Source organism: Paenibacillus sp. FSL M7-0134, assembly GCF_038007865.1.
Taxonomy (GTDB): domain Bacteria; phylum Bacillota; class Bacilli; order Paenibacillales; family Paenibacillaceae; genus Paenibacillus; species Paenibacillus polymyxa_B.
This window is the reverse complement of sequence record NZ_JBBOXV010000001.1, coordinates 1685344-2146716: the sequence shown is the minus strand read 5'-3', so window position 1 is coordinate 2146716 and position 461373 is coordinate 1685344. Positions and strand designations below refer to the sequence as shown.

Genomic DNA, 461373 nt, shown 5'->3' with positions numbered 1-461373 from the left:
AATCATTGTGTTGTACTCTGCATTTAATTCTCGCAGCTCGACCGCTGCTGCCGGTTCTGGATTCAGTGCCAATGCCCCTTCCCGTGAACGACGCATCGCCTGAATCAAGTGACCTATCGGTCTTGTAATCAACGTAGACAACATAAAGGACATGAACAGGAATAGCACGGCACCAAGAGACGCGGAAATGATAAGTGTAGTCCGTAAAACCGTAATTCCGTCTGTGACGACGCTAACCGGAATCAGGATCAGCAGCGACCAGCCCGTCCGCTCCGACTGCTGAACTGCCTTCACATATTCCCGCTCCCCAATATGAACCGTCTGTGTCTTGCTATGCAGTACACCTGACAAATCCGTCTGGTTCATTGGTTCACCCGACAGCAGCTGGCCTTGTCGATCTACAAGCAGCATAGTTTCATCCGCTTCCTCATTGACCGCTGACGCACCATTCAGTCCAAAATAGCTTCGCTCCATACGGGTAATCAGGTACCCTCCACGTGAGAACCAGCGATCCACCAGGCTCACCTGCCGAATTGCCAGCAGTGACCGGGGGTCTTCGGGATCAATGCCGATCCAGACCAGTCTTCCTTTCATCTGATTCGCTTCCCGGATGTCTGCCTGTCCGATACGTTCCTCCAGACTGCCCTCTCTAATCGGAAACAACATCTTCCCTTCGGCGGTATACAGCTCCAGCGAGCCGACACTCGGCATATATGCCTGATAGCTATGCATCACTTGCAGTAGTGATTGACGCTGTCCGAAATTCACCTTGCCCCCGTTGCGCTCCTCCAGCAGAATATGCTGAACAGACGGATGATTTGCGACCTGCTCCGTCAAGCTATCCATCTGGCCGATTAATGCATCCAGCCTACCGCTTGCTTGTACCGCAGTCTGACCAATATGCCGCTCGGCACTGTCTTTTAACAGGTGAGACACATTGAGATAAATGAACGCCCCCGCCACACTCATCATAATGAGCATCACCAGTATAAATCCGATAAAAATCTGATTACGTAATGTGTTTAATGGCTGAAACCTTGACCTTGTACGCATAAGCCTTCTCCCCCTGAACCATCGCAGAAAAAATGGGTGATGATAACGCTTTCCTTTTCCTATTCTATCGCATCGTTCGTCTTTGTTGGCATATTTTCAGCAGAGATTAATCAAAAGGGGCAGGAATGCTATGAAATAGAAAGGTCGTAGGGTAAACGAAAAAAATGACTCCCGACAAATGCAGGAGCCATCTACTGACCAGTTACACCGAAGCTTCTTTCAAATCACCCAAACTAAGGTACCGTCCAGGCTCCGAAACTTGTATATGAAATGGGTATCCTATTGAAGCGCAGCCAAAATGCGGTCGCACAGCTCCATCGTTTTCACGTTATCCCGTCCACTTGAATCAGGCGTCCGTCCTTCTTGGCAGCAGTTCATGAAATGTGCGATTTCACCAACAAAACCGCGCAAGTACAAATCACGGTATCCGCCCGACATCGCGGAGGCTGACGGTGTCAGAACCGTATCGTTTTCCGCAAGGGATTTCCAAGGAAGCTCTGTATGACTCTCCGACTTGTGAATGATCAGTGTATTCACCTCATCCGCGTTCGCAAAACCATGATCAAAGGTTACCGTGAACCCTTCGCTCTCGCGTGTCCATGCTGTCATACCTGCGAAGTATAGGCTACCCACTACACCATTTTCAAATTTCAGGGCAATCGTATGGGAAATACACTCGCCGTTATCGTTCGCAAATCCGGTAACCTGTACCACTTCTCCAAACAAATAACGTACCAGATCGACCATATGAACCGCCGCCAGCTTCATGAAATCTTCGCCAGTTTTGCAAAACAGGGTACTGTCCACGAGGAATTTCGCCTGAAACGAGCGTGCGGCTCCAAGCGAGCCACCCTCAATCAATTCTTTTAATTTTATGTATACAGGCGCGTAGCGCTTCATGAAACCGACCATCAGCACGACACCCGCTGCTTCTGCCGCATCTGCAATTTGGGCCGCTTCCTCGGCATTCCAGCCCAGTGGCTTGTCTACAAAAACATGTTTTCCAGCCTTAATGCAGTCCAGTACGAGCGAAGGATGATCTGCCGCTTGTGCAATCACGACAACTCCATCACAGTCTTCCTGCTCCAGCATAGCCTTGTAATTGTCATAAGGTGTGCCACTGCTTCCAAACCGCTGGAGTGCCGTCTTCGATCTGCTTAGATCTCTAGTCGCAATCGCCTGAATTTCAGCACCTGCCCCAATAACAGCAGGATATATATTCGTTGAAGCGTGAAAGCCAGCCCCGATAAAACACAGCTTCGCCTTGCTCATGTTAGTCCCTCCCATGTACACACTAAAATAATCCGATCCCATCGTACCATATTGCCGAAGTATATATACAGTGGCATAAAGATAAAGGACATGATTCTTAAGGAGAACAAGATAAAAAAACCTTAACAAAGATAATCCCTTATCCTTGTTAAGGCTCTGTCTGTATCACCAGCAACAATCCTTAAAAATACATTCAATTACAGGGTTCAGACATTACCTTGTAGATAACGAAGCCCATTTTTGCTCCAGCCACTGATCAAATTCAGCACCCTTGTCACCTTCATAGATGTCATAAATATCGACTCTCATCTTGTGCAGCTTCTCGCGAAAATCGTTATAGGTATGGTCGGCTGGTAAGCTTTTTTTAATCCGCACCAGAATCTTCGTCAGGCCCTTAACAAGCTCACCCTCTTTGCGCACAGGCGGCTGTACATTCTCGCCCCATTCCTGAAGTCTGCGGTAAGCGGCTTCCTGAACGGCATATACCGTATCATTATTCAAACGGTGTGTCAGCAAGTCAATCGTCTGCTGGTTCTTCCATGCACCCAGATCATTTACCGCGGCTAGGCGTGTTTTCCAATCGGAGGTTCGGTTTGCAGCTACTTTAAGCTGCTCATATACCTCTGCAAATTCCTGCTGAGTTTCGTTGTTTTCCAAAATCATCTCATCCTTTTCTAAAAATCACTATATTACTGTTCATCACGATTGCCGTTTGTTAAATATAACATACTTGCAGGTCTTCTTCTAAAAAAAGATAAAAAGAAATGTATCGGACATGACATGGTCAGAAGGCGTTCATTCGCCTCTGTTGTCTGCCGCTGAAAGGCATCGTAAATTCCTCCAGATATCGGGGTAGATAAACCGTATTTGGAAAAGGGGAATTTACAGAAAATCTGCACGTGCTGGTGTAAATGCATCTAGCAGAATACCGCCATCCTCCAGTGGGATACAGCCATGAAGAGTATCGGATGGAAAATGGATGCTGTCTCCTTCTTTGACAGTCTGCACTTCCTTTGTTTCGCCATTATCGATCATGAACTTAAAGCTTCCCTTTATTACATAAGTGACTTGTTCATGGACATGCTTATGCAACAGGATCTCCCCTGTTTGGGCTTTAGCAAACATCACTTTGACATACATAAGCTGGTCACTGTGGGCCAGCACTTTCCGGGTGGTATTACTGTCAACGATATCAATTTGAATATCTTGATCGTTAAAAAACATGGATAATTCCTCCTCTTTTTAAGGCACAAATGATTTAGACGCAAATGATTTAGATAAGTTATTTTGAAAAAATTCATAAATCGATTTAGTTTAAAACCAACGGAAAATAAGCCAAAGTACTCCGGAAAGGGTAGTAAAGTCGGGATCGGCGAACGTTACCCCTTCGGCACCCAAAAAAGAAAAGAGCGGCAAGGTGAGCGCTGGCAGCAGACAGAGCAAGAATCCATTAAGACAACTGGAAATAACAGCTCCTCTGAAACCACCGCTGGAATTGCCGAATATCGCGGCTGCACCACCAGCGAGGAAGCAGGCCATGATCCCTGGCACAATGACAGGCAATCCGATAAACGGGAAAAGAAAGACGCAGGCAACGCCTGTGAAGAAGCTGACCAAGAAGCCTACCAACGCGGAATTGGGTGATTTGTCGAACAGTACCAGAACATCCACACCAGGGATTGCTCCAGGTGCGAACACTTGGGAGAAACCTTTGAAAGCGGGTACAATTTCAGTTGTGAACAGCTTAACACCTGCTTTTGCGATATACAAGCCGGCAGCAAAAATAGCTGACTGTTCGAGGATGAAGACGATATATTCTTTGCCATCCGATAATTTGCTGACATAATCAGAACCAGCAACCAGTCCAGATACCAGTAAAAGCACAAGCATCGTCAAGGTCGTTGCAACATTGGGGTCGCGCAAAAAACTGATGCGGTCATTAATTTTTACATTTTCGGTGTCATTTTCACGGTTGCCAAAAACTTTCCCTAAATAGGTACCTAGAATGTAAGAGGTCATGGAAGCATGAGCAATCGTATATTCATCCGATTTAATAATGTTTTTGCTGGCATTCCGGAGTAGGTAAGGAAACACCGCCATATAGCTCCCAATTACCAAAGAACCGACGATAATCGTAGTTAGCGAACTGAGACCCAGACCTTTCATAACGGCTGTAGCGGCAAAGCTCATAAACAAAATCAAGTGAAGAGACAAATAAATGTACTTGAACTTGGTCAGGCGTGCAAGCACGATGTTAAGGATCATGGAAAAGAGCAGAATGAGCGCAGCATCCGCCCCGATCTGATCAATGGTCAGTGCCATAATGGCTTCATTGCTTGGTACGACACCTTTAAGGTTGAACGCATAAGAAAAAATTTGACTGAAGTTGGTGAGAACGCCACCTAAAATGCCGCCGCCGACCTTGATCATGGTGAAACCCATAAAAGAAAGGGTAGTTCCCGTAATGATCTCTGATACTTTCTTCCTCTGGAATATAAGGCCGAGTAATGTCACAATCGCGATAATGATGGATGGCTCCCTGATAATGCTCATAAACATTTCCATAGTGATCTCCGACTTTCTTTTATTTATTTCCCATTCTTACTAAATCGATTTAGTAATACTCGAAAAAAATTTCCCTCTCGGGAATGTAAAAAGAAGCAGAATCATTTTTTGTGAATTAATTCACAACTCACTCCATACATTATTCGTTAAGCTTCATTCCTCCCCTCTCTTCAATCACAATCATCACTAAAATCAGGACATACATAAATGAAAGGGTATTCATGACTCGAATCATAAGATCATTATAGCTCTTTATTTTCTTTTTACAATAGAATTTATAAAAACGTTTTCAAAAAAATGAAAAAGACATATTCAATCATTCAGTTCAGTTTTTGAACAGATTCTCTGTGGTTAATGACCGGATTCATTCGGATGATTTCTGACAGATCCTCATGATCCTGTTCTTTTTGATCAATTTTCTCCAGCAGTAGCCTGGCACTTCTTCTCCCCATTTCAAAACTCGGCTGGGAAACGGTTGTGATCGGCGGATTATAAAAAGATGCAAAGGATACATCATCTATGCCAATCAAGGAAAAATCATTAGGTATGGTCAGATGATTATTTTTTGCATAAATCAGCACCTGCTCCAAAATCATGTCATTCGTAGCAATGATTGCGGTGGGCGGATGCTCCATATGGAATAGTTGTCCAATCAGATTAGGCATTTCATCCAACCTGCCGCTTTTGATATAGTTTTCATTCACTGGTATGTCATGTTTGCCCAACGTATTTCGATAACCTGACAGCCGCTCACTTCGTGTGGTGATCGCTTTTTTGCCTAAGGGGAACGTGATAATCCCAATGTTGTTATGACCATGCTCAATAAGTGCTTCAACCGCAAGCTCGCTGGCCTTTTCATTATTCAACAGCACTGTGTCTACACTGATTTCATCGATTTTTCGGTCCACAAACACGAATGGATAGCCATTCTTGACAAGGGAAACATATAATTTCTTGTTCTCTTCCGTCGGGAAAATGATAAGTCCATCCACTTGCCGAGCAATCATCGACTGGACATACTTTTTCTCTTTGAGCGAATCATCATCGGTATTGCAGACAATGACCTGGACATTTTCCAGTTGGCATTCATCTTCAATTGCACGCACGACTTCTGTTGTAAATCTCGATAAAATGGTTGAAGAAATAACCCCCACAATGAAGGTCTTCTTCTGCTTGAGACTACGTGCCACCTCATTAGGTATATAACTGAGATCCTCAATCGCTTGCTCGATCTTCTCCTTAGTGTTTTCACTCATATAGTTGTATCTCTTTTGCAGAAACTGCGAAACTGTACTCTTCGACACCCCGGCACGTTCTGCAACTTCCTTCATCGTTGTTACCATAATTACCCTCCTTTCTTTTTCTGCATGTCAGCCGTATTAATTTTCAAATATATATATTCTGCAACCTGTATGTAAAGTGAATTTCACTTTATTATATACCTTCTTTTACAGCAGGAAAATATAATAAATGAGGAGTTAGAGCGTGCCCTCCACCTCATATATAACCGCCCCCACAAATGCTGGACACTTAGCTTAACCATCCGTTGTTACGAATCTATTGAATTCGAACGAAATCTTAGAAATATACGAATTTTATGAACTTGTTTGATGGAAGATTTGAACATAAAATGAGAATGTAATCGGTTACAATTTCTTTTAAATAAAGGAGGAAGCAGAATTATGAAGAAAAAAGGACTGAAAAAAACATTTTTCATCATTACCTCCCTCGTAATGGGCTTCACACTGTATGGCTATACTCCCGCTTCAGTAGATGCAGCCAGTGTGAAAGGATATTATCACACCCAAGGAAACAAGATTGTAGACGAATCCGGGAAAGAAGCGGCATTTAACGGCCTGAACTGGTTCGGTCTGGAAACTCCTAATTACACCTTGCATGGACTGTGGAGCCGCTCAATGGACGACATGCTGGATCAGGTGAAGAAAGAAGGCTACAATCTGATTCGTCTGCCTTACAGCAATCAGTTATTCGATTCCAGTTCCCGTCCAGACAGTATTGATTATCACAAAAACCCTGACCTGGTCGGATTAACTCCGATTCAAATTATGGACAAGCTGATCGAAAAAGCTGGACAACGCGGTATTCAGATTATCCTTGACCGTCACCGTCCAAGCTCAGGTGGGCAATCCGAGCTGTGGTACACATCCCAGTACCCTGAGTCTCGCTGGATTAGCGACTGGAAAATGTTGGCTGATCGTTATAAAAACAACCCTACCGTCATTGGTGCGGATTTACACAATGAGCCACACGGTCAAGCAAGCTGGGGCACAGGCAATGCCTCCACAGACTGGCGTCTGGCGGCACAACGTGCAGGGAATGCGATTCTGTCCGTGAATCCGAATTGGCTGATTCTCGTAGAAGGTGTAGACCACAATGTACAAGGCAACAATAGCCAATACTGGTGGGGTGGCAACCTCACAGGTGTAGCCAACTATCCTGTCGTTCTGGACGTACCGAACCGTGTCGTATATTCTCCTCATGATTACGGCCCTGGTGTGTCTTCGCAGCCATGGTTCAACGACCCGGCCTTCCCGTCCAACCTGCCAGCGATCTGGGATCAAACCTGGGGCTACATCAGCAAGCAAAACATAGCTCCGGTGCTGGTCGGTGAATTCGGCGGTCGTAATGTTGATTTGTCTACTACTGAGGGGAAATGGCAAAATGCACTCGTAGACTATATTGGTGCCAACAACCTGTACTTTACGTACTGGTCCCTGAATCCGAATAGCGGCGACACAGGCGGTCTGCTGCTGGACGACTGGGTTACCTGGAATCGTCCGAAGCAGGATATGCTGAGCCGGATTATGAAGCCTGTTGTTTTCGTAGCAGAACAAGCGAAAGCAACCGCCGAATAGGCACAGGGCTTCACTTCACTTATTGAAAAAGCCGATTTTCCTCCTTCAGGCCAGATTATGCTGGGCTATGAGGATGTGGAGAAACGGCTTTTTTTTGTGATACCTGCAAACCTCCAGGATTACACTCCACGTGTGTACATGTTTTCCTCCCCTTCTTGACGCCTTCTATCCAGTTTTATACATTGTAAATTTCCCATCGAATGGGTCATTTTGTAAACTAAATCTCTCTTTTAACCGATAAATACATATGTTGGATTTGAACTCAGGAAGGAAGATTTCATGTGATTGTTTGGAAGGGTTTTGGTATTTTAAACATCGTTGTTCCAGGGATTTTATTTGTTATAGTCGGGAGTTTAGTATCCGCTCTAGGGCTTGACTCCATAGATTCCCGGCTACCGATGGCTTTTGTGTTCATTGTGTCGGGGGTTATTATCTGGTACTTGGGAAAAGCGCTTAACGCCGACTCGGACAAAGTGCTAGTTGATATGGAAACGGGGCAACGCTATCGAATGGGAACCCAGCACAGTCTGTTTTTTATCCCTATGCATTATTGGGGCCCTGCCGGTCTAGCGATCGGATTTATTTTAATCGTTGCATCGATATTTATATAACGTTGATTTCAAAACATGAGCTATCCCGAACACCACAATGCGAGTCAGTTGCTCCCATTGTGGTCTTTTTCCTTTTCGCAGGTCAATTATGATCAGATACCACCATGATTTACCTGTAGGCCAATGAATTTGGGGCAGGCAGGTGAAAACCTAGCTCATATTTCGCCCCAGCTGCTCCACCTTGCTCAGCCAATCGTTGCGCTGCTGATCCGATAATTTATTCATGAGATCAATCGCAGTAGAATGCACCGGTTTGACACCACATAGATGCAGCGTGGAATCCTTCATCATCCGATGTCCAGGCTGTCCCTGGAAAAATCGGTAGTACCAATGCGGACCGTCCATCGTTGTAATGAGGCGGGCCGTTCTTCCTTTTAGAAGCTTGTCAGGCAGGGGTTTTCCTTTTTGATACTTAAACGCAAATCCCGGCATAAAGGTACGGTCAATGAATCCTTTCATTAATGCAGGCAAGCTGCCCCACCAGATCGGAAAGACAAAAACGAGATGTTCTGCCCATTTAATCGACTCCTGTGCTTGGATCAAATCAGGTTCCAGCGGTAATTTATTACGATATCCACCTAGTAGATTTGGATTAAAGTCCAACGCGGATAGCTGCAACAAACGAACCTCCGCCCCTGCAGCCTTCGCTCCTTTTACATAGGATTGAGCCAGCGCTTCCCCATAACTGCCAGCGACCGGATTCCCTTGAATCACCAATATTTTTTTAGACATATAAACCACTTCCTACCTTCATATTATGATTTTAGTTAGAAGACACTAACTTTATATTTAAAAAGAAAAGGTCACTACTGACCTTTACTTAATAAAGCAGTTAAACGTTGTTTGACCTCTGCTGCAAATGGAACCAACTGCTGTGGAAGTTCACCTTCCAGGCTGGAGACGGACAAGCGTGTAATGGCTCCAATGATGAGCACACCGGATAGCAGAGCATCCTGCTTCGGCAGTTCACCTTGTTGAATCCCCTGTTCGATGAATTCAGTCAACGCCTCCAGCGGCTGACGCACATTCTGGCTCTGGCTTGCTTCAACATACAGCTCATGATGTTGTGATAGTAGAAGCAAACCATACTGGTCCTCATCATGCATATCCAGCACTTCATCCACCAGTTGATGGAAACGACTAACGAAGTTCCCACTCTGCTTGCGATAGAAGTCAATTAATGTGGTGTAGCTATTACAATACTGCCCGAATACTTCCAAGGCCATCGCATCTTTACTCTTAAAATGCTTATAAATCGCGGCATCCGTCACACCAGCAGCCTCTCCAATTTCTTTGACTGAAATCCCGTCAATTCCTTTGGTTGCAAATAAGCACATTGCTGCCTGCAGAATATCTTTCTTTTTGCTGTCTACATGTGTTTTCTTATTCATAAGCTTATAGTAAGTGATAACTAACTAAAATGCAAATTATATTTATGCAGGCTCATTCTGTCTTCATACTTTCATTTGAAATATATTGAATTAAACCTAAAAACCATGTTTTATAAGCGATTAATCATAAATACCCTAAATAATACGTGCATCATCCCATTTTATTCATATAAAAAAGATATGTAACCGAATAAAACGGGCGCTAGGATAGGTGGGACTAATTATGCTTGAGGTGCATGCAGTCACCCAGCAGGGAAAAGACTCAGGCAGTCTTGGATATGGAGCGACGAGCACATTTCCCCGCTGCAAAAAGTCGTACAAGCCATCCATGACCAAGGCCCCAAAGCCGATCTTCAGCTTTGGCGTGTCGGGCGCAAAGGCTCGTTGCCCCAAGAAACAGCTGTATCTGCCTCTGGGTTGCCTCACCGCAAACAGTATCATCCACTGGATCGCACACTAAATTGGACAATTTCCACAATAATAGGTGTGCCGGAGAGAATTGCCTCTCCTTCGTTAAGGCGAATCGTCAGCGATGAAGGTGTTAGGCTATACAATGTGCTTTCTTGTATCATTCCATTAATGTATAGATTGGCATAACTGTTGCTTCCGACATTAAAACGCTTAAAGGCCTCCTGTACACCATCTACAGAAAATTGATCCGCCATTATCGTGATTGAAGATTCAATTGTAGCAGGTGCAAGATAAAAATACCGCTCAGCTATGGGTATAATTTCAATATTTGAAATGTCAGCTGCCGGGCCGGTTGGCCCTGTTATACCTCGGGCTCCAGTAGGACCAGCTATGCCCTGCGCTCCAGTAGGGCCGGGTACTCCTGTTGCACCTGGACTTCCTTGGACTCCAGCCGGACCTGGCACTCCTGGCGCTCCCCGTGTTCCTGCTGGACCCTGTATTCCTGGTATTCCTTGGACTCCCGGTGTTCCCGCAGTTCCCGATATACCTTGGGCTCCTGCTAAACCTGGAATACCTTGTACCCCTGTCAAACCGGGAATGCCTTGTGCTCCTGCCGAACCCGGTGCAGCTCGCTTTCCCGTCTGGCTCATGCTCCTCCTCCGCTTGCTAGGAGTATTTCTGCACCTCCGTTGCATGATTAGCTTTGGATGCTTTTTGGCATGGAACCCCGTTTTTGTTCTACCTTTGAATGAATAACTTGTTTTACACTTTTTACGTTTGTTGATCTTGTAATGTACGGTCCTCTTTCCTAGCCTCCTTAGTGATGAATCGCGTCTCCTCATACCAGCCGTATACACCTCCTTCTCACATGCTTATTTATGTATTGTATGCACATCCCCCTTTAGGGTTTTAGGCATTTGTAACCTTCAGATTCCAAGTATTCGCTTCCATCTATATTTGTACAAAATAGGGCCTTCTCCATTTACCCTATTATTAATAGAAAGGTTAATATGCCGTTTCCGAATAGGTTGAACAATCATTTATTGATTAAGAGCCAGCGAATGCAAATGGCTCATTACCAGTAAAGAAAGGAGATGAGAACTATGCCAATCATAAAACCTGTGTTTACAGCAGTAGCTACTGCTCCCGTGTCAACAGGTGGCGCCATAGCCACGACCGTAGCCCCAGCCACGACTCGCTTTTTTGCAACGATTACAGCTGGAATGATCGGAGCAACAGAAACAACCGTTCCTGCTGCAAGCTTTGTAGATGACGCCGATGCTCCAGTTGTTGCTTTACCGACATTAACGGCTACTGATTCTTCTAATTTTTATATTAACGGAGTTATTCAGCAGAGCTCCTTATTCACCCTCACCACAGCAAGTCTGGTCATTGCCTCCGTAGATATTACACCAGGTGTCCCAGTTGTTATAGAAATAACAGATTTTAGCGGCACAACTTCCATTATCGCGACTCAGCCTACCATCTCTGCGCCTACCGTCACTATTATCACTTAACACTTTTCATATTTTTGATTCAAGTTGGACTGAACGGTCATTCACGCTGTACATTACCCCGTATAAGCTAGAAAAGACCGATTCAGATGTCGATATCTGAATCGGTCTTTTAGATTATATAATCGTTTTCAAATGACTGGATACTGTATGATTAAGGCAAAATAGCAAAGGAGCGCACCGGAAATCCAGGGGAATCTTGAATGCTCGGAACGATATTATATATGACCGCGCCCGTCGGGGGCAGCTTGTCCAAATTCGTCAGCACCTCAACTTGATACCGATCCTGCTCCAATATGTAATATTCCCCTACCAGCTTGCCAGCTTTGCGATAAGCTACAGAGGAATCGGTATCTAGCGTTTCATGCCCAATGGCAGCCACATTCCGTTCTTCTACCAAAAAGCGCAGCGCCTCCAGCGACCAGCCCGGGCAGTGTGCATCTCCGGCGTCGTCCTTGTTCGAGAAGGCATCTGAATCAGGCCAACGTTTGCTCCAATCACTGCGAAAAGCGACAAAGGACTGATCAGCAATGCGTCCATGCTCTTTCTCAAAGTCCAAAATATCCGCAACCGTAAGTTCATAGTCAGAATTGGCTGCAACGGCTGCTGAACGGTCAATGACAACTAGCGGCAAAACCAGCTCCTTCAACGAAAGCTCATGCAAGTAACGTTTGCCCTTCACAAAATGAACGGGTGCATCAATATGAGTCCCATACTGACCGGGAAAGCAGTATTGTTTTACAAAAAAGCCATCATCGTGGGTAAACAGGGTATCCACCTGAACATTATCGAATACTGGAAAATGAGGGATTTCAGGATAAAAAGCGTGGGACAAATCCACCCACTCTTTTTGCTTCAACAACTTCAAGATATCTGCTAAATGCTCTGCCATGATGCCCATTCCTCCTCAGCTTTATTACAAGCCATTTTACCTGAGGATTCTGCAAAAATCTATAAATCGATCTGCTCTTCTAATATATAGAAAGAAATCTATTTTGTGCGACGGTATGGACGAAGAAGCTGCCATCCCAGTCTACGATGAAATGAGCAATTTATTAACATTTGATATTCATGAATGGCCTGTATCAGGCAAGAACTCCTCCAGCGACTTTTTAAGCCTCCCTAGAGATCGGTTAAGCGCGAGCCAGCTTCCCGTCTATTCAAATGCTGATCAGCTCTATCTTGTACAACAGCAAAAAAAAGACGTTTCCAGTTTATACTGGAAACGTCCTCTCGTGCCGATCTGAGCATCAACAAAATTGTACCTCTCTCTAATACTGACAGCCTCATACTTTCCATTCCTAGCACGTATATTTTCGCAAAAACGAACGAATACTGTTAATTTTCAATGTGCTATTTTATTCAACTCCTGTGCTTTTTGCGGGCTGTCTGCACCTTTACCGTTCATTAATTTGAAACTATCCCAAAAGGGGAACCTCTACTTAAATCAAGCTCTTTTGCTTCGGTTTCTCATTCGTGTAACGACTACGATCAAGAGTAAGGGAAGAACATATGCCAGATTATCGAATAAGGTCCAAGCCATGTATCCGTCCTCGTTGAAGGACGCCTGATCATGGTACATGGTAACTGAAAGAAGCAAGCAGATATATGCTATCGGAAACGTTAAAATACGGTAATTTTTTACTCTAAAAAATCGCGAAAATAAATTCGTCAATATAAATACCATGATCGAGGTTTTCATGTACGAACCGGCAATTAATGAAAATCCGATTACAGGCTCAATTCTTTCGATAATCTCCTGTATATAGATTAATCTGGCCAGCTGATACATGGAATAATTCATCTCGCCTGCTAAAGGTCCTAGAGCCAGAATGGTGCAAATAATAGATGCAATTAATGTGACTCCGTTCATTATAATAGCAAAGTACATATATTTTCCGAGCATTCGCTCTTCGCCTTTACGTGCAAACGGAAGAAGTGAAGAGTACAATACGACTTCTGCGAATGGAAACCCATAGGTGATATAGGCTCCATGAAGAATCGGTTTCATTCCGTCCGGCATGATCGGCAGTAAAAATTCTGGATGGTAGTTGGCAGAAGCCAAGACCAAAACCAATAAAATAAACCCATACATCATAATCAATAAAATGAAAAACATTCGGGCCATAACTTCAATTCCAGCCCGGGCTGTCAGTGCAGCCGTCACAAAAAACAAGGTATGGACAACAGTTACAGGCGTTTTTGTCATTATAGTACTATTGAAAAAACCGCCAACTTCAATAATTATGGCGGCGTTCTGCCAGAACAGGGCACAAGTAAAAGGAATGATCATTAAGAGGGTCAACCATTTTCCCAGCGCTTTACGGCTGTATTCGACGAAGAGCAATCCGGGATATTGGCTGTGCAAATAAAGGACGCAGGCCAATAGACACATCCCCATTACCCAAGCTATTAATAAGGAAATCCATGCTCCGTTTTTAGCAGCGCCGATTACTGAAGCAGGGATCAGAACGATGGCCGATCCCGTCATTCCGGCAAGAAACAACACCGCTGTCTGGAGCGCACTGATACTCTCTTGATTTTTCATGAGATTCCTCCGCTGATATGAAGTGAGTTCAGGTCGGGAGCCTGAACCATGCGACGATGCGTTTGGCCGGAGCGAGAAGAAAGAAATCAATAAGCTCGTCAAGATTTGGCCACGGGAGATTCGTAATATAGAGTAAGCCAAGATAGGCTATAGGCAGCATAAGCGATAGATACAGGATACGTGCTCTGCGATTTGTCCGTTTCCACTTTGGAATATCAGTGATCAGCATTGCAGCATTACAAATCATAAAAAACAAAAATTTAGCAAACATGGCTATCTCCTTTTCTAAAATGGTACTCCTATCCCCATTCCCGTACTCACAATATTAACTTCAACGGCTACATTAAACTCAGCCTTGGCAAACCGTTCGTTCCAGGTTGGCTTCCAGCGTTTCCATAATGCCGAATTTTTTTGAAAAATCTGATTGCCGATTCCTATTGCATCTAATCGTTCCTTCTGAAGAAGGGAAATCGTTTCCCTCAATTTCTCCTTAATCTCGGCTTCGAGTCTGCCTTTAAATTTATTTTGCTCCTCTCTGGTCATCACGGAAGAGCTATGCAGCTCGCCGATTGCCCCTATGATTTTGATATGTACACGAGCAACGACATCCTCTCCTTCGATAAAAGGTACTATCTTCGTTTTTAAGGAGATAACCTGGAGGCTTTCTTTGGTTTTCTTTTTTTCAGACTCTGCATCCTTATCCGCAATATCGATAACTCCGCTTTTGAATTTTCCAAGCAGCATCAATAATGGTTGGGTATTTGTCGGGCTGATAACACTTTTTACCAGCTTTCCTTCTTTAAGCAGCGCAACTCCGGCAATGGAAATCTCATCGAGGGGCTTGTCTTTGAACACATTAGGAAGCGTTGTGACTCCGGTTTCGTTTTTTAGTTGAATCGCCAGATCAAGTAACGGAACTCTGGAAGTTTTGGCAGAAAACCGTGCTGTCGTTTCTTCAATTTTCCGTAATTGCTGACCTATGGTGTTCTCAATATACGGCTTGGTTTCTAAATAGTCGCTTGCTTTCCCCCGAGCAATCAGGACAAGTATGGTTTTTCTAGTTTCAGGATCTCTCATGAAAAAATCAAGAACGTCTTCTAAACCTCGTTGTCGGGACATTTCTTCCCCGATGATAAGAATGCGCATGTGATCCAATTTTGCCCTTCTACCAAGGTGGATGGGAATGTCTTTTATCGCTTCATTCATGTTATCTCCTTTTGTTAGGATATTAAATGCTTTTGAGGACTGCTTGGGGGCTCCTCCCATCTCCTGCGAACCCGAGGGATTGTAAAAATGGGTAGTGAGATATATTTCTTCACTTTGGTCCAGGTCAACCGCTATCGCTTGTGCATACCCGAATTCCACCAGCTCCGCCTTGTCCCAGCAGCCCGCGAGCAGGATGACAGCCAATATACAGAAACCAATGGATATTCGCGTTCTCATGTTTTCCCCCCTTTTCTTTTATGCAAATGGCGGTTTCGCGGTTGGTGAAGCAGTATTTTTCGCGGGGCAACAATGAATACATCGCGCAATTGATTGATTCTAAGCGGCCCCAGTGGTGCAAAATAGGGTTGACCCAAAGAGCGCAAGCAAACTAAATGCAAAAATATGAGGAGAAGTCCGAACATAATTCCAAGTCCTCCCAAAGTGCTAGCAAGGATCATTAAAGGGAATCGCAGCATGCGGATCGATATGGCCATACTGTATTGAGGCAGTGTAAACGATGCGATACCGGTCAGAGCGACGACTATGACCATTACCGGCGAAGCAATCTTGGCTTGAATCGCAGCTTGACCGATGACAAGCGCTCCGACAATGCTTACAGCAGAGCCTATCGGACGGGGCAACCTGATTCCAGCTTCCCTAAGAAGCTCGAAAAAAACCTCCATAATCAGTGCTTCCACGAAAGCGGGAAACGGAATCCCTTCTCTCGTATCCAGAATGGCTAGAAGCAGAACGGTCGGAATCATCTCAGAATGGAAGGTTGATAAGGCAATATATATGCTTGGAAGCAGGAGTGCCATCACGAATGCACCAAATCTTAGTATACGTATCAGCGAAGCGAAGATGGTTTGCTGATAGTAATCCTCACTGGAGGCGAGGAACTCAAAAAAAATTCCCGGACATATCAATATTGTTGGAGTTCCATTCACCATTACGATAATCTTTCCATCCAACAGGGCAGACACAACGGTATCTGGCCGTTCCGTGTAGCGCACCTGAGGAAAAGGAGAATAGACAGAGTCGCTGATCCATTCTTCCAAATAAGATGTTTCAAGAATCTCTTCCGTGTCGATGTCTGCAATTTTTTGTTTAAACTCTAATAGCGATTCAGGATTGACGGCCCCATCCAAATATCCGTAAGCAATTTTTCTCTGACTTATTTCTCCTACCGTGAAATACTCAAATTTAAGTTTGGCTGATTTGAGCAAGCCACGAATGATGCCTATATTCACATTCAGTTCTTCAATTGTACTTATATGAGGCCCTTGAACGACCGGTTCTGTGATCGGCTCACTAACTTGTCTAAAGGGAAGCCCACTAGCAGCATAGCTAATTGCTTCCTCCCAATGATCAAAGAATATAACTATGGCTCCATTTAATATCTGTTCATTAACTTGATCAATGTCTTTCAACAGCTTGGGAGAATGACCAGTTATTCCATGTTTTTTGAAGAAACGCATCACAGCTTTGGGAGTGACCGCCTCCGCCGAGCCAGCTTCATAAGTGATTAGATCCTCCATAGCAGATTTCATGTATTTTAAATGTTCATTTTGAATCATTGTCTCAAAGTAAACAGAAAGAGCATTATGTTCAAAACTCGAACCATAACTCCAAGGTATGAGAACAAGATCGGTACAATCGGAAAAGCTGTCCTGAATTTGTTTTAAATTTTCGGCCAAGCATTTCGATATCATCACCGTTCCCACCTCTTAGCTATCCTTTATTTAAACTATTTTTAATGTGCTGATTAGTATCTCTTTAAGATGAATCTTTTATGCAAGGCTATATCTAGTTTCTCACGAACAAATCAGCCTCTCCATATGGCAAACCCCGCGATAAATGGGTGAGGGGAACACTCCATTTTTTCTCTGGCCACAGGGTCGTTCTCAACATCTCCATAGATCCGTCTCTCCAGATGAGGTCTTAAATTTTGGCACCATGCTATCATCACCGACAAGTGTACCGTCAATGTCGATAAACACAAATGACATGATTGTTGTTATGTACTACATTTACACCGTAATTAGTGTAACGCATTACAGGTCAAATCTTTTTTGAGAAACTGATACGTTTTAAAAAAAGCCGCCAATATGGCGACTTCCTATATGACTAAAACCTGCTTGGAGTGTAATTGCTGTTTTTTAAATACTCGATTACGAATTTGTCTAAAAATAAAAACAGATTTTCATTCATCACTTTGTAGTCACTATTTCTCAGTAGTTCTGGCTGCTGAATGAATCTGTGGCTACTACGTTCAGATAGTCCGGCTTCCGAATTCTCGATTAGAAGCTCTACCAATTCATGTTTAAACTCCATATGGCATTGAAAACCGTAGACAAGCTTCCCGTATTCTCTATAATCTGCCTCGGACAAGCTTCACTGTAGGCTATTATTTTGCAATTTTCAGTTAATCCAGGCTTATCATTTATGCCAGTGTCCAACAATACTAGTATTGTCAAAATGGGCAAATTTATCATTGCATTTTCCTTCATCTGTGAAGATTATGAAAAAAAATCCTGCTTCTAACTTTTTCAGTGTACGATTGTACGGTTATGTGTTATCCAATGTTTTTAACATTCCGCTTCGGGCGTTGTAAGATCCAACACATACTTTCTGAAAGTACAATATTCGCTAGCTCCATCAGGGTTTTTATTTCAAAGGTTGGTTGAATTGCAGATGTGTTTATTTTCCCGGTAGGGTTGAACCAACAGCTATCAATTCCGTTATTGTTCCCTCCCTGAATATCCTAAGTCAGTGAATCACCGATCATGAGAGCCTTCCTTTTATCCGAAATGACCCGCTTTGTAAATACATAATCAAAAATAGCAGCTTGTGGCTTTTGGTAACCTACTTCTTCCGAAATAATCACCTGTTCAAACACATCACGCAGTGTTTGATCTCCCAGTTATTATACAGAAGCTGGTCGTGCCATCAAGATACGATCAAGAATTGAAATCGTTAACATTCTGATAAAAATACAAAAACAATTCCATATATTCATATATACATTTCCTATTCCGTGTGATTGTTAACGTTTTCATTATTACATATACGTCTTGATTGGAAAAAGAAGGGGGCTATTGAATTATATAAAAAATTCGACAAAAATTTTAGTATGTAACTTTTATTATATTAACAAATACTGGAACAGAAAGTATGATAGAAAATGTAGAAACCACAGGAGCACCCGGGACTCCCTTCGTTCATCTACTCCATTAATCCAATATACGGAGGTATTTTATGAAAAAGAGATTTTCACTCGGAATCGCAGCGGCTCTACTGTTCACTACTCTGGCTCCTATAGGTGCACCTGCTCATGCAGCCAGCGATATTGGCAAGGAGACGCTCGGCAGCAAAAACGGATGGGCAGCCTTTTCTACAGGCACAACAGGTGGAGCTACGGCGACTACCTCCAATATTTTCACCGTAACGAATCGCAAGCAACTTGTCGATGCTTTGGGCAAAAACAGCAATAGTACGCCTAAAATCATTTATGTCAAAGGCACGATCAACGCCAACGTCGATGACAATAATAAACCGTTAGGATTGAACGACTACAAGGACTCTAAATATGAGTTTGACGCCTACCTCAAAGCGTATGACCCGTCCACATGGGGTAAAAAGGCCCCGTCTGGCACATTGGAAAAGGCACGTGAGGCTTCACAAAAAAATCAGGCCAGTCGTGTCGTCATTGAAATTCCGTCCAATACTACGATTGTCGGTCTGGGAAGCGACGCGGTCATTAATGGCGCAAACTTCCAACTAAAAAAAGGGACAGACAACGTTATTATCCGTAATATCGAATTCCAGGATGCCTACGATTATTTTCCTCAATGGGACCCGACGGACGGGAGTACAGGCAATTGGAATTCGGAATATGACAGCATTACAGTTAACGGCGCCACACATGTATGGGTAGACCACAATACCTTCAATGATGGGTCTCACCCCGATAGCCAAAATGGCACCTTTTACGGCCAAGAATACCAGCATCATGATGGACTTCTCGATGTGATTAACCAAGGCGATCTGGTTACGGTTTCTTACAATCATTTTTACGATCATGATAAATCATCGATTATTGGCAACAGCGACAGTAAAACAGCAGATGAAGGGGCTTTACGTGTAACTCTGCATCACAACTATTATGAAAACACGGTACAACGCACACCACGCGTGCGGTATGGACAAGTCCATCTGTACAACAATTACTATACTGGTGATGTAAAACGCTCCGAATATCCTTCACTGTATATATGGGGCGCAGGTAAATCCTCCAAAATCTTCGCCGAAAACAATGTCATTGACGTTGCCGGTTTAACTGCAGCTAAAATCGTGACTGTCTTTGGAGGAACTGCCCTGTCAGATACGGGCACAATCCTGAATGGACAAGCTGTTAACGCAGGCTCCAGCGCGGGTCTTAGCTCCTCTGTAGGCTGGAAACCATCGCTGAACGATAAAATCTCCCCATCCGCCAGTGTGAAGGCAGAAGTCACTTCCCAAGCCGGTTCCGGTAAGCTGTAAGCACTGCCTGCTAACACAAATAACCACAGGCGCCTACAACCTGCGATTTTACACCAAAAAGGCTGTTTCCTCCGTAGAATGATTCCACACGGAGAGAACAGCCCTTTTTTTATTTTTCATTTGTTTAATTACAAATTATAACACGCCTTAACTGCCGTATTGTTCTACCAAAACCGGCTTTTCAAATGCGTTATCCAGCTTGCGAAGTTTAGCCTTTACAGCTTCTGGTGGCTCAACCGCAGGCGCATCTGGATGCAGCAACCATGATTTCACAAAGTGCGTATCGGATAATTGAAAGAGTGGAGGCTCTTTCTCAAAGTCAATTTTCATAGCATAAGAACTGCGGGCTGCAAAAGCATCCCCTACAGGTGGGTGAAGCAGATCCGGAGGTGTTCCCGGAATAGCTGCCAGCTTCTGACCATGGCTGTCCAAACTTGGCATAGAAGCGAGAAGGCCCCATGTATATGGATGTTTCGGGTTATAGAAAATTTCATTAACCGTACCTGTTTCCACGATTTGTCCTGCGTACATAACGGCAACGCGATCAGCCATCTTCGCCACAACACCGAGGTCATGAGTAATAAAGATGATGGAAGTATCGATCTTTTTCTGAAGATCCTTCATTAACTCCAAAATTTGAGCTTGAATCGTTACGTCCAACGCAGTCGTCGGCTCATCGGCAATCAGAAGTTTCGGATTAGCAGCCAATGCCATCGCAATGACGACACGTTGACGCATACCGCCACTAAATTCATGCGGATATTGGTTAAAACGCTGTTCAGGATGTGGAATACCTACCAGATTCAGCAACTCAATACCCCGCTTGCGAGCAGCATCCTTGGATATTTTTTCATGCTTGAAAAGCACTTCCGTGATCTGCTTACCCACTTTCATCGTCGGGTTAAGCGAAGTCATTGGGTCCTGAGAAATCAGGCCAATTTCCTTACCACGAATTTTTTGCATCTGCTTCTCTGTTTTATTAATCAGCTCTTGTCCGTCAAACATAATTTGACCCTTTTGATAAATGCCCGGAGGGGTCGGAATCAACTTCATAACAGCTTGTGAGGTTACGCTTTTGCCTGAGCCGGATTCGCCCACAATCGCCAGCGTCTCTCCTTTATTGACATGAAAGTTTACGCCACGAATGGCCTGCACTAGTCCCTGACGGGTCTTGAAAGATATCGTTAAGTCCTTCACTTCCAAAAGGCGGTTCATCTCATCACTCTTTCATTTATTATTCATCACTATTATTGACCACTATCTAAAAAAACGACGTCCATGAGTCAAGGTATATACGATTAATTTTACTCAGTTTAGTACCTACCAGTCAAGCAATATCTAAAATATCATCAAAAACCTTTCACACCATGTTATATAAATGGAATGTTTGTCCGAAAAAACGATCATTTTTAACCATTTCTGTACTCATTTATAACATGCGCTGGATATAGCTGAAGCGTGCTCCACCCCATGGCGAACGTGTGCAGAGTAGTTCTCCGTTCAATCGGGTAGCAATTTGACGACAAATAGCCAATCCAAGACCTGTGGCACCATTCGAGCCCGCATAGAATCTTCCAAATACCTCGGCTGCCTCTTGTTCAGTCAGCCCTTCCCCATCATCATCCACATGCATAACCCATACAACCTCCGGTGTTGTCCCTGTCTCCAAATGAATGACAACCTCCGTAGAGGTGTGCCGAACTGCATTTTGCAACAAATTCAATATCATACGGAACAATTGCTCGGCCGGAACGGCCACATGCAGGCCCTCTCCCTCCACTCGAAGCGAGATAGAACGTTCAGCAGCCACCGGCATCAATAGATGAACAGCATCCTCCGCCATGCTTCTAAGATCAACCAGAGAGACAGGCCATTCTTCATTCAGCGCCTCCAACCTCGATAGCTGCAGCAGCTTTTCCACCATATCAATTAACCGCTGGGACTGCACTTTGATGATACTTAGCCCCTCGTCCTGGGATACCACTTGATCCTGAATGGCATATACATAGCCTTGAATCGACATTAACGGTGTCCTTAGCTCGTGAGATACATTTTGCAGGAATTCAATTTGACCGTGGTGATGGTGCTGAATACGGGCGGACATGGAATGAAAGGTACCGATCAGCTCGCCAATCTCACTTTTATCCGCCTGCGGAAAATCACTATCCTGCGGCTGATTCGGTTCGTAGTTGCCTACCGCCTCCTTCAATCGTTTGAGCGGACGCACCAGACGTGAGACAACCATCAGACCAATGACGAGAATCACCAAAAAACCCGCGATGATAGACAGTAATGTGGTTCTCATTAACGGTACATACAGTGCTCGTAAAGAAGATAAGGGTGAGTATACAAAAATACGAAAAGGTTGTCCGGGCAATTCTTCATTCGTAAACAGTACCTTTTTACCTTGAAGCACAGCCACCCCTTCATGTGTAGCGGTCAGATCCTGGGCAGACGGATGAACCGATGCAAAAAATCCTTGGCGGATCAAAAGCAAATGCTCTATCTTTTTGCCTTCCATTCCAGAGACGCTTGAGTCGATGATGCGGTTATCCGTGCTTAAAATAAAGTAATCAGCAGATAAAAGCACGCCCTTGATAACATAGTTAAATTCAGCATTATCCAGTCGATCAAAGCCTCCGTCACTCATAATATGGACGGCTTTGCGCGCCTGCTCATGAAGCTTGGATTTGGCCTGATTCACCAGAATGTCGTCGATAAGCCTGATGAATAAGACCACCGTAATACAGACGGTAATAAGCATGGCGATGGTCAGGGAAAGCAGTATTTTAGCTCTCATCGTACGCATGGTTACAACTCCTGAACCGTTGCTTTATATCCGAAACCCCATACGGTGTTAATGACGAGCGTAGAGTGATATTCAGCTAACTTTTTACGAATCCGCTTGACCAAATCATCCACGACTCTCACATCACCTATAAAATCATAGCTCCACACCTGCTGAATCAGATGTTCCCTGCCGAAAGGTCTTTCCAGATGATTCGCAAGAAACAACAGCAGGTCGAATTCACGTGAGGTCAAATTTAGCTCTTGTCCGTCCACTGTGACTTTACGAAAGTCAGCAAAAATACACAGATTGCCCGCATGGCATATATCTGCGCTTTCTGCCGCTTGCCTATCGTCTGATGCAGACATTCCGGCCTTGCTCAGTCTCAGCATCGCTTTGACCCTTCCTACCAACTCCCTTGGATTAAAGGGTTTGGTCAAAAAATCGCTGCATCCCAGCTCCAGCCCGTGAATACGGTCGTTTTCTTCTCCACGGGCAGAGATCATAATGATCGGCATTTCCGTAAACTCGCGAAGCTGAGTCAGTAGAGAAAGCCCATCAATGCCAGGCATCATAATATCAAGAACGAGACAATCCGGACGGTTCGTACGGATATGCTCTACCAGTGTTTTACCACTGGAAAAGGAAGTGACCTCGTAGGATTCTTTTTTCAAATATTCAGATATTAATTGCAGAATGAACACATCGTCATCCACTACTACTATTTTTGTCATGACCTTAACCCCTTGCCGTTGTTCTGGATGCTTCCATCCTCTCTTTAAGCTTAACAGAAGCCCAGCAGAATAGACAAAAGACGGGTATACCGTTCCCGGTCCCGTCTTTCTTATCATGAATCGCTGCTGTATATGCCAGGCGAGCTGAATGCTAACTACATATCAGTCTTATTTCTTGGTTGTTACTGTTTTTGGAGCTGTTTTGACTGTTTTTGGAGCTGCTTTGGCTGGAACTGCTTTTTTAACTGGAGCTTTGTGGGTCACTTTTTTAGCTACGACATGATGTGCACGAGTTTTATGAGTTGTTGCTTTGTGTTTAACAACATTATGTTTTTTTGCATGATGTTTAACTGTACGATGCTGCACTTTCACTGCTTTTGTTTTGTGGCTTGCCACTTTTTTCGCAACGGATTTTTTGGCAGGGGCTTTCTTCGCTTTGGTTGTTGTTTTATGAGCTGTTGTAGCTTTTTTAACGGGTGCTTTCACCTCAGGTGTTTTCGTCACAGGTGATTTTGCCGGTGTTTTGGTAGCCGGAGTCGTAACCGCAGGAGCTTTGATTGCTGGTGCAGTGCTCGCTGGAGTCGTTGTTGCTGTAGCGGCGAATGCGCTGCTTGCTCCTCCCAATACACTTACTACGGTTAATACGGCTGCTGCATTTTTAGTCCATTTTTTCATGATTGAATCACCTCTCCTTTAAAGTATCTTTAGCTTATCAGGAGAATTCGGGATAATTGTGGAGCAAATGTGTGAAAAGTATATGAAAAAGCGTGCAGCCCTGTATTTAGAAAATACATGAGTCTGCACGCTATGAGTTTTACAATAACCATCTTCACTAACCAATGGCGATCCAGGAAATAATACCGTAGTTATGCGCGGTTTCGTTCCACTTGGTTACGACGATCACTGCTCCATTCGGCGTCTGAGATTTCAGCGTCGCATGAAAGAGAGGGTGGTTCGTCATCGCTACCAACGTATAGTCCGGGTTTACAAAAGGCTCCCCGAATACAATGGTCACTTCCGTCTCTCCTTCACTGCCTTTCAAAAGAAACGGCGCTCTGCCAAACTGCTGCAATGCTGGCTGATTCGCACAAGTACGGACCGGAGTGATGCTCAAATGCTCCGGCTTCACTGCGTTCAGCTCCAGCTCACGTGAGCCTACCGAGCCTTCCACCAGATGATGACCTTCAATGCTCTGCTCTGCCACATGATGGCTTTGTACCGCAGCCGCTTGCAGATGCTCTGGTCCCACGGCTTCTGGGCTCAGCACCTCGCTGTCGACGGCCTGAGCTTTCAGATGGCTGCGAGATACACTGTTTGCCTGAAGTCTGTCGCCACTGACGCCTTCCTCTGGCAAAAGTCCCGAGAGATGTATATCTGTGGACAGCTGAGCCAGTGTCACCGAGCCCGGCTTTAGGTGATGCGAATCAATAACTTCCTCTCCAATGTGGTGGCTTGCAATAGCCTCCTCAGCCACATGGCGGGACTGTACCGTTCCATCTGCCAGCTTGCTGGACGTCACCGCTCCTTCCTGTATAGCATCCTCAGCCACTGCCTGCCAGCCTACATGCTGTGGCTGAATAGCCCCTGCCTGCAGATGCTCCGACTGGACTGAATCCAGCGCGATATGCCTGGACTGCACCACGCCTTCTGCCAGTGCGGACCCTTGGATCGCCCCCTCGGCCAAATGCTGAGCGTGTACGGCATGCTCCGTTAAATGCACGGAGTTTATGCTGGCTTCTGCCAGATTCGAAGCACGCACTGCCCGAAGCGCAAGCTTCTCAGCGTTCACGCTGCCTGCCTGGAGCGCGTGAACCGATATACTCCCTGGCGCAATATGCCGAGTCATCACTGCCGAAGCCTGCAAATGGGCAGAGGTGACGGATTCAGGAGCCAGATGGCTCGACTGGACGGCCTCTTCTGCCAAATGATTGGCTTGCACAGCTTCGTCCGTAATATGCCACGGCTGGACCGAATGAGGAGATATTTTGGCAGCAGTCACGCCATCATCCGCCAGTTTGCCGGACGTAACCGACTCATCCTGCAAAGCATCAGTTGATATTGCTTGGGATGCGATATGCACACCCTGAATGGTTCCAAGGTGTAGATGGTGCGGCTGAATGGACTCCGGTGCGATATGCACGGACTTCACTGCCCCCTCTGCCAGCGCTCTGTCCTGTACTGCGCCAGGTGCCAAATGTCGGGGGTGTACGGCATGCTCAGACAACTGTGAAGGACCGACGCTTCCTTCCGCGAGATTCGTCGCTTGCACCGAGCGTGCCGCCAGCTTTTCCGTGGTGATGCTTTCTGCTTGAAGCGCACGACCTGACACACTGTCAACGGCCAGATGTCTCGCAAACACCGAGGAAGCCTGTAAATGATCAGAGGTGACGGATTCCGGAGCCAAATGGTTCGACTGGATGGCCTCTTCTGCCAAATGATTGGCTTGCACCGCTTCGTCTGTAATGTGCCACGGCTGGACCGAGTGGGCAGACAGCTTGGCGGCAGTCACGCTCTCATCCGCCAATTTGTCGGACGTAACAGATTCATTCTGCAAAGCATCGGTCGATATCGCCTGTGAGGCGATATGCACACCCTGAATGGTTCCCATTTGCAGATGATGCGACTGGATGGACTCCGGTGCGATATGCACGGACTTTACTACCCCTTCTGCTAGCGCTCTGTCCTGTACTGCGCCAGGTGCCAAATGCCGGGGGTGTACGGCATGCTCAGACAACTGTGAAGGACCGACGCTTCCTTCCGCGAGATTCGTCGCTTGCACCGAGCGTGCCGCCAGCTTTTCCGTGGTGATGCTTTCTGCTTGAAGCGCACGACCTGACACACTGTCAACGGCCAGATGTCTCGCAAACACCGAGGAAGCCTGTAAATGATCAGAGGTGACGGATTCCGAGGCCAAATGGTTCGACTGGACGGCCTCTTCTGCCAAATGATTGGCTTGCACCGCTTCGTCTGTAATGTGCCACGGCTGGACCGAGTGGGCAGACAGCTTGGCGGCAGTCACGCCCTCATCCGCCAATTTGTCGGACGTAACGGACTCATCCTGCAAAGCATCGGTCGATATCGCCTGTGAGGCGATATGCACACCCTGAATGGTCCCCGTTTGCAGATGATGCGACTGGATGGACTCCGATGCGATATGCACAGACTTTACTGCCCCTTCTGCCAGCGCTCTGTCCTGTACTGCGCCGGGTGCCAAATGCCGGGGGTGTATCGCCTGCGTGGACAGATGTGAAGGGCCGACGCTTCCTTCCGCGAGATTTAACGCTCGCACCGAGTGTGCCGCCAGCTTTTCCGAGGTGACGCTTTCTGTTTGAAGCGCACTACTGGATACGCTATCCGAGGCCAGATGGCTCGCAAGCACCGCCGAAGCCTGCAAATGGGCAGAGCTGACGGATTCCAGGGCCAAATGGTTGGACTGGACAGCCTCTTCTGCCAAATGATTGGCTTGCACCGCTTCGTCTGTGATGTGCCACGACTGGACTGAGTGGGCAGACAGTTTGGCGGCAGTCACGCCTTCATCCGCCAATTTGTCGGACGTAACGGACTCATTCTGCAAAGCATCAGTCGATATCGCCTGTGAGGAGATATGCACATCCTGAATGGTTCCCGTTTGCAGATGATGCGACTGGATGGACTCCGGTGCGATATGCACGGATTTCACTGCCCCTTCTGCCAGCGCTCTGTCCTGTACTGCACCCGTTGCCAAGTGCCGGGTGTGTATCGCTTGCGTGGACAGATGTGGAGGGCCAACGCTGCCTTCCGCGAGATGCGTCGCTTGCACCGAGTGTGCCGCCAGCTTTTCTGAGGTGATGCTTTCTGCTTGAAGCGCACTACTGGATACGCTATCCGGGGCCAGATGGCTCGCAAGCACCGCTGAAGCCTGCAAATGGGCAGAGGTGACCGATTCCTGGGCCAGATGATTGGACTGAACGGCTTCTTCTGCCAAATGTTTGGCTTGCACCGCTTCGTCTGTAATGTGCCACGGCTGGACCGAGTGGGCAGACAGCTTGGCGGCAGTCACGCCCTTATCCGCCAGTTTGTCGGACGTAACGGACTCATCCTGCAAAGCATCGGTCGATATGGACTGTGATGCGATGTGCTCTCCCTGAATGGTTCCAATTTGCAGATGATGTGGCTGGATGGATTCCGGTGCGATGTGCACGGACTTCACTGCACCCTCTGCCAGTGCTCTATCCTGTACTGCTCCAGCTGCCAGATGCCGAGTGTGCACCGTTTGCGCAGAAAGATGTGAAGGGCCGATGCTGCCTTCCGCGAGGTTCATTCCTTGTACCGAGCGCGCTGCCAGCTTTTCCGAGGTGACGCTTTCCGCTTGAAGCGCACGACCTGACACACTATCCGGGGCCAAATGTCTCGTGAGCACCGAGGAAGCCTGTAGATGCACCGAGGTGACCGCTCCTGCAGCCAGATGTGCCGAATCCACGGCCGCCACAGCCAAATGGTTGCTTTGTACAGCTTCGTCCATAATATGTCCGGACTGCACGGCATGGGCAGACAGTTTCGTGGGAGTTACGCTTCCCTCCGACAGTTTGGCAGAGGTGACCGATTCATCCTGTAAGGCCGGAGTCGCTATAGCCTGCAATGCGATATGCTCTCCCTGAATGACCCCGCTTTGCAAGTGCACCGATTGGATGGATTCGGGCGCAAGATGTGCAGACTTCACAGCGTTCTGGGCTAATTCCGTCTCCTGTACTGCTCCTGCTGCCAAATGCCGAGTGTGTACAGCTTGTGCAGCCAAATGTCCGGGACCCACGCTATTTTCCGCCAGATTGGGAGCCTGCACAGCACGGGCTGCTAGCTTCTCAGAGGTGACACTTTCCGACTGAAGCGCATGACCGGATACACTGTCGGGGGCGAGGTGTTTGGTTTGGACCGATGCAGATTGCAAATGATTAGAGGTGACGGATTCCGGAGCGAGATGATTCGCCTCCACCGCTTCAACAGCCAGATGGTTACTCTGCACTGCTTTATCCGTAATATGCCACGGCTGCACGGAGCGAGCAGACAGCTTAGAAGAAGTGACACTACCCTCAGCTAACTTAGGAGCCGTAATCGCCAAATCATTGATTTTATCCGTGGCCACACTTTCCGGCGATAGTTTCAGCGAAGTAACAGCATGATCCTGCAAATGATGGGAGTACACCGCTCCGCTGGCCAAATGCGCGGTTTGAACAGCGCCTTCACCTAGTATGTCCGCGGTAACGGACTGTTCTTGCAAAGCCGAGGTTCCAACACTGTCTTCCCCAAGATGTTTGCTCAGCACAGAATTCTGGGCCAGATGGGCCGAATCGATGGATTGAGACTGCAATGCCTTTCCACCCACACTGTTGTCGGCAAGGTGGTTTTCACGAATCCCCCCCGTTGCAATGTGTGCGTGTGTAATGGCTTGAGAGGCAATCTTATTTCCGGTTACCGCCCCTGTGGCAATTTTAGGTTCTGTCACTGCTTCGTCAGCGATTTTGTCAGACTTAATCGCGCTCGAAGCAATGTGATTTTCCTTGACAGCCTGATTCGCCACATGGTGTTCCAGAACTGCTCCCTTCCCTAATTTCTCGCTCGTCACAGCCCCGGAATGCAAATGTTGCTCCGTAACCGCCTCCGATGCAATATGATCCTTTCGAATGATTTCGGACTGGAGGTGTACGGAAGAGACTGCCTCCGGAGAAATTTGTGGACCTTGTATGGCAGCTGTAGCAATATGTCTGGTAAGTACCGCCTCATCGGCAATTTTGTGTGGTAATATGCTCTGATCCGATATCTTGGATGAAGTGACGGATTGATCGACAATTTGCAATGAGCCTACAGACTGATCTGCCAGTTTATTGGACTGAATACTCCGATCCGCCAGGTGACGGGCTGTTACTTGGCCCGTTCCAAGCTGCTCTTCCCCAATGGAGCCAGGACTCAGATGCTTTCTTTCAATCGCTCCAGCCTGAATATGCGAACTGGTAACTGCCTCCGACTCCAGATGACGCCCGCTGACAACACCTTCCTCCAATTGTTCCTTGCCCACAATTCCATTGGATAGCTGCTTGCGATTAATCGAACCGGGGGCCAGATGCCTTGCATGAACGGCATGCTCGGTCAGGTGTGCACTCTCAATGCTGCCAGCTTGGATTTTAGCCGCATCCACAGCCCCATCCCGCAGTTTGGAAGTGGTCACAGATTGATCGCCCAGCTTGGAGCTATCGACAGCTTCATTAGCCAAATTGTTCGATTGAATCGTACCACTGCGAATTTTATCAGATGTAACCGCCTGATCTTGAAGCATATCTGAAGACACGATCCATTGCTTGAAGTGACGGCTCTCAATGGAGCCATTCGCAATATGATCGCCGCTGATAATCTTATCAGCCAGCTTTTCTGGAGTGATGCTGCCATCTCGCAGTTTTTCACCACCGATGGAGCGATCCTGCAATTTACTGCCTGCCACCGATGCGTCCGACAGATGTTCCACCGTAATGGAGTCCGGGGCAATCTTTGAAGAAGTCACAGCACCGTCGGCTATCTTAATCGTTTGAACGGCATAATCCGCCAGAGATTCCGTGTGGATACTCTCTTGCTTCAGCTTGCTGGAATCTATGGAAGCGGGAGCGATCTTCTCACCCGTTACAGCGAGATCGCTCAAATCGTCTGTATAAATGAAAGCGTTGTTTATATGCGGAGCCTTCTTATTGCTCAGAATTTCCTCCACATCAATTGGATCAGGTTCTGGCTCTGGCTCTGGCTCCGGCTCTGCTTCTAGCTCTGGGGGTTCCTCCATCGACACTTGAGTCTCCTCTGCATCCGCAAATTCAACCTCCGTCTCATGCGAAGCCTCGACTTCAGGTTCGACAACAGTCTGTAACTCCGGCTCCTCTTTGGTTGGGGGAGGCGGAGAAGCAACTTGATGAAGTCTTGCTTCTGTCTCCCTCTCCGCAGGCTGTGGCTTCACGCGATGTATCATACTTAATTCATTCATATCCGGGTCAATTACACTATAGAGCGGCTTTTTGTTTCTTATGGTTTTGCGGCTCTTATTCTTCAAGCAACTCTCTCCCTTCTCATATTTATCGTTACAGCATCATATGCAGGCACTTAGGCACTTGCCACCCCGTGCAAGGATACACTTTTGGGTAAAAAGGATACTTACTAAAATCCACGTTTGAAAAAAAATAGTTAAAAGTTAAAATAGTAAGGGGGAAGATCGCTACAAGAAGAGAGGAATTACAATAACATGATTATCAAACCAAGAACACGTGGCTTTATCTGCACCACTGCTCATCCGGTGGGCTGTGCCCAACATGTTCAGGAGCAAATTGACTATGTACAGGCCCGTCCTGCTATCCAAGGACCCCGTAATGTACTTGTGATCGGGGCATCTGCCGGATATGGGTTGGCCTCTCGCATTACTGCCGCCTTCGGTGCGCGTGCCAATACAATTGGTGTATATCGCCCTAGTAATGCTACCGCCACACGTACAGCATCGGCAGGCTGGTACAATTCTGCTGCATTTGAAAAAGCTGCTCAGGAAGCTGGGCTTAAATCCTTAAGCGTAACAGGCGATGCCTTCTCGGATGAGGTCAAATCCAAAACGGTGGAAGCCATTCGCGAAGAACTGGGACAAGTCGATCTGGTGATTTACAGTGTCGCTTCAGGTCGTCGTACAAATCCCCGCACAGGCGAAACGTTTAATTCCGTGCTCAAACCTATTGGTAAGCCTTACACAAACAAGACCGTTAACTTCCACACCGGGGAAGTCAGCAGCGTGACGCTTGAACCCGCAACAGAAGAAGAAGTACAAGCAACTGTAGAGGTTATGGGTGGTGAGGACTGGAAATTGTGGATTAACGCCTTGCGTGAAGGCGGTGTATTGGCTGATACTGCAACAACCTTTTCCTTTTCGTATATTGGTTCAGATATTACGCAAGCCATCTACAGAGAAGGCAGTATCGGAAGTGCAAAGGATCATTTGGAGGAGACAGCACATCAGCTGAACGATCAGCTGAAAGTTACAGGCGGACGCGCCTTCGTCGCAGTCACCAAAGGACTCGTTACCCAATCTAGCTCCGCTATCCCTGTCGTTCCTCTGTATATTTCTGCTTTATATAAGATAATGAAGGAAAAAGGGCTGCATGAAGGGTGCGTAGAACAGAGCTACCGCCTGTTTGCTGAGCGTTTGTATGCACCAGAAATCCCTGTAGATGAAGAAGGACGTATTCGCATTGATGATTGGGAACTGCGCGAAGACGTACAGGCAGAGGTTGAGAAGATATGGGAGGCGCTGACGACCAACAATATCTACGAATTGTCAGATCTTGAAGGATATCGTCACGAATTTTTCCAACTGTTCGGCTTTGAGTTTGAGGGCGTAGACTATGATGCTGACATCGATCCCATCGTAAATATTCCTAACGTGCGCTAAGTCTTTTCATATCGTCATTATGTCAGAAAAACAAAAAAAGCTGTTCTCCAGCAGAGAAACATTTCGTTCTGCATGGAGGACAGCTTTTGTTTTTTAATTAAAAGGGACACTTGTGTCCGCTTCGAACTGCAAAAAGAAGCAAACATTGCAATTTTAAAATTCATTTGATATTGTACAAGTAGGCATAGCAAAGTCCCTCTTCCTAACAAGAGGGTAAACACAGTTGGACAAGTCCTACCTTGACTGACCGTGATTATATTTGCTCAGCCCACCACATCCATATAAGGAGGTGTACAACATGGCAAAAGACGTTCTGTGTGAAGTCAATTCATGTACGCACTGGGCCCAAGAGAATAAATGTAGTGCTAGCTCCATTTACATCGTAAGCAACAGACCTGAAGACACTCACAAATCCGAAGAAACAGACTGCAAAACCTTCGAAGCCAAGTAAATCTTTGATTTCAAGCCTAGTTTTATAATGAAGGAGCCCATGCCCGGGTTCCTTCTTTCTTATGATATTCTAACAATAATGATAATTATTATCAAGTCCTTTTTCGGTACAGAAAAAATGCTATTCGCTTGTATACAATCATTTCTCTGCTACTTTATAAATCCAAGCCTAAAAGGACACTGCTGTTCTCTCTAAAGACAAAAAAAAGAAGCGTCGCTCTGAACGATTCGCTTCTTGTGCTTGACCTTTTGTAATTGTTCTTGCTTGGTCGGCTTCACTCGTATGTGCTGTGAAATCTCGCCATAATGGTCATTCGTTTTGCGGCTTTGTGCCGCGCAATAGATTCCAGCGCGTTTTGCCTTGCTCAGCGCTTTTTGTGTTTGAGTACGTGCCATACGGCTTCACTCTCCTTCATTGGACTCCTTTTATCATAGCATCCAATCGTCAAATCGTGAATGGTTTGTCTGACTCAAGCATTCTTCAATTCATTAAATGTCTGAAAAAATATCCGGATCGCCACTGGAGGCCGCTACAATAAAAACAATAACTATAAAAATGATGATTAGTGTATAAATCAGTGTACCGATAATACTACATACCAGTCCAGCAATGGCCATACCTCTGCCTTGCTCGCCATGACGGTTAATTTCCTTCAGGGAAAGACTGGACAAAATAATACCCACAATTCCGATAATCAACCCAATATAGGGAATGACAACAGATAAAATCCCGAGCACCATCGAGGCAACAGCTTTACTATTTGTAGGTGGAACTACTGGGGGCGGGTTAAATGGGGCGTTATAATCGTTCGTCTCCTGAAAAGGATCGGAAGATCGAGGCTCCTTGTACAAATCACTCATCTGTTAAATTCAACTCCAATACGAAAAATAGCAATTATATAAGTTCTAGGGTACCACAATCTTACAAATCAGGACAGTACTTATTTCGAATTTTTAAATTAGAACGTTAAAAAGAAGAAACCTAGCGATATTAGCACTTTTTGAGGTAACCGGGCATACAGTATTGTACCTGTTACAGATCAATTGCGCTCCATGAGAGCATCCTGCCAAGGAGGTCGGAGCTATGCTATATCGTGCAACATCCCGCAGAAAGGGCTCGCCTCACAAACGTTTAAATGCAAACACACTTAGGATAATTTCCACTGCCATGCTGCCATTTTACAAAGCTATTGCAACTCGCCGTGCGTTTGCAGTTCAATGGTCACGAGCTGTCGTTCAGGGCAATTTGGATCGGATGAAATCCCTTCTCTGCTCAGTAGCACCATTTGCCGCCAAACAAGGCTTAGGCACGAATGGCATCGGCTACTTTATTTCCTTTTTAGCTCAGCCACCGATGCTCTATTATACGAATGGAACGACGATTCCACCGGGGACTGTGCAGTTTACGTTTGAGCCGAGAGTTCATCGCGCCATTGCAAAAGCCGTTTTTCCGCTGTATCGCGAATTGGCACGCAATCCATGTTTTGCTTCTGCCTTTGCCAAAGCGATCAACAGACAAGACCAGCGTGCAGTTCATGTCATGATCCGTAGTTTGATTCCATCCTCTGCGCTGAAATCCGTACAAATTGAGGATGATGGCTTTGCATTGCTATTTAAGTATCCCTTTAGTAAGTACCCATATCGCAATCTGCTCTTTCGGGAGTTCACTTAAAAAGGTATGCTACTAGCGTGCTTGCTTGAGTTCTCCAATGAGCTCTTTCCCCAGTTGTATAGCCATATCTGTCAGCACCCGGATTTCGTCCTTGGTTGCATGATCTAAATGTGCCCCGCAGCAAATGGCAAAATTGCCTGCAAACTCTTTTCGCAAGCGAACTGCAATTTCTTCGGTAATATAAAACTCCTTGTGATTTTGCAATTGCACAGTTTGAATCGGCTCGAGTCTGGCCCCTGCTGTAATCGTTCCCAAATGAGGCTGATCACCGCCTGAAATGAGTACAATGATATCTTCCCCCATAAAATAGGCATCCAGCTCTAGACGGATACGTCCGCTTTCTTTTTGCAAATGAATCAATAGGATCCTCTCCTGCTAAAAAATATTATTCAGGATTTTGCAAAATTCGATTCCAGTCGCTCCAAAGTGCAATATATAGACGAACTAGACCATTTCGATCTATATATCGTTTATTGAAAATCGCTTATTAGATTTTTGCAAAATCCTCTATTGTGAAACGATTCACTTTATAGAGTTCTACTCATTGTACCGCTTCTTGAACGGTTCGACAATTTAAAAATGGCCCACAGCAGCCTCTATAAACCGTGGCTTGCTGTGGGCCTTCATTGTTATTCTAAAAGAAGCATTTCCTTTCCTACTGGCTGCTAACGGATCGTGATCGTATGCACAGTCTTACCACTTGCGCCGTCATTATCCGTCACCGTTAGCTCTACGGTATACGTTCCAGCTGTGGTGAATTTATGCTTCACCTTGGAACCGACCGCCGTATCGCCATCGCCAAAATTCCAGCTGTAACTAACGATCTCACCGTCTACATCACGGGAAGCTTTGGCGTTAAATTGTACATTTTTGTTCTTCTTAGCTGATTCATTAGCCTGAATAATGGCTACCGGCTTCTCATTGGATGGATTCGGATCAGGGTTCTGTCCTCCACCATTGGCTACATACAATCTTCCCGGTGCCTCCGTCTCCACTTCATTTCCCGCTGCATCCCTTACCCGGATCACGATGACTCCGCCTTCCAGATTCAGAGAAGATGAAGTGAAATAAGTACCTTCATAGTGGCCTGACGAAGTTTCATTTAATGGAATATCGTTGCGGCCCAAAGTGGACAGGTTGAAAGGCAGCTCCACATGGAAGGACGCCTCCAAACCGGATGCACTGTCAAAGGATACTCGTACCGGCTGCCCTGGAGTAATACGCACATCCTCAGCAGGGCTAATGTTTTCAAGCTTCGGCAGAGCTGTATCGACATACACCGAGCGCGTAACACTTGTTTCGTTTTCGGCAAGATCCTTGGCCGTCACCGTAATTTGATTTTCACCTTCGTTGATAAGCAACCGCTTGTTAAAGCTGCCGTCACTTCCAAATTCAGCGGGCTCACCATTAATCGTCAATTCGGTGAGGAACTCGTCATACACGGTACCGACTACACTGACTACACCCGCGTTTGTACGGGCCCCTTCATCAGGTGAAGTCAGGATCAGACCCGGTTTAGTCTGATCGAGTGTCACAACCACCGTTTCGGAACGATCCGTTAATTTGCCGTATACCGCTGCTTGAACACTTAGCGGATTAGCTCCTGGTTGAAGATCAACCGACAAACTGAAGTGGCGATCCTTCACTTTCGTTGTGCCAGCCAGCTCCTTACCGTTAAAGAGCTGAATATCGGCTCCTTCTGCCGGGGAAGTTCCTGTTACGGTAATCGACTCTTCCTGCGTATACGTAGCCTTCGTAGGAGTCGTAATCGTTGGAGCATTCACCGGATATCTGACGATAGCCCGGATCATGTAATTCCCTTCCTCCTCAGGTGATTGGCTCCATGCGCCGCTTACACCTTGCCAGCTGCGAAGTGCATTCGGGCCACTCTCATCTGTAGCAAGACCCGGCGACTGTGTGCCTACAGCAGACTGTGTATATACGATGTAGAAGTCACCTTGAACCGTCACCGGCTCTGGAAGCTGCACCGTCGTCCATTGTGACTCGTCCCGCACGGCAGTCCCGTCGAATGGACCAGCCAATAATCGTCCAGGCGCTCCTGCCGCACCGGAGGCGTCATAGACAGAATATTGGAATGCCGTTCCTCCCGGATTCGGGAAGGCAGAGTTCCAGAACAAAAGCGATGCTCCTGTCACTTGAGCCACTTCCGACTCAGGCGTCATTCTGACTGCCCATGAATTGCCTGCCGCGTTAAAGGCTCTGGCATTTTCTCCTGTCCCGTCATCGTAGGCGATGCCTCCCTGGAACCCGATGAAAGGTTTCAACGTGACATTCGCTTCCACGCTACCATTCGGAGGAGCAATAACGGATACACTGTCGCTATAATAATTCTCAGCTGAAATGGACAATGTGTATGTTCCTTCCAGCACGTCCAGCGTAAATTCTCCAGCCTCATTCGTCTCTACCGGAGCAATACGTGCATCCTCCAGCACCAACACTTTCGCTTTTTGGATCGGTTCACCGGATTGCTTGTCGGTAATGACCCCGTGAATCGTACCGTGAGGTATGGCCTGAAGGCTAAAGTTTGCTCTAATGACTTTGTTATTCTCAATCGTGACTGCTTTCGTTTGAGGCACATAACCATAGGCTTCAGCCTTCAGCGTATAGTCGCCCGCTACATGGGTGAAGCTGTATTTGCCCGTGGTCGGATCCGTTTTCACCGAACGTCCGGTTTCCAATACCGTAACCGTAGCGCTGGCTGGAAGACTGTCGAGCCCGACACGTCCACTATCCACCGTTGTTTCTGCCGGCTTCACTTTCTCCTGGAATTCACTCTTTTCAGTGCTTGTAATTTTGTACAGCGGGAACTGTTCTTCCGCTTTTTCCAGCTTGATATTCGACTCAGGTACGATGTCCTTGGTCACTGTCGCAGCTGGAATACCCAACACACGGAAATCGTCAATGTACCAGCCGTTCTTGTTCACACTGTTATCCGATTTCAAACGGAAGCGAATTTGGATCTCATTGCCGGTGTAGCTATCCAGATTGTAATAAACCGGAGTCCACTTTTTCCCATTCGTATTGTGAGAGAACTTGCCCAGCTCGCTCCACGTGTCGCCATTGTTTTTGGACACTTCCACATAACCGTAATCATAGCCGGCCTCAATTTCAAACCAGTGATTGAAGGTCAGTGTTGCATTGCGTACAGCCTGCAAATTAATTTTTGGAGAAACCAGCGAAAATTCAGCTCCGTTCTCATAATTGCTATCAAGATCGGTTGCCCACACATTTGGTCTGGACACTGCGCTTTCTGGTCCTACTTCCTTCGGAATGCCACGTTCCCACTCATCCTTGGTACCGGAATGAGTCCAGCCATTATCCGAGCTGCCGTCAAAATGATCGCTATACAGCGTATCCGGCACGTCTACTCTCAGAGAAGCCTCATTCGACTTGATTCCTTCATTGCCACTATAATCCTCAGCCGCCACTGCATAATGATAAGTTGCTCCACCGACCGTGATGGTATCTGTGAGTGTCAGTGCTGAGGTTGTACCGATGGAAGTATAATTTTTGCCTGATTGGGTAGAACGATACACCTTGTACTGCTTCACATCATCATCGGAGGAAGCATTCCAGGCCAGTGTGACGTTGCCCACAGTATCTGCTTCAGCAGTCAAATTGCTCGGCGCAGCAGGTGCAACGGTGTCTGGCTCCTGAATCGACAGATCGTCAATATACCAGCCATCTTTCACAACCGTATTGTCACTAGTAAAGTTGAACAGGAGGTATACTTTTTGACCCGCGAATGCCCGCAAATCAAGATATTGTGTTTTCCAGCCATTGCTGGTGCCAGTAAACGATAATACCTGCTCAAACGCATTCTGATTGTTTGTGGTTGCTACGTACACTTTGCCGAAATCAGAATTGTTTTCAAGATCGTACCAATGCTTGAAGCTGACCAGCGCCCCTTTTGAGCTCTCGGTCAGATCAATCGGAGGGGCCATAAAATAACTGTTGGAGTTGGCCTGATATTGGCCTTCGAGATTAGTCGCGATGACCTTTGTACCCGAATGTGCGCTTTTAGGGCCGCTTGTCGGAGTTCCCCATTTCCAAACACTGCCCTGTCCACCGATATTAATACCGGCAATGTCTTTTTCAAAGTCTTGTGTGTAACCTGGTTTTACGCCTTTGGAGATTTTAACCTTGTATACTTCAGTTTCAAATCCGTTATTACCGTAATCATTTACACGAATATAGTATTCCAGACCAGCGCTGTCCACCAAAAAAGTCGGGATGGACGCTTGATATGTACCATCTTTGCTGTCGCCGGAGGTCCGTTCCAACGGAATATATACATAGTTTGACGTACCTGCTGTTTTGGCAAATGCCTCAACGGCCGTCACGCCGACATCATCCGTTACATGAGCAGTCAGAGGTATATCAATACCCTCGAATGCCGCTGCGGGCGGTGTATGCTCGAGAACAGGTGCTTCCAGATCGTCGCCACCCGTTACAACTTTACCAGACACGGAGCCCAGACCTTGCATGACCGAACCGACTGCATCCAGCGCATTAATGACACCATGTCCGTAGCCATTGTTTGGCGAAGTAGGATATGTGCTGTCCGTGCGCGGTGTAGCTGTGTTCATCAAAATTTCCTCAAGCTGGTCTACGGTAAGAGAATGATTCGCTTGCAGCAACAGAGCTGCAAGGGCCGCAACATGAGGTCCCGCCATGGAAGTACCGTTATACCCGCCTTTATAGCCGCCACCAGCCACAGATGACCGGATATTTACACCCGGCGCGGAAACTTCGGGCTTCACCTCACCATAGGGTGATGGTCCTAACAAGGAGAAGCTGGCCAGATTATCATTGCTATCCGTGGCTCCAGTAGCGAAGGATTCCGGATAGTTTGCCGGATTGGCTACCGAGGCAGGTCCGCCCGGATTGGAAAGAGAGGTATTACCTGCGGAGAATTCGGGGAAGATTTGAGCATCCCGCCATGCCTGAACCACAGGCCGGAACCATTCATCAAGACCCGGTCCGCCTCCCCACGAGTTGTTCACTACATCTGGAGCAAGCTCGGGATGAAGATTCCCTTGGGCATCTTTTGGCGCAAGCAGCCATTGACCGCCATCCAGTATAATCGCATCCGTCGTTTCCGGATTAAAAATCCGAACCGCAATCCACTTCGCACCAGGTGCAACGCCAACTCGGTTCGTTCCATTTTCCTCAGAGCCGACCATCGTGCCCATCGTATGTGTACCATGGGAATCGTCTTCCTGATCGACCGGAAGCGTCGCATGACTATGCGGATCGTACCAGCTCAGCTCGGGATTCACGACATTGCCTGCCGCGTCCAGCCCCCGCCATTTGCGATGAAGGGCCGGATGTGTATAATCTACACCTGTATCCAGATTGGCAACCACGATTCCGGTTCCGTCAATTCCCTTTTCCCACACTTGTGGTGCGTTAATATGGGATATGTTCCATTCCACCGTAGATGGGTCTACAGCGTTCTTACCTGCATTGCCAGGCTTAGCCGATGTTTTGCCATCGTCCTTCTCCAGCTCTACAGCCTTCTCTACCGTCGTAGACTTCGCCGCGGCTGCTGTCACTGTTTTAGCTGTTTCAGCCGTTTTGGCATTTGCTCCCTCTGCTTGCTTGTCAACCGTCACCTTTTGCAGATAACGCGTTTCATTCGGCAAGACTTTATCGACCTCAGGCAGCTGCGAAATATGATCCAGCACCTCCTTGGTGCTTGTTACAGCCAATGCATTGACAATAAAAAAGCTTTTATATTCCTTCACTCCGCCGCTCTCTGATTGCTTATCCAAATAATTTTCAAGCCCATATTGGGTTCTTGAAGCCGTTTCACGCAGAGAACTGATCACATGGCTGCGTGCAGCCATTTTGGCAGCGGAAGGTGTTATTTTCTCAAGTGAGGCCTTTTGAAGAGCATTTTTGGAAACCTTGTTGGTGTCTACCTGTTCTTTTAATTTGACCAGATAGGTAACATAGTTATTCTCCTCAAACTGTTTGGTCAGTTTCGGGGATACCTTCGCGGTCGTGACCTTATGCGAGGCGGATTTCAGCTCCAGCTTGGAGCCATCTGGTGTGTTATTCGCCAAAGCGGGTTGAACAAAGGAAAAGGCCATTAGCAAAGATAGTCCAATAGATAGTGGTTTCTTGAATCGTTTAGGTTTAATCAATTACTTCTCCACTCCTTTTACTAGGTTTAATGTTTCTGGAATAACCTGTACAGAGTAAGACCTCATACCTAGCACATCAAACACACGGGTTGCACAACACGATGTGGTTGGCGACCACCTCCTTCATAGAATATAGAGGCACAAAAATATTTGGCTGTTCGTAGGTAGTAGTACTTCATAGGTGAGTTTACGATCCAAATAGCAAGCGATGAAATTCAGTAGAAACCAAGGAGAAAAAGCAGGAGAACTTCGAAGAAAAGACATGTTATATCATTACATTTTATATTAAAAATTGATATATAATCATATATTATGGAATAGTATAAAGTTATCAAAACAGATATACAAGTCATTTTTTTGCATTTTTCTTGAAATTCTATGACTTTTATATTCTTTTATGTACGAAAACCCCTTTTTTACGGCTACGTAAATAGTGCATTACACGGTTAACAGGTGTATGCAATCTCTGTACGAGCCGCTCAAAGGGATTTTCGGGGGTCTTTCTTAATCCTGTCTTTCGCTCTATATCTTGTTCATTGGAAGTCGCTTATAGGATTTTTGCAAAATCCTCACTTAAGTACGGAGTTCACCGCAGCAAGCGCGTCGATCAGACCATATCCGTAACCATTGTTCGGTGAAGTCCGATACTGGCTATCTGTCAGCGGCGTCGCTGTTTTTGAAATAACATCCTCCAGTTGATCCACAGTCAAAGATGGCTTGGCCTGAAGCAGTAATGCCGCTAATCCAGCAGTATGCGGGCCTGCCATAGAAGTACCGTTCCATCCCCCCTCATACACTCCGCCCGGTACAGAAGAACGGATGTTCACACCAGGAGCCGAAATTTCAGGCTTCACTTCGCCATAAGGAGAAGGACCGCGCAGCGAGAAGCTGGCCAGCTTGTTGTTTACGTCCGTGGCTCCTGTCGCATAAGCTTCCGGTAGATTCGCCGGATTGGCTACAGACCCAGGTCCGCCCGGATTGGACAATGTTGTGTTGCCAGCGGAGAACTCAGGGAAAATCTGAGCCGCTCTCCACGCCTTGGTGACTGGACGATACCATTCATCCAGGCCAGGTCCACCGCCCCAAGAGTTATTCACCACATCCGGTGCAAGCTCAGGGTGCTTTTTACCGTTTTTATCTACAGGAGCAAGAATCCACTGTCCACCGTCCAGTAAGATGGAGTCGGTGGTATCTGGATTGAATACTCGAACCGCAATCCATTTGGCGCCGGGAGCAACACCGATTTCATTCGTACCGTTGCTGTCCGAGCCAACGCTCGTCCCCATCGTATGTGTACCATGTCCATTTGAATCAGTTGGCAGCGATGCTCCATTAACCGCATCATACCAGCTCAGTTCTGGATTAACGACCTGGCCGGAAGCGTTCAGACCACGCCATTTTCTTTTCAGTGCCGGATGAGTATATTCAACGCCTGTATCCAGATTGGCGACAACAATGCCTTTGCCGTCAATGCCTTTGGCCCAAACCTGTGGTGCTTTGATTTTAGAAATATTCCACTCGACACGGCTTGGCGTTACCGCATCCTTATACACGGATTCTTCCACCGATTTTTGCGCATTCTCTTCCGTCACAGCCGTATCTACAGCGGCTTGATCTGCAACCGCTTGGTCAGCTGTAGATTCCTCAACTACGGGCTGGGCATCCTTATCTATTTCTACCTTTTGCAGTTCCCGCTTTTCATCCGGTAAAATTTTGTCGATCTCAGGAAGTGTGGCGAGATTATCCATGACCTCTTTGGTGCTGGTTACCGCAAATGCGTTCACGATAAAGTAACTCTTGTATTTTTTGACGTTTCCGTTATTGACTTCCTTCTTTAAGTATTCTTCCACGGATTGTTGCGTTTTTTCTGCTGTATCCATGAGAGAGTTCACAACCGTTGTACGTACAGAAAGCTTAGCAGCAGCGGGTGAAATTTGCTCTGCAGAGGCCTTTTGGAAAGCATGCTTGGCAACTGACTCCGTATCCACCTGATCCTTCAATTTAACCAGATAGGTGACATACTCACTGGCACTGAATTGTTGGTTCAGCTTGGCTGAAACCTTGGCGGAAATGGTTGATCCTCCTGCTGAGGTGGTTGTGCTGGAATCTCCATATACCGGAGAAATTAGAGAAAAAGCAAGAAGAGCGGTAAAACTGACCGACAGCGTCTTTTTGATATTTTTCGACTTAATCAATACTTTCCATCTCCCTTTACTTGGTTTTTTAATTCTCAAGGACAACCTTCCGGGTAGCTACGTCAAAAGTTCACAAAATAGCCTCTGGTACTCACCTCCTTTAAAAAATATAGATTCCGCTGGGGTGAAATCCATAGGTCATCATCTGAGGTGAATAACCCTTGGTGCAGACCGCAAAGAACGAGCATCGGGTATGAACAGGTGGACAAGTTTGAAAATAGTAAGTGAAAAAAATGAAGAAAAAGGTAGGGTAAGAAACTAGAAGTGATCGAGGAGGTTGATAAGTAAGTATTAAAATACAATTTAAAACAAAAGAATGAAACATATGGTATCTTTTGAATCTAGTATAGTGTCATAAAATCAGATATTCAAGCATTTTTTGAATTTTATTCCTTTTTTTTCTTTAAGAAGAGAAAAATCTCTTCCATTTTCGAAGCAAATGCAAGTCTTCATTGTGCACTTGGTTTCGGAGATTAGAAGAGATTTTTCGGCATTCAGCAACAAATTTAAAAGAGTGTTATCTGCCGCTATTTACTGGTAAGGGAACCGAAATGGCTCCGTCTGGAAAGGAAGATTTGGTTTGCTGCGATCTGCGGCACAGACTCGTACATTCTCGGAAAGCCATTTGCCTGCATCCACAGCAATGATCCTGATTCACCAGCGCAAGGGCAGCCGTAAGGGCCTCTCCTGTATGTTCGAAAAAATGCTTTTGTCCAATCATGTCGTAGCATCCGGTTTTCTGTAGTAATGCCAGCGGTTGAGGCTGGAGTCCGGAAACAAGCACCGTCCCGCCAGACTTCCGGTATTTCTGAATTAATGCGGTAAAGTTACCTTCTCCCGTCATATCCATAAAAGGGACCTTTCCCATACGCAACAACAAAATCCCTTGTAGGTGGTCAGTCTGACCTCCCACACCTGAGTTTTCCAATACCGAAGCTGCACCGAAAAATAGAGGGCCTTCCACATTGTAAATAGCCACCTGTGGACAATCATGCTGATCTGTGACCATATGCGCGCCTACTTTTTCATGTTTTACAGAAGGATCAGGAAGTACCTTGTCTACTGAAAGTGTATTGCTCATACGTTTAACAAACAATACAACCGCCAGAATTAAACCCACCTCCACAGCCGTTGTCAGCGTCGTAAATACCGTCAGCAAAAAGGTGACAACCAGCACAATAGAATCCGCTGTCCGCGTTTTGAGAATGTGCGCAAAATGCTTGCGCTCACTCATATTCCACGCTACTACCATCAGCACCGGAGCCATACTGGCCAACGGAATATTAGATGCATAAGGTGCAAAAAGCACCAGAATGAGGAGCACCACGAACCCATGTACGATGCCTGACATAGGAGAAACAGCACCGTTACGGATATTTGTGGCGGTGCGGGCAATTGCACCTGTCGCAGGAATACCTCCGAACAGCGGTGTCAGCAAATTAGCAATCCCTTGTCCAACCAGTTCACGATTGCTGTTATGCCTGGCTCCCGTCATACCGTCAGCTACCACCGCTGAAAGCAGAGATTCAATAGCTCCCAGCATTGCAATAACAAGTGCTGGCGGCAAGAGTTTCACGATCAAATCCCACGTCATCACAGGAATATGTAGCTCAGGTAAAGATGCTGGAATTGCGCCATACGCAGATCCAATGGTAGCCACCTGCCCTGGAAAAAGTAAAGCTGCCACCAGCGTTGACAAGAGTAGGCCAACCAGTGAGCCGGGTATCTTGGGCCATTTTTTAGGCACCAAAATAAGCGCGGCAAGACAGATACAAGCCGTCAGGATACTATATACATTCAGTGAAGGAAGTCGATGGATGAGCTCTGCCATGGAAGGCAGAAAAGTTTCATGTCGCTCTACCCCGCGCAAGCCGAGAAAGTTAGCAATCTGACCGCTGAATATTGTCACGGCAATTCCGGCCGTAAAGCCAATTGTTACTGGCTTGGGAATAAACTTAATCAGTGCCCCCAGCCTTAGCACACCCATTAAAATGAGCATAATGCCCGCCATAAAACCGGCTATGAGTAGGTTCTCATAACCGTATTGCATGACAATAGCCAGCAAAATCGGAATAAATGCACCAGTAGGTCCTCCGATCTGGAATTTGGACCCTCCCAGCAGCGAAACCAAAATCCCCGCAACAATGGTCGTATACAGCCCATATTCCGGCTTTACTCCTGATGCAATGGCAAACGCCATACCGAGCGGAATCGCCACAATTGCTACAATACTTCCGGAAATTAGATCCTTTCGCAAAGCCCCTGCGTTATAGCCTTCGAACCTTCCTATCCACTTCATTCCTATAACCCTTCTTTTCTGTAATAGCATTACTTCTCGTTACGTATACCTTCCAGCAACGAGATAGCTTCGACCAAATGATTGTCAAAAATCCGCCGCGCCACCGCAAGCAGCTCCGTCAAAAGCGGATCACGTAGTGAATATACAACCGATGTACCTTCCTTGAAGCTGTTCACCAAATTTTTGGCCCGTAAAACGGCCAATTGCTGCGATACGGCAGAACCTTCGGAACCGAGCGCAGTCTGCAGCTCGTTCACATTCCGTTCCCCTTCACTCAGCACCTCCAAAATGCGGATGCGCAGAGGGTGAGCCAATGCTTTGAAAAAGTCGGCCTTAAATTTCTGGAGATCTCCTTCCATGCCTGCTCCGTCCCCCTCACAGAATTGTCCTATAAACGATCAACAATATCTGAATATTTGAATATTCAGTACAATAACAGCTTTAGGCCAATTGAACTATGATGTTACTCACACTTCACCATGAGTAAAGTCACATTCTCCCACACTTCTATCTTTCAGGGGTTGACAGCTTCCACAGGTTTCCATTAACATAGCAATTAACTTTAAGAAAAGGGGGCCGACAGACATGACCGAGCTTTATATGATAACGACAGACAGGCAGCATGATACAACCACATATTTGTGTTTTCGTCTCATCGGCCCCGTTCGGGCGACATGATGGGTGATATCACGCTGTCTGACGGCGTGATTAGCCAGGCTTTTTTATTTTTTTATGCTATTGGAAGAACAGGTTATTTTACGTATTTATGAGTTGATCATAAAATGTAATGACACTTTCGGTGCAGGAAGCCGTAGACGACAAGTCTGCGGTTTTTTTTGTTTTTTAAATCTTTTTATGCAAGTATTTATGAATTTACATGAAGAAGGGAACTACCCATTTATATGAATATACAACATACAACCAACTCGTCCTTGCATGAAGGACCATACAGCCATCTGATGAAGCTTCCGGCAGGTGATCTAACCGTATATGCTTCTCAGCAACTTTTCTCCTCACTGGATTACAAGGTGTTCGAGATGGCTAATAACAATTTACAAATTCCTGGTATCCGCTATATGGGATACACACCAGATGTACATGTAGGCGTCGGAACCTGCATCGGTACGACTGCTGTATGGGGAATGGAGGACGGCTATGTATCTCCCTCCATCGTCGGCAGCGATATTGGCTGTGGCATGCGCGTACACCTGACCAATCTGCACAAGGATGCTTTGAAGGAAACCAAGCTGCGCCGTAAGCTGGTCAAAACCATCGACAAATACTTGCCCATGGAAGTCCACCAGCGCGGGCATTATTCGGATATCCGACTGGAGCATATTGTACGCAAGGGTCTGCACGGCTTACCCAACAAATATATTCCGGACAGCTACACTCCTAAGAAATCCACCTCACTCACCCATGTAGAGCACAGTAAGTTCTCCTTTGACGAGGAGGTGCTGAATCTTGTCGAAGACCGTACATGGCATCGGGCTCACCGACAGCTCGGCACACTGGGTGGAGGCAATCATTTCGTCGAAATTCAGGCGATTGAAATCGCTGAGGAAAACCGCGAAACAGCTGAAGCATGGGGTATGTTCGACGGTCAGGTGGCTGTGATGATTCATTCTGGATCGCGGGCTTGGGGTGGAGCAGTCAGCCAGGCCAGTTCATCTGCTATTGCCAAGACGATGAGCCGTCTCGGACTCGGCACCTCTGACCCGAGACTGGTATTCGCACCGCTGGACCATCCCGAGGCTGCACATTATGTCGATATGATGTATTCGGCGCTGAATTATGCCGTGGTAAACCGACATCTCATCGCATACTCGGTGCGTGAAGCCTTCCGCGATGTCTTTGGTACAAAGTGCGAGTTGCGTACTTTGTATGATCTAATGCACAATTATGCTTGGGAGGAATCCCATCCGGATCACGGCAGCGTGTTTGTGCATCGTAAAGGTGCTACGCGTGCTCTTCCAGCAGGACACCCTGACAATCCGCGGCCTTATCAGGCGACAGGGCATCCGGCCCTGATCCCCGGCTCTATGGGGACAGCCTCTTATATTATGGTAGGTTTACCGGGCGGTCAGGATAACTTCCACTCCATTTGTCATGGAGCAGGCCGTATTCGTTCGCGTTCTGCGACCAAACGACTCGTCAGTGTGGACGATTTTGCAGGGGCCCTGGGTGTAGGGACAGACGACGAAATTGTGGTCAATCAGGCATCACTGGAAAGCATTATCGACGAATCTCCGCAAGCCTACAAAAATGTAGATGATATTATCGAAAGTGTCACCGGGGCAGGACTCGCAGCAGTTGTAGCCAAATGCAAGCCGCTAGCCGCCCTGAAAGGAGCCAAATAATTTGAGTATAGACATCCCAGCTATTTACGAATTTGATGAACGTACAGATGGGCGCATTACCGGTTATGCCGCTTATGCCCGTCTGATCGACGGTATCAGTGAAGCACTCTATAACCGCTACGGCGTAAAATACGTGCTGTATGCCAGCGATGATCCCAATATTGAGTATTGGGATTTACTGGAGGAGGACATTCGTGCAGGCAGTCCCGATCTGGAGCATGTAGCACGGGTCTTCGATCGTCTGGAGGAACGCACCATCCAGTATGACGATGACGGGCCGACTCCTGAATATGGCGTGCATCTGTCGATGCGTAATAATGTATTCGCCTATCCCAAGTGGGGCATCGCGCTGGCGCGAGTTCCCTTTTTCCGTGAGAATGGCGTGTACAATGAAGATTACGTATTTGCGATAGGCGACCAAGAGCTGCAAGGCTTCCTCGCGGGAGTACGCGGTCGTGAACGTAAGCAGAATATGAAGCGTGTCACCGTTTTTACCGACACAAGCCGTGGACTTTCTCGGCAGGCAGAGCCGATAACCCGCGCAATTACGCGGGATGACGTGATTTTGAAAGCGGAAATAAAACGGGATATTTTCCGATCACTCGATCAGTTTTTTGAAGCGGATCGTACCTTCTATCAGACTTATAACATTCCTTACAAGCGTGGTATTCTGCTATACGGCCATCCGGGCAACGGTAAAACAACACTTGTAAAATCAATTGCCAGCAGTGTACCGGGTCCGGCAGCCTACTGGCAAATTACGGAGTATACAACCAGTGAATCGGTCAAAGAGGTGTTCGAGGCGGCTACTCGCCTGGCTCCGATGGTACTGGTTATTGAGGACATTGATTCCATGCCTCAGGAGGTGCGTTCTTTTTTCCTGAATACCCTCGACGGTGCTACATCCAAGGAGGGCATCTTCCTGATCGGAACGACCAATTATCCCGAAAAAATCGACCCAGGTCTGATGAACCGGGCAGGGCGTTTCGACCGGGCTTATGAAATCAGTTTGCCTGACGAAGCGCTGCGACTGGCGTATCTCAAGCTGCGCAACTTCCTTGTTTTTGCAGGGGAAACAGGTACACAGAAGGCGGCAGCCATGACTGACGGGTTTTCGCTGGCACAGCTCGGAGAACTGTATGTCAGCACTGCGCTGGAGTGGCATGAGCAGGGAAAAGCCGATATTGAACTGATTATCAAAGGTATGCGAGGCGAGCTCGATAAGAGCCGTAAGCAGGACTGGTTAAAAAATGTGGCCGAAGGACGAGTCGGGTTCTTCTGAGTTATCCTTTCATTGCCTTATCAAGAAATTTATGTTACGTTGATAAATAATAAAGTATCGAAAGGGTGACCTTAAGCCAATGATCTACTAATCCTATTCTACCGAAGAAAAAAATCGTAATCTTACGAATTTTCTGGATAGGATTAGTGTAGGCTTTGGGTATTAACGATAAGAGCATTGCTTCTTTGACGGGAGCAGTGTATCTTCTTGTTCGTATGCCTACCTCCTATCCAGAAACCAATGGATAAGGAGGTTTTTTGCATGAAAAGAATACTTGGAATTCTAATGATTAATATCTTCATCGTTATGGTGGGCGTTGGTTTAATTACCCCCATCCTGCCAGAACTGATCATTGAGTTTGGAGCCAGTGGACGGGCGATCGGTTTATTGGTAGCAGCCTATGGCATGACACAATTCCTGCTCTCTCCCCTGACTGGACAGCTGTCTGATCGATATGGGAGAAAGGCATTCATCGTCGTAGGTGTCATTGTTTTTGCTGTGGCTAAATTTATCTTTGCTATTGGAGATGAGCTGTGGATGCTGTATACCTCAAGACTTCTGGAAGGAATGGAAGCAGCCCTGATTGTTCCACCCATGATGGCATATGTAGCGGATATTACAACAACCGAAGAACGCGCCAAAGGAAATAGCCTGCTAGCCGCAGCCATGTCATTCGGATTTGTTATTGGACCTGGACTGGGTGGTCTTCTTGCAGGATATGGAACGAGAGTGCCGCTTTACGCAGCGACAGGTGCTGCTATGGTTGCTGTTATTTTTTCAGTGTTTTGTTTGCCTGAAAGTTTATCGAAAGAGCAAATGAAAGCAGCACGGGCAAGAATGATTCAGAAAGAATCTATTTACAAACAATACGCGAGATCGTTGAAGTCAAAATATACGATGCTCTTTGTACTTGTCCTGGTGATGACCTTTGGACTCGCTAATTTTGAATCTGTTCTTGGTTTATATGTAACGAACCGCTTCCAATTCTCACCTCAAAATATTGCTGTCATTCTGACCGCAGGTGCTGTGATCGGAGTCGGTATGCAAGCATTAGTTGTTGCTAAAATAATCAATAAGTTTGGTGAACAAAGGGTGATCAAAGGATCGCTTCTTTTCACCTCAGTTGCTTATATTTTATTTCTCTTAGCCAAAAATTTTTGGAGTATCTTCCTTGTCACTTCCCTTATTTTCTTTGCCACAGCTATGCTTCGTCCAGCTCTTAATACACAATTATCGAAGATGGCCGGGAATGAGCAAGGATATGTAGCGGGTATGAATAATGCCTATATGAGTGTCGGGAATATTTTAGGCCCTACTCTTGCGGGATTTTTGTTTGATGCAAATCTGTTCGCTCCATTCATAGCAGGCTGTTGTATTCTGTTGATTACTTTTTTGCTTACATTAAAATTGAAATAAAAGAGGACAACTGATGAGCAAAAGGCAGCTACGGGTGCGAGGCTTATTTTTCAATGCCCGGCTGTAGCTGCCTTTTTATTCAGTCTAAACGCTTATTTTAATAAATACTGTAATTCCCTTTATTCCGCTTCCCCGCTCAGACGATTCAAAAACTGAATAGCCCGTGGACTGGTGGGCTGCTCCAGAACCTCATGCGGCGTACCCTGCTCAACGATTACACCCTGATCCATCAAAATCACATGGTCCGCGACCTCAGCTGCAAATTTCATTTCATGGGTGACAATGACCATGGTCATCCCTTCGGCGGCCAGTTGCTTCATGACCTTAAGCACCTCGCCTACCAACTCGGGGTCAAGCGCAGAGGTCGGCTCGTCAAACAATAGTACCTCAGGTTCGACCGCCATTGCCCGGGCAATACCGACCCGTTGCTGCTGTCCTCCCGATAACTGATGCGGATAGGATTCCGCTTTATCAGCCAACCCCACTTTTTTAAGCAACTCCAATGCACGTTTGCGCGCCTCATCCTTGCTCTTTTTCTGAACCGTGACTTGGCCCTCCATCACATTTTGTACTGCTGTCATATGCGGGAAGAGGTTGTAGGATTGAAATACCATCCCTGTCCGCTTGCGCAGCGCCAAAATGTTTTCTTGCCGGAGCTTCGTTCCTTTCGCAAAATTCAGTGCAATATCCCCTACTTGGATCTCTCCTTGGTCAGGAATTTCCAGCAAATTCAAGCAGCGTAAAAGCGTTGTTTTACCAGAACCGGAAGGGCCGATGATAACGAGCACTTTCCCCTTACCCAACGTCACGTCAACACCCTTAAGCACTTCCAGCGAGCCGAACGATTTGTGTATATTCCGAATTTGGATCACCGGTACAATCTCCTTTATCTGACGGAAAAACGGCCTAGTCGCTTTTCCAGGTAATTTTGCAGCACAGTCAAAATGGTGCTAAACAGTAGGTAAATAATCCCCGCCTCGGTATACACCAATAGCGGTTCGTATGTGGTAGCTACAATCTGGTTAGCCGTTCTGAACATTTCCACATAGGTGATGGTCGCAGCCAGTGAGGTATCCTTCACTAAGCTGATGAATGAATTAGCCAACGGAGGTACGGACACACGGGATGCTTGCGGAAGCACGATACGCCGCAATACTTGCCGGCGCGTCATACCCAGAGAGTATCCCGCCTCCCATTGGCCTTCCTGAATGGATATGATAGCCGCACGCATAATTTCAGAGCTATAAGCCCCTACGCTGAGGGTAAAGCCGATCACTGAAGCAATAAACGGGTCCAGTGTAATACCCACGGAAGGTAAACCATAGAAAATAATATACAATTGCACCAGCAAAGGAGTTCCTCGAATTACCCATACATAGAAGCCGAAAATCAGCTTGAGTATTCTCCATTTGGACAGCCGGGCCAACGCTGTAATCAGCGCCAGCACGAGTCCCAGAGCAAAGGAGATAAGCGTGAGCGGAATCGTAAAAGAAACCCCTGCTTTTAGCAGAGGCAATAATGAATCGATAATGATTTGTATTTGACGATCATCCATTGTACAGACATCCTTTGAAAAGATAGGTTTGGGAAGATTCGGTTCGACTTGGCGAACGTTGGTCTTCATTTATTATTTGGATACGTCAGCTCCAAAATATTTCTCGGAAATTTTCAGGTACGTACCATCAGCCTTCATATCAGCCAGCGCTTTGTTTACTTCCTTGATCAAATCTTCGCTGCCTTTATTGAATACAGCTGCGCTGTGTGAAGCATCTGGAGATTCGTCCACCTTTTTGATGGGTGCGTCAGGCTTTTGCTTTTTCAGATCAAGATAGGATAATCCATCATTGACGGTCGCATCCACCCGTTTGGAAGTGAGGAGGTCGATGGCTTGGTTGAATCCCTCTGTTGCCACAATTTCCGCACCGTTGCTTTTCGCGATTTGAGTCAGGTTACTGGTCAGGGACTGCCCAGCCTTTTTTCCTTTTAGATCAGCAAATTTCTGGATGTCTGTATTGTCTTCGCTTACGATCAGAACTGCCTTGGAGACAATGTACGGATCGGAAAAATCATATTTTTGCTTGCGCTCATCTGTAATGGATACTTCATTGAACACCGTGTCAAACCGCTTGGAGTTCAACCCTGCGAATATGCCGTCCCATTGCGTCTCGATAAACTCCGGTTGTACCCCCAGGCGTTTACTCACTTCAGTCGCAATATCGACATCGAAGCCTGTCAGTTTACCAGCAGCATCATGGTAGGTAAACGGAGCATAGGTACCTTCCGTGCCAATTCTTAGCTTGCCGCTCGCTTTTACAGATTCAAGAGTAGCTGTAGCAGTAGTATCTGCTTTTCCATTATTAGATCCGTTATCTCCGGTAGATGCATTATTGGTACTGGCGCCTTTATCGTTGTTACCGCAGGCCGAAACCAGCAATGCCATCACGATGAGTACAATCGGCAAAAAACTAAATTTTTTCATGGTATCCACACTCTTTCCCTTTTTCTTGATAACCTAGCACGCGGCTGGTCATTGAATAGTACATCATTCATTTTCACGCGTCAATGCTTTTATCCAATAATCCCTATGCAAAAGGTAAGTTATATATCTTTGCAGCCTAAAGTTATTCTAGGTTGACTCTTTCATTGGCAGGCTATTCATTACAACTCCCCTCACAGCAACTTTTTCTGTACCCTTACGTTAGAGATTTCGTATAATAGGTTTTAATATGCAGTTTAGAAATATACCGGAGTGTGATCATGGATACCCAAAATTCAACCTTATCCTCTACATCACCTGAAGGAAGTCACTCGGCCTGGGCTACCTTCACTTCACCTTTAAAACAATCCAAAGCGTTCACCTTGTTGTGGCTTGGACATTGGATCGCAATGTTGGGGAGCTCAGTCACCACAGTCATTTTGCCACTGGTTATCTATTCCCTAACAGGCTCGACTATTATCATGGGACTGGCGATGACTGTTTATATGCTGCCTAACGTACTTATTCTGCCTTTCGCAGGAATGATCGTGGACAGAATTGACCGAATTCGTCTCCTTCTGTTTACGAATATCGCCCGGTTTGGACTGATGTTCATTGCGGCGGTGCTGATGTTTACAGGCGGGATGAAATTGCCGGTTCTATTCGTTGGCCTAGCGTTGTACGGATTGATGGACGGTATCTTTAATCCTGCTTATTCTGCCTTACGCGCACAGGTGTTCACACCGGACATACGTAATGCAGCTAACGCGCTTAGTCAGATCAGTATACAAGCCGTCCGTCTACTTGGCCCTCCGTTAGGAGGCTTCATTGTATCTTTTTCCTCACCGGGTGTCGGCTTTGGACTGGATTCCATCGCTTATCTGATATCTTTTGCCTGTTTTTGGATGCTGAGCGCTCATTTGGCCTCCATCATCGGCAAAGGTCAGGTAGATCCAGAACAGCAAGATCAGGGTGGACAACATTTTCTCAAGGATTTTATCGCAGGCTTTATCATTCTCAAAAGCCACCCCTGGCTATGGATTACGATTCTTGCCTTTTCCTTCATTAATATTTGTTATTCAGGCATTATCGCTGTACTCATTCCGTGGCTGTTCAAGGTTCATCATGGCTACAATCCAGTCGTATACGGCATTGCGATGGCAAGTAGCGGCATTGGCGCCATGTTAGGGGCCTTTGTGTATGGATCACGCAAACATTGGAAGCATCGCGGTCTGCTCGCATACTTAGGAGCTTTTGTCAGCGGCCTTGCTTTACTACTGTTGTCTGTAGTCACTTGGATGCCAGGACTGATTATGAGCATGATGCTCGAAGGATTTGGCATTATGATATTTGCGATTATCTGGGAGACAAGCCTTCAGGAATTAGTCCCAGCCGAGTCTTTTGGACGTGTAGCTAGTCTGGATCTAATGTTTTCCTTTGCCCTGCTCCCTGTCGGCTATCTGGCCGTAGGTGCTGTAGCGGATAAGCTTGGTGGTATGTTCACAATTGGCATGTTTGCAACCATCGGCATGTGTATCGTGCTCGGCGTTCTAAGTGTTCCTCATATCAGGCGTTTTCAATAGGAAAAATTCGTCACTTTTCCTCAAAAAAAGCTGCTCCCACAGGTTCTTTTTCGAACCTTGCGGAAGCAGCTTCTTTCCATTTTTAGCCTTGTGCCCCATAGGGGCTAGTCTATTCATTGATTCGTAAAGTTAGCCTCTACTTCGTCCAACGGAACGGAAGATCAAGCTTACAATCACGACCAGCACAATCGCACCAATTAATGCAGGAACGATGTAGAACGATCCGATTTCAGGACCCCAGTTTCCCAGAATCAAGCTACCCAACCATGCGCCGATAAAACCAGCGATGATGTTACCTATCACGCCACCCGGAACATCACGACCTGCAATAATTCCTGCCAACCAACCAATAATACCACCAACAATCAATGCCCATAACCAACTCATTTTGCGTCACCTCGTTTAAGTTTTTATCGTTGTGTTCTATTATTAACCACTCGAACTCCTTTTGAACACACAAAAGACGATTGGTTAATATTACCACAGAACGGAACACTGATTTAGGGACTTGATACCATCTTACGTGCCTCTACGACTATTTATACCCCTTGTGTGAAAAGTGTGTCTAATATGCGTTCATCCTTGTATTCCTGCTTTTTTTGTGCCATCCTCACATTATGGCTTCATTAATGTCACTTCATGCATAAGTTACAAAAATAACAGATTTTAAGGAGTGACCCCAACTGGAGTGTCGAGTAGGATGTGCCGCGTGCTGTATTGCCATTACGATTTCTTCCCCTATTCCCGGCATGCCAGATGGAAAACCAGCTGGTGTTCCTTGCCCTCAGCTCACTTCCGATTACCGTTGCCGATTGTTTGGCAAACCTGAGCGCCCAGTTGTATGCAGTGGATTCCATGCTGATGAGGATACGTGTGGAAGCACTAATGAAAGAGCATTTGAACTGCTGAGAAAGCTGGAGGAGTCAACTTTACCGGGTAAAGCTTAAGGAGAAGTTCATTCTATATGAAGGAGAATTTTAATTATGAATGTTATTGAAAAAAGAATTGCCGAATTAAAGCAATATCGGCCCGATCTTACCGCCCCGAAGGATATCGATTTATTCTGGGCCAAAACATTGGAAGAAGTACACACCAAACCTGTACGTGCGTTCAAAGCTCCCGTAGAAACACCTTATCCTCATATCCTTGCCTACCGGGTTACTTTTGAGGGTGTCGATGATACGCCTCTGCATGCCTGGTATGTACGCCCCCGATTTGCCGGAGATCAAAAGCTGCCGTGTATCGTTCTGTTTCATGGCTATACAGGCGGAAAAGGCTATCCTGAAGATTATTCCTCTTGGCTCATGCTTGGCTTTGCTGTATTGGCAGTAGATGTACGTGGTCAGGGAGGAGAAACGGGAGACCGTCTGGGTGATCCTCACGGTACGGTTAAAGGCTGGGTAACGAAAGGAATATTGGACAAGGATACCTGCTACTACAAAACGATTACAACCGATGCCCTTAGAGCCGTAGATTGGGTAGCGGAGCAGTCGGATGTTGATTCGGCTAAAATCGCAATCAGTGGCGCCAGTCAGGGCGGCGGACTTTCATTAATGGTGGCTGCGCTCAGCGATAAAGCTGCCATTACGGTCGCGGATATCCCCAATATGTGTCATATGGATTTTGGTATGATGAATTCTACCAGTTCACTGACGGAAGCAGCTGAATTCGTCAACCGATTTCCGGAGCATTTGGAGCAGGTACTACATACATTAAGTTATTTTGACGTGATGAATCTTGCTCATCGCATTCGTACCCCGATCATGGTATCGGTAGGGTTCAAGGATACTGTGTGTATGCCAGAGACGATTTTCGCCGCTTATAACCGTATTGAATCACCTAAAACGATTGAAATTTATCCGTTTATCGGACATTGGGTTGAAGGCTTTCAAAGACGCAAAACGGCAGAATTTTTAGTTCAGCATTTTTCATAATTCCTCCAGTGCACAAAAAAAGAACACCACGCATCAAACTGCGTAATGTTCTTTTCTACTGCATCGGGGCCAGTCCCGCTTACGCTAGACAAACTCCTCGACACTTCACACGAAAAAATCTTCTAAGATTACGATGCAGCCCGCTGTTCTGCTGCCGAATCCCCTGTCCATTTTCGCACCCAAACAAAATCCATAATCATCAGACCAAACGGGATGAAGGAGGCAAACATAATAAAAAGAGGCCGCCGTATAGACCAGTGCAGTGCTGTTTTTCCATAGATTAAAGCAACGAGGAGCAACAAAAAGCTCACCCGGTATATGTTACCAATCACCATAACCGCCTGGGTCATGCCCGCAGCTTGCAGCGGCTGGTGGGTGAATAGTATCGCCAAATAAGCTATAGCTTGAATCCAGAGCATGAGTCGGACACGCCCCAAAGGTGTTCTTAACACAAATTCAATCCCCTCTCTATAAGCAAGGATGTTCTCTCATCCTTTACACATCCTTTATTATAACGAAAAGGTCCCCAAACTCCAACCTATCCATTTTTGAATTTTGACCTAATGAGTTGTGTCTGATACAGTTGTGTAAGAGGTGATTATAAATGCTTAAACTGGGTATACTGGACCAGTCTCATATTCCTGAAGGCGGTACTGCTCAGGATGCATTATCCAATACAACAGATTTAGCGCGTGAAGCTGATCAACTGGGATATAGCCGTTATTGGGTATCCGAACATCATGCGTCCAAAACACTAGCGCACTCCAGCCCTGAGGTGCTGATTGCGCATTTGGCTGCTCACACATCACACATTCGTGTGGGTTCAGGCGGTATTATGCTGCCACACTACAGCGCGTATAAAGTCGCCGAAAACTTCCGCTTGCTGGAGGCACTCCATCCAGGACGCATCGACCTGGGAATAGGGCGTGCTCCCGGTGGTTTACCGCTGGCTACTCGTGCCCTGCAGGAAGGCAAGTACCAATCTGTCGAACAATATCCACAGCAGATTCTCGATTTAATCGACTACTTCCATGATTCGGTGCCTGACAATCATCGATTTGCCGGTCTTCATGCCTCCCCGATGATATCGACCGTCCCTGAATTATGGTTGCTCGGCTCCAGCGGAGAAAGCGCTAGATTGGCTGCGATGATGGGTGCCTCCTATGCCTTTGCCCAATTTTTCGGGACTCCAGGTGGTGTAGAAGCTACCGCACGTTACCACGAGCAATTCCAGCCTTCGATCCTGGGTGATAAGCCCCATTCCATGGCGGCTGTGACGGTGGCCTGCGCGGAAACCGAAGAAGAAGCTGAACAACTGGCGTCCAGTGCTAGTTTGTATTTCCTTTTGCTTATGCAAGGTAAAGAAATGAGTTCTCTTCCGTCGGTGAAAACAGCAATGTCCTACCCGTACACGGAGTTGGATCTTGAGCGGCTGCGTCAGTCCGCAGCGTGGCGTGTTGTTGGTACCCCTGAACAGTGTAAGGAACAGCTGCTAAGACTGGCTGAGCAGTATCGTACCGATGAGTTACTGGTCGTTTCATCCATACATGACTTTGATAAACGTGTTCAGTCCTACCGTCTGCTGGCCAAAGCTTTTGATTTGGTATAGACACAGTCGAACGGAGGCTGAGCTTCAGAAACATAAAAACCCCCGCCTGCCTATAATGGCAACAGCGGGGGTTTGTCGTAGAGAAGGGTCCATTGGAACCAACCCCTCTGCACTATAGAAGTAATTCAAGCACCACAAAAGTCGAATATAATATGGTACTTTAGTAGTATATACACCGAAACTAAAGTGTCAGTCGTTACCTTCTAAAGTTCCAGTCCTCATATACAAAAGGCGCATACTCTATACTCCAAACCTTGGCAAGATTGCACCCAAAAGTCCCATATCTTTACTCGTTCCGATAAAGTTAGTAACGATTAAATTCTAAGGCTCTATACCCCAAACCAGCTTACCCTGCTGATATACAGTACCATGGTCCCAGTCTGCGAATGCTGTTTGGGTAGCACCATAGGAGTAATCGTTGGTCTCATCAAAATTGCTCCAATTTGCAGCATGAATCCGGGGTTGAATTTCTCCGCTTTCCCCTTCAGGCTGAATCGTTCCCGCTCCATCTGTGAAAGAGATCTCCACATATTTATCAGCCTTAGCCTTTGGATTCGGCAATGTTACAAATGTTGCTTTTACCTTTTCATTGCCAATCCTGGCCCAGTCTACAAAAAACTGCTGAGCTTGTTTGCTTTCATCTGTGTAATAGTAGCGAATTTTTAGATCACTCAACTTCACAGCTGTTTTCCCTGTATTTTTGATATTAAATTCAGGACGGATTGCGTTATCCTTGGCGTTCGTGTCACCGGTGCGATACTGAAGCACAATCCCTTGATCGTTACTGCCTGGTGTACTTCCTCCGTTACCGTTATCGCCGCCGTTGTTGCCACCACCGTTATTACCGCCAGTGTTGCCGCCATCTCCGCCGTTATTCCCACCGTTGTTTCCGCCTCCACCATTGTTGCTGGAGCCTTCCAGAATCGCCTGTTTTACGAATTTGCCGGAAGCGGACAATTGTGAATCAGGCCATCCTCCCTTACGGTCAGCACCAGGCAACAGCGCAGCAGAGGTCTCATTTTTATCTGCCAGCGACCAGTTAGCCCAACTGATTCCACGGCTTGCCAGAAAATCAGTCCATACTTTGGATTCATTCAGGAACGGACCACCGTTACCCGAAGCATCGCTTGTACCCCACTCGGTAGCAAATATGCCCACGCCTTTGTTCAGCGCATAATCGACCCGATCGCGCAAGTACTGTCCATGCGTACCCGCATAGAAATGTACGGTATACATTGTATTCTTGTCTGGAAGTGGATGGTCTGCTGCATCATGTACATCCTGACTCCATGTGCCTGTTCCTACAATAATAATATTGTCCGGGTCCTTAGCACGAATAACCTGAGATACCTCAGACGCATAAGGTCGGATTTGATTGTTCCAGTTCACATTCCCATTCGGCTCATTGGCAAGCTCATAGATAACGTTAGGCAAATGGCCGTACTGAGTCGAAAATTCATTAAAGAAAGCTTTGGCTTCATTTTTATGAATGTTCGGATCGCCATCTGAGAGAATGTGCCAGTCAATTATGACGTACAAGCCCAGTTTCTGTGCTGCCTCAATCGCTTCCTTCACTTTATTTTTCAAAGAAGGATTGGCGATATAACCATCTTCTTCAGTGTACAGTGCAACCCGGAATACGGAAATGCCCCAATCGTCCCGTAGCCATTTCATAGAGTCCTGATTTACCAGATCCCCAAACCATTGGACGCCGTGAGAGCTAATACCTTTGAGTTGTACAGGTTTACCGTTTTTATCCACCAGTTTGCCATTCTTTACTGAAAGTTGTCCGTAACGTTCCACAGGGGTCGTCCCAGCAGCATCTGCTGTTTGCGTATTCCAGTTGAATCCGTTCGTTAACGTTAACAGTAATACTGCTGTTAGCATCACCGCTACTCTTTTTGCGATCCTTGGCAGGATCCATTGCCCATTCATCATTTACACATTCCTTCCTTTTTATAAAGTAGATGAGACTTATCAGTACGTTGTTCTCCGCTCTTTTGCCCCCTCCTTCATACAACAAGAGGATCAGGTCCAAACATAGATGTCACTTACCTGTATATGGATGATACTACTATTATAGTTAGTTTCATGTTACATTTCGACTTTATGATAGAAAATGAACAGGAAGTCACGGTTTTGGGATGTGTTCTGCTTAGTTGACTACTATAGAGTACTAAAGGGACAAAAGACTCATTTTCCAAATGCAAAATTTGGAGAATTTTAGTTGTTTAATAAAAAAAGACTGCTTCCCGATGCTTTAGCTCGGTATAGCAGTCTTATAGATGATCTTATATGTGATCGAATAATGTTACAAATATCGTCTTAACGTATGATCTCCCTATTACCCCTGAGCGGTTGCTTGAGGCTCTTTGGTCGTCTGATCTTCCTTCATATCGCCGCCATCCGTCGCTTGATCTGTCAGTACAGTCTCAGATGAGTTACCTATTACCTTGTCTATAAGTTGCAGCCAAGGTTCTTCACTACCTCCACAGCTCTCAATATCACCGAGCAGGGACTCTAGCGTGGTTCCTTCTTCTGGCAAATCAATAACTAAACTGTCTTCGTCAACTTGGATGGTGCAGCAGGTTTTCATTGTAAATCCCTCGCTTAATTCATATTTGAGCATGCAGTAAGCTAGCTCAGATGGGATGAACTCCCATGGATTCCGGGATAAGCCCTTTGAATCCGTCTGAAATTATAAACCTAATGCACATCAATTGCAATGAACAAACCTTGAATTTTTAAGAATTAGCGAGTGTTACAGAATGGATATCTAAATGAAGTGTTCGCTATAGTAATTTTGGATATATAGAGAATCATTTCAAACACTCAGCGAGCTCCGTAAATATCACCCCAAGCGCATAAGCCCCCGCATCTGGATAACCGAGGCTTCTCTCTCCGACCGTTCCGGCACGACCCATGCGCGCCACGATGTCTTCCGTCTTTTTGGCCCCTGATACAGCGGCTTGAGCACCACTTACAAAGGCTGCCTTCACATCAAAATCTAATTTCGCGCTCTCCAACCAGCTATCCGCACATGGCACTAATGCATCTATAAGCGTTTTATCGCCAACGACGGCTCCTCTGCCGAAAGAACGTTCGCCTGTCGATTGTATGCCTTGCACCGCAGCCTGCATCATATCGGCGAATTCGGAAACGGTGAGTTCGGTTCGTTCGCCCGCAGATCGTGCCACTGCGCGAAATGCTGAACCCCAGATCGGACCCGAAGCGCCACCGCAATATTCCATGATGACGAGCGAGCATGAATGAAGAAAGGCTCCCATCGTCAAAGAATCTTGATTCAGGATGTCTCTCCATTCCCGTTTCAGCTGACGAAATCCCTTAGCAACGCTCATGCCAAAGTCGCCGTCGCCTGCATGAGAGTCAAGATCGCAGAAAGGTACCTCATTCTTGATGATAACCTCGCTCATCTTATCGACTAAATAGATAAGATTGTTCAACGTAACTTTGTTGTTCTCAATAACTGCGAAGGCAGGGTCCGTTTCCACCTCAAAGGATACTTGCCGCTTTTCGTCTGCTACAGTTGAAATATCCGTGAATACGACATGATCAACAGGTCCAGCCACCTTGAACGCAGGTGCGTTGCTTTCATGGGAAAGGAGCGTTTTCAGTTCGTTGTCCAGCTTCATGATGGAAACCGAGATGCCTGCCATATCGATACTCGTCATATAATTGTTGACAAAAGTGCGATCGATCTTAATCCCCTTCGCTGCTAGTTCGCGAGTGACCGAATGGTTGAAGAGGTACAGTTCTTGCAGAGGCGTACCGCCGAAACCATTGATCAACAGGGCGATTTCTCCGCTGAATCCAGTTTCAATCTGCATGTCTCGAAGGAGATCGGTTACCATTCTGCCTGCCAACGTATCCGCATCCGTCAGCTTCTCACGGCTGGTCCCAGGCTCGCCGTGAATGCCGACGCCGTACTCGATTTCATCATGCCCGAGCTCTAATGTTGGCGTGCCCTTCGCCGGCACGGTACACGAAGTCAATGCGAATCCGATACTGCGTACATTCGCAGCGGCTTTCTCGGCCACTGCTTTAACTTCCGCCAGACTCCGGCCCTCTTCCGCCGCTGCACCCGCGATCTTATGGACGAGTACCGTTCCCGCCACCCCGCGCCGTCCGACCGTATATAGGCTGTCTTCTACAGCGATGTCGTCTTCAACCTTTACATAGTCCACTTCCAGACCGTCTTCAGTGGCCAGATGGGCGCCGTTTCTAAAGTTCATAATATCGCCGCTGTAATTTTTAATAATCAGCAGCGCACCTTTTTTCCCGGTTGTCGCTCGGATGGCCTGATATACTTGAATTTGTGAGGGAGAGGCGAAGACATCACCGCAGACCGCGGCATCGAGCATCCCTTTGCCAACAAAGCCGGCGTGGGCGGGCTCATGACCACTGCCACCGCCGCTGATGAGCGTTACTTTCTCCGCGTTCAATTCCTTTTTTTTGAGCACTTTGTATTTTGGCAGAAATTCCAGCTCGGGATGCGCGAGCGCAATACCGCTGCACATCTCAAGGACCAAATTTTCCGCACGGTTGATGACCTTTTTCATGCTACTTTACCTCCGCTTTGTACTGGCTCCCGATACGGTCGGCCGCAGCGATTGCCGCTGCAACCTGCTCCACTGTGACCGGAAACGGCATGGAATGAATCGATTCCTCCAGAATGCAGGCCTTTGCAGCTACTTCCATGAGTTCTTCCTGGCTGATATGATCGACGCCAATATCGGCCAAGCAGACCGGTAAACCGACGGCTAAACAGAAATCAAGTACCTGATGTAATTCTTCCGTCGGTGCGTTTTCGAGCACCAGCTGTGCGATCGTACCGAATGCAACTTTCTCTCCATGATAATAATGATGCGTGCCTTCCAAAATCGTGAGTCCATCATGAATCGCATGGGCCGCCGCAAGTCCGCCGCTCTCGAAGCCGAGGCCTGAGAGTAAAATATTAGTTTCAATGATATTTTCGAGTGCTTGCGTAACTTGGTTTTCATCACATGCCGCTTTTGCTTTGGTACCGTCTTTCAACAGCATTTCATAACATAGCGTTGCAAGTGCAATCGCCGCATTTGTACCTACTGTTGGCGCACACTGTCCTTCGCGTACTCCGTTAGGCAGTCCGGCATTGACCCTGGAGTAAGAACGGGAGGTCGCACGGGCTTCAAAGTAAGTCGACAGTGCATCACCCATGCCTGATACGAGGAATCGGGTTGGTGCATTGGCAATTACGGTGGTGTCGACTAATACGACACTCGGACTTTGCTTAAAATAGGCGTAATCGTCGAAAGCGCCTTCCGGGGTGTAAAGAACGGCCGAGTGACTTGTCGGTGCATCCGTCGCAGCAATCGTCGGACAGATGATAAGCGCTTCCCCTTGGGCCACGCATTTCGCCGCGTCGATCGCTTTCCCACCGCCGAGACCTACGATACAATCGCATCCATTCGCAGTAGCAATTTCCTGAAGTCTAGACACTTCCTGTCTGGAACACTCACCCATAAAACCGCTTTCAATAAAGGTCACGTTATATTTATCCAAAGTGGAATCAAGCTTATCTTTTACCCGCGCCACATCGGCAGGATGCGCAATCAGTAAAGCGGATTTGCCGAAGGTGCTCACATAGTAACCCAAATTCAACAATTCGTTTTCACCTTGTACATATTTGCTTGGGCTGATAAAAGCTTTTCTCATCTATAATTCCTCCTTATGATTGTGTTGGCTTCGTTCTGATTAAAACTATAATCGAACCATGTAAACTTTACATTGGAGGAATCAAGGAATATATTATAATCTACAATCGTATTTTTTTGCACTGAAGATCACAAATTGTACTTTTTTGTTATCGCTTACAGGATAATTTACCATTAAGGGATGAGAATCTTGATACGTGAACATTTGAGCATCCAGAAAATCTTTGATTTGAAAAAGTGGGAGCAGTTGCAGGATTCATTAGCATCCGTTACCAAATTAGCCATTCTCACCGTCGATTATAAAGGGAATCCCGTAACTAGCCACAGCCAATGCCAATCGTTCTGCAAGAAGGTTCGCCAGGATGAGAGTCTCCTTCCCTACTGCCAAAAATGTGACTCTCGCGGTGGACTTGAAGCGGTGCGTTCCAACAAACCTTATATTTATCTCTGTCATTATGACATCGTCGACATCGCGGTACCGATCATTATTGACGATAAGTACATCGGCGCCGTCATGGCAGGTCAGGTCCGCTTAGCCGATCCTTCGAGCGCCTTACAGCTGGAGCAAATCCTCACGTCAAAAAATGAAAAACTGTACAGTTCCAAATGGGAGGAACTTAAGAACGACTACGCCGATCTGCCATCCATGACCTATCAGGAAATTCAGACGATCTCCAACATGTTATCCTTATTGTGTAATTATATTGTTGAAGAAGCCATGAACAAAAATCTTCTCGCAGAAATGTTCGAGAAGGCGTCGGCCACACAGTCCACTCCGCAGTTGTCCGAGATCCTTCCTGGCTACTCGCTGGAGCATATCGAAAGCCTTAAGAAAGAAATGAATAATTTCTTAGCAGATGCCTATCTGAATTCCTCAGGAGATGTGGATATTCCGTGTGGAAATCCCGTACTAAAACCCGCCTTTGAATATATTTTTCAGCACAAGGGTGAAACTTTTTCTCTCAAAGCCATGGCTGACTTGTGCCACATTAGCCCAAGCTATTTTAGTCGGCTGTTTGCCAAGGAAACGGGGGAGAACTTTTCCAGCTATCTTTCCCGCCTGAAGATTAAATGGGCGAAGCAATTGCTCGAAGCTACAGATATTCCTGTATCTCAGATCAGTAGCGAGCTCGGCTTCAATGAGCCGGGATATTTCATTAAAATATTCAAAAAATATGAAGGCACAACGCCCGCGGTGTACCGAAAGTATTACAAGGGATAAAATAAACGAAAAACAGATGATTCACGGGTCTATCGTCTCCATGATCATCTGTTCATGTAAATTAGTTCTGCTCAGCTACTTATGTCCTGGTGTGCTTCTCAAGCTGCAAGAGATGGTGATTTGCGCTCAATCACCATACCCTTTTTATCAGCAATTTTATGTTGTATTGTTTCTTTATTTACTGTAGTGTTTCTGACTGATCCTGAACGTTCGTTTCATTGTGCACGGATTCCGATTTTTTCTTGCGAAATAATTTGGCGAAAAACTTGCCTATTACACCAAACATACCTGCACAAGCTGCACCGATAAGTATGATAACCTTAATTCCCGCGCCCTTAAAAAAAGCAATGAGTAATGCCAACAAGCCTACTTTTTTAGCTACTGCCAAGCCTGCTCCTCCCAAAATCAATCCGGTTAGGCCGTATTCGGAAATTTTGTCCGTTGAAGCATTAAAATCCTCGTACCGCTCACCTGATTTGACTGTCAGCTTGGGTAATATGTTCTCATTCAAAAACTTCTTATCTGCGTCCAAATGCGCAGGATCGGACACTAATATTGCAGAGATATAACCCTGACGAGTGAGCAAACGAACATTATAATTGATCAGCTTTTCCTTGTTCCCATCCTCCGCCAGCATAGACCAGGTTAGATTATGGGTCGCTTCATTATAAAAAGGCTCCACATCCCAACCCGTAACATACAGGCGATCACTTTCCGCTTTTTCCTTGTTACTCTCTTCCGTACCCTCTTTATATCTATCTAGAATGCCATCCGCATCGATGTCTTCTTTTTCATAGTAACCCCCATAAGTTTCCTCTGTAATTGTATGAAATGAGTCTTTAGCTCCATTAAGTCGATTAAAGCTATACTTTATCCCTCCAAATTCCCTTAAAAAGTTAGCCGCACAAGGGAAAAGTCGGTAGATTTAACCATATGTTTATTGTAAATCGTTAATGAAATCTAAAAAGGTCTGCTGTCCAGCTACTTGAGATTGAGCACAATTACTTCTACTATCGCCATTTCTTCTCCATGTAGTTGCTCTCCACTTTTATTTTGGGCATACAGAAAAAAAGCTTATTCCTTCATTGATTCATAACGGAATAAGCTTTAAAAGTTTATTAAAACTGAAGTTATTTGTTGCTTAGTTGACTTTGTTAAACACTTAGCTTTATTCCTCACTAATTACCTTTAGCTCTTTACTCTCACATAAATTATTCATAGCTTCATATATATTATTGCCAAATTTCCAAATATAATAATCGTCCATGATACCGTATACTTTCCCAGTCTTAGACATAAACATAGTTGCATTATCGTCGTATGCCAATCCGATCACAACTAGCTCTTCTCCAATTATCGTTTCATACCTGCTATAGTGTTTCCTTTCAATTCCTTCCCTTAAAAATTCAGGACCTATCTGAAAGTCATCTGATTCGTCACTAGGCACTGAATACTCTAGTCCTCCGAAATGTTCAAATGCCTCTTTAGCAGGATTAAATACTTCAAATCCTTTTTTTTCTAAAAAGTTTATTGTTGAGCTGATCTCTACTTTTCTTTCGGGATACCAACCAGCATCCTTTTAAAATATCAATAGTTCTTTGTGAAAAAGTCATATGTTAACCTCACTCAGTTTATTGTTTTTAGGCAAAGTAAGCAATAAATCTTCCTTCGTCTGGGTAATCACCATCCCACCCACATGGAAAACCACCAGCCTTATAGATTCTAAAAACTTGTTCATAAAAATTTTCAATCTCACCATTTATTGCACGATTTATTGCGCAGTTTCTCAAATCAACTACAACACTTTCAAAAAAAATCACTATAAGAGTCCGTTATTTGACTGCTAAGACCATCAGCTAGCAATCCAGTTAATTCATCCAAACCACTAGGTTTTTGGGAAGAATCTAATTTATATAACTTTCCCTTAACTTTTCCCATTTTAAGTTGTCTTATATCAGACCAAGTATATTCATCTTCACCGAAAACTTCAGTAATAGCTAGCCTTTTTGCCTCTTCATATTGATTAATTGTAACAATATTTTGAGGTCTCTCTGTTTTTGGAAAATCCATCATAGAATTTGAGAACTGAATAACCTCTTCAACTAAATTACTGTGTATTCCGTACTTCATAACTTATCAAACCACCTTTCCCACAAATCTATTATTGCGCCGCCTCTGTTCCAAACATGCTCACGACTTAGAAACAAAGATAAAGTTAATTTCGGATTGTATTAGAGGGTAAGGGTGCTAACCTAAAACTTATCCTTTTACCTGTATCGGTTGACCGGTCGTCACCAAATGGTTTTCTCACACAATAATCCCTGCTACGCGTAGTTAAACTGCGATTAAAGTAACTTTCTTTGTCTACCTTCTTTACTATAGTTGTTGTACTATCCTTGTTAAAAGATGCAATTTATGTCCGCCGTCAGTGCATCAATCACTGAATCGAATACTTGATACCCCATTGCTTCTAAAAACTTTGCTGTTGCGGTTAATATTTGATTTCCATCCTGCTTGTATCAGTATTTCTCTCCGCATCATATGATAAGTTATCCATAAGCATCCTCCTATTTATTCAAAAATACTATTCATGAAAGTCATTAATAAAATCGAAAAGTGCCTTTTTACATTTTTTACATGGCGGTCGTATTTCTCTTCACCTTTAAAGGTACTTATAAGTATATTTTCTATTTTTTATCCTGGCTATAAAAGCTGATTGACCGCCTGGATCTCCTGCACGAGCCGCCCCACTTTTGAAGTAAACTTAGTCAAGTCCGTTAGCACTACACATAGATACTTGTTATTAAACTGCGGCGGATATTGAACCATTGAAGCAAGTGACAGATTCGTTTATGAAACTCATTGAAAAAGTTCCAATAGATATCTGTAAAGTCAATGATAATGCGGTCAATGGATACAGTGATTTTTTTCATGTGCGCCCTTACCGATTTTTTTCATGAATTTCGGGCTTAATTAGAGGGTAGGTGGGTAGCCTTTAAACGTTACCCTGCCTGTTGTATGTCAACTGGTCGTCACCAGATTATCCTTACAAAATAAAAATCTTAACTACTTCAAAATTCGTTGCGTGCTTCCTTGTAGACATTATTCAGAAACAGCCTAACAATATAGTAGTTGGACTATCCTGCAATTTAGGTGCAACGTCTCTAACACTATATCCATCAGGACAGCGTACTCTACAGTTGGGAAGAATGCCAAAAAATCAGGGAGAAAACAAAAATAACAAAAAACAGGTCAATCATGGTGGGTTCTGACCATAATCAACCTGTTCGAAGCAACAGAACAGTATTATTAAGAATATAAAATTAAAGCATTGATGTGCGTATAAAAATAATGGGAAAATATTTTTACGGATATTACATAGGTTATATGTGTGTTTGGCTGAAATAGGGGTTCATTCGGCACTGGGTAGCCCCATGTCGCGAAATTCTCCCTATAGTTTGTCATAGTCAGGTTAGTTCTACAGAGCTATTAATCTTGACTATTTAAATAATTCTCTACAAACAGTTTATTCTTTTCATTCTCAGGAAGTAAACCTAAATATCGATACTCAAAAATCATTTGTCTTTGAGTTGAGGTTAGTGTCGAAGCTATTATATCTTCATAATCATAATGAATCTTCAACTTACCAGGAAACTTCAAAGTTAAGGTTAAATTTGTCCACGCGTCTTGATCGTTGTCTATAAATATTTGTCTTAATTCTTTAAATTTTGTTTGCAATTCTAATAGTAATTTGTCGTAAATTTTTTCATTCACACTATATTTTTCAGGAATATCATGGGAGTATATAAAAGCCTCATTCTCAGAAGTATTGAAATAAAAATATACCTCTCTAGATCCATCCAGTATTTCGGCATATAAGTAAATCTCGTTCCAGTTGTCGTCAGGTATCATACTTAAAACATGCTCTGCTATTAAGGGGTAAAGCTGATCCATCTGTTGCTCCATGATTCTATCAACCTCCAATTTGATTCTCTATTGTGATTTTCTTTGTCCTACCGCTATCAATCGAATACTCTACTATAAAGCTATCAGGTCTAGCAGAATTACCAGTGTATTGGGGGTTTATTTTTACTTTGACGCTTTCTTTTCTTTCTAACGCTGATGCCCATTCTTGTTCCATCTGATGCCATTTTCCACCAGCTTCGTTAATTTGGGAATTCATTGGAAGTAAGTTATCAATATCCCCAGAACCTTTAAATTGACTACCAATTAAATGACCACCATCATCTCTATCTGGATAATCACCTCGAATTCTGTCTGTTTCTCCCACATTACTTTGAGCGTATTGATTTCTTGTTCCTTTGCCGAGTTGTAAATCAGCCTCGACACTTTCAATACGACCAAATTCATTTGTTTCATAATTATATCCTTCTGGTGTTGTGTACTCTGCATTCGGTTTTAATATTTTTTTGTTACCGACTTTTTCAATTTGTTTTCCATAAGGGATTACAGTCTTACTAACTTCACCAGTCCCATCAACCTTTTTCGCCGCGCTCTCTTCCATTTCCTTCATGACCTTGTTGTAATTCTTCTGCACATCCGTCTGTGGAAGTGGTCCGCTGTCCATCTTATTAACGTGCGGAACTGGCGCTCCGTTGGCTGTGGCCAACTTCCCGGGGCTGAGGCCGTCTGCCATTTTACTTAGTTGCTCATTGAACTTCTGACCCAGTTTACTGCCGGACTGCTCCAGCTTGGTTAGAGCTTTGCCAAAGCCTGCCCCGACTGCATCTACACCTTTGCTAATCCATTGCGGTGTAACCTTGCTGCCTACCTTTTCCGCGAATCCGCCGATGGCCTTGCCTACTTTGGAATCCAGTACGCCTACGGTGACAAAACCTAGTCCTGCGTCTTTTGCTACTGAGCCCCAGTTGATCTTTTCACCACTTAGCACCTGACTCGCCAAATTTTCCGCGGCATTTGTTACACCGCCGATCGCTGCTTTTCTTAGCAACGTTCCTCCTACACCGAGTGGACCAAAGATCGCTCCAGACACTGCCCCGATCCCCGCTTCTTTTAAGCCGGTCAGGGCATAGTCACTAAAGTCGCTCACTTCCCCTCGAGCGATATCCGATGCCGCCAAACTCGCTACGCCCAAACCACCCGCCAGCAGTGCTCCTCCGGCTACCGCCGCAATGACCACCGTACCCGCTCCAAGCGTCGCTACCGTAATGGCTGCTACCACGGCTACGGCTGCGACAACCGCCAAACCGCCCAAAATATTCATCCCCAGCTTGCCCCAGTTAAACGGTTCAGGGGGTGGCGGCGGTGGAGGTGGCTGCCCTTCCTTCGGCTCATCGTCGAACGGCGGGTACGCGGTTCGGTCGCTACCGTCCGCCCATACATTTCCTCCCAACACGTGGTATTCGTTCTCTACCGAAAGCCCCGTGCTTCCTCCCGTCTGGTACGCCATGACCTGACTTGTTCCGTCAATAATGATTTTCTTCGGCGTATTCAGAATGATTTCCTGCTCTGCTTCTAGTGTTAGCTTTTTGGGACTAGTTATTTCAATCCCAGTAGCATCGTCCAGACTCATCTGCAATGTCCCACCCGGATCACCCATGATATGGATGCGACCCGGTGCCATTTTCAGCTCACTTCCATGCTCCGTACCAAAATATCGATCATTGGGATTACTCGTTTTCGCACAACCGTCTCCATTTGTACGAACCGCACCCAAAATCATTGCTCTGGAACCAGACGCATCTGGAAAATACAGGCTTGCCTGTGTTCCCACCTTCGGCATACTGTACATCGCACTTCCCGTTGGGGGAGCGAACGGGTACCAATGCGGCTCAGATACCCCGTCATCCTTATCAATCGCCAGCCGCAGCTTCACTTCCTCTCCCCGAACCGCGAGAACCTCTCCTTCCAGAGAAATTCCGATCGTTTTGGAATTGGGAATGAAATCACTGCGAATGCCCTCCGCGCGGGCCAACACATAACTGAATAGCAAATGACCCTTTTCCATGCGGCTTCGCAATTCAGTTACAATCATCGTTTTCTGGCGAAATTGTACCTCGTCTCCAAGAGCATACCGTTCTCCGCTTTCGATCTCGTATTTGAAAAAGTCGGTATCATGTAGCCCGGCTGACGTTCCGCCTGCCCACTGATAGCCCTTTAAATCTTTACTTGCCGTATAAGGCGTATCCTTCCGAATCGTTCGTTGGGTGCCAGCAGGCATGCCGAAATACAGCTTCGGCGCTGCGGACTCCCATATGTCGCTGACCACCACTGTATGTAAACGGCTCGCCATCCGTTTCATAAGCTCCCAATCGGTTTCATCATATTGTAAAATGGCTTCGCCCACCGACTGCTCCCCGGTTTGATACAGCACATCACTTCGTGCATAGCCTTGAGCAAGCTTATTTACTAACTGCTTGTATGTTTGTTTTTCCTCAGGAAAAGACCGCTTTCTTTTGACAATATCCAGCTCAAATGAGCCACTGATTCCTTCCAGTGTAAGTGTATATACACCATTATGGTTCTCAACTTCCACCGTATGGACGACACCCTTAAACAAGCTGATTTCTTCTTGTCCATTCTGCGCATACACATGTAGCTGATCCTCTGAGGTCGCATCCAGCGCAGCCGTGGCATGACTCGACTCCTTACAAATGCCTGTGAGTGTAATACGTCCATGCTCACCCAGCTTCCACTCGATCTGAACATCCTTTAAGACCTGAATGGGGTAGGGGGAATCTATTCGAATCTGATCATATCCTATCATGTTTTCAAACCTCCCTTCCAGCTACTCCTCCTGCTGGCCATTCGTATGAAATTCGATAAATCCATGATATAAACAAGTCTGAAATGAAGAGGTCGTCAAGGCTGGCTGGCCTTCCACCTTTGTCTGTTCTTTTGTGTTTTTCCACTTATCCGTCAGCATCGGCAGGCATGGCTTTCCAGAAATAGTAGAGCCATCTTCGGCGATCAGATAAATAGTTTCGGCACTCGGCTGTTCCGGACTATTACAAATTCCAAAATGAGGAACATTTTCAGGAGAATAATCTCCTTCATTCATCATGGGTTTACCATTAACAAAAGCCCCGTGGCTGTTCGGCAAGTTGATCTTTCGAGGATGGGTCCCGCAAGTGCAACGCATACAGGCCCCCCGTACGACATAATACTCATTGTCTGACATGTGCCCTTTCCCTCCCTATTTCACCTCGACTTGCTCCAAAGCGATCCCTGTGTAATCACGCCGCAATATACTTTCCGCCACGTCTAAACGGACAATGATCATCGGGATAGCACTCTCCTGGATTGTAAATATCTTGTGGCTCCGAATAGCATCTGCTTGTAATACCAGCTTTCGAAACACACTTTGATCCAAATTCCATTCACTTTCCGGATGTACAGCTGTGAGCCGCTCCACAAAAGGAATATAGTAATTCTTCTGTATCCTCTGTTCGATCTGAGTAAGTATCGTTAATTTCATAGGCATCTCCGGCACATAGGCCTGGACAAGACGCTTTAAAGCATCTGAAATAAGAGGAATGGGACCTTCTAAATAATCAATAAAAATACTTTCTGCATCTGCCTTCACGTGAAACATCAATGGCTTGACAATATCCTCCGGCTGCAAATCATACAGCTTCCACGGATCAATCGTTTCCATCACCTTTTGTAGCGTAGGAACATTGGTATACCGCACATCCTGCTTTAAGAGGAAATAATCCATGAAGATTCCCCCTCTCGTGTCTCGGCTCCCTCACTATGCGTAAAACGGCACAATATTTCGCTATCATCTCGATACTCTCCGGCAAATATCGTGCATATGTCAGCTTTCGGCAACCTTTCTAGTGAAGGGGAAGCAACGAAGGCGGGCATCTGACTTTTCAGAAACTCAACGGTGAGCAGATGGTATTTAACCGCTTCAATTTGTTGAATTTGCTCAATATCCATCGTCGTAATCTTACGGGCATAATCGGACTTGAGCTTTTCCAGCTTAGCCATGCGATTGAACAGAGGCTCGAAAACAAAGTTTGCCGACCATTCCACAGCGCATTCAGCCTCATCCAGAAACCAATTCTCATCATAGGCATCTATACGATAAACCGCTCTATTTTTCATAACACGGGTTCTGAGCAAGGAGATATAAATATATCGAATATCCCCCTTGCGACCTTGCTCGTGCTGAAGGGTAGCGAGCTGGCATAGCGACTCTAAAGCTGCTAAAAGCTCCTCTTCAATGGCTTGCTGCCGTGCCAGAAAGTTGTTTTCAATAAGTGCCAAATCATGTAGCCATTCCGTAAATACGTGCTTTTCCAGCAAATCCTGCAACGCAGCATCCCGATCCATGAGCTTCATTCAATGTTCACCTTACCCCCGGTAAATCTCACATCGTCCATGATGTCGAGTTTGGCTCCGGATTGAATAAAACTTACGCCTTCTTTCCCCTCCATAATAATTTTCGCTCCCCCTGTAATTTGGATATCTTCCTGAGCAGACAGGGTTATTTTTTTGTTACTATTAATTTCAATCCCGCCTTCATCCGTGAGACGCATGAGCATTTGCCCACTGTTGATAATTTCTACTGCACCAGGCTTGAAAACGACTTGTTTGCCGTACTTGGTGCTGATACTTTTGACCGCAGGATCACTCCTTTTAACCGGATCAGAGGAGGCAAGATCGACAGAACTGGCGGCAAAAGCATGCTGCTCCCGTTCATCCGGAAAGTACAGACGAATTTGATCCCCTGCTTCTGGCATAACATACCAGCCGCTGCCATCAGGAGAAGAATAAACCGTAGAATAGGGAAACCACATAGCCCCGGATGCAGTCGAGTCTTGATCAATTTCCAGCTTGATTTTCACTTTTTCTTTGGAAATATCAATCACCTTGCCAAACAGAGAGGCTCCTGACAGATCATAGGCATAGACGGTTGGGCATTTTAACCCATGTGCATCTCGTAAAATGTAACGATTCACGATCAGATTTCCTTCTGTGGTCGTTTCCGCCTTGGCTATGTAAAGAGTTCTTTTATGAAAAATGACGGAACTACCGAGTTCTAGCACTTTGTTGCTGGTCACTTCATAGCTCAAGCTGTTAGACTCGCCATATTCCGGCAGTCCGTTGCGGGACATGAGCTTGTGCTCCTTCAAGTCTTTTTTTATGGAATAGTTATGTTCGTTCAGCGGTTGAGGGGCACTAGAATGGGGGACACCAATCACATATTTCAGTCCTTGTTGCATCGTAATTGGAATTAAAGCAGCATGTAGCCGAGAAGCAATTCTTTTGACAAAAGCCCAGTCCGTTTCATTGTATTGCACTAATAATTCACCGATAGCTGCGCCATGAGAAGCCTCATCAATCACTTCTGCATCAGTATATGAACTTGTAACATGCGAAAACAGTTTGTTATACGACTCTCCTGTTTTTTGGAATGAACGACGTTTTGGGCGAATATCCATCATTAAGGTTTCACTGCTAGCCTCAATCGTAAGCTCGCGTACTCCGTTTACAGCTTTTACAGCAATATTCGTGACGATTCCCTGAAAAAACCGGATCTCCTTGCCTTCACTCTTTAAAAAGACTTCGATGTGCTCATCTTCATCCGCTTTTTCTACGTATTGATCCAGCTTGTCCTCCGAAACAATTCCACGTATGCAGAAGCTCACATGTTCGTTTAACTGTTTAATGAGATGGATACTTAATACACGCTGAAACTGATAAGGGGCCACCTGAACATCTGCTGTGGTGTAAATGGGGTTACTCATTCATATCCCTCCTTTTCTGCCTCGTCAACCGTTTGAATGGTACGAATCATCTGTAGGGCGACATCCCGCCATTCAGCATACTGCTTATACGGACAACAAAATGTTCCCATGACCGTCTTTCCTTCCAGCTCAAAGTAGAACATATTGTGGTAGATGGGCTGGTCCAGCGCAGGACTTTTAAAGTCAAAATAGCCAATCTGCTTACCATGTATCTCTTCTATTTTTTCTTCATAAAATACGTGGGCAGGATTCATATTTTTCATCATGGCCTTCATGCCAGAAGTGAGCTGCTCCACCCATTCATCTTGTAACGTCTGGTCCACCCGATTCAGGGTAACATCCACACTGCCCAAGTCATTCGTCAAAATCATTTCTGGACGTTGCTCATGAGGATATTTGATCTTTTGTAAATGCTTGGGCATTGGAGTAAAGATAGAGGGGACATGCATTTTCAGCCGATCCTCAAAAAAAGATCGCTCTTCAAACACATAGGATTGACCGTTAATGATTATGGGTCCTGCTAAAATATTGTTAGACCTCTTCAGCTTCTCCATCTCACGGAGCCGATCCAAAATCTTTTCATCCTCATATTTCATAATGCACACTCCTCTACCTGATTTTCTAATCCACAATCATCCGTCCTGCTCCGCCGCCCTGCCAACGGCCTGCTGTTCGTTTTCCACGTCCGGCGCCTTCTAGAATAAGAACTAGCTGTCTATGCAACTGAGCATGAGAATAATCTCTGTATTCCGCACCATTTCGGTTTGCAATGTAATGCTGGATAGATTCTCTGTCCACGGCTTCCAGGTTCAGGCACATAAGCGCAAACATACAATCCATCGGATCTGTGGCACCACTTTTAAGCAGTTCGGATGCGAAGTAGCGCATCGTTTCCGGGCGCAATGTACTCTGCTTCAAACCCGCAAAAGGAGCATAAATATCGCTCCATGTATTGAATTCGGTAGCCATGTCAGCAAAATCCTGATAATCCGAGCGAAGCACGGCTCCATCTTTGAGCTTGAATCGGCCCAGCTCCATCTCATCCAGACCGATCTCTGCCTCATCCTCCAGCACGATATCTGCATGATGGGCTGTGAAATCCGGGCGATCTGTTTGTTCCAAAAAGAGCAGCTTCAACACCGACAGCCGCCCCGTGGCCGCATACGGCACTTCCTGCTCCTGCTCCAGCAGGTATAGTCTGTCCTTGTGCTTCACGATGCCTCTACCAATGGTCAGCGTGTACTCCCCTACAGTTACGTTCATTCCGGTAATAATGCCATCCGAAAAATCCTGATACCGGATATCCAGAAAACTGCGAGGGTAGTCTCGCAGGTTCTCTAGCATCTCGGTTTTAAGAATACGGCCCTTCTCAAACTTCGGAACGATATGCGTTAACATGGTACTCCCCTCCTTTCCCTATTCTTCTTTATTTAGGGGAACAGATAGCCGATTCACACCGGGTGCAGGAGGCGGAACAGGAACTGCATCATCGATGGGTTGAGCTTTACTTACTCCAAGTAGTCCAGTAAATAGGCGAATATTCTTTTCTAAAAATCTGCGTATATCCATCGTGCTCCCCCTGATTGAAAACTACGGTTCATAATAATCTTAGAATCTATTTATCCACCTTTACATCCCGGCTCCCCGTTGAGCCTGCTCACGAAGGATATAGTCCAGCTCGCGTTTGTCCACAACATAGGTACGGGCGATTAGATCGTGGAGGGCCTGTTTTCTCGCCGTAAAGGCTGCCATGATAAAGCCGACGAACAAAATGATGACCGATATAAGCTTACTCCAGTAGCGGGCACTTGCACGTCCAAAGCTGAGCTTGTGATTAAACTCATCTACCACAACGATGCCGAGAGCCAGCTTGCCCACCGTGGCTTTGCATTTGGATGATTCCATAAGCGCATAATATAGCCATATAGCCCCCCAATTCAGCAAGGTCTGTCCTATTGTTTTCATTGTAAAAATATAAGGCGATCCGTCTGAGACCAAAGAGCTTTCTGCTGGAGAGGGTACCCAATCCCCTAAGGCCCGAATTACAATCCAGATCAATCCAATTATTAAAAATACAAACCATAGAATAAGACTATCGATGATATAAGCTAAGGTGCGTTTCCAAAAACCCGCATACAGCATGCTGTCCCCTCCAAATGTGTTTACTTTTCTTATTCAATTATTTCGTGCCGTCAAAGAAATCCAGCTCGGAGAGATCATTTTCGAAGGCAAAAAAGCGTTTGGGACCCAGATGCAACAATTCATCTCGACGGGTAATCGGGACTACATAAAAGCCCCAGCGGCTATCCCCGACAAAAACAAAATATTTCGTTTCCTCATTGCGGATGGAGTCCGTATCATCTTGCGGGATATCCCGCCCATACAACACGGCAATTTCCTCATACGGCATGGGTTCAAAAGCTTCTGGCCGACTACGATACACATGGCGCTGACGCAGCTTGCCACCGTCGGCCGTCAGGAAGAACTCCACCTCAGCCGCATGAGACGGCCGGGAAATAGAACCGCGTACCCGGTTGCTCTCCAAACTCGCAATCAGCTCCTTCTCGCGTCCCGTATGTGTCCATGCGCTGACCGTATACGGAATAGCCGGAATATGATTGGTAATGACAGGCTCAATCGTGCCCATTTTTTTAGCGTTCAGGTAACGGATAGCCCCACGCAGACAGGCCATTTTCAACTCAGGTACCCGGCTGAGGTCCTCTGCCTTTTGACGAAACTCAATACTGCGCCCCGGTACAAATTCCTTGAGTGCTTCGCGAAATACGTCAATCCGGCAGGACTGCCCGGTTAGCTTGATAATCGAATAATCCTGCAAGCGCCCCTCCAGATAAAAATCATCCAGAAACTTGCGCACAATATTGTAGATGTCTGCCTTAAGAAGTTGCTGTATCTCCCGAATGTTAAACACCACATCAGGCAAACCATATTCATCACGAAACCGTCCGTTCTCGATGACTGAAACCAGCCAACGATCCATCACTGCAATGTTCAGGTCGCTTTCAGCAGATAATACCTGCTCGGATTCGAAGCGGCTGCGCAAGATCCCCGTACGTAGAAAAAATTCCTTTTTCATATTTTCTGCCGCGCTCCACAACAGATGAAAATTACTCAGTACCCGCTGATATTCATCCCGTGTAGCATGCTCATACTGTTTGAACGCGGTAGGCAAGATGGCCTCTGCCTCACGGTAGCGTTCCTCCAGTCCCGCATATACAGCATCTACACCAAACTCATCCACATGACGGTACAAATCTCCCGAAGGAATACCGATCAGGGCATCAATATCGGTGTCAGGCAAACGAGTCTCCGCAGCATAATAACCTGCAAATACAATTTTCATAAACTGCATAATCCGATACGTCAGATTGTTTCCGCCAAAATTGGTATCCCCATTTTCATACGTTGTGTGAATATCCAGCTTGTAAGCAATACGTCCGTCCTCAATTCGGAATCGGCAGGAAGACAAATCTGTCGTGCCTCCACCACAATCAATGACAAGTGCCTGATACTCCTCACCGTCCGCAAAAGTCCCTCGTTCCATCTGGTCTGCCAGCGTGTTGTACAGCACCGCCAGCCCTTCGTCCAACGCATCCTCCGCTTCAATCCGGTAATCAGGCAAAATATCGCTAAACATCTCTATAAACTGGGGCTGCAGCTTGACCGGAGCAGAAAAGTGCAGATTGCGGAACCGACACTTAAATTGCTGCTCGGCTGTAGCAATCACATAACGGATAAAAGCAGCTAAAATATCGCTGCGGGAAGCAGTTGCTGTATTCCCTTCGGAATCCATTAATTCCTCGATTCGCTTATAATCGTTGACCCAACGCTTGATTCCCCGTAATACTGTCGCACGGCTGCCTGCCACGTCAGATCCACGTAGTGCATCCTCCCCAAATACATAAAGGATATGTTCTGGATTGGAGCAGTCTGCGACGCGAATAGCAGTCGGCAATACTTCGATCCAGTCGCCTTCTGCCCCTTCTGGGCCGGGGAATGACACATAATTGATGGCGTTCAGCCTTACCGTGCTGCTCATACCTGTATCAGGGGCCGTAACGTAGGAACTATCCAAATAAGCACCTGCTGTGGTGTTAGAGGTGCCAAAATCAATCGCAAGTACCGCATCTGTAGTTTCCGTGCCTCGAATGATCAGCTCTGCCACCGGAACCCGGTGACCTTGAAGCTTCAGCGGCAGCATCGGCTTATCTCCATAGTAGAGGTTATAAAAATATTCTGATTCCTGTCTTCGCAGAAATAGCAGGCTATAACTATGATTGGACGTCTCTCGCAGTTCAGCGTCGCGATGACGAGAAAGATAATATACGCCTGTTCGTCCCTCATCCTTCACCAAATTCAAAACACCGCACAGTTCTCCTGTCGTATTCACCAGCAGCACATTAGATGAGCTCAGCCAGGGCAAATCGGATTCGATCCGGTAGTTGTCCATGCGACCTGTGCGTACACCCTGATACAGCGTGATTTTAGCGGGAACCCGGATACCGCTGCTCTCCTGCCGACGGTCGTTCCAGTTTCGCTGTAGAGCCGATTCCATGCGTTCAAAACCGCCAGGGTTCGGCCTTGTGATGAGTAAATGCTCTTCCGCGCTCCGAAAACGCAAAATCACGCGAATCAATTCTTCACGTGCCAGGCGATTGGCAAAGCCCTCGACCAGTCGTTCCTTATCGCATATTCCGCGTAACTGAAAGGTCGTCATTTGTTCCAATTCCGCCCGCGTGTATTTCGCCGTGAAGCGTATGCTTTTTCGATCGGTGAGCGGGTCTAGCAACCTGTATGTATAGGGTCCGTTCATCGTTCACATGTCCTTTCTTAGCCATTTAGCCTTAATAGAGGGCGATAGCGTCTATTTTCATCGTAGGATCTTCCTCTAAAATGCCGAAATGACTTGTCCAATACAATTCCGTCGTAAAACGTGCCGGAAGAAACAAATCCAGAATCAAATCCACTTTAATCCGTGACAACGGCGTCTCCTCTTGGCCGATATAGATGAGCAGTTCGTCTTTTTCCTCACAATTGGTGTAAATGATTGAGCGATGAAAGACGCGCCGCATCGTTTCTTTTAGCAGATGTACGGCTTCTCCCGTCTCATACAGCCGCAGCAGTCCTTCAGCAATCGCGTCCTGATCCTCACGGTTTAATTGTCCAAAGCCTTCCTTTACCTTCGGGCCAAAAATGCCCTCTGCAATATCACACCGAACAAACCGGATATGGTACTCCCGCCGATTCATCCCTTGATACAAGTCCATTTCCGCCAGAAAATGCATCATAATATCAAATAGCGATTCTCTCAGCTCCAGATACTCTTCAGCATCCGGTGGAAACAGATCCCGAAAAATAGAATAAAAGCGGTAGTACGGATTTATTTCCACTACCTGCTCCAAATGGGAAGTATTCAACTCTGCCAGACTAAGCTCCATATACGGAGAGTAGCTGACAGCGGGTACGAAGCGGAATTTATCTACATCCAGCCCCTGTTCCCTCGCGCGCATGAGCAAATCCCAGACGTAATTCACACCCATTCTCCTTCACACTTGTACTCCGGAAAATACATCTGCACTTCCGATACCAGAAAGCTCATTAAATCGGATAAAATATAAGCAGGCGTGGTGGGCAAAACATCGTCAGAACCACGTCTGAACCCCAAACGCATGATCTGCTTGCCTTCCTCTGTCCGTACGTTATCGCTGACAAACGGATTTAATGGATACGTCTGGGTTTTGGTTAACAGGTTGCTTACATCATTTCTCCCTGCACCTCCCCAGATGTCCACACGTTCCAGCTCCAGCCCCTGCGCTGCTTCAAACGAGTTTACGATGCGCATGATTTCCGCTTTGGCACGGACAATCACGGCCTGTTTTCCTGCATAGCGGCCCAAAAAGCTGTCCTGTCGCCGATTGGACAATAACGGATAAGTCTGACGACTAAGTCTCGTTGTAACAGGCTTCGTAACCTTCAACACATTCCATTCGCCAGACTTATCACGTGGTGTGACAATCGTCAGTTCCTCTTCTGTACGCTTGATATACCGGATATCACCTTCAGTCCCGTCAATCAAATAACCATGCTCAGGACCTGTTTTTCGCAAAGGCAGCACATGCTCATAATTCACACGATCCATAGCGGGTATAGGAAAACCGCTGTTCTTTAGAGATAGCCTTTCAATGTTCCAAAGAGGAAAAACGTCGCCCTTCTTAAAAACATCGAATTCCTCCAATGAAATTGTAATTTCATGAATTTCTTCATGGGCAGCCGGCTCGCCGTCTCCACCAATCAATACACAGTCCACAAACTTATAAGCGTATGGGTGATTAATTGTTTTCCACGGCATGCCATTTTGCATAAAGGTATGATATAACTGCTCAATCTCCAAAATATAAGAACGGTTATGCTCCAGACGAAAACGAATCGGATAATTGCCGGTTTCCGTGACCAACATTCCTGAGAAAATTCGCTTGCTGCGCACCAGCGCTGAGATTCGTTCGGTCTCCATCTCAAGAAAAAGCGTAAACAGCGGCATCGCACCGCCTTCGCGTACCACCTCTGCCACACGGCTGATGTCCATCTGCTTTTCCTCCGTATCAGACGGTAACACAGGATATAAAAATTCATGAATTGGGTCATAGTCCTCACGCGATGTCAATGACACGTACACATCAATCTTTTCTTCCGTATTCTCAATTTCCTCAAATACCCGCCGTTCTAGCTGGCGGGTCATTTCTTCCTGATATTCGACGAGGTTCATAAATACCCCCGCCATCATATTTTTCAGTAAACGTCTCTGCTCTAAATCGTCCATCTTGCTCAAACGGTCCTGTACCAGCTCTTTCACGACGTCTCACTCCTTTCCGGCTCCAGCTTCATTGAACATGAAAAACTTAACTTCCGTTCGCAGCAGCCCGATCTTGGTTCTCTGAATCAGACGCCCCTGCTGCTTTAGAAGCGGAATCAGCAGTTCCTTGCTCTTTGTTGGTATCCACCTTGGCCGAAGGGGCAGTTCCATCGCCTGTACCCATGCTCTTTGCAGCCGAAGTGGCTTCCTTCTTCGCGGGTGTAGTTCCCGCTGAAGCCGTTGGCGCAGCCTTCGTTTGCGATTCTGCAGCAGGGGTTGCAGCAGCGGAAGATGAAGCTCCACCCGCTGTGTCCCCTGCGTCCGTGTCGTTCAACGCTCCGTCAGACAATCCCAATCCAGCAGGAAGCTGACCATTTTTCTGCTGTTCCGCGCTCTGCTTTTCCTCCGCCTTGGCAATGCTCCGCTCCAATGCCAGAACACTTTCGAGCTTATCAATCTCCTGATAAATTTCCTGTGCCCCGCTATAGGCATCAATGGCCCCTTCATAATCGAGATCCTTCATCATCCGATCCCCTTTGGCCTGAAGTTTTCCAGCTTGAATCTCCTTGAGCTGCTGCTGAATAGCTGTCAATTTATCGTTGGCCTCGGTAATTTTCTTCTCCAGTTCTTTTTGCGCGGACGTATAACCGGATTCCATCGCAGCCTTGTTTGCTTTCTTGTATAGCTTAAGCGCATTCGTGTAATCGCCGCCCTGAAATTTTAAATCTCCGTCCTTCATCCAGCTCGCTGTCTCGGCATAGCTGTCCAATTGATCGATTTTATGCTCAATATCCTTCACATTAAACGGTGGATATAGCCCGGCGCTTTTCCGTGCTTTCTCGTAACTGGCTTCAGCTTTGGTAAAGTCCGCCTTTTCCACGTAGCCGTCTCCGTCCACCAGCAATTGAGATAGTTTCTGTTCGGCTGTATACAGTCGCTTATGAATCTTATCGTTAATTTTAACCGCCGCGTTTTTCGCTTCGCTGTAGGACTTAAGCGCCTTCGCATAATCTCCTGTCCTTGCATAATCGTCTGCGGCTTGGGCTGATTCGATCATCGTTTCCAGTGCAGCTGCCTTATTCGCAGCCATACGAGCCAGCGTAATCCATGCTCCCCCGCCCACAACAATAAAGACAAGCAACGCAATCAAAATCCGTTTGATCAGCTTACGGCGGTTTTTAGGCTTTTCCTGAAAAACTTTATTTACATAAATGGCCGCTGCCGTGTAATTATTCACCGTCCGGTGCTGTTTGCTTAGCAGAACCTCTTCCAATGTATCCGTCAGCATGACCGGGTCCTTCGCTTCCTCTAGTGCCCCCAGCATTTCCGCCAACTCGACGTCCTCCCACATCCCTGACGTAGCGAGCAGGATTACATCTCCATCTGCAAGCTGCGTCTTTTTGGCGTAATGGGCATGAACTCCATTGGGATTTCCCAAGTATTCCAGCAGATTGCCTCGTTCCTCATGTGTGCTGGTCGCTTCGTCTGGAATGCGTCCATCATCTGCCAATGACTGAGCCAGGCTATGATCCTTACTGCGAAAATTAAGCCTTCCATTGCGAAAATGATATAGTCGCACATTACCGCACGAAACATACACCATTTTGTTGTAGTTGGTCACTACCATCAGCAGACTGGCTTTGAGCCGAACACGACGGCTTTCAAATTGCAGCCAATCCTGCGCTTCACGCAGATCTCTCATCAAGCGCCGTTTGGACATGGAAGGCTTCTCCATGAAGTTTTCCAGCACCGTTTTGACAACCATTTCTGCGCTGCGCAGCTCCTGATCCGAATCCAGACCGTCTGCGAGGACATAACAGGCCATGTCGTCCGTCTCCATGAATGCAAAATAGTCCCGGTTGTCTATGTAAGAGCCCGCTTCCGACACAAAGGCGGTACTAAAATCGCTGTTGTCCTTGCGCATCGCTACCCCCGTCTTTCTTGTTTCATCCTATCGCCAAAATAAGTACTGTTGCATTATCCTGACTTTTAAAGCCCTTATCATTAATGGCGTCAATCATGGCATCCGCTGTTTCCTGTGGTGTTCCACCCTTGCGCATAATCTCTTCCAGTTCAATCTCCGTCAGCGCCTCCTGAATGCCATCGCTGCACAGCAGCACATGATCGCCCGAATACAGACGAATCGGTGCACTACCCAGCTCCATGCTCTCAAAGCCCTCATAGCCCAAGTAGTTGACCAGTTGATTACGCACTGGACTCGTTTTGGCTTCCTCCGAGGTCATTTGTCCAGCAAGCACTCGTTCCTCCAGCAGTGTTTCCGCTGTATGCTTGGAATTGACTGTTTGGAAATGACCATTGCGGTAAATCGTAATCAGGCTGTCGCCCACCGCTCCGTAATACAGCTGATAGCCGCACACAATGACCGCAGCCAGCGTCGTTCCTCCGCCCTGTCCATTCAAATTTTGCAAAATGCCGCGATTGCTTTGAGTTGCCGCCTCTGCAAAATATCCGTTCAAATTCGTTGCATCTTCCAGCTTGGCAAACGCCTTCGTAAAAGTCGTCACAGCCAAGGTACTGGACATACGTCCATTGGCCAGTCCGCTAATACCGTCTGCGACAACAGCCAGCGTACCGACAGGTGTCGTCATACTGGAGAAATAATCATCCTGCTCGCTCCGGCTCCCGATCGTTTGACCATTTCCGATCTCAATTCCACTCACGGTACGGCTGCCGGAAATTCGCGTCAGTCGTATACGGATCATGAGCAGAACAGCGAATAGTACCGCAGCTCCACTTACAACAAAATAAGGCTGCATATCGTTACCTCCCTGCACCATTGCCCAATTCCGTCCTAGTTTTCGTTATCCCACTCAAAATGGGCGCCACACAGCGGGATAAAGATAAATTTGCTGTGTCCCAGCTGAATCACGTCATAGGCAGCCAGCTCTGCTGGTGAATATACCGCTTCGTTATTGTGGTACGCCAAACCTGATGAATCGCCTGGCAGCAAGTAAAAGTTACGTTTCTTCGGATCATACACAATGACCGCATGATTTCTACGGGAAATCGTGTTGTCCCCGATAATGCGGACATGCATTTCCTCTGCGCGCCCGATAAAGTTTTTCTCCGCCATAATGCGATAATCTTGACCCACCTGTGCTCCTTCGATGCATACCAGCCATCCAGTTACTGGATGAATGCCTACTGTCTCACCCAAATAAGGCATTGTTTTGTCGTTATCTCCTGCGACGTTTGTTTTCGCTGCTGCTGGCTCTACGCTCTTGGGTGCAGCTACATTTACTACCGTGTTGCAATATGGACACGTATTTCCGTGCTTTCGTGTACTGAACATGTGTCCGTTCGGGCATCTTGTCAAACTCATAGTCGGTTCCTTCCCCCATTGTCATAATTGTCTTTTCAGCGATCTAAGGATTTTGCAGCATCCTCATCTATTTAACGAGCAGTCTCGTATTGGCAATATATAATAAGTCACCTGAGTAAATCCGGTATGGCTCACCGCTTTCCAACTTCTTGGTTACACTTTCGTTGGCAGACCGCAAGCCTGTACCATTACCGGAATCCACATCCTCCACAAACCAGTCGCTGTTCACCCGGTTAAGTACCGCATGCTCCACACTTACCAGGGAGGCATAGTCTGTACCTACCAAATCAATATCCGCCTCTGAACGTGACGTTGTTTTACCGATTAAGAGCGACGTTTCGCCTTCGATATACCATTCTTTAATGGACTCGCCCTCTTCATCAATCAACACCAGCTTGGCAATCCGATGACGTTGTGCCTTTGGCTTGGCCACGGGTACAACGGACACCAGATTGCGCAATATGTATACAAGCACGCCGATTCCAATACCTATCGCGACCACGGTTTTCAAACCGCTGTAGCCTGTACGATTAAACACATAAAAGGCGATCGCCAGCATCAGCCCGAACATGGCAACATCTATGATGAAAACCCATCTGTTCTGCGCCGTTTTCACTGCTTGCTTCCCCCATTTCTATCCTGAAATCATCACTTTTTACGAATACCGAAAAATTGGTTAAACATCGCTGAGGTATCCGTCGGATCACCGGTTTTTTTCGTTTTTTTCCCTGGTGAGCCCTCCTTCGTTTTCGGATGAAAACCAAAAAATTGCTCAAAATCAGTTCCTATATCAGCTGGATTGAATCCTTTGGCTGCCGTACGCGCACCGCCGGAGGATGCAGCCCCTCTGCCTCTCTCTCGCTGTTCCCCGCCAGCTCCCTCAGTTTTTCGGATGAGCTCGGCATCGTATGCCTGCCGCAATGCTTCGTCACGCAAGGTATTGTAAGCCTCGTGAATTAGCTTGAACTTGCGCGTTGCTTCCTCGCTTCCCTGGTTGGTATCAGGATGATACTTTTTGGCCAGTTTACGGTAAGCCTGCTTAATCTCTGCCTCCGAAGCATCCCGGCTGACACCGAGCAGCTCATAGTAGTTGGTCATTGTGTGATGTTCCCCTCTCCGAAAAAAATAAATATTAAGAGACCCGTAGGCCTCTTAATATTTATCCACCCTGCACTTGTGTGCCGGGTGAGTGTGTGTTTAAGCTGCACTTAACGTGAAGACGTTAAGCTTAAACCGGATATCCGCCGTCGATTGTAGCCAGCTCGGTTTTGTCTTTCTTTTGTTTGATGTAGAGTGTAAATGCACCTACACCTTCTGTGTCGCCGAAGTGCTCGTTGTAGTCTACAACGAAAGCATTCGGGAAGTGGATTTTACGCACAACTTGATCAGCTGCGATAACTTCCAGTGTTACTTTACGGTAGCTGTCTGCTTTTTCAGCAGGAACCAGAGACCACAGAGCCAGTTTCAGCGTGTCATCCGCGCTGTCACCATCTACTGCTGTGATGATTTTGCCGCTGATGCGCAGCGTGGAGCCTACGTCAGTGGAGCGTGCATTGGAATCGTCCGGTGTATCGGTGTCATAAATAACCGTTTGGATGTTATCCAAGCCCAGCTCGATTGTTTCTTGTCCTTCTACTTTCAATCTGAATCCCATGTGTGTTGCCTCCTTGAAATTAGGTAATATGATGGCGGGAGATGCAGAGCTTCTCCGCGATTTATGTATAAAGGCGGTTCTGGATAGAAACACCTCTAACATCTTTCGTAGTGCTCGGATCATGATTTGACCGAGCTGGTTCCCTTAGTGATCATGACTTCCAGGTTCTTCACATTACCGTTGAAGACCAGATCGATATGGCACATATTGCTTTTCTCATCAATAATGAAGCTCATATCGTCTCCGTCCTGAATGATCGAGTTAACAGATCCTCTGCTGCTCAGCCACTTGCTCTTCTGACTGCTCGGATTGTTACTGAAGAAGCGGACGATATTTTCGTGTTTGAAGTCCCCTGTCTGGTAGCGCAAAATACGTTCAATGTACGTGCTGACCAGCGTCTTGTAGATGGAGTCAAAACCGTCCTCGGACATCGCCATGCTTCTCGCCTTGTAGACGGTAATCCGGCGGATATCCTTATCCTGAATCTGAGCATTCTCCGACGAGAATACAAAGCCGAAGTTTTTACGGTTGATGGCATCCTTGATCGTGTTGGTGAAACCGGTGATTTCCTTGGCCATCGTCGTCACCGTGCGCAGACTGTTGTCTCCCGCTTCAATGTCGAAGCGTACGCCAGGGAAGTTCTTATTGACCGTTTTGAACGTCTCACGCAGGTATTCAGGACACTGATAGGAAGCGACCAAGCCGGCGGCAACATAGGCTGCACCCACATAAACGCCCTCGATCCACAGCTTGAGAATATCCTCTTTCTCCTTAGAGAGCTGTACACCGTCTTCGGTCTGTAGCATTTTGCTGTCGATAATGACCCCCGATTTGTCCTTCGGAATAATCGTAAAGTTCGGTACACAAGGAATGGCAAATTCGCTATATTCTCTGCGAACGAGACTGGCACATTTATCGACATATTTGTCGATACCTGCTGTCGCCATACTGTTGAAAGTCGTTTCTTCACCGGATTCAAAGTTAAAGAACATTTGAATTTTGTAATCCTTCACGACTTGCAGCAGCATCGAGAGCGATTCCATAGAATTTCCGCCCTGCTTAACGACCTTCTCGTTACCCTTGAAGCGTTCACGTGAAACTTTTACCTTACCGGCTGCTTCCAGCTCGACGGATGGAACGATACCGAACCAGATCGTGTCGCTGAATTCATTCTTAGCATTCACAGTGTTCAGGTATGTTTCCAGGCGCGGGATATTGCTGCTTTTCACCAGCATGTCCAGCTTGTTGTTCGCCACCAGCATTGTCGGCAGCATGCCTTTGCTCTTCGTTGCATATTGATCGAAGAACATTTTGACACCGAGAATTTTCTCCACAAGCGGCTTAACCGCCTTTACGAAATCGTCCTTGGCATTTTTATAGAACTCCAGATACGTGTTGTAGTTTTGAACTTCAACCGCTGTATCCACCTTGGTCTGAACTGCCGGCAGTGGCACAAACGTGCGAACCACCAAATCCTTGACATAGTCAGAAGGCGTATCTGTGATGGAGTTATAATCCTCTTCGAATACTTGGGAGAGATCGCCAGTGCTGTTCTCATCCAATAACATCAGCTCAGTACTGTCGCTCTTCGGCGCTTCAATAATTTTCAGTTCGCCGCTTTCCCCAATGGAGAGCATACCCACCTGAATCAGCTCGCCGGAGTTTTCCTCTTGGGCGCCACCGAGCAGAAGGCGGGTTTTGATGTCCTCAATTGCCAGTGGGAGCATAGCCATAACATTGTTATAGTTCTGACTCGCTTCCTCGAACATTCCATTCAGCTTGTCACCCATGTCGAGTTTCTTTGGATCGCCATCATCCAGCTTGTCGTATTCACCATACATATAGTGAATCTCTTTGCGGACTTGACGAATATCATCCATGACCTTTTTCGGTGAAATCATATCCAGCAGATTTTCAAATTTGAAATCTACATTTGTAATTCCTTGACTGCGCTTGGTATCGATGAGCGTAAACAACATTTTCAGAAAGTCATTACTTTGATTTACACGAATTTCAGAAATGCTATCCTCATCAATTCCCTCTGGCTTTTTAAGGGTGTAGACGACTTTTTGATTGGCCGCGTTAAAAAACGAATACACGGTTGGTGAAAACTTATCCAAAAATTCGTCAAAGCTGCGCACCAGAAGGTGCTGATTAATTTCCTTGATCTTTTCATCGCTCAAGCTGTCAATACCCTTCACATCACCTACAATGGTGATCAGGTCCAGCTTTTCCGGGTTAATCTCTTCAAAAAGCATTGTACGGTTGGTTTGATAAATGATTTCCATCGCTGTCGGCAAATGAATAAAGTATGAGTTATAGGTCCATTGCTCCATATACGGACACGGGATGTCCAATTTGAAACGGACGAATACTCATTTTTAGTTCTTTTGCCTCCTCCCCCCTACTTAACATTTAAATTCGTCAAAGGATTGAGCTTATACCACATTTACGGTACAGGCATGTAACCTCGAAAATCGGTCCGAAGCGTTATTCGGCTTTTAACGGCAAAGCATACAAATGAGATGTTTTTCAAATTAAAAAGTCAGATAACACAGAAATTTTAAATTTATGATTTCGTATTCCTAACTTCAATCCCAATTTTTGCCGTTGATACGAGAGCTATCATACAAAGTACCCTTCAGTTTTGTCAATTTCTGTAGTCTCAGATTGAAACAGGGCATTTTGACTCATTTTATGCGTGAATACGTAATTTTCATGATATGTTAGACCTGTTTCTTCAGGGAAATATTCACAAATGGAACCCAATTACCGATAGAAGTCCATTGGATATTTCTGATAAGCGTAAAAGAATCAAATTCATGGCTAATGTGAGGTTTATCAGCTGTTTTGATCCTTTATCCCTTATATCCCAAGGATTAGGAGAGTTGATCCCCCCATGTTGGTCTCGACGATGGAGGAGCTTATGTTCAGAATAAGGAAACTAGGGATTATTGTTTTCATGACTTTTGTACTATTTTTACAAATGGGCTTAAATGGGGTCATTTGCACTGTAAATCAGGCTAATGCAGCATCTTTGGGTGCTGTCCCGATCGAGGGTTATGATGCCGTTTTTGTATTGGATACCAGTTATTCCATGAGGGATACTGATCCTGAGGGCATTGCCGCCGAAGTCATCAATATGTTTATGGATTTGAGTGATGCAGACCGCACACGCGTAGGATTCGTTGCCTACAATCACAACGTGGTCGCCTCGAAACCACTGACTTCGATTGCCGTGGCAGCGCAAAAATCCCAAATCCAGCAGGATATCAGAACGCTAAACCGTTCCGGTTATACGGATTTGGGACTTGGGTTGCGCAAAGGCTCGGAGCTACTAGCGGCAGGAGCATCCCAAGGGCGTCAGCCTTTTATGATTCTATTGTCAGATGGAGAGACTGATTTTGGTGCCTCCTCTGGTTCCCGATCTAAAGGTGACTCCAATAACGATGTGTCCTCTGTCATCAAATCTGCACAGACCAAGGGATATCCGGTGTACACGATTGGTCTGAACCATGATGGCACAGTGAACCGACAAGAACTCGAACGGATCGCTTCTCAAACGGGTGGAGCTTCTTTTATTACGAGTAGTGCCGAGGATCTGCCGGAAATTCTGAACCGTATTTTCGCCAGTCAAATTCGCTCCAAGCTCGTTCCAATTGCTGCAATTACGACCACTGGCGAGATGCAAGAATTAACTGTAACTCTACCTGATTCTAGTATGGAGGAAGCCAATCTGGTGCTTTTGTCGGAGCATCCCCTTCTGGAAACACAGCTATATTCCAATTCAGAAAATGTCCGCAGGTACAAGTCGAGCCGATATGCGATTTTAAAAATCGAGCATCCACAGGCAGGTAAAGTGAAGTTGAAACTACGGGGCATACGCGGGGATTTGGTAAAAATTAATTTACTTGGCAGCTATCGACTGGAAGCCGAAGCTACCATGGGAGGAAAGCAAGCAACGGCAACTCATGGCGACAAGCCTGTGCAGTTGCTGAAAGGTCAAGCCACACCGTTTCAAGCTCAGCTCCTGTTACCCAACAGTCAAAAGCTTACGGATGAAGCCGTATATACGTCTCTCCAAGCCCATATTATAGTTACTCCAAAGGGGGGCACAGCCAAAAAGGTGCCTATGACCTATAAGTCAGGAGCCTTCCATACCGAATATGCGTTCCCTCAAACCGGGGATTATACATGGCAGCTATCCCTGGATAGTCCGCAATGGTACCGTAAGGGAACTGTACATAAAGTTCACGCGGCCAATGCAGCGCCACAAGTCTTGAAAGACCTGACGATTCGCCTGGTAAAAGAAGACGGCGATTCCCGTCGAAGTTTATCGGATTTTATCATTGACCCGAATCATGACAAGCTGAACTATAAGCTGGATTCAGAAGCCTCTGGGGATGCGGTCCATGCTGAGATTAACGGTAATGATCTGCTGCTATCCGAGCTCCACACAGGTGACACTCAGCTAAAGATTACCGCTACCGATCCGGAAGGCGCATCCAGCAGCGCTACACTAACCGTTTCCGTACAATCCCGGTATACAGCCATTAAATGGACGGTATCCATCAGTGTCGTGGTAGCCGCTTTTCTGTATTGGTTCTTGCGGCCGAAGCCGCAGTTTGCCGGAAGAATCGAAGGATATTTTCTCGCTACAGCAAGTGGACAGGAGATTCCGGTAAAATCTTGGCCGCTCACCTCCTTTCCGGGTCGTAAGGTCAGCTTACAGGAGTTGTTCCGTACGCTTGACGTTCACGAACCGTTGCCAGAAGCGGAACGGATTCTATTTTCCGCAGGCAAAAAAGGGAGCCTAATCGTGAAACATGATACACGCTGTGCCTTACAGCATGGAAAGATCAGATTAGCCCGCAACAAAAAAGCGGTCATGGAGTACAGCGACAAACTGTACATTACATTCGAGGATGGTGTGACTGAAATCGAGCTGCGATACAAAGCGATTAAACCGAATACTTCAGTGTACACCGACCATATCCAAGCTCCGACAGGATAATGTCCGTCACAACGTAAAAAAGAGAAGCACCGTCTCTTACGATTAACGAACCGTAAGAGTAGGGCGCTTCCCTTTTTTTATCCAATATTCCGCACGTAGTGCGGCTTTAAACCATCGAAGTGAGCGGCAACGCTTGTTAGCCTGTACCTCCAGACCACGCCGAATGACATACGGCAACAGAGAAAGTCCCGCATTTTTAATCTGAATCCGCTCGGAATGATCTGCAAACAATCGGCCTGGCACATCTGGCGGAGGTGTTCCTTTTCGGCAATAATACAGCGTGGCGGCCAAACTATAGATATCCGATACAGGTCCCTGCTGCGAACGATTAGAGTAAAATTCCAGTGGAGAATAGCCCGCCGTGGTGAAGATCGGATGCTCTTTGCCTTCAAAATGCACAGCCGAACCAAAATCAATCAGCTTGATGTTGCCATTTTCCCCAATCATAATGTTGCCCGGCTTAATATCCCGATGAATAATTCCTTTGTCATGAATGTACTCCATGGCATCAATTAAAGGTAGCAGCGTATGGTACAAAAAAGTGGGATCATACGTTGGCACAGCCTCTTCTTTCATCATTCGATCCAGTGTCTTGCCTGCACAGTATTCCATGACCAGATAGGCAGTTCCATTTTCCTCAAAGTGATCTATATAACCGACAATTCCCGGATGACTTAACTCCTTCAACATTTGCCCTTCACGCAAAAAATAATGCATAAACTCCACGTATTTGGATTGCATAGAAGCACCGCAAGTGACCGTTTTTCGATCCATCCCCCGCAAAGCCAGTACATTCGGAAAAAATTCCTTCACAATGACCTTTTCTCGGTTATCCAACAGCCTTGCCGTATACACGATGGCCAGCTCACTGCGGGACAAGGCGCTTCGAATTTGATATGTATTTCGCAGCTTCGTATTGCGGGCAAGCAGATTCCCGCTTGTATCCACGATCATGACTCGTCCTCCTGTCAGGTTCTTAGCTTATGTCTTTTGTATATATCGGCTTATTACACATCTTTTTATTATACCGTAAAATAGATTATTGGAAAAACAAATAACCTGCCATAATCTCCCTTAGAGAAATGATGACAGGTCTTTTGGCATTCATCTGGTTCTTTTTTCTCAAATCGTTTAACCCAGTTTCGTTCCGGGCTTCATGCTGCGCACACTGTTCGTATTTTTCTTCCGTTCACTGCGCAGTTTGCCTTTGCCTTGTTCTGGAGTGCGAATGGTGAGGGCAATTAGGAACGATACGACACACAGCACAGCAATCGTGGTAAAGGTCGGGATGAATCCACCGAGCAAGGCTGCAATAAATGACCCCGCCAGCGCACCGAGGCCAAAGCCTTGATACACAATACCATAGTTTTTGCTTTGATTTTTCAGACCGAAGAAATCAGCTACAATGGCAGGAAAGACTGTAATGTTGCCGCCGAAGCAAAAAGCAATTCCTGCTACACAGGCAAAGAATAAACCATAATTCAGCGGTACCAGACTCAGCACTGTGACTGCGACCGCCGTTGTCAGCAACGCACCCGCTACTACTTTCAGACGACCTACTTTATCCGATAGTGCACCCAGTATGATCCGGCCCGCCGTGTTGAAAATTGCGACCATAGCGACCGCATTAGCAGCTGTTGCTACATCTAGGCCGGCCATCCGTACGCCGATATCTTTGACTACCCCAATCAGGTAGAGACCACTCATACAAGCGGTAAAGAACATTACGAACAACAGATATGCCTGCTTGGTGCGCAGCATTTCTTTGACGGTGTAATCTCGCTGTACAACCCCATTTTGTACCGAAGGCTTGTTCACGACTACAGCTTCTCTTACCAGGAAAGAACCACCCACAATCATAATCAGCACGATCATTCCCCAATATAAAAACGCTTGTGATACTCCAACGGACTGAATCAACGAACCATTAATATACTTGAATATAAGACTGCCTGTTCCATATGCCCCAACCGAAATACCGGAAATAAGTCCTTTTTTCTCAGGAAACCATTTAATCAGATTCGACAGTGATGTAATATATGCCGTTCCATCCGCAAAACCTACGACAATACCCGCCAAAATGTAAAGCAGGGACAGCGATGTTACCTGCGAACTGAGCATGAGCCCTGCTCCTAACACGACACCTGCACACAAAATCAAACGACGTAGTCCCCATTTATCCTGTAGTTTGCCTGCGAATAATGTAGCCAACGCCAGTGCAAAACTGGTAATTGAAAATGTAATGGCAACCGAACTGAGATTCCAGCCAAAGCGGTCCACCAACGGTTGATTAAATAAACTCCATGTGTAAATGGTTCCTAATCCCATCTGGACAATTATCGTTCCAAGCACGACAAGCCAACGATTTCCGCTGTTTGTTTTCATATAAATCTCCTCTTTTCATTCCGGCTCTACAGCGTCAGTTTGTTATCATGATAACCGGGAATCCAGTACGCTTTGCGCCTGTGGAGGAGCAAGTCTGTAAGGATTCTCTCTACATCGATTATTATAACCCTGCATGTTAGCCAGAAATCGTTTGAGGAATGAAATGCACATATAGCGGAATGAAATGCCTTTAAAGTCGCATAATTTGCCGGAATTCCTTGGCTTTACTACGGCTCACAGGAATCTCTGCTTCTAGTCCACGCAAACGCAGGAGATACGTATGGTTGAACCAAGGTACAATTTCACGGATCTGCGATAGATTCACCGTGTATGAACGGTGACAGCGGAAAAAGTCCTGCTGCGGCAGCCGGGCATGAAATTCCGAAATGCTCATCGGCATCGTATATTCTTCGTGCCTTGTAAAGACACGGGTCACCTTTTCCTGCGCACACGCATAGTAAATATCGTTCGCATCCGTCACAATGATTTTGTCATTTTTCAACAAATTAATACGACCTGGCGCAGCAACAGTACTGGCTTCAGCAGCTCGGGATTGTGCAGTCTGGACAGGCTCCTGTATTGGAACATTCTGCTGCTCATAAGCATTTTCCAGCTTGCGTAGCATAGATGCGATCCGTTTTTCGTCATATGGTTTGAGGATGTAGTCGAACGCCTCCAGTTCAAAAGCCTGCGCCGCATGTTCTTTATAGGCGGTCGTAAAAATAATATAGGGCTTTTTGGCAAATTTGCTAATGTTCTGTGCCAGCAGCATCCCGTCCAATGAAGGAATGTTAATGTCCAGAAAGATCGCGTCCGTCTCCTGATCTTGCAGAAACCGAAAAACATCTAGCCCATCCTCGAAACTATCGGTCACCTCAATGTTGCTATGAGTCTGAATAAGATACTCCAGCTCTTCACGCGCCGGAAGCTCGTCTTCTACAATTATGGCCTTCATGACTTCTCCTTTGGTATGTCAAAATAGACTTCGGTGCCCGGTTCATGCTTCAGAATAATAACTCCTTCGCCGTACATAAGCTTGAGTCGTCTGTGCACATTGTACAAGCCGATCTGTTTAGCCGGAACCCGATCATGATACAGGTTATCCACAACATCATCCCGTATACCTACCCCGGTATCTGCTACAGAAATACGCACCATTTCTCCACGATCCTTTACAGAAATAGTTACTGTACCTGTCCCCTTTTTCTTGAGGATTCCGTGATTAATCGCATTCTCAACCAGGGGCTGGATAATAAGACTTGGAATACGCACAGACACCTCATCCATTACATACTCTACCTGAAGTCGGTTGCCGAAGCGTGCTTTTTCAATTTCCACGTAATCAGACACCTGCTGAAGCTCCTTATGAATTTCGATCAAATCATCATTCAGCTCCAAATTATAGCGCAGATAGCCTGATAAATTAATGATCAGCTCTCGTGCCTTATCCGGCTTGGTGCGTGTCGTAGAGGCAATGGCGTTCAGCGCGTTAAACAGAAAATGGGGATTAATTTTCGTTTGGAGCGCCTTTAGCTCGGCTTTATTCGCTGCTTCCTTAATTTGCTCCACACGTGACACTTCCATTAACGTGGAAATGATTTGAGACAAGCCAATCGCCATCGTCTGCAACGGATACGTAATTTTATAAGCTTTGCGATAATAAATCTTCAACGTTCCGGTTACTTCTCCCCGCTCCTCTAACGGGATAATGAGCAGAGACTGGATTTGGGGTGTTTTATCGTCTGCAATATGGTTGCGGATCGTGATTTTACCGCTGCTGATCGTCGATTTAGTCACATCGCTAATGATCTCATCTCCGATGTGATAACGCTCTTCGCCAAAACCGACATAGGCCAGCACATCTCTGGTATCCGTAATCGCCACCGCGTCTGCCTTGATATCTTCTTTTATGATCGAACAAATGGTATGCAAGGATTCCGCATTAATGGAGCGAAAATAAGGCAACGTCTTATTGGCAATATCCAGCGCCAGCTTGGCCTGTCTGGCCGCGATATTCTCCTTTTCCCCCTCCACACTCTGGATCAACAGAACGATTAAACCGATACTGACTTCTCCGATAATCATCGGTAGACCAATCTTGGAAACGATGTCCACTCCAAGGTTATGGGGTTGTGCCATCACCAGAATGAGCAGCATCGTCAATGCTTCGCAGACCATACCTGCGGCGATACCGACTAGCCATCTCTTGGAACGGTTGACCCGGCGGCCGATGTATCCTGACACCACACCTGCCAAAATACTCGTAATCAGACACGGAATCGAGGTCACTCCCCCGATATCAATTAGATAACGATGGATACCTGATACAATACCTGTAACGATCCCAACCCATGGTCCGAACAAAATACCGCCCGCCATAATTGCAATGATTCGAACGTTAACAAGCGAACCTTCGACTTCAATCCCGGTGTAGGTGCCGAACAGCGCAAACATACAAAAGATCAATGTTAATATGGCCAGCTCTGCCGGAGAATGGCTGTTCTTTTGCAAGGTTTCCTTAAAGCGCGGGATACGTGTAATAAAAAATAAACAAATCAGTAACAACGCTGCGCGCTCAAATAGCTGCATCAGCATTTCCAACAAGGCGTTCACCTGCGTTCCTCCCAAATAAAAACGGATATGCCTACATAAGTTGTGTTAATTATTCACATATTTCAGTACTCACCCTGCCATTACGGGCATGGATGCTAGCCTTCCCACCAATCGGATATGTAAACTGCGGCGTAGTATGACCAAAATCAGCATCTGCAATCACTGGAATGGAGGCCAATTCTCTTTTCGAGCTAATGATTTGCCGCAGCAATTCTTCTGTCATATGCGACGCCTGCTGAAATCGTCCTATGATGATCCCCTTAACCTGATCAAATCCAGGCTGGTGCAACAGTGATTGCAAATCCCGATCAAACGTAGCGGGAGAGCTTTCGTAATCATCCTCAACAAATAGAATGCTTCCTTCCAGACTCGGCATATACGGAGTCCCCTGCAACAAATTCAGGGTACACAAGTTTCCGCCCACAATCGTACCCGTTGCTTCACCTTCATGAATCGCATACGGACCCGCATTGCGGTAAAAGCTTCTTTGATCCTGATCTAGATACCAAGTATCGTCACTCCACTCCGACGAAGACTGGATTTGAATGCTGCCCTCTTCCAACATCAACCTTTGAAAATACGCCGTCGTATAATCATTTCCTCGCAACATGGCAAACGTCAAAAAATGAGGTCCTGCATACGTGATAAGCCCCGTTTTTGCATAAATCGCATGGCTTAACGCTGTTATATCCGAATAACCACATAATCGTTTAGGATGAGCTCCAATCAGTTCATAGTCAAGATGGGTAAGGAGCTGATTGGCATTATAGCCCCCAATTGAAGTCAGGATGCCCTTTACCTTTGGATCGACAAAAGCTTCGTGCAAGTCTGCGACTCTGGACTCTATCGAGGAAGATGTAAAATCATCATTTTCCAGCACATGTTGCGAAAAACTCACTTTAAACCCTAGCTCCTCCAGTCGTTGCTGGGCAATCAAGCGATTTTCCTCAGAAACGATCGACAAGCTTCTGGACGGCGAAAGAATACGTATCTCGTCTCCAACTTTTAATTTGGGTGCTTGCTTTCCTATGATCATGGTCATCCCCCCTTAGTTACAAAGCATTTAAACTGCCACAAATTATACCATCAACTTCCATCTAATTATAGCTTCTAGAAATCCCATCTTCATTTCCCTTCTTCAAACACAGTAAAAAACCGGAGAGTACCGCTAGATAGCGATAATCCCCGGATCTATAGTCCGATAATGAAGCATTTCGGTTATTTGCTTTTGCTGATTTCGGTAGGAATGTTGTCCTCCTTCTGATCATGTACCAGTTCTTTTAATTGGATAATCAACGCCTCCAGCTCACTAAACCCGGTCACCATATTGGAGGTTATATTTCGTTGCTCCTCTACTCCAGCCAAAATTTGTTCTGACGCTGCACTCGCTTGTTCCGTTACACTTGAAAATTCCGTCATTTCTTGAACAACCTGAGATGAGTATTGCTGCATGCTATTCGTACTGTTTTCCACATCTACGGCCTGCTGCAGCACTTTATTGGCATTTTGCAGGATATCCTCCAGTACAATTTCGGTCGAATGTGCCGATTCCATACTTTGCTGTAGCCTTTGCTGTCCCATATCAAATTGGTTAACGACAGAATCCATCTGAGTTCTCAGTTGAGTCAAGATACCTTCCATCGCCACCGAGGTGTTCCCTACCATTTCAGCCAAATTACGCACTTCTCCAGCTACGATGGCAAATCCTTTTCCATGCTCTCCCGCTCTGGCGGCCTCAATGGATGCATTCAAGGACAGCAAATTAGTTTGTTTTGAGATTTGAGTAATATCTTTAAGCATGGCAGACATGCTATCACTTTGTACTTTAAACTCGTCCAGTTCTTCTTTGGTACGACTCATGACCTGACCCAAATCCTTGATTTGAGACGTTAATGCCAGCAGTTGACTGCTCCCTCTGTCCCCGGCATTTTTCGTATCTTCGGAAAGCTGCTTCAGTTCTCGGGAATGATCAGCTACCTCTCGCACGTGCCGGTCAGATTGGGCCAAGTTATCCGTAACCTCGGTGATATTCGAAGCTTGCATTTCTACCCCTTTGGCAACCTCCTGAAACCCGATAGCGACTTCATGCGTCACGCTGCCCGTAGCATCCACTTGATTCCTAAATCGTTCTGTAAAGTTATGCAATCCAGCCACTGCTTGTTTAACTTGCTCAAACAGAAATTCAATTCGTTGCCTTGTAGCATCGATATCTTTATTTTGCTCTTCACTTTTCTTAAACTGCTTTTGATTTAACACCGATACCACTAACAGTAGCAAACCAATAAGTAAAACAATAATAAACTCATGCACATAGCGCAAAGAACCGGTAGCTGGGGGAACTGGGGGCGTACCGATTGTTATTTGCACAAAAATATTACAGAGATTTAAGGTCATAGCTACCAGAAAATATCGGTAAGACGGATACAGCAAAAACAAAGAGCAAATTAATATGGTGGTCACTACCTCGACGCTAGATAAGTTCAAAAATATACACATTAATACGCTAAAAAACGTAGTAATCCACGGAATAAGGCGGATTCCTTTCTTTTTCATATTCAGGATCGTTAAAACTGCCGCGACTACAAATCCTACACCATTAGATACCCACATCGAGGGATTAGATAATGCCGGGACGATGCCGCTCAAGGCCATAATCCAAAAAATAATGATCACCAATTTGTTTCTTTGCCACAACAATTCACTCGTTCTGTCCATGATTGTGTACGCGCTCCTTAGATATATATTAGGTATTTATAAAATAAAAATGTAAATGCCATACTTTATATATCGTCATATCAGAACACGTAGTGAATGAAAATCGTACAAACACTCCACATTCCCTTTAATTTCCAAATTACAACAGAACAATTTTAAAGGGAAAGAGTATGTAATCGTAAATAAATGAATGAATGCAAAAAATCGCCCCCAGACAGGGAGCGATTTTGAATTCATTTTTGATGATCTTCGCAATTGGAAAAGGTTCATATACCAACTGACAACATTAGGATTCCTTGTTTTCGGAAGCCTCTTTAGCGCCTTCGGTTGCCGCTGCATCACCTTCCACAGCAGCATTTTCCACTTCAACTGCACGCGGAACGATAATAGAAGCAAGCAGTTCTTCTTCAGGGACGTGCAGTGTTACTCCTTTAGGGAGTTTCAAGTCGCTAGCGCTCAGCTTGTCGCCAACATCCAGTGCGGATACATCCACCTCAATGGTAGATGGTAAATCAGCCGGAAGACCTTCGACTTCTACTTCCGTTTCCTGAACTTGCAGAATACCGCCTGTTTTTGTACCTACAGGTGTACCCTGATAATCAATAGAAACACGCACGCGAAGCGGTTTGTTTTTGGCAATTTTCAAAAAATCGGCATGCAACCATTGGTTGTCACGCTGTTGATAATCTTTAATAATAACTGGAATGGTTTCTCCACCCTCTACAGTGAGGTTGAACACCTCTGAACGTCCGGTTCTGACTACTTTATTAAATTCCTTGGCATCGACATGTACAGGGGTTCCTTCAAGCTCAGAGCCGTAAACCACAGCTGGAATCCGTCCTTTTAACCTCAATTCACGAATAGCCGAACCCTTCTTCTCTGTTCTCGGCTGGGCGGTCAGTTGAATACTTCCTCCATTAGAACTCATGATATACAACCTCCTTCAGGTTACCTTACAAATGATTTTCCTCCAAGAATCTTGCCTGTTTACCAGTCGTACTACAGGTTATAAGCCAGCAAGCTGGCAAAACTAAACAAGTCCATAATTCTATTTTACCCCTTTTTTCTGAAACTGACACACGTTTGCATAAAAAAATAGCATTTCTCGAAATGATCGAAAAATGCTACTTGCGTGTATATAGCGACCAAGCATACAAGTCTATCCGGCCCGATTATCATTTACCAGTAGCAAATATTCTTCTCTGCCACTATGAATCAATACCTGCATCACAGACTGGTTCGGGTCTATATCAATATATCGATCTGCCTCCACATCCTTAGCATCCCAGTGATTAAGCCGGACAATGTAGCCGATTCGCTGTATATCAGGGGCCACCTGAATACGCGCTACTGCACGACCATCATCCAAATCACGGAATTCGACATGTCCGTCGCGGTGCCCCGTTCCCCATACCCATACGTTCCAGCCAGTGTATTGCCGATCCGCACGCTCGTAGATCAGTTCAATCGTGCGAAATGGGGCGACTTCACTATCTTTTCCAAGCTGGACATCTGTCAACGCTATGGCTGTACCTGCAATTTCTTGATCTGTCCCTTCATCCGAGTCTTCCAATTCGTTCTCCGCCTGACGATTAGCCTGATCTTGTTCAGTCACAAATGAGACTCGTGCAGGTTCTTCCTGATCATATAACACCATCATCGACCAGCGTGATACGGTTACACGATGGCCTACGACTTCATACCGTGTCTCATTACCAGCCCCGTGTGCGTCCACGACCACATGCCAACGATCCGATTCCGCAGGCAATGCTATCGTCTGCTCTGCATCCGAGCCGTTATAAATCACCACAATATGATTCCAGGCATCACCGTTAGCATGGTGCCTCAAAGCAAAAGCCACCACATGCCCACTGCTTTGCAGCACTTCCATGTGCTGCTCCACCAGCTCACGATGATCCATTCGGAATGCCGGGTGGCTGCGTCGCAAAGCAATTAAGCCTTGGTAGTAATCAAACACTGGGCGAAACCTCGCCTTGTTATCCCAACGGATGGCATTGACTACATCTGAGCTTCGGTAGCTATTATGGTCTCCACATTTGGAGCGCAGCAGTTCATCCCCTGCATGAATAAAAGGAATACCTTGAGATGTGAGTACCATGCCGTTAGCTAACAGGGACTTGCGTACGGTTTCGTCCTCTAGCAAGTTATTTTCATCCAGTTCCCAATACGGGTCTGCTTCGGCAACAGCTTGTTCAGGTGTCCTCCCATCCTGTGGCTTCCCCTGCTCCCATTGTGGAAAACGACAATGCTCCCGCAAATGTCTTACCGTCAAAATTTTATCCCACAGATTGAGATTATCGTGGGCAGTTACATAATTGACGGTCTCCGATGGCTGAGCTGTGAAATCATGAATAGCCCCAAAAGCACCTTTAAGCGCCTGTTCCTCCTGATGTTCTGCCCCTGTGGCAAACCCGCTCCCAGTACCGTCGCTATCCCCCTTAATAGCAGAACGGTAGTTGTCGTTAAAAACAGCAAAGCCTTTGTCCCGTTGCGTTCCTTTTAGCGTAAGCAAGGGTTGCGGAGATTCTCCTCCCGTCCAAGGCTCACCATAGATAAGCAGATCCGAACGCACTTCAGAGCGAAGTTCTTGCGTAAGCTGCACCACGGTTGGGGTATCAATCAGACCCATCAGATCAAATCGAAAGCCGTCTATATGATATTCCTCTGCCCAATAGCGTAGTGAATCCTTGATATACTTGCGCACCATCGGACGTTCGGTTGCCACCTCATTACCTACCCCTGATCCATTGGTGAGCTGCCCTTGTTCATCTGTACGGTAATAATATCCAGGTACAACAGGCTCAAATGGCCCCTGTTCCACCGAATAAGTATGGTTGTACACAACGTCCATAATGACACCGATGCCGGCAGTATGCAAAGACTGTACCAGCAGTTTCAGCTCTCGTATGCGTGTCTCCGGATCAGCCGGATTGGAAGAATAAGACCCCTCCGGCACATTATAATGCTGCGGATCATAGCCCCAGTTATATTCAGTATCTAATTCCGCAAAGTCATTTACCGTATGAAAATCAGCTACTGGAAGCAAATGAACATGTGTAATGCCCAGCTCCAGTAGATGATCCAGCCCGATGCTGTTCCCCTCAGTATCCTTCAATCCCGTATACGTAAAGGCCTCAAACCGTCCCTGAGCAGCAAATAAGTCTTTTTTCCCCGTATTAAAATGGGTATCCATCGAAAAATCACGTACATGAAGCTCATAGAGAATGGCATCCGTCGGCCGCTTAAGTGTAGGCCCCACATCCAATTCCCATCCGTCCGGGTTGGTTTGAGCCAAATCAATGATCGCTGTACGCTGCCCGTTGGCTGATACCCCTGTGGCATATGGATCGGCAGCATAATGAATGGTGTTGTCCGCCCACTCCAGCCTGTACATGTAATAATATTTGTTCCAGTCCCCTTCCAGCTCTATAGACCATACACCTTGATCATCACGGCTCATGAGAAATTCCTGACCACCGCTGTGCTCCTGAACGTTCCCCTCCTGATCGTACACCCCCGCATCGTTATACAACGCTATATGGACCTGCTGCGCAGTCGGTGCCCATACCTTGAACTTGCTGCCCACAGGCGTATAAGTAAGACCCAAATCATAGCCTTCATATATGGGATATGTTGTGTGCTCAAGCTCTTTGAGCTGATTGAAATCTGACATTCCTGTTCACCACCCATTTCTGTACATCGGCTTACAGCCTCTGTTCATCCATCATTTATGATGTTTATGACTTGTCAATATACCTCAGGATTTTGTAAAATCTTCACCTAATAGGCTATCAAAATAAGACAAGCTTGAAAAGCTGGATGATTTAAATAAGGATGACGCTTCCATTTCAACGCACACTCCATTTTATGACAAAACCATGAACAGGCTACAGCTTTTGCCCTCAAGCATAACAATAATTTCCTAGATTTCATCACTTATCGCTAAATAAGTACGTTAAAAAACACGTTAGAAAAGTCAGGACAATCTACGGTTATCCATTTCAAAAATATCGTCTGCAATCCGCATGGTAGAACTTCGGTGCGAAACAAGGACAACCGTTTTATCTTGCTGCTGTTCCTTTAACGATTTTAAAATAATCGCCTCGTTCAGGCTGTCCAAATTGCTGGTAGGCTCGTCGAGCAGTAAGAGAGGCGCATTATGGACAAAGGCTCTCGCCAACCCCAAGCGTTGGCGTTCTCCACCGGACAGCCTGTCCCCTAATTCTCCAACTCGGCTGTCATACCCTTGAGGCAAGGTCATAATAAAATCGTGCACTGATGCCTTACGTGCTGCTTCCACAACCTGCTCATGTGTAGCATCAGGCTTTCCGATTTTGATATTAGCTGCAATTGAATCATCAAACAGGAACGTATGCTGGTCTACATAGCTCTGTAACCCTCTCAAATGTCGGGTTCCAATTTCCTTCAAATCGTGTCCGGATAGCAAAATTCCACCTTGCTGCGGGTCCCTAAATCGCATCATCAACTTCAGCAGCGTAGACTTACCAGAGCCGCTTTTACCCTGAATGCCTAGAATCCGCTTATGCGGTATCGTGAGACTTACATCATTCAGCACCGTTTGACCATCGTATGCAAAAGTCACCTTGTCTACTTGTACCCCAGTAAAGGCAACACTCATCCCTTCGATATTTTCCTCTACCTCCGGGGCTTCCTCCAATAGACTCAACACTCGTTCCCCGCTCGCCAGCGTTTGAAGCAAATTGTTGGACAAATTGCTCAGTGCGACGACAGGACCAAATGAACTAAACAGGGCAATGACAGAAATTAGCATACCTGTAAAGTCAACCTGACCATTAGACATACCGTACAATCCAGCCAGCAGCATCAAGAATGAGAATCCAACTACAGCCGCATCTGTGATGGCTCTTGTGATACCTTCATGATGCTTCAAGTCCTTCTGCTTGGCATCCAATTGATCCGTACGACGGTTAATCTCATTCAAACGTTGTTCTCCTTGCCCATATTGCACAATTTCCTTCATACCCCGTAAGCTGTCCAAAAAATAACTGCTCAGCTTGCCAAAGCTACTTCGGTATTCCATCCCCTGACGTTTGCCCATACGTGACGTGAGTAAAGGAATAAATAAACCGACAGTTAGGTAAGCAAGCGCAGCAAGCCAGCCTAATAGAGGCTCATAAGAACCGATAAAAAACACCATGAGTAGTGAAGTGATGATGCCGATCATAACAGGCGCTATCGTATGCGCATAAAATACTTCCAGTAGCTCAATATCACTCGTAATGAGTGAAATCAGATTCCCCTTGTCCTTGCCTTCCAATTTGGCTGGAGCGAGTCTGCGCAGGGCTTGAAGTACCTTATCACGCAGTACAGCCAGCAGCTTGAAAGCGAGATAATGACCACTCATTTGCTCGCCATAACGGAATACGCCGCGTAGTACGGCACAAACCACGATCGCCGTCAGCAAAAACGACATGGTGTAGCCTGTCGTGATGCCCGTTGCTGTAAGCAGAGCTAGGGCTCCAAACACTATAATGCCAATAGCACAAACAAAACCAAGCACTCCTGTAACAATCGTGATGAGTAGCACAGGTAAAAGAGGCCCCGCCAATACCAATAATTGGCCCATGATCCGTAATCCATGTCTACGCATATACAGCCCCTCCTTTTACAAACTGCTCTACCCGGTGTTGACTGAGATACATCTCCGCATAATGTCCCTGCTGGCTCAACAGCTCATGATGCGTTCCCGATTCTGCCACCAAACCGTTTTGCAGCACATAGATACAGTCGGATTGAACTACATTTTCCAGTCTGTGAGAGATAAGAATCACTGTTTTTTGACCTGCCAGCGCATGTATAACCTCCATAATGCCTTCCTCACTTTCACTGTCAATGTTAGAGGTGGCCTCGTCAAAAATGTACACACGACTATCATGCAGCAATGCTCTGGCTAGTGCTAGCCGTTGGCGCTGTCCTCCTGACAGATTTGCCCCTTGCTCCTCCAGTTCTGCTTCCAGTCCTCCTTCTGAAAGGATAAAATCATACAGCTTCACTTGTCGCAAAGCTTCCAGCATTTGTTGCTCATCCGCGTGCTCATTGCCCATTTTTAAATTTGCTTCCACTGTGCCTTTAAAAATATAGCTGTTAAAACCGATCCAGGTCATGTGACGCATGCGGCTTCCTTCTGAAATTTCGGTAAGCTCTTTTCCTCCAATCGTCAGACTTCCTCGATACCCCTCGTGATGCCCAACGATCAATCCGGCTACCGTACTTTTACCAGAGCCTGATTCCCCAACAATTGAAACAAAGATGCCCTGGGGAATATCCATGTATATATTTCGTAAGGTATCTCTTTCGTCGTAGGCGAAACTCACCTGTTCCAGTCGAATATCTGTGTTTTCTATGCTTTCTTGTCCTTGTATAAGATCCTCAGTACTCAACATTTGAAATATTTTGTCGCTTGCTGCCATTCCGTTCATGGCGATATGAAAGTAAGAACCCAGCAGACGCAGAGGAATGAAAAATTCTGCCGACAGCAAAACAATGATGATTGCTCCCGCCAAGCCAATATGGCCTGAAGAATATTCGCTTACCGCGACCAGTACACCCGCAGCGGCACCACCAAATGCGATAAGATCCATAATGGCCACGGAGTTAAGCTGCATAGTCAGCACTTTCATCGTCATTTTGCGAAAATCCTCCGCTGCTGTGTTCATTTCCTGATGTTTATCCTGGTCTGTTCCGTACATTTTGAGCGTAGTCAGACCTTGTACATTCTCCAAAAAGCTGTGGCCCAGATTGACGTAACTGCCCCAATATTTCCGAAAAAGCTTTTTAGCCATCCTCATAATGACAATGATCGACACTGGAATTAAGGGAACGCAGATCAACAGTATAATGGCTGCTTTGAAGCTGACAAAAGAGAGGGTGATGAATAACGTTACAGGGGCAAGCAGACTGTAAAATAGCTGAGGCATGTATCTACCGAAATAGGTTTCAAGCTGCTCTACCCCTTCTACAGCAACCTGTATAACCCCCGAGGTGGAGGTATGATCTGTATATGCGGGTCCCATTTTGAGCAACTTGCCGTAAATTTGCGAGCGCAGCGTTTTTTTAGCATTTACCGAAGCACGATAGGATAACATACTGGCTGCATAATTGCTCAGACAGCGAACTGCAATAGCAGCAATAACAATGACCGTCATAGATAGAATCAGCTTGCGAGTCACTTGTCCTTCCCATGCCTGCTGCATAACAAAGGCCATAGACAACACAGCGGCTATACTCCCCAAAAGACCGATCCACTGCACAAGCACACCCAATACGATATATTTCCGAGAATGTTCCACTAGACCGAGCAGACGGCTGTCGACCATTTTAGACCTTTTTTTCGGAGTAGGGGCAAGTGAAGATGAAGGCGTTATTTCTGCTGCAGCGTTTCTCACTGTTCCGATTCGGAATATAAAGTAATAATATTTAAAAAGGATGACCAAGACGATGAGCGCTTTGCCCCACATATTAGGGGTGAAAATAAAGCCTGTAATCAGCATCGCTGACGCTAAGCCCAATGTGGTGATTTTCGTAGACAGCTTCAACGACCTTGTTTGAACAAAACTCTCTAGATGCTTTTGGTACAGAGAGGTATTCGAAAACCACTGGTGAATCCTTTCGGACCCCCGCATAAAGAAAAAGGTCGCTAGCAGCAGAAACGGTGTAGTCGGTAGCAACGGTAGCACTACACCAATAACTCCAAGCGCCAAAAATAAAAACCCTAAGGTAATATAGATCGGTTTCACTATAATCCTCCCTAATAGTTATAATAGTAATGATTTCATTTTATAGATAATGATAATCATTATCAATATAAACAATTTAAGCAGGTTGTTATGTGATGTAAATCACGCATATAAAAATCCTCTTGAAGCACATCTCTACAGAACACGTTAGTGTTGATGTCGATGCTTTGTCTTCAAGAGGATTTCCGAGAATAGATGTTTATAATTCGTTGTTTTATGAATTTATAATATCATATTGCTCCAATATCTGCCGATGTAACGGGTGATCTGCGGTTATGGAAGTATAACGCGTTAGCGCCACACCCAGTCCCTCACTGCGGATCACCTGCTGAAGCTCGACTGCCTCGGGGTCCTCCGTAATATCAAATTTACAGGCAGCCGCCATTCCTAACGCCAGATGATCCGTCGGGATGCCATACTCCTGCGCTTGGAGCGCGGGACGTACAAGACGATCATTTGGAGACAGCTTGCGCAACGGTGAACGTCCGACTCGAGTAACATCGTCTGTCAGATTAGGATTGCGGAAGCGATCCAAAATTTTAGAGATGTACTTCTTATGCTCCCCTTGATCCAAACCGAAGCGCTTCACAAGCACTGCTCCTGTCTCCTCCAGTGACCCTTGTATCGAATCCACCACCTTGCTATCCTTCATGGCCTCCTGGATGGTAGCATAACCTGCGGTATAACCAAGATAGGCTGCCACGCAATGCCCCGTATTCACCGTGAACAGCTTTCGTTCAATGTAAGGCTCTAGATCCTGCACGTACAGGATGCCTTCGATTTCTTCATGCTCAGGTGCCATTTGTGAACGATCCACCACCCACTCGTAAAAAGGCTCTACCTGCACATGTAACGGGTCCTCGTGGTGTTGGATCGGCACAATCCGGTCTACAGCAGCATTGGGGAAATATACCGAAGCCTCTGCCTTGGCACGAGTCGCCTCATCCAGTAGCGCAAAAACATGCTCTTTCAGTTGGGCGCTGCCTCCGATTGCATTTTCGCAAGCAATCACATGCAGCGGGCCTGCCCCTCGCTCCACCCGCCGCGCTATTCCCTCGGCAATACCTGCTGCAATATGCCTGAGGATGCTAACCCCTACCGCGGTCGTTACCAGATCAGCATGGTCTACCGCATCCGCTACAGCGGATGCATCTCTGCCGTCAATCGCCGTTACATTCGTGACCAGCTCCGTATCCTTTGTATCATTGGCTAGCTCTACGGTGTATTGTTTACGACGACGTAACTCGGATACAAGGGTGTCGTTGACATCTGAAAAGACAACCTCATAGCCTGCACGCGACAGAATCAATCCGATAAAGCCGCGACCAATATTTCCTGCTCCAAAGTGGACGGCTCTCATAGCTCCATCTCACTTTCGAACAGATCTATAATTTCCTGTGGGGTCACCGCGTTGCGAAGTTTATCCATATTTTCTTCCTCCGCACACACCACAGCGATACTCGTCAAAATCTCCATATGATCGCCGCCTTGTGCTGCAATGCCGATTACCATGTATGCTTTTTCTTCCCCAAAATCTATGCCTTGTGGAAACTGAACGATGGAGATGCCTGTGGATTGAATAAGCATCTTGGATTCCTTGGTGCCATGTGGAATAGCCAACCCGTTCCCGATATAGGTGGACACGATCTCCTCGCGTTCCAGCATCTTGTCAATGTACTCACTTGAAATATGTCCTGCATCCAGCAGGATTTGTCCAGCCATACGAATCGCCTCATATTTGTCTTTGGCGGTTGCGTTCATTTTTACTTTGTCTATCGTCATAATACTCACGGTAGGTTCCTCCCTGTCCCTAATTTACTGTGGAAAAATTCAGCTAGCTCACTCGATATATAATTGACAATATGATCCCTGCTACCGTGTTCCAGTAGCGTAACCATATCTTCCTGCAAGAGTAATGCACTAATCTCGCTCAATACCTCCAAGCTTTCTCTCGGCAACTCACGAGGTCCCAACATGAGCAGCACGCATTCTACTTGTTCGTCTGTATCCGCCAACAGCGGTTCTGCCAGCTTATACAAGGTAAGCGAAGGCTTGCGAATATAGTGGCTGCGCGTATGAACTAAAGCAATGGAGGTATCAGAGATCACCTGACTACCTTGGCGCTCTCTTTCCATGAGCTGTGCAGCAACCGCAGAAGGCTCTGTAACATTTCCCCGCCCCGCCTCCAACATGCATATAGCCTCTACGGTCGCCGCCATATCCATCCCCTGATTTTCCAGTGGATACACTTGAAATTGCTGTACAATGTGTACAATTTCCTCGAGACTTTTCCGCAGACCGGTAAGCCACTCCATATCCTGACCAGGCTGAACAGCCTGTTCCTGCTGATGGTCATTGGGATGATTGAGTGTAATATGCTGGATGAATTGACGCAGGCGATCACTCTCCTCCTGCGTCAGCAACGGGCTGATCTTAAGATACCGATCCGGTTCAAGCGGTAGCTCTACTGTCGAAATGATCAGATCATAATCCTCCTTGGGAATCCGCGCCGCCTCGTACCATGAAGCCCTATCCACAATTTTGATCTGTGGGAGCTCTTTGGCGAGCCTTGTTGCCAAAAGTCTGGATGATCCAATGCCGCTCGTGCAGACTACGATGGCCCGCACCTCCCGCCGCAATTGTCGTAGCCGCTCCAGCGAAGCGCCGAAATGCATGACGAGAAATCCGATCTCTTCATCTGGCACTTTCATTTCTGTCATGTCCGCCGCAGCCTTTTTCACTGAGTCGAATAAGCTGCTGTAGTCCTTACGTATTTGCTGAAGGAGGGGGTTACGAATCGACCTGCCTTCCTTCAAACGTTTGAACACCGGGGCCATGTGGGCAATCAGTCCTTCACGCAGAACACGGTCCTCTTCCAATGGCGTGCCTGTCTCTTCCTCCACACGACGAATCAACTCATGAACCGATTCCAGCAGTACGAGATCATCCAGCGGTAGTAGCCGGGTGGAGTGATCCTCGGCATCACGAAACAGTAGCCTGAGATAAGATCGTTCCGGCTCTGGAAATTCAATATCCAGCGCCTCTGACAACTCCGTGCATATGCGTTCCACCATAGCTGTGCGAAGCATGATATTTTCATCTGAATCTGTTTTTAAATACGAGAGAAGAGGATCTATAACATACCCGAGTCGCAGACGTACCAGCGAAACGCAAATTTGAATCAGCAGCTCCATGTATTTGCTTTCCACCATGTTTTCCAACCATTTTTCATGGGGCTGCCAGAGGGCCTTTTCCACAATCAGCAGGTTATCTCTGCCAATCATCTCCAGCAACTTGTCGGCGACACGGGTTACAGAACGAAGTTCTTCCCGGGCTGAAAACAGATCGGATTCATCCAAATATTCGAGAGCCAGCTCGGAAATCGCCCGTCTTTTGTCTGTCTCCCGCCCTGTAATCTCGACCCCGTACCCCCGTCTGCGCACAAGCATGAGTCCACGTTCCCCAATCCAGCCTTGTAATTCGTCCAGATCATGACTGACCGTAGTTACCGTGACTTTCAAGTCCGAAGCCAGCGCCAGCAGCTTGATCGGCTCCCGTGTATCCAGCAGCATGCAGAGAACCACGATCTTTCTCTCCTCAGCCGAATATTCGTCTGACTTCGTATGCAGCAATTGCCTTCGCAGGCATACAAGCTGAGCTGGGTCAGCATCTATACAGATACCAATCCCTGACTTTTTCTCCAACTTCACCTCAAGAGCTGCCAGCCAATGCTCGACTGCGCCCAGTTCCCGATGAACCGTCCTTGTGCTGACATTGATCTTCGTGGCAATTTCCCCGGCTGTAACCTCTTTGGACTGCTCCAGAAGATATTCCACGATGTCACGTTGTCGTTTCGTAATATTCATAAGCGCATACCGTTCCTTCCCAAGCTCATCCCTCCAGCAGGAGACGTACACTGCATACGACGGGGATTAAGAATCGGATTTCAGACGTTCAACCAGCGCTTCGTATTCAGGGCTCTTCAGAAAATTGTCAATGGAAATGTGCTCAGCATTCGGGGCTACTGTTTTAGCCCGGTCTGTCAACGTTTTTTGCGTAATGACAATATCCGCATCCTGTGGAATTTCACTGATTGCCGTATTCGTAACTGTTACGCCTACACCCGCCTGCTTCATTTTTTTGCGTAAAATCGAGGCGCCCATAGCGCTTGAGCCCATACCTGCATCACAGGAAAAGACGATCTTGTTCACTTCGGATTTATCCTTGAGCGTTCGAGCTGCGGCAATCTCAGCAGCACGTTCAGATTCGTAGTTATCTTCCATTACAGTGGCGTTAGCACTTGCACTCTTGCTTTGATTTTTCATATCTTTCAGGCGGGATGCAGCTTCCTCCAGCCCCTCTTCTTTTTGCTTACTAGTCTTGAGTAACACTGCGGCAACAGCAAAGGATACGACCGCAGCAGCGATCACCCCGCTCAGCATTGGCAAATATCCGCCTTTTGGCGTCATTAGAAAATAGGCGATGATGCTGCCCGGTGAAGGAGCAGCAACCAGTCCGGCACCTGTCAACATAAAACAGAAGGTTCCCACAACGCCCCCAGCTATAGCAGCAAGAATCAAAATCGGCTTCATCAAAATATAAGGGAAATAAATTTCATGAATCCCGCCGAAAAAATGAATGATGACCGCTCCAGGAGCCGATGACTTCGCAGAGCCTTTGCCGAACAGGCAGTAGGCTAGCAAAATACCGAGCCCCGGCCCAGGGTTGGATTCCAGCATAAACAGTACGGATTTTCCTGTTCTTGCAGCTTCCTCTAACGCAATCGGACTCAATACTCCGTGATTCAGCGCGTTGTTTAAAAATAATACTTTTCCGGGCTCAATAATGAGGTTGACAAGCGGCAATAGCCCTGCGTTCACGAGGAACTGTACCCCTGCCGACAACACTTGACTGATCATTTGTACAATCGGACCAATCGCCACATGGGCAAGCAGCGCTAGAATGGCACCGATAATTCCGGCCGAAAAGTTATTGACCAGCATTTCAAAGCCTGATCTGACTTTGCCTTCAATGGCCTTGTCGAACTTCTTCAATATCCACGCAGCCAGCGGACCAGCTACCATCGCGCCCAGGAACATCGGGATATCGGCTCCCACTATGACACCCATCGTCATAATGGCACCAATCACACCTCCACGCTGTCCGTGAATCATCGTGCCCCCTGTATAACCGATCAGTAACGGCAACAAATAATTTTTCATCGGGTCAACCAATTGTGCAAAACCTTCATTCGGGAACCATCCGGTCGGAATAAAGAGTGCCGTAATCAGCCCCCACGCAATAAATGCTCCCATATTGGGCATAACCATACCGCTAAGAAAACGGCCAAAACGCTGTACGGCGACACGAGTGCCTCCTTTTGAACTTGGCTTTGCGTCCAATGTACTCATATTCAAATCCTCCTTGTAGGTAAGCATCACTACCTTTTCTTAAAATTCATACTAAATGACAGCGCTATCTTCATCAACGAAATGAAAACGTACTTTCGTCATGAACGTTGATGACAACATTTAAATTTAAATTATCCGGGAAGGTATTATACCTGCATAATTCTTCTTAATATGACCTGTAGCTATAGAAATTAGTCGAAAAACCGTGCTGGATTATGTATGATTCTTATATGGGGACAACCCTCTAAATCAGAATAAAACACGTAATTACGCTTGCAAAAAGACAAAAAAATAGCCGCTACGTCAAATCATAGCGACTATTTTATACAAAAATCGAGCAGACAAATAACCCTCTTACTCCATACTACAATGCTCCATTACTGCTCATCGGAAATCAACTGCTCATACTGATCCGCAGACAGTAGCTTGCCCAAAGCTTCCTCCACATCTTTATCCATCTCTACTTCGATCATCCAACCTTTTTCATAGGGAGATTCATTCACTAGCTCAGGTGTACTTTCCAGCGTTTCATTCACTTTTAGTATGGTTCCCGTCACCGGAGCAAAAAGGTCGGATACTGTCTTCACCGATTCAATCGTACCGATCTCCGCTCCCTGCTCAATCGTTGCTCCCGCCTCAGGTAATTCTACAAAAACAATATCACCCAGTTGATGCTGTGCAAAGTCTGTAATACCAATCCGTACCGTTCCATTCTCTGTCCGCTGAACCCACTCATGTTCGTCTGTATACCAAAGTTGCTGCTTTACTTCACCCATTCTGTTCCCCTCACTTCCATATGAATAAAATCGCTTTTGCTCACTGTACTAGACAGGTTAAGATTATGACAACAAGAACACTCATGTCAATAATACTAACAAAAATACTTCATATCACCTCATATAGCGTACTATATAAAAATATGATAGCTTATAACAAACGCTTACATATCCTTATTTATATATTAAATGTTTTTTCTATTGTTTTTGATGACATTTTTATTGACATTTTGAATGAATTTGCGTATTAATGGGTTATAGCAAATGCTTTGGGAAACACCCCGACAACTGCAAACGCGGATGAACGCGGAGGGAGAGACTGCCAAAAAGATTCGCATAGCTGTTGCCGCTTGTGAGACATAAGTGCACGCGAATCGGATCAGGTTGTTATCTGCAAAGCCAGGTAATATACCGTTGATCCCGAAGGTAGCGCCGAAGGAGTAAACCTGCATTGCAGGTGAATCTCTCAGGCAAAAGGACCTCTGCCGGACGCATCTCTGGAGAGCATTCGCTATTGGAGCGGATCACCCAAGGGGAAACCCGGTACATACCGGGGTAACTTTCTGGTATCAAGGACAGAGCTGAAAAAAGAGTGTAGACTGCCGTCTATACGTTTTTTTCGGCCTGTCTTTTTTGTTTAGCCGATCACACCGGATAGGAGTGGAATAATGACTAATTTGCGAAAAACACCGCTATATTCGTCCTACGGGACGCAGTCTGGGGTTCGTTGTATTGACTTTGGCGGCTGGGAGCTCCCGGTTCAGTTTAGCGGCATTCAAAAGGAGCATGAGGCCGTCCGGCAACGTGCGGGTTTATTCGATGTATCGCATATGGGCGAATTTTTGGTTGAAGGCAAAGAGGCCGAAGCTTTTCTGCAAAGGGTGACCACGAATGATGTCAGCCAGTTGGAACCAGGTCAGGCACAATATTCACTCCTGTGTTACCCCGATGGAGGGGTAGTAGACGACCTACTTGTTTACTGCAAAGGACCGGAGCACTACATGCTCGTTGTGAACGCCTCCAACATCGATAAGGATTGGGATTGGCTAATTCGTCATATGCCTACATCCGTTCACATGGAGAATGTGTCTGATGCGATAGCATTGCTGGCGTTGCAAGGACCGGAGGCAGCACGTATTGCCGCAGCCGTGGCAGATACGGACATTACGAATCTGGCATCTTTCCGCTTCCATGAGAACGTGCCATTGTTCGGAGCAAAAGCACTGGTCTCACGAACCGGATATACGGGCGAAGACGGTTTTGAATTTTATGTACCTGCTGCAGAAGCACCAGCCGTATGGGAGGGTTTGCTTCGTTCCGGTGAGTCATATGGGCTGATTCCCGCTGGACTTGGTGCTCGGGATACACTACGCTTTGAGGCACGATTGCCGCTGTACGGTCAGGAGTTATCTGCCACGATTTCACCACTCGAAGCTAGTCTAGGTTTCTTCGTCAAGCTGAATAAAGGAGATTTTATCGGTAGAGAAGCACTGCAACGTCAGAAAGAACAAGGGATTCCTCGCAAATTGATCGGGCTGGAAATGATTGATCGCGGTATCCCACGCGCCCATTACCCGGTATTCGCAGAAGGACAACACATTGGTGAGGTCACAACGGGGACTCAGTCGCCCACCTTGAAGCGTAATCTGGGCCTCGCCTTGGTGGACAGTCGTTTTAGCGCCCTCTCCACACCGTTGGAGGTTGAGATTCGTGGCAAACGCCTGCGTGCCGAGGTGGTGGCAGCACCCTTTTATAAACGCCCGCGCTGATCTTAAACTCTTTTTATTTCTATAAAGCAAATATGTCAGATATGAACTTCTGGGTTTTTCATCTCACACACTTTTTTATTAGCTAATTTACGATCTAAAATCTTGCTTTTCGAAAGGAGTCAGAACCTATGAAGCAGCATCGTTATCTCCCTATGACTGAACAGGATCAAACCGAAATGCTGCGTGTGGTGGGTGTATCATCCATTGATGATTTATTCAGTGACATTCCAGAGGCCATTCGATATCAAGGGGAACTGCCTCTCTCTTCTCGACTCGATGAGAAAGCCTTAACCCGCCACTTGGCCGAGCTGGCCGGACACAACGCCAATACAGACACACATGCCAGCTTCCTTGGCGCAGGAATTTATGATCATCATATTCCGTCCGTCATCCAGCACATCACTTCACGCTCGGAATTCTATACAGCCTACACCCCCTATCAGCCGGAAGTAAGCCAAGGCGAGCTACAAGCCATTTTCGAGTTTCAGTCGTATATTTGCGAATTGACGGGCATGGCTGTAGCTAATGCCAGCATGTACGACGGAGCGACTGCACTGGCGGAAGCGGGCTCACTGTCCGCCGCAGCTACCCGCCGTAAACAGCTTATCGTATCAAGGTCCGTCCATCCGGAGGCACGTCAGGTATTGGCAGCCTATGCACGCGGATTGGATTTGGACATCGTGGAAATCGGCTGTTCGGACGGCGTAACGGATGCTGATGCGCTAGCGGCGGCCGTATCGGAACAGACCGCGGCTGTTTTGGTCCAAAGCCCCAACTTTTTCGGAGCCGTGGAAAACCTGAAGCCGATGGCTGACCTCATCCATGCGCACAAAGGTCTTTTGGTCGTCAGTGCCAATCCACTGGCACTTGGCTTGCTGGAAACACCCGGCAAACAGGGCGCGGATATTGTGGTAGGAGATGCGCAGCCACTTGGCATCTCCTCTTCTCTCGGCGGTCCGACCTGTGGATACTTTGCCGTTTCTCAGGCCCATATGCGCCGTATCCCCGGCCGTATTGTGGGTCAGACCACAGACCGCAACGGTAAACGCGGCTTCGTGCTGACCTTGCAAGCGCGGGAACAGCATATCCGCCGCGAAAAGGCCACCTCTAACATTTGCTCCAACCAAGCGTTGCTAGCTTTATCTGCATCTGTATACTTGTCTGTCATGGGTAGACAGGGGATCAAGGAAGTAGCCGAGCTAAATTTGCATAAAAGCCGTTATGCTTTAGAGCAATTGCTGAGCTTGAAGGGTGTAACTGCCTCGTTTAACGCACCAACCTTTAATGAGTTTGCCCTTAGACTGCCTGAGGGTACGGATATGAGCAAACTCCAGGCCGAGCTGCTAGCTGCTGGATTTATCGCTGGCTACGATTTGGGCCGGGACTATGAGGAACTTGCTGGTCACATGTTGATTGCCGTGACGGAGCAAAGGACCAAAGAAGAGATTGACCAATTTGTACACACCTTGGGGGGATTGCTATGACACGCACCGGACAGGATCAGAAACAAGGGCTGTTGAAGGAACACGATCAAGCGCTCATTTTTGAATTGAGCCGTCCGGGTCGTATCGCCTATTCCCTTCCCGAGTGCGACGTTCCCCGTCGCCCGGTGGCAGAGCTTTTGCCAGATTATGCGCTGCGCAGCGAACCTGCGGCATTACCCGAGGTATACGAAGTAGACGTTATTCGGCATTATACTGCCTTGTCCCGGCGCAATTTCGGCGTGGACAACGGATTTTATCCGCTCGGCTCCTGTACGATGAAATACAATCCGAAAGTGAATGAGGATGTCGCCCGATATACAGGCTTCGCCAAAATCCATCCATATCAGCCCGAGGAGAGCATCCAGGGTGCCATGGAGCTGCTGTATACGCTCCAAAATGATTTGGCTGCGTTAACTGGCATGGATGCCGTCACGCTTCAGCCCGCCGCGGGCGCCCATGGCGAATGGACCGGGCTGATGATGATTCGCTCATACCACGAAGCACGTGGTGAGCGACGTACCAAGGTGCTCGTGCCGGATTCCTCGCACGGAACGAACCCCGCCAGCGCAACCGTCGCGGGCTTCGAAACAGTCACCCTTCCCTCCACCCCTGAGGGGCTGGTGGATCTGGATGCGTTACGTCAAGCCGTAGGCAACGACACCGCGGCGCTCATGCTGACCAATCCGAACACGCTTGGGCTGTTCGAGAAGCAAATCACTGACATTGCTGCCATCGTGCATGACGCGGGTGGTCTGCTCTACTATGACGGGGCGAACTCCAACGCCATCATGGGGATTACCCGTCCCGGAGATATGGGCTTCGATGTAGTACATCTCAATTTGCACAAAACGATGAGTACCCCGCACGGCGGCGGTGGCCCCGGCGCTGGGCCTGTCGGCGTAAAGCAACGGCTCATCCCTTATTTACCCAAGCCACTTGTCGTACGGGATCCGCAGGGGGTGTACCACTGGGACCGGGAACAGGGAGATTCTATTGGACGGGTTAAAGCCTTTTACGGCAACTTCGGTATTCTCGTCCGTGCCTATGCCTATATCCGTAGCTACGGTCCTGACGGCTTAAAGCGTGTATCGGAATGCGCTGTGCTCAATGCCAATTACATGATGCATCGGCTCGCTCCACATTTTGACCTGCCCTACCCTGGACATTGCAAACACGAATTTGTCATGTCAGGGCGAGGCTTGAAAAAATTTGGAGTGCGTACGCTTGATGTAGCCAAACGGCTGCTTGATTTCGGCTACCATCCGCCTACAATTTACTTCCCTCTGAATGTAGAGGAATGCATCATGATCGAGCCCACAGAGACGGAAAGTAAGGAGACACTTGATGCTTTTGTCGACACTATGATTCATATTGCGCGGGAAGCAGAAGAGAACCCTGAGCTGGTGCTCAATGCACCATATACTACTCCAGTCACACGATTGGACGAAACTACCGCAGCTCGCAAACCTGTACTGAATTGCTCATGCAGTTAAAAACAAATTCTACTTAAAGCATGCAAAAAAGCCGGTATCTATTAGATACCGGCTGCTGTATGTACACAGCAATTTTTTTGTTGGAAAAAGATATAACCTTTGAAATGTAATACCCTTCCTTAACCTTCGATGCTTTGAACCAATTCAACAACCTGTTCTGCTGTTTGCATGTCCAGAGCTTTTGTAGCCAGTTTTTCCATGTCCGCACGGGACAACTTGGAGATTTGACTACGTGCTGGCAGAATGGAAGTTGCGCTCATACTGAACTCATCAAGTCCCAGACCCAGCAGCAACGGAATTGCTGTTGTATCTCCTGCCATTTCGCCACACATACCAACCCAACGTCCTTCACGGTGAGCGGCATCAATAACCATTTTCACCAGACGCAGAATGGATGGATTGTATGGTTGATACAGGTAAGAAACCCGCTCGTTCATGCGATCCGCTGCCATTGTGTATTGAATCAGATCGTTTGTACCGATACTGAAGAAATCCACTTCTTTTGCGAATTGGTCAGCCAATACCGCTGTAGAAGGAATTTCTACCATGATGCCCAGCTGAATTTCTTCAGATACGGATACACCCTCGGTTACCAACTTTTCCTTTTCTTCCAACAAAACAGCTTTAGCTTCACGGAATTCGTTCAGCGTAGCAATCATTGGGAACATGATGCGCAGGTTACCATGCACACTCGCACGCAACAAAGCACGCAATTGAGTGCGGAAAATATCCTGGCGATCCAGACACAGACGAATAGCACGGAATCCGAGGAACGGATTCATTTCTTTCGGCAGGTCCAGATAAGGAAGTTCTTTGTCGCCACCGATGTCCAAAGTACGAACTACAACCGGTTTACCTTCCATTCTTTCCAGAACGGTTTTGTACGCCGTATACTGTACTTCTTCGGATGGAAGCTTATCGCGTCCCATGTACAAGAACTCCGTACGGTACAAGCCAACGCCTTCACCACCGTTGTCCAGAACACCAGCTACATCATTAGGCGTACCAATATTGGCTGCCAGTTCGACATGGACACCATCGACAGAAACCGTAGCTTCGCCGCGCAGCTTACGCCACTCTTCGCGTTGCTTGTCGTATGCCACCTGTTTAGCACGGTATTCCGCAACAATCTCTTCGGTAGGGTTCACGAATACGTGACCATCCAAACCATCAACGATAATCAAATCACCGCTTTTAGCTTGAGACAATATATTTTTCGTTCCCACAACTGCAGGAATTTCAAGTGAGCGAGCCATAATAGCCGAATGCGAAGTACGTCCGCCGATGTTCGTTGCAAAACCTTTAACAAATTCACGGTTCAGCTGAGCTGTGTCGGAAGGTGTCAAATCTTCTGCAAGCACAATCGTTTCTTCGGCAATTTCTGCAGGACTAACAAAATGAACACCAAGCAGGTGATTCAGGATCCGCTTGGTTACATCACGCATGTCCGATGCGCGTTCTTGCAAATAGGCACTTTTCATGTTTTCAAACATGGAAATGAACTGTGTAGCTACTTCATTCAAAGCATAGTCAGCATTAAGCTGCTCGTCTCTGATTTTAGCTTTAACCGGATCGATCAATTCAGGATCATTCAGGATGAGCAGGTGAGATGCAAAAATTTCTGCTTTTTTCTCTCCCAGCTCCTGAAGCGTTTTCTCCTTAATCGATTCCAATTCGGTTTGAGATTGTGCCAAAGCCGCATCCAATCTCGCGATTTCAGCTTCAACATCACCAACCGCGCGTCTCTCTACAGCGTAATTCGGATGCTCCAAGATAAACGCCCGGGCAATGGCTATGCCTGCCGAAGCGGCAATCCCGGAAATTTTAAGCATGAACTTCGCCCAGCCCTTCGTTAACGATTACATTTTCAAGAGCTTTCAGTGCTTCGGCAGCTTCAGCGCCTTCGCAGATAATGTTAATAGTATCGCCTTGTTCCAGACCCAGGGACAATACACCCAGAATGGATTTCAAAGTTACTTTTTTACCGTTAGCTTCGGCAAAAGATTCAGCACCGCTGAATTTGTTAGCTGTATTTACCAGCGCAGTTGCAGGACGTGCATGGATACCGTCTTCATCCGTAATTCTAAAAGTTGTTTGCATAATTTGTTCCTCCCACTTTCCTAAAGATAATATTTGTTTACACGCAGTATACCAGATCATTGATCAGACGGCCTAAGCCGCCTAATCAACTAATCCGAAACACATAGAGTTTATTTTATCGTAATTATACCATCTTCGCCAGCCTTCAATACTCCAGTTTTGTTTAAAGTTACCGAAGAACCTTCTGGAAGGTTAGTAAAAATGACAGGTGAGATGATGGATTTAGCGTTTGCCTTCACGTATTCCAGGTCTACTTTCATAATAGGCTGGCCAGCTGACACAAGATCGCCTTCGTTCACCAAAACGTCAAATCCTTGGCCTTTAAGCTTCACAGTATTCACCCCGATATGAACAAGCACTTCTTTACCGCCATCGGATTGAATACCAATCGCATGCTTGCTTGGGAATACATTGAATACTTTACCATAAACAGGGGACACAATCGTTCCATCATTTGGCACGACCGCAAAGCCATCACCTGTCATACGTTCTGCAAATACCGGATCGGGAACCGTCGAGATATCAACCAATTCGCCGTTAACAGGCATTACAATATCTTCTACAATAATGGTTTGTTGTTCTTCTCCAGCTTCCTTCTCCTCTTGTGGAGCAGGTTGCGCCGGAGCTGGTGCAGGTGTACGTCCAGCCATGATATCAGCCATTTGAGATTTAATGGTGTCGGAACGTGTACCGAAAATTGCCTGTACGTTGTTACCGACTTCAAGGACACCCGATGCGCCAAGTTGTTTCAGACGAGCTTTGTCAACGTTCGATTTCTCATTAACCTCGATCCGAAGACGTGTGATACAAGCATCCAGATGCTTGATATTCGATGAACCACCGAAAGCTGCCAAAATGTTGTGCGGGAGCTCATCACTACTACCGACTGCTGCGCCATCCACATTATCTGTAGCTTCTTCACGTCCTGGTGTTTTCAAGTTGAACTTCCGTATGATGAACCGGAATCCGAAGTAGTAAATAACTGCCAAAATCAGACCAACGATAATTACATACCACCAAGGCGTACGGGTTGGAATAATCCCGAAAATCAGGAAGTCAATAAATCCGCCTGAGAAGGTCATACCGATTTTGACATGTAAAATTTGCATGGTCATAAATGACAGACCTGCGAATATACAGTGTACTGCAAACAGCAGTGGAGCTACGAACAGGAAGGAAAATTCCAGTGGCTCCGTAATACCTGTCAAGAACGAAGTCAATGCTGCTGAACCCATAATACCTGCTACATATTTTTTGTGTTCTGGTCTTGCTTCATGGTACATCGCAAGCGCTGCTGCCGGCAAACCGAACATCATGAATGGGAATTTACCCACTTGGAATGTACTTGCTGTCAACGCCACTCCGTCGCGAAGCTGGCTGAAGAAGATCTGCTGGTCACCGTGAACGGTTTGACCTGCCTTGTTAACATATTCACCAAACTCAAACCAGAACGGTGAATACCAGATGTGATGCAAACCAAATGGAATCAGCGCGCGTTCGATAACACCGAACAGGAACGCCGACAAAGTCGGGTTGGAATACACCATAAAGTGAGATACTGCGTTAAGTCCTTGTTGAACTGGAGGCCAGATCAGAACCAGTGCAAGTCCGACAATCAGTGAGGATACCGCCGTTGCAATTGGAACGAAACGCTTACCCGCGAAAAAGCCCAGATACGATGGAAGCTCAATTTTGAAAAAGCGGTTGTACATGGCCGCGGCCAGTATACCGATGATTATCCCGCCGAACACCCCGGTTTGAAGCGTTGGAATCCCCAACACGTTTGCATAACCCGGTATTTTTTGAGCAATCAGACCAGGTGTGACACCCACGGCTGTACCCAGAGTAATGTTCATAACGAGGTAACCGATGATGGCAGCCAAACCTGCTACACCCTCACCGCCCGCCAGACCGACGGCTACGCCGACTGCGAACAACAGTGCCAGATTATCAAAAACGATTTGTCCGGCATTCATCATGATCGTCGCTACCGATTGAACCCAGCCCGCATTTAATGCCGGAATGTACTGGAGAAAATCAGGATTGACCAGCATGTTACCGATACCCAATAAAAGCCCCGCAGCTGGCAAAATCGCTACAGGAAGCATTAATGCTTTACCGACACGCTGTAAAACGCCGAAAAGCTTTTTAAACATACCTTCCACATCCTTCTCTGAAATTTAGAACAGAGGCAAAACAACAAAAAAGGCATGAGCCGATTTAAGTATGTTTGAAAACAACCTTGGGATATAGCTTGCCCCAGTAGGCTGTAAACAATCATAACTTAAAACAACTCATGCCTGATCGAATCAGTAACACGTTTAATGTTCAGTTGTTGTCTTCCTCATTGCAAAATTGATTATAGCACCCCGCTAAATGCGAGGCAATACTTTTTTATTCCGGTTTTATCACTTTTGTTGCTCCCCCTGCTCTTTGCGTTGGGACAACCGCTGCAGATGCATTGTCAAATAACTAACCTCAGCTGGATACACAGATTTACGGAGTCTTTTCTCCATAATTTTCGTGAGCTTCCAGGCCAGCATATACATTTCCGGGTACTCCTCATTCAAAAGCTTGTCCAATCGATAAATCTCCTGCACAATTTCTCCCCGGCGCACACGTTCAATCGCAAACCTCAGATGAGTCAGCAGTCGAGAATAATCAAGAGATTGGAGAGGAATACGATAATCCAGTGTGGTCTCGACAACCTGAACCATATCAGCAATCAGACGAGAATCCTTCCTCACCTCGGAGATATGCTGGTTTGTCATGGCGCTATAAATATGCAGGGCCACGAATCCGATTTCATCTTCTCCCAGATCTACATCCATCTTATCCCTGATTAGAGCAACAGCCTGCTCAGCCATCTTGTATTCCTGAGGATATATTTCCCTAGTCTCATACAAAAACGGATTATGAATCGTAATTCCCTGTTTATGACGGTTGATGGAAAAAGCGATATGGTCAGTTAAAGCAATCAGTATGTGCTCATTTAGAGGCTTCTTTGCTTGAAGCTGAACAAGATGAAGTACCTCACCGATGACCTCAATGAGCTTTTCATCCAGCTCAGGAAGCAACCGTTTGTATTGCTCCTGTTCTTCATGGCTTTTTAATATAAATAATTTTTCAACTGAATCCAACGGCATAAGATCACCGGGTCTGCGATTGAAACCGATTCCTTTTCCAATCACAACAACCTCATCATGCTCGGGATGCATCCCTATAATCACATTGTTATTCAGCGCTTTGGCCACTTTTAGGCTGCTCACATCCGCACCTCTTTTATCAGAACCTTGATCCTAAGAATTATAGCATGAAGCTCAGAGGAATCCACGTTAAAGTACCAAATATTCGGCTAAAGGTCAATAAAAAGAAAACGCTTTTCATCACATTGCCGGGAAATGCTGTGATGAAAAGCGGTCTTTTGGTTAGGGGTAGATGCTCCCTAAAGACTTACCGTTATTCTTTATCTGTTAGTGCTGCCTCCACCGAGGCTGGAAGATGCTGCTTATTCCCTTCACCGGAGGACGGCACGGAATGAAGGCCTTTTTTCCCAGTCGTCAGCCCCTTGATTAACTGCTCCACATCAATGCCGGATACACTCTTCAGCATCTCAGGTGCCGTAGCCATCAGTTCGGTGACATAATTGCTGACACGCGCTGCTCCTTCTCCTTTTCCCGTATCAACTACGGTGAGTTTATCAATGGACGCAATCGGTTCGGCAATACGTCCAGCCAGATCAGGCAACATTTTTACGATAATATCGAGCACGGCGGCCTCTCCAAACTTCTGGAACGCCTCCGCCAGTTTTTCCTTGGCCTCCGCTTCTGCAAGTCCACGCAAACGGATGACATCTGCGTCTGCCGTACCTTTGGCGCGTTCGGCATCCGCTTCTGCTTGCCCGTTTAGACGTTTTTGTTCAGCTGACGCTTTAGCCTGTGTCTCAATCGAGTATTGCAGCGATTCAGCCTCACGCATTTTACGCGATTTATCTGCTTCCGCCGCTTGCTCGACCGCATACCGATCAGCTTCTGCCTTCTTTTTCACTTCCGCATCATATTGCTTTTCACGTACCTGTATTTCCTTGGATTGAAGATCAATTTCCCGTTCTTTGCGCACCAGCTCGACTTTCATCTGCTCCTCGACAGCAGTCTGCTTGGCACGGGCCTCCTGAATGTGATAAGCCTGATCGGCTTCTGCCTTCGCTGTATCCTGTTCTTTCTTAAACGAAGCCACTTTCAGTTCCTTCTCCTTGGCTGCCTCCGCAATGTTGGTATCCCGCAGCAGTTCGGCCTTCTGGCCTTCCTGTTCCGCACGCGCCTTCTGAATCCGGGCATCCCGCACAGCCTCGGCTTCTGCAATCTCAGCATCCCGTTTCACAGCGGCAATTCTCGGCTTACCAAGCGCATCCAGATATCCGTGCTTATCACGCACATCTTTGATGGTGAATGAAACGATTTGCAAGCCCATCTTTTTCAGATCACGAGCAGCCACGCCCTGTACTTCCTGCGCAAACCGATCCCGATTACGATAAACTTCTTCCACTGTCATCGAACCGAGGATTGCGCGCAAATGTCCCTCCAGCACTTCCTGAGCCTCTCCCCTAAGAGCCTCCAGTGGCTTCCCGATGAACTGCTCGGCTGCTGTAGCTACATCCTCAATAGAACTGCCGACCTTGATGATCGCCACACCATCCGCAATCACAGGAACTCCTTGTTCCGTATACACTTCCGGTGTGGTTACGTCCAGTTTATGGGACAACAGAGAGATGAATTCGGACTGCTGAAAAATAGGCCAAATGAAGGCCCCCCCGCCGCGTACAATTTTAATTTTTCGTCCAGAGTCATCCTCGGAAATATTTTTATTTCCTAGAAAAGAACCCGTCACGATCATTCCTTCATCCGGCCCTACCGTTTTGTAACGGGCCCAAAAAGCGATCCCTAATATAACGATAACGATGACAACAATCCCAGGGACCAACACAATATCTTGCAAATTTGACACTCCCGATCACGCTCCCTTCAAGTTAAGCGAATGCGCCGTCTATGTGTCCAGGTACGCTACGCGGACGACGCCCTCTGCGACCTCAACCACGACGATACGGGTTCCCGCAGCAAGCGGTTTGTGATCGAAGCTAGATGCTGTATGTATGGTGTTGCCTGCACCCAAACGGATCATAACCTCCCCGTAACCAACCTCAGGTACAGGAATGGTGACCTCACCGATCCGGCCAGTCAGCTCACGCATGGAGAAGCCGCTGGATACCTCCGAATTCGCCATGGGTTTGATAAACGCAAAGAACACGAGTATTCCGATGACAAACGCAATCCCTAAAGCAAGCACGACGACCCACCCCATGCTCAGCCCAGTATACTTTGTCAGCAGTACTCCAGCTCCGCCAAAAGCGGTCATGGCTCCAAGTAAAACGACAGGTCTGAACCAATCGAGGCCCGGTAGCTCCAATGCACCATCCAGCCAACCACCGAGTACATCTCCAATCAGCACACTGACTACGGTAAAGATAGCGCCCCCTGCCAATAACCACCAAAATATGGTTTCCATGCGACTCCTCCTTCCATGTACCTTTTCAGTCTGGTTTCCAGTCTATAACTATGTTTACGTATTCAACCTTAAAAAGTTTCAAAATTTTCCTCCAAAATCCCAAATCAAACCCAAAAAAGCACGTTCGTACGTCTAATGACGCACAAACGTGCTTAAAATGATACAAATGTCAGTTTACAGAGATGCTTTGTAAATTTCGACTACATCTTCGCGATTGAGCTTATTAAAGCCACCAAAAGATCCAAATTTCACAGCTTTATCAGCCATAACATCGATTTGGGACGCATCAATATCGTAATCAGCCAGACGGCTTGGTGCACCAATCGAGTTCCAGAAATCACGCAACGCCTGAATACCTTCCAACGCCACTTCTTCATCACTCTTGCCTTCTGGTTTCACATGGAACACATTGACCGCCAGTTGCTTGAAGCGTTCAGGCTTCACATGCAAATTGTGTTTCATCCAGTTCGGGAACAGAATAGCCAGTCCTCCACCATGTGGAATATCATAAACAGCAGACACCGCATGTTCGATATTGTGAGTAGCCCAGTCACCTGTCAGCCCCATATTCAGGAAGCCGTTCAGCGCCATCGTACCACAATACATAATCGTTTCACGCAGCTCGTAGTTTTCCAGATCGTTGACCAGACCTGGAGCCGCATCCATGACCGTACGCAAAATCGTTTCGCACCAGCCAAGTTGGACCGGAGTATTGGATTCCAAATGGAAATAATGCTCCAGTGTATGTGACATCATATCTACGATTCCGTAAACGGTTTGATTTTGTGGCAGTGAGTATGTGTTCACAGGATCAAGAATAGAAAACGCAGGGAACGCAAATACGCTGCCCCAGCCCAATTTTTCCTGTGTTTTTTCATTTGTAATAACAGAACCCGCATTCATTTCAGAACCGGTAGCTGCCATGGTCAAAACCGTACCTAGTGGCAATGCTGCCTGTGGTGCCGCTTTACGCTCTGCAAAATCCCACATGTCGCCATCATATTTTGCACCAACAGCAATGGCTTTGGAGCAATCCAGCACACTACCACCGCCTACAGCCAGAACGAGGTCGATTTGATGTGTTTTACACAATTCAACGCCTTTATGTACTGTAGATAAGCGAGGATTCGGTTCTACACCAGCCAGTTCCGTTACCTCTGCACCGATTTCACCAAGCAAACTTATTACATTATCGTACAAACCGCTGCGCTTAATGCTGCCGCCGCCATATACAAGCAGTACACGTTTACCATATTTAGGAACTTCACGCTTGAGAGCCTCCAATTGTCCTTTACCGAAGATCAATTGTGTAGGATTATAAAATTCGAATGCTTTCATCGCAAACGCTCGCCTCCAATAGTTCTAAAGTTTAATGTTAAGAAACTACTCTATTATAACCTTTTCGGTTACAGGAAACAAATCTGCTTTATTTTCAGAAAAAAACCACACTCCTTGAGGAGCATGGTTCCATGTCATATCTTGGGAGGGTTCTCGTAGTGTATTATGTGCTGCGCAAGCAATTTTATTCTCCCAAAGTATATCCCAATTGTTTCATAAAACGACCAAAGGCCTGATGACCGGACGGATTTCGTTTATACACTCCTGCATGCTCTAAAATTTCACTGAATTTCAGTCCAACCTCATTTTGTACGGTACGAACAGCCGTCTCCTTGTCAGGCAAACGACCGAACCGGGTGTTTAACTGATAAATCCAGTCTGCATGCTTAAACAGTGGATGTCCTTCCTGCTGCATAGCCACAGCCAGCTTGTCATCCCCACACAAAATATCTGCAATTCCATCCAGTTCATCCTTGAGCCGCCCCGGTAATATGGCAAGTCCCATAACTTCGATCAGACCGATATTTTCCTTCTTGATGTGATGCATCTCGCGGTGAGGATGGAAAATACCTTCCGGATACTCTTCACTCGTTCGGTTGTTACGCAGTACGAGATCCATCTGGTACCTGCCTTCGGCATCACGGCGCACAATCGGCGTCACGGTATTATGCGGAATCGTTTCCCCTTCCTGCTCTGTATGAGAGAGGACATCAGCTACAGGATCACTAAAAGCTTTCCAGGCTTCAAAAGCAGCATTTCCCGCTTCCAACAACGCCTCGGCATCTGTTGACGTAAAACGGATGACCGACATCGGCCAGTTTACAATCCCTGCTGTAACCTGCGGGAACGCTTCATTATGGTATATGCCGTCCACACCCGCTTTTTCAATTGGGAATGTATGACGACCACCCTGAAAATGATCATGGGTCAGAATCGATCCGCCGACAATCGGCAGATCCGCATTGGAGCCAATAAAATAATGCGGAAACGCTTTCGTAAAGGCCAGCAATCGGCGCAGTGTATCCTTCGTAAGCTTCATCGGTACATGATCATGATGGAACACAATGCAGTGCTCGTTGTAATACACATAGGGTGAATATTGAAAAAACCACGGTTCCCCATTCAATTCCACCGGAATGATGCGCAAATTTTGACGGGACGGATGATTTACTCTTCCTGCATATCCGACGTTTTCACGGCATAATTGACACTTGGGATAAACAGGCGGCGGCAAAAGCTTCGCCATCGCAATTTCCTTGGGACTTTTTTCTGGCTTGGACAAATTAATCGTGATTTCCATATCTCCGTAAGATGTCGACTGATTCCAGTACACATTGCTAGCAACCCGATCCATTCGAATGTAGTTCGAATCGATGGATAATTGATAAAAAGCATCTGTCGCCGCCTCTATGCCACGTTCAGCCTCCGTTTGATGAAAGTCACGGATGACTTCAGACGGTCTCGCCATCAGCAGTCCCATGATTTTGGAATCAAGCAAATCGCGATACGTATCTGTGTTTTCAGGGATAAGTCCTATGGCAAAACCATAATCTATCAATACATTAAGCACAGGCTGGAGAGCTTCGAGGGCCATAACGCCCCCTGCTTCCCCACCTGAATAAGGCTCCGAAAACCCAAACTGCTCCAACAGCAGATTACGGCTGTAATCTGTATCTTGCGGACCGATCAAGCCCTTGTTTTGTGCGAATGCAACCAGTTGCTCCACCGCATATAGAGCCGATTGCTGTACAGTTTCGTCGATGTCATTGGCCAGATGCCGGGAATGTTCCCGGCCTTGGCCTTTATCTGCGGATTGGCGCTCGCTCATATGTCATCGTCTCCCGTCTATTCGTCGCCGTAGCCGTGAGGGTGCGACTGATGCCATCCCCATGCTCCGCTAATAATGTCCTCTAGTTGGGTACGTGCTGGACTCCAGCCCAACACCGAACGAGCCTTGTCAGAAGATGCAACCAATATCGCTGGATCGCCTGCGCGGCGTGGCTCTGTAACAACTGGAATGTCGAGCCCAGTGACCTTGCGTGCCGTCTCAATAACTTCTTTCACAGAGAAGCCCTGCCCGTTGCCCAGGTTGAATACGTTGCTGTCATTGCCTTCGCGCAAGTAATTTACTGCACGCACATGAGCATCCGCCAGGTCACTCACGTGAATGTAATCCCGAACACACGTGCCGTCAGGTGTCGCATAATCCTCACCAAACACAGCGATGTGTGGACGCTGTTTCAGGGCTGTCTGGAGCACTAACGGGATCAGATGGCTTTCTGGTCGGTGATCTTCACCGATCTTGCCGCTCTCATGCGCACCAGCAGCATTAAAATACCGTAAAGACACATATTTGATGCCTAGAACTTTATCAAACCACGACATCATGCGCTCCATCATCAGCTTTGTTTCACCATACACGTTGGTTGGCTCTGTACGGTCACCCTCTTCAATCGGCACCTTTTCCGGTTCGCCGTAGGTAGCCGCAGTAGAGGAAAACACGATTCGGCGCACTCCAGCATCCTTCATTGCCTCCAGCAAGCTCAGCGTGCCAAATACATTGTTGTCGTAATATTTACCAGGATTTTGCATACTTTCTCCAACCAGCGAGTTGGCTGCAAAATGGATAACTGCATCGATACTATTTTCTGAGAACAATTTGGACAGTAGTTCTTTATCCCTCAAATCCCCTTCATACAACTTGCCTCCAAGCAATGCTGCTTTGTGCCCGGTTTGCAAATTATCCAGTACCACAACTTCTTCTCCCAGATCCAACAGTTCTGCTACGGTATGTGAACCGATATATCCAGCTCCACCTGTGACTAAAATGGCCATGTTATTCGTCCTCCTTCAGTTCTTTAACTCCGTCTCCTGCCTTGCATACATAAAAGCTGGCTTCCAGCCCTGTGCGGGTCTGATAAGCTTCGCCGACTTCCTTCACAAAACGTTCCACATCGTTCTCATGAACCAATGAAACCGTACAACCTCCAAATCCGGCTCCTGTCATACGAGCACCCAGCGTGCCAGGAATGCGCCGTGCTTCTTCAACCATGACGTCCAGCTCCGTGCAGCTGACCTCATACAAATCGCGTAATGAATCATGAGAAGCATTCATTAACTGACCAAAAGCTGCAAGTTCATTCGCCGCGAGAGCATCAACAGAGGCCAACACACGAGCGTTTTCCTCCACCACATGCTGTGCCCGCCGACGCACTGTTTGGTCCGCGATGTGATGCTGGAGCTCTCCGAAACGTGCCTCATCCAGCTGAGCGAGGTATTCCAGTGACGGCTCCTGCTGCTGCAAAATGGACAGTGCTTCGGCACATTGACTACGACGCTCGTTATAGGCCGAGTCCACCAAACCGCGACGCTTGTTTGTATTGCCGATCACCAACTTGTAATCTCCCGTGCGGAATGGCACTTTACGGTAATCCAACGTATCGCACATCAGTAGAATTGCATGATCAGCTGCTCCGTTCGCTACAGCGAACTGGTCCATAATGCCGCAATTGACACCTACATAATTGTTTTCTGCCCGCTGGGACAACAAAGCGATTTCGACCGTATCTGTTTTCTGTTTTTCGATCGTGAGGAACGCGTATCCTGTAACAACCTCAATGGAGGCTGAGGAGGATAATCCAGCGCCATTGGGTATTTCTCCGTGAAAGAGCAGGTCATATCCGTTAGACGGATAAACTCCCTTATCAGCTAGCTCCACCAGCACACCCACCGGATAGTCCACCCACTCATCCGTTTTTGTTTTACCTATTTCTCCGCGGGAGATAGATACTTCATACGACAGGTTTGTTGAAGCAAAATGAATTTCATCATCATTGCGCGCACGAAGGATTAGCGTCGTTCCGAATTCCAGCGCAGCCGGGAGTACATAACCACCGTTATAGTCGATATGCTCTCCAATCAGATTGACACGTCCAGGTGCATGAAATATCCGCAGTTCATTGCTGCTTTCACCATATTTTTCAATAAAATGTTTCTTTAATTCAGTAGAGTTCATATCCGCATCCACCTCATATACCGTTAGTAAAGGCCCTCCTGATTTCCCTGTAACATCTTAATCAGGTTGACATCTCTTATGATTTCAGTATAAATGAAAGCGTCACACGATGTAATGCATCCATGTGTTTAAGCTATGGATAAATGTGACTTGGATATGTACAATGTAAGTATACCGCATCCGCTAAACCATTCACAAATGCAGGAAGGATGACCCTATTTTGCAAGCGCATTCATATAGTTATGCCGTTGCCTCTAATCCGGTGTTTTATGAAAATAGCCCGCTGCATGTGCTTTTTGCAGGAGAGAGCCAAACCAAATCCGGTCATGCCGTGGGGCCGAAAATCTATGATTACTATCTGCTACACTTTGTAGAATCGGGCAGAGGTATCTTCCGAACGGAACAGCACACATATCAGCTTGAAGAAAACGATTTTTTCCTTATTCATCCCGGTCAGCTGGTGAGCTATACCTCTGATGAAGAGAAACCGTGGCGTTATCGTTGGTCTGCGTTTACCGGGCACCATACTGAGCAGGTGGTGCAGGAGGCCGGGCTACGTGTTCACCAGCCTGTCTTTCATGCTTCCGATCAAAGTCCCATCCCCGGTTATTTGGAGCAAATGCAATTGGCCTTTTATAGCAGAAAATCTAGTTCTCATCTATCAGCCTTGGGCTATTTGTATCTGATTATGGGGGAAGCAGGCAATTACCTGAGTGACTGGACTGATCCGTCCGGGGCGGATTCGCAAATTCAACGTACAGTCAAGCAGATGGTGCAATATATGTCCACTCAGTACGCACATCCCGTTTCCATTGAGCAAATGTCTGAAGGACTTGGTTATAATCGTGCATATTTGTCACGGATATTCAAAAAGGAAACGGGCATCTCCCCCGTCACCTATCTGCTTAAGCTAAGAATCGACAAATCACGTCAACTGCTGCGTGAGCGTCCTGAATTATCGGTAGAGCAAGTGGCCGCTTCGGTCGGACTAACCGATGCCTTATATTTCTCACGTCAATTCAAGCGCTTCTGCGGTCAGTCTCCAACCGAGTACCGAAGCAAGGTTAAGCAATACCCACAGTCGTAAAGCAGGCTTAAACAGCCCGCATCCTTCAAACGGATGCGGGCTGTTGGTTATATATTGTATAAAAGGATGCGAAATTAGGCCGATGACTACAGATTAACTTTCACCATTAGGCTGTGCCGCCGTCCTGTCAGTTCCCGGCATTCAGAATCGAATCAATTCGATCCAGTTCCTCCTGAGAAAAGTCCAGATTGGATAAGGTAGCAACATTTTCTTCAATTTGGCTTACACGGCTTGCCCCAATCAAGACAGAGGTCAGACGTTCGCCGCGCAGAGCCCAGGCCAGCGAGAATTGAGCCAAACTTTGTCCGCGTGCAGCAGCCATCTGATTCAAGGCGCGTACCTTGCGAAGTGTCTCTGGCGTTACATGGTTCTCATTCAGGAAAACCGATGTACTCGCTGCACGTGAATCCTCGGGGATTCCGTTCAAATATTTATTGGTCAGCAATCCCTGAGCCAGCGGGCAAAAGGCAATGCTGCCTACCCCGTTTTCGTCCAGTACATCTTGTAATCCGCTTTCAATCCAGCGGTCGAGCAAGGAGTATTTCGGCTGATGAATCAGAAGCGGTGTTCCCAGCTCCTTCAGAATGCGAGCTGCTTCTGCTGTTTGCTCCGCACTATAATTGGACACACCCACATACAGCGCTTTGCCGGATCGTACGATATGATCCAGTGCTCCCATCGTTTCTTCCAGCGGCGTATTAGGATCAAATCGGTGAGAGTAGAATATATCGACATAGTCCAGCCCCATCCGCTTCAGGCTCTGATCCAGACTGGATATCATATACTTGCGAGATCCCCAGTCACCATAAGGCCCTGCCCACATATTGTAGCCCGCTTTGGTGGAGATGACCAACTCATCCCGGTACGGTTTCATATCACTGGCTAAGACTTGTCCAAAAAATTCCTCAGCTGATCCCGCAGGAGGGCCATAGTTATTAGCTAAATCAAAATGCGTAATTCCTAGATCAAAGGAGCGGGTAATCATGCTACGGCCATTCTCCGCGTTGTTAATCCCGCCAAAATTGTGCCACAAGCCCAGCGAAATAGCCGGCAGTTTTAGACCTGATCTCCCTGTACGGTTATATTTCATACTTTCATAACGATCTTCGCCAGCTAAATAAACCATGCTATCCCAGCCTCTCTCGAAACATTGTAATGTCCATCACAACATCATCATAGCGCTTTTATCCAGGCGTTGACAAGAAAACGATTACAGACCTAATTGATGAGCAATTTTTTCCATAACTTTACCGATTGGATCGGTGATCAAAAGATCCGCCTTATGATCATACGAGGTGGGATCTGTATTCAGCAGCACCGTATGTTTACCACGAAAATAAGTAATCAAGCCCGCAGCAGGATGTACTGTCAGCGACGTTCCTCCAATTAACAGCAAATCAGCCTGCGAAATAGCCTGAACGGATTGAATAATGGTATCCTGATTCAGCTCCTCCTCATATAAAACGACATCCGGTTTGATAATTCCTCCATCTATCGGACATTTGGGTACAACCTCAGAGCTGTTCATCACTTCATCTAGATTGTAAAAGCGTCCGCATTCCATACAGTGGTTGCGATGCACCGAGCCATGAAGTTCTAGTACATTCACACTACCTGCCGCCTGATGTAATCCGTCAATATTTTGTGTCACAACCGCTTTTAGACGGCCTTGCTTTTCCAATGACGCGAGGAAATGATGACAACCATTCGGCTCCGCATCGGGATGCAGCATTTTGCTACGATAGAAGTCGAAGAACACTTCAGGATGCTTCACAAAAAATGAACGGCTAAGCATAACCTCAGGGGAATAAGGCAATTTCTCCTCACTTTGATACAGGCCTGCTGCCGAACGAAAATCCGGAATACCGCTTTCCGTCGATGTCCCTGCTCCGCCGAAAAAAACAATATTCTGCGATTGCTGTATCCATTCCGCCAACGTATTAACTTTCATACCCTACGCACCTCCAGCTCTTCATATCCACGAACAACCTTATCCGCATCCAGCAAATGACCAGAACGTTCTGCTTCTGGCGCAAATCCAATAGTGAGCCGTACTCCGGCACGCTTGCCCATCTGCATATCCCCATTGCTGTCTCCGATGACTACCACGTCCGCCGGCGACAATCCTAGTAACGCGCAGGCTTTTTCAGCCATTTCCGGGTCAGGCTTGCCGTATGTAACCCTATCATGTCCGATAATCTCGTCAAAATAGGATGTCAGCCCCATCCACTCCAAATGCTCCTGTGCAGCCTCTGTACTGTCAGAGGTCACAACCGCCAGCTTCAGCCCGGCATGGCGGCTTTGCTCAAGCAACGTCCGCAACCCTGGAAACACCTTCGCTGCCCGATGTCGCCGAATATCAGCCATCGCCGTTTTATTAAAGTCGCGGACAAGCCGCACAGCTTCATTCCACGGTACACCAGCATTATAAAGCTGCCAAGCCAGTACCCCCGTACTTTCGTCCACCGTCCCCATGGCCAGCGGGCCAGAAGGGTCGTAACCGATCACACGTCCCTCTTGATCGTGAACAGTACCTAGAACGGTACCTTTTTCCACCGTAAAACCGGCACCCGCCACGGTAAGATGCTGCTCCATCATATCCAGTATAGAACGAGCCCAGGGGCCCCACAACTGAATAAAATCCAGCAACGTTCCATCTTTATCCAATAAAATACCACGGCATGGGTACCGCTCCCCCTGCACGATCAGCTCAGACATGCAGCACACCTCCTTTACTGATTCTTAGAAGCCACATCCACACTCTCTTTCATCCAGTCCTGTAAAGCCGTTACCGTCTGATTCCATTGCTCGGCAGCGCTAATTTTTGCAGGATTATCCCCTTTTTGGACACCATAACTGCCGAATTGGGCATGATTTCCCCCTTCGACTGTAAAATACAGCGTGTTGGCTGGTAAATAAGTTCTTCCACTTTGGACATTTTCCATCTGGACGACTCCATCATCACTTCCCAGTAGAGAAATAACGGGCAGATTTTTATCCTTTAAATTACCCTTGTTATCCGGGTAGGAGGCGAGGAAAAATACACCTTTGACCTGATCAGGATGTGCAGCTGCATATCGGGCCGCCATCACACCGCCTAACGAATGGCCTCCAATAACAAACGCTTCTTTCGGATATGCCTTTAGCACTTCATTCGCTAAATCCGGGGAGATCAATGCAAGGTTCAGTGGCATTTTTGCAATGATCACATGATGACCCTTTTCCGCCAGACGGCGTGCCAAGGGCGCATAACTTTCGGGCTTCACCAACGCACCTGGATACAAAATGACTCCGGCTCCGCTTCTTTTTACAGGCTCAAAACCAACCCAATGTTCTTGTTCATTTACTTTCACAGCATCCGCTACTTCAGCTAATGCAGCAGCAGCCGTCTCGTCAGGCTGATAAGGCGTAAATACCTTCCATGCTCCCCACCCTGCGATCAGTACAATGACAATCAGGATGCCTAAGAGAATTTTCCATATTTTCCGAGGACCACGTGTCCCATATGAATTGTATGATCTTCTTGTTCTTCTTCTCATTGTAAAAGTTCCTTTCGCCTTTCGTACCTCGTAATTCGTAATTTGAATATAAAATGTACCGCTGTATTCATCAGCGTAACTAGCCTTGTTAGGGTAACATCGTTGCACATACAGGGTCAAATCAGCATACATTTCCACGTCTTAGCCCATCTTTGTCCGGTGTTCAAGCTTTCGCCACACAATAAGGTTATGATAACGCTTACTATTGTGAATAAAATCACAATGATAAAGTCCAGAGTATCGTACCTTGTTCCTTGTAAAGAATTATTTTTTAAATAGTTTAGTCGGCAGAAGCCGTTCGGAGGGAAACACATGACGACAAGCCATGATGTACAAGGGGAAAGCTTCTTTCTCAATTTGCGATTTCTGTTGATCATATGCGTATTTGCAGGGAATGCTCTGGAGCCTCTAGTCGGTTCACTTCATATTGCCCAACAATGGTTCAGCTGGATATTCATGTTTCATATGCCGTTGTTTGTACTCGTTACAGGCTACTTTGCCCAAACTTCTTTGACCGGATCAGCAGGCCGAAAAGTTCTGCTTCAGATCGGTATGCAATATCTTATTTTTCAATCGCTCTATTCGATCTTGGATGTTGCACTCTTCCACGTTCCCCATATCCATCATTCGTTCTTTGCTCCTTATCTGCTACTCTGGTTCCTTGCCAGCCATATCTGTTGGAGACTGCTGATGCTGTCTTTTCAGAAAATACCACCTGTCCTCCAATTGGGTATATCCGTGCTGCTGGGTATCCTCGTCGGGTATCTCCCTGTGGATGGTATATGGCTGAGCGTATGCAGAACCTTTGTTTATTTGCCTTACTTTGTAGCAGGTTATCATTTGAATTATGCAGACGTTCGACGGTTCTTCACAGCTCCAGTCCGCATAATCGCTGGCGTTGTATCTCTTCTGCTTATGGTACTGGCGGGAACGTCGTATTTCGGCATCCCGGCAGGCTGGCTGTATGGCAACATGACTTACGGTGAATTGGGCCATACCGAATGGTACGCAGGAATTTACCGCATCGGCATTTATGGAGTTCAATGGATAGCATCCATGGCGTTCCTAAGCTTTGTTCCAGCTGTCACAGGACGTATAACCGAGATGGGAAGACGGACACTATATGTCTTTTTACTCCATGGCTTGATCGTCCGTACCGTCGTTGCAAAGGGAGTCTACGAATATATAGATACTCCAGTGGAAGTCATGTTGATTGTAGTGTGTGCTGCAGGTCTGTGCTGTATGTTGACCATGCCTTGGGTTCGAACTGCAACACGACCTCTGATTGAGCCACAGGTAGAGTGGATGCTAAAGCCAGCTCCTTATCCTTTTAGACGGTCCGCGTAATCTTTTTATCCATTTTTTATTTAACATTGAACACGCGACAACCCACTCACAGACGAACATGTAAGCGAGTCTACCCCCTCTTTACTCCACTTGGAGCCTGTTTCATACAGGCGTGATGTGGTAAGTAAAGGATGCGCGCAACAAAAAACAACTTTTTTATTAAGGAGTGATTTGTAATGGCACGTAATCAAAATCAGGGGAAAATGAGTCGCGAAGAAGCAGGTCGTATGGGTGGAGAAGCTACTTCCAAGAAGCACAATAAGGAATTTTATCAGGAGATTGGTAAAAAAGGCGGGGAAGCAACCGCAAACTCTCACGATAAAGAATTTTATCAGGAAATCGGCAAAAAAGGCGGCGATGCTACGGCTGAGTCGCATGACAAAAATTTCTACAGAGACATCGGTCGTAAAGGCGGCAGAAATTAAGGTGTAATGTCATCCTCCGCCCTCCTTTAACATAAAACAAGCTTGAGCCCATCCGCTTTATTGCAGAATGGGCTCTTTCATATTTTAACTGATACGCAAACATGTCAGTATACATATTTTTAATAGAATCAAATTCTAACTCTTCTAAATGCAATATATAGACAAATAAAACTGGTCATATCTATATATTGTTGATTAGAGAACACTTCTTGTACTTTTTCAAAATCTTCATATATGTAGAAAAAAGCTCACATCTATGATAGACTCTTTAGAAAACATCTGCGCTATTACGGCGTCCATTGAACGCCATACTATTTTTATACTTTGGGGGGAAACCAGCATCATGACAGCTAAGACGAAAATGCGTTCCGATATGATTAAAAAAGGCTTTGACCGCGCTCCTCACCGCAGCTTGCTGCGCGCAGCGGGTGTCAAGGAAGAAGATTTTGACAAACCGTTTATTGCGGTATGCAACTCGTATATTGATATCGTACCGGGCCACGTCCATTTGCAGGAATTCGGGAAAATTGTCAAGCAAGCCATTCGTGAGGCAGGCGGTGTACCTTTCGAGTTTAACACCATCGGTGTAGATGACGGCATTGCCATGGGTCACATCGGTATGCGTTATTCTCTGCCAAGCCGCGAAATTATAGCTGACTCTCTGGAAACTGTCGTTTCCGCTCACTGGTTTGATGGCATGGTTTGTATTCCTAACTGTGATAAAATTACCCCTGGCATGATGATGGGCGCATTGCGCGTTAACATTCCAACTATTTTCGTCAGCGGCGGTCCTATGAAAGCTGGTAAAGACAAGAACGGACGCTCTATTTCCCTGACCTCCGTCTTCGAAGGCGTAGGTGCATATCAGGCTGGTAAAATCGACGATCAAAGCTTGCTTGAATTAGAACAATATGGCTGTCCGACATGTGGCTCCTGTTCAGGGATGTTCACAGCGAATTCCATGAACTGTCTCGCAGAAGCAATGGGTCTGGCTATGCCCGGTAACGGCACCATTCTCGCAGTAGCAGAAGAACGTAAAGAATTCGTTAAACAATCTGCACGCCAATTAATGGAATTGATTAAGCTTGATCTTAAACCACGTGATATCGTGACTAAAGAGGCTATTGATAATGCATTTGCATTGGATATGGCAATGGGCGGTTCCACGAATACAGTATTGCATACATTGGCACTTGCCCATGAAGCAGAAGTTGACTACCCTATCGAACGTATTAATGAAGTCGCAAACCGCGTACCTCATTTGTCCAAATTGGCACCTGCTTCCGACTATCATATTGAGGATGTCCATAATGCAGGCGGCGTAAGCGCAGTGCTGAATGAATTGTTGAAGAAACCGGGCGCACTGCATGGAGACTGTATTACTGTGACCGGAAAAACTATTCGTGAAAACGTAGAAGGTCAGGAAATTCTGGATACTAACGTCATCCATAAACTGGACAACCCTTATTCTGAACGTGGCGGCCTAGCTGTATTATTCGGTAATCTGGCACCGCAAGGCTCCATCATTAAAGTCGGTGCAGTTGATCCTTCGGTTGGTGGTTATCACAAAGGTCCTGCTATCTGCTTTGATTCACAGGAAGATGCACTGGCAGGTATCGCCAACGGTAAAATTAATGAAGGACACGTTGTTGTTATCCGTTATGAAGGTCCAAAGGGCGGACCTGGTATGCCTGAAATGCTCGCTCCAACTTCACAAATCGTGGGCATGGGGCTTGGTGCCAAGGTGGGTCTGATTACAGACGGACGATTCTCAGGTGCTTCCCGCGGTATCTCCATCGGTCATATTTCCCCTGAAGCCGCAGAAGGCGGACCTATCGCTTTTGTTGAGGACGGCGATATCATCGAGCTGGACTTAAACAATCGTAAGATTGAGCTCCACATTACGGACGAAGAATTTGAACGTCGTCGCGCCAACTGGAAAGGCTTTGAGCCGAAGGTAAAAACGGGTTACCTGGCACGTTATTCCAAGCTGGTAACGAACGCAAGTAACGGCGGAATTATGAAAATCTAAATGCGTTGCCAAGATAGGATTACTTTATAAACAGCTAAAAGTCCTCTCGACCCTAACAAAGGATCGAGAGGATTTTTTTATTAGGTCATTAGGTTTAGCCTATTCAGTCATTTCGCTGTTGAGTGTATGGACATCATCTCGCTGTGCTGTTTGCTCAAGAGCTTCGTCTGAGCGGTGTAAGCCTCCCTGATGAAAACGGTCAAACAAGGTATCCATTGGCATCACAATCAGTTTCGGTACCATTACATCTTTTTTTTCACTCAATTGCTCTGAACCCAAAGGATGGATAACACGAAATAACAGCTTTAGATATACAGTGGACACATGCTTAAACAGTCCTTTGGGAAGCTCCCGAACTTGAAATCCCAACTTCTCTGGTCCCCGATGAATCATACTTACTGCGTATATCGCCTTTACACCCTTCATTTCAGAATCATGTACAATGCGTTGGGCCAGATCAGGAAGTTGTTTTTTTACAATCCGAATTAATTGAATAGCTAGATGTACCATCGACTTTGCCGTCGAACCCAATTGAAATAACTTTCTATTATCAAAATGAAGCTCAATTATCGGGTCCCCTTTTTCTAACCACCTGCTGTTCTCCATATTTACATTTGGCCCATGATAGATACGGCGACGATAATAAAAGATCGTATCCTCCTTGCTTACGGGACGAAGACGAAACAAAACATGGAATAGCCGCTCATACTGGAGCCATCCAAATACCAGCGTTCTTTTTAACCAGCCCGTACTGGACATCTCGGAGGCAGTAGGTTTATTGACAGACTGACGGCAAAACAATGTATCCACCCGTACGCTGCGTAATTGTCGTTCTTGGGCGACCCTCAGCAACTTCTCCAGTGCGATTAGCATATTCTGGGGCGCTTCCACGTCTGCCCCCAATGTCGTACCACAGTCATGGAGCAGCATCACCTCGCCACCCCTCAGCTTTTTGAGCATTCTCTCCGCTAATTGTTTCGCTCCGATGCTGGCCTTCCAGTCCCCGAACATGGAGGACCATAATACGATTCGACGACCATGGGTGTTGGAAATATCAAAAAAGTTCACTATCCCCCAAGGTGGGCGATAAAAGGTCGTTCCCTCGCCAGTTACTCGACGAATGACTGACTCTGTCTGAGCAATTTGTCTTCTGACGGTAACAGGCCTCATAAGCCAATTCGATTTGTGCACATAATTATGAATACCGATTAGATGACCTTCATCATGCATGCGTTTCAGAAGCTCAGGGTGTTTTTCTGCATTCATCCCAACAACAAAAAAAGTAGCCTTGGCATCAAAACGCTTCAGTAAATCAAGCAGCTGTGATGTATACACTGGATCAGGGCCATCATCAAAGGTGAGTGCATATTCTTGCTCACTTTTGCCGCGCCTGAACACCCGGAAACCAAATATACGACTAACCAGCGCCGGAATAAAAGCATAAAAAGTTGAAATGTAAAACATCCATAACAGCAAAGTCTGCACGTTTTATCCCCACTTTTCTATTCTGAACTCCCCAAGCAGGCTTCCTGAGGAAAACTCACTTACTTATATATTATCACAATGAAGCAAACATGCCGAGATTTCGCTATTGCATATGGTCAGCATTGAGGTCCAATTTAGTGTACAATAAATAAAAATCTAAAAGGAGTCGTTGTATACATATGCTTCCCTTGTACAAAAAATATTGGCGTACCGTTTTTGATATCGGTTTGATCGTATTAACCGTGTATTTAATTATGTTCGTATCCAGCAAACTGTATCAACTTGCCGCACCTGTGTTCCTTTCGTTCGTCGTGTTCTGGTGCATTGAACCTGCTGCCCGTTATTTTCATCGGAAAGGAATGAAAAAGCCTTTTGCCTCCGCACTCTCCGTATTGCTATTTATCATCCTCTTACTTGCTATTTTTTTCGGATTGGGCCTGATTCTGGTTACGCAATTTACGAAAGTCGCGCAAAACCTCCCACAATATACTCAGATCATCCAAGCGGAATTCACGCGATATCTTCATCTTTCTCAAGATAAAATCGCTGCTTTACCTCCGAGTGTTACTGAACGTGTAAATGATTATTTTGCGACTGCCACCACCATTGCTACGAAGTGGGCACAGCTAGGATTATCCTTTTTCATACAGTTCCTCAGTTCTTTCACTGTTTTTATGGGCAACTTTGCCATTGCCATCATTTTAGCGTTCTTTTTAAGTATGGAAATTAATCTTTGGAAGGGCATTGCTCGTAGTAAAACACCCAAGACACTAAAAACTGCTTACCTTTTTCTAAAAAATCACGTACTTAAAGCTATCTCCGCTTTTCTCAAGGCTCAAGCTCTACTGGTAGGGATTACCTTTGTTCTCGTATTTATAGGTTTACTCATTTTGCAAGTGGATAATGCCCTCTCATTGGCGCTCGTGGCAGCTTTGTTTGATATTCTGCCCTTGCTGGGTGTGCCTGTTATTTTTATTCCGTGGGCCGTGTATCTGTTCATCACAGGCAATACCGGCCTGGCTGTAGGCCTGCTTATTGTCATGGCTGTGACGGTGATCGTCCGCCAGCTGGCAGAGCCTAAAATCACTGGTAATTCCATCGGTGTTTCATCTGCCTATCTGATGCTTTCCTTTGCCATTATATCGTTGTCCATCTTTGGACTGGCCGGATTAATCCTGTCTCCCATTCTGATCATTTTGCTCAAGGAATTGTGGCAGCAAGGCTATCTGCAGAAATGGATTCGGTTTCCGACAGAGGAATTTGACGAGCCCCCGTTTATCGTAAAAATCCAGGAGGAAGATCGTGAAGCTACTCGTGGTACTCAGGAGGATTGAGCTAACAGATCCATTACTTGACCAAACAGTACTGTAGCTTGATTTGCAGAATGTGTTGAAGCATTTTGCACAAGGACGGCGACCGCATAACGAGGCCGCTCTATCGGACCATACCCTATAAACCACTGGTGATTTATAGGTTGACCGTTCTTTAAAGCTTGGGCCGTACCCGATTTGCCGGCCAGATTCCATGATTTATTACGCAAGGAGACACCAGTCCCCTGTGTCACAACCTTTTCCATTGCTTCACGAAGCGTGCGAGCCGTCGATGTGTGAATCAAACGGCTGCCCTCGGGTGAAGGTGCAGCATGAGCAGGTAGTTCCAGTAAGGTGCTACCGTCTGCGTAGCTGATGCGTTTGACGAGGCGTGGTGCATGTACTTGACCCTCGTGCAACAAGGTGACGATGAGATTGGCAGCTTGGAGAGGAGTTACCAGCACATCGCGCTGACCGATAGCTGTCTGTACACGTACGCCCGGATCAGACGCGTTCGTATGGGAGCCGAATACGGCTCCCTTTTCTTCGTGATCCAGCGGTCTGAATTGAGGTAGTCCTGCAAGATTCCGCTCCTGCCAGCCCACAGTTCGGCTCAATCCCAGTGCAGAGGCTGTGGCCTGAATTTGCTTAGGATTAAGCCGTTCGCCGAGATGAGCGAACACACTATTACAGGATACGGCAAGCCCTTCCTCCAGGTTCAAGGTACCGTGTCCTTCTTTTTTCCAGCAAGCCAAACCGTACTTGCCATAAGTTCCATGACAATGGAATTGTTCCTGCGGTTGGACAACACCTGATTCAAGTGCAGCAGCAGCCGTAACCAACTTAAAAATGGATCCAGGCGTTATCGCCTTGAGGGCACGATTAGACCAGTCTGTTTTTTTCTGCGGATCAACATGCCCGGGATTATAAAAAGGGCGAGACACCATCGCCAGTACATCCGCGTTGCCTGCATCGAGCACTACCACCGCCCCTTCTGCCAAATGACTAGATTCCGTCAGCTTTTCAATCTGTTCCTGTATAGGTAGATCAATTGTAGTCTGCACTTGTAAAGGATAGTGACCATTGGATGGAGCACTGACACGCAACGGTATATGAGTCAATGGACGACGCTGCGCATCTACAAATCGGGAGACGAACGTTTCACCGACGCCGCTCAGCAGCGGCTCCAGCGTTCTTTCCAGCCCGGCTGCCCCCATCGGCAGTTCACTCGCTCGGTCGGCACGTTCATACAGAAAGCCAAGCCATTGCCTGCCATTGGGCAAATCCCTGTAACGTTTCGCATAAGGTACAAGCTCAATAAGCGAAGGAGCTAGCTTCAGCAGCTTGCCTGCTTCATTCGGATTGATTTGTACGGGCTCTCCGCGCCCATCTCGCCATATGAGCGGGGATTGCAGTCCTTTCCAGCGTATCAGTAGTTGCTTTTTATTCGTACGCAGTAGCTTGGCCAGTTCTTCGCCATGTAAAGCCGCTTTGCCATCTACATCGGGAAAAAGCACTGGCGCCCATACGACTCCGCCAGTCAAGGGTTGCCCATGCCGGTCTGTAAACTGTCCACGTCCAGAGTCGATAGAAATGCCCTCCTGTCGCTGACGTGCTGACATTTCCTTAAGCGAATGCCCCCCATAAACGGACATATGAATGCCCGCTGTCCCCTGAATCCAAGCCAGTCGGAATAATAAAATCAGCAGTAGCGCCATCACCCCCAAGGCCATATATGCAATTCGACGTTTTCGTATGAAACTGCTACCACGCCTCGGCACACCCATCCTTCTTTCATCTTTTTTCCAGTAGTATGTCCTGTAGTTGAAAAAGAAAACCCACTCAACTTTTAACGTGAATGGGTTTCCAAATTTATTTGTATCTTGTGATGTCTGCTTCTGGGCTCCAATTTAAAAACCCGTCTAACGAATAAAAAACCGTAATAAAAATGGTAATGGCCAGTACAACCCACGCTACCTTTGTGTTTGTATTCATCTTTCGCTTTCCTTCTTGAGAGATTATTAAGCAAATCCACTAATAAAAAGTACAAAACCACGGAGATCAGTGACAATCCTGATTCCCATGGTTTTGTTATATCTACACCGTAAACCGCGAAAGCTGTTCCTTCAAATTCACCGATACTCCTTCCAGCTTATCCGACAAACCTACCAGTTGATTTCCGATATTGGCCTGTTCAGTGCTGAGGGAAGCGACTTCCTGCGAAGTAGCCGAGGATTGCTCGGCCACCGCACTTACATTGGTCATTGCCTCGGACAAAGTGGTCTGCGATTCACTCAGATGATGAATGGAGGCGGTGACCGTTCCCAATCGTAGCGCGAACTCTCCCATTTGCTGCTGAACCGATTGGAAAATGTCCGTTGTTTCCTGCACGGCTCCCATCTGTTCCCGGAACAGCGGGTACACCTCAGATAATGCCTGTACCGTTTCATTCATTTCATTGACGATGTTGTTAGTAATGCCTGTAGCCGTACGAATAGCTTGACGTGATTGTTCAGCCAACTGCCGAACCTCATTAGCTACCACCATAAAACCACGCCCAGCCGTCCCCGCTCGTGCTGCTTCAATCGTCGCATTCAGTGATAGAATGTTCGTTTGTTTAGCAATATCCTGTAATACGTCCAGCACCTTAAAGACATCGGAAGTTGTCTTCTTCAGTTCATCTACTTTGCCCACCAGAGCATGCGTAGTTTCTTCCGTAACCTTAGTCTTGCTCAATAGATTTTTCAGCTGAATGGTCCCTTGTTCACTGGATTGTTCAACTTCTTGTGCGACCAGACTCATTTCATGATTGGAAGCCATAACCGTATCCATTTGCTGAGATATATTCCCGGTAAGTCCGCTGCCACGTTCAGCCTCTGTTGCCAAACTGGCGGCGCCATGAGCAATCTCTTCCGTTGCTGCTGCAATTTCTTTGGCTGAAATGGCTGTCTTCTTCGAGGCATCGCCTAGTTCCGTCGCTGTATTCAGAACCTCCTGAGCTGAGGCATTCGTCTGTTCTACCAGCAATGTAATTTGCTCCATCATCGTATCAAAGCTTTCTGACAACTGCCCAATTTCATCCTGAGCCTTATAGTTCGTTCGGATTTGCAAGTTGCCTTTGGCGCCTTCGACCATTAAATCCTTCAGATGTGTCAATGGACGAGCCACGAGACGCACGATCCACAGGCCAATGAACAATGCAATGAGTGCAGCCACTGCGGCAAATATCCAGGTTGTAGTTAGTATCCCCTTAGCGTCTTTCACCAGCTCAGATACAGGTACTACACCCACGAGAATCCACTTGGAAGTTCCCAGTGTATTATGAACCGCAAGCACACTTTGCTTTTTGCCGTCTGCTTCCTGCTCCATAATTTGATTTCCTTCGATCCCTTCAAGCTTGGACACGTAATCCAGCTTTGTCTTTCCTCCTGCCAAGCCCTCATTGTTAGAACCTACAAACTCACCCTTGTCTGTCACAAGACTAATCATACTGCCTGAACCCAAATTAATACCTTTTAACTCGTCCTCCACCGCACTGGACTTTAAATCCATAACCAGAACATAAGTCCCTCCCAACCCGGACATGCTGTTCATGGAGCGTGCCAGACGAAAGGTCTTGCTACCATTGTCATTCACCTGCGTAGGTAGCCAAACAATTCCTTTGTTTTTCAAAATATCCTTAAACCACGCTTCCTGCCGTACATCCTTTTGTGTTCCGGTGCCCATAGCAGCTAAATTGGTTTCTTCCGGGTACAAGTACATTGAATCAATCGCTTTATTCGTAAAAGCAAGATTCGTTAGCTTCTTATTCACTTCGCCCATAGCAACAAAAGATGCAAAGGGATTTTTATCTTGCTTTACAGCCTTTTGCAACTGATCACTTAATTCAGTATCGAAAAATACCTGTGTTGATGTGTCTTGAAAGCGCTCTAGAATAATATCAAGCTTTTCTGAAGTTTGCTGAACGGTCTGCTGATAAGCCGTAGCTGCATTTTGCTCAATCGTACTTTTAGCCTTGTAGTATGAGAGCATCCCCAAGCTGACCACAAATAACATAATTGCCGCAAAAAAGATCAGAAACAACTTCATTCCAACCGAACGTATCGGATTATAGTTTTTGACCAAATGCATGAAATCTTTACTGTACCTTTCCGGCTTAAGTAAACGCTTTAAATTGTGTGTACCTTTACGAGTTGCCTTAGCTACCCAGGGGGCAACCTTCGAAGACACCGCAACCTTTTGTTCCTCTTTATCCGTTGTCACTTTACTGCCTTTCAAACCCTGCATTTGATCCGTTTTCTTGGGTTGCCTTTTTGCTGTATTCCCCTCTTTTTTCCGTAAACCCATTTCTCTCACCTACCACCATATAATTAGTTTCTAATTCCACGTCATCCATTATGTATCTATTATCTATATAACTTCTATCGGAACTATTCGACAAGGAATGTAGCTTTCCTTTGAGTATCAACTAAATTTTGTGAAACTTTTTTCCTAGAAAACTATTCAAAAAAAAGCCTCTCCAACCGATAGGAGAGGCTTTTGAATCTTTTCACCTGTGACTTAAGGCTTATTTACTTCTTTTTACGCATCATATCAAAATACGATACGGGCTGATCTACCTTCATTCTAATTCGTTGAAGCGGGTGACGAGCAGCATCCAATTCGTTGCCTTCCTCATCCCAGATCGTTCCGACCGTTTGTTTAAAGAATGTTCCGTTCGGACCGAAAAATTCGATTTCATGCCCTGGTTTAAAATGGTTCCGTTGTTGAATGGTTGCAATGCCACTCGCGGCATCGTAGTCCATGACCAGTCCGGCAAAATCATAAGGGACTGCCTTTTCTTCCGGCTCATAAATATGATCTTCATGATCCGGTGTATCGTAGAAAAACCCTGTATTCAACGGACGATTGGCTGCCTTGTTAATTTCTTCAATCCATTCTGGTTTGAGCACATAATTTTCAGGATCTGCCATGTAGGAATCAATCGCTTGACGATAGACATTCACGACGGTAGCCACATAGTGAATGGACTTCATACGTCCCTCCACTTTAAAGCTGTCTACACCTACATCAATCAGATCAGGGACATTTTCAATCATACACAGATCCTTGGAACCCATAGAAAAGGCATTATCGCTCTCTTCGAACAGTGGAAGCTGGTTAACACCAAGCTGGAACTGTTTCAGTGCATTGCTCTCCTGTGCCTCTTCCTCAGATATCCAAACCTCACCTGGGCGGGCATCCTCAAACAAATCGTATTTCCAGCGGCAAGACTGACAACATCCTCCACGATTGGAATCACGGTCTGTAAAGTGATTGGACAACACGCAGCGGCCGGAAAATGAAGAGCACATCGCACCATGGACGAATGCTTCGATTTCGATGTCCACATGCTTTTTAATTTCTTCGATTTCCTCCAGACTGGTCTCACGTCCCAGTACCACACGCGGTAGTCCCTCGTTTTTCCAAAACTTTACCGCTTGCCAGTTCAGTGTGGACTGCTGTGTACTCAAATGCACTTCCAATCCAGGAACAGCACGCAATGCCACGGATACAATAGCCGGATCAGCGACGATAACGGCATGAATTCCTGCCTCGTACAGATTGCGCAAGTATTCTTCGATTCCGGCAATATCCTCATTGTGGGCATAGATATTGGTGGCTACAAGCACCTTAGCACCGTACTTGTTAGCAAATTCTACACCTTCGCGCATTTCTTCAAAACTGAAATTATCGGCGTTAGAACGCAGACCATATTTTTGTCCACCAATATATACAGCATCCGCGCCATAGTGAACGGCAAACTTCAGCTTTTCCAGATTTCCGGCAGGAGCCAATAGCTCCGGCTTATCCAGACGATTCCGTTTACCTATATATTTTCTCGTTTTGGTTATCGTCCCCATGACGTTCCCCCCTCTGTGAATTCATTTTAAAATTAATAAACCTGCTCTTTATAGAAAAATCCGAAGGAAAGTTCCCGTTCCGGATCTTGAAGACGGCGAACTTCATCCAGCCAGCTTTCATCATAAGCATAAGCATCCGGGTCAGCTGTATAATTATCTATGGCTTTACGATAAGCACGAACAACCGCCTCATTGTAAGCCGTAGGTTTCAATAAGCCCTCGATCTTAAAGCTATGCACGCCCGCCTCCATCAGAATATGCAGGTCCTCCATGATACAAAAATCATCTGAACTCATAATATGTGTCCCATTAATATCCTCGTAGATGGGGAACTTCTCTTCCTTTCGCTCTGCTTCAATCAGAAACAAGCCGCGCCCTCTACCCAAATCGCCTTCTACATTACGTCCCTGGTGCAGCATATAACTTTGAACAAGCTTACGCTTGGAGTGATAAATATTGGTCATGCCATGTACCTGAACCTGTGCTTCTATGTTCAACTTTGGTATCATTTCGGTAATTTCATCCATACTGAGCTCACGAGCCAAAATGACCCGGGAGGCTCCTTTTTCACCCCAATAGTTGGCGGTTGCGAAGTTGGTGGAGATCATCTCACCGTTCCAGAACAGCTTAAGATGCGGGGCGTACTCCTTCACGGCCATGAGCACTGCGGGATCATTAAACTCAATGGCGTCTATGCCGCATCCAGCTAGGGTCTGCACATATTCGGGAAGGAGCGGCAATAGCTCGTTCGTCATCAAATTCGTCATGGATACGTATACCTGCGCCGTATGCTTCCGTGCCTCTTCCACCACTTCACGGATTTGGTCCGGTGTAAAATGTCCCGGCAGCCGCATTCCAAAGCGGTCATCTCCAATAAGTAATGCAGTAGCTCCAGCCTCCAGCATATGGCGGGCATCCTCCGGAGAGCTGGCAGTTGCCAGTAGTTCGGGTTTGTAAGCCATAGGCTCACCTCCTAATTTGTCTTACGGTTACTTACCTGAATGTTATGCAAATGTTCTTTATACGTTTTGGCAAACAAATGTTCATGTGTCCCATCTTTTTTGGTCACGTAAAACAAATAATCTGTAGCTTTCGGCTGTAAAGCCGCTATCACTGATTTCAGACTGGGACTTGCAATCGGCCCTGGTGGAAGTCCCTGATGCATATACGTATTATAAGGGCTTTCCACAGCCAAATCCTTGTAATACAGCCGTTCCTTTTGCTTATCCAGCATATATTGAACTGTAGCATCAATTTCCAGCTTCTTATCCTGTTTGAGTCGGTTATAAATGACGCCAGCTACTACAGACCGCTCATCTTCCACAACCACTTCGCGCTCTACGAGAGAAGCAACTGTCAGCAGTTGATGCAGCGTTTCACCCCGCTGTTTCAGCTTCGCATCCAAATCGGAAACAGTTTCCAACCGCTTTTGTGTCTGTTCTAGCATCACCTGTATAATATCTTTGGCCGTACTACCCTTTTTCAGCTCATAGGTTTCCGGGAAAAGATAGCCCTCCAGCGCATAGCGAAGCCCCGCCTGCTTTGGAATGTCCCGCACTAGCGCGACGTCAAAAGCGGACGGATCGTTGGCCAGCTGCAAAAATTGCTGCCGGTCTGCCAGTCCTTCCTTTTGCAGCTTATCAGCCATCTGTCTAATCGTAAAACCTTCCGGGATTGTAAAACGAATCATTTCCTCTTTGACAACATCTCCAGCCGATAACTTAGTAATCAACTGATCAAAGGTTGCGCCAGGCTTCGCCTCATATTTTCCGGCCTGAAATCCGCTTCCTTGCTGTTTGAATTTTACATAAGCCTTAAACACGAGCGCATTACGTATAAGTCCCTTTTGCTCCAGCGTATCTGCAATAGCAGATGTTCCTGTTCCCTGCACCACCGTAAAAGCAACGGGTTGTGTTTGGGGCTGAACAGGCTGCATGGCATTCCAAATATAGAGGGCTGCCCCTGCTACTATAATGATAAGCAGTAGAAGCAACGTAAACATCCTCGTCCTTCGCTTCACATCCACCCAACTCCTTCACAGCCAAAAAGGGCGGACTGGTCCGCCCTTTCAGGTTTGATCTCATCGTTATCCAGACTTACAGTTCTTCCGGCAACGTACATTCGTCGTACAGCTCGGAAATATCTTCCCACTCATCATCATCTTCAATGGTGGTGATGGAGATTTCGCCGTCTGTGGATGAGCTTACATGATATAGCTCATGTTCGCCAACAGCAGCCCCGGGTCTACGCAATACGGCGTACCGTTGCTCACCTACCTTGAACTCTGCTTCCAATTCCATGCGCATCGCATGGCCCTGTTCATCCTGCAGCTCTACATCGCCGTCGAACGTTTCCTTCAAATCAGAGGTCCAACTCAGGTCTTCACGTGAATAACTCGTCATTTCCCGTCTTCCTCTTCATCTTCTTCTACAAATGTATTAAAGGTCTCTTCGACGATTTCCCATTCGGCATCGTCTTGGATCACAAACAATTTAATATCATCGCCTTCTTCCTCGTAACGGAAGGCGTACACATCGGACTCATCAGCTTCAGGGTCCACTGGCGCAACCATCATGTACTTCGCTTCGGAACCATCTACCTCAAACTTCATAATGACCTCGAACTCTTCCTCGTTGCCCTCGTCATCGGCAATATAAATAATTTCCGGCTCTTCTTCCATACCCACTTGATTTTCAGCCATTACGAAATCCCCCTCACCTTGTACTGTGTGCGTCCAAATAGTTTTGCAAGATCAGGCTTGCGGCCAGTTTATCTACCACCTGCTTGCGTTTTTTTCGGCTGACGTCGGCCTCCAGAAGCGTACGCTCCGCCGAACGCGTCGTCAGCCGTTCATCCCAAAGGTGAACGGGTAAACCCAGTAACTCCTTGAGTCGGTTCGCAAACTCGATGCAAATCTCACCGCGTGGACCCACGGTTCCGTTCATGTTTTTTGGCAAACCTACAACAACCTCGCCCACCTCATTGTCACGAACTAAATTTGCAATTTTACCGAACTCACTGTCGTCACCGCGTCGTTCTATGACTTCCAATCCTTGGGCGGTCCAGCCGAAGGCATCACTTACGGCGACCCCAATTCGGCGATCCCCGTAATCCAATCCCATTACTTTCATGCCTGTCTCCTAACGGTGCTTGGCGAGATAGAAACGAACCAACTCTTCAATCAACTCATCGCGCTCTTTTTTACGTACCAGGCTTCTGGCATTATTATGCCGTGGCACATAAGCCGGATCACCGGATAGCAAATAGCCGACGATTTGATTGATCGGATTGTATTCTTTTTCCACCAGCGCATCATATACGGTCAACAAAATCTCCTGAGCAGAAGCTTCCTTCTCATCTGCCTTGACATTAAATTTGACCGTTTTGTCCATGGAATCCATTGTTGACACCTCGCTTCCACAAAACATGTGTACATGTTTATGCCAGCTTATTCTTTTACATCATACCATAAGCAAAGCCCTACAAGGAAATATCTAAGCCCGTTTTTTCCCAAAAATCCGCAAAAATTATCGAACTTTATCCTTGTGAGGCTGCCGACACCAGTTCATGCGCACGTTGAAGTGCTTCGTCCAGCTTGCTGGCATCCTTACCACCGGCTTGCGCCATGTCAGGTCGTCCGCCACCACCGCCACCGCATACGGCAGCAATTTCTTTCACGAGCTTGCCTGCATGAAGTCCAGCCTTGGTATGCTCTGCCGGAACTGCTACGACAAAATTAACTTTGTCGTCCATTGCAGCGCCGAGCACCAGCACAGCAGCCGGAAGTTTCCCTTTCAGTTCATCAGCAATCGCACGCAACGCATCCATGCTGGAAGCCTGCACGCGTGCAGCCAACAGCTGCACCCCGCCTACTTGCACGACCTGATCGGTCAGCTGGCCCGCCTCAATAACGCTCAGCTTGCTTCGCAGCGATTCATTTTCACGACTGAGGTCTTTAATTTGTTGCTGCAAAGATTCGATACGCTTTGGCACCTCAGACAGCTTGGATTTTACAAGCCCAGCTGACACCTTCAACAGCTCTAATTGACCTTCCATATATTCAAAGCCAAAACGTCCGGTCACCGCTTCGATACGACGTACACCTGATCCAATGCCGCTCTCGCTGACAAGCTTGAACAAGCCAATTTGCGAAGTATTGCTGACATGACAGCCACCGCATAGTTCAATGCTGTAATCGCCAACCTTAACGACCCGTACGATATCTCCATACTTTTCACCGAACAGCGCCATTGCTCCGAGAGCCTTGGCTTCATCAATCGGTTTCAATTCAATATTAACGTCCAGTTGGCTCCAGATGGCACGGTTTACACGCAGTTCAATATCCGCCAGCTCTTCTGGTGTAATGCTTCCAAAATGGGAAAAGTCAAAACGCAGACGCCCAGGCTCAACCAAAGAACCCGCCTGATTGACATGGTCACCCAGCACTTCTTTAAGCGCTTTGTGAAGCAAATGTGTAGCCGTATGGTTTTTCTCAATTTCTCCACGTGAAGCTTGATCTACTTCTGCTTTCACCGTATCGCCCACGTTCAACTCACCAGCTTCTACAACAACCTGATGCACATGCTGACCTTGTGGCGCCTTAAACAGTCCTTCGACCTTCGCGGTTACCGTACCTCCACGCAGCAAGCCTTGGTCACTGACTTGTCCTCCGCTTTCGGCATAGAAAGGAGTCACATCCAGCACGACCTGACAAGACTGCCCTTCACTAACACTGTCCACCAGTACATCTTCATATACAATCGCCACAATTTTAGACTCAGTTACGAGGTCATTATATCCAACAAATTCACTTTTAACCGCCAGTCCGGACAAAGCTCCGCCCTGAATCTTCATGCTCGCGCTGTCCTGATGAGCATCACGAGCGCGTTTGCGTTGCTCCTGCATCGCTTCATCAAAGCCTTCACGGTCTACTTTCAAGCCCTGCTCGTCCGCATAATCCTCTGTGAGATCGAATGGGAACCCGTACGTATCATACAGTTTGAAAGCATCTGCTCCGCTAATGACATTGCGACCTTCGGCCTTCGCCTGAGCACTGATATCGGACAAAATTGCCAATCCATCTGTCAGTGTTTCATGGAAGCGTTCCTCTTCCGTTTTGATCACTTTGATGATGAAATCACGCTTGTCCACTACCTCAGGGTAATACACACCCATGACATCCCCAACGGTTTTCACCAGCTCAAACATAAATGGACGGTTCATGCCCAGCATTTTTCCATAGCGCACAGCCCGGCGCAGCAAACGGCGAATCACGTAACCCCGTCCTTCATTAGAAGGCAGCACACCGTCACCAATTGCAAAAGCTACGGTGCGGACATGGTCAGCAATAACCTTAAGAGCCACATCACTGTCCACATTTTCGTTATATTTTACTCCCGCCATCGCCGCTGTTTTTTGGATTAGTGGCTGGAAGATATCCGTATCAAAGTTGGAATCCACATTTTGCAAAATGGATGCAAAACGCTCTAATCCAGCCCCTGTATCAATATTTTTGTTTGGAAGCGGCGTATAGCTACCGTCTTTGTTATGGTTGAATTGTGAGAATACGAGGTTCCACACTTCCAGATAACGCTCATTTTCTCCCCCCGGATACATTTCAGGGTCCGTCATGTCGCTGCCGTAGGCTTCGCCACGATCATAAAAGATTTCCGTACAAGGTCCACAAGGGCCTTCACCGATATCCCAGAAGTTATCTTCCAATTTGATGATACGCTCGGCAGGAAGTCCAACTTTTTCGTTCCACAGCTTGTACGCTTCCTCATCCTCAGGATACACAGTTACAGCCAGACGTTCCGGATCAAAACCAATCCATTTTGGATCCGTCAGAAACTCCCATGCCCATGTAATGACTTCTTCCTTAAAATAGTCACCAATGGAAAAGTTGCCGAGCATTTCGAAAAAGGTGTGATGACGGCGCGTTTTGCCGACATTCTCAATGTCGTTCGTCCGGATACATTTTTGCGAATTGGCAATACGTGGATTTTCTGGCTTCACACGTCCGTCAAAATAAGGCTTAAGCGGTGCCATACCCGCATTAATCCACAGCAGGGAAGGATCTTTATGTGGAACAAGCGGCGCGCTTGGTTCAATCACATGTCCCTTGCTTTCAAAAAACTCCAGCCATTTGGAGCGGATTTCACTAGCTTTCATATAAGTAGCCTCCTAATTATGGTGTCACTGGTTCCTGGCACAGGCCATAAAAAAACAGAAAAACGCCCCTGAACGGATCAGGGACGATTGTATCGCGGTACCACCCTGGTTAACGCCGTCCCCTCTGTACGAAATGCCCATGCGCAAGCTGCACACCAACATTTGCTTAACGGACGATCGATCGCCTTGTTTTCACTGGTAACGGGAGCATCCCGGCGGGTTCAGCCCGCACTTCGAAATGAGCTTTCCCTACTGGATAAACACATTTAAACATACTCAACTCAGTATATCCGTGTCATTTAGCCGTGTCAACGCGATTTCAGACAAGATACATACGGTGTATGGACAAAATCAGATTGTTTTCCGCTTCACGTAATAAGCAAAAAAATGCTGAAGTCCTACCTTTAAGACTGCCATCACGGGAACCGCTAAAATCAAGCCGGTAATTCCCGCAATTTCCCCACCCACTAGCAGAGCGAAAATAATGGCTATCGGATGCAGATGCAACGTTCGTCCCACCACCTGGGGAGAAATGACATTGCTCTCCAACACTTGAATACAGGTGTTAACGACCACGACCAAAAGCACCATTTTTAAGGAGACCGTAGAAGCCATGACTACTGCCGGAGCGGCTCCCAAAAAGGGGCCCAAATACGGAACGATGTTAAAAATTGCAACCACTCCTGCCAGCAACAGCGCATAAGGCATGCCAATGAGCATATATCCGAGATAAGCCATCACTCCAATAATGACGCATACCAGTAATTGTCCCCTGACATAGTTGCCAAGCGCCTGATCAATTTCCTTAAGTACCGTTACAATCGCCTTGCGACGAGAACGCGGGAGGTAAGACACAATCGTCCGCTCGAACACATCAAAATCCTTCAAAATATAAAAAATGAGGAACGGTACAATGAACACATTGAACAGCATATTGATCATCCCGCCGATGTTATCCATAAAGTTAGAAATCCCTGTTGCCATCCGATTCTCTAGTTGGAAAAACCATTGATTCATACCCGTTCGCACCCCTTGGGGCAAAATGCCGCTATCCATATTCGTCATTAATCCTTGTGCATGCATGGTCAGCTCAGGCAGATGCTCATTCAGCTCATCCAGTTGTTCAATGAACATCGGAATCAGGTTCATCAGAATCACAACGAGACTGGCTAAAAACACAGCATAGATGAGCAGCACAGCTACGCTTCGAGGCACCTTGCGACCGCCCAGCATACTGACAACCGGATTAAGTACATAGGAGATGATCATCGCTACCGCAAACGGAGCAATGATTGTTTTCAGAAATTCATACAAATGCAAAAACAAAGGTCGCAGCAGCCAGATAAAATATAGAATGACAAGTCCCAGCAGCGTCCATATTCCGTACCGGAACAGTCTACTTTTCGTTAATTGCTCCATTTCGTGCCCCCTTACTGGACTAGCCTCCTTTAAGTATATGCCTGTACCTCTACTTTAATCCTTCCCGCGAGTCTGGAATGCCCCATAGATTACCATTGTAAAAAAATGATGAAAACGGATGAAAACAATTAACAAAGTCATTCCATCTGACGATATAAGTACAAAGCACTACTTTAAGTTTTCACATTTCTGAAACATCGGGGGTCGTTACATGAACTTAAAAATCAAGCTTATTCTCCTTTTCACTTGCATTGTTATCGTTGCAGCTGGGCCATTGTCGATCATTAGCATGACAAGCGTTAAAAATCAGGCCAATCATGATATCCAAGAGCTTATGAACAGCAAAACCTCCGAAACCGTCAATCAGCTCGACGGATGGATAGGTGGTAATGCCAAAATTATTGAAACATTGGCTGCAGGTCTGGAATCCAGCGATATTTCATCAGATGCCAAAGCCGTATCTCTGAAGGCAGCTTTTCAAAACTATAAAGATCAAAATATTTCCAATATTTACGCAGGCTTTGAAGATGGAGCCTACTGGGATGGATCTGGCTGGTTTGAAGCAGGTTATGATCCTCGCGCTCGACCGTGGTACAAGGATGCCAAAACCAAGGGAGAAATGTATTACTCGTCCCCGTACATTGATGCAAATAGTACGAATTTCACCATTTCTATTGCGAAGCCTATCAAAAATTCGAATGGCTCCGTCACTGGTGTGGTCAGCGAGGATATAATGCTCAACGATATGACAAAAATAATTAAAAGCATAGACTTGAACGGATTGGGCTACGCATTTTTGATTGACCAAAATGGAGCCGTGATCGCGCACCCAGACAACAAGCTGGCTGGCAAAAACCTCAAGGACAATCCCGAGTTGGGTTCATCAACCGCGGCCCTGCTGAGCGCAGCTTCGGGAGAAACAGACTATAGCTATAATGGTAGTGACCGTCAGCTTTATTTTAAAAAGATGCCTAGCACAGGCTGGATTGTAGGGTTGTCCATTTCCAAAGATATTGCTTTTCAGGAGTATTACTCCACTCGTAATATGTTGATTATAACGGTTGCTATCATCTTGGTTGTCGCTATGCTGCTGGCGATCTGGGCGGCAAACAACTTTATTAAGCCGATTCGCAGACTCCAAGCGAATGTCAAACGTATAGCTGAAGGCGATATGACCGCTCGTGTGGATGTTAAAGGTAAAGATGAAATTGCCAGCCTGGGGACAGATTTTAATATCATGTCTGATAATCTCTCTCACCTGTTGCGCAAGGTATCAGATACGGCGGGCGATGTCAGCTCAGCTTCCCATGATATGCATCAGCACGCTAAGGATACTGGAACCATCGCGTCACAAATCTCCAGTGCAGTTCAGGAGCTTGCCCAAGGAGCGAGCGATCAGGCTGAAGCTGTATATTCCGGCTCTGAGAAGCTGACTCACATGACAGGCTCCATCGACCAGATTGGCGAAAGTGTTAAACGGACCCAAACTGCCGTTTTCGAAACAGATTCTGCCGTGCTTGCAGGGTATGAAACAGCAGAACGTCAAGCGAAACTGGCCGCCGAGTCCAGACAAACGACGACTGCGGCAGGAGAAGCCGTAGATTCGCTCGCGCTGAAAACTCAGGATATTGAGCGGCTGGCCGGGGCCATCCACGATATCGCCGCACAAACAAACCTGCTGGCCCTCAATGCATCCATCGAAGCGGCACGGGCCGGAGAACACGGACGAGGTTTTGCCGTCGTCGCGGGAGAAGTGAGAAAGCTGGCTGAGCAAGCGGGCAGTTCCAGTGACAGTATCATGAGTAAGCTGGAAGAAATTAAAATTGCAGGAGTACAAAGCGCGGAGGAAATGAAGAAGGCTCTTGCTGTAACTGTAGAACAGGAGCATGCTGCCATTGCAACGAGACAGGCGTTTGAATCCATTCGTGGGGCTTCTCAGCATATGCTTGCCCAAATTGAGGACGTTACCGCCGCTACAGATCATCTCCGTGTGAATGCTGGACATATTTCCGATGTCATTTCCAGCGTTGTCGCTGTTTCTGAACAAAGTGCAGCATCTACAGAGGAAGTGGCTTCCTCTGTGCAAGAACAAGGTCATGCCATGAACAATATTGCCGACCTTTCTGCCAAACTCGATTCTCATGCAGATCTTTTATTGGAAGAGGTCAAACGCTTTAAATTGTAGAACTAACCATCTTCACAAAAACGGTATACAAAAGAGGGTGCCCCAGCCAATATGGCCGTTCGGGGCACCCTCTTCGTTGTTTTTATCAAGCATTATCCAACCTACTAAGCGTATGTAGATCACACCTCTTAGCAAGCAGCCTGTCCACTTTCGGTGTCAAGCTTAGGAAGAAGCATGAATTTGCGGCAAGTCCTGTTGTGCCATCTCATCTCCAAAGAATAGGTCGTCCAGCGAACTGAGCGTTCCATCCTCTTCCACTTGGTAGACAGACATTTTTTCACCATTCACCTGAAGTTCGATAAAGCATCCCCAGCAATAAAATTGATGGGAGCCGATTTTGCCGATATCTTTGGAATTACAATTCGGACATCTCAATAAACTCACCCTATCCATTAACAGAATATATGGCTTTTTCCAGACGCTGCTCGCTTAACGGGGGAACCATAACAGCATTTTCCCCGATGGACATATCTTCGGTGCAGGGCAGCCATTTCCGCCCCTCTATAATATCCGATACAAAACCATCGCTGATTTCCAAGCCTATTATGTTATTGCCCATTTCCTGGTCAAAATAAACATCCGAGATGTGCCCGAGCATAAGCCCTTCCTCTGTTAGCACGGATAGATCCTTCAGTTTACCGGGTCCAAGCAAGTACGTATGTTGTATATCATGGGCCTCCGTTTTACGGACAGCCTGCTGATTGCGAATCATGATCGCATCCTCACCGTAAGCAACGATGTCATCCCAAGCAACCATTTTCACGTGAGAAGAAAAAAGCCCTTTTCCTTCCAACTCGATCCCTGTGATCCGCCAATCAGCTGTCACCATAAAGTCATGTATTTTACCAATCTGCTTCCCGTCCTCCACATCGAAAACGGCAAGTCCGATCATATCTTGAAGCTTCATATATAGGGTACCTCCTCATTTTGCAATCCGAACGAAGGTGCGGTCCTTTTCCTACATGCCTGTCAGACCTTGCTTCCGTTCATGCAATGAAATGGAAAACCGCCCCTCCCTTCTTATTAAAATGCGGAGAAATCCCTAGTACCTAGTACGCAGCCGCTTCCATATGGTTTCAATTTTCTTGGCCGTGTATTCCATTTCTTCCGTAGTATTACCCAAACCGAAGCTAAACCGAATCGCTGAATGTAAAACATCTTCAGGAAGATCCATCGCCTGCAATACATGCGATAGCTCTAGAGATCCGGAAGTACAGGCTGATCCGCTTGCTGCTGCGATTCCTTCCATGTCAAGGTTCATCAGCATGGTCTCTGTACCAATGGCCGGAAAACTAACATTAAGGACATTAGGTAAAGAATGATCAGGATCACCGTTAATTACAAAATTTTGGCTACCCAGAGTGTCTTCCAACCCTTTAAGCAGTGTCTGGCGAAGAACCGTATCGTGCACCCCACGCTCCTCAATGGAAGCATTAGCTAGAGTTGCGGCTTTAGCCAGACCCGCAATACCGGCGATGTTTTCTGTCCCGGCACGGCGTTTCTTTTCCTGAAGTCCCCCATGCATTAGCGGCTGAATGCGTGTACCTTGGCGGATATATAATGCACCCACCCCTTGTGGTCCGTTAATCTTATGACCCGACACACTCAGTAAGTCAATTGGGAGATTCCGGCAGTCGATGGATATATGACCGTAAGCTTGAACCGCATCTACATGGAATACAATGCCATGTTCTCTCGCAATCTGCCCTACTTCTGAGATCGGCTGAATGACGCCCACCTCATTGTTGGCATACATCATGCTGATCAAAAAAGTGTCCGGACGAATGGCAGCCTCGATATCCGCAGGGTTCACGCGTCCAAAACCGTTGACCGGGACATAAGTCACCTCATACCCCGCTTTTTCCAGCTCATCACAAGCATGAAGCACTGCGTGATGTTCAACCGCGGTTGTAATCATATGCCCGGAAGTACGGCCGTCTGCCGTAGCCGTCCCAAACAGGGCCAGATTATCGCTTTCTGTCCCTCCGCTCGTAAATATAATTTCTTCAGGCTTGCAGCCCAAAGAGGCCGCAACGGCATCCCGAGCAGCGCTGACGGTGCGCTTGGCATCGCGGCCAAAGGCATGAACGCTCGAAGCGTTGCCATATTGGCCGGTCATGATGTCCATCATAGTCTGCGCAACCTCAGGATGCATAGGAGTCGATGCGGCATGATCCAGATAAATTCTGTTCATGTTAATCCACCTCAAATGTAGAACATGTAATTGTCCAATTCATCATGTTCTTGGTATGTGATCAAGTCCTTAAGTGTAGTAGAATCCAACACTTCAGCAATGCTGTCACGAATTCGCAGCCACAGCTGACGTTTTGCCGGATCGTCTTCTTCCGTGAAATCTACCGGAGATATCGGACCTTCCAGTACACGAATGATGTCTCCCGCTGTTACTCCTGCCGGTTCATTCGCCAAAATATAACCGCCGTAAGCACCACGGATACTTTTTACCAAACCTGCATTACGCAAAGGCGCGATGAGCTGTTCCAGATAATGCTCTGACAACTGATTTTTTTCGGCAATACTTTTCAAAGAAGTTGGACCTTCGCCAAACCTGGCTGCAAGTTCCATCATAATGGTCAGGCCATAACGGCCCTTCGTTGATATTTTCAATTGTGCCACCTCACTTATAGTAACAATTCCGTTAAACACGCGGAATAACTGGTGTTGTAAACCTCTCTATTCCGATCCTAACCCTCAGCTTATGTTAACATATTAGGGCAGGTAAAGGGAAACATTACGGTAACAATCTTAAAAAAAGTTGCTTTCGAGCGATTTGGAACAGCTTTAGCCCATTTTATATAGCTTTCTTCCATCGTTCGCCGTGTCGTTTGATCGTCCAAACATCGTATCTTATTATCGTTTATGTTACAATAGGTGGGTTCTACAACAATATTGAAAGAATTGGGTGATGACCATGGCTAAAGCCAATCATGAAACCCGTGTCGTCGTCGGGATGTCCGGTGGCGTCGACTCATCCGTTACCGCGCTGCTGCTGAAGGAGCAGGGCTATGACGTAATCGGCATCTTCATGAAAAACTGGGATGACACGGATGAATTTGGCCGTTGTACGGCTGAGGAGGATGCGGAGGATGTGCGCCGCGTCTGTGAACAGATCGACATTCCTTACTATACCGTCAATTTTGAGAAAGAATACTTCGATAAAGTATTCTCCTATTTTCTTGATGAATATAAAGCTGGACGCACACCCAACCCGGATGTCATGTGTAACCGTGAAATTAAATTCGGCGAGTTTCTAAATAAAGCGCTGGATTTGGGAGCAGATTATGTTGCTACTGGACATTATGCACGGGTTGTGGAAGAAGACGGCCACTTTACTTTGCTGCGAGGTGTGGATAGCAACAAGGATCAGACTTATTTCCTAAATGCATTAAGCCAAACACAGTTGTCCCGAGCGATGTTTCCCATCGGTCATCTGCCGAAACCAGAAGTACGTAAAATTGCGGAAGCTGCGGGACTGTATACGGCCAAGAAGAAAGACAGCACAGGCGTATGCTTTATCGGCGAGCGTAATTTCAAGGAGTTTCTGAGTGGATATCTGCCTGCAAAAGGTGGAGACATGGTGGATATCGCTACTGGTGAAGTCAAAGGACGTCACGATGGTCTGATGTACTATACACTGGGTCAACGACAAGGCTTGGGCATTGGCGGATCGGGTTCAGGCGAACCGTGGTTTGTAGCGGATAAGGATCTGGAGAAGAATATTCTGTATGTGGTACAAGGTGATCGTCACCACAGTCTGTATTCTACCAGCCTGATTGCAACGGACGTGAACTGGATTGAAGGCGCAGATACTCGTCCGACCAGCGAATTCCGTTGCACAGCCAAGTTCCGTTATCGCCAACCTGATCAGCAAGTAACTTTACAATGGCTTGCGGATGGAACCGTGCATGTCATATTCGATGTACATCAAAAGGCCATTACACCTGGACAAGCTGTTGTATTTTACGACGGGGAACGCTGTCTGGGTGGCGGAACCATTGATAAGGTTGAAAAACTTCAGCCTGAAACAGTTTAAATAAAATGACCATTTTGCATTGATATAGCAGGGAATTAAAAAAGTCGTCTCTCCAGATTTGGGAGGCGACTTTTTTAATGAAAGATGTTTTTAGTAATGGCTTGTAAAGAATTGATAATCTGCTCTTTATGATGTCTGTCATGCTGGACAAACATTCCTTGAAAAAATTTTCCATGGTGTATGCACGTCCCTTTTTTAATCCAGTGGTATGCTTCCCATTTAAAATAGGAACCGTCATATTTAAATAAGATCGCTACAATGGACTTCTAACTTCTTCCCTATGTAATCCTTTTCGAATTAACTTGAAAAACCATTAATACATAAGGAACTTTTGATAACATCCTCATTTGGGTATATGATGTAGACAAGATCATACTTCAATTAAAAAGGAGCGTGCCTTTATGTCTGATTCATTAGGAATGCTGACACCGGGTAAAAAAGTTTCTTTGAAAGAATGGGACCCCAAGGATACGAAGAATATCAAAAATAAAGAAGAAATCCGACAGGAAACAGATCAATTGAAGGAACGCTTCACGGAATTACAAAGCAAATTATTTACAGAGAAAAAACAATCCGTTTTGTTTGTATTTCAGGGTATGGATTGCAGCGGCAAAGATGGCGTCATCAAACAGGTATTTTCCAACCTTAACCCTGCGGGGGTGACTGTCCACAGCTTTAAATCACCTACGGCTGAGGAATTGAGTCATGATTTCTTATGGCGTGCTCATAGCGTTACCCCAGGACGTGGATATATTGCAGCATTTAACCGTTCTTATTACGAGGATGTGCTGATTACACGTGTTCACGGACAGATATCCGATAAGCAGGCCAAACGGAATATTAAGCATATCAAGCATTTTGAACAGTTGTTGCTGGATAATGGTGTAAAGGTGGTTAAAATCTTTTTACATATTTCAAAGCAATTTCAGTTAGAAAAGCTGATCGACCGGATTGAAAAGCCTCACAAAAACTGGAAACTCGATCCAAGTGACTTGCAGGAACGAAAATTTTGGAAGCAATATACCCAGTATTATGAGGATGTATTAGAGCTAAGCGCAACCAAACAAGCTCCTTGGTATGTCGTTCCTTCAGACAACCGTTGGTATAGGGATTATACTGTGCTACGGATTGCCGTCCAAACGCTGGAGGAAATGAAGTTGTCTGATCCTGATCCAAGACCTGAACTTGAATCCCTTTTACCTGAATTGTACAAAGAACGAGATAAAAAATAGCTGTATAGGTACAGCACTAAGCTTCCGAAACCTTATCACGGCTGAAAATGCCTTGAGTACGGGATTGGAAGCTTTTTATTGCATTTTTACGTGTTATTTCGAAAATGTATAAAGCTTAACTGACTCTGTACCCGATAGCCGCAGCTACAACTCCTACCACGACAGAGGACAGTACATACGTAGCCATGCGTCGGTATTCTTTACGCTCCATCAGTTGAAGAGATTCATAGCCAAATGTGGAAAAGGTGGTGTAGCCGCCACAAAAACCTGTTCCTAGCAGCATCCAGAGTGCAGGAGACAAATGGTTTTGCGTAAACTCGCCATAGAGCCAGCCTAGCAGCAATGAACCGCTGACGTTAATGATCCACGTCCCCCACGGAAATGCGGTACCAAACCTCTTTCCGGCCCACATGCCAAGCCCGTATCTCGCCAGTGTACCCACGATACCGCCTGCCGCTGCCCACCAGATCATAAGCGTTCCTCCTTGGGAGCAGCCTGCGTCATTTTTGAACCTAGGCGGATACCTGTCCATGTCAAAAACAGCCCTCCGCCTACGCTAAGCAGCAGGTACAACACAGCCGTCAGCATACGATCGTGAACCGTGAGGCGGACAGCATCCACTGCAAAGGTGGAAAAGGTGGTAAAGCCCCCTGTAAAGCCTGTTCCGATGGCAAGTCGCAATCGCGGCTTGATCCGCCATGATCGCAAGGTTACCGTAAAGAACCAACCCAGAAACAGGCAGCCGATCCAATTGATTAGCAGCACACCAAGTGGAAAATCCGCACCCGCCGCAGGCAACAGCGATTGCAGGCCATAACGGGTAGAGGTTCCAAGCGCTCCGCCCGCGGCAACGAATAGCACGTCTTTCATCTTTTTATCCCCTTCTTCGCTCTTGCACGATCATGGTGTAACGTGACGATTTCGTACACACTCTGTATATGAAGTCGCACATATATTAAGACTGTGAATCCCGCCAGCGCTGGTTTTGCCTGATTTTGGACTCATTCCCCTGCTCAGTAGCCTGGTAGAAGGTTTGGTCTGCTATCGAATCGGGCAAATATTGCTGCTTCACATAATGATTCGGATAATTATGTGGATATTGATAGCCAACATGACCGAGCTTTTCCGAGCCTTTGTAGTGTGCGTCACGCAAATGGAGTGGCACCTCGGCCGATTTGATATCGTCCATAGCCGACATGGCCCGTGAAATCGCCGTATATACGGCATTCGATTTGGGGCTTTCCACAGCGAACAAAATGGCCTGTGCAATGTTCAGTTTGGCCTCGGGCCAGCCGTTATTGCGATAGGCTTCAAGCGCACTCACCGCTTGCACCATTGCCTGCGGGTTCGCCAGGCCAATGTCCTCACTGCTCGCCGCGATGAGGCGGCGGATAAAGGTCATCGGGTCCATGCCGAGCTTTTCTACGGCATACAGGAACCAGAACAGCGCGGCGTCGCTAGAGCCGCGAATGCTTTTGTGAAAGGCCGACAGCACGTCATACTGCGTGGATTCATCTGCTTTGACAATCGGGCGGCGAATGGATTCCTCTGCGACTTCCAGTGTCACGTGAATCGTGCCGTCTGCCAGCGGAGGCGTCGTGAGCGCCGCCAGTTCCAGCGCGTTCAAAGCGCGGCGGATATCGCCGTTCGCCATGGACGCAATGTGAGCCAGTGCAGCTTCATCGACCTGAAGCTGCATGTAGCCGAGCCCTTTGTCCGCATCACTCAAGGCGCGGCGCATAGCAGCCAGCGAATGCTCCTGCGTTAGCGCTTCAAGCTGGAACAGCGTAGAACGGCTCATTAAAGCGCCGTTGACGTAGTGAAAGGGATTTTCAGTCGTGGCGCCAATAAACACGATCGTGCCCTTTTCCACCGCAGGCAACAGTGCATCCTGACGTGAACTGTTAAACCGATGTACCTCGTCGAGAAACAAAATAGTTTTTTTGCCATACATCGATTTATTCGTCTGTGCACGGTCAATGACTTCTCTTACGTCTTTCACAGATGCTTCTACAGCATTCAGACGTACAAAATCGCCTTGCGTGTGTTGCGAGATGATATGTGCCAGCGTTGTTTTGCCGCACCCCGGTGGTCCGTACAACAAAATAGAAGAGACCTGATCTGCCTCTATAGCTCTTCGCAGCAGCTTACCCGGACCCACAACATGCTCCTGTCCAATATATTCATCCAGCGAAGTCGGACGCAAGCGATCCGCAAGCAACCGATTGCTTGGCGTTGACTCTTGGGAATATGAAAATAAGTCCATTTCATTCACTTCCTTATGGTTTATGAACGAACACTTTCTCTTTTTCTTCGAAAACCTACTATATTATGTTCGCTCATACGGTTAAAAATCATGAAAATTCAAGTCATCTATAATCCTGATACAGTGTAAACCGCCTCTTATTCTACCATATCCGTTAACAAGTTGCAGATAGCATGGTCACGGCACAGCTGTAGATCTCCAAGTCAGTCGCCCACAAAAAAAGAAAGAACAGCCTTAGACGAAAGATGAATTTCGTGGCTGTTCTTCGACTGACATGACTTCCTAATTTCCATTACTAAGATAAACAGTAAACAAAAAGGAATACAACAACTCAGGCGATGCTTTACAACACTTTTCTGTTTACTCCGTCTGTGCCTGTACGTAACTAGGAAGTGAGCCATCATGCAATAGCCACAGCTCATGCAGCGCACGGGTACATCCTACATACAGCAGCTTGGCATCCCATGCCCGTTCTCCATAATGCTCATGGTCGGCATCCGCCACAATAACTGCATCGAACTCCAGACCTTTGGATAGGTACACAGGCAGTACCGACAATCCGCCTTCATATTGCTTTTTACCACCGTCAATCAAATTCACATCCAACCCCGCGCTTGTGAAAACCTCATGTAGCTCCACAGCCTCTTTTAAGGTACGGGTCAGCACAGAAACAGTACGATACTCCTTGGAGGACAGCTCTTTTAGAGCGGTGAGCAAACTCTGCTCACGCACCGATGAGTCGTAAGACATCGTACGCACCGGATCGCCACTACGAAATACCGGAACTGCCGTAATACCGCCGCGAACTCCCTGCTCCAAAATCGTGTTTGCAAATTCTATAATTTCCAAGGTTGATCTATAGCTCCGCGTAAGTGCAAAATACCCTGTATGTTCGGGCGCAAAAAGAGAACTCATTTCCTCCCACGCATGTACGCCACGATATTCATGAATGCCCTGCGATAAATCGCCCAGTATAGTGAAGGAATGCCCTTTCACGAACAAATCCAGCAATGCGATATGAAAAGGTGAAAAATCCTGCGCTTCATCAATGACCACATGGTCAAAACGTTGAGATGACTCTACCTCATGAATCAGCACGTGAAGATACACTAACGCAGTCAGATCTTCTTCACGGATAATCTGTTTTCGCAGGTCCGACTGTGTGGTCTTAAAAATAGCAGTCGGCAGAGAAGCCTTCATCTCCGCAGCCGTATCTGCGGGTAACCCTTTAGCTGCCTGAAAAAGCTGCTTATAGAGCGTCAGTGCGTCATATTGTGGCCATTTTTTAGCATATGCCTTTTCCCGTGTCCCTGCCTTTTTCTTGCGTTCCTTGAGCGCTGCCGCCGAAGGCGACTTTTTCAGTTCCATTTCAATCCAGCGGTGCACTCTTGCCAGCACACGCTCCTTCCGCTTCGCGAGCGGATAAGGCTTATATTCCTCATTAAACCAATTCAAAATCTCAGCTTGTGGCAGCACCGCTCCATCCCATGGTGAAAAATCCCCCTCGGGCACGGAGATGGGCTCCAGTCGTTCAACAAAAGCTTGAAGCAACTCCATAAAGTGAACCGAGCCCTTGAATCTTCCCGGCGCCTCATCCATGGATTCCTTTCTCAGACTGCCACTCTCAAACCAATAAGATAATGTTTCGGCAGGATCAGCCAAAGGTAAATCCAAACCCAATAAGTCCAGTGCCCAGTCTGCAAATGTACTTTGCTGAATATTCCCGACCCCCAGCTCTGGAAGTACATCTGAAATATAGTCAAGGAACATATGGTTTGGTGCGAAAATTACCATTTTGTCCGCTGATACCTGATCCTTGTATTGATACAGCAAAAATGCGAGACGATGCAGCGCTACCGTCGTCTTGCCACTACCCGCTACCCCCTGAATAACGAGGGCTGTATTTTTGGCCGCGCGGATGATCTGATCCTGCTCCGCCTGAATGGTAGACACGATATCCCGTAAACGGTTATCCTTGTTTTCTCCCAAACGATAAACGAGAAACTCATCAGAAACGGCAGGCTCGTCGCTTTCACGATTATATGTATCGGCTACCCGTTCCAGGATTTTTTTCCGAATGACAACATTACGCTTCAGATAGACCAAGCCCTCAATGGTTCCCTCAGGAGCTTCGTAAGACGCGGTTTCTTCACCACCTGTAAACGAATAAAACAAGCTGGCAATCGGTGCACGCCAATCAATCACCAGCGGATACGCTGACGTTTCTTCACGCTCCACTCCAATTTTACCGATATAAAGTGGCTTCCGCTGCCCTCTGCCACGCTCGTCAAAATCCATACGACCAAAATAAGGCTCCTGTGAGCTTTTGGCCAAAGCCTGACGTTTTTCCTCCCGTGCCGATTCCAGCACTTGCTCCGTAAAATCATGCCCGGTGTACACCGGCGTATTGCGAAGCCGTTCCAATCTCCGATCAATTTCCTCCATAGCAAGCGACAGCCTATGCTGTTCTTCTTGATAGGCACTTTGAAACTCATTCTCCATTTCAGTTACCTCCTAAGAATATCAAGTCTCGATTTCTGCATCGCATTCACTTGCTCCGACACAAAAAAAGGAAAGTAAGCGTAACACATTTAACCATAAAAATCCAACCTTATTTCCTAATACGCCTTTTTCCCTATTCTTTTACAAAAGTATGAAGCTTTGCGGCACCAGTGGAGCGTGTGATTTGAATCCGAAGAAGCGGAGCGATCGGAGGATCAAATCACACGCGAAGCGGCCTCTAATACTCCATACTTCTTTCCCCCATCTCCACAAACTGCTTTTGAGCCAGCTCACGGTACACCTGATGGGACTCTAATAACTCAGCATGAGTTCCTGCACCGGTCACCTTGCCCTTGTCCAACACGATAATCTGATCGGAGTGAACCACTGTAGACAAACGATGAGCAATGACAATCGTCGTGCGTCCCTCCATCAAGTTCGCTAGGGCCTTCTGTACCTCATGCTCAGATGAGCTGTCCAGACTAGATGTAGCCTCATCCAGCATGAGAATGTCAGGGCTACGAAGAAGCGCACGCGCAATAGCGATCCGTTGACGCTGCCCTCCAGACAGCTTCATTCCCCGTTCTCCCACCTCAGTGTTGTAGCCTTGAGGTAGATCCATAATAAATGTATCCGCATACGCCATCGTGGCTGCTCGTCTCACTTCTTCCAAGTCAGCTTCGCGCCCCAAGCCATATGTAATGTTATCTCTGACCGTTCCGGTCATCATTGAGCTTTCCTGCGATACATAACCAATTTTGGAGCGCCAGGAGGAAAGTGTATATGACGATATCGGTTCGTCTCCATAACGAATTTCCCCTGTATCCGGCACATAAAAGCGTTCCAACAATGAAAACAAGGTGGACTTCCCACTTCCACTCGGTCCCACGAATGCTGTCGTCCGGTTAGCCGGGATGACCAAGTTCGCATTATGAAGGACCTCTTCACCTTCAGTATAGGAAAAGGCAACATCACGAAGTATAATATCTCTGCTCTCTTTTGCCGCTTCCTGCTTCAACTCGAGCGGTTCCTCTTCATGATCTAAAATCGTCTGAATCCGTTCAGTAGCCCCAACCACCTTTTGTAGTCGTGAATACAGGGTCGTGAATTGTGCCATCGGTGTGATCACCTGAAACAGCAGCAAAATAAAAGCCACCAAATCCCCAGCGGTCAGCACACCCGATGCGACACGAACACCACCAACACCCAATATAATGACCAGCACTGCAGTCAACAAGAAGGTAGAAATGGGACCTACAAGGGCTAGGATGCGTGACTCTTGCAAACCGAAGCGGAACATCCGGTAAATACGATCCTCACCGGCCTGAGCCTCTCTGCTTTCGGTTCCGTAGGCCTTCACCAGTCTGATTTCGCCGATAACCTGACTCAACACTGAGGTCAGATCTGCCATCTCATCCTGCTGTTTTTTGGAGATACGGTACATTTTTCTGCCTACAGGAAATAAAATTAGGGCTGTTAGCGGAACAATAGCCATAATAATGAGCGTCATCACCCAATCCAGATAAAATAACAATGCAATACCACCAATAATTGCAATCACATTAGAAATCAGATTGACTAGATACTCCGTAATTAAGTTCATAATCAGGCTTGTATCATTGGTGACGCGACTCATCGTATCTCCTGACCGATTTCGATCAAAGTAAGGGATAGGTAGAGATAAGATTTTATGCCATAAGCGTTTGCGCAAATTAGCCACAATCTTATGCCCAGCATAGTTCAACATATAGATAGAAACCGCCGAAGCCACCGCTTGAAGCACAAAAGCGCCAAGCAGACCAACAATGACCATACGGTTTAATGAAGAAAAGGTCAAGCCATCAATCAACCCTTTGGTCATCATGGGTACGATTAAACCAGCAGTGGTCTGAATCAGCGTCAGAATCAGGGCGATGATCAGAATGGCCTTGGGCGGATGCGCACTCGCAATCAATTTGATAAACCGCCCCATGCCAGCCTTATCGGGTCTTTTACCCGGCTTTTCCTTCATCCGGCCCTCCTGCTCATCTCGGTGTATATGATGTTCTTTTTCCATATACCATCAACCTCGCTTCCTGTCTGACCATTCTTGTTCAAACAACAACACCCGCGCTCTGCGCGGGTATGAACAGTACAATCTATCTTCGAGTTTACTACACCAGAGAATGAAGCACAAAGTTAGCCACAAATAGTACAGAAATGATATATAATGCGACAGGCACTTCCTTGCCCCGTCCTGCTGCCAGCTTGGCTACGGGGTATGCAATAAAACCAAATGCCATACCGTCTACAATACTGTAAGTAAAGGGCATCATTACCATGATCAGAAATGCAGGAAACGCTTCAGTAAAATCACTGAAATCCATCTCTCGCACATTTTGCACCATTAGACCCCCAATGATGATCAACACGGGCGCAATGGCACTGTCAGGAATATAAGCCAACAGTGGAATAAAGAAAAACGTCGCCCCGAATAAAATAGCAGTTACCAGCGGTGTCATTCCCGAGCGTCCCCCCGCTGCAATACCAGCCGTCGATTCCGCAGCGGCTACCGCCGGACTGCTGCCCAAAATACCGGCAAAGATATTGGTTACAGCCAACACACGCAAGCTGTTTTTAAATAAATCTGGTCTTCCGATCATGTTGGTTTGTGCAGTAATCATACCAATATTCTCGAATAGTACAATGAGTAGGAGCAAAAAGACAGCGATCCAAAAAGCTACCGAGACAATGCCTGAAAAGGAAAGCTCTCCAAACAATTGCCCATACTGTCGCACCGTTTCAGAGGTTCGTACCGTGCTTGTAGGCTCTACAGCTCCCAGTATATAAGCAAGCCCAGTTCCCGCCAAAATGCTAATTAGTAAACCTCCCTGAACGTTACGCACAAACAATACAATAGCGAGCAGCAACGTTACACAAGCCGTAATTACCTTGGGATCATTAAAATGGCCAATAGCCACAAAAGTCGTCTGATGAGCAATCACGATGCCGCTTTTTTGCAATCCGATAAAGGTTAAAAACAAACCAATGCCTACCGTAATTCCGTGCTGCAAATTATGGGGAATCGCTTGGCTAATCAGCTTGTACAATGATGTAAAGGCCACAATGGCGAATAAGATCCCTGTGATGGCAACCACCATCAACGCTTCCTGCCAACTCAGCTTCATAGAATGTACGAGCGTATAAGTGAAAAAGGCATTAATCCCCATACCTGGTACAACGACCATTGGAGATTTCCCACCAAAAGCCATAAGCAGGCAGCCAATCATTGATGTCAGCAGTGTCCCGAGCATCGCCCCTTGGAGAGGAATCCCGGCATCTGCCAAAATAGTTGCATTAACCATAACAATGTATACAACGGAAAAATAAGAAATGGCCCCAGCGGCTAATTCCTTTTTCCAATGATGCTCGGGCTTGAAACCGAGACTTCTGGACCACAGTCCATCCTTCATACCAAAACCCTCCAGCAAGTTGTTCAATCTGTTTGCAGTAAGCTGCGCTTTTTCAAAACAAAAAAGAGCTGTAGCAACTGTGACACAAAGGATGTGATGCACAGAACTACAGGTCTTAAAGTGAATACATACTGATGTAAATCTACGAATGCACTGCCATGCTATTTTTGCAACTTACACACCAGCATGTTCTAACAAATCCTTCACGGCTACACTAACCATGATCAGTCCTGCTACCGGAGGTACAAATGCATTGCTTGCAGGCGGCTGCTTCGCCTTCCGGATTTCAGGTGCGTTTGCAGGTACAATTTTTTTTGTAATTTCTTCACGTGGCTTCATTGGTTCTTCATCGGAGAATACAACCTTGACGCCTTTGGTAATACCTTCCTTGCGCAACTTGGTGCGGATGACACGGGCAATCGGGTCCATTCTCGTCTGGGAAATATCTGCAACTTGAAAACGACTCGGATCCATTTTGTTCGCAGCCCCCATACTGGAGATCATCGGAATCCCCCGTTTCAGGCATTCCTTAATCAAATGAATTTTGTAAATAATCGTATCCGAAGCATCCAGCACATAATCCAGTTCGTACTTGAACAGCTCCTCATATGTTTCTTCCGTATAAAACATGTTCAGTGCAATCGCTTCACATTCAGGATTAATCAGCTTCACACGCTCTACCATCAGATCAGCCTTTTTTTGGCCTACCGTCGTTGTCAACGCATGTATCTGGCGATTAATATTGGTGATATCTACAACATCTTTATCAATCAAAATGATACGTCCAACACCCGTGCGCGCCAGCGCTTCCACTGCAATCGAACCGACACCGCCGATACCCAGCACGGCCACCGTGCTATTTTTCATAACCTCTAGACCTTCAGTTCCGATGGCCAATTCCGTTCGTGAAAATTGATGCAACAATATGGTATATCCTCCCTCACTGATTTAAACTCTATGCCTGAACTCCAGCATACAAACCACGAACCCATTATCCATATGAGGGTAACGGGTTCATGGCATTCTATAAGCTATCTCATGCCAATGGATGGCACTTGCAAACGTCTTAAGCTTTAGGAGCAACAGGCTTCGGAGCAATACGGATATGAAGCTGTTCCAATTGAGCTTGATCTACTTCGGCTGGTGCATCCATAAGCAGGTCTGTCGCACTAGCTGTTTTCGGGAATGCAATCGTTTCACGCAGGTTTGTACGACCTGCAAGCAACATCACGAGGCGGTCAAAACCGAAGGCAATACCACCATGTGGAGGCGTACCATATTCGAACGCATCCAACAGATAGCCGAATTTATCAGTAACTTCTTCCGGCGCCAGGTTGAGAGCTTTGAACATTTTCTCCTGAACATCACGTTTGTAAATCCGCATCGAGCCGCCGCCCACTTCGTAGCCGTTCAGTACGATGTCATAGGCTTGAGCACGAACTTGACCTGGATCGGTATCCAAGAGGCCAAGGTCTTCGTCCTTCGGACGGGTGAACGGATGGTGTTCCGCCACATAACGTTTTTGTTCTTCGTCATAGCCGAGAAGCGGGAAGTCTACAACCCAGGCAAATTTGAATTTGTTATCGTCGATCAGTCCCAAATGACGGCCAATTTTCAGACGAAGTGCGCCCAATACATCAGCAACTACCTTTTTATTATCCGCAGAGAAGAGTAACAGATCGCCTTCTTCGGCTCCTGTGCGCTCCTTCAAAGCTTCGATTTCTTCCGGTGTGAAGAATTTAACGATAGGCCCCTTGAATTCGCCTTCCTTCACTTGAATCCAAGCCAAGCCTTTAGCTCCATAGCGTGCAGCGTAAGGACCCAGGTCATCAATCTCCTTACGACTCCAAGTGCCACATCCTTTGGCATTGAGGACTTTTACTTCGCCACCCTTTTCAATTACGGAAGCGAATACTTTTACACCACTAGTTGCCACGATATCATTGACTTTAATCAACTCAAGGCCAAAACGCAGGTCCGGCTTGTCCGAGCCGTATTTGTCCATCGCATCAGCATGTGTAATCCGTTGGAACGGTGTTTCCAGTTCTACCCCAACGGTTTCTTTGAACAATTTCACCATAAGACGCTCCATCATTGGCAGCAAGTCATCCTGTTGCATGAAGGAGGTCTCGATGTCGACCTGCGTAAATTCAGGCTGACGGTCAGCACGCAAATCTTCATCACGGAAACAACGTGCAATTTGGTAGTAGCGCTCCAGGCCACTCACCATCAGCAATTGCTTGTACAGTTGTGGCGATTGCGGCAAGGCGAAAAACTCACCTTCATGCACCCGGCTAGGTACCAGATAATCACGTGCGCCCTCTGGGGAGCTTTTCGTCAAAATTGGTGTTTCCACCTCGACGAACTCTTCTCCGTCCAGGAAGTCACGGAATATTTTTGCTGCTTTGGAGCGCAGTTTCAACGTCTGGTACATTTCCGGACGACGCAGGTCCAAATAACGGTATTTCAAACGCAGAGACTCGTCCACTTCTACACCATTTTCAATGAAGAACGGAGGTGTTTTGGACGCATTCAATACTTCAATTTCAGTGACACGCACTTCAATTTCACCTGTTGGCAGGTTCGGGTTAATCGTTTCTGCATCACGCTTAACAATAGTACCGGTAACCTCAAGCACGTATTCACTACGAACACGATCCGCAATTTGCAGTGCGTCACCGGAATATGCCGGATTAAACACAATTTGTACAATTCCGCTACGGTCGCGCAGGTCAATAAAAAGTACGCCCCCCAAATCACGACGGGTTTGTACCCAACCGTTCAATGTAACTGTTTCTCCGATATGCGCATGAGTCAATGCGCCGCATTCATGACTCCTTTTCATAATACACACTCCTGTTTATGTTTAGTAGTTAATGCTATATGACAACCAGAGGAAGCTCCACCGATTGATGTTACACCATTTTCTTTAGCCTAATTCTTCCACCAGCTGATCCAGTTTAACGGTACGCTGCTCGCCAGTTTCCATGTTTTTCAGTGCGATTTCACCTTGAACCAGCTCATCCTCACCCAGAATCGCAGTATACCTTGCTTTAAAGCGATCGGCTGATTTCATCTGCGCCTTCATTTTACGTCCCAGATAATCTCGCTCCGCGGAAAATCCGGCTTGACGCAACTTGAATAGTTGTTTGGTCACTTCTGTTTCTGCTGCTTCTCCCAATGCTACCATATAGATATCTAACGGCTTGGCTTCGTTCAGTTTGACACCTTGATGTTCCAGGATCAGCTGAATTCGCTCCAGTCCAATGCCAAAACCAATGCCCGGCTGATCCGGTCCGCCCAAATCTCCAACCAATCCGTTGTAGCGGCCGCCTCCACCGATCGTATCTATGGCACCAATTCCTTCAGCTTTGAATTCGAACGCTGTCAACGTATAATAATCCAGCCCCCGTACCAAACGCGGGTTAACTGTATATTCCACGCCCATGGCATCCAAATTTTGCTTCACTTTCTCAAAGTGTGTGCGAGATTCCTCGTCCAAGCTATCCAAAATCGAAGGTGCACCTCCAAATTTGTCCTGGTCATCTTTGCTATCCAGCACTCGCAGCGGATTACGCTCAATGCGTGCTTGGCTCTCCTTGGTCAACGTATCCTTAATTGGCATCAAGAAGTCCACCAGATGCTGACGATAAGCTGCCCGGCTGGCTGCATTACCGACGGAGTTAATCTCCACCTGTACTCCTTTCAAGCCCAGCTCACGGCAGAATTGATACCCGAAAGCAATAACTTCTGCATCCAACGCCGGATCGACCGCACCAAATGCTTCAATTCCAAATTGGTGAAACTGACGCTGACGCCCAGCCTGTGGACGCTCATACCGGAACATCGGGCCGATATAATACAGCTTAGTTACATCCGGCTCCCCGTATAGTTTGTTCTCCACATAGGAGCGGACAACCCCTGCTGTTCCTTCCGGACGCAAAGTCATGCTGCGCTTCCCTTTATCCTCAAAAGTATACATTTCTTTTTCCACCACATCCGTCGTTTCACCCACACCTCGAACGAACAAATTCGTTTGTTCGAACATTGGCGTACGAATCTCTCGGTAATTAAAGCGGCGGCTAATCTCACGGGCTTTTTCCTCGACAACTTGCCACTTTTCTACACTGCCCGGCAGCAAATCCTGTGTTCCTGTCGGTTTTTGAAAGGCCATTAACGTATCCCCCCATCGTTGTATTTCGTATTGTGCACTTTCTTCTTGCTCCACTTTCAATATAAAACAAAAAATCCCTCGTCCTGTTAACATTAACAGGGACGAGGGATTGTCGTTTACAATCACCCGTGGTACCACCCACATTCCGGAGTTTGCCCAGACAACCAGCATAAGAATCACTCATTGCCCGTCAGCATTATGCTGACTCCGCTCATACGTATAACGCCCGTAACGCGCAGTACGGCTATTATGCAGGACCATCCACTGTAGGCACAGTTGCAATGCACTTTCAGTAGGGTTTCCTCAATTGTTCGCCGCCTGTTCTCGGGGAGGTCATTCATCCGCTCATCAAGGGAATTTTTACAGCCTGGAAATTCCTCTCTGCGCTTGTGGGTTCGGAGTACTTGGTCCCGTCATCAAATCATTTTTCATTATTTTATGATTTTAATGAACCGCTTCGACAAAGTCAAGACATTCTCCCTATAATCGGAAAAATAAGGCTTATAAAAAGAAAATAACCTGCGGAAACGGTCCGCAGGTTCAAAAAGATATATCAAAAGGGGGTCATGCTGTTATTATAAACAACGAATATTAAGGAATGATGTTTTGAATATTACAATTGTATTACAGTCACTCTTTTGCGGCTAAATCCCTCAAGTATCGACAATCTTGTGGCGCGCTCTCAGCTTTAATCCAACTGCGATACATATCCACGATTGGAACGTAGCTTATAAATGACCTCATCATAATCGGCGTCATTCACCTTTGCTGATAATACATACCGCAATTCATCTTGATCACCGTTAATATACACATCTGTCGCACGGAGCAACCCTCCATCATGATTCGTTGTTCCGTTCCGATCTTCATCCAGATCCCTTTGGGCTGAGCCAGAGTTAATCTGGTCATCCTTCGCATCTGGTAGAATATTCTCGCCATAAGCACCCGCCGCAGGGATTGCCGCACCCGCAGAGCCTCCTGTGCTCACAGAGCCTGTATTGTTATAGGGGACCAGCGGAATTAAAACTCTCGTCTCCCGGCCGAGCGTATCACCCAAAGCACCTACTTCCAAATGTTCGGTTCTATAAGCTTGAAGCGAAGCTCTGGCACCCTCAGCTTCATCTTCTGTGCGAAAATAAGCCTGAATCTGTTTTGCCATATCAAATCCTCCTCGTTTGGGAATTGTACTGGCATTAATCTAAAGAAATATTCGCGTTCAGCTTACAATACTTTTAATAACTCACGCACAAAGGCAAGCTCATCCTTAGGGGTCCGAGACGTAATAAAGTTACCATCCACAACCGCCTCTCGATCCTCAAAATGAGCACCCGCATTAATCAAGTCATCTTTCAATGGAGGATAAGCTGTAATCGTCCGGCCTTGTAACAAATCAGCACTCGCCAAAATTTGTGGTCCGTGACAGATAGCGCCTATCGTTTTTTTGGACTCATTAATTTCAGTCACAAATTTCAGAACATTTGCATCTAGTCGTAGATTTTCCGGGGAGGATCCGCCGGGAATAACAACTGCATCATAGTCACTTGATTTCACATCTGCAATGGCTTTTTCAATAGTGTAGCTTGCTTTACCTTGCTTACCGCTCACTTTTTCACCTTGCTTCAGCCCAACAATATCTGCCTCATGTCCAGCCTTTTTTAATTCATCATAAGGTACCTTCATTTCGGAATCTTCAAATTGGTCAGCCAATAAAAATGCAATTTTACTCATTAATGTTCAGATCTCCTTTCCGGTTATCCTCAAAACAAGTTTAAAATTAAGTTTGTTTGTCTATCACGCTTTGTTATTACCCGCTTGATCAGTTTTTATAACAATTCGCAGCGGTGGAAAAGAAAAAGGAGCCTTTCGGCTCCTGCACTAATTCAATGCTACATATTTTGTTTTTGACCTCTTTGTGCTGCTTTCGGGTAGAACCTCATTAACGCTCCATTTAACCCGATGTTACCTGCGCGGCAAAGCACCGCGTCCCGGCTTGTCGATGGCTGTTGCAACATGCTGCAATAACGTATCAGCATTACGAGTAAGGCTGATTGCCTCCTGCATACTACCGGGAAAAAGCAGCACAGTGCTTCGATGCCCGTCCATTTTTGGGGTTTGACGCATAGCTTCGTCTCTCCTGTCACCCTTAGGCTATCCGCCTGGCTAATCACCAATCAGGATGACATTATGGTCCCTCTGAACAGCTATTTTATTCTACTCAGATCACGCCATGAATGCATAGTTACGAACGTTCGGTATCCAAAATCAGTGTCACTGGGCCCCAGTTCGTCAATGAAACATCCATCATAGCCCCAAAAATTCCCGTTTCTACCTCCAGGCCCTTGGCTCGAAGCTGACTGTTGAAGAAATCATACAGCTTCTCCGCTTCCTCTGGTTTGGCCGCCCCCATAAAGTTAGGCCTTCTTCCTTTACGGCAGTCACCATACAACGTAAATTGAGAGACAGACAAAATGGCTCCACCGACATCCAGAACGCTGTCATTCATTTTACCTTCAGCATCCTCAAATATACGTAATCCCGCTGTTTTATCCGCCAAATAAACGGCATCGGCTGCTGTATCTCCCTGACCAATACCAACCAGCAGCATTAATCCGGTTCCAATCTTGCCGACCACCTTTTGATTCACCGTCACCTGAGCGTCTTTACAGCGCTGAATAATGATCTTCATCGCCTATCCGATATCTCCTTTAACCTTCCCTTTTAAAAGGTGCTCACAGCCGTATTACGGCTCTTTTAGCAGCCTATGGGTCTTTCTACCCAAGATGTGTTACAAAGGCTATAAACCTATCTGTACGCTTAATAAGGTTATTGCATAATCCGATGCACAGTGTATACATCCTTCACCCGTTTAATCCGTTCGACAACAGAATGCAAATGATCCGTGTTGCGAATGAGAATCGTGATGTGAATCATCGCCATTTTATTTTTATCTGTACGACCTGTAACGGCCGAGAAGCTGGTTTTGTTCTCAGAAATGGCCTGAAGCACTTCATTCAGCAAACCGTTGCGATCATGCCCCGTAATCTCAATATCGACGCTGTAATTGACTTCCGCTGCTTCTTCCCACTCCACTTCAATCACGCGCGCCTGATCTTCGCCCGTACCCGAAGGAATATTCGGGCAATCCGTCCGGTGAACGGATACGCCGCGTCCACGTGTTACATAGCCGATGATGTCATCTCCCGGTACGGGATTACAACATCGTGCAAAACGAACGAGCAAATTATCGACGCCTCTGACGCTGACACCGTTGGTCGGTGTTTTTTTCCGTTCGCCCTGCGGCTTGTACTCCTTGACCTCGGTCGTCAATTCGATCAACCGTGCCTCTTCTTGTTCCTTACGCAGCTTCTCTGTCAAACGTGTACAGACCTGCGCTGCGGTTATACCACCAAAGCCAATCGCAGACAGCATATCTTCGGAATCGTTAAAAGAGAACTTCTGTGCCACTTCCTGAAGCTTGTCGTCGCTCATCCACACCGATGGCTCGATATCACGTTTTCTTAGCTCACGTTCCAGATTTTCGCGGCCTTTTTCAACATTCTCCTCACGCTTTTCTTTCTTGAACCATTGTTTGATTTTACTGCGCGCGTGAGAGGACTGAGCAATTTTGAGCCAGTCCTGACTAGGTCCATAAGAATGCTTGGACGTCATAATTTCGACAATATCACCGGTTTTAAGCCGATAATCCAAAGGTACGATTCTTCCATTTACCTTAGAGCCAATCGTTCGATTGCCAACTTCGGTATGAATACGGAAAGCAAAGTCCAGCGGAACGGATCCGGCCGGCAACTCAATGACCTCTCCCTTAGGAGTAAACACAAACACAAGGTCTGAGAAAAAGTCCATTTTGAGCGATTCCACAAATTCCGACGCATCCTTCGCTTCATTTTGCAGCTCCAGAATTTCTCGAAAAAAGGTGATTTTATCCTCAAAGTTAGTGTTGTTTGCTCCGTTGCCTTCTTTATAGGCCCAATGGGCCGCAATCCCGAATTCAGCGGTACGGTGCATATCCACTGTGCGAATTTGTACCTCGGTAGGCTCCCCGTTGGGACCTACTACTGTCGTATGAAGGGACTGATACATATTGGCCTTAGGCATAGCGATATAATCCTTAAACCGCCCCGGCATCGGCTTCCACAACGTATGGATAATCCCCAGTGTGGCGTAACAGTCTTTAATGTTATCCACAATAATTCGAATCGCCAGCAAATCATATATCTCATTGAATTGCTTGTTCTTCGTCGTCATTTTTTTAAACACACTGTAAATATGTTTAGGGCGTCCGGACAGATCAGCCTGAATGCCCATCTCTTCCAGCTTCTCTCTGATACGCTGTATGACATTATCAATAAACTGCTCCCGCTCGGCCCGCTTCTTATGCATCAAATTAGCGATGCGATAATACTGCTGAGGATTCAGATAGCGTAGAGCAATATCTTCCATTTCCCATTTAATGGCTGAAATACCCAGTCGGTTTGCAACCGGACAGAAAATCTCTAACGTTTCATAAGCAATCCGACGCTGGCTTTCCTCTGACTGATATTTCAAAGTACGCATGTTATGCAGACGATCTGCTAACTTAATGACGATGACACGAATGTCCTGCGCCATAGCAATAAACATTTTTCGATAATTTTCGTTCTGTTGTTCTTCCTTGGAACGGAACTGGATACGCTCCAGCTTCGTCAGACCATCGACAAGCATCGCACATGTATCGCCAAAATGCTCGCGAATCTGCGCCAAAGACACCGTCGTATCCTCCACAACGTCATGTAAAAGAGCGGCGATAATGGAGATGGTATCCATCTGCATATTAACGACGATATCAGCAACCGCAAGCGGATGCAGAATATAAGGTTCACCGGACTTACGAGTCTGGCCGGAATGGGCCTGCTCGGCAAAATCATAGGCGTCCCTGATGCGGATAAGATCTGCTTCTCTGGTATAGGCCCCGGCCTTTTTAAGTAATTGCTCTATCCCCATTCTGCTCTATTCCGTGTCCTTTCTATGCAAAATGGAACCCGCCGATCAATGTCGCGCAAAGGTTCCCTTTTAAAAGTGATTTCCTACAATTATGACGGTTAGCACGTCGCACGTCAACTATTACAGGTTTGGCATTGTCGCATTATTCTGTCACACATGGATAAGTAAAATGAGGATTGTTGACGAAATGAAACGAATTATATTGAAAAAATTACGAAAAGTAATTAATGTATATAAGAATAATTGAAAGAACTAAGGAGTGAACTGCGTTGCAACGCGAAATTCAAGTTAATGAAAAGCTACCGGCAGGACCCGGGTTCCTGCTCAGCGTACAGCATTTGTTTGCCATGTTTGGCAGCACTGTGCTGGTGCCGAATATTTTCGGCGTCGATCCCGGCATGATTTTGCTAATGAACGGTATTGGCACATTGTTGTACATATGGATCTGCCGCGGCAAAATTCCCGCCTATCTCGGCTCTAGCTTCGCTTTTATCGCTCCCGTCAGTCTTGTGCTTAAAAACAATCCCGGCGGCAACGGCTATGCTATGGCCCTCGGTGCTTTCATCGTTACAGGTATTATTTTCTGCCTCGTCGCACTGGTAATTAAATATGCCGGAACCCGTTGGCTGGACGTCGTTTTTCCTCCAGCTGTTATGGGCTCCATCGTAGCCTTAATCGGTCTGGAACTGGTTCCGGTTGCAGCAGGCATGGCAGGCATTATCAATGCCGATCCTACTAAAGCCTGGTCTCCAGATCCCAAAACGATTACTCTTTCGCTCGTTACACTCGGGGTCACTGTTCTCGGTGCGGTGTTGTTTCGCGGGTTTGCCAAAATCATTCATATTCTGATCGGTATCGTAGTGGGCTATGTGCTTGCTTATTTTATGGGCATGGTCAATACACAGGCCATTGCAGACGCTCCTTTTTTCGGACATCCTGCAATTACCACTCCAGTTTTTAATACCTCTGCTATGCTGACGATTCTTCCTGTTGCTCTGGTTGTCATCGTAGAGCATATTGGTCACTTACTTGTGACTAGCAACATTGTCGGGCGCGAGTTGTCCAAAGATCCTGGTCTCCATCGCTCACTGCTAGGTAACGGTATTTCCACCGTCATTTCCGGTTTTGTTGGTTCTACACCTAATACGACTTATGGTGAAAATATTGGTGTCATGGCATTAACTAAAGTGTACTCTGTATGGGTCATTGGCGGAGCGGCTGTCATTGCCATCTTGCTGTCCTTCTCAGGCACGTTCTCAGCGATTGTTTCTAATATTCCAGCTCCAGTTATGGGCGGCGTATCCTTACTATTATTCGGTGTCATCGCTGCCTCCGGTCTAAGAATCTTCGTTGAGCAAAAGGTGGATTTCGCCAAGCCAACCAACATGCTGCTTGCGACCATCGTGCTTGTTGTCGGAATCAGTGGTACTACGCTCACTTGGGGTGCTGTAACCTTGAAAGGTATGGCATTGGCTACAATCATCGGCATCATCCTCAGCTTGTTCTTCAAGCTGATTGACGTGCTCGGCTGGTCCAACGATAAATCGCAGGAACCTTTAACCGAGAAAATACCAGATTGATATCTGTTTTTAAACTTTGAAACGCCGCTCCATGTTAGTTATGGGTCAACACGCTCAGAATGTATAGACAAGCGTGTAAGGATCCGTCTCCCATGGTGTCGGCGTTTTTTTATGCACGGCCTTTTTAAAATAGATACTCCTTCATCCATCTTCAGAGCACCCCATCCAAGTCAGTTGCAATAACTGCTTTAACCCTCGATAAGCAACGAGCAGCATTTTTGACTTATTTCCGTATCTAGCTTCTGCTTAGCAAAAAATAAAACAAAAACTGATTGAAATCAGTATGACCACTATGCTCCTTATGACCACCTCTGCTCCTTTTTTTATTGTTCATAGACATTTACGAAATTTTTTCATACCTATTTTCCAACAAAGAAACAAAATAGTCCGATGGAGCAACTCTTTAGATAAAGAGATGTTCCATCGGACTATTTAGGCGATCCGCACATAATTATTTCCCGGGAAACCCGGGTTTCAAAATACTTAATACGTAATCAGGGTGAATACATCTACATCAGTCAGTTTCGCCCGACCGTTTAAGTCAGACAGCTCGATAAGAAAAGCAGCCCCTGCCACATTACCACCAAGCTGGCGTACCAAGTTCACGGATGTAGCAATAGTTCCACCTGTAGCAAGCAGGTCATCAGCAATCAGAACATTTTGGCCTGGCTCTATAGCATCCTTATGCATCGCCAGCGTATCTTTACCATACTCCAAACCGTATGCTTCCTCAATGGTTTCCCCAGGGAGCTTGCCACTTTTACGGATGGGAATAAAACCAACACCAAGCGCATAAGCCAAAGGAGCACCAACAACAAACCCACGTGCTTCTGGCCCTGCAATCAAATCAATTTTCAAATCCGATACCAGTTCCTTCATATCGTTGATAGCCTTGCGATACAGTTCACCATTTTTCATCAGGGTCGTAATGTCCTTAAAACTAATCCCTGGTTGTGGAAAATCGGAAATCACCCGAATATATTCTTTGTAGTCCAACTTAGTTCCTCCTACTGTAAACTTCAAATTAGTATATACATTTTACAACATAAATTGCGAAATAGTATCTCAAGACGCACCCTTCATAAGCGACATAATCCAGCTCGTCATCTGGGTAGTGTCCGCATCCAACAAGTACTTCTCCATCTCAGCCATATTATACAATTCCTGATAGCGTGGAGAAGCTGTTAAATCCCGCTTAGGCGGATTGGATACAAAACAGAATTGACCATCTGTACGCGTCATAAACTCAAGTTCTTCGAAGATGTCCAACACTTTGGATAACATGCGTACTGAACAGGAGCACTGTCGGCTAAGAGCAGGCAGCATTGCTTTTTCATCAATAGGCTGTGTCCCCATTCGGGAAAGCACAACGTAAATACGCTTGAACAGCTCTCTGTCGGGGCTTACGAGTCGACCGCCACGCTCACTGACCGAATGAAGGAGAAATACGTTCTCTACATTCTCAAAGGTAGACCATAATGCCTGAAACTGATCCGGTGTATCCGGCGGCTCTAGTACGAACAGCGACTTTACAGAGTGCTGTGCATCTCTTTGACCATCACTGGGAATAACGCTGCCATCTTTATCGTACAACCATAAGGATTCAGCATCCACGGAGCCCGAGGGACGAAGCCTAGATGACGGGTGGATCAACACCGCAACGTCTTTCTTTCTTTCCTCTATGCGTGGATGAAAGATCTTGAGTCCCCGCTCTAATTCGGCAAAAGGGTCCGACACTCCACGATAATCAAAAATTTGCGGCTCCTGCACTCGAATGTCCTGCATCATTAGCTGGAGAGACCTTTTACCGTTCCATTCGTTAATTGACAATTCACCCAGCAGATCTATCTCCGTTTGTTGCTGTAAAAAATCAGCCAAATCGCCACGACGGAAGGCAATCGCGTCCAGCGATAAACCGTTCTGCTCCAGCAAGAGCTTCACATGATTTTTCTCACGTCCCATTTTACGAGCTTCACGCAATTGCAGTCCCTGTAATACGAATCGTGGAGAAGGATTCCCCATACCAAAAGGCTGAAGCAACTCCAGTTCTTCAACCACTTGCAAAGATACCTCGTCCAAACGACAGACCATATCAGCTTCAGCTACAGGAATGAGATCTTCTGGTGTCAGAATGGAACCCGCATAGCGGTTCAGCTGCTCTTCAAACAATTCCAGATTGTCACGGGACAGCGTCATACCCGCAGCCGAAGGATGACCCCCAAAATGCTCCATAAGCTCATGGCTGTCCGTAAGAGCACTGTAAATATCCAATGCAGGAATAGAACGGGCAGAACCTTTGCACATGCCTGTCTCAGCATCTATACCAAGAATAATGGTCGGTCGATAATAACGATCCAATAGCTTGGATGCCACAATTCCGACAACGCCGACATTCCAGCCTTCACCAGCCAACACAATAACTGACGGTAGCTTGCCTCCATTCAGTTTGGATGCCAATTGTTGCTCGGCTTGCTCCACAATACGTTCGACCACCTGTTGACGCTCACGATTGAGCAGGTCCAGCGCATGCGCAAGTTGATCTGCTTCTTCCTCTTTTTCTGTCGTCAGCAGAGAAACTGCTCGTCCCGCATGATCCAAGCGCCCGCTGGCATTAATCCGCGGAGCCAATGCAAATGCGATGTTGACTGAAGTCACTGTAGATATATCCACGCCCGCTACATGGAGCAACGCACGAATACCCGGAAATGCAGAGTTTCTCATGGATTGAATCCCTCTGCGTACCATCGTCCGATTTTCACCATGTAGTGGCATCAGATCGGCTACCGTGCCGATAGCGGCGATTTCAAACCATTCCTCCGGCACCTCACCCAACAGCGCCTGGGCGAGCTTCAGGGCAACACCAACACCTGCAAGACCTTTAAATGGGTATGGGCAACCGGGTAGCTTCGGATTAATCAAAGTATATGCCTCGGGAAGTACAGCAGGCGGCTCATGATGATCCGTCACAATAACATCTATCCCCAAGGAAGTTGCATAAATAATTTGCTCTACTGCACTAATTCCCGTATCTACCGTAATGACCAGCGTAACTCCCTGCTGATGAGCCCAATCAAGGGCATGATTATGCAGACCATATCCCTCATTAGAACGATGGGGAATATAAATATCATAAGAAGCCTTCAGAAAACGCATGAGCTGAATCATCAATGATGTACTGGATACGCCGTCCGCATCATAATCGCCATAGATTAATATATGCTCGCCACGTTCCAGAGCCTGGCGAATTCTCGGCACGGCTTCTTTCATACCAAGAAGCAGAAAAGGGTCGTGTACATCGTCCACACTTCCGTACAAAAAGCGGTTTGCTTCCCCGGCGGTAGTGACGCCCCGGTTCACTAAAAGCCGGGACAACAATGGTGAAATCCCCAGTTCTTCTGTCAACAGCTGAGCCGCTTCCAGGTTAGCCTCTGGGGTCTTCCATCTGTACTGCGAATGAAGCAATCCTATTCACCTTTCTTTCATAGTCGTCTGCCCTATTGAAGCAACGACGACACATCATTATCTGGCAGTTCATGATTGGATTTGTAAGGATATCCGGCTTGATAAGAAATGAACTGCATTTGTACATGGGTCACCTGCGGAAAACGGGCTAACAGTAAATTTTTTGCTCGATCGGCAATTTCCTGCGCTTCCTGTACCGTAATCCGCGGGTTCACACTTATCGTTACATCCACTGTTATGAAATGGCCTGTTTCCTGGGCATGTAAGTGTTCAACCGTTACAATACCATACACCCGTTGAATCGTCTCCATAAAGCGTCGGGAGTCTTCCTCCTGCAAGGGCTGTGCAGGAACCTGGTAAGCGGTATTCATTACCATCAAATATCCTTTACGCAGCACCAGACAGGCTACCAGCAAAGCTGCGGTTGGATCAAGATATAATAATGCAGGCCATTCCATTGCTTCGCCAGTCATTGCACCGATCATGCCGATCAATGCAATCAACGATGCATACAGCGAGTAACGTTCATGGTTAGCGTACCGATCTGCTTCCGCTTTATGACCATGTTTAATCGAGTAGCGATATTGAAACTGAAATAGCGCTTCTCTCAACACCAACGCAATAAATACGGTAATTAATGCATACAGACCGGGAGCCTCCGGTTCCGAACTGCTTAATGAACGAACCGCCGAGATAGCTAGCTGAAGACCGCTCATCAGCACTAAAATAGCCAGCACCACAGATATGACCGTCCGAACCTTTTCACCGTTCCGCAACCGTGCCAGCATTCCGTGCCCTGTAGCACCCTTGGAAAACAGAAGCTCCTGCAAACGGGAAGCACTATCCGCAGCCGTGTGCAGTGCATCCCCCAACAACGCCTTGCTGTTTGCAGCATAACCGACGGTTCCCTTTAGAACAGCCAGCGCGAGATTACCTACAATCCCGCTCAACGCCGCAGTTTCCAATGATCGGCTGCGTTCGCTATTCACAACGTTTCCCCCTCAATCCTGAACTAACCCTTTCCCAATAAAGCTCATTCTAAAATAACCGAATTTCTCAAAACCAAAAACCATTCACATTTAAGTGCCACTACTGTGCCTTACTCAAGGTAAATCTCAAAACCTTAGAAAACCGCGCCCAAGCAGACGCGGCTTTCTCTTTAATTTATACTACTGGTATTTGCGTAACTTAAGACTTTGCAGTTTTGACCGCGCCCCCGCCAGCTGTCGGGGATTTTTGTTTTCCTTTCAATGCCACCCACAGCGGGCTGGCAATGAAAATGGAGGAATAAGCACCAAACAACAAACCAATGACCATTGCAAGTGAGAACATACGGATCGATTCGCCGCCAAATATGAACAAACATACGGAGGCAATAAACACCGTAAACACGGTTGCAAGTGAACGAGTCATTGTCTGCGCAATACTGTGATCAACTACCTGCTCTAAGTCGTCTCTGGACTTCTTCTTCGCAAATCGTAGATTTTCCCGAATACGGTCAAAAATAACGACGGTGTCATTAATGGAGAAACCAACAATCGTTAGAATTGCCGTAATAAAGGTCAAATCCACCTCAAGCCGGAAAATCGAGAAAATACTGATAACGAGGAAGGCATCATGCAACAACGAAACGATGGCTGCAATGGCAAACCGCCATTCAAACCGGATCGAAATATAGACCGCGATGGCTACACATGCTAGCAAAATCGCCCATATTGCATTCCGCTCCAGTTCTTGTGCCATTTCCGTATCTACTGTATTGACCTCAAAGGAAGCCTTTGGATCAAGCTCTTTATTAAAGGAAGTCTTAAAGTCATTCACTTGCTGATCCGTCAAAACCTGTGAGAAGCGAATGCCGAAACGCTCTTTCCCCGGTGTATAATCCACCTCTTTACCGATCTTCTGCTTGTCCAGCAAAGTTTGAATCTGTTCCTGTGTAACGACTTTAGTCAAATTGACATCCACATTGGAACCGGAACGAAAGTCTACCCCGTAATTCAAGCCGAATATCGACAAGCTCAGAATACCAAGCAGTGTGATAATAATCGAGAACGTGTAAAACCACTTGCTCATCTTGATATATTTATAGTCCCAATTAAAGCGCACTAATATCACTCTCCTTCACACCAAAATACTTGGGCTTCTTCACAGCATCCGCTTTAACCAGCAGATTGAGCAAGAAGCGGGAGAAGAAGATATTCGTCAAGATACTGGTGACAATATCAACGATAAGCACCAGAGCGAAACCTCTAACGGAGCCTGTTCCGAGACCAAACATAACCGCTGCCGCTATAATTGTCGTAATATTGGCATCCATAACGGTACGGAACGAAGCCTTACTACCTGCGATAACGGAAGAACGAATCGTTTTGCCCGTCTTGATTTCTTCTTTAATCCGTTCATACGTAATAATATTGGCATCGACTGCCATCCCGATCCCGAGCACGAAGGCGGCGATACCTGGGAGCGTGAGCACGAATCCACCCAAGTAGAAGATCGCAAGCACCAGCCAAGTATGAACGATGAGACAAAAACTGGCCACTAATCCTGGTATACGGAACATCGCAATCATAAATACCAGAATAATGATTGAGCCGATCAACCCAGCACGAATCGTCTGATCCAGTGACAATTGACCCAGCGTAGCACCTACACTCTGAGAATATTTTTCCGTCAGTTTGAGCGGAAGGGCACCCAGATTAATCGTATCCGCCAGTTTATTCGCTTCATCACGAGTGTAGCTACCTGTGATTGACGCGCTACCGTCCGTTAATTCCCCACGTACTGTAGGTGCAGACAGCAATTCCTGATCCAGGAAAATAGCTAATTCTTTATTCAGAAGTCGCTTTGTGATTTCTGCAAATTTAGCTTTGTCCTTCACTTTGATACTAATCTCAGGTTGATTCAGCTGGTCATAGCCTACAACAGCGCCATTCTCCACAAAATCATTACCGCGGAGCTCAATTTTGCTGTATTGGCCTGGCTTTTTAGCATCTGCTGCCGTTGCACTGCGGAACGTTAATTCTGCAGGCTTTTTCAGCATGGAGCGGACTTCTGCCTCATTAGTGACACCAGCAAGCCGCACGCGAATACGGTTGCTCCCCTCTGTTGTTACTTCTGGCTCAGTCGTACCGAGCGCATTAATCCGTCTCTCCAGACTTTGAGCTGTTTGTATAAGAGACTGTCTGGTTACACTCTGCCCGGCTTCCAAAGGCTGGGCTTCATATAAAATTTCAAAGCCTCCCTTTAAATCGAGGCCTAATTTTAAACTGTTCAGTAGGCCCGGGCTTGTCCCGATCATAACACCAGTAGTTATGAGCACGACCACGATGAAACTTAGAATTCTCTTCATTCCGTCCCATGTTCCCCTTTCATTCTCAATATTCCTATTATAGCTACCCCTCAAAAAGCAGTCAATTTGAACGCAAAAAAAGACCCCCTTCTATTCGAAAGTGGAGCCCCGTAATGCGGACATAGTCAAATAGTTCATAAAGCTCGTCGCTTTAAGGGAAAGTATATCGTTAACGAGCTTGTGCAGCGGAGGGATACCCTCCTTTTCATATTTATGGCTGACGCAATTCCACACGTCCTTACTTGTGACATGCTCATAACCTACGAGAATCAACTCGTCCGCCTTACTTTGACAGAGCATCTCAATTGCGTCATCCCAATCCTGCTCATCCAGCTCTTCCATACCCACGATGGCCGTTCCTCCTCCCAGCGACTACCGGTTCCGCAGATCAGCAATTAGCGGGGTTATTGACTGCTTTGTAGAACATTTCTGTCCTGATCATGGAAAACCCTTCTTTTCGTTGAAAATAGCCTTAAATCAACAATATATGCATTCATTTCGCTCGTCAATAGCAGAATTCACCACTCTCCCTCTTGTTGTCTAAATCACTTTGTTTCTGAACGGAAAAGCTTGTCATGAAGATGGACAGGTCCAGCATATCTTCTAAAGTAATGTATAGACGCAGAATTACATTTTGGGGAAGAGGGAGTTGCGATTGAAAAAGCAGACATTCATCCATGGAGCAATTATTTTATTGGCAGCAGGAATTATCAACCGGATACTAGGTTTTATTCCCCGAATCGCACTCCCGCGTATCATCGGCCCCGAAGGAGTTGGCTTGTACCAACAGGGGTATCCCTTTTTTATCGTTCTGGTGACGCTTATTACAGGGGGAATCCCTCTTGCGGTAGCCAAGCTAGTAGCCGAAGCCGAAACGGCGGGACAGCCCGAAATGTCGCGGCGTATTTTGCACACCAGCCTGCGCTTCACCATTACACTCAGTCTGATCGCCATGGTGCTCTGTCTTGTGTTCGCGCCTTGGATCACAAGCCATCTCCTGACCGACAGCCGCGTGTATTATACATTCGTGAGCATGAGCCCAATGATAGTCATTGTAGCTGTTTCCTCAGCTTATAGGGGCTATTTTCAGGGAAAGCAAAATATGATTCCTTCTGCCACCTCCTCCATTGCGGAGACCGTTATGCGCATTTTTTGTGTCATTTGGTTTGCTTACTTGTTACTTCCCCATGGGGTAGCCTACGCTGCTGCAGGTGCCATGCTCGGTGCTCTGGCGGGCGAATTCATTGGCATGATTGTGCTGCTATGGCAATACGTGTGTAACCATCGAAAAGATCGCATCCTTCAGCCAAAGTCGCCTATCCCCTCCTCTGAGGTTCAACCCGAGCAATCATCCGTTTTGTCACGTCTTATGTCTATATCCATTCCCGTTACTGCTGGAAGGCTTGTTGGTTCCTTATCCTATTTGCTTGAATCTATCTTGTGCATGCGTAGCCTCGCCGTAGCAGGCATTGCAACTGGCGTGGCAACCGCACAATATGGAGCCATGCAGGGCATGGTCATTCCTGTATTATTACTACCTGGGGTTCTTACCAGTTCGCTAGCAGTTTCACTCGTTCCTTCGTTATCCGAAGCAGCAGCCAAGGGGCATATTACAGCCATTCACAAACGTCTACATCAATCGCTTCGGCTCGCTTTGGTTGCAGGAGCCCCCTTTGCCGTAATCATGTATGTTTTGGCAGAACCTCTGTGTCTGCTACTCTATAATAATGGCGATATTGCAGGCATGCTGAAGCTCATGGCACCTTTTGCTCTTTTTATGTACATTCAGGCTCCGCTTCAGGCAGCACTTCAGGCATTAGACCGTCCTGGAAGTGCCTTATTAAATACCTTTATCGGAGCCGTTATCAAAATTGCGCTAATCGTCTGGCTTGCTTCCCAACCTCAGTACGGTATCTACGGAGCTGTCATCGCCATTTGTATTAACAGTGCCATTGTTACACTCCTTCATGGCTTCAGTGTCAGCAGACTGCTTCGCTTCCGCGTACGTTTGCTCGATTTCTGGAAGACCGGGATAGGTATGATCATCATGGCAGCAGCAGTATTATATACCTACAGACATCTAACGATGTTCAACCAAATGTGGCTTCAGTTTATTTTTGCCGCAGGTTTGGGAATTATACTGTACCTTTTCCTAATGACCTTGATCAAAATGATTGATTGGGACAACCTTACACGCATTCCAATCCTGAGAAGATGGTTTAAAGCATAGGAAATCTAATCCGAAGATTTTCCATAGGCCGGTGGTGTAATATACACATCACCTCTATGGTTAACCGAGCATAAAAAAACATCCTTAAAATCTTTGTGTCCCTTCGCTTGAATTTGATTCTTAAGCCAAAAACGGTTCATATCCATCCGTTCCAAATTTCGATCCAGCACCTTGCCATCCATGATTAATGGAATAGGCAGTCCCTCATATCTAAACTTTCCACCGATTTGTGGAGAAGGATGGACTTTATTCACCTTTTGCTCTTTGTTTGTCAAATCTGTTCCGTTTAATTCCTGCCTCAATTTTTCGTGTTCCACTCCATCATTATCATCCTTACCTATAACCGTTAGCTTACCTGTCGTTTCCAAAATAACATATTCAACTTCGTCCAGACTTTCTATATTTTGTTCGCGAAGTTGTAACAGCAAGTCATCTAAATTATAACGTTGTTTTACCATTTCATCCTTGTTTAATTGTCCATTGGAGTACAATACACTGGGCCTACCATCAAATAGTAAGCGCAGTCGCCGACTTTTCAGACTGAAAAATGAAATCCCGATTTGCAAAATTAACAGCACTCCTAAAGGAATCAGCCCTTCATAAAGTGGACGTTTTATATCCTCCAGGCTGAATACAGCAATTTCTGCAATCATAATCGATATGACGAGATCGAAAACAGACAATTTGCCGATCTCCCTTTTACCCATCAAGCGCATCACCAGATATACAATAAAATACATGAGCAGCGTCCGAAAAATATGAGCAAAAATATCGTGACTCAATATGTTCGCCTCCTCCCCTGTACTTGCAATAAGACATTAGTCGTTCATTGTACACGTATTCTGACCGTTCCTCACTTGGCTCATACAAAAAACCAAAGGCTAAATTATTGAAATAAAGAGAAAGACTGCTTGCGACTTGGTACTAAGCCGAGAGGCTTGGCCATAGAATGATAATAGTTCAAACCTTGGTACAGGAGGAATTATCAATGGAGCTCATTCGCCGCTGGTGTTCGTTTCGTCTGGCCCATCCCATTTTATCCGGCTTATTTTATGCTTTTGCATGGATGCTGCTTGGCGCATTGATTCTTTCACTACTCTTGTGGCTGACACAGATGCAGGAACAGGACTTATCATTGTATACGTACATCGTCCACGCATTCGCCATGCTATCTGGCGGCTTCGTCGCCGGTAAAAGATCCACAAACAAAGGCTGGTATCAAGGCGGTATTACAGGCATCCTGTATGGACTAATCGTTCTTCTGGTCGGTTTTCTGGCATTGGATGCGGGCATGAACGGCAAGGACCTGTTACACTTAGCTTTCGCGTTTGTCATAGGTGCAGGTGGTGGGATGTTTGGCATTAATCTCAGCAAGTAATCAAAATGTTTGTATCCATGTAATAAAACAACACAAAAAAACCGAGCCTCCTCAAAGGCTCGGTTTTTGCATAACGGTCAGAAGCATTTTACGATTTGGAAACAACTTCCTCAGATGCCGTGTCTTTTGCAATTGCATTACTAATTGCACTGCGGTCAAAGGTCAGCTTCGTGACATCATTCACACGCAAAACTACTACATCATCCGTAATCTCCACAATTGTACCGTGAAGACCTCCGATCGTAATTACTTTATCTCCCTTTTTCAAAGCTTGAAGCATCGTTTGACGCTGCTTTTGTTTTTTCTGATTCGGGCGAATCAGCAAGAAATAGAAGATTACAAACATCAGAGCCAGTGGCCAGATCATTTGAAAAAGTCCGCCAGTTCCACCGGGTGCAGTAGCGGCTGTAGCAAAATGAAACATGTTAAATCCCCCTTTCGTATACTCTCCCTAAAACTTAAAAGCCTTTATCATTATCATGAAGACCGTACTGCTCAAAAAATTCATCTCGGAAATCAAGCAGCCTGTCATCCATAATCGCTTGTCTGACATTACGCATCAATTGTATTAAGAAATGCAAGTTATGATACGTTGTCAGTCGGAGCCCGAAGGTTTCATCCGCTTTAATCAAATGCCGCAAGTAAGCACGTGAATAATTGCGACAGGTATAACAATCACAAGCGGGATCGAGCGGGCCAAAATCGCTTGCATATTGGGCATTGCGAACGACAAGACGACCTTGGCTGGTCATCGTTGTTCCGTTGCGAGCAATTCGCGTTGGAAGTACACAATCAAACATATCCACACCACGGATAGCGCCTTCAATCAAGGCATCTGGAGAACCTACACCCATCAAATATCTTGGCTTGTTGGTGGGAAGCAGAGGCAGCGTGTAATCTAGCACTTCATACATCAAATGCTTCGGTTCACCTACGCTCAGTCCACCAATAGCATACCCCGGGAAATCCATGGAAGTCAAATCCGCAGCGCTTTGCTTACGCAGATCTTCATGCATGCCTCCTTGAACAATGGCAAACAGCCCTTGATCATGAGGACGCGCGTGTGCCTCCAAACAACGCTCAGCCCAACGGCTGGTACGTTCCAGTGACTTTTTCACATACTCATATTCAGCCGGAAATGGCGGGCATTCATCGAAGGCCATCATAATATCTGAGCCAAGCGAGTTTTGTATTTCCATCGCCACTTCAGGCGAAAGAAACTTCTTATCTCCATTTAAATGAGAGCGAAAATGCACACCCTCCTCTGAAATTTTGCGCATTTCACTTAAGGAAAACACCTGGAATCCGCCGCTGTCCGTTAAAATAGGGCGATCCCAATTCATAAACTTGTGCAGTCCACCCGCTTCACGAATAATATCGTGGCCAGGACGAAGAAACAAATGGTACGTGTTACTCAAAATAATTTGAGCATCCATCGCTTTCAGTTCCTCAGGACTCATCGTTTTAACAGTAGCTTGAGTTCCCACAGGCATAAAGGTTGGTGTCTCAATAACTCCATGAGGTGTGTGTACACGCCCAAGACGGGCTCCCGATTGCTTGCAGGTTTTAATATGTTCGTATCTTATTGCTGGTGCCATATTTTCTCTACCATCCTTAATTAATAAATGAACATTGCGTCCCCGAAGCTGAAAAACCGATATTGTCGGTCAATCGCCTCCTGGTAAGCATGCATAATATTTTCCCTGCCCGCCAGTGCGCTGACCAGCATAACCAAGGTGGATTTAGGCAAATGAAAATTCGTAATCATCGCATCCACCACACGGAATTCATAGCCTGGATAAATAAAAATCTGTGTCCAGCCACTACTGGCCTCTAATACTCCATCTAGGAATTTATTGCCCACCGTTTCCAGCGTTCGGCAACTGGTCGTCCCCACCGCCACGACTCTTCCGCCGCGCGCCTTGGTTTCATTGAGTACATCCGCTGTTTCCTGTGACAATGAATAGTATTCTTCATGCATCACATGTTCTTCAATCGTATCCACAGACATCGGTCTGAACGTCCCTAAGCCAACATGAAGTGTGATAAAGGCAACGGTAACGCCCTTCTTTTTAATCTGGTCCAGCAATTCTTCTGTAAAGTGCAGCCCTGCCGTTGGAGCCGCAGCAGAACCTTCATGCCGAGCATAAACTGTCTGATAACGCTCGCGGTCATCCAGTTGTTCCTTGATATACGGCGGAAGCGGCATCTGCCCCAGACGGTCCAAGATCTCCTGGAAAATACCGTCATATGAAAATGAAAGTACCCTTCCGCCCATATCTCCTTCTTCCTCAATTACTGCTTTCAGCTCATCACCGAAAACGATAACAGCACCCTTTTTCAGCTTTTTACCGGGTTTCACCAGTGCTTCCCATCGATCCCCTTGCAGTTGCTTAAGCAGCAAAACCTCAGCCTTAGCTCCCGTGTCTTCCTTGATGCCAAACAAGCGTGCAGGAATCACTCTCGTATCGTTTAACACCAGCGTATCCCCTGGTTGAAGATACTGCACAATATCCGAAAACGTATGATGACCCACTTCACCATTATTTTTGTTTAACGTCAGTAATCTAGAAGCACTCCGATCAAGCAAAGGTGTCTGTGCAATTAATGTTTCAGGCAGTTCAAAATCGTAGTCGTTTACATTCATATATTGGTCAGTCCTTAACTATATCCACATTTTTGTAATAGTGTTGCAAAATTTTCTTGTAATCATACCCCTGCTCGGCCAAACCGTTGGCACCCCATTGGGATAAGCCCAAACCATGACCATTTCCTTTACCTGTAAAAATAAAGCTTTGTGTTTTGTCAATGACCCGTGCATGACGATCTTCATTCATGACGATCACCCCGTTACCACTTGAAGTACTACTGCCAGATGCGGACAGGATTTGAGTGCCTTGTGTACCACTTACATGAGAAGTAGCCCCATCAGCGCCTAATACAGTATAACTTCCGGTACTCGCAATATCAAACAGTGTGCTTGGGAGTCCGCCCATCGCTGAGCGAAACATATCTGGATATTTCACTTTCAAAGGGGATCCGTCCGCTTCAACCTCCAACACTCGCCCTGATGGACCACGTTTGGTGACATCAAGGTGATTAATAGAGGAAGGCACTGTGCCCGTGACTTTCCCTTGCAGGGATTTAGCAAGCTGAGCTGAGGTAAAGGGCCCCCGCACCCATGCATAGTCTCCGGACTGAGGCACCTTTTCTAATACAATTATCTCTTCGCCCGGCTGCGCCTTGGCTATTGGTGTAACTGTCGATTGGATTTGGGGAATAGGACGCACATTTGTATTTTCCGCAGTGACGGTGATTTTGTCTAACCCCGCTTCTGTGACACCCTCCAGTTCCTTAGCATTATCCTCACGAATATAACCTGTCTTGCCACTGGAGAGAAGTACATGATACCATTCCTGTGCTCCTTTTTGTGCCGAAGTATCCCCCGAGCTGTCTACGCTGGCAAAGGCTTCGCCACCACTGTTCCACACTTCGGAAGCATCTGCTGTCACACCGCCCGCATTAGATGAAAATACAGCTTCGACCACTTTGCCGCCACTTTTAATGACTTCACCAGCTGTTGCATCTACAGCCTCATTGACATTGGCATGTTCCGAGCTCTTACCGTTGTAAGCCTGGCTTAACGTACCATCTACTACATTGCCGATCTGAAACCGATTGCCTTGGGCAAGCGCGTAGCTACGAGCCGCTACCGCTTGAGCCTTGAGCGCTTCATCTGGCCATGAGGAATAGACCTCTGCTCCTACCACGGAATACAAATACTGCTCCAAAGGAACTTCGTTCACAAGCGCCAGCTGGCCTGACGTCATGCCGATCTCCATCTCGCCGCGATATGTACGCTGTGATCTTTCCATCACTTGTATTCCATTATTACCGCCGTTGACAATTACCTTGCTATTATCAGAACCACTTAGCATGTAATGAGACATCACCTGCGAGCCGGTCGTGACTCCTGCTTCCTGTCTTATAATGAGGCCGGTTTGAGTAGCATTAACTTTAGACAGCGTGAGTCTTGGTTGCTTGCTCTCCAGCTCTGTTTTCAAAGCCGACAGCTTGCTGTCATTACTTTCTTCTCCAACCCATACAGCATACTGGCCTCTTGATTGAATCACAGTAAAAGCATCAAAGCCTGCCGCAGCAATTGTCGTTCGAACGAGATTAGCTTCCTGCTCGCTTCCGTAGCTTCCTGTGGACCAATGCTTGTTTCCCTTAACCTCGGGCTGCGCTCCGGTTGCGGAGGAAATCCGCTGTACAGCAGCCTGCGCAGACTGTTCACTAGCATATATTCCCGCGTACACTTGATACACAGAGCTACCATTTTTTGAACCGATAAAAACCGTAGGTTTATCATTAGTCTTTTGCAGGGCTTGGGCCGCTTTTATCGCCGCTGCTTCATTCCCTTCAAGTACCTTCACCCGATAGCTGTCTACACTAAAACGAACCGTACTGTCTGGCAGTCCCATCCAAGTTTGAAAACTGCCTCCACTGTTCTGTCCAACACTCAGACCTCCTGATGATTTCAAGGTTACAGCGGGAACTGTCGCTTTATATTTGCTACCTAGATCCGCAAAAATCACTACACGAATATCCTCTTGGGCGGCAGCAGCGTGAACGCCCGAAGACCAAGGTATGCACACTGTAGCTAATACCATAATCGCTGCTGCTCGTTTGGCCCGGCCCATCCATGCACCGAAAATACTTTTTCGGTTAAATGCTTCTCCACTCATTTCTGGCTCCCCCAATCTAGCTGTCTAGCACTTATATTGCGTAATTTATCGGGATCTCGACCCTTGTCTGTCCCTTTAAATACATCGGCGGAATAAACCAAAATATGAACCCGCTCGAATCTTACTTACACTCTCACTTCCCTTAATCACCCGTCAGCCGATATCGTATTCACCATACTTGCGTATAACCATGCAATGATTTTTTTAAAAGTGCATCATGTTTCCTAATCACCGTGGATCCGTTGGCATTGGGATTGCAAGGTGGGCATATGCCGCCGGAGTCACTGTTCGTCCCCGAGGTGTTCTTTGTAAAAGGCCAATTTGTAACAAATAGGGTTCATACACATCCTCAATTGTCTGACTCTCTTCACCAATAGTTGCAGCAATTGTGTCCAATCCTACAGGTCCGCCTCGGAATGAATGAATCATGGCCTTAAGCATTTTATGATCAATTTCATCAAGCCCGAGTGGATCTATTTGAAGCCTCTTTAGCGCCTCTGCAGCTAACTCAGAATGAATAATACCGTCTCCGGCAACCTGGGCAAAATCACGCACCCTTTTTAACAGTCGGTTGGCAATACGCGGTGTCCCCCGTGAACGCAATGCGATTTCCTCTGCCGCATCCCCGACAATTTCAATCTCCATAATATCCGCGTTCCTGGACACGATGTAAGCCAGCTCGTCTGTCGTATAAAACTCTAATCGACTAATAACACCAAACCGATCACGCAATGGCGCAGAGAGCAGCCCAGCGCGCGTAGTGGCCCCTATAAGGGTAAAGGGTGGCAAATCCAGACGGACCGAGCGTGCACTCGGGCCTTTACCAATCATAATGTCCAGCGCAAAATCCTCCATTGCAGGATACATGACTTCTTCCACCGTACGATGAAGGCGATGAATCTCATCAATGAACAAAACATCACCCTCTTGAAGATTGGTCAGCAATGCTGCCAAATCTCCCGGTCTTTCAATTGCAGGACCTGAAGTTGTACGCAGATTAACCCCCAACTCATTGGCAATAATGTTAGCAAGAGTTGTTTTACCCAACCCCGGCGGTCCGTACAACAGTACATGGTCCAACGCTTCTTTACGCATTTTGGCCGCTTCAATATATACTTTCAGATTTTCCTTAACCTGATTTTGCCCGATATATTCATTTAGATAACGGGGGCGAAGGCTTAGCTCCGCCGTCTGGTCTTCCATCATCAAATTGGCGGAAATAATCCGGTCATCCATATTCCATCGCTCCTCTTTTCACCAGACATTTGTTAACGGACATCAGCGTCCTATCCGGCAAACAACAGTTGCAAAGCCCGCTTCATCAAAATATCAGCAGATTCATCAGGTTTCGCATCTTTCTTCATTCTGCTCCATACCTTATCCAACTCAGCATCAGTGTAACCCAGCGCCTTGAGCGCCTCACGGGCCTCGCCCCAATATGAACCTTCGCCTTCTTCTACGACAGGCTCAGCAAACAATCCGGTTGCCATCCCCAACGAGCCAATACCGTCGAGCTTATCTTTCAAATCCAGAATCATACGTTGTGCCGTTTTTTTACCGATCCCCGGTAACTTGGTGAGAAATGTGATATTCTCCTGATAAATCGCCGTTACCACATGAGCAGGCGTACCGCCTCCTAAAATACCAAGCGCAACACGCGGTCCAATACCAGATACATCAATCAGTTTACGGAACAGCTGCTGCTCCTCACGAGTCGCAAAACCGAACAGTAAAATAGCATCTTCCCTTACATGATGGTGAATGTAAATGACCACTGAACCTTCAGTTTTGGCGAACGCGTAAGGATTCGGACAAAATACCCGGTACCCTACACCCTGCACATCTAAAACGACATATTCATTTTCCAAATGGGCCACAGAACCACGCAAGAAATCTATCATTTTCGCAATACCTCATTTAATTTTGAATTTAGTCCATAAGAATGCGCATGACAAATAGCCACCGCCAAAGCATCCGCTACATCGTCCGGTTTGGGCACAACTTGAAGCTTTAGAAACATTCTAACCATTTCTTGTACCTGTTTCTTCTCAGCCTTACCATACCCTACAATAGCCTGCTTTACCTGCATCGGCGTGTATTCACCTATAGGCAAATTACGTTGTTTTGCAGCTAGTACCAGCACCCCACGTGCCTGACTTACAGACATAGCGGTTGTAACGTTGCGATTAAAAAAGAGCTTTTCCAGTGCTACCGCATCAGGCTTATATTTATCTATTAATTGCAACATGCCTTCATACACATGAAGCAGCCTTTCTTCTTCCGGTGTATGGGCCTCCGTCTGGATGCAGCCATACTGTACAGGAACCACCTTGCTGCCAATCTTGTCTACAAATCCGAAGCCCACAATGGCAATGCCCGGATCAATTCCTAAAAAACGCAAAAAAATCTCTCCCCTATCGCTCAAACATGGCTTAACTAAACAATAGCCAGACGTTATCCTTAATATAATCATGGCCAAATACCATATAAAGCGAACATATGTGTCGTTCTTTTCATTATAACAAAACTTTGTATCTAATAGAGGAAAAAATTTAAACGTGAGTAAAAACATAAAAAGAGACGCTTCAAGCCTCACCTCATGGGCAATGCCTAACGTCTCCGTAGTTGTAATCAATAGTGCTGCTTTAATACCCTTTGTGTTCGCTCCACGGCAAAGTCACTAAAAGTGGAGATTACACTGTTATACTCATTTATATCCTGTACACGGATCCCCTGCTGAAGTTGTTTATACACCCCTTCTGGCAAGGCCGTCTCCATGGAACCCACATCCAATTGAAAAAAAGTGCGGATAACTTTTTCTCTTTTAGGTAGCCCTTCATACAATGTAAGCTGGCCGTCAGTGCTCAAACCCATGTATCCACGCTCTTTGCATGACTCTGACAAGTCTTCCACCCTGCGCTCCAGCCACACCTCTCCTTTGGTATTAAGTCGCCCCTTCCAATCGGGATGTTGCTTCAGTAAGGTCTCTAGCTGCTGTGAACTTAGTGTTCCCAAGGAAAGTGTTTCCGTACCACACACGTAGGTGGTTAATAGACGGGTCTTCCTGCTTATACCGGAAGCACGAATACTTTGCAGTAGTTGCATCTGTGAGGAGTGATCTTCAGTTGGGCTCAGATGTGAAGCCTCCTCCATGCTCTCCTCAGCCATGACGGTAGTAGCGAGTGGCTGTGACAACATAGCCTGCAAATAATTCGAAAACAGAATACCCAACCCTGCCAGCAAACAAGCCGCACCAAAAATGCTAAAAGCCCACACTGTTCTTCTCCACTGTTTCCAGCGCCGTTTCATCTGTTTTTTCCAACTTAATCGCTTCACAGTAATCCCTTCCGTCCCACTTTTTGTGTTAGTGTGACCTGACGATTACTGATTTATACAAAAAGATATGAATATAACAAAAAAGCCGCTGCTTCCAGCGACTTTCCTTTTGAATCGGGATGACACGATTTGAACATGCGACCCCCTGGTCCCAAACCAGGTGCTCTACCAAGCTGAGCTACATCCCGAAATAGATGCCGGTGAGAGGACTCGAACCTCCACGGTTTCCCTCACGATTTTGAGTCGCGCGCGTCTGCCAATTCCGCCACACCGGCTTATGAAGTTAATGGCGCGCCCTGAGAGATTCGAACTCCCGGCCTTTTGATTCGTAGTCAAACGCTCTATCCAGCTGAGCTAAGGGCGCAAATATGGAGCGGACGACGGGAATCGAACCCGCGACCCTCGCCTTGGCAAGGCGATGCTCTACCGCTGAGCCACGTCCGCAATATCATTATATCCATGACATATAAGTTCATGAATGGTGAGCCATGAAGGACTCGAACCTTCGACACCCTGATTAAAAGTCAGGTGCTCTACCAACTGAGCTAATGGCTCCCAACAGGGTAATATAACTTTGTAAAAATGGCGGAACTGACGGGATTCGAACCCGCGATCTCCTGCGTGACAGGCAGGCATGTTAGGCCTCTACACCACAGTTCCATAGCAGTTTACATTCAAAAGTTAATTGGTTGCGGGGGCAGGATTTGAACCTGCGACCTTCGGGTTATGAGCCCGACGAGCTACCGAACTGCTCCACCCCGCGATAATATTAGGGACTGCTATTTAAATAAATGGTGGAGGCTGAGGGGCTCGAACCCCCGACCCTCTGCTTGTAAGGCAGATGCTCTCCCAGCTGAGCTAAGCCTCCATACTACTTATGACCCGTAGGGGATTCGAACCCCTGTTACCTCCGTGAAAGGGAGGTGTCTTAACCCCTTGACCAACGGGCCATACAATAAAATAATTATGGCGGAGAGAGAGGGATTCGAACCCTCGAGACGCTTTTGGCGCCTACACGATTTCCAATCGTGCTCCTTCGGCCAACTCGGACACCTCTCCATATGGCTCCCCGAACAGGACTCGAACCTGTGACAACTCGATTAACAGTCGAGTGCTCTACCAACTGAGCTATCAGGGAATAATAATCATAAAGCTCTGCTTGGCGACGTCCTACTCTCCCAGGACCCTGCGGTCCAAGTACCATCGGCGCTGGAGGGCTTAACGGTCGTGTTCGGGATGGGTACGTGTGGAACCCCTCCGCTATCGCCACCAAACATGAATTTACATCGTAAATTCTTCCGTATGGTTATTCGGTTCATCACTTATCGTGTGAATGAATAGCCATGCGCTTATCATATGTCACTTGTACATACTTTCAAGGTTACACCCTGAAAACTGGATCCGAAACTCATTGCGTTTTATTCTTAGGATAAGCCCTCGACCGATTAGTATTGGTCAGCTCCATGCATTACTGCACTTCCACCCCCAACCTATCTACCTCGTCGTCTTCAAGGGGTCTTACTAATTGGGAAATCTCATCTTGAGGGGGGCTTCACGCTTAGATGCTTTCAGCGCTTATCCCTTCCGTACATAGCTACCCAGCGGTGCTCCTGGCGGAACAACTGGTACACCAGCGGTACGTCCATCCCGGTCCTCTCGTACTAAGGACAGCTCCTCTCAAATTTCCTACGCCCACGACAGATAGGGACCGAACTGTCTCACGACGTTCTGAACCCAGCTCGCGTACCGCTTTAATGGGCGAACAGCCCAACCCTTGGGACCTACTTCAGCCCCAGGATGCGATGAGCCGACATCGAGGTGCCAAACCTCCCCGTCGATGTGGACTCTTGGGGGAGATAAGCCTGTTATCCCCAGGGTAGCTTTTATCCGTTGAGCGATGGCCCTTCCATGCGGTACCACCGGATCACTAAGCCCGACTTTCGTCCCTGCTCGACTTGTAGGTCTCGCAGTCAAGCTCCCTTCTGCCTTTGCACTCTTCGAATGATTTCCAACCATTCTGAGGGAACCTTGGGGCGCCTCCGTTACTCTTTAGGAGGCGACCGCCCCAGTCAAACTGCCCACCTGACACTGTCCTCGCACCGGATCACGGTACCAAGTTAGAACCTAGATACGATCAGGGTGGTATCCCAAGGATGCCTCCCTTCAAGCTGGCGCTCAAAGTTCTACGGCTCCCACCTATCCTGTACAGATCGTACCCAAATTCAATATCAAGCTGCAGTAAAGCTCCATGGGGTCTTTCCGTCTTGTCGCGGGTAACCTGCATCTTCACAGGTATTAAAATTTCACCGGATCTCTCGTTGAGACAGCGCCCAAGTCGTTACGCCATTCGTGCGGGTCAGAATTTACCTGACAAGGAATTTCGCTACCTTAGGACCGTTATAGTTACGGCCGCCGTTTACTGGGGCTTCGGTTCATAGCTTCGCCCGAAGGCTTACCACTCCCCTTAACCTTCCAGCACCGGGCAGGCGTCAGCCCGTATACTTCGCCTTGCGGCTTCGCACAGACCTGTGTTTTTGCTAAACAGTCGCTTGGGCCTTTTCACTGCGGCCCCCTCGGGCTATTCACCCTACCGAGGCACCCCTTCTCCCGAAGTTACGGGGTCATTTTGCCGAGTTCCTTAACGAGAGTTCTTCCGCGCGCCTTAGAATTCTCTTCTCGCCTACCTGTGTCGGTTTGCGGTACGGGCACCTTCTCCTGGCTAGAGGCTTTTCTTGGCAGTCTGAGATCATGACCTTCGCTACTACAATTTTCGCTCCCCATCACAGCCCAGCCTTACGATGTGCGGATTTGCCTACACACCAGCCTCACTGCTTAGACGGACATCCATCAGTCCGCGTCACTACCCTACTGCGTCACCCCATTGCTCATAACGGATTACGGTGGTACAGGAATTTCGACCTGTTGTCCTTCGACTACGCCTATCGGCCTCGCCTTAGGTCCCGACTTACCCTGAGCGGACGAACCTTCCTCAGGAACCCTTAGGCTTTCGGCGGATCTGATTCTCACAGATCTTTTCGTTACTCATACCGGCATTCTCACTTGAATGCAGTCCAGCGCTCCTTACGGTACACCTTCAACCCGCATTCAACGCTCCCCTACCCCTGATGCAAGCATCAAGCCATAGCTTCGGTGGTGTGTTTAGCCCCGTTACATTTTCGGCGCAGAGTCACTCGACCAGTGAGCTATTACGCACTCTTTCAATGGTGGCTGCTTCTAAGCCAACATCCTGGTTGTCTGTGCAACTCCACATCCTTTCCCACTTAACACACACTTGGGGACCTTAGCTGATGGTCTGGGCTGTTTCCCTTTCGACAATGGATCTTAGCACTCACTGTCTGACTCCCGGAACTAAATCTATGGCATTCGGAGTTTGACTGAGCTTGGTAACCCTTGCGGGCCCCGCACCCAATCAGTGCTCTACCTCCACGATTCTTTTTTCCGAGGCTAGCCCTAAAGCTATTTCGGGGAGAACCAGCTATCTCCGGGTTCGATTGGAATTTCTCCGCTACCCCCACCTCATCCCCGCATTTTTCAACATGCGTGGGTTCGGGCCTCCAGTGCGTGTTACCGCACCTTCACCCTGGACAGGGGTAGATCACCCGGTTTCGGGTCTACGTCCACGTACTCATTCGCCCTATTCAGACTCGCTTTCGCTGCGGCTTCAGCTCTTCACCTTAACCTTGCACGGGAACGTAACTCGCCGGTTCATTCTACAAAAGGCACGCCATCACCCATAGATCGGGCTCTGACTTCTTGTAAGCACACGGTTTCAGGATCTATTTCACTCCCCTTCCGGGGTGCTTTTCACCTTTCCCTCACGGTACTGCTTCACTATCGGTCGCCAGGGAGTATTTAGCCTTGGCAGATGGTCCTGCCGGATTCATACGGGGTTTCACGTGCCCCGCACTACTCGGGATCCGTCTCGGAGAGAACAAGTTTTGAACTACAGGGCTTTTACCTTCTCTGGCGGGCCTTTCCAGACCTCTTCATCTAACCGGTTCCTTTGTAACTCCATGTGAGACGTCCCACAACCCCAAGGAGCAAGCTCCTTGGTTTGGGCTAATCCGCGTTCGCTCGCCGCTACTGACGGAATCACTATTGTTTTCTCTTCCTCAGGGTACTTAGATGTTTCAGTTCCCCTGGTCTGCCTCTATTCTGCCTATGTATTCAGCAGAAAGTGACTGTCGATGAAGACAGCCGGGTTTCCCCATTCGGACATCCCCGGATCAAAGCTTGCTTACAGCTCCCCGAGGCCTTATCGTTGTTCGCCACGTCCTTCGTCGGCTCCTGGCGCCTAGGCATCCTCCGTGTGCTCTTTGTAGCTTAACCTAGACTTTTCTTTCAAAGAAAGAAAATGTCGATGTTCGATAAAGAATGATTTTTGCCAAAGGCAAAAGATCTTTCCTTACCTGCTACCTTTATTTCACTTGTTTACACAAGATCAGCTTAAAGGAATATTCTAAAACGCAATTTCGTTTCGGTATCCAGTTTTCAAGGTGCAATTCGCCTCTTCGAAGCGAAATCCGATGAATATTTCGATTCCACACGGATGTGTGAATGAAACATTCGTCGAAGTTTGAGAGTTTGAGCTCTCAAAACTGAGCAACGAGTGAGTAACAGGCCTAAACCTGAGTTTTGAAGCTTACGCTTCATATTTGAATGTTTCCATTGCAGGAAACGATTCTCCATAGAAAGGAGGTGATCCAGCCGCACCTTCCGATACGGCTACCTTGTTACGACTTCACCCCAATCATCTACCCCACCTTCGGCGGCTGGCTCCCTTGCGGGTTACCCCACCGACTTCGGGTGTTGTAAACTCTCGTGGTGTGACGGGCGGTGTGTACAAGACCCGGGAACGTATTCACCGCGGCATGCTGATCCGCGATTACTAGCAATTCCGACTTCATGTAGGCGAGTTGCAGCCTACAATCCGAACTGAGACCGGCTTTTCTAGGATTGGCTCCACCTCGCGATTTCGCTTCCCGTTGTACCGGCCATTGTAGTACGTGTGTAGCCCAGGTCATAAGGGGCATGATGATTTGACGTCATCCCCACCTTCCTCCGGTTTGTCACCGGCAGTCTGCTTAGAGTGCCCAGCTTGACCTGCTGGCAACTAAGCATAAGGGTTGCGCTCGTTGCGGGACTTAACCCAACATCTCACGACACGAGCTGACGACAACCATGCACCACCTGTCTCCTCTGTCCCGAAGGAAAGGTCTATCTCTAGACCGGTCAGAGGGATGTCAAGACCTGGTAAGGTTCTTCGCGTTGCTTCGAATTAAACCACATACTCCACTGCTTGTGCGGGTCCCCGTCAATTCCTTTGAGTTTCAGTCTTGCGACCGTACTCCCCAGGCGGAATGCTTAATGTGTTAACTTCGGCACCAAGGGTATCGAAACCCCTAACACCTAGCATTCATCGTTTACGGCGTGGACTACCAGGGTATCTAATCCTGTTTGCTCCCCACGCTTTCGCGCCTCAGCGTCAGTTACAGCCCAGAGAGTCGCCTTCGCCACTGGTGTTCCTCCACATATCTACGCATTTCACCGCTACACGTGGAATTCCACTCTCCTCTTCTGCACTCAAGCTCCCCAGTTTCCAGTGCGACCCGAAGTTGAGCCTCGGGATTAAACACCAGACTTAAAGAGCCGCCTGCGCGCGCTTTACGCCCAATAATTCCGGACAACGCTTGCCCCCTACGTATTACCGCGGCTGCTGGCACGTAGTTAGCCGGGGCTTTCTTCTCAGGTACCGTCACTCTTGTAGCAGTTACTCTACAAGACGTTCTTCCCTGGCAACAGAGCTTTACGATCCGAAAACCTTCATCACTCACGCGGCGTTGCTCCGTCAGGCTTTCGCCCATTGCGGAAGATTCCCTACTGCTGCCTCCCGTAGGAGTCTGGGCCGTGTCTCAGTCCCAGTGTGGCCGATCACCCTCTCAGGTCGGCTACGCATCGTCGCCTTGGTAGGCCTTTACCCCACCAACTAGCTAATGCGCCGCAGGCCCATCCACAAGTGACAGATTGCTCCGTCTTTCCTCCTTCTCCCATGCAGGAAAAGGATGTATCGGGTATTAGCTACCGTTTCCGGTAGTTATCCCTGTCTTGTGGGCAGGTTGCCTACGTGTTACTCACCCGTCCGCCGCTAGGTTGATTAGAAGCAAGCTTCTAATCAACCCCGCTCGACTTGCATGTATTAGGCACGCCGCCAGCGTTCGTCCTGAGCCAGGATCAAACTCTCCATTAAAGACCAACCGAAGCTGGTTTATAGAAAGAGCGATAAGCTCATTTTGAAACTGACGAGATAAAATATCTCTTGTTTGATTTTGCGAACAAAATCATTTTACTCACTCGTTGTTCAGTTTTCAAAGATCAAACCTGCATAATGTCTCACTTTGTTTCACCACCGCATCTCAGCGGCGACTTAAATAATATATCATGTTTTCTACGTCTTTGCAACACTTTTTTTCAAGAGAATTTTTTAATCAATTCTGCTTTGTTTTCGTGTTGCTAACTATCTTGTAAAAGACAGCTATAAGAATATACCACATAAATACGCTAAATAGCAACACCTTTTTTTGAATTCTTTTTTCATCTTTAAATCACTGCATTTAAATAAAGAGACCATTATTCCCACAAGCAGAATAACAGTCTCTTTAACATTCATTTCTTTCTCTTAATGAATAGTAAAACCGGACACTACTAGGAGGTCCCTCTCTTTTTACATTTAGCCACGTCAGTCCTTAATCCATGGATTTTTACGCGAACGAGCATTATAGGATGAGGAACGGGGTTCTCCTCCACTTGAATTATGGGATTTTTGCTTCTTATTGCTAGCATTTTTACTGGAAACCTTGGCTTTGGACGTCTCTTCTTTGGATGTACCGCCAGAACCGTCTTTTGATTTACCTTTACGCACGCTACGTTCCTTTGGTTTAGAAGAAGAAACAACTTCATTTTCGGATGCAATAGTCAGATTGTTACCCATCTCCTGCGTTCCTGGAATTGCTGGTGCCGACTGGACGTTATCTTCCCGGCATCCACAGTCTGGCATAAACATATAGGGGGTTGTATATCCCTCTAATGGATACATAGGTGCATTCCCATGCGCAAACGGATGATAAGGGGAATTCGCAGATTGTTGTCCTTGTAGCTGGCTATAGTCGGACACGTTTCCACCCGCAGGCAAACCATATTGAGGTCCTCCCCATGCCTGGCTCCATTGACTGCCCTGGACTGTACTCTCTGGATACTGCTGCGGATGCCCTTGATGGATAAAGGGAGGATAGACAGGGTAGGATGCATTTTCAGACGCCTCATGACTCGGATAATATCCGGGGGCGCAGCAATCTGAATAGGCAGGATAAGGTGTTGGATGGGCATTTATGGGTGATGTCTGCACAGGCCCCCAGCACCATGGATGCTCACATTCATGATGATAGCCCTGATCAGAAACTACAGTAGGAGAGGCATATTCTGCTAAGGAGGTATTTATAGGCGCATTCCCCAAAGTTTGTGGAGACCCAATCCCCGGATACCACGAGTTCGGCATTGCATTTATTTGTGGGCTATAATCAAATGTCGGCTGTTGTATCGACCACTCGGAATTCACCATCGGCTCCGATTTTGTGCAGCCGCAAAATTTTTCAGCTACAGGTTGCTTCACAACAGTTGTAGGAAGCTGTGGCTTAGATGCAATCGGTTGGGTAACTATAGGTTGCATTTGAGGTGGAGCAGGTGGAGTAACTATGGGCTGCATTTGAGGTGGAGCAGGATTTACGGGTGCCATAGGAACTTCAGGCAGTTTTAATTCAGGAAGCTTAGGAGGATTCACTGTTTCTTTTGGCTGTGTCATCTCTTCTTTAGGGCTAGGCATATTCTCCTGCTTAGGCTGCGTCAACTCCGCCTTGGGCTGGGTAAGTTCTTGCTTGGTTGGGGATTCAGGTTTAGGCTGTGTCATCTCTTCTTTGACTGCGGTATTTTTTTTATTCTCAGTAAAATCAGACGCCTCTTCTTTGTAGTGTGGAATATTAACTGTTTCTCCAACCAGAAGTGCGTTCGGGTTTTTAAGCTGGGAATTGGCATCAATAATTAGCTTAAGCGGTACATTCCACGCCTTGGACAACTTCCACAATGAATCTCCTTGCTTAACCTTGTGTTGATATACCGTTGACGGCTGTGTTTCCATCGTAACAGGGTCTGTTGGAATTTTAATTTTCTCGCCGATGCTCAACTGATTAGGGTCTGCCAATTGGGGATTGGCGGCAATAACTTTCTCCAGCGTCACATTATACTTCTGTGCCAGCAAGTACAGAGTGTCACCTTTTTTGACGATGTGTATTTTCACAGGTCACAAACCTCCTAGACTTTCGTTCGGGCGGGATAAACGCCCGGCTTCTGTTATTACATCCTATGCACCTCCCGGGCGAATGACCCCATACAAACAAAAAAATCCTCTCAACCGAATACTCTCACGAGCATTCAGCTAAAAGGATTCGGTTTTATTTTAGTCCTGCCACACTTTGTAGCCATCCTTATCCACGATCTTCCGGAACTCAGCCAGGAGCTCCAAAGTCACTGGGCCAGCAACACCGGAGCCGATCGTACGACCATCCACTTCATAAGCTGCAATAACTTCTGCCGCAGTTCCTGTAAAAAACACCTCGTCCGCAACATATACATCATGCAGTGTAAAAGGTTGTTCCTTAAGGGGGTATCCAAGCTTAGTACACAAATCGATAATAGCATTACGAGTAATCCCTTCAAGCGCTCCCAAATAGCAAGGAGGTGTATATAACACTCCATTTTTGACAATGAAAATGTTGTCCGCAGAGCCTTCTGTCACATACCCTTGGGAATTGAGCATAATAGCCTCACCTACACCAGCATAGTTAGACTGGATCTTCACGAGGATATTGTTGAGATAGTTCAATGATTTAATCTTCGGATTCAAAGCATCTGGGATGTTGCGACGCTGAGAGACAGAAATTGTCTTCAGGCCAGTCAAGTAAGCTTCTTCCGGGTAAATGGCGAGCTGTTCCACGATAATGATGACACTCGCCTTCGCACAACGAAGAGGATCTAAACCTAGATTTCCTGCACCTCGGGATACAATCAGACGGATATATCCGTTACGCATTTCGTTAAGACGAATCGTTTCAGCCATTGCTTCCAACAACTCATCAGGAGACAACGGAATGTTTAACTGAATGGATTTCGCAGAATCATACAGACGCTCCAAGTGCTCCTTACATTTAAAAATATTCCCGTTATAGATACGAATGCCCTCAAATATACCGTCTCCGTACAAGAATCCATGATCATATACGGAAACCTTTGCGTTTTCCTTAGTCACATGCTGCCCATCCAGATAGATCCATTGTTCTGCCATTAAAACCACACCTCCGATTAATGTTCCTTTAAAATAGGTTCGATCGCTGCTTCAACATACTTGTAACTTGGATAAGAGCCAAGAATACGTACATGGCATCCCAAAGCCTCAATCTCTGCAAAGGCTGCCGGAAGCAGAACGGAATGCAGAGATTCCAAAACTTCAATGTAAAAATAATAATTCCCCAATTGCTTTTTGGTCGGACGCGATTCAATACGGGACAGATTTAACCTGCGCCATGCAAATGCGGATAAAACCTGATGCAGCGCTCCCGGGAAATCCTGCGGTGGCGTGACCAAAATACTGGTTCGCTGACCTTCAGGTGTACCCGGGAGACTTATAGGTTGATGGCCGATCAAGACAAAGCGGGTAAAGTTGTTATCGTGATCCGTTACTTTGCTGGCCAAAATATCCAATCCGTGTTTGGCAGCCGCGAGCTTGGTTCCGAGAGCGGTCCAGCCTTTACCGGGGTTATGTTTAACAATTTCGACGGCTTCTGCCGTACTTCCTGCACCCTCCAGCTCGGCCTGAGGAGCGGAAGCCTGTATGAATTCTTTACACTGGGGAAGCGCTACAGGATGAGACATAATTTTGACCACTTTGCTCAAATCCAGCTTGTCCAAATCCTTCGTAAACTCACTACGATGTCCAATAAGATTTTGAATTGAAGGATATACCCATTCCGCCTGCATTTGAATGTCTACTTCATGTACAAGCCAGTCCATATGCAGACTTACAGAGCCATCAATCGTATTTTCAATGGGAATTACACTATAGTCTGCCTGTCCCTTGTCTACTGCCTGAAATACGTCCGCAATATGCTTGTAAAACAGTAATTCATGGGGCGTATCTCCTAACAAATACTTAATCGCTTCATGAGAAACGGTCCCCTCAGGAAGAAGTGCAATTCGTTTCATATCATAAGTTCCCCTTTAATCATATCCATAAAAGGGAGTGTATTCCCTTCTGTATATACTTTAACTCCTTCACTCTCAGGGCGCAATTTTAAAACAGAAGCAGTGATCCCCTCTTTGTTCATGGTATCCGTTAAATACTGCTCCAGCTCCGCTTTCCGATTCACCCGTTGATCCGTCAATGCCAGCAGCGTCGGTCCAGCCCCACTGAGAGCCACACCCAAGGCACCATAATGGTGCGCATCCTGCAGGATCTCTGTCATACCCGGCACAAGCGCCGCACGGTAAGGCTGATGAAGCTGATCACGCATCGCTTCGGCAATTAAATCGGTTCTTCCCGACGCCAATGCTGCTACTAGCATGGAAGCATGACTTATATTATATACGGCATCCTTCAATGATACATGCGCGGGTAGAACCTCTCTGGCTTTCGACGTGGATAGCTGAAAATCTGGAATAACTACCATAACCTCCAGATTAGCATCCGGTTCAAGTCGTAAATGCCTAGCATTCTCGCCATCCCACATCGCTGTAATAATACCACCAAACAGGGAAGCTCCAACATTATCCGGATGTTTTTCAATGGCGCTTGCCATATCGAACAGTTTGGAATCCGGCAGAGGTGAGCCAATCAACGTATTGGCAGCGACCAAGGCGCCCACAATGGCAGAAGCACTACTGCCCAAACCACGAGTAAGTGGAATATCCGAGTACATCGAAATATCGAGCTCAGGAACAGATACACCTGCTTCCCGAAAAACCATTTGTGCTACCTTGAAAATCAGATTAGTTTTATCTTGGGGAACACCATTCATTTCATTTCCGTATAAATGAAAAGCCGTCTGTTCGGCCTCCTTCATTTCAATCCATGCATATAAGGACAATGCCATGCCCAATGTATCAAAGCCGGGACCCAAGTTGGCCGTACTCGCAGGCACACGCACTCTTGCTGTTTTTAAAACGGTCATACAGACAATTCCTCCTGCTTTTATTGACTATCCCTCTACTCGATATACGCTCTTGATGCGACGGATGACGTCCAAAGTTTCAAAATGCTCCAAAACCTTTTTCATACTCGCTTTACTGGCTAAATGAGTCACGATAATAATTTCAGCATCGGGGTTAACCTCATTCGGTTGCTGCACAACAGATGCCAGACTGACATCAAATTCAGCAAATACTTGCGTGATCCGTGCCAACACCCCTGCTTTATCATCCACATGCAGAAGCACGAAGTTTTTGAAATACACATCTTCATCGTTACTAATTTTTTTGGGATTGTAAGGAACGATGGCTTTAAGCCCATTGACACCAAGTTTGAGATTTTTCACTACAGCTACTAAATCGGCTACAACCGATGTTGCCGTCGGCATTTCACCTGCACCCGCACCATAAAACATGGTTTCACCCACTGCTTCACCATGCACATACACCGCGTTGAATACCCCGTTCACCGAAGCCAATGGATGCTGCTTGCGTACCATGGTCGGCTGAACGTTAATCGTAAATTCATCACCTTGGCGCTCTGCAATCCCGAGCAATTTCATTTCATATCCTAGTTTTTTAGCAAAAGCAATATCTTCACTGGTTACCTTTGAAATGCCGCTGACACTTACATCCTTGAGCTCTACATTAGAGCGGAAACCAAGCGTGCCGAGAATTGCCATTTTACGAGCTGCATCCAGTCCTTCCACGTCTGAGGTCGGATCCGATTCAGCATACCCAAGCTCCTGCGCTTCCTTGAGAACTTCCTCGTACGAGGCCCCTTCCTGACTCATTTTTGTTAAAATAAAGTTTGTCGTACCGTTCACAATCCCCATAATGCGGGTAATGCGATCGGAGGAGAAGCCTTCAATTAATGTACGAATGATCGGGATACCACCTGCTACACTAGCTTCATAAAAAATATCACACTGCTTTTCCTGCGCCTTTGCTAATACTTCAGAACCGTGCAAAGCCATTAAGTCCTTATTTGCTGTTACGATGTGTTTCCCCCGCTCCAGCGCTTCAAGAATGTACTCCTTCGTCTGATCAACGCCGCCCATGACTTCAATAATTACATCAATTTCAGGGTCCCGAATAACTTCCCATGGGTCCTCAGTAAGCTTGGCTGTCTCCACTTCAATGGAACGATATTTTTCTATGTTTTTTACAGCTATTTTTTCAATGATGATCGGTGAACCGACTTGTCTGCTCAAGTCTTCCTGATTGCCTTCTACGATTCGAACGACTCCCGTTCCAACCGTCCCCAAACCTAACAATCCTACTTTGACCGGTTTCATCCATTCCCCTCCCGCGAACTTATGTCTAATGAACTGAATCGCCTTAACCTTGCCCAATCAGGCGAACACGTTTAACTCCAGAGATATCTTCCAAGCCCTCCAGTAGAACACCCAACTCTTCACTGAGTCTGGACATTTCTACGGAGATGACTACGTTGGCTCTGCCTTGCAGTGGAATACTTTGCTGGATCGTCAGCACATTGCCTCCGAAATCAGCCACTCTGCCAAGCACCCTGGACAACATTCCGGATTGATGCTCTAAATCAATAGAGATATTGACAATTCGCTCACGCTCCAGCTGATTAACCAAATGTATGCCATCCTTATATTTATAAAAGGCGCTTCGGCTTAGCCCAACTTGCTCCACAGCATCATGCACGGTTTTAACATCTCCTGAAGCCAGCAGCAGTTTCACCTGTATGGTCTTAACAATTGCTTCAGGCAAAATATCTTCCCGTACCAAGTAATAGCGCTCTTTCAAGAACGTCCTCTCCTCAAAGACTTATGTTTTTGTATAGAGGACATTATATCGAAACTCTTGAAAATCGGCAAGCAAACAATGCAAAAAACGGCTACTGCCTTCTATAGAGTTTCCTATAGTACAGTAACCGTTCAGGTTTTAGACCTTTATTTGAAATTTAGTAGTAGCTGCTGCCTTCAACAAATTCGAACTCGAAATCAGCAATGCGTACAGATGTACCATCTTTGGCGCCACGCTTGCGTAACTCAGCATCCACACCCATATGGCGTAACGTTCTTGCTAATTTCAAAATGGCATCATGCGAGTTCAACTGCATGCGCTTCATCATGCGCTCAATTTTAGGGCTCTGCACCACGAATGTGTCGTTTTCACGCACAATTGTAAAGCCATCGTCTTCTGCTGTATCCAGCTTAAATACCTTACGTTCATTGACTTCTGCTACTTCCTCAACAACCGGCTCGTCCGGTATTTGATCCAGCAAATCAGCAGCCCGGTAGAGCAGTTCCTTCACACCTTGACGTGTCAGTGAGGAAATAGGCATGATTTCAAGATCAGGACGTATAGAAGCAATCTGCTCTTTGAAGTGAGTCAGGTTTTCTTCCGCCTCCGGCATATCCATTTTATTGGCCGCCACAATTTGTGGACGCTCAGCCAATGTTGCATTATATTGCTTCAATTCGTCGTTAATTTTAGTCCAATCTTCAAACGGATCACGTCCTTCGGAGCCCGCCATATCCACGACATGGATAATAATACGCGTCCGCTCAATGTGCCGCAGAAATTCATGTCCCAGCCCAATACCTTCATGAGCTCCTTCAATCAAACCAGGCAAATCCGCCATCACAAAGTTACGATGATCACCCACATCCACAACGCCCAAATTCGGAGTAATCGTTGTAAAGTGGTATGCCCCAATTTTCGGTTTTGCGGAAGATACAACCGACAACAAGGTAGACTTCCCTACACTAGGGAACCCGACCAAACCTACGTCAGCCATTACTTTTAACTCAAGCGTGATATAACGTTCTTGTCCCTCTGCGCCGTTCTCAGCCAACTCAGGCGCTGGATTATTCGGTGTAGCAAAACGGATGTTCCCGCGTCCTCCGCGTCCTCCTTTAGCTACGACGACTTGTTGACCATGACGTGTCATATCTGCTACTACTTCACCAGTATCATCATCTATGATGACCGTTCCCGGTGGTATACGTACGATCATGTGCTCCGCATTGGCTCCGTGTTGGCTTTTGTTACGACCTTTCACTCCACGCTGGGCTTTAAAATGACGTTGGTACCGAAAATCCATCAAGGTACGCAAACCCTCATCTACACGGAAAATTACGTCTCCACCGTTCCCTCCGTCACCACCACCTGGGCCACCTTCAGGAACGTATTTCTCACGGCGAAACGCAATTAATCCGTCCCCACCGTCACCGCCTTTAACAAAAATCTTCGCTTTATCTACAAACATGGTTACACCTTCCTTATGTCTGGCACTGCATCCGAATTTGAAGCATTTCGCCCGTAGGGAGCTTCTCTGTTCGAATGCGTTCACTTCCGAGTACGGATCTGACCCGCTTCAGGATATTCAAATCCGCAGGTATGTCACTTCCTTCAAAACGGACGATAACATCATTCTGATCCATACCGAAAAAAAGTGTCAATCTGCGCACTTCTCCCCAGGACGACCGGCCCCCGCCATATTGATACGCACGCACCGTTTCTATGACGGCCGAGGCAAGCGACTCGCCGTCTTCGGGAGACATGACAGCGTCTAACTTTAACTGCTCCTCAACCTGTACCGACAACTGTAAATTACCGGCGTTCACGCGAAAAGACTGCAAATAAAACACCAGTGAGGGAATACCCAACTTAGATATTTTACTGTCTTCCGCCACGCGCCCTTTTATTGTTTCCACATAAGCAACAGATTTATCATGCTTATTCATACGAATATATCCATAAAGCACTTGCAAGTCATTCATCCAGTCATGCCGATGATGGTTAAGCATTGAAATCGCTGTACGCTCAAAAGAACGCAAAGCAGCTTTCCGCTCATACTCGACCTGTCTTTGCGTATACCACATACCAAAGCATGCAGCAACTACAGACCATACTGCTAATAAGATAATCGTTAATACTTCAGGATAGAGCAGTGAAAAAACCAAAGGAATCAGAATGGAACCCAACGCCAGATAAGGCGCTCTTATCCGCTGGAACATGGCTTCTCTCCGTTCTGCGAAATTAAATGGATTATTAAAGAACCTTAATCCAGTATAGCACAGACTAACTTTCCAGTTCATTACCATCATGCAAAAAAGCCTCCGACAAAAGTGCCGGAGGCTTTTCAGCGTGTCTACGCCGCTATTAAGCTTCTACAGTAGCTGCTACTGGAGCAACGTCGATCGGGTAGATGCTCACCTTTTTGCGATCACGGCCCCAACGTTCGAACTTCACAACGCCGTCCACTTTCGCGAACAGAGTGTCGTCCTTACCGATGCCCACGTTCGTGCCCGGGTGAATTTTCGTTCCGCGTTGACGAACCAGGATGCTACCGCCGGTAACTGCTTGACCGTCAGCACGTTTCACTCCAAGACGTTTCGATCTACTGTCACGTCCGTTTTTTGTGGAACCTACACCTTTTTTCGATGCGAATAATTGAAGATCCAATGTCAATTTCAACATGATGTCTACCTCCTTCTTTGATTATTTTCTATTTGAATATACTTACCGTATGATTCAGCAATACTTGTCAGCATAATCACCATGGACTCCAGCAACAGTTGAACCTGTGCGTTCGCATCATGATAACTTTCAGGAGAAAGATACGCGCTTAAAAAGCCGTTTTCCATTTCCGTTTCCATCTCAACGTCCGTAAGAGCTCCAATCGAATTGACAGTTCCTACCGTTACCGCTGAAACGCCAGCACATACGATATCCTCGCCAGATTTAGCGAAATTCGCATGCCCTTTAACGGAAAACCCCTGTATGCTGCCATCCTCCAGTCGTGTAATACGCACGATAATCACTTATCGCACCCTCTTACGCTTGGATTTTTTCAATCGTCACTTTCGTGTACGGTTGACGATGACCTTGCTTCACATGGTAGTTCTTTTTAGGTTTGTATTTGTATACGATGACCTTTTGACCTTGACCATGCTTCTCAACTTTAGCTGTTACAGAAGCTCCAGAAAGAAGCGGTGTACCTGCTGTCAAGCCATTGTCGCCGGACACTGCCAGAACACGATCGAACGTTACAGTTTCACCATCATTAGCTTCCAACTTCTCGATGAACAATACGTCGCCCTCTTGAACTTTGTATTGCTTACCACCTGTTTCGATAATTGCGTACATTTGCTTGCACCTCCTTATGTCTCAGACTCGCCTAATAGCAGGTGACAGATTCCCTTAGGATACTGCACTTCAGTACCTGATTGGAGCGGTTACAGCATGTGCAGCCAATCTTACGCATCACACATACTAAATGATTGTAGCACAAGCTTTCTACACATTCAACCTTTAGTTTTAAAATGATTTTTGATTACGCACCGCTCTACACGAGCGTCTTTTCCTCACGCACTTTTTTACGGGTCATTTCCAGCAAACCTAACCGCGTCCAACCGACAACATAAGATTTAGTCCGATCCTTCTTCAATCTTGCTTCCAGCACAGAGGATACTTCCTGACGATTCTCCTCTTGTTCCATGTCAATAAAATCAATGATGATGATACCACCAATATCACGCACACGTACCAGGCGGGCAATCTCTTCGGCTGCTTCAATGTTAGTCTGGGTCACCGTCTCTTCCAGATTACTGCCTCCCGTAAACTTCCCCGTATTCACATCAATGACGGTTAATGCCTCCGTATGATCAATGACAATATAACCGCCGCCCTGCAACCATACCTTTCGCGCAAAATCGCGTTCCAGCTGCTCATGAATGCCATAAGCTTTAAAAATTGTTTCTTCTGCACCACGAAATATACTTACATGAGCTTTCGCAGGACCAATCTGTTGCAGCATTATTTCTGCGTCCTTTGCTTGCTCTTCACTGTCAATAACCAGTTCATCCTGTTCAGGTGTAAACACATCCCTAATCAATCGCTGAACGATACTTAAATCCCGATGTAATTCGCACGGAGCCGAGTGTTCACCAGCTTTACGCTGAATAGCCGCCCACTGCTTACGCAATTGATTTAAATCATTTTCAATCGCCTCTATACTCATGTCTTCCGAAACGGTACGGATTATGAGTCCTTCCTCACTTGTGCGTAGCTGCTCTCCCATTGCTTTCAAACGGGTACGTTCGCCCTCACGTTCGATCTTCTTGGATACGGCCACATAATCAGCACGGGGCATATATACGATCCAGCGACCCGGAAGTGAAAAATGAGTGGTGACCCTGGCTCCCTTGCTACCAACAGCCTCTTTTAATACCTGCACTACAATTTCCTGCCCCACCTTTAACACTTCTGAAATGGATGGCTTTACCTCCGGCTGCTTGTCCAAATGAGCATGAAGTACGTCATCTACATACAAAAAGGCATTCTTTCGCTGTCCAATGTCAACAAAGGCGGCTTGCATACCTGGTAGCACATTGACCACCCTCGCTTTGAAAAAAGAACCTAGAATTCCCCGTTTTCGCGGTAGTTCAGCCGCATATTCAACCAATCGTCCCTCTTCCAACAGCGCCATTTGGGTCATCTGCTGCTGGCATTGTACAATCATTTGCTTCATGGTTTTTCAACCTCTCTGGATACAGCCTCTTCCTTAACTCATAAAACATTATTTGGGCTTGGGTTCTCCACCATCTGGCGGGCGTGTCGCAAAATAAGAGCGAATAAGACGTTGCTCCGGCAGTACGGCTACAATCCGTCCCTGTTCATTCATAACATAAACCATATGATACCGATCTCTTCTGAAAAGACGCAAAATAGGCTCCAAATGTTTCACTGGCAGGGATACAATAGGTAAGGCAATACTCCCCTTAGCTACTTCGCGGTAAAAAAGCTCGTCCCTCCCCAGCAAAAACCGTATAAAACGGTAAGGGATATTCCGATAATCCACAATATTAGAATAAAGCAAAAAAATCCCTACCGCCAGCAGATTTAAATGCATAGGTCCATTTTGCCTTAACAACGGTGAAATACCATACATACAAAATAGCAGACTCGTTACGATACTGGCTCTAAAAGTCCACACTAATGTGCGGTGATAAGAACAAGATAAGCTAATCAATGACTGTAATATTTTCCCACCATCAAGTGGTAAAATGGGCAGCAAATTAAACAGTGCAATAACTGCATTCCCCTGAATTATATAATTTACATAATCATACTCCAGCCCACTCACATTTCTGAACCACAAAAGGATGATGATCATGATTCCGTTTTGCAGGGGCCCCGCTAGCGCAATGACAATCTCCTTCCACGCATTGAGCTTCCCCTGATCCTCAATGACCGCCACTCCTCCAAAGGGTAACATCTGTATGGAAAGCACCCGCGCGCCCAACAACGAAGCAGCTGTCGCATGACCTAGCTCATGAATAAACACCAATGTAAATAAAGTTATGATCTCGATAAAATGTCCAGTTAATATAGAGGTCAGCATAACCAATACAAACAGTGGATGTAATGATAAGGTCACCCCTCGGACATTAATCAAGGGCTACCACTTCCGACGGGTCAATGTATTGATCCCCTCTCTGAACTGCCAAAAACAAAGTTGCCGCCTCGCTGCCACTGTGACTTGCTGGCAGTACACCGATCTCATCTCCCTCCTGAACCCAGTCGTTCACTTTTAAGGTAGAGCGGGAAAGCCTTCCGTAAGTTGCTGTGATACCGCCAGTGTGTCGAACTGTAACCGAAATCCCGCTTTTGGGATGATTTAATATGTCTAATACTCGTCCTGCATCTATACTTTTAACAGCGATTGCCCCGTTGTCGGTAACATTCGGCGTAATTTCTACTCCTTTAAGGCTCAGTACAAAAGGCTGTGTTATGTTGCCTTCGATCGGTGGAGATCCCTTTCGACTTGCATCAACCTTGTGCGTTTCATGCTCCTCGCCAAAAATCGGCAAAAAGGAAGGAGCTCCGTCAAAATAAGTTTCATACCATTGTCCGACGGCTGCAAAATCCATATCCTTATTCAAGGCATCCGCAATAAACATTCTCAAATTCACTGCATAGGGAATATCCCAACGAAACATTCCCCATACCATTCCAAATAACACCGTTGCTATGACTGATCTTCGCCAAAAGGAAGTCCAAAAAGACGGACCACGATTCGTCCCAAAAGATTGCTGCCAGCGTTGCCGCTCATTTTTCCACTCAGTTTCTGGGTCTCTGGGCGAGTTGGCACTGACTATAGGCATCGACTTCATATCTTTATCCCCGTGCCTGTTCTGATATATGCCAGAGGGATACGTCTCCGCTTTGCTTCCCGCGATTAGCTGCTGTATACGTTCTTCTCTGCGCTGCTTGATTCCGGAATTTTTATTCATCCTGTTCAGCCCCCTCAGCGAGGTATGTTTGATACATCTTATGAGGACGGGCTTCAACTTATGTTGTCCGGTTAGGGAATACGCACCTAAAAATCAAAAAAAACCGGCGCTCGTGCACCGGTTATGTTTTGTATTTATGATATTTATGTAGTGACCCTAAATTTTGAGAAACTGTATTATGGAAATTAAAAAAACAAACCAAAAACACTTAAATAAGATTACTACTTATTTAAGTGTCTAGTATTACAAATGAATACTACTACAGCTCCTACCTTAGAACCAATGGAAAATCACGTAGGAAGTGTAGAAGCAATTTACCAGTCATAACTTCCTGTTTTCCTCATCCACCCATACCAAAAAACTTCTTAAAGCGTGTCATCACGCTTTTCTTCTGGTCCAGCTGCATGAGGGGCACTGTATCGCCCAAAATCCGTCTCGCAATGTTACGGTAAGCAATCGCAGCCTGTGAATCTGGATTCATAACGGTAGGCTCCCCTGTATTAGCTGCTTTAATTACCATTTCATCATCCGGCACAATCCCAATAAGGTCTATGCTAAGCACTTGTAAAATCCCGTCAATATCCAGCATATCTCCGGATTTAACCATGCTATTGCGAATGCGGTTAACCACCAACTTGGGTGATATCACATGTGAGCTTTCCAGTAAACCAATTACCCGGTCTGCATCGCGTACGGCTGCATTTTCCGGAGTGGTCACAACAATGGCCTGATCCGCTCCGGCAATGGCATTTTTAAAGCCTTGTTCAATACCCGCAGGGCAGTCGATCAATATATATTCAAAATCCTTTTTAAGCTCCAAAATAATATCCTTAACCTGCTCCGGCGTAACAGCACTCTTGTCCTTGGTTTGAGCGGCTGGCAGCATATACAGCTCCTCAAAACGCTTGTCCTTAACCAGTGCCTGATTTAAACGGCAACGACCTTCCGCTACATCAACAAGGTCGTAAATAATCCGGTTTTCCAGACCCATCACAACGTCTAGATTACGCAAACCGATATCCGTATCAACCAAACATACCTTTTTGCCGAGCAGTGCAAGCGCTGTTCCTATATTGGCTGACGTCGTCGTTTTGCCGACGCCGCCTTTTCCTGAAGTGACGACGATAGCCTCTCCCATGTGCTACACCCCTTTGAACACGTTAAAATCGCGGCCCAGACGCACAATATTGCTCATTTTATCTATTTGCATAGCGCCATCCTTGAGATACGCAAATTCCATACCGGATTCACGTGTCTCCCATTCGTCTGGTGGACGGCTGATCATTTCGGAAATTCGCAGCTGTGTCGGTGCAAAATAGGAAGCCGCAATAATCGCTTCACTATTTCCCTCCATCCCTGCATGCGCCATGCCTCGCAAAGCGCCGAGGACATAAATATCACCAGTACATGTTATAATTCCACCCGGGTTTACATCTCCCAAAAAGAGTAGGTTCCCATTGTGATGAAGCACTTGACCAGAACGGATAATCCCTGTCACCGTGTGAATAGGGGGCTTTCCCTGCACTTCCACAGGCAGTCCAGGTGATTCTACAGACCTGATGAGCAGATTCCCCTTCTGCTTCAAAATCTCCAGAATACTTTCCTTCTGTTCCTCTGTCACTTCTCGGCTTCCCAGCTTAATATCCACATGAATGATCGGGCCTGTTAAAATATTTTGATGACTGTGCTCCAGCTTAAAACGCAGCTCACCCAGCAAATCCTCAAACTCGCATTGATCGTCCAGCAGGAATACCAGGCCATCTTTGATGCCTTTAATCGTGACATGATTCGATTTCACCGCCATTAGCCTGTCCCTCCTATCTCAATCATTTCGTCCCCGGGACGTCAAATCCCTGCTAACCCGGACAAAATGTGTGTAAAAAGACCTAGACAGCCTCTTCCTTTTTCACACGGGTACCCAAACGCTGCAATTGCTTGCGAACTGGGACATAAATGATGAGGGCGAACAGAAAATGGATAAATAAATCAGGAATCATATACTGAGCAAGTGCCCAATTGAAAGTCTGATGATTCAGCTGGAACAGCTGATCAATAGCAAATAGCATAGAATCCAGCAGGAAACTACCAATCAACACGGCTGCCATCATAATGGGCATCTGCGCACGTCGAGCTGTAAAAACAAGCCCCAATAAGTATGCAGACAACCCCATTGCAAAAGAATAAGGTCCAATGATAAACCCGTAGAACACAACATCATGAATAAGTCCAAAAACAATACCTAGCACCAATGCTGTATGACGGCTGTAATACACAGACACAAACAAGATCACGACATACACAAAATTCGGAACCATTCTTGAATGCCAACTATCCGGAAGAAGCCACGGAAGAATCGTCCCTTCAGCTATAAACAGTACAAACAGCAGCAGTATTAGAACCTGACCGCGCATCTTCATTATTCCGGTACCTCAGGAGTGTAGAGGATGAGCAATTCTTTCCAATCCACAAAGCTGGCTGCCGGTTTAATAATCGCTGTCCGTGTTTTGCCAAACTCCCCAACCTGAATCTTCTCTACCGTTCCAATCATTAGGTTTTTGCGGAATTTCCCGCCTGCGCCAGACGTAATAATCTGATCACCCTTTGCGATTGGATCTTTTTCCTCAATGCGAGTCATTTGAAATCTGTTCGTACCCGGATCATAGCTTTCAATCATACCAAACGATTGATTTTCCTTGCCCAAGACTGTCGCTGCAATGGCATAAGAATTCGGATTTTTAGGATCCAATGTAGTCAACAGTGTAACGGTGGACGTAAAATTCCCCGTTTGACTAATGACTCCTACAAATCCTTCAAGCGAACTGACTTCCTGACCAACCTTCGCTCCGTCCTTCTCACCAATATCGATCACAAGCGTTTTGGAATCATTGCTGACACTGTTCACTTGAGCAACACGATAATCATAATTATTCTTCGCCTTTTGCGTTTGGGTGAACTTCAGTTCATTCTGCAGTCTGGCATTTGTTTCAACATAATTATGGGTCTGAATCTGGTCACGAGTCAGCTTTGCTACAGCAATTTTTAACCGTTCATTTTCTTCGTAGATGCTGCGCATATTTCCGATATCTTCAAAGAAGCCCGCTATTGCTGAAGCGGGCCTGTAAAAGATACCTTGCACAAAGCCAATTGAATCTCTGGCGAACTTCTCGGGCCAGGTTAAGGAATTTCTCTGTCCAAGTGTAATCCCCATAAGGGCAATAAACAGAACGATTCCGATCAATAGAACAAATAGTCTTTTATTGCCAAACAGCTTAAACAGTTCCTACACCCCCGATTCAACGTTTGGAACGGACGGCAGAACTGCTGCGCGATTTGAACAAATGAATATTTTCCAGCGCTCTGCCTGTACCGATTGCCACACAATCCAGAGGATTTTCCGCTACGATCACCGGCATTCCGGTTTCACCTGCCAACAGCTTGTCCAGATTACGCAGAAGTGCTCCACCACCAGTAAGTACGATTCCTCTATCCATGATGTCCGCTGCCAACTCGGGAGGGCATTTTTCCAGTGTTACTTTGACCGCATCCACGATTGCATTGACTGTATCCGATAACGCTTCGCTAATTTCATCAGAAGTAATCGTGATCGTCTTCGGCAAACCTGTTACCAGATCACGTCCGCGGATTTCTGAGGTTTCCACTTGCTCTAATGGCATAGCTGAACCAACTTCCATTTTCAGTTGCTCTGAAGTCCGTTCACCAATCATCAGATTGTATTGGCGCTTCACGTATTGGATGATGGACTCGTCCATTTCATCGCCAGCCACACGCACGGAGCGGCTTGTTACAATCCCGCCCAGGGAAATGACTGCCACTTCGGTTGTACCTCCACCGATATCGACAACCATACTGCCTGTAGGCTCCCATACAGGAAGATCAGCGCCAATTGCTGCTGCAAACGGCTCCTCTATCGTATATGCCTCTCTTGCGCCTGCTTGCTTCGTCGCATCTTCAACAGCACGCTGCTCCACCGCAGTAATGCCTGAAGGCACACAAACCATCACGTTCGGATGGCGCGGAAACAAAGAGCGTTGTGCTTGCGCCTGACGGATAAAATATTTGATCATCGTTGCTGTCGTATCAAAATCAGCAATGACACCGTCCTTCATCGGACGAATCGCACGTATATTTCCCGGTGTGCGACCGATCATTTTTTTCGCAGATTCACCAACAGCCTCAATGGTTTTTGTATCTGTACGCAAAGCGACTACAGATGGTTCACGAACCACAATTCCTTTACCTCTTACGTATACAAGCGTGTTTGCCGTCCCCAAGTCTATTCCCAAATCTTTTGTAAAGCCACCCAGCATGATGTAATCTCCTTTTCTCTTCCCTGAAATCTGTTATCCATGTATAAACGGTTTATTCAGGCCGGATTATCCGGTCGTATTTAAATGTTTGATTTAAATATTATATTATATCAGACCTTGTTCCTTCAAACTTACAAAGGTCCCGTCCCCGATCACAATATGATCAAGCACGTCGATACCTACGATGTTGCCCGCTTCCATCAGGCGGCGAGTCAACTGGACATCCTCCGGGCTTGGCTTCGGATCACCGCTCGGATGGTTATGAGCGCAAATGATTGAAGCGCTGCTGCATTTGATTGCTGCCCGAAATACTTCACGAGGATGCACGATGGCAGAATTCAGGCTACCCATAGATAGTGTTTCCTGAGCAATGACATGATTTTTAGTGTTAAGGAACAAGCATACAAAATGCTCTTTCTGCAAATAACGAAGCTGCTCAAACAGCAGATCAGCCACATCCCGCGGGCAACTAATCACCGGGGTCTCCAAATGGCGAGACAATGCTAATCGACGCCCCAGTTCGATACCCGCTTTTAGCTGTATCGCTTTAGCATCCCCAATGCCCTTAATCTGGGTCAACTCGCTCAAGCTCATATCCACCAGTTGACGCAAATTTCCTGCCTGCTGCAAAATACGCTGCGCTAAATGCACCGAAGACTCATTTTGCGTTCCTGTACGCAGCAATATTGCCAGCAACTCCGCGTTGCTTAAGGCATCCGCCCCATATGTCATCATGCGCTCTCTTGGTCGTTCTTCATGGGGGAGGTCGCGAAGCATCAGTATTGGCGACTCCAGCATATGTTTATCCCCTTTATGGACGCAACACATTCACTCCAAAATCGGACAGCATGTCCGACAGCAAGGAAAGCGGCAATCCTACGACGTTAAAATAACAACCCTGAATAGATTCCACCAGCGTAGCACCCATGCCTTGAATGCCATACGCTCCTGCTTTGTCAGACGGTTCACCAGTATTCACGTATGACACAATTTGCTCTTGACTCAGAGGCTTCATTGTAACCTCCGTTTGGCGATGTCTGACAAGCATTTCGCCGGTTCCGGTATGTATGCAGGCTACCCCGGTGTACACACGGTGTGTCCTTCCCTGCAATGCAGTCAGCATGCGAACCGCGTCCGCATGGTCGGCAGGCTTGCCCAATACCGAACCATCCAGCACGACAATGGTATCACTGCCAATCACCAGTCCGGCTTCCTTCGACTGAGCGGCAGTGTTCACGACCGCTTCGGCTTTGCGTGCCGCAAGGGTCTCCACGATTTGCTGAGGCGTCCAGCTCTCAGGCGTGCTCTCATCCGCATGACTCGGCACCACCTCAAAGGGGAATCTCAAAAATGCGAGCAATTCCTTCCTTCTTGGTGAAGTCGATGCCAGAATAATGCGGGGCGTAATTTTCCCGTCCATAAGGGAAGCTCCTTTTCATCAGTTAGAGCCTGCGGTACAGCCAGAACGCGGCAATGATGCCGATCAGACTAAGCAGGCTCAATTCAAAATTTATCGTTATGTTGTAGCTGATAATATCCAGGTCCGCTCTCGGCGACCAAGATATCCTAGTGGGGTGGGTCAGAAAGGAAAGGAACTTGATCGATTGAAGGGCTTTGGCAATCCATGCACCCAAGAGCCAACCGAGCAACAAAAACAGTATAAGCATTCCTACATTTTTTTTCATCCTGATCTTCCCTCGCCATTTTTTGACACCTTCATTATTATACGGTGATTTGTACTGCAATACAAACAGAAATCCGGCATGGGGAACTATTTCCAGTTCCTTGCCGGAAAATATGGTTAGCTTATTGTTTTATGAATTGGATAAATTCCCTCTCACGCAAAACATATTCCATCATGGAGGATTGAATCTCCCAAATGTGTTCCTTGGCTGTGTTCTTGTTATATTCCCCAATTGCAGAGATCGCACTGTTCATCGCCTTTTCAAGTGAGGTTGCGGAGACAGCCGCTTCCTTCGAAAGCCCAGTGGGAAGTGCAGTGATATTTTGTGTCCACTGCTGATGCAGGTCGTTCAGCTCCTTCATGTCGGAGGCTGGCACCGTATTCGGACCTCCTTCTCCGAGCAAGGTTGAGGAAAGTCCGCTCAACTTACCCACCAATGAACTGCTTAACTGAAAAAAGCTAGTGAGTTTATCACCTTCGCCTCCGTAAGCTGCTTTTTCGAATCCAGGTAATTCAAGCTCACGAACATACAAATCGACTCCTTGTGTTTTCAACTGATTGCTGAGCAACTTGGCTTGCTCCCTATCCGGCGATATTCCTGCATATACCCGGTTTTGGTCCTCGGTATCCCCTCCTGCTGCAATGCCTGCCTTCAACAGTTCTTCTTTTGCTTGTAAGGCCCGTTCTGGAGTGCTGAAAACCCCATATTGCAGCAAATAGTAGGTTTGTGGAGGTACCTGAGCCTCTATGACAGTGACAGGGACAGAATTCTCTTTTGCAGATATTGCATCCACACCAACAGATTCTTTAAAGACCGGTACTGCCTCCTCTACTGAAGGATCTGATCCCGGGACCATGCCTCCTCCGTTAAACAGTAACAACATAATATATCCAAACATGCCTCCGGTCACCAGCGCGCTGGCTACAGAGCCAACCAGTTTCCATCTTGAAGGGTGGGGCGGACGCTTTCTGTACTCTTGGACAGAATGATAAGCTTCCTCATCCTCTTCCAGGCTATCTGGTAGAACTTCCGCATCTGACCAGGAAGCCGCCGAACGACCAAAGGGGTCATCCCATCCCTCTTGTACTCTTAATGTTGGAGCAAAACGCCGACTTGAAATGCGTTTGTTCAGATCCTCAGGCTCGTTAATCTCTGATTCTTGCGTAGCTACAGTATTTTTCTTCATTCCTCTGTTCCGTTCCGTTCCTTTATGCGAGTTATCAGTTTCACGCTGTTCGTTCGTAATCGACTCGTTTTTGTACGGAAGCACCTGTAGCTTATCCTCCCGGCTTGTCTCCGGCAACTGTTGGTCGAACCGGAATGTCATCTTGGTCTTGTTCATGGATGCACTCCCTCCTTGTCCCATACTTCCTCATAGTCTGTTGTATGAGTCAAGCTAAGAATATATGCCCCAGCATTACAAAAAAAGGGTATCCCGAAACACAGTCGTGTTCGGAATACCCTCGAATAAATGTAATTCATTGGCGTAACAGCTCATTTTTATACGTATTACACTTGCTGTCCGCGAAGATGGCGCGCTAACGCGTCACCTGCTTTCCAGATATCTCCCGCTCCCATCGTCAGCACAAGATCACCCGGCTGTAAGCGATCTTTCAACTCCTCGATCACAGCTTCTTTGGTCGGCAAATAGATTGCATTCGCATTGCTGTTTTGGACGATTAAATCCACGAGCTTGGAAGAATGCACGCCTTCAATCTGTTTTTCTCCCGCTGGTGAATAAATATCGGTAATTATGACTTCACTAGCCTCGCTAAACGCGCGGCTGAACGCATCGAGCAGGAAAAAGGTGCGGCTATAGCGTTGCGGCTGGAATACAGCAATAATACGTTTGCCAGTCGCTCTCGCTGCGCTAATCGTAGCCTCAATCTCTGTTGGGTGATGCGCATAGTCATCAATAATCAGTATGTCATTGCTTTCACCTAGTACTTGAAAACGACGCTTCGCGCCGTGAAATTCCACAATTGTCGCAGCGATTTGATCGAATGGAATCCCTGCTTCCAAACATGAAATCACAGTCGCCATCGCATTATACATGTTATGTTTACCCGGCACTGATAGTTCGATCGTTCCGAGTGCTGTTCCCTTGCGGCTCATAGTGAAGCTTAATCGACGGTCACCTAATTGGATATCTGTCGCCATATAATCCGCTTCATGCTCCACTCCATAAGTAATGACCCGAGTCTGGAGTTGAGGCAGCATTTCCCGGATGTTCTGATCATCTGCGCATACAATAGCCGCCCCATCCGGTCGAATTTGACTCAAAAACTGTACATAGGCACTTTTCAGACGATTAAAGTCGCCATCGTAATTTTCCAAATGATCCGCTTCAATATTGGTTACGATGCCTTGCCAAGGATGATATTGCAGGAAAGAACCATCACTCTCATCCGCCTCAGCAACGACAAACTCGCTTTTACCTGCTTTGGCATTCGTTCCCAAATTCGTGATTTCGCCGCCAATAATATACGTTGGATCAACGTTACATCTCTCCATAACCAGAGCGATCATGGAAGAGGTTGTCGTTTTACCGTGCGCACCCGCAACAGCTATTCCCTTACGTTCGTTAAGCAAGCGAGCCAGCATCTGCGAACGGTGCAGAGTTGGAATATTCAATTCCTCCGCTGCCACCCGCTCCACATTGTCACGTGACAATGCTGTTGAATAGACGACGATATCCGCGCCTGCAATATGCTCAGGCGTGTGTCCAATATATATTTTTGCGCCTTTTGCCGCCAGTTTTTCTGTCAGCTCTTGTGATGCCACATCTGAGCCAGTCACGGTATAACCCATCTCCAGCATGACCCGAGCAATCGCGCTCATCCCGTATCCGCCGATACCGATAAAATGAACATGTTCCGAAGTAATCAACAAATTTCACCAACCTTTTTCCGAATCGGTTTGATACATAAGGGTAGCCCGTACATCCGCAATAAGGTACAGCGTGCCGGACACCACCCCCAGATCTTCCGCTTCCGTATGTGACTGAAGCAGGCCAAGAGCCTTTTTCCAGTCACCTTCTACAATTATTTTTAAATCCGTTTTGGCATAAGACGGCCGCAGCTTCTCCACGAGATGAGCCAATTCAGCGGCATTCATTTTGCGGCGAAAATCGGGCTCGGTCAGGATAAGCGTATCCACTAGTGGCAGTATATGCTGCAAGTATGCTTCATGATGCTTGTTTGACAGCATCCCCATCATTAAAACCAATTTTTTGTACGAATACACTTGAGGAAGACTCTTGGCCAGCGTCTGTGCTCCTTCTGGATTATGAGCTCCATCAAGGACAATCCTCGGCGAGGTACTGACTTGTTCGAGACGCCCTGCCCAGGCAGTTTGCCTAAAGCCCTCCAGCAGTTCTGCATCATCCAACACAAAAGCCATATACTGACGTAGGACCTCAAGTGCCATCATAGCTCCTGCCGCATTAGAACATTGGTGCTCGCCTAACAACGTGATGTCAATTTCCATATGTCGGAAGGGCCCCGCGAATGAAAAGGTCTGAGCTGTTTCATCCCCATTTAGCCGTTCATACGTAAACTGTTCTCCTGCCAGGTACAAGGTAGCTCCTTGCTTTGCCGCCGTTTCACGTATGACCTGAATAGCCTCGGATTGGGAAACACAACTGACAACAGGTACACCCGGTTTGATGATACCAGCCTTTTCCCTTGCAATCTGTTCGAGCGTATCTCCCAAAATATCCGTATGATCATAGCCGACATTCGTAATAACCGAGACGATTGGACTCACGATATTAGTTACATCCATCCTTCCCCCGAGACCTGTCTCCCATACCACAACATCTGGGAAAGATACCGTAGCATAGTATAAAATAGCCAACGCTGTCGATACCTCAAACATCGTAGGTGATCCCAATTCACTATCTGCGATTTCTTTCACCAACGGATACAAGCGATTGGCAAGCAAAACCAGCGTTTCATCGGGAATATCGGTCCCATTGAATTGAAAACGGTTCGTAAATCGGGTGATGTACGGAGATGTAAAAGTTCCGACATCGTACCCACATTTCAGTAGCACAGAGGTCAGAAAGGCACAAGTCGAGCCTTTACCGTTGGTTCCCGCAATATGCACAAACTTCAGATGTCGTTGCGGATCACCCAACTTACTCATTAGCTGTTCAATTCGTTCCAATCCGGGTCTGATGCCAAACGGAATCAAGCCGTTAATCCATTCCACTGCTTCATCATAGCTTTGTAAAGGAGCCGTATCTCCGCCCCTGATCGTATCTGACATCCTCTTCACCTTCAGGTCATTTTATTGTGAGTGAAATTATCCCTTGAGTTCTTCAATACGTGCGATAACTTTAGCGCGCTTATCTGAGTAATCGGCTTGCTTGGCCTTTTCTTCCTCGATGACTTTAGCTGGTGCCTTCGCCACAAAGCCTTGGTTAGATAACTTTTTCTCCACGCGCTCCACTTCACTGTTCAAATGCTGAAGTTCTTTTTCCAGTCTGCTAATTTCCTGGGCAATATCAAGCAGTCCGGCCAGCGGCAGGTATAGCTCTGCGCCGCTAACTATAGATGTCATCGCTTTATCTGGAACGGTGAATTCTAATCCTGCGTCGAATTCAGACGTATTACAGAATCTACGTACATATTCCCCATTGCGGTTAATGATATCGAGAACGGCTTGATCGCCGGGTTTTATGAGTAATTCAATTTTCTTACTCATCGGCACGTTGACTTCAGCGCGGATATTGCGTACAGCGCGAATTACGTCGATCAGCAAATTCATTTCAGCGACTGCATCCTTATCCTCAAAAGCCGGATCATAAACAGGCCAAGCGGCCAGTGTAATCGTTTCTCCCTCATGCGGGAGATGCTGCCATATTTCCTCAGAGATAAACGGCATGAACGGATGAATCATGCGCAGCGTCCGATCCAATACATATGCAAGTACGGATTGCGTTTTCTTTTTCGCCTCTGCATTGTCGCCATATAGGGAAAGCTTCGCAAACTCAATGTACCAGTCGCACAAATCATCCCAAATAAAGTTATACAGAAGGCGGCCTGTCTCGCCAAATTCATAAGCATCTATTAGACGCGTGATGTCGCGTGAAGTTTCGTTTAGACGATGCAGGATCCAACGATCAGCGGTGCTCAAGTCACCAGTAATGTCTATATCTGCCGAAGTGACGCCTTCCAGATTCATCAGCGCAAAGCGTGACGCATTCCAGATTTTATTGGCAAAGTTACGGGCCTGCTCCACCCGCTCCCAGCGGAAACGAAGGTCTTGCCCAGGCGTGCTACTGGTGGAAATCATATAACGCATGGCATCGGTACCATATTGGTCAATCACGTCGAGCGGATCAACACCGTTGCCGAGGGATTTGGACATTTTTCTACCGTCCGCATCACGAACCAACCCGTGCATAAGTACGTCCTTGAACGGAATCTCTTCCGTAAACTCCAGCGCGGTAAAAATCATACGCGATACCCAGAAATAAATAATGTCATAGCCTGTAACCAAGACATTAGTCGGATAGTAGCGTTTGAGGTCCTCTGTCTGCTCAGGCCAGCCCAGTGTCGAAAACGGCCACAAAGCCGAGCTGAACCAAGTATCCAGCACATCCTCATCCTGTTTTAGCTTTCTGCCAGCGTACTCAGGCAAAGTTGTAGGGTCCTCCGCCGATACAATAACTTCTCCGGTTTCCTCATCGTACCAAGCCGGAATACGGTGCCCCCACCATAATTGACGGGAAATACACCAGTCACGCACATTTTCAATCCAATGCAGATAAGTACGTTCAAAGCGATCCGGTACAAAGTTTACCCCGTTGCCAGCCTTCTGCACTTCAATCGCTTTAGCTGCCAGAGGCTTCATTTCCACAAACCATTGTGTGGACAGATAAGGTTCTACAACTACACCTGTACGCTCACTGTGGCCTACTTGGTGTACGTGCTCTTCAATACGAATCAGTACGCCTTGCTCTTTCAGATCAGCGACGATTTGCTTACGGCAATCGCTACGATCAAGGCCCTGATATTTGCCTGCTTCGGCATTCATCGTTCCCGTTTCGTCCATCACCGTAATTTGTGGCAGCTGGTGACGTTGTCCCATTTCAAAGTCATTCGGGTCGTGAGCCGGTGTAATTTTAACCGCGCCGCTACCGAAATCTTTATCAACGTAGTCATCCGCAATGACCGGAATTTCCCGTCCGATGATTGGGAGCACAAGCGTTTTGCCAATCATTTGCTTGTAGCGTTCATCTTCCGGGTGTACAGCTACTGCTGTATCGCCCAGCATCGTTTCAGGACGTGTAGTAGCTACCGTAATAAATCCGCTACCGTCTTTCAGTGGATATTGCAGGTGATACAGATTTCCGTTCACCTCTTTGTATTCCACCTCAATGTCCGATAATGCAGTACGTGCAGCGGGGTCCCAGTTAATGATGCGTTTACCGCGATAAATCAGACCCTTCTTGTACAGTGTAACGAATACCTCGCGTACCGCTTGGGACAGTCCCTCATCCAACGTAAAACGCTCACGAGAATAATCGAGAGAGAAACCCATCTTTTCCCATTGATTATGGATATTATCCAGATAAAGTTCCTTCCACTCCCACACTTTCTCCAAAAACTTCTCGCGGCCCAAATCATAACGTGTCAGGCCTTCTTCACGCAGCTTTTGCTCTACCTTTGTTTGGGTAGCAATACCCGCATGGTCTGCCCCTGGCAGCCACAAGGCATCATAACCCTGCATCCGCTTGGCGCGAATAATAATATCCTGCAAAGTAAAGTCAAGAGCATGTCCAATATGCAACATACCTGTAACATTCGGTGGTGGAATAACGATTGTAAAAGGCTCTGCCTCTGGATGTTGCCCGGCGCGGAAATAGCCCTTCTCCATCCACGTTTTGTACCATTTTTGTTCTGCTGATTTTGGATCGTACGTTGTTGGCATTTCCAAGGTTGTCTTGTTGTCTTGTTCTGACATATCAGGATACCTCCATGATTTTTCAATTGGCAAATAAAAAAAGCCCTTCATCCTCAAAGGACGAAAGGCTGTTCTCTCGCGGTACCACCTTTGTTTCACCCCTAGTGTATGTATCCACTGATCCATTACACATGGTGTGACACTTTATGCAGATAACGGTTGCGGACCGGCCTTATTCTACCGTGAACCTCTTATCTTCCGTAGGAATTAAATGAGGAACCGTTCAAACAGGCGACTCCCGGGTGACTTCGGCCAGTAGCTTCCTGCGGAACCTCACAGCGCTGCAATTCCACTCTCTGAAGGGCTTGCTGCCTACTCTTCCCGATCTCAGTCTTTCAATAACTATACCACATCATACATTTCCCATTGACTATAGTCAACACCCGCTGTGCATTTTTCAGCAACCGGATCAAGGGATGTACAATACCTGTCCTTCTTCCACATGATGCTCCGCCAATCTGTTATACAGTTGAAGCTCACGTGTGCTGAGCTGATAACGGTCAGCTATGGTTTCCAGTGTATCCTCGCGCTGTACAATGCATAAGCGCACCTTGCGAAAAGGTGTTTCATCTTGTGTATGAAAAAAAAGGTTCTTCCACTTGGCATTCTCCCGCTCTTCTTCGGCTTTCTGATCCTGATCCTGCGGCTCCTGCTCCAATTGCTGCTGGTATTCGGCTTCCTTCACCGAACGGCTGGATTGGAGCAATGATGAGTAGACAACCGGGTCTGGCTCGTCTGCCCCTTCATCCTTTTTACTGTTAAGCGCCACACGCATCTCTGGCTTATCCTCAGTAAAGGTGTCATGGGCCTCGTGGTTCACCTGTTCTGACGCTTCAGGCCTGAAGTCGGAGTTATCTACTTGACTCGCCTCCAACTGTGGCTCCAGATAGACCTCGGACTCCGTGGCAGGATGCGGTTCATTCAACAAAGGGTCATATACTACATTGGGAGATGCGGAAGATACTTTAGGTTCATTCCCCCTTGTCCATGCTTCCTCTTGCTGAAATCCCCACACTTCCGGAGACCCATGCTCATGCTTGACCTCGGGAGAGCTGTCTTCAACTGCTTTACCCGTCCAAGGCTCATAGAACCGGTTAGAATCTACTGCCGACTCATAAGCTTGCTGTTCCGACGATGCCTTCTGTTCTCCATGGCCCTCAGACAGCTGTTCCCATGAAACGGACTCCTGTTGTGCTGGCACTCTGTAGGAAGTTTCAGGGTCTGTAAAATTGGAGGTCGAGTCATTGGTAGAATAGGCCTCTGCATGGCGATGCTCTCCATCGGCGGGAAGGGATTGAACCGGATGCTCAGGTGCATGCACTACGGTAAATTCCTCATCCAGCCAGACCGCCGTCTCCTCCGCGTGCGAGCTTTCCACGCCATGCAAAGAAAGAACACCTGTAATGTTTAGACTACGTAAAGAGAGCAGGTCCACATCAAAATTTTCAATCTCGACAGAGATATCTTCCAATCTCCCTACGCGGTTTAGCGGAATGGTAATTTCCACAGGGATCAAATGATGAAGCTCGCTCGTGATCTGTTCAGGTGTGCGGTACACGCCCTCCAGCAGCAAATGCCCTCGCAAAGCGGCATGGTCGCCGTGGGTTACAACCTGAATGCGTGGCAGAAGCTCAATTTCCTCCAACTCAGCAATCCCGGCAGCTTCCTCCGTCAAATGAATGCGTTCATAAATATCAAAACGCAAGCCTTGCGGCTGATCATTCTGTTGTTTGTTCAAGGATGGCATCCTCCTTTGGGCAGTCTCCGCACATCCTCTGACTTCTGGTCAGGCGCACGGAAACTCCATATTGCAAACCGTTTCTAGGTTCAAGTATATGCGCCAAAATAGAAGGCATGCCATCTTTTATAGCTGTTTGTGCAGCTTTTGAAAATCATCCGGCCAAGCATCCTCCACGGTAATCGTTTCGCCACTCAGCGGATGACAGAAGATAAGACGCTCTCCGTGCAGCGCCTGCCTGCCAAAATCAGTAGCCCGCCCCCCGTATAATACATCCCCAAGCAACGGGTAGCCAGCATGACTAAGATGTACGCGAATCTGGTGCGTCCGGCCTGTCTCCAGCGTCAGATATACGAGACTCACTGCACTTGAACCGCTTCCCCATACTTCCCCAAGTTCAATATGGGTAACCGCCTTCTGCCCAGTCGGAGATACACGGCGGCGCTGCTTATGATGCCTGTCCTTGCCAATAGGCCAATCCAACGTTCGCAGCGATGGAGGTACTTTCCCTCGTACCAAAGCTACATACCTGCGGCCGATATCCTTAGCTCTCATTTGCTCGTCCAGCTTGAGCAACGCAAATTCATTTTTGGCATACAGCACTGGGCCCGTCGTATCCACATCCAGACGATGTACATGCCGTACCGCCGCATGTATGCCATTCATCTCATAGTAGGATGCGACAGCATGATCCAACGTCAGCGGACCATCCTGCACAGCGCCGTCCGGATGTACTGCCATACCTGCTGGTTTATGCACTACCAGGCAAAAATCATCTTCATACAGTACCTTCAAATCATACCAACGAGGGGTGATGCCAAAGTTCATTACAGGAAAAAGGGCCAGCCGCAGCCGGTCCCCTGTAAGTTCAATCTCTTTTTCATGACGCAGTCTGCGCCACAGCTTTTCCGGTAATTCCAAACGATTCAGCAACCACTGCTCTACAGCATCAGCGCTGTTTTTTTCCCCGTCTGTGACTTCCCGTCCTGGCGTGACTTCCAGCCACGGTCCTCTTCTTTTCCAGCCACCTTGCCAGCTCATAGACGTTTGAGCGCGCGATAGTTCGCCTCAATGGTAGCATCAATATCCTCTACCGTATGCACGCCCGACACAAACATACCCTCAAATTGAGATGGTGCCACACTAACTCCCTCATTCACCATTTCAGTAAAGTAACGGCGGAAGTGGTCCTGATTACTCGTTTTAGCTGTGTCAAAATTGACAACCTTTTCTTCTGTAAAAAATGGACAAACCATAGAACCCACGCGATTGATCGTGACAGGGATACCCAGCTCGCTCGCATTACGTTCGAATCCGGCTTGAAGCCTTGCTGCCCGCTCTTCCAGACGATCGTATACTTCTGGCGTCAGCAATTTAAGTGTCGAATAACCTGCTGCCATAGCCAGCGGATTTCCGCTAAGCGTACCCGCTTGATATATTGGTCCCGATGGAGCAATCTGCTCCAGAATATCGCGACGTCCGCCGTAAGCACCTACAGGGAGTCCACCACCAATCACTTTACCCAGACAGGTAAGATCCGGCGTCACACCAAAGCGACCTTGAGCCGAATGAAGTCCAACCCGGAATCCAGTCATTACTTCATCAAAAATCAGCAGACTTCCGTACTGCTGGGTTACCTCACGCAAACCTTCCAAAAATCCAGGCTGCGGCGGTACAACGCCCATATTGCCTGCTACTGGCTCGACAATAATTGCGGCAATCTCTTCGCCAAATTTCTCAAAAGCTAGCTTCACCGAAGCCAAATCATTATAAGGGACGGTGATTGTATGGGTGGCCACGACTTCAGGTACACCCGGACTATCGGGCAAGCCTAAGGTCGCAACACCAGAACCTGCTTTAATCAGCAAGCTGTCCGCATGACCGTGATATGATCCCTCAAATTTAAGAATTTTACTACGGCTCGTAAATCCGCGTGCGAGTCGAATCGCACTCATAGTCGCCTCAGTTCCGGAGTTAACCATACGTACAATATCCATGGAAGGAACACGTTCACAAACGAGCTTGGCCATTTCAGTTTCTGCCAACGTTGGTGCGCCGAAGCTGGTTCCTTTTACAACAGCAGCCTGTAAAGCTTTAACCACTTCGGGATGTGCATGCCCCATAATAAGCGGTCCCCATGAACATACATAGTCTAAATAGGATTGACCATCAATATCATATACGCGCGATCCTTCGCCATGGTCGATATATACAGGTGTAATCCCAACAGATTTAAAAGCCCGTACCGGGCTGTTTACGCCACCCGGAATGTATTGTTTTGCCTCATCGAAGGCTACTTTGGAGTTCGTATCCTTGCGCACTGTTCGTTGTTCATCGATCAATCTGACCACTCCTATCTTCTGAAAATAGACTTATTGCTTCAACCATCTTGCCGCATCCTTGGCCGAATAGGTAATAATCATATCTGCACCCGCACGCTTCATGCTTGTCAAAATCTCTAGCACCATTGCTTTTTCATCAATCCAGCCTTGAAGAGCTGCTGCCTTGACCATGGCATATTCACCACTAACGTTGTAAGCCACCATAGGCAGATCAAATTGATCCTTAATCGTGCGCATCACGTCCAGGTAAGAAAGAGAAGGCTTCACCATCAGCATATCCGCACCCTCCAGCACATCAGATTCCGCTTCTCGCAATGCTTCACGTGCATTAGCAGGATCCATCTGATAGGATTTACGGTCACCAAACTGCGGTGCAGAATCAGCAGCTTCCCGGAAAGGACCATAAAAAGCAGACGCATATTTGACGGAATACGACATAATCGGAATATGTGAAAAGCCTTCTAGATCCAGCCCCTGCCGAATCGCCTGTACAAAACCGTCCATCATATTAGATGGCGCGATAATATCCGCACCAGCTCTGGCCTGAGAAACGGCTGTACGTACCAGCACCTTCAGAGATTCATCATTCAATACTTCACCGCATACCTCACCATCATGCTCATGCATGTGTACCATACCGCAGTGTCCATGGTCCGTAAACTCACACAAACAAGTATCAGCCACAACCAGCAGTTCGGGATAACGAGACTTGATCAAACGAGTTGCTTCCTGAACAATACCATCGTCCACAAAAGCCGAAGTCCCTACACTGTCTTTTGTTTCCGGTATGCCAAACAGGAGCACGGCGGGAATGCCAAGCTCACTAATCTCTTTCAGTTCTTCCTCCAGCCGATCCAGAGAAAAACGGTATACACCTGGCATAGAGCTAATTTCCTGTTTCACTCCAGTGCCAAATGTTACGTAAATCGGTTGGATAAAATCAGCGGGATTCAATACCGTCTCACGCACCATACTGCGGATTGCAGCTGACTGGCGCAAACGACGATGTCTAGTAAAAGGAACACTCATGAATACAAACCTCCATTTTTTATACATTCATTAGCAAAAACAAAAAATTATAATGTCATAAGAGTACTTGATCGTTTCCAGTCACATAACGATTGAATCAGACTTTCAATGGTTGCCTTCTCTGACATAAAACTCACAGTCAAACCGGCTTGGGTAGCTGTCTCACCGGTCAAAGGACCGATCACAGCAATCGTAACTCCCTCCAGCAGCGACAACGGATCATGGATCCCCATTTGTCTGAGCGCTTCCAGAAAAAAGGTGACGGTTGAGGAACTCGTAAACGTAATCGCGTGAATGGCACGTTCCTCAAGCAGCTTGAGGAGCTCGTCATCCTGTGTGTTGGCTGCCAGCACCGTTTGATACAAATCAGCCTCGGTCACATGAAGGCCCATCTCCCTCAGCTTTTCTGGCAGCCACGACCGAGCTAGATCACCCCTTGGGAGAAATACATTCTGCCCTGCCTGCAAATCCTGCTCAAACTCTTCGAGCAAGCCCTCTGCCTGAAAAGGGCCTTCGATCTGTTCTGCCGCAATTCCGTGCGTCCGAAGCGCGGCTGCTGTAGCCGGTCCGACTGCGGCAATACGCGCTTTGAACAACGCGCGTACGTCCTTGCCCTGTTCCTTTAAGTGCGTGAAAAAGTATTCCACTCCATTAACGCTGGTAAAAAACACCCAATCATATTCAGGCAGTCGTGCAAATGCCTCTTTAATTTCCTGTTTGGTTGGCTCGTCCGAAGGGGCGACAGTCTGAATAACTGGAAATTCATAAGGCTCGCCACCAAGCTCTTCAATCCGGTGAACCAGACTGCTGGCCTGCGCACGCGCGCGAGTAACTAAAATCCGCTTGCCAAACAAAGGCATGTCCTCAGCCCATTTTAACTGTTCACGTTGATTGACCACTTCTCCGACAACGATGACGGCGGGAGGCTGAAAATTCGCGGCCTTCACCTTAGCTTCAATATCCGCCAGCGTACCCACCAGCGTATCCTGCTCGGCGCGGGTCCCCCAACGGATCAAGGCAACAGGAGTATCTGACGGCTTGCCGTGTTTTATGAGCTGTTCACTGATATAGCCGATCTTTGCTACACCCATCATAAAGATCAGTGTGCCCGTTGCGTTCGTCACTTTATCCCAATGAATACTTTTGTCGAGTTTATCCGGACTTTCATGACCTGTAATGATAGAAAGCGATGAGGCCATATCTCGGTGTGTGACTGGAATGCCCGCATAGGCGGGCACACTGATCGCTGATGTGATGCCGGGTATAATTTCATAGGAAATACCGTGTTTACGCAATAGCCCGGCTTCCTCGCCGACTCGTCCAAATATAGTGGGGTCTCCCCCTTTAAGACGAACAACTGTTTTGCCCTCCAAGGCCAAATCCACCAGCAGCTGATTAATTTCCTCTTGCTTCATGGTGTGACGATCTGGCAACTTGCCGACATATATTTTTTGGGCACCTGGCTTCATCAGTCCCAAGAGGCGTGGGCTTGCCAGTCTGTCGTACACAATGACATCGCCCAATTGAATGCATTCCCAACCCTTGACCGTAATTAATCTTGCGTCTCCGGGTCCTGCACCTACCAAATATACTTTTCCTGCCATGCTATCATCCCCTCACCTGCGCCAGAATCTGTTCCGCTCCTTTGGCTATCAAACTGGCCGCCACCGCTTCTCCCAGCTTTTGCGGATCATTTCCCTGGAGCGTTTCCTTCAAAATAACCTCGCCATCTGGCGATCCTACCATGCCCGTGAGGCTGATTTCTTGACCAGCCCAGACCGCATGAGCCCCGATCGGCACTTGACATCCCCCATTTAACACGCCCAGAAAGGTTCGTTCTGCCGCAACGGTAGCTGAGGTATCCCGGTCGTTGTAAAGGCGCAGCAAGGCCAATAGCTCTTCGTCGCTCGCACGACATTCAATACCCAGCGCTCCCTGCCCAACCGCCGGCAAACAGTCTTCTTCCGGTATATAGGACGTAATTCGCTCTTTCCAGCCCATCCGATGCAAGCCTGCTGCCGCCAAAATGATAGCGTCAAAACCTTCCGTCTCCAGCTTTTTCAGACGGGAATCAATATTACCACGCACAGGCTCCAATTGTAGATCAGGTCGTATGGACTTGATTTGACTGGCTCTGCGCAGGCTGCTCGTGCCCACCTTTGCCCCTTGAGGCAAATCCTCCAGGCTCTTGGCGCCCAATGTGATCAGGCAATCACGTGGATCCTCACGGCGCGGCACAGCGCCGTTGACAAGCCCTTCCGGTAATTCGGAAGGCATATCCTTCATACTATGTACTGCCATATCAATCTCACCAGCCAGCATGGCCTGTTCAATTTCTTTGACAAAAAGCCCTTTGCCACCCACTTTGGACAAGGTTACATCCAATATTCGATCACCCTTGGTCAGGATTTTCTTCACGACAAATTGCAAATCCATTCCATGCTCCGCGCACAGCGCGTTCAAATCTTCAATGACATGCCCGGTCTGAGTTAACGCCAGCGCACTCTGTCTGCTGCCTACCACAATTGTTCGCATGTTATTCCTCCTGATTTTGCGCAATCCATAGGTCTATTTCTTTTTCGGTCCAAGCCATAAATTCATGACGGCGTATTTGATCCAAAATTCCGCTACTCGCCAAGCGCCTCAGTAGTTTGGTCCTTTGCTGTGGAGAACTTATCTTATGTTTGATGATCTGTCGCATATCGTGCATGAAATCCAGATATGGCTCATATTCGCTACCAAACAACGTATCCAAAGCTGATGTAATATCAGCGGTCACAGCAGGGCCAGCCCCTTCTGTGGAAATACTAATCGTCAATCTTCCTCGTCGAATGATACCTGGCGTTATAAAGTCTCCATCTTCCGATCGATCCGCCACATTTACCAGTATACCCCTTTGTCTGGCCTCATGCGCAACCTCATTATTCACTTCTCTCTGGTTCGTCGCCGCATATACAAGAAAGGCTCCCTGGAGGTCACCCTCGCGATATACGCGATTTACCCAGTGGAGCTGCTTGTGATCCGCCAGAACCTGTAAATCCGGCGTTATATTCGGGCTAATGACGGTAATGAATGCCCCACTTTCCATCATCCCCTTTACCTTTCGTTCCGCAATCCTACCGCCACCTACAACACAACAGATCCTATTCTTACAATTCAACGAAATCGGGACAAAATGCTGCAAAAGGCTTTTCACTCTCCCGTCCACTGATGAAATACAGACCAGGAATTCAGCAAAAAATTAAGAATCAATAGCGTGTAGCCCACCAATGCCCACTTTGCCATCACAAGCCCTGAACGCTGATTCAATCTTTTGCTCACTAAAAATACAATATACACGCACAAGGCAATCGCTGTCATCAGCACCTTGGTATCGAGCAAGAGACGCCAGCGTTCCTCGGCAATAATAGAAATAACGGCAACTACAATAGAGACTCCCAGCAAAGGAGTACCAATCAACAGCGCCATATGCGTATACCGATCCATCATTTCCAGACTCGGCAGGCGCCTGATCGTGTCATTCCATTTCTTTACTTTCAATTTACGATGCAAAAACAGATATAACCCCGAAAATACAGCCGCTACCGTCATTGCTACAAAACCAAGATTAGCCAGCGCAATATGAATCAGGAGCAGCCCATGCACTGTATGCCAATTTCCAAGCGGGTTGTCGAGAGGCTTCATCCATATATTGTTGAGCACTAGCACTGCAAAACTAATAATATTAAGCAGCAATACCGCAAATTCGGATCGCTGATAACGTGTCAGAATCAAAGAAATCAGTACCAAAATAACTGAGAACAGAAATAGAAAATCATAGGTCACGAAAATAGGAAGATGCCCTTCATTCCAGGTTCTTATCCCCATATAAGCAAGCTGGAGCACCAGAACGACAACAAGAAGCCCTGTACCTGTCCGTTTAGCATTCGCATTGCGACGAATCCCATCCGAGAATACAAACAGAAGGCTCAGGGCAAAAACATAAATCATTGAATCATATATAAGCATGCCTGAAGCCACGTCTGTTCACCCACCTTTACAGGCTGGCCGGCGCAAACGACGCTGGCAAAGCCTGAGCCTGAACGGTCTTTTCATGAACACCGGCTTCCGGTTTCATTAACGCAGATGCATCGCTTTTATCTACTTTCTGAGCGGCGTCATCCAAACGATCCTCCAGAGCAAAAATGTGGCTAAACATGTCTAGGGCCTCATTTCCCTGCTTTTGGACAGCCAGTTCCTTTACCCGATTGATCGGATCATGCATCATCTGATTCAGCATACTCTTCGTCAAGCGGCTAATCACTTTGCGTTGCCGTTCATCCAGCTCGGGAAGCTTATTGAACAAGCTTTCCAACGTATCCTGATGTACAGACTCCGCTTTTTCCTGTAATGCACGAATCACCGGACGCACTCCCATCGTTTTCAACCATTGATAAAACTCGCTAAGCTCATCTTCGATCATATGCTCGATTTTTGTAGCTTCGGTACGGCGCATTTCCAAATTGCTCTCCACGATCCCTTCCAGATCATCAATATCGTACAGGAAAACATTCTGTAATTCACCAATAGCCGGGTCGAGATCACGCGGAACCGCAATATCAATCATAAACAAAGGACGGGACTGTCGACGTTTCATACTTGCTTCAACCCGAGTCCGATCCAGAATATAACCCTGGGCACCTGTCGAGCTAATAACAATATCCACATCCGCCAACCGATTCATGCCTTCCTCCATCGTAACCGGCGTTCCATGAAACTTGGAGGCAAGGTCTTCCGCACGGGACAAGGTTCGGTTTGCTACAATAACCTCGGCTGCTCCGCCGCTGTACAAATGCTTAACAGTAAGCTCGCTCATTTTACCAGCACCGAGAATCAGTACCTTTTTATCGGTAAACATCCCGAAAATCCGTTTGCCCAGCTCAACTGCTGCATAGCTGACAGATACGGCACTTTCTCCAATAGACGTCTCCGAATGGGCACGCTTGCCCAATGTGACGGCCTGCTTAAACAACATATTAAACCACGTTGCCGTAATTTTCTGGGATTGAGCCTGAAGAAAAGCGTTCTTTACCTGTCCCAAAATTTGTGTTTCTCCGATTACCATAGAATCAAGACCACAAGTCACACGGAACAAATGCCGAATCGCCTGCTCGTCCTCATATATATATAAATGTTGTGTAAATTGATCACGCGGAATGCCAAACCATTGCTCCATAAAACTGCGTATAAAATAACCGCACATGTGAAGGCGGTCCACCACAACATATATTTCAGTCCGATTGCAGGTTGCGACAACTACGCCTTCCAACACACTTTTGGTAAGTTTGAGTTGTTCCAGCGCTTTTGGCAAATCTTGTTCTGCAAATGTAAAACGCTCTCTGACTTCCACAGGCGCCGTACGATAATTCAACCCAACAACGACGATGTGCATTGCAAATTCACCTGCCTAAACTGTAATAAGAATAACCACTGTTATCATAAACTATGTTAATTATATCACAGAAGTCCGAATCTCCTCCGGCTGTTTTATGAATTGTTTATGAAAATTGGATGGCTTTCATGAACATCTAGCACGTTCTGTATGATTTGATTTAGTGTAAACCACTTTTAAAACAAATAACCATGGAAATGTTCCATGGTTATAATATAGGACGCACAAATGGCTCCATAAAGAACGATTTACACTAACTCGGCCAGCTTGCACTCCGGTGATTCCACCTGAAGTTCTCCCAAGCCGCGAATCAGCTTCTTCGCATATGTTTTTTTCGGTTTTAGAACGGATACCAGGTAATCAATAGCCAGCTGCGGATCGACAGTCTCACCGCAAGTATAACAATCAATAGCGGCAAATCCTCTCTCAGGATACGTATGAATAGAGAGATGACTCTCCGACAACAGTACAAGCACGGTAGCTCCCTGTGGTTCGAATTGCTTGGATTGAACGGACATCACCGTTGCTCCGCAAGCTTCAGCTGCTTCAACTAATTGAGCCTCCAAAAGCTGCGCATCATTCAGCAATTCAAACTCAACACCCCAAGTATCTACGGCAACGTGTCTTCCGAAAGTTGAGTACTCCAATTCCATCTTTCGGTTCCCCCTTCCTAGGAATAAAATGTTTGAAAAAATTTCATCCGCTAGGACCTACGTCATTCACTTCCCGAGGGAATAACCTCTCGCAACATTCAATGTCCTGAGTGAATCCTGGTTCCTATATTCATTTTCAACGAGATTAAAAATAACATCTATGTGCAGCAAATGCAATCATTTTTTTGGAATAAAAAAGCCGCTTTCGGTAAAGAAAGGGACTACACTGCATAACGATTCATTCCATATATTCATGCCTTATTAAGCTTCAAGTGCAAATAATTTCGAGCAACTCATTCGAAGCTTGTGGTCAATCTGTTCCAACTCCGAGAAAGTGCGCGCCAAATTCCGCTGGTCAAGCAACGAATTAATGAGATGATATACGTCTGATATTTCATTTTCGACGTTCTGATGCTGAAAAAGCTGTTGCAGTTCCTGTACCGTATTTTTATATTCAAATACCAGCTTAGAGCCTGCGGCATTCTTCTCCATAATTTTACGAACCGTACCTTCATTATAAAAATACACCATAGTGAATCCTTGATACATTCGGTAAACGATGCCTTCACCCTTAAAACGAACAAAAAGTTTGCGTATAAATAGGGTTAGTTGCGGATGAATTAAGCGGCAAGTCAATTCACACACTAATGCTCCCTCTTTGGCTTCAAAAAACAAATGAACTTCCTCACCCGCACTATGCTCCAGAACGATTTCCTGACTTCCGTTATCCAGAACTTTAATGTGGTAATGCACCTGCGGATCATCCACTGCCCGCAAAAATTCGTCCATTTGAGTTTCCGACAAGGTCAATGTGGTTTTAACATACTCTGTGGCTAACCGCTGAGCCATACCAATCTCCTCAATTCTTTCCTGAACCTATAAGTTTAAGCTTTATGCTTTATTATACATCAGACCTACAGTGCTTTTCTTGCACATCAATCATAAATTTCCGCCATACATCGAAAAAAACAGAAAATAATGAGGTTGAGACTGCATTATCCTCCATATACACTCACTTTTCTGCTTAAAGTCCACGAGTTCCTTTAGTTATTATATATTATTCCTACCATTTTAGTAAGCTTATTTTCCCGAAGCCCGAATCATGAAAAAAGGACGCCCTTAAGGACGTCCCTAGCCTTACAATTCCGTCTGCTCTTCGTCGTCATTCTCTATATAGCTGGAGATGACAGACCACAGCTCTTCCTTGCCCATACCTTCTTCGGATGAAAAGGGGATAAACAATCCCCCGGGAAGTATTCCGAGTTCCTGCTTGATTACTTTATAATGCTTTTCTCGTCGCGTTTTAGGGATCTTATCTGCCTTCGTGCCTACAACACATACGGGAAGCCCATTATGACGCAGCCAATCATACATCATGATATCATCCTTGGACGGCGGATGGCGTAAATCTACCATTTGAAGCACCAGTTTGAGTGGCTCACGCTCCAGCAAATAAGACTCAATCATCTGCCCCCAAGCCTTGCGGGACGTTTTGGATACTTTGGCGTAACCGTAACCGGGAAAATCGACAAAATAGAGATCATCATTAATCCGGTAATAATTGAGTTGCTGGGTTTTACCTGGCGTAGAACTGGTACGCGCCAAATTTTTACGGTTAATCAACCGATTAATCAGTGAAGACTTTCCTACATTGGAGCGCCCCGCCAGAGCAATCTCTGGCAAAGCGTCCACAGGAAACTGATCGGGACCAACCGCACTTATTATAAATTCTGCTTTTGTTACTTTCATTGTGTCCTTAATTCCTCTCTAATGTACCCTTGCCTGCTCAACCAAAGCATGCTTTAGCACCTGATCCATATGGGCAACGGGGACAAATTCAACATCCTGCCGGATACTGTCGGGAATATCCTTCAAATCCCGTTCATTATCTTTGGGAAGCAGAATTTTTTTGTAGCCTGCCCGATGGGCAGCCAGCGACTTCTCTTTCAAACCACCAATCGGCAATACACGGCCGCGCAGAGTAATTTCGCCCGTCATAGCCACATCCTTGGATACATGACGGTTGGTCAAAGCTGAAATTAATGCGGTAGCAATAGTAATTCCCGCAGATGGGCCATCCTTCGGAATCGCACCCTCAGGAATATGAATGTGGATATCATTTTTCTCGTAAAAGTCCAGTTCAATGCCCAGATCAACTGCTTTCGAACGAGTGTAGCTGAATGCCGCCTGTGCAGATTCCTTCATAACGTCTCCCAGTTTACCCGTAAGAATCAGTTTACCGCTACCAGGTACGACCGTCACTTCAATCATCAATGTTTCACCACCGACCTCTGTCCATGCCAAGCCTGTAACCGTACCGATCTGATCCTCCAGTTCTGCAACACCGTAACGGAATTTAGCGATACCTAGATAATCCTTCAGATTATCCGGTGTGATTTGAATCGGGCCTTCGCCACCAGATACAACTGACTTCGCCGCCTTGCGGCACAGAGAAGCCATTTGCTGCTCAAGATTCCGTACACCGGATTCACGGGTATATTCGCGAATGACACGCAGTAGCGTATCCTCCCCGATAACCAGTTGTTCCTCGTCCAAGCCATGCTCTCTCTTCTGCTTGGGCAATAAATACCGATTGGCGATTTCCAGCTTCTCCAGTTCGGTGTAGCCAGGAATATATAATGTCTCCATGCGGTCCATTAGCGGACGCGGGATGTTGTGCGCAGCATTGGCTGTCGTTACAAACATCACATTGGACAGATCAAACGGCAGCTCGACAAAATGGTCACTAAACGTATTATTTTGTTCAGGATCAAGCACTTCGAGCAATGCCGCCGATGGATCCCCTCGAAAATCGGAAGCCATTTTATCAATCTCATCCAGCAAAAATACCGGATTAGACGTTCCTGCGGTCTTCATCCCTTGAATGATCCGCCCCGGCATCGCGCCAACATAAGTCCGGCGGTGACCACGGATTTCCGCTTCATCCCGCACACCTCCGAGAGAGATGCGAACAAATTCCCGACCCATGGATTTGGCAATCGAACGGGCCAACGAGGTCTTGCCGACCCCTGGCGGACCTACAAGACACAGAATCGGTCCCTTAATGGTCTTCACTAGCTTACGTACAGCCAAATACTCCAATACACGCTCCTTGGGTTTATCCAGTCCGTAGTGGTCGTTATTGAGTACCTCTTCAGCTTTGACGATATCCAGATCATCATCGGTAAACTTGTTCCATGGCAAGCTTAACAACCAATCAACATAATTACGGATGACGCCACCCTCGGCAGAGCTTGCTGGCATTTTTTCCAGACGGTCGATTTCCTTTTCAACCTTCTCCTTCACCGGAACAGGCAACTCCAGTTCACTTAGCTGGTTGCGTAGTTCTTCAACTTCTCCTGCGCGACCTTCCTTCTCACCAAGTTCCTTCTGAATTGCCTTCATTTGTTCACGCAGATAATACTCCTTCTGCGTCTTTTCCATCTGCTTCTTCACACGCTGGTTGATTTTACGTTCCAGCTCCAGTACTTCACGCTCATTGTTCAAAATATCCAGAAGCTTCTCCAGACGCTGAGTAACGTCGATCGTCTCCAGTATATCCTGCTTTTCCTTAATTTTGAGCGTCAGGTGACTTGTGATCACGTCTGCAAGCCGTCCTGGCTCCTCAATATCGGATACCGCAGCGAGAGTCTCTGGTGTTACCTTTTTGGACAAGTTGATATAATGCTCGAACTGAGTTAATACAGTGCGCATAAGCGCATCCGTCTCAGGCTGTACGTTTTCTGCCTCGTGCAGCTCCTTCGCCATTACCTCGTAATATTCTTCATTGTCCGTATATTGAATAATCTCGGCGCGTTCCAGCCCTTCCACCAATACTCGAATGGTTCCATTAGGAAGCTTGAGCATCTGACGTACCTTGGCTACCGTGCCGACTCGAAAGATGTCCTCTTGTGTGGGTTCTTCAATATTTACTTCTGATTGAGAACACAGGAGAATCAAATTGTCTTCAACCATCGCTTTTTCCAAAGCCTTGACCGATTTTTCCCGGCCCACATCGAGATGCAGAACCATGCTCGGGTAGACCAGAAGCCCTCTTAAAGGCAGCAAAGGAAAACGACGACCTTTTGTCTTGGTGGGTCCCATCGCTTTCGCACCTCCAGTGATTCTCAGGTTCCGGATTTTACAATCCTCACGTTGCTATCTTTCATATTTTATCAAATGTTTTATGAAAAAACCAATGAGAGGGTGGTTTATCAGCAAGATCCTGTATCTGATATCGTCCCGTTATGCGTTCCATCAGCCTGTAACAAGGAAGATTGGGATGGGCGAAAAGTCTCAATTGGCGCATGTACAGGCAAATCCGACGTCATCTCTTCCCCAAACACATGTCGGAACACTTCTGTAACCGACTGTACGGGGATGACTTTTAGACCCTCAATGCTATCAAAAAGAGCTTGCCAGTTATCCTGCGGAATGATCACTTTTTTGGCTCCCGCCTGAAAAGCGGCTTCAACCTTGGCTAACACACCACCAATCGGTTTGACACGACCATGGATGCTAACTTCGCCAGTCATAGCAATTTCATGATCCACCGGAATTCCCCGCATCGCGGAAGCAATAGCTGTTGCCATCGCAATTCCTGCGGACGGGCCATCTACCGGCGTACCCCCGGGGAAATTGATATGCAGATCGTAATTCGACGGAGCCAATCCGAGCGTACGCAAAACGGTCAGAACATTTTCCACAGAACCTTTAGCCATGCTCTTACGGCGCAGTGTGCGGGACCCACCTCCGATTTCTTCCTCGTCCACGACCCCCGTAATATTATAGCTTCCCTTCCCCTCAGGAACCGGAACCGCGGTAACTTCAATTTCCAGCAGCATTCCCATGTTTGGGCCATATACAGCTAATCCGTTAACAAATCCGATTTGCGGCAAGCCCGGTATTTTTCGGTCAGGACGCGGCTGAATTTGACTGCTGCCCGCTACCCATTCCACGTCGGAAGCATTGAGACGTTCCCTTTTCTCGGTAAGTGCCAAACCAGCAGCAAGCTGGATCATATTGACCGCCTCCCGGCCGTTAGTGGCGTAACGCTGTACAACTTCTACCGCCTCAGGACAAGGACCAAAGCCTAGCTTGTGGACAGCATCCTCAGCAATACGGGCAATCTCCTGTGGCTGCAAGGCACGGAAATAAATTTCCATGCACCGGGAGCGAATCGCAGGTGGCAACTCATGCGGCGAACGGGTCGTCGCACCTACCAAACGAAAATCCGCTGGCAAACCGTTTTGGAATATATCGTGGATATAAGCAGGAGTATGCGAATCTTCCGAGTTGTAATACGCACTTTCCAAAAATACCTTGCGATCCTCCAGCACTTTCAACAGTTTATTCATCTGCGTTGGATGCAGCTCACCAATCTCATCAATGAACAGCATACCCCCATGTGCCTTCGTTACAGCTCCAGGCTTAGGCTGCGGGATACCCGCCACCCCCATCGCTCCTGCCCCTTGATAGATTGGATCATGTACTGAACCTATCAGCGGGTCCGCAATACCGCGCTCGTCAAAGCGGGCCGTCGTGGCATCAATCTCCGTGAATTTGGCATCTCCCTTGAACGGGGATGACAGATTCTTCTTCGCCTCTTCCAACACCACGCGTGCAGCAGCCGTCTTCCCTACACCCGGCGGGCCATAAATAATGACATGCTGCGGATTCGCACTACATAACGCCGCCTTGAGCGCGCGCAATCCGTCCTTCTGACCCACGATATCCTGTAATGTGGCAGGACGTGTGCGTTCAGCCAATGGTTTGGTAAGTGAAATTGAACGCAATTTGCGTAGCTTATCTAATTCCTTCCGGGATTCTCGATCCACCGCACTACGGTTCGTTTTCTGGCTCCGCAGGAGGTTCCAGAAATACAGACCAATAACAATCCCGAAAAACATTTGCACCAATAACAAAATCATAGTCAAGTCCATCGTATTTCCTCCGTTTCTCATCTCAGCAATTTGAAAAATGCCGCTCTATGAAAAACAGTATTTCCTTTTCCGCGATAGCTAAACGGCGGTCTTTCAAAAGATCAGAGAGAAATACAAAAACACCGCGAAGAACAGTTCTGTAGCAGAGCTGCTCTCCACGGCGTATAAATGATGACAATAGATTATGACTATGCCTCTTTATAATAACTGCTTTTGCCTACACCTTCTCGGCGGTATGACGTTCTTCACGTCCAGGGATTTTCCCTGTTTCCTCATATGCCTTGACGATGATATCAATTTCTTTTTTCAATTCCTCGACCATATCAGCCTCAGGTACTTTGCGAATCATTTTTCCATAACGGAACAAAAGGCCTTCACCGCGCGCTCCGGCAATTCCGATATCAGCTTCCTTCGCTTCACCCGGGCCATTCACTGCACAACCCAGTACTGATACTTTAATCGGTACCTTGAGTTTTGCAATGTAGTCTTCTACCTCGTTAGCAATAGAGAACAGATCAATATCCAGACGTCCGCAAGTCGGACAAGAAATCAGTGTAGCTGCGTTTGTGATCAATCCAAACGTCTTGAGCAACTCACGTGCTACCTTCACTTCTTCCACCGGATCGGCGCTGAGCGAAATACGCATTGTGGAGCCGATGCCTGATGCCAGCAAAGCGCCCATACCTGCCGCGCTTTTAACCGTACCCGTAAAGAGCGTCCCAGCTTCGGTAATACCCAGATGGAGCGGATATTTAATAATTTCAGCTGCCTTCGTGTAAGCGGCAATCGCCATAGGAACATCAGACGCCTTCAATGACACGATAATGTCATGGAAATCAAGCTCTTCCAGTATCCCGATATGATACAGTGCGCTTTCTACCATCGCTTCTGGCGTAGGGTAGCCATACTTATCAAGTAAATGCTGTTCCAACGACCCGGCGTTCACACCAATCCGAATTGGAATCCCTTTTTCCTTACATGCCTTAACGACAGCTTCCACTTTTTCACGTCGTCCAATGTTACCTGGATTAATGCGAACCTTATCAATTCCATTTTCAATTGCCAGTAGAGCCAGCTTGTGATTAAAGTGAATATCTGCAACCAGCGGAATATGAATCCGTTTTTTTATTTCCTTAATGGCTGCGGCAGCTTCCTCATTGTTGACGGTAACCCGCACCAGTTGACATCCGGCTTCTTCCAAACGAAGAATCTCGGCTACAGTTGCTTCCACATCTGCTGTTTTGGTTGTACACATGCTTTGGATGATGACTTCATTGCTGCCGCCAATCGTCAGATTCCCGACTTTTACGGGACGTGTGTCTTGTCTTAAGAACATGTACTTTTCTCTCCCATTAACGCCAAACCTCCACCCCTTAAAACCTCATACAGGTTTAGTGAAGTGGAGATCCGGCTTCTCATGTTTTAGAGATCGCGAAGTATCAATCCTTAGGCGCTCTCTTCTTGTTTTTTATCCTTATCTGTACCACCGAGTTCCGGTGCGATTTTATCTTTTACAACCTGCTCATTGATGACGCAAGTAGTGATATCATCACGGGAAGGAACCTCATACATCACATCCAGCATAATGCCTTCAATGATCGCACGAAGACCACGGGCACCCGTGTTACGCTTGATGGCTTCACGGGCAATGGCTTCCAGAGCATCTTGCTTAAACTCCAAAGTAACATTATCCAGTTCAAGCATCTTCTGATACTGCTTGACTAACGCATTTTTCGGCTCAGACAAAATACGAACCAATGTGTTCTCATCAAGCGGCTCCAGCGTAGAAATAACCGGCAAACGTCCTACAAACTCCGGAATCAGACCGAATTTCAAAAGATCCTCAGGCAATACCATTGAAGTATATTCGCCTGGTTTCAGATCTTTTTGTTCGCTAGTAGCGTTAAAGCCGATGACCTTTTTACCGATACGGCGTTTAATCATTTGCTCCAGACCATCAAAGGCACCACCGCAAATGAACAGGATATTCGTGGTGTCAATTTGAATGAACTCTTGATGTGGATGCTTGCGACCGCCTTGCGGAGGTACAGAAGCAACCGTGCCTTCCAAAATTTTAAGCAACGCCTGCTGTACACCTTCACCCGATACGTCACGCGTAATGGACGGGTTTTCGGATTTGCGGGCTACTTTATCAATTTCGTCAATGTAGATAATGCCGCGTTCGGCTTTTTCCACATCATAATCAGCAGCTTGAATCAGTTTCAGCAAAATATTTTCAACGTCTTCACCCACATAACCTGCTTCCGTAAGGGAAGTGGCATCTGCGATAGCAAAAGGAACGTTCAAAATTTTAGCCATGGTTTGCGCAAGCAACGTTTTACCCGAACCTGTAGGTCCAAGCATCAAAATGTTACTTTTTTGCAGTTCCACATCATCAATTTTGTTTTGAGTATTAATACGTTTGTAGTGATTATATACCGCTACAGACAACGATTTTTTCGCTTGATCCTGACCAATGACATATTGGTCCAGAATGTCACGGATTTGCATTGGTTTCGGAATGTCTTTCAGATCTACTTCTTCTTCATGACCCAATTCCTCTTCTACAATCTCCGTGCATAACTCAATGCATTCGTCACATATATATACGCCCGGTCCAGCAACAAGCTTGCGAACCTGATCCTGAGATTTACCGCAGAAAGAACATTTCAATTGTCCTTTTTCATCATTAAATTTAAACATAGAGCCACCCCTTTACAGATTAATCGGTTTAGACAGCACCTGGTCAATGATACCGTATGCTTTTGCCTCTTCCGCTTCCATGAAGAAATCCCGGTCAGTATCACGTTCGATTTTTTCGAGGGGCTGACCCGTACGCTCTACATAGATTTGATTCAGCTTAGCACGTGTTTTGATAATCCAGTCCGCATGAATCAGCATATCGGAGGCTTGCCCCTGAATGCCACCGAGCGGCTGATGGATCATGACTTCACTGTTGGTAAGTGCGTATCTCTTGCCTGGTGCACCCGCTGTTAGCAGCAACGAACCCATACTTGCAGCCATGCCTACACAGATCGTCGATACGTCCGGCTTAATGAATTGCATTGTATCATATATACCCATGCCCGCAGTTACAGAACCGCCTGGCGAGTTAATGTACAAATTAATATCCTTCTCTGGATCTTCCGCAGAAAGGAACAATAGCTGTGCAATGACGAGATTGGCGACATCGTCATCAATCGGGCCACTTAGGAAAATAATACGATCCTTAAGCAACCGCGAGTAAATATCGTAAGATCGTTCTCCTCGATTCGTTTGTTCCACAACCATAGGGACGAGACTCATCACGACCAACCTCTTTTCTTTATTAAAATGAACACCTGTATTCATCCGCTTCCTTATGTCCCATTAAAACGGAAGCAGCAAGCATGAAACGTGAACACCTTACAAAATATTTTAACATGTTCAGAGTCTCGTGTCATATTTGCATGCGCTCATATATGCAGTGCGGGCTGTTTAAAGTACACTCTGCCGAGACCTTCTCATATTTAACCATGTTTCGTATGTATGTGCAAATATACGGTAGTGACTTATGTAAAACAAGAAAACACGACTCACAGCACTTTCCATAAACGACTAAAATTTGGGTTACCAAAGGTAAAAATAAGGCACGTAACTTTCACTACGTGCCTTATCCCTATCTAATTGCTACGTTGCAGCTTGTTACAGCATACTCCGTATATTTATCGTCTGAATTATTCAGCAGCTTCAACTGGCGCTTCTACTTCTTTGCTGTTTTCCACCAACAAAGCAATTGTTTTGCGCAGTGAAATTTCTTCTTTCAGGTTAGCGAACGAGCCGTTACCTTCCAGAATGCTGCGGATTTCCTCAACTGAACGTTTGTAAGCTTCAGCCATGTTTTTCAGTTCTTCATCAATTTCCGCTTCGGAAACTTCGATGTTTTCTGCTTTAGCCACTTGCTCCAGCACGAGATTGTTACGTACGCGCTTCTCAGCATCAGCTTTCATTTGCTCTTCCAGGTCTTCCTTGCTTTGACCAGAGAATCCGAGGAACATTTCAAGGTTCATACCTTGGCTACGCAAACGGTTGTCGAAATCGCGAACCATGTTTTGCACTTCGCTCTTCACCATTGCTTCAGGAATGTCGATTGTTGCATTCTCAGCAACTTTCTCCACTACAGCACCCTCACGGGCTGCTTTAGCTTCGTTTTCCTTACGATCCAACAATTGCTTTTTCAAGTCTTCCTTGAATTCAGCCAGTGTGTCAAATTCGCTTACATCTTTAGCAAATTCATCGTCCAGTTCAGGAAGAACTTTGCGTTTCAGTTCGTGAACTTTCACTTTGAATACCGCTTGTTTGCCAGCGAGGTCAGCAGAATGGTAGTTCTCAGGGAACGTTACTTCAACGTCCTTGGAATCGCCAGTGTGCAAACCAACCACTTGCTCTTCAAAACCAGGGATAAATGTGTTAGAGCCCAGTTCCAAAGAATACTTCTCAGCTTGTCCGCCTTCGAACGGCACACCGTCCACGGAACCGTCGAAGTCAATAATAGCTGTATCACCGGATTGAGCAGCATCTTCATCAACGACAACCAATTCAGCATGACGTTGTTGCAGGCGCTCCAGTTCTTGAGCCAATTCTTCGTCGCTTACTTCGAGTTTGCTTACAGGCACTTCTACGCCTTTGTAATCGCCCAAAGTCACTTCAGGTTTAACAGTAACCTTCGCTTTGAACTTGAAAGATTCGCCTTTAGCAAATTGATCAATTTCAACGTCAGGGCTGTCAACCGGGAAGATGTCCGTTTGCTCTACAGCTTGGCTGTAAGCTTCTGGCAACAGGATGTCAATTGCATCCTGGTACAGACTTTCAATACCATAGCGTTTTTCAAAGATAGGACGTGGTACTTTACCTTTACGGAATCCTGGTACACTTACTTGTTTTGCCACTTTATTAAAAGCTTTGTCGAGTGCAGCGGCTACACGATCCGCGTCAACCTCAACTTCAAGAACCCCAAGGTTCTTCTCTATTTTCTCCCAAGTTGCTTTCATTTTATGCTTTCCCCTCCAACAAAATCTTCACTTAGTTTTCATTACAATCAACGCACACAAAATAACCACTATAGTATATCTAACATTACTGTCTTTTTCAAGAGCAGCCCTTTGAATGCTTCACAGGTAAACGTTTCCGGTCATTAAGGAGTGTTCATTCCCGCCGCTACGAATAGTCGCATCGAGCGATACGCCTGCTCAAAACGGAAACGCAACGCATCTGTAATGCCATATATAGCACGGGTTTCTTCCTCATTATTATTTCCGTTCAAACTTTCCGAAACTGTCTGGTGGAGTGCTGCAGCCCAAATATCCGGCATTCCGTCCTCTTCCACCAACATTGATCTATAATCTTTCGTACCGTATACTGCCATCACAAACTGTGACCACAGCTCCTGTGCAAAATAGAATAGTGTAGGCTCGTGCACCTCAGTCTGATCGGCCACCCGTTCCAAAATACGCATAATCGACTCTGGAAAATCACCTGGCTGTAACGGAACCGTTTCAATGTCGATTTCCGCTTGTTCATCACCCCGTCTGATTTCTATCGTCCCTTCCGTTCCGCGTCGTCGCATGGTCTGTAGAACACGGAATTGAAGTAAAGGATGGATTTCCCGTTCCGTAATCCAGCGAAGCAAGGCATCGTCGATTTCTGGGAGTTCCAGATAGGACAACTGCTCCAATGCTAAAATCGTCTGTTCGGATAAGGGTTCATCCATAGCCATCCGCAATAGCTTGTTGCCGTAGCCTGCATCCTGCTCCTGCTTAAAGCGTGCATGACGGCGAGCTAACTCTACTTCACTGACTTCTTCTTCCACAGCGTCCGTTACCGCCCCACTGTCAGCGTACTGTGGAAATGCAGCTTCCAGCCATTGTAATAGAGCGTTCCATTCATCGTACTGCTTCTGCTCCTGTCCCTGACACTGCATTAAAAAACGCAGCATCGCCATCGCCTCTCCGTAACGTTCGTTTTCAAGCATCACAGTAAGTTGAATTTGATAATAGTCCAGTGTCTTCGGAAACAATACAATATTATTTTCTTTTGTCGTCACCTTGGAGTCCTTTATTCAAGGCACCCCCTCTCCTTCGCAAGCTCAAGTATTTGTAGATTATATGAGAAACAGTAGCCGAAGTCCAACCACTCGTCTTACACATATTCACCTGTATTCTAACATACCCTTTTATAAGGCAAAAAAAACTACGTCTACTCAGAATTTATGCTGTATAAAGCTTAAATAAGCGATATATGCAAAATAAGACTTGAATTTCTTTTATCCATATGATATATTAATATTCGCTTGAATTTTATGTCCCAGTAGCTCAGCTGGATAGAGCAACGGCCTTCTAAGCCGTCGGTCGGGGGTTCGAATCCCTCCTGGGACGTCATAACAAGAAGCTTCCATAATGGAGGCTTTTTTTGTTCTCATGAGATAAACCACGGGGGAACGTCGGGCCATCGGCATCGTTAGCCTATACTTCGCAGTCGACCATAGGAGAGTTCTCTCCTGATATATTACACCAAAAAAAGCTTCCGCAAGGGAGCTTTTTTTCATTATAAATAATGTAGAAAGAGTAGTCTGCCCAACGCTACTTTAGGCGCTGGTTTCAAGTCTCTACTCTTTCAAAAAAACGCAGAAATTGCTATCATCTATCATGTTGCACCATTTTTAAGTAAAGGAGGTAGACTGACTCCCTTGATTACGAATAACCTCCAAAAGTCGCGGGAAATTCATCGTTTTCTTGCCACTTTGCTTTCTATATTAGGTACTGGATTGGGTATGTTTTATCTCGCCATTCCTTCCTATATGATTGGAGGAGCGGCTCTTATCATCACACAGGGAATTCTGATCTATTTTACAATGTTTTCACTCGGATACCTGCTTATTATCTCGGGACCGTTGGCCATTTTTTTTCACATTTTAGGCATTGTTTTTACAGTACGATCTTTTCAAATTCCACACCATGCGGAGAGAGCACCGACAGGTGTATCCTTGCCATCCAAATGGCGCACTTTACTCAGTCTCGCTTTGGGAGCTACACTTCTACTTCTTGCAGTCACAATGAAATACGTAGATATTATCGAGCCTTTTACACAAACAGGTGAAAATAAACGCAACGTAGCCGCAGAATCAGAGCAATATCTGGAGCAGAAATATGGAGAGGACTTTCAAATTCAAAATATTAGCTATCATAGTATTCCCTCTACTGAATATACCATGGAGGTGATCTCTAATCGTCATCCTTCCGTCCTCTTTAACATGACTAAGCGTCCTTATGAGGATGTCCCATTTAGAGAAAATTATCTTAACGCCCTTTGGGAGAGGTAACACGGATAAAATGATCAAAGAATACGACGATTTTAAACTGAATCCCAAAGCGTTCGGCGATCAGTATATTCGTATAATTGTATTCGAGGATCTAACTGACTCAGGATTGCCCTTGGAAAAAGAACGAGTATTACAAACCGCGAAAGTTCTCAAGACAGTGTTGGCCGGAAATAAAGCCTCATTAGATATCGAATACTTCCCTTCGACTATGAATACCAAACAAAACCTTAAGGCAATAGAAATAAACGATTATATGTTTGGTCAGGACCATTTTGATGAAAAGACCTATGAAGTCCAGATAGAAGACATTTATAAACTTATGTCAACAAAGGATATACAAATCACATCGCTTGACCGCGTGAATTAGCAAGGAGATTAATCAAATGAAATTAATATCTTGGAATGTAAATGGCTTAAGAGCCTGTGTGACCAAAGGGTTTTATACTTATCTAAAAGAAACAAATGCCGATATTTTTTGCGTACAGGAAACGAAGCTTCAAGAAGGTCAAATCCTCATGGAGAACATGGAGGAATACACACAATACTGGAATTATGCTGAGAAAAAAGGATATTCCGGCACGGCTATTTTCACCAAAATCAAGCCGCTCTCTGTGCATTATGGACTTGAAGAAAATGAAGAACCGGAGGGCCGAACCATTACTTTGGAATTCGAAAAATTTTATCTCGTCAATGTGTACACACCAAATACCAAACGGGACTTATCCCGACTGCCCTACAGACTGGAATGGGAAGACCGTTTTCGCAGCTACCTGCAACAACTGGATGCTTTGAAGCCTGTCATCGTTTGTGGAGACTTGAACGTAGCTCATCAGGAGATCGACCTCAAAAATGCCAAAGCTAACTACGGAAATGCCGGATTTACGCCTGAGGAACGGGAACGCATGTCACAGCTGCTAGACGCCGGATTTATAGATACCTTCAGATACTTTTATCCTGACCGGACGGATGTTTATTCCTGGTGGTCCTACATGCTAAAGGTGAGAGAAAGGAATATCGGCTGGCGGATTGATTACTTCCTCGTCTCGGAGAGACTTCGTCCGCTATTGATGGATGCGAGCATTGATTGTCATATTACAGGCAGTGACCACTGTCCTGTGATATTGGAGTTGCAAGATATTTCAGCATAGCCCCCCCCCTGCCTGGCACAAGGATTTATGAAGTCTTAAAAAGCCGTCATGCTCTGTTATTGCAGCATGACGGCTTTAATTAATGGAGCTATTTCCCCAAATATACCTCGATACGGGAAATCAACCGCTCTCTCACATCTTGCGCCTCTTTTTGATCTAATACAGCCTGGCTTATCGTCTTCTTTTCGCCACTGGCGTAATGCAGTACATACTGGGTCACTATGCATTCCGGTGCATAAGTATCCTTGCGATCCGTATTAAAATAAGTCACCTGGCAGCTTCCGAGAAAACAGAAAGATAGCTCACCTGTAGCTGTGAACAGCCAGCCTGGCAGCTTGGGCTCCAGTCTCAAGGATAGGCCCCTATGATCATAGCCAAACGGTTGCCCGCCGGTCATCATCCATATCCACATATGAATAAATTCTGCCGTAGATCCGCTCAGCCTCGCAATATATCCCGTTCCATGCAAACTTGCATCAGGATTAGCAATACTAGCAATAAAGGAGCTGTTCTCCAGCGTGCTTCTTCCGTAGACCTCTGGGTCCATAAAAGGCGGTAACGCTTTTTTAATGTCTGAAAAAAATTCAGTGTATAGACCCGCCCTTAAGCATTCAAGTAAATATTTGTATTCCATATGCATAAATATAGATTCATTTTCCAGCCAACCCGGTGTAAAAGCTCTGGAACGACCGAGTTCGAATGGCTGCCCCGCCAGACTTTCATTCACCTTATACATGCCCAGCTTCCCGTCGTAAAGTCCACTCTGCCTGATTTGCCGATACAGCTTCTGCCCATTTACAATGTCACCAACCACTTTCATAGCCCGGGTCGGTCCCTCCAGAAAATATGGTGTATCCTTACGTTCGAAGGAATGTATGTTTACGAGCTTGTCTTCGCAGTCATCCTCCTGTACCTCGAATTCTCTGGCTTCATAATAAAAGAAGGTTGGGTATATCCCCTCACCGATAAGCAGAGCCTTATCCATCCCCTGTTGGAGCTTACGTTCAGCCTGGCGCAAAAACACCAGCACATCATCAAACGCTAGTGGTGTTTCTACCCCTTCAAATCCAAAACGAACTGTTTCTCGATACGCTTCTCTAGCATCGGAAATTCGTGACCAGAAGCTGTAATCCTTGCTTTCATTCCTGTAATCAGCCTCATCAGAAGCGTGGTAGTATTCCTCCATTGTGAGCCTCAGCTGTTGGATTAACTTAGCAACTTCTCGCGGCAACCGTAGCACAGAATCGCCCAAAAGCTTCACCTGTGCATGTATTAAAAATCTTACGAGTCGCTGTAATTCACACAGTTCACTGAATCCAGAAGCAAACAGCCCCGGAAGTCCGTTCATGGAATCATTCCATCCCGGCTTGCCCGCCTCCATCTCAATTCCCAAGCCCTCCGGGTCCAGCGTGGACAGCTTGATGGCTGCCAATGACAGCAGCTTTTCATATAAATTGGACTTATAAATCTCTCCGCTTCCATGTTCGGTTCGAACCCAATGAACATCGCGATCCCGGGCGTGCAGCTGAGCTTCTTTCTCCTTGCTCTCTACGACCGCCCCGTACTGACGGATACGTCCGTCCTTCATCTGCACGTATTTGTTTCGACGTGGCTGTACCCATGCCGGACTGTCGTAATACATGTACTCTCGGGTCGCGAGCAAGAGTTCCTCTTGTTTGTCCGGATAAATACTTAGATAACTTTCGATGAGATCCATGTTATAAGTCCAATGGTCGATCCAAAAACCTTCACCAAAATCAGCCTCATAGCATTGTTCGGAATGCTTGAGAGCTTCGGTTACAAACGTCTCAACCGTTTGCTTTAGCGCGATGTTGTCATGAATGATATGTTGAATCAGCTCACCCGGGGTGAACGACGATTGGAAAAAAGCACGCAAAGACGAATGATCTGCCACCTCCACCTGTCCTAGCAACGGTTCCAGCTCTCGTATTTGAAAGCTACACCCCTTTACAACAAGCGGATTATAGCCGTCTGGCTGAATCAGGCTCATAAACAAACGGATATTGAAATCTCCTATGCTGGGGTTAAACCACACATCATTTCTCCGGTTCTGGTTCGCATCTCGAAAATTACCATTTCCTTGAGAATAATATCCCGCCTGGAGCTTAAAGAAATTATAGTCCCGTTCCAGATCCCCATGCTTGCGCGAAAATACATGATATACAAATGGTTGCTCGGTGCCGTTGTCCAGCAGCAATGGATAACCACCGCGTAACAGGTTATCCAGATAGTTCTGACGGCAGTATTCGTCAAATAACGGAATGGATGTCCGCGTTGCCATTTCATCCGTCAACTCTTCGATCAACGCTTTGGCTTCCTCCGCCTTCCGCTCAATATAAGACATGGTTGCAATTTCCGTAATCCGTTCATTGATAGAGTGAATATCATTCACATGCCCGATGATCGTACAGTGATTGACGGCAGTACCTGCCGCTAGTCGTGCTGTGTAGCCGCTAAACCCACAAGGCACTTTATTCGTCGTCACAGGCTGCTGTGAAACCAAGTCTTCGACGCGTGAATGGATAAAGCGATCCGGGAAGGTCAGTGCCGTATTTTCACCAAAGATTACGGACGGATCGACAATTGGACTCAATAGCCTGGTCTTGCCCTCCTCCTCCACAAAGCTGTACATAAAATGTCCCGCTTCAATTTGATGAATCTCACTTGTATCCGCTGTACTTCCACGTACCTTATAGTAAGGAATGCTATTGTTGAGATTATACACATCCATCCAGCTTTTCAGTGTATGTCCAAGCTCCTTGTATGCCGCATTATCAATACCGAAGGGCAGCACGGCAGGCATGCCGTCCAGCACCTCCAGTTCAAGCTCTTGAGCGGAATGATTGACAATCTCCACCTTGCGCACCAAAGCAGCGTAACTTTCATGAGGAAGCGTGAAATATTGCACACGTACCTCAAGCCCTGTGTCTGGATTAGAGCTGTGTATTTCGAGCATGTGGCGGGATATCAGCATTTTTTGCTGTTCACGCTCCACAGGATGCACAGCCGAAAATGGCTCCACATAGCTCCACTTCCCCTGCATCTTCACCTTTAAAAACGTTCGAAAGCCATGTATCGGCACAAGACTATAGCTGCGGTTGGCCGGAAAAAACTCCATGATTGCTCCATTCTTATCCTCTACACCAAAGCTTGCGATTCCTTGCCCACGATTAACATAATACGCCCACAGAGGAATCCCCTGAACCCCAGCAATACCGGGTAGAAAACTGGAAAAGGGCTTGGCCTGCGCATAATTCTCAATCACAAAACGTCCTTGATTGTCAAAATAATACTGCTGCATCGTATCCCCCTTTTCTATTTAAAACCCGTTATTCGCCATCACTTGTTTGAACCACAGCGCACTTTGTTTGGGAGTCCGTTCCTGTGTGTCGTAATTGATGTGTATAATACCGAAACGTTTGCTGTATCCCCAGGCCCATTCAAAGTTATCGAGGAATGACCAGACAAAATAGCCCTTAAGCTGACCTCCCTCCCCAATAAAGCGATGGCATGCCTTTAAATGTTCCTCAATGTAATGCTGACGCTCAATGTCCTCAATCTTTCCATTCACCAGTTCGTCCTTCATCGCTGCTCCGTTTTCCGTAATCAGGATAGGTAATCCCTTGGTAAAATCCTTCTCAATCCGCGTTAGCAGCTTATAAAAGGATTCAGGGTGAATCTCCCATCCCATATCCGTTACCGGTTCCTCTATGGAAATCTGCTCGACCTGAAGCAACGAAGCGTCTGTAGTCGCTTGAATGATACTGCGGGCGTAGTAGTTGATGCCCAAAAAATCCCCTGGCTGCTGAATCAGCTCCATATCACCAGGCTGTACAAAATCCAATCCGTTCAAGTGCCCCCCGTACCATTCCACCATATCCTCAGGGTATTTCCCGTTAAACAATGGCTCGGCAAACCAACGATTAATAAAACCATCCCGCCGGACAGCAGCGGCTACATCTTCGGGGTGTTCAGAGGCTGCATCGACATGCTCCATGTTTAGCGTAATACCGATGTTGCCCGTCAGGCCCTTTTCCTTGTGTAAGTTCATGGCTATCCCGTGACACATCAGAATATGATGAGCGGCAGTAAAGGCTTCCCTCCAGTTCTCGTGGCCGGGGGCATGCTCGCCTGTACCATAGCCCAAAATAGAGGCGCAGTAGGGCTCATTTATCGTATTCCACCAGCTTATACGCTGTCCAAATCGATCCATGATTACAGAGGCATACGTTTTAAAATGTTGGGTAATCTCTCGCTGCGTCCAACCGCCCTCGTCCTCAATCCACTGCGGTAGATCCCAATGATACAGCGTCAGCATTGGAATTAGCCCGGCCGACTCAATCTCATCCAGCAGACGCTCATAGAAGAGTAGCCCCTGTTCGTTAACCACACCGGGTGCGGGAATAATGCGCGGCCAGGCCACGGAAAAACGGTAATGTAAAAAGCCAAGTTGCTTCATTAATTGCACGTCTTCCTTAAAGCGGTGAAAATGGTCACAAGCCACATCTCCGCAGTCCCCTCCTATCACCTTCCCGGGTGCTCGACAGAAAGTATCCCAAATAGAAGGCGTTCTCCCTTCCTCATCCGCGCCACCTTCAATTTGATAAGAAGAGGTCGAAGTTCCCCACATAAACGTGGTGGGGAATGTATAGGTATTCTCACTCATACTCGGTATCATCCTTTCAGGTATCAAGACTTCACAGCTCCGGCCATTGCACCGCCGACAATAAAGCGCTGGAGGAAAATATACAAAATCACGAGCGGTAGTGTAACAATCAGAATGCCGCAAGCGAGCAGCGGCCAGTTGTTCATGTATTGTCCGTAGAAGGAGAACAATCCCTTGGTCACTGGCTGATAAGCAGGATCAGACAAATAAATAGTAGGACCTATAATGTCATTCCACGCCCCAATAGCTGTCAAAATAATGCCTGTCGCCAACACTGGCTTCATCAGCGGGACAAGAATCGTAAACAAATATCGTGAATATCCGCACCCGTCCATTGCAGCCGCTTCATCCAGCTCTCGGGAGACAGACTTGATATACCCTACAAACATCAGGAAGGCGATGCCGGTACCTGTTGTTTTCAGTAAGATAAAACCAAGCTGTGTATTGTAAAGTCCCAGACTATTAATAAGAGCAAATTGCGGAATCAGAGGATTCGGGAGATACATAGATATCAGGAAAAACACATAAAAGAAGGTACTGAACTTAACGTATCCCCGTGCCAACGGAAAAGCTGCGAACACGGATATAATCAGTGTTAATAACGTAGATACGCCTGTATACAAAATGCTATTCCACATGTATTGAGAGAAGTTCCCTTTCTCCCAAGCATCCATGAAATTTTCCAAATGTAGACTCTTGGCTAGAGCTACAGGATTCATCAAATACTCACTTTGAGTCTTCATGGATACATTAAAAAGGTAAAAAAGAGGGAACACATATAACGAAAGCATGAGCAGTACGATGATGTAGCTCAGTATTTTGGTCCCTTTGGTACTGCTCATTACATTTCCACCTCTCTTCTACGTAAGTAATACAAGGCAATCATCGATACTGTAAATACGAACACGAACTGGATCATAGCAACTGCGGAAGCAAGACCGTAATCTGACGTTCCAGTACCAAAGGCTGTTGCATATACATCAAACGCCAGGGTTGTTGTGTTGAATTTACCACCTGTCAGCACATAAATAATGTCAAAGGTCTGCAAGGCGCCGATAATGGACAGCAGCATATTGACGGTAAAGGACGGTGCAATCATCGGAAAGGTAATATTTTTGAACGCTTTCCATCCAGAGGCACCGTCCATATACCCTGCTTCATATAAGTCACTGGGGATAGATTGGAGTCCGGCTAAGAAAATAGTCATCGAGTAACCCATATACATCCAAATTTGCACAAAAATAATCAACTCAAATGCAATATTGTAATCCCCGAAGAAGTTAGAGCTCGTTCCAAAAAAGTTCATCAAGGCTTGCGCAGGACCCCCAAGCGGATTGGCAAGCAGCTGCCAGATCAGGCCGGATACCGTTACCCCGAGTACAACAGGGAGGAAAAATACAGAGCGATATAACATATCCCCTTTAAGCTTTTTATTAATCAGGACGGCCATGAACAGCCCTACCGCATTTTGAATTACAACCACCGCTACGGCAAAATACAAGGAACGTCCTATAGAAGCGAGACGATCTCCAGAATCGGAGGAGGTGAAGAAAGTTGTGTAATTCTCGAATCCGATAAAACTCCATGTCTGTCCCGGAACCCCGGTAGCATCTGTAAAGGAAAAAAGCACCGTTACCATAGAGGGTCCAAAACCAAGAAGCAAATAGAGCAGAACCGGTATACCCAGCAAAAGATAGGGCATTATCCGGGCCGCACCCTTTCCGAAGGGATACATGTGCCTCACACCTTTTTACATTATTTAAGGTCTTGCAGTTGCCCAATTGTTTTCCTGTAAAATCTATGCATTATTTAGGAGCAGCCGCATCCCAGTCAGCCTGAGATTTCTGAGCAAGTTCCAAAGGCGTCTTTATCGGACCAGCAGGAGCCAAGAATTCTGCATGTGCACTGGCATCCTTAACGTATTGCCCAGCATTCTTACGGTTGATAAACAACTGATCCCAAGAGAGCTTGAAGTTTTCAAGTGACGGCTGAATTTCAGCAACAAAATCACTTTTTATCTTCACATCAGGCTGTGTTGGCAAAAATCCAGCAACGTTCACGAAATCGGTATAGTTCTGCTTCTCAGAAAGCATTTCAAGCCATTTAATCGCATATTCCTTATTCGGTGATTTTTCCAGAACCATCCATGTCATATCGTATTTTCCTGCTAGATTTTTATTTTTGGCAGGATCATTACTACCTGGAATCGGGAAATATCCAAATTTCATCTCTGGATTGGCTGTCTGAATCGTAGTTGCATCCCATGTACCATCCGCAATCATGGCCACACGACCTGAAGCAAACAAGCTTGGCAAGGTTCCATAGTCAATCCCCATAAATCCACTAATGGCGTTGTTCATCAAAATTTGTGATTTTTCCAAAACCTCGAGCTGGACGGGGTCTGTCAGCTTCGTCTTACCTGTCCACAACCCTTTGATATATTCCAGCTGATCATCATGGATAGAGGCTTGAAGCCCTTGGACAGCAAGGTTAATAGGCCATACATCCTTACCGCCAAAACCAAGCGGTTCTACGCCATTATCCTTGAGCACCTTCATCACATTCACCAGTTCGTCCCATGTCGTTGGCACAGTAAGATTATATTTTTCAAAAATCTCTTTGTTGTAAAACAGACCTGTCAGGGCCACCTTTCCCATGTTTACACCGTATACTTTGTCGTTGTAGGTCATGGCATTTTTGACATCTGTAGGATTATAGTTTTTGATAAAAGCTTGATCCGACAGATCTGCAATGAGTCCTCCCTCAATCCACTGCTTCCACATCGGATCAGCTGCTCCCTTAGACCATTCCTGCGGTGCGCCTACGAAGCTGAATTTCAAAGGAATAATGTCTGCATCACCGGTTGAACCAGCATTCATACGCGTTTGCATCAGTTGATCATAAGTTGAATCAGCAGGAACCGTCGTATACTCCACCTGAACATCGGGATACTTCTCTTCAAACTTTTTATTAAATTCCTTTATATAGTTATTAATATTTTCTTGCTGCCAATGAATAATCTTTAACGTGACCTTTTTATTCCCGTTCTGTCCAGCTTCACCACCTTTGCCGCAAGCAGCCAATACCACTATTAAAGCGGTTACAACAAGTAAAGAAAAACACTTTTTCAGCATTGCAAAATTCCCCCTGTACTCTTAGAATAAATGCATTCACTTTTACGAAAGCGGTTTAGTTAATTACAGCTACTATTATGTATCGGATAGCCTGTATTTGTAAATAGAGAATTGTAAATTATCAAATAAAACATAAATCACCGTTATTACTCCTTGAAATATTAGGCAATATCCTTTATTCACACTGTTGACTCACTTCTATGAGGTAGCATAGAATACGAGTAATCATTAAGTTTGAAAAGCAAAGTCAATTTAACTAAATCAGTTTAGTTACGGAGGATTCCATGAATATAAAAACAATAGCTAGCATGGCAGGCGTTTCAGTGGCAACGGTTTCGAAAATCATTAACAATTACACGGACATCAGTGAGGAAACCCGGCAGCGGGTACTTAAAATCATGGAGGAAACAGGCTATAGACCCTCCTCCTCGGCTAAAACGCTTGCTACCAAAAAATCTAATCTGGTAGGCGTTATATTTGCCGGCAAGCTGAATGTTGATTTTAGTCATCCTTTTTTTGTAGATATCATTAATGTCTTCAAAAAACAGATTGGCTTGCTCGGTTACGATCTGCTGTTTTTTTCAAATGAGAAATTTCTGGATAATGGAGAGGACTATTTGGCTCGCTCGAAATATTTTTCAGTGGACGGGTGCATTATTATTGCTGGAGATGAGGTGGAGAAGAGTGTTTTTGATCTCGACGCCAGCCCTATCCCCTGCATCGGTGTCGATATTGAGCTAACCGGAGCTAGTTCCTGCTATATCATGTCCGACAATCAGAAGATTTCAATGAAGGTTGTTGAGCACTTTTACATGAATGGATACCGCGAAATGGGTTTTATAGGCATTGAACGCCCCTCCTTGGTTATTAAAGAGAGAGAGGAGGCTTTTATTGCTTCACTAAAACGGTTTAGTCTTGATGTCAGACCTGAATGGATCGTGTATGGTAAGGACTACGCGGCAGAAGATGGATACCAGATCGCGAAGGCGTGGATACAGCAAGGAAATTTACCAAAAGCTATTTTTGCGGCTACCGACTTACTTGCTTTTGGTGCCATACGTGCTTTCAAGGAAAGCGGCTTGAGGGTACCCGAGGATATTGCTGTAGTGGGATGTGATGATATAGAAGCCTGTCGTTATACCGAACCTCCACTGACGACGGTAAAACAAGACAAGCAAAAAATAGGCCGTCTAGCCGCTATGGTGCTGTTTGACCTGATGAATAAACAAATGAACACGAAATGTATTAAAGTAGAGCCGGAACTAGTCATTCGTAGCTCCTGCGGAGCCCGGCAACATTGGAACCATACGAAGGTCAAGAGTTAGCATATGCCTTAAAAAAGATGACTTCTGATAAATTCAGAAGTCATCTTTTTGCAGTTTAATATTCAGAGACCCAACGCTTAATCTATTACTTGTAGGCCATCGTCGCATTCACAGCCTTTTTCCAGCCTTCATACAAGCTTTCACGTGTTGATTCATCCATATCCGGGGCAAAAGAGGTTTCCACCCTCACCCGCTTGCGAAGTTCATCCGTGCTCTTCCAATATCCAATAGCCAAACCTGCCAGACATGCAGCCCCCAGTGCCGTCGTCTCATGGATAACTGGCCGCTCCACTGTTGCATCCAAAATATCGCTCTGGAATTGCATCAGAAAATTGTTCAATACAGCTCCTCCATCCACCCGCAGCGTCTTCACTGCAATACCTGAATCAATCACCATGGCTGTAAGCACATCCTTGGTCTGATAAGCAAGTGACTCCAATGTGGCGCGAATAAAATGCTCCTTCGTGGTCCCGCGTGTCAAACCGAACATCGCTCCGCGCACCTCGCTATCCCAGTAGGGGCTGCCCAGTCCGACAAAAGCGGGTACAAGATACACTCCTTCTGTAGACGAAACACGGGCGGCATAAGGCTCACTGTCCTTCGCTTCACGGAACATACGCAGCCCGTCTCGCAGCCACTGGATCGCCGACCCCGCTACAAACACACTCCCCTCGAGTGCATATTGTACTTTGCCTTCCTCCAGTCCCCAAGCGATGGTCGTAATCAGGCCGTGCTTGGATTCAACAGGCTGATTCCCCGTATTCATCAGCATGAAGCAGCCTGTGCCGTAAGTATTTTTGATCATCCCTTTTTCGTAACATGCCTGACCAAACAAAGCTGCCTGCTGGTCACCTGCTGCACCGGCGATTGGTACATTCTGACCAAAGAAATGATAATCCACGGTGTGCGCATATACCTCGGAAGAAGGTCTTACCTCAGGTAGCATGATTTTCGGAACACCCAGAATGTCCAGCAGCTCTTCGTCCCACTTTAGTTCATAAATGTTGTACATCAGCGTCCTAGCTGCATTGGAGTAGTCTGTTACATGTGCCGTTCCGCCGGATAATTTCCAGATCAGCCACGAGTCAATCGTACCGAATAACAGGTCACCTCGTTCTGCCTTTTCCCGAGCGCCCTCCACATGGTCCAGTATCCACTTTACTTTAGTGCCTGAAAAATACGGGTCGATCAACAGCCCTGTTTTGCTGTGAAACAGCTCCTCGTGCCCTTGCCGCTTCAATTCTTCACAGATGTCCGAGGTTTGGCGTGATTGCCATACGAGTACGTTATACACAGGCACTCCTGTATTTTTGTCCCACACAGCCACCGATTCTCGCTGATTGGTAATGCCGATGGCAGCCACTTGATTTGCTTTTACACCGGATTCGGAAAGACAGGAGGCAATGACTCCGAGAATAGAGCTCCAGATTTCATTCGCATTCTGCTCTACCCAGCCGGGATGAGGAAAATATTGTGGAAATTCTCGCTGAGCCGAGTACACTACATCTCCTTCGCTATTGAACAAAATCGCTCTTGAGCTTGTCGTTCCCTGATCTAGTGACAAAATATATTTTCCCATTGTTCATCTCTCCCCGTGTAAATCCATCGTTTTTACGCTGTAAGTTTGTGATCCGTTTTATGATTTTTATAAGTACGACTCATACGGAAGGTAATCAAGAGTACAATCACGATGATCCCTAGTAAAATCCAGAAAGCCGGAGTCACACTCCCCTTAAAAACAGCCTGATAAAATAGCCCTGCGAAAGATCCACCCAACAGCGGCCCTACAATGGGCACCCAGGCATATTTCCAATTGGATGCTCCCTTACCGGGAATCGGTAGTAAATAATGCATCAGACGCGGCCCAAAATCTCTCGCTGGATTGATGGCATAGCCCGTTGTGCCTCCAAAGGATAAACCGATACTGACAACCAAAAAACCCACAATCAGCGGTTTCAAGCCCCCTGTAAATGAATTGGCACCAAATGACTGCAGAGCAAGAATAAAGATGAAAGTACCTATCATTTCACTAAGAACGTTGGCAAATGGATGATCAATAGCCGGTCCTGTCGCAAATACACTGAGTTTGGTTGCTGTGTCCTCCGTCTCTTTCCAGTGAGGCCAATAATGCAAAACCACGATTATCGCACCCGCCATGGCCCCGAGAAGCTGAGCCACAATATAGCCGGGAACGTCCTGCCACGGAAAAATGCCCTGAAATGCCAACGCCAGTGTCACTGCCGGATTCAAATGCGCTCCGCTGATTTCACCCACTGCATACACCCCAATAGCAACCGCGAGCCCCCATCCCATTCCAATCACAATCCAGCCGGAAGCGTGAGCAAATGACTTTTTCAGGGACACCCCTGCGCACACTCCGCCACCTAGGGCAATAAGAATCATTGTCCCTATGAATTCGGCTGCGTATGGCGACATACAACCTACCTCCTCAATAGATCATCCGATTTCGATCGCTTTCATCGCGCAAAAAAAGAAAAGCCATCACAAACCAACCCTGTGCTGTACCATGGGTGTCTGCGTGGCTCTCTTGTCTCCGTCACGATTATTAACTTAAATTTGATACTATATAAGCATGTAAGCGATGTCAACTACGGATTTACGTATTTTCATAGCTTAAAATAATCGTTGACCATGTTAGATTCTCCGATTTATGATGTAAAAAAATGGTTTAATGTAAGGGTTTCAGGATGAATACGACACTCCCAAACTCGATGAAGAAGGGAAGAATGTTATGCTGAAATTTCTGCAAAAAATCGGCAAGTCGTTAATGCTTCCAGTAGCCACTCTACCCGCCGCAGGGATTTTGCAAGGATTAGCACTGATTAATTATGAAACGGATATACCACTTGGTCCCGGAGTTGGCGGATTTCTGAATCATTATGTCACCCCTTTTCTGAACGAGGGGGCGGGGGCCATCTTCGGTAACCTTGCGCTCATTTTCTCCATCGGTGTTGCCATTGGTCTGGCAGGCGACGCAGTAGCCGCATTATCGGCAGTCATTGCCTATATGGTGCTGACCCGTATTTTGGCGGCAGTGCCGGGTATATTTGCATATATTCCAGACGACGTCAAGCTGGACATGGGCGTATTGGGTGGTATTTTTATCGGTGGATGGTCTGCTTTTCTGTTTAAAAAATATCACAATATTCAGCTCCCAGATTGGCTTGGCTTCTTCTCGGGCAAACGTTTTGTCCCCATGATCACCGCCTTTACGACCATGATTCTGGCCATTCTGCTCGGTATGATCTGGAGTCCGATACAAGATGGGATTGCAGTCTTCGGCAACTGGATTGTCGGCTTTGGCGGAATCGGATCAATGATATTCATGATTGCCAATCGGCTGCTGATCCCGCTCGGTTTGCATCATGTGTTGAACTCGATCGCATGGTTTCAAATTGGTGACTACACCAATGCTGCCGGTGAGGTCGTTCATGGTGACCTGACGCGTTTTTTCGCAGGCGATACATCGGCGGGTATATTCATGTCCGGCTTCTTCCCCATTATGATGTTCGCTCTCCCAGCAGCAGCCCTCGCATTCATCCATACGGCCAAACCGGAAAAACGTAAAGCCGTCGCTTCCATTTTCATCGGTTCTGCACTGGCATCGTTCCTGACCGGAATTACCGAGCCCCTCGAATTTTCGTTTATGTTCATTGCACCATTGCTTTACGGCGTTCATGCTCTGCTGACAGGCCTGAGCGGCCTGGTCGTATACCTATTGGATGTCAAACTCGGCTTTTCTTTTTCAGCAGGACTCATTGACTATCTGGTCAATATGAAACTCTCCACCCACCCATTGCGAATGATCCCGGTTGGGCTTGTCTTTGCCCTCATCTATTACTTTCTGTTCCGATTTATCATTCTCAAATTCAACCTAAAAACTCCTGGGCGTGAAGATGATGTAGAAGACAGTCTCCTGTCTGAGGTTAACGAAACTATACCCGATGGAAAGGCAAGCACCACATCCGATACTCAGTCCAGTCAGGCAGGCAGAATACTAACCTATCTCGGCGGTTCAGACAATATCCAAAGCATTGATGCCTGCATCACACGGCTGCGTCTTGTCGTCAAAGACGACAAAGCGGTTAATGATCAAGCTCTCAAGCAGCTCGGAGCGTCGGGAATCATCAGGCTTGGTAACGGTACCCTGCAGGTTATTTTCGGGACTCGGTCCGAAATTCTGAAAGATGAAATACAGCGATTGATGTAAGTAAGTTCAGGTTCACAAAAAGGGTATCTCTTCAATCATCGAGATACCCTTTGGGGTTGCCGTCAATACGCCAATAACTTAGATACGCCTAAATTAGGATGTCATATATACGTTGTTATCTGTATTATTTCTTTTAGGCATTTATCTTAGATCGGTGCTTTGCGCTCTTTTTTGTTTCAACAATAACCATTCACGACATACCTTTACCTTTATCTGCGCAAAGGCATAGACGATGCCGAAGGAGCATGCTACAGTCGTCAGATAAACCAAAAGCAGTGCCACAAATAAAGGAAGCTGACTTACCAAATCACCGACCAAGCGCAGCACGATGACCAAAATAAATACGTTCGCTGTAAAGGCCCGGTACGCATAAGTAGATAACCATTTGTAATAGGGAAGTGAACGGGAATTTACGCTGATCAAATGTCTTGCCAGCATGTAAATCAGGAAAATCACTACCAAGCTGTACAAGGTCATGGACGGCTTCAGATAAATCAGATTTCCGAAGGACATATCCTCAAATCCAAAACCGAAAAATTCGTGATTTGTCCAAATGAGAATAAGAAGCATTACCGGAATGAGTATGAACTGAATCCGGCGAAGCACTCCGTCGAACTGTTTCTTATATACCCAAGCGATTCCACCTAGTAAAGCATAAATAAAATAACTAACGAAAAAGCGGTCAAGGTAACGCAGACTAATCGCATATGCTCCTTGGAATACGAAGGTATCGTACATCCATAGCCACGCTCCGAAGATCACGAAGCTCACAATAAGCAGCGGAATGACCCGCTTAGGCTTAGCCAAGTATTTGTAGCAGATGAAAATAAGGACTGGCATCAGCAATTGAAATTGCAACATCATCACCGTGTACCAAAACTGTGATGATGCATTACCGAGCACAAATGACTCGATGAGCGTCCGGAATGATGCAACGTGCTGATTAACCTGAATTTCCGGGAAGAAAATTAAGCCAGCCGCTGCCCACAGTAAATAAGGGATCACGAGCTCCCCGAATTTTTCCTTGTAAAAATGGGATACCTTCGTATGCTGATTATTTTTCACCATCCCATATACAATGGCAAAAATAAAGACTGGCGCAGTATACTTTACTATATTGAAAATGACGCCTAATAAGGCTAGGTTATCGTTAGTGTGTGCATACTTCAGAAACATCCCCAGAACGCTTTGCAAGATCGCTCCGCTGACGGCAAACACCTTTAAGATGTCGCTCTCATTAATATTAATATTCCGCTCTTCAGTGTTTTCCATAATACGCACTTCCCCTTTGACAGCTTGCCTGAAGCCAAATGGTCGTGCATTCCTCCCTTTTGCCGTTGATTATAGCTCCTTATTGCCAAGGATTACGAACGAGCTTGGGACCCGAAGAAGTTCGCAGCACCACAGTGCTGGCCCGTCTCTCAAGAATTTCGCGCAGGACGTAGGCACCGTCTCTTGTCTCCAATTGAATGTCAATTCGAACACCCAGATGCTCCAACTTGTGCACAAGTCTTTCAACTACTGCATAATCAATAACCTCTGAACCATCTATAACAAGGTCAAGATCACTCGTTTCCTTCACAGTCGGGTATTGCGTTACTATTTCGAATCCTGCGCTCCCCGCTGGCCCCCAGCGCCAATCCGCCATCATTTCTGCTAACAAGTCCATCAACTGAAGGACAGGCTGCTGCCGTCTCTCTGTAGGCAAGGAGTTCCACATCTGACGTTTCACTATCGCATAGGGAGACACGAGCTGGGACACCCCCTTCGGGTCCAGGAATGCAGCTTCCCGTTGATTTCGCTCCTGTCCACGTACTCCGACGGGAATACAACCATCCGCCGACGGATCGGCTCGGCGAACGACCACAAAGGGGGTCCGCCTCAGCGAGGCGGTTACCCACTCCTTGTCTTCATATAAGGAGAGATATTTCAAATTGGACACTTCAATCAGATCATGTGGATGGATTACCATTGCTCCAAAAGCGCATCTCGAACGCCACGGGTTGCAGTCCGCCCACCCGCCATAGCTTCCTTAGTCTGCAATCGGAAGCTAAGGTCGCGGGGCGCTCCTTTTGTACTCTCGATTGCCTCGGAAACGGTCTTTTCCACGATGGCTACATCACTACTCTGTGGATCGTCTGCATGGATACCGCTCAGCATCTGATATAATGCCCCCAGAGTACTGTAGCTACGAACATCGTAGGCCATAGCTGGAACTTTCTTGGTAGCTTCTTCAAGCTCGGCAATCGTCCGCTTGGTAATCCGAGCAGCAGAAGCCTTGGACATGGCCTGAATATTGACCTTGCTGTCATCCAGTGCGATCAAACGATTCGATTGCAGCCCATGCGCGAGGAAGCCCCCGGAAATCGCGTTACCGACAATCACACCGATAACTGGATGGCCTTCTAATCTAGCGGTTGCGTAAGCATCTGCACTTGCAGCCAGGGCAAGACTGATACCGACCATTTCTTCCTTATAGCCATAGGCTTGACTGGGTACATCAATGATGGCAATGATCGGACGTTTGGTTTCTTTTTTCTCATCTTGACGGATTGCGTCCCTGATGATTTGAGCCACCGTCCAGCCTTCAAGCATACCAACCTCACCGTTTCTGACACGCGGGAATCGGTTGGAGGCATTCGGAACAATGGCGATATATCTGCACAGTTGTCCGTGCTTATCCACGTCTGCCGCAAGCACTGAAGGAACATCGCTGATTGGGTGAGCAATGCCCGTCAAGCGGGAGAACCAGCGATAACCTCTACTATCCGACATGTCGGCCGCACCCTCTTTTGCCAGCGGGACAGGCTGCTGCACAGGCTGTATCTGCGTGTAAAATTCGCGATAGCGCTCAGGTGTCCAAGCTTCTGTAGGATCAAGAGTGTTTAACAGGGTCAGATAGAAATCGATTTGCTCTGTTTTAGCAGGCTTCGCCGGTGCCTTGAGCGCAGTATCAATCGCTTCGACAACTGCATCCGTCGTATCTTCCACCATTTCGTCAATCAATCCGGTTTGGAAGCGCTGGTTAGCTCCGATTGTGTTCCAAATCAAGGCTTTGTCGCTTGCATCGAACTCCATGACCCCTGCTTCCTGCTCAATGACCTCCGGCCCGTTCAGACCGAGGCGCGCTTTCTTCGTAGCAATCAGAGTGGTAAACAATTCTGCAGTAATGGACATTCCCCCAAATGCCCCTACGCGGCCCGGGATCAGTCCGATAACAGGAACGTATTTACGCAGGGCAACGATCTGGGTAGCAATCTCCGAAATCGACAACAATCCATAGTTCGCTTCCTGTAGCCGAACACCCCCTGTATCGAAGATCATGACGGGATATAGTTTGTTCCCTCTCTTATTCTCTTCCAGTGCCAGTTCGAGCGCTCCGGAAATTTTGGCCCCGCTGACTTCTCCAATCCCCCCTCCTTGAAAAGCGCCTTCCATCGAAATGATCAAGACCTTCTGTTTGTGTATTTCGCCAAGAGCCAGAATAATCCCGTCGTCGCTCTGAGGAACAATGCCTTGCGGCTCTAGGTGGGGGGATTGGATTTTGTCTAACGGCCCAAGTATCTCACGGAAAGTCCCTTCGTCCAGCAGCGCTTTAGCTCTCTCGCGTCCATTCAGCTCCACAAAACTATTCTGCATAATCCAGCACCTCCAGCACTTGCGTAAATCTAAGCATTACTACACCCGGAGTAGCTCCGAAGTCATGAACTGTAATATTGGCAGTAATCGGATAACGGTTAAAAAAACGGGTCAGAACATTCTCCCATACTTGTTCAAATCCTTCACTGCCTGTTAAAATGCTGACGTTGGTGGTCTGGCCTTTTACAGGCTCTACAATAATCTCCAAATCTCCCGAACCGACAACACCTATATGTGCCGGCTTACAGATGGGCTTCGTAGTCTGGTATTGAAACTGTAATTTTTCCATCCTTCAGAAACACCTCCAATTAAAGTATCAATCGATTAGAAATAATGTGGCAGCTAGCAGATCGGCACTACCTCCGGGTGAGAGTTGTCTAACATTACAATACTCGGACAAGCGGTAGAGCAGCTTTCTGCCCGACTGGGTTCTTAATCCATCTGCTGCAAGGAAGGCTGCGGCCATACTCTGAATCGCCATCAGATCCGTCAACTGACCGCGGTGTAGGATGCAGGTATCATCCACACATGCCACCAAGGCCAATAAAGCTTCTAAGCGTGCTTCGACCTCTGTCTTCCCACAAGCCCTAGCGCGCAGCAAAGCAGGTAAAGCTTCGTCCCGGATGTGCGGAAAGCCTAGCTTCGCTTCTTCCTCTGCCCCCACTACCGCGTATTTCTTCTTAACCGTTCGTCCATTCGTCTGCTGCATCGGACGGTACCGGTCATGGAACGATGCAATTCTTCCTGCAATGCTCATAATCTGATGTGGGTCCCGCTCCCTTGGAAAGGCTGCCCGTGCACTTGTTAAAAGCCCAAGGGCCCAAATGGCACCCTTATGTGTATTGACACCGTTCGTTGCACTGAGCATCACCTTCTCGCCCTCCCGCCCGATTAGAGCGATCTGCTCACGCAAAGTCTGGTCCACCGGGTGAAGGTATGACACAATGGCTATTTCCCGAAACGTATCCTCCAATGCTCTTGCGGATGCAAGCATAAGATCGATGGACATATCAGTATGAGAGCCATTGTCTCTGGCATCGACAAGTCCAGGCTTGGGCGTAAGAAGAGCCTCTTCCATCAGTGCCTTTACAGCTTTGGCAGCCAGAGAAGCCGCGAAAGCTGAATGATTCATCGTGAGCATGGCTTTAAGACCAGCTCCGGAATTTAGCCGGTGGATCATACAATCCGTCTGACCAATCTACGAGATCGTTAATCGTCTGTGCTGCCAGCATCGAGCGCTTGGCTTGTCTGCGCATGATCCCAAGATCCTCCGGATAGGCCACGATCCCTCTGTCACGCAACAGGCTTGCATCGCTTTCATTACTTTCCATTCCTAAAGGTGTTACGCCTCCGATTGCCGCGAGAGCCTTCTTTCTCTCCTCTATACTGTCCGTCTTGTAGAGGTATGCAATGCCTTCCTCGGTAAGGACGTGGGTGACATCATCCCCGTAAATCATGATTGGCGTAATGGCGAGACCAGATTCATCCTTCACCTTGATGGCATCTAGCGAATCTACAAATACTGGCTTTTTGTTGGCACCGTATGTTTCAACCATCTGCACGACCAATTTCCGGCCTTTGGAGAGTTCCGTCGGGCGCTCGATCATGTCAAGCCAGGCAGGAGTCGCATGTCGCCGCCCCCGAGGATCATGCCCCATATTCGGCGCTCCTCCAAAACCGGACAATCTGCCGGAAGTAACGGTAGACGAATTACCTGCACAGTCCATTTGTAGCGTTGATCCGATAAACATATCTACAGCGAACTGGCCTGCAACCTGACACATCGCGCGGTTGGAGCGCATAGATCCGTCCTTGCCGACGAAGAACACATCTGAACGAGCCGCAATGTATTTCTCCATACCGACCTCGCCTCCAAAGCTGTGAATGCTTTCGACCCAACCCGATTCAATCGCCGGAATCAAAGTTGGATGCGGATTCAGGGCCCAGTGCTTGGCAATCTTCCCTTTCAGGCCAAGCTGTTCACCATAGGTCGGAAGCAAAAGCTCAATCGCTGCAGTATTAAAGCCAATGCCGTGATTAAGCGACTGCACCTGATGTTTTCCATAAATACCCTTGATCGCCATCATGCCCATCAGGATTTGCAGTTCAGTAATATTCTGCGGATCACGGGTAAACAGTGCTTCCAGTGCGTACGGTTTTTCGGCCTGTACAATGACGTCGACCCAGGAAGCTGGAATATCGGTTCGCGGTAGCTCATCCACGATTTCGTTAACCTGCACGATTACGATCCCATCCTTGAAAGCCGCCGCTTCCACGATCGTCGGAGTTTCTTCCGTATTGTTTCCGGTATACAGATTGCCCTCGCGATCTGATTTGTCTGCCGCTACCAGCACCACATCTGGAATAAGGTCAATGAAGAGACGTCCGAACAATTCCAAATACGTATGGATGTCACCGAGCTTAAGTATCCCGTCATCAATCATTTGCGCAACACGCAGGCTTTGGGAGCCACTGTAGGAGAAGTCCAGCTTCCCGGCGATGCCCTTCTCGAAAATATCCAAATGTTCGGGTCTTGAAATGCTGGACATAATCATATGCAAATCATGCACTTTGCCAGGATCGACTTCCAGCAGCTTCTGGGAAAGGAAAGACGCTTGCTTCTGGTTATCTCCTTCCAGGACGACCTTCGCGCCTGGATCAATTAACGCCTCCATCAGGTCGACAATTCGGGAGGAGTCGATGTATTTTCCGTCGAGCCACTTTTCCACCTTTCCTAACTTTTCCTGCTTTTTATCACGTTTTTGTGACCAGGATCGCAGTACTTTATTCATTCTTCTTGCTCCTTCCATTTTCTAATCAGATACTGAGTCGCTTCCAGACCGATCTCGTCCACGGCCATTTGCCGGGTATCCTTGTGGGCTTGCTTGACAAGTCTGGAAAGAGTATGACCCGGCGGCATCTCGATGAAACAGTCAGCTCCCGATTCGACGCAGACAGCCGCCATATCCATCCACCGAACGGGATATGCTACGTTTAGTGCAAGGTCCTCCGCGATTTTTTCCTTGGCTTTCGTCTTTCTGCCCGTATGATTCACCAAATATGGTATTTGAGCGTCCCGCAAAGAAAAAGTGTGTATTTTCAGCAATAGCTTATTGGCTACCTCTGACATCAGCGGGGAGTGTGAAGGAATCGGAACCTTCAGAAGCGCCGTTTTAGCGGTCCCAAGCTCTTTCACATGCATAAATGCTTTATTTAACCCTACCAATGATCCGGATACGACGATTTGCTGCTCTGCGTTTATATTCGAGAGGTAGACTGGCGTTGCCTCACTATGGGAGAGAAGCACGGCTTGTTGAACCTCGGCCTGCGTAAGCCCAATAATCACACCCATTCCATAGCCTTCAGGAAAGGTTTCTTCCATCAACCGGGCACGGAGCCATACGATCCGAAGCGCATCCTCGAACGAGAGAACTCCCGCGATGACCGCCGCAGGAAATGCACCAATGGAATGCCCTGCCACGAATTGGGGCCGGATACCCTGCTCGATCAACCGGTAGGCTATTGCCGTCTCCTTAACGAAGAGTGCCATCTGAATCCAGACCGTTGAGCCCATAGCCTCCTCATCATCACGCAGTTCAGTTCCGATGATACTTGTTGCCTTTTTCACATACTCGGGTACATCTTGGAGCATTCCAGGAACCTGTGACCCCTGGCCGGGAAATGTAAAAACGATGTTCAGAATCTCACCACCTTTAGCGGATTCATTTTCTTTACATTGTTAATTGTAAGAAGTGAGTAAATACCTGTAAAATATATATATTCACATATGATCGATAACCTAGTGGTTATAAAGGAGATTTTTCACTATGGATTATTTGCAGCTTAAGTATTTTCAAGTGACCTCGAAGTATGAGCATGTCACACGTGCCGCGAACGAGTTGTTTATCTCACAGCCTGCCTTAAGTAAAATGATTAGAAACCTGGAGACGGAATTGGGTGTGCAGCTATTTGACCGCGAAGGAAAACATATCGTGCTGAATGAATATGGCAAGAAGTTCCTGAAAAGAGTGAACCAGTCGCTATCAGCGCTAGAGCAAGGCGTATCCGAAGTCAAAGAAATGAAGAACGAAAAGGTAGAGGTCATCACGTTATACGTCGCTGTCGGCTCTATGCTATTGCCCAACCTTGTCGGCAAGTTTCGCGATCTCTATCCTCAAATTAGATTCAACCTGACCCAGCACCCTGCGAAGATGAAGAAAGGACCGGCGTACGATTTTGCGATTACGTCCGAAGAGTTGGCGGACAACGAGCATGCGATCCTGCTGGAGGAGGAAATTTTGCTTGGCGTACCAAAATCTCACCCTCTGAGCGTTCAGGACACCGTATTCCTGAAAGATCTAGAGCATGAGAAGTTTATCAGCCTTACACCTGGTAATTCGCTTAGGAAAACAACGGACCTCTTTTTTACTCACATCCCTTTTGAACCCAACATCGTCTTTGAAAGTGATGATCCGGCTACGGTAAGAGGGTTGATTCAAACAGGACTTGGCATCTCCTTTATTCCTTCTATCCTGTGGAGGAACGTCGTAACCGAAGACATTAAGCTGCTTCAAATCAGGGAGCCTCGATGTACGCGAACAATCTATCTGTCCTTTCCTACTGGGGAACTGCACACCGATATAGAGAAATCGTTCTTCGAATTCATCATTAGATTTTTCCAAGATATTGCTCAGCATTGACGATTTAGATACCTTTTGACATAATATCTGCCTTATTGTTTTATCATTCTTCGGATTAGTAAGATCAATATCTTTAGAGTATTTAATTTCTATACATGCTTTGTTTCAATTTTTTTGTTTTTGGTTAAGTCAATGCACATAAATGGGTAACAGCTTCATATGATGGAGCTAAACCATTTACAACTTGTTTAGCAGGCAGATTATCTCAGACAGCAAGGAGGGAAATGATGTGAAAACAGTACAATGGCTGGTATTATGTCTTGCTTTTCTCACGATGTTCAGTGCTTGTAGTGGACCCTCGTTCTCTGAAAGTCAATCATCTGAAACTAATTTGTCAAACGGAAAAAAGATAACGCTTACATTGTGGTACTGGAACCGTTCCATTGACGATGAACTACTCGCCCAGGCGGAAAAACAATTTCCCAACATTGAATTAAAAACTCAAAAAATAGGCGGTGACTTCAAAGCCAAACTGAAGACAACGCTCGCAGCTCGTTCCGGTGAACCAGACATCGTAGCTCTGAACGATTGGATGGTGGAGCTGTTCCCCAGTGCGGATCGTTTTTATGACTTAAGGGAACTCGGAGCAGACCGCTTAAAGGATCAATATTTGGAATGGAAATGGAATCAGGGGATCACTCCTGATGGTAAAATGATCGCATTTCCCATGGATACAGGACCTACCGCCCTCTTCTACCGAAGTGATCTGTTTGAACAAGCAGGCTTGCCTAGTGATCCTGAAAAGGTTAGTGCCTCCATTCGCACATGGGATGATTACATGGCGGCCGGAGAACAACTTCGCCAGAAATTCGGAAGCCGTTCATTTTTGGCTGACAATATTGTAAACGTTTACAATCAGGTACTCGCTCAGCATACAAACCTTTACTTCAAGCCAGATGGCAGCTATATCGGCAATCAATCTCCTGACATCCGTCTGGGCTGGAAAACCGCTGTCGATTTCCACAAGAAGCATCTGCTCGCCAATGCGGATGGCTGGACTCCCGAATGGAACGCTTCAGTCAATAACGGCAAAATCGCCTCTTTTGTAGGGGCTATCTGGATGAAGCAAGTTCTCACAGAGGCCGCGCCGGATACAGCGGGTAAATGGAGAGTCGCCCGTGCTCCTGGAGGAGACGGCAACCTGGGTGGTTCTTTCATTTCTATCCTCAAATCCAGCAAACATCCCAAAGAAGCCTTTGAAGTGCTGACCTGGCTGCAAAACCCGGAACACCAGCTGGAAGCCTACCACAAAATCGGACTGTTCCCGTCCACTCCCGGCGTCTATAACGATCCTATCATGGGGACACCCGAGCCTTTCTTTGGTGGTCAGGCCACCGGACTCATCTTTGCCACCTCCGCACGTAATGTGAAAAGCAGCTATTTCGGCGAGCGCTATCCTGTCATCCACGGCATTGTGACCCGTCGTCTTGCTAATGTCGCCAAGCAGGATGCCAATTCCGATGCATTATGGACGGAAACAATGGATCGAATCGAACGGGAATTACAGCGGTAAAAACAAAATTCAAAAAAGGCGTGTGGACATTATGCTGAGAGAAATCTGGAAGCACCGTGCCGTTTATGCTGCGATCTCGCCGTTTTATCTACTGTTTGGCATCTTTGGACTGTTTCCGATTGGTTTTTCATTATATCTAGCGTTTCACAAATGGGACGGGATCGGAGACATGACCTACAACGGCTGGGGCAACTTTCGCTACCTTGTAACAGATCATGAATTTTGGCAGGCTGTAGGCAACACCTTTGTGATCTGGGTGTATGCAACGATTCCGATGCTATTCTTCGCACTGATTATTGCCTTTCTGCTTTATGCCCCTTTTGTGAAAATGCGTACCTTATGGCGAGTCGGATTCTTCCTGCCAAATGTGACGTCTATTGTAGCTGTTGCCATCATATTCGGTGCCTTATTTGCCAACAATTTTGGATTTCTTAACTACCTTCTGCAACTCATGGGGCTACCCATGGTTCAATGGCTGAATGTGCCCTGGGGTATCCAAATCGCCATTTCTTCTATGGTCGTATGGAGATGGATGGGCTATAACTCAATCATCTATCTGGCTGGACTCCAGAGTATTCCGCATGTGCTGTATGAGGCCGCCAAAATAGACGGGGCAACCGGAGCGCAAGCTTTTTTCCGCATCACTATCCCCATGCTACGCCCAGTCATTCTGTTTACGGTGATTACGTCCACCATCGGCGGTATGCAGCTCTTCACCGAGCCACAGGTCCTGGTCGGTAATGACGGCGGTTCCGGGGCAAGTGGCATGACCATCGTTTTATACCTGTATCGCGAGTCGTTCATTAACAACTATTTTGGATATGGTGCAGCCGTCGGATGGGGCATGTTCCTCATCATTGCTCTATTCTCCATCATAAACTGGAAACTCGTTCAAGGTAAAAAATAACGATGGGAAGGAGCTTCACAACATGATGCAGACACGCGCAAAATCCTTTGTTTTATATGCCGGATTGTTGGTGGGAATCATTCTGTCGATGTTTCCATTTTACTGGCTGATCGTCATGGCAACCCGTACAACCTCAGACATCTATCGTTTTCCACCACAATTGTGGTTTGGCAGCCACTTCTTGGATAACATAACGAGAGTATTACAACAGATTAATTTTGCCGGAGCCTTTTTTAATACCCTTTTTGTAGCCGGTTCTGTTACCCTATTGGTTCTGTTTTTCGATTCACTAGCAGGTTTTGCATTCGCCAAGTTTGATTTTCCGGGCAAAAAAGTGCTATTTATCGTTCTGCTAGCTACGATGATGGTCCCTTCACAACTTTCGCTTGTCCCCTCCTTTGTCATGATGGCCTCCTTTGGATGGGTAGGTACGTTCAAAGCGCTTATCATCCCGGGGATGGTAAATGCCTTCGGCATTTTCTGGATTCGTCAATATGCGGAAGAATCCATTCCAAAGGAACTGCTGGATGCGGGCCGGATGGACGGATGCAGCTTTTTTCGACTGTACTTGAATGTAGCACTGCCTATTCTACGTCCTGCGTTCGCTTTTCTCGGCGCATTTACCTTTATAGGAGCCTGGAATGATTATTTATGGCCGCTAATCGTCTTAACGGATGAACGTAAATTCACGCTCCAGATTGCACTGTCACAATTGAACGGGATTTACAATACGGATTATGCGATGGTCATTGCGGGCACCCTGCTGGCTGTACTGCCACTTATTATTTTATTTCTTTTCATTAGCCGCCAGTTTATTTCCGATCTTGCCGCCGGAGCGGTCAAAGATTAGATTTACTTGAATTCCCTTATTCATTTCATGTATAATAGCTAATCGTCATTTCAAATAGCTTACATTATGAAGTTAGGTATCCAACAGGCAATCAGGTTAAGCGATTTACGATTTGAACATGAACTATGAACTGAGGGAAACTTACCAGATGAACAAATTCACATATTATAACCCCACCAAATTAATTTTTGGAGACAATCAAATTGAAGAACTCCAGCAGGAACTGCTGAATTACGGCAAAAACATTTTGCTGGTATATGGAGGCGGAAGTGTCAAACGAAATGGTCTATATGACCAGGTATTAAACGCGTTAGAACCGCTACATCTGAACATTCATGAATTGTCCGGCGTAGAACCGAATCCGCGCTTGTCCACCGTTAAGAAGGGTATCGACATTTGCCGAAATGAAAAAATCGACTTCTTACTTGCTGTAGGCGGTGGAAGCGTTATTGATTGCACCAAAGCCATCGCAGCAGGGGCTGAATATGACGGCGATGTGTGGGATATTATCAACAAAAAGCACATGCCGACCGAGGCTCTTCCATTCGGCACCATCCTCACACTCGCCGCCACCGGTTCAGAAATGAATCCGGATTCTGTTATCACCAACTGGGAAACGAACGAAAAATACGTATGGGGCAGCGCGGTGACGCATCCGAAATTCTCGATTCTGGACCCAAAAAACACCTTCTCTGTGCCACGTGATCAGACGGTATATGGCATGGTGGATATGATGAGCCATGTGTTTGAACAATATTTTCACAATGTTAAAAATACACCGTTGCAAGATCGTATGTGCTTTTCCGTGCTGCAAACCGTGATCGAAACTGCACCTAAGCTGCTGGAAGATTTGCACAACTACGAGCATCGTGAAACGATTTTATATGCCGGAACGATTGCCCTTAACGGAACACTACAAATGGGCTACTTCGGGGACTGGGCTTCGCATACGATTGAACATGCATTATCCGCTGTATATGATATTCCTCATGCTGGCGGTCTGGCGATCCTCTTCCCCAACTGGATGAGACATACGGTGGATCAGGATGCTGCACGCATGAAGCGGCTGATGCTCAGCATGTTTGATTTAGATACCACTGGTAAAACGGATAAGGAAATTGCTTTGGAGGGGATTGATCGCCTGAGTGCATTCTGGACAAGTCTCGGTGCCCCTTCCACCCTGGCCGATTACAATATTAATGATGAGCAATTGGAAAATGTCGCAAACATTGCAGCCCGTGAAATGGAATACGGAGGCTTCGGTAATTATAAAAAGCTGAATCAAGAAGATATTTCAGCTATTTTGCACGCATCGTTATAACATTCAAAAGGGAGTGTCCTCAAGCCTGTGATGACTGAGGGCACTCCCTTTTGGAATTTATGAATTAACCGTTTGTCCTTTTTCTTCTACTTGGATAGCTGCCCCTACACTGGCACCTGCAAGAATGCCCTTTTTCTTACTAGAATTCAGAGAATCCATATAGGTTCGGGTTTCTGCGACTACAATTCCTGATAAGCCGAGCAGGGCAATCAGGTTTGGGAAAGCCATCATTGCGTTAAAGATATCTGCCAGCAGCCAAATCGCATCCAGTTTAATGAACGCGCCCCCGGCAACCAGTAGGATGAACAGATAGCGGTATGGCTTAATCCACTTGACCCCAAGCAAATATTCAACACAGCGTTCCCCGTAATAGTTCCAGCCGAGCATGGTGGTGAACGCGAACATAATCAGAATGATTGTGAGCAGTTCTGCCCCCAGCGGGAATGCGCTGGAAAATGCTTGCTGAGTCATCAAGCCCGCATCGGTAGGCCCGCTCCACACACCACTAACCAGTAGCGTCAACCCGGTCATCACACAAATAACCATCGTATCAATAAACACGCCTGTCATGGAAATTAGCCCTTGCTCCGCAGGCCATTTGGTTTTGGCAGCTGCAGCTGCAATCGGTGCGCTTCCCAATCCGGCCTCATTGGCAAAAATACCTCTGGCTACCCCACTTCGCATCGCCAGCATAATCGTAGCTCCGGCAAATCCGCCCGTTGCAGATGTAGTTGAAAATGCCGAATGGAGCACCAGCGCAATTGCGGCAGGAAGTTGGTCAGCAAACCGAATCAGTACGATGAGACAGATCAGTACATACAAGCCTGTTTTAAAAGGAACGACCTTCGTCGATACCTTGGCAATGCTTTTGAGTCCTCCAATAGTAACAAGTCCTGTAAGGATAGCAATAATCAGTGCCGTTACAATGGGCGGAACGCCAAAACTGTTTTCGGTCGAAGATACAATCGCTTTGACCTGCGGAAACGTTCCAATCCCGAACAACGCTACCAGCATGCCCGAAAAAGCAAACAGCATCGCCAGCGGTTTAAAACGGCGTCCCAGACCTTTCTCAATATAATACATCGGGCCGCCGGAAAATTGCCCATTCCGATCCTTCACCCGGTATTTTACCGCAAGTACACCTTCCGCATATTTCGTCGCCATCCCAAAAAAGGCTGCAACGACCATCCAGAACAAGGCACCCGGCCCGCCCAGCTTAATGGCTGTCGCTACGCCGACAATACTTCCTGTGCCAACTGTAGCCGCCAACGCTGTACTTAAAGCCGCAAAACTACTTACATCCCCGCTGCCTTCATTCGGGGCCTTACCGATCAGCTTGATCGCCAGGGGCAGGCGGAATACCTGCAGCATCTTCAAACGTATGGTCAGCCACAACCCCGTTCCCATGACAAGAATGATGAGAGGCGCCCCCCATATCCAACTGCTAATCGCTTCTAACACATGTACCAAATTCATTTCAACCCGCTCCTCCAGCATATTAGAAAACAAAAAAGAGTCAAATCCGCTGATTCGACTCCTGGAGAGGTTAAAGGCACGAAAAAATACAACCATCTTGCGCAGGTTTCTGCCTCTAATAGCTTATAAAAAAGCCTAGGGCATTCCCTGTCACAGGTTATTCGCGTCTCTGTCCTTTTGCCTGAGAGTTTAAGCAGATGTTCTCTGCGGTGCACCTTCGGCGCCCAATTAAGGGTCTCTCCAGAGTTCTGTCCGTTTACGGTCCCCGCTTGTTGCTGTAATCAGCCTAAGCACCTGAGAGTTTTGCCCCTTCGGTCGGAACTTTCGTTCCATCTCCCGCAAACATCAACCAGACATATGAAATTTTTATTTATTATACAGAAAACTTTCAGCTTATTACAAGTGAAAAGTTTGTGAAGCCCTCTGAAATATTATTATTATGTCTATCAAAAAAAGCGGGTACAGCAGATTGCATCCTTAGGATGTCCTCTGCTATACCCGCCCGAGAAAATTTGGAATTACAATTCTTCACCATTGGTTGCTATCACATTTTTATACCAGTTAAATGAGTCCTTTTTGGAGCGTTTGAGCGTTCCGTTACCGTCATCATCCAGATCAACGTAAATAAATCCGTAGCGCTTGGACATTTCGGAAGTAGACATGCTCACAAGGTCGATAGGACCCCAGCTGGTGTAACCAATCAGATCAACACCGTCGGCAATCGCTTCCTTCATTTGGGCAATATGCTGACGCAAGTAATCAATGCGATACGTATCATGCACAGAGCCGTCTTCTTCCACCTTATCATACGCACCCAAACCATTTTCCACGATGAACAGCGGCTTTTGGTAGCGGTCATAAAACGTGTTCAGCGTAACACGCAGGCCGATCGGATCGATCTGCCATCCCCAGTCAGAGGACTGTAAATATGGATTTTTCACGCCGCCAATCAGGTTTCCTGCTGCTTTTTCGCCTTCTGGACCTGCAGATACGGTCAAGGTCATGTAGTAGCTGAATGAGATATAATCGACCGTGTTATTTTTTAAAATTTCGGCATCGCCTGGTTCTGTGTGTATAACAACATTATTTTCTTCAAAATAACGATTCATGTAGTTGGAATATTCCCCACGGGCATGCACATCCGTAAAGAACAGGTTCATCTGATTTTCATGCTGGGCTTTCAGTATATCCTCTGGGTTACACGTATGTGGATAGCTTTCCAAACGAGCCAGCATACAGCCGATTTGAGAGCCCGGGATGATCTCATGTCCTCGTTTTGTCGCCAGTGCACTAGCTACAAATTGATGATGCAGTGCTTGGTATATCGCTTGCTGCTTGTTTTCTACGCGGTCAATGACCACCCCGCCACCGGTAAACGGACTCATGGTCATTACATTGATTTCATTAAAGGTCAGCCAGTATTTTACTTTATCCTTATAACGCGTGAACACAGTTTCGGCATAATTTACGTAGTGCTGTATAACTTCACGACCCAGCCAGCCATTATACTTCTGAGTCAAACCCAGCGGTGTCTCATAATGTGACAATGTTACCAGCGGTTCAATACCATATTTGCGCAGCTCATCAAATACATTGTCGTAGAATTGCAGTCCCGCTTCATTCGGCTCGGCATCATAGCCATTCGGGAAAATCCGCGACCAGTTGATGGACATACGAAATACCTTAAAGCCCATTTCCGCGAACAATGCAATATCTTCTTTGTAGTGGTGGAAGAAGTCCACACCTTCACGTTTTGGAAAACGGGCATTGACTTTGCCTGCCAAAATGTCTTCGAGTCGCTCGGACGAAATCTCCATAGCATGATCGTTCTTGCGCTCTGCTTTGGGTACATAGGCAACCATGTCCGCACTGGACAATCCTTTTCCATCTACGTCAAAAGCACCTTCCAATTGGTTGGCTGCGGTTGCCCCGCCCCACAAGAAGTTTTTCGGAAATCCTTTTAGCGTCTTCGTCATGGTATAAAAACCTCTTTCCGTATTTAAGATTTTTACTTTGGTCAAGTAATCCCATCAAGTGCTGCAAATGTGAATCAATACCTAACGGTAACCGTTCTTCCTTTGAAAAGGATTGACAGATGCTTTAAAATAGACGTAATGCCTTCATAAGCATCCTAATCGTTGTAACGCGTTTCATGTCAAGTATTTTTTTCTTATGTGAGGAGAAGCATCATGTCGAATCTTGATCAAATTGCAAAACTGGCGGGCTTTTCCAAAGCTACGGTATCCAGAGTATTAAATCAGTCACCCCATGTCAGTCACGAAACAAGAACTAAGATTTTGAAAATCATGCAGGAATTGGATTATGTTCCTAATCGGAATGCCATTTCTCTATCCAAGGGTCAGACGCTTCAGATCGGTATCATTACTTCAACTATTAATGAAATTGTTCTCGCTTTTCTGGACAGCTTTGTGGAAGTAGCCGGCCAGTATGAATTCCAAACCATTATTTATACTTCGGGAGAAGACAAAAAGAAAGAGCTTCAAGCCTTTGAGGATTTAAAAAGAAAAAGAGTCGATGCGCTGGTCATCATTTCCTGCGTGAATGACACTGATTTTTTGAGTACCTATTGCAAATATGGCCCGATCGTTTCGTGGCAACGAATGGAGCATACCGATATTCGCTCCGTCGCTATGGATCAGTATGAAGGATATATGTTAGCGCTAAAACATTTGATACAAAAAGGCTATACTCGTATAGCCAATGCTTTTGGTCGTCCGAGCAGCATCAATACCCATAGCAGACAACGAGCCTACGAACAGATCATGAGTGAGCACAATCTGCCAGTGTTGCAACACTGGAATCACTCTTCTATTTATAATATCCGTGATGGCGAACAGGTCGTACGGGATTTGTTACAGCGTCGGGAAGAATTTCCAGAGGCTATTTTATGTGCTAACGATTATGTAGCAGTGGGCATTCTCTGCGAAGCACGCAGACAACGGCTGAACGTACCGGAAGATCTGGCGATTGTCGGATTCGATAACACGGAGCTGGCGCATACGATGGGGATTACAACGATTCAAAATCCCATCATGGCTCAAGCACAAAATGCTTTTTTCATGCTTTCCCCTCAGCTGATTGGACGCCAAATGGAGCTTCATTCGCTAGAGTACTGCCTCATTGAACGTACGACCACGTAAGGTAACGATTTACTTGCAAATTAGGCAAAAGGGCCTTGATATGAAATATTTTTTGTCGAATCAGAATAAAATATGTTGAAATCGCTTTTTTTTGTGCTACAATAGCACTATATCGAAGGATTGTGACCGGTGATGCGGGCAATGCCTGAGTTCAATTGAGTGCTATTGCTAACAATAGTGTTGAATTGTGCTTAGGCATTTTTTATTGGTAAAGGATGGGAGGGGGAACTTCAATGATTATTGAGAAGGTGCTCAATAACAACGTCCTATTGACTAAAAACGATAAAGGCAAAGAGGTCATCGTGATGGGAAGAGGTATTTCCTTCAAAAAGGTGGCTGGCGATCAAGTCGATGATGATAAAATAGATAAGATTTTCATGTTAAATGAAAACGAGTTCACGGCTAAACTAACTGAACTGCTGAACGATATTCCAGTGTCTCATCTGGAGGTCGTGAATGAAATCGTAACCCATGCAACGGAAGTGCTGGATACGGAGTTAAGCGATAATATTTATTTAACATTGACCGACCATATTCATTTTGCCATACAACGGCAAGAAAAAGGACTGGCACTCCAAAACGCGATGCTGTATGAAATTAAACGCTTTTACAAAAAAGAATTTGCAGTTGGACTGGATGCTCTCCAAAAAATTGAAAATACGCTCGGAGTAAAATTGGGCGAAGATGAAGCGGGATTTATTGCATTGCATATGGTGAATGCACGGATCGACGGTAACGAAATGAAATCTACACTGAAAATGACCGAGATTGTCCAACATATATTGAACATTATTACGTATCATTACGGAATTGTGCTGGATGAGTCTTCTTTTAGCTATTCGAGATTTTTGACACATTTGCAATATTTTGCGATGCGAGTGATTCGCAAAGAAGTCATTCACAGTGGTGAAGAATTTTTGTACAACCAGGTGAAGCAGACGTATACCGAAGCTTTTGCTTGTGCCCAAAAGATCAATGAGTATCTGGAAAAAACATACGATCAATATTTAAGCAAGGATGAATACGTATATCTAACTATCCATATTCATCGGGTAACTGAGCGTAATAACATATAAGATTAACAACTTCATATCCTCATCGTTCATGGATTGTGACTGGTAAGGCAGGCAAAACCTAAACTGATGGTGAAATCGACGTTCCTCTATAGGAGAGTGCGTAGTTTTCACCACGAGTTTAGGTTTTTCTTGTTTACAAGTTTAAAAAGGTGCACGCCGGCGCATCTTAGCAACAGATGTAAACAGTAAATCCTATCAGTAGCAAGAATAACCCATAAGGAGTTCTGAACATGAGTGATAAAGAACTATCTAAAAAAATAGTGACCCTCGTTGGTGGCGAAGAGAATGTCAATTCGGTATTCCATTGCGCTACACGCTTGAGATTTAAATTAAATGATCGTACAAAAGCAGACAAAGCCGCACTGGAAGCAACCCCTGGTGTCATTACAGTAGTGGAAAGCAGCGGCCAGTTTCAAGTGGTCATCGGTAACAATGTAGGTCAAGTGTTTGAGCATATGATGGCAGAAACGAATTTGCAGGATGCAGACAATCCTAATGCCAAAAAAGAAGAATCTTCTGAAAAAACGAATTTTCTTGGCAAAGCGGTCGATATCATTTCCAGCATTTTTTCTCCCATTCTCGGTGCTCTTGCCGGGGCAGGTTTGCTTAAAGGGCTACTGGCGTTAATTTTATCTTTTCAATGGATTAATGATAAAAGCGGTACGTACCTGATCCTAAGTGCAGCTTCCGACAGTGTTTTCTATTTTCTACCTGTGTTTTTGGCTATTACATCGTCCCGTAAATTTAAGACAAACACCTTTGTATCGGTGGCAATCGCTGGAGCTCTGGTCTATCCAGCAGTTATAACGGCGGTAAGCAACCCAGAAAGATTGGCGTTTTTAGGTATTCCGATCATTCTGATTAATTACAGTTCCAGTGTCATTCCAATTATTCTCGCGGTCTGGGTTCAGTCCTATGTGGAGCGCTGGTTCAATTCCTTTATCCATCAATCGGTTAAAAACATTATCGTGCCGATGCTTTCGCTCCTGGTCGTTATTCCGTTAACATTTCTGGCCTTTGGTCCAGTAGGTAACCTGATCAGTCAGGGCTTGGCAAACGGTTTTACATGGGTATACAATTTAAGCCCACTAATTGCCGGGGCTGTTGCCGGGGCATTCTGGCAAGTGTTTGTTATTTTCGGCGTACACTGGGGCTTCGTTCCGGTCATGCTGTCGAATATTGCAACATTGGGCTATGACACGATGCTTCCGATGCTTACAGCAGCCGTACTTTCTCAGGCTGGTGCAACATTGGGGGTATTCCTGAAATCCCGGAACACTCAGATGAAGGCTTTGGCAGGTTCCTCTACGCTGGCCGCTATTTTCGGGATTACAGAACCAACAATTTATGGCATAACTTTAAAATTGAAAAAACCGTTCATTTATGCTTGTATTTCCGGGGCAATCGGCGGGGCGATTATCGCTTCTGGCGGAGCGCACGCACAATCCTTTGCATTACCGGGTCTACTGGCGTTGCCGACTTATTTCGGACCTGGATTCTTGTGGGTAGTCATCGGTTTGCTCGTTGCCTTTGTACTTGCAGTTGTATTGGTTATGATTTTGGGCTTTGATGATCCAAAAGAAGAAACTGCAAAAACAGAAGCTGCACCCGTAAAGAAAGAAGTGGCAATCGAGAAAGAAATTCTCGTAAGCCCACTGCAAGGTAAAGTATTGCCTTTGGAACAATCTTCTGATGTTGCTTTTGCTTCAGGTGCTATGGGGAAAGGAATCCTCATTGATCCTACAGAGGGTGTGCTGACATCTCCTGTCAATGGAACGATTACGACAGTATTCCCGACCGGACATGCCATCGGTATTACTTCCAATGACGGAGCAGAAATTCTGATTCACGTGGGTGTTAATACAGTGAAGCTGAAAGGACAATTCTTTGACAAGCGCGTCAAGGAAGGCGATATAGTTAAGCAAGGACAACTGTTGCTTGAATTTGATATCGAGCAAATTAAGGCAGCAGGCTATACTACGGCTACGCCGATTATCGTAACAAATTCCGCTCAATACCTGGATGTGTTGAACACAATGGAAACTGAAGTGAAGCGTGAGGATTACTTGTTGACTGTTGTGGTCTAACGTTTAACTTTCAGACTAGAGCATTTTGCATAAATCCCAGGAGCGTTTTCAAATCAGCAGTATATAGATCGAAACGCTTTAGTTCGTCTATATACTGTACTTACAAGCGTTGGGAATCGAATTATGCAAAATGCTGATTAAAGAAGCTTTCCCCATGGAAAGCTTCTTTTTTTATACATAATGAGACAAGTGTTACAGCGAAAAATGGAAATATCATTTATTGTAAGTGTAAGAATGTAAAAAAAGGAGGATTTCTGTGAAAAAAGGATATATCGCCGGGTTAAGTGTCATTGTGTTGCTTATCATTGGTATCGCTATTTCAGCTGTAGTTAAATTTCAAGACCTAGAGCAGGTTGTTCTACAAAAAGACAAAGAAATCCAAGCGAGCAAAAGCAATTACCCAGAAATATATGACCACTTGAATGCGGTTACATTTGATGGTTTTAAGAGTTTGATTCAACAGGATCAAAGTGTATTTGTCTATGTCGGCAGACCGAGTTGTGGCGACTGCAATCGGTTTGAGCCTAACTTTAACAAGATGATCGAACAGTATAATCTAGGCTCTAAAATTACTTTTTTGAACGTTCACAAAATCCATAAGGACAAGCCCCAATGGAATAAATTCAAAGAGGATTACAACGTTAAATACACCCCCACCATTGCAGAATTCAGAAACGGCAAGCTGGTTGATAAAATAGAATGGACGCCTAAAAGAGATCTCAGTACAGACGCTGTAAAAGAGTGGCTGACCTCCAAGAAACTTATTTTATAAGTCTCTTTTCTATCCATTTCATTACGCACACAAAGAACTGTTTATGCAAAAAAAGGTATTCATTCGTGTAGCGCATGAATACCTTTTTTAGGAATGTACAGGTCATCTAAGCTCTAATAAAAAATAGTTCCTACTACTCTTCACTGCCTTCTGATAAACCTCGTTCGTATCTATCAGTCCCTATATTGTAGACACTTCATAGAGTATGATCGTCAATCGAATCAGGAAATTCATATCGGATAATATCCGTTTCGGATACGATATGTCCGATTTGTGACTCAATGAATTCTAAATCTCCCTCTACTGCCCCTATAAAATGCTTTGTACCGGGTTCTATGACGATGACCTCACCAGGGCTGACTGTCTGTGTCACGCCATTGATAGAGACACTCCCGGTTCCAGAAACTATAGTCCAAACTTCTTTACGAAACTGATGCTCATGATAGCTGATAAATCTCCCATTTGAAATGACCACGCGTTTGGTCACTGTCTGCAATCCACTTGCCGCCTGTTGATGGGATAATACGGTTTGCTTTCCCCAGAAGCGCTCCTCAAAACGCGGGCCGATTTCAATTTCTGCCACCATATCCTTAATTCCTGTTGACGACTGTCGATCCGTAACCAGCACGCCATCTGGACCAGCAACGACAATAATGTCTGGAACATTCCAGATGCTAACCGGAATCTCCAGTTCATTGATGATATGCGAGTCATGTGAAGCTTCTGAAATATATCCCGGGCCACTCAGCTTCGAACTTACTTCCCGTACCAAAGAATCCCATGTGCCCAAGTCTCTCCACTCTCCATGATAGGGAAGCACGGAGAGCTTATGAGTATGCTCTACTACCGCAATATCGAAGCTAGTTTTAGGTAAGTCTGCGTAATTTGTCGAAAGAGATTCATAGTCGGCTGGTAAACCCATTTGCTCCAGAATATCCAACAAAAAGCCCAGTCTAAAAGCAAACACCCCGCAATTCCATAAGGCCCCTTCACGGATCAACGCTTCTGAACGGATCAGATCCGGCTTTTCAACAAATGAACTAACCCTGTAATATGGCTGGTCAAGTGAAGGAGAGGCTGAAGGCACAATATATCCGTATTTATCTGAGGGCTCCGTTGGGGCAGCCCCCATTAATGCGATATGGCTTCCTGATTGCTCTAATATCGAAGGAAGCCTACGCAGATGCTCGAAAAATTCATCCCCCGCATACCCGTCCACAGGCATGACCCCTACGATCTCATCGCGTGATGCACCTGCAACGTCATGCAAGTAGGCCGTAGCCAGGGAAATGGCCGGGAAGGTATCCCGTTGAGTCGGCTCCTCAATAACTACAGCATCTCCGCCAATTTGCCCCCGAATCAGCTCGGCCTGAGTTCCACTCGTTGAAAAATAGGCCTCATCTGCCAAATTCGCCTCATCTAACTGCCTCCATATTCGTTGCAGCATGCTTTCTGGACGTTCATCATGACGTAAAATAGAAAGAAACTGCTTGGGGCGGTTCACATTGGATAAGGGCCATAGACGTTTACCCGAACCTCCAGATAATAAAATCATTCGCAAAGATGCAACCTTCTTCCTCTAAATTAATATTTTTCTTTCATTATAGGACTGTTCGATTTTCGCATTTCTGCCGAATACATAAGTATGTATTATCGTGGAAAATACATACTTATGCAATGTAATTGTATCTTTATCCGTACAGGAGATGTCAGTCATGCCCATAAAAATACTCATCATTGAAGATCAAAAAAGTTTGGCAGATATGATTGCTCTTCATCTGCAGGAGGAAGGCTATCATACCGAGCTTATTTATGACTCTAAACTTGCAATTCCTACACTTATGCGTTTTAAGCCCGATATTATTGTGACCGCTCTAATGTTTTCCGGTAAAGTCGAATGTGCGCTGATCAGCCAAATCCGTCAATTTACTACGGTCCCTATGCTGGTCATCTCTAATAACACCCTGCTGAATATAAGAATAAAGGCTCTGGACGACGGAGCAGATGACTTCTTATGCAAACCATTCAGCCTGATAGAGTTAAATGCCCGCATCAAAGCCCTGCTGCGCCGCTGCGGCCCCAACATGCCCATTGAATCGCAAACGGTAACTCAAAAGCTTAAAAAGGTAAGAGTGTGGGTGAATGATTACCGTCATAGCCTGTTAGTCGATGACCAAGAAATAGAAGTCACTCAAATTGAATTTTCCATTATAAAAGAGATGTCCTGCAATCCAGGTAAAGTCTTTACCCGCAGCGAGCTGATGGATCGGATCAAAGGCGGAGATGGCGCTTATCTGGATCGTACCATCGACGTACATATTTCCAGCCTTCGCAAAAAAATAGAACGTGACCCTAAAAATCCTCAGCATATCCGTACCGTCTGGGGCAGAGGCTACAAATATGAGATGTAGCCGTATCATGGCTACCCATTTCCCCACTGAGCAGCTTGCTTTTTATGGAAGATTTCGCTTCTTCCATCGCCGATAAGGAAGAAAACAAGCTGCTCCACCCAGTATCCCTATGAGGAACAGTACCCAGCCGAAACGGTAGGCGGAAGCCAGAATAACGACGACTTTCCCGTTCCCGTTACCATTGGTAATGAATCCGGTAGTCACTCCATTGACGGACAGACGGGCTCGCTGATTTTCGCTACCTAGCCTGAACTCCCACAGTGGATTGGGTGATTCGGTCTCCCGGATCAGCACCTGTTCATGCGTTGGATTATATAGCGTAAAACTGCGTTCCATGGAATTTTCACGAGTTGCCTGAATGCTCTCCGATGCATGTGGAGCCATAAAAAAGGTATCCATATCCGATCCCTCAAACAACGTAAACTGATCCACTGTAATCATGGCTTGATAAGGGATGATGGAATATTGCTTCATTTGAAATAAGCCTGACTGCTTCTTGTGCGCATGCGCCAAAATCTGAAACTGCATCAAGGCAGTTCCTGCCGGAGCCTTCACAATTTGATCATAATGATTCCATTGTTCCTTATCTCTCTCCTCCACCTCATCAATATAGGAGGTTTGGAGAACCTGGGACGCTTTATTCAAAAAAATGACCTTCATATGCCGACTTCCAATTTGTTCTGATCGCGCATCCAACTGAACGGCATACTCTTGCAGCGGCTCTGCCTTCATTTTCTTGGACGCATAAATATTCCAGTCACAGGAATAGCTAGGTGCGTAACGGATAGAGAGTCCTTCGTCCTTGATTGACAGATTCGTCTGCCCAGGTCGAATATCCGCCACACATCCGACATCCGTCGTGCTCAATGATTCCTTCGTATCCTCCCCCGGCATCACCGTCACTTCCTGCGCAGCCATTCGATGAATATCTCCAAAACGGCTCAATGACGGCACCTGACTATCCAGCACAAGGGTTAAGCGATACTTCCCCTTGGTTAGGAACAGATTTTTAAATTCGACTCGGCCGTAGTCATTCAGCAGACCGGGAATTTGTATGATTTTCTTGGCAAAACCATCCTGATCGGGCACCGTTTCAATAACCTGCTTTTCGGATAAAGAGGTCGCGGGTAGCCGCTTATACGACTCCTTCGTACGAATCGTTCTGGTCAGCACCTTTCCCGTCTCTTCATTCGTCCACTTCATCGTTAATGACCCCTGGTACCCAGCGGGGAGATTAGCCAAAATAGCTGTGGCATAGGTTCCCGTTTTGGCGACTTCCACATCCCTGCTTAACGTCCCCTTCTGATAGCTGATCCCCCGCCCCATACTAAGTCTTGGTAAAGCACGTTCCGTCTGTACATTCCCTTGTGCGTTAAAATCGCTCTCTGCCTCCAAGGTGAAAAAAAGCTTGCCCCGCTTCAATGCCTGCTCCACTGGAAAAGATAGCTGATCTAGCTGATCCACAGGGACAATCGCAAATTGATTGATCGCATTAAAGCCTTGCAGGTTATTAACCGTGACTGGAGTATCTCCTTTTGGAAAAACATGTTCTCCCAGATCCACCCATTGAAATTGGTTTAAACCATCATCCTGAGTCTTGATACTAACCACTTTGTCCGGCAGTGTGACTTGTAATTTTCCGCCTGCCTTATTCATAAACACTCTAGCATATACATGCGAGGTTTGAGGTTGATCCAGTTTTTTGTGCATCGTAAACGTATTAGGCTTGCTATATTGCCCCAAATCACGCAGCTGGATATCATGAATCCACCAGTAATTTTTTTGCTGTGGACGCTGTAGGGTTAACAAATCCATTCGCATCCAATAGCTACCGGGCGGCGACACGTATTCCCCGTAAAATTTCACACTGTCAAAATTATATCCCTCCGAAGGCGCCACGACATAGCTAACCCCCAGTTCACGCATTTGCTTATCATAAAATCTCATTTTCACATGCATTTTGTTCGCTCCGCGACCGGAAACAGTAATTTGGAACTGATACGGATTATTTTCCTTGGCTTCCAGCAAACCCGATCTAGCGACCTGCCATATATTACTCGGGTCTCCCTTCATAATTTCGCCGTGCAGAGTTGGCACATCATTCAATTCCTCACGGGGATTAGCCTGCACACTGAACAACTGCGGATTATCCGGCTTGAAGAAGGTTTCGGTCCGCAACATGGAATCAAAGTCCACGACCGTCTTCCCTTCGATACTGCTCATCTGATACGGGGCCACATCCAGCTTCTTACTGGCAAAGGTGACCGCAATCCCTGCATCCATTTCCATATCGAACGGAAAGTTCCGTATATTTTGGGAGGATAAATACCATAACCAATCGTTAGTCGAGGCAAAGGTTTTGGACCATTTTAAAAAGGCATTACCATCCTCAATGGCATCAAAAGGGCGTAAGTAATCCTCGGCTGGAAGCTGTGACAACAACAAGTCATTAAAGGACGCCGCTTCCACATAATCCCCTTTGTTAATCATCTGGATGGTTTTTAGCTCAGGCTTTAACGCACTGAACAGCACCCCAAAGCGGCTAAAATCAAAACCAGGCAGATGACTGTAGCTCTCCAGTCGGCTAAAACCGTAAGGTGTTACAATTTTACTCGCAAGGATGTTCATATAGGGCGGTGTCTGATCGAGATTGAATATGGAAAATAGCCCGTTCTGGTACGTACGTTTCAGCCCGGTCTGACCTTCCAGCTGAGACAGGTGGAAATCCTGCCGCTTCTCCTGCCCCACATATTCATCATGGTAGACCAACTGATTGACCCCAAAGGTAGAGAACAGCCAGCCTAATCGGGAGCTTAATCCGTTGTCCATGACATACTGCAGAAAATTCATATAGTATGTAATGCCGGGATCATTCCCCTCATGATGAAAGATCGTATTTTTAGGAGAAGAGTATACCTGAAAATCTCCGGTTGCCTTTTCGTTTGCGGTCTTCCCTTTATTCCATTTGGGCGTGGCTACTCCGTTATAGCTCTGAATCATATTGTCAGCAATCGGAAAGTATAATGCCTTGCTATCGAAACGATCCGGGTCAGTCAGCTTTTCAGCCATTTGACCATAAGCCTCCGGCACTTGTACCGGCTTGTAGTACCCCTCAATGAACTGAGTACGCAAGGGAGCAAAATATATCCCCAGGCACAAAACGACAATAACTACCGCCAGCTTTTTATATACCCGCTGCAACGGGGATGATCCGAACCATTCCATAAATTGAATAACACCGAAGGTCAGCAACACCCCGAAATTAAGGGCAATCAGTCCAATAAATTTGTTAGGATCACGGAAAACCGAACCAATCACAGGGGTTTTCGTAACCAAAATGACAAACCACTTGGCAATGGATGGAAACGTCGTCCCAGTAGCTGCAACCAGAAACAGCAACGTAAGTAGCGAGAAGATCAGAATGATCGGATTTTTATGTGAACGTGTCACCATCGCATACCCGATCAATAGCAACAAAAACCCCCCTCCTACATAAAACATGACAGGCAGTGAGGACAAGGAAAACATGGGCCACCAATAGCTCAGTAAATAACCCACATTATATAAACTGCTGTTGCGGCTGAACAGAGACAACGTATCCACGACGTTAATATTATGCTGAGACGCTTGAGCGTCCATCAACATGCTACCGACATATAGAGACAACCAATAAAAACTGAGCAGACCGAAAAACACGCCAAAAATGATCCCTTTACGCAAAAAATTGCCGTATAACGGCTGCAAATAGGTGCGACCGGCCTTACGATGGGTCCAGGTCAACTTGATCAATAGCAACATGGTGAACAATCCCAAATAAATCATACCGAAGAAAAAATAATGAATTGCCGCAGCACTAACGGTGAATACCGCAGCCAACAGGAACAGGTCGATCCAGTTTCGCTGATACAACTTGTGGGGATGATAGTTTTTAATTTGTTGAATTTGAAACTTGGGGTCCACCGCACTGAAAAAGAATCGCAGCATTAACGGAAACAAGCTATATCCACAGAGCAAATAAATATGCTGAATGCGGAAAATAACCCACGGATTCAGCGCATAAAACAACGAGCCGACCATGATGGCAAAAATACGGGTCTTCGTAAAGCTTGGTGAATAATACACGCTGACCAGTCGCTTGGCAAAGGCATACATCGAAAATGCCGAAACAAATAATAAGCCTGTAATAAACGACTTGAGCAAGACCGGGCCGCTTTCGTCAAATAAGAGTGACAGTCCATAGAAGGGCAAGATGTACAGGATACGTGGAGCATTGAACAAGGTCGAGGTAGACCATCGCTCGTTCCATACTCCGGTTATTTCCTCCAGATACCGATGAGAGGTGGCTCCAAAAGCAATGTCGCTAAACACAATTTGCCCTGGTCCATAGATGGGTGCAAGATATGCAACAATCGCAATCAGCATCAACATCATTGCCGCCATATCGTAGCGGTAGCGAAATATCCATTTTTTCATGCTTGTCCCCCTCTCTTGAACTTCTCGTATATCTGTCGGTTATCTTGGGCCTATCTCCTCAAACGAACGATTGCCTGCAAGCCCTGATCGGTATTACGCAGCTTTAAACGACCGCCTATGGTCTTCAGGTATGCATCCATATGATACAGGCTGAACGCATGCTCCTGGGAGTTTTGGGAATAGTCTGGCTGGAAATAGCTCCAACGCATTTTATCATCAATCCCGCCGCCCGTGTCTTCAATGTTAATAATAATTTCTCCTTCTTCCAGCCGTGAACTAACCTTAAGCACTTGAGATTGCCGCTTGGACCGCAGACCTGTTCGGCCCTTTTCCTGATTCTCAGGCTGCTCTTCACCTTGGCCCATGGCCTGAACTGCATTTTCCAGCAGCCCCTGAATCGTTTTGTACAGCATGGGTGCTTGTGCTGCAATCGATGGAACAGGCTCTTGCCGCAAGATCACTTGAATGTTCTTCATGTTCAATGAACGGTTCGCCCATTTCAGCGACTCAGACAATACTTCATTCATATCTGTAAAGCTAATTCCACTATTATCATGCATCTTCTCTTCCAGCTCATCGCGCAAGCTACGGACTCCCGTCAGTAACTCTCCCAGTGAGGATTCCTGTCTGAGACGACCCTGGATGAAATTTTCATTCAACTCGCGAAAATACTCCAGTTCCTCATGAGAGGCTCCTTTTCCCTGACTGGAAGCCGCTTCAAAACGGTTTGCTAGATCATGATAAAATCCCAGCAGCTTCAAATCATCACCGCCTGTGAGACGGCTAGTCTGCTCTTGCAGCTCTTGTAGCTGCTGCTCAATCGTCTGCATTAACGGCAAATAATATGTGTCCTGCTGCTGTCGCATATCTTCATCGCGCCGTTGGTCACGCACCTGATTGTTCACGATGGCATCCTTTACAATCCTTTTGCGGAACTGTACGAGCATGGCCCACAGAATGAACAATATCAGAACCATGACCATCCACAATTGTTTGCGAAAGGAGCTGATTCGCTGTGCTGTATCCTCGCTGACATCCTTAACCGATATGTAAAGGGCCTCTTCACCAATCCGGCTGAATCCTATTCCGTGTTTCTCACCGTCATCTTCAATGACACCTGTATTGCCCTCCAGCAGCCTACGGGTTACGCCCGTGATGTCCGTTCGGTTAATATCCGGAGTACTTCGGGAAGCTACGACCTTAAATTGACCGTTATAAAATAAAGTCTCATGCTGGTTAACTGGTTTACTTTTAATAATCCCGCTGAGCATATCAGCGTCAACCGTGCGCACCATAAAACCGCCCATCTGCGCTCCTTGAATCCTGCATGCTATATACTGGGCAGGCTGATGATCCTCTGTCACAAAAGAGCTTACTGCACAACCATTTTGCAGCCATTTAATCTGCTGGACCGCACTTTTCATCTCACGATTGTCTCGCCCGACCATCACATGATACTGCTCATCCAGCACATAAAAGGCCCCGCCGCTTTCACGCTTAAACCCCTCAGGATACTGGCGTGTTCCCTGATTCAGCATATCTCTGCCCAGACTGGACGACAGCTCCTTCAGTTCAGTCTGCCATGCGGCATAACGCTCGGTTATGCTGCTGGAAAGTTCCTGTACCTCATACTGGAGCTGCTCGTTCTGAATCTCCGCCAAGTGACCACTGAATTGCCGCACAACAAACCATTGAAGCACAGCGGCCAAGAACAATGTCACACCCAGAACGATCAGGTACAGGATCAGCTTTTGCCAACCTGGTTTCAACAAAGCCCATTGCTTCATGCTTCCCTGTCCCCTCCATTCTGTTCAAGACGGCTCAAAATAGCCTGCATCAGGCATTCCAGCTCGTAGCTGACCAGCGGTAGCCGTGCGCACAGCAACCGGGGAGTACGGCGCTGGAGTGCAGCAAACCTCGCAGCGGTTTCCGTTGCCCCGTCCGTCAGTAGGATCAACTCGCATGTTTTTGCGATATATAAGCGATCCAGCTCTTCCTCGCCGTATTCTCGCAGATCAACAACGTAAATATCATGACGATCGTCCATATGCTGAAGTGCGCTGGAGACAGCCAGGGTCACTCCTGTATGCCGTGCAGCATGATACTGATGAAGGAGACGCATACCTTTTTCCCAGAGGGCATGTTCAGCCGAATCAAATCGTTCACAAAAAAGACGCAACGCCCGTTCTGTATTGACATCTTTCAAAAATGCCAAAACGCTGATATTATACATGTAGTTCCTCATTTCTTACTTCCTGATTGGAGTTGCGCAGTTCTTATGACACCCCAAAACATTCTATTTGTTGACGACAGCCCTATGGTTCTGTCCCTGCTTGAACGGACCTTGACGCAAGAAGCATTCACCTTACATACCGCTCACACGCCCAAAGAAGCCTTACAAGTGCTGGAACAGCACCCGATTGATGTGGTAGTTTCCGATCTGCTCATGCCTGGTCTGGATGGGATTACCTTCCTTCGCATGATTAAGAAGGATTATCCACATATCGTACGAATTATTTTGTCTGGTCACCTGCATACGCAGTCCATTTTATCGGCGATTAACCAAGTCGGTGTGTTCCGTTTTTTGACGAAACCGCTGGAGCTGGATGATGATACGCTAAAAAAAATACTGTATGAGGCGCTTGATCAGGCCAAACTCAACCGAAACAGCCTACATGCAGACCAGAACGTAGCTTCCAACCTGTCAGTTTTTATAGACAGCATTTTGAATGCACCGTACCGACCCTATGTGCTGCTGAATGAACAAGATATCGTAACCGCTGTACACATTGCACTCGCTGAGCTGTATCCTGTCGGCTGCTCACTACGTCATCCTGACGGGGAAGGTATTCAGTTAACCACGCATTCATTATATATACCGTATGAGGAGTCGGAATCTTCCGATCCCGACTTATACACGCTGGATACACTGACCCTCGGCCATTCATCGTTACGCCTTATCCGCCTTAGCGAGATCGCCTGAGTGACGGGTGCCGCCCTTTAACACGGCGGCTACCCCAATCACAGTCAGGCATACATACATCCACAACATCCCCATCGTCAGCAAGGGGTGACGGATATAGTTTTTCAAATTCCCCCATGTATACAGCACCGGACGGAAGAAGTACCAACGTTCCAGCGCTTTTCGCAATCCGCCCTCTTCAGATGACATCGTACGATCCATCACCGAAAAGTAGTAGGCTTTTTTACGTAATACATCGTGCAGATACACCTGTTTTTCATCATGGTATACCCGTGTAAATACCGCCCGGCGAATGACTCCACCAGACTCTATATAACGCAAGGTTGGCTGTATTTCTTCAAAAGCAATCTGCTCCGCATTAAACCCACCCGTCGATTCGTAAGCGCTCATTCGCCAGAAACGTGCGGCTTCAATGGAGCGTTTTCCCAAGGTTTCACCCGCATTGTTAATCACATTTCGCTCAAAAACCTTTACTTTGGAAAAAAAATTGTTTGCTTCCGAATACGCCTCCTCCGGAACGACCAAGGCGCCAATATCCTGATGATCGTCAAAAAAGTCAATGCTCTGCTGAATCAGATGTTCGGCTAAAATCATATCGGAATCCAATACAAATATGTATTCGGCACCCAAGCGTTTCGCTTCCTCAACCGCCCTGACCCTAGCGACTCCCCGCTCCCCATGGGGAAGCTCCAATACCGTTACGGGTACTGAACTCCCTACCGACAGCATACGAATCGTCTCAACGGTCCGGTCATTGGAGCCATCATCAGCAATTACAATATGCAGATCCCTGTAATTTTGCCCCATACAGCTTCGCAAACAAGGCTCTATCGTCCGTTCATTGTTGTACGTGGAGAAGAGAATGACCACTTTGTCCACTCTGTTCCGCCTCCTCTACCCAATCTTCCATCAACTGCTCAAACGCAGCAGCCGTATGATCAAAATGGAATCTTAACGCATATTGATACGCCCGCTCACGGATGGCCATGTAATCTTCGCCGCCCTTTGCTGCTCTTTCCATTTGTTCAGATAATCCTCGGATGTCTCCGTGAAAGCATAGATACCCGCTTTTTCCGAAATCCGTTGCATCCACCAGACCCGGTGAATTGCTGACAATGCTAGGGGTTCCAACGGCTGCAGCTTCGGTAATCGTCAAACCCCAGCCTTCACGTAAGGAAGGAAATACGAGCGCGTGGGCACGACTCATCAGCTCCAGCTTATGCTCTGCTGAAACAAATCCGTAAAAGGTAATATCGGCTTGCGATTGCCCCTGTTCATCCGGTTCTCCGTATGTCAAACCATACTGTTTCATAATCGGCACTAATTGTTCTGCCACATAGGTTTTATCGGTTTTTCCGGCAATCCATAACATAGCCTGAGGGAACTTTTCCTTGAGCTGCCCAAAGGCTTCAACAACCAGATCAATGCCTTTATATTTGACGAAGCGCCCAGCATACATGAAGGTCGGATTAGGCTCCTTCGTTAAAAATTGTTCACGCGGCCAATGATCAAACTCAATGCCTTCCGGTAAAAGATGAACACGATCCGGGTGAAAGCCCAGCTTAAGCAGATCATATCGGGTAGACGGAGATACCGTAAGCGTCCGATCCTTACGAGCCAGCTTAAGCATCAAGGGCTCCATATGAAACCCAATAACATTTAGCGGGAATTTGGCGTTCTCAAACCATATTTCCCTTGTTAGCTGATGTATGAAAAAGATCCGCTTGGATGCCTCCACCCAAAATCGGGTAAAGAATTGATGCGTATTCGCCTGGTTAATCACATAATCGATCTTCCCTCGATGACGACGGTAATAGCGCATCGCATAATAAATAACACTGTATATGTTCCCTTTTCGAATATACGTAATACCGTCAATAATTTCATGCTCAGGCATCCCCTCAAATTGGGGTGAAAAATGAATGAACTGGAAACGTCCTTGCTGTGAGCGTTTAAGCATTTCATGGGTAAAAATTTCTGCTCCCCCGCTTTTAGGTGAACGAATGTCACGCCAGGAAAGCAATAGAACTACGGTTTTACCGTCCTGTTCATGTATGGTATTCATGGGGTAAATCCCCCTTTATCTTTATTTTGAACAAATGCACATAGGCGTCTATCACAAAGTAGAGAGCCATAGCCCCGTAAACTATGAACTCAGATAGCAAAAAATCTACCGGATCTGTGTGGGCAATATGAAAGGCTACTAATAAAGCCGCGGCTCCTGCCATCAGACTGAACATAAATTTGCGTCTGCCCACCAATACGTGCACATGCACAAAAAACAGCACGATGGAAAATAGCCAGTACACCCATCCTCCCCATGGAATATAGGCCTCGGCCGATTGGTAAGAGGCTCCGAATAATATGGGAATAGAGGAAGGGAACACAAAGGTCGTGCCCACATATACACAGATTGCAGCTATAGCCATTAAACCGGCATAGACGGCAATCAACTTGCCCAAAGCTTGGCGGTCATGCCCCTGCGCACCGATCTTTGGAATAAAGGCAGCAATTAGACTATACGAAACGTAATAGACCAACTGGCTGTACTTCAGCGCAATGGCATAGCTGCTGGCCTGCTCAGGAAAGTAATGCTGTACATACAACATGTCGATGGAGATACAAAACAAAATGAATAAATTCGTCATAAGGCTATCGGTGAAATCCTGACCCAATGATTTCCATAGCCCAGAAGGGATATGTTCTCCACTGTATGTGAATAAGGACAAGCCACGAGCCGAAACGATCCAGCCGTGGAGCAGCGACAGCAACATTCCTCCACAGCTTGCTAACAGTAGGGCTTCCAGCTTTAACCCCAGTGCAGCCAGAACAAAAAACAGGCTCAGCTTCCCTAATACCTCAATGTAATAGTTCACATTGAGCGCCAACATGCGTTCCCTGCCCTGTAAATCTCCGCGGCACGAACTTACAAGAATATGCAGTCCGATCAAGCCATACAGCATGAACAGCGGGCCGGATTCGACGCCTAATAGCGAACGCAGTAACGGATGAAAGATGAGTAAAATGATCATGGCAAGCACGGTTAGCACCAGAGGTGCTTTGAGTAATAAAGAACCGAGCGGTAAGCTTCGTAGCGCAAGCTTTTGGTCTCCCTTAGAGACCAGTTTGGCGGTTAATAGCTGGATGGATAAACCCAAAACGGATAAAAGTGCAAAAAGTGCCAGCAGCGCATTCGCCTGGCCATAAGCTTGTCCGGTAAGATACCAGCTCGCTGCAATGTGGAAGAAAAAATTAAATCCGTTAAGCAGCACATTAAAGAGAGGGAACATCAACGATCGCAATCGGTTGTTCACGTTGTTATCTCACCCGCCGATCCAGTCGCCAAATATCAATGATGGAGCGTAAAAAACGAATAGAATCCTTCCAGACATGAATGTGCGATCCATCGCGGTCAATACATTTGACGGGTAATTGCAGCACACGAAGCTGGAGTCGCTTGGCAATAAACATCATTTCTAGATCCAGCGCCAGTCCGAGCTGTTCCTTTAAATGCGGAAACATCCGTTTCACTGCAACCGAACTCATCACTTTAAGCCCAGTCTGCGAATCTACCACACCTGTTGGTAAAAAAGGACGGGAAATGACCCGCTTACCAAAGCTGACAACAGATCGCAATAAAGATCGATTCTCGGCGGTCATATCCTTGGTTCCGATCACGACATCATAATAGCCCTGCTGAACAACATTAATCATTCTGGCAATATCCTCAATAAAAAAGGAGTCGTCCGCATCCACAAATACGTAGTAATCCGCACCTATGGTCCGCATCCCTTCCAGATACGTCCCTGCCTTACGTGTATTGCGTCCCAATTCCCTTGTTTGAAGCAGCGGGCTAAGATTCTGATTAATCCTGTTTACGGACAAGTCCGTTGCTGCCTCCAGCGCTTTAATCAAGGCATTGGTACCATCGTGACTGCCATCATCAATGAGATAAATCGAACCTTCAATAATATGGCTGCGGATAAAGGCTTGCAGTCGTTCAGCAAAGGTTTTGACATGAACAAAACGTTGCTCTTCGTTATATACAGACAAGATAAATGCAATATGTTGGCTTTTGGTCGAATACTCGGGATAGAGCAAGCTTTGTATTTCCGAAAGCATTTCTTCGGTGTCATTGGCTTGCCAAAATAGCAGGCGCAAACGGCCTACTCCGGTGATTTGCACCATATGCTGATCACTGAACGGAATTGTTACATCCGTCACCAGTAACAATGGCATTTGCGGAAATTGGCTACGGATCTGATTGGCTTTCCGCACCGCCTGCCCCGGCTCCCTATAATCAATCAGGCAACAACATGCGTTCTCGTAGACTGAAGCTGCCTCCGTGTCCTCGCACTGTATATATTGGTAAAAACAAATCACATTGGGATAATCAATAGCCCTGTCGTTATCGCTAAAAATGGCTATAGGTCCCTGCACACAAACCTCTCCTTTTCCTCCGAATAGTTCTATTTTGTTGAAAAAGAATTAAGAATGTTTGCTTATAGGAGTTAAATTAATGTCCAAATACTTCATATTTCCTTAACAAAATAGCTGACACTCCATGATATATAAGGATATAAGAGAAGAAAAACTGATTTTCATATTTGATAAAAATAGAGTATTTAGACCTGATTCATTAGAACCAAAACCATCAGAATTAGTTAGCGCATCTATATCTAAAATTAGTTCTTTTAGATCAACAGAAGGAAATATATATGGTTATTTTGTCATAGATAAATAGAAGAATAAAACAGATTCGCACGTCCATACTATGGACAACATGTCATCTTGAAAATTTTGCAAAAATCCGATAAGCGACTTTCAATGAACAAGATATAGATCGAAATGGTTTAGTTCGTCTATATCTTGCACTTCGGAGCGACTGGAATCGAATTTTGTGAAATCCTTACAATATGTAAATGAAGAGAAGGAAGGTCTTTCTATGGAAGCATTTTATGTCAATCGCGATGGGTCATTATCTACTCCATTACGGGGAAAGGATGTGTTGGCAAATCCCCTTTTGAACAAAGGTGTCGCTTTTACAGAAGAAGAACGCAAGGAGCTGGGTTTGGAAGGAATCCTTCCTCCAACCGTCCTTTCATTGGAGAAACAGAGCGTACGGGCATATCAGCAGTTTCTGGCACAACCCACCATGCTGCGAAAAAATGCTTCTCTCAACGACCTTCACAACCGAAATGTCGTACTCTACTACCGGCTGCTAACCGATCATTTGAGTGAAATGCTGCCCGTAGTCTACACGCCGACCGTAGGAACCGCGATTCAAGAATATAGTCACGAGTACAACCGCCCTGGAGGCATATATTTGTCGATAGATAACCCGAACGGTATTGGACAAGCATTCCATAATTCTGGTTTGAGTGGCCATGATGTGGATCTGATCGTCGTGACAGATTCCGAAAGTATTTTAGGGATTGGTGACTGGGGCGTCGGGGGGATTAACATTGCTATCGGCAAGCTTGCAGTGTATACGGCTGCGGCAGGCATTCATCCTGGGCGGGTGCTGCCAATTGTACTGGATGTAGGCACGAATAATGAAAAGCTGCTGAATGATCCACTGTACATCGGAAACCGCCATAAACGAGTTCGCGGAGAAGCCTATAACCAGTTTATTGATACTTTTATCAGCAAAACGTTAGCGCAATTCCCGAAGGCGCTTTTACATTGGGAAGATGTGGGTAGCGTTAATGCGCGCCATATTATAGGAAAATACGGTCAAAGCATACTCACCTTCAACGATGATATACAAGGTACAGGAGCAGTGACCCTGGCTGCGATTCTTTCGGCGGTGGGTGTCACCAAGACTCCGCTGCGTGAACAAAAAATACTTGTTTTCGGCCCAGGGGCTGCAGGGATCGGTAACGCTGATCAAATTCGGGGCGCTATGATCGAGGATGGCCTTTCCGTAGATGATTCATTCAAGTCCTTTTGGGCCTTTGATTATCGCGGGCTGTTAACGGAAGATATGGAAGACGTATTGGAGTATCAGAAACCGTATGTGCGCAAAAAGGATGAAGTCAGCTCATGGACCCGGTCGGGTGACGGCAAAATACCGCTACTGGAGGTCATCCGTCAGGTGAAGCCTACGATATTGATTGGAACTTCCGGTGTAGCAGGTGCCTTTTCTGAAGAGATCATCAAGGAGATGGCAAAGCATGTAGAACGCCCGATCATTATGCCCATGTCCAATCCTACAAACCTTGCAGAAGCAGTACCCGAGGATTTGATCCGGTGGACAGATGGCAGAGCACTGATCGCAACCGGAAGTCCTTTTGAGCCCGTTACCTATAACGATACAAATTTTGAGATTGGACAGGCGAACAATGCCTTTGTTTTTCCGGGACTGGGTCTGGGTGCGATTGTGGTTAAAGCCAAAAGGATTACCCCTGCGATGTTTACAGCGGCAGCAGTTGCTGTTGCCAATGGTGTAGATTCGAATACGCCTGGCGGTGCGCTACTCCCTCATATCCGAAAATTACGCGAAGTTTCGTACGCTGTTGCGATTGCGGTTGCAAAAGCCGCGATTCAGGATCAGGTAGCGCAGGCGCACATTTCAGATGTGGAACAAGCTATACAAGATGCAATGTGGAAACCGAAATATGCCAAGGTCAAAGCAGTGGAAAGTGTAATTCATCACCCTCACTAAGCCCAAAACACCTAACTAGAGGAAATTTAATATTTTGTACACTATGTTTGACATAGCATATGAACGAATGTACAGTAATAGTCAAAAGAATAGAAGTCCACTAGGGGAGCCACTATGGCTGAGACAAGAGCGTATCTTGGACCCTTTGAACCTGATCTAGTTCGTACTAGCGTAGGAAAGTGGAGCCTTCGTATATAAGGTTTCAAGCGTTTTTTGCGTATTGGGCCTATTGTTGAAGCCGCTCCATTTTTCCGGGGCGGCTTTTTAGCGTTGTTCCGGAATTATATTCTTACAGGACTTCTTGCTCTTCAATTTAATGGAGGTGGGGAAATTGAGTTTTACACAAGAACTCCGTCGGCAGGCGGACGGCATTTTTCAAGCGATTTTTGAGCATCCCTTTGTGAGAGGTATTGCTGAAGGAAGTTTGACAAGGGGACAGCTGATTCACTATGTAAAACAGGACTTTGAATATTTGAACGCCTACATGCGGATATACGGCATCGCAATCTCCAAATGCACGAATCGGGAGGACATGGCTGTATTTAATGAACAAATCTCTTTTATTCTCCACAGCGAGGTTCATCCGCATCAAAATTTCTGTGCTGTCGCAGGGGTGAGCTATGAAGAGTTGCAGGGATATCCGCTCGCTCCGTCGGCTCATCACTATATCCGTCACATGCTGACGGTTGCGCATGAGGGCAGCCTGGGCGAGATCTTGGCTGTGCTGCTGCCATGTATGTGGACGTATGCCGAGATTGGTCGCAGGCTGCTGGATGAAGTAAAGCCGGATGAGTCTCATCCGTTCTATGAATGGATGGGCTTCTATGGAGACCAGCTTGATGATACAACACTCAAGTTCCGAGAACGTGTAGATGCTTGGGCGGAAGGCGCAACGGCTGCTGAGCGAGAGCGGATGATTGAGCATTTTATACTGAGCTGCCAGCTGGAATATAAGTTCTGGGACATGGCCTATAAGCAGGAAGAATGGCCGGTCCAGATACAGGCAGCGGTCTTGGAATAGTCAGCTTGGCAATTCGATGCGTGAAGTACAGTTAATGCCCTGTTGAACCACCAACTATAGAGAGGATAATCATTATGAGTACATGGGAAAAAAGTTATTCGGATCTCCTGACGAAGGTACAAAACAGCAAACCCCTCGTTCACAATATGACCAATGTGGTAGTCACTAACTTTACGGCCAACGGCCTGTATGCATTGGGCGCCTCCCCGGTGATGGCCTATGCACCCGAGGAAGTAGCAGACATGGCAAAAATAGCGGGAGCCGTCGTGTTAAACATCGGTACGCTGAACCGCGAACTGGTGGATGCCATGATCATTGCTGGACAATCGGCGAATGCACACGGTGTTCCGGTCCTGCTAGATCCGGTCGGTGCGGGAGCAACGAGCTTTAGAACTGAGTCGGCACTGCGAATCCTGAGAAAAGTCAAAATCTCATTGGTGCGGGGCAATGCAGCCGAAGTCGCGCATCTTGTTGGAGAAGCGCGTGAGATTAAAGGCGTAGATGCTGGTGACAGTGCTGACAGCGGAAATGTCGATCTGGCAATTCGGGCTGCTCGAACGCTCAATACAATGGTTGTCATTACTGGAAAAGAGGACGTCATCACCGATGGGGCCGAAGTACGAATGATTAGCGGTGGAGACGCGCTGCTCACGAAGGTAACCGGAGCAGGCTGCCTGCTGACCTCTGTGTTAGGTGCCTTTGCAGCTGTTGAACCCAACCTGCTGCTCGCAGGTACAGCAGGCTTGGCATTTTACGGTGCAGCAGCTTCCCGAGCCGCAGCACGTACCGCAGAGCTGGGGCCCGGCAGCTTCCAGATTGCCTTTCTCGACGAGCTCGCCAAACTACATACAGGTTCGCTAGAGGGGCATGTCACTGTCCGTGAAGCCGGAACAACCACAGCAGGTGGTGCGCGATGACAGACGTTCGTGTACCCAGAGCGCTGACGATTGCCGGTTCGGACAGTGGCGGCGGGGCCGGAATTCAAGCCGATCTCAAAACCTTTCAGGAGCTTGGCGTTTACGGCATGTCGGCTATTACGGCCATTACCGTACAGAATACTTTAGGGGTCCACGGCGTATATCCGCTGCCACAGGAAGCAACAGCGGAACAGATCGAAGCTGTAGGATTAGACCTTGGAGTGGATGCCCTGAAGACTGGCATGCTGTTTAATGCGGGCATCATCCGTCTTGTGAGCAAGCAGATTCGAAAGTTCGGCTGGAAAAAGGTTGTCGTCGATCCCGTGATGATTGCCAAGGGAGGCGCAAAGCTGCTGCAGCCAGAAGCGATGCAGGCTCTGAAGGACGACCTGCTCCCCTTGGCCCTGGTCGTTACACCGAATATCCCGGAGGCGGAAGCCCTGACAGGGATCAGTATCCATACGATGGAGGATCGCCGCGAGGCTGCGAGACATATTAGCAGTATGGGATCAAAATTCGTTGTGATCAAGGGTGGCCACGCTGACGAGAGCGAGAGCAGCGAACAGATTGTGGACCTGCTCTTTGACGGAACCGCCTTTACAGAGCTGAGCGGCAAGCGAGTACGGACTGTTCATACACACGGAACAGGATGCACCTTCTCAGCAGCGATTACCGCGGAATTAGGGAAAGGGATGTCTGTACCGGAGGCTATCTCGAATGGCAAAGCCTTCATCCAGGCAGCGATTGAGGAACCTTTGCAGCTTGGACAAGGACATGGACCCACCAATCATTGGGCCTACCGACGTCGTCAGGAGGTGCTGCTATGAGCGGTAGAATGTTGTCAGAGGTGGTGCGCCGCCAGCTACAGATGTACCTGGTGCTTGGAAGCGTGAATTGCCTCGCGGAACCAGGCTGGGTCGTGCAAGAGGCTCTGGCTGGCGGCGCAACCATGGTCCAGTTCCGGGAAAAGGGTCTCGGCGCGTTAACGGGCGTTCCTATGTTCGAACTTGCGTGCCAGCTACAGGAACTGTGCCGTCACGCTGGTGTCCCCTTCATCATCAATGACGATGTGGAGCTGGCTCTTGAACTCGACGCCGACGGTGTTCACATCGGTCAGGACGATGAATCCGCCGAATCCGTCCGCGAGCGAATCGGAAATCGAATTCTAGGCGTCTCTGCCCATACCATTGAGGAAGCACGTCGAGCCATCCTGCAAGGTGCTGATTATCTCGGCGTCGGACCCATCTATCCCACCATCTCGAAAGATGATGCCCATGCCGTACAGGGACCGGCAATTTTATATGAGATGCGTAAAGCGGGAATTGATGTGCCGATTGTTGGGATCGGAGGTATTACAGTGGACCGTGTTGAGGAAGTCGCACGTGCAGGTGCAGATGGTGTGGCGGTGATTTCAGCCGTGACACAGTCAGAACAGGTTAGAGGTGCGGTCAAGGAATTAAAGAAAAATATGGTATCATTTCTCAATGATCCGATCTACATGTTTGATAATGATTCAACAGATCATCCAGCTTTTTAGATTGTTCTATTACTTTGGGATGTGTTAAAAATCCATACTTTTTCTGGACCTGGTACAGTTTCTTCCTAGCTCGTTCGACACAAAGTAAAGTCACACCTTGGTTCATCAGCATGATCCCTCCTATATGTCATATTTTATGACAAAAAGACGTTTTTTGGATTTTCAAATGATGCGCCTAACAAAAAAAGAACATCCCAAAAGTTTGCATAAACAAAGATGTCCCTAAATCCACGTTAAAAGAGCCTCCGTTTCCACTAATTAAGTGGAACAGAGGCCCTTTTCATAAAGAAATCCAATGAATATAGAGCATACATGCCAATTCTGACCTAGAGATTAACCTTATTTTGTTGGCTCTCTAATAGTCGCTGAACTCCCCAAACTTGAACTAGTCGGTGAGAATTGTCTTTGTTTCTAGCCGTTTAAGCACCTCCAATTTGTACGTGAGGCGTTATTCTTTGATTTTGGTTATGCGACTGAACAGGCATTGCTAAAATAAACAAGAAGCTAGCTGCGATGACCAGCAGAATCATTTTTTTCAACATTGTCTAACCACACCTTTTCTAATAGTTTGAAATACTCTTCCCTTGTTTCGGGAAGCGCATGTGCTTGGAAATGTGCAAAAAGCCCTGTACAGTTTATAAAATAAGTCTCATTGTTTAGGAGGTGGGCTTTTACCAGTGCATATATTAAGTGTTTAAAGCCATCATTGTACATTCCCCGCCTTAAATAGTAATAAGCCAGTTCGTAACCAAACCATGCAAAATAATCCGGCATCACTTGTTGGGTGTACATATCAGTAGATTGTGATAGCAGAGCAAAAGAATTAATCTCCACTTCAAAACGTGAAAGGATATCATTGATATCTATTGCATATCGGTTAGCAGCAATCATAACGTTCAGCAACTTGGATAGCTTTTCATTCTCGGTAGTGATTGATGTGGATGCAATATATTCAACATAATGAGGAAGCACATTGGTATCTCCAGATAGGAGTTTATTTACAAACGTATTACCTTCTGCCCAATGCTTGAACAAGTTGACCCAGTGTTGGGTTTCCTGGTCTGTCTCGATCACCCAATCTAAATCAGTGTAGGCGTACGTAAATTGTAATGCTTGCTGATAATCGCCTTGCGCTTCACAGACACTCGCACACAGTAAATCAGCATAGGTAATGTACACAAACATCGGGCGACTCAGCCTCTGTTCAGACTCCTCCCACTCTCGCTTTTTCTGTTGATGTTTCAAAGAATATTGGATCTCCGCTTTGGCTCTCATTTTTCGAGCAGTTGCATCGAGCTTGTCCCATTCACGCAGAGAACGATACACATTCGCCAAATCTTTTAACGCATCGAGTTGATCTATTTCATTCAGACGTTCCACAAAGGGTTCAAATCGTGTAGCCGCCTTGAGATTTCGGATCTGATTGTTCCCTACCTGAATGGTAAACAGACGATACTGACAGACAGCCAAGCGTTCAGAGTGCTGGTACTTCTCGCCTTCCGCAATCCCTTCGTAGAGCAACAATGCAGCATTGTGCTGACCTTGTGCGAATAATTTTTCTGCTGCATCAAATAACTTTGGGGAATATAGAAGATTGTCCATAATATGTCCCACTACAAGCTGGATAGCATCCAACTTGTCCAGTTCCGCACAGCGAAACAACAACGGCTCAATTCGCCTCCAATCCGGGGAACGCTCAATGATGTAGTTATCTATGTATAATTCGTAAAAAAAACCTTCTGGTAGTCCCATAGCCCAAGTGATTCGATCTAACTGATGTATCGCAACAGGACGATGCTTGGCAATCCAATTATTAAGTGTTCTTTGATGAACACCTGAATATTCGGCAAATTGTGCCAGCGTCAAATTATTTTCCCCTAAATAATCCTCTAACTTCGCCAAAATCGTAGGTGTATGTCCCAAGTCATAACCACCCTTCATACAAAAAATCCAAATTTTATACTTTCACCTCAAATTATTCACCAATTATTAACATGTGTCAACATTTTTCTTCCATTATTCCTACTATATAAACTTGAATATGGTAATTAATAACCACTAACATGAAGTTCCTTTTGGAATCAGGTGGTCGCTCGTTCTACTAATTTGAATTCCAGATGATGTATCGTTTCATCCAACCCTTCAAGGGCATTGCAAATCATAATGAACGCATTCTCCGCTTGCTTGTCTATCGGATAATGAATCGTAGTTAAATCAAGCAAATGCGAGATTTCGGTGTTATCAAAGCCTACTACTGCAAAATCGCTTGGTACAGAAACACCGAGTCTCCGTGCTTCAGTCAAAAGACCTGCTGCCAAATAATCGGTAGAACAGGCAAAAGCATCCGGTCTATCTGTTTGTTCTCGTTCTGCCCACCAATGAGCTATTTGTTCACCAGCTTCTATTGAATTTAAATCATAAAAATGCGGGAAGGCCTCAGCATCCAAATCGTATTTTTCGCAAAAGTCATGATAAGCTCGAATGCGTTCTTTTGTGTTCAACCCCCGCATGCTGCCGTACACATTCACAATTTTCCGATATCCTCGGGCGTACAAATGTTCCAACGCCAGCGTATAGCCCTGATACTGATCCATAAATACAGACGGGATTGCCTCAATGTTTACACGCTGCCAGGTCACAATCGGACCATATTTTGTATAATGCTCAATCACACTCCACTCATTAACACGAATCATACAGACCAAGGCGTCCAGTTGCTTTCTCCGCAACATTTCCAGCGCTTCAAGTTCTCGCCCCTTCTCCCCATTCGTAATAAACAGCGCTATATTAAAGCCATGCTCCTGAGCATACATTGTAAATCCACGCACAAATAAACCCAATGAATCATTAAAAGAAAGTGAAATAATCCCTATGAGCTTGGTCATGCCTTTTTTTAAAGATACCGCATTTAGATTAGGAACATAATCCAGTCGGTCTATGACCTCCTGCACACGCTGTCTTGTCGGTTCACTTACATACGGATGGTTGTTAATGACACGGGACACCGTAGCCGAGGATACACCTGCCAGCTTTGCAATTTCATGAATATTCGCCATTTTTCTCACCTCGTTCTTCCTATTTTAGCATGTTCGTGTTTAGCATGTTCGTAGTGCCCGCCCTATAATTGTCACCTTCCCAAAATAAGTTTTTTAAAAGCGCTTGACCTGTAATGCATTACAGGGATTACAGTGAATTTGTGCTTAAGAAAGCGGTTAAAAAAACATACTTAGGAGGCACTAACCATGAAAAAAGGCATAAAGATTGCAACCATTGGCGGAGGTTCCAGTTATACACCAGAATTAGTAGAAGGCTTCATCAAACGTTATGCAGAGCTTCCCATTCGGGAATTGTGGCTGGTAGATATTGAGGCAGGACGTGAAAAACTGGAGATTGTAGGCGCTATGGCCAAACGGATGGTGAAGGCCGCAGGCATTGATTGTGAGGTACATTTGACCCTGGATCGTCGGGAAGCGTTGAAGGACGCCGATTTTGTAACGACCCAATTTCGGGTAGGCTTGCTGGAAGCCCGGATTAAGGATGAAAGTATTCCGTTAAAACATGGCATGATCGGTCAGGAGACCAATGGTGCCGGCGGAATGTTCAAAGCGTTTCGCACCATACCCGTTATCCTCAGTATCGTCGAAGATATGAAAGAACTGTGTCCGAATGCATGGTTGATTAATTTTACCAACCCTGCGGGTATGGTCACCGAAGCTGTGCTTCGTTATGGTCAGTGGGATAAAGTCATTGGATTATGTAATGTTCCAATCGGCGCGATCAAGAGTGCATCGGCTGTGCTGGACAAACCGGAAGAAGAGTTGTTCTTTAAATTTGCAGGGATTAACCACCTTCATTGGCACAAAGTTTATGACAAAACAGGAGCAGAATTAACAGAGCAAGTCATTGAAGGACTGTACGCTCCTGGCGCAAAACCGGAGAAGGTCGTTGAAAATATTAGAAACATGCGCTTCCTGTATGATCAAGTTCGTCAATTGAAAATGCTGCCTTGTCCTTACCATCGGTATTACTATATGACGGATAACATGCTCAAGGAAGAATTAGAGGAAGCCAAAAACGAAGGAACTCGGGGCCAAGTCGTCAAACGTCTGGAAGATAGTCTGTTTGAATTGTATAAAGATCCGAATCTGGATTACAAACCAGAGGAACTATCCAAACGCGGCGGTGCGCATTACAGCGATGCAGCCTGTGAGATCATTAATTCCATTTATAACAACAAAGGCACATTGATGGTGGTTAGTACACGTAACAATGGTGCGATTGATGATGTTCCTTATGATAGCGCCATCGAAGTGACCAGTGTCATTCGCGCCCATGGCGCCGAACCTGTCAACTTTGGCAAATTCCCACCTGCACAGCGGGGCTTGCTGCAAGTGATGAAGGCAATGGAAGAGCTGACGATTGAAGCGGCGGTCACCGGTGACTATGCGACCGCACTGCAAGCCTTCACCCTGAATCCGCTCGTACCAAGCGGGGACATTGCTCAAACCGTACTGGATGAATTGCTGGAAGCACACAAAGAGCATCTACCTCAATTCTTTGCTCATAAGGAGAAGGCGACGGTATAAATTTATAAAACAGATTGTTCATGCTGGACGTATGAAAAAACGGTCGTCTCCCTCATTTCGGTTGGGATCACGGCCGTTTATAATGACATTAACTTTTAAACTTCAAACTTAGTCATCTTAGATATTGTTTCATGGTATCCTTCTAATACATCATTTATGATATCTTTTACACTCTTAATCTCAGTTATTAGTGGTACTATTTGTCCCACCATAACAGCGCCCTTCTCTTCAACGTCGCCTTCCAGCATCGCCTTTTTCAAAGAACTTTCAGCAACTTCTTTTAGTTTTACTGCTGCTTCTTTTTTGCTGTAATTGTTTTCAATTTCCGTCATTTCCTCTGAAAGCTTGTTCTTCAATTGTCTGCATGGCTCATCAGTAGAATATCCTGTTATCACAGTCTCCATGTCACCAGCTTTTAACATGGCATCTTTTACATTTGCATGTACTACTGTTTCCTCTGCGCACATAAAAATGGTTCCCATTTCAATGCCTTCAGCACCAAGAGCGATAGCTGCTGCCATTCCTCTTCCATCTGCAATACCGCCAGAGGCTATCACTGGTACAGATAAGCAGTTCGCTGCTTGTGGAACAAGAACCGTTGTTGCTTCATAAGTAGTATGTCCGCCACCTTCCCAGCCTTTTACAATAACTGCATCAGCCCCCGCTTTCTCCGCAGTCATTGCATCTTGAATTGTACTTGCTTTTACGATTACTTTTATTCCTAATTCATGCCATATAGAAAAGTATTTTCGGGATAACTCAAAATCAAGTCCCACTAGCGTATCTGCATAAATTACTGGTGGTTTTTCCTCCGAAGCAACTTTAGTTACATGATCTAATAATTCAGAGTTCATAATTACATTGATTCCAAACGGTTTACTCGTAAGATTTCTTGTAGCAATAATCTGGTCCCTAATAAAATCTAAAGGAGCAAATCCTACTCCTAATACACCAAGACCTCCACTTTCAGAAACTGCTGCAACTAATGGTGCTGTTGAAACCCAAGCCATAGGTCCTTGAATAATTGGTTTTTCAATTCCTAAAACTTTACATAAACGATTGTTAGACATAAAAGATTCTCCTTTTCATATTGAACAAAATGGATACCATTTATACAAATATTCTTTTATATTAAGATTATAATAAAGAAAAAAGATCCAGAATATCAGTAAGGCTTACCCTGAATGTTGCTTAAACAACAGTTCTGATAGCTTTTGTTGTTTTTAATATGTAGAATTAGTGAATTGGAGTGTGACACATATTGAATGAGATAACAGACTTACGTGTTGTGAAAACACTTGAAAATATAAAACATGGGTTTGCTAAATGTATTAGTCAAAAAAACTTTTCATCTATTTCCGTAAAAGATATTACTACAACTGCAAGAATTAATCGTTCTACATTCTACAAATATTATGAAGATAAATATCAGCTAAGAGAATCATTGGTAAAATCAACATTAGAAGAACTTTCAAACAATATTAATCTAGCATCTTTTAATCTGGAGAATAATGACATCGAATCCTTGAATGCTTTAAGAAAACAACTCCAATTTATGTATGATCATAAAGATTGGTACCTTATATTGTGGAATAAAAATATGGAGTTATATGTCTATGAAGATATGACACGCATATTTGAAAGGAGAACCGGGGAATGTCTTCGTGAAAATAGCAATGGAACAGAAATTACGAAGAAGGAACTTTCAGAAAAGCAGGAGTTATTAACTCGTTTGTTTGCAGCATCTGCAATGACAACGGTTAAATGGTGGTATGAATATTCACCAAATATGACTCCAAAGGATGTGGCAAATATTATTATGGATAATATCAAATTTGGAATGCATCATACCTTTTTTCAAGCTCCATGAACATGGAATACCCTCTCCATTAGCTTCACCGGATAAAATCCACCATGTGCGCAGGTAGCGCAGCGCTTTGGCAGCACTGAAAAACAAAAAAGCTTCCTACATGTAGGAAGCTTTTTGCTATACGTCCCAGGAGGGATTCGAACCCCCGACCGACGGCTTAGAAGGCCGTTGCTCTATCCAGCTGAGCTACTGGGACAAGATGGTAATCAATAAAACCTTATGTATTCAACGCATTGATTATTATATCACATTTCGGGCAACTGTCAAAAGCATTTTTTTATGATATAGGGAAGCTGGCTGCAAAAGGAATCATTTGGACGCTAACGGGGTATTATGTACAAAGAACCATGCATAAAGGAGGGGTTAATCCGTGAGAGGTCTTTTGTCGTCACTTTGTTATTTCAGCATTTTCTTCGCACCTTTTCTAGTGCCTGTCATTGTGTGGATTGCAGTACGGGACGAATATGTTCAGGGACATGCAAAAAAGGCTATTTTATCGCATATTTTTCCCATTATTGCGGCAATTCCGCTAGTGTATTTTATTATTACGGCGAATCATGCAGGTTCAGTGATCGGGTTTGTACTGCTATTCGTAGTGGTCTATCTCGGGGTTTTTGTTTATAACATCTACAAAGGGATTATGACGCTGCGTGAAGCGGCTTAGTTCAAAAAGAAGCCTCCTGCATACCGCAAATTTGGCGGGATACGGAGGCTTCTTTAGGGTCATTTTTGATGAGTTGCTGTTGCTATTTAGTTCAATGGCTGCTTATTTATTCCCAAAGCGTTTAGGACTTTTCCGTACTTCATGTCTTACGTTTTTCTCCAATACTTCTTCCGCGAACTCATTGTTATGAATATAACTGCTGCCTTTGTTTTTCTTATACTTCGCTTTGCCGTCTATGATTTCCCCCTCCTTTCACGCTGATCCGGCGATGGCGCCGGAGCCCAAATCAACAAAAGCCGAGGCATAGCACACCATATCCTCATGCCCCGAACTCCTTGGCGAACTCTGTACTGAGCTGCCCATAGGAGAGCAATTCTTTTTTAAACTTCTCTCGCTCCTCACCAGCAGTAATGTGTGTAGAGTCGGTAAAAGCCTTGTCTGTCACTTCCTCAAATGCCGAATGCAGATTATTGTCGTACCAATCCAGCTCCAGATCGGCGTCATTGCGGATGATCCGTACCATGTCATAGTCATGCTGACCATCCGTCTGATCCTTGGCCGTGATATAGACCAGCAATTCCGGGTCATCTGCGGCACCGGGCCGCACCTCTACCTCAGCGCAGCGCACTCCGTCAAGTTCAGTGAAGCGGCGTATTTTGGCATCCTTGATGTAGTACATGGTCTCCCTCCTTCCTTGCGAGTAGACGGGTTTCCCCATCTGTAGTTTTCGGAACGGACAGACATTTTATGCTTCTTTTCGGCATATATACTGATGAACTGGGGATTTAGTTTTTGATTCATTCCAACACTGGATGAACACGACAAAGAGAGGATGAACAGACATGTGCGGAATTACAGGTTTCATACAGTGGAACGGAGACTTAATGCATCAATCTGAGCTGCTGCTGAATATGACACAAACGCTCTCCGATCGCGGACCGGATGCTGCGGGTACCTGGATATCCAACCCGTGTGCCTTCGGACACCGAAGACTGAGCGTAATGGACCCGGAAAATGGCGCTCAGCCCATGATCCGGCAGCTGGAGGATATCACTTATACGATTGTATATAACGGGGAAATATATAACGCGCCTGAGCTGAAAAAAGAGCTCCAACAGCGCGGGCATTTTTTCCGTACACAATGCGACACGGAGGTGCTGCTCGAATCCTATATCGAATGGGGCCCCGAATGTGTGGATCGGTTAAACGGCATTTTTGCGTTTGCGGTCTGGGATAGTGAGCGGGAGCAGGTATTTCTGGCACGGGATCGGCTGGGAGTGAAGCCGTTATTTTATAGCCAAACCGAAGAAGTATTCGTATTTGGCTCAGAACCCAAAGCACTGCTTCAGCATCCAGCAGTAGAAGCAGCAGTGGACGCCGAGGGATTGGCCGAAATTTTTATCATTGGGCCTGCACGTACCCCCGGACACGGCGTCTATTCGTCCATGAAGGAGCTACGTCCCGGGCATACGCTAACCTACACCCGCGACGGCGTGCGCATTCAAGCCTACTGGAAGTTGGAAAGCATTGCGCATGAGGATAACACCGAAGAAACGGCGCTCAAGGTACGAGAACTGTTGCTGGATACGGTGGAGCGGCAGCTCATTTCGGATGTTCCAGTGTGCACCTTATTGTCTGGCGGGCTGGATTCAAGCGCTCTATCCGCATTAGCTGTCGATTATTATAACCGTACCGGGCAAGGACAAGTTCATACGTATTCGGTCGATTATGTGGATAACGACAAGCATTTTAAAGCCCATGCGTTTCAACCCGGAGCCGATGCCCCCTGGATTCAGCGGATGGTGGATGAATTAGGGACAAATCATCACTGGATTGAATTCGATACGCCAGAAGTCGTAGCAGCTCTGAACAACTCCACACTAACGCGGGATTTACCCGGCATGGCGGACGTGGATTCGTCGCTGTATCTCTTTTGCCGGGAGATTAAAAAAGGAGCTACGGTCGCTATTTCCGGCGAGGCTGCGGATGAAGTTTTTGGCGGATATCCATGGTTCCACCGGGAAGATATGCTGAATTCGGGTACATTCCCGTGGGCAGTTGCACCCGATATGAGAGCCAGTCTGTTGTCTCCCGAGGTACGGGACTGGATCAAGCCGCTGGAGTATTTGAACGATCGCTACTCAGAAGCGGTAGGAGAAGTGCCGAAGCTACCGGGGGAAACAGGAAAAGCTGCGCAAATGCGCGTCATGTCCTATTTGAACATCACCCGCTTTATGCCTACTCTACTGGATCGCAAGGATCGGATGAGTATGGGTGCCGGACTCGAAGTGCGGGTGCCGTATTGCGATCATCGACTGGTACAATATGTATGGAACATTCCGTGGAGTATCAAGATGACAGGCGGACGTGAAAAAGGTATTTTGCGCAAGGCGCTAGAGGGCGTATTGCCGGATGATGTGCTGTATCGCAAAAAAAGCCCATATCCCAAAACTCATAACCCTTCCTATCTTGAGGCTGTGAAAAAGCAGGCGTTGCAGCTGCTGGATGATTCCTCTTCCCCACTGCTCAAGCTGATCGATGCGCAAAAGGTACGCGATATTGCCGCCTCACCGGAGGCATCCACCAATCTGCCTTGGTTTGGTCAGCTGATGTCGGGTCCCCAGTTGTTTGCCTACTTGGCTCAAGTGGATAACTGGTTGCGCACTTACAAGGTAGCTATTCGATAAGCTACACTGAATGCTGGAGCAATAGAGCTTCTAAGCGGCAGCGGCAATTTTTCGCTGTGTACTATATGGGGAACAGAAAGTACCAAAAAGGCTATCCGCAGCTCATGACTGACGGATAGCCTTTTTTTTCGTTATGTGAATGGGGGGATGATTTCTCCCCTGTTACCAAGCTATGCCTGTGGATTACCCAGCTTTGTTGCCAAATCACGCAGAGCTATCCCTCGGTGACTGATAGCCTGCTTTTGTTCCAACGTCAGCTCGGCCATTGTCTTTTCAAACTCTGGCAAATAAAACAGCGGATCATACCCAAACCCGCCGCTGCCGGCGGTTTCAGTAGTAATCCAGCCTTCCACGGAGCCTGTCGATTCCAACGTCTCGCCAGTCTGCGGATTATATAGAATCAAGGTACAGACGAATTGAGCCGGGCTTAGCAAAGGCTGTCCCGTATCATCACCCAGCTGCTTCGATTCCAGAACGTCGAGCAGCTTAATATTGTTTTCGTGATCGCTGGCACCTTCTCCAGCATAACGGGCAGAGTATACCCCCGGCGCACCGTCCAGCAAGTCCACGCAGAGGCCGGAATCATCGGCCAGCACGGGCAATCCGAGCACATCTCCAACCGCTTTAGCTTTTTTCAGTGCATTTTCGGCAAAGGTTTTGCCATCTTCAACGACATCAGGAATGTCGGGATAATCGTACATGCTTCTGACTTCCTTGCCAAACGGCGCAAAAGCATGGGCAAATTCCCGCACCTTTCCTTTATTTTTCGTAGCGACAATGACGACCGGGCCATCCAGCCGCATTAGGCGCCAGCTCCTGTACGTCCAGCACCGATCTTATCAGCAATCGGTCCAAGTACTTCTTTTTGGCGCTCAATCATTTGCAGAATCCCTTGTTCGCCCAAGCTAAGCAGTTGATCCAATTCGTTACGGTCAAATGGGCTTTCTTCACCTGTACCTTGCAGCTCAACATATTTTCCGCTGCCAGTCATGACAAGATTCATGTCCACTTTGGCCTTGGAATCCTCTTCATAGTTCAGATCCAGCAACGCTTTTTCACCAACAACCCCTACGCTGACGGAAGCCAGGAAATCGGTAATTGGAAAAACAGGCAGCTTGTGCTGGGTGGCAATTTTATTGACCGCAATCGCCAACGCTACGAAAGAACCGGTAATTGAGGTTGTGCGTGTTCCGCCGTCCGCCTGAATGACGTCACAATCCAACGTAATCGTCCGTTCACCAAGCGCCTGCAAATTGACCACCGAACGCAACGCTCTTCCAATCAGACGCTGAATTTCCATGGTACGGCCTGTCAGCTTGCCACGCGCAGCTTCACGCTGATTACGGCTATGAGTCGCACGCGGAAGCATGGAATACTCTGCGGTTACCCAGCCTTTTCCTTGTCCCTTCATAAAGGGTGGTACGCGTTCTTCTACAGTAGCCGTGCAAATGACTTTCGTCTCGCCAACCTCTATAAAAACAGAGCCCTCCGCGTATTTATTTACTCCTGCTGTCAATTTCATCGGGCGCAGCTCATCACCGTTTCGTCCGTTAGATCTACTCATGCTTTTTCCTCCTACGTCGTATGCAACCTGTTCTTATATGTTTATTTTACCAAAGTGTGCAGGCAAAAGCACCCCAAGGACGATTCCCGCCCTTAAAGAGGGATTTCGTTAATATGTTGCGGCTTGGCTACAGGCTCTCCATAATTTTGATTATTTTGTCCAATCACGCTTTTTTCACCATTTAGTTCAATCCGAATTTTTGTTTTGACCGCATCATCTGAATTGTCTGCCGCTGTCAGCACAACCGATTCCAAAAATTCAGCAGGCACGGCTTCTCCCTTAGCAAACATATCATCTGAAAGAGATACCGTAATTACGTTGTCTTTGGAGCGTTCTACCGATTTCAGCGCCGTCTCCCCTGTCATCACTTCTTGTAGCCCATCCTTGGTCTGCGGCCCTTGAATCAATTGATGCAGCGCTGACTGGACACGATCTTTTTCAGGGCTGACCAACCGTGTTACAGGTACGTAGTATTGAACTCCAGCAGGAGAAGATGAAGAGAAATACACGGTGACTGGACTGGAATCCAGTGGTGTTACGCCATGACCAATCTCCAAATTAATACCTACTGCACGCGTCAACGGATGATCCAGCGGTGTGCCGCCAACAGGCATTTCGTTCAGCTTTTTGCCCTCCACCCAGATCTGTACGCTCTCAATATCGGGACGGTCGGTCAGGGTCCAGGTCAAACTCTCCATTAATTTTCGTTCTTCCTGTGGCTTATAGTTGGCGAAAGATTTATTGAACTCGACAACAGCCAGCTTGTTGTTCTTGTCCACCGTCACACTTTTCACTTCTGTACCCTGGGGTATTACCCCTTTAAATCCCTCTGGTAATAATCCAGCATACGGCCCGCCCTCAACCAATGTTTCCAGCGCTGACTTGGCATCTGCCTGCACATCACCTGTAGCAATCGGTAAAGATACCGGGGCCAGCAAACCGTTATGATCTTGCAAAAAAACAGCTCTCAGTTGACCTGTACTGGCAGGTGCTTTTCCGGTTACAGCCTTAATCATGGACTGCTCTGTCGTGGACGGCGGGGGGTCAATGGATGCCGATTCGTTGCCGAAAAGGCTGCAGCCCGACAACAACAGGGGTAGGGATAGCAGTCCAGCTACAGAGGTCATACGCCATGGGTGTTTTATATTCATAAGTGAAGTTCCTCCCTAACAATTTTGTACAGATTGTACTAATATGTATACGAGCCTCGCGTAAAAAATAACTACTTTTTCAGCAGACTGGACACACTGGTCATAATTGCGTAGAAATCAGGAGCTATACGAGGAGGGGAACTTCAACTTTATGGACAAGAAAAAAGCACCTTACAGCCTGAATAGTAAAAAGGTAGCCGATGCCACCCGCGAGTGGCTGCACAAGCGTGGTGTGAACCTGACTGAAATTGCAGAACTGGTCATGCTTTTACAAAAAAAATATTACCCGACCCTAACGATGGAAGAATGTATGGAGAATGTGGACAAGGTACTGATGAAGCGCGAGGTTCAAAATGCCGTGCTCACGGGCATCCAACTGGATATCCTTGCTGAACAGGGCGCTCTTCTTCCCCCATTGCAGGACATGATTGAGAATGATGAGGGATTATACGGTGTGGATGAAATTCTGGCCTTTTCCATCGTAAATGTGTACGGCAGCATTGGATTTACCAATTACGGTTATGTCGATAAGCTCAAACCGGGTGTGCTGGAACGCCTGAATGATAAAAACCTCGGGCCGATCCATACGTTCCTGGACGACATTGTGGGCGCTATCGCAGCTTCGGCCAGCAGCCGCATCGCCCATCGCAAACAGGCAGAGCGCGAGCAGGAGCTTGGGGAAGAAAGTGCACCGAATACAACACGTTAAATAACAAACAACGCTTGGAATACAACAGATATATACAGGGTTAGAGGAGAACTAGACATGGCAAACGTAACTGAAGGATATACATTCCGTACGATGCAGGCTGACGATTATGATCAGGCCATTGACCTTTGGAATGGCTTAGACGGATTGGGATTAAGCGAGGCCGACTCACCGGAGCGGATTGCACGCTTTTTACAACGGAACGAAGGACTTAGCTTTGTCTGTGAGCATGATGGAAGCATCATAGGCACGATTTTGGCGGGTCACGATAGTCGCAGGGGGTTTCTGTATCATCTGGGTGTAGCCACAGCACATCGTGGTCAAGGGATCGCGCCCAGACTGGTGGATAAAGCGTTATCTGCTTTGCTGAGAGAAGGCATTGATAAATGTCATCTGTTTGTGATGGAGCATAACGCAGGGGGTCAACGCTTCTGGTCAGCTAACGGCTGGGAGAAACGGGATGGAATTTTACTATATTCCCGAGGACTAGAACTAGGATCTAACGCTTGATCTATACAAATAGGAGCACCGGGTCTGATTCAAGTCGAGCTATAAACGTCAGACACGGTGCATAAAACTCACAGCTTATTCATTGGCAATTCTAACATTTCAAGCTCAGACTACCTTCATTCATAAATTACAATCCATTTTGTGGACGCAGTGCACGTTCTACAATTCCCAGCGTGGATTGACGAGAGAAGAACCGGGACACCTGAGCTACCCAATAGTTTTGGCGACCGGAAATGATGTGACTACGCCCCTTTTCAAATGCTCTCAACGCGTTCTTCACAACGGTTTGGGGAGTTTCCCTAATTCCAATTGACGCTTCACTTGCGCCAACAATATCAAAAAACGGCGTTTCCGTTGAGCCTGGACAAAGGGCCAGAACTCTAAGCCCCCGTTTCCGATTTTCGGCCCATAGCGCTTCAGTAAAAGAAAGCACAAATGCTTTGGTTGCTCCATACACCGCCATATAAGGATCGGGCTGAAATGCAGCTGTGGAAGAAACATTGATTAATCCACCATCCCGCTTACGCAATAAATCAGGCATAAATGCATGTGTGATGTCGACTAAAGCAGCCACATTGAGCATCACTTCCTCATGCTGTCGTTCTCCTGAAACCTGCTCAAAGTATCCATAGGTGGCAAAACCCGCGTTGTTAATCAAGAGATCTACCTTTAGCTGTTGCTTTTGAACCTCCTGATGCAATGCTTGGGGTGCTCCTGGTGTGGAAAGATCCAACGCAATCACCGTTGCTTTTACGTTATATTTAGCTGAGAGTTCTTTAGCCAGTGTCTTTAATTTGGTTTCATTGCGTGCTACCAAAATGAGATTACATTTCTTAGCTGCGAGCGAATAGGCAAAGGCCTCGCCAATACCGGATGAAGCCCCTGTGATCAGAGCTATTTTATTTGCGTACATAAACATGATGACAACCTCCATAGTATTGTTGTTTTATTTAAGAAACATTGTTACCACTACTCTATAATGAACTGAAGTCATCTACTATGACGACCTCAGTACACTTCATATTTACGATGGAGATGAGGATGTTTTAAATGCTACGAGCGCATTCTTCAGTGTAAATGCATACACTCCTTGAGCCATATCTACATCTGAAAAATGACCTGCAAACTGAAGATGTATGACTCCATGTAAAGCAGACCAAAACATCCGGACAACCAGCAGCGGATCATGTTCTTTCAATGCTCCCTGCTCCATAGCGTGTATGACGGTTTGCAGGATTTGAGACAGGGCCGTTGTGGTACCCTCCAAGCTCTGTTCATCCGGCTTGAAATCAGATAATGCCCCGCCAAACATCATTTTGTAATAGGCTGAATGAAGCTGCGCAAATTCCCAGTACGCCCAGCATAGAGCTTCAAGATCAGCGAGTACGCTTTCGGTAACGGGTACTTGCTGAAAGGATTCAGCCAATAGCCGACATCCATCCAGGTACATCTCATTGGCAAGACCATCCTTACTGCCGAAAATACTGTAAATAATTTTGGTGGAACAGCTTAATTTCTGCGCAACTCGCCGCACGGTCACGGCCTCTGGCCCTTCTTCCGCAAGAAGGATACATGCGGCGTCAATGACATTTTTACGGAGCAATTGCTGCTGCTGTAGCTTCACTTCCGAATAGGTTTTATAGGGATGCGATGGCTCGGTCATGATTGAATGCACTTCCTTTTGCTTATTAAAAACTGTTGCTTGATGCTACTATAATAAATTAAAGATCTACACAAGATCTCAGGAAACATTGTTTCTGTTAAGAACCATAGTATTCTAAGCCTGAGTGTTTGTCAAATAAAAAAGAACGCAATGAGTAGGTACACTTACCGCGCTCTGGTTGAATGTTTAAAAATGATGCTATGTTTGGCGTTCCACGATCAGTAGGCAATGCCTACCCGTGTACGGACAAATTCGTAACTCTTGCATTGACGATAGGTAAAATCAGCCGTATCCGCGGTGGTAATTTGTGAGCCACCTTCAGGCAAAAAATCTTTTTCCACGCGATAAATACCTGTCCGCGCTCCATCCGGCAGATAGGTTGGACATACGATTGTCCAGTCTAGTGGCGATTCATGCAGCAATTCGTACACTCGCCGATGTTCCTCGGCTGCACGAGTGCTGCGTCGCCGGGTCTCGGAGGACTCGTACCGATACAGGTCCGGTTCGGTCCGGCTTTGCAAAATCCCTGCCGTTCCTACTGTAATGAGCCGGGAAATGGACTGCTCCTGCATGAGCCGGACCAGCAGGGCTATATTAACGGATAAGGTAGTCGTCCCATCCGTATTCAGCGCACTGATTACAGCCGTCGCCCCACCCTTCAGCGCTTGTGCTACGTCCTCTGCATTAGTGGCATCGCCTTGTACGATTTGCAGCTGATTCCCGTACCCGGGTGCGTAATCCTCCAGCTTATCCGGTGAACGAACAAGGACAGTAACGACATGACCGTCCTCTAATGCATAATCTAATATGTACCGTCCTACGCGTCCAGTAGCTCCCAGCAGCAGCAAATTCATAAAATCCTCTTTTCCGGCATGCATGCCGCTTGTCATGTTGCTTCGTCATGTCACTTGTTGGGTAGTTTTCCGCGACTATTGACGGCAAAGGGGATAGAAGCGCGTGATTGAGTCCGTCTCGCTCATAGAGGCCCGTTCACGGCGTACCAGCTCCACCAGATGAGCCAGCGTCTCGGACATGGCAAACCTTAGCTGGTGAATACCCAGCTTGCCACCAAACATGGCAATGCACAGCTCATAGGCTGTGCTGCCCTCCGGTTGGATCAGCTGCTGGAATTTATCCAGCCGTTCTTCATGATGCGCCAGCAACGCTTGCGTCCGCTCCCGAAAATAACCAAACGGATTGCGGTGCCCCGGATATGCCCACGCTACCTCCAGCTCGCCTAGACGCTGCAAGCCGTCTACATAAGACCTCAACGGCTGGGCATCGCTGCCCGGCAGCAGACTGATATTAGGAGAAATCTGCGGCAAAACTGCGTCACCGCAGAGGATAACGCCGCTATTCGGGTCATATAAGGACACATGTCCAGGCGCATGCCCTCCTGTCTCGACGGGCAGCCAACTGCGTCCACCCCATTCCAGACGAGCGTCCATTCCGGTAGGAATAACGGTAATCTCAGGCTGTGGATTCACTTGCAAATAAGCCTGCCGTATATGTAATTCCAATGCCGACACTTGCTCCAAAGGAAAGCCATGCTGGACAAAAAAGCTAGGAAGCCTGTTCTCCATTGCGACCGTCGATTCTGGAGCGTCCCACATCATCATCGCTTCCTTATGGCTTCGAGCTGACATATGTACACGAGCCTGACTTTGCTGCTGCATCCAGCCCGCCAATCCGTAATGATCGGGGTGATGATGAGTGACCACAATGTCAGAGATATCCTCAAAGGACATCCCCAGCTGTTGGAAGACATGCGCCCATTCTGCCTCGGTATCCATATTGCGCGGCCCCGGGTCTACAATCGTAAAACCGTGCTGTCCCTTGAGCACATAGCTATTCACCCAGCGCAGCGGAAAGGACATGGATATTTTGACCTGAAAGCCTCCGTCTATTCGCTCACACGGTGTAAGCTCTGGCATTTTCATGGCTTCCCATCCGCCTTTCTGTTTTAAGCCCGCACGCCGACAAAAATCATTCGAGGCGAAGCATCTTCGATATATTGATCTTCATTATAGCTTCCGTGCACCTGCTCTACGGATAGTCCGGCTTGCTCTAGCAATCCACGGAACTTTTCATACGGATATAGCTTCACTCGTTCATGATACACGCGCGCGGGTTCTCCCTCAGTAGGAGTCGTACCCAGAGCAGAGGCTGCCTCAGTGGCCGTAACAGATGCGGCTGACCGAATCGCAATTTGCTTTTTCACAAAGCCATCTTCAATGACCCGATGCTCCTCAATCCAATTTCCTTCATCCTCCCGTGACGAATGCGGTACCAAATGAGCGGTTACGTAAGCAGGGTTCAAATAATCTATGATAAAGCGTCCTCCCGGCTTCAACAACCGATATATTTCCCTTAGTACTTTAAGCTGCTCCTCATCCTTTTCAAAATAACCGAAGGAGGTGAACAAATTCATCACCGCGTCATAGCTTTCATCCAGCGGCACCTCTCTCATATCCCCTTGATGCCAACTTACCCGCCCTTCGGAATCAGCTGCACGAGCCTCTCTCAGCAGCACATTGGAAAGGTCCACACCTGTCACCTTATAACCTGCATCTGCGAGCGCAAGCGAATGACGTCCCATCCCACAGCATAAATCCAATACGCTGGAGCCTTGCGGTAATTTGAGCCAGGAGATCATTTTTTGCACTTCCTGATAGGCCCCCTGAAAGTCGCGATGCTTGTATACCAATAAATAATCTTCCCCAAAGCTTTGCTCGTACCATTCTGCCATATCGTTTCTCCTCCATGAACTCATTTCGCTCTATTACATACTATATTAGCTTTTTCAAACTGGAAACTCAAAAGCATTACGAATAAGGGTTTTACAAAATCCTGAACAACAAACATGTTACAATAATCGTTATTTGAATCCATTTCATAATACCTTCAGTAGCTTTAATAAAGAGTACATGATCCACCCCATTTTATCATTAAAATGATTCATGGGAACGCTTTTAGAAGTATTCATAAGAGAAAGGAGCGGGGAAGTTATGATTCAAATTGGACTTACGGGTTGGGGCGATCACGATGACTTGTATCCAACGGGCACCAAAGCTAACCAAAAACTAAGCGTCTATGGAAGCCATTTTCCGGTAGTAGAGATGGATAGTTCTTTCTATGCGGTGCAGCCCACAGATCGTATGGCACGCTGGGCGGCGGAAACCCCAGACTCTTTTTCATTTCTCGTCAAAGCCTATCAAGGCATGACTGGACATACCCGCGGCAAGCAGCCTTACTTCAAAACAATAGATGCCATGTACGAAGCACTGCATGCATCCATACAGCCTCTTCGCGAAGCGGGCAAGCTCAAAGCCGTGCTGTTTCAGTACCCGCCCTGGTTCGACTGTACACGTGAGAATGTCGCTGTACTGCGAGACACGAAAAAAAGGATGGGAGAGGTCCCATCTGTACTTGAATTCAGACATCAAAGCTGGTTCACACCCGATTTTCGGAAACAAACGCTGGCATTCATGCGTGAAGAAGGCTGGATACACAGCGTATGCGACGAGCCGCAGGCGGGACTGGGGTCAGTTCCCATTGTGCCGTTGGCTACAGACGGTAATCTGACAATCGTACGTCTCCACGGACGGAACATATCGGGCTGGAATCAAAGCTCCGCGCCTAATTGGCGGGAGGTTCGTTATCTGTATCGGTACAATGAACAAGAGTTGACCGAATGGAGAGACAGATTGCTGGAGCTGGAGCAGCAAAGCCGTGAGGTGTGCGTTATTTTCAACAACAACTCAGGTGGAGACGCCGCTGCTAACGCCAAGCAGCTCATGACCATGCTTGGCATGGACCCTAAACCTTTTCCACCTCGCAAGCCACCCGAAGAGGATAACGGGCCGGAACAGCTTGAACTATTTTGAGGAACGGGCTGAGGGTGAGGAGTTGGAAATAGCCTCCCTGAGCTTGCGTTCGTTATCCAGTAAATGCGGGTCGTCAGGTAAATAGCGTAAAGCGGTTTGGTTATGCTCATACGAAGCGTCCAGCTTACCTGCATGGGCGTAGCAATGGCTGAGCCGCACATGAGGTAACCAGGAGTAGCATGGCAGCGGAACAGGTCGCATACCCGGAAGGTGATGCTGTTGCTCCAATGCCTTTTCATACCAGTATGCGGCAGTGCTCCATTCGTTTCGTGTGAAAAACCAGTCACCGATCATGCAGCACAAGTCTGATTGCGGTACACCGTATCGAAAGGAGCGTAACAGACTATCCAGCTGTTGCTCCGGCTTCCCGAGGTGAAGATAGCATTCCGCCGAGCGCGCACAAGCGGTAATCCTCTCCTCCCGGTAGCCGCTCGGCTCCTCCAACAGATGATTGAACGCCTCTGCCGCCTCGGCATATTCTTTACGGTCAAAACATTCATTGGCATGCAAATACAGCAGACGCCCCTCCAGCTTGCCGCTTTCGCTGATCCACCTGGCGAGAATACGTTGATTACGGAGCGTGTGGTCTTGCATTCGGCGGTGTGTGACTGCCACATCTGAATGAACGATTTGCCCTTGAGGTATCACCAAATCCTCATGCAGACGTCCCTCCAAGCGATATTGTCGCTCACGCTTCACGAGACGGATACGGCGTGAGGTGAACAACAGTTCACCCTGCTCCCCCTCTGCCAAATGAAGTGGCATTACCACTGCGTCGATATCCATAGACAAACGCTGCTTCAAGGCACGCAGGCGCTCACGCTCCGGCTCCAGCAGCACATCGTCCGCATCCAGCCACATGATGTAGGAACACGTCGCCTTATCAAACGATTCATTACGGGCGGCTGCAAAATCATCCTTCCATTCAAACGTATAAAGCCGATCCGTATAGCGGGCTGCTATCGTCTTCGTCTGATCCGTCGATCCCGTGTCCACAATGATGATTTCATCCATCAGGTCTGCGACCGAATCCAGACAGCGTGCAAGTGTCTGCTCCTCGTTCTTTACGATCATGCACAAGCTGATGGTCATTGGATGCTCAGTCATGACTTCACGTCATCCCCTTTACCTTTGGCTGAATCTGCCTTCGTTTTTCCGGTAGACTCGCCATCAGTATATGCACCTCTCCTTTCAGCCTGCGTCTTGACTAGCTGTTCGGCACGTACATACCTTTCCATCGGCAAAAGTTGTTCCTCCATATGCCGGATTCGCTGTACCGCCTTGTCGAGTGCGGCCTTTCGCTGATTCATTTTGCGAACATGCTGCTGCTCCACCAGTCGAAATTGTTCCTCGTCCAGTTTCATCCACTCATTCAGATGCGCTACCTCTGGTTTGACCTCACGCAGTTCTTTCGACTTCTTGCGGCCGGCAAAGCACAAATATTTGTGATGTACCTCCAGCGCTTGTTCATCAAAATAAGGATACAACACACGGGAGAGGCTCCCAGCATAGTAAGTCCGCTTGTGATCATGGAAAGGATGGTATCCATAAGGTACAGACAAGACGAGCGTTCCCTTTTTATTCAACAAGCGGTAAGCATGAGCCAGCAGGGTGTCGGGATGCGCAAAATGTTCCAAAATCTCCCCTAAAATAATGGTATCAAATCCACCGGGAGGACGCTCAAATTGTGAAATGTCCTTTAACTGAAAGTGGACTCTTCCCCGGACTGGTGCAGATTCCTGACGAAGTTCTTTTTTTGCATAAGAAATGCTGCCCTCTTCCAAATCAATAGCCGTTACCTCAAAGCCTTCCCGTCCAAGCAAAATGGACGTTATCCCCTGACTGCACCCAACATCCAGCACGGTACGCCCCTGTACATGGCGGCAAATCCAGTGAATTCTATTGCGGGTGGCTTCATGAGATTCCTCCGAATTGATCTGCCCGTAATAACGTTCGTTTACCTGATCACGGTTAGCCAACAGCGGCGCCCCCTCCATCACCGGGATGCCCCAAGATCACGACATGTCCACCTGTGCAATGTGCGGTCGCATTACGTGTATCGAAGACCAGCGGGGCATGGTCGACCAGCTGTTGGTAATCCACCACAGAATGGTCTGTCGTGATGACTACGATATCTGCACTTTCCCATAGCTGAGCATTTGTCGTTCGAGATGGGATTGCTTCACCGTTCAGCTTAAAGCTCGATACATATGGGTCGGTGAAGCTCACCGAAGCTCCCATTTTTATTAGATGTTCAAACAGGACAAGAGCTGGGGATTCCCGAACATCATCAATGTCCTTTTTGTAGGCCACACCTGCCAGAATGATTTTGGCTTTGTTTATGGCTTTACCTTTCTGAGCGAGCATGGCTTCAATTCGCTCCGCAATATACAGCGGCATACGCCGATTCATGCGATCTGCCAAGTCCACGAATTCCAGTGGAAAACCATGCTGCTCGGATTTCCATGACAAGTATAGCGGATCAACCGGGATACAGTGCCCCCCGATGCCAGGTCCCGGATAAAAAGGCATATAGCCGAATGGCTTGGTTGCCGCTGCATCCAGTACCTCCCATATATTGATGCCAATTTTCTCGCAGGCGGCTGTCAGCTCATTGACCATTCCAATGTTGACGCTGCGGAACGTATTCTCGAACAGCTTGGCGGCTTCCGCCACGGTTGTCGAGCTGACTGGAACAATCTGGTCCAAAAAGGAGCCATAAAAACCCACTCCCGCTGCCAGACAATCCGGCGTGCAACCGCCGATCACCTTGGGTGTGTTGCGAATATTAAAATGAATGCTGCCCGGATCAACACGTTCCGGTGAAAAGCACACATAGAAATCCTTACCTACCGTCCAGCCCCTGCGCTGCTCTATCACCGGCCGAATCAGTTCCTCGGTCGTTCCCGGATAGGTGGTGCTTTCCAGAATCAACAGTGTTTGTCTACGCAAATGAGGTATGGCCTGATCAATAGCCGTTTCAATATAGGACGTATCCGGCTGATGTCCGTCTGTCAGCGGCGTAGGCACACAAATCACGACGATATCCGCATGCTCCAGCACCTTGATATCCGTAACTGGATGCAATTGCTGCCCGATCAGACCTTCCAATGCATCATCGCCAATGTCTATGATGTACGACTTTCCTTGAAGCAGCTTGGCTACTTTGACAGGATCGGAATCTACACCATATACATCATAACCAGCCTGTGCCATTTCCACTGCCATGGGCAGCCCTACATAACCGAGGCCGATTACCGCAACCTTTACAGTTCCTTTAGTTATTTTTTCCATAAGCTGCAAAATACCCACCTCTTTCATCGTTACTCCATGCCTCGCAGTAGCTCAGCAATTCCAACGCGATCCATTAACTCATCGTCCGAGCGATATTGATCGAAGCTCACTCGTTCCAATCCACCATATTGGCTCAGTAAGCGCTCGTCTGCTTGCTGGGGAAGAATAACAAAATAACGGTCATCATAGCGATACGTATGCGGCACCTCATAGGGCGAAATCAGCACCTCATGCAGCTTTTCCCCACCACGTATACCAATCTCCTTCACTTTCAACGCAGGCTGTCCCGCCTGTTCTTTCATCACTTCTGCCAGATCTGCAATATTGCAGCCCTTCATTTTCATCACAAGGGTCTCTCCCCCAATTGCCGTGACAGAAGCCTTCAGCAGCAAGCCAATCGCCTCTCCGAGCGTGAGGAAGAAGCGTGTCATATCTGGGCTCGTCAGCGTTAATTCCTGCCCTTCCGCGATCTGGCGCTTGAACAGGGGCACGACACTTCCACTCGTCCCCAACACGTTGCCGCCGCGAATACACACAAAGCGAGTACGCTCACTTAAAGTGTTGGCGCGGATCATCAGTCTTTCACCGATCGCCTTCGTCATGCCATATACATTCACCGGGTCTACCGCCTTGTCTGTAGAGACATCAATTACCTTGGCGACTCCCTGCTCTATGCTGGCCCGGATCACATTTTCCGTACCGTGTACGTTCGTCTTGAAAGCCTCCTCTGGCTGTCTCTCACACACAGGGACATGCTTTAATGCCGCCAAATGGAACACATAGTCCACTCCGCGACATGCCTCCTGCAATGCCTGAAGATCGCGAATATCTCCAATCATGAAATTCAGGCGAGGATCAGATTGAAATTGCCGCTGCATGGCAATCTGTGCAAATTCACCGCGTGAGAATATCCGGATTTCCGCCGGTCCCTCCTTCAGCAATTCAGCCGTTAGGCGTTGCCCCCAAGATCCCGTGCCTCCGGTCACTAGCAGTTTTTTTCCTTTAAACAATATAATCTCCTCCTGACCGTTACGAATTGGCAATGTCTGTTCCCAGAAATTCAGCCAGCACAGCATTCATTTCATTCTCTGACAGCCGATCCTTCGCCGGCACTTTTTTTACCGAAGTATTTGCGGCATGAATGACGTTCACATAGTTGCGAAGTGGAATGACCTCATGCGGCAGCTCCGTTACATATCCGTGCGTACCCTTCCCAGGAATGACGACACGGTAATCATTTAGAAAATCCTCCACTTGATAGCGAAACACATAAAAAGAAGGCGAACGGTGAAACACCGGTGCCATCTGCCCCTCAACCGCATCCCACAGGTAACCCATCTGGTTCACCAGCGCAACCGTCTCCGGTTGAAACTTGTAATCATGTAACTGTTGTACAAATGACTGGTGGTATAAATCGTCGGAATCTATTCGAGCAATGAGCAGTTCGTCCGCGCCTTCGATGTACGCATGAATTCGACGTTTACTTTCGATGCTCGTACCAAAACGGATGTGGTCGGGAATGGGCTCATGTCGGGCTAGTTCCTCTTCCACAATGTCACTGCATCCGCCCGCCAGCTTGACGACAGATAAGAAATCCGTATTTGTCTGACTGAGTAAACTACGCAGCGTAAAGGTTCTGAATATATCCAGTCGCTCGCTGATCCACTCACGTGTCAGGCGGTTGGGATTCATCCCATAGTTATTAAAATTAATTTCAATTACAATCTTGCGATTCATTGATCTTCCTCCCTTTCAACCGTCTTCTCTCAAGTTATGAAGACGCCTCTGAAACGGCACGTACAGATGCAACGAATCTTGTAAAAATAGGTAGAATCCAAAAATAATAGCCGTTCATACAAAAACCTTTTTGCTTTCGACATATGATAGAATACAAAGTTTTTTGCTCCATCTGAAAAGTTGAACAAGCAGGAACGACAGGGAGGTAACATGTTATGACGAATCCAAGGTATCTGGAGATTGACGAGGTACTGAAACGATTGAAGCTGGCACTCGATCAGCACCAGTCCTTTTCGCTCATTCGTATTGGGGATGGTGAAAATTTGGTGTTGTCGCAGGACACCGTCTGGCCGATGGAAAAGGTATTACAGGAACGTTGGGCGGTCAAAGCCAATCTCGGTCAAAAGGGACTGTTTCTACCGAATACGGAACTACGGGACGCGGTGGCTGAGGCAGTGAGCAAAGCTAGCATTGCTGGCATTTTGCCATATGATGACGAATCTATTAAAGCACCATCCTATATGAAGCGGGAGCTGACCGATCAGGTCTTTGCTCACTATGCTCTTTCCCCCGCGCTGACCTGCCACGCCTGCCTGAATCGGTATTTGGCTAAGACACCCGCTTTCTGGGACATGCTGAAAAATCGACGCATTCTGCTGGTCACCCGGACGGCCACTGAAGTAAAGCCTGTTCTTGAGGCCGATCCGTACAGGCTGAATATCGCGCACACGCTGGCATTTCATCAATATGAACAAATGCCTGAAACACTCCAATGGATCGCAGCACACAAAGATGACTTTGATATTGCGCTATTCTCTTGTGGTGTCAATGCAGTCGTGTTAGCACAAAAAACAGCAGAGCTAACTGGCAAAGTAGGTATAGACTTCGGCAAGGCGATTAATATCGTCATGTTCGGCAAAGCTAATTAATGAATAAAGATAATTTGTGAAAAAATCCACTTAACAAGTAATCTTTGCTCCGTATATCAAAAAAGCACTAGCAAATTTCAGTTTGCTGGTGCTTTTTGCTATCATACATTTTCCTAAAGTCCGTGATCGAAAAGAATAATCCATATAAAGCCTTGGGCCCTTGCTTGTTTAGAAATAGAATTTGAGATTTCCTGTCACTTCTTTTACAATATTACAGAAACTAGCATTCATTTAGAAATTATGAGGAGGATGTTGAAATGTCACATAACAAGAGATTGAAGACATATCCACTTACAAAAGCAAAGCATGTAAAGGTTCATGGTCGAACTACGCAAACACGTACACCTCTTACTCTGTTTTGGACAGGCAGTGGCATTGAATTGAATATCAAAGGCTCAGAGCTGTGGATTGAAATTGAGGCCGATTACCAGGTGTTTGAACCCTGGATCAGTATTGTCATCAATGGGGTTCCGATGAGTCGCCTGATGGTGACCGCAGGACGACATTGGATCTGTCTTTTGAGAGGGTTGAACCCTGACACGGTCAAAAATGTCCGTGTGGTCAAGGATGTCCAGCCTATGAGTTCGGACTCGCGCTGCTTGTTGCAAATTCATGCCCTGAAGGTTGATGGGGAATTGCTGCCAGTCACTGATAAGCCCCTCAAGGTGGAATTTATCGGTGACAGCATTACCTCGGGAGAAGGAACGATTGGAGCGAAGGAGGAGACAGACTGGGTTCCCATGCTGTTCACAGCACTACGCAATTATACAGCCATAACAGCCGAAGCACTAAATGCGGACTACCGAGTGTTATCACAAAGCGGATGGGGTGTCCTAACAAGCTGGGATAATAATCCGCATGCGAACATACCGGCATATTATGAGCAGATATGTGGTGTGCTGACCGGTGAGAGAAATGAAGCATTAGGGGCATTTTCAGATTATGATTTTACCTCATGGCAGCCGGACGTGGTCGTAGTGAATTTGGGGACTAATGACGGGGGAGCCTTTTATTCTCCTGCATGGACGGACCCAGCAAGCGGGAAAGTGTACAAGCAACGCTTGAACGAGGACGGCACATTCAATGAAGAAGATTTACAATCTTTTGAAAGCGCTATCGTACGTTTTCTTGTCAAGCTTCGGACCTGCAATCCTGCTGCCCATATTGTGTGGGCCTATGGGATGCTGGGTACTCCGATGATGCCCTCAATCTACCGAGCGGTAGACGCGTACAAGAAAAAAACGAGGGATCGGAATGTGTCTGTATTCCAACTGCCTAACACGACGGAAGAAACGATAGGATCTCGCAGCCATCCCGGGCTCTCCGCCCATGCCAAAGCAGCAGATGAGTTGACAGTGTATTTGCGAGAGATTCTAAAGAAATAGAATCCGAGAAGCACAATCAACTCTGTAGAACACGCTCATAAAGGAAATTACAACAACTAGGTCATTTGTGCTCTGGGTGTTGTTGTTGAGAATTATAGCCACGAGTCTGCAGCAGATGTCTGTCTATGCTCGTGGCTAGTTAGCGCAGCGGACTATCCTAGGAGAACCACGAACAGGCAGCGAGCATTTACTATAGAAATAATCACCTGATATATTTACAAAAACGGAGTCGAAGCAATGCCCGTGAATACCTCTGGACCATTACGAACAGTGGTCGATACACCAGAAATATAAGAAGAATATACTGTTTGTATTGCCCAGGGAGCAGATAGATCCTGTGCATTAAAAGCTTGCGTTTCATTAGCCCCAGTCACGCCCAGTACCCCCTCGGCGCGGTAGACTACCTCACTCGGATCATAGTCGGCTCCACGCACGATTTCAACCGCATACGTATCGCCAAGCTCACCGATTAGGCCAATGGAACCACTAAAAGTTACAATCGGACCCGGCACAAGAAAGGTCCGCAGGGTGATCAAACCGAACCGCTCCGGTATAGGACCCAGCTGTATATCGGGACCCTCACCTGTTTTTGATGAATTGGTGGAGCTTCTCATATCCAGAAAAAAACCCATACCTTATCCCTCCAAATTGCAAGATACTCCATGCTATGCAAGAAATTCTTTAGCGTATTGGACAAATTAGTAATAAATCTATCAATTCAGCTCAAAATAACCGATAGTAAATACATATGGTATAAATATTAGAAATGAATATGTAGATAGAAAGCAGGGGTTTGATGAAACAACTGAGACGACTCAAAACATTAACACTACGCAAGAAATTGACAGCAGCATTTCTACTGGTCATGCTTGTTCCAAGCATTATTGTAAGTTCTTTTTCTTATCAAGCAGCATATAAACAGACGGACCGCCAATTACTCGATAGTGCGACAACTAGCGTTACCGCATCCGATCGTGCAGTTACTCAAACGATTCAAGCCAAAATCGCTGATCTCGAATATTACTCTACGACGATGACGGCTAGTGATAACAGTGCCGAAGCAGATGAAGACATCCTGAAAAGGTTACAAGTGTATTTAAAAATGCATGCGGAAGCTGTTGATATGTTTGTAGGAACTCCCGAAGGAAAACTCATTATTGGCAAAGCCGTAGGCTCCACAAACGACCCTCGTGAACGTCCGTGGTACAAACAGGCCATGGAGAAACCCGGACAAACCGTAATCAGCCCTGTCGGACTCAATACGGCTAAGGTCCCCGTTGTATATATTTCACGTACACTTCCTGACAACAGTGGTGTTCTCGGTCTTTCGCTGAACCTAAATAATTTAAAAGAAATCACAAATTTAAAAATCGGACAAAATGGCTATATTATGATATTAGATGGTACCAAACGTATCGTTACCCACCCGACAGAAGTCAGCGGAAGTACCAAAATGGGGGAAACGATACCCGAATTATTTGCCTCCAAAGAAGGTAGCTTTAGTTACGATATTAATGGCGTAGATAAACACCTGATTTTCAAAACCAATACGCTGACAGGCTGGAGAATTGCTGGAACGATGGACAAAGCAGAAACCAGTGCCTCCGCCCAACCGATTCTTATCACGACGATCATCGTGTTGGTGATTGCAGCCATCATCATTGGTGTGCTCGCAATGTGGCTAATCAGCAGTATACTTAAGCCCATCCAAAGATTACGTAATTCTATGGATGCCATCAGCCAAGGTAATCTTTCGATAAACGTGGCTACGACCAGTACAGATGAAATTGGTGAATTATCAAGATATTTTCAACAAATGGTAGATAACCTGCGTAACATGATTAAAGAAATTCAAGCGATGACAGGCAATTTGTCGGCATCCTCGCAAGAGCTTGCAGCAGGTGCAGAACAAACGACCCGTGCCATTGAGCATGTGACCATAGCCATTCAAGATGTGGCTGCAGGCAGCGAACGCCAAGTGGGCAGCGCTAAAGCTAATCAGACACGGGTTAGCGGCATGGCAACAGACATTACCGCTATGACTGAAACCATGGCTGAAATGACCACTTACTCCGCACAGGCCATTCAGGCGTCGGATGCAGGCAGCGAGCATATCGGCAACAGCGTCGTTTCCATTGATGGCATTCGCACTACCGTGGAAGAACTGGATACCATCATCAGTGCTTTGAGTGACCGCTCTGGACGAATCGGAACGATTGTCACCGTCATTACGGAAATCGCCAGCCAGACTAATCTGCTCGCATTGAACGCTTCTATTGAGGCAGCACGCGCAGGGGAGCATGGCAAAGGTTTTGCTGTCGTGGCGACAGAGGTCCGCAAGCTGGCTGAAAACTCAGCTTATTCCGCACAACAAATTCGTGAACAGATTCAAGGGATACAGAGCGGTGTATCTGAAGCCCTGATCGCTATGGAATCCGCCAAGGAACGCGTAAGTGATGGTATTAATTCCATTGACCTATCCGGTCGCTCCTTCTCTCGCATCCGTAGAGCGGTAGCCAAATCAGCGAAGCAGCTCGATAACGTCGCAGCTTCTACCGCTGGAGTCGCAGATGGAACGAGTTCAGTCGTCAGCAGCATGGAGGAAATTACACGCATCGCTGAAGAAGCGGCATCCCATACGGAGACCGTGTCCGCAGCCGCAGAGGAGCAGCTCGCCTCCATGGAAGAGATCGGTTCGTCTGCCGCAGATTTGACCCGTCTGGCGGAGCAGCTTCAAGATTTACTGACACAATTCCAATTAGATGAAACAAAATAACCGTTCCAACCGATAAATACAGAGAAAGAGTCTTCACAATGAGGGAGGGTTGGAACATGGATATCGCAGCATTATCAACAGGTATGAGTCAGGCCAGCTTAGCTCAAGCCGTAAGTGTGAAGGTATTAAGTATGGCTAAGGATCAGGCCAATGAACAAGGACAGGCTTTAGTGCAGATGATGGAAAAAAGCGTACAGCCTCATCTTGGCGGTCAACTGGACATTCGCGCATAAGTACATCCATATGCTTGGTTAAGGGCGATTCTGCTCAGGTCTGGACAGACCCGGGTAGAATCGTTTTTTTATCTCCCTATTTTTCGTTCAGCACAAAACGTAGTAAACTAGAAATATCGTCCACGACCTCGGTTCGGAGGATAGCGCAACATTCACACGATTTACATTGAAAAAGGAGGATACATAGTCTATGAGTTATTCTGATTATTTTGAAAAAGCCAGAGAGCAACAACTGGGCGAGTTACAGGAGTGGTTGTCCATTCCGAGTATCTCAGCATTATCGGAGCACAAAAAGGACATTAACCAAGCAGCTGATTGGCTCGCTGCCAAACTGACTGCTGCCGGTCTGGAAAACGTTGAAATCATTCCAACCAAAGGGCACCCGCTGGTATATGCGGATCATTTGCACGCACCTGGTAAACCAACGATCCTCGTGTATGGACACTATGATGTACAACCCGTAGACCCGCTTCACCTGTGGGAAACGCCACCGTTTGAGCCATCCATCCGTGATGGAAAATTGTATGCGCGCGGAGCGACAGATGATAAAGGGCAGGTTTTCTTGCACATTAAGGCAGTTGAGGCCATTTTGAAGCAGGAAGGCACATTGCCGCTGAACATCAAATTCTGCATTGAAGGCGAGGAAGAAGTGTCCAGTCCGAACCTGCTTGAGTTTTTGCAAACTGGAGCTGAACGTCTGGCTGCGGATGCTGTACTGGTGTCCGACACTTCCTTGATCGAAAAAGGGAAGCCTGCCATTTGCACTGGTTTGCGTGGACTATGTTCACTGGAAGTCGCCATTCACACGGCGAACACAGATCTACATTCCGGCTCTTTCGGTGGCGGCGTGCCGAATGCCCTGCATGCTCTGGTGTCCTTGCTGGCAACCCTGCATGACGACAAAGGCGGCGTAAGCGTCGAAGGATTCTACGACGATGTTGCTCCATTATCGGCAGAGATGAGAGAAGAATTCGTGAAGCAAGGCTTCAATGAGAGCAAGCTGCAACAAGATCTTGCACTTGATTCTCTCTATGGCGAAGAAGGATTCAGCTTCGTTGAGCGTGTTGGGGCACGTCCGACACTGGAGCTGAACGGCGTATACGGTGGCTTCCAAGGGGAAGGCACGAAAACGGTCATTCCAAAAGAAGCTCATGCTAAAATCACGTGCCGCTTGGTGGCTAACCAGAATCCGCAAGACATTCTGGACAAAATCGAGCGCCATTTGCGCGCCCATGTTCAGGCAGGAGCTACCCTGGATATTCAACAGGGTGAAAAAGCGAACGCCTTTAACATCGACCCGTCACACGCGTTTCTGCAAGCGGCGGCCGATGCTTTTGAGAAGGTATACGGTGTGCGTGCCCTCTTTACCAAGGATGGAGGCTCTATCCCAATCGTGGAGACCTTCTCCCGTGTGCTGACTGCCCCAGTCGTGCTGATGGGCTTCGGCTTGCCAGATGAGAACCTGCATGCGCCAAACGAGCATTTTAACTTGGACAATTTTGACAAGGGTCTGCTGACGATTGTAGAGTTTTTGAAATCGGTGTAAGCACATGACAACTTCTTATGACTAAGTTACAATAGAGAGGGCGAAAGCCCTTTCTATTTTTTTTTGAGGAGCGCTACATAATATGATTATTCAGTTTATTCGTTTACGGTAATGTGAGGTACAGTTCATGAAAACTCAACCATTTTTCCGAAAATGGGTTGGGTCTATTTGGCTGTGCCTTTTTTCATTCACCAAATACGAATGAACGGGGTGCTTTTCTGTGTCCAAATGGAATAAACACGAGATGAAGGCTGACCTAATTGGAAAGCATCAACATCTCTTTAGGTGTCCTCTATGCTCTCAACCGATGCGTATGGTGGAAGGTAAAAGCCTCCTATGTACGAATCAGCATTGCTATGATCTCTCAAAATACGGGTATTTACATTTAGCCGCCCGGTCCTATAAGACTAAATATGATAAACAACTATTTTCCTCCAGAAGAATGATGTGCAATAACGGATTTTTCGATCCCTTAAATGAAGCGATAAGCAGCACTATAATGAAATTTATGAAGCCACTGTTTGATCAAAAATCACACCTTTACTTGCTCGATGCAGGTTGCGGGGAAGGCACTCATTTGAGCCACATTCAGGATAAGCTGACCTGGAAGGGAATCACTGAGCTTACAAGCGTAGGTATGGATCTGTCTAAAGAAGGTATTGTGGCCGCAGCCAAAGAATATCCTTATACCCTCTGGTGTGTTGCGGATCTGGCTCATTGTCCGTTTTCAAATCAACAATTTGACGGTGTATTCAATATTTTATCCCCTTCTAATTATGCTGAATTTACAAGAATCCTTTCGGAGGACGGCTGCGTCCTGAAGGTCATTCCCGAACAATATTATCTTCGGGAATTGAGATGCTTGTATGAACAGAAAAAGAATAAGCCTGCTTATTCGAATGACAATATATTAAGCCGATTTAAAGATCATTTTAAACTTCTATCCGCCGAACGGTTAACCTATCGTTTTATGTTAAATGCCGACCTCATGAAACCTTTGCTCCATATGACTCCCTTATCGTGGGGAGCTACGGAAGCAGACTGGCAGCAAGTGCAGGAAATAAATTTACCGTATGTCACAGTAGATTTGCTCATCTTATGCGGTAAAAAATAGAATACTAAAAAGCATTCACAGCATGGAACCATCCATGCTTCGTGAATGCTTTTTTTTACGTTAGTCCCGTCGCTTAAGAAAAACGGGTGTAGCGCAACAGGTGAGCTAGCCGATTGAGCCGTTCTATCTCCCGATCCAACTCATGCAGCGGCTGTCCAGCCAAAGCAGCGTTTGCTCTCAGATCCCGTAGCGGGTTCATTTTCCGACCCATGAGTTTGAGCACCGTTGCCTTCCCCATGTTATTCACCACCACATATTGCGTTAGCGGATCAAGCTCAATCCACAATACATGATGCTGTTGAAAAAACGATAATAGTTGCTTTTTTAACGCCTCCAGCTCATCAATCTCACCTGTGATTTGCGGATGATGATGAAAAGCCACATAGCCCATCACCCGCAGGTCACTTATGATTTGTTCCAAATGAAGCGTTTCGTTTATGTACACATGGTTCGTGCTCATGCGGTTTCTTGTACCATTCGTATGATCTTCCCGGATGACGTTCACCACCTGACTATCGTTATATTAAGATTTATCTTTCCCCTTTTCCAATAGCTGCACAAGCCAGTAACCTCCAAACAACAATGCTCCTACTGCAAAAATAACGGTATACACCGTATATAACGTTGTCAGTTCAAACAAACTATTGTACCGATTAAGCAAGATCCCCCACAAGCATAGCAGAAAATTGCTACCATTTTGCTGATGAAAGCGATGCTTGTAAATCCGTTGAATCAAAACAGCCAGGAATCCTATCAACAAAACGTGATTCAGCAAAATACTCCACATTTCCATAAGCCCCCTTTTTCACTATAGCGCAATCGGCTTTGAAAAGTCAGGACATGTACAAACCTTACGAACAAAAAAACAACCGGCTTATACGCCAGTTGTTTCCCGTTCCACAAAATACTTATTGGTCATATAATGGGCCTTGCCTCTGGAGGTATCCACCATTCCCTTTTTGTTGTCGAGAAAAACAATCTCCCGGCATTTGGTGCAGTACCACTTGGTCCGCTTAAAGGGAGATTCTGTTACATACGATGTACCACATTTGCAATCTACTTTAATTAAGGTTTCTGTTGATTTGTAAGCCTGGGACAACTCTTTTAGGCCAGTGTCCGGCTGTTGAATCGGGATAATAACCTCCTGATAGCTTGAATACTGATTATGAACTTTAAAATCAGCCACCAGTTCCGCATGCAGTCCAAAGTACTCTTTGCCGATCTCGGTTACGAATTTTTTGCCAATTCTGTAACACTCAAGCCATTCCTGTATCTGTTGATTAGACAAAGGCACTGTGCCCTTGATACCACTATTTAATGTGTAAGTCATGATGTATAAAGTATCATCTTGTCTATGTCCGTACATGAGAAGCCTCCTTATAATACACTTGATAATGTACTACAAAGCGCAAAAAACATCAATTTTATTATTTGGCAAAAGACTTAATATATCTCGGTAAGCACATAAGAGGTGTGAGTGTATGGCTAGAAAGCAACTGACAATCTGTCAGTTGCTTTGTCTTTCCACATAGTATTTGTTGGTCATGTACCACGCCTTGCCTTTATCCGTATCCACCATGCCCTTTTTACGATCTAGGAACACAATGTTATTACACTCCTTGCATGACCACTTGGTTCTTTTATGCGGTGACTCTTCTATATAGGAAGCACCACATTTACATTCTACCTGAATTAATGTTTTATACTGGCTGTACGCCTCTACCAGGGGGTCCAGCTCTACAGCTTTGCGTTCCATTACAGGCTGTATTATGGATATGTGTTCTCGCTGCTCCGAGTATTCATTATGTACCTTGAAATCTGCTACCAACTCAGGGTTTAAACCAAAATACTGTTTCCCCACAACCGTTACAAACTTGCTGCCAATTCGATATGCTTTGATCCATTCCTGCACCTGCTTACTGGTTAGGTCGACAGTTCCCTTTATACCGCTGTTCAGCGTATAAGTCATCAAGTGTTGGTTGGGTGTCATATGTCTTAACGTTCACCTCCGATCAAGAATATACCACAGGTAGCTCTAGGCAAAAGCTACTTCCTGCTACCTGAAGCAATGAGCTTTTTCTGCCTTGTGATTCTTCTTCAACACCTATATATAAAAGTATAGCTCAAAACCTGATCCATCTTCCATCCTGTCGTCATGCTGAATACTGCTTTGTAGGGATTTATATTCTTAGACTATCACCAGATGCATTTCTATCTTAGTATAACTTTGTGGTACAGTCTTATGTTTTGATCACTCCTGTTAGTTGCACTATGATCTCTAATGGTAGTTTCTTCCTTCTATATATAGTACATCATTTACACGCAAATTCCCACATATTTCAGCGGTTATTCTGTAAAACAAAAGCCTTCATCCTTTTTAAAAGGGTTACGGGACTGATCACATGGTAGAGGTTACTGCTTCCTTGCCGTCCCCCCGATTATGTTATAATAAAATAAAGCAAAAAGAGCGAGGTGAAGTCGATGAAATGGGAAGAAATTGCCGAATCACATCCGAGGCGATTTGTGTTGGTTGAGGCTATAAAAGCCAGTTCCAATAATCGCGTGCGCAATCTTGAAGACATGGCGGTTATTCAGGATTACGACAACCCGAAAGATGCTTGGAGCGGGTATAAACATTTTCACAAACTGTATCCGTCACGCGAACTGTATGTGTTCCATACCAGTCGATCCGATGTCGAGGTTGTAGAAGAGTTTTTCTCAGGAGTACGGCAGCGTACATGAAGATTAACCTCCATAATGGTTTGCCAATTGTTTCCTTAACTTTGAGACATCACAACCAAACTGCTCTATTACCAAACGTATTGTTCGATACAGGGTGCGCTGCAACAGTGTTTGATACGGATTTACTAGCCCAAATCGGCATTCACATTGATTTCATTAACGGGAGAGCAAAGCGGATGTACGGGGTGGGCGGCACAAAATTTGCTACGAACAGGTAATTCCTCATCTAAAACTCGGGCATATTCAATTAGATACATTTCCAATTCAACTAAGCTCTATTCAAGAGCCGTATGGATTTGATGGCATATTAGGCATTGATTTTATGCTAAAAACAAAATTAATTGTTGACTTTGATTTAATGAACATCCACTCCCCACTTTCACCTTTAAAATAATTCCAAGCAGGTGGCCACATGTCTCTTCCTTTAAATCTGATTACCATCATGCTCAGCCCGTAGAAGTATTACTTATACCCTTGGTTTCTCCTGCGGGCTGAGCCTTTGCCCAAGGGAGCGTGATGGTAATGAAACCTAATCAAAAAAATCGGTATCGAGCTTATTTTAGGCACCACAGAAAACGTGTTATTCAGCGTAAAAAACGGCTTTCAGCACACCGGGGATGGGCCGTCAAATTTGATGGTGTATTCTCCAAAGGAAAAATCCATTGTTCCTGCTGGATGTGCAGTAATAAAACAAAACGACTGGGCTATCCCAAATCAGAGCTAGCAAGAATAGATAACTGCCAGGAACAGCTTCAGGATTATCGTTTCTAAACTAAAAAACGATCAAAACAAGCGAATGTCCATTGCTATGACACTCGCTTGTTTTACGTTTACAATAGATTTCCCAGCTTCTCTCCTCAATTTGAAATATAGAATAAACTTACTAGGTTTGATCAGCTAACATACCACAAAACAAAAGCCTTCCCGACCACCCTTCACTGTCGAAGGATCATCGAGAAGACTTTGTACCCCGCAAGGAACGAGAGGTCAGATTTTTAATTCGCCAAGCCTGATTAATTCCACGACCGCCTGTGAACGACCTTTTACGTTCAATTTTTGCATCACATTGGAAATATGGTTTCGGACCGTTTTTTCGCTAATAAATAGCTGTCCGGCGATGTCACGTGTTGTTTTGTCCTGCACTAGCAGTTCAAATACTTCACGTTCACGGTGAGTTAACAAAAACTTGTTTTTGTGGTCGTTACCCTTCGTCAATTTCACCCCTCCTTGCTCGGGTTTTGTGTGGTGTAACAAGGTTAAGGGATACAGTCAACACATTTTATGTCATGTGCTCAGGTATGGTTCAATATACGGATAAAAATGGGCATAGGCACCTTACTTGCTGTTTTAATGATGGGTTGGACTTTGTGTCTAAATTATGTATTGACAGGCATATGGGCCAGCCTTATGATAAGAAAAACCGCGACTGATAATCATTATCAAAATAAAAATTCGATATAGATATCGCGCAACAGACTATGGTTCAGGGCCAGTTTGGCCAGAAAGGGTGTTCATTGATTATGAAACTACGTTATGCCGTACCGGCCGGAGTGCTGGTCTCTTCTATTCTGTTCGCAGGTTGCGGACAAACCGGAACTGCTACTCAGCAGCCTGCCGCAACGACCAAAGATGCAGGAGCCACAACACAGACAACGACTCCTGCCGCTTCTGCCCCCAATTTTGATCAAGCGGTAACAGCTTACCGCACCTATGCCATCGAGCAATGCGATACATTTGTGAAGAAGACAGAAGAATTCACGAACGCGGTCAAAGCTGGCGAACTGGATAAAGCCAAGGCGCTATATGCCCCTGCACGTATGTACTATGAACGGATTGAACCGATTGCAGAAGCGCTGGGTGATCTTGACCCGAATATTGATGCACGTGACGGTGATGTGGATGCAGCGGATTGGCGCGGCTTTCACCGTATTGAAAAAACATTATGGGAAGAAAACACAACCAAAGGAATGGACGAGTTTTCCGACCGACTGCTGAGTGATGCCAAGCTGCTGCGTGCCAAAGTAGAAACAGTTAATATTGACGCCAGCCTGATGGTAACGGGTGCAGTCGAGTTGTTGAATGAAGTATCTACCTCGAAGGTGACGGGTGAAGAGGAGCGATATTCTCATACGGATTTGTACGATTTTGCTGCCAATGTAGAAGGCGCGCAAAAGATATATGACATTTTGAAAACAGATCTGAACCAAAAAGATGCGGCATTGGAAAAACAAATCGGTGAGCGCTTTGCGGCCTTACAGCAGGAGTTGGCTCCTTTTAAAGACGGAGAAGGCTATGTATCGTATACAAAACTGAAACCGGAAGAAGTTAAAAAGCTGAGCCAAAACCTCGATGCCTTGGCAGAACCGTTGTCCCAAATGGGGAAATTGTTAGGAGTGTAATGATATGAAAGGCTTTAAGCGGCAAAAAGGGCAAGAAAAGCCGCAGTATGCGGAATCCCATAATGAACAGGCTGATCTGGTAAAAAAGGATGCGAAGCTAGTGGAAGATGAGTCGTCAGGAAAAAGCAAATCCGTATCACGCCGAGACCTATTGAAGCTGGCCGGGGTAGGTGGACTAGGCCTCCTGCTTGGCGGCGGGGGCGTGGGAGCCGTGCTGTCAGCCGGTCAACGCCTCGAAAGCATGATGACGGATGCGGATACCAAAGATGTAATCCCTTTTTACGGTAAGCATCAGGCAGGTATTGTGACTCCGGCGCAGGATTTCATCTGCTTCGCCGCTTTCGATCTAACAACCAGCGACAAGAAACAGATGCGTAGCCTCTTCAAAGCCTGGACGGAAGCAAGCGCTACAATGACTTCTGGCGTGCTCCTTGGCAACGATAATGAAAATCTCAACCTCCCTCCTTCCGATACGGGCGAGGCGGCAGGATTGTCGCCATCCCGCACGACGATCACCTTTGGTGTGGGCCCATCCTTTTTTGATGGACGATACGGCCTGGCAGGGCTTAAACCTGCCGAGTTCCGTGAGCTGCCCCGTTTTCAAGGGGATGCCCTGGAGGAGCAATGGTGCGGCGGCGATATCGGAGTGCAGGTATGTGCCAATGACTTGCAGGTAGCTTTCCATGCCCTGCGTAATTTGGCGCGTATCGCCAGAGGAACGGCGGTGCTTCGCTGGACGCAGGAAGGCTTCCAGCGAACAGCACAGGCCGATCCTGCGGGAAGCACACCACGCAATTTGCTGGGCTTCAAGGACGGTACGGGGAACCCGGACACCTCCAAGGCAGACGAGATGAATCGGCTGGTGTGGACTCAGACCAGTGACGGACCAGCATGGATGGGTAACGGCAGTTATATGGCTGTACGCCGTGTACGCATGCGGGTAGAGGTGTGGGATCGCTCAACATTGGGCGACCAGGAGGATACTTTTGGACGTCATCGCAGCAGCGGGGCCCCACTCGGCAAGGTCAAGGAGTTCGACAAGCTTGATCTGGCGGCCAAAAATCCGGAAGGCAAGCCAGTTACACCTCCCACCTCTCATGTGGCTTTGGCTCATGGGGACGGGAGCATTAATATTTTGCGGAGGTCTTATTCGTATTCAAGCGGATTGGACAAGCAAACAGGGCAGCTGGATGCCGGGCTGCTGTTCATCAGCTACCAGCGTGATCTGTTCAAGCAGTTCGTTCATATTCAGGAGAAGCTTGCACGCAATGACAAGCTGAACGAATACATTGTACACAAAGGCAGTGCGGTGTTCGCCTGCTTCCCGGGTGTATCGCAAGGCGGCTACATCGGGGATACGTTATTTTAGCAGCAGGCAAGGAAGGGGATTTATATGAATCGGCGCAATAAAAGCTTGGGATGGGTGTTTGTGCTGGTGACAGCTCTGCTGCTGACCGTCACTCCGTTCATGTCCGGCTCCGGGTCGGTCGCTTTTGCACAAACGGATGCCAAAGCTGTCACCAATGATCAGCTAATGCCTGTGGTGGGCGGAGCGCTGGTGGAGGCGGGACAAGCTCAATGGACGGAAGCCTCCAAGGATCTGAAAGAATTCCGCACGCTGTGGGAGGCCGCCAAAACGAATGGCGGAGATTCAGCTCACATCGCGGCTGTAGATCAAGCACTCACCGATGCGGAGCAGACACTCGCCAGTGGCGGCGGGGAACCAGCGAAAGCTGCCTTATCCGTGCTGGCGCGCTCGGTCAATGAGTACGTCACTGCTGCCGAAGGGGACAAACCAGCCCCGGCTGGAGCCAAAGCAGCGGAAAAATTGCTTCCCATGGCGAAGGGCAGTCTGGCCGCCATGCAAAAAGGTGATTGGGCTGCTGCCCGGGTGGATTACGATCGAATCGTCAAAGCCTGGTATCAGGTAGAAACACCGATTCGTTTGGACAATTTTCCGGTATACAGTTCGCTCGAAACTAAAATCAGTCTCATCCGCATCTCTATGCAAGCTGAGCCTATTCGCCAAGAACAGGCTCTTAAGGAAATGCAGGAATTAACGACTCTGCTGTCTGATTATAGTCAGGGCAAGTCTGCGAACACAGGCCAAGGAACAGATACAGGCAATACGGCTACGGGAACGGCGAATGGTTCGGCAGCTTCTCTGACCGATGCAGTCACCTTGCTCGAATCCGCACGCCAAGATGCTGTAGCTAATCAATCAGAGCAAGCGGCTGATAAGGTAGTGCAGTTTATCGCTCTGTGGCCTTCCGTCGAAGGACATGTACAAATTTCCGATCCGACGTCTTACACTGCGATTGAAAATGAAATGACCGAAACTTCCGGATATCTGCTGTCTTCTCCACCGAATACGGACAAAGCCATTCAGACTCTTGATCAGATGCTGAACAGGCTCCGTCCGTTGACGGAAGAACGTTCTTACACTGCGTGGGATGCCGCGCTGATTTTGCTGCGTGAGGGCCTGGAGGCCATCCTCGTGCTCGCAGCTCTGCTGGCGTATGCCAAAAAAAGCGGCGAAGCCGTGGCTGGACGTTGGATATGGGCAGGAGCCGGAACGGGGCTGGTGCTGAGCGGAATTCTGGCAGTGCTGTTCACCACACTGGTGGCAGCTGCCGCATCAGGCAGCATGCGTGAGCTGCTGGAAGGTGTCACCGGGCTGGTGGCGGTCGTGCTGATGCTGACCGTGGGTAGCTGGTTGCATAGCAAATCCAACGCTGCCGCATGGAACCGCTTTGTGGAAAACAGCGTGGGCAACGCGCTGGCACGAGGAAGCCTGTGGTCGCTATTTGCGGTTTCTGCGCTCGCAATTCTGCGTGAAGGAGCCGAGACAGCTATCTTTTATGTCGGTATGGCTCCAGCCATCGAAACTTCACAATTGCTGATCGGCATTGGCTCAGCGACGATTATTCTGGTCATTCTGGCGTTTGCGATCATTAAATTCAGTGTACGATTGCCAATTCGCGCCTTTTTCCTGACTGCCACTGTACTGATTTACTATCTCGTATTCCGATTCCTGGGCGAAAGTATTCATTCGCTTCAGGTGGCCGGTAAGCTTCCGGGGCACACTGCCTCCTCGCTTCCGTCCATTAGCTGGCTGGGAATGTATCCAACTTGGGAAACATTTGTCCCACAAATCGCTGTACTGATCTTTATGGTATGGCAGCTTGTGCGTCAGGAAATGCGCAGCTCCAAGCAACAATAAGTCGATGCTACCCTACTCATCATGTAAAAAACGCCAAATCACAGGTCCGATTTGTATCGGTTCCCATGAGTTTGGCGTTTTTTTACATACTTACTGCACATCCTCAGGCAACGGAATCATGCGCTGATGATGCAGCAGGTCTGTGCGGTCACCGTGTTCACGAATGACATGCACCTCCCCACGAAAATCGAGCAGTTCCGTCGGGGTAGCATGTCCCAAAAATTGTAGTGGGCTATAGCTTAATCCATAGGCACCTGCATTCGGAAAGGCAATGTAATCGCCCTCGTGAATCGGAGGAAGCTGCGCTTTTTTCACAATACAATCCTCGGGTGTACAAAGCGGACCGACAATGCTTACCGTCTCAAGCTCCATGGATGCCTCTTCCAGAGGCCCTCCTATTCGGTTTGCAACCTCTTCTAATGATTGTTCGACAGCCACAGCCGTTTGAGCAGAAGCGTCTCTCTGCCCCATCCATAGGGTTGCTTCCACTTCTCGTTCTTTGGGCTCTTTCAATTCTCCCGCTTGCCTGCGCATAATTCGCACCGGGTAGTTGTCCCTAATTCGGCGTCCTCGAAAAGTAGCTGCGGCGTAGTGATTCATGCCACCATCAGCCACGACAAACTTCTCCCCCTTGGATTCCTTTGTATACAATGCTCGGCAGACATACATGCCCGATTGAGCAACCAGATACCTGCCGCTTTCGATGATTAGCTTAACCCCGGGCATGCGGGTTCGGGTCTGCTCCGCGAGTGCGTTCAGTCCGTCAATGACGTGATCCATATCGAGCGGTTGCTCATGAGCAAAATAAGGTACACCAAACCCGCCGCCCAAATTGACCGTATGCATTGCCACACCATACTGAGCCTGTACCCGTTCTGCCAACTGCAGCGTATTCGCAAATGAAGCTAAAATCTGATCCGATTTCAACATTTGCGTACCTGTATATACCTGAATACCTTGAAAATTGACGTGCGGGCAATCTTCCAGCACCTTAAAAAAGTGATCCAGCTGCCCTTCATCCACTCCAAAGGGGCGCGGAACACCGCCCATTTTAATCGTTGCTCCAGACAAGTCGTTATCGGGATTGATGCGAACCGCTGCCCTGACAAGCTGGCCCGCTTGGGCAGCAATGTCCTCCAGCAGACGCAGCTCCCTCACCGATTCGACATGAATACAGCCGATTCCACAGGCTACCGCCTCGTTCAGCTCGGCTACTGTTTTTCCTGGTCCGGCGTACAGCACGTCTTCCGCAGCATACCCGGCCTCCATAGCGACGAACATTTCTCCAGCCGAAGCAATCTCAACACCACAACCTAACGAGCGCAGCAACCCAGCCAAGGCTACGTTACCATTAGCCTTGAGCGCGTAATGTACACGCACGGCCGGGTGCAATCGGGATAGTAACGAGCTGACGTGAGCATGCAGCGCGTCCCCATCATAATAGTAAAATGGCGTCGGATGCTCGCCGAAACGCTCCAGTAGGGCTTCGTCCTTTTTATCCATCTACTGAATTCCCCTCCTCTCTTTGCCTTGATACTCAGTATTTTGCATCATTCGCTCCCCACCGCTCGAAAACACAATCATACTCATACTGCATAGATCGTCTCGCCCGAGCGTGCTGCTTCATGAATGGCTGCCAGCAGTCTGACGCGTTCAGCAGCCTCGCGAAATGGAATGGGCTCCGCTTCTCCCCGGATGATGCTGCAAAAGGTATTCAACTGATTGACATAATAGTTCATAGGCTCGAAAACCGTTTTGGTATGCGAGGATGTCTGTGATAACACAGGCAGTGCGTCCGCATCCGTTATATTCGGCATGATATCCTTCTTTATTTCCGTCTTGAGTGTCATTTTATAAAAACCTAAATTTGCCCGAAAGCAGTCCTTTAAAGTGACTACTGCCGAATCAAAGGTCAGTACATGAGCACAGTGATAAGGGCGCTCAAATGAAAAGAGGGCAGATGCCTTCAATCCGCTCGGATAACGGGCTTGCGCACGAAATGTCCAGTCACAGCCATGAGGACCATCAAAATCCGATTGACTGTGGAATTCAGCCTGCTCCAATCCAACGACGGCTTGAAGCAGCTGTAGCCAGTACACGCCCAGATCCCAAAAGCATCCCCCACCCTGCTCCGGACGAGATCTGTAATTGTCCGCATGTCCTTCTTTTGCCGGAATGCATAGACTCGTCTCTATGGAGCATAAGCGACCATAACGCCCCGATTCTACGATCCTCCGTAGCTCATGCTGCCAAGGATGGTGCTGCACCATGACTCCCTCCAGCAGGTAAGCGCTACTCTGTTCGACTGTCGCTGCCAAGGGAGCAAGATCAGCCGTATTCAGGCATAACGGTTTTTCCACCAGCACATGCTTATGAGCCCGTAGTGCTTTGCCAATCCACTCGGCATGCAAGTCGTTGCTGAGCGCAATATATACAGCGTCGATCTCCGGGTCCTTTAGCATATCCTCAGCATGACGATAAACGACACTGACGCCAAAACGATCTGCCATTTCTCCTGCCTTGGCAACCGTGCGGTTCGCAAGCGCGGTCACGCGTGCCCCTGCTACATGTCGGATCGGTTCCAGCAAGGCACGCGGAGCAATAGCAGAACAGCCAATGATCCCAAAGCGAATATCTCGCATCGCAGGTTCTTGCGCAGCCGCGGCAGCGTTCATGACCCCTGCTCCATTCCCAGTGAGCTTGCTGACATTTGGATGCTATTCACATAGGACTCTATATAACGCGGCGTTCGACTGCGCAGCTCTACGATCCTGCGATGCATATCCTCCAGTATCTGAGCACTGCCGTCATAGGTTTGTATCCACGTATCGTACCGCATACCCAGTCCAAGCCGTTCCCATAGATCCGCATTATGCTTCTCATGCACACCAAATGGCTCCAGCATAATGAGCGGAGTAGCTGTAGCGAACGAATCGGTTAGGCTGCCACCACCGGGCTTGCTGACAATGGCCTGGACACGACATGCTTGGTCCAGCATGCTATGGTAATCCGGTCCAACCTGATACACTGTCTTCTCGCCTCTTTTCACCTCTCCGAAAGGTGGAAATGTATGCTCTCCGGCTTCATTTCGCTGCCATGTCCTCCACTGCGGGTCCATCTGAAAATAGCGTATACTGTCCCGCTGTTCATCCGGTTGATCCTGATCATACAACAGCAGGTCCAGCTCCCAGCCCGCTTCTTCCAACCGTCCAACCTTGTCGCGGTAGGTGCCCATCCCCCAACCGCCGCCATGTACGAATAAGCGGGATTGCCGTGCTTCAAACGGTACATACTCCACGGCCGGCACATCAATATAGTGGCTGACTCTATTGTTATCATTTTCAAAAAAGGTCGTTTCTCCACAGCCATCCGCAAAACGTGGGTTATGCTTGGCTAGATTTTTCCAGGAAGGAGAAGGTGTCGAATCCATATACACAATGTCCACATGAACCGACTTCGGTTCTCTGCGCTTGCGATACTCCTCCAGTACATACATCCAATGACCGGATAAGCATATAAAATACCGCCGATCTTCCTCTATCCATTGGTTCAGCAGTACTTCCATCGCTGCGAGATCCAGTGAATTACGCATATCCTGCGGAACCTTCTGTGACATTAAGGCCACCGCAAAATTGTCATGGTAAGCTTTGCGGCTTTTGTCGACCTTGAGACGGGCCGATTCTGGCAGCACATTTTCAAATACATGAATCGCCGTATCCACGCCCAGCCTGCGAAGACCCGCTTGCAACAACAAGCCAGGGGTATAAAAGCCCAATCCGAAACCGGAACACAAAATCGTTACCTTCACAAGCTTATCCGTATTCTTACGCATGCTCATACGCCTCCCGTTTAATTCAGCACTGTAAAATGATGCTCTGCCAAAAAACGCTCCAGCTTTGTAGTCAATCGCATTTTTTCCTCATCGCTCGCAGCAACCAGTTCCAAATAAAGACGACCCTTGCCTCGTGCCCGTTCGCTTCCAGCGGTTTCTTTTTTACCATTCAAGTCCGGCTTACCCAAGCCGTTCCCTTCCGATCCGCCATCGCTGGCCCCAATCCCGCTCACACGAACCTGCTTGGCAGATGATCTGCCTCCGCGCCCAGTTGCATTTCTGCTTGGCGTGCTTGTTTGGCCCACAATCTTGTTCTCGCCATCTCGTCCACCTGTGTTCACATATAACGTATTGGCACCCAGAGGCATGACGCCTTCTTCACGTTCACCTGTGAACAACAATCCTTCACCTTTCAGCCCTTCCAGCAGTTCTTCATAGGATAGACTGCCATCATGGGACAGCGAATAATTCGTCAGCGTGCCACGCATATTTTTCCCGGCCAGAAAGGTATCGAGCTGATGTTTGATCAAACTCATCGACTTTCTAGCATTAATTTCGATAATTGGCTCCAGCTTCCCACCACGAAGTGTCATGGAATCAATGCAAACATCGCCATAATAACCGTCTTGATACAATTGCCGTCCCACATCCTGCATCAAGCTAAAATAGCCCTCGCGCTCCAGCCGCTCCAAAAATGCCCCGTCCGGCGACAAGGATTCCCGATAGGAGAATTGAGTGTTAGCCAGCCATTGTACAGATAAGATATCGACACTTCCATCATCACCAATCGTAAATTGGCATGAAAAATCCTGCTCTTTCTCCAGAAAAGGCTCCAAAAGGAAAAGCACCTGTTTGCCTTTACGCTCCTGTCCACGCAAATACGATACGATCCGGTCCAGCATTTGTGTCGAGGTAATGTGCAGGTTTCCTTTGCCCGATACGCCAAAATCATCCTTGATTAAAAAGCTTCCATCCCGTAGCAGCTTACGCCCCGCCTCAGCAACATCTGCAAACGAAGTCACAATATAGCCCGGGTTGCGCAGACCAAGACTGCGTTTCAGATCAGAGGAATACGTTTTGGCATTTACCTTGCGAATCGTTTCCAGCGGCGGCTGATGCAGTGTTATTCCCCAAGCACGTGCAGCCTCCTCCACATGCGGTAAACCCGCAAACGGGCTAAGCACACAGCCTTCCAGTTGAGGAAACCCCTCTCCGGCATCGGCCTTGCGACTGCCCAGCAGTTCAAATACTGATGCGGTCGACACATTGCCTGCACGCTCCATGCCATCGGTCAAGTCCCGTTCGTTGACAGCCGGATGAAAGCCCAACTGCGCGATATACTGACGCTGTACGGGCGAAATGGCATAACGGGTCAATAACGCATCTCCCGGTTGGCAAAAGCTGAACAGCAGTTCATCCATGGCTGCTACAATCGCAGAAGAAGCCCGGTCAGGCAGGGCTGGCAAGGAAGCTAACTGGGCATCCCGCCAGTAAACCTCCGCTTCGAACGTTCCCATATACAAATGACGCTGATTCGGTATCGCATTCATATGATTCGCTTCCTTTCCTGCTTCATTATTGGCCTACTACACGGTAGCGCTACTGGCTCGCGCTCGTATAATCACGTAGAGCAAACTGCCATATCAGGCGGATGATCGCCAGCAGCCAGAGAGGTGCGAGAAATGCCCATACCACTAACCCGGTTTCCATTTTGCCGAGAATGAACATGGGCGGAAAATTACAAATGACAAACACCGGAAGCACGAACAAACCGATACGCTGAATCAGATTACTGTACACGGCCATCGGCACATAGTTTGTCTCGAAAATGCTGTTGGACAGCTCCGTAACGCCGTTCGTGCGGATGATCCAGAAGGCTAGCAGTTGAGGGAGCAAAAATACGGAGTATGTCGTAAGCACCCCGCATCCAAGCAGCACAGAGAACCCTCCTACAGTTTCAAAATTAAACGGCAATCCGAGTCGTTGCCAGCCGACCCCTGTCATAATTCCGCCGCCAATTACATTCGGCACGGTATAGCCCAATTCAAATTGACGCAGTGTTACCATAAATTGCAGCGATACGGGTTTAGTCATGAGCACGTCCAGTGAGCCGGTACGAATTTTGTCAGGCAGGCTTGTAAAATTACTGTAGAATAATCCACTATAAAATCCGCTCATCATCGTAAATACGCCGATATATAACAATATGGCGTCAGGAGACCAGCCATTAATATCCGTCCCAGCGCGGTATGGAACCGATGCGTACAGCAGCTTGATGAGCAAATAAGCCGTTTCAACCAGAAATGCAGTTATAAAATTAATGCGGTATTCCATCTGCGACATGACGGAAAACTGGACAAACTTCCAGTACAGTCTGATGTAGCGCCTAACGTTTCGGAAAACATTTTTCATGTTAACCCCCCACCGAGACAAAGCGTTTGACCCCGGCTTGCCACACCCAGCGTGATAGGGCCGCCAGCACTACAATCCAGAGCCATTGCACGCCAATGCCTTTAGCGGCTTCCAGCACAGTCAGCTTGCCCGTCAACGCATTCACCGGAAAAAATACGGTGTAGCTGAACGGTAGCAGACTGAACAGACGGGCCAAAACATCTCCAAAAATCGTCAGCGGAAACACGGTACCGCTAGCTACGTAAATGACAAGCGACAGCGTATAAAATAGTCCCGCCGATTCCGTCACCCAAAAGGCTATGCCGCTCAGCGCATAATAGACCACAAAATTAAGCACAAGCGCTCCCGGCAACGCCAATATGTAAAGCAGGATGTACGATAGCCCGAAGCTGATTTGTCCTTCCAGGCTAAGACATAACAGCAAAATAGCAGCCGCCAGCAGCACGACCGCAGACTGTATGACTTTGCCTCCGATAAACCGGCAAAAACGGTAAGCAAAATAATGCACAGGCTGTACCATGAATTTTGCCAGTCCACCTTCCTTGATATCTGTAGCAATTTCGTATTCAAAGCCCGTAGCAATCAGTTTTCCAGTTACTCCCGCCATGACCACATACACCAGCATTTCTGGCAGAGAATAGCCCAGCACTCTTGCTTGTCCCGAAGAACCGAATACAGCTAGCCAGAGAAAAATTTGCGTCATGATCGGCAACATAAATCCCGCCATTTGGAGCCAATAATTAGCCCGATACTCCATTTCGTTTTGCATACCAAGCTGGAGTACCTTCACATATTTGTTATTTCGCATCGGCCAGCCTGCCCCCATCGTACAAATTGGCTATCCCCTCTTCCAGCGGGACGTCCTCAATCGTAAAATCAACGACAGGCAGTGCGTCCAAAATCTTTTTGGACCAAGCCAAGGTATCTTCTGCATCCAGCTCAAATACCGCCTCCAGCTCCGAGTTGGAGCGAAGTTTGCCGAGGCTCGCCAACGTTAGGCTGGATACGGGGGTCTCCAGTCGAACCTTGAGTAATTTACGGGCACCGATGACCTCATTCACCTTGTGTAAGTCTCCGTCATAGACCAATCTGCCCCCGCTGATAATGATGGATCTACTGCACAAATCCTCAATATCCTTCATGTAGTGGCTTGTCAGCAGGATGGTTGTCCGGTGCGTGCGGTTATAGGCTTTGAAAAACTCTCGAATCCGCCGCTGAGAAACAAGGTCCAGTCCGATGGTCGGCTCATCCAGCAAAATGACCCGTGGACGATGCAGCAGCGCGGCGATCAGTTCCATTTTCATACGCTCGCCGAGAGACAGCCGCCGAACCTGCACATGAAGCTGCTCCTCCACCCCAAGCAGAGTGATCAGTTCTTCTAGTGCCTCTTTATAACGGTTTTCATCGATTTCATAGATAAGCTTGTTCAGCTCGAATGACTCGCTTGCAGGCAAATCCCACCAGAGCTGGTTTTTCTGTCCCATTACAATGGAAAACTGGCGTTTAAACTCTTTTTGTCGTTTCCACGGGGTAAAGCCGAGTACCGATGCCTCCCCGTCCGTGGGATGGAGAATGCCAGACAGCATTTTGAGCGTCGTTGTTTTGCCCGCCCCGTTTGGACCGAGAAATCCGACAATTTCGCCTTCCTCAATGCTAAAGCTGACATTTTGCACAGCCTCTTTGGTCAGCTGCTCACGCCTGAACAAGTTTTGTAACGATTTGCGCACGCCCGGCTCCTTTTTGTAGTACGTAAATGTTTTCGACAATTGCTTTAATGTAATGGACGGCAATCAATTCCCCTCCTCTTTCCTCTGTGCAGGACACCTGATGAACGTTTCTTATGCGGCCGAATGCTTGGACTACTCGGCTGCTTTCTCTGCTAAAATCATCAGTTCCTCCAGCATATGCCGCTGTCTTTCAATTAAGTGCAAAGCTCGTTCCGTAATTTCAGGCATCCGATGCTTGCGCAGTTGAAGCCCTGTTTTGTAAATATGCAGATTAAGCTTGTGCCAATCCGCGTACAGCGCCTGTGCCAATTCAATTACATGCTGTGTTTGTGGTCCCAGCGTAGCTTGATGCAGCAGGCAATAATCAGCTGTATAATCCGTCAAATGAAGGGCACTGCCCAATCGCAGATTGTAATAGATTTCATGACAGTACGTCCGAAAATCCTGATCCTCCATGTCTGCCAACAGATGGAAGTCACCGACAAATGCCCGGTACCCCTCATCTCCCCGCTTGACCTGCTTGCCTGTCACAGCTTTCCCCGTTTGACTTTCCGACTCATTAGACGTAGGTACGCCTCTCCAGATGGCTTCGTGTCCAGTCAAATACTGTCGAATATGATGAGCACACGCAGCATGCATCTCACTTGGCGAAAGCGGGGCAGGCTGCTCCACCAGCCATGCATACTCAATAATGCCCTGCATCAGATCGTCGAGCCGGGCTGAGCCCACATAAGTCATGGCATGTCCCGAGGAATCGAGCAGGAAGCTGTCATTCACCTGTGCTGTCCGTTCTTGCAAGTCCAACCCGCACAACTCAATCACGTGGCCCCTTGGGTAATTTTTCACATATACATCGTGATAGGTTAAAGCGGTGCTCGACGTATGCAGCATGGTACCGTAGCCCGATGTGAGCACCTGCAACAGGTTGGTTTCATCGCTGACACCAGCGACCCACGGTTCCACCCGAATAACAGGTCCACCACTGGCTGCCATTTCTTGAAGCTGCTCCGGATATTTCTCAGGTCCGAAGCGCTTCAAATCTCCACCGTACTCTGCGCACATACTTCCACACAGCATGAATAGCTCGGATTCGGCCATGTTCACCCCGTACCTCCGCAATGAGGTACGCAGGGAAGAATATACACAATGTTTCCCTGGAAGAGCGTTTGCGACTTCTTCTGCACCATAGTCCACAACGGAATCATGACGAGTCTCCATATCGGATTCCTGCATCAACCTTGTCTTTTCAGCGCCCTTATGCATATTTGCCCAGCAGACGCTCGATGCCTTGCAGTGTAGATAGATGCTCCAGCACTAGATCGTCGTCCTCCATCGTAATATCAAGCTCATTTTCCAACTCTACAATTAATTCCACAGCGGATAAGGAATTCAGCCCCAAGGTTCGCAGATCCTGATCCGGAGTCAACTGTTCCAGTTCTCCCGGAGCCAGTTTCAAAATCTTTTCCAGCAAGGGTACTACATGGTATACATCTGTTTTCATTTTTGATTCCCTCCAATTTATGAGCATCCTAATCCAGCAATAATACCTTCCAATTTGTGCGCATAAGCATCAGCTTCCTGCCAGCTGTCTGCCAAAATAAGTGTGAAAATCCGGTTCACATAGCCCCGCTTCACAGGAATACCAGACAATGTACCCGCCGTATACACAAACACCCCTTCTGGACGTTCGGGCGTATAGAGCAAGCCCTCCTCCGCGAGCAACCCGCACAAGCGGCTGTAGGTGAGAGGTGTAGCGGTAACGTTGCGGTAATAACGGGATAATGTTTTATGCTGTTCTCCCAGGACGGATGACAGGAACGAAATATAGGTAGACAACGTAAATCTACCATTTATCTCAATGACTGGAACCAGCAAACCTTCTTCGTCGACAAAACCGTCAATAGAGGCCATTCCCGTATACCCAATGGAATAGAGATGCGTACCCAGCTGATAGGCGCAGCGTCTCACTTCTTCCTCCAGCGCATCGCCAATCTCAGCCGGCACTTGAGATCCGATATATACGGTGCCATCCACGTTTTGCCTTTTTAGCGAAAACATCGTCACACCACCGCCCTCGTCAATGCAGAGCTGGTAGTTCAGATCCATCTGCTTATTGTGCCAGCGCTCCACCAGCCAACCGCCGGAAGATGGCGACGAGCCGCCAAAACGCTTCATCACACTCAGCAGTGTGTCCAGCTTGGACAGCTCGTCCAGCATATACATGCCTTGTCCTGAGGCACCGTGCGGTTGCTTGATAATCAGCTTCACAGGTCCATCCGATAAGTCAGCCAGTCTGGCACACTCCCTGCGGATCGCCGATTCGTCTGCACATACAGCGCCTTCGCTGACGGCAAAACCAAGCTTTTGCGCGGTCAGGCGGCTGAATATTTTATCATTCACCTGAGCACTGACCGCGGATGGAGCACCGATCAGCTCTAGCCCGCAAAGCTCCGCAATCGCTTCCTCCTGCGGTGTGACCGCATAGGGGACGAGCCACGCTTTGGCTCCGCCGCTGCTGTGGCCTGCATCTGCAACCGTGCGCAGTCGTGCCAAAAGCGCCTCATCCGCCAGCACCAGCTCTGAAATCGGCGTTAGCGGATCAGAAGGCTCCGGCACCTCAATACGCGGCAGGCTAAAGCCCAACCGTTGGAGCATGTCCAGAAACGCCTCATCCGGCTGTTCCCGAAGTACAATGACATCCTGACTTCGACATAGCAGGAGATTCATTTCCTCCATCCGGTTTACGACTTGCTGTTCATCCCGGTCTACCATGCCCCCCTTGCGGGGGGATGGATGCCACACTTGCTCTGCGCCGATATTAAACAGCCAAATCAGGACTCCATGGTCCCGTTCATGCGCAAGCGCTTCCACAAGGTTAATAGTTTTAGTCGTCACGTCTTGTCATCATCCCTCTCTCTTCCATCCAGTAACAAACAACATCCATAGAAAACTAAATGTATTTCAGAGAGCCTGCCCCGTGCAGATACAATACGCTGCATTTGGAGCACACCGGAGTCAATCCTTCATGATTAATCTTTTGACGAGTTTTCTCATACGCATCCGAGTTCCATATCTCCTTCAGACTGTGCTCACGCATGCTTCCAATCGTGAACTCACTGAAAAATTTGCAAGGCATGACCTTCCCGTCTGGTAAAATATCTGTTCTGGAGGTGAGCGCCAAACAATGATTGGAACAACGGCTGACCATTTCCTCGCCATGTATAAATTTATCAATTTCCTCATAATCCAAACCGGGCTGATAGCGCACGCGAATGTTCCATACTCGCTCATTGATCCGCTGTAGTTCCTGCATCAGAGGATCGATGTTATCCGGGTTGATTTTATATTTGAAAGCATGCCAGCTACTAATATTTTTTTCTTCAAGTTGTCGGAGCCAGGAGAAATTATGTGTGAAATATTCATCCATTTTGAGGGAGGTCTCTTTGGAAATGTACCAGGGGAACGTCAGCAGCACCAGATCCAGCCTTTTGTCCTCCAGCATTTGCAGAAATTCGTACATCCGTCCGATCATGTTATCGTTAATGACCGCATGGACAGTTACCCGTCCCTTGTACAATCCCTGGTCGCGCAGTTCAATCAGCTTATCCATCTGCCGCATTGTTTTTTGAAAGGTGCCTTTACCGCGAATTAGATCGTGTTCTCTTTCAAAACCTTCAATCGCTATTAATAACTCCAGATTTTCGGACAAATCCAAAATCCGGTCCAAATATTTATCAATAAGTAATCCATTTGTACAAAAGGTCATTTCGCGCCGATCTTCCGCCAGCACGTCCAAAATTTCATCAAAACGCCGGTGAAACATCGGTTCGCCGCCCCACATGTACAGTCTGGACTTGGCTTCCTTGGTTTCGCTCAAAATCTGCCGGAGCATGTCCGGAGCAAGATCCATGTTTTGTTCTTCTTTATCCATTTGGTGATGGTAGCCTTCCTCGTTCCATTCAAAACAGTGTGTACATCTCAGGTTGCAGCGGTTGGTCAGCTTAATGCCGATCGTCTGGGGCATGTCCGTTTTGAAAGTAGGGTCCTGTGTGGCGTTACGGTAAGATACAGAAGCGTTTTTCAGGTTACGCTTGATGAGCTTGAACGCTTTCTCATCAATCAGCACATTGCTTTTGGGCTGCATGCTAACACCTCGTTTAATGGATTTTCAGGCACATGTACCAAGCTGTACGTCAGACCGTCTCCATTCCCTCCAGGTGCGGCGCTTGTTCCGCATCGCTGATCCCCTGAATGTAGCTGCAAAACGCATCTACCGAGCTCAAATGCTCTAGCTCAAAGGAATCAAAATCAATCTCCACATCAAACGCATCCTCCACTTGCAGCATGAAATGAACCAACTGCAACGAATCCAGTCCGGCATCATGAATAATGTCCGAATGTCCATCCAGCTTAGCGACCAGTTCAGGATCTTCCTTAACCGCGCTGATCATTTCAATCACTTGGCTTTGCATAGCAAACTCCTCCTTGTGAATGAGATTCTGTTCGTTCCACCCAACGATGCCCTCTGCAAAGAAAGCTCCTAGAAAAATTCCTTCACTGGAACTTTATTCAATTATACTCCTCCAATGAAGAGACAAGTCAATAGGTTGTTTTGTAAGTAAAACTCGCAATATGTAAATTAATGTATGATAACTTCTACAATTTTCGCCGGCTATTTTTTCGCAAAATCTAATAAAAATTCTCCTCACATCTCTTGCATGAGCGGCAGAATTATTTTACAATACACATGAAAATGTTTTTCCTTATATTCTTCTTGTATACGATACTTTTTTTCACACAAACATTCTACAGCCAAAGGAGCACAGCTCATGTCCCCCATTCTTCATACATTAGCCCATAGACTGGAGCAGCTTCCCGTACAGGAACGCAAGCTGGCGGAATCCATCCTGCAATCCCCGGAAGATGTGCTGCATTTGGGTATTCGGGAGCTGTCAGAGCGTTGTGGTGTGAGCGCGGCGACCGTTACGCGGTTTTGCAAATCACTACATTTTAAAGGCTATCCCGATTTCAAAATGAAGCTGGCCGCCGAGTTGTCCCACTCCAACCGTAATGGTGAAGAATCCTATCAGGATATTGTCGCCGGAAATTCACTTTCCCGAATCGTGCAGGCTATTCAGGCGAACCATACCGCATCCATTGCGGACACGACCCGACTGCTGGATTACGACAAGCTGGAGCAGGCCATTGCATGGCTGTCAGCCACGAGCCGCATTGATCTCTATGGGATGGCGACATCGTCGATTGTGGCACAGGATTTTTACCAGAAGCTCATCCGTATTGGCAAGAACAGCACTGCCTTTGCAGATTCGCATATGCAGATTACCTCTGCCTCCTCGCTCGGAGCAGGAGATGTCGCCTTTGCCGTCTCTTATTCAGGAGAAACCCAGGAGACCATTGCGGCTCTACGTTGTGCAAAGGAACAGGGGGCTAAGACATTATCCCTGACCTCCTTCGGAAACAATACGCTGGCAGGTCTTGCGGATATTGCGCTATTTTCCTCCTCATTGGAGGAAGGAATGCGACGTGGGGATATGGCCTCCCGCATTGCCCAGCTTCATATCATAGATATTCTGTTTACAGGTATGGTGAGCGCAGATTTTGACAAATATATTCCGAGATTGGAAGGTTCATATCAACAAGTGAGCAAGCTCAAAAAACAACCAGGGGGTCACTAAGATGAACATACGCATTTTGAACAGCCGTGAGGACCTGAACGCTACTGCCGCCGCTGTGATCGCCAGCTTGCTGCTATCCAAACCACAGGCCATGCTTGGCCTGGCCACCGGTAGTACGCCGATTGGCATTTACCAACATCTTGCAGATATGTACCGCAAGGGACAGGTCAGTTTTGCACGAGCCTATTCCGTGAATCTTGATGAGTATGTTGGTCTTCCCCCAGAACATCCGCAGAGCTATCGAAGCTTTATGAATGAGCACTTGTTCCAGCATATCGATATTCCGATATCCCATACACGTGTCCCTGACGGGAATGCACTGGATCTGGCAGCAGAATGTGCAGCGCACGAGCAGGCCATTTTGGACCATGGACCCGTGGATCTGCAATTGCTTGGCATTGGTCATAATGGTCATATCGGCTTTAACGAACCTGGTCACCGCTTGACTGGAACCACACATGTTGTAGATTTGAAAGAAAGTACGCGCTCGGCGAATGCTCGATTTTTTGGCGATATAGAAGCTGTACCCAGGCAAGCAGTTACGATGGGAGTAGGCACGATTCTTAAGGCGAAGCAAATTATACTGGTGGCTTTTGGTGCGGATAAGGCCGACATTATAAAGCAGGCTTTAACTGGACCTGTCACGACTGAGTGTCCGGCTTCTCTGCTGCAATGTCACCCCAACGTACTTATTTTACTAGATCAGAAAGCAGGAGGATGGTTCAATTGAAGTCAAATGAAATGAGTGGTAACGTACCCCAGCTACTGTATGGGCAAGTTGTCGTTGGAAATGACATTATTGAAAAAGGGGTTGTCGTCATTGAGGGGCAATCCATTGTATTCGCTGGTTCAGAAGAGCATTTACCCGCCGATTGGACAGCGGTAGTCTTGGCAAATCAGGAAGAAACCGCAGCGAAAACCGCAAACATTGTGCGTTTGGAAGGAGGATATCTGCTACCAGGCTTTATTGATATTCATGTTCACGGCGGTAACGGTGAGGACTTTATGGACTCCAGTTCAAGGGTGCTGGATACGATCACCTCCTTTCACGGTTCACAAGGAACGACGGCTATGCTGGCTACCACCATGACCGCGCCCAAGGAACAGATTGACCGGGTATTGAGTGAAGTTCACGCATACATGGCACTACCTATGCCCTATGCTCAGTTGGAGGGCGTACATCTGGAAGGGCCGTTCATCAGTCCGAACTGGCCTGGAGCGCAAAACCCAGAACATATCGTGCCACCGAATCTCTCATGGGTGGCAGAATGGGAGCAGCGCTATCCAGGCCTTGTTCGCCAGCTCACGCTTGCGCCCGAACGGGAAGGAGCGCTGGAACTGATTGCATGGCTGCGTAGCCATGGCATTACCGCGGCTCTCGGTCATACGGATGCTACGTATGAAGAGGTTGAACAGGCAGCGACGGCGGGGCTGAATCATGCGGTGCATGCGTTTAATGCTATGACTCCGCTGCATCATCGCAAGCCGGGAGCCGCCGGAGCCGTACTCGCTGATCCGCGCATTGAAGCAGAAATCATCGCGGACGGCATTCATGTGCATCCCGCCGCCATTTCCCTGCTCGCTAGATTAAAGCAGGATCATAATCTCATTCTCATCACAGATGCCATGTCTGCTACTGGTCTGGAAGACGGTCATTATACGCTCGGCGATTTGCCGGTGATCGTGCAGGGCGGTGTAGCACGACTGGAGGATGGCGTCACTTTGGCAGGAAGCACACTAACGATGATTGAAGGCTTCCGCTACTTGGTTCAACATGTGGGTATAAGTATTCCCGCGGCATCACAAATGGCCAGCCTGAATCCGGCTCGATCCTTGCACATTGCTGATCGTACAGGTTCGCTTGAAGCAGGTAAACAAGCAGACATCCTGTTACTGGATAGAGACTTAAAGCTGCAAGGCGTATGGATTAAAGGATTGCGCAAATAATTCAGTTATAGTTATCATTCCCCAAAACTAAAGAGCTATCCACCAGCGTATTCGCTGAGATGGATAGCTCTTTCTTTGGCATTGCACACACTTATAGGGTTTGAATTAGCGATGATTCATCGGCGCGGGCGTATGATTTTGTGGGCGTGTGGGTGCTGTATTTTCCATTGGACGGTTTGTACCAGCCGCCGGAGTTGGGAATACACGTTCAATCACGTCCACCATTTCATTGCTCAAGCCTCTAATCGGATGACCATTTTGCACACTGTGTGTAAAGTCAGTGGCTTGTTTGACAAAATCCGGGTTAGCCGATACATACACCTGTTCAATCGAAGGTGCAAATTGCTTAACTTTATTCGCGATTCGGCTCTTGACTGCATCACTTGGTTCATATGCAGTTCTTGCTCCCTCGATGGTGGTGTTTCCGGTATTTGCGCGATTGTTGTCCGTCAAGCCACGCAACATACCGTACGAGCCTGTACCCATCGTACCGAATAAACCGTCATCACGACGCGCAGGTGTTCCATTCCCGGTTACTCCATTGTCTGTCATTCCAGGCGTTGTAGTATCCGTAGTACGGTTTCCTCTAGTACCATTAACGCCATTCACACTCGGTACATTCCCGTTACGTCCAATACTATTTGCACTTGGAGTACCGTCAACACTTGGAGCACCGACACCTGTTCCGTTGGCTTGGTCTTTCAAGGAAACGGCTACATAGGCATGTCGTTCACCGACCAGCACAGTCGCAGACTTTACATCCGGCATCTCGGATATACGTTTGGACAAATTGCGATCGACTTGCAGATTACGGACTGGATGTCCGGTTCGGTTGGCATTTTCATTCAATGCCATCCCATCCATACCATTGGACTTAACCCCATAACGATTCACACCATCCATACCATAACGGTTCACACCATCCATGTGATGTGTGCTTTGCGCGTTATAGCGTGTACTGTTCGTACGAACGTTATGATCGGCATTTCCGCACCCGGTCAAAGCAGCCATACTGGCGAGTAAAGCAGCAGAAATCGTAAAACTGATGACCTTCTTAGTTCCTGGCATGAACTCATCCTCCATACATTATAAAATGTGTGACGAGATTATCATGCGCTATGAATCATAGGGATATCCTGACTAAAAAATGACTAAAAAAATAAAATTTTAATGTAAATATGAAATACAATTGATGATTTACCACAAGATGGCATGTATAATAAGCTTGAAAAATACTTTATTTTACAAAGGAGGATTTTCAGTTTGAAAAAGATCACCGTTTTGATGCTCATTTTTTTGTTATCAGTTACTCTTGTCCCCGTTGGCGCTTTTGCAGGCTCCACTACACCCCAACCCCCAAAAGATCCCGCCGGAAGCTGGGCAGAAGGTCCACCACCTAATCGCGTTGATCCAGCCAAGCCCGCACTATTGTTCGTACATGGTTTGAACAGTAGCGCTGAAGTCTGGACCAAGAATGATAACGATATGCTTCAGCGCGCACGTGACGCCGGATACCAGACAGCCACCATTAATCTGTACGATACAACTGGCACATCCCAAGATATGTGGGACAATGGTAAGCTTCTGGCCGACAAAATTAAGGTCATCAGCAATCACTTTGGAAAAAAGCTTATCGTCATCGCCCACAGCAAAGGTGGAGTGGATACTCAAACCGCTCTCGTATATAACGGAGCCGCTCCTTATGTACAACGTGTCATCACCCTCAGCAGTCCTCATCATGGTTCACAACTTGCAGATCTCGCCTACAGTAGCTGGGCCGGATGGCTGGCAGATATCGTCGGGTCACAAAATCCCGGTACCTCCACTTTACAAACATCTTATATGAAGTATTTCCGAACCAAGACCGATTCACTTAGTAATGCGACTACAGTTCCATTCTTCACGTTTGCTGGTGATAACTGGTCTGGCGGCACTGCTTCCTACATACTGGGCGGACTTTACCTCTCCTCCTTTGGTAAGAATGATGGAGTGGTCACAGTCGACAACGCTAAGCTTCCCGGCGGACGTGTAGTTAAAGTCGGATCTTGGGATCATGCCAAGGTTCGCACCGGTTCTTACGTCTTCTCCCTGATCCAACCCTACCTCCAAGCGAATACTCCAGCATTGAATCAGGAAACTGAGGCACTTTCAGCATCTTCCCTGACTGCTTCTGCTTCACAATCCACCTATAGCGAGATCGATAATTCATATTTTATCCGAGGCGGCGATTATAATGGAAAAGCCTCAGAAACCCTCACTGTTGAAAATGGTGTAAAATCCATTGATCTGGACTGGATCAGCGATAAACGTGTGAGTAAACTGGAACTAACCAAGCCTGACGGTACTAGTGAAATTATTAATCTGAAAGCAGGCTATGATGACGATATTTTTGCTGGTGCCTGGCATCATAACGCCGTCATTCAAAATCCAAAACCGGGCACCTATAAACTGAACGTCACGGTTCCTGATAATGGAGCGTATCTCCTGATTGCACGTTACCAGGCTGTTCAAGTTCCTGAGCTGAAATACAATTTAAATGCAGTGGGCCCGAAGCTAAATCTGAAACCACAGGATTCCCCGAACAGTGTTACACAAGTTACCTACCAAGTTCAATATTATGGTGATCCGCAGCAAGGAGTCACTTCTACATCCAAAGGTTTGACGGTACAGCAAAAAAACGTTAACCCTACCGGACAAATTGAGCTATCCAAAGCGGACAAGCCCGGCATCTATTCTGTAACCTATGAAATTAGCGGCACCACAGAGGCTGGATATCCGTACCGCCGCACAGCTGTTCAATCCATTTATATTGATGCTGACGGCAACAAGTATGTTGACTAAATAAATCTACAACCTAAAAAGCCTGCAAACCCCCATTATAGTTGGGGCGTTTGCAGGCTTTTTTTCATTACAAAACATCTTGATAGAAATAATACTTTGTAAGGCATTCGTTGTGTTCAATCCGTTGTCTGATTCCTCAGCTTATGAAGCCAATAGTAGCGGTGTATATCCATAATAAAATGAAAAAGAACACATGCCAGCATCGAGTATACACTTATCAATACTGTGGCAACTAATTGTTGTGTAGCGAATCCGAGGGAAACATTAGCTATCAGATAACCAGCCCCAGTAAATGTGGTGATAGTTACTACAGGCGCTCTTTTGTTTTTTTCCTTAAACTTTGGTTTCTTCCTATGATTTGAAGGATCTTTGAATTTCGTTAAATTATATTTTATAAAGTAATACAAGGCCACTCCATAAAGGGCAAAAGAACCTACAAAATACCATGGAGTATCCAGATCCAACATGCCATAAGCAAACTTTTGTGTCATGATCATGAAGCCAATAGAACAAACCAAACCAAATACACCACGGAATAAAACGTAATTCAACTGCAATTTGCGTGGCATGATGACCAGTACAAGGGCCCAAATGTTTATCATAACAATCGGTGGCAACAATACATAAACGTAAACTGCAATGTATGGATTTCCCACTAAGGGGATAACTAGAAACAGATCTAACAGTAATAAAACAAGAATGATGACATTGGAACGAATACTGTTGACTGGGTACATCTTCATACTTTTTTCAAAAGAAGCCCTGTTATCACTCATAAACTTATAAGCCCTCCGTTAAATAAGTAAACCTACGGATAAGGATAGCCAAGGCTATATCCATTGTCCACTTTTTACTGTCTTTAACTCTTGTTGCAGTTCTTCTATAAAATCAGTCACAATGCTTTGGACAGCATCTTCACGGGACATACGAATATACCGACTGGTCTTTTGAATGTCTTCCTCGAACAATTGAAGTATCCTACACATGGCCTCCTGATCTCCACTTCGTACTAATTTTAGCAATTGGACGAACTCAGCATCCGAAATAACTCTTTGAGCATTTTCTTTTTCCATTTATTCACCGCCTGTTGGGATAGCTTTAACTCTTTTGCAATCTGTGCTTCGGTTTTGTCTAGTATGTAAAGGTCAAAGATGATCATTTTTCCGATCTCAGAAGGTAGAGAGTTGATAAGCTGTAGTGTGTACATATTAGAGTTTGAAGATTCTGTAAAAGATGGGGCGCTGACGGCTTCGTTCTTTTCCATTACAAATTCATGATTGGTTTGTACCCGAGCACGATACTGGATTCTCCAGGCAATGCGGTACAGCTTCTTTCGATATTGTTCCACCAATGTTAGCTGAGACTTATCCATTGTAAATTACCCTTTCTCTTTGGATTTGACTTTTTCTAAATCCTCATACTATAGGGTAATTTGCAAACCTATTTTACAACCAAAACAGAACATTTGTTCTTATTTATTATACTATTTTTACATGCAGTTGTATATGGTTCTTTTAATTTACCTTCCTTTATATATGGCTAAAAAGGAGGGAATACATTGCAAATGGATGATGCTCTTTCTCTGGTTACCAACGTAGGCTTTCCGGCTGGACTTTGTTTTATTTTGTTGCGGCACATCCTGCACACGATGGAAGAAAAGCTGGATAAGCTGGATCTCTCACTTCATGAGCTGATTCAGGTTATCCAAGATTTAAACGACAATAACAGCTCTTCTTCCAAAAGCAGCAAACCTGACGAATAACGAACACAAAGAAGCTCCAGACGACGATCATCCGCCGTTGGAGCCTCTTTGTGCGCTAATTTAATTTCTAATGATTATTTTCCAGTCTGAGCTTGGTCGTGGCCATTCTGTTCAGTACGGTTCACGTCAGATACTGACAGACCATAAGCCCAGTTACTTTGTGGCGGCACAACCCATACGGTATCTGGATCATCGTTAAGCGTCCAGCCCTGATAGACCAGCTGGGAATCATCCTTACCCAGCGATATACTCAGCGTAAAGCGGTGAACAGGCTTGCTCAGCTCGGAGGCTTTGCGCAAGGCCTGACTGCTAGCCAGGTTTTTGATTTGCTGCGAGAGGGAAGTCGCCGTGTCATTGGCTACTGACTTTCCGTTCAGCGTCCAAGATGTGGAAGCACTGTCTCCGGTTCCGCTGTTACCGGAGGATTTGAGCATCCATGAAGAATTTTGGCCTTCCCACTCTATTCCGCTCAGCTTGGTATCGTCCCAATCGAACGGCGTTGTATCTATAAAATCATCAGCACCCAGCAACAACCCTGAAAGTGTATCTATAGGTACAGAAGCTATCTCTTTTTTGTCTGATAATACATAAACAGCATCTCCGGAAGGCAACGTTTCACCGAAGGCAAAGGTACGAACGTCGCCCTTCTTGGTCTTAATCTCAATCTGATCATGGGTAGCGCTGATCCCATATTTGGCTACGTCTGTAGGGGAAGATTCCACCACTTCACCCAACTTTACATTTTGAATCGCTGCTAGCCAATTGTCTATTGTATATTGGTTTAGCGGGTAAGTCCGTGGCTTGCTCATACTCCATTGACCATCATGTTGTTCAAGTTCCACCGACTTGCCGTCCTTTCCTGTGATCGCGAAAGACGTAATATTCTCTTGCGTAAGCTGAACCAGCTGGCGAGCCGCCGGCGCTTGTTCACGAAAGAAGTTTTGGCTCTTTGCATAGATTATACCCGCTCCCAATACAACTAACAGTAGCACTGTGGGTATCCATTTTCTCATGCTCTTCTTCGCCTCCACCATAATAAGATTCCGATGACCGCGAATAGCAACGGCAATCCGATGACAGATATGGTCAATATCGTTTTTGCTTGTGCAGGAGTCAAGTAAGCTACCTTATAATCCTGCTCCTGACGAGGACGAATGGTAAGCCCATCAGAATGTTCCTGCACATAATTCAGACTGTTCAGCACAAAGTCTCGATTGCCTCCTGTGTTGATCTCAGTGTCGCTTAAAAGGGCAGACGTTCCGAGAATAACGGCTTTGGGCTTGCCGTCTTTCCCTTCTACCGCATAACCGAGATTCAGCGGCCCCTGCGGGTCCTTGTCATCCTTCTGCGTTTCGTTGTTCAGCAGCCCTTGGATATTCGTTTCGCCATAGCTGGCTGCAGAAGATTTCATCAAAAGCGTCGTCTTCCAATCCTTCTGCTCTCCTGCCTGCAAAGCAATAGACAGTGAAAGAACCGGGTACAGATTGGAAGCCGCCAACTTGTCGGTGATCGCATGACTGCCGAAGGTAGGAACCGTCCATAGAGGTCCAAGTGTATTCGTCTGTTCCTGATCCACCACGATGGCATGAGTGTCCTTCACTCCATAATCAGCCGCTAATGCATCAAGGTTTTTCCAATCGGACCCCATGTTCGGGTGAAAGCCTAGTGCCATAAAAAGCTTTCCGCCATCATTCAGATACGTACGAATACTCTTCAGTTCCGTTGCACTGATATCACGTTCTGGTCCGACAATAGCCAATACAGACGCATCTTTGGGCACGCTCCCCGCCTGATTGAGCTGAACTTCCTCTGTTTTCACATTATCTTGTGACAGTGAGCTACTTAATTCAGTCATTTGGGACAATGGGATTTCCTCATGTCCAGTTAGAAAGGCTACTTTCCCTTGACGGGTAGATGATAATCCCAGCAGTCCACTAGTCAGCTTTTCTTCCCCAGTAAATTGGTATGCCCCTTCACCACTCCCCTGAGCTTGCGTAAATAGACTCCCAATATCTATAACCCGCTTCTTCTCCCCCTGCACCAACACAATAGACGCTGCAGTAACACCATATTGCTTGGCCAGTATCGGTTCCTGATTCAGATCGTATTGCTCGACCTTGAGCTTGTTGTTACGCTTGGCGTATTCATTCAGCATATCCGTAACATCCCGGTTCAGCTTCTGATTTTGTGAAGTGGATACGGTAAAAGCAATGAGCCGTACGTTTTCCTTTACACCCTGGATGGTCGTCAACGTTTGGTCAGACAGCGTATACTGCTTGCCTGCCGTCAGATCCAGTTGAAAGCCACCTAACGACCGCAGAAATAACGTCAATAAAATAAAAATCCCTACAGCAGCAATCGATAGTACCACACTATTGGTATGACCCAGCCATTTTTTCATATTCATTACCTCCACCGTTTCCGTTCAACCACTTGGATGCTGAATAGCAAAAAGAGCACCGCCACCGTCACGTAGTACATCACATCGGCTCCATTCAGCAATCCTTTGGTGAAACTGTCAAACCGTGCGGTTAGTGAAAAAGGTTCCAGCCATTGCTGTACCGCCGCAGATGCACCCGTCTGTCCACCAAACGAATCCAGCATCCAGAACACAAGTAAAATAATAAAACTGACGACCGCCGACATCATCTGATGCTGTGAAAGCGTCGAAGCGAATAAGCCGATCGCCATCATGGCTGCGCCAAGCATGAACAGACCGATCACAGATGTTAATACCAGCGTCCAATCCAGCTTCCCATAAAAGGACATCACGACCGGATACGCTAGACTGCACAGCACCAATATGAGCAACATGCCCAGCGACGCCAAAAATTTACCTACGATCATTTCCGTCACACTCACAGGTGAGGTAAGCAGCAGTTCATCCGTACCTTGCCTGAATTCCTCCGCAACCAGCCTCATCGTGAGCAATGGGACGACGAACACCAGCATGGACAAGGTGTCACCGAGTACCAGTCGATAGTCCAGAATGCTAGGCTGATACATAACAAAATTTGTGTAAAAAAGTAACCCCGTCAGCAGCATGTACACTGCAAGCGCAAAATACGTCGTTGGTGTCCACAGATAGGCTTGCAGCTCTTTTTGACAGACCGCGAACAAACGCCTCATGACCGATTACCTCCTGTATCCTTATCTTTTTCAGCCTTATCGTCGCTGGACGCAGCTTCTCCGTGCTCCACCGTGATGGCCGTAGGTGCTGCAGTATCCGAGGAATGTAGGTCTTGTACTGCTGGATCGCTGACCTGACCTTCTTCCGTCTCGCGGGTCGTTAACTGCTGGAAGATATTTTCCAAGCTAAGGTTTTCTTTTTTCATCTCCAAAATTGGAAGCTTCGCATCAGACAACACATAAAATAGTTCTTCGCGAAAATCCTCACCGGAGGCTCCTGTGAGTAGCAATCCGGTCATATCTGGCTCTGCGGCAGTCAGATTCGTGTTCGCTGAAGGCAGCGTGGTCGCCATAGATTCAACCTCTACTTTTCCCCAAGTACGCAGGACATCCAGCACCTGCTCACGCTTGCCTTTAACCTCCACCTTCACCTTGAATCCATCTTCCATCGAACCGCCGAGCGCGTCAGGACGCCCATCCATGACCAGTTTCCCTTCATGGATGATGAGAACACGATTGCACAAAGCATCCACCTCAGGCAATATATGCGTACTTAGCAATACCGTATGATTTTCGCCAATCTCCTGAATGAGCTGACGAATCTCCAAAATCTGATTGGGGTCCAAACCTGAGGTCGGTTCATCCAGTACCAATAAATCCGGGTTATGAATAATCGCACCTGCCAGTCCCAAGCGCTGTTTATACCCTTTGGACAAACTGCGGACTAATTGTTTTTCCCGCCCATTCAGTCCTAGCCTGGAAATCATCTCCGAAATACGCAGCTTCTGCTCTCTCGCAGGCACGTCCCGAATACTAGCTACAAACTTTAAATAGGATCTTACGGACATATCCTCATACAAAGGGGGAGTCTCCGGCAGATAACCGATTTTGGAACGGGCCTGTCTGCCCTTATCCTGAATCGGGATACCGTCAATCGTAATCACTCCCTCGTTGGGTTGAAGATACCCTGTAATCATGCGCATCGTCGTCGTTTTACCCGCACCATTCGGCCCCAGGAAACCAACAATTTCACCGCGCTGCATTTCAAAATCCAGCTTATGTACACCCCGGTTGCCCTCATACCACTTGCTCACCTGCTGCACTTTGAGCACATGTTCCACCCTTTCTTTTATCGTAATCTTCTCCCTGCTGCTCCCCTACTTCCCTCCCACCTAAAATGTTGCATGAGTAGCGGGTAGCAGCGAAGCAGAGGATTTGAAGCTGGAGAAGCGCCAGCGTTCGCCTTTGCTGTAGGATTCTTACCTTTATATGTCTTATCTAATCAAAGAAGAATCCTACAGCAACAGCGATCGGAAGCTCAAAGCCTTCGCGGAGCGGTCTCCCCGCACCTTATGCTACACTTTTAAATTCTAATGATAATCCCCCACATATAACTCCAGCTTAACGTCACTTAAATAGAAGCTTAAAATAATGTGTCTGAAATGTGAACACAAAAATACACATCTGCCCTCGGAAACTTGTACGGTTCGCTAGGATATGGATTCGCATCTACTATCATTACAACGTGTGAAGGGAGTGTATAAAAGCGATGAGTGTATTGTTTACCAATCTAGTTTCTAACGGCGACTTCGAGATCGGATCAACCCTTTTTTGGAGCTCTGTCAATGTGACTGTCACTAACTTATCTGTAAAAAAGACAAACTTTTATAGTGCGATCCTGGCAGGAGGCGCAGTAGATGCATCTCTTTCCCAGGTCGTTTTTGCTGCACCAGGCGAAAGCTATACATTAAGCCTTTCAGCTGCAAAAGTAGGAAGCCTGTCCAGTCCTCAAGTTAACATATTTCTGTATTACTATGACGCAGCCTTTAGCTTCCTTGGCACAGGGCTAACTACCTATTTGAGCTCAGGCACATTGCCAGACGCTGTGAACGGAACATGGCAAAGCCTATATGAAGTAACAGCTCCTGTTCCAGCCAACGCAGCCTATGCCTTTTTGGTTATTAGTAAAAATGCCTTGGCTAACACTGCTGATGTAGCCATTGATTCTATTGCTCTTGTTAAAGCAAGTGCAGCTGGAGCTGTAGGACCAGCCGGACCTGTCGGGCCCACGGGCGCTACGGGTGACACTGGTGTTACTGGACCTGTCGGACCTACTGGTGCCACGGGGGACACTGGTGTTACTGGACCTGTCGGACCTACTGGCGCTACGGGCGACACTGGTGTTACTGGACCTGTCGGACCTACTGGTGCCACGGGTGACACTGGTGTTACTGGACCTGTCGGACCTACTGGTGCCACGGGCGACACTGGTGTTACCGGACCTGTCGGACCTACTGGCGCTACGGGCGACACTGGTGTTACTGGACCTGTCGGACCTACTGGTGCCACGGGCGACACTGGTGTTACCGGACCTGTCGGACCTACTGGTGCCACGGGCGACACTGGTGTTACTGGACCTGTTGGGCCTACGGGCGCCACGGGTGACACTGGTGTTACTGGACCTGTCGGACCTACTGGTGCCACGGGTGACACAGGTGCTACCGGACCTGTCGGACCTACTGGTGCCACGGGTGACACAGGTGCTACCGGACCTATCGGGCCTACTGGCGATACCGGGCCTACGGGGCCGACTGGACCGACTGGACCATTCGGCCTTGGATTTACCGGACCTGTCGGGCCTACGGGAGCCACGGGCGACACTGGTGTTACCGGACCTGCTGGACCAATCGGACCGATCGGGCCTATTGGCGACACAGGCGCTACTGGACCTGTCGGACCTACGGGCGACACGGGACCTACAGGGCCGACTGGACCTACCGGACCATTCGGCCTTGGATTTACCGGACCTGTCGGGCCTACTGGCGCCACAGGCGACACTGGTGCTACTGGCCCTGTCGGACCTACAGGAGCCACGGGTGATACAGGTGCTACCGGACCTGCTGGACCTACTGGTGCCACGGGCGACATTGGCGTTACCGGATCTATCGGGCCTACTGGCGCTACAGGCGACACTGGTGTTACTGGACCTATCGGACCTACTGGCGCCACGGGGGACACTGGCGTTACCGGATCTATCGGGCCTACTGGCGCTACAGGCGACACTGGCGTTACCGGACCTGTCGGGCCTACTGGCGCCACGGGGGACACTGGTGTTACTGGACCTACAGGGCCGACTGGACCGATTGGACCAACAGGAGACACAGGCCCAGAAGGACCGATTGGACCTACCGGACCTACAGGGCCGACTGGACCTACGGGGCCTACCGGACTCTAACCTCCTTTTTCTGTCACATCATTTTTAAGCGATGTACCATACCTTATCGACAAAGCCGCACAGCATGTTAAGGCTTTGTCATCCATGCCCTGCCGCAGTTGCGGCAGGGCTTCTATAACTCAGGCCTCTTTTAAAAATCCAACTTTATGTTTGACCTGAATCCTTAGATGGTTCCCAAAGGAGTGATGCTCAATTGATCAGTATCAGCCTGTGCATGATCGTCAAAAATGATCAACATACCATTGGCCGTTGCCTGGAATCGGTCCATCCTATTGTGGATGAGATCAATATCGTGGACACAGGTTCACAGGATCGGACCATTGACATATGTCGCAACTTTACAGATCGAATTTTTCCATTTGAATGGGTAGATCATTTTGCCCTTGCACGTAACTATTCGTTTGAGCAAGCTACGCAGGAGTACATTCTCTGGCTTGATGCCGATGATATTTTGAAGGAGCAGGATGCCGTTAAGCTGCTTGAGCTAAAGCAAACCCTTGATTCCTCAGCTGTACCAACCGTCGATTCCGTGTCTATGAATTATCATTATGCCTTTGATGATCACGGCAATGTCACCCTACATTTTCGCCGAAACCGCTTGATCAGAAGGTCAGCCGGGTTCCGTTGGCATGGAGCCGTGCATGAGTACCTCGCCGTTGACGGGAATATTCAACATGCCGATATCGCCATAACTCACACTAGAACACACACGGCCTCTCCAGGGCGAAACCTGCGAATTTATGAGAAGTTGCTCGCCCAAGGTCATGCCTTCTCTCCTCGTGACCTCTACTATTACGCTAACGAGTTAAGAGATAATGAAAGATATGAGCAGGCCGTGCAGGCTTACCGGAATTTTCTGGATACCGGACAATGCTGGGTAGAGGATGCGATTAGTGCATGTAGCAAAATGGCCGACTGCCTGCAACAACTGGGCAAGCTGGAGCAAAGTATTACCGCGGCTCTCCATAGTTTGACCTTCGATACACCCAGGGCAGATCTATGCTGTCGGATAGGTCATTATTTTTTGCATAAAAATGAGATTACCAAAGCTATTTATTGGTACGACATGGCTACCACTCTCAATCCTCCCGACACGATGGGCCCAGTACAGGACGCGTACCAAACGTGGTTTCCTCATATCCAGCTATGCATTTGCCATTTTCGGCTGAAGGATTACACACGTGCGAATTGGCACAACGAGCAAGCTGCCACGTATATTCCCAACGACCCGCATGTCCTGCATAATCGACAATTTTTCAGCTCAATCCTGAATCCTCCCCAATAGAGATGTCCCCCATACTCAACCCTCAATCTTTAAGTAAGTCAAAGGAGGAGCAAGCGGAATGCAACAATCGAATCGGTACAAGATAGCTGTCTATGCCATTAGCAAAAATGAAGCCCGATTCGCCAAACGATGGATGCACACCATGCGTGAAGCCGATGTTGTCATTGTAGCGGACACCGGCTCTACAGACGATACCGTTTCTCTGCTACGCGAAGCGGGTGCAGAGGTGCATCGTATCCAGGTAACTCCTTGGCGTTTTGACAAGGCTCGCAATGAGTCCCTACGGCTGGTCCCTGACGATATAGATATTTGTGTCTGTACGGATCTGGACGAAGTCTGGGAGGAAGGTTGGCGGTCGCGGCTGGAACGCAACTGGAGGGAAGGAACTACCCGGATGCTATATGCCTTTACACATGGACAGCCTGGGCAAGATACCGTTTATACATGGTTCTGGAAAGAAAAAATACACACTCGTCACGGTTACCGCTGGGTACGCCCGGTTCACGAGGTGCTTGAATATATCGGGAAGGGTGAAGAACGCAGCATCCGATCCGACCAGCTACGCTTGTATCATGATCCCGATCCGAACAAGTCCCGCAGCCAATACCTTCCACTGCTGGAGCAGTCTGTGCGCGAGTTTCCTGAGGATGACCGCAACATGCATTACTTGGGGCGGGAATATATGTATCATGGCCGTTGGGACGAGTGCATTGCTACACTGCAACAACATCTTGCCATGCCGCAGGCACGCTGGGCAGATGAACGCAGCGCTTCGATGCGCTTTATTTCTAGAGCCTATAAGGCAAGTGAACAATGGCAGGAGGCAACGCGTTGGTTATACCGGGCTATTGCGGAAGCGCCGTATTTACGTGAACCTTACACGGAAATGGCTCAGCTTGCCTATCATACACGGAACTGGCCCGCCGTCTATCATATGGTCGAAGAAGCGCTGCGTATTTCAACACGACCGGATACGTACATGCAAGAGGATTTTTGCTGGGACGCCACACTGTATGATCTTGGTGCCCTCGCTTGCTACGAGTTAGGCCTTTTACACAAAGCTTGTGAATTTGCGAGAGAAGCAACAGAGCGCTCCCCGGAAGACCCTCGCCTTAGCCATAATTATGCGCTGATTCAATCCAGGCTTCCATAGAAACCCACACCCCGTCCTGTGGGTTGAATAACTTGGTATAGGAGCTTGCGTTTGGCAAAGGAGGTTATTGAGATCAAAGTTCTATTTACTTTTTATATACCCAGCGGCGGTGTGGAAACCTTGAACCGCCAACGCTGTAAAGTGCTCATGCAGGACGGGATTGAGTGTCACCTTCTCTATTATCAGCAGGGGACCGGGATGCAAAACCTACACGGCGATATTCCAGTGTTCATGACCTCTTCTGAAGAAGAAATTCGAAAACTGGTGGAGGCTCATCGCTATGATGCAATTATCGTCTCTTCGGACTATCCCATGCTCCCCAGACTGCGAATGTTGGGCTATCAGGGGGTATTAATCTATGAATCGCAAGGCTTTGGCCCACACGAGGAAGCGGCATGGGTAGTGGCGGATGCGGCTCCGTATCTTCAAAAGTACGCCGATGCGGTGCTCCTGCCAGATACGACTCATTTAGTGAATTTATTCTCCAGCATGTGTCCATGGCTTAATCGCTACGTGTTTCCAAACGTACTGGATACCAGCGTATTTAATTATGTTTCTAACACTCCTCCAAACAATCCGATTATTGCCTGGGTTGGGCGATTGGAGCCCAACAAGAACTGGAGGCATTTTGTCGACATTTCTTACTGGATGCTGCAAAACCGTGCGGATCTTCGAATCTGGATGTTTTATGATGACACCTTGTCTCAGCCGGAGGATAAAATACAATTCGAGAACATGCTTGCTCAGCTTGGCATGTCCTCCATTATCGAGCGCTTTAAAAGCGTGCCTCATGCCCAAATGCCCCTGTATTACTCCATGATTGGCGACTCAGGCGGCTACCTGCTATCGACCTCGCTGGTGGAGGGCTTCGGCTATGCGGTTGCTGAGGCGATGGCCTGTCGTTGCCCGGTATTAAGCTCTGATTCAGACGGAGTACGAGCATTCATTGACCATAACGAAACCGGTAAATTTTATCAGCAGGGAGACATCTTGCAGGCGATACTGCAAGGACTAGACCTGATGAACAACGTACCTCAACGCGAATCTATCCGCAGAAAAGGGCTGGAGCGAATCGTTAACCTGTTGGCACCAGACAAATATGTGCGCTCCTTCCGGCAGATGATGAACACGCTGGGTGTGAGGTAACTAAAAAAACAGCTGACGACAACCCTTTTTATATACGGGCCATCGTCAGCTTTAACTTGCCTTTTATTCTTGAATATTGGAATCTATCTAATCTTTAGTAAGCGGTCTCCTGCATGAATATCCTTGGAATCTTCAACTAAGATATCCGTGTACACAGCTGTATTGATTACAATGACGGATGTGGTAATATCATATCCTTCATCCTCTATAGCTTTGGGATCGAATTCAACCAGCTTGTCCCCTTTTTGAATCGTATCCCCTTCAGACACAAAGGAAGTGAAATGTTTTCCTTTCAAGCTGACCGTATTAATTCCAATGTGAATGAGCAGTTCAACTCCATCCTCAGAAATAAGCCCGATGGCATGCTTTGTTTTGAAAACGGTAACAACAGTTCCGTTAAACGGCGCATAGGCTACTCCTTCTTTCGGAATAATTGCGGCCCCCTGGCCCATCGCACCACTGGAAAAAGCTTCATCTTTTACTTCGGTTAAACGAATTAATTCACCGTGTAGAGGACTGAATACCGTCTTTTCTTCCTCTTTGTTTTCATCTGCAACCTTAATTTCAGACGCAGGTTTTGCATTTTTATAACCGAAAAGATAGGTCAGAATAAATGCGACTACAAAAGCTACAACCAAAGATATGATAAAGCCGATGAAGCCTGCATCCATGCCTTTTGGATTAATGAATAGAGGGATACCAAAAATGCCGCCCGAAGCAAATCCATATGCCGTTGAGCCGAGTAAGCCTGCTGCAGCTCCTCCTATACCTCCAGCGATCGAGGCTAAAATAAACGGTTTCTTGGCGGGTAGCGTAACCCCGTAAATAGCTGGTTCAGTAACCCCCATCAAACCCGCAATTGTGGCAGAAGTGGCAATGGGTTTTAATTTAGGGTCCCGTGATTTCAAAGCGATGGCAAATGCCGCACCTGTTTGCGCAAAAGTCGTACAGAAAAGCATACCGTTAATCGGATCAAAACCATTCGTAACTACATTATTCAGGAGAATTGGAATGAATGCCCAATGCAGACCGAAGATAATGATGCCCTGCCAGAACCCGGCCAGAACGAGGCCAGCTACAGCCGGACTTAACTGATAAATCCACATAGAGCCTTTGGCTAACCCATCGCTGATTATAGTTGCTATCGGACCGACAACCAGAAAAACAAGCGGTGATATGATGACCAAAGTCAGAAAAGGCACTATGAACATTTTAATGGAGGCAGGTGCATACTTACTTATCATTTTTTCGACCTTAGCTGCCAAGAACGCTCCAATAATGATCGGTATAACAGAAGAAGTATAATTAATCAGAACGACAGGTATGGTCAAAAAGGACAGCGCCGTTTTATCCGTAAAGGCGGAAGTAATGGTCGGGTACACCATCGCTGCTCCCAAAACGGCAGACAGATACGGGTTTCCTCCAAATTTTTTACCTGCTGAAAACCCTAGAATCACCGGAAAGAAATAAAACATAGCATCTGCTGTCGCATATAAAATTTTATACGTGCCCATCTGATCAGTCATCCAGCCCAGGGATGTGCATAAAGCCAATAGTCCTTTTAGAATCCCCACAGCAGCGAGCACACCCACAACGGGCATGAACACACCTGAAATTACATCGACAAAGCGGCTAAATAGGCTCGCTTTTTCATTTTTTTGATCGTCTTCAACTATTTGATCTCCATGCTTTACTCCCATTGTATCCAAAAGAGCTTCGTATACTTTGGGAACCTCATTTCCGATGACCACCTGAAATTGGCCACCACTTTCCACAACGGTAATGACACCGTCAATCTGCTTGATCTTTTCTTTATCTGGCAATAGATTATCCTTCAGTTTAAATCTCAATCGAGTGACACAGTGAATGACACTGTTCACATTTTCATTTCCGCCCACGGCACTTAATACTTCTTTGGCTGTTTTTTTATGATCCATCATGTTCACTCCTTCTTGGATGCGCTTTCTATTTTTCTATCCGTAGTAGCTGGATGTGCTATAACTGCGACAATTACGGCACTGATCCCAATTCAGTAGGTATATGGAATTGAGCTGCTTTTTGAAAAAGTAAATCTTAATTTCGATCACAAAATCCTTTGATTTCTGCATCCGAGATAAACTGCCATGCTTTTACATGTTTTTCCGACCAATATCCCGATCCAATAACGCCGATTTTCCACATGTTGCTTCACTCCATCCACATTCTTCTCTGTTTTTATTTCGTTCCGATGATGACAACATCACTTTCAAAGCTGTGCATGTCTAGCACCGATTGATCCTTTTGGACGGACACGTCGGTTTGGGCAAACCGCTTCCCGGCTAAATCAATCGTTGTAAACTTGTAATCCTGCACGTTGGTACTTAGTCGCACCTTCGTGTTAACCGGGACATACAAGATAAGGGTATTCTCGTTCCCCGCAGCTCTAATTTCCTCTGTCTTGTTTAAAACAATATCTAGCGGCTTTATGCCGATAAGGTTATACATTTCAAACAAATATTTAATAAAGGAATAATCCCACGCACCTTCAAATCGCAATGCGGTTCTCCAATCGTAGGGACTATCGAATCCTTCCCCTTCTACAATGCCGAATTTCTTTCCTTTCTTGTGCCAGCTCCAAATGCCATGCGCCCCGTAGGTAATTCCCGCTCCCCCGCCTGCAAGGAGACTTTGCCATGCTGCTTTTCTGGCATCCAGTGCAGTGTATCTGCCATACACATTGCGGCTGTAACTAATTTGTTCATAACATGGCTCCCCATTAATGACAGGCCGTATATCTGATTTATGATAGAAATGTTGAGCAATCTCATGGGCTACATGTTGAAACTGGGAGTTATGTCCTGATTGATACATATAGAATCCAAGTCCCTTGTGTTTCTCAAAGGCTGGAGGAATTTCTCTCAATCTCCCTTGAATATGCAGCGTAGTTAAGCTTGCAGGGCTTAATTGTTGTACAATGTCCAGTGCTTTTAAATAATAGGAATTGGCGCGTTCAGTCGGAAAATCACTATCCCCGCTAACCAGAAAAATAGGATCAAATGGAGAAAAACGGTTTACGACGTACGTTACATAAGGTTCAACGCATTCAAATGGCATTTTGTTACCCTTTTGGAACATTTCGGCCCATGTATCCGGTACATAGTTACACCACAACAGAACCAGTGCCGGAACAAATCCACGCTCTACAGCCATTTTCAACATGATTTCTGCCCGGTCAAAATAAGCTTCGTTTAATGTATGGTAGTCGAAATCCCCATTTTCCAGTAATGCAAACGGCTGTAGATTCAGATCCGATTCACTTGCGTCCCATTGTCGGAGCATGTTGATTTGCAACACATTGAAACCTTGCATCTTCCGATAGTCAAGATAATCGCTCCACTCCTCTATCGTCGCGTTGGTAAATACACTCCAAACCGTATCTGCCAAATAAAAAAAAGGTTTGTCCTCTTTTGTAAAACTTCTTTGATTTTCAGCAATGTTTAAACTCAAATGAATCACCTTTCCTTTTTTGCAACATTCACAAATCTTCCTAAACAAAAAACTAAAATAAATAACTAAATTTATATGTTTTTTCGCAAATAAACTAAATTAAAGCGCTTTACACTTGCATATTAACACTATAAATAATAAAAGGTCAACATTTTTTTCTTTTCATTTATTTAGTTTAGTTTAGTTTATAATCTAAACTTTCTTGTAGAGTAATGATATAATTTATGTAGTTTAGTTCAATAGGGGGTTCCACATTGAAAATTGATGATATTGCAAGGCTTGCAGGTGTTTCGAAATCTGCTGTCTCTCTTGCTTTTAATAACAAACCCGGAGTCAGTGAAGAAACCAAGGAGCAAATTCTAAAAATAGCCCAAGAGCATGGATATAAACCACGCACCATGAAGACAAGTAAGGAAGTCATTAAAAATCATCATGTGATACGCTTTGTGGCCTGTAAAAATACAGACATTGTAACAGAGCATTATGATTCACTTCCATTTTTCAATGAATTAATTCATCATATTACCAATCAGGTGAGAGAACATGGAAACACCTTGATTTTTTCGTCTTTTGATAGCCATAGCCTCGAAGAAGAATTATCTGCTTTGGAAAAAGATCAGCCTTCTTCAGGCATACTTCTGCTTGGCACCAATTTAACTTCCGAGATTATTCATTCTATACAATCCATTCATTCCAATATCGTGATTTTAGATACCTACTTTGAACACGTCGACGCCAGTTTCGTATCTATTAACAACTATCTTGGTGGGTATCAGGCAGGCCAATATTTAATTCAGTCAGGACACAGAAAGATAGGATACGTACAATCCAGTACCAGAATTCTTAACTTTAAAAAACGAAAGGAAGGGTTTATGGCAGCTTTAGAGGAGCACAATCTTTCCATAGAAAATGGGCTTATATTTGATATGCATCCCATGCTTGTAATGTCACAGGACGCATTTAAAACAGCTATTCATGAATTGAATGAGCTACCTTCGGCCCTATTTTGCGAAAATGATTATATGGCGATCAGTGCAATTAAAACGTTTCAGGAAATGAACATTCGAGTGCCTGAACAAATTTCCGTCATGGGATTTGATAATATTCATGAGGCCAAGGTCATTAGCCCGGAACTCACAACCATTCATGTGAAAAAGGATATTTTGGCCCGAACTGCTGTAAATTTGCTTATGGAGAGGCATAACAATCATCAGGGGCATCATACTCAGGTTCTTGTGAATACAGAGGTTATTGAAAGAAGATCTTGTTTAGCCACAGAATGACCTATAATCATTGGCTTATTATTGCTTGTTCTCTCTATGATTTTAGAATAAAGCCGCCGTGTTGGCGGCCTTTTCTATCATCGGATTCCATATTAGACATTCCAATTTCTCGTCATTCGCTGAAATCTTCCTCTGTCAAATCCATATTTACGCTCGCAGCGGTTCGACTGCCGTCGGCCGCGGCAAAAATCAACTGAGAAGGCATGAAGTACGATGAATCCCCGGCAGCATATACACCGGGTATGGAGGTTCTCCCCGCTTCATCCGTCTTGATCCCGCCCGACTCCGTTCTTTCACAGCCCAAACGTTCTCCAAACGGTGCACTTTGTACAAACTGGGGAGTCACGAAGCCGCCGACCCTCGGGACTTGAGTGCCATCCGTAAATCGCACATGCTCCAGCTTTCCATTGTGACCGATGAACGCCGCAACAGGTTGCTCCATTACCACAATTCCCTTGGATTGAAGCCGTTCTTTTTGCTCATCCGACAGGGATGCATGACCGTTCGTACATACGATCAAATCCTTACTCCAGTTAAGGAGTAGTTTGGCTGTATGAAATATAGCCGCCGATTCAGAGACAAGGACAAGCGGTTGATCCCGCAACTCCCAGCCGTCGCAATAAGGGCAATTAAACAGACTTTTCCCGTATAACGGATAAAAACCTTCGATCTCGGGGAATATCTCCTTTACGCCCGTCGCTAATATCAATTTTCGCGCTTGAACGCGAAGGCCTGACGAATCAAGCACCTCAAATCCGGATTCGTTTTTCGTAATCGAAACAACCTCGGTTTGCAGATGATGGACAGACGGATAACGCAGCACTTCCTCATAAGCTACACGGCGGAACTCGGCTGGCGTTACGCCGTCTCTCGTAATAAAACCATGCGACGCATGCGTAACCGCATTTCTGGGCCGATTATTATCAATCAAAGCCACATTTCTTCTTGCCCTGCCCAGCACGAGGGCTGCATTCAATCCGGCGGGCCCTCCACCAATAATAGCGCAATCGTACAGCATAACACCCAACTCCTTTTCGAAGATATTAAAGACTCTTTATATCTGTAATAAAACCAAAAAAAACGCTTTACATAACTGGCAACCACCCTCTTTCTATATAAAGTCGCTTACTTTTAAACTTGCGTTTGCTTTTGCGCCAAATCGACCAATTTCGTATTTTTAAGATGTCGTTCCATTTTCTCCTCTGCTTCCCTCATTACAGTTTGAATCAGGCACTCAGATCCGTGGACAAAATCACATTCAAACAAAGAATTCGTACCTTCAATGGCATGGATAATATCCAAAAAAGTAAGATCATCTTTATGACGGGATAGGCGATAGCCTCCATTGGCTCCAGAAACGGATTCGATCATTCCAGCCTTCACAAGCCTCGTCAAAATTTTTGAAAGATAAGTTGGTGAAACATTTTGGGATTCGGCCAATTGCTGAACACCTACCGGCTTAACCGACGAATCAGCAACGAGCATGAGCATGGTGTGCAGTGCATAATTTGTAGCTTTTGTAAATTTCATAACTACACCTCAATCAAAGACTTATTGTGTCTACTATATCTCTGAATCTGCTGGTGTGTCAAGGTCATCTAGGATTTACGCTGTTGTCAACCCTTCTTTTGGTTACGCTCTAACCGTTGTATACTGTTCATCAGAACAGCTAAGAAAGGGGGCTCGTTGTGCGTATTTTTGATATTCTTCGTATATTGGTTGCTGAACAGATGGTCAATGGAGAACACTTGGCAAATGCATTGAAGGTATCTTCTCGAACGATACGAACGGATTTAAAGGAATTGGGTGCGCTGTTGTCAAAGCATGGAGCAGCAGTTAAACCCCTTAAAGGAACGGGCTACAAGTTAGAGGTTCGGGACGAACAAGCATTTCATCATCTGCTGAAGCAATTAAAGGATTATGAAAATAATGTACCCTATCCATTAGCGAATTCTTCTGAAGCCAGAAATCGTTTTTTAATGAAAAAGCTGTTGCTTACCAATGCATATGTCAAACTTGATGATTTAGCCGAGATCCTGTATGTTAGTCGATCTACTTTACAGAATGACCTCAAAGAACTACGCAAGTTATTGGCAACTTACGGACTTTCCCTGGAGAATAGACCCTATCATGGTATTCGAGTCAAAGGTAATGAGGCCAGGCTGCGTTATTGCATTTCCGACTATATATTTAATAGGATAGATGAGATAGGCGACCAGCAGATGTCCCCCCCTCCTCTGATCTCTAACGAAGAGATGGGATTCATAAGAGAAGTGATTCTGGATCGTATTGAGATCAATGATATTCAGCTGTCGGACATTGCCCTGAACAATCTGGTCATTCATATTGCTATAGCATGTAAGCGTATTCGCGAAGAAAGGTATGTTTCGTATTATCCTCAAGAGATGAAAAAAATCGAAGCGCAAAAAGAGTTTAGGGTGGCGACTGAGATCGTATCCGCCTTGGAACAAAACATGAAGTACTCCTTTCCACTTGTTGAAGTTGCGTACATTGCTGTTCACCTGTTGGGTATAAGGACCGTCGTTAGTGCCCATATGGATGAAGTGGAGATTAAAAAGATCATTGATAAAGATATCTACGAACTGACTATTGAAATACTGGACCAAATTGATCAGCAGTTGAAAATGAACATTCAAAACGATCAAGAATTGCTGATTGCTTTTTGCCTTCACCTCAAACCAGTGATTAACCGCTATCAATACGGAATGAATTTGCGTAATCCTATGCTGGATGAAATCAAAGCCAATTACCCGCTTGCCTTTGAAGCAGGTATCATTGCTGCGGAAGTCATCAAGCAGCGGCTTCATATACACATCGAGGAAAATGAAATTGGGTATTTAGCCATTCATATCGGAGTCGCGATGGAAAGAAAGAAAATGGAGGACGCGCCCAAAAGATGTATGATCGTATGTGCTTCTGGACTCGGTAGCGCTAAGCTGCTGTATTACAAGCTTCAATCGGTCTTCGGTTCCAGGTTGGATATCGTGGGAACCACTGAATTTTATAAGCTGAAACAAATGCCGTTGGATACACTGGACTTTGTTATTAGCACGATCCCCATTTCAGAACCGCTTTCTATCCCCATGATCCATGTGAATACATTTTTAGGCGGTTCCGATATTACTAAAATTGAGCAAGCCATTTCTGAGACCAGACTTCCTGCTGTGCAGTATGTACGAAAAAAATTGGTCTTTCTTCAGCAGAAGTTTGAGAACAAACTCCAAGTGCTTGAATTTATAGCCGAAAAAATACACGAAGCAGATCTTGTAAAAGGCCCCCTGCTGCAATCTGTAATAGAGCGTGAAGCCGTTTCCCCCACTTCATTTGGCAACTTTGTCGCGATCCCGCATCCGATGGAACCTTTCGCAGATTCTACGTTTTGGGCCATCTGTACATTACAAAAAGCTATCGACTGGGACGGCAAGCCGGTACAATTTATTTGTATGCTCTGCATACAGCGTACTAAATCAGAAGATTTACAGACTATGTATCATATTTTGCTTGATATTTTAAATAATGAACAGCTCGTCCAGCAGCTTATTCGCTGCAAATCGTATACAGAATTCATAGAAGTGTTGCATAAAAATTGTTGAACATGAGGAGTATGAAGAACGATTTATTTCCGTTAAGAAGAGGAAATAATGTGCGTTATGTTGAAAGCGATTCCAAATTATAATAGCTATACGAAGGGAAGATTGAAAGGAGAGAAGATCACGTGAATAATGATGAATCTACAGAGCACGACGTGAACATGGAGGACATGGATGATACAGAGATTGTATTCCAAATTATATTATACGCAGGGAATGCACGCAGCTCGGCCATGGAGGCGATTGAGCTTGCAAAGGCGGGGAAATTCCGTGAAGCCAAAGAAGAATTAGCCTCAGCAAAAAAAGAACTGGTGTCCTCCCACAAAATTCAAACCAGAATCATCCGTAAGGAAGCAGCGGGTGAAAAAACAGAGATGTCCGTCATGATGGTGCATGCTCAAGATCATTTGATGAATGCCATCACCATACGTGATATGGCCTCAGAGTTTGTAGACCTGTATGAACGCATTGATCAATTCGTACCGAAATCGTAGAGGGAGGGACGCTATCCCATGGCATTCAAAGACAAACTGGTCGATGGCCTCACATCGGTAGCAAATGCAATCAATAATTTTAAATATATTATAGCGATCAAATCAGCTTTTATCACATTGATGCCTGTTATTATTGTCGGTGCCTTTGCTGTATTGATTTCTAATATGGTCATGGACCCGGTCAATGGCCTTGCGCATTTTAAGCCGTTCTCATTCCTGGCTGAGTACAAACCGATTTTCTCGGGCATTAACTATGCCAGCTTGAATATCCTTACCATTCTGGCTATTTTCATGATTGGTCTGGAGCTAGGAAAAATTAACGGTGAGAAAAATCTCTTCCCCGGTTTGCTTGCTTTAATCTGTTTTATCTCTGTGACACCAACCACGATAGAGTTGATGGTTAACGGTGACATGCAAAAAGTAACAGACGTCATAGCCCGTCAATTTACGGATACCAAGAGCTTGTTTTTAGGTATTTTCATAAGCATCCTATCCGTTGAGCTATACAGCAAACTGGGCAAGTCCGATAAACTAAAAATTAAAATGCCTGAAAGTGTTCCCAGCAATGTGGCCGTTTCTTTCTCGGCACTCATTCCTACCATTATTACGGTGACTGTCTTCTCAATGTTTGGATTCTTTTTTCATAAGTTTACGGGACTCTATCTGTACGATGCCGTCTATAATGTGGTGCAAAAACCTCTGGAGACCGTAGTACAGGGACTACCAGGTATACTGGTGCTGATGCTGGTTGCGCAAATCTTCTGGGTGATCGGTATTCACGGGAACCAAATGGTAAAGCCCATTCGTGAACCCCTACTGCTTGGCGCGATTACCGTCAACATGACTGCTTATGAGCAAGGACTGCCCATTCCGAACATTATTACGATGCCTTTCTGGGACGTATACATGAGTATCGGTGGTTCAGGAATTACGCTGGCCCTCTTGATTTGTATTATGATCGCTTCCAAGCGTGAAGATATGAAGGAAATAACAAAGCTTTCATTGGGTCCAGGTCTGTTTAATATTAATGAGCCTGTCATTTTTGGACTTCCGATTATGTTGAATCCATTGATGGCTATCCCTTTCATTATTACTCCGCTCATCACAGGAACGATTGGTTACTTCTCGACGTTGCTTGGATTTGCAGGTAAAGCCGTCGTCATGGTTCCATGGACTACTCCGCCTATTATTAATGCCTACCTGTCTACAGGTGGAAGCATTGGCGCCGTCGTAACTCAGATCATTTGTATTGTGGTAGCCATTATCATTTATTTCCCATTCGTCAAAATTGCCAACAAGCGAACGGCTGAATAATGCGTTACTATAGAAATACATCAATTAATTGAAAACGCATTCTTTATTCAATGAAAAGGAGAAACATGTCATGGCTAAACATACGATACAAATTCCGTCGAATTTCATCATGGGTGCAGCGGCTTCCGCTTGGCAGACAGAGGGCTGGAGCGGTAAAAAAGAAGGTCAGGACTCATACCTAGACCAATGGTACAAATATGACCGCTATGTCTGGCACAATGGATATGGACCCGCGGTTGCAACCGACTTTTATAATCGCTATGCCGAAGATATTGCGCTGATGAAACAGATTGGTTTAACCCATTATCGGACTTCTATTAATTGGTCCCGCTTCTTAACGGATTATGAGAACATAGTGGTGGATGAAACATATGCGGATTATATGGGCCGGGTCATTGATGAGCTGATTGCGAGCGGAGTCGAGCCGATGATTTGTCTGGAACACTATGAGGTACCCGCCTACTTGCTGAACAAATATGAGGGTTGGTCTTCCAAGCATGTGGTGGAGCTGTTTGTAAAATATGCGGAAAAAGTGTTTGAACGGTACGGCGATCGGGTCAAGCACTGGTTTACGTTTAATGAGCCCATTGTTGTACAGACTCGTGTCTATCTAGATGCCCTTCGCTATCCCTATGAACAAAATACGCGGAAGTGGATGCAATGGAACTATAATAAAACGCTGGCTACCGCGAAATGCGTACAGCTTTTCAAAGCAAAAAACTATAGTCAGCACGGGGCTAAAATAGGCGTTATTCTGAATCCCGAAGTCACTTATGCCCGATCAAGCGCCCCTCATGACCAGTATGCGGCACATGTGTATGATTTATTTTACAATCGAGTATTTCTGGACCCGCTTATTAAAGGCGAATACCCGCAAGAATTGTTCGATCTCATGGGCAAGCATGATATTACATTTGAAGCTACAGCGGAAGAACTGGCAGTCATTAAGGAAAATACCGTTGACTACGTCGGGATCAATCTCTATTATCCCCATCGGGTAAAAGCACAGAGTAAAGCGTGGAACGAAAACACCCCCTTTCACCCCTCTTACTACTATGAGCATTTTGATCTTCCGGGTAAAAGAATGAACAAGTCACGGGGCTGGGAGATTTATCCGAAAATCATTTACGATATGGGAATGCGTATCAAGAACGAATATCACAATATCGAGTGGTTTGTCGCGGAAAATGGTATGGGCATTGAGAATGAAGCTGCTTTCAAAAATGAGGAACACATTATTCAGGACGACTATCGTATTGACTTTATAACTGAGCATTTATACTACACATTACAAGCTGTAGAAGCGGGCTCCAACTGTACAGGTTATATGCTGTGGGCCTTTACAGACAACGTTTCTCCCATGAATGCTTTTAAAAATCGCTATGGACTGGTGGAAATTAACCTTGACAATGATCGAAGTCGGCATTTGAAGAAATCCGGCTACTGGTATCAAGCCGCGATCAAGGAACGCTCATTTATTGCTGATCTGGATGAAGAGTATAAATAGTTAAAAATGAATTCTGGAGGCGCTCAAATATGAAAAAAATTATTTTGGCATGTGCTGCGGGTATGTCCACATCCATTTTGGTTTCTAAAATGAAAAAAGAAGCAACAGCAAGATCCATAGAGCTGAACATCGAAGCCATCCCCGAAAGCACCATCAAGGAAGAGCTAGAAGCCGTTACAGATTCTGTGATTGCTATTTTGCTCGGACCTCAAGTGCGGATGCGTAAAAAGGCAGTAACCGAAATTGCAGCTCCCTATGGTATCCCTGTAGATGTCATTGACACGTTGGCTTATGGTAGAGGAAACGGTGCAGCTGTCCTAGATCAAGCCTTGAAGCTGGCTGGCGAGAACATCTAATTGCTATTCAAATGAAAAAGAGGCTGAGAGTTACCTCAGTCTCTTTCTTGAGTTGCGCGCTCTTTATCAAGACATACCTTCTTTGCCTGAACCCATACTGCTCACATACGTTTCCTGTAAACCGGCAGAAATGCCGTATAGCGGTTCCCAACGAAGCCAATGTCTGGCGACTGCGTTACTAAGACAGCTATGGTGAATGTCTCCCGCTCGCGCTGGTGAATACACAGGGCGGACAGACGAACCGTGCAGCTTTAGTAAATCGTAGGCCAGTCGATTAATGGACGTCGTTCGTCCTGTACTTACATGTACTGTGCGTTGGTCCGCTGCATGGATAGCCGCCATATTCGCTCGAACTACATCCTTGACGTACACAAAGTCTCGGGTTTGTGTCCCATCGCCGTGAATGAGCAAGGGACTTCCTTTTTTCAGCCGCTCCATAAAGAGAGCGACTACACCACCCTCTCCCTTCGCGGCCTGACCGGGACCATACACATTTCCATAACGCAAAATCGTATAGTTCATACCGTACAGCCGATAAAAAAGTCGAATATACGATTCTGCGGTCAGCTTGGACAGTCCGTAGCCTGAAATGGGCTCCACGGGATCGTCTTCCTGTATACATTGCTTTTGCAACTCTCCATATACACCGGACGTGGATGCAAATATAAATTTCGACACACCCGCTTCATGACAAGCCTGCAACAAATGAATCGTCCCCAGCACATTCACATCCGCGTCCTCATCGGGTCGATGGATGGATTGCTGCACATCCGCCTGTGCGGCCAAGTGAAACACAATATCCGGGCTTTCCCGAATCAGCAGCGTCCTAGCTTCAGAGCTGCGAATATCCGCAATATGCATGACCGCGCGCGGGTCCACATTTGCCATATTCCCGGTCGTCAGATTATCCAGCACATGCACTCTGATGCCCGAATCAGCAAGCGCACGTACCAGCTGAGAACCAATAAATCCGGCTCCCCCGGTGACCAAAGCCTTCACTAGCTCACCCTCCTTTTGTACCGAAGCATATGACTTCCCTTCGCATCATGTTATGCGACTCCCTATAGCTTGGCGCAGGCACAAGCACAGTCCGAAGACAATCTATAATGTGTCTCTAGAATCTCAGCACCTCAGACATGCAGTCTCACGTTTTCCAGCATATAACGCCACATCTCATCCTGACCGTTCCATATATCCTCAGGTGGCAGCTCCACTGAAACCAGCCGCTCCAACCCCCAGTCCAGCTCCGTCACACCATCAGTCCCTGTATAATCCACGTATAACAAGCGAAAATCATGTGTAATCCTCTGTAATAACACATCATGTAGTTCCACCGCTTGCTCCCGACTACCCCCGAGACGAACCAGTAGCAGACGGGACGCAAGCGCGAATTGGTCCAGTAGACGTGCAATGCGGCGATCAAGCGTCGTTTTGAATGCAGGGTAGGAAGTCAGCTGCTCCGATGTATTCTGGCTAACCGGAAAATGGTGTGCTGCTGTAATCCCATAGGATGCATCCTCAACCATGAAGTTATGCTCGCCGTAATCATGCCCCGTGACACGTAGACTATCAACATCCATAAAATCGGCAAAACGGGCGTCCAGCAAGCGACTGATCTGTGACAAGTTACCGGAAATCATCCAGTCCAGCGGACCCGCATAGGGACGCAGTCCGTTTTTATCCAGCTGAATGGAAGGTAAGCAATGTCCACCCAGACTGAATACAGCATCATAATCCCCCTGCAACCGCTCAAGCACGACGCCCTCCCCTTTCCGAAGACAAGGTCATCCCTTTAAAAAGAGTACGCCAGTGCGGATCACTCTTGTAATTCCATACATCGGCAAAAGGCATTTCCACCGAGCATACATGCGGAAGCTGCCAATCCACCTCCGTCAACTCCGTTACGCCGGAACAATTCACCACCAACAAACGAAATTCATTCGCTACCATGCCCGACAAAATACGTTCCAGTTCCTCTACTTCTTCATAGGTTCCCAGCATACGGACGAACAAGCTGCGCTTCGCCATCTGTGTTTTTGCAAAAAAACGTTCAATACGACGGTCTATCTTTTCCTTGAACTCGGGATAGGTCACCAGATCTGAGGACGTATTGCGTTCCTGCGGAAAATCATGTACCGAGATCACATTATAAGCGATATCTCTGACCATATAATTCAGTTGGCTCGTACCAACGACACTTAAATTAGGCAAATCCATAAATCCGGCAAACCGATTTTCAAGCAAGCGGTTCACATCGGACAGCGTGTCAGACATCATCCAATCCAGTACCCCGGCAAACGGCCGCAAACGGTTCTTTTCCAATTGAATGGCAGGTGTACAGTTTTGTCCCAGACTGAAGACCGCTTCATATTCCCCTGCCAGCTGTGCGAGTCTCATAGCCGCGCCTCCTTTTTTAATACGACCCTTCCCTCAGATCCTGCTTGGCCCTTCTTCTGTAGTCGAAAAGGGACTTCAGGCCGTAGTTTGTTCCACTCTACATTACATGCACAGCACGGCGAAAAGGGTTGGACACCGATGCGCTTTTTGTCAAAGAGGCGTACAACTATCCAGTCCAATCCCGGCTATTTTTCATATCATATTAAGGCTGGTAACCTAACGGAATTCAAGGAGGCATCATCATATGTCCGTGTTTCTTTTAACCGTCGATCACCATCTCGCTTACCACAGCGCCCACATACAAAGCTGCCATGTGACCCTTTTCAATCGTGAAAAGAGAGCCGTCGATGTGTTGCTGGAAATGGGAAATGACAGTGGCGTTTTCCGACGGCAGCTCCTTCGATTGAACCCTTCTCCCGAAGCTGGCTCCGTGCTAGAACTCAAGGATATGGAGACCGCCCAAAATCCTTTTTACCTGCGAGTGGTAACGAGTATTTACAATCCGGAAACGCTGTTTATCCTGGCTGAATTTTTGGAAAACGGGAACATTGTCGCTAAGCGTACAGCCAGTCATTTTACCGTGACACCCTAATGAACGGGCAGAGGAGGAAGAAGGTATGTTGAAATATTCAGTTCAAAACAAAGCTGAGCCAGACACATATGCACTGCCTTTTCAGGTCACCGAACAGGAGAGCGTGCTCTCTACATTAATCATTCCTGCAAGTGAATCTGAAGGACGTATTGTCATTGAAGTCTCTCTGGCATGGGAAAATCCGCTGCTCAACTGGGATATCGGGGAGTTGGACATTCGATTGCGTCGCAATGATGAGCGGGGACCTATGCTGGATTGGTTGCAGGATTCCTGTTATCAGGAGGGATTTGCAGAATTAAGCTATGAGGAAATGGGAGAACAGGCAGAGCCTTATGTATACTGCTTGACCGTACAATCAGCTGACCGCCGTGCTGTTGTTACGGGGCCGCTCATAATTCGAGGCTCAGTTTATGAAGATTGACAAAAACCTGTTGGACAATGAACTGGAATAAACTAAAGGCAGGTGGGAGTTTTAAGCCCGACCTGCCTTTTTATAGGGTCTGTGCCTTCATGGTGCGGATTGTTTCAGACGTTCCAAAATGTCAGCGTCTGGCAGCTTATAATCTTCCGGCAACGAGGTGTTAATTCGGTTCCATATTGCGTAATCGACCTTCAGATCCGGGTGCGACTGCTGGATTTCAAAAATACGGTTGTACAAGTCTCCAACGACAGGAAAAGTCATGCTCTGCCTCCTAACTGTTGAATCAACATACTCAACGTACTTGATTCAGCGCTTGCCCATAAATATTCACGAGTCGCTCAATCATAACATCCAGAGACCAATGCGCGGTCCCCCATGCTTTGGCATGTTTTCCCATAGCTATCCGCACTTCATCCTGAGCCAGCAAATGCTGCAAATGAGCTGCCAGTGCCTCCACATCGCCAACCGGGGAGACCAGTCCGGTGTGTTCATGCTTCACCATTTCCGGCAGTCCGCCCGCATCCGATACCACTGCCGGAAGCCCCATAATCTGCGCCTCCATGACCGAAAACGGCTGATTATCCTGTATGCTCGGATGGACAAAAAGGTCCGCCAATTGTAAAAGAGCAGGTACATCTTCACGATGCCCCAAAAAAAACACGTCTTCCTCCAACCCTAGCTCCTTCGCCTGTGTTTGAAGCTCTTCCCTTTTATCTCCCTCCCCGACAATCCAGCAAACCCAATCCGTACGACTTGCTTTCAGCAGGCCAAGAGCGCTCATTAAATAATGCAGCCCTTTGATATAGACCAGCCGTGAAGGACAAATCATAACTTTTTTCCCCTCAGGTCGTACTATGTCCGTTCCCCGGGCGTGGACTTCCCAGAAGTGCTCGGTATCCAATCCGTATTGGAAAGTAGCAATCTGCTGCTCAGGCACTTCGAACTCACGCACAAGCGTCTGTTTCATCCATTCTGTAGACGTAATGGTAATATCCGCGGATAGAGCGCCATAGTGCTCCAGCGCCCAATAATATTTCCACATCAACGTCTCACGGTAACCCTCCTCATGATCCCTCTCCAGAGCCATCATGACTTCACGAGCCAGCGAGCCATGAATATTCGCTACCAACGCACTGTCCTTACGTTTGACCCGACTTAGAGCACGCGTCGCAATGACATCTTGCGTGTGAATAACATCATACTGCTCAACCCCGAAATACGCCGCTGCCAGCTCCATACAGTATCGATCCTTTTCCACCGTCTGCACCCATGAATCCAAATGTAATACAGGGACAGCCGATTCATTCAGCTTCGTATGCAACAGGGGCAGCAGTTGATCCTTCAGCAGCTCCCTATCTTCAAAAACAATATGGTATTTAGGTGTATCCGGTCCGTTCCCCATCAAGTCTACTGTGTGACCCAGTAGCTCCAGCCTCCGTTTAATTTGCAGCATAAAGGGCCATACGCCACCCAAATGAGGAATCGGCCAGTACGTAGCCAACAAAATTTTCAAAACAGCCTCACCTCCTCTGTCTCGTACGCTGAGCTACATTCCGTTGCTTCCGTAAATTTGCTGGAAACCCGATAACGCATCTGTCCAGACCGCAAAAAATCCATTATTCGGCACGATCGTTACATCAATAAAATTACCGATCGTAACGACTGGAACGGGACTAATCCCGTTAGGATTAAAGGAGCTGTCTGTTATTCTGAGGTTCGTAAATGTATTTCCTCCGTTCGTTGATTCGGCCACAAATACGTCTAATAAAGAGGTCGTTATTTGATTGGTATAATATACGATCTTAATCACACCGGTCACAGGCGAAACATCAATAGCCGGGAAAAAATGCTGTGCCCCTGCACTAGCCCCTGTCACAGATTGCGGCGCAGTCCAGCTTAATCCGCCATCCACCGAACGGGCGAGCAGCACATCCGCATACCCTGCCCGATTATCCTGCCAGACCGCATAAAGTGTTCCCTGATTCGGGCTAGTAGAGCGATCCACCGCAATGTTGGCCATCGGCAGCACATTGAAGCCAAACCCGGCCACGGGCAACGGACTCGGAACCGGGACAACAGAAGATACAGGCAGCGAAGAACTGAATGCTGTCCCCCCATTGAAGGACACAATGACCTGATATTGGTTAACCGGATTAGTTACAATGTACCCGACATAAATCACCCCAGTAATGCTCACGGTGATTTCCCCCCGCGTGATCTGATTAGAGCCAGCGGTGAGCACCACGGGTGTATCCCACGTGATCCCTCCATCCTGCGAACGCTGGAAAAACATGACTGATCCGCCAAAAAAGTCTGGATTGTACTGATGCGTATAACATAAATAGATGTTTCCGGTATAGGAGCTGACCTGAGAAGTATCAAATTTCACGCCGACCTCAACATTATTGACAAATGTCCCATACCCCCGCTGGGCAATCACGGGCGGATCAAATGTATTACCGTTGTCTCTGGATACATAGGTAGCGATAGTACCGCTCAAGCCGTCTGCGGTAAATACGTGACAGGCTATGACAAACAAGTTGGGAAAACCGTAGCTGACGCTATGGGATTCCGCCCCTACATAGCCGGCTGGCAGCGGTAAAATCTGCTGTGTGAAGGAGACACCGCCGTTACCTGAACGGTATACTGCTGTCAACGGCGGCCCAGTCGTAAAATCGATAGCCGCAGACACAATGGTACCGTCAAGCAGGTTGAAAGCTACACTCGGCTCCTGCGCCAGCCTTCCATTAGGCGTGAGCTGTACGTTCGGCATCAGGCTTCACCTCCCGGTACACCAGCAAAAATCGTCAGGCTGCCTGTACGCGTATCCGTCCAGACGGAAATGTAACTATTCGGCGGTACGATGGCGACATCAATATAGTCGCCGATCAGCTCTGATTCGCCTCCACCGACATTCGGATTAAAGGAGGTCGTTGTGAGACGACTGTTCGTAAAGGTGTTGCCTCCATCTGACGATTGGGCGGTGAACACATCCAGATTAAAGCCGTCCAGGCGATTGGTATAGTACACGACAACGACCAATCCCGTCTTAGGCGACACCGAAATCGCAGGAAAGAAATTTTGCGAGCCGGGCGGGCTGTCCGTCACGATGATCGGAGCACTCCAGGTACCGCCAAAATCGCTTGATTTGGACAATAAAATATTACTGTATCCCTGACCAAAATCCTGCCAAACGGCATATAGCGTATTTGTTGTGGAAGGCACACCCGAGCAGTCCGCGGCCAAGCTAGGGAAATTCAATATCCGAAAGTCATAACCAGGAACGGGCAAAGGATTGGGCACCAGCGTTATATTGGACACAAGAATATCCCCGCTGAAAGTTGCCCCTCCATCAAAGGAGCGCCGGATAAAGAAAGCCGGTGTCTGCGGCCCTGTACGAATCCAACTGACATATACACTGCCATATTTGTCGACCGCAGGCTCAGGCCGCTCCGTGGAGGATTGGATATTGGAAAGCAATAACGGTCGATCCCAGGTCAATCCTCCATCCGTAGAACGCTGGTAAAAGGCCGCAGACCGGGCATTAAACTCTACGTTGTATTGGCGGTTATACGTAACGTAGACGTGCCCTAAATAGGGACTTGCTCCTGCATTATCCGTCGTAATATTGGTCCAGTCATTATTAATGTAATCTCCATAGCCCGGGTTAATGACCACTGGAGGATCAAAGGTGGCACCATCGTCCGTAGAGCGATAGATCACAACAGCCCCGTTCTCATTTCCTGGAAACACATGTGCGGATATGATGAAAATATTCGGGAACAGATAGGCTACCATTCCTGCCTCGGCTCCTGTATATCCCGGTGGAATTGGCAGTAAAGTATCAGTCCAGTTCGCCCCGGCGTCCAAGGAACGATACAGTCCAATCAGCGGAGGCCCGCTACTAAAGTCAACAGCTACAGCTACAACGATATTCGGATTCAACAAATTAACGGCGACACTGGGCTCAAATTTGGGCAAACCGCTGGGTGTTACCTGAAAATTCAAAGGCATCGCAAGCATTCCCTTCATTATATAAATGGACATGCCTGAAGTATTTCTATTAAAATGTACTTTTTTCAGCACAGTCTACAGACAACCATACAAGCTTTCTTTTCAATAGATTCATAGTATAGAAGCATCCCTTCAGGGGTTTTCCAATATTCTGTTTTTTGAGAGGATGATTCGATTGGCTTTTACAACCGGATATATGACCAACACTAGAGATTTCGGTACTGCCTGCTCCAATGTCGTTGTAAATTTGGTCAACGAGGATACAGTGAACGCGGCAACCGTGACCATCCAAATTTTTTTCTCGCTTGTACCGGATACCAAGATCCCCTTATACGTGACATCGGTTAACTTACCTGTAAACTCTGTTGCCCGACGTACCTTCTTTGTGCAAGGGGTCCTTGCCTACGAGGTACAATACAACGTAGTCTCCGCTGCACCTTCCAATGTTGTGCTCTCCAACTTTGGACTGGATCAGTTTGGTAATGTTGTACAGGAGCATCGTGTTCTTCAGTCGGAACTGACCACAATCCCGGCGCTGTCTCCTGTTATTTAAAGTTGCCCTGCTCCAGTGCTTGATGCAATCTGTGGGTGTAATACACGTAATTCCATTCCGGCGGTACGGACTGAACCCCTCGGCCGCTACCGATGGTTGAGTGGTCATCTGTATAGTAGGAAAAGGCATGTGTATCCTGTAATGGGCGCAACAAATCCGTCAGATACAGCAAATCCGTCACGGCAATATATGGTTTGACACCGAAGCATACAACAAAGCGTGTCGTTGTTTCACCAATAGCCTGAACCAGTGCTTCCTGGACCGAATAATGCTGACGTGGCGTTACGATTAACCGAGGATCGAGCATCATCGACAGGAAAGCGGCGGCTCCCTGTTCTGGCGTTAAATCCAGCAACCGTACCACGCAATTGCTGTAGTGCTGCTCCAGCAGATTATCCAGCAATGGTTCAGCTTGAGCCATAGCCGTGACAGGCATTAAAATCGTCATTTCAAGTGGGATGCCCCGACGTGCTCTCGCCTCATGCTTGGCGATTTGGAATGCGTGCCGCCAGCGTCGGTGCTCCTTCTGGCTGTGCAGGCCGGCCGATACACTAAATGTGGAATTCACCCGGTAATCCATCAGGATCTCCGGGATGAATTTCATGCTGCACGTCTCGGTCAGCCGCAGCCAGTAATCATAATCCTCAACTGGTTGCAGCCGATAGCCGCCAATCAGGCGGGCATATTTGCTTTTGTACATAAATGAAACCCCGACAATGCTGGCATTCAGCAATTCATGATGCGGCTGGCCTTGGTACCGGATCAAAGCTTGCTGATGCTGCTCGTCATACAACGGGTTCCCACATGCGTCAACCTGACGGAAAGTAGAGAACACAAGGCCGAGTGAGTCCGGTCCCTGCTCCAGCTCCTGCCGCAATCGTTCAATAAAGTAAAAATTATAAACATTGTCGCTGGATACCCAGGTCACATACTTGATCGCAGGATCTTTAAACAACTCATCGAATCCTCGATTAAGGGCGTGGGATACTCCTTTGTTCTGAGGGAGTGTAACCAACTGAACGCGCGGGTCTCCCATTGCTGCGTGGAGCGCTGGTCCCACCATTTCCGGCGCTCCGTCAATAACAATGATGAAGCGAAATGCCCTGTAGCTCTGGGCTAGTACGGATGAGATCGCAGCTTGCAGATAGCCGATATCCTGTTTGTACAGTGGCATAACAATCCCCGTATCTACCATATCAATCCCCCCTGACAGACTTTCGGCTTCATGAGGATAAACCGCTCAATACCTGACTGAAGCGATCTCGATAACGCGCTTGGGTTATGTTGTACTCCCGCTCCACAGCGGGCCAATGTTTTTTGGTTCCCATTTCATCATGCCAGCGGTAGTTAACCAAGGACTCGTTCAGAAAAGGAAATGGATATCCCGCTATCATTACTCGGTACCACATATCCAGATCATGTGTGTACGGTAGCAGTTCATCAAACAAACCGATATGTGCAAACAGCTCCTTTTTAAACATAACCGTGCATCCATTAACCGGATTTCCTTGCTGAAAAAAACGGTAAAACTCCGTCATAGACGGAAACACGGCGGCTGCCTGATAACTTGTGACTTGGCTGTATTGATTGATGAAATTGAAATTGGTGTGGGAGATGTACGCACCGTTTTCCACCATAAAAGAAACCTGATTATTAATTTTGTCCCTATGATAGGTATCGTCGGAGCTGAGCCAGGCAATATATTCCCCGCTGGCATGTCGGATACCATGATTCAGGGCGCTGGCTGTTCCACCGTTGGATTTGCCCAAATAATGTATATACGGAAGATAGGCCTGAAGCATATCAACATGTTCCGTGGACCCGTCATCGACGACAATAATCTCGAGGGGCCCATAAGTTTGCTCTAGTGCACTTTGCAAAGCCTGATCCACATAGGCACAGTTATAAAAGGGAATGACGATTGTTACTTTTGGTCTCATATCGTTCCTTCCTTTCCAGCTCGGCGGTATTGAATCATATCCTCCAGAGATTGCCCCAGCTGTATGGTCGGCTTCCAGCCCATATCCTCCAGCTCTTTCGCACGATATGCCTCGGTGGATGCTGACTCTTCCACATCCCCCCATTGTATGGGAATAGATGTTTTGGCCAGCGCAACCATACGTTCCACGATATTGCCCAGTTCCACAATGCGGCCTGTGCAGACCGAGTAAACTTGGCCTGGCACCCCCTGTTCCAATAGCACACCGTATGCGCGAACGGCATCACGAACGTCGAGGAAATCACGTTGCGCATGTCGGGAAGATACCCGGAACGGGGCAGTTTCAGTTACGGACTGCCCCTCCAGACGTTCCGTCTGAACGATATACCCCGCGAGTAATGCACAAAATCCGGTAGATGGACCCGGACCGATCAAGTTGCAAGGCTCTGCTAGCATGACGGATTGTTCGAACAGCGCGCCCCACGAGAGCGCGACTGCCTCTTGAAGGCTTTTGCTAAGGCTGTATGGATGAGTTGGATGATACGGAGCCTGCAAAGCCGTCTTTAGCCGAGAGCCCGCCACGACAATTCTGGCTTTGGGGAAAGGTCGCAGTACATCGAGCAGATACAGGGTGGACAGTACATTGGATTCCATGTATAGCAAGGGACTCTGCCAAGATTCAGGGACGGAATTTTTACCACCCAGGTGAAGCACATAATCCGGTGCAATCTGTCTAATGACTTCGCCCAGACGTTTCTTGTCGAGCAAGTCACACACATAAGGCGTAATACAGTTACGGGTCTCCGCCTCTGGACTGTTATTTTCATCATCGCGAGCCAATAAGATCAGTTCTGAGACTGAAGCGACAGTGCGAGTCAGCGCCGCTACCTCCCAGCCGAGCTTTGCAAAATGGCGGCAGGCATGCATCCCGGTATAGCCCGCCGCTCCGGTAATGACTATGACAGGCCGACGTTGTTCCGCTGTGCTTCCGTCCATTCCAGCAGCTCCTTCAGCATGATGCTGTAGTGAGGAACATCGTAGAGCAGATCGGCCCGGGTAGAACGAAGCGTCCGGTCCTGCACCGGCTCATCTTTCGGCACGATCCGAATATCCTCCCTATTCCAGATGTCTTTGAACAGCAGCAGCAAATCATGCTTGCTGATCGGTTCAGGGTGAACCAGATGAATGAGTCCGTCCAGCGGCTCATTCATCTGCACCTGTATCGCCTTCGCTAATTCCAGCGTCGTAACCCCGTTCCAAAAGACCCGGCGATACCCGTTAACGTCTCCGCTCTGTTGCAAGAACCAGTGCAGCAGACCAATGCCTCCCGGCCGAATTTCCGGCCCGATAATGGAGGTACGGATGGTCAGATGCCCTACGGCCTTTACTTCTCCGAGTATTTTCGTCAAAGCATAGGCACTTGTCCCATCGGGTTGATCCGTCTCTTTATATAAACCTGGTACCCGATTTCCCTCGAATACGCAATCCGTGCTGATATGAATCAGTCGGGCACCGATACTGTCCGCTGTTCGCCGGAGAAGATGTGGCAGCAATCCATTGATTTGGTATGCTGCGATCTGATTCTCCCCGGCATGCTGATTCAGTACGCCTACCGCGTTAATAATAACGTCTGGCCGTACACTCCGTACCAGCTGCTCCACCATAAAGCTGTCCTTTACATCCAGCAGCAGACCGCCTTTATTTTCGGGATCACGGGTGGTGTAGAACACGTTATACCCGCTCTGGTTTTGGAAATACTTAACCAGAACATGGCCCGCCATGCCGTTACCACCCAAAATAAGCAGCTTCATTTGATGAACCCCCCGCTTTGGAGAATGCTGCGAATCTCCTCTTTGGACATCAAATTGAACTCCGAGCTAAAGCTGCTGAACGACACCGGAGGGCACTGAGTATAGCGGTCCTTTAATTGAGGAATATTCAGCGTTGGGAGAATAACCAAATATTGCTCGTCATAGACTACCGTCGTCAGGCTTTCAAAGTCACTCATCAGAATTTCATGAATTTTCTCGCCGGGACGCACACCTTTTTCTACAATTTCTACGTTTTCCACACCTGAATCCTCAATGAGCACCTCAGCCAAATCCACAATACGGCAGGTTGGCATGGTCATAATAAAAATTTCCCCGCCGACACTTTCCACCGAGGCTTTGAACAGGAGACTGATCGCATCACGCAAGGTCAGGAAGAAGCGGGTCATGTTCATGTCTGTGATCGAAACCTTGCCCTTTTGGCGAATCTGGCTTTGGAACAGATGCACCACGCTTCCGTTTGTGCCCAAAACATTACCGCCGCGCACCGTCACGAAACGTGTATCGCTATTCAGCAGATTGGCGTAAACAATCAGTTTTTCTCCAATCGCCTTCGTCATGCCGTAAAAATTAGACGGATTTGCGGCCTTGTCAGTCGATATATAAATGACTTTCTTTACCTGATTGGCAACAGCGGCCTCGATCACGTTTTGGGTGCCTACGACATTGGTTTTGAGTGCCTCATAGGGCTGATCCTCACAGACGGGAACGTGCTTGAGCGCTGCCAAATGAAATACATAGTCCACTCCTTGACAAGCGGTAGTCAGCGCATCCTTATCCCGAATATCTCCAATACAGAAGCTGAGTCGTTCATCCTCAAACTGCCTGTTCATGGCAACCTGACTGGATTCTCCACGTGAAAAGATAATGACCTCTTTGGGGTTACGCGGCAGTAACTGGGCAACCAGCTCATGCCCCCAGGAGCCGGTACCGCCGGTAACCAAGATACGTTGGTTTTCAAACATGCCGTTTCCCTCCAAGCAGAAATTTAACTACCTTATCCGACACATCTTCCGCCAGATAGCCCGCAGGACATTGCCACTTATGGGTCATCCCGGTCATTATGGCTACCGCGTTTGCTATAACCTCGCCATCAAGACCAGACACGATATTGCTGCCGCAATCTACCGTTTCCGGCCGTTCGGTCGTCCGGCGCATCGTAACCGTCGGTACCCCCATGACACAGCATTCTTCCTGTACGGTACCACTGTCCGTCAAAGCGCAGCGGGCATGCCGCTCCAGCAGAACGAAGTCAAAAAAACCGAACGGTTCGTGAAATTCCACTAGCGGGTCAAGCTGGATCGGCGGATGGCTTGCGATTCGGGCGGCAGTGCGGGGATGAATACTGCAAATGACCCGCTGCCCGAACTGCTGGGCTACCCGGTTAAGACCATCTAAAATAGCCAGCAAATGCGGTGGATGGTCCACATTTTCAGCTCTGTGGGCAGTGACCAGGAAATATTCTCCCGGCGACAGTCCCAACTTTTTCAAAATTCCACTGCCCGATACCTCTTTCTTATAGTGCTGCATCACTTCGTAGATCGGATTTCCAGTCAGTATAATTCGTTGACTTGGAAAGCCTTCGCGTAGTAGGTGCTGCTTGCTTTGCTCCGTATAAGGCATATTAATGCTGGATATTGCATCAATGACACGTCGATTCTTCTCCTCCGGCACATCCAGATCATAACAGCGGTTCCCCGCCTCCATATGCACGACCGGGTAACCCATACGTTCCGCAAGCAAGGCACATAAGGCGCTGTTCGTATCACCGAGCAATAACACATGATCAGGGCGTTCCTTGTTTAAAATATCCTCCATCTGCGAGTACATGACGGACAACTGTTTGCCCAGTGTCCCCGCTTTCTCCTGAAGTACATAATCCGGGGCACGCAGTCCCAGCTCGCGAAAGAACTGCCCGCTCAGGCTTTCGGTGTAATTTTGGCCCGTATGCACAAGCACATGTTCATCTGCATGGCGGTCCAGCTTCGGAATGATCAGGCTGAGCCGTATAATTTCCGGTCTTGTGCCGAGCACGGTCAATATTTTCATGGTTTTGGAACCCACCTTTGCTGTCGTTGTTTCATTGAATTGTGGCGTTCAATGAATGATAGCCATCCAGCAGACTGGCTGTGCTCCAGCTTAACGTTCATCTCAACGGTCCGGCGTAGATTCACCCGGACCGTTGTTTTGTATGCTGTCCAGCCTTGAGTGTGACTCGCTTCTGCTTGTGCGCGTTGTGCCGTCGTGACCGGTGCTTGAATTTCCGCTTGAGCTTCTGTCTGGACTTGGTTTTCGGATAAAGCCCCTTCGACAACGGGGACCCGAGAATTTTCTTGAGGCGACTCTTGCCGCCGCTTCTCTTATACCTGCGATTCCGCAATCTGGTACGCTTGCGGCCCTTTGGCCATCTCGCCCGAACACTACGCTTGCCGCGGAGCAATTCGGGCGGTGACTCAGGTAAAGGGGATGGTGGTTGTGGCAAGCCCTGAATGGCTGCATATTCGATTGGCGGCAGACCCAGCACAGGCAGTTGACACACCACCGATTCGGGAAATTCTCGAATCGTGCTGGTATATCCCTCCGGTATAGCAGTGACCTGACGCAGTCCTTCGCCTTCCCTCGTCCATACTGGTCCACCTGGCTGCTGAATCAACGGGAACCAATGCGGATGATGACATACCCATTGACTGACCATGAGGTGTAGACTGCTTCGGTAGGAATCAGGTCCGTATACACGTGTAGCCGCACTGTTGTTACGCACACCAATCCGTTCCACTTCCTCGGGATGATCGAGCAGATAGCTCACTTTTTGCGCCAGCATGTCGCTGTTGCCCGGCTCAACCAAAAAATCTGTATTTCCCGTCGCCTCCATCAATTCCACAAGTCCACCCTGCGCAAAGGCTACCACGGGCTTACCGTAAACTAGCCCTTCCAGGGCGGTCAGGCCAAAGCCTTCCTCCACCATACTTGGGATCACAACAATATCCATTGCGCTATAGGCCGTTGACACGGATTCCTCGAATGAATTGAACTGGAAGCGGCGGCTATAACGAGATTGGCGGATTAAAGAGACACATTTTACGTAATATTCCGAGTCCACCGAGCTGCCGATGATCCAGAAACGACACCGCGAATTGGTTTCGCACAGCTTTAGAGCCATTTGGACAAAAGGTAACAGCCCTTTGGCTTCGTAGATAAAGGAAGAAATATAACCAATGCAAATATGAAAATCCCGCAGCCCCAGTTTTTCACGTTTCCTTCTCCGTTCCAGCACATGCTCTTTGGGAGACGGCATATCCATATCCCGGCAGGGAGACAACACCGTATGCGGACGTGTCAGTCCCCCACCATGCAAAGGACGCATTACAGCTTGCGAAATGCCAATGACCCATTGGCTATAGCGCTCTATGATAGAAACAGAAACGGGCGTATGCGCATTCTGGTTAATGACCTCGGTTATTTTCCAGATCACTGGAATATTAAGCTCTTGGGCAGCCATTGCAGGCATGACGTTCACACAGGTATTGACCAGCACCACATCAGGTCGAGCATGCCGAAGCATTTGGAACAATGGTGCATACGCCACATGGGTCCGCAGATTCTCCGCATCTTGCGCCAATCCCTCATATGGGGTATACATGCCATGCAGCATGAACAGGTTCTGTGTCAGAACGGTGATTCCGCGCTTGCGGGCCATTGAGGTCAGCCGCCCTTCACCAGGCGTTACGAGAATACAATCGAAGTACGTACGCATGTCTAGACAAAATTGCAATAACAGTTTCTCTGCCCCCGTAATACTTCGGACGTTGCTAACATGGCTGAATAGCATCATTTTCGGCTTGATCGGAGTTCACCTCCTTTAAAATAGCAACCATCGGACGTGTGAATCACCTTATGGAAATATGACCGATAACAGTTGGTCAATCCGGTGACCATAGGTGTGCTCCCGCAGGGTTCGTTCCAGAGCACGCAGGGCAATCTCATGGCGCTCTTTTTCATGCGTTAAATAAAACTCAACCTTCTCCAGCAGTTCCTGCTGAGAGCTGTAGGTCTCTATCTCTTCCCCCGGCTTGTAAAAACGAGCCAGATCATCTCTTGTATCTGTCAGTTGCAACGTGCCACTGGCAGAAATTTCAAACGTGCGCGGGTTGGGCGAAGCCCCCGGAATTTTCAGTGAGTTGTTGTTCACCGAATCATCCTGATGGGAACGATGAAGATTAATTACGATTTTGCTGCCGTTATACGAATCATTGGTCTCGACCGGAGACATCCAGCGACCCAGCTCAATTTTGTCACCATACGACTGATAATCCGGGAGACGATCCCACCAGATTCCGTTGATTTTAATGTTACGGGCCATGAGCTGAGGCATAATCGGATTGAAGAAATAGATGCGGTTCCAGTAGGCTGAGCCTGTAAACCCAATCTCACGTCGTACCGAAGCGGGCGAGCTGAGTGGGAAATAGTGAGTCAGAAATGCCCCAAAGGGCAAATAGTGCACAGACGTGCAACCCAACTGGCGGTACAGCTCCAGGCAGTTCATTTCTAACGTGAACACATAATCATAATTCGTAACGATTTTGGTCGTCGTGTCGGTGTAATACGGATCGTCCGTTAGCCAGATGGCGGTGGGGATGCCCAACTGGCGTACCGCAGTAACCTGCTCCAACGGAAGATCCATTCCATCCAGTGCCAGCATCAGATTCGGACGGAGCTGAGCGGCAATATCTCCTACCGGCTGACGTGGGTCTGTTACGGTAACCTGAGCCGTCATGCTTTGCAACGTGGTAATGACCGCCTCATCCAGCGGAGAATACGGAAGGCCTTTGCCGGAGACGACATACAGTACATGGATTTGTCGAAAAGGGAAAACTGCTTTCATCCGCCCAACAATTGCGTTAGCACGTCCGCGCAGATATCCTTCGTCGTATCCGTCATGCACTCCCGCAATTCTCCCCCTTTCCCAGGAGGCTGCCGCCGTCTGGTGAACAGCCGGGTCATACGGTCCTGTCGTAGATATCGTCATCACTTTCACTCCTCACTGTTTATGGTGTTTACTTTAGGCCATCGCCTTGTCCAGCAGTTCTTCCATACGATTGGAGTACATATGCTTTTGCATAGTCGTGTACAATGCGCGCCAGGCCATGCGTTCGCGTTCCCAGTCATGCTTGAGATAGTAGTCCAGCTTCACTTTCAGCTCCTCTGCTCCAGAGAAGGTTTCAATGTCATAGCCTGGTCGGTAATAACGGCTCAAATCCTTCCGAATATCCGTCATTTGAAGCGTGCCGCAAGCAGAAATTTCGTATGTCCGAGGATTGATGGACTCCGCTGAAAGCTGGTGTGTATTCCGATTATCCAGTCCGGGGTCTGTCGGGCGGTGCATATTGATGACAATTTTGGAGCCGTTATAATACTGAGCGGTCTCTTCCGGCTCCATAAAACCTGGACGGATAAAGCGTTCCAGCACATCCCGCCGGGTCAGCCGATCCCAGTGCCCACCTACGATCAGCACTCTTTTGTCCGCCAAGAAGGGAGCAAGGTAGTCGAACAGCTTCACACGGTTCCAGAAGGCATTTCCAATGAAGCAAATATCATGCTGATGTTCCCGCTCTACCCGCCGGGGATAAAAGATACGAGTTGACGCAGCCAGCGGCAAATAGTGAACCCTCGTTACTCCCTGATCGCGATAAAACGGCAGGCAAGAAATTTCGTGCGTAAATACGACATCGTAGGATTGACAGATCAACGCCGTATCCTCCGTAAAGTAAGGATCATCTACAAACCATATGGCCGTCCGAATGCCTAGGGCTCGTATTTGCTGTACCTGCTCCAGATGATCCGCCGGAAAAACATGCAGCCCGTTCATGACCAGCACGAGGTCTGGACGTTGAGCCTCGGCGTCAGCTAGCATCGTAGCAGGCGTACCGATGGCGCATGAGCTGCATATTTGGCCTAATGCCTCTTGCACACCTGTGTCTATAGCTGCGAAACCTTGCGGAATATATAACACTTTCAAATGACGAACAGCAGGCTGTATTGCCACGACCTGTGACAGAGCAGCCGTGCAACCGCCCATTCTGCGTCCTTCCCGATAGCCGCATCGGTACGCTTCGCGTTCATTTCCGCTTTGTTGATCGTTCACATCCTTCACCCTGTCCTGTTGTGGGATAAACTTCTGTCACTCCTAAACTATATGCGGAGGGGTCAAACGCATCATGGACGACTGCCACTGCCCGGACAAAATTGGCGTTTGCCCGTCCAACTGCCGAACCGCAAATAACCCCAAAGCTGTTAGCTTCGGGGGAGAACAGTAATAGATGATTTGCACAGTTTACTGAGCTTTGTAAGCGAGCTGGTGTCCATCTTCATAACCTTTGGCAAAGCCTGAATTGAAACCCTCGTTGTAAGCTGCATCATATCCCTGCTGAAATGCCTGCGGATCATGCTCCAATACAACAGTCCCGGGCTGTGGATTGTCCGCAGAAGGGGCTGCCGCCGGGTTAGCTTGAGGTTTTTTCCGCCGCCGCAAAAGAGGATGTCTTCTACGTGCAGAATGAAGTCCTCTTTTACGGCGTCTTAGAGCAAGGAGACGTCTTCTTCTCCGTTTTAATCTCCGCATGCTGGAACGCCGGGCATCTTTACGTCTTTTGCGGGCTTTGTCCCGAGTGGCGCGTTCCCACCTTGTACTCATTTTCATTCCTCCTTTGCTTTCTCGTGGTGGTTTCATTTTTCTGAACAGGCACATGGAGCCACGGCTTAGCCGGTTTCCCATATACCTGTCGTCTTAATGGAATACCCGCCAACATTTGCGTGATTTCTCCCTGGTAGTTGCTGAGTATACGAATGGTTTCTTCCAGACGGGTAGCCGACATATCCGCATGGGGCGTCAAGTCCGCAAGACTGGTCAGCATCCGAGCAACGGCGTGCTGGCTGGCAGCAATAGACTCCATCATATCCAGCTTGATCTCACGTTCACGCCTCATGCTCATTAGTTCATATCCCCCGAGCCCATTCCTCCCATCATCCCTTCCATGCCGCCACCCTGCTGCTCATCCTGATCCAGCAATGCTTTGAGATTGCTGCAAAGTCCAGTCTGAAGCCGCGTTAATCCCTCCAGCATTTCCACCATTTGCTCGTGAATCTCCAAAGGTCGTCCCAGCTGTTCTTCATCGGTTTCAAAGGCGTGGGGCGCCAGATGGTTCAGCGCCCAATTACGCACTTTTTCTGCTTCGACCGCCTTGGCCTCCAGAATCATAGACACATTCCGCTGCATTTTGGAGGCTGCGTCCAGCATGTGAATCATTGCTTGTTCCCTACTCATGTGTTCACTCCCTGCCCTCGGTTGTTACGTTACTCCTCTTCCGGGTATGCCGTTTCCTTCACGACACGAACGAGCATTTCAGCCATTGCTTCCTGAAGATCGGCAATACCGTTCAGATAGGCCACAATGCTTTTGTTTACTTGTCCCGAGCTGTCGAGAATGCCCGGAATTCCATCAAAACGCGGCTCCTCATCTGGCAGTTCATGTATGATCTGCGCCATGCGCACAACCACCTGACGTTCCGCATCCAACAACCTTGACATCTGCTGCTGCGAGTGCGAAATGTGGATCAGCAAATCATCTAACTCGTTATGCATAAGCCCCTCCTTTATGTGCTCCGCCGTGCGGAACGCACGAATTACCTACGGGCTTTCCGCTACTACAGCGTATGCCGCAGCGAGTAGTCGGTTCCGCCTAAAAGCGCCTATTCAGATCATTACAGATGCCCGTGCAGCACTGGTGGAGCAATAATAGGCTGCTTCTCCACCAAAGCCGACAAATCTCCGGGAGACAAAAACTGAATTCGGTAGTCCTCTGCCCGCCAGCTCATCGCAGCGTACAGGGTAAGGAACGGCCTTTTCCAGCCGTTACCGATTTGATACAGTTGCCCGCCCTCAGCATACAATACCTCGATCCATCGCTTGCGTTGAGCCGGTATATTCAGTGTGGGCAGCATGGACATGTTCTCCAGATCGGGAGCCGCCAGTACAGGAATAGGTTCCTCTGGCGGCTCAGCTACAGGTGCATCAATGCTGCCGGAAACTGTGGCCTCCGGCTTCCCTACCAAGGGAAGCACCAACAAATCCAGCTGAGACACTCTAACAGGGCGCACATTTTCACCTCCCGCAGCACTGACTCCATGCAGATACCGCCTTCTTCCCGGCTCTAACCGAAATACTGCTCCAGACGGTCCCTGAACAACCGCTCCGATGGGATAAAAGCTTGCCGCTGATACGTGTGTTTCCTTACCTGTTGATATCTGGCCGTCCGTCTCCGCTGTACTGAATTTCAGGTTGTGGAACAGCTTATCCGCGTCCCCCCACTTTTGTACAAAAAAGGATCGGTTCCGGCTGCTTTCCTCCATTGAACCGCTTTTTTCGGTCGTTTGAGGAAAACCATACACCGTATCCCGATCTCTTTCCTCATAATGGATAAAAGCATCGCCGGCAATTGCCATACGTATCCCCAACAAACGCACACGCAGCAGCCAATCTGCATGGGCTTCCTGAGTACTGTGGCAGCCTTCGTCCCAGTAGCCCGTTTTTTCCAGTGTCTCTCTGCGCAGCAATAAACAAAATCCGGCTAAGCTTTCGGTCTCTCGCCATGCATCCGGGTTAGGCATATTGTAGGTCATGGCAAATTGACGTGCTCCATTTTCGTTCATATAAGGAACCTCAATCTGCTGTTCTTCGAATGGACCATTCGTTACAGGCCCAACAACACCGATACGCGGATCGCTGTATAAACACGCTAACAACCGATCCAACCAGCCGGGGGTCACCATGGAGTTTTGATCCAGTACCACAATAGTTGTGCCTTTTGCCATCATCAGCCCCTGATTCAGGCTACCTATCATTTGAACATCCTTTTTTAACAGCGCATAACGCACAGCGATGCTTTTACGGAGCAAATAGGTGGATGTCCCGTCCGTCGAGCCGCAGTCCACCACAATAATTTCGTGAGGATGGCTCGTATTCTCCTCAATACGGTGAATGCATGCACGGAGCTGTTGAAGCTGATTGCAGGACGGAATGATAATACTGACGCCTTCAAAAACCTTGCCGAACGAAGCCTGGCCCAACCTGTTGCCTTGCTCCTGGCCCCTTTTAAATCCTGACCAATAGCCTTTCTTTCCGAGCCGCTTGCTGTGTTTCCTTTGCATATTCAGGCGTTTCATGCCGTTCACTCCTCCGGGTGGCATTATGCCTATACTATATGCCTGGCCCGGCCGGATGGTGTTTCATTGAGATCAGGGTAGAAGTCCTTTCATTTTCACTCCAGCTTCCTGGAGGGAATCGAAGGTTCCTGCGTCGCTCCAATAGCGCCGTAAAATATCATATTCCAGCTTGCCTTCAGCGGCATAACAGTTGTTAACATCCGTGATCTCAAGCTCACCGCGTGCCGAAGGTGTAATTTGCCGGATCTTATCGAACACGGCAGTATCGTACATATAGATACCCGTAACGCAATATTTGGATTGGGGATGCTGTGGCTTTTCTTCAATCCGCATAATGCTCTCCGGGCGCTCAGGATCAAATACGGGTACCCCGTAACGACGAGCATCTGCCACCTTTTTCAACAACACTCTGGCGCTCCCCGGGGGCTGTTGCTTGAACCGTTCGATCACAGGTCCCAAGTCTTCCTTGAACAAATTATCACCTAACAAAACAGTGAATTTCTCTTCTGCCTGCATATAGCTTCTTGCCAGTTCGAGTGCTTCCGCAATGCCGCCCGCCTTTTCTTGAATCCGGTATGTCAGTTGGACACCATAATCGCTGCCACTGCCCAAAAAATCGGTATACAGTCCGGCCGATTGTTTACCAATAATAATAAGCATATCGGTGATCCCCGCCTGTCGCAGCCTCTCGATACCATATACGATCATGGGATACTTGCCGACCGGAAGCAGATGCTTGTTGAGTAATGTAGTCAACGGATGAAGGCGCGATCCGGTTCCTCCTGCGAGAATAACCCCTTTCATATCTTCCTTCCTCCTTCGACAACATGTTCAGTGCATACAACCCCAGCGTTTCCAGTTTCGATGAACATTCTGGGATCTATACTCCATTTCTCTATAAACAAACGATAGTTCCGCTCGATCAGCTCTTCCATCCAGGAAGTTTCCGAGCGTGAGAAGCTCGCATTTCCCTCGTGATAGACAAAACAGTCGTTGCACATGAGCAGCTTGTAGCCATGCACGCGTGCGCGTAGACAATAATCGTCATCCTCATAATGTCCGGGGCTGAACCGTTCATCCAGCAATCCGATCCGTTCCATCAGATCGCGCCGGAACAACAAACAAAATCCGACCAACCGCTTGACCTCCTGCCATCTGGAGGGATTACTTGCATTATTCTGCTCCGCATATCTCAGACAACTGGCCAAATCTCCTTCTAATCCGTGTATCTGCTGAATACCGCTGACGTAATTCGTCACCGGTCCCACCAATCCCACTATGCTTTCGCTCTGCAATGCAGCCAACATATTCGATAGCCATCCCCGCGTAACCGTCACATCATTGTTTAAAATAACGAACTGGTCACCGGAAGCCAGCCGGAGCCCCGTATTACATGCTGCTGGAAAGCCTCTGTTTTCAGGAAGACGTATGCTGATCAGCCGCTCGGATGCGCAAAAATCATCCGTTCCGTCATTCGAAGCGTTGTCCACAACAATGATTTCATACGGTACATCTATCGTATGTGTCCGAATCGCCTCAATGCACGGCTTTAACAGATGCAGGCCGTTATAAGTCGGAATAATGATGCTCGTCAGACTCATTGTGCATTCCTCCCTTTGGCAACGTCTACCCGTGTTGGAACAGGCCCGAGCGGGGAATACCCGGCTACCTGAAACACCGCCGTCAGTGCCTCTGCATGATCACCGACGATCAACTGTTCCATAGCGTTCCCTTTGCCAACATTGAAGGTCCGCTTACGGTTTGTTTTAATGACATCGACAGCATGTACTGCCGCCACGATCATGCCATGCAGAATTGCCATGGCGTGGGCTTTTGGCGGTACGGCAAGCACGGCTGAGCCAAGCTGATCCAGTAAACGCCGAGATAAGGCATGCGGTACGGCAGTCAATGAGCTTGCTCCCAGATCCGGCCTGCGTAGTACGCGATTCAGGAATGCTTTGCACCGTGTCACGCTGTCCTGCTGGGCATAGGGCGGCAAATGTCTGCCCAGATCATTAAGCGCAACATCCGTTCCCTGATCCACCGCGTGGAGAAAAGGTAACAAATCAGATGCTGGAATCGGCAAATCTCCGTCCACGAACAGCACAATATCAGCCTGCGTCATACGCGCGCCTACTGCACGGCCAACATCATGCCCCAGTCGATCCGGCACGTTGACGAGAGTCACACTGGGATGATGTTTGGCTACGGTGGAGCGCGTGCCGTCCGTGCAGCCGTTCAATACGACAATGATATCCGTAAACGGAAGTTTTTCCAGCTCGCCCAGTACCCGGTCAATCGTTGACTCTTCATTACAGGCGCTGACCACGGCCGCTGCCGTTCCCTGTAACACAATATCTCCCGGAACTTCGCGTTCCACAGGCGGAGTCACTTCGGTCATTCCTTTCGCCCGAGGTGTGGGCTTTCTCACCCTACGGCTATGCATTGAAGTCGTCGTTCCTCGTTTTCGCTGAACACGTCTGATCCCCCAGCTCGGTTCTTCACGCTTCCCTCTGCGATACTGTCTACTCACAGTTTCACCTCGTCTCTGATCCGTTTGCGCCCCAAATCCGTATATCCCGCACGCGTTCCCAGACGCGATGTAAGCCAGGCAATGGCATCCAGATGATCCTGAACAATTACATCTGCCAGCGGGTCCTTGCCGTTCTGTTTTTTACGTGTCGCATTTATTTTACCGACAGCTATTCCATATACAGTCACCACTCGTAACCCGGAGGCGATGGACATAGCTTGAAATAAAGGAGGTTTCTCCAAGGGCTTTAGACCTATTTCCTTTAGAGCCTTTTGACTTATGGCGTGTGGAATGCCAGTCATAGATGCTCCCCCTAAATCAGCACGATTCGACAAGATATTCAATACATGCTTTGCCTCCACTACAGGATGTACGGGCGTACGATTCACAGGTCCATGGTAATCATTCAGCACCACATCCGCCCCTGCACATATGGCGTGTATAAACGGCCGGAGTCTAACGCAGGGAATGACGATATCCCCATCCAGGAAAAGCAGGATCTGTCCGGATGCCGCCTCCGCTCCAATACGACGGCCAACATCATGTCCGAGCGGTTCCGGGAAAGAAAGTACACGAGCTCCCGCCGCTGCTGCCACCTTCGCCGTTCTATCGTGTGATCCGTTCTCAACGACGATAACCTCTGTATGTGGATGGACACGGCGCGCTTCGCGAATCACAGCTCCGATTTTTTTTTGCTCATTCATGGCCGGGATAATGACAGATACGAAAAACTTTCCCACTGATGACAGTTCAGATGGTCGCTCTTCTCCGCTCTGTGCCCCTCTCTCCGTGTCGAGTACCTCCCTCATGGCAGGGGCTACCGGATTCTTATGCATGTTCGGCATTCGTAACGGCAGCCACATCTTGGAATGATAGTAAGCGCCGGAATGCCGCCTCCGTTTGATCTTGTATCCAGCTCTTCCCTGCTTCTTCATGCTCCCGTCTCACCTCCCTTCCTGCTGTATAGATGGACAGCATGATTAGGACAGTTCAACATAACCTATGCGGTCCAAAAGCCGTGTGTAACGGCAATCGTGGAGTCTTTTCGACACAGCAATTTTCGACTTTATTTTACAAAACTTATTAATCCTATTAAATAAATCAGTTATTAGGGTCTAAAGAATCATTTTGGATAAATTTGTGACATAGATCTTCTCGTCCGTCATTCTCTGTGCTAATATCAGAGCCAGATGATGGGAGTTCAAAAAATCAACATTTGTTTTTTTTGCATAAGTCATTTTTTCCATTATCCACCATTATTCTATTTTCTTTATATACGACAGGAAAGGAGGAGTTTGTCACCTTTTTAGGCTACATGCTTCATATTGCAGTACCCTCTTTTCACGTACGCTTCATGAAAAACACTTCGGTATTTCTCTTCATGTTCCATTTTCTTCTATTCCAGACGACAACACGACCTACATAAATGGCGCAATGCCCTATTCAAGACAGGATGATTCATCCTGACATTAATCGAGGAGAGTGAATTTTTAATGAAAAAAGTATGGGTTTCGCTTCTTGGAGGAGCTATGTTATTAGGGTCTGTCGCGTCTGGTGCATCAGCGGAGAGTTCCGTTTCGGGGCCAACTCAGCTTACACCGACCTTTCACGCCGAGCAATGGAAAGCCCCTTCCTCGGTATCGGGGGACGACATTGTATGGAGCTATTTGAATCGGCAAAAGAAATCGTTACTGGGTGCGGACGACTCTAGTGTACGTGAACAATTCCGAATCGTTGATCGCACAAGCGACAAGTCCGGTGTGAGCCATTATCGGCTGAAACAGTATGTAAACGGGATTCCCGTATATGGAGCTGAACAGACTATTCATGTGGGCAAATCTGGTGAGGTCACCTCTTACTTAGGAGCGGTGGTTACTGAGGATCAGCAAGCTGAAGCTACGCAAGGTACAACTCCAAAAATCAGCGCTTCTGAAGCGGTCTACACTGCATATAAAGAAGCAGCTGCACGGATTGAAGCCCTCCCTACCTCCGACGATACGATTTCTAAAGATGTTGAGGAACAAAGCAGTGTAAGCAAAGACACTTACGCCGAAGCAGCTAACAACGAAAAAACGCTATCTACTGATAAGGACGAGCTGAGTCTTGATAAAGCATCTGCCCTGAAAGATAGCAAAATTGAAGCGGTGGAAGCAGAAAAAAGTTCCATTGCCAAAATCGCTAATCTGCAGCCAGAAGTAGATCCTAAAGCCGATCTGTACTTCTATCCTAAAGGGGATGACCTGCAGCTGGTTTATGTAACAGAAGTCAATGTTTTAGAACCTGCCCCACTGCGTACTCGCTACATTATTGATGCCAATGATGGCAGCATCGTATTCCAGTATGACATCATTAATGAAGCGACAGGCACAGGTAAAGGTGTGCTTGGTGATACCAAATCATTCACCACAACTGCTTCCGGCAGTAGCTACCAGTTAAAAGATACAACACGCGGTAACGGGGTTGTGACCTACACGGCCTCCAACCGTCAAAGCATCCCAGGTACCATTCTGACCGATGCCGATAATGTATGGAATGATCCAGCCGGCGTGGATGCCCATACGTATGCTGCCAAAACATATGATTACTATAAGGCCAAATTTGGACGCAACAGCATTGACGGACGCGGGCTGCAACTCCGTTCGACAGTCCATTACGGTAGCCGTTACAACAACGCCTTCTGGAATGGCTCCCAAATGACTTATGGAGACGGGGACGGTAGCACATTTATCGCATTCAGCGGGGACCCCGATGTGGTAGGTCATGAACTTACGCACGGTGTCACAGAGTATACTTCGAATTTGGAATATTACGGAGAGTCCGGTGCATTGAATGAGGCTTTCTCGGACGTCATCGGTAATGACATTCAGCGTAAAAATTGGCTTGTAGGCGATGATATTTATACGCCAAACATTGCAGGCGATGCTCTGCGCTCTATGTCCAATCCTACCCTGTACGATCAACCAGATCACTATTCCAACTTGTATACAGGCAGCTCCGATAACGGCGGCGTTCATACGAACAGCGGTATTATCAATAAAGCCTACTATCTGTTAGCACAAGGTGGTACTTTCCATGGCGTAACTGTAAATGGAATTGGCCGCGATGCAGCGGTTCAAATTTACTATAGTGCCTTTACGAACTACCTGACTTCTTCTTCCGACTTCTCCAACGCACGCGCTGCTGTGATCCAAGCAGCAAAAGATCAGTACGGTGCGAACTCAGCAGAAGCAACTGCAGCTGCCAAATCTTTTGACGCTGTAGGCGTAAACTAAATCATATACGCTATAATCCTCATATCCCGTCCATAGACCTTTGCCGTTGTGCAACTGTCACTTGGCCCTGACTCATACAATGGACGAAAAAATAGGGGTGCAGTGTACAAGTCTGCGCCCCTTCCCCCCTTATTTATGGCGTCCCCTCAAAGGGGCGCCCTTTTCTTGTTCATCGGGTCCCTTCGATCATTTTCGACTAAATAAGACAAATAAACAGTAAATCAGGGACTAAAGATTCATTTTGGGGTATTTTGTAAAATTAACCTTCTCGTTCGACAACCTCTGTGCTAATATCAGAGCCAAGACGATGAGATTGCAAAAAAATAAACCTTAATATTTTACATAAGGTAATTTTTTTCAATCCTCTTCACGTTTCAAAGGAGCAACAAGACTTACATATATGACGAATAGCTTCTGCAAACAGGGTGTTTTTCACCCCAACATTAATTAGGGAGAGTGAGTATGAATTGAAAAAAGTATGGGTTTCACTTCTTGGAGGGGCTATGTTATTAGGATCTATAGCGCCGGGGGCCTCCGCAGCTGAAAATTCTGTTCCCGATCCGACTCAGTTTACGCCAACATTCCAAACGGTGAACTGGAAGTCCCCTTCAACGGTAACAGGCGACAATCTGGTCTGGAGCTTTTTAAATCGACAACAAAAAACATTATTGAGTCTGGACAATACCCACATCGGTTCCCATGTGCGCGAGCAATTTCGTATCGTGGATCGTACCAGTGACAAATTTGGTACAAAGCATTATCGGTTAAAACAATACGTAGACGGAATTCCCGTATTTGGAGCCGAACAGACCATCCATGTAAACAAGTCTGGTCAAATCACCTCTTATTTGGGAGCGGTCATTTCAGAAGATCAACAAGCCGATGCTAAAGAAAATACAACTCCAAAAATCAGTGCTACTGAGGCTGTATATACCGCATATGAAGATGCAGCTATACGGGTTCAATCTCTCTCTTCCTCCGTCCAAATCGTTCCTGAACCTTACGAGGATACAAGTAGTGTAAGTAAAGACACTTACGAAAAAGCATCTAACAATGAATTATCAATCTCTCTTGAAAAGGACTCCTTGGATTTGGATAAAGCAGCTGAACTGGAGGACAGTAAATTGGAAGCGGTAGAGCCTGCATCCTCTATCCCCAAAATTGCCAATCTGGAACCAAGCGTGGACCCTAAAGCAGAACTGTATATCTATCCCGATGGAGACTCAACACGTCTAGTCTATGTAACCGAAGTTAATACTTTACAACCCACTCTGCTGCGCACACGTTACTTTATTGACGCTAATGATGGAAAAATCGTATTCAAGTATGACATCCTTAACGAAGTGATCGGCACAGGGCGCGGTGTATTCGGTGATACCAAAACATTTGAAACAACAGCTTCGGGCAAGAAGTATCAACTAAAGGATACGACTCGTGGTAAAGGAATCCTAACTTATAACGTCCACAACACCGAGACGCTCCCCGGCACCCTGTATACAGATTCAGATAACGTATGGGAAGATCCGGCTGCGGTGGATGCCCACGCTTACGCTATCCGCACTTACGATTATTACAAGGATAGATTTGGACGCGACAGCATTGACGGGCATGGCATGGCCATCGCTTCGGCAGTCCATTACGGCGCAAAGAACTACAATAATGCCCACTGGGGCGGCACTCATATGCTTTACGGAGACGGAGACGGCACGTTATTTGCCCCTTTCAGCAGCGACCTTGAAATTGTTGCCCATGAGCTGACACACGGTGTGACCGAGCATTCATCAGGGCTCGTGTATTTCGCTGAATCTGGTGCATTAAGTGAAGCCATCTCAGATATTATAGGCAACGACATTGAGCGTACCAATTGGGACTTCGGCAAAGTCGCTTATACCCCTAATATTAAGGGCGACGCCATTCGCTCCCTTTCCGATCCTGTCAAATACGGTCAAGTCGATCACTACAGCAATCTCTATCCTGATCCTAACAACGAGGATTATGGTGGAGCCCATATTAATAGTGGCATTATTAATAAAGCCTACTATCTACTGGCACAAGGAGGCACCTTCCATGGTGTCAAGGTAGATGGAATCGGACGTGATGCAGCCGTATATATTTATTATAATGCCTTCACCAATTATCTGACTTCCACGTCTAACTTCTCCACCGCGCGTGCCGCTGTTATCCAAGCGGCCAAAGATAGTTATGGTGAAAATTCAATAGCCCTAACCTCTGCTATTAAGTCTTTTGACGCTGTAGGTGTGAGATAAGTAATAAATACAAACTTCCCCGATATTACAAGTTTTCCCCCTTCCCTCTTATGTATACGGCGTCCCACTGTGGGACGCCTTTTTCTAGTATGAAGTTGATTATTGGCAACTTATATTCCTGGCTTCTTATTATTGCCCCATCGCAATCCAAAGGACCAACCCTTCACATATCGGACCTGAGTGTATGCGTTCCACAGTAAGTACTGCTGAATACCTCTGACGTTGTGTGACGGATACCAGCACTCCCGGTATACTCGCACTGGCAGTGATTACATATTGTGTATCTATAAAAGGCTTCTCAAATATAACGCTCACTTCGCCCCTATCCGCTCGTGCGGGGAGATGAAAAGAAATGCTCCCATATTGAGATGAAGCTATATGATCGTCAGAAGCCTCGTCACTGGTCGCTGATTCGTCGTGAATGGCATTCAAGTCTAATTCTTTCTCCGTATCGAAAGCTGGATCGATATCTTGCTCAGGCAAGACCACGCGTTGCTTTGGGCGGTGTCTTCCTTCCGCAATGTGAATACTGGTTATGGAACAATCCAGTAATGAATCTTGCTCTGCCTGATCTTCCGTCGTAATAGACGGTTTATCGTTATCCATCCTGCCTTCCGTATCTGACTCAGGCACAGACAACAGCAGTACAGATGCTCGATTCATCTGCATCGCTTCCTCTAGCGTTTTGGGAAGCTTATGCTTCTTCCATGCCGCTTCCTCTATAGCTTGAACCGAGGTATCCTTCTCTACGGGGGCAGGGACCGTTGCCGTCCCGCGCTGGCTCAGTCTATGACTGCCGGAAGTCGAAGCCGCTTTCTCCTTGTTAACACGGGGTGAGGGAACTGCATTGGAAAGGTTACGCCGCGCTGTTCTTTTATCCTTAGGGCTATGGTTCGTACGATGGTTCATGGTGATCGCTCCTTTGGCACAGGAGTGAACCAGCGGTCGCCCCGCTTCATTCACCCGGCTGGAAATCATGGCTAATGCCTATAAGATAGCCTATGCGCGTAACAGCGCCTACGTCACTCCGTTGCGCAGTCCGTTATGATTTGTGCCCAGCGTTGTGCTGAGTGCTGCCATAAAAATCGTCTTCGTACCTCGCCAAGTCCGGCTTCTCCCATCCGTCGTCGCAAGCCAGGTTGCTGGAGTAGCCTGATGATGGCATCGGCCATTTCCTGCTCACCGTGAGACGAATACACAAGCCAGCCTGTCTCGCCGTGTTGTACAACTTCCGGAATACCGCCGATTCGTGAAGCGACCACAGGCACTCCTGCTGCCATGGCTTCCAGATTGACCAGCCCGAAGGCCTCATCCTTCACTGAAGGAACAACGGTCACATCGGCTAGCTGATATAGCGAGGCCAATGCTGGATGCGGAACATAATCTAGGAATTGCACATGCTTCCCCAACCTTAGTTTACGCATCTGCCGATGCAACGACGCCGTGTACGGCGTGAGGCGGTCATGCCCGTAATAGGCACTACCTGCAATGAGCAGCAGTATGTCCGGGCAGGCGCGGACGACATGCCGCAGGGCCTTGAGCAGTCGGTGAACGCCCTTTCCTGGCATCAGTCTGCCCGCGAATAACACGATTTGACGGCCTGACCAGCCGAAATCGTCCAATCGCGCCGATCTGGCCGCTTCTGCTGCAGGAGTCCACCTTGGTAGGAAATCACCGGGATGGATACCCAGCTTGTTTATGACGATGCGTTCCCTGACCGCGTCGGGACAGTCAGAAGCTACGATTGCCCCCAAATACGCACTGTTCACGATAATGCGATCCATCGATGCCAGCAGCCTACCCATCTCCTCCCGTTTGAGGTGGGGCTCCCGGATGAACGTGGTCGAATGCAAAGTCAGCACAACCCGACTATCGGGTAAAGCCTCGCGAATTGCATACGCAACTGCCGGACGGTTGTGTACATCTACTACCGCTGGTAACCATCTCTTTAAATCAGCAATCACCTCAGAAATATAACCTGCTCCCCGCTTATAACGCATGCAGGGAATTCCGTCGACATCGCCATGATCAGGTGCCTCTGCTCCCTTTATGCCATAGATCTGCGCTTGGAGCTCATGACTAGCCAGCGGTACCATGTGGGCAATTACCCGCTCCACAGAACTGCTGCGGGGCGAAGGTATAACAAAGGAGCCCGGTGTAACGACTGCTACCTTCGGCCTCTGCATCACCTCACCTACTTTCTGACCCTATTCCAACACTCTTCAACAATCATCTTGTATCATATCGTCCGCCTCCCTGAAAGGTGCCTCGCTTCTAACTTTGGGCTTACCGCAAGGCTAGCGTCCATGCCTGGCCGATCTTTGATACATATGATGGACTAGAATCACAGTATGATCAGTTGGAGTGACTACAAGGAGGGCGGACATACTCATGTTGCATGTCGGCGTCATGCTCAACCCGGCAACCTACCGGGGCATTCCCGCCATGAGGACGCGATATGAATCTATCGCCAATTACGAGGACGCCGGGTTAAGCTACGAGCTCATCCCCTGCTTTCTTCGTCTGGAGGATATTCATATAGCGACCGGAACATGCCGGGCTTTTGTTAAACACGGCAACGAGTATCGGCAGATGACTCTTCCGTTGCCGCCGGTCATCCACAATCGGACTCTCTATCGGCAAAATGAAAATGCTAGCGATATCAACAAGCTTGTACAAAAGGGATTCTATATTTTTAATGAACAAAACCGTTTCCACAAAGACCATATACATGCAATTCTGCAAGAAGACCCTTTGCTACGCATCCACCTCCCCAAAACATTGCAAGGCAACCTTTCCTCCATCCATACCTTGATGGAGGAAACCGGAGATGTTGTAATTAAACCCAGTAGCGGTAGCGTAGGTAGAGGAATTATGCGTCTGCGGCATTCCCGCGGAGGCTGGACTTTGCAATGTGCTCATCCGGCTATACCTGAGCGTTGGTCCACACTACGTTTGAATGTTGGGGAACTCCCATTATTTCTACACAAACGACTGCTGCATGTGCCTCATATCGTACAGGAAACCATACCGCTTGCTTTGAACAATAATCGTCCGTTTGATGTCCGTGTGTCGGTTCAGCGCGGATATGGCGGTATCTGGGGTGTGACAGGCATGTATGCTAAAATTGCTCCTTCCCACACCTTCGTTTCCAATGTTGCACAGGGCGGTACGGCCCGTTCCCTACTGGAGGTATTATCACAAACCGAGACGGTTCAGACTTCGAACGCAGTCCGGCTGATGAATGAATTGGAGCGACTCTCGTTACAAATCGTGCACCGACTGGCACAAACCCTTCCCCGTCTCGCCGACGTCGGTCTGGATCTGGGAATTACCCATGAGGGCAAGATTGTTTTTATCGAATGCAACGGTCGTGATCAGCGCTATGGCTTCAGCCAGGCGGGCATGCACAATGTCTGGAAAGAAACATACACTCAGCCGATGGCTTACGCTCGTTGGCTTCTCGAACGGATGCCTTCGTCAGACACCGAACGTTCACCAGGCCGTCCACTGTATTGATTTACGTCACATTCTGTGTCAATATAGTTCAGAGCGGCCGGACAGGTTCCGGCCAAGACGGCTCGGAAATGAACAAGGGGGATCTGTAATGGCAAAACAGTGGCTGCGGCTCATGACGGAGCTATCATCGCGCAAGTGGGTGTGCCGGATTGTAGGCTCCTTCGCGCAAAGCGGTGCAAGCCGACTTTTTATCCCCACCTTTATACGTACGTACCAGATCCAGACGCATGAGGCGGAACAGGAATGGAAGGAATACCGTTCCCTAAACGCCTATTTTACACGCAAATTAAAAGCGGGCATGCGCCCGATTGATACGAACGCCGAGGTGATGACCAGTCCGGTGGATGCACGGATTACTTTCACTGGCCCAATTACGTCCGGCACTCTTTTGGATGTCAAAGGGCAGGACTATACGCTGGAAGAGCTTCTTAACCGCTCTCCGCGTCTTGAAAAATACACACACGGCTATGCTTTTGTACTCTATCTCAGCCCGACGGATTATCATCGCATTCATGCACCAGTATCCGGTACGCTGGTAGAAAAAGAACATCTGCGCGGCAAGGTATACCCAGTGAATGACTTCGGCTTGCAACATATGCGAGCAGTTCTTAGCCGCAATGAACGACAGATTACGTACATTGCCCATGAATATGGTGAGGTGGCGGTCGTCAAGGTTGGCGCAATGAATGTGAGTAGCATCAAATATACGGATGATAAAGCCGTCTCATGGACAAAAGGAGACGATCTCGCCTATTTCGAATTTGGATCAACTGTCGTTTTGCTAACTGAAAACGGCACGTTTGATCCAGACCCCGCATTGAAGCCGGGGGATGCGGTGAAAATGGGACAACGTCTGGGTTGCTTTCGACATGATCCCAAAGCATAAGTGAATTTACCGTAACCGTATTATAGCTACACATATGAGCATCGGGATCGGATGATGCTAAATTGCTCATAAAAAAAGGACCCGGCGTAACTGCTCGGGTCCTTTTTGGAATTTATCCTTTATATTCGTTATTCGTTAATCCCATTACGCCTAAATCCGAAACAGCTTGTCCACTGTCCATAGCATTACCGGATCTCAGACGGACTTTTCCCCGTATACTGCTTGAATTGGCGGCTGAAAAAAAAGATGTCACGATACCCCAGAGCCTCTGCCACCTCGGTCACATTCATTCCGGCATGTAGTAATAGATGCTGTGCACGCTCAATCCGCATGCTGATAATATGAGATTGCGCGGACACACCCAGCAGCTCCTTGAATTTAATCGAAAAATAACGCGGTGACAGCCCCGCCCGTGCAGCCAAATCCTCGACGCGATGAGGAAGTCCCGGATGCTGACGCACATAGTTGGCCGTTTCCCGAATGACCTCGGTGAGCTGGTTACTGGCCTGTTGCTCCTGAGGCTCCTTGCGGTCCGCACGCAGCAGATGAATCATCAGTTGTTTCAGGATTAGCTTGCCTTCCTCGTCAGCTCCGTAAGCACGCTCCAGACGTAGTCGAACGTATCTGGCAAGCATATGCTCTACCTCGAACGTTTCCTCCAGCATACGGTAGCTTGCAGGGATAAGCTTTGGCTGTTCGATAAGATCAAAATGAATATAGGTAAGTATGAGCGGCTTTTGCGGGTTATGTGTGGCACGGGTATCATCCCCCGGCTTGAACAGGAAGCAACTCCCCTTGCTTACCGGATACGACGTCCCGTTTAAGATCACTGTTCCTTCTCCGCTCCATACATAAAATAAATCATAGTTTGGCATCGGCTTCTCGCGTACCTGCCACTTCCAGCCCGGCTCGCACACAATTTTGGCGAAAGCCGACAACAGGATAAACGATGACGCAGATGTATCCAGCAAAATCTGCACCTCCTCTTGTTCATCTTTGGTTGTCCTTTATCCCGTTAATTTATAATATAAGCTCAGCGCCGTCATTAAGCAAAAAAATGCGCTTTTATATTCCAGAGGCTTTTGCGTGACGCTTACCGTGTGTAATGCTATAATATGTAATCAAAATGACTTGGAAGGATGAAACGGGAATGAATCCACTGGCAGCGCAGTTAAACCAAAACATTCAGACAGGCAACGAGCATGTATATCAAATGCTTTCTCTTTTAGGGAAAGAAATTTATTTCCCAAAAGAAGGGATTTTGAGTCAATCCGCAGAAGCAGGGAAGCTTGCTAAAAAGTACAACGCCACGATTGGCATTGCTACTGAAGGCAATGGTCCTATGCATTTGGAGGTCATTCAGGAGAAGTTGTCCGCTTACAATCCCAAGGATTTATACCCTTACGCTCCCCCTGCGGGCAAACCTGAACTTCGTAGTGTATGGCGTGACAAAATGCTGAAGGAAAACCCTTCATTGGCTGGGAAAAATTACGGCCTTCCCGTAGTTACGAACGCGCTGACCCACGGTTTGAGCATCGTTGCCGACCTGTTCACGGATGAAGGGGACGCTGTCATTTATCCAGACAAAAACTGGGAAAACTATGAGCTGACTTTCGGTATTCGCCGTCATGGACGTTTGGTGAATTTCCCGTTGTTCACAGAGGATCAACGTTTTAATAGTGAAGGATTACGCGACGCGCTACTGGCACAGAAAGAATACGGCAAAGCGATCGTTGTGCTGAACTTCCCGAATAACCCAACAGGCTACACACCGGGAGTGGAAGAGGGTAAAGCAATTGTTGCTGCCATCCAGGAAGCCGCGGAAGCGGGCATCAATGTCGTAGTTGTGACGGATGACGCTTATTTTGGTCTGTTCTTCGAGGACTCCCTGCATGAATCACTATTCGGTCAGTTAGCTGGACTTCATCCGAGAATTCTACCAGTCAAAATTGACGGAGCTACCAAGGAAGAATTCGTTTGGGGCTTCCGTGTCGGATTTATTACCTTTGCTTCGGAACATCAGGATGTACTGAGCGCACTGGAACAAAAAACATTAGGGATTATTCGGGCAACGATTTCGAGCGGTCCTCACCCATCTCAAACCTTCGTCCTGGATGCCCTCAAGTCAACGGACTTTGAACAACAGAAGAAAGAAAAGTTCCAGATTATGAAGGGACGGGCTAACAAAGTCAAAGCGTTGCTCGATAGTGGAAAATACGGAGATGTATGGAGCTACTATCCTTTCAATTCGGGTTATTTTATGTGTCTCAAGCTGAACGGCTTGTCCGCTGAACGACTGCGCACACATTTGCTGGAACAATATGGGGTAGGAACAATTGCGCTGGGTGAATATGACCTCCGAATCGCATTCTCATGTATCGAGGAAGAGTATCTGGAAGACCTGTATGACATTGTTTACCGTGGCGCACAAGATTTGTTGAACACCTAATATGTAACAGATTAAATATAGCATCATTAGCGGTATGCCAGATGTTGCGCATACCGCTTTTTAATGGGCTGAACCATTGTGAATGACACTTCGAAACAAACTATCCTTCAGCAGCGAGCAAAGATTTCTGTGCGAGTGGCAGCAGGATGACTACCTCAGTTCCGACTCCGGGCTCACTCTCATAGTGTATACTTCCGTTCATGGCTTCAATGATTCGAAAGGAGACGACCGTTCCCAGTCCTGTTCCTACCTCTTTGGTTGAAAAAAACAAAGTCCCCACTCGCTCCAGGTGCTCCTGACTCATGCCTTTTCCCGTATCCCTAATATGCAGACATGCCTTCTCTTCCTGAATCGCCAGCTTTATGTATACCCTGCCTCCATCATCCGCAGCTTCGATCGCATTTTTCGTCACATGTATTAACGCCTGTAACAGCTGATTACGATCCATATGTACGTATATTTCATTCCTTAGCTCAGTATACAGTCTTACGCCTTGCTTGGTCGCCATCGGTTTCAAAAGCAAAACAATCTGTTGAACCATGCCAGACAGATCCATCAGCTCTGTGTTCCCAATCTGCGGTCTGGATAAGTTCAGATAGTCGCTAATAATTCTTTCAGCCCGATCGACCTCTGCTAGTGCCAAAGCAATATATCTGCGATTTTTCCCTTCTAGCCCTGACTGAACCATTTGCAGGAACCCTTTAACCACGGTCAACGGATTCCTTACTTCATGAGCCATAGAGGCAGCCAGTTCACCTAAGGTATTCAGATGCTCAGCATATTTAATCTTTCTTCTCATTTCTTCCCGTTCCAAACTAAACTCCATCCAGAAAGAGGAGGCTCCAATGCTTAGGAATTGAATCACACCGAACCAGAGTATTGCCCGGATCAGCTCGACCTCATCCTTATCCAGCCTGCCATTGGCCCAGGAATGTATTAACAAAAATATAAGCATGGCAATATTGGTCCATATACTCATTAGCATATTCATGCCCACCCGAAGCAACATACTATTGAGCTGCATAAACTTTTTTCTTACCAAGAGAGGGCCCAAATAACACAACATCATGCTGGGAAAGCTCACCACCATAGACTCAGGATCTATATACATACGAGCCATCACTATCAGCGTTATATTCAGAAGTCCTGCCTTAGGACCAAAATATAAAACAGAAAGGATCAGAGGAACATATCGAAGATCCCAATATAATCCATACCAGATGTACGAAAACATAAGGCAAAGCACAGAAGACACACCCAACACCCCTCCCATAAGCAACGGGGTATGTTTCCTATGCCGATGATCTGACAAAGAGCTATATACTAATAATGGTACAAACACAAGAAATATGTTCACGAGCAGCTTATCTACCAGCATCTCGTCTTTCCCACTTTCCAAGTGATAATGACTACGTACTTCTTCTATTCTCGATAATACGTGCCTTTTCCTCTCTCCTCCCCTACATCTGATGAAAAATATAAGGCGATTCGGCAACACAACTGAGCATTGGCCCACGCAATCTGAAAATCCACTTCATAAGATACGATGTATCCTTTATCACAATGACCGAGAGGAGAATGAGCATGGGAGCAGAAGAAACAAGAGGCGGTTACGGTGGTTACGGCGCATTTACAAGCACAGGAACAATTCTGGTACTGTTCATTTTATTAGTTATCATCAGCAAAACGATCTTCATATAAGCAGACGATTATCTGCACCCACAGCTACGATAGCAGTGAGCATACAAAAAAAGGCTAATTCGCAGACAGCTCTTGCTGCTTGCGAATTAGCCTTTACTTTATTCACATAGATACACATTACACTTCTTCTTCATCCTGCCCGTCCAAACGCCATTTTTTGGCTTGAGCGCCTCGTAACAGGAACACTACTGCAACTCCCCCAAGCAGCGTGAGCAGTGTAGACAGTAGATCTTCCGTTCCTTTTGCCAGAAAAGGAAGCCACAGAACCACAGCAGCCGGCAACGTCAACCGAACAACAAAGTCGAGAAAAGACGCACGACGACTATGCGCAGGAATCGGATATAACTGAAGCCATAACGAATCCTTGTGATACTGCCTTAGTGAAGTAACCTGTACACCAATGAGGAATATGAAAAATAAATATACTGCAATCCCAATCCAGCTAGCATGGGTGATATATATAATTAACAACCCCAGAATTCCAAGCCGAATGACAATACCTGCTGGCTCTGTACGCAGGAACGTCTTAAACAGCAGGTAACGATACGCTCCCCTTCTGTTCCAAGGTATGTTACCTCCCAACCAGGACAGCCAACGACGTGGCGTCACTCTCTGCGTAAGGGCGGGCACATCGACAAACCAGCCCAAAGTGCGCATCACCCGAGCAGCCTGCATACCCTCTGTACGAATCAGCTTTTCCCAAGCCACTAGCAGCTTGACCGGAAAACGCAGAACAAGCACGTACACCACACCGACCAATATGATAAATGGCACGCTGTGTAGTGGAGGCTGCCATAGCCATGCGGCTACCATCAGCACAGCCAACACCCACCGAAGCAGACGATAGCCTACACTCCCGCCAATCGATACCATGCGAAGCTCTTGCCAGCCGCCGTAGCTGAATAGCAGCTTTAACAGCACGAACAGTAGCAGGGTCAGTAGCAGCGGCTTAGGCGCGGTATCACTGCGAATATACAGCGGCCACACGATAATAGACAGCAATAGCAAACCGAATATTTTATACACCACACCCCGAATCCGGCTGGCCTTAAAATAATCGTGCATCGCGTGCTCCTGTGGACGGAGGAAAACAATATCCGCCGCGTTTAAATACGTACGAAAGCTCGCATGAGCAATCGGAATAGCCACAATAAGCATGATCCAGCGGATGGGCAAATCCGGTGGAGTATGCATCAGCAGCGACGTGTACCATGCGGCAAAGGCAATCAGTGCAAAGCCGAAGACCACCGCCAGACCGCTCTGAATGACATAGCCCAGATAGGGCAGCACCTGTCCCCAGAACGCTACACGTCTTTCTTTATGCAAACGCTGCAAATCCATGCTCATTCCCTGCCCTGTACCAGCTCATAAAATGCATCTTCCAGCGGCATGCCCGGCTTACCCGCCTGTGCTGTCACTTCGTCCAGCGTACCCTGTGCAATGATGGCACCCTGATGAAGTACAATGAAACGATCGCAATAATTTTCAATCGTGGACAAAATATGAGAACTGAGCAGAATGGACGAACCCGAACGCTTCATCTCTAACATAAAGTCAAGCAGGGAACGAATACCAAGCGGGTCCAAACCCAAAAAAGGCTCATCTATGACATACAACGGCGGTCCCGCTAAAAATGCGCACATAATCATCACTTTCTGGCGCATCCCTTTAGACAGGTGCATCGACATACTTCCACTTTTATCCCGCATACGGAACAAGTCCAGCATTTGATCACTCCGTGTGCGGAAATCTGCTTCGCTAACTCCGTACGCTCTGGCCGTGAATTCCATATGCTCCATCACCGTCATTTCAGGATACAGCTCTGGAGATTCAGGTACAAAAGCAATGGCTCCCTGATACTCCTCGGGATTTTCATCCTGCTTATGACCCTGCACACGAATTTCTCCGGCCTGCGGTGTCATCAGGCCCAAAATATGCTTCATGGTCGTACTTTTCCCGGCCCCGTTCAGACCGATCAATCCTACCATTTCGCCCGGTTTCACATCCAGCGAAATCTGATGCAGCACCGGGCGCTTGGCGCTATATCCGCCGGTCAGTCCGTTAATTTGCAACACAGGCTGTTGTTCCATGGCTCCCCCTCTTCTCCCTTACTCGTTCGGTTTTGATCCTTTTTCCTTCAGCCATCTTGGTGCACCCTTGTTTTTGCGATCACGCTCACGCTGTGCTTTTCCTGCTTTGGACAAGGCTGCTCCTTTGCTCTTGCCTGGAGCTGAACCGTTCGCGGAATTCCTGCCAGGACGTCCGTTTTCGGTACGAACAGGTGCCTTACGGTTTTCCGTCTGTGCTCCGTCAGATATGGATCTGGCCTCGGATGGTCTTACAGATGCACGCTTAGCATCCGCCGGACGCGGCACAACTACTCGACCTCCATGCAACGCACGCTCTGCGATGTCAATGCCCAGTTCACGGGAGAACTTACGCATGATGAACGTTTCACGGTCGGTAACAACCGACGCCACCAATCCTTTGCGTCCCATCCGTCCTGTCCGTCCTGCACGGTGAACATAAGCTTGACTATCCGTAGCCGGGTCAAAATGAATGACCATTTCAAGGCCCTCAATATCCAGACCACGGGCTGCCACATCCGAAGCGACCAGCACTTTGAGCTTGTCCTCGCGGAATCGGGCCAACACGTTGCTACGCGTGACTTTATCCGCATCTCCATACAAGGATGCCGTAGTCAGCCCCATATGCTTGAGCTTGGCTTCAATCTCCCCGATGGCATTGGTTGTATTCACGAACACCAGCGCTTTTCTTGGATTAAAATGACGCACCAGACGGCGCAGCATATCCACTTTATCCCGTTCTTCAGATACAAAGTAATAGTGTTCCAGTCCACTGGCCGTCTTCTGGTCGGGATCAATCCCAATTTCTACATATTCACGCATCTCTCGTTTCGCCAGCGACTGAATCTCATCGTTCAGCGTTGCGGACAGGAATACCAATTGACGATCACGTTGGGCGGTGCCCAATATGTTTGTTACATCGCCTGCTCCGCCGAGCTGGAACATCTGATCCACCTCATCAATAACAATGGCTGTAATATTGTGCATTTTCAACTTTTTCGAAGCGATGAGTTCCCGTACACGTCCTGGTGTGCCCACGACAAGCTGTGGATGATCCTTGAGCTTTTCGATTTGACGTTTGATAGCCGCCCCACCAATCAGACCGAGTACACGGATTCCGCGATGCTCTCCGTAGCGCTGACCCTCACGTACAATTTGCATGGCCAGTTCCTGGCTTGGAGCTAGTATCAGCTTTTGCGTAGCCTTTTTCTGTGGATCAATCGCTTGCAACAGCGGCAACAAATAAGCCAGTGTCTTGCCTGTGCCAGTTTGTGAACGCGCCAAAACATGCTTTCCCTTCATTATTTCCGGTATAGCCTCTGCCTGAACTGGCGAAGGCTGTGTAATTTCATGCTCAGTCAGTTTGTCCAACAGATCTTGTTCAACGCCGAGCGATTCAAAATTCAATGTCATGAAAAGGTCCAACCCCTATACGTAAATTCGTTACTCTCCATTATATGCGAAAATAGCCCTGTTACCAAATCACAAAAATAAAAGATGTCCCTCACCATAGCTAATGGCTTACGGGACATCTTTTATTTCTTATTCATCACACCATGACCCAGCCTATCGGTTAGTCTGGGAGCTAACTGATACAGCTTGAGAAAAGGAGATACCCACCGTGGCAGATTAACCTCCTCTTTGCCAAGCTCCATCGCTCTCACGATATGCCGTGCTACCTTATCAGGTTGTAGCATAAACCAGCTTACATTTCGAACATATCCTCCTGAAGGATCTGCCAGCTCAAAAAACGGTGTGTCGATCGGCCCCGGGTTAATCGTCGTTACAGTCACTCCACTCCCGCGCAGCTCTTGCCTGAGCGCATTGCTGAAACCCAGCAATGCATGCTTCGTCGCCGTGTAAGAAGACGATTTGGCTGTCCCGATTTTCCCAGCCATTGATGCTACATTGACAATCTGTCCATGGCCCCGCTCTGTCATTTGCGGCAGAAACGCCTTGATGCAGCGAACAACACCCATGTAGTTCACGTCCATCATTTGTTCAAACTCCGTCAGGTCGGTTTCATTAAAATACTCAAACTTTCCGTAGCCCGCATTGTTAAGCAATATATCGACCCGTCCGTACTGTTCCAATACTCGTGCAGCAACAGCCTCTACCTGCTCCTGGCGGGTGACGTCCAGTTGGATAAGCTCATGCCTGCCGCTGATTCCCGCAGATACTTGCTTCAGTCGCTCCTGCGAGCGTGCTGTTAAAATAGGAATCGCGCCCTTTTCGCTTAACAACTGAGCGCAAAGGGCGCCAATTCCACTAGATGCACCTGTAATCACAACTATCTTGTCCTGTAGTATACTCACGGTCATCCCTCCACATTAAGGAAACTTGCTCCTTTAATATTAAGAGATCATCACCTGAATATCCAGCTCGCCGATTCCTTCCACCGTGAGCGGAATATAAAGGGCACGCTGAGGCACAAAAGTGGTCAAGTTTTCTGATTTCATGACCTGCGGAGGCGTAATATCCACGACAATTCCCTGATTGGACAAAATCGTACTGGCATTACCACTAATCATATTGCCCAATTCTGAAATTGCGCTTTTTCCCATCTCATCAATTTCAGTCAACACAAATCCGCCCATCATCGCTGATACCATACGTAGCGCCACCTGTTCATTCAGGCCGAACACAATATTTCCGCTAAGCTGTCCGGTCATCCCGATCATAATCCAGATGTGGTCGTCCACCAGCTCGACATTTTTCACACCAAGATTTCCGGGTGAAGGAGATACTTGGATCAATTGTTCAATGACCCGTCGCGCCGACTCCAAAAAAGGATTTATCACTTCTGCCTTCACGATCAAAGCGCCCCTTTACGATGGGCTTTTAGACATACAACAAAAGTCCCATTTAAATTAGAATTTTTTAATTAAATATTACTGTAAAACGCATCGATCCTCAACAAAATGCTCTCTCTATCACTTATCGACAGCTGCCCGGTAATTTTTTATAGCTAAACCACAAAAAATGTGAATAATGTCCTATATCTTTGCTTCTTACCGATTTTAGACTGATTATTTTTGAAGGATATCAGGACTTTAGTCTTTATTTCCCAATATACCACACTTTAAGGTGCTCTGCTTCGATTCATTGCCCTTCCTGCTCGAATAACCTATAATTTAATGAAATAAAGCATAACGACGGTTTTACATATGAACCTATGGATTGGCTAAAAATATTCATTCTATACAGCTGCGACAAGATTAAGAAAAGAGAGGAGGAACTTCATGAACATCAGTCAACTTGAAACACTTATCATGATTTCCAAAACAATGAGCTTCCGCAAAGCCGGAGAACTTCTCAATTTGACGCAGCCGGCGGTGTCCGCCCAAATTAAAAGTCTAGAGGATGAGTTCAAAACCATTCTAATTGACCGCAACCAGCCCGTCACCCTGACCGACCGGGGAGCTGTTTTTTTGGAACACGCCGAGCGCATATTGGAGGTTGTTGAGGAATTAAGACAAAAATTGTACGATCTAAACGAAACACCGCAGGGTCACATTGCGCTGGGTACCACAACATCCATCGCTATTCAAATTTTACCGCGCGTGCTTTCCTACTTTCAGGATCAGTTCCCTCTCATCAAAACCTCCATTCAATCCATGGCTTCCTCAATGATTTATCAGCAGGTGGAGAACGGACTTATTGATGTTGGCATCGGCTATCTGATCGAACGTAATCCCAATTTAAGCACTTCGGTTCTGTATTACGATTCCTTCGAGCTAGTCGTGTCTCCTACTCATCCGCTGGCCTCACAACCACATGCTACCATTGAAGCCCTTCGGGAAATTCCGCTTATTCTGCTCTCTCCCGATACGGTGGGACGAAAATTCGTGGACGATGTATTTAAAAAGCACCAAATCGTACCTCATGTCGTGATCGAGTTGTCCAGCAGTGAGGAAGTCAAACGGATGGTCGAAATTAATCTCGGTGCTGCCATTATTTCCAGACTGTCGGTCACTTCGGAACTGCGTGCAGGCACATTAAAAATGATCCATATTCCCGAGCTGGAAGTTAGTCATCCGGTAGGAGTGATTTATAAATCCGGCCGATATCTAAACTCAGCCATGCAGCAATTTTTAAGTGATCTGAAGGGGATGCCGGAGACGAATTTTACCAGTTCTGAATAACGTAATTCACTATGAACAACATACGCAATATAAACTTGGTTACGAAAGGAAGACAGGCTATGAAATTTGATCTGCACACCCATCATTTCCGCTGCGGTCATGCAGACGGCAACATTCGGGATTATATTGAAGCAGGTATTCAATCTGGCTTACAAGCTATTGGCATTTCGGATCATTCCCCCTTTCTATGTAGCGAACAGGATCAGGCTTTTCCTAAAATTTATATGGCTAAGTCACAGCTTGCTGAATACGTAGAAGAGGTACAACAGCTCAAAAAGGAATACGAAGGCCGTATTGACGTGCTGCTCGGATTGGAAACAGATTATTTTCCTGATTTCGCTGAATTATATCGTTCCACTCTGGCTCCTTATCCATTTGATTACCTCATTGGGTCGATTCACAATGTCGAAGGGGACAGCATTTTTAACCGTAACCGTTGGAACAAATTAAGCGACGCTCGTAAAATCGAAGTCAAACAAGCCTACTATGCGCTCATTCAGGAATCTGCGCGAAGCGGCATGTTTCAGATATTAGGTCATATTGACGCAATGAAGGGGAACTTCCCTGCCTTTTCAGACATTCCTGCCGATACAGCCATTGATGAAACCTTGCGGGTAATTGCGGAATCCAATGTGGCGATTGAAATTAACACTTCGGGTAAAACCAAGCTGAGTGGCGGATGGTACCCGTCTGCTTCTATTTTAGAAAGAGCGCACCATTTTGGTGTGGAGGTCACTTTTGGTTCGGATGCCCATAAGCCTTCGCGGGTAGGCGATGATTGGGAAGAAGTAAAGGCAATGCTGAAGGATATCGGCTTCCGGGAATGGGTCTATTTTAAAGAAAAACGTAAAATTCCTGTGGCGCTTTAAAATTTAAGGTGGGAATTGCCGCTCCGCAAATCATTTGATCTTACGAACGCTGCTGCAATGGGATTGTTGGGGATTGTAATTTATAAGGTGATAATCCCATTGCAAAGGCGAATGCTTAGCAAGATTATGACATCTATGTGTGAGGAGAATTACATATGCACTTGGAAGATCCTATGGACAAGATCAAAAAGCTAAAGCATGACATCACGCGGTTTATGCTAATCTATAAATTTGCGCTCGACGAAATGGAAACCAAGATTGAAATATTAAAACAGGAATTTCAAGCATTACACGATTACAGCCCTATTGAGCATACCAAATCACGCCTTAAATCTCCTGAGAGCATCATGAACAAAATGCTTCGTAAAAATAGCGAGTTATCCCTGGATGCTGTCAAAAATCATATTAAGGATATCGCTGGCTTACGTATTACTTGCTCTTTTATTTCTGACATTTACGATGTCAGTAACATGCTTCAGAGACAGAGTGACTTGAAGGTGCTGGAAATTAAGGATTACATCAAGAATCCCAAGCCGAACGGTTACCAGAGCCTGCATTTGCTGGTTCAAGTTCCTGTATTCATGTCGGATTGTGAGGAGCTAGTCTGCGTAGAGGTGCAAATTCGAACCATTGCCATGGATTTCTGGGCCAGCCTGGAGCATAAAATCTTTTATAAGTACAACCAGTCCGTTCCCGAAAGTCTGACACGTGAATTAAAGAGCGCAGCGGATTCCGCTAATGCGCTAGATCTCCAAATGGAGCGTCTACATCGTGAGATCAAGGAAATTAAAGACGCTAGAGGTGAAGAGGACTCCATAGAGGAGCTTCGGAAGATTATGATAAATAATCAGCAAATTACGGTGCCGGCCAATTTCTTGAAGCTTCTAGGAGAGTAAGATTAGGCGTTGCTCCACCGCTATGCGAATAATTTGATCTTATGATCAACGGATTGCATGCTTGTTCAAAAATGAAAGAATAGAATCATTGATTAAGATCGGCTTCTCTCTAAGCATGTGCGGTCGATGACTACAACCCGGAGCAATTAGATAACGTGAGTCTTGGACCCATAAGCATAATTCCAGAAGCTGCTCTTCAGTGGCAAAATCATCATGTTCACCCGCGATAAATAATGCAGGGCACGTAATGCTGCTTAGCTCGTTACGTGCCAATTGCGGATATTGGCGCCAATCCTGTGCGCTCTGTCGCATAAACTCTTGCCAATTCCCCTGATGTGCCTCCTCATGCCGTTCCATCATTTGATGGATCATTTCATAACGTTCGTTTTTTGATGAGCCACTCCGGTTCAAATTCATCTGCCCCCACAGGACATGCGACTCCACTACAGCCTATGATCCTCCTCTTTTTACTTAATTGTTAGATGAACTATGTAAATAAACTAAGTATATGATAGATTGCAAAATGGCTCCGCACTAAGAGCACTTCATCAAAGTATGTTAAGCTCTTTTCATTCGCTCTGTACCCTTTACAGTCATTATTTCGTCTACCTTAATATCTGAGGATTTTGCAAAAAAAAACAATAAGCGACTGGAATCGAATTTTGCAAAATCCTGATCTATGAAAACCATTCCGAAGGAGTGATAAAGTATGAGAAAGGTACTTGTATTGGGTGGAACGCGCTTTTTTGGCAAGAGACTGGTGGAACGTCTGCTGGAGAGTTCCGAGAACTCGGTTACCATCCTCACACGAGGCCAAACAAACGATTCGTTTGGTGACCGCGTTCAGCGGATCTGTGCAGACCGTACCGACCGGCAAGCGCTCGCTGAAGCGGTAGGTGAGCAAGTGTGGGATGTTGTTTATGATAATATTTGCTTTTCTCCAGATGAAGCCAGCGAAGCCTGCCGCATTTTTGATGCTAAAGCCAAGAGGTATATTGTGACCTCCAGCCTATCCGTCTATGATTCGAGCCCGGAAGTGCTGACAGAGAGCATCTTTGATCCTCAAACTTACCCGGTTCGCAAGGGCGGGAAAGACGATTTTACATATCAGGAGGCTAAACGGCAGGCAGAAGCAGTTTTTATGCAACAAGCTACATTCCCTGTAGTCGCTGTTCGTTTTCCGATTGTATTGGGAACAGATGATTATACGAAAAGGCTTCATTTTCATATCGAACATGTTCGTGAAGGAACAGAAATCGGAATACCTAATTCCACAGCACAAATCTCATTTATTCGTTCCGATGAAGCCGCAGATTTTCTGCTTTGGCTCGGTCACACTTATTTAACAGGTCCTGTAAATGCTTGCTCCGACGGTACAGTGAGGATTGGGGAGATCATTTCGATCATTGAGCAGGCAACGGGAAAACAAGCTGTGGTGAAAGAAAAAACAGCAGACGAGCACATGTCTCCATTCGGTATTACACAATCGTGGTACATGGATACGTCCAAAGCTCAGTCAGAGGGGTACTCATTTCTCTCCCTAAATGAATGGCTTCCAGAGCTGATAACCAGCCTGAACCGTTCCTAAAATCATAAAAAAAGAGGACCCGAAGCTTCGGGTCCCAGCAATATATATAATTCAAAGGGGGTCATATCTATGTTGTACCCACTCTATGTTAAAGTAACTTTGCAGTTATGTTTCATCTTTGTAACAAAATGAAATGCAAATGAGTCCAGCCAAGGCAAGAACTCCACTCACTGCCACAGAAATAGAGAATGCTCTGATATAATCTGACAGATTAGCTTCTGAAAGTGTGTGATTGAGCGAGGAAGAGAACAAGATACCGATCAAAGCGACACCCAACGAATTAGCCAAGTACATAAAGGTCGTAAACAAGCCTGAACCCGTTCCTGCCTCTTCAGCCGATACAGCCCCAAGGACAACATGGGCCAGTGGCGTTGTGGCCATCCCGAGACCCAGACCATATACACCTAGTATCGTGATATTTTGAATATGACATAAATGGATTGCATCTAGATGTAACGATCCAATGAGCAGAAAGCTACAAATCCCCATGATTAGCATACCTGATTTCAACACCTTGCTCCCCCACTTCTTTACTAGCCTGGACGACCATAATGAGGTGAGGAAAAAGCCAACACCAAGCGGCAAAAAGACCATGCTTGTGGATCGAACACTGTATTTCAAACCGGATTGTACATAATAATTTAAAATAAAGAAGAACGAAAACATACTAAGATAGATGACAATTACCGTCAATATCCCTGCGCCGAATGAACTCTTTCTAAATATAGATAGACGAATAAAAGGCGAGCCTTCCCTCTTTTCTTTTCCCATTTGCGTAACTATAAAAGCAACCAAAACCAGAATGGACAACAGCAGACACCCCCATGTCCATAAAGCCCAGCCCTGCTTTTGCCCGGTTGTCAACGGATAGACAAACAGCATTAAACCAAGAAGCAACAGAAAAGCCCCACCCCAATCCATATTCGGCACGGATCTGCCATAGGATTCCGTAATAATAGGACAAAAGAGTAACACTAACAGCCCAAAGGGGACATTAAAAAAGAAAATGATGTGCCAGCCCAGGCCGAAAAGGTTCCAGTCTACCAAAAATCCACCCAGAATTAAACCAAGTGTAAATCCAACCCCAATGATAGCTCCGTAAATTGCAAATACCAGTCCCTTCTCTTTGGGAAGAAAGCTGCTTTGCATGATAGATAGAACCTGGGGTTGAATCATGGCAGCTGATATCCCTTGAAGCACACGAATCATAATGATTAACGTAGGCTGCGATACGATCCCCCCTAACAGAGCCATCAATGTAAACCCCAACACCCCGATACATAACATGCGTCTTCTACCATACATATCTCCAAGTTTGCCGCCCAATATCAAGGCCACAGCCAATCCCAGAGAATATCCCGTAAATATGAGCTGTGCCTCTGAAAAACTGGCATGCAGGTCCGCCTGCATCATCGGAAGGGCAACCTGCATCATATAGTTGTTCAGTGAAATTAATAAAGTAGGAAGTAAAATCAGAGCTAATGCGTACCAGCGACGCGAATCTACCTGCTGTACTGCTTGAGGATTAGTCATGGCTATGGCAAAACGATCTTTCATTGTAGTTCCTCCAACCTATAATGGGCATCTTTAATCTTTTCATTTCTCATCTCAACTGATAACCATTATCATCTATAAAGCAAGGGGGTCTCTACCTGCAAAGGTATTTTCTATCCCTATAGAAGGAGCACCAATAAAAAATCCTCCAAACATGATGGACATGCTTGAAGGATTGTTTCATTAAAATTTATTCGTAAATGTATCTGGATTACGTATTTTTTTGATATATTCGCTAGGATTACAACCATAATACTTTCGAAAGGTTGTCGTAAAATTACTGGCGTTGCTGTACCCGATTGAAAATGCCGTCTCTCCAATGTTTAATTGTTCAACTTCCAAGTACCAGAGAGCTTTTTCCATTCTTTGCTTACGCACCATTTCAAAAATAGTCATTCCGAATAAATGGGGGAATCCTTTCTTTAGCTTGAATTCATTAAGCCCAACCTTTCGGGCCAACGCTTGAATCGACAGGGGGTGCTCAAAATGAAGAATGACGAATTCACGAGCCTTATGGAGCTTTGAAATATCTTCACGACTTATAAAATGGCTTGTCCCCCTTGTTACATGTCCATCCATCTCCCCAAACAATGCAATAAACTCCATTGCCTTACTTTCCATGTATAACCGTTTCATCGTCCCATTGTAGTTACAATGTATCATGTCATAAACACACCTGTGCATGGCGGGCGTATCCGCGTAGGCGTCAATATTCCCTTTGTAACGTTGTAACCATGTTTCTATGCTATGCTTTTCTGCAATATCTCCGGCGTAAGAAAATAGTTCTTGGGGAGAACACCTTATTTCCACCATTTGGTGGTGAACGCCTGCCTTCTTTTCCTCATAAACCAGTTCATCCTCTAAATATAAAACATTCCCGGTCAACCGATTGGTATGACTTTCTTTGCCGTTCCATTCACAGTATATTTCACCATTTAAGCAATAGCTGAGTTCAAAGAGCGGACAAGCCTCCTGAATATGAAGCTTCATATTCTGTTCAAAGGTGAGATCCGTGACCACGATTTCCATACCTGGACGAATCCGTGTGCGAGTCATACTTCCCTTACCTATATGCGGGGGAATCGTGAGTTGTTGCTCCGATTTTTTATGATGAATATGACCATCCACAAGCTCAGTGAATTGGTCAAATAAATGATGAATGTCTGCACTCCATATATTCAAAGCCAATGCCAGCCCTTCTTTCCTGTTCGGTTCTAACTATAGGATAACAAAAAAAGAGGACCCGAATCATCGGGCCCAGCAACATATATTATTCAAAAGGGGGTCATGTCTGTATTGTACCCGTCCTGTGTTAGAGTTGTTTTGCAGTTATATTTCATCTTTGTAACAAAATATTCCACTGCCATTTCTACGCATAATCCCCTTGGGTCATCGAAAATACCAATACACTCGGTACCTCGCCTGAGGGATCATAAGCACCAATTGTACGCAGCAGGCGCATCTTATTTTTAATAAGCACGCGCATGGAAGCCTGATTATCCTCTTGGCAACGACTTTCGATCCGCTTGAGCTTCAAAGATCCGAAACCAAAATTCAGCATTTCTCCTACCATTTCTGTAGCCAGCCCCTGTCCCCAAAAAGGACGATCCAAAATATAGCCCAATTGCGCCTCACCCGTTCTTTCATTCCATTGCTGAAAAGAGACGATACCGAGCAACGGTGAGGAGGTAGGCTCATTGGACTCACCAAGTAAATTGCTTTCTCCTGTATTTCTCTGATGCCATTCCACCGCAAAATGCAGGGAATCTAGTGAATCAGCAGATACTTTAATTTGCGCAACCAGACGCCGCATTCGTGTATAGACTGGCTTGCGAATTCGATTCACATATTGGATCACCAATGGATCGGATAGGATCCGTTCCAGCGCGGGATAATCCTCTGCTCTTAGCTGGCGCAATCGGACTCGACGGGCGTAAAGCTCCGGTAGCCCAAGACGAAGCATTTCTCTGGTCAGCACAATGTCCCCTCCTGCGGATGGATTGGCTTTTAGAAATGAATGTTTCCATACTTAATCCAGGTCCTGAATCCCCCGGTAAATTCCTGTGCGCAGCTCTCGAATATAATACGGCAAAGAAGGTACAGCAGCTTCCTCCGCTTGTTTTACCGCCAGTTCTATATCATAAGGTACACGTACAAAATGAATGGAGAAGGACGTAGGCTGCTCCTCTCCCATCTCCCCCTCTAAAATGCAGTAGGAAGCCTGCGTAACATCCAACGGATTCCCGACACTACCGACGTTAAAAAGTGTTTTTCCCTGAAAATGCTGGATAAAAGCATTGTGCACATCACCATATCCCACGACATCCGGAGCAAAAACAACTTTTCCATTTTCTTCTGCTAACGGATCGAACATGGCAAGCCGTTTTTCCGGCTCATCCCATGGCTGCACACGGTGATATACACTTTGCGGCGAGGCATGCACCAGACGGATACGGCGTCCGCTCATTCTGAAATCATAATGAAACGGTAACTGTGCCAAATACTGCACTCGTTCTGCCCCCAAGCGTTCGGCTTGCCAGCTAAAATTGAGATCATCCGTAATACTAACCAGCTCATCCCAATTCCCCCGCACGACCACTTCACAACGTTGACGGACAGCATCCAGAACCTCGCACGGGCTAGGCCCTTTGCCGATCAGATCCCCCAAACAAAACACACGGCTAATGCCTCGGGAAGCAATATCCTCCAGCACCGCCTCACAGGCAGGCCAATTGCCATGAATATCTGAAATGACAGCAATACGATCCATCTGAACCTCACTCCTTTGTCCGAAACGACTACACTCTACACTACATTCGAGCCATCTTTATGTAGTTCCAACATATATGATAAAGATGAAAAAAAGATCATGGCCTATTGGCCGGATTTTAACGTAATGACACTAAGCTCCGGTCTGCACAGCACGCGAATCGGCAGATGTGTCATGCCAATGCCTCGGCTGACATACAGCGGCATTCTCTCCGTTCCCACATGAAATAATCCCTGGATGTACTTGCGTCCACCCGGAGGCGGCATCGGCGCTCCAATGACCGGCAAGCGTACCTGTCCTCCATGCGTATGCCCTGACAGTTGAAGATCAAAGGACATTTGCGCCGCCACATCTGCATAGTCCGGCTCATGCATCAGCAGGAGCTTGCACATCTCATCAGGTAGTCCGTGAATGGCGCGCTGCGGATTGGGCTTGCCCATGATGTTATCCTCTAAACCGACCAAGGCTACACGCTGTCCCGCAAGCTCTACAATCGCATGCTCGTTTCTCAGCAACGTAAACCCGGTTTTCGGATACAATTCCTGTACTCCGGCTGGTAAGCCTCTATAATCATGATTGCCCAGAATAGCAAATTTGCCAAGTGTGGCGTGCATAGAAGCCATAACTGGAACAGCAGCCTTCATGGATACTGCATAGTCATCCACAATATCGCCTGTAAAACAGAGCAAATCTGGCTTCAGACCTGCTATACGGTCCGCAAGCTCGCGTAGATCCTGCTCATCCATGTGAAAACCCAAGTGCACATCACTAAAATGTACGACCCTGATTCCGTCAAAAGCAGACGGAAGACGAGGGAGAAACAAGTTGAAGCGTGTAATTTCCAAATGATTAGGCTCCCATAAGGAAGCATATCCTCCAGCCAGAAGCGCGGTTCCGGCTGTGGCTAAAGCCGCTTTTTTCAAAAAATGGCGGCGCGAAGGATTGGCTGGTTCATTTGAAATGGAACGCCGCGAAGAACCGGGAGGGATAGCGGACCCCTGATGCGGGCCATCCTGACTCTCGCGGCGGGTGTGCGGCGTCTTCTCCATATGCATTCCCCCCTGCAATCTATTCCTTGATCTCACTTTTTAGAAATTCTTACTGTCCAGAAGCTTTAGCGGTAGTTGGACAACCACTGCTCCGCATAGTCTACCAAATCACGTTGCCTCGCGAAAAAACATGAAGCCTCCCCAATGTTCACCCGCGTAAAGGCTGAGGGACAGTCCCGTTCAAAATCAAGTCCCAGCTTCTCAAAGTCATCTGAGGTAATATTAAAATCCTGAAAAGATACCCACGCTTTTGCTCCATCCACCATCATAGGAGCTTGATGCGTGATCACTTCTCGTCCATTATAGGCTGTTCGATATTCCGCCAAATGCAAGGACGTGTTGCTGTCATGTTCGCAGCCCAACAGCAGTACATAGGCATCTGCATCATACAGCTTTGCCAAGGGCGAATGCTCACCCAGCCCAAAATCAAGCTCATGCGCTTCCAGCAAGTCTGAAGCAGCAGGTCCACGTGCCGCCAGAGAAACATGCGGATGTCCGCTGCGCTTGGTTCCTGGCAGACCACGGAACGTTTCTACAATGACGCCCATCCCTCCGGTCAGCGTCCAGGCCGGATCATAAGCGGGCATTTCCTCGCGTACCAGTTCCCACCATGACTCATCCAGAGGCGGGTTCATCCAAGTCGAGGGATCAGTCATGTCATGAGACTGTGTCGGCATTACCAGCGTCCCTTCCGTGCCAACCGCTTCGGTTAGCGCGGCAAGAATGGCCGAGGCCCCGCCTGGAACAAAGCGTCCAAAGCTGCGCATCGACGAGTGAACAAGCAATGTCATGCCGCTCCGAACTCCCAGATCCTGTAATCCCTTCATTACATCCGACCTAGTGACAGGTCGATTCGTTATCGGTTGCACAGTCACCTGTCCAGCCTCCTTTTCACCAAAAACGATACACAATACCATAATTATACCATAACTGCTATCCCGCGCTCCTTTCTCCATGTTACCCTCCATCATTCCTGAGCGCAAAAAAACAGGCTTTCTCCAGTTTGAGAAAAAGCCTGTTTGTGCATAACCTATTCGCTGTCTAGTGCTATACAGTCAGCCAGCGCTTGAACATATGCTTGGTCGTTTCCTTGTTCATTTCGGCAATAGAAGTTGTCAACGGAATGCCTTTCGGGCAAGAGCGTACGCAGTTTTGCGAGTTCCCGCACCCTTCCAGCCCGTCGTCCGTCATCAACGCCTCCAGCCGCTCTTCCTGATTCATTTCCCCTGTCGGATGGCTGTTGAACAGGCGAACCTGAGAAATCGCCGCAGGTCCGATGAACGTCGTCTTCTCGTTGACGTTCGGGCAAGCTTCCAGGCAGACACCGCAGGTCATGCACTTGGACAGCTCATACGCCCACTGACGCTTTTTCTCTGCCATTCTAGGACCAGGACCCAGATCGTAGGTACCGTCAATCGGAATCCACGCTTTGACCTTCTTGAGCGCATTAAACATCCGGCTGCGGTCGATGACCAAATCCCGAACTACCGGGAACGTGCTCATCGGCGCGATCGTAATTGGCTGCTCCAGCTTATCGACGAGCGCTGCACAGGCCTGACGCGGCTTGCCGTTAATCACCATGGAGCATGCTCCGCATACTTCCTCCAGGCAATTCGACTCCCAGCACACCGGAGCCGTCTCTTTACCGTGGCTGTCCACCGGGTTACGCTGAATTTCCATCAGCGCGCTAATCACATTCATCCCCGGACGATAAGCCAATTCGAATTCTTCCGTATAGGAACTGGCTTTAGGATCAGCTTGACGGGTCACAACGAACTTCACTGTTTTATTCGACTTCACTGCTTGCTCCGACATCTAAATACACTCCCTTCCGTTATTTGTTCTTGGAATAATCCCGAATACGCGGCTTGATCAGCGAAACATCCACCGCTTCATACGAGATTTGTGGTCCTTCCGGTGTCCAGTCCGCAATCGTCGTTTTCAGGAAATCCTCATCGTTGCGATCCGGGAAGTCTGGTTTGTAATGGGCCCCGCGGCTTTCGTTGCGCAATAGCGCACCTTTGGTCATCGCTTCGGCCAGCTCCATCATATTCCACAGTTGCCGTGTAAACGCCGCACCCGCATTGTTCCAGCGCGAAGCGTCATTGATGTTAATGTTAGAGTAACGCTCCTTCAGCTCCTTGATCTTGTGGATCGTAGCTTCCAGCTTGTCATTATAACGAACCACAGTCATGTTGTTCGTCATCCACTCGCCCAGCTCTTTATGAAGAACATAAGCATTTTCTTTTCCGTCCATATGCAAAATACGCTCATACTTCTCCGTCTGCTGATTCACTGCCGCATCAAATACGGAAGTAGCTATATCCTGTGCAGATTTTTTCAAGCCTTTGATATATTCCACAGCCTTAGGTCCAGCTACCATCCCGCCGTAAATGGCTGACAGCAACGAGTTCGCACCCAAACGGTTCGCACCGTGATATTGGAATTCACACTCACCAGCCGCGAACAAGCCCGGTATATTCGTCATCTGATTGTAATCGACCCACATGCCGCCCATTGAATAATGAACAGCCGGGAATATTTTCATCGGGATTTTGCGCGGATCGTCACCGACGAATTTTTCATAGATTTCAATAATGCCGCCCAGCTTTACATCCAGCTCTTTCGGGTCCTTGTGGGACAGATCGAGGTAGACCATGTTCTCGCCATTAATACCCAGTCCATCATCAACGCATACACTGAATATTTCACGTGTTGCAATATCGCGAGGGACCAGATTTCCGTAAGCCGGATACTTTTCTTCGAGGAAATACCATGGCTTACCGTCCTTATACGTCCAAATACGACCGCCCTCTCCCCGTGCCGACTCGGACATGAGACGCAGCTTGTCATCCCCTGGTATAGCCGTCGGATGAATCTGGATAAACTCACCGTTCGCATAGCGTACGCCTTGCTGATACACCGCACCAGCAGCTGTGCCCGTATTAATGACGGAATTCGTGGTTTTACCGAAAATAATCCCGGGGCCACCAGACGCCAAAATAACTGCATCCGCTGCAAAAGTCTTCACTTCCATCGTACGCAAATCCTGCCCGCAAATCCCTCGACAGATGCCTTCATCATCCAGTACAGCCTGTAAAAACTCCCAATTTTCATACTTGGTCACCAAACCAGCAGATTCCCAGCGCCGTACCTGCTCATCGAGAGCGTACAGAAGCTGCTGTCCTGTCGTCGCGCCAGCAAAGGCGGTCCGATGATGCTGGGTACCGCCGAAGCGACGGAAGTCCAGCAGTCCTTCCGGTGTCCGGTTAAACATGACGCCCATGCGGTCCATGAGATGAATGATCCCTGGAGCCGCTTCGCACATCGCTTTTACCGGAGGCTGGTTGGCCAGAAAGTCCCCGCCATAGACCGAATCATCAAAGTGAATCCAGGGTGAGTCTCCCTCACCCTTGGTATTTACCGCACCATTGATGCCGCCTTGAGCACAAACGGAGTGGGACCTTTTGACCGGAACCAAAGAAAATAAATGAACGTGAACTCCCGCCTCTGCCGCCTTGATCGTAGCCATTAGACCTGCCAGACCGCCGCCCACGACAATAATGTTGGATGCTGCCATTTCTGCTCACTCCTTTTTTTCAGGATTTTAACCAAATCCCCTTTTACGTTTAAAAATAGAATCTCAACACGATGTATAATGGATATGACTCATTTACAGTAGCTGTTTAAAAGCGCTGCATTGCACCAAGGCAGTTGCCGTTTCCTGAAATTCCGCGCTGCGGAATGCAAGCAGGGAAGCGATGAAGCCGATAGACACCACCACGAACAGGGTCATACAGATATAAGAAGATACTTTTTGCGCACGCGGTCCCACAGTAATCCCCCAACTGACCATAAATGCCCACAGTCCGTTAGCAAAGTGAAAGGATGCCGAAACGACACTGATTAAATACAAAATGAAATAAACCGGGTTCGTCACAATGCCATGCATAACGCCGCCTAGCTCCTCATGAGTTACTTTACCCAGAGCTACCTGAAAGCGTGTGTCGTATACGTGCCAGATAATAAATACAAATGTAATGACGCCAGAAATACGCTGGAACAGAAAGCGCCAGTTACGTGAATAGCCGAACCTTTTGACATTCGGGTCAGCCTGATAAGCGATATACAAGCCATAAATCCCGTGGAACAGTAATGGCAAGTAGATGAATAACGTTTCTAGCACAATAACCAGCGGCAAACCATTCAGGAAGGCCACGCTGCGATTAAATCCTTCCTTGCCGCCCTCCACCGCTGTGAAGTTCGTCACCAAATGCTCAACAAAAAATAGAGCCAACGGAATGACGCCAAGAAGCGAATGCAGCTTTCTGGAATAAAATCCTCTCATCTAGGTCATGCTCCCTTCTCCCAATAATAGCGTTTTCAATAGTAATATAACATATAAAATGACAGTTCCCGACAGGAAATGTCCAACAAGGTGTCCCTTATAAGGAAAAACAAAAGTGTGAACATCTTGTGTCGCTTTCATGTTACTCCTTTTCGGCTTATAATGGAATTGCAATATACGTATTAATTATTATGTCTTTTTTGCATATAGAGAGGAAGTGGATGATTTGTTTGAGGATTTGAACGCTTTTGCCGTCATTGTCGAGCAGTCCAGCCTGAATAAAGCCTCCAAACTGCTGAATCTGTCCCAACCTGCCCTGTCTCGCAAAATTGCCAAGCTGGAGGAACAGCTGGGTGTGAATCTCTTTGATCGTCGGGGCAAACGGCTCGAAATTACGTCCACTGGCCGATTTGTTTATACATTCGCACTAGAGCAACGGCAACGACAGCTTCGCTTTTTACAAAAGCTGTCCCAGCACAAAAATGAAGCCCAGAGTATGCTTACACTCGGCGCAAGCCTCACGACACTCCAAACGACGCTGCCTACCCTCGTCGAAGCTTTCATGAGCAAGCATCCTCAAACCGAGCTGAAGCTGCTCACCGGTAAAACCCATGAAATCGTCGCCTTTGTACGTGATAAAAAAGCAGACGCCGGTATTGTCGGGTCTGCCATTCATGAAGCCGGACTGCGTTGCATTCCGCTATTTGATGATCATTTGGAGCTTGTTGTTCCCATTGGACATGAATTAACCGTCAAGACAGAAACGGCCTCGATGAAAGACCTGCAAGGATTGCCGATGATTATTTTCTCCAAAGGAACCTGGTATCGCAGTCTGACGGATGACTTATTCCAGCGCAGCGGCATCATGCCGGATATCCGCATGGAAATCGACTCCTTCGAGGCAATTGTACGCCTGCTTCCAACCTGTAAGGCTTCCGCCTTGCTACCCAAATCCTATTTGCGCAGCGAACTATTACGGGATAATGGACTCACTGCATTGTACTTGCCCGATTTGAAGGAGACACGCCGAACGACCTCCCTCATTTACTCGGAGACGACCGATCTCGGTCCGACAGCACGACGCTGGATTAGCGAGACACGTGCGTCGTTTGCAGGCTATCGTATGGTGTAGAGGGTTTAGCCCTCTTCATTGACATTAACAACCTCATCCTCAAAGCGACCGATATTGTCATTCGAGCCGATGATGACCATAATATCGTCTGCTTTTAGCCGATCCATAGCCGTCGGTGCGATCAGGATACCGTTCGCCGTATGAAGCGCCACGACACTACAACCAAAGCGAGTACGGGCATTTAGCTCTGCTAGCGTTTTGCCATTCAGACATGCAGGTACATTGAGTTCCACAATACTGTATTCTTTGGACAACTCCAAATAATCGAGCAAATTAGGCGTGACTAGCTGATGAGCCACCCGGATACCCATATCCCGTTCTGGATAAATGATCCGGTCCACACCGAGCTTCTCTAACGCACGCCCGTGCAGCACAGATATGGCTTTGGCTACGACTTTTTTCACACCCAGCTCCTTCAGCAAAATGGCGGTCAGGATGCTTACCTGAATGTCATCACCAATAGCAACAATGCCGCAATCGAAATTACGGATGCCCAGTGATCGCAATGAGTCTTCATCGGTAGCGTCCGCAACGACAGTATGTGTCAACATCTCACTCATACTGTCCACAACATCCTCATTCCGGTCAATGCCTAGCACCTCGCACCCCATATCCACCAATTGCAAAGCCAGGCTTGAGCCAAACCGTCCCAAGCCAATAACTACAAACTGCTGCGTTTTCATATCTACTCGAAAACTCCCTTATCTGAATCAATTTCATAAATGAGGATTTTACAAAAATCCTGAAATAATTAAACCCACGAAATGTATACTACATATCATGAAATGATTCATCCTATAATCATTTTGCCTTCCGGATGACGATATAATTCTTTACCCTTTTTCGGCCCCAGTGCATAAGCTAGCGTGAGTGGCCCCAGTCTACCTGCAAACATCGTCAGGGTAATCACCAGCTTGCCTATGACTGTCAAATCAGGTGTAAGCCCTATCGACAGCCCCACTGTACCAAACGCAGACACCGTCTCGAACAAGATCATCAGAAAATGATGATCTTCGGTTGCCGACAAAATCATGGTCACCCCGATCACGAACAGCAGCCCCAGCAGTGTAATGGTCAAAGCCTTGTAAATTCGTCCCTGCGCAAGTCGGTACCTGAACAGCACAATATCTTCACGCCCCCGTAGCATCGAAATCACTGCTCCAATGAGCAGCGCGAATGTTGTGGTCTTAATCCCGCCTCCAGTAGAGCCAGGAGAAGCCCCGATAAACATGAGTATGATGATAAAAAACTGCGTAGCCTGCCGCAAGCCTGCAATGTCCAGTGTATTGGCACCTGCGGTACGAGGGGTTACGGACTGGAATAAAGATCCCAGCAGTTTCCCCCCCCAATCAAGCGAGCCAAGAGTCTTTGGATTCGTAAACTCAAATACAAAAATCACGAGCGTGCCGACTACAATCATAGCGCCCGTCATGCTGAGTACCACCTTAGTATGCAAGGAAAGTCTCTTGCGCTTGCGATATTCTGCCAGGTCCGACATCACTACAAAACCAATGCCGCCTGAAATAATCAGGAACATAGCTGTAAAATTAACAATCGGATCATATACATAATCTGTCAGGCTGCGAAAGTGCCCGAATAAGTCAAAACCAGCATTGTTAAACATGGAGATGGCATGCCAAATCCCAAAATAAATCGCCCTGCCTACAGGCATATCAAACGACCAGCGAATCGCAAATATTGCAGCACATACGCCCTCAATGACCAGCGAGTACAGCAGCACCTTACGAATCAATCCGACAATTCCTTCGACAGAGGTCTGATTCATCGCTTCCTGTAAAATGAGGCGCTCCCGTAAGGAAATCCGACGTTTGAACACCAGCGCGATCAAGGTAGCCATAGTCATAAAGCCCAGGCCGCCGATCTGAATGAGCGCAGCGATAACAACTTGACCAAAGGTTGTAAAAAAGGTCCCCGTATCCTTTACGACAAGCCCTGTAACACAGGTCGCGGAAGCGGCAGTAAACAAAGCGTCTATAAACGCAAGTGGCTTTCCTGTTGTATTGGAGATCGGCAGCATTAACAATAAACTACCTATTAGAATGATAATGGCAAAACCCGCAACGAATATCTGCGGTGGAGAAAGCCGGAGCCAGCTTGCATTGGGATTCATCTATTCATCACTTCTCTCCTAATCCTTAAAACTATAAAAACAGTGATTTAAAACGGTGTAAGCCCGCTACGCGTTCCATTTGATCTTCCGATCGTCGTTGCCCCTAATTTTTTTGATTTTTCCAAACCTTTAGTAACTATAATTAGCATTCCCTGAATACAGGAAGAATGCATGTCAAGCACTACTCTGCCCCCTGTGCTATTGGCGGGCAGCAGCGAAGGGAGCAGAATTGTTCTGAAGAAGCGAAGCGTTTGCCTTTATCTCCGGATTTTAACCATTAAAGGGGTTATACAATCAAAAAATCCGGGGATAACAGCAATCGGAAGAATAATCTGCACCCGCAGCGGTCTAACCAATCCAAACACTTTTATACGCACAAAAATAGACACCGGAAAACCGAGTGCCTGACTTGGTTCCTGCTCATAGCCTACGAGGTTAGCTGACGGATTCGGGCAGCACAGTATGCCCTATTTACACATCCAATCCAGCAGGATCGGCTGTAAAATTCACCCCAGTAACATGGTTCCCCCGTTTTCTCATAGAAATTCGGCTCAACTGTATATCATTACCTATGTATTTTATAGGCATTGCCTCAAGATTATAATCCTTCTATATCCAGATCACAAAACCGATTTCGCCGAAAAAACGTGAAATTGGCTTTATTTTGCGAATGGGCATCGTTTAATCGCAGCTTATCTTATTTTATTGGAACTTTAAAGTGCTTTCACTCTATTTTCATGAATATCGCTGGTCTGTTGGCGGGAACCTGTGCAGTATGATATCTTTAATGGATGTTCTTATTTACAGATTAAGGAGGAAACTCATGAATCCTATCGGGAAACCGGTCGTGCTCACGGCCAACTTCAAAAAATTAGGCTTGCTGGGCGGGATTGGCCTGATTTGCTTTTTTATCTTTCAATTGCTTATTCCCTCGCTTAGCAATCCGAGTCCAGAATCAGTAATGAACGCAAAGGTCATCAGCAAACAAGAAGCGGTCATACACGCATTGGACTTTGCCCGCTCCGAGTTGGGCTATACTGAATCACAGTCAGAGGAGCCTGTCGTGACCTATCAGGCCGAAACAGATTTGTACGGTTATTTATCTAGAGAAAAACTGCTTCAACAGTACGACCGTACATGGAAGAAAAATTACCCTTACGAAACCTTTCGGGTTGATCTGCCTGAATCCTCAGCGAAAAGCAAACTGCAAATTCATGTGGATTTATCCACTGGGAAGGTCGTTAGCTTTAAACGGATCACCTCCAGTACCAATTACACACAGGCTGATATTTCTACGGATGAAGAAGCACGTAACAGGCTTATACGTGTAGCTGAGGACGGCATGACGCTTGAAGCCAAGGAGCAGGCGGCCGCAGTATGGGTTAAGCGCTTTGGTTTTAAGCCGTCGGACTTGAAGCTCGCCACCACTGAAAAAGAAGGTGGATTAAAGTATACCGTAGACGATAAAAAAATCGGCGCCTCGGTACTTACATTGGCTTTTACTTTCGAAGACGGTGATGTTCGCTCCTTCTCTCAAAGCTTTTCGGCCCCGTCGTCCTATACCGATTATATCGAAAAGCAAACATTTTGGGCGAATTGGATGACCTATGCGGGTTATGCCCTATTTAGCTTTGTGCTGGGTGTTCTTGCCATTGTGTATGCGTCACTCACCCGACGACATACTTCATTTGTACGCGGCATTGTTCTGTCCGTTATATACTTTATTGCAAGTATAGCTGGGACAATGAACATGCTACCTTTATTGCAAGCAGAAGCAGGCGGTAAGGGCATGCTTATATTTCTTATGGTGTTCCAGATTGGTGTTACCTTCTTCATGGCAGTAGCGCTCTACTTCTCCTTGGTCGGCGGTGACGGACTTATGCGTCAGGTTGGACTGAATGCATGGCCGCGTGCGAAAGAGCCGGGCTACGGGCTGTATGTGCTTCGCAGTATGTATGTTGGCTACTTGTGGGCCTTTATTTTACTCGGGGTACAATCCATCTTATTCTTTATACTGGAGCGCACATTTAATACATTCTCCACAACAGATGCCACGCAATCCCCTTACAATATGGCTTATCCATGGTTACTGCCGATTATGGCCTGGATGGCAGGTATTGGAGAAGAGACTGTCTACCGTCTGTTTGGTATTCCGATGGTCAAAAAAATAGTGAAAAACACTTTTGTTGCTTGTCTGATCACCACGCTGATTTGGGCACTGGGACATACACTTTATCCAATCTATCCGGTGATTTCCAGACCTATTGAGCTGACTTTTCTTGGCTTGCTGTTCAGTTTTGTGTTCCTGCGTTACGGTTTTATTGCCGCCATGTTCAGCCACGTTATTTTTGACAGCATTCTAATGGGGCTTAGTGTAATGAGTCTGGGAGACACTGTGAATGTGAGCGCTGGTCTATTCTGGATCTTACTTCCAGCCATTGTGGGTTACATCATTTATTGGTTTAGTCCTAAAAAGCCAAATCGAATTATGTTTGAACCTATTAAAAAAGAGGAGCCGTATTCTACGACTCCTCCTCCCGAAGGGCAGCTATAATCTGACGCGCAAGCTTATCCCCAATAGAGAGAGGCCGGAATTCTTCAACGCTGGCCTCTCTTATTTTTTTGAGTGATCCAAAATGCTTGAGCAGTAACTTACGCCGTTTCTCGCCGATGCCTGGAATAGAGTCCAACCGAGAAGTCACCATAGATTTGCCGCGTTGCTCGCGGTGGAACGTGATGGCAAAACGGTGAACCTCGTCCTGAATCCGTTGCAGCAGATAAAATTCTTCGCTATTGCGTGCAAGTGTCACGGCCTCAGAGGACTCTCCCACTAATAGTTGGGAAGTTCTATGTTTGGCATCCTTCACCAGACCACACACAGGAATGAACAAACCCAGCTCATTTTGCAGTACATCGGTCGCCGCCTTAATTTGTCCACGTCCACCATCCACAACGATCAAGTCGGGACGTTCCAGATTTTCCTTAAGCACACGTTCATATCTACGCCGAATAACCTCACGCATCGTTTCATAATCATCGGGTCCCTGCACAGAACGGATCTTATATTTTCGATACTCCTTCTTGGCAGGCTTGCCATCAATAAACACGATCATGGCGGAGACTGGATCGGAACCCTGGATGTTGGAGTTATCAAACGCCTCCACCCGGTGCAAGCTATCCAGCCCAATGGCACGTCCGAGATTGCTTGCAGCTTTGGATGTCCGTTCCTCATCCCGCTCGATCAGCTTAAACTTCTCATCCAAAGCAACACGTGCATTTTCCGTCGCCATGCCTGTCATTTGCTTTTTCAGTCCACGCTGCGGTACAAGTACCTTAACATCCAACCATTCAGCCAGAGCGAGAGCCGCCGTAGCTGGGTCCTCCAGTCCACCGGATAGTTGGGTTTCTGTTTCCTTTATCTCTGCATCTTGGTCACCAACTTGACCTTGATTCGTTGCTGCTGCATAAGCTGCTCGTTCTTCAGCCACCAGCAATGAGTCAGCAGAATGCTCTGTCTCCGTTTGTATCGCTTTGTCATCTGTCTGTCCGGTAGCATCGGCTGTAGGTGCACTGTGAAGTGCAGTTTCTGCCGCAACCGGTTGATCGACATTGACCTGTTCCGCCTGCATCAGCTTAGGAGAATCCGGCAGCAATATTTCCTGCGGCACTGCTGGGTTGTCACTATAATATTGCGTCACATAGGACATAAAATCACTGTAAGCCTCACCGTAGAAAGGAAAAGTCGACATATGGCGCTCGATCATTTTACCTTTGCGGACATATAGGATTTGTACACACATCCAGCCCTTATCTACTGAAAAACCGAATACATCTCGATCTTTCGCATCCGATGTGGTGATTTTCTGCTTTTCCATCATCGCGTCGATGCTGATAATCTGATCTCGCAGCTCCTTGGCCCGCTCAAAATACAATTCCTCTGCGGCCTCCTGCATTTTACGCTGAAGATCCTTTTTAATTTCCTCATGTCCCCCGCTCAAAAAGGAACCAATCTCCTGACCAATCTGCTCATACGTTTCCTTCTTCACCTCTTTCACACAAGGCCCCAAACATTGATGCATGTGATAATACAGGCACACTTCCTTGGGCATCACACCACACTTGCGTAACGGATACATACGATCCAGCAGCTTCTTCGTCTGATGTGCCGCGTAGGAATTGGGGTACGGTCCAAAATATTTTGCTTTATCTTTCAGAACGCGACGGGTCACCTCCAGCTTAGGGTGTGCCTCGTTCGTAATTTTCAAATACGGAAAGGTTTTATCATCCTTCAATAGCACGTTATAGCGCGGCTGGTACTTTTTAATGAGGTTGCACTCCAAAATGAGCGCCTCCATATTACTGCCTGTAACGATATATTCAAAATCACGGATATCGGAAACCAGTCGCTGCGTCTTGCCGTTATGGCTACCTGTAAAATAGGAACGGACCCGGTTTTTCAACACTTTGGCCTTGCCGACATAAATAATGGTGCCTTCGCTATTCTTCATCAGGTAACAGCCTGATGCATCCGGCAGTAACGCTAATTTGTGCCGTATGTTCTCCAGCGCCTTCTCCTGATTTTGCAAGTCCTCCGCATAAGGTTTCATTCGCCCGGTTCCTCCTTCCATTCTTAATGATTACTCAACTAACTACTTATAATATATAGGAATAATACACAAAAACGCCCCCGGTATTTACAACCGGAGGCATTGACCTTTCATGGCCGCTCCACCAAGCCCCCGCGGGAGCATGGGTCACATGCGATGATTATTGGTGTTTAGTAAGCATGCTTTTCAGCGCTTCTTTGGAGTTCAGACCTACCACTTTATCAACAGGCTGTCCGTCTTTGAAAACGATCAGGGTAGGAATACTCATCACGCCGAAACGGGAAGCAGACTCTGGATTTTCATCCACGTTCACCTTCGCGATTTTGACGCTGTCGCCAACTTCTGTGGACAGATCCTCCAGAATGGGAGCGATCATTTTGCAAGGACCGCACCATGGCGCCCAAAAATCAACCAAAACGGTTCCTGTGCCTTCGACTTCTGCGTTGAAGGATTGATCGGACACGTTAACAATTGCCATTGTATGTTCCTCCTTTATAGAAAAGTCAAGATTATTATAACCTGTAATGTCTGTTTC

The 461373-nt window shown here is 46.9% G+C and carries 395 protein-coding genes, 13 tRNA genes, 3 rRNA genes, 6 pseudogenes, 5 riboswitches and 1 other annotated feature (1 of these 423 only partly in view); of the genes and pseudogenes, 103 read left to right on the top strand and 314 right to left on the bottom strand.

Features of this window, described 5'->3' with window-relative positions; genetic code table 11:
• The 6 genes from NSQ58_RS09575 to NSQ58_RS09550 form a co-directional block, all read right to left on the bottom strand.
• Positions 1–1053: the 5' portion of a cache domain-containing sensor histidine kinase gene (locus NSQ58_RS09575; RefSeq protein WP_341057251.1), read on the bottom strand. It extends 714 nt beyond the left edge of the window; only the first 1053 of its 1767 coding nucleotides appear in the window; the start codon lies at positions 1051–1053; its stop codon lies off the left edge, out of view.
• A 279-nt stretch (positions 1054–1332) separates the two neighbouring features.
• Positions 1333–2325 carry a Gfo/Idh/MocA family protein gene (locus tag NSQ58_RS09570; RefSeq protein ID WP_023989785.1) on the bottom strand — a complete coding sequence of 331 codons (993 nt, stop codon included), beginning with the start codon at positions 2323–2325 and terminating at the stop codon, positions 1333–1335.
• Between the two features lie 213 nt (positions 2326–2538).
• The gene (locus NSQ58_RS09565; RefSeq protein WP_013311410.1) at positions 2539–2982 is read right to left on the bottom strand and encodes a HEAT repeat domain-containing protein; all 444 of its coding nucleotides are present in this window, start codon (positions 2980–2982) and stop codon (positions 2539–2541) included.
• Positions 2983–3207: 225 nt separating this feature from the next.
• Entirely contained in the window at positions 3208–3549 is a 342-nt protein-coding gene (locus NSQ58_RS09560; RefSeq protein ID WP_023989787.1) for a cupin domain-containing protein, read from the bottom strand.
• Between the two features lie 90 nt (positions 3550–3639).
• The gene (locus tag NSQ58_RS09555) at positions 3640–4884 is read right to left on the bottom strand and encodes a PTS ascorbate transporter subunit IIC (protein ID WP_226887745.1); all 1245 of its coding nucleotides are present in this window, start codon (positions 4882–4884) and stop codon (positions 3640–3642) included.
• A 326-nt stretch (positions 4885–5210) separates the two neighbouring features.
• Positions 5211–6233 carry a substrate-binding domain-containing protein gene (locus tag NSQ58_RS09550; protein ID WP_341057250.1) on the bottom strand — a complete coding sequence of 341 codons (1023 nt, stop codon included), beginning with the start codon at positions 6231–6233 and terminating at the stop codon, positions 5211–5213.
• A gap of 339 nt (positions 6234–6572) precedes the next feature.
• Here NSQ58_RS09550 and NSQ58_RS09545 point away from each other — a divergent pair, with 339 nt between their 5' ends.
• Positions 6573–7766: a glycoside hydrolase family 5 protein gene (locus NSQ58_RS09545; protein WP_068942084.1), complete on the top strand. Its 1194-nt coding sequence runs from the start codon at positions 6573–6575 to the stop codon at positions 7764–7766.
• 281 nt (positions 7767–8047) lie between these two features.
• Positions 8048–8377: a hypothetical protein gene (locus NSQ58_RS09540; RefSeq protein ID WP_023989791.1), complete on the top strand. Its 330-nt coding sequence runs from the start codon at positions 8048–8050 to the stop codon at positions 8375–8377.
• Positions 8378–8527: 150 nt separating this feature from the next.
• Here the strand turns inward: NSQ58_RS09540 and NSQ58_RS09535 are convergent, their stop codons facing one another.
• Positions 8528–9109 (bottom strand): NAD(P)H-dependent oxidoreductase, encoded by a 582-nt coding sequence (locus NSQ58_RS09535; RefSeq protein WP_025723258.1) that lies wholly within the window; start codon positions 9107–9109, stop codon positions 8528–8530.
• 74 nt (positions 9110–9183) lie between these two features.
• A complete protein-coding gene (locus NSQ58_RS09530) occupies positions 9184–9768 on the bottom strand; it encodes a TetR/AcrR family transcriptional regulator (RefSeq protein ID WP_023989793.1) in 585 nt (194 codons plus the stop codon).
• A 276-nt stretch (positions 9769–10044) separates the two neighbouring features.
• On the opposite strand from NSQ58_RS09530, the pseudogene NSQ58_RS09525 reads away from it, so the two are divergent.
• Positions 10045–10122, top strand: a pseudogene (locus tag NSQ58_RS09525) (transposase); the annotation flags it as partial.
• A gap of 83 nt (positions 10123–10205) precedes the next feature.
• On the opposite strand, the gene NSQ58_RS09520 reads toward NSQ58_RS09525, so the two are convergent.
• Complete coding sequence (locus NSQ58_RS09520) at positions 10206–10829, bottom strand: DUF4183 domain-containing protein (RefSeq protein ID WP_071558400.1); 624 nt, start codon at positions 10827–10829, stop codon at positions 10206–10208.
• A gap of 453 nt (positions 10830–11282) precedes the next feature.
• Between NSQ58_RS09520 and NSQ58_RS09515 the strand changes: the two genes are divergently transcribed.
• Positions 11283–11696, top strand: a complete 414-nt coding sequence (locus tag NSQ58_RS09515; RefSeq protein WP_028542200.1) for a DUF4183 domain-containing protein — start codon at positions 11283–11285, stop codon at positions 11694–11696.
• A 151-nt stretch (positions 11697–11847) separates the two neighbouring features.
• On the opposite strand, the gene NSQ58_RS09510 is transcribed toward NSQ58_RS09515, so the two are convergent.
• The 7 genes and pseudogenes from NSQ58_RS09510 to NSQ58_RS09480 form a co-directional block, all read right to left on the bottom strand.
• On the bottom strand, positions 11848–12585 hold the full coding sequence (locus NSQ58_RS09510) for a cyclase family protein (RefSeq protein WP_023989797.1): 738 nt from the start codon (positions 12583–12585) through the stop codon (positions 11848–11850).
• A gap of 555 nt (positions 12586–13140) precedes the next feature.
• Positions 13141–14241 carry a GerAB/ArcD/ProY family transporter gene (locus NSQ58_RS09505; protein WP_028542198.1) on the bottom strand — a complete coding sequence of 367 codons (1101 nt, stop codon included), beginning with the start codon at positions 14239–14241 and terminating at the stop codon, positions 13141–13143.
• A gap of 28 nt (positions 14242–14269) precedes the next feature.
• Positions 14270–14512 (bottom strand): hypothetical protein, encoded by a 243-nt coding sequence (locus tag NSQ58_RS09500; protein ID WP_023989800.1) that lies wholly within the window; start codon positions 14510–14512, stop codon positions 14270–14272.
• A 14-nt stretch (positions 14513–14526) separates the two neighbouring features.
• Positions 14527–15684, bottom strand: coding sequence for a Ger(x)C family spore germination protein (locus NSQ58_RS09495; protein ID WP_023989801.1), 1158 nt, complete (start codon positions 15682–15684; stop codon positions 14527–14529).
• The gene (locus tag NSQ58_RS09490; RefSeq protein ID WP_279835788.1) at positions 15681–17159 is read right to left on the bottom strand and encodes a spore germination protein; all 1479 of its coding nucleotides are present in this window, start codon (positions 17157–17159) and stop codon (positions 15681–15683) included. Before NSQ58_RS09490 ends, NSQ58_RS09495 begins: the two co-directional genes overlap by 4 nt.
• Positions 17160–17265: 106 nt before the next feature.
• Positions 17266–17395 (bottom strand): annotated as a pseudogene (locus NSQ58_RS09485) (Cof-type HAD-IIB family hydrolase); the annotation flags it as partial.
• 627 nt (positions 17396–18022) lie between these two features.
• Positions 18023–18355: pseudogene (locus NSQ58_RS09480) on the bottom strand (HAD-IA family hydrolase); the annotation flags it as partial.
• A gap of 350 nt (positions 18356–18705) precedes the next feature.
• On the opposite strand from NSQ58_RS09480, the gene NSQ58_RS09475 reads away from it, so the two are divergent.
• Complete coding sequence (locus NSQ58_RS09475) at positions 18706–19989, top strand: pectate lyase family protein (protein WP_028542196.1); 1284 nt, start codon at positions 18706–18708, stop codon at positions 19987–19989.
• A gap of 147 nt (positions 19990–20136) precedes the next feature.
• Here the strand turns inward: NSQ58_RS09475 and NSQ58_RS09470 are convergent, their stop codons facing one another.
• From NSQ58_RS09470 to NSQ58_RS09450, 5 genes are all read right to left on the bottom strand, one after another.
• A complete protein-coding gene (locus tag NSQ58_RS09470) occupies positions 20137–21204 on the bottom strand; it encodes an ABC transporter ATP-binding protein (protein WP_013311421.1) in 1068 nt (355 codons plus the stop codon).
• 214 nt (positions 21205–21418) lie between these two features.
• A complete protein-coding gene (locus tag NSQ58_RS09465; RefSeq protein WP_076264786.1) occupies positions 21419–22798 on the bottom strand; it encodes a HAMP domain-containing sensor histidine kinase in 1380 nt (459 codons plus the stop codon).
• A 2-nt stretch (positions 22799–22800) separates the two neighbouring features.
• Positions 22801–23511, bottom strand: coding sequence for a response regulator transcription factor (locus NSQ58_RS09460; protein WP_023989808.1), 711 nt, complete (start codon positions 23509–23511; stop codon positions 22801–22803).
• Positions 23512–23679: 168 nt separating this feature from the next.
• On the bottom strand, positions 23680–24186 hold the full coding sequence (locus NSQ58_RS09455) for a hypothetical protein (protein WP_053325919.1): 507 nt from the start codon (positions 24184–24186) through the stop codon (positions 23680–23682).
• Between the two features lie 157 nt (positions 24187–24343).
• The gene (locus NSQ58_RS09450; RefSeq protein ID WP_341057247.1) at positions 24344–30574 is read right to left on the bottom strand and encodes a WIAG-tail domain; all 6231 of its coding nucleotides are present in this window, start codon (positions 30572–30574) and stop codon (positions 24344–24346) included.
• Positions 30575–30763: 189 nt separating this feature from the next.
• Here NSQ58_RS09450 and fabV point away from each other — a divergent pair, with 189 nt between their 5' ends.
• Together fabV and NSQ58_RS09440 are read left to right on the top strand one after the other, a co-directional pair.
• The gene (fabV, locus tag NSQ58_RS09445; RefSeq protein ID WP_341057246.1) at positions 30764–31951 is read left to right on the top strand and encodes an enoyl-ACP reductase FabV; all 1188 of its coding nucleotides are present in this window, start codon (positions 30764–30766) and stop codon (positions 31949–31951) included.
• A gap of 298 nt (positions 31952–32249) precedes the next feature.
• Positions 32250–32402, top strand: a complete 153-nt coding sequence (locus tag NSQ58_RS09440) for a DUF1540 domain-containing protein (protein WP_023989813.1) — start codon at positions 32250–32252, stop codon at positions 32400–32402.
• Positions 32403–32593: 191 nt separating this feature from the next.
• Here the strand turns inward: NSQ58_RS09440 and NSQ58_RS09435 are convergent, their stop codons facing one another.
• Both NSQ58_RS09435 and NSQ58_RS09430 read right to left on the bottom strand, forming a co-directional pair.
• Entirely contained in the window at positions 32594–32797 is a 204-nt protein-coding gene (locus tag NSQ58_RS09435) for a hypothetical protein (RefSeq protein ID WP_028542495.1), read from the bottom strand.
• A 93-nt stretch (positions 32798–32890) separates the two neighbouring features.
• Positions 32891–33262 (bottom strand): DUF4190 domain-containing protein, encoded by a 372-nt coding sequence (locus NSQ58_RS09430; protein WP_025720792.1) that lies wholly within the window; start codon positions 33260–33262, stop codon positions 32891–32893.
• 223 nt (positions 33263–33485) lie between these two features.
• On the opposite strand from NSQ58_RS09430, the gene NSQ58_RS09425 reads away from it, so the two are divergent.
• Complete coding sequence (locus NSQ58_RS09425) at positions 33486–34073, top strand: hypothetical protein (RefSeq protein WP_028542494.1); 588 nt, start codon at positions 33486–33488, stop codon at positions 34071–34073.
• A gap of 12 nt (positions 34074–34085) precedes the next feature.
• Here the strand turns inward: NSQ58_RS09425 and lpdD are convergent, their stop codons facing one another.
• The 5 genes from lpdD to NSQ58_RS09400 form a co-directional block, all read right to left on the bottom strand.
• Complete coding sequence (gene lpdD, locus NSQ58_RS09420) at positions 34086–34433, bottom strand: prenylated flavin chaperone LpdD (protein ID WP_068942071.1); 348 nt, start codon at positions 34431–34433, stop codon at positions 34086–34088.
• Between the two features lie 305 nt (positions 34434–34738).
• Positions 34739–40246, bottom strand: a complete 5508-nt coding sequence (locus NSQ58_RS09415; RefSeq protein WP_341057244.1) for a S8 family serine peptidase — start codon at positions 40244–40246, stop codon at positions 34739–34741.
• 569 nt (positions 40247–40815) lie between these two features.
• Positions 40816–42441 carry a S8 family serine peptidase gene (locus tag NSQ58_RS09410; RefSeq protein ID WP_069080315.1) on the bottom strand — a complete coding sequence of 542 codons (1626 nt, stop codon included), beginning with the start codon at positions 42439–42441 and terminating at the stop codon, positions 40816–40818.
• Between the two features lie 517 nt (positions 42442–42958).
• Positions 42959–44740 (bottom strand): SulP family inorganic anion transporter, encoded by a 1782-nt coding sequence (locus NSQ58_RS09405; RefSeq protein ID WP_023989820.1) that lies wholly within the window; start codon positions 44738–44740, stop codon positions 42959–42961.
• Positions 44741–44769: 29 nt separating this feature from the next.
• Entirely contained in the window at positions 44770–45099 is a 330-nt protein-coding gene (locus NSQ58_RS09400) for an ArsR/SmtB family transcription factor (protein ID WP_013311437.1), read from the bottom strand.
• Positions 45100–45642: 543 nt separating this feature from the next.
• Between NSQ58_RS09400 and NSQ58_RS09395 the strand changes: the two genes are divergently transcribed.
• The 3 genes from NSQ58_RS09395 (at position 45643) to NSQ58_RS09385 (ending at position 49798) form a co-directional block, all read left to right on the top strand.
• Entirely contained in the window at positions 45643–47100 is a 1458-nt protein-coding gene (locus NSQ58_RS09395) for an RtcB family protein (protein WP_071558392.1), read from the top strand.
• Position 47101: 1 nt separating this feature from the next.
• Complete coding sequence (locus tag NSQ58_RS09390) at positions 47102–48382, top strand: AAA family ATPase (RefSeq protein WP_023989822.1); 1281 nt, start codon at positions 47102–47104, stop codon at positions 48380–48382.
• A gap of 261 nt (positions 48383–48643) precedes the next feature.
• Positions 48644–49798 carry an MFS transporter gene (locus NSQ58_RS09385; RefSeq protein WP_341057243.1) on the top strand — a complete coding sequence of 385 codons (1155 nt, stop codon included), beginning with the start codon at positions 48644–48646 and terminating at the stop codon, positions 49796–49798.
• A 119-nt stretch (positions 49799–49917) separates the two neighbouring features.
• Here the strand turns inward: NSQ58_RS09385 and NSQ58_RS09380 are convergent, their stop codons facing one another.
• The 3 genes from NSQ58_RS09380 to NSQ58_RS09370 form a co-directional block, all read right to left on the bottom strand.
• Positions 49918–50670: an amino acid ABC transporter ATP-binding protein gene (locus tag NSQ58_RS09380; RefSeq protein WP_068942063.1), complete on the bottom strand. Its 753-nt coding sequence runs from the start codon at positions 50668–50670 to the stop codon at positions 49918–49920.
• Positions 50671–50684: 14 nt separating this feature from the next.
• Positions 50685–51353 carry an amino acid ABC transporter permease gene (locus NSQ58_RS09375; RefSeq protein ID WP_341057240.1) on the bottom strand — a complete coding sequence of 223 codons (669 nt, stop codon included), beginning with the start codon at positions 51351–51353 and terminating at the stop codon, positions 50685–50687.
• Between the two features lie 72 nt (positions 51354–51425).
• Positions 51426–52277 (bottom strand): amino acid ABC transporter substrate-binding protein, encoded by an 852-nt coding sequence (locus NSQ58_RS09370; RefSeq protein ID WP_023989826.1) that lies wholly within the window; start codon positions 52275–52277, stop codon positions 51426–51428.
• A gap of 278 nt (positions 52278–52555) precedes the next feature.
• Here NSQ58_RS09370 and NSQ58_RS09365 point away from each other — a divergent pair, with 278 nt between their 5' ends.
• Entirely contained in the window at positions 52556–53857 is a 1302-nt protein-coding gene (locus NSQ58_RS09365; RefSeq protein WP_341057236.1) for an MFS transporter, read from the top strand.
• Between the two features lie 129 nt (positions 53858–53986).
• Here the strand turns inward: NSQ58_RS09365 and NSQ58_RS09360 are convergent, their stop codons facing one another.
• Entirely contained in the window at positions 53987–54244 is a 258-nt protein-coding gene (locus NSQ58_RS09360; protein WP_023989828.1) for a GlsB/YeaQ/YmgE family stress response membrane protein, read from the bottom strand.
• Between the two features lie 296 nt (positions 54245–54540).
• Here NSQ58_RS09360 and NSQ58_RS09355 point away from each other — a divergent pair, with 296 nt between their 5' ends.
• Together NSQ58_RS09355 and NSQ58_RS09350 are read left to right on the top strand one after the other, a co-directional pair.
• Complete coding sequence (locus tag NSQ58_RS09355; protein ID WP_341057763.1) at positions 54541–54804, top strand: YkgJ family cysteine cluster protein; 264 nt, start codon at positions 54541–54543, stop codon at positions 54802–54804.
• A 36-nt stretch (positions 54805–54840) separates the two neighbouring features.
• The gene (locus tag NSQ58_RS09350; RefSeq protein ID WP_264454678.1) at positions 54841–55791 is read left to right on the top strand and encodes an acetylxylan esterase; all 951 of its coding nucleotides are present in this window, start codon (positions 54841–54843) and stop codon (positions 55789–55791) included.
• Positions 55792–55919: 128 nt separating this feature from the next.
• Here NSQ58_RS09350 and NSQ58_RS09345 read toward each other — a convergent pair whose 3' ends face one another.
• A complete protein-coding gene (locus NSQ58_RS09345) occupies positions 55920–56243 on the bottom strand; it encodes a DUF3817 domain-containing protein (RefSeq protein WP_025723814.1) in 324 nt (107 codons plus the stop codon).
• A gap of 152 nt (positions 56244–56395) precedes the next feature.
• On the opposite strand from NSQ58_RS09345, the gene NSQ58_RS09340 reads away from it, so the two are divergent.
• On the top strand, positions 56396–57400 hold the full coding sequence (locus NSQ58_RS09340; RefSeq protein ID WP_075154614.1) for an LLM class flavin-dependent oxidoreductase: 1005 nt from the start codon (positions 56396–56398) through the stop codon (positions 57398–57400).
• A 321-nt stretch (positions 57401–57721) separates the two neighbouring features.
• Here NSQ58_RS09340 and NSQ58_RS09335 read toward each other — a convergent pair whose 3' ends face one another.
• The 4 genes from NSQ58_RS09335 to NSQ58_RS09320 form a co-directional block, all read right to left on the bottom strand.
• Positions 57722–59338 carry a cellulase family glycosylhydrolase gene (locus tag NSQ58_RS09335; RefSeq protein WP_341057233.1) on the bottom strand — a complete coding sequence of 539 codons (1617 nt, stop codon included), beginning with the start codon at positions 59336–59338 and terminating at the stop codon, positions 57722–57724.
• A gap of 406 nt (positions 59339–59744) precedes the next feature.
• A complete protein-coding gene (locus NSQ58_RS09330) occupies positions 59745–59996 on the bottom strand; it encodes a hypothetical protein (protein WP_025723818.1) in 252 nt (83 codons plus the stop codon).
• A 223-nt stretch (positions 59997–60219) separates the two neighbouring features.
• Entirely contained in the window at positions 60220–61980 is a 1761-nt protein-coding gene (dhaK, locus tag NSQ58_RS09325; RefSeq protein WP_341057230.1) for a dihydroxyacetone kinase subunit DhaK, read from the bottom strand.
• Between the two features lies 1 nt (position 61981).
• On the bottom strand, positions 61982–63115 hold the full coding sequence (locus tag NSQ58_RS09320) for a glycerol dehydrogenase (RefSeq protein WP_069080320.1): 1134 nt from the start codon (positions 63113–63115) through the stop codon (positions 61982–61984).
• Between the two features lie 189 nt (positions 63116–63304).
• On the opposite strand from NSQ58_RS09320, the gene NSQ58_RS09315 reads away from it, so the two are divergent.
• Entirely contained in the window at positions 63305–64336 is a 1032-nt protein-coding gene (locus NSQ58_RS09315; RefSeq protein WP_053325930.1) for a PocR ligand-binding domain-containing protein, read from the top strand.
• 178 nt (positions 64337–64514) lie between these two features.
• Here NSQ58_RS09315 and NSQ58_RS09310 read toward each other — a convergent pair.
• The 23 genes and pseudogenes from NSQ58_RS09310 to NSQ58_RS09200 form a co-directional block, all read right to left on the bottom strand.
• Positions 64515–65129: pseudogene (locus tag NSQ58_RS09310) on the bottom strand (DUF2167 domain-containing protein); the annotation flags it as partial.
• A gap of 375 nt (positions 65130–65504) precedes the next feature.
• Positions 65505–65903 (bottom strand): annotated as a pseudogene (locus NSQ58_RS09305) (SUKH-3 domain-containing protein); the annotation flags it as partial.
• Positions 65904–66142: 239 nt separating this feature from the next.
• Positions 66143–66466, bottom strand: coding sequence for a hypothetical protein (locus NSQ58_RS09300; RefSeq protein WP_341057229.1), 324 nt, complete (start codon positions 66464–66466; stop codon positions 66143–66145).
• Between the two features lie 1359 nt (positions 66467–67825).
• On the bottom strand, positions 67826–68302 hold the full coding sequence (locus NSQ58_RS09295; protein ID WP_053325932.1) for an antitoxin YezG family protein: 477 nt from the start codon (positions 68300–68302) through the stop codon (positions 67826–67828).
• Between the two features lie 7 nt (positions 68303–68309).
• Positions 68310–71084, bottom strand: coding sequence for a DNA/RNA non-specific endonuclease (locus NSQ58_RS09290; RefSeq protein ID WP_341057227.1), 2775 nt, complete (start codon positions 71082–71084; stop codon positions 68310–68312).
• 21 nt (positions 71085–71105) lie between these two features.
• Complete coding sequence (locus NSQ58_RS09285; protein ID WP_023989844.1) at positions 71106–71498, bottom strand: DUF4280 domain-containing protein; 393 nt, start codon at positions 71496–71498, stop codon at positions 71106–71108.
• Between the two features lie 15 nt (positions 71499–71513).
• Complete coding sequence (locus NSQ58_RS09280) at positions 71514–72038, bottom strand: hypothetical protein (RefSeq protein ID WP_028542476.1); 525 nt, start codon at positions 72036–72038, stop codon at positions 71514–71516.
• Positions 72020–72667 carry a hypothetical protein gene (locus NSQ58_RS09275; RefSeq protein WP_023989846.1) on the bottom strand — a complete coding sequence of 216 codons (648 nt, stop codon included), beginning with the start codon at positions 72665–72667 and terminating at the stop codon, positions 72020–72022. The genes NSQ58_RS09280 and NSQ58_RS09275 overlap by 19 nt, the downstream gene beginning before the upstream one ends.
• Positions 72664–74076: a phage tail protein gene (locus NSQ58_RS09270; RefSeq protein WP_103744867.1), complete on the bottom strand. Its 1413-nt coding sequence runs from the start codon at positions 74074–74076 to the stop codon at positions 72664–72666. The genes NSQ58_RS09275 and NSQ58_RS09270 overlap by 4 nt, the downstream gene beginning before the upstream one ends.
• A complete protein-coding gene (locus tag NSQ58_RS09265) occupies positions 74073–74672 on the bottom strand; it encodes a hypothetical protein (protein WP_023989848.1) in 600 nt (199 codons plus the stop codon). The genes NSQ58_RS09270 and NSQ58_RS09265 overlap by 4 nt, the downstream gene beginning before the upstream one ends.
• Positions 74673–74697: 25 nt before the next feature.
• Positions 74698–75474: a hypothetical protein gene (locus tag NSQ58_RS09260; RefSeq protein WP_023989849.1), complete on the bottom strand. Its 777-nt coding sequence runs from the start codon at positions 75472–75474 to the stop codon at positions 74698–74700.
• 18 nt (positions 75475–75492) lie between these two features.
• Positions 75493–75645 (bottom strand): hypothetical protein, encoded by a 153-nt coding sequence (locus NSQ58_RS09255; RefSeq protein ID WP_023989850.1) that lies wholly within the window; start codon positions 75643–75645, stop codon positions 75493–75495.
• A 60-nt stretch (positions 75646–75705) separates the two neighbouring features.
• Positions 75706–76218 (bottom strand): RDD family protein, encoded by a 513-nt coding sequence (locus NSQ58_RS09250; RefSeq protein WP_068942034.1) that lies wholly within the window; start codon positions 76216–76218, stop codon positions 75706–75708.
• A 37-nt stretch (positions 76219–76255) separates the two neighbouring features.
• Complete coding sequence (locus NSQ58_RS09245; protein ID WP_053325936.1) at positions 76256–78907, bottom strand: molecular chaperone; 2652 nt, start codon at positions 78905–78907, stop codon at positions 76256–76258.
• Between the two features lie 31 nt (positions 78908–78938).
• The gene (locus NSQ58_RS09240; protein WP_025720815.1) at positions 78939–79628 is read right to left on the bottom strand and encodes a hypothetical protein; all 690 of its coding nucleotides are present in this window, start codon (positions 79626–79628) and stop codon (positions 78939–78941) included.
• Complete coding sequence (locus NSQ58_RS09235; RefSeq protein WP_069080329.1) at positions 79625–80944, bottom strand: normocyte-binding protein; 1320 nt, start codon at positions 80942–80944, stop codon at positions 79625–79627. The genes NSQ58_RS09240 and NSQ58_RS09235 overlap by 4 nt, the downstream gene beginning before the upstream one ends.
• A 46-nt stretch (positions 80945–80990) precedes the next feature.
• Positions 80991–82868 (bottom strand): serine/threonine protein phosphatase, encoded by a 1878-nt coding sequence (locus NSQ58_RS09230; RefSeq protein WP_341057224.1) that lies wholly within the window; start codon positions 82866–82868, stop codon positions 80991–80993.
• A 22-nt stretch (positions 82869–82890) separates the two neighbouring features.
• On the bottom strand, positions 82891–83721 hold the full coding sequence (locus NSQ58_RS09225; RefSeq protein WP_023989856.1) for a PP2C family protein-serine/threonine phosphatase: 831 nt from the start codon (positions 83719–83721) through the stop codon (positions 82891–82893).
• A gap of 35 nt (positions 83722–83756) precedes the next feature.
• A complete protein-coding gene (locus NSQ58_RS09220) occupies positions 83757–84287 on the bottom strand; it encodes an FHA domain-containing protein (RefSeq protein WP_023989857.1) in 531 nt (176 codons plus the stop codon).
• 67 nt (positions 84288–84354) lie between these two features.
• Complete coding sequence (locus NSQ58_RS09215) at positions 84355–84903, bottom strand: FHA domain-containing protein (protein ID WP_028542469.1); 549 nt, start codon at positions 84901–84903, stop codon at positions 84355–84357.
• A gap of 32 nt (positions 84904–84935) precedes the next feature.
• The gene (locus NSQ58_RS09210) at positions 84936–85385 is read right to left on the bottom strand and encodes a J domain-containing protein (protein WP_023989859.1); all 450 of its coding nucleotides are present in this window, start codon (positions 85383–85385) and stop codon (positions 84936–84938) included.
• A 130-nt stretch (positions 85386–85515) separates the two neighbouring features.
• Complete coding sequence (locus NSQ58_RS09205; RefSeq protein ID WP_013311475.1) at positions 85516–85941, bottom strand: hypothetical protein; 426 nt, start codon at positions 85939–85941, stop codon at positions 85516–85518.
• A 119-nt stretch (positions 85942–86060) separates the two neighbouring features.
• Complete coding sequence (locus NSQ58_RS09200; RefSeq protein ID WP_023989860.1) at positions 86061–88229, bottom strand: hypothetical protein; 2169 nt, start codon at positions 88227–88229, stop codon at positions 86061–86063.
• 638 nt (positions 88230–88867) lie between these two features.
• Between NSQ58_RS09200 and NSQ58_RS09195 the strand changes: the two genes are divergently transcribed.
• A complete protein-coding gene (locus NSQ58_RS09195) occupies positions 88868–90955 on the top strand; it encodes a vWA domain-containing protein (RefSeq protein WP_341057221.1) in 2088 nt (695 codons plus the stop codon).
• A gap of 42 nt (positions 90956–90997) precedes the next feature.
• On the opposite strand, the gene NSQ58_RS09190 is transcribed toward NSQ58_RS09195, so the two are convergent.
• From NSQ58_RS09190 to gcvH, 15 genes are all read right to left on the bottom strand, one after another.
• Positions 90998–91909: a serine/threonine protein kinase gene (locus tag NSQ58_RS09190; RefSeq protein WP_341057219.1), complete on the bottom strand. Its 912-nt coding sequence runs from the start codon at positions 91907–91909 to the stop codon at positions 90998–91000.
• Positions 91910–92086: 177 nt separating this feature from the next.
• Positions 92087–93340: an L-lactate MFS transporter gene (locus NSQ58_RS09185; protein WP_341057217.1), complete on the bottom strand. Its 1254-nt coding sequence runs from the start codon at positions 93338–93340 to the stop codon at positions 92087–92089.
• A 190-nt stretch (positions 93341–93530) separates the two neighbouring features.
• Positions 93531–94295, bottom strand: a complete 765-nt coding sequence (locus tag NSQ58_RS09180) for a LytR/AlgR family response regulator transcription factor (protein WP_023989864.1) — start codon at positions 94293–94295, stop codon at positions 93531–93533.
• Positions 94292–95953 (bottom strand): sensor histidine kinase, encoded by a 1662-nt coding sequence (locus tag NSQ58_RS09175; protein ID WP_341057215.1) that lies wholly within the window; start codon positions 95951–95953, stop codon positions 94292–94294. Before NSQ58_RS09175 ends, NSQ58_RS09180 begins: the two co-directional genes overlap by 4 nt.
• Positions 95954–96002: 49 nt before the next feature.
• Positions 96003–96989, bottom strand: a complete 987-nt coding sequence (locus NSQ58_RS09170; protein WP_053325943.1) for a S66 family peptidase — start codon at positions 96987–96989, stop codon at positions 96003–96005.
• A gap of 182 nt (positions 96990–97171) precedes the next feature.
• On the bottom strand, positions 97172–98668 hold the full coding sequence (locus NSQ58_RS09165; protein WP_053325944.1) for a methyl-accepting chemotaxis protein: 1497 nt from the start codon (positions 98666–98668) through the stop codon (positions 97172–97174).
• 286 nt (positions 98669–98954) lie between these two features.
• A complete protein-coding gene (locus NSQ58_RS09160) occupies positions 98955–99596 on the bottom strand; it encodes a 50S ribosomal protein L25 (RefSeq protein ID WP_028542463.1) in 642 nt (213 codons plus the stop codon).
• Between the two features lie 231 nt (positions 99597–99827).
• A complete protein-coding gene (pulA, locus tag NSQ58_RS09155; RefSeq protein ID WP_341057214.1) occupies positions 99828–102362 on the bottom strand; it encodes a type I pullulanase in 2535 nt (844 codons plus the stop codon).
• A gap of 303 nt (positions 102363–102665) precedes the next feature.
• Positions 102666–104321: a thiol reductant ABC exporter subunit CydC gene (cydC, locus tag NSQ58_RS09150; RefSeq protein ID WP_053325946.1), complete on the bottom strand. Its 1656-nt coding sequence runs from the start codon at positions 104319–104321 to the stop codon at positions 102666–102668.
• A complete protein-coding gene (locus NSQ58_RS09145; RefSeq protein ID WP_341057212.1) occupies positions 104314–106467 on the bottom strand; it encodes a DUF454 family protein in 2154 nt (717 codons plus the stop codon). Before NSQ58_RS09145 ends, cydC begins: the two co-directional genes overlap by 8 nt.
• Before the next feature lie 214 nt (positions 106468–106681).
• Positions 106682–107827, bottom strand: a complete 1146-nt coding sequence (locus NSQ58_RS09140; RefSeq protein ID WP_023989872.1) for a mannitol-1-phosphate 5-dehydrogenase — start codon at positions 107825–107827, stop codon at positions 106682–106684.
• Positions 107824–108258, bottom strand: a complete 435-nt coding sequence (locus NSQ58_RS09135; RefSeq protein WP_028542458.1) for a PTS sugar transporter subunit IIA — start codon at positions 108256–108258, stop codon at positions 107824–107826. Before NSQ58_RS09135 ends, NSQ58_RS09140 begins: the two co-directional genes overlap by 4 nt.
• A complete protein-coding gene (locus tag NSQ58_RS09130; RefSeq protein ID WP_341057210.1) occupies positions 108255–110333 on the bottom strand; it encodes a BglG family transcription antiterminator in 2079 nt (692 codons plus the stop codon). The genes NSQ58_RS09135 and NSQ58_RS09130 overlap by 4 nt, the downstream gene beginning before the upstream one ends.
• A gap of 66 nt (positions 110334–110399) precedes the next feature.
• Entirely contained in the window at positions 110400–111878 is a 1479-nt protein-coding gene (locus NSQ58_RS09125) for a PTS mannitol transporter subunit IICB (protein WP_076265316.1), read from the bottom strand.
• A 377-nt stretch (positions 111879–112255) separates the two neighbouring features.
• Positions 112256–112654: a glycine cleavage system protein GcvH gene (gene gcvH, locus NSQ58_RS09120; RefSeq protein WP_023989876.1), complete on the bottom strand. Its 399-nt coding sequence runs from the start codon at positions 112652–112654 to the stop codon at positions 112256–112258.
• Positions 112655–113047: 393 nt separating this feature from the next.
• A riboswitch (glycine riboswitch) is annotated at positions 113048–113146 on the top strand.
• A 176-nt stretch (positions 113147–113322) separates the two neighbouring features.
• On the opposite strand from gcvH, the gene gcvT reads away from it, so the two are divergent.
• From gcvT to gcvPB, 3 genes are all read left to right on the top strand, one after another.
• Positions 113323–114423 (top strand): glycine cleavage system aminomethyltransferase GcvT, encoded by a 1101-nt coding sequence (gene gcvT / locus NSQ58_RS09115; protein ID WP_341057208.1) that lies wholly within the window; start codon positions 113323–113325, stop codon positions 114421–114423.
• 128 nt (positions 114424–114551) lie between these two features.
• Complete coding sequence (gene gcvPA, locus NSQ58_RS09110; RefSeq protein ID WP_028542454.1) at positions 114552–115907, top strand: aminomethyl-transferring glycine dehydrogenase subunit GcvPA; 1356 nt, start codon at positions 114552–114554, stop codon at positions 115905–115907.
• Positions 115904–117400: an aminomethyl-transferring glycine dehydrogenase subunit GcvPB gene (gcvPB, locus tag NSQ58_RS09105; RefSeq protein WP_316244098.1), complete on the top strand. Its 1497-nt coding sequence runs from the start codon at positions 115904–115906 to the stop codon at positions 117398–117400. Before gcvPA ends, gcvPB begins: the two co-directional genes overlap by 4 nt.
• A gap of 119 nt (positions 117401–117519) precedes the next feature.
• On the opposite strand, the gene ptsP is transcribed toward gcvPB, so the two are convergent.
• The 10 genes from ptsP to NSQ58_RS09055 all read right to left on the bottom strand — a co-directional run bounded on the left by ptsP (position 117520) and on the right by NSQ58_RS09055 (position 130415).
• Entirely contained in the window at positions 117520–119232 is a 1713-nt protein-coding gene (gene ptsP / locus NSQ58_RS09100; RefSeq protein WP_023989880.1) for a phosphoenolpyruvate--protein phosphotransferase, read from the bottom strand.
• Positions 119225–119500, bottom strand: a complete 276-nt coding sequence (locus NSQ58_RS09095) for an HPr family phosphocarrier protein (RefSeq protein ID WP_013372579.1) — start codon at positions 119498–119500, stop codon at positions 119225–119227. The genes ptsP and NSQ58_RS09095 overlap by 8 nt, the downstream gene beginning before the upstream one ends.
• 110 nt (positions 119501–119610) lie before the next feature.
• Positions 119611–121656, bottom strand: coding sequence for a glucose-specific PTS transporter subunit IIBC (gene ptsG / locus NSQ58_RS09090; protein ID WP_023989881.1), 2046 nt, complete (start codon positions 121654–121656; stop codon positions 119611–119613).
• A 252-nt stretch (positions 121657–121908) separates the two neighbouring features.
• Positions 121909–122769 carry a glucose PTS transporter transcription antiterminator GlcT gene (glcT, locus tag NSQ58_RS09085; protein ID WP_023989882.1) on the bottom strand — a complete coding sequence of 287 codons (861 nt, stop codon included), beginning with the start codon at positions 122767–122769 and terminating at the stop codon, positions 121909–121911.
• Positions 122770–122959: 190 nt separating this feature from the next.
• Entirely contained in the window at positions 122960–124495 is a 1536-nt protein-coding gene (locus tag NSQ58_RS09080; protein ID WP_028542452.1) for a flotillin family protein, read from the bottom strand.
• A 48-nt stretch (positions 124496–124543) separates the two neighbouring features.
• On the bottom strand, positions 124544–125062 hold the full coding sequence (locus tag NSQ58_RS09075) for a membrane protease regulatory membrane protein (RefSeq protein WP_023989884.1): 519 nt from the start codon (positions 125060–125062) through the stop codon (positions 124544–124546).
• 174 nt (positions 125063–125236) lie between these two features.
• Entirely contained in the window at positions 125237–126400 is a 1164-nt protein-coding gene (locus NSQ58_RS09070; protein ID WP_209943339.1) for an iron-containing alcohol dehydrogenase, read from the bottom strand.
• A gap of 184 nt (positions 126401–126584) precedes the next feature.
• Positions 126585–128228, bottom strand: coding sequence for a UDP-glucose--hexose-1-phosphate uridylyltransferase (locus tag NSQ58_RS09065; RefSeq protein WP_339200713.1), 1644 nt, complete (start codon positions 128226–128228; stop codon positions 126585–126587).
• 17 nt (positions 128229–128245) lie between these two features.
• Complete coding sequence (gene galE, locus NSQ58_RS09060) at positions 128246–129235, bottom strand: UDP-glucose 4-epimerase GalE (protein ID WP_023989887.1); 990 nt, start codon at positions 129233–129235, stop codon at positions 128246–128248.
• Position 129236: 1 nt separating this feature from the next.
• Positions 129237–130415 carry a galactokinase gene (locus NSQ58_RS09055; RefSeq protein WP_069079963.1) on the bottom strand — a complete coding sequence of 393 codons (1179 nt, stop codon included), beginning with the start codon at positions 130413–130415 and terminating at the stop codon, positions 129237–129239.
• Between the two features lie 220 nt (positions 130416–130635).
• Here NSQ58_RS09055 and NSQ58_RS09050 point away from each other — a divergent pair, with 220 nt between their 5' ends.
• Positions 130636–131502 (top strand): AraC family transcriptional regulator, encoded by an 867-nt coding sequence (locus tag NSQ58_RS09050; RefSeq protein ID WP_023989889.1) that lies wholly within the window; start codon positions 130636–130638, stop codon positions 131500–131502.
• Between the two features lie 127 nt (positions 131503–131629).
• Here the strand turns inward: NSQ58_RS09050 and mgrA are convergent, their stop codons facing one another.
• The 4 genes from mgrA to NSQ58_RS09030 form a co-directional block, all read right to left on the bottom strand.
• A complete protein-coding gene (gene mgrA, locus NSQ58_RS09045) occupies positions 131630–132628 on the bottom strand; it encodes an L-glyceraldehyde 3-phosphate reductase (RefSeq protein ID WP_068941994.1) in 999 nt (332 codons plus the stop codon).
• A gap of 84 nt (positions 132629–132712) precedes the next feature.
• Positions 132713–133453 (bottom strand): NAD-dependent protein deacylase, encoded by a 741-nt coding sequence (locus NSQ58_RS09040; protein ID WP_338532748.1) that lies wholly within the window; start codon positions 133451–133453, stop codon positions 132713–132715.
• On the bottom strand, positions 133450–134220 hold the full coding sequence (locus NSQ58_RS09035; RefSeq protein ID WP_028542444.1) for an HAD family hydrolase: 771 nt from the start codon (positions 134218–134220) through the stop codon (positions 133450–133452). Before NSQ58_RS09035 ends, NSQ58_RS09040 begins: the two co-directional genes overlap by 4 nt.
• 14 nt (positions 134221–134234) lie before the next feature.
• Positions 134235–135041 carry an alpha/beta fold hydrolase gene (locus NSQ58_RS09030; RefSeq protein WP_028542443.1) on the bottom strand — a complete coding sequence of 269 codons (807 nt, stop codon included), beginning with the start codon at positions 135039–135041 and terminating at the stop codon, positions 134235–134237.
• Between the two features lie 312 nt (positions 135042–135353).
• On the opposite strand from NSQ58_RS09030, the gene NSQ58_RS09025 reads away from it, so the two are divergent.
• From NSQ58_RS09025 to ilvD, 3 genes are all read left to right on the top strand, one after another.
• Complete coding sequence (locus NSQ58_RS09025; RefSeq protein ID WP_023989893.1) at positions 135354–136388, top strand: acyltransferase family protein; 1035 nt, start codon at positions 135354–135356, stop codon at positions 136386–136388.
• Positions 136389–136564: 176 nt separating this feature from the next.
• The gene (locus tag NSQ58_RS09020) at positions 136565–136813 is read left to right on the top strand and encodes a KGG domain-containing protein (protein ID WP_023989894.1); all 249 of its coding nucleotides are present in this window, start codon (positions 136565–136567) and stop codon (positions 136811–136813) included.
• Between the two features lie 343 nt (positions 136814–137156).
• Positions 137157–138845: a dihydroxy-acid dehydratase gene (gene ilvD / locus NSQ58_RS09015; RefSeq protein ID WP_023989895.1), complete on the top strand. Its 1689-nt coding sequence runs from the start codon at positions 137157–137159 to the stop codon at positions 138843–138845.
• Positions 138846–138944: 99 nt separating this feature from the next.
• Here the strand turns inward: ilvD and NSQ58_RS09010 are convergent, their stop codons facing one another.
• The gene (locus NSQ58_RS09010) at positions 138945–140330 is read right to left on the bottom strand and encodes a polysaccharide deacetylase family protein (RefSeq protein ID WP_338532749.1); all 1386 of its coding nucleotides are present in this window, start codon (positions 140328–140330) and stop codon (positions 138945–138947) included.
• Between the two features lie 179 nt (positions 140331–140509).
• Between NSQ58_RS09010 and NSQ58_RS09005 the strand changes: the two genes are divergently transcribed.
• A complete protein-coding gene (locus NSQ58_RS09005; protein ID WP_023989897.1) occupies positions 140510–141664 on the top strand; it encodes an AI-2E family transporter in 1155 nt (384 codons plus the stop codon).
• Here the strand turns inward: NSQ58_RS09005 and NSQ58_RS09000 are convergent.
• The 11 genes from NSQ58_RS09000 to NSQ58_RS08950 all read right to left on the bottom strand — a co-directional run bounded on the left by NSQ58_RS09000 (position 141652) and on the right by NSQ58_RS08950 (position 155133).
• Entirely contained in the window at positions 141652–143427 is a 1776-nt protein-coding gene (locus NSQ58_RS09000; protein ID WP_341057206.1) for a peptidoglycan D,D-transpeptidase FtsI family protein, read from the bottom strand. The genes NSQ58_RS09005 and NSQ58_RS09000 overlap by 13 nt on opposite strands.
• 310 nt (positions 143428–143737) lie before the next feature.
• Positions 143738–145987 carry a methyl-accepting chemotaxis protein gene (locus tag NSQ58_RS08995; protein ID WP_023989900.1) on the bottom strand — a complete coding sequence of 750 codons (2250 nt, stop codon included), beginning with the start codon at positions 145985–145987 and terminating at the stop codon, positions 143738–143740.
• A gap of 224 nt (positions 145988–146211) precedes the next feature.
• The gene (locus NSQ58_RS08990) at positions 146212–147543 is read right to left on the bottom strand and encodes a peptidase U32 family protein (RefSeq protein WP_013311519.1); all 1332 of its coding nucleotides are present in this window, start codon (positions 147541–147543) and stop codon (positions 146212–146214) included.
• 32 nt (positions 147544–147575) lie between these two features.
• On the bottom strand, positions 147576–148505 hold the full coding sequence (locus tag NSQ58_RS08985) for a peptidase U32 family protein (protein WP_023989901.1): 930 nt from the start codon (positions 148503–148505) through the stop codon (positions 147576–147578).
• An 11-nt stretch (positions 148506–148516) separates the two neighbouring features.
• Positions 148517–149545, bottom strand: a complete 1029-nt coding sequence (mltG, locus tag NSQ58_RS08980) for an endolytic transglycosylase MltG (RefSeq protein WP_341057761.1) — start codon at positions 149543–149545, stop codon at positions 148517–148519.
• 94 nt (positions 149546–149639) lie between these two features.
• Positions 149640–149945: a DUF1292 domain-containing protein gene (locus NSQ58_RS08975; protein ID WP_028542439.1), complete on the bottom strand. Its 306-nt coding sequence runs from the start codon at positions 149943–149945 to the stop codon at positions 149640–149642.
• Entirely contained in the window at positions 149942–150244 is a 303-nt protein-coding gene (locus NSQ58_RS08970) for a DUF1292 domain-containing protein (RefSeq protein WP_023989904.1), read from the bottom strand. Before NSQ58_RS08970 ends, NSQ58_RS08975 begins: the two co-directional genes overlap by 4 nt.
• Before the next feature lie 13 nt (positions 150245–150257).
• Entirely contained in the window at positions 150258–150674 is a 417-nt protein-coding gene (gene ruvX / locus NSQ58_RS08965) for a Holliday junction resolvase RuvX (RefSeq protein WP_014282932.1), read from the bottom strand.
• A gap of 9 nt (positions 150675–150683) precedes the next feature.
• A complete protein-coding gene (locus tag NSQ58_RS08960; protein WP_007431624.1) occupies positions 150684–150944 on the bottom strand; it encodes an IreB family regulatory phosphoprotein in 261 nt (86 codons plus the stop codon).
• Between the two features lie 136 nt (positions 150945–151080).
• Positions 151081–153714, bottom strand: coding sequence for an alanine--tRNA ligase (gene alaS, locus NSQ58_RS08955; RefSeq protein WP_341057202.1), 2634 nt, complete (start codon positions 153712–153714; stop codon positions 151081–151083).
• Positions 153715–154065: 351 nt separating this feature from the next.
• On the bottom strand, positions 154066–155133 hold the full coding sequence (locus tag NSQ58_RS08950) for an AI-2E family transporter (RefSeq protein ID WP_023989907.1): 1068 nt from the start codon (positions 155131–155133) through the stop codon (positions 154066–154068).
• 211 nt (positions 155134–155344) lie between these two features.
• Between NSQ58_RS08950 and NSQ58_RS08945 the strand changes: the two genes are divergently transcribed.
• Complete coding sequence (locus NSQ58_RS08945; RefSeq protein ID WP_341057201.1) at positions 155345–157318, top strand: methyl-accepting chemotaxis protein; 1974 nt, start codon at positions 155345–155347, stop codon at positions 157316–157318.
• 162 nt (positions 157319–157480) lie between these two features.
• Here NSQ58_RS08945 and NSQ58_RS08940 read toward each other — a convergent pair whose 3' ends face one another.
• The 4 genes from NSQ58_RS08940 to cymR form a co-directional block, all read right to left on the bottom strand.
• Positions 157481–157693 carry a hypothetical protein gene (locus tag NSQ58_RS08940; protein ID WP_013311529.1) on the bottom strand — a complete coding sequence of 71 codons (213 nt, stop codon included), beginning with the start codon at positions 157691–157693 and terminating at the stop codon, positions 157481–157483.
• Between the two features lie 10 nt (positions 157694–157703).
• Entirely contained in the window at positions 157704–158225 is a 522-nt protein-coding gene (locus NSQ58_RS08935) for a PRC-barrel domain-containing protein (RefSeq protein ID WP_013311530.1), read from the bottom strand.
• Positions 158226–158360: 135 nt separating this feature from the next.
• Entirely contained in the window at positions 158361–159512 is a 1152-nt protein-coding gene (locus NSQ58_RS08930; RefSeq protein WP_028542436.1) for a cysteine desulfurase family protein, read from the bottom strand.
• A gap of 11 nt (positions 159513–159523) precedes the next feature.
• Complete coding sequence (gene cymR / locus NSQ58_RS08925; protein ID WP_013311532.1) at positions 159524–159943, bottom strand: cysteine metabolism transcriptional regulator CymR; 420 nt, start codon at positions 159941–159943, stop codon at positions 159524–159526.
• Positions 159944–160247: 304 nt separating this feature from the next.
• Between cymR and mnmA the strand changes: the two genes are divergently transcribed.
• Positions 160248–161369: a tRNA 2-thiouridine(34) synthase MnmA gene (gene mnmA / locus NSQ58_RS08920; RefSeq protein WP_023989910.1), complete on the top strand. Its 1122-nt coding sequence runs from the start codon at positions 160248–160250 to the stop codon at positions 161367–161369.
• Positions 161370–161770: 401 nt separating this feature from the next.
• Positions 161771–162601 (top strand): PPK2 family polyphosphate kinase, encoded by an 831-nt coding sequence (locus tag NSQ58_RS08915; protein WP_025723903.1) that lies wholly within the window; start codon positions 161771–161773, stop codon positions 162599–162601.
• Between the two features lie 115 nt (positions 162602–162716).
• On the opposite strand, the gene crcB (NSQ58_RS08910) is transcribed toward NSQ58_RS08915, so the two are convergent.
• The 14 genes from crcB (NSQ58_RS08910) to NSQ58_RS08845 all read right to left on the bottom strand — a co-directional run bounded on the left by crcB (NSQ58_RS08910) (position 162717) and on the right by NSQ58_RS08845 (position 179996).
• Positions 162717–163073: a fluoride efflux transporter CrcB gene (gene crcB / locus NSQ58_RS08910; protein ID WP_069079957.1), complete on the bottom strand. Its 357-nt coding sequence runs from the start codon at positions 163071–163073 to the stop codon at positions 162717–162719.
• Complete coding sequence (crcB, locus tag NSQ58_RS08905; protein WP_069079956.1) at positions 163070–163471, bottom strand: fluoride efflux transporter CrcB; 402 nt, start codon at positions 163469–163471, stop codon at positions 163070–163072. Before crcB (NSQ58_RS08905) ends, crcB (NSQ58_RS08910) begins: the two co-directional genes overlap by 4 nt.
• A gap of 85 nt (positions 163472–163556) precedes the next feature.
• The gene (locus NSQ58_RS08900; protein WP_023989915.1) at positions 163557–164867 is read right to left on the bottom strand and encodes a replication-associated recombination protein A; all 1311 of its coding nucleotides are present in this window, start codon (positions 164865–164867) and stop codon (positions 163557–163559) included.
• A gap of 360 nt (positions 164868–165227) precedes the next feature.
• Positions 165228–167369 carry a HelD family protein gene (locus NSQ58_RS08895; RefSeq protein WP_023989916.1) on the bottom strand — a complete coding sequence of 714 codons (2142 nt, stop codon included), beginning with the start codon at positions 167367–167369 and terminating at the stop codon, positions 165228–165230.
• Positions 167370–167607: 238 nt separating this feature from the next.
• A complete protein-coding gene (locus tag NSQ58_RS08890) occupies positions 167608–169425 on the bottom strand; it encodes an ABC transporter ATP-binding protein (protein WP_068941973.1) in 1818 nt (605 codons plus the stop codon).
• 97 nt (positions 169426–169522) lie between these two features.
• On the bottom strand, positions 169523–170821 hold the full coding sequence (locus NSQ58_RS08885; protein ID WP_023989918.1) for an NCS2 family permease: 1299 nt from the start codon (positions 170819–170821) through the stop codon (positions 169523–169525).
• 174 nt (positions 170822–170995) lie between these two features.
• Entirely contained in the window at positions 170996–171745 is a 750-nt protein-coding gene (locus NSQ58_RS08880) for a tRNA threonylcarbamoyladenosine dehydratase (RefSeq protein ID WP_013311554.1), read from the bottom strand.
• Positions 171746–171887: 142 nt separating this feature from the next.
• Complete coding sequence (gene aspS / locus NSQ58_RS08875; protein ID WP_068941969.1) at positions 171888–173666, bottom strand: aspartate--tRNA ligase; 1779 nt, start codon at positions 173664–173666, stop codon at positions 171888–171890.
• A gap of 84 nt (positions 173667–173750) precedes the next feature.
• Positions 173751–174995, bottom strand: a complete 1245-nt coding sequence (hisS, locus tag NSQ58_RS08870) for a histidine--tRNA ligase (protein ID WP_023989920.1) — start codon at positions 174993–174995, stop codon at positions 173751–173753.
• Positions 174996–175683: 688 nt separating this feature from the next.
• A complete protein-coding gene (locus NSQ58_RS08865; RefSeq protein ID WP_028542430.1) occupies positions 175684–176154 on the bottom strand; it encodes a hypothetical protein in 471 nt (156 codons plus the stop codon).
• Between the two features lie 62 nt (positions 176155–176216).
• Positions 176217–176723: a type 1 glutamine amidotransferase domain-containing protein gene (locus NSQ58_RS08860; RefSeq protein ID WP_068941967.1), complete on the bottom strand. Its 507-nt coding sequence runs from the start codon at positions 176721–176723 to the stop codon at positions 176217–176219.
• Positions 176724–176954: 231 nt separating this feature from the next.
• Entirely contained in the window at positions 176955–177116 is a 162-nt protein-coding gene (locus NSQ58_RS08855) for a hypothetical protein (protein WP_023989922.1), read from the bottom strand.
• 118 nt (positions 177117–177234) lie between these two features.
• Positions 177235–177681 (bottom strand): D-aminoacyl-tRNA deacylase, encoded by a 447-nt coding sequence (dtd, locus tag NSQ58_RS08850; RefSeq protein WP_023989923.1) that lies wholly within the window; start codon positions 177679–177681, stop codon positions 177235–177237.
• 137 nt (positions 177682–177818) lie between these two features.
• Positions 177819–179996 (bottom strand): RelA/SpoT family protein, encoded by a 2178-nt coding sequence (locus NSQ58_RS08845; RefSeq protein WP_025720225.1) that lies wholly within the window; start codon positions 179994–179996, stop codon positions 177819–177821.
• 269 nt (positions 179997–180265) lie between these two features.
• Between NSQ58_RS08845 and uraA the strand changes: the two genes are divergently transcribed.
• Positions 180266–181576 carry a uracil permease gene (gene uraA / locus NSQ58_RS08840; protein WP_071558358.1) on the top strand — a complete coding sequence of 437 codons (1311 nt, stop codon included), beginning with the start codon at positions 180266–180268 and terminating at the stop codon, positions 181574–181576.
• 483 nt (positions 181577–182059) lie between these two features.
• On the opposite strand, the gene NSQ58_RS08835 is transcribed toward uraA, so the two are convergent.
• The 6 genes from NSQ58_RS08835 to NSQ58_RS08810 form a co-directional block, all read right to left on the bottom strand.
• Positions 182060–182572, bottom strand: coding sequence for an adenine phosphoribosyltransferase (locus tag NSQ58_RS08835; RefSeq protein WP_028542428.1), 513 nt, complete (start codon positions 182570–182572; stop codon positions 182060–182062).
• A 69-nt stretch (positions 182573–182641) separates the two neighbouring features.
• Positions 182642–185038, bottom strand: coding sequence for a single-stranded-DNA-specific exonuclease RecJ (gene recJ / locus NSQ58_RS08830; protein WP_053325960.1), 2397 nt, complete (start codon positions 185036–185038; stop codon positions 182642–182644).
• A 32-nt stretch (positions 185039–185070) separates the two neighbouring features.
• The gene (locus tag NSQ58_RS08825; RefSeq protein WP_028542426.1) at positions 185071–186027 is read right to left on the bottom strand and encodes a cation diffusion facilitator family transporter; all 957 of its coding nucleotides are present in this window, start codon (positions 186025–186027) and stop codon (positions 185071–185073) included.
• A 199-nt stretch (positions 186028–186226) separates the two neighbouring features.
• Positions 186227–187144 (bottom strand): protein translocase subunit SecF, encoded by a 918-nt coding sequence (secF, locus tag NSQ58_RS08820; protein WP_023989929.1) that lies wholly within the window; start codon positions 187142–187144, stop codon positions 186227–186229.
• On the bottom strand, positions 187134–188390 hold the full coding sequence (gene secD / locus NSQ58_RS08815) for a protein translocase subunit SecD (RefSeq protein ID WP_023989930.1): 1257 nt from the start codon (positions 188388–188390) through the stop codon (positions 187134–187136). Before secD ends, secF begins: the two co-directional genes overlap by 11 nt.
• A 90-nt stretch (positions 188391–188480) precedes the next feature.
• The gene (locus NSQ58_RS08810; RefSeq protein ID WP_013311570.1) at positions 188481–188738 is read right to left on the bottom strand and encodes a post-transcriptional regulator; all 258 of its coding nucleotides are present in this window, start codon (positions 188736–188738) and stop codon (positions 188481–188483) included.
• A gap of 307 nt (positions 188739–189045) precedes the next feature.
• Between NSQ58_RS08810 and spoVB the strand changes: the two genes are divergently transcribed.
• Positions 189046–190620, top strand: coding sequence for a stage V sporulation protein B (gene spoVB, locus NSQ58_RS08805; protein ID WP_071558356.1), 1575 nt, complete (start codon positions 189046–189048; stop codon positions 190618–190620).
• A 5-nt stretch (positions 190621–190625) separates the two neighbouring features.
• On the opposite strand, the gene NSQ58_RS08800 is transcribed toward spoVB, so the two are convergent.
• Positions 190626–191402, bottom strand: a complete 777-nt coding sequence (locus NSQ58_RS08800; protein ID WP_071558355.1) for a DUF421 domain-containing protein — start codon at positions 191400–191402, stop codon at positions 190626–190628.
• Between the two features lie 206 nt (positions 191403–191608).
• On the opposite strand from NSQ58_RS08800, the gene NSQ58_RS08795 reads away from it, so the two are divergent.
• A complete protein-coding gene (locus NSQ58_RS08795; RefSeq protein ID WP_023989933.1) occupies positions 191609–191998 on the top strand; it encodes a TIGR04086 family membrane protein in 390 nt (129 codons plus the stop codon).
• An 88-nt stretch (positions 191999–192086) separates the two neighbouring features.
• On the opposite strand, the gene yajC is transcribed toward NSQ58_RS08795, so the two are convergent.
• The 67 genes from yajC to NSQ58_RS08460 form a co-directional block, all read right to left on the bottom strand.
• A complete protein-coding gene (gene yajC / locus NSQ58_RS08790) occupies positions 192087–192422 on the bottom strand; it encodes a preprotein translocase subunit YajC (protein ID WP_023989934.1) in 336 nt (111 codons plus the stop codon).
• Between the two features lie 34 nt (positions 192423–192456).
• Positions 192457–193596, bottom strand: a complete 1140-nt coding sequence (gene tgt / locus NSQ58_RS08785; RefSeq protein ID WP_013311575.1) for a tRNA guanosine(34) transglycosylase Tgt — start codon at positions 193594–193596, stop codon at positions 192457–192459.
• Positions 193597–193616: 20 nt separating this feature from the next.
• Positions 193617–194645: a tRNA preQ1(34) S-adenosylmethionine ribosyltransferase-isomerase QueA gene (gene queA, locus NSQ58_RS08780; RefSeq protein ID WP_028542424.1), complete on the bottom strand. Its 1029-nt coding sequence runs from the start codon at positions 194643–194645 to the stop codon at positions 193617–193619.
• Positions 194646–194652: 7 nt separating this feature from the next.
• Positions 194653–196746 (bottom strand): SpoIID/LytB domain-containing protein, encoded by a 2094-nt coding sequence (locus tag NSQ58_RS08775; RefSeq protein WP_075154642.1) that lies wholly within the window; start codon positions 196744–196746, stop codon positions 194653–194655.
• 228 nt (positions 196747–196974) lie between these two features.
• Positions 196975–197982, bottom strand: a complete 1008-nt coding sequence (gene ruvB / locus NSQ58_RS08770) for a Holliday junction branch migration DNA helicase RuvB (RefSeq protein ID WP_075154643.1) — start codon at positions 197980–197982, stop codon at positions 196975–196977.
• A gap of 50 nt (positions 197983–198032) precedes the next feature.
• On the bottom strand, positions 198033–198647 hold the full coding sequence (gene ruvA, locus NSQ58_RS08765; RefSeq protein ID WP_023989938.1) for a Holliday junction branch migration protein RuvA: 615 nt from the start codon (positions 198645–198647) through the stop codon (positions 198033–198035).
• Entirely contained in the window at positions 198644–199147 is a 504-nt protein-coding gene (ruvC, locus tag NSQ58_RS08760; RefSeq protein ID WP_013311580.1) for a crossover junction endodeoxyribonuclease RuvC, read from the bottom strand. The genes ruvA and ruvC overlap by 4 nt, the downstream gene beginning before the upstream one ends.
• Positions 199148–199377: 230 nt before the next feature.
• Positions 199378–200082, bottom strand: a complete 705-nt coding sequence (locus tag NSQ58_RS08755) for a BofC C-terminal domain-containing protein (RefSeq protein WP_023989939.1) — start codon at positions 200080–200082, stop codon at positions 199378–199380.
• A gap of 114 nt (positions 200083–200196) precedes the next feature.
• A tRNA-Pro gene (locus NSQ58_RS08750) sits at positions 200197–200270 on the bottom strand.
• A 7-nt stretch (positions 200271–200277) separates the two neighbouring features.
• A tRNA-Leu gene (locus tag NSQ58_RS08745) sits at positions 200278–200357 on the bottom strand.
• A 12-nt stretch (positions 200358–200369) separates the two neighbouring features.
• Positions 200370–200446 (bottom strand) — tRNA-Arg (locus NSQ58_RS08740).
• Positions 200447–200451: 5 nt separating this feature from the next.
• Positions 200452–200526: transfer RNA gene (locus tag NSQ58_RS08735), tRNA-Gly, on the bottom strand.
• Between the two features lie 35 nt (positions 200527–200561).
• A tRNA-Lys gene (locus NSQ58_RS08730) sits at positions 200562–200637 on the bottom strand.
• A 28-nt stretch (positions 200638–200665) separates the two neighbouring features.
• A tRNA-Asp gene (locus NSQ58_RS08725) sits at positions 200666–200742 on the bottom strand.
• Positions 200743–200768: 26 nt separating this feature from the next.
• A tRNA-Met gene (locus NSQ58_RS08720) sits at positions 200769–200845 on the bottom strand.
• 29 nt (positions 200846–200874) lie between these two features.
• Positions 200875–200950: transfer RNA gene (locus NSQ58_RS08715), tRNA-Val, on the bottom strand.
• A gap of 10 nt (positions 200951–200960) precedes the next feature.
• Positions 200961–201032: transfer RNA gene (locus NSQ58_RS08710), tRNA-Glu, on the bottom strand.
• A gap of 17 nt (positions 201033–201049) precedes the next feature.
• Positions 201050–201141: transfer RNA gene (locus NSQ58_RS08705), tRNA-Ser, on the bottom strand.
• Positions 201142–201144: 3 nt separating this feature from the next.
• Positions 201145–201220, bottom strand: a tRNA-Asn gene (locus tag NSQ58_RS08700).
• A 19-nt stretch (positions 201221–201239) separates the two neighbouring features.
• Positions 201240–201356, bottom strand: a 5S ribosomal RNA gene (gene rrf / locus NSQ58_RS08695).
• Between the two features lie 151 nt (positions 201357–201507).
• Positions 201508–204432: ribosomal RNA gene (locus tag NSQ58_RS08690) — 23S ribosomal RNA — on the bottom strand.
• A 362-nt stretch (positions 204433–204794) separates the two neighbouring features.
• Positions 204795–206350: ribosomal RNA gene (locus NSQ58_RS08685) — 16S ribosomal RNA — on the bottom strand.
• Together the 16S, 23S and 5S rRNA genes with 11 tRNA genes alongside form the textbook arrangement of a ribosomal RNA operon.
• 489 nt (positions 206351–206839) lie before the next feature.
• Entirely contained in the window at positions 206840–208450 is a 1611-nt protein-coding gene (locus tag NSQ58_RS08680; RefSeq protein ID WP_341057198.1) for a LysM peptidoglycan-binding domain-containing protein, read from the bottom strand.
• Between the two features lie 159 nt (positions 208451–208609).
• The gene (gene ilvE, locus NSQ58_RS08675) at positions 208610–209494 is read right to left on the bottom strand and encodes a branched-chain-amino-acid transaminase (RefSeq protein WP_338532755.1); all 885 of its coding nucleotides are present in this window, start codon (positions 209492–209494) and stop codon (positions 208610–208612) included.
• A 17-nt stretch (positions 209495–209511) separates the two neighbouring features.
• Positions 209512–210411, bottom strand: a complete 900-nt coding sequence (gene pheA, locus NSQ58_RS08670) for a prephenate dehydratase (protein WP_023989942.1) — start codon at positions 210409–210411, stop codon at positions 209512–209514.
• The gene (thrB, locus tag NSQ58_RS08665) at positions 210408–211376 is read right to left on the bottom strand and encodes a homoserine kinase (protein WP_053325963.1); all 969 of its coding nucleotides are present in this window, start codon (positions 211374–211376) and stop codon (positions 210408–210410) included. The genes pheA and thrB overlap by 4 nt, the downstream gene beginning before the upstream one ends.
• A gap of 27 nt (positions 211377–211403) precedes the next feature.
• Positions 211404–212690: a homoserine dehydrogenase gene (locus NSQ58_RS08660; RefSeq protein ID WP_023989944.1), complete on the bottom strand. Its 1287-nt coding sequence runs from the start codon at positions 212688–212690 to the stop codon at positions 211404–211406.
• Positions 212691–212733: 43 nt separating this feature from the next.
• Positions 212734–213171, bottom strand: coding sequence for an ACT domain-containing protein (locus NSQ58_RS08655; protein WP_013311587.1), 438 nt, complete (start codon positions 213169–213171; stop codon positions 212734–212736).
• Between the two features lie 157 nt (positions 213172–213328).
• Positions 213329–214639: a GTPase ObgE gene (obgE, locus tag NSQ58_RS08650; protein WP_023989945.1), complete on the bottom strand. Its 1311-nt coding sequence runs from the start codon at positions 214637–214639 to the stop codon at positions 213329–213331.
• 13 nt (positions 214640–214652) lie between these two features.
• On the bottom strand, positions 214653–215390 hold the full coding sequence (locus tag NSQ58_RS08645; RefSeq protein WP_013311589.1) for a Spo0B domain-containing protein: 738 nt from the start codon (positions 215388–215390) through the stop codon (positions 214653–214655).
• A gap of 145 nt (positions 215391–215535) precedes the next feature.
• Positions 215536–215853, bottom strand: a complete 318-nt coding sequence (gene rpmA / locus NSQ58_RS08640) for a 50S ribosomal protein L27 (protein WP_013311590.1) — start codon at positions 215851–215853, stop codon at positions 215536–215538.
• A gap of 5 nt (positions 215854–215858) precedes the next feature.
• On the bottom strand, positions 215859–216197 hold the full coding sequence (locus NSQ58_RS08635) for a ribosomal-processing cysteine protease Prp (RefSeq protein ID WP_013311591.1): 339 nt from the start codon (positions 216195–216197) through the stop codon (positions 215859–215861).
• A 13-nt stretch (positions 216198–216210) separates the two neighbouring features.
• Positions 216211–216522 (bottom strand): 50S ribosomal protein L21, encoded by a 312-nt coding sequence (rplU, locus tag NSQ58_RS08630; RefSeq protein WP_013311592.1) that lies wholly within the window; start codon positions 216520–216522, stop codon positions 216211–216213.
• A 13-nt stretch (positions 216523–216535) separates the two neighbouring features.
• Positions 216536–216623: a sequence feature (ribosomal protein L21 leader region), on the bottom strand.
• 98 nt (positions 216624–216721) lie between these two features.
• Positions 216722–217906, bottom strand: a complete 1185-nt coding sequence (locus NSQ58_RS08625) for an Rne/Rng family ribonuclease (RefSeq protein ID WP_341057196.1) — start codon at positions 217904–217906, stop codon at positions 216722–216724.
• A gap of 48 nt (positions 217907–217954) precedes the next feature.
• Positions 217955–218833, bottom strand: coding sequence for a M50 family metallopeptidase (locus NSQ58_RS08620; protein WP_023989949.1), 879 nt, complete (start codon positions 218831–218833; stop codon positions 217955–217957).
• Positions 218826–219671: a peptidoglycan DD-metalloendopeptidase family protein gene (locus NSQ58_RS08615; protein WP_023989950.1), complete on the bottom strand. Its 846-nt coding sequence runs from the start codon at positions 219669–219671 to the stop codon at positions 218826–218828. Before NSQ58_RS08615 ends, NSQ58_RS08620 begins: the two co-directional genes overlap by 8 nt.
• A gap of 340 nt (positions 219672–220011) precedes the next feature.
• Positions 220012–220809, bottom strand: a complete 798-nt coding sequence (minD, locus tag NSQ58_RS08610; RefSeq protein ID WP_013311596.1) for a septum site-determining protein MinD — start codon at positions 220807–220809, stop codon at positions 220012–220014.
• A gap of 3 nt (positions 220810–220812) precedes the next feature.
• Complete coding sequence (gene minC / locus NSQ58_RS08605) at positions 220813–221475, bottom strand: septum site-determining protein MinC (protein WP_013311597.1); 663 nt, start codon at positions 221473–221475, stop codon at positions 220813–220815.
• 82 nt (positions 221476–221557) lie between these two features.
• Positions 221558–222088, bottom strand: a complete 531-nt coding sequence (gene mreD / locus NSQ58_RS08600) for a rod shape-determining protein MreD (RefSeq protein ID WP_023989951.1) — start codon at positions 222086–222088, stop codon at positions 221558–221560.
• The gene (gene mreC, locus NSQ58_RS08595; protein WP_023989952.1) at positions 222088–222909 is read right to left on the bottom strand and encodes a rod shape-determining protein MreC; all 822 of its coding nucleotides are present in this window, start codon (positions 222907–222909) and stop codon (positions 222088–222090) included. Before mreC ends, mreD begins: the two co-directional genes overlap by 1 nt.
• Before the next feature lie 55 nt (positions 222910–222964).
• The gene (locus NSQ58_RS08590; RefSeq protein WP_013311600.1) at positions 222965–223999 is read right to left on the bottom strand and encodes a rod shape-determining protein; all 1035 of its coding nucleotides are present in this window, start codon (positions 223997–223999) and stop codon (positions 222965–222967) included.
• 105 nt (positions 224000–224104) lie between these two features.
• Positions 224105–224797 (bottom strand): RadC family protein, encoded by a 693-nt coding sequence (radC, locus tag NSQ58_RS08585; protein WP_025722728.1) that lies wholly within the window; start codon positions 224795–224797, stop codon positions 224105–224107.
• 13 nt (positions 224798–224810) lie between these two features.
• On the bottom strand, positions 224811–225419 hold the full coding sequence (locus tag NSQ58_RS08580) for a Maf family protein (RefSeq protein WP_023989954.1): 609 nt from the start codon (positions 225417–225419) through the stop codon (positions 224811–224813).
• Between the two features lie 22 nt (positions 225420–225441).
• Positions 225442–225684 (bottom strand): DUF4321 domain-containing protein, encoded by a 243-nt coding sequence (locus NSQ58_RS08575; RefSeq protein WP_023989955.1) that lies wholly within the window; start codon positions 225682–225684, stop codon positions 225442–225444.
• 121 nt (positions 225685–225805) lie between these two features.
• Positions 225806–227026, bottom strand: a complete 1221-nt coding sequence (locus tag NSQ58_RS08570; RefSeq protein WP_023989956.1) for an SPOR domain-containing protein — start codon at positions 227024–227026, stop codon at positions 225806–225808.
• Positions 227027–227193: 167 nt separating this feature from the next.
• Positions 227194–228573, bottom strand: coding sequence for a UDP-N-acetylmuramate--L-alanine ligase (murC, locus tag NSQ58_RS08565; RefSeq protein ID WP_013311605.1), 1380 nt, complete (start codon positions 228571–228573; stop codon positions 227194–227196).
• 6 nt (positions 228574–228579) lie between these two features.
• Positions 228580–229956, bottom strand: coding sequence for a bifunctional folylpolyglutamate synthase/dihydrofolate synthase (locus NSQ58_RS08560; protein WP_341057195.1), 1377 nt, complete (start codon positions 229954–229956; stop codon positions 228580–228582).
• A 36-nt stretch (positions 229957–229992) separates the two neighbouring features.
• A complete protein-coding gene (locus tag NSQ58_RS08555; RefSeq protein WP_023989958.1) occupies positions 229993–232659 on the bottom strand; it encodes a valine--tRNA ligase in 2667 nt (888 codons plus the stop codon).
• Between the two features lie 409 nt (positions 232660–233068).
• Entirely contained in the window at positions 233069–234397 is a 1329-nt protein-coding gene (locus NSQ58_RS08550) for a LysM peptidoglycan-binding domain-containing protein (protein ID WP_076264952.1), read from the bottom strand.
• A 126-nt stretch (positions 234398–234523) separates the two neighbouring features.
• Positions 234524–235438, bottom strand: a complete 915-nt coding sequence (locus NSQ58_RS08545) for an RluA family pseudouridine synthase (RefSeq protein ID WP_076264951.1) — start codon at positions 235436–235438, stop codon at positions 234524–234526.
• Positions 235435–236739 (bottom strand): glutamate-1-semialdehyde 2,1-aminomutase, encoded by a 1305-nt coding sequence (gene hemL, locus NSQ58_RS08540; protein WP_028541575.1) that lies wholly within the window; start codon positions 236737–236739, stop codon positions 235435–235437. Before hemL ends, NSQ58_RS08545 begins: the two co-directional genes overlap by 4 nt.
• Positions 236740–236769: 30 nt before the next feature.
• Positions 236770–237768 (bottom strand): porphobilinogen synthase, encoded by a 999-nt coding sequence (hemB, locus tag NSQ58_RS08535; RefSeq protein ID WP_023989962.1) that lies wholly within the window; start codon positions 237766–237768, stop codon positions 236770–236772.
• Between the two features lie 47 nt (positions 237769–237815).
• Complete coding sequence (gene cobA, locus NSQ58_RS08530; RefSeq protein ID WP_341057192.1) at positions 237816–239372, bottom strand: uroporphyrinogen-III C-methyltransferase; 1557 nt, start codon at positions 239370–239372, stop codon at positions 237816–237818.
• Between the two features lie 4 nt (positions 239373–239376).
• Positions 239377–240303 (bottom strand): hydroxymethylbilane synthase, encoded by a 927-nt coding sequence (gene hemC / locus NSQ58_RS08525; protein WP_341057191.1) that lies wholly within the window; start codon positions 240301–240303, stop codon positions 239377–239379.
• A 1-nt stretch (position 240304) separates the two neighbouring features.
• Positions 240305–240952, bottom strand: coding sequence for a precorrin-2 dehydrogenase/sirohydrochlorin ferrochelatase family protein (locus tag NSQ58_RS08520; RefSeq protein WP_071558351.1), 648 nt, complete (start codon positions 240950–240952; stop codon positions 240305–240307).
• Between the two features lie 8 nt (positions 240953–240960).
• On the bottom strand, positions 240961–241788 hold the full coding sequence (ccsA, locus tag NSQ58_RS08515) for a cytochrome c biogenesis protein CcsA (RefSeq protein ID WP_023989966.1): 828 nt from the start codon (positions 241786–241788) through the stop codon (positions 240961–240963).
• Between the two features lie 16 nt (positions 241789–241804).
• Entirely contained in the window at positions 241805–243199 is a 1395-nt protein-coding gene (gene hemA, locus NSQ58_RS08510; protein ID WP_013311616.1) for a glutamyl-tRNA reductase, read from the bottom strand.
• Between the two features lie 248 nt (positions 243200–243447).
• On the bottom strand, positions 243448–243846 hold the full coding sequence (gene speD, locus NSQ58_RS08505; protein ID WP_053326605.1) for an adenosylmethionine decarboxylase: 399 nt from the start codon (positions 243844–243846) through the stop codon (positions 243448–243450).
• 267 nt (positions 243847–244113) lie between these two features.
• Entirely contained in the window at positions 244114–244701 is a 588-nt protein-coding gene (locus NSQ58_RS08500; RefSeq protein WP_023989968.1) for a hypothetical protein, read from the bottom strand.
• Between the two features lie 288 nt (positions 244702–244989).
• A complete protein-coding gene (gene yihA, locus NSQ58_RS08495) occupies positions 244990–245601 on the bottom strand; it encodes a ribosome biogenesis GTP-binding protein YihA/YsxC (protein WP_013311619.1) in 612 nt (203 codons plus the stop codon).
• 18 nt (positions 245602–245619) lie between these two features.
• Entirely contained in the window at positions 245620–247956 is a 2337-nt protein-coding gene (gene lon, locus NSQ58_RS08490) for an endopeptidase La (RefSeq protein ID WP_023989969.1), read from the bottom strand.
• A gap of 110 nt (positions 247957–248066) precedes the next feature.
• Positions 248067–249794, bottom strand: a complete 1728-nt coding sequence (gene lonB, locus NSQ58_RS08485; RefSeq protein WP_023989970.1) for an ATP-dependent protease LonB — start codon at positions 249792–249794, stop codon at positions 248067–248069.
• Between the two features lie 217 nt (positions 249795–250011).
• The gene (gene ispG / locus NSQ58_RS08480) at positions 250012–251130 is read right to left on the bottom strand and encodes a flavodoxin-dependent (E)-4-hydroxy-3-methylbut-2-enyl-diphosphate synthase (RefSeq protein WP_023989971.1); all 1119 of its coding nucleotides are present in this window, start codon (positions 251128–251130) and stop codon (positions 250012–250014) included.
• A 110-nt stretch (positions 251131–251240) separates the two neighbouring features.
• Complete coding sequence (gene clpX / locus NSQ58_RS08475; RefSeq protein ID WP_023989972.1) at positions 251241–252497, bottom strand: ATP-dependent protease ATP-binding subunit ClpX; 1257 nt, start codon at positions 252495–252497, stop codon at positions 251241–251243.
• 12 nt (positions 252498–252509) lie between these two features.
• A complete protein-coding gene (clpP, locus tag NSQ58_RS08470; RefSeq protein ID WP_016324659.1) occupies positions 252510–253100 on the bottom strand; it encodes an ATP-dependent Clp endopeptidase proteolytic subunit ClpP in 591 nt (196 codons plus the stop codon).
• Between the two features lie 410 nt (positions 253101–253510).
• Positions 253511–254824, bottom strand: coding sequence for a trigger factor (gene tig, locus NSQ58_RS08465; RefSeq protein WP_028541569.1), 1314 nt, complete (start codon positions 254822–254824; stop codon positions 253511–253513).
• Positions 254825–254967: 143 nt separating this feature from the next.
• Positions 254968–255876 (bottom strand): hypothetical protein, encoded by a 909-nt coding sequence (locus NSQ58_RS08460; RefSeq protein WP_023989974.1) that lies wholly within the window; start codon positions 255874–255876, stop codon positions 254968–254970.
• Positions 255877–256133: 257 nt separating this feature from the next.
• Between NSQ58_RS08460 and NSQ58_RS08455 the strand changes: the two genes are divergently transcribed.
• From NSQ58_RS08455 to NSQ58_RS08440, 4 genes are all read left to right on the top strand, one after another.
• A tRNA-Arg gene (locus NSQ58_RS08455) sits at positions 256134–256207 on the top strand.
• 311 nt (positions 256208–256518) lie between these two features.
• Positions 256519–257151: a hypothetical protein gene (locus tag NSQ58_RS08450; protein WP_028541568.1), complete on the top strand. Its 633-nt coding sequence runs from the start codon at positions 256519–256521 to the stop codon at positions 257149–257151.
• A gap of 10 nt (positions 257152–257161) precedes the next feature.
• Positions 257162–257518: a hypothetical protein gene (locus NSQ58_RS08445; RefSeq protein WP_341057188.1), complete on the top strand. Its 357-nt coding sequence runs from the start codon at positions 257162–257164 to the stop codon at positions 257516–257518.
• Between the two features lie 16 nt (positions 257519–257534).
• On the top strand, positions 257535–258299 hold the full coding sequence (locus NSQ58_RS08440; protein ID WP_023989976.1) for an exodeoxyribonuclease III: 765 nt from the start codon (positions 257535–257537) through the stop codon (positions 258297–258299).
• A gap of 88 nt (positions 258300–258387) precedes the next feature.
• On the opposite strand, the gene NSQ58_RS08435 is transcribed toward NSQ58_RS08440, so the two are convergent.
• From NSQ58_RS08435 to NSQ58_RS08415, 5 genes are all read right to left on the bottom strand, one after another.
• On the bottom strand, positions 258388–261621 hold the full coding sequence (locus tag NSQ58_RS08435) for a cellobiose phosphorylase (RefSeq protein ID WP_341057183.1): 3234 nt from the start codon (positions 261619–261621) through the stop codon (positions 258388–258390).
• 18 nt (positions 261622–261639) lie between these two features.
• On the bottom strand, positions 261640–262986 hold the full coding sequence (locus NSQ58_RS08430; protein ID WP_028541565.1) for a GH1 family beta-glucosidase: 1347 nt from the start codon (positions 262984–262986) through the stop codon (positions 261640–261642).
• A 23-nt stretch (positions 262987–263009) separates the two neighbouring features.
• Positions 263010–263828: a carbohydrate ABC transporter permease gene (locus tag NSQ58_RS08425; RefSeq protein ID WP_028541564.1), complete on the bottom strand. Its 819-nt coding sequence runs from the start codon at positions 263826–263828 to the stop codon at positions 263010–263012.
• On the bottom strand, positions 263828–264721 hold the full coding sequence (locus tag NSQ58_RS08420; protein WP_028541563.1) for a carbohydrate ABC transporter permease: 894 nt from the start codon (positions 264719–264721) through the stop codon (positions 263828–263830). The genes NSQ58_RS08425 and NSQ58_RS08420 overlap by 1 nt, the downstream gene beginning before the upstream one ends.
• Positions 264722–264791: 70 nt before the next feature.
• The gene (locus NSQ58_RS08415) at positions 264792–266120 is read right to left on the bottom strand and encodes an ABC transporter substrate-binding protein (RefSeq protein WP_028541562.1); all 1329 of its coding nucleotides are present in this window, start codon (positions 266118–266120) and stop codon (positions 264792–264794) included.
• Positions 266121–266404: 284 nt separating this feature from the next.
• Here NSQ58_RS08415 and NSQ58_RS08410 point away from each other — a divergent pair, with 284 nt between their 5' ends.
• Entirely contained in the window at positions 266405–267445 is a 1041-nt protein-coding gene (locus NSQ58_RS08410) for a LacI family DNA-binding transcriptional regulator (RefSeq protein WP_341057181.1), read from the top strand.
• A gap of 85 nt (positions 267446–267530) precedes the next feature.
• Here NSQ58_RS08410 and glpK read toward each other — a convergent pair whose 3' ends face one another.
• A complete protein-coding gene (gene glpK, locus NSQ58_RS08405; protein WP_053325979.1) occupies positions 267531–269024 on the bottom strand; it encodes a glycerol kinase GlpK in 1494 nt (497 codons plus the stop codon).
• A 32-nt stretch (positions 269025–269056) separates the two neighbouring features.
• Complete coding sequence (locus NSQ58_RS08400) at positions 269057–269881, bottom strand: MIP/aquaporin family protein (RefSeq protein ID WP_053325980.1); 825 nt, start codon at positions 269879–269881, stop codon at positions 269057–269059.
• 316 nt (positions 269882–270197) lie between these two features.
• Between NSQ58_RS08400 and NSQ58_RS08395 the strand changes: the two genes are divergently transcribed.
• Positions 270198–271676: a PTS transporter subunit EIIC gene (locus NSQ58_RS08395; RefSeq protein WP_068941698.1), complete on the top strand. Its 1479-nt coding sequence runs from the start codon at positions 270198–270200 to the stop codon at positions 271674–271676.
• 141 nt (positions 271677–271817) lie between these two features.
• On the opposite strand, the gene NSQ58_RS08390 is transcribed toward NSQ58_RS08395, so the two are convergent.
• From NSQ58_RS08390 to NSQ58_RS08360, 7 genes are all read right to left on the bottom strand, one after another.
• Positions 271818–272948 (bottom strand): acyltransferase, encoded by a 1131-nt coding sequence (locus NSQ58_RS08390; protein WP_068941700.1) that lies wholly within the window; start codon positions 272946–272948, stop codon positions 271818–271820.
• Positions 272949–273027: 79 nt separating this feature from the next.
• The gene (locus NSQ58_RS08385) at positions 273028–273648 is read right to left on the bottom strand and encodes a malonate decarboxylase holo-ACP synthase (RefSeq protein ID WP_068941702.1); all 621 of its coding nucleotides are present in this window, start codon (positions 273646–273648) and stop codon (positions 273028–273030) included.
• The gene (gene mdcD / locus NSQ58_RS08380; protein ID WP_023989988.1) at positions 273642–275315 is read right to left on the bottom strand and encodes a biotin-independent malonate decarboxylase subunit beta; all 1674 of its coding nucleotides are present in this window, start codon (positions 275313–275315) and stop codon (positions 273642–273644) included. The genes NSQ58_RS08385 and mdcD overlap by 7 nt, the downstream gene beginning before the upstream one ends.
• Complete coding sequence (locus NSQ58_RS08375) at positions 275305–275604, bottom strand: malonate decarboxylase subunit delta (protein WP_023989989.1); 300 nt, start codon at positions 275602–275604, stop codon at positions 275305–275307. The genes mdcD and NSQ58_RS08375 overlap by 11 nt, the downstream gene beginning before the upstream one ends.
• Positions 275605–275631: 27 nt before the next feature.
• On the bottom strand, positions 275632–276456 hold the full coding sequence (locus NSQ58_RS08370) for a triphosphoribosyl-dephospho-CoA synthase (protein ID WP_023989990.1): 825 nt from the start codon (positions 276454–276456) through the stop codon (positions 275632–275634).
• Positions 276457–276460: 4 nt separating this feature from the next.
• Positions 276461–278107 carry a malonate decarboxylase subunit alpha gene (gene mdcA, locus NSQ58_RS08365; protein WP_023989991.1) on the bottom strand — a complete coding sequence of 549 codons (1647 nt, stop codon included), beginning with the start codon at positions 278105–278107 and terminating at the stop codon, positions 276461–276463.
• The gene (locus NSQ58_RS08360; protein WP_341057176.1) at positions 278104–278967 is read right to left on the bottom strand and encodes an ACP S-malonyltransferase; all 864 of its coding nucleotides are present in this window, start codon (positions 278965–278967) and stop codon (positions 278104–278106) included. Before NSQ58_RS08360 ends, mdcA begins: the two co-directional genes overlap by 4 nt.
• Before the next feature lie 175 nt (positions 278968–279142).
• Between NSQ58_RS08360 and NSQ58_RS08355 the strand changes: the two genes are divergently transcribed.
• The 5 genes from NSQ58_RS08355 (at position 279143) to NSQ58_RS08335 (ending at position 284606) form a co-directional block, all read left to right on the top strand.
• The gene (locus NSQ58_RS08355; RefSeq protein WP_023989993.1) at positions 279143–280015 is read left to right on the top strand and encodes a LysR family transcriptional regulator; all 873 of its coding nucleotides are present in this window, start codon (positions 279143–279145) and stop codon (positions 280013–280015) included.
• A gap of 229 nt (positions 280016–280244) precedes the next feature.
• A complete protein-coding gene (locus NSQ58_RS08350) occupies positions 280245–281528 on the top strand; it encodes an ABC transporter substrate-binding protein (RefSeq protein WP_023989994.1) in 1284 nt (427 codons plus the stop codon).
• Positions 281529–281559: 31 nt separating this feature from the next.
• Entirely contained in the window at positions 281560–282435 is an 876-nt protein-coding gene (locus NSQ58_RS08345; protein ID WP_034095207.1) for a carbohydrate ABC transporter permease, read from the top strand.
• A 22-nt stretch (positions 282436–282457) separates the two neighbouring features.
• The gene (locus NSQ58_RS08340; RefSeq protein ID WP_023989996.1) at positions 282458–283285 is read left to right on the top strand and encodes a carbohydrate ABC transporter permease; all 828 of its coding nucleotides are present in this window, start codon (positions 282458–282460) and stop codon (positions 283283–283285) included.
• Positions 283286–283433: 148 nt separating this feature from the next.
• Positions 283434–284606 (top strand): iron-containing alcohol dehydrogenase, encoded by a 1173-nt coding sequence (locus NSQ58_RS08335; RefSeq protein ID WP_103744882.1) that lies wholly within the window; start codon positions 283434–283436, stop codon positions 284604–284606.
• 57 nt (positions 284607–284663) lie between these two features.
• On the opposite strand, the gene NSQ58_RS08330 is transcribed toward NSQ58_RS08335, so the two are convergent.
• Positions 284664–286082 carry an alanine/glycine:cation symporter family protein gene (locus NSQ58_RS08330; protein WP_023989998.1) on the bottom strand — a complete coding sequence of 473 codons (1419 nt, stop codon included), beginning with the start codon at positions 286080–286082 and terminating at the stop codon, positions 284664–284666.
• A gap of 159 nt (positions 286083–286241) precedes the next feature.
• A riboswitch (glycine riboswitch) is annotated at positions 286242–286336 on the bottom strand.
• 18 nt (positions 286337–286354) lie between these two features.
• A riboswitch (glycine riboswitch) is annotated at positions 286355–286431 on the bottom strand.
• Positions 286432–286600: 169 nt separating this feature from the next.
• On the bottom strand, positions 286601–288058 hold the full coding sequence (locus NSQ58_RS08325) for a glycoside hydrolase family 1 protein (protein WP_053325983.1): 1458 nt from the start codon (positions 288056–288058) through the stop codon (positions 286601–286603).
• A gap of 213 nt (positions 288059–288271) precedes the next feature.
• On the opposite strand from NSQ58_RS08325, the gene NSQ58_RS08320 reads away from it, so the two are divergent.
• The 4 genes from NSQ58_RS08320 to NSQ58_RS08305 all read left to right on the top strand — a co-directional run bounded on the left by NSQ58_RS08320 (position 288272) and on the right by NSQ58_RS08305 (position 293178).
• On the top strand, positions 288272–289243 hold the full coding sequence (locus NSQ58_RS08320) for a LacI family DNA-binding transcriptional regulator (RefSeq protein ID WP_023990000.1): 972 nt from the start codon (positions 288272–288274) through the stop codon (positions 289241–289243).
• A 233-nt stretch (positions 289244–289476) separates the two neighbouring features.
• Positions 289477–290319, top strand: coding sequence for a BglG family transcription antiterminator LicT (licT, locus tag NSQ58_RS08315; RefSeq protein ID WP_023990001.1), 843 nt, complete (start codon positions 289477–289479; stop codon positions 290317–290319).
• A gap of 230 nt (positions 290320–290549) precedes the next feature.
• Positions 290550–292406 (top strand): beta-glucoside-specific PTS transporter subunit IIABC, encoded by a 1857-nt coding sequence (locus tag NSQ58_RS08310; protein ID WP_023990002.1) that lies wholly within the window; start codon positions 290550–290552, stop codon positions 292404–292406.
• A 256-nt stretch (positions 292407–292662) separates the two neighbouring features.
• On the top strand, positions 292663–293178 hold the full coding sequence (locus tag NSQ58_RS08305) for a thioredoxin family protein (RefSeq protein WP_023990003.1): 516 nt from the start codon (positions 292663–292665) through the stop codon (positions 293176–293178).
• Between the two features lie 196 nt (positions 293179–293374).
• On the opposite strand, the gene NSQ58_RS08300 is transcribed toward NSQ58_RS08305, so the two are convergent.
• Positions 293375–294733 (bottom strand): sugar phosphate nucleotidyltransferase, encoded by a 1359-nt coding sequence (locus NSQ58_RS08300; protein ID WP_049827706.1) that lies wholly within the window; start codon positions 294731–294733, stop codon positions 293375–293377.
• A gap of 160 nt (positions 294734–294893) precedes the next feature.
• Here NSQ58_RS08300 and NSQ58_RS08295 point away from each other — a divergent pair, with 160 nt between their 5' ends.
• Positions 294894–295589 carry a response regulator transcription factor gene (locus tag NSQ58_RS08295; protein WP_023990005.1) on the top strand — a complete coding sequence of 232 codons (696 nt, stop codon included), beginning with the start codon at positions 294894–294896 and terminating at the stop codon, positions 295587–295589.
• 42 nt (positions 295590–295631) lie between these two features.
• Here NSQ58_RS08295 and NSQ58_RS08290 read toward each other — a convergent pair whose 3' ends face one another.
• Genes NSQ58_RS08290 through NSQ58_RS08280 form a run of 3 tightly spaced genes read right to left on the bottom strand, consistent with a single transcriptional unit; the run spans position 295632 to position 302295 of the window.
• Positions 295632–300062, bottom strand: a complete 4431-nt coding sequence (locus NSQ58_RS08290; RefSeq protein ID WP_341057174.1) for a hypothetical protein — start codon at positions 300060–300062, stop codon at positions 295632–295634.
• 50 nt (positions 300063–300112) lie between these two features.
• A complete protein-coding gene (locus tag NSQ58_RS08285; protein WP_069079899.1) occupies positions 300113–301849 on the bottom strand; it encodes an ATP-binding protein in 1737 nt (578 codons plus the stop codon).
• Positions 301846–302295: a hypothetical protein gene (locus NSQ58_RS08280; RefSeq protein WP_023990008.1), complete on the bottom strand. Its 450-nt coding sequence runs from the start codon at positions 302293–302295 to the stop codon at positions 301846–301848. Before NSQ58_RS08280 ends, NSQ58_RS08285 begins: the two co-directional genes overlap by 4 nt.
• Before the next feature lie 45 nt (positions 302296–302340).
• Between NSQ58_RS08280 and NSQ58_RS08275 the strand changes: the two genes are divergently transcribed.
• Positions 302341–303045 carry a response regulator gene (locus tag NSQ58_RS08275; RefSeq protein ID WP_023990009.1) on the top strand — a complete coding sequence of 235 codons (705 nt, stop codon included), beginning with the start codon at positions 302341–302343 and terminating at the stop codon, positions 303043–303045.
• On the opposite strand, the gene NSQ58_RS08270 is transcribed toward NSQ58_RS08275, so the two are convergent.
• From NSQ58_RS08270 to NSQ58_RS08255, 4 genes are read right to left on the bottom strand one after another with little or no spacing between them, the layout of a single operon-like run.
• Entirely contained in the window at positions 303013–303924 is a 912-nt protein-coding gene (locus tag NSQ58_RS08270) for a glycosyltransferase family 2 protein (RefSeq protein WP_076160811.1), read from the bottom strand. The genes NSQ58_RS08275 and NSQ58_RS08270 overlap by 33 nt on opposite strands.
• The gene (locus NSQ58_RS08265; protein WP_023990011.1) at positions 303884–305110 is read right to left on the bottom strand and encodes a glycosyltransferase family 4 protein; all 1227 of its coding nucleotides are present in this window, start codon (positions 305108–305110) and stop codon (positions 303884–303886) included. Before NSQ58_RS08265 ends, NSQ58_RS08270 begins: the two co-directional genes overlap by 41 nt.
• Complete coding sequence (locus NSQ58_RS08260) at positions 305094–306359, bottom strand: transporter (RefSeq protein ID WP_068941715.1); 1266 nt, start codon at positions 306357–306359, stop codon at positions 305094–305096. The genes NSQ58_RS08265 and NSQ58_RS08260 overlap by 17 nt, the downstream gene beginning before the upstream one ends.
• A 4-nt stretch (positions 306360–306363) precedes the next feature.
• A complete protein-coding gene (locus NSQ58_RS08255; RefSeq protein ID WP_028541542.1) occupies positions 306364–307485 on the bottom strand; it encodes a glycosyltransferase in 1122 nt (373 codons plus the stop codon).
• A gap of 505 nt (positions 307486–307990) precedes the next feature.
• Between NSQ58_RS08255 and NSQ58_RS08250 the strand changes: the two genes are divergently transcribed.
• The 5 genes from NSQ58_RS08250 (at position 307991) to thiE (ending at position 313187) form a co-directional block, all read left to right on the top strand.
• Positions 307991–309712, top strand: coding sequence for an NAD-dependent malic enzyme (locus tag NSQ58_RS08250; RefSeq protein ID WP_341057170.1), 1722 nt, complete (start codon positions 307991–307993; stop codon positions 309710–309712).
• A gap of 92 nt (positions 309713–309804) precedes the next feature.
• A riboswitch (TPP riboswitch) is annotated at positions 309805–309907 on the top strand.
• Positions 309908–310043: 136 nt separating this feature from the next.
• Positions 310044–310733: a thiaminase II gene (tenA, locus tag NSQ58_RS08245; RefSeq protein ID WP_071558338.1), complete on the top strand. Its 690-nt coding sequence runs from the start codon at positions 310044–310046 to the stop codon at positions 310731–310733.
• A 74-nt stretch (positions 310734–310807) separates the two neighbouring features.
• Positions 310808–311650, top strand: a complete 843-nt coding sequence (gene thiM / locus NSQ58_RS08240; protein WP_179085460.1) for a hydroxyethylthiazole kinase — start codon at positions 310808–310810, stop codon at positions 311648–311650.
• The gene (gene thiD / locus NSQ58_RS08235; RefSeq protein ID WP_071558336.1) at positions 311647–312477 is read left to right on the top strand and encodes a bifunctional hydroxymethylpyrimidine kinase/phosphomethylpyrimidine kinase; all 831 of its coding nucleotides are present in this window, start codon (positions 311647–311649) and stop codon (positions 312475–312477) included. The genes thiM and thiD overlap by 4 nt, the downstream gene beginning before the upstream one ends.
• Positions 312474–313187 (top strand): thiamine phosphate synthase, encoded by a 714-nt coding sequence (thiE, locus tag NSQ58_RS08230; RefSeq protein ID WP_340982139.1) that lies wholly within the window; start codon positions 312474–312476, stop codon positions 313185–313187. The genes thiD and thiE overlap by 4 nt, the downstream gene beginning before the upstream one ends.
• On the opposite strand, the gene NSQ58_RS08225 is transcribed toward thiE, so the two are convergent.
• The 3 genes from NSQ58_RS08225 to NSQ58_RS08215 form a co-directional block, all read right to left on the bottom strand.
• Entirely contained in the window at positions 313132–313299 is a 168-nt protein-coding gene (locus NSQ58_RS08225; protein ID WP_071558335.1) for an aspartyl-phosphate phosphatase Spo0E family protein, read from the bottom strand. The genes thiE and NSQ58_RS08225 overlap by 56 nt on opposite strands.
• Before the next feature lie 392 nt (positions 313300–313691).
• On the bottom strand, positions 313692–315110 hold the full coding sequence (locus NSQ58_RS08220; RefSeq protein ID WP_341057167.1) for a helix-turn-helix domain-containing protein: 1419 nt from the start codon (positions 315108–315110) through the stop codon (positions 313692–313694).
• A 158-nt stretch (positions 315111–315268) separates the two neighbouring features.
• Positions 315269–316243, bottom strand: coding sequence for a LacI family DNA-binding transcriptional regulator (locus tag NSQ58_RS08215; protein ID WP_053325993.1), 975 nt, complete (start codon positions 316241–316243; stop codon positions 315269–315271).
• A 186-nt stretch (positions 316244–316429) separates the two neighbouring features.
• Between NSQ58_RS08215 and NSQ58_RS08210 the strand changes: the two genes are divergently transcribed.
• On the top strand, positions 316430–317773 hold the full coding sequence (locus NSQ58_RS08210; protein WP_028541535.1) for a 6-phospho-beta-glucosidase: 1344 nt from the start codon (positions 316430–316432) through the stop codon (positions 317771–317773).
• Positions 317774–317868: 95 nt separating this feature from the next.
• Here the strand turns inward: NSQ58_RS08210 and NSQ58_RS08205 are convergent, their stop codons facing one another.
• On the bottom strand, positions 317869–318843 hold the full coding sequence (locus NSQ58_RS08205) for a nitronate monooxygenase (RefSeq protein WP_023990023.1): 975 nt from the start codon (positions 318841–318843) through the stop codon (positions 317869–317871).
• Positions 318844–319034: 191 nt separating this feature from the next.
• On the opposite strand from NSQ58_RS08205, the gene NSQ58_RS08200 reads away from it, so the two are divergent.
• A complete protein-coding gene (locus NSQ58_RS08200; RefSeq protein ID WP_069080426.1) occupies positions 319035–319643 on the top strand; it encodes a TetR family transcriptional regulator in 609 nt (202 codons plus the stop codon).
• Between the two features lie 122 nt (positions 319644–319765).
• On the opposite strand, the gene NSQ58_RS08195 is transcribed toward NSQ58_RS08200, so the two are convergent.
• Positions 319766–319839: transfer RNA gene (locus NSQ58_RS08195), tRNA-Arg, on the bottom strand.
• A gap of 174 nt (positions 319840–320013) precedes the next feature.
• Here NSQ58_RS08195 and NSQ58_RS08190 point away from each other — a divergent pair.
• The gene (locus NSQ58_RS08190) at positions 320014–320307 is read left to right on the top strand and encodes a DUF4870 domain-containing protein (RefSeq protein ID WP_016324668.1); all 294 of its coding nucleotides are present in this window, start codon (positions 320014–320016) and stop codon (positions 320305–320307) included.
• A 319-nt stretch (positions 320308–320626) separates the two neighbouring features.
• Here NSQ58_RS08190 and NSQ58_RS08185 read toward each other — a convergent pair whose 3' ends face one another.
• Positions 320627–320986 carry a hypothetical protein gene (locus tag NSQ58_RS08185; RefSeq protein ID WP_013311672.1) on the bottom strand — a complete coding sequence of 120 codons (360 nt, stop codon included), beginning with the start codon at positions 320984–320986 and terminating at the stop codon, positions 320627–320629.
• Between the two features lie 163 nt (positions 320987–321149).
• Here NSQ58_RS08185 and asnB point away from each other — a divergent pair, with 163 nt between their 5' ends.
• Positions 321150–322994: an asparagine synthase (glutamine-hydrolyzing) gene (gene asnB, locus NSQ58_RS08180; protein WP_076264932.1), complete on the top strand. Its 1845-nt coding sequence runs from the start codon at positions 321150–321152 to the stop codon at positions 322992–322994.
• 170 nt (positions 322995–323164) lie between these two features.
• Here asnB and NSQ58_RS08175 read toward each other — a convergent pair whose 3' ends face one another.
• The 3 genes from NSQ58_RS08175 to NSQ58_RS08165 form a co-directional block, all read right to left on the bottom strand.
• A complete protein-coding gene (locus NSQ58_RS08175) occupies positions 323165–323797 on the bottom strand; it encodes an XTP/dITP diphosphatase (RefSeq protein WP_013311674.1) in 633 nt (210 codons plus the stop codon).
• Complete coding sequence (gene rph / locus NSQ58_RS08170) at positions 323797–324558, bottom strand: ribonuclease PH (RefSeq protein WP_013311675.1); 762 nt, start codon at positions 324556–324558, stop codon at positions 323797–323799. The genes NSQ58_RS08175 and rph overlap by 1 nt, the downstream gene beginning before the upstream one ends.
• A 92-nt stretch (positions 324559–324650) precedes the next feature.
• A complete protein-coding gene (locus NSQ58_RS08165) occupies positions 324651–325709 on the bottom strand; it encodes a GerMN domain-containing protein (RefSeq protein WP_103050106.1) in 1059 nt (352 codons plus the stop codon).
• 151 nt (positions 325710–325860) lie between these two features.
• Here NSQ58_RS08165 and NSQ58_RS08160 point away from each other — a divergent pair, with 151 nt between their 5' ends.
• The gene (locus tag NSQ58_RS08160) at positions 325861–326418 is read left to right on the top strand and encodes a phosphatidylglycerophosphatase A family protein (RefSeq protein ID WP_341057163.1); all 558 of its coding nucleotides are present in this window, start codon (positions 325861–325863) and stop codon (positions 326416–326418) included.
• A 57-nt stretch (positions 326419–326475) separates the two neighbouring features.
• Complete coding sequence (locus tag NSQ58_RS08155; protein WP_023990029.1) at positions 326476–326928, top strand: GNAT family N-acetyltransferase; 453 nt, start codon at positions 326476–326478, stop codon at positions 326926–326928.
• 127 nt (positions 326929–327055) lie between these two features.
• Here NSQ58_RS08155 and NSQ58_RS08150 read toward each other — a convergent pair whose 3' ends face one another.
• From NSQ58_RS08150 to NSQ58_RS08130, 5 genes are all read right to left on the bottom strand, one after another.
• The gene (locus tag NSQ58_RS08150; protein WP_023990030.1) at positions 327056–327847 is read right to left on the bottom strand and encodes an SDR family NAD(P)-dependent oxidoreductase; all 792 of its coding nucleotides are present in this window, start codon (positions 327845–327847) and stop codon (positions 327056–327058) included.
• A 105-nt stretch (positions 327848–327952) separates the two neighbouring features.
• Entirely contained in the window at positions 327953–328591 is a 639-nt protein-coding gene (locus NSQ58_RS08145) for a TetR/AcrR family transcriptional regulator (RefSeq protein ID WP_023990031.1), read from the bottom strand.
• Between the two features lie 218 nt (positions 328592–328809).
• The gene (locus NSQ58_RS08140) at positions 328810–329445 is read right to left on the bottom strand and encodes an NAD(P)-dependent oxidoreductase (RefSeq protein WP_068941941.1); all 636 of its coding nucleotides are present in this window, start codon (positions 329443–329445) and stop codon (positions 328810–328812) included.
• A gap of 75 nt (positions 329446–329520) precedes the next feature.
• Positions 329521–330531 carry an MBL fold metallo-hydrolase gene (locus NSQ58_RS08135; protein WP_068941731.1) on the bottom strand — a complete coding sequence of 337 codons (1011 nt, stop codon included), beginning with the start codon at positions 330529–330531 and terminating at the stop codon, positions 329521–329523.
• 23 nt (positions 330532–330554) lie between these two features.
• On the bottom strand, positions 330555–331340 hold the full coding sequence (locus tag NSQ58_RS08130; RefSeq protein ID WP_068941733.1) for a class I SAM-dependent methyltransferase: 786 nt from the start codon (positions 331338–331340) through the stop codon (positions 330555–330557).
• Positions 331341–331599: 259 nt separating this feature from the next.
• Between NSQ58_RS08130 and NSQ58_RS08125 the strand changes: the two genes are divergently transcribed.
• On the top strand, positions 331600–332478 hold the full coding sequence (locus NSQ58_RS08125; protein WP_341057159.1) for a DUF72 domain-containing protein: 879 nt from the start codon (positions 331600–331602) through the stop codon (positions 332476–332478).
• On the opposite strand, the gene NSQ58_RS08120 is transcribed toward NSQ58_RS08125, so the two are convergent.
• Genes NSQ58_RS08120 through NSQ58_RS08100 form a run of 5 tightly spaced genes read right to left on the bottom strand, consistent with a single transcriptional unit; the run spans position 332470 to position 337509 of the window.
• Positions 332470–333585, bottom strand: a complete 1116-nt coding sequence (locus tag NSQ58_RS08120) for a tetratricopeptide repeat-containing glycosyltransferase family 2 protein (protein ID WP_341057156.1) — start codon at positions 333583–333585, stop codon at positions 332470–332472. The genes NSQ58_RS08125 and NSQ58_RS08120 overlap by 9 nt on opposite strands.
• On the bottom strand, positions 333582–334457 hold the full coding sequence (locus NSQ58_RS08115) for a class I SAM-dependent methyltransferase (protein ID WP_069080432.1): 876 nt from the start codon (positions 334455–334457) through the stop codon (positions 333582–333584). Before NSQ58_RS08115 ends, NSQ58_RS08120 begins: the two co-directional genes overlap by 4 nt.
• Positions 334450–335799, bottom strand: coding sequence for a nucleotide sugar dehydrogenase (locus NSQ58_RS08110; protein WP_264454627.1), 1350 nt, complete (start codon positions 335797–335799; stop codon positions 334450–334452). The genes NSQ58_RS08115 and NSQ58_RS08110 overlap by 8 nt, the downstream gene beginning before the upstream one ends.
• 2 nt (positions 335800–335801) lie before the next feature.
• Positions 335802–336782 carry a polysaccharide biosynthesis protein gene (locus tag NSQ58_RS08105; RefSeq protein ID WP_341057154.1) on the bottom strand — a complete coding sequence of 327 codons (981 nt, stop codon included), beginning with the start codon at positions 336780–336782 and terminating at the stop codon, positions 335802–335804.
• 19 nt (positions 336783–336801) lie between these two features.
• Positions 336802–337509: a glycosyltransferase family A protein gene (locus NSQ58_RS08100; protein WP_068941740.1), complete on the bottom strand. Its 708-nt coding sequence runs from the start codon at positions 337507–337509 to the stop codon at positions 336802–336804.
• A gap of 215 nt (positions 337510–337724) precedes the next feature.
• Between NSQ58_RS08100 and NSQ58_RS08095 the strand changes: the two genes are divergently transcribed.
• Both NSQ58_RS08095 and NSQ58_RS08090 read left to right on the top strand, forming a co-directional pair.
• Entirely contained in the window at positions 337725–338438 is a 714-nt protein-coding gene (locus tag NSQ58_RS08095; RefSeq protein WP_341057152.1) for a GT-D fold domain-containing glycosyltransferase, read from the top strand.
• Between the two features lie 257 nt (positions 338439–338695).
• On the top strand, positions 338696–339823 hold the full coding sequence (locus NSQ58_RS08090) for an SGNH/GDSL hydrolase family protein (RefSeq protein ID WP_340959534.1): 1128 nt from the start codon (positions 338696–338698) through the stop codon (positions 339821–339823).
• 215 nt (positions 339824–340038) lie between these two features.
• On the opposite strand, the gene NSQ58_RS08085 is transcribed toward NSQ58_RS08090, so the two are convergent.
• Entirely contained in the window at positions 340039–340455 is a 417-nt protein-coding gene (locus tag NSQ58_RS08085) for a hypothetical protein (protein ID WP_023990042.1), read from the bottom strand.
• A 164-nt stretch (positions 340456–340619) separates the two neighbouring features.
• On the opposite strand from NSQ58_RS08085, the gene NSQ58_RS08080 reads away from it, so the two are divergent.
• The 5 genes and pseudogenes from NSQ58_RS08080 (at position 340620) to NSQ58_RS08060 (ending at position 345492) form a co-directional block, all read left to right on the top strand.
• Positions 340620–342599 (top strand): methyl-accepting chemotaxis protein, encoded by a 1980-nt coding sequence (locus NSQ58_RS08080; RefSeq protein ID WP_028541518.1) that lies wholly within the window; start codon positions 340620–340622, stop codon positions 342597–342599.
• Between the two features lie 56 nt (positions 342600–342655).
• Positions 342656–342832 (top strand): YjfB family protein, encoded by a 177-nt coding sequence (locus tag NSQ58_RS08075; RefSeq protein ID WP_341057150.1) that lies wholly within the window; start codon positions 342656–342658, stop codon positions 342830–342832.
• A gap of 190 nt (positions 342833–343022) precedes the next feature.
• Positions 343023–344378, top strand: a complete 1356-nt coding sequence (locus tag NSQ58_RS08070; protein ID WP_025721870.1) for a dipeptidase — start codon at positions 343023–343025, stop codon at positions 344376–344378.
• Between the two features lie 244 nt (positions 344379–344622).
• Positions 344623–344754: pseudogene (locus NSQ58_RS08065) on the top strand (putative RNA methyltransferase); the annotation flags it as partial.
• A gap of 123 nt (positions 344755–344877) precedes the next feature.
• Positions 344878–345492 carry a methyltransferase domain-containing protein gene (locus NSQ58_RS08060; RefSeq protein ID WP_233903765.1) on the top strand — a complete coding sequence of 205 codons (615 nt, stop codon included), beginning with the start codon at positions 344878–344880 and terminating at the stop codon, positions 345490–345492.
• A gap of 73 nt (positions 345493–345565) precedes the next feature.
• On the opposite strand, the gene NSQ58_RS08055 is transcribed toward NSQ58_RS08060, so the two are convergent.
• The 4 genes from NSQ58_RS08055 to NSQ58_RS08040 form a co-directional block, all read right to left on the bottom strand.
• Positions 345566–345952 carry a hypothetical protein gene (locus NSQ58_RS08055; RefSeq protein ID WP_200888139.1) on the bottom strand — a complete coding sequence of 129 codons (387 nt, stop codon included), beginning with the start codon at positions 345950–345952 and terminating at the stop codon, positions 345566–345568.
• 63 nt (positions 345953–346015) lie between these two features.
• Positions 346016–346279 (bottom strand): hypothetical protein, encoded by a 264-nt coding sequence (locus tag NSQ58_RS08050; RefSeq protein ID WP_023990048.1) that lies wholly within the window; start codon positions 346277–346279, stop codon positions 346016–346018.
• Between the two features lie 87 nt (positions 346280–346366).
• A complete protein-coding gene (locus NSQ58_RS08045) occupies positions 346367–346858 on the bottom strand; it encodes a hypothetical protein (RefSeq protein WP_013311697.1) in 492 nt (163 codons plus the stop codon).
• Positions 346859–346999: 141 nt separating this feature from the next.
• Entirely contained in the window at positions 347000–347482 is a 483-nt protein-coding gene (locus NSQ58_RS08040; protein WP_023990049.1) for a hypothetical protein, read from the bottom strand.
• A gap of 491 nt (positions 347483–347973) precedes the next feature.
• On the opposite strand from NSQ58_RS08040, the gene NSQ58_RS08035 reads away from it, so the two are divergent.
• The 3 genes from NSQ58_RS08035 to NSQ58_RS08025 all read left to right on the top strand — a co-directional run bounded on the left by NSQ58_RS08035 (position 347974) and on the right by NSQ58_RS08025 (position 349005).
• A complete protein-coding gene (locus NSQ58_RS08035) occupies positions 347974–348234 on the top strand; it encodes a hypothetical protein (RefSeq protein WP_023990050.1) in 261 nt (86 codons plus the stop codon).
• On the top strand, positions 348231–348452 hold the full coding sequence (locus tag NSQ58_RS08030; protein WP_235322313.1) for a hypothetical protein: 222 nt from the start codon (positions 348231–348233) through the stop codon (positions 348450–348452). Before NSQ58_RS08035 ends, NSQ58_RS08030 begins: the two co-directional genes overlap by 4 nt.
• Before the next feature lie 304 nt (positions 348453–348756).
• Positions 348757–349005 carry a hypothetical protein gene (locus NSQ58_RS08025; RefSeq protein WP_341057147.1) on the top strand — a complete coding sequence of 83 codons (249 nt, stop codon included), beginning with the start codon at positions 348757–348759 and terminating at the stop codon, positions 349003–349005.
• A gap of 216 nt (positions 349006–349221) precedes the next feature.
• Here NSQ58_RS08025 and NSQ58_RS08020 read toward each other — a convergent pair whose 3' ends face one another.
• Positions 349222–349449, bottom strand: a complete 228-nt coding sequence (locus NSQ58_RS08020) for a helix-turn-helix domain-containing protein (RefSeq protein WP_007431813.1) — start codon at positions 349447–349449, stop codon at positions 349222–349224.
• 305 nt (positions 349450–349754) lie between these two features.
• Here NSQ58_RS08020 and efeO point away from each other — a divergent pair, with 305 nt between their 5' ends.
• The 3 genes from efeO to NSQ58_RS08005 are packed head-to-tail and all read left to right on the top strand — an operon-like array spanning position 349755 to position 353856.
• Positions 349755–350633 carry an iron uptake system protein EfeO gene (efeO, locus tag NSQ58_RS08015; protein WP_023990051.1) on the top strand — a complete coding sequence of 293 codons (879 nt, stop codon included), beginning with the start codon at positions 349755–349757 and terminating at the stop codon, positions 350631–350633.
• Positions 350634–350637: 4 nt separating this feature from the next.
• Positions 350638–352002, top strand: coding sequence for an iron uptake transporter deferrochelatase/peroxidase subunit (gene efeB / locus NSQ58_RS08010; protein ID WP_340857835.1), 1365 nt, complete (start codon positions 350638–350640; stop codon positions 352000–352002).
• A 24-nt stretch (positions 352003–352026) separates the two neighbouring features.
• On the top strand, positions 352027–353856 hold the full coding sequence (locus NSQ58_RS08005) for an FTR1 family iron permease (protein ID WP_341057145.1): 1830 nt from the start codon (positions 352027–352029) through the stop codon (positions 353854–353856).
• Positions 353857–353946: 90 nt separating this feature from the next.
• Here NSQ58_RS08005 and NSQ58_RS08000 read toward each other — a convergent pair whose 3' ends face one another.
• The 12 genes from NSQ58_RS08000 to NSQ58_RS07945 all read right to left on the bottom strand — a co-directional run bounded on the left by NSQ58_RS08000 (position 353947) and on the right by NSQ58_RS07945 (position 366299).
• Complete coding sequence (locus NSQ58_RS08000; protein ID WP_053326007.1) at positions 353947–355359, bottom strand: alanine racemase; 1413 nt, start codon at positions 355357–355359, stop codon at positions 353947–353949.
• Positions 355360–355442: 83 nt separating this feature from the next.
• Complete coding sequence (locus tag NSQ58_RS07995; protein WP_340857832.1) at positions 355443–356531, bottom strand: Gfo/Idh/MocA family protein; 1089 nt, start codon at positions 356529–356531, stop codon at positions 355443–355445.
• The gene (locus tag NSQ58_RS07990; RefSeq protein WP_341057143.1) at positions 356528–357688 is read right to left on the bottom strand and encodes a UDP-glucuronosyltransferase; all 1161 of its coding nucleotides are present in this window, start codon (positions 357686–357688) and stop codon (positions 356528–356530) included. Before NSQ58_RS07990 ends, NSQ58_RS07995 begins: the two co-directional genes overlap by 4 nt.
• A gap of 17 nt (positions 357689–357705) precedes the next feature.
• Positions 357706–359238, bottom strand: coding sequence for a hypothetical protein (locus tag NSQ58_RS07985; RefSeq protein WP_076264923.1), 1533 nt, complete (start codon positions 359236–359238; stop codon positions 357706–357708).
• 49 nt (positions 359239–359287) lie between these two features.
• On the bottom strand, positions 359288–360100 hold the full coding sequence (locus NSQ58_RS07980) for an ABC transporter permease (RefSeq protein ID WP_279834339.1): 813 nt from the start codon (positions 360098–360100) through the stop codon (positions 359288–359290).
• A 1-nt stretch (position 360101) separates the two neighbouring features.
• Complete coding sequence (locus NSQ58_RS07975) at positions 360102–360908, bottom strand: ABC transporter permease (protein ID WP_028541504.1); 807 nt, start codon at positions 360906–360908, stop codon at positions 360102–360104.
• On the bottom strand, positions 360898–361890 hold the full coding sequence (locus tag NSQ58_RS07970; protein ID WP_341057140.1) for an ABC transporter ATP-binding protein: 993 nt from the start codon (positions 361888–361890) through the stop codon (positions 360898–360900). The genes NSQ58_RS07975 and NSQ58_RS07970 overlap by 11 nt, the downstream gene beginning before the upstream one ends.
• A gap of 69 nt (positions 361891–361959) precedes the next feature.
• Complete coding sequence (locus NSQ58_RS07965; RefSeq protein WP_254348673.1) at positions 361960–363045, bottom strand: hypothetical protein; 1086 nt, start codon at positions 363043–363045, stop codon at positions 361960–361962.
• 37 nt (positions 363046–363082) lie between these two features.
• Entirely contained in the window at positions 363083–363328 is a 246-nt protein-coding gene (locus tag NSQ58_RS07960; RefSeq protein WP_023990061.1) for an acyl carrier protein, read from the bottom strand.
• Positions 363329–363345: 17 nt separating this feature from the next.
• A complete protein-coding gene (locus NSQ58_RS07955) occupies positions 363346–364722 on the bottom strand; it encodes a peptide ligase PGM1-related protein (RefSeq protein ID WP_023990062.1) in 1377 nt (458 codons plus the stop codon).
• A 55-nt stretch (positions 364723–364777) separates the two neighbouring features.
• Entirely contained in the window at positions 364778–365971 is a 1194-nt protein-coding gene (locus NSQ58_RS07950) for a radical SAM/SPASM domain-containing protein (RefSeq protein WP_023990063.1), read from the bottom strand.
• A gap of 49 nt (positions 365972–366020) precedes the next feature.
• Positions 366021–366299 (bottom strand): acyl carrier protein, encoded by a 279-nt coding sequence (locus tag NSQ58_RS07945; protein WP_013311713.1) that lies wholly within the window; start codon positions 366297–366299, stop codon positions 366021–366023.
• Positions 366300–366656: 357 nt separating this feature from the next.
• Between NSQ58_RS07945 and NSQ58_RS07940 the strand changes: the two genes are divergently transcribed.
• From NSQ58_RS07940 to nagA, 3 genes are read left to right on the top strand one after another with little or no spacing between them, the layout of a single operon-like run.
• Positions 366657–367523: a MurR/RpiR family transcriptional regulator gene (locus tag NSQ58_RS07940; protein ID WP_023990065.1), complete on the top strand. Its 867-nt coding sequence runs from the start codon at positions 366657–366659 to the stop codon at positions 367521–367523.
• 1 nt (position 367524) lies between these two features.
• A complete protein-coding gene (gene nagB, locus NSQ58_RS07935) occupies positions 367525–368253 on the top strand; it encodes a glucosamine-6-phosphate deaminase (protein WP_341057139.1) in 729 nt (242 codons plus the stop codon).
• Complete coding sequence (gene nagA / locus NSQ58_RS07930; RefSeq protein WP_081391264.1) at positions 368250–369470, top strand: N-acetylglucosamine-6-phosphate deacetylase; 1221 nt, start codon at positions 368250–368252, stop codon at positions 369468–369470. The genes nagB and nagA overlap by 4 nt, the downstream gene beginning before the upstream one ends.
• 105 nt (positions 369471–369575) lie before the next feature.
• Here nagA and NSQ58_RS07925 read toward each other — a convergent pair whose 3' ends face one another.
• Complete coding sequence (locus NSQ58_RS07925; RefSeq protein ID WP_028541499.1) at positions 369576–370538, bottom strand: YhcN/YlaJ family sporulation lipoprotein; 963 nt, start codon at positions 370536–370538, stop codon at positions 369576–369578.
• Positions 370539–370733: 195 nt separating this feature from the next.
• On the opposite strand from NSQ58_RS07925, the gene NSQ58_RS07920 reads away from it, so the two are divergent.
• The gene (locus NSQ58_RS07920) at positions 370734–372311 is read left to right on the top strand and encodes an esterase/lipase family protein (protein WP_076295578.1); all 1578 of its coding nucleotides are present in this window, start codon (positions 370734–370736) and stop codon (positions 372309–372311) included.
• A 116-nt stretch (positions 372312–372427) separates the two neighbouring features.
• Here NSQ58_RS07920 and NSQ58_RS07915 read toward each other — a convergent pair whose 3' ends face one another.
• Genes NSQ58_RS07915 through NSQ58_RS07905 form a run of 3 tightly spaced genes read right to left on the bottom strand, consistent with a single transcriptional unit; the run spans position 372428 to position 373683 of the window.
• Positions 372428–373087, bottom strand: a complete 660-nt coding sequence (locus tag NSQ58_RS07915) for a hypothetical protein (RefSeq protein WP_076295577.1) — start codon at positions 373085–373087, stop codon at positions 372428–372430.
• A gap of 54 nt (positions 373088–373141) precedes the next feature.
• A complete protein-coding gene (locus NSQ58_RS07910; RefSeq protein WP_071642683.1) occupies positions 373142–373384 on the bottom strand; it encodes a helix-turn-helix domain-containing protein in 243 nt (80 codons plus the stop codon).
• On the bottom strand, positions 373327–373683 hold the full coding sequence (locus NSQ58_RS07905) for a hypothetical protein (RefSeq protein WP_075154684.1): 357 nt from the start codon (positions 373681–373683) through the stop codon (positions 373327–373329). Before NSQ58_RS07905 ends, NSQ58_RS07910 begins: the two co-directional genes overlap by 58 nt.
• Positions 373684–373869: 186 nt before the next feature.
• Here NSQ58_RS07905 and NSQ58_RS07900 point away from each other — a divergent pair, with 186 nt between their 5' ends.
• Complete coding sequence (locus NSQ58_RS07900; protein ID WP_023990072.1) at positions 373870–374073, top strand: hypothetical protein; 204 nt, start codon at positions 373870–373872, stop codon at positions 374071–374073.
• A 74-nt stretch (positions 374074–374147) separates the two neighbouring features.
• On the opposite strand, the gene NSQ58_RS07895 is transcribed toward NSQ58_RS07900, so the two are convergent.
• From NSQ58_RS07895 to NSQ58_RS07880, 4 genes are read right to left on the bottom strand one after another with little or no spacing between them, the layout of a single operon-like run.
• Entirely contained in the window at positions 374148–375086 is a 939-nt protein-coding gene (locus NSQ58_RS07895; RefSeq protein ID WP_023990073.1) for a DUF4340 domain-containing protein, read from the bottom strand.
• On the bottom strand, positions 375083–376474 hold the full coding sequence (locus NSQ58_RS07890) for a GldG family protein (RefSeq protein ID WP_076159732.1): 1392 nt from the start codon (positions 376472–376474) through the stop codon (positions 375083–375085). Before NSQ58_RS07890 ends, NSQ58_RS07895 begins: the two co-directional genes overlap by 4 nt.
• A gap of 5 nt (positions 376475–376479) precedes the next feature.
• Positions 376480–377202 (bottom strand): ABC transporter permease, encoded by a 723-nt coding sequence (locus NSQ58_RS07885; protein WP_028541495.1) that lies wholly within the window; start codon positions 377200–377202, stop codon positions 376480–376482.
• Complete coding sequence (locus NSQ58_RS07880) at positions 377199–378314, bottom strand: ABC transporter ATP-binding protein (RefSeq protein ID WP_076295622.1); 1116 nt, start codon at positions 378312–378314, stop codon at positions 377199–377201. The genes NSQ58_RS07885 and NSQ58_RS07880 overlap by 4 nt, the downstream gene beginning before the upstream one ends.
• Positions 378315–378751: 437 nt before the next feature.
• On the opposite strand from NSQ58_RS07880, the gene NSQ58_RS07875 reads away from it, so the two are divergent.
• The 4 genes from NSQ58_RS07875 to NSQ58_RS07860 all read left to right on the top strand — a co-directional run bounded on the left by NSQ58_RS07875 (position 378752) and on the right by NSQ58_RS07860 (position 384021).
• Positions 378752–380437 (top strand): NTTRR-F1 domain, encoded by a 1686-nt coding sequence (locus NSQ58_RS07875; protein ID WP_341057137.1) that lies wholly within the window; start codon positions 378752–378754, stop codon positions 380435–380437.
• A gap of 193 nt (positions 380438–380630) precedes the next feature.
• Positions 380631–381722: a glycosyltransferase gene (locus NSQ58_RS07870; RefSeq protein ID WP_069080661.1), complete on the top strand. Its 1092-nt coding sequence runs from the start codon at positions 380631–380633 to the stop codon at positions 381720–381722.
• Between the two features lie 58 nt (positions 381723–381780).
• Complete coding sequence (locus NSQ58_RS07865) at positions 381781–382875, top strand: tetratricopeptide repeat-containing glycosyltransferase (RefSeq protein ID WP_341057136.1); 1095 nt, start codon at positions 381781–381783, stop codon at positions 382873–382875.
• A 51-nt stretch (positions 382876–382926) separates the two neighbouring features.
• A complete protein-coding gene (locus NSQ58_RS07860; protein ID WP_341057135.1) occupies positions 382927–384021 on the top strand; it encodes a glycosyltransferase family 4 protein in 1095 nt (364 codons plus the stop codon).
• A gap of 83 nt (positions 384022–384104) precedes the next feature.
• Here the strand turns inward: NSQ58_RS07860 and NSQ58_RS07855 are convergent, their stop codons facing one another.
• Both NSQ58_RS07855 and NSQ58_RS07850 read right to left on the bottom strand, forming a co-directional pair.
• Positions 384105–385958 carry a beta-glucoside-specific PTS transporter subunit IIABC gene (locus NSQ58_RS07855; protein WP_341057756.1) on the bottom strand — a complete coding sequence of 618 codons (1854 nt, stop codon included), beginning with the start codon at positions 385956–385958 and terminating at the stop codon, positions 384105–384107.
• Positions 385959–386235: 277 nt separating this feature from the next.
• Positions 386236–387516, bottom strand: a complete 1281-nt coding sequence (locus NSQ58_RS07850; RefSeq protein WP_076264916.1) for an apiosidase-like domain-containing protein — start codon at positions 387514–387516, stop codon at positions 386236–386238.
• Positions 387517–387761: 245 nt separating this feature from the next.
• On the opposite strand from NSQ58_RS07850, the gene NSQ58_RS07845 reads away from it, so the two are divergent.
• On the top strand, positions 387762–388790 hold the full coding sequence (locus NSQ58_RS07845; RefSeq protein WP_341057132.1) for a LacI family DNA-binding transcriptional regulator: 1029 nt from the start codon (positions 387762–387764) through the stop codon (positions 388788–388790).
• Between the two features lie 112 nt (positions 388791–388902).
• On the opposite strand, the gene NSQ58_RS07840 is transcribed toward NSQ58_RS07845, so the two are convergent.
• Entirely contained in the window at positions 388903–389808 is a 906-nt protein-coding gene (locus NSQ58_RS07840) for an NAD(P)/FAD-dependent oxidoreductase (RefSeq protein WP_341057130.1), read from the bottom strand.
• Positions 389809–389921: 113 nt separating this feature from the next.
• Positions 389922–390320: an Rrf2 family transcriptional regulator gene (locus NSQ58_RS07835; RefSeq protein WP_023990086.1), complete on the bottom strand. Its 399-nt coding sequence runs from the start codon at positions 390318–390320 to the stop codon at positions 389922–389924.
• A 158-nt stretch (positions 390321–390478) separates the two neighbouring features.
• Between NSQ58_RS07835 and NSQ58_RS07830 the strand changes: the two genes are divergently transcribed.
• The 5 genes from NSQ58_RS07830 to NSQ58_RS07810 all read left to right on the top strand — a co-directional run bounded on the left by NSQ58_RS07830 (position 390479) and on the right by NSQ58_RS07810 (position 396072).
• Positions 390479–392404 (top strand): BglG family transcription antiterminator, encoded by a 1926-nt coding sequence (locus NSQ58_RS07830; RefSeq protein WP_076159717.1) that lies wholly within the window; start codon positions 390479–390481, stop codon positions 392402–392404.
• Between the two features lie 122 nt (positions 392405–392526).
• Positions 392527–392895 carry a PTS lactose/cellobiose transporter subunit IIA gene (locus NSQ58_RS07825; RefSeq protein ID WP_049828407.1) on the top strand — a complete coding sequence of 123 codons (369 nt, stop codon included), beginning with the start codon at positions 392527–392529 and terminating at the stop codon, positions 392893–392895.
• Positions 392896–392913: 18 nt separating this feature from the next.
• A complete protein-coding gene (locus tag NSQ58_RS07820) occupies positions 392914–394209 on the top strand; it encodes a PTS sugar transporter subunit IIC (RefSeq protein WP_160789553.1) in 1296 nt (431 codons plus the stop codon).
• Positions 394210–394279: 70 nt separating this feature from the next.
• Positions 394280–395716 (top strand): glycoside hydrolase family 1 protein, encoded by a 1437-nt coding sequence (locus NSQ58_RS07815; protein WP_254348679.1) that lies wholly within the window; start codon positions 394280–394282, stop codon positions 395714–395716.
• Positions 395717–395745: 29 nt separating this feature from the next.
• Positions 395746–396072, top strand: a complete 327-nt coding sequence (locus NSQ58_RS07810; protein WP_023990091.1) for a PTS sugar transporter subunit IIB — start codon at positions 395746–395748, stop codon at positions 396070–396072.
• Between the two features lie 66 nt (positions 396073–396138).
• Here NSQ58_RS07810 and NSQ58_RS07805 read toward each other — a convergent pair whose 3' ends face one another.
• The 3 genes from NSQ58_RS07805 to NSQ58_RS07795 all read right to left on the bottom strand — a co-directional run bounded on the left by NSQ58_RS07805 (position 396139) and on the right by NSQ58_RS07795 (position 398469).
• Entirely contained in the window at positions 396139–397071 is a 933-nt protein-coding gene (locus NSQ58_RS07805) for an NAD-dependent epimerase/dehydratase family protein (RefSeq protein WP_023990092.1), read from the bottom strand.
• 131 nt (positions 397072–397202) lie between these two features.
• Entirely contained in the window at positions 397203–397829 is a 627-nt protein-coding gene (locus NSQ58_RS07800; protein ID WP_023990093.1) for a DUF1796 family putative cysteine peptidase, read from the bottom strand.
• On the bottom strand, positions 397822–398469 hold the full coding sequence (locus NSQ58_RS07795; protein ID WP_023990094.1) for a DUF1796 family putative cysteine peptidase: 648 nt from the start codon (positions 398467–398469) through the stop codon (positions 397822–397824). The genes NSQ58_RS07800 and NSQ58_RS07795 overlap by 8 nt, the downstream gene beginning before the upstream one ends.
• 244 nt (positions 398470–398713) lie before the next feature.
• Between NSQ58_RS07795 and NSQ58_RS07790 the strand changes: the two genes are divergently transcribed.
• Both NSQ58_RS07790 and NSQ58_RS07785 read left to right on the top strand, forming a co-directional pair.
• Positions 398714–399061 carry a hypothetical protein gene (locus tag NSQ58_RS07790; RefSeq protein WP_023990095.1) on the top strand — a complete coding sequence of 116 codons (348 nt, stop codon included), beginning with the start codon at positions 398714–398716 and terminating at the stop codon, positions 399059–399061.
• Between the two features lie 25 nt (positions 399062–399086).
• Positions 399087–399482: a hypothetical protein gene (locus NSQ58_RS07785; protein ID WP_053326022.1), complete on the top strand. Its 396-nt coding sequence runs from the start codon at positions 399087–399089 to the stop codon at positions 399480–399482.
• An 87-nt stretch (positions 399483–399569) separates the two neighbouring features.
• Here NSQ58_RS07785 and NSQ58_RS07780 read toward each other — a convergent pair whose 3' ends face one another.
• The 4 genes from NSQ58_RS07780 to NSQ58_RS07765 are packed head-to-tail and all read right to left on the bottom strand — an operon-like array spanning position 399570 to position 403529.
• Positions 399570–399743 (bottom strand): hypothetical protein, encoded by a 174-nt coding sequence (locus NSQ58_RS07780; protein ID WP_167348638.1) that lies wholly within the window; start codon positions 399741–399743, stop codon positions 399570–399572.
• A gap of 31 nt (positions 399744–399774) precedes the next feature.
• On the bottom strand, positions 399775–400995 hold the full coding sequence (locus NSQ58_RS07775; protein WP_053326023.1) for a glycosyltransferase family 4 protein: 1221 nt from the start codon (positions 400993–400995) through the stop codon (positions 399775–399777).
• Between the two features lie 33 nt (positions 400996–401028).
• Positions 401029–402255 carry a sialidase family protein gene (locus NSQ58_RS07770; RefSeq protein WP_053326024.1) on the bottom strand — a complete coding sequence of 409 codons (1227 nt, stop codon included), beginning with the start codon at positions 402253–402255 and terminating at the stop codon, positions 401029–401031.
• Complete coding sequence (locus NSQ58_RS07765) at positions 402255–403529, bottom strand: sialidase family protein (RefSeq protein WP_256703477.1); 1275 nt, start codon at positions 403527–403529, stop codon at positions 402255–402257. The genes NSQ58_RS07770 and NSQ58_RS07765 overlap by 1 nt, the downstream gene beginning before the upstream one ends.
• Positions 403530–403671: 142 nt before the next feature.
• Here NSQ58_RS07765 and NSQ58_RS07760 point away from each other — a divergent pair, with 142 nt between their 5' ends.
• Positions 403672–404049 carry a hypothetical protein gene (locus NSQ58_RS07760; RefSeq protein ID WP_028541479.1) on the top strand — a complete coding sequence of 126 codons (378 nt, stop codon included), beginning with the start codon at positions 403672–403674 and terminating at the stop codon, positions 404047–404049.
• On the opposite strand, the gene NSQ58_RS07755 is transcribed toward NSQ58_RS07760, so the two are convergent.
• The 18 genes from NSQ58_RS07755 to NSQ58_RS07670 form a co-directional block, all read right to left on the bottom strand.
• The gene (locus tag NSQ58_RS07755) at positions 404042–405244 is read right to left on the bottom strand and encodes a glycosyltransferase family 2 protein (protein WP_076159705.1); all 1203 of its coding nucleotides are present in this window, start codon (positions 405242–405244) and stop codon (positions 404042–404044) included. The two genes, NSQ58_RS07760 and NSQ58_RS07755, sit on opposite strands and share 8 nt — an antisense overlap.
• Before the next feature lie 28 nt (positions 405245–405272).
• A complete protein-coding gene (locus NSQ58_RS07750) occupies positions 405273–405989 on the bottom strand; it encodes a glycosyltransferase (protein WP_028541477.1) in 717 nt (238 codons plus the stop codon).
• A complete protein-coding gene (locus NSQ58_RS07745; protein WP_023990104.1) occupies positions 405986–406984 on the bottom strand; it encodes an NAD-dependent epimerase/dehydratase family protein in 999 nt (332 codons plus the stop codon). The genes NSQ58_RS07750 and NSQ58_RS07745 overlap by 4 nt, the downstream gene beginning before the upstream one ends.
• A complete protein-coding gene (locus NSQ58_RS07740) occupies positions 406945–407799 on the bottom strand; it encodes a dTDP-4-dehydrorhamnose reductase family protein (RefSeq protein WP_069080656.1) in 855 nt (284 codons plus the stop codon). The genes NSQ58_RS07745 and NSQ58_RS07740 overlap by 40 nt, the downstream gene beginning before the upstream one ends.
• Complete coding sequence (locus NSQ58_RS07735) at positions 407796–408782, bottom strand: polysaccharide biosynthesis protein (RefSeq protein ID WP_025722608.1); 987 nt, start codon at positions 408780–408782, stop codon at positions 407796–407798. Before NSQ58_RS07735 ends, NSQ58_RS07740 begins: the two co-directional genes overlap by 4 nt.
• Positions 408775–409866: a non-hydrolyzing UDP-N-acetylglucosamine 2-epimerase gene (wecB, locus tag NSQ58_RS07730; protein WP_023990106.1), complete on the bottom strand. Its 1092-nt coding sequence runs from the start codon at positions 409864–409866 to the stop codon at positions 408775–408777. Before wecB ends, NSQ58_RS07735 begins: the two co-directional genes overlap by 8 nt.
• A 121-nt stretch (positions 409867–409987) precedes the next feature.
• On the bottom strand, positions 409988–411649 hold the full coding sequence (locus NSQ58_RS07725) for a glycosyltransferase (protein ID WP_341057125.1): 1662 nt from the start codon (positions 411647–411649) through the stop codon (positions 409988–409990).
• A gap of 60 nt (positions 411650–411709) precedes the next feature.
• Positions 411710–412843 (bottom strand): CgeB family protein, encoded by a 1134-nt coding sequence (locus tag NSQ58_RS07720; RefSeq protein WP_023990108.1) that lies wholly within the window; start codon positions 412841–412843, stop codon positions 411710–411712.
• Between the two features lie 33 nt (positions 412844–412876).
• On the bottom strand, positions 412877–413968 hold the full coding sequence (locus NSQ58_RS07715) for a CgeB family protein (RefSeq protein ID WP_023990109.1): 1092 nt from the start codon (positions 413966–413968) through the stop codon (positions 412877–412879).
• Positions 413969–414148: 180 nt separating this feature from the next.
• The gene (locus NSQ58_RS07710; protein WP_028541471.1) at positions 414149–414508 is read right to left on the bottom strand and encodes a hypothetical protein; all 360 of its coding nucleotides are present in this window, start codon (positions 414506–414508) and stop codon (positions 414149–414151) included.
• On the bottom strand, positions 414456–414806 hold the full coding sequence (locus tag NSQ58_RS07705; protein ID WP_053326029.1) for a hypothetical protein: 351 nt from the start codon (positions 414804–414806) through the stop codon (positions 414456–414458). Before NSQ58_RS07705 ends, NSQ58_RS07710 begins: the two co-directional genes overlap by 53 nt.
• Positions 414806–415138: a hypothetical protein gene (locus NSQ58_RS07700; protein ID WP_023990111.1), complete on the bottom strand. Its 333-nt coding sequence runs from the start codon at positions 415136–415138 to the stop codon at positions 414806–414808. The genes NSQ58_RS07705 and NSQ58_RS07700 overlap by 1 nt, the downstream gene beginning before the upstream one ends.
• 29 nt (positions 415139–415167) lie before the next feature.
• Positions 415168–415455, bottom strand: a complete 288-nt coding sequence (locus NSQ58_RS07695; RefSeq protein WP_013311765.1) for a hypothetical protein — start codon at positions 415453–415455, stop codon at positions 415168–415170.
• 119 nt (positions 415456–415574) lie between these two features.
• Positions 415575–417035: a glycosyltransferase family 2 protein gene (locus tag NSQ58_RS07690; protein ID WP_341057124.1), complete on the bottom strand. Its 1461-nt coding sequence runs from the start codon at positions 417033–417035 to the stop codon at positions 415575–415577.
• A 72-nt stretch (positions 417036–417107) separates the two neighbouring features.
• Complete coding sequence (locus NSQ58_RS07685; RefSeq protein WP_028541469.1) at positions 417108–417839, bottom strand: sugar phosphate nucleotidyltransferase; 732 nt, start codon at positions 417837–417839, stop codon at positions 417108–417110.
• A complete protein-coding gene (locus NSQ58_RS07680; protein WP_341057123.1) occupies positions 417836–418636 on the bottom strand; it encodes a glycosyltransferase family 2 protein in 801 nt (266 codons plus the stop codon). Before NSQ58_RS07680 ends, NSQ58_RS07685 begins: the two co-directional genes overlap by 4 nt.
• Entirely contained in the window at positions 418633–419568 is a 936-nt protein-coding gene (locus NSQ58_RS07675) for a glycosyltransferase family 2 protein (RefSeq protein ID WP_023990115.1), read from the bottom strand. Before NSQ58_RS07675 ends, NSQ58_RS07680 begins: the two co-directional genes overlap by 4 nt.
• On the bottom strand, positions 419565–420503 hold the full coding sequence (locus NSQ58_RS07670; protein ID WP_075154703.1) for a glycosyltransferase family 2 protein: 939 nt from the start codon (positions 420501–420503) through the stop codon (positions 419565–419567). The genes NSQ58_RS07675 and NSQ58_RS07670 overlap by 4 nt, the downstream gene beginning before the upstream one ends.
• Before the next feature lie 558 nt (positions 420504–421061).
• Between NSQ58_RS07670 and NSQ58_RS07665 the strand changes: the two genes are divergently transcribed.
• Both NSQ58_RS07665 and NSQ58_RS07660 read left to right on the top strand, forming a co-directional pair.
• Complete coding sequence (locus tag NSQ58_RS07665; protein WP_023990117.1) at positions 421062–422840, top strand: M4 family metallopeptidase; 1779 nt, start codon at positions 421062–421064, stop codon at positions 422838–422840.
• Between the two features lie 467 nt (positions 422841–423307).
• A complete protein-coding gene (locus tag NSQ58_RS07660; protein ID WP_341057122.1) occupies positions 423308–425107 on the top strand; it encodes a M4 family metallopeptidase in 1800 nt (599 codons plus the stop codon).
• Positions 425108–425236: 129 nt separating this feature from the next.
• Here the strand turns inward: NSQ58_RS07660 and NSQ58_RS07655 are convergent, their stop codons facing one another.
• Positions 425237–426016, bottom strand: a complete 780-nt coding sequence (locus NSQ58_RS07655) for a WIAG-tail domain (protein WP_028541466.1) — start codon at positions 426014–426016, stop codon at positions 425237–425239.
• 113 nt (positions 426017–426129) lie between these two features.
• Positions 426130–427293, bottom strand: a complete 1164-nt coding sequence (locus tag NSQ58_RS07650) for a glycosyltransferase family 4 protein (protein ID WP_341057120.1) — start codon at positions 427291–427293, stop codon at positions 426130–426132.
• 205 nt (positions 427294–427498) lie between these two features.
• Between NSQ58_RS07650 and NSQ58_RS07645 the strand changes: the two genes are divergently transcribed.
• Together NSQ58_RS07645 and asd are read left to right on the top strand one after the other, a co-directional pair.
• On the top strand, positions 427499–428626 hold the full coding sequence (locus tag NSQ58_RS07645; RefSeq protein WP_023990121.1) for a YheC/YheD family endospore coat-associated protein: 1128 nt from the start codon (positions 427499–427501) through the stop codon (positions 428624–428626).
• A gap of 88 nt (positions 428627–428714) precedes the next feature.
• Complete coding sequence (asd, locus tag NSQ58_RS07640; protein ID WP_028541464.1) at positions 428715–429512, top strand: archaetidylserine decarboxylase; 798 nt, start codon at positions 428715–428717, stop codon at positions 429510–429512.
• A 185-nt stretch (positions 429513–429697) separates the two neighbouring features.
• Here asd and NSQ58_RS07635 read toward each other — a convergent pair whose 3' ends face one another.
• The gene (locus NSQ58_RS07635) at positions 429698–430483 is read right to left on the bottom strand and encodes a helix-turn-helix domain-containing protein (RefSeq protein ID WP_023990123.1); all 786 of its coding nucleotides are present in this window, start codon (positions 430481–430483) and stop codon (positions 429698–429700) included.
• A 179-nt stretch (positions 430484–430662) separates the two neighbouring features.
• Between NSQ58_RS07635 and NSQ58_RS07630 the strand changes: the two genes are divergently transcribed.
• Positions 430663–431961 (top strand): aminotransferase class I/II-fold pyridoxal phosphate-dependent enzyme, encoded by a 1299-nt coding sequence (locus NSQ58_RS07630; protein WP_023990124.1) that lies wholly within the window; start codon positions 430663–430665, stop codon positions 431959–431961.
• Positions 431962–432061: 100 nt separating this feature from the next.
• On the opposite strand, the gene NSQ58_RS07625 is transcribed toward NSQ58_RS07630, so the two are convergent.
• Entirely contained in the window at positions 432062–433339 is a 1278-nt protein-coding gene (locus NSQ58_RS07625) for a HAMP domain-containing sensor histidine kinase (protein ID WP_341057117.1), read from the bottom strand.
• A 206-nt stretch (positions 433340–433545) separates the two neighbouring features.
• On the opposite strand from NSQ58_RS07625, the gene NSQ58_RS07620 reads away from it, so the two are divergent.
• The gene (locus NSQ58_RS07620) at positions 433546–433662 is read left to right on the top strand and encodes a hypothetical protein (protein WP_023990126.1); all 117 of its coding nucleotides are present in this window, start codon (positions 433546–433548) and stop codon (positions 433660–433662) included.
• A gap of 117 nt (positions 433663–433779) precedes the next feature.
• Here the strand turns inward: NSQ58_RS07620 and NSQ58_RS07615 are convergent, their stop codons facing one another.
• From NSQ58_RS07615 to NSQ58_RS07595, 5 genes are all read right to left on the bottom strand, one after another.
• Entirely contained in the window at positions 433780–435003 is a 1224-nt protein-coding gene (locus NSQ58_RS07615; protein WP_053326036.1) for an ABC transporter permease, read from the bottom strand.
• Positions 435004–435005: 2 nt separating this feature from the next.
• Entirely contained in the window at positions 435006–435752 is a 747-nt protein-coding gene (locus tag NSQ58_RS07610) for an ABC transporter ATP-binding protein (protein ID WP_013311782.1), read from the bottom strand.
• An 18-nt stretch (positions 435753–435770) separates the two neighbouring features.
• Positions 435771–437162, bottom strand: coding sequence for a DEAD/DEAH box helicase (locus tag NSQ58_RS07605; protein WP_028541461.1), 1392 nt, complete (start codon positions 437160–437162; stop codon positions 435771–435773).
• Positions 437163–437284: 122 nt separating this feature from the next.
• Positions 437285–438064: an SDR family NAD(P)-dependent oxidoreductase gene (locus tag NSQ58_RS07600; RefSeq protein ID WP_028541460.1), complete on the bottom strand. Its 780-nt coding sequence runs from the start codon at positions 438062–438064 to the stop codon at positions 437285–437287.
• Between the two features lie 39 nt (positions 438065–438103).
• Positions 438104–438562 carry a chemotaxis protein CheX gene (locus NSQ58_RS07595; protein WP_023990131.1) on the bottom strand — a complete coding sequence of 153 codons (459 nt, stop codon included), beginning with the start codon at positions 438560–438562 and terminating at the stop codon, positions 438104–438106.
• Between the two features lie 429 nt (positions 438563–438991).
• On the opposite strand from NSQ58_RS07595, the gene NSQ58_RS07590 reads away from it, so the two are divergent.
• The 3 genes from NSQ58_RS07590 (at position 438992) to NSQ58_RS07580 (ending at position 441659) form a co-directional block, all read left to right on the top strand.
• On the top strand, positions 438992–439894 hold the full coding sequence (locus tag NSQ58_RS07590; protein ID WP_023990132.1) for a LysR family transcriptional regulator: 903 nt from the start codon (positions 438992–438994) through the stop codon (positions 439892–439894).
• 59 nt (positions 439895–439953) lie between these two features.
• Complete coding sequence (locus NSQ58_RS07585) at positions 439954–440763, top strand: histidinol-phosphatase (RefSeq protein WP_028541459.1); 810 nt, start codon at positions 439954–439956, stop codon at positions 440761–440763.
• A 155-nt stretch (positions 440764–440918) separates the two neighbouring features.
• The gene (locus tag NSQ58_RS07580) at positions 440919–441659 is read left to right on the top strand and encodes a GTP pyrophosphokinase (protein WP_068941817.1); all 741 of its coding nucleotides are present in this window, start codon (positions 440919–440921) and stop codon (positions 441657–441659) included.
• Between the two features lie 45 nt (positions 441660–441704).
• On the opposite strand, the gene NSQ58_RS07575 is transcribed toward NSQ58_RS07580, so the two are convergent.
• Positions 441705–442103 (bottom strand): alpha/beta fold hydrolase, encoded by a 399-nt coding sequence (locus NSQ58_RS07575; protein WP_231517179.1) that lies wholly within the window; start codon positions 442101–442103, stop codon positions 441705–441707.
• A 265-nt stretch (positions 442104–442368) separates the two neighbouring features.
• Here NSQ58_RS07575 and NSQ58_RS07570 point away from each other — a divergent pair, with 265 nt between their 5' ends.
• A complete protein-coding gene (locus tag NSQ58_RS07570) occupies positions 442369–443247 on the top strand; it encodes an NAD-dependent epimerase/dehydratase family protein (protein ID WP_341057113.1) in 879 nt (292 codons plus the stop codon).
• A 105-nt stretch (positions 443248–443352) separates the two neighbouring features.
• On the opposite strand, the gene NSQ58_RS07565 is transcribed toward NSQ58_RS07570, so the two are convergent.
• From NSQ58_RS07565 to NSQ58_RS07525, 9 genes are all read right to left on the bottom strand, one after another.
• Positions 443353–444804 carry an MFS transporter gene (locus tag NSQ58_RS07565; protein WP_075154711.1) on the bottom strand — a complete coding sequence of 484 codons (1452 nt, stop codon included), beginning with the start codon at positions 444802–444804 and terminating at the stop codon, positions 443353–443355.
• Between the two features lie 180 nt (positions 444805–444984).
• Entirely contained in the window at positions 444985–445989 is a 1005-nt protein-coding gene (locus tag NSQ58_RS07560) for an AraC family transcriptional regulator (protein WP_068941825.1), read from the bottom strand.
• Positions 445990–446170: 181 nt separating this feature from the next.
• Positions 446171–446779 (bottom strand): GNAT family N-acetyltransferase, encoded by a 609-nt coding sequence (locus NSQ58_RS07555; protein ID WP_068941827.1) that lies wholly within the window; start codon positions 446777–446779, stop codon positions 446171–446173.
• Positions 446780–446830: 51 nt separating this feature from the next.
• Positions 446831–447571: a metallophosphoesterase family protein gene (locus NSQ58_RS07550; RefSeq protein WP_023990140.1), complete on the bottom strand. Its 741-nt coding sequence runs from the start codon at positions 447569–447571 to the stop codon at positions 446831–446833.
• Between the two features lie 104 nt (positions 447572–447675).
• The gene (locus NSQ58_RS07545) at positions 447676–448620 is read right to left on the bottom strand and encodes a metallophosphoesterase (protein WP_076295555.1); all 945 of its coding nucleotides are present in this window, start codon (positions 448618–448620) and stop codon (positions 447676–447678) included.
• Between the two features lie 65 nt (positions 448621–448685).
• On the bottom strand, positions 448686–449495 hold the full coding sequence (locus NSQ58_RS07540; protein ID WP_076295621.1) for an aminoglycoside N(3)-acetyltransferase: 810 nt from the start codon (positions 449493–449495) through the stop codon (positions 448686–448688).
• A 172-nt stretch (positions 449496–449667) separates the two neighbouring features.
• The gene (sdhB, locus tag NSQ58_RS07535) at positions 449668–450435 is read right to left on the bottom strand and encodes a succinate dehydrogenase iron-sulfur subunit (protein WP_023990143.1); all 768 of its coding nucleotides are present in this window, start codon (positions 450433–450435) and stop codon (positions 449668–449670) included.
• A gap of 19 nt (positions 450436–450454) precedes the next feature.
• On the bottom strand, positions 450455–452200 hold the full coding sequence (gene sdhA / locus NSQ58_RS07530) for a succinate dehydrogenase flavoprotein subunit (protein WP_013311796.1): 1746 nt from the start codon (positions 452198–452200) through the stop codon (positions 450455–450457).
• Positions 452201–452293: 93 nt separating this feature from the next.
• Positions 452294–452968, bottom strand: coding sequence for a succinate dehydrogenase cytochrome b558 subunit (locus NSQ58_RS07525; RefSeq protein ID WP_023990144.1), 675 nt, complete (start codon positions 452966–452968; stop codon positions 452294–452296).
• 226 nt (positions 452969–453194) lie between these two features.
• Here NSQ58_RS07525 and NSQ58_RS07520 point away from each other — a divergent pair, with 226 nt between their 5' ends.
• Positions 453195–454100 (top strand): LysR family transcriptional regulator, encoded by a 906-nt coding sequence (locus tag NSQ58_RS07520; RefSeq protein WP_103744847.1) that lies wholly within the window; start codon positions 453195–453197, stop codon positions 454098–454100.
• A gap of 5 nt (positions 454101–454105) precedes the next feature.
• Here the strand turns inward: NSQ58_RS07520 and NSQ58_RS07515 are convergent, their stop codons facing one another.
• Complete coding sequence (locus tag NSQ58_RS07515) at positions 454106–454783, bottom strand: potassium channel family protein (protein WP_023990146.1); 678 nt, start codon at positions 454781–454783, stop codon at positions 454106–454108.
• A 107-nt stretch (positions 454784–454890) separates the two neighbouring features.
• Positions 454891–456231, bottom strand: coding sequence for a TrkH family potassium uptake protein (locus NSQ58_RS07510; RefSeq protein ID WP_341057112.1), 1341 nt, complete (start codon positions 456229–456231; stop codon positions 454891–454893).
• 409 nt (positions 456232–456640) lie between these two features.
• A riboswitch (cyclic di-AMP (ydaO/yuaA leader) is annotated at positions 456641–456793 on the bottom strand.
• A gap of 261 nt (positions 456794–457054) precedes the next feature.
• Between NSQ58_RS07510 and NSQ58_RS07505 the strand changes: the two genes are divergently transcribed.
• On the top strand, positions 457055–458785 hold the full coding sequence (locus NSQ58_RS07505; RefSeq protein WP_341057111.1) for a CPBP family intramembrane glutamic endopeptidase: 1731 nt from the start codon (positions 457055–457057) through the stop codon (positions 458783–458785).
• Here NSQ58_RS07505 and uvrC read toward each other — a convergent pair.
• Positions 458754–460838: an excinuclease ABC subunit UvrC gene (gene uvrC / locus NSQ58_RS07500; RefSeq protein ID WP_341057110.1), complete on the bottom strand. Its 2085-nt coding sequence runs from the start codon at positions 460836–460838 to the stop codon at positions 458754–458756. The genes NSQ58_RS07505 and uvrC overlap by 32 nt on opposite strands.
• A gap of 160 nt (positions 460839–460998) precedes the next feature.
• On the bottom strand, positions 460999–461316 hold the full coding sequence (gene trxA, locus NSQ58_RS07495; RefSeq protein ID WP_010347861.1) for a thioredoxin: 318 nt from the start codon (positions 461314–461316) through the stop codon (positions 460999–461001).
• Between the last annotated feature and the right edge of the window lie 57 nt (positions 461317–461373).

Coding starts and splice junctions, on each gene's coding strand:
- NSQ58_RS09570 (WP_023989785.1), bottom strand. CDS start 2,325: ATGAGCAAGGCGAAGCTGTGTTTTATCGGGGCTGGCTTTCACGCTTCA.
- NSQ58_RS09560 (WP_023989787.1), bottom strand. CDS start 3,549: ATGTTTTTTAACGATCAAGATATTCAAATTGATATCGTTGACAGTAAT.
- NSQ58_RS09555 (WP_226887745.1), bottom strand. CDS start 4,884: ATGTTTATGAGCATTATCAGGGAGCCATCCATCATTATCGCGATTGTG.
- NSQ58_RS09550 (WP_341057250.1), bottom strand. CDS start 6,233: ATGGTAACAACGATGAAGGAAGTTGCAGAACGTGCCGGGGTGTCGAAG.
- NSQ58_RS09545 (WP_068942084.1), top strand. CDS start 6,573: ATGAAGAAAAAAGGACTGAAAAAAACATTTTTCATCATTACCTCCCTC.
- NSQ58_RS09535 (WP_025723258.1), bottom strand. CDS start 9,109: ATGTCTAAAAAAATATTGGTGATTCAAGGGAATCCGGTCGCTGGCAGT.
- NSQ58_RS09530 (WP_023989793.1), bottom strand. CDS start 9,768: ATGAATAAGAAAACACATGTAGACAGCAAAAAGAAAGATATTCTGCAG.
- NSQ58_RS09520 (WP_071558400.1), bottom strand. CDS start 10,829: ATGAGCCAGACGGGAAAGCGAGCTGCACCGGGTTCGGCAGGAGCACAA.
- NSQ58_RS09515 (WP_028542200.1), top strand. CDS start 11,283: ATGCCAATCATAAAACCTGTGTTTACAGCAGTAGCTACTGCTCCCGTG.
- NSQ58_RS09510 (WP_023989797.1), bottom strand. CDS start 12,585: ATGGCAGAGCATTTAGCAGATATCTTGAAGTTGTTGAAGCAAAAAGAG.
- NSQ58_RS09505 (WP_028542198.1), bottom strand. CDS start 14,241: ATGAAAAATCAAGAGAGTATCAGTGCGCTCCAGACAGCGGTGTTGTTT.
- NSQ58_RS09500 (WP_023989800.1), bottom strand. CDS start 14,512: ATGTTTGCTAAATTTTTGTTTTTTATGATTTGTAATGCTGCAATGCTG.
- NSQ58_RS09495 (WP_023989801.1), bottom strand. CDS start 15,684: ATGAGAACGCGAATATCCATTGGTTTCTGTATATTGGCTGTCATCCTG.
- NSQ58_RS09490 (WP_279835788.1), bottom strand. CDS start 17,159: ATGATATCGAAATGCTTGGCCGAAAATTTAAAACAAATTCAGGACAGC.
- NSQ58_RS09475 (WP_028542196.1), top strand. CDS start 18,706: ATGAAAAAGAGATTTTCACTCGGAATCGCAGCGGCTCTACTGTTCACT.
- NSQ58_RS09470 (WP_013311421.1), bottom strand. CDS start 21,204: ATGAACCGCCTTTTGGAAGTGAAGGACTTAACGATATCTTTCAAGACC.
- NSQ58_RS09465 (WP_076264786.1), bottom strand. CDS start 22,798: ATGCGTACGATGAGAGCTAAAATACTGCTTTCCCTGACCATCGCCATG.
- NSQ58_RS09460 (WP_023989808.1), bottom strand. CDS start 23,511: ATGACAAAAATAGTAGTAGTGGATGACGATGTGTTCATTCTGCAATTA.
- NSQ58_RS09455 (WP_053325919.1), bottom strand. CDS start 24,186: ATGAAAAAATGGACTAAAAATGCAGCAGCCGTATTAACCGTAGTAAGT.
- fabV (WP_341057246.1), top strand. CDS start 30,764: ATGATTATCAAACCAAGAACACGTGGCTTTATCTGCACCACTGCTCAT.
- NSQ58_RS09440 (WP_023989813.1), top strand. CDS start 32,250: ATGGCAAAAGACGTTCTGTGTGAAGTCAATTCATGTACGCACTGGGCC.
- NSQ58_RS09435 (WP_028542495.1), bottom strand. CDS start 32,797: ATGGCACGTACTCAAACACAAAAAGCGCTGAGCAAGGCAAAACGCGCT.
- NSQ58_RS09430 (WP_025720792.1), bottom strand. CDS start 33,262: ATGAGTGATTTGTACAAGGAGCCTCGATCTTCCGATCCTTTTCAGGAG.
- NSQ58_RS09425 (WP_028542494.1), top strand. CDS start 33,486: ATGCTATATCGTGCAACATCCCGCAGAAAGGGCTCGCCTCACAAACGT.
- NSQ58_RS09405 (WP_023989820.1), bottom strand. CDS start 44,740: ATGAAGTGGATAGGAAGGTTCGAAGGCTATAACGCAGGGGCTTTGCGA.
- NSQ58_RS09400 (WP_013311437.1), bottom strand. CDS start 45,099: ATGGAAGGAGATCTCCAGAAATTTAAGGCCGACTTTTTCAAAGCATTG.
- NSQ58_RS09395 (WP_071558392.1), top strand. CDS start 45,643: ATGAATATACAACATACAACCAACTCGTCCTTGCATGAAGGACCATAC.
- NSQ58_RS09385 (WP_341057243.1), top strand. CDS start 48,644: ATGAAAAGAATACTTGGAATTCTAATGATTAATATCTTCATCGTTATG.
- NSQ58_RS09375 (WP_341057240.1), bottom strand. CDS start 51,353: ATGGATGATCGTCAAATACAAATCATTATCGATTCATTATTGCCTCTG.
- NSQ58_RS09370 (WP_023989826.1), bottom strand. CDS start 52,277: ATGAAAAAATTTAGTTTTTTGCCGATTGTACTCATCGTGATGGCATTG.
- NSQ58_RS09365 (WP_341057236.1), top strand. CDS start 52,556: ATGGATACCCAAAATTCAACCTTATCCTCTACATCACCTGAAGGAAGT.
- NSQ58_RS09360 (WP_023989828.1), bottom strand. CDS start 54,244: ATGAGTTGGTTATGGGCATTGATTGTTGGTGGTATTATTGGTTGGTTG.
- NSQ58_RS09350 (WP_264454678.1), top strand. CDS start 54,841: ATGAATGTTATTGAAAAAAGAATTGCCGAATTAAAGCAATATCGGCCC.
- NSQ58_RS09340 (WP_075154614.1), top strand. CDS start 56,396: ATGCTTAAACTGGGTATACTGGACCAGTCTCATATTCCTGAAGGCGGT.
- NSQ58_RS09335 (WP_341057233.1), bottom strand. CDS start 59,338: ATGATGAATGGGCAATGGATCCTGCCAAGGATCGCAAAAAGAGTAGCG.
- NSQ58_RS09330 (WP_025723818.1), bottom strand. CDS start 59,996: ATGAAAACCTGCTGCACCATCCAAGTTGACGAAGACAGTTTAGTTATT.
- dhaK (WP_341057230.1), bottom strand. CDS start 61,980: ATGAAAAAGGTCATCAACCGTGCGGAAAATTTGGTCCTTGAGATGTGC.
- NSQ58_RS09320 (WP_069080320.1), bottom strand. CDS start 63,115: ATGAGAAAAGCTTTTATCAGCCCAAGCAAATATGTACAAGGTGAAAAC.
- NSQ58_RS09300 (WP_341057229.1), bottom strand. CDS start 66,466: ATGAAGTACGGAATACACAGTAATTTAGTTGAAGAGGTTATTCAGTTC.
- NSQ58_RS09295 (WP_053325932.1), bottom strand. CDS start 68,302: ATGGAGCAACAGATGGATCAGCTTTACCCCTTAATAGCAGAGCATGTT.
- NSQ58_RS09290 (WP_341057227.1), bottom strand. CDS start 71,084: ATGATAGGATATGATCAGATTCGAATAGATTCCCCCTACCCCATTCAG.
- NSQ58_RS09285 (WP_023989844.1), bottom strand. CDS start 71,498: ATGTCAGACAATGAGTATTATGTCGTACGGGGGGCCTGTATGCGTTGC.
- NSQ58_RS09280 (WP_028542476.1), bottom strand. CDS start 72,038: ATGGATTATTTCCTCTTAAAGCAGGATGTGCGGTATACCAATGTTCCT.
- NSQ58_RS09275 (WP_023989846.1), bottom strand. CDS start 72,667: ATGAAGCTCATGGATCGGGATGCTGCGTTGCAGGATTTGCTGGAAAAG.
- NSQ58_RS09270 (WP_103744867.1), bottom strand. CDS start 74,076: ATGAGTAACCCCATTTACACCACAGCAGATGTTCAGGTGGCCCCTTAT.
- NSQ58_RS09265 (WP_023989848.1), bottom strand. CDS start 74,672: ATGAAATATGAGGATGAAAAGATTTTGGATCGGCTCCGTGAGATGGAG.
- NSQ58_RS09260 (WP_023989849.1), bottom strand. CDS start 75,474: ATGTTAACGCATATCGTTCCGAAGTTTGAGAAGGGCCGTATTCTTAAA.
- NSQ58_RS09255 (WP_023989850.1), bottom strand. CDS start 75,645: ATGGATATACGCAGATTTTTAGAAAAGAATATTCGCCTATTTACTGGA.
- NSQ58_RS09250 (WP_068942034.1), bottom strand. CDS start 76,218: ATGCTGTATGCGGGTTTTTGGAAACGCACCTTAGCTTATATCATCGAT.
- NSQ58_RS09245 (WP_053325936.1), bottom strand. CDS start 78,907: ATGAACGGACCCTATACATACAGGTTGCTAGACCCGCTCACCGATCGA.
- NSQ58_RS09230 (WP_341057224.1), bottom strand. CDS start 82,868: ATGCGCAAGGACAACAGCGATTTTAGTACCGCCTTTGTGTCGGAAGCG.
- NSQ58_RS09225 (WP_023989856.1), bottom strand. CDS start 83,721: ATGCAGCCTTATTTTGTTGTAAGTGGAGCTGCGGTACTATTCGCTGTT.
- NSQ58_RS09220 (WP_023989857.1), bottom strand. CDS start 84,287: ATGAGTTTGACAAGATGCCCGAACGGACACATGTTCAGTACACGAAAG.
- NSQ58_RS09210 (WP_023989859.1), bottom strand. CDS start 85,385: ATGACCAACTACTATGAGCTGCTCGGTGTCAGCCGGGATGCTTCGGAG.
- NSQ58_RS09205 (WP_013311475.1), bottom strand. CDS start 85,941: ATGGGATTCAGATTGAAAGTAGAAGGACAAGAAACAATCGAGCTGGGC.
- NSQ58_RS09200 (WP_023989860.1), bottom strand. CDS start 88,229: ATGGAAATCATTTATCAAACCAACCGTACAATGCTTTTTGAAGAGATT.
- NSQ58_RS09195 (WP_341057221.1), top strand. CDS start 88,868: ATGTTCAGAATAAGGAAACTAGGGATTATTGTTTTCATGACTTTTGTA.
- NSQ58_RS09190 (WP_341057219.1), bottom strand. CDS start 91,909: ATGATCGTGGATACAAGCGGGAATCTGCTTGCCCGCAATACGAAGCTG.
- NSQ58_RS09185 (WP_341057217.1), bottom strand. CDS start 93,340: ATGAAAACAAACAGCGGAAATCGTTGGCTTGTCGTGCTTGGAACGATA.
- NSQ58_RS09180 (WP_023989864.1), bottom strand. CDS start 94,295: ATGAAGGCCATAATTGTAGAAGACGAGCTTCCGGCGCGTGAAGAGCTG.
- NSQ58_RS09170 (WP_053325943.1), bottom strand. CDS start 96,989: ATGATCATAGGAAAGCAAGCACCCAAATTAAAAGTTGGAGACGAGATA.
- NSQ58_RS09165 (WP_053325944.1), bottom strand. CDS start 98,668: ATGGACAGAACGAGTGAATTGTTGTGGCAAAGAAACAAATTGGTGATC.
- NSQ58_RS09160 (WP_028542463.1), bottom strand. CDS start 99,596: ATGAGTTCTAATGGAGGAAGTATTCAACTGACCGCCCAGCCGAGAACA.
- pulA (WP_341057214.1), bottom strand. CDS start 102,362: ATGTCAGATTTCAATCAGCTCAAAGAGCTTGAGCACACAACATATCCC.
- cydC (WP_053325946.1), bottom strand. CDS start 104,321: ATGCGTAGACATGGATTACGGATCATGGGCCAATTATTGGTATTGGCG.
- NSQ58_RS09140 (WP_023989872.1), bottom strand. CDS start 107,827: ATGAGAGCCGTCCACTTTGGAGCAGGAAATATTGGTCGCGGCTTTATC.
- NSQ58_RS09130 (WP_341057210.1), bottom strand. CDS start 110,333: ATGAATATTACGAAACGACAACGTGACATCGTGGAATATCTTCTGGAG.
- NSQ58_RS09125 (WP_076265316.1), bottom strand. CDS start 111,878: ATGAGTACATTGGACGCAAAGCCAAGTTCAAAAGGAGGCACTCGTGTC.
- gcvH (WP_023989876.1), bottom strand. CDS start 112,654: ATGGGTGAAGTAAAGCAGCAACTTTGGTATACAGACGAACATGAGTGG.
- gcvT (WP_341057208.1), top strand. CDS start 113,323: ATGACTAATTTGCGAAAAACACCGCTATATTCGTCCTACGGGACGCAG.
- gcvPA (WP_028542454.1), top strand. CDS start 114,552: ATGAAGCAGCATCGTTATCTCCCTATGACTGAACAGGATCAAACCGAA.
- gcvPB (WP_316244098.1), top strand. CDS start 115,904: ATGACACGCACCGGACAGGATCAGAAACAAGGGCTGTTGAAGGAACAC.
- ptsP (WP_023989880.1), bottom strand. CDS start 119,232: ATGCTTAAAATTTCCGGGATTGCCGCTTCGGCAGGCATAGCCATTGCC.
- NSQ58_RS09095 (WP_013372579.1), bottom strand. CDS start 119,500: ATGCAAACAACTTTTAGAATTACGGATGAAGACGGTATCCATGCACGT.
- ptsG (WP_023989881.1), bottom strand. CDS start 121,656: ATGTTTAAAAAGCTTTTCGGCGTTTTACAGCGTGTCGGTAAAGCATTA.
- NSQ58_RS09075 (WP_023989884.1), bottom strand. CDS start 125,062: ATGGAAACCATATTTTGGTGGTTATTGGCAGGGGGCGCTATCTTTACC.
- NSQ58_RS09070 (WP_209943339.1), bottom strand. CDS start 126,400: ATGAAAGCATTCGAATTTTATAATCCTACACAATTGATCTTCGGTAAA.
- NSQ58_RS09065 (WP_339200713.1), bottom strand. CDS start 128,228: ATGAGCGAGCGCCAATCCGCAGATAAAGGCCAAGGCCGGGAACATTCC.
- galE (WP_023989887.1), bottom strand. CDS start 129,235: ATGGCCATTTTAGTCACAGGTGGAGCTGGATATATCGGTTCACATACC.
- NSQ58_RS09055 (WP_069079963.1), bottom strand. CDS start 130,415: ATGAACTCTACTGAATTAAAGAAACATTTTATTGAAAAATATGGTGAA.
- mgrA (WP_068941994.1), bottom strand. CDS start 132,628: ATGGTTTATTTAGCTGGCGAAGATCGTTATGAAAGTATGAAATATAAC.
- NSQ58_RS09040 (WP_338532748.1), bottom strand. CDS start 133,453: ATGAAAGTTAATACGTTGGCGGAATGGATACAGCAATCGCAGAATATT.
- NSQ58_RS09035 (WP_028542444.1), bottom strand. CDS start 134,220: ATGTCTGAGCTGATCGTGCAGGGGGAGCGGTACCCATGCCGTGGTATT.
- NSQ58_RS09030 (WP_028542443.1), bottom strand. CDS start 135,041: ATGAGAAGAAGAACAAGAAGATCATACAATTCATATGGGACACGTGGT.
- NSQ58_RS09025 (WP_023989893.1), top strand. CDS start 135,354: ATGACGACAAGCCATGATGTACAAGGGGAAAGCTTCTTTCTCAATTTG.
- NSQ58_RS09020 (WP_023989894.1), top strand. CDS start 136,565: ATGGCACGTAATCAAAATCAGGGGAAAATGAGTCGCGAAGAAGCAGGT.
- ilvD (WP_023989895.1), top strand. CDS start 137,157: ATGACAGCTAAGACGAAAATGCGTTCCGATATGATTAAAAAAGGCTTT.
- NSQ58_RS09005 (WP_023989897.1), top strand. CDS start 140,510: ATGCTTCCCTTGTACAAAAAATATTGGCGTACCGTTTTTGATATCGGT.
- NSQ58_RS09000 (WP_341057206.1), bottom strand. CDS start 143,427: ATGGGTGTGCCGAGGCGTGGTAGCAGTTTCATACGAAAACGTCGAATT.
- NSQ58_RS08995 (WP_023989900.1), bottom strand. CDS start 145,987: ATGGGTTTACGGAAAAAAGAGGGGAATACAGCAAAAAGGCAACCCAAG.
- NSQ58_RS08990 (WP_013311519.1), bottom strand. CDS start 147,543: ATGGGGACGATAACCAAAACGAGAAAATATATAGGTAAACGGAATCGT.
- NSQ58_RS08985 (WP_023989901.1), bottom strand. CDS start 148,505: ATGGCTTACAAACCCGAACTACTGGCAACTGCCAGCTCTCCGGAGGAT.
- mltG (WP_341057761.1), bottom strand. CDS start 149,545: ATGTTTACGTTGCTTCTACTGCTTATCATTATAGTAGCAGGGGCAGCC.
- NSQ58_RS08975 (WP_028542439.1), bottom strand. CDS start 149,945: ATGACGAGTTATTCACGTGAAGACCTGAGTTGGACCTCTGATTTGAAG.
- NSQ58_RS08970 (WP_023989904.1), bottom strand. CDS start 150,244: ATGGCTGAAAATCAAGTGGGTATGGAAGAAGAGCCGGAAATTATTTAT.
- ruvX (WP_014282932.1), bottom strand. CDS start 150,674: ATGAAAGTAATGGGATTGGATTACGGGGATCGCCGAATTGGGGTCGCC.
- NSQ58_RS08960 (WP_007431624.1), bottom strand. CDS start 150,944: ATGGATTCCATGGACAAAACGGTCAAATTTAATGTCAAGGCAGATGAG.
- alaS (WP_341057202.1), bottom strand. CDS start 153,714: ATGAAAGCTAGTGAAATCCGCTCCAAATGGCTGGAGTTTTTTGAAAGC.
- NSQ58_RS08950 (WP_023989907.1), bottom strand. CDS start 155,133: ATGGAGCAATTAACGAAAAGTAGACTGTTCCGGTACGGAATATGGACG.
- NSQ58_RS08945 (WP_341057201.1), top strand. CDS start 155,345: ATGAACTTAAAAATCAAGCTTATTCTCCTTTTCACTTGCATTGTTATC.
- NSQ58_RS08935 (WP_013311530.1), bottom strand. CDS start 158,225: ATGAAGCTTCAAGATATGATCGGACTTGCCGTTTTCGATGTGGAGGAC.
- NSQ58_RS08930 (WP_028542436.1), bottom strand. CDS start 159,512: ATGAACAGAATTTATCTGGATCATGCCGCATCGACTCCTATGCATCCT.
- mnmA (WP_023989910.1), top strand. CDS start 160,248: ATGGCTAAAGCCAATCATGAAACCCGTGTCGTCGTCGGGATGTCCGGT.
- NSQ58_RS08915 (WP_025723903.1), top strand. CDS start 161,771: ATGTCTGATTCATTAGGAATGCTGACACCGGGTAAAAAAGTTTCTTTG.
- crcB (WP_069079957.1), bottom strand. CDS start 163,073: ATGATCTGGTGGGCAGCGGCAGGCGGTATCGTGGGTACACTGGCGAGA.
- crcB (WP_069079956.1), bottom strand. CDS start 163,471: ATGAAAGACGTGCTATTCGTTGCCGCGGGCGGAGCGCTTGGAACCTCT.
- NSQ58_RS08900 (WP_023989915.1), bottom strand. CDS start 164,867: ATGGACTTATTTTCATATTCCCAAGAGTCAACGCCAAGCAATCGGTTG.
- NSQ58_RS08895 (WP_023989916.1), bottom strand. CDS start 167,369: ATGGAGAATGAGTTTCAAAGTGCCTATCAAGAAGAACAGCATAGGCTG.
- NSQ58_RS08890 (WP_068941973.1), bottom strand. CDS start 169,425: ATGGAAAAAGAACATCATATACACCGAGATGAGCAGGAGGGCCGGATG.
- NSQ58_RS08885 (WP_023989918.1), bottom strand. CDS start 170,821: ATGAAGGATGGACTGTGGTCCAGAAGTCTCGGTTTCAAGCCCGAGCAT.
- aspS (WP_068941969.1), bottom strand. CDS start 173,666: ATGAAAAGGAGTCATGAATGCGGCGCATTGACTCATGCGCATATCGGA.
- hisS (WP_023989920.1), bottom strand. CDS start 174,995: ATGGCCTTTCAAAAACCGACAGGAACACAGGATTTGCTGCCGGGCAGT.
- NSQ58_RS08865 (WP_028542430.1), bottom strand. CDS start 176,154: ATGGCAAAACAGATTCAGGCTTATTTTCGCACAGAAGATGAAGCTGAG.
- NSQ58_RS08860 (WP_068941967.1), bottom strand. CDS start 176,723: ATGAGTAAAATTGCATTTTTATTGGCTGACCAATTTGAAGATTCCGAA.
- NSQ58_RS08855 (WP_023989922.1), bottom strand. CDS start 177,116: ATGCGTCAAACCCCAAAAATGGACGGGCATCGAAGCACTGTGCTGCTT.
- dtd (WP_023989923.1), bottom strand. CDS start 177,681: ATGAAGATCATTATTCAGCGCTGTAAAGACGCTCAGGTGACGGTGAAT.
- NSQ58_RS08845 (WP_025720225.1), bottom strand. CDS start 179,996: ATGGGGATAGAGCAATTACTTAAAAAGGCCGGGGCCTATACCAGAGAA.
- secD (WP_023989930.1), bottom strand. CDS start 188,390: ATGAAGAGAATTCTAAGTTTCATCGTGGTCGTGCTCATAACTACTGGT.
- NSQ58_RS08795 (WP_023989933.1), top strand. CDS start 191,609: ATGGAGCTCATTCGCCGCTGGTGTTCGTTTCGTCTGGCCCATCCCATT.
- yajC (WP_023989934.1), bottom strand. CDS start 192,422: ATGTTTCATTTTGCTACAGCCGCTACTGCACCCGGTGGAACTGGCGGA.
- tgt (WP_013311575.1), bottom strand. CDS start 193,596: ATGGCACCAGCAATAAGATACGAACATATTAAAACCTGCAAGCAATCG.
- queA (WP_028542424.1), bottom strand. CDS start 194,645: ATGAATGTAAACGACTACGATTTTGAACTGCCTGAAACATTAATTGCA.
- NSQ58_RS08775 (WP_075154642.1), bottom strand. CDS start 196,746: ATGAGTGGAGAAGCATTTAACCGAAAAAGTATTTTCGGTGCATGGATG.
- ruvB (WP_075154643.1), bottom strand. CDS start 197,982: ATGGATGACCGGATTATTTCCGCCAATTTGATGATGGAAGACCAGACG.
- ruvA (WP_023989938.1), bottom strand. CDS start 198,647: ATGATAGATTTCTTGCGTGGTTCTGTGGCCCATTTGGAAAATGAATAT.
- ilvE (WP_338532755.1), bottom strand. CDS start 209,494: ATGGCAGAACAATGGATCTATCTGGATGGGCAGCATGTGACTAAGGAA.
- pheA (WP_023989942.1), bottom strand. CDS start 210,411: ATGAAACGAATTGCACTTCTTCCTGAGGGGACCGTTTCTCATGAAGCG.
- thrB (WP_053325963.1), bottom strand. CDS start 211,376: ATGACCGTTTTAAAAACAGCAAGAGTGCGTGTGCCTGCGAGTACGGCC.
- NSQ58_RS08660 (WP_023989944.1), bottom strand. CDS start 212,690: ATGAAACCGGTCAAAGTAGGATTGTTAGGTTTGGGGACGGTTGGAACG.
- obgE (WP_023989945.1), bottom strand. CDS start 214,639: ATGTTTGTAGATAAAGCGAAGATTTTTGTTAAAGGCGGTGACGGTGGG.
- NSQ58_RS08645 (WP_013311589.1), bottom strand. CDS start 215,390: ATGTTCCAGCGGATAAGAGCGCCTTATCTGGCGTTGGGTTCCATTCTG.
- rpmA (WP_013311590.1), bottom strand. CDS start 215,853: ATGTTGAAATTGACATTGGATCTTCAATTATTCGCATCGAAAAAAGGT.
- rplU (WP_013311592.1), bottom strand. CDS start 216,522: ATGTACGCAATTATCGAAACAGGTGGTAAGCAATACAAAGTTCAAGAG.
- NSQ58_RS08625 (WP_341057196.1), bottom strand. CDS start 217,906: ATGAAGCAAATGATTGTACAATGCCAGCAGCAGATGACCCAAATGGCG.
- NSQ58_RS08615 (WP_023989950.1), bottom strand. CDS start 219,671: ATGAATAAAAATTCCGGAATCAAGCAGCGCAGAGAAGAACGTATACAG.
- minD (WP_013311596.1), bottom strand. CDS start 220,809: ATGGGAGAGGCTATCGTCGTCACTTCAGGAAAAGGCGGCGTCGGCAAA.
- minC (WP_013311597.1), bottom strand. CDS start 221,475: ATGGCGGTGAAATCGAATCATGTCACGATTAAAGGCATCAAAGATGGC.
- mreD (WP_023989951.1), bottom strand. CDS start 222,088: ATGAAGATGCGCGGTCAGGTTCTAATACTGCTGCTGTTTGTACTGTTT.
- NSQ58_RS08590 (WP_013311600.1), bottom strand. CDS start 223,999: ATGCTGGGTGGCTTTACAAAAGATTTGGGAATAGACTTGGGGACGGCA.
- radC (WP_025722728.1), bottom strand. CDS start 224,797: ATGCTGGAGTCGCCAATACTGATGCTTCGCGACCTCCCCCATGAAGAA.
- NSQ58_RS08580 (WP_023989954.1), bottom strand. CDS start 225,419: ATGGACGGGAAAATTACGCCCCGCATTATTCTGGCATCGACTTCACCA.
- NSQ58_RS08575 (WP_023989955.1), bottom strand. CDS start 225,684: ATGAAAAAAAATGTAGGAATGCTTATACTGTTTTTGTTGCTCGGTTGG.
- NSQ58_RS08570 (WP_023989956.1), bottom strand. CDS start 227,026: ATGAACAAGACCAAGATGACATTCCGGTTCGACCAACAGTTGCCGGAG.
- NSQ58_RS08560 (WP_341057195.1), bottom strand. CDS start 229,956: ATGTCAGATACGATCAGGGGCGGAGATACGGCTCCTTTACAAAGCTAT.
- NSQ58_RS08555 (WP_023989958.1), bottom strand. CDS start 232,659: ATGTCAGAACAAGACAACAAGACAACCTTGGAAATGCCAACAACGTAC.
- NSQ58_RS08545 (WP_076264951.1), bottom strand. CDS start 235,438: ATGAGCTGGCAAGGTGGCTGGAAAAGAAGAGGACCGTGGCTGGAAGTC.
- hemB (WP_023989962.1), bottom strand. CDS start 237,768: ATGAGTGTTCCTTTTACTAGACATCGTCGTTTGCGCCAGTCAGCTGCA.
- cobA (WP_341057192.1), bottom strand. CDS start 239,372: ATGGCAGGAAAAGTATATTTGGTAGGTGCAGGACCCGGAGACGCAAGA.
- hemC (WP_341057191.1), bottom strand. CDS start 240,303: ATGCGAACAATTGTGGTAGGCAGCAGACAGAGTGCGCTGGCGTTAACT.
- hemA (WP_013311616.1), bottom strand. CDS start 243,199: ATGCACATCGTCGTTGTTGGGTTGAATTATCGTACGGCGCCTGTGGAA.
- NSQ58_RS08500 (WP_023989968.1), bottom strand. CDS start 244,701: ATGGCTCAGCGGTTAGCCACAGAGTATGTTAAAACCACATTGACCTTG.
- yihA (WP_013311619.1), bottom strand. CDS start 245,601: ATGAAAGTAACAAAAGCAGAATTTATAATAAGTGCGGTTGGTCCCGAT.
- lon (WP_023989969.1), bottom strand. CDS start 247,956: ATGGGACCCACCAAGACAAAAGGTCGTCGTTTTCCTTTGCTGCCTTTA.
- lonB (WP_023989970.1), bottom strand. CDS start 249,794: ATGGACTTGACTATGATTTTGTTATTGGTGCAAATGTTTTTCGGGATT.
- ispG (WP_023989971.1), bottom strand. CDS start 251,130: ATGTTCTTAAGACAAGACACACGTCCCGTAAAAGTCGGGAATCTGACG.
- clpX (WP_023989972.1), bottom strand. CDS start 252,497: ATGTTTAAATTTAATGATGAAAAAGGACAATTGAAATGTTCTTTCTGC.
- clpP (WP_016324659.1), bottom strand. CDS start 253,100: ATGAGTCTCGTCCCTATGGTTGTGGAACAAACGAATCGAGGAGAACGA.
- tig (WP_028541569.1), bottom strand. CDS start 254,824: ATGAAAGCAACTTGGGAGAAAATAGAGAAGAACCTTGGGGTTCTTGAA.
- NSQ58_RS08445 (WP_341057188.1), top strand. CDS start 257,162: ATGATCAAAGAATACGACGATTTTAAACTGAATCCCAAAGCGTTCGGC.
- NSQ58_RS08440 (WP_023989976.1), top strand. CDS start 257,535: ATGAAATTAATATCTTGGAATGTAAATGGCTTAAGAGCCTGTGTGACC.
- NSQ58_RS08435 (WP_341057183.1), bottom strand. CDS start 261,621: ATGCAGCAGTATTATTTTGACAATCAAGGACGTTTTGTGATTGAGAAT.
- NSQ58_RS08430 (WP_028541565.1), bottom strand. CDS start 262,986: ATGAGTGAGAATACCTATACATTCCCCACCACGTTTATGTGGGGAACT.
- NSQ58_RS08425 (WP_028541564.1), bottom strand. CDS start 263,828: ATGAGCAGTACCAAAGGGACCAAAATACTGAGCTACATCATCGTACTG.
- NSQ58_RS08420 (WP_028541563.1), bottom strand. CDS start 264,721: ATGTATCCCTTCGGAAAGGGTGCGGCCCGGATAATGCCCTATCTTTTG.
- NSQ58_RS08415 (WP_028541562.1), bottom strand. CDS start 266,120: ATGCTGAAAAAGTGTTTTTCTTTACTTGTTGTAACCGCTTTAATAGTG.
- NSQ58_RS08410 (WP_341057181.1), top strand. CDS start 266,405: ATGAATATAAAAACAATAGCTAGCATGGCAGGCGTTTCAGTGGCAACG.
- glpK (WP_053325979.1), bottom strand. CDS start 269,024: ATGGGAAAATATATTTTGTCACTAGATCAGGGAACGACAAGCTCAAGA.
- NSQ58_RS08400 (WP_053325980.1), bottom strand. CDS start 269,881: ATGTCGCCATACGCAGCCGAATTCATAGGGACAATGATTCTTATTGCC.
- NSQ58_RS08395 (WP_068941698.1), top strand. CDS start 270,198: ATGCTGAAATTTCTGCAAAAAATCGGCAAGTCGTTAATGCTTCCAGTA.
- NSQ58_RS08390 (WP_068941700.1), bottom strand. CDS start 272,948: ATGGAAAACACTGAAGAGCGGAATATTAATATTAATGAGAGCGACATC.
- NSQ58_RS08385 (WP_068941702.1), bottom strand. CDS start 273,648: ATGGTAATCCATCCACATGATCTGATTGAAGTGTCCAATTTGAAATAT.
- mdcD (WP_023989988.1), bottom strand. CDS start 275,315: ATGCAGAATAGTTTTGTGGAGCTGAATGGACGCGAGAGAGCTAAAGCG.
- NSQ58_RS08375 (WP_023989989.1), bottom strand. CDS start 275,604: ATGGAAAAATTACAGTTTCAATACCAGACTACGAAGCCCATCTGTAAG.
- NSQ58_RS08370 (WP_023989990.1), bottom strand. CDS start 276,456: ATGCTCACGATGAATCATTCAGCTTTCGCGGCTTCTCTGGCTGCCAAA.
- mdcA (WP_023989991.1), bottom strand. CDS start 278,107: ATGAATAAAGTACTGCGATCCTGGTCACAAAAACGTGATAAAAAGCAG.
- NSQ58_RS08360 (WP_341057176.1), bottom strand. CDS start 278,967: ATGCTCCAAGATGTACCCGAGTATGTGAAAAAGGCAACAAGTATCATC.
- NSQ58_RS08355 (WP_023989993.1), top strand. CDS start 279,143: ATGGATTATTTGCAGCTTAAGTATTTTCAAGTGACCTCGAAGTATGAG.
- NSQ58_RS08345 (WP_034095207.1), top strand. CDS start 281,560: ATGCTGAGAGAAATCTGGAAGCACCGTGCCGTTTATGCTGCGATCTCG.
- NSQ58_RS08340 (WP_023989996.1), top strand. CDS start 282,458: ATGATGCAGACACGCGCAAAATCCTTTGTTTTATATGCCGGATTGTTG.
- NSQ58_RS08335 (WP_103744882.1), top strand. CDS start 283,434: ATGAACAAATTCACATATTATAACCCCACCAAATTAATTTTTGGAGAC.
- NSQ58_RS08330 (WP_023989998.1), bottom strand. CDS start 286,082: ATGAATTTGGTACATGTGTTAGAAGCGATTAGCAGTTGGATATGGGGG.
- NSQ58_RS08325 (WP_053325983.1), bottom strand. CDS start 288,058: ATGACGAAGACGCTAAAAGGATTTCCGAAAAACTTCTTGTGGGGCGGG.
- NSQ58_RS08320 (WP_023990000.1), top strand. CDS start 288,272: ATGTCGAATCTTGATCAAATTGCAAAACTGGCGGGCTTTTCCAAAGCT.
- licT (WP_023990001.1), top strand. CDS start 289,477: ATGATTATTGAGAAGGTGCTCAATAACAACGTCCTATTGACTAAAAAC.
- NSQ58_RS08310 (WP_023990002.1), top strand. CDS start 290,550: ATGAGTGATAAAGAACTATCTAAAAAAATAGTGACCCTCGTTGGTGGC.
- NSQ58_RS08300 (WP_049827706.1), bottom strand. CDS start 294,733: ATGATTTTATTATCTGGAGGTTCGGGTAAACGTCTATGGCCCTTATCC.
- NSQ58_RS08295 (WP_023990005.1), top strand. CDS start 294,894: ATGCCCATAAAAATACTCATCATTGAAGATCAAAAAAGTTTGGCAGAT.
- NSQ58_RS08290 (WP_341057174.1), bottom strand. CDS start 300,062: ATGAAAAAATGGATATTTCGCTACCGCTACGATATGGCGGCAATGATG.
- NSQ58_RS08285 (WP_069079899.1), bottom strand. CDS start 301,849: ATGAAGCAATGGGCTTTGTTGAAACCAGGTTGGCAAAAGCTGATCCTG.
- NSQ58_RS08280 (WP_023990008.1), bottom strand. CDS start 302,295: ATGTATAATATCAGCGTTTTGGCATTTTTGAAAGATGTCAATACAGAA.
- NSQ58_RS08275 (WP_023990009.1), top strand. CDS start 302,341: ATGACACCCCAAAACATTCTATTTGTTGACGACAGCCCTATGGTTCTG.
- NSQ58_RS08265 (WP_023990011.1), bottom strand. CDS start 305,110: ATGAATACCATACATGAACAGGACGGTAAAACCGTAGTTCTATTGCTT.
- NSQ58_RS08250 (WP_341057170.1), top strand. CDS start 307,991: ATGGAAGCATTTTATGTCAATCGCGATGGGTCATTATCTACTCCATTA.
- thiM (WP_179085460.1), top strand. CDS start 310,808: ATGAGTACATGGGAAAAAAGTTATTCGGATCTCCTGACGAAGGTACAA.
- thiD (WP_071558336.1), top strand. CDS start 311,647: ATGACAGACGTTCGTGTACCCAGAGCGCTGACGATTGCCGGTTCGGAC.
- thiE (WP_340982139.1), top strand. CDS start 312,474: ATGAGCGGTAGAATGTTGTCAGAGGTGGTGCGCCGCCAGCTACAGATG.
- NSQ58_RS08225 (WP_071558335.1), bottom strand. CDS start 313,299: ATGCTGATGAACCAAGGTGTGACTTTACTTTGTGTCGAACGAGCTAGG.
- NSQ58_RS08215 (WP_053325993.1), bottom strand. CDS start 316,243: ATGGCGAATATTCATGAAATTGCAAAGCTGGCAGGTGTATCCTCGGCT.
- NSQ58_RS08210 (WP_028541535.1), top strand. CDS start 316,430: ATGAAAAAAGGCATAAAGATTGCAACCATTGGCGGAGGTTCCAGTTAT.
- NSQ58_RS08205 (WP_023990023.1), bottom strand. CDS start 318,843: ATGTCTAACAATCGTTTATGTAAAGTTTTAGGAATTGAAAAACCAATT.
- NSQ58_RS08185 (WP_013311672.1), bottom strand. CDS start 320,986: ATGTACTACATCAAGGATGCCAAAATACGCCGCTTCACTGAACTTGAC.
- asnB (WP_076264932.1), top strand. CDS start 321,150: ATGTGCGGAATTACAGGTTTCATACAGTGGAACGGAGACTTAATGCAT.
- NSQ58_RS08175 (WP_013311674.1), bottom strand. CDS start 323,797: ATGCGGCTGGATGGCCCGGTCGTCATTGTCGCTACGAAAAATAAAGGA.
- rph (WP_013311675.1), bottom strand. CDS start 324,558: ATGAGTAGATCTAACGGACGAAACGGTGATGAGCTGCGCCCGATGAAA.
- NSQ58_RS08165 (WP_103050106.1), bottom strand. CDS start 325,709: ATGAATATAAAACACCCATGGCGTATGACCTCTGTAGCTGGACTGCTA.
- NSQ58_RS08160 (WP_341057163.1), top strand. CDS start 325,861: ATGGACAAGAAAAAAGCACCTTACAGCCTGAATAGTAAAAAGGTAGCC.
- NSQ58_RS08155 (WP_023990029.1), top strand. CDS start 326,476: ATGGCAAACGTAACTGAAGGATATACATTCCGTACGATGCAGGCTGAC.
- NSQ58_RS08150 (WP_023990030.1), bottom strand. CDS start 327,847: ATGTTTATGTACGCAAATAAAATAGCTCTGATCACAGGGGCTTCATCC.
- NSQ58_RS08145 (WP_023990031.1), bottom strand. CDS start 328,591: ATGACCGAGCCATCGCATCCCTATAAAACCTATTCGGAAGTGAAGCTA.
- NSQ58_RS08140 (WP_068941941.1), bottom strand. CDS start 329,445: ATGAATTTGCTGCTGCTGGGAGCTACTGGACGCGTAGGACGGTACATA.
- NSQ58_RS08135 (WP_068941731.1), bottom strand. CDS start 330,531: ATGAAAATGCCAGAGCTTACACCGTGTGAGCGAATAGACGGAGGCTTT.
- NSQ58_RS08130 (WP_068941733.1), bottom strand. CDS start 331,340: ATGGCAGAATGGTACGAGCAAAGCTTTGGGGAAGATTATTTATTGGTA.
- NSQ58_RS08125 (WP_341057159.1), top strand. CDS start 331,600: ATGATTCAAATTGGACTTACGGGTTGGGGCGATCACGATGACTTGTAT.
- NSQ58_RS08120 (WP_341057156.1), bottom strand. CDS start 333,585: ATGACTGAGCATCCAATGACCATCAGCTTGTGCATGATCGTAAAGAAC.
- NSQ58_RS08110 (WP_264454627.1), bottom strand. CDS start 335,799: ATGAAAGAGGTGGGTATTTTGCAGCTTATGGAAAAAATAACTAAAGGA.
- NSQ58_RS08100 (WP_068941740.1), bottom strand. CDS start 337,509: ATGAATCGCAAGATTGTAATTGAAATTAATTTTAATAACTATGGGATG.
- NSQ58_RS08095 (WP_341057152.1), top strand. CDS start 337,725: ATGACGAATCCAAGGTATCTGGAGATTGACGAGGTACTGAAACGATTG.
- NSQ58_RS08090 (WP_340959534.1), top strand. CDS start 338,696: ATGTCACATAACAAGAGATTGAAGACATATCCACTTACAAAAGCAAAG.
- NSQ58_RS08085 (WP_023990042.1), bottom strand. CDS start 340,455: ATGGGTTTTTTTCTGGATATGAGAAGCTCCACCAATTCATCAAAAACA.
- NSQ58_RS08080 (WP_028541518.1), top strand. CDS start 340,620: ATGAAACAACTGAGACGACTCAAAACATTAACACTACGCAAGAAATTG.
- NSQ58_RS08075 (WP_341057150.1), top strand. CDS start 342,656: ATGGATATCGCAGCATTATCAACAGGTATGAGTCAGGCCAGCTTAGCT.
- NSQ58_RS08070 (WP_025721870.1), top strand. CDS start 343,023: ATGAGTTATTCTGATTATTTTGAAAAAGCCAGAGAGCAACAACTGGGC.
- NSQ58_RS08060 (WP_233903765.1), top strand. CDS start 344,878: ATGAAATTTATGAAGCCACTGTTTGATCAAAAATCACACCTTTACTTG.
- NSQ58_RS08055 (WP_200888139.1), bottom strand. CDS start 345,952: ATGAGCACGAACCATGTGTACATAAACGAAACGCTTCATTTGGAACAA.
- NSQ58_RS08050 (WP_023990048.1), bottom strand. CDS start 346,279: ATGTGGAGTATTTTGCTGAATCACGTTTTGTTGATAGGATTCCTGGCT.
- NSQ58_RS08045 (WP_013311697.1), bottom strand. CDS start 346,858: ATGTACGGACATAGACAAGATGATACTTTATACATCATGACTTACACA.
- NSQ58_RS08040 (WP_023990049.1), bottom strand. CDS start 347,482: ATGACACCCAACCAACACTTGATGACTTATACGCTGAACAGCGGTATA.
- NSQ58_RS08035 (WP_023990050.1), top strand. CDS start 347,974: ATGAAATGGGAAGAAATTGCCGAATCACATCCGAGGCGATTTGTGTTG.
- NSQ58_RS08030 (WP_235322313.1), top strand. CDS start 348,231: ATGAAGATTAACCTCCATAATGGTTTGCCAATTGTTTCCTTAACTTTG.
- NSQ58_RS08025 (WP_341057147.1), top strand. CDS start 348,757: ATGAAACCTAATCAAAAAAATCGGTATCGAGCTTATTTTAGGCACCAC.
- efeO (WP_023990051.1), top strand. CDS start 349,755: ATGAAACTACGTTATGCCGTACCGGCCGGAGTGCTGGTCTCTTCTATT.
- efeB (WP_340857835.1), top strand. CDS start 350,638: ATGAAAGGCTTTAAGCGGCAAAAAGGGCAAGAAAAGCCGCAGTATGCG.
- NSQ58_RS08005 (WP_341057145.1), top strand. CDS start 352,027: ATGAATCGGCGCAATAAAAGCTTGGGATGGGTGTTTGTGCTGGTGACA.
- NSQ58_RS08000 (WP_053326007.1), bottom strand. CDS start 355,359: ATGGATAAAAAGGACGAAGCCCTACTGGAGCGTTTCGGCGAGCATCCG.
- NSQ58_RS07995 (WP_340857832.1), bottom strand. CDS start 356,531: ATGAACGCTGCCGCGGCTGCGCAAGAACCTGCGATGCGAGATATTCGC.
- NSQ58_RS07990 (WP_341057143.1), bottom strand. CDS start 357,688: ATGCGTAAGAATACGGATAAGCTTGTGAAGGTAACGATTTTGTGTTCC.
- NSQ58_RS07985 (WP_076264923.1), bottom strand. CDS start 359,238: ATGAATGCGATACCGAATCAGCGTCATTTGTATATGGGAACGTTCGAA.
- NSQ58_RS07980 (WP_279834339.1), bottom strand. CDS start 360,100: ATGAAAAATGTTTTCCGAAACGTTAGGCGCTACATCAGACTGTACTGG.
- NSQ58_RS07975 (WP_028541504.1), bottom strand. CDS start 360,908: ATGCGAAATAACAAATATGTGAAGGTACTCCAGCTTGGTATGCAAAAC.
- NSQ58_RS07965 (WP_254348673.1), bottom strand. CDS start 363,045: ATGGAGACTCGTCATGATTCCGTTGTGGACTATGGTGCAGAAGAAGTC.
- NSQ58_RS07960 (WP_023990061.1), bottom strand. CDS start 363,328: ATGAAAACAGATGTATACCATGTAGTACCCTTGCTGGAAAAGATTTTG.
- NSQ58_RS07950 (WP_023990063.1), bottom strand. CDS start 365,971: ATGCAGCCCAAAAGCAATGTGCTGATTGATGAGAAAGCGTTCAAGCTC.
- NSQ58_RS07945 (WP_013311713.1), bottom strand. CDS start 366,299: ATGCAAAGCCAAGTGATTGAAATGATCAGCGCGGTTAAGGAAGATCCT.
- NSQ58_RS07940 (WP_023990065.1), top strand. CDS start 366,657: ATGTCCCCCATTCTTCATACATTAGCCCATAGACTGGAGCAGCTTCCC.
- nagB (WP_341057139.1), top strand. CDS start 367,525: ATGAACATACGCATTTTGAACAGCCGTGAGGACCTGAACGCTACTGCC.
- NSQ58_RS07925 (WP_028541499.1), bottom strand. CDS start 370,538: ATGCCAGGAACTAAGAAGGTCATCAGTTTTACGATTTCTGCTGCTTTA.
- NSQ58_RS07915 (WP_076295577.1), bottom strand. CDS start 373,087: ATGAGTGATAACAGGGCTTCTTTTGAAAAAAGTATGAAGATGTACCCA.
- NSQ58_RS07910 (WP_071642683.1), bottom strand. CDS start 373,384: ATGGAAAAAGAAAATGCTCAAAGAGTTATTTCGGATGCTGAGTTCGTC.
- NSQ58_RS07905 (WP_075154684.1), bottom strand. CDS start 373,683: ATGGATAAGTCTCAGCTAACATTGGTGGAACAATATCGAAAGAAGCTG.
- NSQ58_RS07895 (WP_023990073.1), bottom strand. CDS start 375,086: ATGAGAAAATGGATACCCACAGTGCTACTGTTAGTTGTATTGGGAGCG.
- NSQ58_RS07890 (WP_076159732.1), bottom strand. CDS start 376,474: ATGAAAAAATGGCTGGGTCATACCAATAGTGTGGTACTATCGATTGCT.
- NSQ58_RS07885 (WP_028541495.1), bottom strand. CDS start 377,202: ATGAGGCGTTTGTTCGCGGTCTGTCAAAAAGAGCTGCAAGCCTATCTG.
- NSQ58_RS07875 (WP_341057137.1), top strand. CDS start 378,752: ATGAGTGTATTGTTTACCAATCTAGTTTCTAACGGCGACTTCGAGATC.
- NSQ58_RS07865 (WP_341057136.1), top strand. CDS start 381,781: ATGCAACAATCGAATCGGTACAAGATAGCTGTCTATGCCATTAGCAAA.
- NSQ58_RS07855 (WP_341057756.1), bottom strand. CDS start 385,958: ATGGATCATAAAAAAACAGCCAAAGAAGTATTAAGTGCCGTGGGCGGA.
- NSQ58_RS07840 (WP_341057130.1), bottom strand. CDS start 389,808: ATGCTGTACGATTGCGCTATTATTGGTGGAGGGCCCGCCGGATTGAAT.
- NSQ58_RS07835 (WP_023990086.1), bottom strand. CDS start 390,320: ATGAAATTTACAAAAGCTACAAATTATGCACTGCACACCATGCTCATG.
- NSQ58_RS07820 (WP_160789553.1), top strand. CDS start 392,914: ATGGCATTCAAAGACAAACTGGTCGATGGCCTCACATCGGTAGCAAAT.
- NSQ58_RS07815 (WP_254348679.1), top strand. CDS start 394,280: ATGGCTAAACATACGATACAAATTCCGTCGAATTTCATCATGGGTGCA.
- NSQ58_RS07810 (WP_023990091.1), top strand. CDS start 395,746: ATGAAAAAAATTATTTTGGCATGTGCTGCGGGTATGTCCACATCCATT.
- NSQ58_RS07795 (WP_023990094.1), bottom strand. CDS start 398,469: ATGAGACTCGCACAGCTGGCAGGGGAATATGAAGCGGTCTTCAGTCTG.
- NSQ58_RS07790 (WP_023990095.1), top strand. CDS start 398,714: ATGTCCGTGTTTCTTTTAACCGTCGATCACCATCTCGCTTACCACAGC.
- NSQ58_RS07785 (WP_053326022.1), top strand. CDS start 399,087: ATGTTGAAATATTCAGTTCAAAACAAAGCTGAGCCAGACACATATGCA.
- NSQ58_RS07780 (WP_167348638.1), bottom strand. CDS start 399,743: ATGACTTTTCCTGTCGTTGGAGACTTGTACAACCGTATTTTTGAAATC.
- NSQ58_RS07770 (WP_053326024.1), bottom strand. CDS start 402,255: ATGCCGAACGTACAGCTCACGCCTAATGGAAGGCTGGCGCAGGAGCCG.
- NSQ58_RS07765 (WP_256703477.1), bottom strand. CDS start 403,529: ATGTCCATTTATATAATGAAGGGAATGCTTGCGATGCCTTTGAATTTT.
- NSQ58_RS07755 (WP_076159705.1), bottom strand. CDS start 405,244: ATGGTAGATACGGGGATTGTTATGCCACTGTACAAACAGGATATCGGC.
- NSQ58_RS07750 (WP_028541477.1), bottom strand. CDS start 405,989: ATGAGACCAAAAGTAACAATCGTCATTCCCTTTTATAACTGTGCCTAT.
- NSQ58_RS07745 (WP_023990104.1), bottom strand. CDS start 406,984: ATGGACGGAAGCACAGCGGAACAACGTCGGCCTGTCATAGTCATTACC.
- NSQ58_RS07740 (WP_069080656.1), bottom strand. CDS start 407,799: ATGAAGCTGCTTATTTTGGGTGGTAACGGCATGGCGGGCCATGTTCTG.
- NSQ58_RS07735 (WP_025722608.1), bottom strand. CDS start 408,782: ATGTTTGAAAACCAACGTATCTTGGTTACCGGCGGTACCGGCTCCTGG.
- wecB (WP_023990106.1), bottom strand. CDS start 409,866: ATGAAAATATTGACCGTGCTCGGCACAAGACCGGAAATTATACGGCTC.
- NSQ58_RS07725 (WP_341057125.1), bottom strand. CDS start 411,649: ATGATGCTATTCAGCCATGTTAGCAACGTCCGAAGTATTACGGGGGCA.
- NSQ58_RS07720 (WP_023990108.1), bottom strand. CDS start 412,843: ATGACGATATCTACGACAGGACCGTATGACCCGGCTGTTCACCAGACG.
- NSQ58_RS07710 (WP_028541471.1), bottom strand. CDS start 414,508: ATGAGTACAAGGTGGGAACGCGCCACTCGGGACAAAGCCCGCAAAAGA.
- NSQ58_RS07705 (WP_053326029.1), bottom strand. CDS start 414,806: ATGAGCATGAGGCGTGAACGTGAGATCAAGCTGGATATGATGGAGTCT.
- NSQ58_RS07700 (WP_023990111.1), bottom strand. CDS start 415,138: ATGAGTAGGGAACAAGCAATGATTCACATGCTGGACGCAGCCTCCAAA.
- NSQ58_RS07695 (WP_013311765.1), bottom strand. CDS start 415,455: ATGCATAACGAGTTAGATGATTTGCTGATCCACATTTCGCACTCGCAG.
- NSQ58_RS07690 (WP_341057124.1), bottom strand. CDS start 417,035: ATGAAACGCCTGAATATGCAAAGGAAACACAGCAAGCGGCTCGGAAAG.
- NSQ58_RS07685 (WP_028541469.1), bottom strand. CDS start 417,839: ATGAAAGGGGTTATTCTCGCAGGAGGAACCGGATCGCGCCTTCATCCG.
- NSQ58_RS07680 (WP_341057123.1), bottom strand. CDS start 418,636: ATGAGTCTGACGAGCATCATTATTCCGACTTATAACGGCCTGCATCTG.
- NSQ58_RS07670 (WP_075154703.1), bottom strand. CDS start 420,503: ATGAAGAAGCAGGGAAGAGCTGGATACAAGATCAAACGGAGGCGGCAT.
- NSQ58_RS07665 (WP_023990117.1), top strand. CDS start 421,062: ATGAAAAAAGTATGGGTTTCGCTTCTTGGAGGAGCTATGTTATTAGGG.
- NSQ58_RS07655 (WP_028541466.1), bottom strand. CDS start 426,016: ATGAACCATCGTACGAACCATAGCCCTAAGGATAAAAGAACAGCGCGG.
- NSQ58_RS07650 (WP_341057120.1), bottom strand. CDS start 427,293: ATGCAGAGGCCGAAGGTAGCAGTCGTTACACCGGGCTCCTTTGTTATA.
- NSQ58_RS07645 (WP_023990121.1), top strand. CDS start 427,499: ATGTTGCATGTCGGCGTCATGCTCAACCCGGCAACCTACCGGGGCATT.
- asd (WP_028541464.1), top strand. CDS start 428,715: ATGGCAAAACAGTGGCTGCGGCTCATGACGGAGCTATCATCGCGCAAG.
- NSQ58_RS07630 (WP_023990124.1), top strand. CDS start 430,663: ATGAATCCACTGGCAGCGCAGTTAAACCAAAACATTCAGACAGGCAAC.
- NSQ58_RS07625 (WP_341057117.1), bottom strand. CDS start 433,339: ATGCTGGTAGATAAGCTGCTCGTGAACATATTTCTTGTGTTTGTACCA.
- NSQ58_RS07620 (WP_023990126.1), top strand. CDS start 433,546: ATGGGAGCAGAAGAAACAAGAGGCGGTTACGGTGGTTACGGCGCATTT.
- NSQ58_RS07615 (WP_053326036.1), bottom strand. CDS start 435,003: ATGGATTTGCAGCGTTTGCATAAAGAAAGACGTGTAGCGTTCTGGGGA.
- NSQ58_RS07610 (WP_013311782.1), bottom strand. CDS start 435,752: ATGGAACAACAGCCTGTGTTGCAAATTAACGGACTGACCGGCGGATAT.
- NSQ58_RS07605 (WP_028541461.1), bottom strand. CDS start 437,162: ATGACATTGAATTTTGAATCGCTCGGCGTTGAACAAGATCTGTTGGAC.
- NSQ58_RS07590 (WP_023990132.1), top strand. CDS start 438,992: ATGAACATCAGTCAACTTGAAACACTTATCATGATTTCCAAAACAATG.
- NSQ58_RS07585 (WP_028541459.1), top strand. CDS start 439,954: ATGAAATTTGATCTGCACACCCATCATTTCCGCTGCGGTCATGCAGAC.
- NSQ58_RS07580 (WP_068941817.1), top strand. CDS start 440,919: ATGCACTTGGAAGATCCTATGGACAAGATCAAAAAGCTAAAGCATGAC.
- NSQ58_RS07570 (WP_341057113.1), top strand. CDS start 442,369: ATGAGAAAGGTACTTGTATTGGGTGGAACGCGCTTTTTTGGCAAGAGA.
- NSQ58_RS07565 (WP_075154711.1), bottom strand. CDS start 444,804: ATGAAAGATCGTTTTGCCATAGCCATGACTAATCCTCAAGCAGTACAG.
- NSQ58_RS07550 (WP_023990140.1), bottom strand. CDS start 447,571: ATGGATCGTATTGCTGTCATTTCAGATATTCATGGCAATTGGCCTGCC.
- NSQ58_RS07545 (WP_076295555.1), bottom strand. CDS start 448,620: ATGGAGAAGACGCCGCACACCCGCCGCGAGAGTCAGGATGGCCCGCAT.
- sdhB (WP_023990143.1), bottom strand. CDS start 450,435: ATGTCGGAGCAAGCAGTGAAGTCGAATAAAACAGTGAAGTTCGTTGTG.
- sdhA (WP_013311796.1), bottom strand. CDS start 452,200: ATGGCAGCATCCAACATTATTGTCGTGGGCGGCGGTCTGGCAGGTCTA.
- NSQ58_RS07525 (WP_023990144.1), bottom strand. CDS start 452,968: ATGAGAGGATTTTATTCCAGAAAGCTGCATTCGCTTCTTGGCGTCATT.
- NSQ58_RS07515 (WP_023990146.1), bottom strand. CDS start 454,783: ATGAAAACGCAGCAGTTTGTAGTTATTGGCTTGGGACGGTTTGGCTCA.
- NSQ58_RS07510 (WP_341057112.1), bottom strand. CDS start 456,231: ATGAATCCCAATGCAAGCTGGCTCCGGCTTTCTCCACCGCAGATATTC.
- NSQ58_RS07505 (WP_341057111.1), top strand. CDS start 457,055: ATGAATCCTATCGGGAAACCGGTCGTGCTCACGGCCAACTTCAAAAAA.
- uvrC (WP_341057110.1), bottom strand. CDS start 460,838: ATGAAACCTTATGCGGAGGACTTGCAAAATCAGGAGAAGGCGCTGGAG.
- trxA (WP_010347861.1), bottom strand. CDS start 461,316: ATGGCAATTGTTAACGTGTCCGATCAATCCTTCAACGCAGAAGTCGAA.